Source organism: Neobacillus drentensis (assembly GCF_021560175.1).
Classification (GTDB): domain Bacteria; phylum Bacillota; class Bacilli; order Bacillales; family Cytobacillaceae; genus Neobacillus; species Neobacillus drentensis_A.
On record NZ_CP091110.1, the window covers coordinates 5,255,008 to 5,716,380 of the forward strand.

The window sequence follows — 461,373 nt, forward strand, 5'->3', positions numbered from 1 at the left end:
AAGCAAAAAAAAATAGCCTCTTAGAGTAAGAAGCTAATTCTTAGTTCTCTTTATTCTTACCGGTTCCTTCACAGCTTGGGCATGTCTCCGAACCTCCGAGTACTAATTGAAAATAACCCTTCCCCTCACAATAATCACACGTTTTCGTTGTATCGATCGTTTCAACAGTCATCTCATTTGCCTCCCTTGCATATTAATTTAATTTTCTGATAATATATCAAGGAATCACGAAAAAGAAAAGAGCTAAATTCACGCAAAATTAACTATGAAAACGGATACATGTTAGATTATCTTCCATTTGCGATAGGTTGCTCAATTTATCTAAAAATTAAAAAAATAATTTATAGGAAGTGTAGCCAAACTGGTTTCCTGGGTTAATATCATTTGCTCCTGGTTTAATAAATGAGAGACTTTCATGAATTAAATAATGTAATAGGATGGAGGCATCCTTTTCTAAGCTAAGCTCCTCTGGTGCCATAAACCGGGCCTCATACAATTCCTTTTCTTGATGGGTAATGGTTAAATCTCCGGTTGGCTCTAACAAAAACACAAGCAAATTGTCACTAATTTCCCCTTTGATAACACCTGACCTTAGCCCGAGCAGGCCCTTAACCGTGCAATCGATCCCCGTTTCTTCCTTCACTTCTCTTACCACAGCCTCATCAGCCGTTTCCCCTTCATTTACAAAGCCGGCAGGCAAAGACCATTGGCCTTTTAGGCCGCCATATCTTTTTTTCACAACAAGCCAGTGTCCATCATTTGACATTACTAATCCGGATACCGCCAGCCAGACCTTGCCGCGTGTTTTATGACTGCTCATGTAACAATACCCCTTTCTAGAAAAAGCACTATTTTGTTCTATCTGCGTTTCGCATGTGAACGTCTTTGGACGGAACATTACTGTTTTGTCCTTTTCTTATCCGAAGGTGAGCCGACTTTAGACAGGACTACGGGTTTGGGATCCTCCCTTGTCCGAAGGTGAGCCGACTTTAGACAGGACTACGGGTTTGGGACCTCCCCTTGTCCGAAGATGAGCCGACTTTAGACAGGACTACGGGTTTGGAACCTTCCCTTGTCCGAAGATTCCACGCCTTCGGACAGGTCTTCGGGTTTGGAACTTTCCCTTGTCCGAAGGTGAGCCGACTTTAGACAGGAATACGAGTTTTGGACCCTCACTTGTCCAAAGATGAGCCGGCTTCAGACAGGACTACAGGGTTGGGACCTCCCCTTGTCCGAAGGTGAGCCGACTTTAGACAGGAATACGAGTTTTGGACCCTCACTTGTCCAAAGATGAGCCGGCTTCAGACAGGACTACGGTTTTGGGACCTCCCCTTGTCCAAAGGTGCCCTGCCTCAGAATCTCTCCTTTTTATCATAGCAAAAAAGAACAGAGTTTCTCTGTCCTTTTTGTAAAAAATGATAGAAGCTTTAACACCCTAAAAGGCGCTTCCGCTATACAGTTTAAAATAGATTAAATTTACCTTTTTTCAATACCATACCTGCTCCGCCGATCATGTAAAGGGCACGGTTATCGACCACTTTCTTCATAAAAGAAGCTTTTCCACCGGTAAGCTTTTTGCCAAAAACTACACCAATCGCATCGTCTTCACCAAGAGAGCAGACAGTCCCTTTATTATCGAACGTAAAGCTTTCTAATTCTGACTTATTACGAATTAAAGCAGCAATATTCTTAGCAGTCAATTCTGCTTGCTGCATCGCAATTTGTGCTGTTGGCGGATATGGACGATTGATTTCTTCGTTAATAACAAGAGAGCTGTCACCAATGATGAAGACATTTTCAAATCCAGGAACGCGCAAATCTGGTTGGACCTTAACCCGGCCTCTCATTGCTTCAAAGCCTGATTTTTCGATAACAGAGTTACCGCGAACCCCGGCAGCCCAAACAACTGTCTCAGCCTTAATTTCATATGGCTCTGCATCGCCTTTTGCGACAAGAATACCGCCAGGAACAGCTTCTTTAATTGCCGTGCCAATTAAAAACTCTACACCTTTACGTTCTAATGTAGAAACGGCGTAATTAACTAGTTCAGGATCAAAACCTGGCAATACCGTTGGGGCTGCTTCCACACAATAAATTTTTACCTTGTGGAAATCGACATCATATTCATGGCACAGTTCTGGAATCCGGTTTGTTAACTCACCAAGGAATTCAATTCCCGTAAAACCAGCACCACCAACAACGATAGAAAGACGATTGTCGTTCTTTTCTTCTTCCATATTGTACGTAGCAAATTGATATTCAATATGCTCACGTAATTGACGGGCAGAATTGACATTGGTAATTCCAAATGCATATTCTTTCAAGCCTTTGATACCGAATGTTTCCGGTTCACCGCCAAGGGCAATAACTAGATAGTCATAATCCACTTCGCCTTTTTCTAGTACGACTTTCTTTTCGTCTTTATTAATCTCAACCACAGTATCCTGTACAAAGCTAACCTTACTGCGGTCGATGACATCACGAATATCATAGCGGACTTTATCATGATGAAGCGTACCAGCAGAGGCCTCATGTAACCATGTTGTTTCATAATGATAGTCATTTTTATTTATTAATACAATATCTGCTTCATTTACGCCGAGTATCTTCTGCAAACGAACTGTCGTCAGAAGTCCGCCGTAACCTGCACCAAGAATCACAATTTTAGGCTGTCTCAAAGTGATCACTTCCACCTTTTAGTATATTTTTTTATAAATGCTCTTTTTCTTATCTTCCACTGCTATGTCCAATTTTATTTTACTTAGATGAAATTTGCTGTATGTGAGATATTTCACGATACATAGCGAAAAAAATTATGTGATGTAATTCACGAATAGGAATAAAGAAAAAGAAATAACCATAAGTACTTAGAAAGCGAATAAGGAATTTTAAGGAACAAAAATGAATAGTATGAATAGAGCTCATTCACATAACTGTACTTATTCTGTCACAATTTCTTAACAATATATTCACAATACATCTTATGCTAGTTTCTCACTATTTTCAAGCATTTATATAAATATTTTAGCTGAATTATTCAGCCAAAAATTTATTTTATCTGAATACTCAAAACCGAAGGGTGAGGAAAGCGTTATTTGTGATGGATAGGAAATGGAGTTTGTTACTACTTGTTGGGGGGATCCTAAGTGCAAGAAGATCAAAAAGTATTTGATATTACGATAATTGGCGGCGGTCCTACCGGTCTATTTACGGCCTTTTATGGCGGTATGAGACAAGCGTCAGTAAAAATCATTGAGAGCCTGCCACAGCTTGGCGGTCAGTTGTCGGCCCTATATCCGGAAAAATATATTTATGATGTGGCAGGTTTTCCGAAGATCCGCGCACAAGAATTAATAAATAATTTGAAAGAACAGATGGCTAAATTCGAACCAACCATAGTTCTGGAGCAGTCTGTTGAGAAGTTAGAAAAACAAGAGGACAGCATCTTTAAATTAACCACCAATAAAGAAGTTCACTACAGTAAATCGATTATTATAACAGCTGGAAACGGGGCCTTTCAGCCGCGTCGTTTAGAGCTTAAAAGTGCGGGGCAATATGAAAAGAAAAACCTCTTTTACTTTATTGAGGACTTACATCAGTTCGCAGGACAAAACGTTGTTGTATTTGGCGGCGGGGATTCTGCTGTCGACTGGGCGTTAATGCTTGAGCCTATAGCTAAGCAGGTAACCCTCGTTCATCGCCGTGATAAGTTTCGGGCTCATGAACACAGTGTTGAGAATCTCCTTCACTCGAAGGTTGCTGTAAAGACTCCGTATGTACCAGCAGAGTTGATTGGTGACGCGAACGGTATTAAACAAGTGGTCCTAAAGACAGTTAGCAGTTCAGAAACCGAAACCATTGATGTTGATGCCGTTATATGTAATTATGGATTCGTTTCTTCACTTGGACCCATTAAAGAATGGGGACTTGAAATTGAAAAGAACTCCGTTGTTGTGAATTCAAAAATGGAAACCAATATACCCGGCATTTACGCAGCAGGAGATATTTGTACGTATCCTGGAAAAGCGAAACTAATTGCCTGTGGGTTTGGCGAAGCACCAACAGCCATCAACAACGCAAAATCTTTCATTGATCCAAAAGCAAGAATTCAGCCGCTTCATAGTTCCTCCATGTTTAAACAATAAGAAAAGGCGTCTTACTAGACGCCTTTTCCTATTGTTTATTAACATTCCTCAGGTGTTCCTGCTGCTGTTGCCGTACGGAACGATGATCCGCAGCCGCATGAAGCAATGGCGTTTGGATTATCAATCGTAAAGCCTCCGCCCATCATTGATTCTTTATAATCAATTTTTGTACCTTGTAAAATGAGTGAACTTTCTTTATCAACTAGAACCTGAATGCCATACTGGTCGAACTGAAGGTCATCATCTTTCACTTCATGGTCAAAGCCCATACCATAAGATAGGCCGCTGCAACCACCGCCCTTTACACTTACTCGTAAAAAGGCACCTTCCTCTTCATTATGCTTCATCATCTCTTTTATGTGTAATGATGCCGCTTCAGTCAGGATCACAACTTCTTTACTCATGAGAATTCCTCCTTCTCCTCTGGCTTTTAATTTAGTATATACACTTATAAATGAAGTCTCAACCAAATAAAAGCACAAATTTATTAGACTTCCGCATTATATAAAAAGGAGCAAAAAGCTCCTTCATTTAAAACATGGGATTTTCCTCTAAGTATTGATAAATATTATCCACCAGATCCTCAGGAGTATCTCCGGTCACAACTTCTCCGTTTACTAGAGCGTATAGTGAGGAGGCACATTTTCCACAGTATCCCAAGCATCCGTATTCGATAATATCTAGGTTCGGATCTCTTTGCAGTTTTTCAAGTGCTTTTTGAGCACCATTTGCCAAATTACTAATACAAAATTCAATGATCGGCTTAATCAACGTTTTCACCTCTCCACACCTACTTATCCTACTCCATTTAACCAAAGCCGTCAATTACCACGTTCAAGCCATCTTGTCAAGAATTGAATGAAAATGTTGTTATTTCGACACAAATTAGTTATACTCGTATGTGGTTAAATAGAAAATATTATTCTACTATTATTTATTTTTTCTGACTATTTGATAAGATCATAATGCCTGATAAACAAAGGGGTAATAAACGATGAAAAACCTTGTGATTCTCGGTGGCGGCTATGGCGGTATGAAGATTTTGAGTGAACTTTTGCCAAACCATTTGCCCTCGGATGTTTCGATTACACTTATAGACCGTGTTCCATATCATTGTTTAAAAACAGAATACTATGCATTAGCTGCTGGAACGATTTCTGATAAAGAAGTGCGGGTTGCGTTTCCTGAACACCCACGTTTACAAATTAAATATGGGGAGATAACGGGGATCGACACTAAGAATAATCAAGTCCTCATGAAGAATGCTGATCCGATTGACTATGATGATTTAGTAATTGGTCTGGGTTGTGAAGATAAATACCACGATGTCCCTGGAGCTGCAGAATTTACCTATAGTATCCAATCGATTGAAAAAGCCCGGCGCACCTACTCCGTCTTAAACAATCTTGGCCCTGGGTCTGTAGTTGCTATCGTCGGAGCTGGCTTAAGCGGTGTTGAATTAGCAAGTGAGTTAAGTGAAAGCCGTGAAGATCTTCAGATTAAATTATTTGATAGAGGGAAGCATATTTTATCTTCCTTTCCCGAGAGATTAAGTAAATATGTGGAGAATTGGTTTGTTCGGCATAATGTTGAGATTATTAGCCAATCCAATATCACAAAAGTAGAACCAGGGCGCTTGTTTAACCATGACGAGCCGGTTGATTGTGATGTGATTGTTTGGACGGCAGGTATTCAAGCAAATCAGATTGTCCGCCAGATGGACGAAGAAAAAGACCGCTCAGGAAGATTAATCTTGACCCCTCACCATCACCTGCCAACTGATGAACATGTATTTATTGTAGGTGACTGTGCGAGCTTACCACATGCTCCTAGTGCACAATTAGCTGAAGGACAGGCAGAACAGATTGTGGAAGTATTAAAAAAACGCTGGAATGGTGAACCACTGCCAGCAGCATTTCCGACTATTAAGTTAAAAGGTGTCCTTGGCTCACTCGGAAAAAAACAAGGCTTTGGAATGATGGCCGACCGGGCCATTACTGGCCGTGTTGCCCGTATCTTAAAATCAGGAATTTTATGGATGTATAAATTCCATAATGGCTGATCATAAGAGAAGCGCCGATTAGTAAATAAACGTATAAAAGAAGCATTCCCGCCGGAATGCTTCTTTTTATACGTTTGCTTGATATCCATACTTTTCGAGTTCTGCAAAAATGGTTTTCAAGCGTGGATTCCCTTCACCAACAATTTTCTCTTTAATGACTACAACCGGATAAAACAAATCTTCTTCAATGACCCGCTGAGCAAACGCTATTTTGCCTTGGTCACCCTCTGGCTGAAAAATATCCACATAGGTCATCTTAAACGGCTGGTCGGGAAACTTCCTGGCAATGGCGGCTTCAAGCCATTCAAAAGTCTCTCTTGAAGAAGGTAAATTTACACAGCTCGGGCATAAGGTTTCAGCCCCATATAGAACAATTTCCACTTCATTTGTACCCATCAAAATCATTCCCTGTCAGTTTTCTTTTATGTTGGCTGTGTTAAAGGTTATTGTTATTTTTAGCATGTTGATTGGAGCGGAAGGCGGCGAAGACTCCTCGAAAATGCTATCGCATTTCCTTCGTGCGTGGGCGGATTCGAGGATGCAAATTCAAAGTCCTGCGGGAGTACGGGCCAGGGGAGACCCCACAGGCGCAAGTGCGCCGAGGAGGCTCCCCGGCACGCCCGCGGAAAGCGAAGCCGCCTGGAGCGGAAATCAACATTCCCGATTAACACAGCTTTTATTTTAAACTAAAGTAAAGAAAAATCTAAAAATATTGTCTTTAAATGTGTATTTTCCTAATTTCTGAGAATGGATTTTTACCACTATTCACATTATAATATAATTAGGAAAGGAGTCGATCACATGGCAACAGAAACTGAAATCTTTGAACAAGTACAAGAAGTACTAGATAAATTACGCCCATTTCTTCTTCGTGACGGTGGAGATTGTGAATTAGTAGATGTAGAGGAAGGGATCGTAAAGCTTCGCCTTTTAGGTGCTTGCGGCAGCTGCCCTAGTTCTACCATTACATTAAAAGCCGGCATCGAAAGAGCCCTGCTAGAAGAAGTTCCTGGCATTGTTGAAGTCGAGCAAGTTTTTTAATATACGTCAAAAAAGCGATTGCCAGCCAGCAATCGCTTTTCTTATTTATGATCGATTAACTAAGGGTCGCCAGTCCTTGTTTACTAAGGTTTTAGGCTCTTTTCCGTCTAATATTGAGCAAATATTTTCCATACATAACTTAATCATTGCTGTTCTTGTCTCTGTGCTTGAACTGCCGATATGCGGAAGAGCAACGACATTAGGAAGCTGTAATAATGGATGGTCAGCCGTAATCGGTTCCTTTTGGAACACATCTAGTCCCGCCCCAGCAATCTCTCCTGCCTTAAGGGCTTCATATAATGCCTGTTCATCCACTACGGCACCTCTTGAAGCATTTATAAAAATAGCAGAAGGCTTCATTTTTTGGAAAACTTCCCGAGTAAACAAATTTTTTGTCTCAGGAGTAAGCGGTGTCAGGCAGATAATGAAATCTGACTTTTCAACCAGTTCATCAAAAGCTGTATAACTAACACCCAATTGCTTCTCTGCCTCCGGTTTTCTCGTCCGGTTATAATAAAGAATATTCATATCAAATCCAGTTCCACGTTTCGCAACCGTTTCCCCAATCTTTCCCATTCCCACAATCCCAAGCGTCTTATGGTGCAAGTCATGGCCTGCTAAAAGAAACGGACTCCAGCTCTGCCACTTTCCCGCTTTGACGTATTCTGCCGCTTCAACAATTCTACGTGCTGTAGCCATTAATAGCGCAAAGGTTAAATCTGCGGTCGTATCTGTTAGAACATCCGGTGTGTTGCAAATCGCAATTCCTTTTTCACTGGCCGTTGTTAGATCGATATTATCAAAGCCAACCGCAAGATTTGCTACAACCTTTAAATTTTCTCCTGCCGTCAGCACACTTTTATCAATAGAATCAGCTAGAACGGTAAATAGAGCATCTGCTTTTTTTGCTTCTTCCCTTAAGACATCTTTTGGGACTGGAATATCATCATGTTTCCACATATTAACGGTATACTTTTCTTGCAGCGGTTTCACTAATGCATCTGGAAGCTTTCTCGTAATATAAATGTAGGGCTTCATATCGTGTCACATCCTTGGGCTATAGTAATAACATCTATTGTACCATCTATTTTATCATATGAGCCCTATTAACAACTCAATTTGGATAAAGCCAATCTAACGGTGGAAGGTGTAATTGTTTGATGGGCGCACCGGATATGGGATAGAATTCCGCTAAAAACCGTTCGTAATCACTTGATTGCCGTAAAATCTTACTTAACCTTTCTTCGAGTACTTTCTTTTCTTGTTCTGAACGGGTGATATAGTAACTTTCAATACATTCAAAATAGTGGAGCGGAAACACTAAACGTGCATATAATAAACGCCAAGAAAAGGACGATAAAGGAGCAATACTCTGATATTCTTCGTAAAAGTTCCGTAATTCGACCTGATAGGTTTGGATGTTACGAAAATATCGTTCTCTCGTCCATTCAGCCAAGTCGCGGCTTCGATGATCAAAGACCCAATCAAATGGATTTTTAATCACGTACTCGTTATGTGGTCCCCAGCTTCTGCTTGTAAACCGCTCATGACAAACTGTCCCACTATCGGTTTCGTGCGGTTCATCATCAATCTCGGTATCAACTAGGTATTGAATGGCATTTTCCGTTAGACCGAGATAATAAGGAAAGGAATCAATAAACATTCGTTCAAAGTCATCTTCCGGGGTTTGAAACAACAGGCCATTCCAGACCTTTTCCATTTGCTCCAAGCGCTTCTCCCATAACGATTTCCATTGCCCAATTCGACTGGACCTTTCAATTTGGAAGGGAACTCTCCTTCCTCGTTCATGAAATTTAGCGAGCTTCCGCCCTAACTTTATTTTTCGCTGCTCTTCCATTTGCCGATTCGCTAAAACGCAATATTGATTTTTTTCCCATGTGGTAATTAAGCTGCCTTCTTTAGACGGTAAAAAGATCGGTACATTTTGGTCCCCATAATTTCTTAAATGCTCGGCAATTTTTTCTAGTTCTGATATATCCTCTTCGGCCTTTCCCCCTGGACGAGAGATCAAATAAAGCCAGCCATTTCCCCTTAAGGCCTCATAAGCATCTAGCTTTACATATTCTTCTACCGTAATTCCATATTGATTCTCCAGCATTTTTTGAAGCATTCCTACACCCCGCCTCATTACCTTCATTACCCTATGTATATGTATAGTCACTAAAAACTTGTTGTTTTTTAATCGGGCTTATCGGGTAATAATAGCAGGATATGATTATATTTTAGTTTGTCCATTTGAAGGAAAACTGCATAATTTATGGATAAAAAAAATATATATAGTGAAAATAGAAAGTGCTGGAACTACATTCAAATTGTTCTCCAATTTCACAAGGAAAAGGTGATTAGGAAATGGCAGATGACAAAAAAGTGGATCTAACTGAGGAAACGGCACGCAAATGGTTGAAAGAAAGAGGCGTCGAAATTAAGGATATTGCTGATTTGGTCTTCTTTTTACAGGAGAAATATCACAAAAATTTAAAAATGGAAGATTGTGTTTCGAACGTAGAACGTGTTCTTTCCAAACGGGAGGTACAAAACGCGATTCTTACTGGAATACAGCTAGACGTACTGGCTGAAAAAGGAATGCTGGAAGAACCGCTTCAATCCATCATCGGCACGGATGAAAGCCTTTATGGGGTCGATGAAATCCTGGCATTTTCGATCGTAAATGTCTATGGTTCGATCGGTTTTACAAATTATGGTTACATTGATAAGCTTAAGCCTGGAATTTTGGCTCACTTAAATGATAAATCAACTGGTGAATGTCATACCTTTTTAGATGATATTGTCGGTGCGATTGCCGCAGCAGCTTCAAGCCGGCTGGCCCACCGTGCAGCACATAAAGAAGAAGAGGAAGAATAGAAAAGCGTAAGCGCCTTGAACAGGGGCGACATGCATAAGACGAGCCGGCGAGAAGGCTGCTTTTTAGCCTTCTTGACGGATTGGCTTATGACCCCGAGCCCCTAGGCGCTGCAGCTGGACAAATCAAGACTTTTTTAATAAAGGGATGGATCGTTCCATCCCTTTTACCATTCCCATTGGTCTAATGTATCAATCGAATACGTTGGCTTCCGGTCATATCCGGACAGCATTTCTCTTGTGGTGACACCTGTATGAACGAGCAAGGTATCCATGCCGGCATTCATTCCCGCTAAAATATCGGTATCATAATAATCGCCGACCATCAGCGTTTCTTCTTTAGAAGTACCTAACACCTTTAAGGCCTGCTCCATGATAATCGCTTCCGGCTTTCCGATAAACGTCGGCTTTGTTTGGGTGGAAACGGCGATGACTGAGGTGAGCGAACCGTTCCCAGGAAGCAGCCCTCTCTCAGTTGGAATCGCAATATCTCCGTTTGTTGAGATAAATTTAGCGCCATTGCGGACTGCCAGGCAGGCAACGGCCAGCTTTTCATAGCTGATCTCACGGTCAATCCCGATGACGACAAAGTCCGCCTCTTCCCCGGCAACTTTAAATCCCTTCTCCTTAATGGCTGATTGAAGACCCTCTTCCCCAATCACAAAAACACTAGCATTCTTTTTTTGTTCAGCGATATAATTAGCAGTCGCTTGACTTGTCGTAAAGACAAGCTGCTCGTCTGCCGGGATATCAAAGCTGTTTAATTTATCTGCAACTTGAGCTGGCGTCCTCGAAGAATTATTCGTGACAAATAAATAAGGAATGTGGTGTTCCCTCAGCTTTTTAACAAAATCAGATGCCGCTTCAATCCGCTCTGTTCCTTTATACATCGTCCCATCTAGATCAATTAAATAGCCTTTATATTTTTTCATCTAAAAATCGCTCCTATGTATATCGAATGTAATCTTAAAAGTGAAATAGACCGTATGAACGGTCCATTCGTTAGTTTTTAAATGCAGAAACAGGTCCTAATTCATTGACTAAATAATCACGAACATTGGTTGAAAAACTTTCTAATTCATGGAGATACTGTGTGAATTTTTCCTGAAGTTCCTGATGAGGAATCTCTAAATAATCCTGAACAAGGTTTTTCCGATAATGAATGAGGAGCTTTAAGTTTTCCCCTGTTGTTCCACTAATCACCTTTTCATCGATTAAAATATCAATAATATCCTCATAACTGCCGGGGTCACGCATGATAAAGCCATCGATCATGCTATTTCCTACATCGAGAATAGACTCAATCATCATTTGGCATAGACGCTCCAAGGCTGCTTTTTCAAGAGGCGTTGACCATTCCTCAGTACCTCGGAATAGATGGATTTGTACTTCTAAATATTGGAGCATGCTTTCAATTTTTTCTCTATCAACAAAATACACCTAGTCCACTTCCTTCCGCCGTTCTTATTCTATGTAATCATACCATTTCTTATTGTATCACAAACCAAGCGATTCGGATTTTTTAGGGTGGCAGAAATCATGAAACTTGTCCTCCCAACATGAACGCAAATTTGATACTATAGAGGAGATGGTAAATAGTTAACCCAAAAGGAGACGAACGAATGCAGGAACGTTTTTATTTATACGATGATACAGAAAATACAAAGACTCGATTTGTCAGTTTTGTTGGCGAAAACCAACGCTTTGATTTGGCTATTACGCAAACCAATCGTCATTATGGAAAATCGTTAGTTTTGGATATCCAAGGAAATCGTTTTGCCATAATCGGTCCTGATGACTTAGAGGAAGAAGGGTATTTAGAGTTTGCGTTTCAATTAAATGAAGAGGATGCAGAAGAATTGCGCAGCTTTTTGGCAGAAATCGTTTAATGAATGACACATGTTTTTCACTCCCCGGTCTCATAATAAGGGCAAAAGGAGTGAAACCATGACAAACAAAGGCTCGGAAGAATATACAGAATTATCAAATGTTGAAAAACAACAAAATTATCTTACGGCGCAAGAGTTTCCTGAAGGTCCCTATGGTTCACCAATTCGAAAAAATAAACCCGTTCAGAATAAAAGTACTCCATGGGAAGACGGACAACGTTATTACAGCAATTTTAATTATGAAAATAAATCATTGCATCAGAATATTCCAAGGCAGATGGAGGGAGCCCATCCGCCCCACGATGATCCGAATACAGATGAACAGCCGCCGTATGACCATTAAAGCGGAAGCGCATTGTAACGGAGTACAATAGTCTCGCTGGACGCTCGAGCAGATTCTGATTTGATTGCAAAAAAAATGAGAAGGTCAGATTTCTGATCCTTCTCATTTTTTTACTTTTTTCAATACAAAAAAGGCACAGCCAAAGTTGCAGTATTCGTAAAGATACTCACTAAGGGTACTAATTTTGGTATCAAATGTAGCCTTTTGGTTTTGATCATCGAAAAAACCTTTAAGACGAAGCTGCCCATATCCCCAATCGCCCACAATATAGTCATATCTCGCTAATATATCACTGTACCTTGCTTTAAAGGCTTCTTCATTATATCCATCTCGATATTCCTGAAGAATTTCATATGTGGTATTGTTGATCACAATCATCTAGTTCACCTCATTTTTAACCGACAAATTCCTACTTCCCATTATACCCGATTCACCATCAATTGCTAAGAAAATAAATGCTGGCTTTGGTCATCCTAAGGATAGGAGGTGTAAAAATTTGAAAAAGTTACTCGTAATCGCTGGCTTATGTACCGTAACCGCATTAAGTGGCTGCTCAAAAGATAATGGAAAGAATGACGTATATGAAGAAAGTGGAAACACCATTAATGTCAATAATAAACGGCATGAGCTTTATAATGAAGGTGCGGGCCGCAGTATTCGCAATGCAAGTACAAACTATGGATTTGTCCGTCACCAAAAAAGCCCATTAATGAACGACAATACGGCAAATGACCATTATACAGCTCTCGACCGCGAACAATTAGCAAATATAATCAGTAAATACAGTGCGAACATTCATCATGTAAATGACGTGGCCACACTTGTAACAGACCAAGAAGTATTAATCGCTTATCGAACGGATACTAAAAACCGCAATCTGACTGCTGACCAAGTTAAAAAAACAGCCTTTTCAGTGGTACCGCGTTATTATCATGTCTATGTGACGGATAATGCGACATTAATGCGTGATGTACAGAATCTTGCAAGCCTTGATTCCAACAGCCGGCATGCCCGTAGTACCGTAAATAGTGTCATCAAGCAAATGTTAAAGTCTCCTCAAGGAGCTCGTTTGAACGCAAGTGAAGACGAAAATGGACGGACACCAGATGATTTAGATATTAAAAATACGCCAAATGCAAATAATAAAAACTACAATAACACTAAATCCCTTGATAAAAATACAAATGGCGGCGGCAAAAACACAAACATGAATAACAGTAAATAATAAAAAAGAGTTCAAGCCGATCATTTGGCTGAACTCTTTTTAAGGACTAAATAACTTTGAAATTTGTCCAGCTCCAGCGCCCAGCAGCTAGTGGACTTCGCACTTCTCCCTACGATAAGTCAACATCGGTTCGCTTTAGCTCACCGTGTTGTCTAGCTCCAGTCCATACGCTGCTAAACGGGCCCTTACGCTTTTCTATGCTTCTTTTACTTCTTCTTTTTCACCTAGCAATTGTTTATGCTTTGCGGCTGCATTTACTTGTTCATCGGCATGGTAAGAGGAACGAACGAGCGGACCTGCTTCACAATGGCTAAAGCCTTTACTGAAGGCAATTTCCTGCAATTCCTTAAATTCATCAGGAGTATAGTATTTTTCAACTTTTAAATGGCTTTTTGTCGGCTGCAGATATTGCCCAATCGTCATGATATCAACATGATTGGCTCTTAAATCATCCATAACCTCTAAAATTTCTTCTTTTGTTTCACCCAGACCAATCATTAAGCTTGATTTTGTAGGAATATTGGGCTGCATCTCTTTCGCACGGCGAAGGAATTCTAGCGATCGATCATATTTAGCACGTGCCCGTACTCTTGGAGTTAAACGTTTTACCGTCTCAATATTGTGGTTAAGAATATCTGGCTTTGCATCCATTAAGACTTTAAGGTTTTCTTCCTTTCCCCCCATGTCGGAAGGAAGAACCTCAATACTTGTAAATGGATTTTTACGCCGAATGGCACGTACGGTTTCCGCAAATACGGCGGCCCCGCCATCCTTTAAATCATCCCGAGCAACGGCCGTAACCACGACATGCTTTAGATTCATTAATTGGACGGAATCAGCCACTCTTTCCGGCTCTTGCAAATCAAGCTCTGTTGGCAGACCCGTTTTTACTGCACAGAATCGGCAGGCACGTGTACAGGTATCTCCTAGAATCATAAAGGTAGCTGTGCGTCTTACTGCCCAGCATTCATGAATATTTGGACATCTAGCTTCTTCACAAACTGTATGTAAGTTTTTTTCCCGCATCATTTTTTTTAAGCCTGTATAAGACGCATTCGTGTTTAATTTTATTTTTAGCCATTCAGGCTTACGTAAAATTTCTTCTTTCTTGCTCATTTTTACACTCCTCAAAGTACATATATGGTTCAGATTGAGTTCATAGTCACTTTATCATACCAGAGGATGAACAACAAGCAATTCAATTTGATTACCAATTATTAACCATTATGAAATAAGGAAAAGTTCACACACTAAAGTTGTACATTAATTGGAAGGAGGATTCCTGTTGCGGGCTGTTCTAATTTTCGGAACCATCCTTATGCTTTTTATTTCTACCTTGTCTGTCAGGGATGCTCATGCACAAGAAACCGATCCCTATCAGGAAAGAATGAAGCTTTATAAAAAAGTGGAAACTGTTACGCAAATTCCCTGGTATTATTTAGCGGCCATTGATCAATACGAGCGCAGCGTCCGTTTAGCTCGCAGAGATTTACCAAAAGCTGAAGGTGTAATCGGTATTTATTTTCGTCCTGAAGTGTGGGCAGGTTTGACAAACCCTAATCCGAAGGAAGAGAATCCGGCAGTCATTCAGTTCTTTAATGGAATGGGCGTGGATGGAGACGGAGATGGCAAAGCAAGTTTAAAGAGCGATGAGGATGTTTTATATGCATTTGCAAATTATCTCCTTTCATACGGTGTTGATCCTGATAATATAAAAATTGGATTGTGGAACTACTATCATCGCGATCGATCAGTTGGCATCATTGCAGGTAAGGCTAAAATTTACCAGCATTATGGACGTCTTGATTTAGATAAACGTGTGTTTCCTGTTCCTTTATACAGCAATCATAGTTATCGCAGTACTTGGGGCGATGCCCGCGGCTGGGGCGGAAGAAGAATCCATGAAGGAACCGATATCTTTGCCGGTTATGGCGTTCCCGTCCGAGCAACGGCCTATGGGATTGTTGAGATGAAGGGCTGGAATAAGTTCGGCGGCTGGAGAATCGGCATCCGTGATATTAATAACACTTATCATTATTTCGCCCATCTTAGCGGCTTTGCCAAAAACTTAACAGTAGGGCAAGTAGTAGAACCAGGCATGGTAATAGGCGGTGTAGGCAGCACCGGATACGGTCCTCCGGGTACCTCCGGAAAGTTCCCGCCGCATTTACATTACGGAATGTATAAAGACAATGGGATTACAGAATGGTCGTTCGATCCCTATCCACACTTAGCACAGTGGAAACGGTTGGAACGAATCGAGCTTCGTAAAGCAAAGCAGTCTCGTTGACAATAAAGATATAAAGAACAAAAGCGCAAGCGCCTTGAACAGCCCCGACAAGCATAAGACGCTCTGGGAAAAGGCGCTCTTTGCCTTCATTCCCAGAGCGTCTGTAGACCATCGAGGGGCTAGGCGCTGGAGAGCTAGACGTCGAAAAAAGGGACTGTCCGAAAAGGATCAGTCCTTACTTAGTTTCCTGTATTTTTTTGCGTTTTATTGGCGCCTTTCTTTTTTGACTCCGTCTGACTATCACTCTTGCTCTGCGGTATCTGAATCGAAGGTGTTAAATTGCCGCCGCTATTATAAAATTGTGGTACTTCTCCTTCAACAAGTGTTCCGCCTACCGGAATGCTTTGTTTTAATTTCGTCACTTCAGTTGCAAATGGAGTAATAATTTGCACAGAAACCTGAATAACAACTGAAACCTCAAGCCAAGTATTGTTAATTCCCATTTCTTTTGTGGCAATATGCACATCCGGTTCCACTTCACCGATTGCATGAAATCGCACGGGGATTTTCGGACCGATGTTTCCTAATAAGGAAATATTCGTTGCCTGCCCTAATGGAATGTACCAGACAATTCCGTCCTCTTTTTCGGTGTTCTGTGTCTCAATTTCTACGTCATTTTCCAATAAAGCGATATCACCCTTTTTAGCCGTTTTTAAGTTCTTTTGAATCTGTGCTGTCGTTTCTGCCAGAACGCGATTGATTAAATCGGTATTTAATTGGGCGTTTTGTCCTTTTCCATTACTGCCTGGTACTATTTTTATCACATCATTGTTATCACCTACATTGGTGGTCCGTTTGGTTATGGCTCTGTTGATAACAAGCGAAGCGATATTCCGGGTTTCGGATGTAGCAATTCTCATTAATGTCGGCTCAATCCCTTTATTAACAAGCCATAAACCTGAGGCAGTAGAGAATAAGAATAGGATAAAGGATAATAACAGGACATAGCGGAATGGCAGCGGCCCCCGTTTGCGAAGCCGTCTTGTCAACTTAGCCAAGAAAATCACCCCTTCTTGTTAAATGTATGCACAAGAAAGGGGAACTAGCCCATAAAAAAGGACACTAAAGGAAGCGGCTGCTTTTAAAGCAAAAAAATGCCTGCTACTAGTAGCAAGCATTTAAAGCATTTTAAGCAAAGCTTCTTTACCGATCATTCCCTTATGAATTCCAAGCTCCTCGGCTTCCCATGTCACCGATTCCAAAGGGGCATTTAGAAGCTGCTCAATAGTCCGTACCCCGACAGCGCGGCCCGCAATAATTTTTCGATCTTTCAGCTTATCATTTAATAAACCTATATCTAATGCACCACACATGATATAGCCCTTATCATTCGAAACGGCTAACAAGGTGGTTTTAGGGAGTAACACCGTAACAGCCAAGAAGGTATGGCCATTGATTTCAATTGGTGAAAGCTCAACCAAAGGTTCCTCACCCCTTTCCTTACTATCACTGTATGATTAGAAGGATTAAAGGGTGACAGGCTATGGTCTATTGTTGCTTTTCTAACTCCCATTTTAGTAAATCCCGCAAAAATTCCGGAAGAAGATAGTCTTTATGTTTGTGCGGTAAAACTTCTTTGAAAAAATGACCAAAGGTAAACATATCCGGCAGCGCTAACGTATAGGTTTTATCATAGTCCAAAGAGGTATGATTGATGAAGATTCGGCCATTTTCAAATCGGATTCCTTCATACACGAATATCCCCACGACGGTCCCTCTAAAACCTAAGCCTTTTATTTCTCGGTGTGCGAGTTCTTCTCCATTCGTCTCCACTAAAATCGTTTCTAGTTCCCTCCCGGTCAGTTCTACCACACAAGGGTTAATCGGATGAGGACAAATAGTAAGTAGATCAAATGTCGTCACGACCCCAGATAATGAACCTAAGAGAAGTCCTGCGTTGATCATGGCACAATCTGTTTGACACCAATCTCTTAAGGCTTTGCATAATAATTTTGAAAAATTTGTTTCATGAAAAGGATCATGAAGCAATGGTTCCTTGAGAGTCGTTACTTGGTGATTTAGGAGCTCTTTTCCTTTTTCAAAAAAGGCTGTGACTTGCTCCAGTTCATTTTTCGGTGCAGGAAGTTCTTTATATTCATAAAGGACCGCTTTCTTGTTTTGAATGGCCTTTTTCTCATCGATATTTAGCGTCATGTGACCGACAAAGTGACCAAATTTTCCGGCGGCACCAATCAGTGTTTTCCCCACCTCTTTACCTTGTTCAAGGAAATGATGGGTATGAGCTCCTAAAATGACATCAATCTCTGGAAAATGATCGGCTATAGTTTCGTCATCTTTTAAACCAAGGTGGGAGAGTAAAATGATGACATCAGCCTCTTTTTTTAAAGGCTCCAGCCATTTCTTAAGTTCTACAATCGGCTCAGTGATTTCCCAGCCTAATAGTGTGTATAGATGGTGAAAATAAGCGGTGAGACCAATCACGCCAATTCGAGTACCTGTTTTGGTGGAATAGACCTTATAGGGTTTAAGCCACTTAGGATAGCTTCCATTGGCATTAAACAGGTTGGCATTCAATACATCAAAGTCTGCCAGATCATATAGGTGATCCAAATCCTCATGTGGGAGATTAACACCCTCATTATTGCCGATGGTAACCGCTGTATAGCCAAGTTTATTTAGCAGCTCAATGCTCCCTCTTCCTTTTGTCGCTTCGGAATAGGGATGCCAGCGGTCAATAAAATCACCAATATCAAATAAAAAAAACTCATCTTCCTTGGAGCGATAAAACTCCTTTTTTTCCATTAAGAAGTTTTGAATTCTAGGCCAATGCTCGAAGTGGCTGTGAAAATCATTTGTATGAAAAATATGTATGGTTTCCATTTTTACCTACCCTATTATTCCTTGATAAATTAAACGCACCCCTACAATGATGAGGGTGGCTCTAATAATGAATACAATTGTTTTACTCTTAAACCTAGTATTTAAAAACACACCCACCTTAGCACCAATCCAGGCCCCTGGTATTAAGGCCAAGGCATATAGCCAATTCACGTTTCCTAATGTGATATGGGTAATTGAACTTAGGATGGAGGTCGGTAAAATCATAAACATTGATGTGGCTGTGGCCACATGCGGCGGGAAGAAAAACAGCAAAATCATCGTTGGAACCATGAGTGACCCTCCGCCGATTCCAAAAATCCCGGAAAGGAATCCGACGATAAAAGCAATCATGACTCCAAGAATGGGGTTGTAGCCATATTCAAACGAGCGCCCGCTATTATCGGTAAATGTTCGGACAATTCCTTTATCTTTACGGAACGGGAGCGGCTTTAATTTTTCTTTTACTACTAGGACGAACGAGACAAACAGAATAAACGTACCGAAATAGATGTTAAAGGAGTGTAAGTCCATTTTTTCTGTTACCCATGCACCCAAGATGCTTCCTGGTCCGCTGCCGATCAGAAAAATGAGTCCGCTTTTATAATCGACTGTTTTATGTTTCATATAGGCCAATGTGGACGAGAGGCCTGTAAATATCATCGTAAACAACGAGGTGCCTACTACCACTTGTGGTGTCAAGTGTTGGAAGGATGGAAGGGTTGCCAGGTAAAGCAAGGCTGGAACGACGATAATTCCTCCCCCCATCCCAATCAGGGAGCCGAGTGAACTAGCCGCTATTCCGATTACAATTAAAAGAATCCACTCCATTATTGCGATCTCCTTCTATTATGATTATAGTTCATTAAATAAATCCAGCTGTTTCGGTGCCAGCCCTCCGTATGTGAGCTGAAGGAGTTTCATCATTTCTTTGGCATTGTCGGCAGCATCACCGCCTGAGTTATTGTTAAACAAAAGATATACATCCTTACATTCCGTTGCTAAGGTTTCGATATAAGTCTTCCATTCCTGTAGTTCTTGTTGGTTATAGCGATAGAGATAACGGACCTCCCGCCAATTTTCAGCATTCCGTTTTTGCCAGCCATATACGTTGCGGCCATGAAATCTTATTAGTACGTGGTCTTTTGTAGTAGGCTCGAGAACCGTTGGAATCGATCCTTCCCCTGATTGCGGCTCGTCACAGATACTATGAATCCATTTTTCTGCTTTCATAAATTCAAGGGTTCTTTGAAGGTAGTCACCAGCAAACCAGGATTGGTGCCGGAACTCCAGGGAACAGGGGATATCCCCCATTTCTTGTTTACACCATCTTAGATAGTCAACGTTCTCTCGTTTACAAGCAAACCAGGGCGGAAATTGAAATAGGACCATGGCTAATTTGTTTTTCTGTAGGTAAGGCTCTAATGAATCTTTAAAGGCTTGGAACATGCTATGTATGTTATCAAACGGGATGTCGCCGCGTTGGTGACCGGTCATCCCTTGATAGGCTTTGACAATAAATTGAAAATTATCAGGGGTATCATGGACCCACTTTTCGGCATTTCGTTTAGGCTGGATTGCATAAAAGGCGGAGTCTACTTCGACGATGGGGAAGTGCCCAGCATATTCTTTTAATTTATCTCTAGAGGAGATCTTATCCGGATAGAGGCTGTCATGGTCGCCCCAGCCGGTTACACCAATATAGATCATGTCTGTCACCTCCATTTAATAATAGCATAACCATTTTTCCTGCCTCCAAAATAAGCGTAGGTTTTTTGCGATTCATTCAGACTTCGGTTTCTTTGTTAGGATCTTATTGTTTGACGTTATTTCCGTCCGTTTTTGTGTTTTTTCTGTGAGAGTGCTGTGTAATTCCGCAGGATTCTCGGATTTTTCCGCAGACTTTGGACTTTTTTCCGTACGTTTTCTAAATAATTCCGTAAAAATAGCAACGAATCCTTGTGTATCTTATCACGCACCCACCCCTTGGCCAAACACTTAATAAAAAAAATACCCGTCTGCCAGCAATAGCAAACGGGTATCTATAAAAGATTAACCGATAGAGCCTTCCATCTCGAACTTAATCAGACGGTTCATCTCAACGGCATATTCCATTGGTAATTCTTTTGTAAATGGCTCGATGAAGCCCATTACGATCATTTCAGTAGCTTCTTGCTGAGAAATACCGCGGCTCATCAAGTAGAATAACTGCTCTTCCGAAACCTTCGATACCTTTGCTTCGTGCTCAAGAGAAATATTATCGTTTAAGATTTCATTGTATGGAATCGTATCAGAAGTTGATTGATTATCCATAATCAATGTATCACACTCAATATTTGCACGTGCGCCATCAGCCTTACGTCCAAAATGAACCTGACCACGGTAGGTTACCTTACCACCATGCTTAGAGATTGATTTAGATACAATAGTGGAAGAAGTATTTGGTGCTAAGTGAATCATTTTTGCACCAGCATCCTGGTGCTGACCTTTACCTGCAATGGCAATCGATAAAGTCATCCCACGTGCACCTTCGCCTTTTAAAATAACGGCAGGATATTTCATGGTTAACTTAGAACCGATATTACCATCGATCCATTCCATGGTTGCGTTCGCATCACAAACGGCACGCTTGGTAACCAAGTTATACACGTTGTTTGCCCAGTTCTGAATCGTTGTGTAACGGCAGTAAGCATCCTTTTTAATGATGATTTCAACAACCGCACTGTGCAGGGAGTTCGTTGTATAAACCGGTGCTGTACACCCTTCTACATAGTGTACGGATGAGCCTTCATCAACAATAATAAGGGTACGTTCAAATTGTCCCATGTTTTCAGAGTTGATTCGGAAGTAGGCCTGTAATGGCGTATCTACCTTAATACCTGGTGGTACATAGATGAATGAACCGCCAGACCAAACCGCTGAGTTTAAGGCTGCGAATTTATTATCCGTTGGCGGAATTACTTTTGCCCAGTGTTCACGGAAAATATCTTCGTTTTCTCTTAAAGCAGAGTCTGTATCTTTAAAGACGATTCCAAGCTCTTCAAGGTCTTCCTTCATGTTATGATAAACAACCTCTGATTCGTACTGTGCAGATACCCCAGCAAGGTATTTTTGCTCTGCTTCAGGGATTCCAAGCTTATCGAAAGTCGCTTTGATTTCCTCTGGTACTTCATCCCATGACTTCTCGGACTTTTCAGATGGTTTTACATAGTAAGTAATTTCATCAAAGCTTAAAGAATTTAAGTCGCCGCCCCATTGTGGCATTGGCATTTTGTAGAAATGCTCAAGCGACTTTAAGCGGAAGTCAAGCATCCACTGTGGTTCATTCTTCATTTTTGATATTTCTTCAACAATCTCACGTGTTAATCCACGTTTTGATCGGAAAATGGAAACGTCTTTATCGGCAAAACCGTATTTATAATCACCGATTTCCGGCATTTTTTTCGCCATCGTCGAGTTCCTCCTTCATAAACGATTAGAGCATTAGCCCAATCGTTTTACTTTTGTTCCTCTTCCTTCAATCCCTTTTCCATTGCCTTCCATGCTAATGTCGCACATTTAATTCTCGCAGGGAATTTGGAAACACCTTGGAGTGCTTCAATATCACCTAAATCAATGGAATCATCGTGTTCTTTCCCTAGCATCATTTCAGAAAAAATCTCTGATAATTTTAGCGCCTCTTCAACTTTTTTCCCTTTAATCTCTTGCGTCATCATCGAGGCAGAAGACATCGAAATCGAGCAGCCTTCTCCTTCAAACATGGCATCTTTGACGATCCCATCCTCGACCTTAAAGGTTAATTGAATCCGGTCGCCGCAGGTAGGGTTATTCATATTAATCGTATGGCTTCCATCTTCTAAAACTCCGCGATTACGGGGTTTTTTATAATGGTCCATAATCACTCGACGGTATAATGCATCTAAATTATTAGAAGACATCGCTGAAATACTCCTTTGTTTTGACAAGCCCTTCAACGAGTTTATCAATATCTTCTTCAGTATTGTATAAATAAAAACTTGCACGTGCGGTAGCTGAAGCGTTAAGCCATCTCATCAGCGGCTGTGCGCAATGATGGCCGGCACGAACAGCAATTCCTTCTGCGTCCAAAACGGTTGCCACATCATGCGGGTGAACGTCTTTAATATTAAAAGTAATCAGTCCGGCACGTTTGGCAGCATCAAGCGGGCCATAAATGGTCATGCCTTCAACAGCAGACATTTTTTCAAGCGCATAGGCTGCAAGTTTATGTTCGTGCTCCGCAATATTGTCTAAGCCGACTTCATTTAAAAAGTCGATCGCAGCTCCAAGACCAATGGCACCGGCAATAATAGGTGTACCGCCTTCAAATTTCCAAGGCAGTTCCTTCCAGGTTGATTCTTGCAGGTGGACAAAATCAATCATTTCTCCGCCAAATTCAATTGGCTCCATGCTTTCAAGCAGGTGTTTCTTTCCATAAAGTACCCCGATACCGGTAGGTCCACACATTTTATGTCCAGAGAATGCAAGAAAATCGCAATCAAGATCTTGAACATCAATTTTCATGTGTGGTGCACTTTGAGCACCATCAACAACCATGATTGCTCCATTTTCGTGAGCAATTTGCGCAATTTCTTTAACAGGATTGATGACGCCAAGCACGTTAGAAACCTGCATCACAGATACAATTTTCGTATTGGCTGTAATCGTTGCCCGTACATCTTCAAGAGAAAGCGTGCCATCTTCTTGAAGCGGAATGTATTTTAACACGGCACCTGTCCGTTTCGCTACTTGCTGCCATGGAATAATGTTACTATGATGCTCCATGTAAGTAATAACGATTTCGTCGCCTTCCTTTAAATTGGCAGCTGCATAACTGGAAGCTACCGTATTAAGGGAAGTTGTTGTGCCTCTTGTGAAAATGACTTCCTGTATGGATTTAGCATTTATGAATTTACGAACCTTTTCCCTTGCCCCTTCGTATGCATCGGTAGCTCTTGTTCCGAGCGTGTGCACACCACGATGGACATTGGAGTTAATTTCGCGATAATACTTTTCAATCGTTTCAATAACCTGAAGCGGTTTTTGGGAAGTAGCTGAGCTATCCAAGTAAACCAATGGGCTGCCATTCACTTCTTGATCTAGGATTGGAAACTGGTTACGAATATCTTGGATATTCATTAGCGGACTTTCCTTTCAATCACTTCAGTTAATTGTTTCTTAACTCCTTCTATAGGCAGCTGCGTAACAACCGGAGCAAGGAAACCGTGAATCACTAAACGTTCTGCTTCTGTTTTCGGAATTCCGCGGCTCATTAGATAATAAAGTTGAACTGGATCAACGCGTCCAACGGAGGCCGCATGCCCTGCTACAACATCATCTTCATCAATTAAAAGAATTGGATTGGCATCCCCGCGCGCTTTTTCGCTAAGCATTAATACACGAGAGGTTTGCTCTGCATCTGATTTAGAGGCACCATGTTCGATTTTACCAATTCCGTTAAAAATGGAAGTGGCGCTATCCTTCACAACACCGTGATTTAAAATGTTTCCGATCGTATTTTTACCGAAATGAACAACCTTGGTTGTAAAGTTCTGGGTCTGATCGCCACGGCCAACTACAACAGTTTTCGTATCGCCCGTTGATCCATCGCCAAGCAAGTTAGTTGTATTTTCAGAAATGGTATTCCCTTCGTTCATAAGGCCAAGAGCCCATTCAATCTGAGAATCCCTGCCTGCTACACCACGGCGGTTGACATAGGTAGTCATCCCTTTTGCCAAGTAATCAACAGCCCCGTATTGAACTTTTGCATTAACGTTGGCAATAACCTCCGTTAAAATATTCGCAAGGGTATTTGAGGTTTCCACAGTAGAAATATAGTTTTCTACGTATGTGACCGCACTATTGTCTTCTGCAACGACAATAACATGGTTAAACAGATTTGCCTCAGGATGATCTTGAACAAACACTGCCTGGATTGGCTCTTTAATTTCTACATTTTTAGGAATGTATAAGAACACACCTCCGTTTACAAGTGCTGCATGCAGAGCTGTTAAACGGTGTTCATCCATATTGATGGCTTGTGTCATATAGTACTTTTTCAAAAGGTCACCATGTTCTCTTACAGCTGTGAATAGGTCTGTAAAGATTACACCCTGGCTTTTTAGCTCTTCTGTTAAGGTCAAAAATGCTGGTGTTTGATTACGTTGGATATAGAGGTTTTTATTTTCCGTATCCATATTGATTAATGCTTTTACTTCCTCTGGCAAAGTATCAAGGGAAGAATAGGCATCACTTTTAACTGTATGCTGTTGGAATTGCGTAAAATTCCATTTATCTATTTTAGTTTTGTCAGGTCTAGGCATGGAAAGCTGCTCAAATTCGTTTAACGCTTTAAGCCGGAATTCCTCAAACCAAGCAGGCTCATTCATTTCTTGAGAGAACGAACGAACAAACTCCTGATCCACTGGTAATTTGGTTTCTGTTGTCATTGTAATCCTCCTAACACGTGTGTTACGCTTCTTGCCCAACTGTTTCGTCTTCAATGCCAAGCTCTTGTTTGATCCAGTCATATCCTTCTGCTTCTAAGCGTTGTGCCAGCTCTGAACCGCCTGATTTAACAATACGGCCTTGCATCATAATATGCACATGGTCAGGAGTGATATAGTTTAACAGACGTTGATAGTGCGTGATAATTAAGCAGCCAAAATCTTCTCCGCGCATTTGATTGACACCTTTTGAAACAACCTTTAGAGCGTCAATATCTAGACCTGAGTCAATCTCATCTAAGATCGCGATTTTTGGTTCGATCATCATTAACTGAAGAATTTCATTCCGCTTTTTCTCACCGCCAGAAAATCCTTCATTTAAATAACGTTGTGCCATATCCAAATCCATTTCAAGGAATTCCATTTGCTTATCCATTTTACGGATAAATTTCATAAGGGAAATTTCGTTTCCTTCGCCAAGACGGCTGTTAATAGCTGAACGTAAGAAGTCCGCATTTGTTACCCCGTTGATTTCACTTGGGTATTGCATCGCTAAAAATAGACCTGCCCGAGCGCGCTCATCTACTTCCATTTCTAGAACATTTTGTCCGTCCAGAGTAATGGAACCGCTAGTTACTTCATATTTTGGGTGTCCCATAATCGCAGAGGATAAGGTTGACTTACCTGTTCCGTTTGGTCCCATGATTGCGTGGATTTCTCCACCTTTTATTTCAAGGTTTACACCTTTTAAAATTTCCTTCCCATCAATTGCTACATGTAAATCTTTGATCGTTAAAGTTGATCCAGCCATATTTATACCTCCGAAAAGAAAGTGTTTATTGCTTGCAATGCAAGTTTCTTTGTAACTCTATTCTCATTTTATTCTCATTACAATCTTATAACAAATGAAATGTATTAGCAACTCTTAAACAGTGGAAACAGAGTTCTATTTTCATTAAGCAAATGCTAATTGAGAATATAAAGCGAGTGTTTAAATGAAAATTCAGATAAAACTCCTTATGTAAGAATGACCCGAATAAAATCATACCTCATTTTTCTACCATTTCCAACTGTAATAGACCATAAAGACCTTTCTATTTTTACCCAATGGGATACTTTCATGTAGTGCAATAACAAGGAAAAGCCAGTGAATTACTCACTGACTTACCCGTTTTTACCTATTTATATTACTCAGAAACCGGTACAACTGCACCTTTGTATTTATCAAGGATAAAGTCTTGAACTTCTTTAGAGTGAAGAACTTCTACAAGTGTTTTGATTGCAGGCTTGTTTTCGTCCCCTTTACGAACGGCAATGACGTTTACGTAAGGAGAATTCTTGTCTTCAATTGCAATTGAATCTTTGATTGGGTTTAAGCCGGCATCAATCGCGTAGTTTGAGTTAATTAAAACCGCATCACCTTCACCGTTTTTATAGATTTGTGGTAAAAGTTTTGCTTCATAATCTGCATCAAATACTAATTTCTTAGGATTTTCTACTACATCTTTAATTTCAGCTTTTGTTTTATCAATACCTGACTTCAATTTGATTAGTCCTTGAGCTTCAAGTAATGAAAGCAGACGGCCATGGTCCGCAACAGAGTTACTCATAATTAAATGAGCGCCTGTAGGAAGATCACTTAATTTTTTATATTTTTTTGAATAGACACCGATTGGCTCGATGTGGATTCCGCCAGCATTTACAAATCCATAACCAAACTCTTTATTTTGTGACTCTAGGTATGGGATGTGCTGGAAATAGTTTGCATCTAATTCTTTTGATTGTAAGGCTTTGTTTGGAAGTACATAGTCAGTAAACGTCTTAATCTGTAAATCAATACCTTTTTCTTTTAAAATTGGTTTCGCTTTTTCTAAGATTTCTGCGTGTGGAACAGTTGATGCTCCGACTACTAATGTTGTTGTTTTACTTTTTGAATCTGTTCCCTCAGACTTTTGTTCTGATTTACCACAAGCAGCTAATGCTAACACGAGTGATAAGGCTAAAATTACTGTTACCCACTTTTTCATGTTGACCTCTCCTTTTATCTTTTATCTAATTTTGAAGTGATAAAATCACCGATAAACTGAATTACAAAAACAATTAATAAAATTATGACGGTAGCAATTACCGTAACGTCGTTCTGGTTTCTTTGAAAACCGTAGTTATAGGCAAGGTTCCCAAGACCGCCGGCTCCGATCGCACCTGCCATCGCCGTGTATCCAACAAGGGCAATCGCAGTAACAGTGATACCGGAAATAAGGGCTGGCATGGATTCTGGTAATAACACCTTCCATATGATCGTTCCAGTAGTAGCGCCCATTGATCTCGCCGCTTCAATGACCCCTTTATCAATTTCTCTGAGGCCGATTTCCACCATTCTTGCATAAAATGGAGCTGCTCCAATAATAAGAGAAGGTAATGCCGCATCTTCACCAATCATTGTTCCAACTAAAATGGTTGTCAGCGGAATTAATAAGACTATTAGGATAATAAACGGAATCGAACGAAAAATATTGACAATCGCACTAATCACACCGTTAATCGGCTTGTTTTCCCAGAGGTTGCCTTTGGATGTAAGAAATAAAATTAATCCTAATAAAGTCCCTAAAATAAACGTTGCAACCACGGAAATGCCGGCCATGTAAAGGGTGTTTTTCGTTTCCTCCCACATGATTAACCAGTCAACATTTGGCAGATAATGTTTAATCATTTGTAACCACCTCCACTCCTACATGCTGAGAGCGAATGAACTCAACCGCCTGGTTGACTTCCTTGTTGTCGCCATCGATATGAATGAACAAGGTTCCATATGATCCGTTTTGCGTTTGCGCAATCTTACCTTGTAAAATATTTACGGTAACCGGATGATTACGGATTAAATTGGTGATTACTGGCTGCTCCGCTGATTCGCCAATAAAGGTTAATTGGACAATCTGTCCGGATGGATATTGTTCTAGTAAATGTTCAACTGCTTCTTTTGTATCGTCATTCTCTGATACTTGCTGGACAAATCGCTTCGTGATTGGCTGCTGTGGTTTTTTAAATACATCCAGCACCGAACCAAGTTCGACGACCCTGCCGCTTTCCATCACAGCAACGCGGTGACAGAGTTTTCGAATCACATGCATTTCATGGGTAATTAATACAATCGTTAACCCAAGGCGTTTATTGATATCCACCAGTAATTCTAGGATCGAATCCGTGGTTTGCGGATCTAACGCTGAAGTTGCTTCGTCACAAAGCAAGACTTTAGGGTTATTCGCAAGCGCTCTGGCAATCCCCACACGCTGTTTTTGACCGCCGCTAAGTTCGGATGGATAAGCATTTTCCCGGCCTTCTAACCCGACTAGTTTGACTAATTCGGCCACTCGTTTCTTTCGTTGCGGTCCTTTGACACCCGCAATTTCTAATGGAAAGGCGATATTTTCACTAACTGTTCTGGACCACAATAAGTTGAAGTGCTGGAAGATCATACTGATTTCTTGGCGGGCCTTTCGTAATTCTGAGCCCTTTATTTTTGAAATTACACGGCCGGCAACTGTAACACTGCCCTCTGTTGGAATCTCCAAGCCGTTTAACATACGGATTAACGTACTTTTTCCGGCTCCGCTATAGCCAATTACACCGAAAATTTCTCCCTCTTCAATCTTAAGGTTCACATCATCGACTGCCTTGAGGTCCCCTTTTTTACCAGGAAATATCTTCCGAACATTCTGAATAGAAATCATTTGATCACCTACTTTTTATTGACTTTATTTGAATATAGGGTTAACTGCATGTATATAAAGGATTCTATTATTTCAGAAAAATAAAAATACCCTTCTGCACGGGCAGAAAGGCATTATGAAAAATAAACCTTTCTCCCATCTTCCAAAGCAAATGCTTTGTGTGAATTGGCACCATTTCAATAAATATTGACGGTTGCCGGGCTTCATCGGGCACATCCCTCCACCTCTCTTGATAAGAGCTTACAGCTTCTATATTCAATTTAACTTGTTATTTGTTTAACTAAAATTATTTTAACAAAAGTTATCGTATCATGTCTAAAAATAGGTGTCAACGATTTTCTCGGAATATATTAATAGGTAAAATTTAGGCTTTCGCTTTTAATGAGGCTAATCCTGTTGCAGCTTCAATCGCTGACTCCAAGTCATCGATTAGATCCTCGACATTCTCAATACCGATGGAAAGACGGATTAAATCCTCTGATACACCGGCAGCCTTCAGTCCTTCAGTGTCTAACTGCTGATGTGTGGTGCTGGCAGGATGAATAATTAGACTCTTAGCATCACCAACATTGGCAACATGGGCCCAGAGTGTCAAGGAATTGATCAATTTGGCACCTGCTTCTTTTCCACCTTTAATACCAAAGACAACCATGGAACCCGCACCCTTTGGTAAATACTTTTTCGCTAACTCATAATCAGGATGGGAGCTGTGACCAGGATAGGATACCCATGCTACCGCCGGATGAGCTAGTAAATAATCCACAACTTGCTTGGTATTGGCTACATGCTCCTTCATCCGCACATGAAGGGTTTCAAGCCCTATTGTGAACTGAAATGCATTTTGCGGGCTTAGCGCAGGTCCAAGATCGCGCAATAATTGAACGCGGGCTTTTATGATATACGCGACCGCCCCTAAGGCTTCTGCATAGACAAGTCCATGATAGCTGTCATCAGGGGTGGTGAAGCCTGGGAATCGTGATGAATTCCAATCAAACTTTCCGCCATCGACGATAACTCCACCGGTTGTGGTTCCGTTCCCTAACAACCACTTGGTTGCAGAGTGCACAACGATGTCCGCACCATGCTCGATTGGACGGCAGAGGTATGGGGTGGCGAATGTATTATCAATAATTAAGGGGACCCCTGCTGCATGGGCTATGTCGGCTACTTTTTCAATATCCAGTACTCGTAAACTTGGATTACCAATCGTTTCGGCAAAGACCGCTTTTGTTTTTTCCGTAATCGCTTGGTGGAAGTTTTCCGGATTTTCGGCATCAACAAATTTTACGTTGATTCCGTATTTAGGCAAGGTGACTGCCAATAAATTATAGGTTCCACCGTAAAGATTGGATGCAGCCACGATCTCATCGCCTGCTTCAGCGACATTTAAAATCGCAAGTGTAATCGCTGCCATCCCGCTGGCAACAGCGAGTGCGCCCACTCCGCCTTCCAGCAGGGCAACGCGGTCTTCAAATACAGTGGTTGTCGGGTTGTGAATTCGTGTGTATATGTAACCAGGTTCTGCAAGACTAAAAAGGTTGGCCGCATGTTCGGTATTTTTAAATTGATAGGCATTGTTTTGATAGATTGGAACAGCACGTGCTCCTGTTACAGGATCGGGTGACAAGCCTCCATGAACACTTAGTGTTTCAAAACGGTACTTCTTTTGATTATCCGCCATATTTCCTGTTCCTCCTTTTTGACAATAGAACGACAAAACCCCCGCTTCCGAAGAAGAGGGGGTTCTTCTTCTCATCTTTCGAGCTGGTTTGCTCTGCTGGAATTGGCACCGTGTTCGTAAACCGGTTGCCGGGCTTCAAAGGGCCAGTCCCTCCACCACTCTAGATAAGATTCTGAAAGTTCGATTGTTGTTAACTATAGATTACTAGAATTTTAATTCCGAGTCAACATATAGGATTACATAACTTTAGCAAGATTTTTATGTGCTTTTGTTAAAAAGAAGATGGATTCGAGTAGCAGTGTGGTTCTTAGGGGGGCGGTTATGGTTAGCTTTCCTTTCTTTTCAAGTGTTCGCAGTGTTTCGGTTCCTTCAAAAAGCTGTTGTATGGCTTGTATGTCCCCTTTGACTTCCGAACAAATGATTTCTGGATCATTTAGTAACGACATTTGGCCATTTTTAATTTGGATAGTCGCAGTATCCTGTTCACAATAAAATTTTACTTTTATATCTGCATGTTTGATAAGGCTAAAGATATGGCCCTGTAAGGTGAATTTTTCTAAAAATCTTTCTGCCAGTTCGTTCATCTCTACCACTCCGGTCTGTGCGCACGTAATAGTTTACTTATTCAGCATCGAGGACGGGATTCCTTTGATTATCGCTCGACAATTCTCTGTTGAATTAGGCTATTTAAGACGATTTCCTGAGAAATATGTCGAGTCTTCGAAAGTGTTAAAAAATAGTCAAATCTTTGGCACGGAATTATCGTTAAAATGAAGGTTAGAAAGGATGTGGAGTATGATTTTAAAGGATCGCCCGGAACCGCTTGAATTAAGACTATTAAAGTTATTAGACGCTCGAACAGTGTTAGAAGAAAAGGAAAAAAAGTCTCTTCATAATAAAGCTAAAGGATATGAGGGTGAAAAAGTGTTTGATTTGTTAACGGAAAAGCTCGCGCCTCCAAGTTACCTCTTACATGACTTGCTGCTGGAGTCAAATAATAGCCAGTTTCAAATGGATTCGTTGATGATTAGACAGGGGCCCATTTATCTTTTTGAGGTAAAAAATTTTGAAGGTGATTTTTATTATGAAAATGGCCGGTTTTATTCTCTCACTTCCAATAAGGAAATCAAGAATCCATTGCTGCAATTGGAACGCTGTGAATCACTGCTTAGGCAGCTTCTCCAAAGTCTCGGGTACCGCATGGCTATTGAGGCCTATGTTATTTTTATTAACCCTAAATTCCACTTATATCAATCCCCAATGAATCAACCCATTGTCTATCCAAATCAGCTTCCCGATTTTATGAGTAAATTAAATAGAAAATCGTCCACTTTGAATGGACACCATAAAAGTCTTGCTGAGCAATTGGTCTCTATGCACCAGACGGAATCTCCTTATGAAAAGTATTCGAAGTATTCGATTGATCGGTTAAAGAAAGGGGTTATTTGTGGGGGTTGTCATTCTTTTGGTGTATCTATAAATGATAGATATTTACAATGTAGGGTTTGTGGTCATCGTGAAGGGATTGATGCTGCTGTAGTAAGAGCTGTCGAGGAAATAAGGCTGCTTTATCCTCATGAAAGAATAACAACTAATTTAGTTTTTGAATGGTGTGAGAGTATTGATTCAAAGAAGACTATTAGGAGGGTTTTAAAACAAAACTTGGTCTGTAATGGAAAGACAAAGGGGCTCTTTTATGAATAGTTTTGTGGTGTGTATGTTTTGTTTGTATGTTTACTGTGCCCGAGCTGTTTTTTATAAACATGGTAGCTTTATTTTATTTTAATGGTTTATTATTTTGACCGCTATGGTCTCCTTTTTACCGTGGCGGGCACTATTCCTTTTTAATTTGACCGCTACGATTTCCTTTTTACCGCGGCGGGCACTATTCCTTTTTATTTTGACCGCTACGGTTTCCTTTTTACCGCGGCGGGCACTATTCCTTTTTATTTTGACCGCTACGGTTTCCTTTTTACCGCGGCGGACACTATTCCTTTTTATTTTGACCGCTACGGTTTCCTTTTTACCGCGGCGGACACTATTCCTTTTTATTTTGACCGCTTCGGCTTCTTTTTTACCGTGGCGGGCACTATTCCTTTTTATTTTGACCGCTACGGTTTTCCTTTTACTGTGATGGGCACAATTCCTTCTTCGCCCACCCCACTCATACAAAAAACAGATGCGGCACCCCGCATCTGCTCACCCAAGATAAGATTTAATTTTTTCAAGTAAATAAGGGACAGAATGAAACGCATAAATCGCTTCCTCGACCTCACCGTTACGAATAATCAACAGGCAGGGTACACTTTCAATAGCAAAATTCTCCGCCAAATCCGGATAAAAATTCAAGTTCATTTTTCCCATCGCCACATCTACAAGCTCCTCTACGATTTGAAGCATTCGAGAAGCTACCTGACAAGTACCGCATAGAGGCGTATAAAAATATAACAGACCGATTCCCTCATGGTCGAGGAAATCAGCCAATTCAGTTCGATTCCATTCATTCATCACGCATTAACTCATTTCTAAAAACTCAGCATGGACATCAATATTAGCCCCTAATAGGACCATTGCCAGGTGGTGTTCAGGTGCTGTTGCTACCTCCCGATACATCCGGTCAATATACAAATGCTCCGCATGGGGAAATTCTCGTTTAAATCGTTTGCGAAGCTTCTCACCAGAATCATCTGCATCGACGAGGATATAGACATCCTTATCCTCTAGAAACTCAATCAATTCCTCTAGTTTAGAATGACTGATGGTTCCATTTGTGCAGATAATCTCCACAGGTTCCTTCACAATATTCTTCACCTTATTTTTATCGGATTTTCCTTCGACAATAAGAACTTTGTCAACATACGAATCATTCATATCCCATCACCTGTAATATAAAGTTGTTTATGTTAACATATTCTAAAATACTGATTTCGTGTACCATCTTGTTAGTAAGTTAACTATAACATGATTGTCCGCTAAGAAATAGGTATTTGCTTGAAATTATGTTAACACCATCCACCATCATCACAGTCGGTATACTTAGCATTCGGCTGTTCAGTTACAGTGACATGCTGATAAATTTTTTGCTGTTCAGCCTCAAAGTGATGATCCAATTCGACTTGCATCTGATCAGAAAGCTTTATTTTTCCTATTGCTGTATTTTCAAGAAACAGTTCAATTTCACCATTCTTTAATTTTCCAACCACTCGGTCAGTAACATCAATCTTTTGCTGTTTTAATGTCATTTCTTCCACCCTTTTCGATATGGTTTAGGTTTAGTCTGTCCCCGCCGGACAAGAAAAGGAGTGGAAATTTAAGAGAAAAAGCACCCATAAATAGGTGCTTTTAAAAAATTAGTCTTCTTTAATCATTTCTTCATATTGCTCAGCAGACATTAAATTGTCTACTTCACTTACATCAGAAGGCTCAATCACAATCATCCATGCTTTTTCATATGGGGATTCGTTGACAAATTCAGGGTTGTCACTCAAATCCTCATTGATTTCAACCACTTTACCACTAACAGGTGCATAGAGCTCCGAAACCGTCTTAACAGATTCTACACTGCCGAAAGGTTCGTCAGCTGATACATCTGCACCAACCTCTGGAAGTTCAACGAAAACGATATCGCCTAGTTCATGCTGTGCAAAGTCAGTAATCCCAACGCGGACTTTCTCGCCTTCAACCTTTACCCATTCATGCTCTTCAGAATAACGCAATTCTTTTGGTAAACTCATTTGAAAAATCCCTCCAGTTTCTTAATAAACATCGATTAACTTTTTTTAAAGCCAAGTTTTTGCAAACTCTTCTTCCTTAAAACCAACGATAACACGCTCGCCATCCGTCAGAAGTGGCCTTTTGATTAACATCCCATCAGATGCCAGCAGATCAAGCAGTTCATCCTCTGTTGCCGTCTTCATTTTATCTTTAATCCCTAATTCACGATACTTTAAACCGCTTGTATTAAAAAATTTCTTTAATTCCAAGCCGCTTTTTTGATAAAATTCCTGCAGCTGTTCGCGTGATGGGGGCTGCTCAACAATATGTACTTCTTCATAGGAAAGATGATGGGCATCCAGCCATTTCTTCGCATTTCGACATGTGCCGCATTTGGGATACCAGTAAAAGGTTAAAGCCAATCGTTTCACCACCCTATCCGTTTCATTCATAAAAAGTTTATCATATGGCCTTCCAAAATCCTAATGGACCGCACTCCTAATAGGAAAAATTCGACACCTTTTGTATATTTTCCTTCCCACTTTAAAAATATAATAAAGCCCCAACAAAATAATGAAGGGGCTCCCGAATGGTTAAACTGTATAACGTTCTGCTTCAATCACTACGTCAGCAGCTGCCCGTTTTTTGGCAATCACGTTGATTGGCTGGTGGCGTGTGAACTTGCGAAGCGAGGTTAACATCATTCGAAGTGTATCGCCTTGTTCAATCGCTACAAGCGATTCTTTCGCAGTTGCTTCGATTTCATTAAAGGCTTCTTGACAGAAAATTTGGGTATAAAGAAGTTTTTGCTGATTCTTGTCTAAGCCGCCATTGGCAATCGCTTTTTCTGTACGGAGCACAACGGATTCCATCGCGTAAACATTCGAAACAATATCTGCAATATTGGCTAAGATTTCTTGCTCCCTTTCTAATGCCTTACCAAATTTTTGAGCTGCTAATCCAGATGCCAATAAGGCAATCTTTTTGGCATTTCTCACAAGGTATTTTTCCTGAGCTAACGGCTCGTCACCAGGCTCCTCTGGCATTAACATCATTAATTCCTCTTGCAGAGCTAAAGCTTTTTGGAATAGTGGCAGTTCGCCTTTTAATGCTTTTTTCACTAGTGTTCCGGGAACCAGCAGTCTGTTAATTTCGTTGGTTCCTTCAAATATCCGGTTAATCCTCGCATCACGATAAGCTCTTTCAATCGGATATTCCTGCATGAAGCCATAGCCGCCATGGATTTGTACTCCTTCATCGACTACATAGGATAAAACTTCACTCGCAAAGAATTTGTTTACCGAGCATTCAATCGCATATTCAGCGATCGCATTTGCCACCTTTTTAAGATCTTTCGCATCCTCGGTGGAAAGCTTTCCTTGGTTGTCTTCATATAAACCAATCGTACGATAGACTGAACTTTCAGCCGCATATATTTTAGATGCCATCGTGCCAAACTTCTCTTTTGTTAAGTTAAATTGAGAAATCGCTGTTTTAAACTGTTTGCGGCCATTCGCATATTTAACTGTCATATCAAAGGCTTTCTTTGAACCGCCAACAGCGCCGACTGCCAATTTATAACGGCCAATGTTTAAGATGTTAAAGGCAATGACATGGCCTTTTCCAAACTCACCTAATAGATTTTCAACAGGTACCTCTACATCCTCTAAAATCAAGGTGCGAGTCGATGAGCTCTTGATGCCCATTTTCTTTTCTTCGGCACCAGTTGATACTCCCGGAAAGTCCCTTTCTATAATGAATGCAGTGAAGTGTTCGCCATCGATTTTTGCATATACGACAAATACATCGGCAAAACCGGCATTCGTGATCCACTGTTTTTCACCATTCAGGATATAATGAGTTCCAGCTGCATTTAGTTTTGCTGTTGTTCTCGCACCTAAGGCATCCGATCCTGAGCCCGGCTCTGTTAAGGCATAGGCGGCAATCTTTTCGCCAGATGCAAGGGCAGGTAAATATTTTGTCTTCTGCTCATCATTTCCGAATAACACAATTGGCAGGGAACCAATCCCGACATGTGCTCCATATGAGAGGGAGAATCCGCCTGCACCCGCCATTTTTTCAGTAATCAGTGATGAAGTGACCTTATCTAGGCCTAAACCTTCAAACTCTTCAGGCACGTCAACAGCTAATAAACCAAGCTCGCCCATTTTCTTTAACAGTTTTACAGTGCGATCAAATTCATGGTTTTCTAAATGCTCAATCTGCGGAACAACTTCTTTTTCTACAAAGTCCGCAGCTGTCTGGGCAATCATTAAATGCTCTTCATTAAAATCTTCTGGTGTAAATATATCTTGATAGGAAAGATCCTCAATTAAAAAGCTTCCGCCTTTGACAACTTTTTTTGTTTCAGTCATTAAAATTCCTCCTATTCTTTTACTACAATAGTTCAAATACTCCGGCTGCACCCATTCCGCCGCCAATACACATCGTCACTACACCAAATTGTTCATTGCGTCGTTTTAACTCGTGAATTAAGGAGAGAGTCAATTTCGCTCCCGTACAGCCTAGCGGGTGTCCAAGGGCAATGGCCCCCCCGTTTACGTTGACAATCTCTTCATTTAGACCAAGCTCCCGGATGACTTGCAAGGATTGGGATGCAAATGCCTCATTTAATTCAAATAAATTAATATCTGATAACTCCAGGCCAGCGAGCTTAACTGCTTTTGGAATCGCGACAACAGGTCCGACCCCCATAATTTCAGGCGGGACGCCGCCCACGGCAAACGAACGGAATTTTGCCAGCGGCTTTAATCCTAGTGCTTCTGCCTTCTCACGATCCATCACCATTAAGGCTGCTGCCCCGTCACTTGTTTGTGAGGCATTACCTGCTGTTACAGAACCCGTTACCGAAAAAGCTGGACGAAGTTTGGCAAGTGTCTCTAAATTGGTATCCGGGCGAACTCCTTCGTCCATGGAAAATTGAACTGTTTTTTCAACAAGTTTATTGTCATTTCCAACCGTACGAATGGTTACATCGACAGGGACAATTTCATCAACGAATTTTCCTTCTGCAATGGCTTTCGCGGCACGCTGATGGCTTCTAACCGCAAATGCGTCTTGGTCTTCACGGGATATACCATACTTTTGAGCAACCTGCTCTGCCGTATGTCCCATTCCCATATAATATTGCGGTGCCGTTTCCGCAAGTTTAATATTCGGTCTGACGACATGCCCCATCATTGGAATCATGCTCATCGATTCCGCACCGCCGGCAATCGCTGTATCGGTATGCCCAAGCATGATTCCTTGTGCGGCATAGGCGATCGCCTGCAATCCAGATGAACAGAAACGATTAACGGTAATCGCAGGGACTGTATAGGGAAGACCTGCCAATGCCCCGATATTGCGGGCCATATTGTTTCCTTGTTCCGCTTCGGGCATCGCACAGCCAATGATTAAATCATCGATATTCCCTTCATAATTTCCTGCACGCTTTAGTGTTTCTTTTACGACCAATGCTCCTAAGTCATCAGGACGAACAGTAGCAAGCGTTCCTTTCTTTGCCTTACCAACCGGGGTCCGTGCCCCGGCAACAATCACTGCTTCTCTCATCGAATCTCCCTCACTTTCTCTTAATCTCGTATTAGTTTCTTAACGGTTTCCCTTTCACGAGCATATGCTGCATGCGCTGCTGTGATTTTGGCTCGGCAATCAGACTTAAGAAAGCCTCCCTCTCTAAATCTAAGAGGTATTGCTCATCGACTTCTGTTCCAAATGGAACGCGGCCGCCCGCAATGACATAGGCAATCTTCTTGGCAATTTTTAAATCATGCTCCGAAATATAACCGGATAAACGCATCGCTTCTGCCCCGAGCAATAAGGTGGCATAGCCTGTTTCGCCAACTACCGGCACTTTCCGGCGTACTCTTGGTTTAAATCCTTGTTCATGTAAGGCAAGCACAGCCTGTTTGGCATCATAAATGAGATGATCACTGTTAAAACTAATACCGTCAGAAGAGCTTAAAAAGTTATTTTCGCGTGCTTCTGCTGCAGACGTGGACACTTTTGCGGTGGCAATCGTTTCGAACACTTTATTGGCGATATTTTGCAAATCAAATGGGACCCCGTTTGGCAGATTCTCTAAGTGCTTCATGTAAAGTTCTTTGTTTCCGCCTCCGCCTGGAAGAAGACCGACTCCTACCTCGACAAGACCCATATACGTTTCCGATGATGCTTGAATATGGGCTGCAGGCAGACAAACCTCGGCACCGCCGCCAAGTGTCATGCCAAATGGAGCGGCCACGACCGGCTTCGAGCTGTACTTCACTTTTAACAAAGCGCTATGAAGGTGACGGACGATCATATCTAATTCATAAATATTGTCATCCTGCACTTCCATTAACATCATCGCGAGGTTAGCTCCAACGCAGAAGTTTTTCCCCTGGTTGCCGATGACCAATCCTTTATAATTTTTCTCGACTTCATCGACTGAAAAATTGATCATTTGAACAATATCGAGACCAATCGCATTGTTAGGTGAATGGAATTCGAGTAAGGCAACGCCATCACCGATATCAATCAAACTTGCGCCGCTGTTCTTTTTAATAACACCCTTTTGTTTCTTAATTTTCTTGAGGTCAATCGCCTTTGGATTGATTTCCACTAGTCGATATTGACCGTTATCATAATAGAACTGCTCGCCATTTTCTTCTAAGTAGAAGGAGGTATGACCTTTTTCAAGCATCTCAGTAATCCAAGCTGGTACTTCCACTCCCGCTTCTTTCAGTTTTTGCACGGATTTTTCCACACCGATCGCATCCCAGGCTTCAAATGGCCCCATATCCCAGCCAAAGCCCCATTTCATCGCCCGGTCGATGGCGACAATATCATCCGCAATCACACCTAATAGCTGTGCAGCGTATACAAAGGATTCCGTGAATGTTTTCCATAAAAATTGACCAGCCTTGTCATCTGCGTATACAAGCGCTTTCAATTTATTAGCAGTGCCTTTTTCCTGCTTAGCCAACTCAACTGCTGGGGTTGTTAATTTTTTACGCGGCCCATATTCTAATGTAGCAGGATCTAACTCCAGTATTTCTTTACCTTTTTTCAAAAAGAATCCTTGACCTGACTTGCTGCCGAGCCAGCCTTTTTCGACCATAGTCTTAAGAAAGGCAGGAATTTCAAAAACTTCTTTCTCTTTGCCTTCCACTTGTTCATAGACATTGCCGGCTACATGATAAAAAGTATCTAGTCCGACGACATCCAATGTCCGGAATGTGGCACTTTTTGCCCGGCCGATTAATGGTCCAGTGATGGAATCTACTTCACCGACACTTAAGCCGGCTTTTACCATTTCCCTAACAGTGACAAGGAGCCCATATGTACCAATCCGGTTGGCAATAAAGTTTGGGGTATCCTTAGCAATTACAACGCCTTTCCCTAATACATCCTCACCAAACGTTTTCATGAATGATAGTACTTCTGGCGACGTATATTGAGTTGGGATGACTTCAAGTAATTTTAAATACCGCGGCGGGTTAAAGAAGTGTGTTCCTAAGAAGTGCTTTTTAAAATCTTCGGAGCGTCCTTCCACCATCGCTTCGACTGATATTCCAGAGGTATTTGAGCTGACAATGCTGCCAGGTTTGCGGTATTGATCGACTCTTTCAAAAACCAGCTTCTTTACGTTAAGGTTTTCGACCACTACCTCAATGACCCAGTCAACATCCTTTAGTTTCACTAAATCGTCTTCGAGGTTACCTGCCTCAATGAGGGCGAGATTCTTTTTAGAGGTGAGTGGTGCAGGCTTTTGTTTTAATAATTTTTGTATATTTTGTGCACTAATTCGATTGCGAACGGATTTTTCTGCAATGGTAAGCCCTTTGGCTTCCTCTTCCTTTGTTAATTCCTTGGGCACGATATCCAATAACAGTGTTGGGATCCCGATATTTGCTAAGTGAGCTGCGATTCCAGATCCCATTACCCCTGATCCAAGGACAGCTGCTTTTTTAATCAATTGGTTCAACATTGTCTCCCCCTTTAACTTTGAATGAATGCTCATTCATTTTTATAGCAAAAAAAATTCATTGATGAATGAGTCCTGCTACTATTTAATATAAAATATTTCGAAAATTTGTGCAATCAATAAACGCGAAATTTAAAATTTTTTTTAAACACATTTTTCGACTACATATTTTTATGAGGCTGGGCATCCTATTCATGAGGTGATAATGATGGCAAAAATGAAAAAGAACCCTTCCAAAGCTGGTGTTAGTGCAGCTAGTGTGAAGGGTAATGCGGGCCCTGGAAATGAAGAAGCCAGCATTGATAAACGAAACAGCCAGAATAGCCAATACAAGCGCTAGGCTTAGTTATTGAGCCGAAGTTATTTAGTTTTATTAAGGCTGTATGATATTTGGGTTTAATACAAATGCTAAAAACGATATTTTTATACTCTATTCGGGAGGTGAAGAAACATGAAGACCTTATCACGAGTTGCTTTAGTTTTAGTGATTATTGGGGCCATTAACTGGGGACTAATTGGGTTTTTTCAATTTGATTTAGTAGCAGCCCTTTTTGGCGGGCAAGATTCAGCGCTATCTAGAATCATTTATAGTCTTGTTGGACTTAGTGGACTTGCTTGTCTTCCGCTATTATTTGCTCCATTGGGCGAGTCCAAAACGGATACGACCCGTCAAAACTACGGCCAGTCTAATTATGCAACCGAGTTCGGTGAAGAGAATGATATGACAGATATTAATAATCAAGCTAAACAATCTGATACTCAATCAAGCCAGACTTACAAGCCTACAGATAGCAATCAGTCTGATGACCAAATGTAAGCAAAACGGCCATGTCACCTGCATGGCCGTTTTTATTATTTCTTTGCTTTTCGATGCTGCTCATTTAGCTGTTTAATTTCTAGACTGATTTGTTTTATTTCTTCTTTTGCCTCAGGATAAAGTTCATTCCAGTGCTTCGCTAGGGCTGGCATGGTCTTGGCTATGTGTGAATATAAAGCCCAAGTCTTCACTTTTTCTTTTGTGTCTTCTTTGCTTTCGCCAACGAGGAGCTCACTGTATTTTTCGAGTAATGCTTCAAACTGAGCTGTAAATTCTTTCTCCATTATTGACACCTTCCATCCATGCTATTTGCGTACGGGTCTTGTACCACTTTTTTTGCCTGTAACTGTTTATACCATTTTACCATATTTGTTAGCAGGCAGGGTCTTGGGGGTAATTTGGATTAATTCTGTGGACTTGGACGATATTTCCGTGGATAGTTGGGTTTTTCCCGTGAGCTTCTGGTTTAATTCCGTATCTTTTATGTTTTTTCTGCGAATTTGCGAAATAATTCCGCTAACTGTACTTTGACTTGAGATTTGATTCGTTGATTCCGCGGACTTGGGCGATATTTCCGTGGATAGTTGGATTTTTCCCGTGAACTTCTGGATTAATTCCGTATCTTTTTATGTTTTTTCCGTGAATTTGCGAAATAATTCCGCGAACTCTACTTTGACTTGAAAGGTGATTCGTTGATTCCGCGGATCTGGGCGATATTTCCGTGGGTTTTTGGATTTTTTCCGTGAACTTCGGGATTAATTCCGTATCTTTTTATGTTTTTTCCGCGAACTTTCCCAATAATTCCGCGAACTGTACTTTGACTTGAGATTTGATTCGTTGATTCCGCGGATCTGGACGATATTTCCTTGGATTTATGGATTTTTTCCGTGAACTTCGGGATTAATTCCGTATCTTTTTATGTTTTTTCCGCGAACTTTCCCAATAATTCCGCGAACTGTACTTTGACTTTGAGAAGTGACCCGTTGATTCCTCGCCCCGATCTTAAAAAAGCACAAAAAAAAGAGCGAACCCAAGTCGCTCTTTTTATGCCGAAGTAGAAAACATATACTTTTTATAATGATAGCGAATCGAGAAAATTAATCCCAATCCCATCATGTTCCCCATCAAGGCACTTCCCCCGTAGCTGATAAAAGGCAGCGGGATACCCGTAATCGGCAGAACGCCAATGGTCATGCCGATGTTCTGGAACACGTGGAAGGTGATCATACTGATGACACCAACACAAATATACGTATAAAAATTGTTCTTTGTTTCCATGCCAACCTTCGTAATATGGTAAATAAGCAGGAAAAATAAGCTGATTAACACACTTGAACCGATAAAGCCATATTCCTCACCCACGACACTAAAAATAAAGTCCGTTTGACTTTCAGGTAAATAGACTTCACGGTTGCCAAAGCCTTTACCGCCTGTTTGACCGGAGCCGATGGCAAGCAAGGACTTCGTCAGCTGGTAAGCATCCGTCCCTTCATAACTATAGGGATCAAGCCAAGAGTAAATCCGGCGAAGCTGATATTCACCAACCCCCAGATACTTTTCCAACACATCCGGACTCCAAAGAACAAAATAAAATATCGTACCAATTAAGATAATACCAAACCCAAATATCGGCACTAAAATTTTCCATGAAATGCCGGAAATAAAAATCATGCCAATTAAAATAGCCAAGAAAACAAGCGAGGTCCCTAAGTCTTGCTTGATGATCATTCCCAACGGAGCCATCGTGACGATACCCATTTTAATTAACAGCCAAAAATCAGTTTGCAGTGTTTTAACTGGATTTTTCAAATGATGTTGATCAACCACACGTGCAAGGCCCAGAATAATAAAAATTTTCACAAACTCAGAAGGCTGGATTGAGCCAACCCCTGGTAGCACAAACCAGTTCTTTGCCCCATTAATGACCGGAGCAATACTTGCGGGTGCAACAATTAAAAAAGCTAGCAAAAAGATGCCCAACCCGTATGCGTACCAAGTTAATTTTTTCAATTGGTCTGAATCAAGGGTCATTACCATGGTAATAATACCGCCCCCAACAACATACCAGACGATTTGCTTGATTAAAAAGTTCTCCTTATACTGTCCGCTTGCCTGGGCACTGTAGATTGCTAAACAGCTCGCTAGAAAAAGCAAGATTAATATAAAAACAAGGCTGTAATCAAGTTTTGAAGTTGTATTGCTTTTTGAAGTCATATTGGTTCCACCTTACAAAAAACTTGTCCATTCCTCCATTATATTTTGAAAAACGACAAATCTCAACTTATAACCGGCTGCTGGTTTTATTTACATGATTTGAAAATAGATCTTTCGTACCTCTTCTGCCATCCATTCTAAATTACTCGGGACTTGTGGAATGCCATACCCAATGTATAACGGGGTAGTCACAAACCGGGAGACCACTTTTGCATAAATTTTATCATCCAGATGATGAAAAAAGATATTATAGCTTGTGGCTTTAAAAGGAAAATGATTCAGAATATAGTGGACCGCCGTTTGAATATATTCCGCGAACTCCTCCCTGTATCCGGAATCCTCCATTTCGATATTAAATTCATAAAAGCCCACGCGCGGCTTTGTCGACAAGGTAAGCTGGACACCATGGTTCTCGGCAATGAGGAGACCCTCAAACATATCATGTGACGATTTTTTTCGATAATCAATATCATGCAAGCCGACAATCTGCATATGTGGGTGGGCGATGGTCCCTCCCGACAGCGGACCATGATTTTTGAAAAAAATAACCGATCGGTATTGCCCCGATTTCTCCATGTCTAACCAAGCAGTAAGGCCAAATTGAATCAACCGATGGAGATGCTCGTTGGAATAGGTGGAGAGGTCGCCATGGCAATCGTCTGTTTCTATTAGCACGGTTTGATACGTATTTTCAAGGACAGGATATTTATTTTTCAAGAGAATGATCGGGCCATCCACAGCAATGATGCCGGTCAACTGGTCTCTTTCACAAAATGGACATGCCTGTTCTTTGTTTCGGATATTTTCCGGCTTTTTGACCCCAATAGACGTATTAAAATGAAGATGAGAATTTTCCAAAATACGTTTCTCCTCTCAGGCAAGTATAATCCTATTTTATGGGAGAAGACGTTCCCTTTGCACTTATTTTGATTTCATCTACCAATCTTTTATTTAATACCTCCTAAAATGGAAGAGGACTTCATGAAATCGTTCTTTCCTGCATATTCATTAGTGTACAGGCTTAGATCACTTTAGAATGAGAGGGAGCGTATGTTAACAAAACTGGAAGCATTAATCCTCGGAATAATTCAAGGTTTAACTGAATTTTTGCCCATCAGCAGTACAGGACATCTTTACTTAGGAAGAAATTTATTCGGCCTTCAAGAAGCGGGGCTATTGCTTGATACCATGCTGCATGTCGGGACCTTATTGGCTGTGTTTGTCTTTTATAAAGCTGAGTTTATCAAAATACTTAAAAATCCGTTTAGCAAATTAACTCTTTTGTTAATCGTGGGAACAATACCTGCCGTTGTATTTGGGCTTGCTTTTAAGGATTATATTGATGAAATCTCGAAAACAGGTGTGACGATTGGCTGGGAATTTTTAATGACGGGAATATTTCTGTGGCTTGCCGATTCAGCTAAAAATGGGTATAAAAAAATGGATGATATCGGCTATAAGGATGCCTTCATCATTGGCACTTTTCAGGCGGTTGCGATTATGCCGGCCATTTCACGTTCGGGGATGACCATTGTTGCGGCACTTTGGCGTAAATTAGACCGGGAAACTGCCGCTTACTTTTCTTTTCTTTTATCGACGCCAGCGATTGCCGGCGCGATTGTCCTGCAGACCAAGGATTTACTTGAAGGCCAAGGCGAAACCATCACCCTATCGGCATTACTAGTGGGGATCATAGCTTCTGCCCTCTTTGGCTACGTTGCCGTAAGATGGATGATTAGCTATTTAAAAAAGCATTCTTTAAAGCCGTTTGCGATTTATGTTTGGGCATTAGGGATTCTTGTTTTATTCTTTCAATTTACAGGTAAATTTTAAATTAAGGCTGTGTTAATCTTGAATGTTGATTTCCGCTCCACATCAACAATAATCTTCACACAGCCTAAAAGAAAAATGCGGCTCAGAGCGAGTCGCATTTTTCTTTTTATATAGTAACGGTTTCCTTTGCCATTTCTCGTGCTGCTTCGGCCGCTTGTTCTTTTGCCTTGGCCATAATTTCCGGTATCTGTTTTGGAAAATGATCCAATCCCTCTGCAATTACGGTATCCAAGCTCTCGAAGCCAAGGAATTGGAATACTTTGCGTAAGTAGCGGTCGCCAAACTCAAAGTCAACCATTGGACCGGAGGAATAGATACCGCCGCGGGTTTGAATATGAATCGCTTTTCTGCCTGTTAAAAGTCCCTTTGGACCATCTGGTGTATTGGTAAACGTTTTTTCAACGATAAATAAATTATCAATAAACTTCTTCAGTATCGAAGGGGCGCCAAGATTCCAAATCGGCGTCACAAACACATAGTAATCAGCAGCAATAAATCGGTCAGCAAGCTCATGCATTTTTTCAAGCTTGGTCCGTTCTGCTTCCGATAATTGCTCTTTTGTATAACCCATAAAGGATAATTTAGCCCGTGCGTATAAAAGATCCATGTCAATATCAGGGATTTCCATATCATATAAGTGCCACCGTTCAATTTCCACTTCCGGCTGGGCAGCCTTAAACTCCTCTAAAAATACTTCGCCGATTTGCATCCCTTTTGATCGTTTTATATCATTTTTAGGGTTTGCTGTAATATACAAAAGTTTCGACATTTACATCCCTTCCCTTAACTAGAAATTTTCCCTCTATGAACATACTACAACAAATTCCCATGCTCACGATTGAACAATAAGTGACGTTTGTGAAGATTGTGTGACTCATGAACATTTCTTATGTACAATTCATGACAATTCTAAACAAAACCCAACGAAACTTAACAAAACTTAACAAAAGTCACATATCTTGTGCTATTCTTTTTATAAAATGAACTGGAAAAAGGAGGGTGGAAAATGGATGAACGGGCCTATACTCCCGATGAAGTAGCGCAAATCTTTCAAATCTCTAAACATACAGTATATGAGTTGATTAAAAGAGGTGAATTACACGCCTTTAAGATTGGAAATAAAATGCGAATCGAGCATGCCGAACTAGAGCGTTATAAGGAAACTATGAAAGCTCCTGCTAAAAAAAGTATGGATGCACCACACGTAACCAGCATAGCAACTGCACCGATCCGTCTTTCTGGCAGCCATGATTTTCTCGTAGAACATTTCGCTAAACAAGCTGCAAGCGCTTTAAATTTGCAAATCCAGCCTTCCTTCATCGGAAGCTTAGAAGGATTAATGATGCTTTACCGGGGTCAATGCGATATTGCGGCAATCCACTTATTAGATCCAGCTTCACAAGAATATAATCTGCCATTTATTCATCAGCTATTTGTCTATGAAAATATTGCGGTCCTACGATTTGCTGCCAGGCAGCAAGGCTTCATTGTCGCAAAGGGTAATCCTAAGAGTATTCTTGATTTTACGGATCTTACTAGAAAAGACGTCCAGTTTATTAACCGGCAAAAAGGAGCGGGAACTAGGTTTTTACTTGATTCTAAGCTTTCTGCCTATGGGATTCATCCAACTAAAATAAACGGTTATGGACAGGAAGAATGGAACCATTTATCTGCGGCTTCCTACATAAATCGAGGCATGGCGGATGTTACCTTCGGAATTCAATCCGCCGCAAGCCACCTAGGACTTGATTTCGTCCCGATCACGCAAGAAAAGTTTGATCTTGTTTTTCGCTTCACGACAGAGAACAAAGAGGATTTACTGACGTTAATTCATTATTTACAATCTGCTAGTTTTAAAGATAGCCTGACAGATTTAGAAGGCTATTCAATTCAAGAATTAGGAAAAGTCATCTATCAAACTAGTCAAACGGAGGAACTTGTATGAAGAAAAATCGTTTCGTAATCGCGTTATTTGCATTGATGCTTCTTGTTTTATCAGCTTGCGGAAATACAACATCAAAAGATTCGGCCGCTAAAGAACAGAAACCAGCTGCAGCAAAACCTGCTCCAACAAACATGATTCTTGCGACCACAACCAGCACACAGGACAGCGGCTTATTGGATGTCATTATCCCTATGTTTGAAAAACAAAATAATGTCAAAGTAAAAGTGATTGCTGTAGGTACTGGCGAAGCATTGGCAATGGGTACAAAAGGTGAAGCAGATGCCCTGCTGGTTCATGCTCCAGCAGCAGAGAAGGCGGTTGTCGATGCAGGGGATGCCATTAACTATAAACGCGTTATGTACAATGATTTTGTTTTAGTAGGGCCAAAGGAAAACCCAGCTGGTGTTAGTGGTGATGATATTGTCGCTGCGTTTAAGAAATTAGCTGAAACCAAATCACCTTTCATTTCACGCGGCGATGACTCTGGTACAAATAAAAAAGAACTGGCTATTTGGACGACTGCAAATATTAAGCCAGCAGGCGATTGGTATGTTTCAACCGGGCAAGGAATGGGCCAAACCTTACAAGTTGCAGCAGAGAAGAAAGGCTATGTCTTAACGGACCGTGCAACCTGGCTCTCCCAATCCAAAAATCTAGATACACTAAAAATTGTGGTTGAAGGCGGTAAAGATTTAATGAATATCTATCATGTTATGGAAGTAAATCCTGAAAAACATGATAAAGTGAATAGTACAGATGCTAAAAAGTTTGTAGATTTCATGGTAGCTCCAAAAACACAAGATGTAATTGAGAACTTTGGTAAAAAAGAATTTGGAAGATCACTTTTTATTAAATACACAGAGTAATAGATAGAGTGGCGTTCTTCTAAACGAGTCCGCCTCCTGTCAACTTCATACGGATTACTGGAGGCACGACGATATGGAATTACTAGTAGATGGAATCAAAAAGGCAATCGAAATCATCCTTTCTGGTGATCAAGAAGTGTTAGCGATTACCGCTTTAACGCTTAAAGTCTGCCTCATTTCCATTCTAATTAGTACACTAATCGGCTTGCCTTTTGGTATGCTCCTTGGATTAACTAGATTTAAAGGCCGTAAATTACTACTAGTCTTCATTAATATTGGTTTAGGGCTCCCTCCAGTTGTAGCAGGACTATGGATTACCATGCTTTTATGGCGCTCCGGCCCATTGGGTGATTTCTCCTTGCTCTATTCGCCGACCGCCATTGTCATGGCCCAAATCTTAGTCAGTTTGCCCATTGTTACCAGCCTTACCTGTACAGCCTTTCAGCAAATCAGCGATAAGATGCTGCTGCAAATTAAGGCACTTGGGGCAACAAGACTGCAGACATTGTTTATTCTGATTAAACAATTAAAGATGGCCATTTTAGCGGCGGTCATGGCAGGTTTTGGCCGTGTGATTGCCGAGGTGGGTGCGGCAATGATGGTGGGCGGCAATATTCAAGGCGATACTCGAATCTTAACCACGACCATCGTAATGGAAGTATCGAAAGGCAACTTTGACATTGCCTTAGCCCTTTCATTTATTTTATTGTCCGTTGCTCTATTGATAACGGCTGCCTTAACATTTCTACAGCAAAGGAAGCGAATATCATGAACCCGTTAATTGAGCTAAAGAACATAACCTATCAAGCCCAGCAGAAGACGATTCTAGATATTCCTTCCTTCAAGATTTATGAAGGTGAGTTTCTTGGTATTATGGGGCCGAACGGTGCTGGAAAAAGCACCTTACTAAAGGTCCTTTCGTTTCTGGAAAAACAGTCGAGCGGCGAGTTCCTCTATCGGAATCAACCCGTTCCAATTGGCAATCCTCCGCTTGAATGGCGAAGAAGGTTCTCGGTTGCCTTACAGCAATCCCTTCTCTTAGATGGATCCGTCTTTCAAAATATTGCTATTGGCCTAACATTAAGGAAGGTATCCAAATCAATCATCAAAGAAAAAGTAGCTCAATGGCTCGAGTTGTTTGGCATTAGCCATTTAGCGAAAAAAAATGCTCTTTATTTATCAGGCGGTGAGGCGCAAAGGGTTAATCTTGCGCGCGCAATGATTGTGGAGCCGGAAATTCTTTTTCTAGATGAGCCTTTTTCAGCACTAGATTTTCCAACAAAGATCCGTTTAATGGAAGATTTCAAACAGATTTTAGAGGATACCAGAACAACTACTGTGTTTGTCAGCCATGATTTGATGGAGATTCAGTATCTGACAAATCGGCTTTCAATAATTGTCAATGGTCAAGAAAAGCAGACAGGACCAACCCCACTGGTCATTGAACATCCCAACACTTCCACTCAATCCTTCCTAAATGAGTGGAAGAAATTCTATCCTGCATTAACGGGCAGTAAATTATTCCCCAGTTCAAACCTGAAAAATGGTTAACGGTTTAGTGCCTAAAAATGCAGCAGCAGTTCCTTGAATGGAGCTGCTTTTTTTATCGCTCTTCCAAATTTGCTTAATATTTTTTTGAAGAATAAAATAGATAATATACATAATGAAACTAGCTTTAGGGGGAGTGTTCCATGAAATATGCCATCATAACCGGAGCTTCTAAGGGCTTAGGGGAAAGTATTGCGAAACACCTTTTGCAGGAGCAAATTGCAGTAATTTCTGTTTCCCGGACAGAGAATAGTGAGTTAAAGAATCTTGCCATCTCAAAGGGAATGAATTATAAACATATTTCTTGTAATCTCTCATTAGAAAAAGAAATACAAGAGGTCTTTATGGAGATTGCCCACTGTCTTTTTGAAAAAAACCCAACCGAGATCCTGCTTTTCAATAATGCTGGTGTGATTGAACCCATTCAAACGGTCGGAAATTTAGATCAAACTCCAATTATTCGAAATATAAAAGTAAATCTAATTGCGCCTATTTTGATAACCAATTTATTTTTAAGCCAGGCACAGTTAACCAATACAAAAGTAACCGTTATCAATGTCACGTCTGGTGCCGCTGTCCGCTCGATTGAAGGCTGGAGTGTTTATTGCAGCTCAAAGGCCGGGTTAAACATGTTCACCCAAACAACTGCCATCGAACAGGCAGAATTAAAAACTGAGAATATCATTATTGGCTTTAGTCCAGGCATCATGGATACCGGCATGCAGGAAACGATCCGCTCTTCCTCCGAAGCTGCCTTTAAAGAGCTAGAAAAATTTAAAGAGTTTAAAGAAAAGCATTTATTATTGGAAACGGATGCAGTGGCGAATGGAATAGTGGACTTAGTGTTACGCGGCACACCCGAAAGCGGCCGGGTATACCATATAAAAGAGTTATTAGAATCATAGAAACAAGGCCGTTCATTGATGAACGGCCTTTACTCTTCCTGTGGAAACCATAAGGTGATGCTGGTTCCTTTATTTACCCTGCTTTTTACGTTAATTAAGCCTTTATGTGCATCCATTAAAGCCTTAACAATCGAAAGCCCTACTCCCACACCACCAGTTTTTCTGTCTCGTGATTTATCTCCGCGATAGAAACGTTCGAAAATATGGGGGATGTCGTCTTCAGCCATTCCTGAACCTTCATCTTGAATTTTAAAGCCCACGTAACCTTCTTTGTCGGTCACAACCGAAATGGTGACGTTTTTCCCTTCCGGCGTATACTTTAAAGCATTATTAAGAACATTGGATAAAACTTGCATCAAACGATCTTTATCTGCTTCAAACATTTCTTCCTGAAAGGGTTCTTTAATTTGCAGACCTACACCCTTTTCTTTAAATATGGGCAAAAACATTTCCCATATAGCGGCTAATACGCTGCCTGCCTCCAGTTCCATTTTCTCTAGTCTTATTTGCGGATTTTCCGCTGCAAGCAGTTTCTCTAACTCATTTACCAGCCTTACTAACCGCATGAGCTCTTCATGACTAACCTGCAAACGCTGTGGTGTTGGCTCCCAAATTCCATCCTGGAAAGCTTCAATTTGACTTCTTAATGTAGCAAGCGGGGTCCGCAGCTCGTGGGCAAGGTCGCCTGTAAATTGTTTCCGCAGCATTTCTTCCTTTGCTAGCGATTCAGCAAGTTTATTAAAAGAAATCGCGATGTGCTTTACCTCTGTCGGCAGACCGGATAAAGGGATACGGATATCAAGATTATGCTGTTGCAGCTCACCGGCCGCAAACGAGAGCTTCTTTAGCCCGGAGGTTAGTTTTTTAGAAAAAATCATCCCAAATAGGATCGCTAAAACAATGGTTAAGCAAACGGCAGCTAAGATATACAATTGAATCGTTTGAATAAAGGTGTATTCATCATCAATCGGACCTACCGGGTAAATGGCTACGAGCTTGCCGATAATGGCATTGTCTACCTTCAGCGTATAGGTTTTACTGTGCCACTTTTCTCCAGTAGGCCCGGGTTCCGTTAATCCAAAGCTATTTAACATGCCGCGGATACCTGATGTATCCATCTGCATCTTTCCAAATCGATCATATAATTGAAAATAAAGTTGATCAGACATAGCATTCTCATGCAGTAGACCATAGACCGGATCCGTCGTATAGTGTCTATTTTTCCGATAATCTTTCTCGATTTCCGTAATAATTCGATCAATCTTTTTTTCACGATTACGGTCTAAATAACTAGTAAAGCTCTCTTCAAAGCCGTACTGAATAAAGAAGCTGACAATTAAAATTCCAATCATCGAGATGAGGACTAAATAAAAAAGTATTTTAGACCGGAGCGTTTGCAGCATCTAGTACCCCTCCAAATTTATAGCCCATCCCAAAAACCGTCACGATAAAATCAGGCTGCCGTGAATCCCACTCTATTTTTTTACGGAGATTTTTGATATGGGTATCCACACTCCGCTCATAGCCGTCATAGTACATGCCTTCATCCTGAATTTTTTCAAGCAAATCCATTCGGCTGTAGACACGGCCAGGATTGACAGCCATATTGGTTAATAATTTATATTCAATCGGGGTTAACGTTACATACTCCCCATTTACGGTTACCTCTTTTTTGACTAAGTCGATTGAAAGTTTCTTGCCGTTAAATTCAAGGCGTTCGACCTTGTCTGCCTTTTTGACGCGTCTGAGAATGGCTTGAACCCGAACAACCACTTCCCTTGGACTAAAAGGTTTGGTTAAATAGTCGTCAGCTCCCATCACAATCCCGTTAATGCGGTCGTCCTCTGCCGATTTCGCTGTCAGCATAAGGATTGGGACATCCGACTCTTTTCGCACGAGCCGGCAAACCTCTTCACCAGATATATCAGGCAGCATGAGGTCAAGAATCATTAAATCAGGTTCGATTGTTTTCGCTTTTTTCAAAGCATCTATTCCATTATCAGCACTATGAATCTCATAGCCTTCTCTCTCTAAATAAGCTTCTAGGACTTCTACTATTCTGCGTTCATCGTCCACTAATAGAATCTTCATGAATCATCACTCCCCATACCCTTACTATATCATCTCTAATCTGTGATTTTTGTAACTTCACAAATTCACCACAACTTCTTCATAACATCTTCAATTTTTCTCGCTAAGATAATCATGTGAAGAGTGTTGACACCTTGATCTCCCCAAAGTTATGGTGATCGGCTCTTTATTGATTGAGTACACTGGTTTTTTAGCCATCTTACTCATCCCAAAATTAACCTCTCTACTATAAAGGGTGTCCCAGTTAAAAGGGACACCCACTTTTTTTATTTATAAAATTGCAACAAAAGGATGCTATCTCACGGCCTGACATGTAGTATTCTTATGGTGTGAGGTGCTGACATGAATAGAATATCACTTAAAATTTGTCTGCTTTTCTTTCTGGCTATTTGTCTGTTAGAAGGAATTTCGATGTTTTTTTTACACAATAATATTATCCACTCCCGTGTGCATGAAGAATTATCTGCACTTCAGACAAGGGGAAATAATCATCGCGATGTTCTAGAGGCGTCGTTTCACGAAGATACGGTCAGGCACATTGCCATGATGGAAGCGCGGACCGATACACAAGTTGTCTTAACAAAGCCAGATGGATCTATCTATATGTCCTCCAATAAAGTGACAGATGAAATGAAAAAAACGATGAAGTCTACTCCTAAACGTGTTCCCCATGATGGATTAATCTTAGAAGAAGATTGGAAAACTGCAGCTACCATTGCCGCTGTTAGCCCCGTGACGGTCGACAAGAAAATTGCCGGTTATGTCTATATGTTTCAAACTACACAGAAGATTAGGGATTTAATTTCCGAATTAAATAAGCATTTTCTTCTTGCCAGTCTACTTACGCTTCTATTTATGATGATGATGATTATCTTCTTAACCAGATATGTAACACACCCGCTCATTCAGATGAGTGAGGCAACGAAGCGAATTAGTAAAGGCGACCTCTCCGTCTCGCTTCCGAAACTTGGGAAGGATGAAATCGGCGACCTTGGTGAAGCAATTAAGGTGTTAGCGAATGACTTAGAAATTTTAAAAAATGAGCGGAATGAATTTTTAGCCAGTATCTCTCATGAATTGAGAACTCCGCTGACGTACATTAAAGGTTATGCTGATATTGCCCGCCGGAATAATACGACTAAAGAGGATAAGGAACACTATTTAGAGATTATTCATGAAGAGTCGGTTAAACTAGCTAATCTAGTGAAGGAATTATTTAATCTAGCCAAAATGGATGAAAACACATTTTCGATTGAAAAAGAAGAGGTTCATTTGTCCCCCTATTTTCAATCCATCATCGAGAAAGTAGCTCCTGCTTTAAAGGAGAATGAGATGAAAATTGAGCTTCATTGTTCTGAACATCTTTATGCAGATATTGATTCCGTCCGGTTTGAACAGGTCATACTAAATCTCCTCGATAATGCCAGGAAATATTCTGAACCCGGTACCAAAATAATCGTTTCCATATGCCGGCTTGAAGGGAAGATTCATATCCAGGTTCAAGATGAAGGGAAAGGGATTCCCGAAGAGGATTTACCGCGAATATTTGAGCGCTTTTACCGGGTTGATAAATCAAGAACCCGTGCATTGGGTGGTTCTGGTCTTGGGCTTTCCATTGTTAAGCAGTTAGTAGAGGCACACGGAGGAACAATTGAGGCAACTAGCAGCCAAAATGTTGGAACGACATTTACTATTATTTTATAAGGAAAAGAGACATCGGGAAATTCCCGATGTCTCTTCTCTTTCTTATTTGTGAATCCAAACGGCACCAGCAGAGTTGTCTTTTGCTTCGCCGATGACTTGGAACTTGATTGGATACTGATGTGGAACTTTCACTCCAGCGTCAGGGATCTTGGTATTGATGTAATCCTTTGTTGAATCAAACTCTGTTACGCCTGGAAGACCTTTGTAATCATAGATTCCACGAGTTGGAGAATTAACACTCCATGCAGGTGATGGGTCTAATGAGAACGCAGCGTCTGCAACTTGGTAGCGAGTTGTCTGGCTGACTGAGTCTTTACCCTTTAAGTTAAAAATAAGTGCTTCAGGATGAGAGTCCACTACACTTAGGAAACCTTCACCTGGGTGAACGCCGCCCCAGTTATCAGTAAAGGTGTCATCACCATACCAAACTACTAAACCAGTATTATATTTCGCGTCACGGGAGAATTGCAGTGCTGTGTCAGAACCAGCGTAGTTTCTCCACTCTAGGTAGTAGTAATGTGGTTTTTGAATCCAGCCGTCAGAAACTTCGAAACCTTTTAATGTTACTTGTGGGTTACCCTCTGCATCGTCAGAGAATTTAACTTGTCCATCAACGGTTAATTGCAGGTTATCAAGCGCGAAACCATCTGGAGCAAGCCCGCCGTCTGTTACATAATTAAATACTAGTTTTACTTTTTTGCCAAGAACTGGTGTTAAATCAAGGGATTTGTCTTCCCACTTACCTTGTGATGTTTCAAAACCGCCTGCTGTGTTTTGATCACCAATTGTATCAAGTTTAACGCTTTGGCCATCTTCAGTGACTGCATTAACATTTAGGTAGTCATAGCCAGCTTCAACTTTATAATATTGCTTATAATTAAATTTTGCAGATGCAGCATTTATTAAGTCAAAGACAGGAGTCTCAAGTACTGTATTAAGGTTATCACCTTTAGTACTGTAGTAATATTTCGCACCGAATCCTACTGGAATTCCAGGAACCTTTTTAGCAGGAAGGTTTACCTTCACAATACCTGGATTCTTAGATTTAGTTACACTCTGATCGATTACTGTAGCTAAACCATTTTTATCAATATCCTGATAGTTTACTTCTGTCATATTAGCCCAGTTTCCGCCAATTGTTTTTTGATAGAATTCTTTCACTTGTGGTGAGAAGCTTGGCGGCTGTGTACCAGCAATATGACCGCTCCAGCTGCCGCCGCTCATGATCGACCATTGGGCAACTGAGTCACCATTACCAGTATATTGTGTATCATACTCATCTGGAGCACCTAAATCATGACCATATTCGTGGGCGAATACACCAACTGCACCATCTTCTGGCTCCACGGTATAGTCGTATGCTGCCATTTTTCCGCCCCAGTAATCAACAGAGGCTGTTGTGTTAGCAACTGGATGAACACCATCCAATGTCCAGCGGTGTGACCAGATTGCATCATCCCCTAAAGCTCCGCCGCCTGCTTCTTGACCAACACCAGCATGAATAACCATCAAGTGGTCAACCAAGCCGTCTGGCTCGTTAATATTCCCGTCGCCATCAAGGTCATAGATATCTAATTTATCATAATTCGCTAAATTAATCCCAGATGCAACCGCAGCATCTAAGGAATCCTTGATGAATCCGCGTGGTCCCTTTGTACCCGGCTTATTATCGTTTCCACCTTCTGGGTCATCGCTGCCGTAATCAGCCGCATTTCCCGGTACCGTTAGCCAGTCCGAAACGGTTCCGTCTACAGTATAGCTGCCGCCAGATTGCTCTTCATAATATTGTTTAAATGTTTTTATTTTGTCACCATTGAAAAGGGTAAAATCTTGATTGCCAAATAACATTTTTTGATAATGTTCTTTACTGAAGTCTTTTGCATACATATATCCAGGTTCTTGTTCGACTTGATTGTGCTTAAAGTCAGCATACTCAACTAGAAGTACTAGTACTTCATCTTTTCGAACATCGCCGTTATAAGCAGCCTGCTTGGCAGAATCTACTTTTACTGCACCAGTTGGCTTGCCCTTTTTAAAATTTTCGTGGCCCTTGTTGAGCTGCTTTGTCAGCTTGTCCTTTTGTTTTGTAAGGAAATCTTTTGCCTTTTTGTCTATTTCCTGCTGTCCCTTTGTTTGCGCTTTGTCCGCTTTACCTGGTTTTTGGCCTTGTTTTTTCTGTATGTAGGCCTTCGCTGCTTTTGTAATTTCCTCAGGTGTTGCATTTTTCGCAACTAGTCCTCTTTTTTGCAGCGCTTTACCAAGACGATCGATATCAACCACATTCAAGTCGATTGGAGCCGATGAGATGGTTGTTGCTGCGGATGCCGGTTTAGGTGCGACCGTGCTTCCAGCAAATGCGCCTGCGAACATGGTCGTAGCTACCATGGTACTAGCCGCAAGACTGGATAAGACCTTTAAGGTATTTTTTTTCTTCACCTGTTTATTCCCCCCATTTTATATAGTGCAATGTTCCACTAGAAGAACAGTGCTCTATCATTTTATCAGACTAGTATAAATATTGTAAATAATAGGAATATAGCGATAATTTACTATATAAAAATAGGTATTTATAACCAAAATAGTAAAATAGTAAAAGGAATATAGGTAATTGAACATGGTTAAATATTGGAAAATACAACCTTATAGACTAATTTATCCCTTTTTTCTATTACTTTTATTAAAAAATTAAATTTCGAATTTCGAAATTTAAGTAATTTAACCTACTACCACTTCATAAAAAACACTACAAAAGATACAGATTTATATACAAAAAACCTTATCAACATGTTGATAAGGTTCAGGTTCAATAGTCTTATTCAGCTTTTAGTTTAATCTCGTCCGTTAATTCTTCAATGCTTTTTCTTACATTCGATTTTCCGGAATAGTTTTCAATTAGTTCCTTCACATCAATCCCACTCGAAGCCTTCAAGGACTCTTGCAACGTAGCCATTAAGTTGGTGGCATAACTAGTGATTTTATTGGCACCGCCATTAGATCCAGAACCACCGCCTGTATCTACTACAGTAATTTTATCAATGTTAGAAAGAGGTGCAGCCACCTGTTTTGCATATTCAGGAAGCATCTTGATAACCATATCCAAGATAGCAGCCTGACCAAACTGTTCGAAAGCTTCAGCGATTTTTTCCTTTGCCTCCGCTTCCGCAAGACCTTTAAGGCGGATAATTTCTGCTTCGGTGGAACCTTGTGCCTTTTGCGCTTCCGCTTTTGCCAGACCATCGAGACGGATTCGTTCTGCTTCAGCCTTTGCCATTGCTTCAATCCGGTATTTATTCGCTTCCGCTTCCGCTATTTCCTTAGCTTTATTTGCCGCTGCAGATTGTTCTACAGAATAACGATCAGCGTCCGCTTTTTTCTTCACTTCAGAGTCATATTGGCGTTCACGGCGGAGGATCTCTTTTTCCTCAAGTTCAATTTGTTTTTGTCTCTCAATAATCTTGATTTGCATTTCCTGCTCGGTTACATCCTGCTTCGACCTTGCACTTTCTAGATCATAGGCTTGGTCCGCACGAGCTTTGGCAATATCCTGCTCCCGGCGGAATTCCGCAATCTTCAGCTGATTTATTTTTTCTGCTTCAGCAATTTCCGTAGCTCGTTCTAATTCATTCCGTTTCGCTTCCTTAGCTGCTTCTGCTTTTTTAATGCGCGTTTCTTTTTCAGCCTCGGCCGTTGCAATATCGGCATCGCGTTTTACTTGGGCAATTCGTGGTTTCCCTAATGATTCAAGGTAACCGTTCTTATCACGAACATCTTTAATCGTAAAGGATACAATGACTAACCCCATTTTTGCTAAATCCTGTGAGGCAACCCGTTGGACCTCTTGGGAGAATTTATCGCGGTTTTTATAAATCTCTTCTACCGTCATCGAACCGAGGATAGAGCGCAAATGTCCCTCAAGCACTTCCCTCGCTTCATTTTCCCGGTCTTCCTTCGGTTTTCCCAGGAATTGCTCAGCAGCGGTGGCTATTTCACTAATCGAGCCGCCGATTTTAATAATCGCCACTCCATCCGCCATAACAGGAACACCCTGTTCGGTGTACACCTCTGGAGTGGTTACTTCAAGTTTACTAGATAGCAAACTTAATGGTTTTGCCTGCTGGAAGACAGGTAAAATAAAACTACCACCGCCGCGGATAATTTTGATTCGATTCCCCGATTCATCCACGTGGACATTTCTGTTCCCAAGAAAGCTGCCTGTTACGATTAAAGCTTCGTCTGGTCCCGCTGTTTTATACTTTGTAATAAAAACGCCTATTAAGGCCAGCAGGATCAGTACGACAACCCCGATGACAATCCAAATAAATCCAAATCCCATTTTCTTAACCTCCCTATAAAGTAAAATTCTCTAATTGTTGATAAACGGTTACTTCAAGTACACCGTTTTTCACCTGAACAACAAGCACCCTTGTACCATTTGGAATGGAATCAGCGTCAAAACTTTTTGCGGGTTTTGCAATTCGACCGCTCGTACTTTCAATGATTACCTCGCCAAATCCATCAGCGGGAATGGAGGTAATCACCGTACCAACCCTTCCTTGCAAATCCGATTCTTTGTAAACAAGCGATTCCTCCGCCTTGGATACCGGTACAAGAACAAATACATGTAAAAGAGTGACCAGAATCAATCCAATCACGATGGAAATCCCCAGTATAAGTAAATAATGGATGGATGATAGCTTTTCAAATAAGTATCCGCTCGCAGACATAATCGTAACAAAAGCAAAAATTAATACCGGATTAAGAAACTCCAGCCCTTCCCCTGCCCCATGAAAATGAAAGACATCAGCGAACAATACAAAAATAATGGTGATGATACCGGAGATTATTAAGGCGTATAAATAAATCGTTTCTAAAGGAATGCTGAAAGGTTCCAAGGCTATACCTCCTTATAATTAATTTTGATACTGGAAGGAGTAAGTAAAGTATAGAAATCCTCCCAATCTATACCCTAATTATAAAGTATTACGGTGGAGAATAGGAAAAGTTTCACAAATTTTAACTAAATTTTCCCATTAAATAATAAAAAGTGCCATAGCAATTGAGCTACAGCACCTTATTGAATCATATTCAGAAACTTCTTGGTTCGTTCTTCTTTTGGATTGGTAAAAATTTCGTCTGGTTTATTTCGTTCGACGACAATACCTCCGTCCATAAAAATCACTTCATCTGCCACATCACGGGCAAAGCGCATTTCATGGGTCACAACAATCATCGTCATCCCCTCTGCTGCGAGGTCTTTCATTACCTTCAACACTTCACCGACCAATTCCGGGTCGAGTGCAGATGTGGGTTCATCAAACAACATAACCTCCGGCTCCATCGCCAGCGCCCTGGCAATACCAACACGCTGCTGCTGGCCGCCTGAAAGCTGTGCTGGATAGTAGTCCTGCTTATCAGCCAGCCCGACTTTTTCAAGCAAAGTTTGCGCTTTTTTCCGGGCTGTCTCTTTATTTTCCCCTTTTACAACAATCGGCCCCTCCATGACATTTTCAAGGGCTGTTTTATGTGGGAATAAATTATAACTTTGAAACACCATACCGGTTAATCGGCGAAAAGAAGCAATATTCTTCTTCGCCACCGGCTTTGAAAAATCTAAGCTTTGGCCCTCGATCGAAATGACACCTTTGGTTGGAGTTTCCAACACGTTCAAACAGCGAAGCATGGTCGTCTTCCCGGACCCAGACGGTCCAATTACGACCACCACTTTTCCCTTTTCTACCGCTAAATCAATTCCTTTTAACACCTGCAGCTGGTCAAATTGTTTATATAAACCATTGATTTTTATCATGATAACACTCCCCTTTTTCCTAGTTAAGCCCCATAGCGGCCCAGTCTCTTTTCCAAGTATCCTTGAAGGATGGAAAGGAAAAAGCAGATAACCCAATAAATGAGTGCTACTTCTGAATATACCAGTAAAAATTCGTAGTTCGTGGAAGCAATCTCTTGTCCGCGGCGAAACATCTCGGTAACTAATACTAAGGAAGCAAGGGAAGTATCCTTAACAAGACTAATAAATGAATTGGATAAAGGAGGAATCGAGACCCTGGCTGCCTGTGGCAAGATAATTCTTCTAAGGACCTGTGAATAGGTCATGCCAATGGAATAGCCAGCCTCCCATTGTCCTTTTGGCGTTGATAAAATCGCCGCTCTAATAATTTCGGACGAATAGGCACCGACACTAAGTGAAAAACCAATAACCGCCGAAATATAAGGATCCAACGTGATTCCAAGATTAGGCAGTCCGTAAAAAATGATAAATAATTGCACAAGTAATGGTGTACCACGAATCGCTGAAACATACACTCGAGCGATGATTTGAAAAATTTTTACCTCTGAAATTCGGGCTAAAGCGGTCAGAATAGCTAAAATCATCCCACAAACAAAGGTAATAAGCGTTAACGGAATCGTATAAAAAACAGCCCCCTCCAGCAGCGGCTGGAGGGAACTTTTTGCAATGTCAATTAACCTTGCTGTTCTTTCCGGATCAGCAAAAATACTATTTAAGTACATCTTCACCAAACCATTTCTCAGAGATTTTTTTGTAAGTGCCGTCGTCAACGATCTCTTTTAAGGCTTTATTGACTTCATCAACGAGTTTGTCACTATTTTTTCTAAACATAAATCCACTCGAAGACGCATCATTTGCCGTTGCCGCCACTTTGATTGGGGCATCAGGCTTTTGTTTTTTATAGTCTAAATAGGTAAGCTTATCGTTAATCGTGACATCCACACGTTTTTGTGCCAATAATTCAACTGCTTGTTGGAATCCTTCTACGCCAACAAGATTGGCTCCATATTTTTTAGCTATATCTCCGTAGTTACTTGTCAGAGACTGGGCAGCGTTTAATCCTTTAATATCTTCAAACTTTTTCACCTTTGTGTTAGAAGTATTAACAATTAGAACACCGGCAGACGTAATATATGGATCTGAAAAATCGTATTTCTTTTGGCGGTCAGGACGGATGCCCACTTCGTTGGCAATCATATCAAAACGGTTTGCATCTAAGCCCGCAAACATTGCATCCCATTGCGTTTCTTTATATTCTGCTTTAACACCTAGACGTTTGGCCACTTCATTTGCTAAATCGACATCAAAGCCTGTTAAATTACCGTTCGTATCATGGAAAGTGAACGGCGGATATGTACCCTCAGTACCAATGGTGATTTTTCCATCATCTTGAATTTTTTTCAGTAGATCTTGATTATCAGCCGTTTTTTTTCCTTTATCTTTCGTATTGACCGCTCTCTTTTGATCTTCTTTTGCTTTTTCCTTATCTTTGCCGCACGCTGATAGAATGAACGTAAAGCTTAGCAGCAATGCCAAGATTACCATTAGTTTTTTCACGTTGTTAATCCCCCTAATTCTTAGTATTTTTTCTCGAATTTAATCAACTTTATTCAGAGAATATGCTACATCTGAAGTATGCTTATTTTACCCTTTTCTTAAAAATAAAAACCTACCAGAAAAATTCTGATAGGTTAAGCAGATCGTGCACTTTTTATTTTCAATTCACCGGACTTTTTCCTTTTTGTGTTAGGTCGATAGAAAAGAATACCGCTCGCAAGTAAAATCATCCCGTACATAAACGTTTTAAGATCTGCTGTACCAGCAATGATGACCCAAATCGAATAAGCAGTGGCCAGGATCGCAATTATACCGTCATTGATTCTTTCCCTTCCAATTGTGTATGTTTCTCCTGTCACGACCAGTTTCAATTGGTAGACCGATGAAATAAGGTATGGAACTAAATAGGCTAAGGTCGCAATGACGATGACAAAGTCAAACGCTCCAGAAATTGATTTTGATACTGTTGAAAAAATAAACAGCTGCCCTAATCCATTGGAAACAATCATTGAAAACACCGGCAGGCCTTTTTTGTTTTCTTTTAGGAAAGCAGGCAGAAATAATCCTTGTTTGGCGGCTTGATAGGGAACTTCAGCCGTTAACATTAACCAGCCAATTGCTGAGCCAAACAAACTAATTAATCCAATCCCTGCTAATAATTTGCCGCCGATCGGTCCTAAAACGGTTTGAATGGCATCAATTAACGGTTTATCAGAATGAATAAGCGTGTTTTGATCGAGCATACCCATGACAAGGGTGCTGATGCCAATATAGATACCCAGTGCAATAAGTAAACCTAGAATGGTCGCCCTTTTCACATCTGATTGTTTTTTGGCCCGGGACGCAAATACGACAGCTGACTCTACTCCAATAAAAGCCCATAACGTATTGACAGCAGCACCGTTGATTTGGCTCATAATTCCGAGTGTATGTCCGGCTTCATCCATTCTCGGAGCCATAAACGGCAGGATGTTGCTTTGTTCAAACGCAAACAAGCCGACAATAATAAAGAAGACAAAACCAGCTACTTTTGCTGCCGTCGCAAGGAAATTTAATCTGCCCGCACTTTCCAATCCACGCAGAATAATAAAGTGGGTACCCCAAAGAAGTAAAGAACATACTAGGAATGTTAGTCCATTCCCTACTTTTATTGTAAGGCTGCCCAACGTAAACCAGTCAGCATTGCTTGTTAAAATGGGAAAAAAGGTTGATAAATATCCGGCAAAAGTGGTAATCAACGCAATGTTACCAGCTAAGTTTCCAATCCAATAACCCCATGTCGTCATAAATCCTGATAAGGTTGAAGCATGTGAACCAAACTTAAACAGTTCTTTTGCATAGATTTGCGGTCCACCGGTTAAATTCGGTTTACGCACCGCCAAGCTGCCAAAAACAAGGGCCAGCAGCAAAACTCCTAAGCCAGTAACAAGCCAAGCCGAAATGACACCTGCAGGACTCGCTGCCTCAGATAGTGAACGCGGCAGCATGAAAATCCCGGAGCCAACCATATTTCCGATGACAAGGGCTGTTAACACCCAAAACCCTAATTGATTTGATTTCCCCACGGTGTTCCCCTCCTCAAAGTACTATTTATATTAAAATAACGTTTTTGATAGGCAATAATCAGTATTGAACCCTACTAAATATAGGATTTTCAAGGCTTTTAGTCAATGGGAATTTTTATCTCAATAAAGGATTTTTGTTTTTTGTACTATTTTTCACCTTATAAAAAGAGACTGCCAATTTGACAGTCTCTACTCTTTGTTTATTTCCACCACTCATCAAACATGCTGGCCGGCAGTCTTCGTTTATGTTCGGTAAGGATATACCGTTTTTCAACTTTATCTGCAACTTCCGGAGAAACAGGCTTCCCTTCCAGATAATCATCGAGTTCATCATAGGTAATTCCTAATTCAGTTTCGTCTGCTTGTCCTGGTTTTTGATCGAGGAGGTCGGCTGTCGGAACCTTTAAATAGAGACGCTCATCCGCGCCAAGCTCCTTAAGAAGTGCTTTACCCTGCCTCTTGGTTAATCCGGTCAGCGGCAGGATATCCGCGCCCCCATCCCCATATTTCGTATAAAATCCCGTTACGGCCTCTGCTGCGTGATCGGTACCAATAACAAGGAGACCTTCCATGCCGCCAATCGCATATTGGGCAATCATTCTCATTCTCGCTTTGACATTTCCTTTATGGTAGTCACTTAATGGTGATCCTGTAATACTGGCATTATATTCAGTCTGTACCTCATCAACGGCACTCTTGATATTAAAGATTTCCTCGCGATCTGCCCGAATGAAAGCTAACGATAGCTTTGCATCTTCTTCGTCCTGCTGGACTCCATATGGAAGGCGGACGGCAATAAACAGAGCCTCTGTACCTTCCTTCCGCAATTCTTCAACAGCCATCTGGGCAAGGCGTCCCGCTAATGTGGAATCCTGTCCGCCGCTAATGCCTAAAACAAAGCCCTTAGCCTTCGTTTTTGACAAGTAATTTTTCAAAAAGTCAATTCGCTTTCGAATTTCTTCTGCTGGATTAATGTTAGGATTGATATTTAATTCTTTCATAATTTGTTCTTGGAAACTCATTTGTTGACCTCCTCACCAATTAATTGATATATGTAATGTACCACATTTCCCTAAATTTCACCTAAAAAGAAACAAGAAAAATTAGATTGTGGACAAAATATAGATGACAAACTTGGAGGGATTGTATGGAAGCCAAAACATGTAATGAAACAAGAGTGGTCCGAACAAGCCGAATATTTCCGAATGATGTAAATAACCATAATACCCTTTTCGGTGGAAAGCTGATTAGTGATATCGATATGATTGCATCGATATCCGCTGTGCGCCATTGCAGGGCAGAGTGTGTTACCGCATCGATTGATTCTGTTGATTTCCTAAGTCCGATTACACCAAAGGATTCTGTTTGTATTGAGACCTTTGTAACTTATACCGGAAACTCTTCGATTGAAATCATTGCGAAAGTGATTGCCGAAAACCTCATGTCCGGTGATCGAAAAATTGCCGCTACAGCCTTTTTAACGTTTGTGGCGTTAGATGAGAACGGAAAACCAACAAAGGTTCCGGCCATCATCCCTGAAACCGATGAAGAGAAAAAATTATTTGAAACCGGGAAAGAACGTGCAGAAAAGCGGAAAGAACATCGAAAAAGCAGTAAAGAGTTGGCGAGGATTTTAACGATGCATAAGCCTTGGGAATAGGGAAATCGAGAGTAACTGGTTTGTTAAGGTGATTCGTTGCTACCAGTGCTCATTTTAAACAATGGCCCGGAGTCTTCTCCGGGCCATCCATTTTTGAATTGACTTTTACATTGGAAGGATTCGGACACGACGGCTTGGGAATTTGCCGGTTATGCTCCCCTCTTATCTGTCGTAGTTCTGGGTTGCGGACTCCTTCAGGGATTATGAAACCCTCTTATCTGTCGTAGCCCTAGGGTGAGGCATCCTTCAGGGGTTATTAACTCCTCTTATCTGTCGTAACCCTGGGATGCGGACTCCTTCAGCGGTTATGAAACCCTCTTATCTGTCGTAGCTCTGAGATGGGACCTCCTTCAGGGGTTATGAAGCCTCCTTATCTGTCGTAGCCCTAAGGTGCGGACTCCTTCAGGGGTTATGAAGCCCTCTTATCTGCCGCAGCTTCGAGGTGCGGACTCCTTCAGGGGTTATGAAACCCTCTTATCTGTCGTAGCCCTAGGGTGCGGACTCCTTCAGGGCTTATGAATTCCTCTTATCTGGTGCCGTACCTCTACTTTTTAGTTAATCTTAAAGTTTATTGTGTGGGTTTCGAGTTTTGCCACGTCATCACGTCGTCGGCTTCATCAATCTCTATCGTGACATCAACAACGCCTTTTTCCGCCATAACTTTTTCATGAATTCGATCTTTAATATCATCGGCCGCGGCAACCGTTAATTGAGGGTCAATCTCGATTTCGAGCTCAACGTGGAGGTCTTCCCCCTCTTTAATAACGGTTATGTCTTGGATATCCTTTACATCAGGATCCTCCATCACGAGTACCCCGATCTTATTTTCCATCTCCTCATCCGCTTGACCAATCACACCCGCTGCATTATCTAAAAAGACTTTCCCGACTACTAAAAGCATCATCACACCAATCAGCACAGAGGCAACACCTTCTGCCTGATGCAACGGGGTAAAGTGGGCTAGAACAACGGCTATGATGGCCAACAAGCCGCCTAAAGTGGCCACCATGTCCTCCATGAAGACAAGCTTTGTCGCCGGCTTGGCTCGTCCCAAATTGGCAAAAGCCATAGTAAAAATGTTGATACCCTTTGCCTCCACCTCGATATCGTGCAAAATTTCCTTCATGGCTTTAAACAAGACAAAGGTTTCGAGCAGGGTCGCTAATGCTAAAACAAGAATATTAATCAAAAAACCAGTCGACTTTGTTGGATGGACAATATGGTGATAGCCTTCTTTGATCGTTTCAAACGCCATAATCCCTACAATCAACACCGCCCCTAAGAGAACAAGGTTGACTAAGCGGCCAAAGCCGTTGGGGTATTTCTCTGTCGGTGCTTTTTTACTTAGTGCTGATCCGACGAATACAAAGAACTGATTGGCTGCATCGCCAAGGCTGTGCATCGTTTCAGCAAACATGGCGACATTTCCTGTAAAGAAAAAGGCCACTCCCTTAATAATGGCAATAATGGCATTGATAATGGCTGCCAGAAACGCCGATTTATTTCCTCGTTTTAATAACTGAATTAATTCTCCCATTCTATCCTCAATTCTCTAAACGTTTTTTAACACTAAATATAACCGGTTATTTCTTTCCTGTTTTTCTTCAAAAGAGGCTAAGTCATATTTTTTCAATAAATGAAAGACTTCATTCAACAGTTCTTGTGAATGCTCGTTTGCAAAAAAACGGTTGAATAATCCCTTCATTTCTTCAGGCAAAAAGGCTGCCTGTGATTCGTATTTATTTTCCACATCTTCCTTTGAGTGATTCAGTTTACATTCGCTCATTTCGTTCTCTCCTCCTCATTAAGGTATATACGTTTAGCATAGCAGAAAAGATACAAAAGAAAAAAGCCCAAGCAACTGGACTTTTCGGTTACACCTTTTTATGGTCTGTCACTTCTAATACATCCAAAAGGAAAACAAATACAGGGATCCCGATAATTAACCCCCATACACCGAAAAAGTGCTCGGAGAAGATTAGGACGATGAATGTATAGAAAACAGGAAGATTTGTTTTTGAACTCATTAAATTAGGGTTTAAAATGTAAGCTTCAATCGCATGAATGATCAGAATCGCTATGCCCACATACAGAACCTTCATGAATCCGCCTATACTATAAGCGATAATCACAAGCGGGATTAATGAGATAATAACCCCTGCTACTGGGATTAGTCCCAGTACAAAGATCATAATCGATAAACCGCCTAATTGCGGAAATTTTAACAGCCATAGGAAAATAGTAGTAAGGATACAATTAATAACCGCAATAATTAATTGTGCTTCGATCACCTTACCGAATGTCCCAACAAATTTCCTGGCAAAAAACTCAATTTCTTCATAGATAGGGGCGATTTTACTAGTTCTGAATTTCTTTGTAAATTCGATTAAGTGCGGCTTTTCCAATAAGCAGAAGATGCTCAGCAGCAAGGCCAATAACACCTGTAACGTAATACTGCTAATATCTTTAAAATACTTTATGATAAAAGTAACACCTTGCTCCAGATAGCTCGACAGCTTGATTTCTTCCATACGGTTGACCAGATAATTTAGAATAATATTATCGTGCTTAGCCGTGTAAAAAGCGGTTAATTGCTTGATTAGGGCGGTAATTTCCTGAATAATCATCGGTAAATACATAACCAAACAATAAGAAAGTAACCCGACAATGCAGGCATAAGAAATCACAACAATTAACTTGCGATTAAGCGGAAGCTTTTTTTCAATAAATTGGACCAACCGATCCATTAAGAAGGTAAAGATAAAGGTAAGTAAAATTAAATTTATCATCGACCTCATTGCATATAAAACGAGGGCAATAAGGACAAATATAGCTATTCTTTTAAAACCGCTGCTGTTCATTAGTTTATTTATCATAGATACTGATCGAACCCCATTATATTTACTAGTAGTAAGTTTTTTAACTTTTTTTAATTATATCAAATCTTAACCCTAATTTGTCTGTTTTAGACTTCTTTTATGGGTTAAATTGAACCGGCGTCATCGAGCTGTCTATCTCCTTACTGATCCAGCCCTGTTTCGATAAAAAATCAAGCAGCTGCGGCAAGTGTGCTAGCGTTTCTTTCCTTTCGTGCAGCAGAATGACAATCGGTCCATTATGGTTAGCCATTCGGTTTAATTGTGCGATAACGCTGTTTACATATCGGGCATCTTTATAATCCCAATCCCGGCTGTCAATATTCCAATCCCACATCAAATATCCTTGATCATCCACAGCCTTTCGATATTCCTCTGTCATATACGGAACACTGCCATACGGGGTTCTCATAATATAGGAATCTACCCCTGAGATTTCTTTTAATGTTAAACGGTTTTGTGTTAATTCCGAAATGATTGATGTCACAGATGCATAAAAAATCTTCCGATTATGTGAAACGCTGTGCAGGCCAACGGTCTCCCCAGACTGAACCATTAATTTAACAGCATTAGGATAACGGCGAATATTGCCATCAATCATAAAAAAGGTTGCTTTATACTGATATTTTTCCAGCAAGGTGATTATAGGAGCGGAATAGGCCGATGGACCGTCATCAAAAGTTAAATAAATGGTTTTCTTTGAACTTGGATTAGCTGGCGGCGGTGTATTCGGCTGCTCAGATTGTGCTGGAATTGTTATCTTTGTTGGCTGCTCCGTCGTAGTTGTTGGATTTGAGGCAGGTTCTGCAGGAGTCGGTTCCTTAACGTTGCTATTGTCTCGTTCTTGTTGATTTCTCCAAGCAATCGCTTCTTCTTGATGTTTCCGAATTTGTTCTTTTTCCAGCAGTCCATCCTTGGTATCCCTTCTAATCGATTCTGGTGCTGGCCCCTTGGCCAATGCCCGATGAATAGGTTCATGTTTTGCTGGATTAGTAGATTTATTTATGGCTTTTTCCTGTGAATAATGGCTTAGAATTACCCCTGTAAATAAGAGACCAAAGACAATAAGGACAAGTAATGTCCCTTGTGACCAGCTTCTTTTTAATTTCCCCATTGTTCATACCCTCTTTGGTGTTTATTTCACTTCCCCCATTATAGACGAAATTCCTATCAGATTGTTTCAAATCTATTAAAATTATTACATTTCTATTAAATCATTCGAATGGCATGGGTATTTTTCCACTTTATATATTACAGGTTTTACCACCCAATTATACCAATAAAAATAGAAAAAGGAGCATAAACGAAAATAATTCTGAAATTTCAAAAAGGGAGACAGGCAAATTACTTTCCGGGTTAACATACATATCATTGAACAAGATTTTTCTCCTATTCCAAATTCAAAGCCTTTAGATGGAGGTGAAATGAGTGTCAGGTGGACAAAAAGCACTTTTTTATATTCTATCGATACTTATTCCGATTGTTGGGATTATTTTAGGGATTATTTGGATGAACGATCCGGAACCTGAGAAGAAAGTTGTGGGGAAGAATTGTTTAATTATCGCGATTGTGGTGACGGTTTTAAGCTGTATTTGCTGGTTTGCTGCATCGGCATTGTCAATTTTGCCGGCGGTTTCGGGGTATTAAAGTTTAAAAAAATTTGCAGGAAAAAGGAACCCAATTTGGATAATAGAAAATTGGGTTCCCAGTTGGAGGGGATAGCGGTTGATCCAAGAGACATTGGACTTTTTTGGAAGGGCTATCTGCCACCAGTTAGATGAACGTTCCCTTCATGTATCTGGATTAGCACTTTCTGTTTGTGCCCGAGATACCGGAATTTATATCGGGATTTTCTCCACACTATTGTATTTACATATTTTTAAACGGAAATCAAATCTCACCATACCTACTATTAAAATTAGTTTCCTGTTATTACTATTTATGTGTCCCTTGATGATTGATGGTCTCGGGTCATACACTCATTTATTTCAAAGTAACAATGTCAGGAGATTAGTTTCCGGTATTTGCTTTGGTTTCGTGCTTCCTTATTTTCTTTATCCGCTCTTTTTGGGAAGATCACTTGACCAATCATCTGAGCCTGTTATTCAAAAAAGGATGGATGTTTGGGTCCCCTTATTGGGTAGCAGTATTTTAGGAGGATTATTTTATTACGGTATATTACCTTATTACCTCTTGGATAGTTTCATTATTTTTACTATTATTGTTTGGTTTAGTTTATGTGCTTCTTTTTTGATTCCATTTATTAAACGAACTTACTATAAAGGGGTTATTTCTATTTTTATTAGTCTCTTTTTTCTCTCTTGTCTGTCTTTGTTACATGCTTGGCTGGTTCAATTTTTATAAATCATTAAAACTTTATAAATAACCACATCCTAAAAAATCCCTACAGTTCAATTAGATTGTCCTTCCCATTCTTGCGGATTTATTCCTGCCTGTTTTATTTATAAAATACCTGACCCTTTCCTTGAAATATCTAAGCAGGGTTTTTGAGCTTTTTTAGATTTTCTGCTTGATAACAATAATAGGAAAAAATATAATATAGAGGAACGTATGTTTCGCATTGCGTTTTTGGAGGTTTATTTATGGAGATTTGGGAAGCAGCATATATTGCCGGAATTATTGATGGTGAAGGAACCATTACGTTAACAAGAATGCATGAAAAGGAACATCGCCGCCCCTGTGTTACTATTGCATCTACTGATAAAGAGCTTCTAGAATATATTCAAAAATTAACTAATGGCAGAATTAATAGTAAAAAGAACTACGACCCTATTCGCCATAAGGATTCCTATACACTGTACATAAAGAACAAAGAAACAGTTTTAAACTTATTAAAGGACGTTTCACCTTTTCTTAGAGTGGATAAAAAAAGAAATCGCGCTCTATGGATACTTGATAACTATGAAAAAGTCACACAACGGAATGGTAAATACAACGCTGATTTACTAGAGAAAAAGATCATATTTGAAGAAAAATTCTTTGAAATATAAAAAAAGACCAGCAATTTCTGCTAGTCTTGTTATCCACCTATGTATGGTGGAGACGGCGGGACGTGCTCTTCCATGCTTTCGACATGGCACTGACTATATCTTGAACCTGTCCAAAAACAGGCCCTCTGGCGTCTTATGCGAAACATAATTTTTCCTCTTCAAGGAAGGATTCGCATCCTAGTACTACCTTATTCCAAGGCAGCCTATAAGTCGATACACGGCTGTTGAATTACTTCACATACCGCTCGGCATTGCCCTATCGCTCAAGAGCGACTTAGGTTTCACCGATAAAGCCAGATTATCACTTATGTGTTACCACACAAGGCGACTAATTACTAATCGAACCCGCGTCCAAAGATATCGGCACTTAAGCATCTACGAGTGTAGTCGATATATTGGCGTTTCACTGATCCTTTTGCCTATCGACCGGCGTCCGGTCAGCTAGCCTGGTTGTTCTCTTCCTTCATCCTCAGGCGGTGGAATCCGGCGTAGCCCACTTAGAGTGAGTCCCTTACCCTACCACATGGGCAATGGAGGGAGGAACCGCTATGCAGTATTAAGCTGCGAAAGCGAGGTTGTTGTTAGTTTTGCCAGTTATGGCTTTGACGTTTTAACGAGGCCGATCCCCTCGACTCGCAACCTAAGCTCAAACTACCCCTGTCGAATCCGTAGCGTCCCCATTATAAAATGTGCTGAAATCAGTTAAGATTTCTCGCAGCAGACGTTAGGATGCTCGAACGAATGTAAGAGCAAAAGATTGTGCCGCTTTATCAGCGACAAACTTATTATAACACATTCAGGACAATTTTCAATTGTAACTATTTGTAAATTAATTCCCAGTTACATCTTTTGACGATCGCGGAACGCTCGTTCAATCTCACGCTTCGCCTCTTTTTGCTTAAGCGATTCACGCTTATCATAATTCTTTTTACCCTTTGCTAGACCAATTAAAACCTTACAGAAGCCATTTTTTAAATAAAGCTTTAATGGGACAAGGGCATAACCCGCTTCTTTTGTTTCCCCAAGCAGTTTATTAATTTCACGTTTATGAAGTAACAGTTTGCGTGTCCGTAATGGATCGTGATTAAAAATGTTTCCCTGCTCATAAGGACTCACGTGCATTCCAAACAGAATAGCTTCACCATTCTGAATTCGTGCATAGGCATCCTTCAGATTGACTTTCCCCGCACGAATTGACTTAATCTCAGTTCCTTGCAATACAAGGCCGGCTTCGTACGTTTCTTCAATAAAATAGTCATGGTAAGCCTTTTTGTTTTGCGCGACTACCTTTCCTGCACCTTTTGGCATTTGTTTCACCTCAGCTCTATGGACTTATTTTAGCAGATTTACATAGCCTGTACAACGAGAAAGGGGCCTTGTGTGATGAGGGCCCCATTCCTTTTATTTATTTTTTCTCTTTCTGCTCTTAGATTTCGGTACATTATCATAAAATTTACGTTTACTTTTGCCTTTGCCGCCCTGTCCGCCGCCAGATTCAGACTTTTGACCGCCATTTCGGCTGCGTCCCTGTCCTTGTTTGCCTTCGCCCTGCTGCTTATTTCGGCGCGGCTTACGGGTATCGCTGCCTGTACTAAAGACTCTTGTCGTTTCTGGTCTTTCACGGCGCGTCCCTTTCATGCCGACAATTTCAAAATCAATCGAACGCTCGTCTTTATTTACTTTTACGACACGAACGGTAATTTCATCACCAATTCGGAACACATTTCCAGTCCGTTCACCAATCATCGCATAATGGCGCTCATCAAAACGATAATAATCATCGGTCATATAGCTGACATGAACAAGACCTTCAATGGTATTCGGCAGTTCCACAAACATACCAAAGTTGGTCACAGAGCTGATAATGCCGTCATACTCGACACCAATCTTATCTTCCATGTACTCGGCTTTCTTCAACTCATCTGTTTCGCGCTCAGCATCGACAGCACGGCGCTCCATTTTTGAAGAATGCTCTGCTATCTCAGGCAGGCGGGCATTCCATTTTTCCTGTGTGGCCGAATCGATTTTTCCTTCAATTAAATAGGTCCGGATTAAGCGATGGACAATCGTATCCGGATAACGGCGAATCGGCGACGTGAAATGGGTATAAAACTCGGTCGATAAGCCAAAGTGTCCAAGACTTTCCGGATAATATTTAGCCTGCTGCATGGAACGGAGCATAACAGTCGAAATGACCATTTCTTCTGGTTTGCCTTGAACCTCTTCAATGATTTCCTGTAAAGCTCGTGGATGCACATCGTTGGCTGTTCCTTTTACGATATAACCAAAGTTCGTAATAAACTCGAAAAATCTCCGTAATTTATCTTCCTTAGGATCCTCGTGAATCCGGTAAATAAATGGAACTTCCATCCAATGGAAATGCTCTGCAACCGTTTCGTTGGCAGCTAACATAAATTCTTCAATTAACCGCTCCGCAACAGACCGCTCTCGTAAAACAACATCTGTAGGTTTGCCTTCTTCATCAACCAAAACCTTGGATTCTTTGAAGTCGAAGTCGATGGCACCACGCTTCATTCGTTTGTTTCTGAGAATCTCTGCAAGGTCTTCCATCATTTCAAACATTGGAACAAGCGATTCATACCTTGCGCGCGTCTCTTCATCCTTGTCGGTAAGGATTCGATTCACATCATAGTACGTCATCCGCTCTGTTGTTTTAATAACGCTTTGAAAAATTTCATGCGAAACAACGGTTCCCTCTGATGAAATCTCCATCTCACAGGACAACACGAGGCGGTCTACTCGTGGGTTTAACGAACAAATTCCGTTTGAAAGGCGATGCGGGATCATCGGAATGACTCGGTCAACTAAATAAACACTCGTTGCCCGTTCTTCTGCTTCAACATCAATCGGCGTACCTTCTTTAACATAATAGCTGACGTCGGCAATGTGGACTCCAAGCTTATAGTTGCCATTGTCTAATTTTGTCACGGTAACCGCATCATCCAAGTCTTTTGCGTCGGCACCGTCAATCGTCACAATGGTTTCATTCCGTAAATCGCGGCGGTTCGCTAGTTCACTTTCATCAATCGTATCTGGTGTCTCATTGGCCTGCGTTAATACATCATCAGGAAATGCCATTGGCAGCCCGTGTTTATGTATGACGGATAAAATGTCTACGCCTGGGTCATTTTTATGCCCAAGTACTTGAATAACTTCACCTTCTGCACTTTTTCGTCCATCCGGGTAGGTAACAAGTTTAACAACCACTTTATGTCCTTCAACTGCTCCTTTAGAGGCATTCTTCGGGATAAAGATATCGTTGGCAAACTTTTTATCATCCGGAATCACAAAGCCAAAACTTTTGCTTTCGACGTAGGTCCCTACAATTTGCTGTACACCGCGTTCAATAATCCGAATAATACTACCTTCACGGCGAGTACCAGATGTTTCTGATGAAACTCGAGCAAGAACGATATCGCCATGCATAGCGGTATTCGTTTCATTGGGCGGAATAAAAATATCGTCCATTCCCGGTTCATCTGGTACCACAAATGCAAAGCCTTTGGCATGTCCAATCAGCTTGCCGCGAATTAAATTCATTTTTTGCGGGAGCCCGTAGCGGTTGCTTCGTGTCCTCACAACAAGACCTTTTTCCTCCATTTGGACTAGGGCCTTAACAAACTCTTTAAAGTCGCCGGAATCTTGAATGCCAAATGCTTCTTCCAGTTCCTGCACGGTTAATGGTTTGTAGGCTTCATCTCTCATATATTGCAAAAGCTTATCGATGTGCTTTTGAATGTTATCTTCCAAACTATTCCCTCCTTTGGGGTGCTTTATTATGCATGCCAATCTAGACTCTCTAAGAAAGCATAAACATCTTCATGAAGCTGTTCACGCTCTTTATCCAGGGTAATGACATGTCCTGATTCTTCATACCACTTGATTTCTTTTGTGGTCGATTCAATTTCGTTGTAAATGATGTTGGCACTCTCGGTATTAATCATTTTATCATGACGTGCTTGGACAATGAATGTTGGGGCATAGACCATATCTACATGGTTACGCACATCGGCAATTAATTGCTGAAGTGCTTTTAATGTATTCATTGGGGTCTTTTTAAACTCATTCATTTCCAGTTCGATTTGTTCGTCTGTTTTTCCTTCATACCTTTTATATTCGCGGGCATAATCGAGAATTCCTTGGTACATGACCTCTTCACTTTTTATATGCATCGGGGCACACATCGGTACAATACCCTTTATAGGTACAGTGTAACCCAATTTCAAGGAAAATACGCCGCCTAGTGAAAGTCCTGCGACTGCAATTTCTTCGTGGCCTTTATTTTTTAAAAATTGGTAGCCATTTAGGACGTCCTGCCACCAATCCTCGGGACCGGTATGGACGAGTTCTTCTGGTGGCACGCCATGGCCTTTATAGTGCGGGGCATGGCAGGTATAGCCTTTTTTTTCTAAAAAGCGGCCCAGCATCCGGACATCTGCTGAATTTCCTGTAAAACCGTGGAGCAGCAAGACGGCGCGTTTTCCTCCTTCAAAGGTAAATGGTTTCGGTGGTGCAACTTTCATGTTAAAAACTCCTTTTAATTCTAGTAGCTTCTATTAGTTTAAGCATTAAAAGAGGTAACATTCCAGAAAAAAGCCTTGTAGTGTGTTATCAAAATGAATGGCTGGAGAATGTGGGGGTGGGGATTCTTTGTTTGTTTTGATTAATTCCGTTGGTTTGTGAAATAATTCCGCGGACTTAGACGTTATTTCCGTGTGATTTTTAATTAATTCCGTGGGGATTTCAATTAATTCCGTGGGTTTCTGAATTATTTCCGCGAACTCCTCATTTGGGGCATGCTCTAACCTGGGATTCCGTATACTTTTGGATTAATTCCGCTAACTTGAACGTTTTTTCCGTATGATTTCTAATTAATTCCGTACGTTCTTCCATTATTTCCGTGGATTTCTGAATTATTTCTGCGAACTCCTTTAGTAGAGGCATGCCTCCACCTAAGATTCCGTGTACTTTTGGATTAATTCCGCGAACTCGATCGTTTTTTCCGTATATTTCTAATTAATTCCGTACGTTCTCCAATTAATTCCGTGGATTTCTGAATTAATTCCGCAAAGTCCCCATTACAGGCTTTCTCCAACCTTGAATTCCGGGTACTAATGGATTAATTCCGCGAACTTGATCGTTATTTCCGTACGATTTCTAATTAATTCCGTACGTTCTTCCATTAATTCCGTGAGTTTCTGAATTTTTTCCGCAAACTTCCCATTACAGGCATGCTCCAACCTTGAATTCCGTGTACTTTTGGATTAATTCCGCGGACTTGATCGTTTTTTCCGTATGATTTCTAATTAATTCCGTACGTTCTCCAATTAATTCCGTGGGTTCCTGAATTAATTCCGCAAACAGGCTCGCACCAGCCTATCATTCCACGTATCTCTTGATTAATTCCGCCTTCACCCAGCAAATCCCCAAATAAAAAACAAAAAACCCAGCACAACGACTAGGTTTGGATGTTTACATTAAATTTTAAAATAAGTAACCGCAAGGGCAAGCAGGAAAAATAATACGGATAATACAACCGTAATCCGGTGTAAGATCAAGTCCATTCCTCGTGCCTTTTGCTTACCGAATAAAGTTTCAGCACCGCCAGAAATGGCACCAGATAAGCCAGCACTCTTACCAGACTGTAGTAAAACAACTGCAATAAGAGCAATACTAACGATAACTAATAATGTTACGACTAATGCATGCATGTAAGCCACCTCCTGTTAGACGTACAGTTCACAGTATATTAAATTTACCATACAATTTCCCTTTAGACAATAGTCGTTATTGTGACAAGCTACCGTAAACCTTATCGTTTAACCTTAAAATTTTCTTCAATATACGCCTTCTCCTCTTCCACCGATAAAATCCCCACTGCCTTGCCTATGGTTCCGCCTTGCAAATTCCAGATTCTGTTATGATCCTTATCCACAGCTGAAAAATCTCCTTTAGACCAGCGCTCTAAAATGTCTATGTATACAGAGGAATTGGCATAGTGATTGGCATTCTTTTGTACTACTTTTAAAAGTTGATTGACACGACCGGGTGTCAGCGGGATTGCCCCCCACTTCTTACTGGCCTCCACTTTTTGATGAGACATTTTATGAATCGCATCCATGACTTCATCTTCTGTCATATTCATAGGAAAGTCCTTTTCAATTTCTTTGCTGGCCGGGTCATCGATTTTAATCGCTGATTGACCATCCTTTGATGTTTGCACCATTACCGTGACAGGTTTCTTTTGAAAAGGAAGTGAACCTGTCGTTTGATAATAAGAAAAGATACCCAAGACCATAACTGCAATCATAATCATCACACGCTGTGCCCATGATAGTTGTTTGAAATAGTTTTTCATCGCTTTACCCCAATCCCTATCGCAAGTTGTTTATTGTATTATTAAACACAACCTTGCGATTTCCCTGCTTGACATTTTCAGGAATTAAAAAAGCCCCCGTTCAACGAGGAACGAGGGCTTACACTTATATAGAATTACTTCTTCAAGTTATAGAAAGATTTTAGGCCGTTGTATTGAGCTGTTTCAGCCAATTGATCTTCGATTCGAAGTAATTGGTTGTACTTCGCTACACGGTCAGTACGTGAAGGAGCACCAGTCTTGATTTGACCAGCATTTGTTGCAACAGCGATATCAGCGATTGTGCTGTCTTCTGTTTCACCAGAGCGGTGAGAGATAACTGCTGTGTAACCTGCACGCTTAGCCATTTCAATTGCATCAAAGGTTTCAGTTAATGTACCGATTTGGTTAACTTTGATAAGGATAGAGTTGCCGATTGATTTTTCAATACCTTCAGCAAGCTTCTTAGTGTTAGTTACGAATAAATCATCACCAACTAATTGAACTTTTTTGCCAAGACGCTCAGTTAAAAGCTTGTGGCCTTCCCAGTCGTTCTCATCTAAGCCGTCTTCGATTGAGATGATTGGGTATTTAGAAGAAAGCTCTTCGTACCAGTCAACCATTTCAGCAGATGTTTTAACAACACCTTCACCAGAAAGATGGTATTTACCGTCTTCTTTGTTGTAGAACTCAGAAGATGCAGCATCCATTGCTAGGAATACTTCTTGACCTGGCTTGTAACCAGCTTTTTCGATCGCTTCTACGATTGTTTGAAGTGCTTCTTCGTTTGATCCTAGGTTTGGAGCAAATCCGCCTTCATCACCAACTGCAGTGTTTAAGCCTTTGCCTTTTAATACAGAACGTAATGTATGGAAGATTTCAGCGCCCATGCGAAGTGCTTCTTTGAAGTTTGGAGCACCAACAGGCATGATCATGAATTCTTGAATATCTACGTTGTTATCAGCGTGCTCGCCACCGTTCACGATGTTCATCATTGGAACTGGAAGCTGCTTCGCATTGAAACCGCCAAGGTATTGGTACAAAGGTACGCCAAGGTAGTCAGCAGCAGCACGAGCTACAGCAAGAGAAACACCTAGGATTGCATTTGCACCTAATTTACCTTTGTTTTCAGTACCATCTAATTCGATCAACGCGCGGTCTACTGCTACTTGATCAAGAACACTTAATTCTTCTTGTACAAGGTGTGGAGCAATAATTGTGTTTACATTCTCAACCGCTTTAAGAACACCTTTACCAAGGTAACGTTCTTTGTCGCCGTCACGAAGTTCAACTGCTTCGTATTCACCAGTTGAAGCACCACTTGGGACTAAAGCGCGGCCGAATGCGCCAGAATCAGTTGTTACTTCTACTTCGATCGTTGGGTTACCGCGGGAATCTAATACTTCACGAGCGTATACATCTAAAATATATGGCATTTAATTTCTCTCCTTAAAAAGAATAATTTATTTGATTAATGAAGTTCCAGTCATTTCAGCTGGTTTTTCCACCTTTAATAAGTCTAACATGGTTGGCGCTAAGTCACCAAGAATACCGCCATCACGGAGTTCAACACCCTGCTTTGTGACAATCACTGGTACCGGGTTCGTAGTGTGCGCAGTCATTGGCTCACCTTCAAGTGTTATCACTTCGTCGGCATTACCGTGGTCAGCTGTAATAATGGCTGTTCCGCCTTTTTCAAGGATTAAATCGACAATTTTACCTAAGCATTCATCAACGGTTTCAATCGCTTTAACGGTAGGTTCTAGCATTCCTGAGTGTCCAACCATGTCTGGGTTAGCAAAGTTCAACAGGATGGCATCAAACTTATCATTTTGGATTTCATTCATTAATGCATCCGTTACTTCATAAGCACTCATTTCTGGCTGAAGGTCATAGGTTGCAACCTTTGGAGAATTGATTAAAATTCGTTCTTCTCCAGGGAATTTCGCCTCACGTCCGCCGCTCATAAAGAACGTGACATGCGGATATTTTTCCGTTTCAGCAATTCTTAGCTGCTTTAAGTTATTTTGAGAAAGGACTTCACCTATTGTGTTGTCTAAGTTTGTTGGCTTAAATGCAACATAACCATCAACCGATTCACTGAAGTGTGTTAAGCAGACAAAGAATAGATGCTTTGGATGCTTTGGTCCGCGGTCAAAATCACGGAAATCTTCATTTGTGAATGTATTTGAGATTTGAATAGCACGGTCCGGACGGAAGTTATAGAAAATAACAGCATCATTGTCCTGAATGGTAGCCACTGGCTGTCCATCTTCTTTTGTAATCACAGATGGAATGACAAATTCATCAAAAATTCCGTGCTCATAAGAATCCTTTACAACGTCAAGCGGATTGGTATAGGCAGGTCCTTCACCATAAACCATCGAGCGATATGATTTTTCAACGCGCTCCCAACGCTTGTCACGGTCCATGGAATAATAGCGCCCGGAGATCGTTGCGAATTCACCAACGCCATACTCCTTCATTTTGTCCAGTGTTTGCTGAATATATGACTCAGCTGTTTTTGGACCAACATCACGGCCATCTAGGAATGAATGGACATAAACCTTTTCCACGCCTTCTTCTTTTGCCAATTTTAATAAGGCAAACATATGCTGAATATGGCTATGCACACCGCCATCTGATAATAAACCAAATAGGTGCAGCGCTGTGCCGTTCTTTTTCACATGTTCCATTGCGCCCGTAAAGGTTTCATTTTTTTCAAATTCGCCTTCACGGATTGCAATATTTACACGCGTTAAGCTTTGGTATACAATCCGGCCAGCTCCAATATTTAAGTGACCAACCTCAGAGTTACCCATTTGTCCTTCTGGAAGACCAACCGCCTCACCAGATGCGGTTAAATGGGAATGCGGATAATTGTCCCAAAAACGGTCGAAGTTTGGCTTTTTCGCATGAGCCACTGCATTTCCTTTTGTTTCGCTTCTGCATCCAAATCCATCAAGGATGATTAGCGCAACTGGAGATTTACTCATACTGACCTGCCTCCAGTAGCTTTAAGAATGATTGTGCTTCAAGGCTTGCTCCGCCTACTAATGCACCATCAATATCTGGCTGTCCCATGTATTCTTTGATGTTCTCTGGTTTTACACTGCCGCCGTACTGAATGCGTACTGCATCGGCAACATCTTGTGAGAATTGCTCTGCCACAACTTGACGGATATGAGCACAAACTTCATTCGCATCAGCAGAAGTAGAAGATTTACCTGTTCCGATTGCCCAGATTGGTTCGTAAGCAATAACAGATTGTTTTACTTGCTCATCTGTGAAACCAGCAAGTGCTTTTGCGATTTGGTCACCAACTAATTGGTTGGTTTCACCATTTTCACGCTGCTCTAGTGTTTCACCACAGCAAATGATTGGAGTTAAGTTATAGTTAAACGCTGCAAGAGCTTTTTTGTTAACAGATTCGTCTGTTTCGTTGAACATTTCACGGCGCTCTGAGTGTCCGATAATGACATATTGAACACCTAGGTCAGCAAGTGCCTTCGGGCTGATTTCGCCAGTGAATGCTCCGCTTTCTTCAAAGTGCATATTTTGAGCACCAATTTTTACGTTCGTACCTTCTGTTACTTCGACAAGGCTTTGTAAAAATAAAGCCGGTGCACAAATAACGGATTCCATTGTATCAGTTGGAGGTACAAGCCCTTTTACTTCTTCTGCAAAGCTTTTTGCTTCAGAAAGGGTTTTGTTCATTTTCCAGTTCCCTGCAATGATCGGTTTACGCATGGTGGCACATCCTTTCATAATTACGTTCGTCGCCAATTATTACTATCTATCAAAAAATGGTTAATATCTATCGTAACTTTGTAAATATAGTAAAAAATTTGTTACTATCTCATTTCCTGAGTGTGAAACTTATTTATCGTTCAATGCCACGACACCAGGAAGTGCTTTACCTTCCATAAACTCAAGAGAAGCTCCGCCGCCTGTAGAGATATGGCTCATTTTGTCCGCTAAGTTGAACTTTTCAACTGCAGCTGCTGAGTCTCCGCCGCCGATAACGGAATATGTACCTTCTGATTCAGCAAGTGCTTCTGCCACAGCTTTTGTACCGCCAGCAAATGCATCAATTTCAAATACGCCCATTGGACCATTCCAGATCACAAGCTTTGAATTTCTGATCACATCACTATAAATTTCTCTTGTTTTTGGTCCGATATCAAGAGCTTCCCAATCAGCAGGGATTTCTTCGATCGAAACAACTTTTTTATTGGCATCAGCAGAGAAATCGTCAGCTACTACCACATCAACCGGCATAAGGAAGTTAACACCTTTTTGTTTTGCTTTTTCAATAAAAGAATTCGCAAGATCAAGCTTATCTGCTTCTAGCAATGATTTACCCACTTCATGGCCTTGAGCTTTAACAAATGTATAAGCCAAACCGCCGCCGATGATTAGGTTATCAACTAGTTCAAGCAGGTTTTCGATTACACCGATTTTGTCCTTTACTTTCGCACCACCGATGATCGCTGTAAAAGGACGTTCAGGGTTTGATAGAGCTTTGCCAAGCACATCAAGTTCTTTTTCCATTAAGAAACCTGAAACTGCTGGCAGGTTGTGAGCAATACCTTCTGTTGAAGCATGGGCACGGTGAGCCGCACCAAATGCGTCGTTTACATAAACATCAGCAAGTTCAGCGAATGCTTTTGCTAATTCAGGGTCATTTTTCTCTTCACCAGGATAGAAACGAACATTTTCAAGAAGAAGAACATCGCCTTCGCCCATTGTATCAATCATGGCTTTAACAGAATCGCCATATGCCTCATCCGCTTTTTTCACTTCTTTGCCAAGCAGCTCAGAAAGTCTTACACCAACAGGAGTAAGGCGCATTTCTTCGACCACTTGCCCTTTTGGACGGCCAAAGTGGCTGGCTAAAATAACCTTTGCTCCTTGTTCCATCAAGTATTGAATCGTTGGTAATGCTGCGCGAATCCGTGTTTCGTCTGTGATTTTTCCATCCTGCATGGGAACGTTAAAATCTACGCGGCAAAAAACGCGTTTGCCTTTTACATCGATATCCTTAAGTGTTTTCTTGTTCATGTGTAAAGGACCTCCAGTATATGCGGTGTCATGACAGCCGCTTGAATATTGTTGAAAGCTCATAAAGTAAAAAAGGAGGGGGAATCTTCCCCGCTCCCCTTTGGAAAACATTATATAATCTTAAGGATTAAAGTCCTTTTGATGCGATGTAATCTACAAGGTCTACAACGCGGTTAGAGTAACCAACTTCGTTGTCATACCAAGATAATACTTTTACCATGTTGCCTTCAAGAACCATTGTTGAAAGACCATCAACAGTTGAAGAAACAGTAGCACCATTGTAATCGCTAGATACTAATGGAAGGTCGCTGTAAGCTAAAATGCCTTTTAATGGGCCTTCTGCAGCAGCTTTAAGCGCTGAGTTAACTTCGTCAGCAGTAACGTCTTTTTCTAGTTCAGCAACTAAGTCAACGATCGAAACGTTTGGAGTTGGAACACGCATTGCCATACCGTTTAATTTACCTTTTAATTCAGGTAATACAAGCGCAACAGCTTTAGCAGCACCAGTTGAAGTTGGGATCATGTTTTCTGCAGCTGCACGTGCACGACGGTAGTCCTTATGTGGCAAGTCAAGGATTTGTTGGTCATTTGTATATGAGTGAACAGTTGTCATCATACCACGCTTGATTCCGAAAGTATCGTTTAATACTTTTGCAAATGGAGCTAAGCAGTTAGTAGTACATGATGCGTTAGAAAGTACATGGTGGTTGTTTGCATCATACTTGTCTTGGTTAACACCCATAACGATTGTGATATCTTCATTATCTGCTGGAGCAGAGATGATTACTTTTTTAGCGCCTGCTTCTAAGTGTTTCGCAGCATCTTCACGCTTTGTGAAACGGCCAGTTGATTCAACAACAACTTCTACTCCTAGGTCGCCCCAGCCAAGTTGTGCAGGATCGCGCTCAGCGATAACTTTTACTTTGTGGCTGCCGATTACTAGGTATTCACCATCAACGGTTACTTCTTCAGAAAGAGTTCCGTGAACAGTGTCATATTTTAATAGGTGTGCAAGCATTTTTGCGTCTGTTAAGTCGTTAATTGCAACGATTTCTACATTGCTATTGTTTAGAGCCGCACGGAATACGTTACGACCAATACGTCCAAATCCATTAATACCAACTTTTACTGTCATGATTAATTTCCTCCTTTGGTTGGGTAAAGCTATATTTTTTTAAAAGGAATTACCCTTTCAATAACGTTTTTGCTGCACCTTCATCGGTAATAAGAATCGTCGATTTCGGTGCTTGTTTTAAATAGGCCTTTATTGCCTTAGCTTTTGATGTCCCGCCTGCAACCGCAATTACATTAGGGATATGCTCTAGATCTTCGAGCTGAAGCCCAATTGTTAGAACCTTATGGACAATCTCGCCCTCTTCGTTAAAATAATACCCAAATGCCTCGCCAACAGCCTTCCCTTCTTCAAGTTTCATCTTAATATCAGGGTTGGTTTTTCGCCGCTCAGCCATTGTAATAGCATCTCCAATTCCATGGAGAACCATGCTGGCTGATTGAATTAAAGTTAAGACCTCGTGGATATCGGGCTCTTTGATCAGAGATTCGTAAATTTCCGAACTAACCTGACCTGGAACATATAAAACTCGGTGCCGGGAATCAGTGTTGTCTGCCATATTCGAGCAAATCGTGTTTGCCTGATTATGTACATCTTCACCAACCCCTCCCCTTGCCGGAACAAACAGTAATTCCTTTTGGGTTAAATCGGGTGAAAGTCTTTCCGCAACGGCAGCCATTGTTGAACCGCCAGTTACAGCGATGATATTTTTCCCGCCTAGAAGCTTTTTCATACAAGATGCAGTAGCCTTGCCGAGTTCACCTTTGACCAACGATGATTCGTCACTGTCACCAGGGACAATAATCACCTTTTTAATGCCGAGCCGGTGTTTTAATTCTAGTTCCATGACGTCTATACCCTTTAGCTCACGCATTAAACCTTCTAAATCTTCAAGTAAATTTTTCCCTTCCGTCGTTAAACTCATTCCTACATTATTAGTATGAATAAGATTTTGCTCTTTAAGGAAGTCTACTTCACTGCGAAGTATTCTTTCGGTAAGCCCAAGGCTGACAGCTAAGCTCCTTCTTCCTACTGGCTGCATGTATCCTATGTATCGTAAAATGGTGTGTCGCTTCTGCAGGATTTGAAGGAGATCGGGTAATAATCTTTTTTGGATATCAATAAATGACTGCATGAACTGCATGCTCCTTTATTATATGTAGTTGGTCGTAAAATGTCCACCATAGACAAATTATGTCCCACCTACGCTAAAAAAAATCACCCCTACTACGTTTTTCATTGTAACAGGAGTAAAATTTCATTTCAACTCATTTACTTCAGTTTTTTTCTTGTAAACGATTACTTATGTCAATTTTGTCAACAAAGCCAAATCCCACTTCTTCTCCGTCTAAATGAACAACCGGAATCATGAGACCATAAAGTTCTGTTAATTCATCACTTGAGTCAATATCAATTTCTTCAAGGCGAAACTTCCAGTCCTCTTGCAATTCTAAAATAGTATTTTTCGCTTTGTCACAGAGCGGACAGCGATTTCTAGTATATAAGGTGATTGTTTGCATTTCTTTTTTCCTTTCCTTGCTTACACAAACCGTTTCCTTTTTGTTGACGATGGAATTCCTAGCTGCTCCCGGTACTTAGCCACGGTTCTTCGTGAAACTAGGATTCCCTTTTGCCTCTTCAGCAGTTCAACCATCTCTTGGTCCGATAGCGGTTTTTCCTTATTTTCCTGGGCCACCAAGAAACCAATTTCATTCTTTACCAGTGTGGAAGATGTACTCTCATCGTCTGAGGTTTGAATCGTACTAGTAAAAAAAGTTTTTAATGGATAGGTGCCTATTGGTGTTTGCACATATTTTTCCCGGACAGCCCGGCTGACGGTAGATTCATGAATTTCAAGTTCACTGGCGATTTCTTTCATTGTCATGGGCACTAAATATTGGCTTCCCTTTTGAAAAAAGGCCGGTTGTTTTTCTACAATCTTGGCTACTACCTTTGTAAGAGTTTCTTTCCGTTGTTCAATACTTTTTAAGATCCATTGGTAGTCTTGGACTTTATCCTGCAGGAAACGGCTGACCTGCTGATTTTGTTTATGAAACTTTTGATAATAAGGCTCATTAAAGCGAATCCGCGGCAGAGATTCATCAAACATTCGAACCGTTAATCCCTCACTGGTTTGCTCAATAATCGCATCGGGAATAATATAGGTGGTTCGCTCCTGATGGAGTAATGCACCAGGTTTTGGGTTGAGCTGCTGGATTTCATCAAAGACATCTTGCAGATCCTTCAAGCTCACACCTAATTCTTTTGCAATCGGCTTCCACTTTTTTTCAGCAAAGGGAATAAAGTATGTTGATAGAATCGTTTGCGCTAGTTCGTTGTTTGGATTTTTATAATAACATTGCAAAGCTAAACATTCTTGCAAATCTCTTGCCCCAATGCCAGCCGGCTCGAGTGTTTGAATAATCGCGAGGCAGTCCTCAATGGATTCTAACTCTACGTGCAATTTTAGGGCAATTTCAGAAAGACTCCCCGTAAAGTAACCGTTTTCATCTATATTTTTGATCAAGTGCCGAATCACTTTCATTTGCTCAGCCGTTAAGTTTTTAATGTTAAGTTGAGAGAGTAAGTATTCCTCAAGCGAAAAGGGCTTGTCTGCAATCTGTTCAATCCAGTCCTTTTCCGACTTTTGATGCTTCCGACGGTTACGATCGATCAACGGATTCATCGGTTTAACATTCACATTTTCGACTTTAAGGAGAGGATTTTCCAATGCCTTATCTTCTAAAAATGCAGCCAGCTCCTGGGCAGAGTACTGCAATAAGGCGATTGCCTGCGACAACTCCTGCGTCATGGTTAATTTTAATGTTTGCTGCTGCCATAAACCCGGTTTTAAATCCATCATGTTCACCCCTCCTTTTCTATTTTACACGATGAGTGGATATCCGTGTTAAATTATTAGAAGATTTAATCAAACCAAAAAAAGGAACCTTAATTTTTAAAGTTCATTCTAACCTTTTTATTTTATTTTCTTACCATAGTTTTTTTGCTTCCTAATAGTGAACAAAAAAAATATCACTGCGTATAAAACGCAGTGATATCATGAATTATTATGACGCGCTCGGAGGGAATCGAACCCCCATTTTAAGAACCGGAATCTTACGTGCTATCCGTTGCACCACGAGCGCATAATTATTAGCGACTTTTATATTATATGTTAAATCCTCAATAATTGCAAGCGGCAAATAGGTTTTAAATTTACGAGAAATGGTTATCCTGTTGATGGGAAAGTTGTCGAACATTTTAGAAGGCAAACTGTTTGACCTTTATTGACCATCAGTGTATGATACTATTACATAAGCTTTTACCTTTTCTAATCAAAGGAGGAAGAAAAATGAATTTGATTCCTACAGTTATTGAACAAACAAATCGCGGCGAAAGAGCCTATGACATTTACTCCCGTCTCTTAAAAGACCGGATTATTATGCTAGGAAGCGCAATCGATGACAATGTAGCTAACAGCATTGTAGCACAATTATTATTCCTTGAAGCAGAAAACCCTGAAAAAGATATTACTCTCTATATCAACAGCCCAGGCGGAAGCATCACAGCTGGAATGGCAATTTACGATACTATGCAGTACATTAAAGCAGATGTATCAACCGTATGTATCGGTATGGCCGCTTCAATGGGAGCATTCTTGCTTTCTGCCGGACAAAAAGGAAAACGCTATGCACTTCCAAATGCAGAAGTGATGATCCATCAGCCACTAGGCGGCGCGCAAGGTCAAGCAACGGAAATAGAAATTGCAGCAAAACGCATTCTTTTCCTTCGCGAAAAATTAAATGGTATTTTAGCAGAGCGCACTGGTCAGCCGCTTGAAGTCATTCAACGCGATACAGACCGTGATAATTTCATGACTGCTGAAAGAGCTAAAGAATACGGCCTTATCGACAGCATCATCACTCGCAAACCTACTGATACAACAGAGAAAAAATAAAAGCAAAGCAACCGTCATCACGTCGGTTGCTTTATTTTTTTTTGACTATGTTAAAGGTGATTGTTGAGTTTTAGCACGTTGATTGGAGTGGAAGGCGGCGAAGACTCCTCGAAAATGCTATCGCATTTCCTTCGTGCGTGGGCGGATTCGAGGATGAAAATCCAAAGTCTTGCGGGAGTACGGGGAGGGGAGACCCCACAGGCGCAAGTGCGCCGAGGAGGCTCCCCGGCACGCCCGCAGAAAGCGAAGCCGCCTGGAGCGGAAATCACATTCAAGATTAACACAGTTTCCAATAAAAAAGGATTCAGCCTGTGCCGAATCCTTTTTTATTACTGTTCTTTTTGAATAAAATCTGATAACACCACAATAGCTTTCTCTTCATCTTCGCCATCGGCAATGATATTAATTAAAACCCCTGAACCAACAGCAAGACTCATTAATCCCATAATACTTTTCGCATTTACCTTCTTGCCATCCTTCTCAAGAAAAATATCTGCGGAAAACCGATTTGCTTCTTGAACAAAAAGAGCTGCAGGACGTGCTTGAAGACCTGTTTTTAATTTTACTTCTATTTCTTTTACCAACATAATAATTCCTCCTCAAGTTGTTTTATTATACTTGTTAAATATTACACAATTAAAAACTGTGAGTATGTGACGTTATTTCTCCAATACGGAGCTTGTCAGCAATCTCATCGATTTTTCTTAAACGGTGATTAATTCCGGATTTACTAATGGTACCACCGGAAACCATTTCCCCTAATTCCTTCAGCGTGACATCAGGATATTGAACACGGAGCTCCGCGATCTCCCTCAGCTTATCAGGTAAAACTTGAAGGCCAATGGTTGAGTCAATAAAGCGGATGTTTTCCACCTGTCTGATCGATGCACCAATCGTTTTATTTAGATTGGCTGTTTCACAGTTTACTAAGCGATTAACGGAGTTTCGCATGTCCCTGACGATCCTTACATCCTCAAAACGAAGCAGGGCATTATGGGCACCCACGATATTGAGAAATTCGGTAATCTTCTCAGCTTCCTTTAAGTAGGTGATAAATCCTTTTTTACGTTCAAGGGTCTTACTATTCAATCCAAATGTATTCATTAATTCGCATAAAGAATCATTATGTTCTTTATAGAGCGAAGCAATTTCCAAGTGATAGGAAGAAGTCTCCGGATTATTGACCGAGCCGCCAGCGAGAAATGCACCTCGTAAATAAGAACGCTTACAACACTTCTTCTTGATCAAATCCGGCGAAATATCATGAATAAAGGTAAAACCTTCACCAAGTATTTTCGTATCCTCTAAAATTTCCTTAGCCTGCTCAGCTAAGCGCACAATGTAAACATTGTTTTTTTTCAAGCGCATCTTTTTTCGAACTAAAAGCTCTACCTGCACTTGATAGCTTTTTTTTAATAATGTATAGATTCTTCTGGCAATCGCCGCATTTTCGGTTTGAATATCGACAACTAACTTACGATTCGAAAAGGAAAGGGAACCATTCATACGAATCAATGCTGATAGCTCAGAAAGATTACAGCAAGTTTTCACTTCCAAGTTAGTTAATTCTTTTTTGGTCTCCGAAGCGAAAGACATCCCCTCACCACCTTATTAAACTGAATGGAACAAATGTTTAAACTTAATTGTACTACTTATTACGATTCATATCGCTTTTTAGTTTCATCAACCAGTAAATTATATAAAATTTTTGCGACCTTTTTCGGGTCATGCCTTAATGCCCCATTTTCCTGATAAGCAATATCCGCATGAACGACTTCAAGACCGAGTTCAGATAGTCTTGGTAAATCGTATTGGACAGGGTCTGCCAATTCTTCATTATAGCGTAGTTGAATATCAGGCGGTATTTCTTCATTATTGACGAGTATGGTATTGATAAAGGCACAGTTCATATGATCATAGATGGCCTTTACGTGATCACTCGCTGTAAAGCCATGCGTTTCTCCGGCCTGTGTCATCAAATTGCAGATATAAACCTTTTTCGCAAGGGAGTGGCACACCTCATCACCTAAGCGCGGTACAAGGAGATTCGGTAAAATACTCGTATACAGACTTCCTGGTCCGATAATAATTAAATCAGCCTGTCGAATGGCTTGAATCGACTCCGGCAAGGGCCGGATACTGCTTTTGGAGGTGAGATAAACCTTTTTAATTTTTTTCCCTGAGTAAGGGATTTTTGATTCACCCGAAACGATGGCACCGTCCTCCATCTCAGCATGTAAGACAACGCTTTGGTTCGCTGCCGGCAAGACCTTACCACGTACATTTAAGATTTTGCTCATTTCCTGAATCGCATGGACAAAGTTACCTGTAATCGAGGTCATCGCGGCCAGAATTAAATTACCAAGCGAGTGACCGGATAATTCATTCGCCGTTTTAAAGCGATGCTGAAACATCTCCTCAACGAGCGGTTCAACATCTGACAGTGAGGCTAACACATTGCGTATGTCGCCTGGAGGCGGTATATGCAAATTCTCGCGCAAACGGCCCGAGCTGCCACCGTCATCCGCCACTGTCACGATGGCGGTGATATCAACAGGATACTGTTTCAATCCACGTAGCAAAACAGGTAATCCTGTTCCACCGCCAATTACGACAATGCGAGGCTGTCCTAACTCTCTCATGTTGTTTTTTCCTTTCTCCTCTCAATGTCACGATGAGAAACAACCGTTTTATAATCGTTTTGGAAAAAACGGCCGATATTTTCAGCTAAAGCAACGGAACGGTGCTGTCCGCCTGTACAGCCAATCGCAATGACAAGCTGCGCTTTTCCTTCTCTCTTATAATGCGGAAGCATAAAGCTGAGCAAATCGGTTACCTTTTCCAAAAACTTTTGGGTCTCATTCCATTTTAAAACGTAATTGGAAACCTCTTCATCCAACCCTGTTTTTGGCCGCATATGTTCAATATAATGAGGATTCGGCAAAAAACGTACATCAAAAACGAGATCAGCATCGATAGGGATTCCATATTTAAACCCAAACGACATGACATTGACAGTAAACATTAATTGTTTATTTGTCGTAAATTCAGTTAATATTTTCTCACGCAGTTCACGCGGTTTCATCTGGGATGTATTGTAAACTAACTGTGCTCTGCCTTTTAACTCTTCTAGCAATTCTCTCTCTAATGTAATTCCTTCAAGCGGAAGTCCAGTTGGCGCAAGCGGATGGGTCCGTCTCGTCTCTTTATATCGGCGCACCAAGGTAGCATCATCTGAATCTAAAAATAAAATCTGTGGAGTTACCCAAGAGGTCTCTGCCAGTTCATCTAATCCTTTAAATAGATGGTCAAAGAATTCTCTGCCGCGCAGGTCCATGACAAGAGCAACTTTATTCATTTTATTCCCAGATTCCTTCATAAGTTCAAGAAATTTAGGCAGGAGCGTAGGAGGTAAATTATCCACACAGAAGAATCCCAAATCTTCAAAGCTTTGAATGGCCACTGTTTTTCCAGCCCCAGACATTCCCGTTATAATGACCATCTGGGTTTCGCTTGTCGAACCGGTACTCATAGTCATTCCCCCTATTCTTTAACTTGGATCTAATCGATAACTAATTAATTCAAAATCACTTGTATAGGTAAACGTGCCATAAATGATTCCTTTACCATGGATCATATAATCAATGATATGTAGATCTCCCGCTGCCATCGGCAAACCTTTTATCTGGTCAACCGGCTGCCAGGCAAGCTTGCCTTCTTCTGACTCATCTAGATCAAGACCGTCAGAATCGGTTGCCACAAACGTAAACATCATCCACTCGGACAACAGCTCGTCGGCATCCTTCATAATCATTGTAAAAATTCCTTTTAATTGTGGATTTTTCAAATAGATGCCCGTTTCTTCGCGAAACTCCCGAATACAGGAATCGCGAACCGACTCACCCGGTTCCATTTTTCCGCCCGGTGCCACCCACCAGCCGCGGCGCGGTTTTTGCAGTAGTAATACTTGATTATTTCTGATTAACACACAATTGGTTACCCGCTGCACATTTTTCACCTCTTTAGAAGCGCACATACGTCGCTGACGCAAGTTGAAAATTTTAGAAAGAACAAGCACCAGGATAGGAGCTTGGATGATTAAAATTAATTTATTCTTTTCATTATACTATTTTTAGGAAACCGCCACAATGAATACAAATTTGTTATTTTTGTTAAATAGGAAAAGCGGAAGCGCCCTGGTCAACGGCGTATGGCCTGGAACGCTTGGAGTGGAAGCTGGACAGGTCTCAAATTACGGCACAAAAAAAGAGCACAAGCTGCTGGGCCTGTGCAGAAAGGTATATATTTTAAAGGGGGTCAATTTCCTTTATCATACACCATCTATATTTCACTACTGTTACAGGAGAGTTATAAAAAGGTTACGCTTTTAATTTATTTATTACTTTTTAATTTCATTTCTTCAATAAGCTCTTCTACATAATGCTGAGCACTTTGCGCAGCGATACTGCCATCACCCGTAGCGGTAACAATCTGACGAAGCATTTTTTCACGAATATCTCCCGCCGCAAAAATACCAGGCACTTTTGTTTCCATGCGATCATTGGTTTCAATATAACCATTTTCATTGGTGATGCCGAGATTCTCAAATGGTTTTGACAGTGGAACCATTCCGATATAAATGAACACACCATCTGCCGGTAATTCTTGCTCTTCGCCATTTTGCGTCGAAACAAGCGTTACACTTCCGACTTTGCCATCTTTATCGTTAATCGATTTAATCGTGTGGTTCCAGATAAAATCAACCTTTTCATTTGCAAAAGCGCGGTCTTGAAGGATTTTTTGCGCACGCAGCTGCTCTCGTCTATGAACGATGGTTACTTTTGAGGCAAACCGCGTTAAATAAACGCCCTCCTCGACAGCAGAGTCTCCGCCGCCAATAACAAATAACTCTTTGTTTTTAAAGAAGGCTCCGTCACAAACTGCACAATAAGACACACCGCGTCCACCTAATTCTTTTTCACCAGGTACACCGACTTTTTTATATTCAGCACCTGTCGTGATGATGACAGAGTAGGCTTTATATTGTTTTGAACCAGCATTGACGATTTTGTAATCGCCATGGTCTTCTATCCCTTTAATATCACCGTAAGCATATTCAGCACCAAATTTTTTGGCATGCTCAAACATTTTGGATGATAAATCAGGACCTAAAATGCTCTCAAAACCAGGATAGTTTTCTACATCCTCGGTATTCGCCATTTGACCGCCCGGCATACCGCGTTCAATCATCAGCGTGGATAGGTTGGCGCGCGATGTATAAACAGCCGCCGTCATTCCTGCAGGACCAGCGCCGGCAATAATGACATCATAAATTTTTTCTTCAGTCATTTGATTCAACTCCTATATAAAAAAATACGATTAAGTATTAGCATTCCCACTTAATCGTATAAAACAATTGAATTATAGTCCACGAATATGCTTAGTTTAGATAGTTGTTAACCAATTTAACATATTTGCCGATAGTGGCAGTTGATAAGCCATAGCGTTCGGCCACTTCCTGCTGGGAAACTTTCTCACTTCTTAGTTTATGCCACAAGTATTCGACCGCTCCAGCCCAGGCACGTTTATTTTTTAATGGAGCACCGTCTTTAGATACTTCGACAAACACGGAAAACCACAGGAGATATAACCCCGACTCAATCGTGCCAATCGGCTGATGATTTTCATAAAATAGTTCTGCTACTTCTTGGGCATCATTTGTCTTAGATGGTTTCCCTAATCGGATCATCGAGAGATACTCTTTTTCCAGCTTCGTCAGCTTTTGGTTTTGAAAAAGCCGTTTGGAGCCGATGATTTCTTCTTTTTTACTCGAAACAGTCGTTAAGAAAAGGGCAAATAAACGCTCTTCCACATAATCGCTGTCAAGCTTTTGAAAAATGGATTCGGCCATATTTTCAAAACCATTACCTGGTGACGTTTCGAGATTCCATGGTTCTGAGCCTTCTTTGTCAGGATTGAGCTCAAGTACCTTTTTCCAAATGCTCTTCGCAAAGTTTTCAAAGCCTGTATAAAAGGCAGAATAGGCAAGCCAGTAATAAAATGGGCCATCCCCATCAAAACCGTGCTTATATAGTTTTTTCAACCATAGGTAAGCAAGGTCGTATTCACCGACTAACGCAAAGGTCGCACCAAGTTTAAATTGATGCTCACTTAGAAGTGGCTGAATTTTTTTCAATCCCCTGAGTAATTCAGCAACATTCTCTGATTGTCCTTGATAATGGGCAAACACAAGCTTGTTACAAAGAGCATGAAGGTTGCCCGTATTGCGCTCGAGCACATCCTCTAGGATAGCTTCCGCTTTTTCTACTTTTCCTAAATAAAAGTAAGCTAGTGCTAAATTATTATAAGCTGACCAATATTCGGGATATTCCTTGACAACATCTTTTAAAAGCTCAATTGCTTTTGGAAAATAGCCGGATTCCAGCAATTCTCGGGCTTGCTCTTGTTTGATGATTAAGTCATCCTGCTCATATAGCTCATCCTCGAATTCATCCGCTTCCAATGTCAGCACTTCTAATAACTCTTCAGTGTCGTCGGAAAAATCACCGTCCGGATCAAGCTGCAAATATAATTTGCTATGATGGTAGGCATCTTTAAAAAATCCCATATGGGCATAATTATTCGCTAAAAAGTAATGGCATTCTGCCATTTCTGGATCAAGCTCTTCAAGGATTTCGTGCAAGAGTCGGTTGGAATATTCGAATTCACCAAGTTCTGTCGAAACAATCGCCAGCTGGCATGTAATCATTGGTTCACCCGGCTCAAGCTGAATCGCCCGCCCAAGATATTTTTTGGCTTTGATAAAATCTCGTCGATGGTATGCCTTGACACCCTTCTTGAAATAATATTCACCTGTAGGAACAAATGATAGTATTTTTCCTTTTTGAATTCTTGCCTTCGCTTCTTTCACCATGAAGTCCTCCACATTTTTCAACATAACTTATGTAGTATAGCACATTAGGGGGTATTCGAGAAGAGGGTGGTGGATTTAACTTATGGATTGAAATCAACTGCTTGCGCCATATAAAGTACACATATTGGTTCTCCCTCCTAAAATAAGCAGATACCATTTAAATCAACAATCAAGATTAACCCAAATCAAATAAAAGGAAATGGAGTACTCCATTTCCTTTTTATAAACTATTTAACTATAATTAAAGGATTACACCGTTTGAAGTTCTTTTTCATTATAGAATGCGGGTCTTTCTTGAAGTGTAATGGCTTCTTTTTCACCAGTTTGTTGAGCTTTTACACATGCATCAGATGTTACTGCTGCGATATATCCATCCCATGCAGTTGGTCCTTCAGGCTCACCTTTTTTTGTAATGGAATCAATAAAGTCTTGGATTTCCACATTGTATGCATCCATAAAGCGGAATTTCCAATCATTTAAAATGCCTGTGCTTAATTTTTCATCTTTTCTCATCACCACACTGGAGAATTCAGGTAGTTTTACAATTCCCTCTTCACCAATCACTTCACATTGAATGTCATATCCATATTTACAATTCACAAAAACTTCTACACTCATGACAATGCCACTGTTCGTTTCAATTGTAAATAATTGAGGATCTTGAAGTTTGTCATGTGAATATTTTGTCTTCCTAGGGAAAACAACTTGAACAGATTTATAGTCATCATTGACTAACCAGTGAAGGGCATCAATTTCGTGAATTAAAGTATCTGTTACAGCCATATCCGTTGTATAGTTTTCACCAACGATTGGATTGCGGTGTGCAGCACGAATCATTAATGGCGCACCAATTTCATTATTGTCAATCACTTGTTTTAATTGAACATATCCGCTATCATAACGGCGCATAAATCCAACCTGAACTAATTTCTTACCCTGCTTCATTTCCGCTTCAACAATTCGAATACAGCCTTCAGCCGTAGTTGCTAAAGGTTTTTCACAAAATACATACTTACCAGCTTCTACTGCTGCGACAACGGTTGCTTCATGGGCAGGACCCCAGCTTGTAACAAGGACGACATCCACATTTTCATCCGCAATGAGAGCTTTATCGTCTGGATAAACAACCGCATCTAATTGATAGATTTCAACCGTTTGCTTAGCAGACTCTTGATTAACATCTGTTACCGCTACAATTTTACCGCCGGATAATTTATTGGTAATTCGATCAATATGCTCCCTTCCAATTGCTCCTGTTCCTACTACACCAAATCTTAAAGTCATGTTGATACTCTCCTTTTATGTTTACATATTTAATGGTTAAACTCAGGCAACGCTTTCATTTTTCAATTAAATCGTAGTTTTATAACATTATTGATTAGAAGCTTGTTTATGACTTTTTTGTCCATAACTCCGGAAATCGCTTTCTAACTGTTTAAGTGACTTTCCTCTTGTCTCTGGCAAGATCTTATTCACAAATATAATAGCGGCAATTCCACACACTGCAAAAATGAAGAATGTGATCGATAAGCCTACTGCACTTAGTAAGATTGGGAAAAAAAGCCCAACAAGGAAGTTTGTGATCCATAAGCAGAATACGGTTACACCCATTCCAATACCACGTAATTTTAATGGGAAGATTTCTGATAACATTAACCAGGTTACCGGAGAAATAGCACCTTGCTGGAATGCAAGGAAGGTAACCGTCAAGCTAAGTACGACTACCGGAAGTGCTGGTGACCCTTTAAGTACTAACGAGAACACCCCAATTAAAGCAAGAGCAGCTGTTGTACCCGTCAATCCAGCGATTAACATAGGACGACGGCCAATTTTCCCTAATAACCAGATTCCAACGAAAGTGGCAATGACTGAGATCGCTCCATTGGCGATATTCCCCAAAAGTGCCGCATTGGTTGAAAAACCGGATTTTTCAAGTATTTGAGTACCATAATACATAATCGAGTTAACACCTGTAATTTGCTGCACAATGGCAATCCCGATTCCAATTCCGACAATCCGGCGAACCCATGGTACGTTTAAATCCTTAAATGTCGCATGTTTAATTTCTGATTCATGAGCAATATGTTCTTTCATCTCTTTAAGTTCAAAATCCGCACCGTTTGCTTCCCGTATTTCTTTAAGGACCCTTAGTGCATCTCCCCATTTTCCTTTGGATGCAAGCCAACGCGGGCTCTCTGGAACCGCTAACATTCCAAACCATAAGACAACAGCCGGAAGTGACGCAATCACTAACATATAACGCCAAACATGTGAAGCTCCCTCACCAATCGTATTTCCTAGGATGGCATTAAAGACAAACGCTAACAGTTGACCGGAAACAATCATTAATTCGTTCTGGGTAACCATCCTTCCCCGCTTCTCCACAGGAGACATTTCTGCTAAAAAGGAAGGCACCATGACAGATGCAGCCCCAACGGCTAATCCTAGCAAGAATCGGAACACGATCATAACACCGGCTGACGGTGAAAGCGTACACCCAATTGCGGCAATAAAGAATAGTAACGCGAGATTTAAAATCATTTTACGGCGGCCAAAACGGTCAGATAAACGCCCGCCAAATACGGATCCAAACGCAGCTCCAAAAAGTAATGAACTGGTAACAAGACCTTCCGTTGCGGGTGTCAAGTTTAGCTGGTCAGGTTTTGCCATAAAAGGTAATGCCCCGTTAATCACACCGGTGTCATAACCAAAAAGAAGTCCCCCAAATGTAGATATAACCGTAATCTTTTTTAAAGCTTTTTCGTAATCACGTGTTTGTTTAATCGCCTGATTACTCATATTCTCCCTCCCCAGGGTTCGTTTTTTATTAAGCTTTAATCAATGAACCATTTTCTAATGGCAGTAATTCTTCATTAATATAATTACGGGCTTTCAAGGCATACTCCAACGGATGTGCAACTGAGGGGTCTTGTTCTGCTTCAATGACAATCCAGCCTGAATAATTCGTTTCCAGAAGCGTCTTGTATACCTCTGTAAAATCAATACAGCCGTCACCAGGAACGGTAAACATTCCTGCCAAAAAGGATTGTAAGAAGGACTTTCCTTCTTGTTCACATTGCTCTTTTACTGCTGTGCGCACATCTTTAAAATGAACATGATGGATACGATTGATATGTTTATTTAATAGAGTCATATAATCAGCATCGGATACAAAGATATGGCCTGTATCATACAGCAAATGAACGTGATTCGGATTTGTGTTTTCCATCAGACGATCAATCTCGGCTAATGTTTGTACGCCCGTCCCCATATGATGGTGAAAAACTAGCTTCAAATCATATTCTTCAGCAATTTTTCCTAATTCGTTTAGTCCTTGGCCTAACTGATCCCATTCTGTATCTGTGAAGAATGGTTTTTCTTTGAAGACATTTTTATCAGTACCTTGAATACTATAGGTTTGTTCTGATACAACAGCAACAGATGCGTTAACCGCTTTCAAATACTCGCAATGTTTATGGAAAGCTTTAGAGGCTTCTTCCACACCGTCACGAATAATAAAACTGCTAAACCATTGTCCCGCAATTTTTAGGTTGCGGAGTTGAAGCTCTTTGTTCAAAACATTAGGTTCTGGAAAAAAACCGCCAACTTCTGTTCCCTCAAATCCTGCTACTACAATATCACTTAGTAAGTGTGATAAGGTATTCTCTGCCCCAATTTCCGGAATGTCATCATTGCGCCATCCAATTGGAGCAATCCCCCATGAGATTTTTTTATTTTCCATCGTATAACCTTCTTCCTTATAAAAAGTAGGACTGTTTAACCGGTTGACCTTATTTTATAAATTATGAAGAATCGATGTATTATAAAAAATTGCTATCAAATTATCATTTCTTGCTAAACTTTTATGAGTTTATCAAAAACTAACAAAAAGATACCCACAAAAGTGAATATCTGTTTAAAAGACAGATCATTAAAAACAAAGTTTTCTAAACTTTCCAGGAGTGATGCCACCAGTAGATTGGGAGAACACTTTAATAAAATGGCCAATACTATTAAATCCGCAATCCATGCTTATTTGCTCAATTGAAAGATTGGTTTCCACCAATTGATTCTTAGCCTGGATCAATCTGTAATTCAGTACATATTGGTGAGGGCTGGTTCCTATGTACTTTTTAAACGTACGACAAAAATGATAGGTACTTAAATTGGATATTTCACTCAACTGCTCGACGGAAATCTTAGATGAGTAATTCTCACTAATAAAGGACAGTACAGCTTGAATTTCGGGTGGTATTGCTTTTGCCGCATTTGCCTTTCTATTTTCAAACGTACTACGGGTACTCTCTACTAAATTGCCCAGCAGTTTATAAATCTCTAAAGATAGTTTAAAGTCTATTTCCTGGTTCGATGCGATAAGAGACAAAATATTCGGGATATTATTCTTTTCAGTTGGCAGTTTAAACAGACAACCCTTTCTTTTGTATAACTCGTTATACATAGCTTGCGTGTGACTGCCTGTAAAGTGAAAAAATTGAAAGGTTGTTTCTTCCATTGCAGAGTAGTTATTTTTTTCTTTACAATCTAAAATAACAATTTCATCTTTCGAGGCTACGAATGATTGGTCAAGATAGTGGAACTGCATCGATCCTTTTTTTATATAAAAGATGATAAAGGCATTCATGTAATCTCGCTTAATGCTGTAGGGAACATCTACGATATATTCACCGCCCCATAGGACATAATGATATAATTCTTTCGTTAAAGCGGAAGGTTCATAAAAATATAATCCCTTAGATTTGATGCCTGGTTCTACATTTGGAATATAGTAATTCATTTTTTCACCTCTCACTAATTTAAACACTTCCTATAGTATATTTTATCCTGATCCAAAAGGTAATGGTCTATTTTTGGGAACTATTTTAATATTCAATAGACTAGCCCGTAAACGACCTATTTCATCACCAAAAGTTATTAAATAAATGATTAAATAGCACCAAAATACAATTTTAGAGCAAGATTATATAAGATAATGAAGGAAAATTTCCATTAAACTGAAATCGCATACATAAGTTATTAAATGGAGGTTTACCTATGAAATTATCATTTAATGAAGGAACAACATTCGAAAGTGCTTCTCTTCAACAGAATTTAGAGTATTGCGAAAAACACGGTTACGATTTTATTGAAATTCGCTCCATTGACCAGTTAAAAGATTATCTTCAAGAATATACATTAGATGATTTAAAAGCCTATTTTGATACCCATCATATTAAGCCGCTTTCTTTGAACGCCTTATGCTTTTTTAATAACCGCACGAAAGAAGACGAAGAGAAGATAATCGAGGAATTCAGCGAATACTTGGAGATTTGTAAAAAAATCGATTGTCCATATATTTGCGTGGTACCTTCGAATATCGATGTGACGGAAAAAGGAAAAACATTGACGGAAGAAGTAAATGCAAGTTGTATCCGAGTTTTAACCCATCTATCTGATTTAGCCGAGCCATACGGAGTAAAGATTGCCATTGAGTTTATTGGAATCCAGGAAAATACCGTTAATACATTTGCACAAGCATACAGTATTGTAAAAGCAGTTGATCGAGATAATGTGGGTCTCGTGTATGATACGTTCCAATTCACTGGAATGGGTTCAAGATTAGAAGATGTAACCGATGAAACAGCAGATAAATTGTTTATCTTCCATATCAATGATGTGGAGGGTTATCCGATTGGCCAAATGCGTGATAGTGATAGAGTATGGCCTGGGCACGGTGTGATTGATTTAGAGGCACATTTGAAAAGACTAAAAGAATTGAATTATGATTTTGTCGCATCCGTTGAGTTATTCAGACCGGAATATTATCAAATGGATCCTGAAGAAGTCATTAAAAAAGCGAAAGAAACGACCTTGGAAGTATTGGAAAAGTACTATAATAAACACGTTGTTCATAATTGATCGAAAGGCATAAAGGATCTTTTATAGAAAAAGTCCTTTATGCCTTTTTTATTATTTAATACATTTTTAGTTTTAAAGTTTTTCTTACTGGGCATTACTAATTGATTTTTTCATACTACCTTTATCATACTTTGAACGGAACTGCTCCTCCAACTCTTCAAGTGTAAAGCCATTTGTTTCTGGCATAAATTTGTAAACAAAAGCAATTCCCAATAAGCCAATGACAACGAAAGCAAAGAATGTGGCGGATAAACCGATCGTGCTTAAAAGAATAGGGAATGTAAAACCAATAACAAAGTTGACAGCCCATAAGAAAAATACACTGATACCATTACCAAGGCCTCTTAATCTTTGTGGGAATATCTCAGCAGCAACTAACCATGTTACCGGTCCAATACACCCTTGCATAAAAGCTAGGAATAAAACTGTCAAGGAAAGCACAAGATACGGCAGTGCAGGAGAACCTTTAAGTACCATTGAAAAAATGGCAATCAATAATAGTGAGGTGGTTGTGCCAGACAAACCAATGATCAACATTGGACGTCGGTTCACCTTGCCAATCATCCAAATACCAAATATTACAGCAAGAACGGAAATAAGTCCATTTGCTATGTTTGCAATTAATGCCGTCTTCGTACCAAAACCAGCCTGCTCTAGAATTTGCGTACCATAATACATTATGGAATTAACCCCAGTAATTTGATTCACGACAGAAATTCCAATACTAATCAACAAAATACGGCGTAACCATGGAGTAGAAAAGTCCTTAATGGTTGCTTTTTCAAGATTTGAGTCTCTTTTAACGGATTCTTCAATTTCCTTAAATTCTGTAATAGCACGTTTCTCGTCACGGATTTGTTTAAGGACGCTTAGCGCCTCATCCTTTTTCCCTTTTGATGCCAGCCACCTTGGGCTCTCAGGAACCTTGAGCATGCCTATAAATAACATAAAGGCTGGAATTGCACAAATAATGAGCATGTAACGCCAAACATGTCCTGTATCCCCCATTGTTACACCAAGGATAGCATTAAAAACATAAGCTAAAAATTGTCCGCCGGTTATCATAATTTCATTCTGAGCAACCATTCGTCCTCTATTCTCGGCAGGTGCCATCTCGGCCAGAAAGGACGGTACCATTGATGATGCTCCTCCAACAGCAAGTCCAAGCAAGAATCTAAAGGTAACCATTACTGAAACATTGGGAGCAAATGTAGTTCCAAGTGTTGCTAGTAAAAATAACAATGATAGATTAAGGATCATTTTACGTCTGCCATAACGGTCTTGCAGCTTTCCTCCTAACAATGCACCAATTGCTGCACCTGCAAGAAGCGAACTGGTCACAAGCCCTTCTGTAGTTGGTGTAAGATTCAGCTGGTCACGTTTTGCCATAAAAGGTAAGGCTCCATTCACAACTCCTGTGTCATATCCAAAAAGAAGTCCCCCAAATGTAGCAGAAATCATAATCGTTCTTAAATTACGTTTAAAATTCCCTACTTGATTACCCATGCATGTTCCTCCCAAGGTTTTAATTATCTTTCCCTTAAGCCTTTCATTCTATAAAACTTACAGATTCATTAAAGCGTTTTCAATCTTTTTTATACAATAAGGCCCTTTAGATCATCAAAGGCCTTTATTGTAATGAAAACTTTATGTTTATTGGTATTCAACCCATACAGCCCCATTATCTGCAGAGCGTACACAGTTCTCAACCCAGCGAACACCTTCTACTCCTGCCTCGATTCCTGGATACCAAGATGCATCAAACGTTTCACCGCGATCTGCCGCAACCATCGCCTTAGCAAAACGAGTATATAGATTTGACCATGCTTCAAATAGTCCTTCTGGATGGCCTCCACCGATACGATCATCTGTAAGTGCTTGTGGATAGAGATAATCCATACCACGATCTAAGATCTGTGCAGGTTGACCTTGAACTTCGTATCTTAATTGATTAGGATGTTCATCCCACCATTCAATGCTAGCTTTTGAACCTATCACACGAATCGTTTGTCCATGCATTGAGCCAGCATTTACACAGGAAGACCACACATACCCAACCGCACCGTTATCATATTCCATAATGGTAAATGCATTGTCCTCAAGTGGAGCACGGCTCTTAACAAAACTCTGGCGGGAACACATTAGTTTTTTAATTTTTAAGTTTGGCAGCAGGACCTCAGATATGTACAATGGATGTGTTCCAACATCACCCAAAACATAACTTGGACCTGCAACTTTTGGATCAACACGCCATTTGGTGCTTTCACTATTTTCTTCTACAGCAGCAGAATGGAAACCATGTGCAAACTGCATTTTTACGATTCTGATTTCTCCTAAATCTCCTTTTTCAATCATTCTTCGTGCCTGGTCAATCATCTGGTGTCCTGCATAACCATATGTAACGCCAACAACAAGATTTTTTGCTTTCGCAATTTCTTGCAATTCAATTGCTTCTTCAGTGGTAAAACATAGGGGTTTCTCACACACAACGTGAAGTCCTGCTTTTAGAGCTGCTTTCGTGATTTCATAATGTGTTCCATTTGGAGTAGCAACAGAAACCGCTTGAATCCCATCTTCACGCTTCGCTTCCTCTTCAAACATCGTTTTATAGTCAGGATAACAACGTTCTGGATCAACATGTAAATTAACCCCAAAATTTTTCCCGCGTTCTGGATTTATATCGAAGGCACCCGCAACCAATTCAAAATTATGATCACGTAACGCAGCTGAACGGTGGATATAGCCAATTTGACTTCCTCTTCCACCACCTACCATTGCCCAGCGAATTGGTTGCTCAACGTTTTTTTCACCATTAATCATATTTACTTTCTCCTTTTTTCAAAGTCTATTAATATCCAACACTCATTAAATAATCCACACTTTGTTTTACATCTCGTAAACTGGTATCAGCGTTTCTAGGGTCCCGTTCCTGTTCAATAGTGATATAACCATGGTAATTAATCTCTTTTAACAATGAATGAATGGCATTATAATCAATGATTCCCTGTCCAATTGGACACATAACACCTTTGGCGCAAGCATCAAAAAATCGTATATGCTCCCCCATAACCTGATCGTAAACACCCAAATCAATATCCTTAAAGTGGATATAATCCAGACGGTCCTTGTTGTCTTTTAGCCATTGAACCGGATTCATTTTAGAATAATAGAGATGCCCTGTATCCAAGCAAAGTCCTGCTATTTCATAAGGAATATCTTCTAAAAGTTGCTTAATTTCGTCTTCAAATTCAATATAACCGCCTGCGTGCGGATGGATAACTGCCCTCACGCCGAACTCGCTGGCCCGCTCTGAAAGAGCTTGAATATGGCACATCATCTTGTTCCAATCCTGTGCAGATAACCTTGGTGCCCGATCTGGATGACCGGCATTGTAATCCCTCTCATCATGCCCCCAATCAATAATAACTAAATAAGGGGTCGGGAATTTTTGTCCTTCTTCTATTGGTGTAGGAGGCAATTTCTTTATCAAAGAACAAATATCGTCGACCTGCTGTAACAAATTTCCCAAATTACTGTCTGAAACCAAATCATCAAAAATGGTTCCAGCGATGATCGTCAAATCATTTTTGACGAGTTCGGCTTGTACTCTATCAATGTCCATTGGAATATAGCCATATGGGCCTAACTCAATACCTTTATAACCAGCTTGTGATGCCTCATTTAAAACTCTTTCCCATGGCGGCAGATAAGGGTTCTTTGGATCATCCACGCCCCAGCAACAAGGCGCTCCTGAAATTTTTATACTCATTTGAAACACCTCCAAAACTTATAAATTAATTATAAAACTAGCCTGAGTTAACCGCTTTCACTATCTTGTTTAATTTAAGCGGTTTATTCTACATAAATAATTAAAAGTTTCACTATCTTGTCTTTTGAGGTTTTTGAGAGATCTTGAATGATTTTCCAACGAGAGCTTCTTCAAATTTCCCGAGAAATGTAGAATCTTGATATTTAGTTGGTCGTTTTTAAAAATTCGAAGGCGTCTATCTCCTCTAGAAGGAAAAATAAGAGGAAAAATAAAAAGCAATAGTGACTATTGCTTTTAGCTTTCATATATTTGAATAGACTGAGTTTCTACTTTTTACTTTTAATCCATAGCTGTCGGTATTTTTTTGGAGACATGCCAACTGTTTTTGAAAAGAGGGTTGTAAAGTAGCTGGTATTATCGTAGCCAACACTACCAGCAATATTTGTAACACTTTCGTTTGTATTAATAAGTAATGACTGTGCTTCGCCGATTCGACGTCGAATAATATATTGTATTGGCGAAAAGCCAGTCGATTCCTTGAAAACATGTGCTAAATAATAGGGACTTATGTGCAGTGTTTCCGAAAGAGAGTTCAATGAAATTTCCTCTAGATAATGTTCATCAATGTAAGCTTTGATATTGTTTGATAATTCCGATTCCTCTGATTTTGATAATACATGGTTTTCCTGCGGGATTTGTAAGATATGCGTAAGAAGTGCACGCAGCAAATAACTGCACATCTCTTCTGCTCCAGCTTTTTCCTCGGAAACTTGTGAATACATCATTTCTAACAATGCTTCGATCTTCGAAGCATCCTTTCCGCTGCGCAAAACGTATGAAGCTTCTTTTGAAACCAAATGATTTTTCGGTAACAAAGGGAGCTTCACATTTGTAATACCTAAACAAAAAACGCTCATATTTGTATCCGAATTTCCATATTCATCGTGAAGAACACCTTCGTTATATATTAAAATATCACCTTTAAGCGTCTTATATTGTCGTTCACCAATCAAATGACTGCCATTTCCTTCTTTGATAAAAATGATCTCCAATATATCACTGTGCATATGCATCGTTCTAGGTAAACTTGTGTGGGTAGGATCAACATTACAAATATAGAGCAATTTGGGGATTGAACCATTCTCAAATGTTGGATTAAAGTCTTTTTTTACAAAATACTGAGTCATGATTATTCCTCCTAAAACATTGCAGTGGCTTTCTTATAAATGAAGCTGTTAACCCAGTGTTATAATTACCTTCTAACTAGACTTTAAACGATATATATCACAAATGACAACTTATTTTATTATTTCCAAAATTGACATTCCAGCAACTTGAAGCTACTGGTATCTTTACACTCGTTTGAAACACCCCCGGACTTAACATTCATTATTTATTGAACATGCAAAAAAAGAGAGATATTGAGAATATCTGATATTTACACGCTTTCATTAGCCGTGTTAGCGATTTTTTTATGCTTGTTTTCGTTTTCATCATGATTGCGAAATTGACCCAAAAGGTACAATATTAAATTAACAAATTATTCCTATGGGGGAATCATAATGAAGAAAATAATAGAATTTATTCAACATACAATGCAATCTTTTAAAAATTCAATGGACCAATATGGAGAGGCACGAATCGTCTTTTATGAAAGTATGTCTGCTTTAAGCGAACAAAAAATAATCTCCTTTAACAAAGCCTATACAAAAAAACACGGAGCGATCCTCTAGACCGTCTCCGTGTTATGTTATTCATTTAATAGTAAGGTTCAGCATTTTTCTTACTGATAAAAAGTGGGGGCAATAGGTTTCCCATAACTCATAAAAGCTGGGCCGTTTTCCCTTGAGCTTTATCATAATTAGGTAAATACCAGAAGGGATTACTTCAATTCTTAACATCACATGCCAATCTCCAGATGGGCGGTTGCCCTCTTAATTTCCCCATCTATTTTGTAAAATTATATACATTTCTCTTCTTATTATTTTGAACGTTTTGATCCTTTTTGATTTTATATTTCTTTTCATAATTAACAAACATTGAAACATTGACTAAAATTCCAACAGCAATGGCTAATTGGATAAGAGAAGATCCTCCATAACTGATAAATGGAAGTGGAACACCAGTAAGTGGGATGAGGCCAGAGACACCAGCAAGATTAACGAAAGCTTGGATGCCTATCATGCTTGAAATGCCGATTGCTAGTAAACATCCAAACGGATCCTTGCATTGCAAGGCAATATAAATCCCTCTTAACACAATATACGCTAAGGTAAGGATAACAAAACCAACACCCCATATTCCTAACTCTTCCGCAATAACAGCTATAATAAAGTCTGTATGTGATTCTGGCAAATAACCAAGCTTTTCAATCCCTTTTCCCAATCCCAAGCCATTTATTCCCCCATTACCCATTGCTATGAATGAATTTACAAGATGGTAGCCCGATGTTTGTTCAAATTTAAACGGATCATTTAAGACTTCAAATCGATTCATACGGACAGATGTAAAAATTCTCTTATAAAATAGAAGAACAAATGGTATCAATACACTAACACCAATGGTTACTAGTCTGGTTAAATTCTTAATGCTTGTGCCTGACGAAATGATGATGGCTCCAGAAAATAATAATATTAACTCCACTGTACCGAAATCTGGTTGAATGGCGATTAATAAACAAACTATTCCTACATAGATTAATGGAGGGAGAACCCCCTTTTTAAATTGATTTATATATTCCTGCTTTTTAGCATACATAGCAGATAAATAAACAATCACACAAAGCTTAACAAATTCTGCAGGCTGAATACTAATTGGTCCAAGTTTAAACCAACTTTGGGCATTCCCAGCCACATGACCAAAGACAAAGAGAGCCATTAATACAACAATGGATGAAAGAACCATATACATAAGTATTTTTCGGTTTTTCAGGGCTTTATAAGGGAATAAAGAAGTGATAACAAAGAAAAAAGCACCTAGTATCAGAAAGACTTTTTGTTTCTGGTAGAAATAATCACTTGCAACACCATACCTTTGTACAGCAGTAGCCATGCTTGCACTATAGACCATGACCAAACTAAAGAGAGATAATAAAGCGATCGCAATAACTAAAGAATAATCATACGATTTTAGTATTTTCCTAAACATCATTGCCTCCAATTTTTTTAAAACAGATTTGAGAAAAGGTTTTGTTGTTATGTATAAAAAAATAAGAATGAATCTTACAAAGTATAAGAAAAGGTTATTTTTCCTTTAATCTAGCAAAGAATGATTAGATTTTAATTAGAAATAAACTAAAGGTGGATTATTTTTATATGAACTTAGTGTTAATTCTTAAAGATACCTATACAAAAAAAAAACGCGGAGCTGTCCTCTAGACCATCTCCGCGGTTCAGTTATTCACTTAATTTTTCTATGCTCTCATTTTAAAGTTTTCTTCTATTTGTTCTAATGAATGGCCTCTTGTCTCTGGCAAGTTTTTCGCTACAAATACAACCCCAATGAATCCAAACACAGCAAATAAGAAAAATGTTCCGGAAAGTCCGAGTGTGTTTAAAAGAGTAGGGAACAGTAGTCCTACTATAAAATTACATAGCCATAAAAATAATGTAGCAATTCCCATACCAACACCACGTATTTGAGCTGGAGATGTTTCAGCAATAATTAGCCAACCTAAAGGACCAATTGCCCCTTGGAAGAAGGCTAAATATAGGACTGTCAGTGATAATACGACAAATGGCAGGGCCGGTGAACCAGCAAGTGCGAAGGTAGAAATACCAATCGTAATTAAAACAATGGTTACACCCGTTAAACCTGTAAGCAGCATGGACCGTCTGTTGATTTTGTTTGTAAGGGACATACCCACGATAACAGCAACAACAGCGATTAATCCATTAGCCACGTTTGCAATCAAAGCCGTTTTTGTTCCAAAACCGGAACTTTCAAGAATTTGCGTTCCGTAATACATAATAGAGTTTATACCGACTAACTGAGATATGGATCCAACCATAACTCCTATTAATACCATCTTTCGAATCCAAGGTATTCTTAAATCTTTTAGTGATCCTTTTTCCATTTTTTGCTCTGCTTGGATATGTGCTTTTATTTCATTTAATTCTTGCTGTGCTATATCCTCGTTACGAATCATTCGAAGTACTTTTAATGCATCAGCCATTCTTCCTTTTGATGCTAACCAGCGAGGACTTTCTGGTAAAATAACCACACCAATCCATAAAGCCACAGCAGGTAATGTTGCAATGACTAACATGTAACGCCAAACATGTCCTGTATCACCAAAGACATTTCCGATGACGGCATTAAAGATATAAGCTAGAAACTGCCCCGTTACGATCATCAATTCATTTCGCGTAACCATCATGCCCCGCCGGTCCGAAGGAGACATTTCTGCAAGATACGATGGTATGATCACGGAAGAACCACCGACAGCGAGACCGAGCAAAAAGCGGAAAAAAATCATGATTGAGGCATTTGGTGCAAGAACGCAGCCTATTGTTGAAAATAAGAATAAAATTGCTAGATACATGATTAGGCTTCTGCGTCCTTTTTTATCAGATAACCGGCCTCCCGTTATGGATCCAAAAGTAGCCCCTAGTATTAATGAACTCGCTACTAATCCTTCTGTAAAAGCATTAAGATTCAATTGATCTGGTTTAGCCATAAATGGGAGTGCTCCATTAATTACCCCTGTATCATATCCAAATAATAGCCCCCCAAATGTTGATACAGTTGTAATTAATTTCAAGAACTTTTTTGGGTTCTTTTCCTGGACATGTTCCAGTTGAACTGGATTCTCCGAAACGTTGAGATTTTGCATGTTCAATTTCCCCTTTGTCTAATTGTTTTAGAACCATTTCTTCTGCCAGATTCCTTGATGATGTCAAATTGAAATAAACGACTCCCATATAGATTCTTGCTAGTTCAATTAACTTAAAACGCTTTCATTCTACTCAAAAAAAATATTTTATCTAACCGAGGAACAATCTATGGTCATTGCCCCCCCGGCGTAATCTTTTATAAGGATGCTGTTTAATTTACACTAGCTGTGGTTTTTTGCTCTCATATTCTACCCAAACCGAACCGTTGTCTGCAGAACGGACACAGTTTTCAATCCAGCGAATCCCTTCAATTCCAGCATTAATATCAGGGTAGACCAGATTTTTCAATGTTTCCTCGTCGCCGCGATTTTTGGCATCAATGGCAATGGCAAATTTCAGATAAATATTTGCCCAAGATTCAGATAACCCTTCTTGATGTAATGCTCCTAAACGCTCATCCGTATTACATGTTTCATCCAAGTAAGGCATGGCACGAATTAACGTTTGAATAGGTTCTCCCTGAACTTCGTATCTTAGTTCATTTGGTTTGCTATCCCACCATTCCAGGCTTGCTTTCGATCCGACAATGCGAATTCTGTGGCCGTCCATACACCCTGCATTGATCGAAGATGTCCATAGTCTGCCTACTGCTCCGTTTTCATATTGCATCATAACAAAAGCATTATCCTCTAAAGGAGCACGGGATCCAACAAAACTTTGTCGGTCACATAATAATTTTTTAATTTTCATGTTTGGCATAATCAGCTCGGACATATAGTAGGTATGGGTTGAAAGATCTCCCAAAACAAAACTTGGACCAGCAACCTTAGGATCTATACGCCATTTTTGGGCAGCATTTGTTTTATCACCTTGTTCAGTTGCACTAAAACCGTGTGTATATTGTAAATCAACTACACGAATATCACCAATTTTACCTTGTTCAATCATGGCTCGCATTTGAAGCAGTAACTGGTTTCCAGAAAAACCATACGTAACTCCGACAATTTTCCCCAGTTTCTCTGCTAGTGCTTTGATTTCCTCACCCTCTGCCACAGTAAAGAACAAAGGTTTTTCACAAATCACATGCAATCCGGCTTCCAATGCTGCTTTCGTAATTTCATAGTGTGTTCCGTTAGGAGTGGCAATGGATACAACCTCGATACCATCTTCCCGTTTCGCTTCTTCTGCAAACATTTTTTTATAATCAGGATAGCAGCGACTCTCATCCACACCTAGATTAACACCAAAGTCTTTTCCTCTATCAGCATCAATATCAAATGCACCTGCTACTAACTGATAAGCAGTATTATCTCTTAGTGCACCAATGCGGTGTTTATAACCAACCTGGCCAGTTCGCCCGCCTCCAATCATAGCCCAGCGTAGTGGTCTTGCAATCTTTTTCTCTCCATTTAACATTGTAAAAACTCCTCTCAATTGAACCATTTATATTTTATTTTTAAGAAATTTCGGTAAAATTAAAAGCTAAGTGTTTGTTTTAAAGCATCAATCGACGTTTTAATTCCTGCTTCAACGGACATGGTCAGATCTTCCATTTCCAAGGAAACTTCACTGTTATAGCCCATCATGCGTACAACAGAGAAGAATTCTTTCCACCATTGCAAATCCTGACCGCAGCCGACAGCCACATAATTCCATGCTCTATTTGCTGTATCCGTAACCTCTTTTGTTTCCAATACACCATTCACAGCAGATAAATGTCTTTCAATTCTTACATCTTTACCATGAACATGGTGTATCGCTGCTCCTAGTTCTCTGGCTGACAAAATCGGATCGGCACCCATCCAAATTAAATGGCTTGGGTCTAAATTCAAACCAACCATCGGTCCAACGGCATTTCGTAATCTAAATAATGTTTCCGGATTATAAACTAACATCGAACTGAAATTTTCTAGGGCAATTTTTTCAACACCGCAAGATTCAGCCTTTTTCACTAACTCTTTCCAATACGGAATGGCTACTTCATTCCATTGATAATCCAAAATATCTTTTAACACTGGAGGCCAACTTACTGTATAGGTAATCCAGTTAGGAATTTTATCTTCCGGGCTTCCTGCCGGCAGGCCACTCATCATAATGACCTTCTTCACACCAAGTAAACCGGCTAATTCCATTGTTTTTTCTGTTACTTCTCTGTGCTCTTTTCCAAGTGCACCTGGATCTAATGGATTTCCAGAACAATTCAATGCACAAAGCTTAATATTCCGCTTTTCTAATTCACCTAGAAATTCATTTCTTTTTGCTTCACTTTCTAGCAATTCATTTAAACTCAAATGTGGTGCAGGTGACCAGCCGCCTGTTGTCATTTCAATGGTATCAATCCCCATCTCAGCCACTGTATCCAACATTTTTTCAAACTGCAAGTGGCCTAAGCTATCAGTTACATATGATAATTTCATAGAATTCTTTCCTCCTTGTTTTGATCGCTGTGTCTTTATGAATCCTTTATTCCATAAAAGTATTTTTTACATTTAAGGACATCTTACAAATCAACTTGTTATTGGAGTATTCGCTTTCATTTTTTTATGTCTTTATTTTCCAATGAATCACCTTCTATGATATTGTAATGACCTTGTTTACATAGGTAATTATATAAAAAGAATTCAGAATAGTAATTAAATTATAGAGACATGTTTTTATACTTTAAGGACATCTTTTTTTCGAATGATTATATTTTCATAAATAAAAAAACACCCCCAATATAAGTGGAGGTGTCAGCTATGCGAATAGGTAGTTGTATGTTGGTTTACAAACAGAGAGCGAAACTTTCCTGGAGATGTTTGCATCATGGAAGTAAAAACACGGGTAAAATATTGAACATTCATAAAACCCGTTTCTTCTGCAATTTCCTTTAACGATAAATCTGTTTTTTTGAGTAAAACCATTGCCTTTTTTATTCTTTCGTCCTGCACGTACTTAGAAAAACTTACTCCTAATTCAGACACAAAAACTCGTGACAAATGTCTTCCGGATATGTGTAAATGTTTGGCTACTTCCGTAAGTTTCAGAGAATTGGATAAATTGTCATGAATATATAACTGCGCCTGAGTAAGAAGGACGGAATGCTGTTCGGTATCATGTTTATGATTACTTTTATTCAAAGCAGGGACAAAATCTTGCAGGATTGAGAGAATAAGAGAAAAGGCAATATCGGAAAGCATCTCTTCAAAAAACTCATTTTGCCGCTTTGTTGCCTGTATAAGCAGTGATTTCCATAATAATGCTGTTTCCATTTCATCTTTATTATGTAAAATAATTTCGGTGCATTTTTTGGCGGTTTCCATGATTCTAATCCAGCTTTCATTCGACTCTAATTCGAGAAGGTCAAAGGCAACGTATAAGAGAGACAGCCCCTTTTCGCTTTTTATTTGGTGCTGAATTTCAGGTATTGATAAAAAAAGTGTATTCTCTTGAAGAGTAAAGGTATTTTGATCATCTAGGTAAGTTCCTTCCCCCTCAACGACATAACACACTTCGAAAAAAGAATGTTTATGTAATTGATTGTCATAATGTTTCGGCATGACTCCCCAATAATGAATGTGAAATGAGGCGCCATTTTGGTTTAAACGATGGACATAATCATTCAATGAAGTTTTTCCGGATAGATATTTATTTAAATCCAATATAAGCACTCCCTTTCCAAGCAGCTGCCTTTTTAACCTTTCATTCAAGCAAAGTATGACATAAATAATCTTTTTCTGTCTAATAATAGGAGAGAAAAGTTGCTTTAAAAAGATTACTGATTGACAAAACAGCTTGTTCATTAACTAGCAGGTTTGTGTTCTAATTCGGAACCATGTACTAATTTAATAGTATATTGATTGTTTTTGTCCTGTATTTCACAATAACCGGAAGTGTACTCGAATAACAATTAATACTCTTTTCCTCCATAAATGACATCCATATATTTCATAAACTCTCCATCCTCTTTTTTATTTACCAGATTTGGACATAACGTTATTACCTAGGCCCGGCTTCGTATTTTTCGGAAGATGGTTCCGCCATTTCTGCGTGGTCCTTCCCCCAAATGTTGATGAGAAGCGTAGCCAATAATCCCAGTAATCCTACAAAATAAAAACCTGCTTTAATCCCGATAAGTGAATTAAAGATCCCTGCAAAAAATGGCCCTGTAAAGATGCCAACAGCATAAATCGCTTGGTAGGCACCCATCGCTGTCGCCCTTTTTTCGAGTGCAATTTTTTCAATGGCCAATCCCAACAATAACGGGAAAATTAAGCCCAGTGAAAATCCGCAAAATATCTGATCGGCTAAAAACAACGCTTGACTCTGAACAAACGGAATGAGTAATGTAAAAACAGAGGCAAGGAAAAAGGCCGTTTTTAGGGCATTCCATTCACCCAAATGTGGAACCAATACTCTCCCCATAAAAAGAGTCGCAATGGCGTGAGGGATCATAAATGCAAACACGATCCAAGTTAGCTCACTTTTCGTAAAGCCAATCTGGAGAGCATAGTTGGAGGTAAATCCAAACATCGTTGAAAAAATAATACTATGGGCCAAAATCGAAAGAAGAGCCACTTTCAACAATGATGGTTCTTTTATAACAGCTGCTAATTCCTTCACCTTTAGCGGCTCTCTCTCTATTCCTTCTTTTGATTCAAAAATAAACAGGGACAGGATAACACCAAGAATGCTGAAAGAAACAGCCAGCCAAAATGGAGCTTTCCAACCCCATTCACTTACGATTGAACCACTGAAACTCATCCCTAAAAACTGGGCAAGCACGACAATAAACGAAATACTCCCCATTGCCCGATGGACTTCATGATCAGCAAAATAACTTGGATATAAGACGGTAAAGGCAACCCACGTTGCGGCTGAAATTCCTGCCAGTGCTCGGGCAGCGAGAATCCAGCCTAAACTATCTGTAAGTAAAAAGATGCCGCAACTTACCATGCTGACCAACATACCAAAAATGATAAATGGTTTCCTAACTTTTTTTACATCAGAAAAGATGCCAATGGGAAGTCTGCATAAAAGCTGCATAACCCCATAGCTGCTCAATACAATCCCAATAAATGTATACTTTCCGCCCAATGATTCCATATAGGGTGAAAAAATAGGAACATAGAGAAATTGCGGAAACCACAATAGAAAGGAAACAACAATAAAAAGATATTTGTTTCTATTTGATCGTAAAGTACTCAATATACCACTTCCAATTTATTAAAAAATTCACGAAAAAACCGGGCAAAGACCGCCCGGTTGAATTTATGCTTTATTGCTTGATTTAAACTCTCTTATCTTCTCTTTGACTGTTTCTTTCACAGCTTCCTTACCTGGTGTAAGAATGGTCCGGGCATCATACACTTTTTCATCGTTTTCTAATACATTTCGGACAGCTTTCGCCCATGCCTGTAAGCATTCTGTATTCACATTAATTTTGGCATGACCCAATTCAATTGCTTGATGGATTTGGTGTAATGGGATGCCTGAACCACCATGTAATACAAGCGGCACATTGGTTAATTCTGAAATCTCTTTCATTTCAGCGAACCCTAATTTTGGTTCTCCTTGGTATGGGCCATGTACAGAACCAAGGGCCGCTGCCAGTGCATCAATTTCTGTTTCTTGGACAAGCCGTAAACATTCCTGTGGATCTGCATAATTAATGCCGCCGATAAGACCATCCTCATTACCGCCCACGGTTCCAACCTCAGCTTCGACAGTCACACCGTGATGTCGGGCATAGTCCGTCACTTCTTTTGTCATAGCAATGTTTTCTTCAATGGAATGGTGTGAACCGTCAATCATAACGGAAGTATATCCAGCATCAATGGCTTCTTTACATCTTTCCACACTATTTCCATGGTCAAGATGAAGCGCAACGGGAACCGTAATCTTCTTTTCCTCTACAATGCTATTTATCATCGTAGCGATCGTCTTAAATCCGCCTAAATAATCTACTAATCGATCGGAAGAAGCCACAATAATAGGAGACCGCTCCTCCTCAGCTGCTTCCAGTATCGCTTCTGCCCATTGAAAGCTGTTGATATTAAATTGCCCTACTGCATATTTTTCTTTTTTCGCTTTCTCAAGCATTTCTTTCATCGGAACTAATCTTGATGTTGCGATCATTTCCATCCCACCCCTCTTGTCTGAATTTTCAAACTTATTGAGGCGGATCAAATTCTAAAGAATTTGATCCAAACCGAATTAATATTGTCTTGCTGTTTCTAATTTTTGTTTTCTTGCCTCATACGCCTTTTGAATGCTTTCCTTATGAGATACTTCCGCAACACCGACATTCCACCAGCTGTCATAGCCGTCCGTCATGGTTTTAGGAAGAACTTTAATATCGATTAGTGTAGATCCCTCTTGCTGTTTCGCGTCTTCTAAAGCTTCTTTCAACTGTTCAACAGTATTAACGCGGTAGGTTTTTGCCCCATAGCCTTCTGCTACTTTTGCATAATCAATCGTTAAGATTTTATTATCATGTGTTCTGAATTCTGTATGGAAACTGTCGCTTCCGTTTTCCATTTGTAAATTGTTGATACAGCCCCATCCTGAGTTATCGAATAAGACGATATTGACCTTTTGATTGTATTGGATCGCGGTAATGAATTCAGAGTGCATCAATAAGAAGCTGCCATCACCTACAAGTGAATAGACTTCTTGATTTGGTGCTGCCAATTTGGCTCCTAAGGCGCCTGATACTTCATAGCCCATGCAGGAATAGCCGTACTCAACATTGTACGTATTTGTTACCGTTGGATTCCAGATCCGTTGTACATCTCCTGGCAGGGATCCTGCTGAAGTAATAATGATGCTATCCGGTGCAACCGTATCATTAACGGCTAATAATGCCGTTGTCTGCGCAAGCTCCGTGTTCAACGCATCTGCATACTCATTTAGTACTTCTTGAGTAAAGTTATTTTTCACTTCCGGCTGGAAATTTTCACGGCTGAAGGTTACTTGACTTAAGCGGTTGCGCTCCGCAGTCCATTCTTCCTTCAATTCAGCAATGATCGGGCCAAATTCACTTTCATACCCTTCTAATAATGGGGCCAATTGCTCCAAGGTGGTATTGGCATCTGCTACCACTTGGAAGGCATCCAATTTATAGGCCTGCAGACGGCTGACATTGATGTTTAAGAACTTTGTTGTTTCAAAATTAAAAGCAGTTTTCGAAGAAGTGGCAAAATCCGTGTATCGTGTACCGATACCAATGATTAAGTCGGCTTGACGGGCAGCTTTATTCGCAGCCAATGTACCCGTAATCCCCATACCGCCTAAATTATTTTCAAAATCAGACTCAACAGTGGCTTTACCAGCTTGTGTTTCTACTAATGGGATATTATGTTTTTTCGATAGAGCAACTAAAATATCACGAGCCTGCGAATACTTTGCTCCTCCACCAACTAAGATAACTGGCTTTTTACTTGTTTTAATCAGTTCTGCAGCACCATTTAATTCACGTTCAACCGGTGCTTTGCGATCTAAATAATGGACGCGCTTTTCAAAGAATTTTTCATCATAATCGTACGCTTCCCCTTCTACATCCTGGGAAATACAAATCGTAGCAGGACCAGCTTTCCCTGGGTCGGTCATCACTTCAAACGCACGTATTAAACTGGACATTAGCTGTTCTGGACGGGTTACACGATCCCAGTATCTTGAAACCGGTTTTAATGCATCATTGGTTGTGACAGCCGCGCTATATTCCTGTTCCACCTGCTGCAGCACTGGGTCAGGCTGGCGGGTAGCAAACGTATCTCCTGGTATTAATAACATAGGAATATTGTTGGCAAGAGCCGTGGCAGCAGCCGTTACCAAGTTCGCTGAACCCGGTCCAACCGAGGTTGTTACCGCATAAATTTTTTGCCGAAGCATTTGTTTACCATAAGCCATTGCAGCAAGAGCCATTCCTTGTTCATTTTTACCCTGGATGACTTTTAAATGTCCCGGATTTTGTTCAAGCGCCTGGCCCATTCCAAGTACATTTCCATGTCCAAATACGGCGAAGACTCCTTCAACAAATGGAGATTCCTGGCCATCCACTTGAATATATTGCTGATTTAAAAATTTGATTAAAGCTTGCGCTGTTGTTAATCTAATTTTCCCCATGACTATTTACACCCCTAGCTTAATTGTTCTGCTTTCTCCGATCTTTCTTCAATCAATTGTTCAATTTCTTCTACTGTTGGCATTGCTTCTGAAGAACTGTGCTTACTTACAACAATTGCCGCAGATGCACTGCCGAATTTTAGAGCCGTTTCAATATCTTTACCTGAAATTAACGCATATAAGAAGGCAGAAGCGTAAGAGTCTCCAGCACCAAACGTTTTTAGTACTTTTGTTAAGTAAGCATGGCCTCTGAATGTTTCTCCTGACTTTGTATAGGCATAGGATCCTTCTACCCCATGCTTAATCACGACTAATTCTGGAGAATGCTTAAACAACTGTTCGATGGTTTCTGCGTTACTGCCTTCTGTCACATTTTCCATGACATCAAATTCATCACGTGTACCAACAACAACATCTGCCTGCTGTGCTACTAATGTATAATAAACAGATGTTTCTCCAAGGGATGTCCATGTATATCCACGATAGTCTAATTCGAATACTACTTTTACGTCATTTTTCTTTGCCAGTTGAATCGCTTTTAACACAGCTTCACGGGAAGGGCTTTTGGCAAGAGCGGTTCCTGATACTAGCAGAACCTTCGCCTTTTTAATATAATTTTCATCTACTTCTGACGGCTGTAAATAGAGATCCGCTACTTCATCCCGATACATTAGAATGCTGCATTCTTCCGGACTCTTAATCTCTGTAAAAGCCAAACCTGTCTTATGACCTTCTTGATCCACAACCATGTTGGATGTATCAACACCCACACCGCTCATATATTGCTCAATAAAGCGGCCATGCTGATCATTGGCAAGTTTTCCAATAAACCCTGCTTTTAAACCCAGTTTCGATGAACCAATAGCGATATTGGCTGGTGAACCGCCTACATATTTTTTAAATGTCATCGTTTCTTCCATTGGACGATTGTATTCCACTGCGTTCAAATCCATGCATGCACGGCCAATTGCAATCAGATCAAACTCTCTATCAGAACTAAATTGAATCTTCATGTTTAAAAACAACTCCTTTTATTTACGGTTTAAAATCCATTCATGGGCTGGTTCGTTGTAGAATTTCCAAATACGTGTTGGTCCTGCCATAACATTTAAATAATAGGACTCATAACCATCAGGTACACCAACTGGATGATAGCCGGCTGGTACTAAAACGACATCACCATGCTCAACCGCCATCGTTTCATCTAATGAACGGTCATCTGTATAGACTCGCTGGAATACAAATCCTTGTTTTGGGTTCATTTCATGGTAGTAGCTTTCTTCTAAGAATGATTCCTCTGGCAAGTTATCCTGATCATGCTTATGCGGAGGATAGCTTGACCAGTTTCCACTTTCTGTGAATACCTCTACAACTAGTAAACTATTAGCAGATGGATTCGAATCGGGAAGGATATTATGGACTAAACGCTTATTGCTGTATTTTCCTCTATTTTCAATCCCATTCTCATCTGCCTTTATTAACTTTGTAGGAAGTTGATTGTTCGATGGTGAATAGCAAAAAGCCACACGAGCTTGTGTAACACCCTCCACCTCAAAAGAACGGTCATTGGAAACATAAACACTGTCGGTTGGTTTCTTTTCAAAAACTTTTTCCCTTGTGCCGATATTCTCAAAAACTTCTTCGCCAGCCGTCACATTTATTTTTCCTGTTAAGGCAACTATGCAGCATTCCACTTTGCTTAAGTCTTCTGTATACTTAGCACCCGGGGCTAAATCTACTACTCTGAATCCAACATATTCTAATGGGGAGTTTTCACTAGTTACTTCCTGAACGATGGTAACTCCTGGTGACGTTTCGTTTTGTTTGGGTTTTCGGAGCAATTTACTCACGTGTAATCCTCTCCTATCTATGTAATAGCTATTATCCTGACTGCAAGAGACAGGATAATAGCCTTTTTGATGCTGATATTTATTCGAATGAAGGTGTTTTATAATTTGCTGTAACCACTTTTTTATGTGTGTAGAATTCTACGCCGTCTTTTCCGTTCGCAGGTAATGTTCCAAAGAAGGAAGATTTCCATCCTGAGAATGGGAAGAAAGCGATTGGTGCTGGAACACCTAAGTTAATACCAAGCATTCCTGCATCAATATTCTCACGGAAGTAACGTATGGAAGATGCATTTGAAGTATAGATACATGCGCCGTTTGCAAATTCTGATTTATTTGCGGTTTCAACCGCTTCTTTTAGATTTTTCACACGAACGATGGAAAGTACTGGTGCGAAAATTTCATCTTTCCAGATCGTCATATCAGTTGTCACATCGTCGAAAATAGTTGGTCCAACAAAATATCCTTCTTCAGGAGCATTTTCACGGCCATCACATACTAGTTTAGCACCTTCATCAATACCTGTTTGGATATATCCTAATGTACGCTGCTGATTTTGTTCGCGAATAACTGGTCCTAAGAATACTCCCTCTTCAAGGCCATGTCCGATTTTGACTGCTTTTGATTTCTCGACTAATTTCTCAAGAAACTCATCTGCAATTCCTTCTTCCACGGTTACAACGGCACAAGCCATGCAACGTTCGCCAGCCGAACCAAACGCTGAAGCAATAACGTTTGTTGTGGCAAGTTCTAAATCTGCATCATTTAAAACGATGGAGTGGTTTTTAGCACCTGTTAGGGCTTGAACACGTTTTAGGTTTTGGCTTCCGCGCTTATAAACATATTCTCCAACTGGCTTTGAACCTACGAATGAAATAGCTTTTACTTCTGGATGGTCTAACAGTCCATTTACTACATCATGTGCACCATGAACCACATTAAATACGCCTTTAGGAAGACCAGCTTCTTCTAATAGTTCTGCTAATCTATTAGCTAATAATGGAGTTCTTTCAGATGGTTTAAGAACGAATGTATTTCCAACGGCAATGGCGGTTGGGAACATCCAGCATGGTACCATCATTGGGAAGTTAAATGGTGTAATGCCGCCAACAACCCCGATTGGATAACGATAATTTGTAACCTCAACATCTGTTGCAATCGTTGAAAGTGAATCTCCCATCATTAGTGTAGGTGCGCCTGATGCAAATTCCACATTTTCAATTCCACGTCCTACCTCACCTAGTGCTTCAGAAAGGTTTTTACCATTTTCGATCGTGATAATACGAGCCAATTCTTGTTTATTCTTTTCTAATAATTGTTGGAATTTAAATAGGACCTTCGCACGTTTTGTCACAGGTACCTTTTTCCAGCTTTCGAATGCTTTTGCTGCCATTTCTACTGCATAATCAAGCTCTTCTTTTGTTGAAAGTGGAACCTTTGCAATAATTTCCTTTTTAGCTGGATCATAGACATCTTCAAACTGTGTCGTTTTACTATCGACCCATTCACCATTTATGTAATTTTTTAGAGTTTTAACTTTTACAGCTACGTTAGACATTTTTTCTTCCTCCTTTAATAATAACTTCATTGTATTTTGGTACAAGTGTTAAAATGACCATCTATTAGTATAGGAAACCAATAAACTTATTCATTTGTTTATCACATGTTGGTTATCTTTTGGTTATCTTTGATTACATATTAATACTAAAACCGCTTTCAGTCAACCGTTTTTTATTACTTTTTAGATGAAAACTAACTATTAATTGAATGCATATATGATTACAACTCTCCAGTTAAAAACTGTGCTTCTCCAAAACCAAAGCTCCAGTCAGCTGCCCCGTTTGTAACGATTGAAACCATAATGTCCTTTGGCTCTATATCACAGGATTCTACTAGCTCCTTTTTTAAGAGCTTATAAAAATCCTTCTTTTGTTTGTCACTTCTTTGGGTACTTGTGATACTGACAACAACTAGATTTCGGCTTCTTTCAAATCCTAATCCAGTATCTTCGATGATTAATTCATGGGCAGGGTGCTGAGTGACAATTTGGTAACGATCCCGTTCCGGCACTCCAAAAGCCTTTACAACAGCTCGATGCGCGGCATCTAATAATTGTTTGATAGCATCCTTATCTCGTCCCTCTAGTAAATCAAATCTAACTAACGGCATCTAATCTCCTCCCATTTCTCATATAACATTTAGTAACTTAATATAAACTATTGATTAGCTTTTGGTTATATTATGATTATATCATAATGAATTCTCGCCTCTCAGTCAACCACTTTCGCCCATCCTATAAAAAAAGTCTCTCCTCAAAGATTGAGAAAAGACTTCTAATATAAATAGACTTTTAAATATGTAGACCCTCTCTAATGGATTTCAACGTAACTTCATTGGACCACTCTGGTCTATCAGGGTAAGCAAACACTGAATTTGTTACAATTCCATCAAACTTCATTTCTCTTAATTTCCGGTATAAAGCATCAAAATTTATTTCCCCTTCACCAGGATTCAAGTGCTGGTGGATTGTGACATTTGCATTAGGAGGATTAATAATATATCTTAATCCAAAGGCTGCTTTATGATTAAGAGTATCAGCAATTAAAACATGGGCAAGTAAATCTCCCGCTTCCTCTAGATGTTGGGCAACATCGCCGATTCCATCATCATAAAAGAAAGCATGCGGGACAGAATAAACTAATTTGATCCAATCTTTATCGAAGGCACGAATCATTCGGATGGCTTCTGTGTTTAACTCGATAAAATCATTTGGATGGGATTGTAGATTTAAATTAATTCCCTCTTTTTCAAAAATAGGCATTAGCTCTTCCATTGACTTTACAAAAGCAGCTTCACTTTCCACTGGACGGCTTTTGTCACCAGCGAATTCACTGTTCATTAAATCGACTCCTAAATCAGAAGTGATTTCAATACAGCGTTTCCAATTTCTTACGGCAGCTTGGCGTTCTTGTTCATCTGGTGAAGACCATTGTTGAACAGGAAGGACAGAAGAGATTCGAACACCAGCGTCGGAACAATATCTTTTTAAGTCCTTTATCAATTGCCTATCAACCTTTGGATATTCGTAGAACCATATAAAATCTTTACGCGGTGATAACTCTACCCATTCATATCCTAATCTAGCAACTGTATCAATTGTTTCTTTAAGATTCGTATTGTCACGATAATGTGACGGATCGTATGCTAAACGCATGCTAATTTCCCCCTTCTTTAGTAGGCCAAAGCTTTCAAGTTAATCAACTTAAAATATCCAACTTTTTATTATATGTTGGTTAACTTTTGGTTATTTATAAGTACATATTAATACGAACAGTGCCAATAATCAATATATTTTTATCAATTAAACAAAAAAACCCTTCTAAAATGGAAATAGCCAAAAAGAAGGGTTTTAGTAAAAATCCGCTAGTCAGCGATAACAAGCTGAATTTGGTTATTCCTAGCGTATTCTTGGTAAGTTTCATCCGGAAGTTTATCCGTAATTAAAAAATCAAGCTCATTTAGACTACAATAGGTCATTAATCCATATCGGCCGAATTTATCGTGGTCTATCAATAGATAGACCTCCGAGCTGCGATTAACAATGGTCTTTTTTAATTCACTTTCCAAAGGAGAAGCGTTCGTTACTCCGTTTACCAATGAAATACCCGTAGAAGCCATAAAGGCCTTTTTAATATTATAATCTTTAAATAACTCCATATTTCTTGGATTAACAAAGGAATTGGTTTTACGGTCAAGCATCCCTCCTACAGAGATCACATTGAGATTCTCAAACGGAAGGGCACGAACGATAAAGTCGATACTATTCGTAAAAATGGTCAGGTTTTTCTCCTTTAGAAAATCAAACATTTCAATTGTAGTGGTGCCCGAATCGATGAAGATAAAATCCCCATCCTCTACAAAGCTAGCTGCCTTTTCTGAAATTAATGCCTTTTGTTCTTGATTACGTATTTGTCTATCTTGAAAAGGTTCAAGTTTTTTATGAACGACCGATACACCACCATAGACTTTTTTGAGATCTCCCCGGTCAACTAAATCCTGAACATCACGTCTAATCGTATTTTTAGATACATCAAAAACTTCTACTAGTTCATCTAATGAGGCAGATTGATGTTCGATCACATAATCATGTATTTTTTTGATGCGTTTATCCTTTATCATTTCGATTTCACCCTATGCTATTGTTATCGCTTACGTTATATCTATTCTATCTCCATAGTACCAACAAATAACCAGAACTTCATTATTTTTTATAAAAAGGATGAAATATTTTTATTTTATTCTTAAACGAATCATGCATTTATTTAGAAATCACAAGCCGGATAGAATTTTTTTTAGCATATTCTCTGTAAGTTGTATTTGGGGATTTATCAGTAACTAGGTAATCAATTTCATCTAAATTACAATAGGTCATTAACCCATATTTATCAAATTTATCGTGGTCCACTAATAAAAAAACCTCTGAACTTCTTTTAACGATCGCCTTTTTTAATTCACTTTCTAATGGCGATGCATTCGTTACCCCGTTAGAGAGTGAGATACCGGTAGATGCCATAAAGGCTTTCTTTATATTGTAGTTACTTAGTAAGTCTATATAAAGCGGGCTTCCAAACGAATCGGTTTTTCGATCAAGTAACCCGCCGGTAGAGATAACGGTTAAATTTGTAAATGGAAGTGCACGGATAATAAATTCAATACTATTGGTAAAAATGGTCAAACTCTTGTCCTTAATATATTCAATCATTTCAATGGTTGTCGTTCCTGAATCAATGAAGACCACATCCCCATCGTCCACATAGCTGGATGCTTTTTCTACAATCGATGCTTTTTGGTTTTGGTTTCGTGCTTTTCGGTCTTGAATGCACTCGAGTTTCTTATGAATAACGGATACACCGCCATAAACTTTTTTCAAGTCCCCCCGTTCTACCAGTGTTTGAATATCACGCCTAATGGTGTTTTTCGATACATCAAAGACCGAAACCAAGTCATCTAATGATGCAGACTTTTGCTTAATTACATAGTCATGAATTTTTTTGATACGCTTTTCTTTAATCAATTCGTCTCACCCCCCTATGGATCATTTATTTTCCATATATATAAATATATTATCATCATTTACCCAAAACTTCATCAATATTTTTTAGACAAAATTATATGAAGTGGATAAATTGTAATTTATGACCAAATGTTGATTCATGGGGAAGGGAATATTGATTTTTCACGCAAAAAAAAACCGAGCCCTATTAGGACCGGTCTTTGTGTCTTTCTTCTAATGTTCGCAGCACTTCTTTAAATGGCAGCTCTTGTTCCACCAATAAAACTTGAAGGTGATAAAGCAAATCGGCTGCTTCCCAACGAAGTTCTTCATGATCACGGTTTTTTGCCGCAATAATGACTTCCGCTGCTTCTTCGCCAACCTTTTTCAAAATTTTATCGACGCCTTTTTCAAACAAGTAAGTGGTATAGGCACCTTCTGGACGCTGTTTTTCACGTTCTAAGATGACTTTTTCTAAAGATTGTAAAATCTGATAATCTGCTAAATTGGCCTCACGGTCCACAACCCGTTCAGAAAAACAGCTGACGGCTCCGGTGTGGCAGGCTGGGCCCTTCGGATAAACTTGTACTAATAAAGCATCCTGGTCGCAGTCATAGTTAATGCTGGCAACCGTCTGGGTATTACCGCTGGTTGCTCCTTTATGCCACAACTCCTGGCGGGAACGACTATAAAACCAAGTTTCATTCGTTTCGATTGTTTTTTGTAAAGATTCTTCGTTCATATAGGCAAGAGTTAACACTTCTTTTGTATCAGCATCTTGGATAATGGCGGGGACAAGCCCCTTTTCATCAAATTTCACGTTCATCGTATGCTCACTCCTTTTTCCCTTAAAAAGCTTTTAACCTCATCAACTGATGTTTCCTTGTAATGAAAAATAGAGGCAGCAAGCCCAGCATCGGCCTTTCCGTTTAAAAAGGCTTCAGCAAAATGGTCGGCATTGCCTGCCCCGCCTGAAGCAATAACAGGAATGGTGACAGCTTCACTAACCGCTTTGGTCAACTCCAGGTCAAAACCATTTTTCTCACCGTCACTATCCATGCTTGTAAGGAGAATTTCCCCTGCACCAAGCTCGGCTGCTTCAACCGCCCACTCAACTACTTTTTTCTCTGTTGGTGTTCGGCCGCCATGGGTGTAGACACGCCAAGTCCCCATTTCCGGATCGTATTTTGCATCAATTGCAACAACTATACATTGCGAGCCAAAGTAACTGGCACCTTCCCTGATTAGGTCAGGATTTAAGACTGCTGCAGTGTTCAGCGACACTTTGTCGGCACCGGCGCGAAGAATTCTTTTCATATCCTCTAAGGCATTGATGCCGCCGCCAACGGTGAACGGAATCGCAAGCTCGGATGCTACCGCTTTAACAACCTCGACCATTGTTTTCCGGCCCTCAACAGATGCGGAAATATCAAGGAATACCAATTCATCCGCGCCTTGCTCATCATAAAATCGGGCTAGTTCAACCGGATCACCGGCGTCACGAAGCTGAACAAATTGAATCCCTTTTACAACCCGGCCATCTTTTACATCAAGACAAGGAATAATTCGTTTCGTTAACGTCACTTTACTCCCACCTCCAATGCTTCCGTAAGGGTAAAGCGATTTTCATACAGGGCCTTTCCTACAATCGCTCCTCGGATCCCTTTCTTCGCAATCGCCTGCAAGTCGTCAAGACTGCTGACACCGCCGGAGGCAATGACATTTTTGCCCGTTACTTCTGCTAGTTCACAAACCGCCTTAATATTCGGGCCCGCTAAGGTACCATCGGTAGCAATATCGGTAAAAATAAATGTTTCGGCGCCTGCATCGGCAAATCGTTTGCCAAGCTCGACCGCCTTGACGGAAGAGGTATCAAGCCAGCCATGTGTCGCAACATAACCATTTTTTGCATCAATGCCCACCGCAATTTTTGCTCCATACTTTGCAATCATTTCGATCGCAAACTCCGGTTTGGAAATGGCAATACTGCCAATAATGACGCGGTCGACGCCATTTTCAAGATAGTGAACGATATCTTCTTCTGAGCGGATTCCGCCGCCAATTTGAACCTTGGCATTGAGGTTTTGCGCGGCTTCAATGACAAAACGGTCGTTCACACGCTTACCGTCTTTTGCCCCATCAAGGTCAACCATATGAATCCACTCGGCCCCTGCTTCTGCAAAACTTTTTGCCATATCGAAAGGAGAATCTCCATAAATCGTTTCTTTATCGTAGTCCCCTTGAAGGAGACGGACACATTTTCCGCCCCGCATATCGATTGCTGGATAAATGGTTAAACTCATCGAACCGCCTCCCTTTCCGCAGCCATTTTTAAAAAGTTATCTAAAAGAGCCATCCCCAGTTTGCTGCTTTTTTCCGGGTGAAATTGCATGCCATAAATATTATCTCGTCCTACTACTGCGGATACTTGTTCATGGTAGTCAGCTTTGGCTAACAGTGCATCGTTACGGTCGGCATCAACAAAATAGGAGTGTACGAAATAAACATAGTCTTCGTTTAGACCCGTTAACAATGGCGAGTCTTTCACAAATTCAAGCCGGTTCCAGCCCATATGCGGGACCTTGTAGGTTTCGTCTGCTGGTGTGGTTCCAGGGAAACGGCGGACCTTGCCTGGCAGTAGGCCTAATCCCTTGGTAGGACCGTTTTCTTCACTTTCTTCAAAAAGTAGCTGCATGCCGAGGCAGATGCCTAAAAGCGGCTTGCCGGTTTCGGCAAATTCTTTTATGGTCTCTACCTGCAATCGTTCCATCGCATCACGGAAGGAACCGACTCCCGGAAGAATTAATGCATCGGCATTCAGTAACTCGGTTTTATCTGCGGAGATAAAATAGTCAGCGCCTAGCCGTTCAAGGGCTTTACTGACGCTGAAAAGGTTTCCCATTCCGTAATCTACGATTCCAATCATTTCTGTCACCTTCCTTATCGGTCGCTTTCTATGGTTGATTTTAGAGCATTCCTTTGGTCGATGGCACGCCTTTGATGCGTGGGTCGATGGTGGTTGCTTCGTCTAATGCTCTTGCTAGTGCTTTAAAGACAGCTTCAATCATATGGTGAGTGTTTTGTCCATAATGGACAATAACATGAAGGTTCATCCGGGCTTCTAGGGCTAGTTTCCAGAGGAATTCATGGACAAGCTCGGTATCAAAGGTTCCCACTTTTTGACTAGGGAATTCGGCGCGCATTTCGAGGTGCGGGCGGTTGCTAAGGTCAACTACTACCTGTGCGAGCGCCTCGTCCATTGGCACGAATGCATTTCCGTAACGCTTGATGCCGCGTTTGTCGCCTAAAGCTTCACGAAGGGCTTGGCCTAAACAGATACCGATATCCTCTGTAGTATGATGGTCGTCGACCTCGATATCGCCTTTGGCATCGACCGTTAAATTAAACTGGCCGTGTTTGGTAAATAGATCGAGCATGTGGTCCATAAACGGGACGCCGGTTTCGAGGTTGGACCTGCCTTCTCCATCAATATCAAACGCTAGTTTAATTTGTGTTTCACCAGTAATTCGTTCAATACTTGCTGTTCTTTCCATTTTGAGGTGCTCCTTTTTACTCTATTTATAGTTGGTGTAGGGGGTTTAAGATCATGCCTTGTGTTTTTCTGTAAGTTTGTCCTTATAATTCTAATGAGGACTGTTACTTTGGGTTTCTCCCTTTTTTTGTCAGCTATCTACTACACCATTTGTCCATTAGACGATCTCTATTGGACATTACCCGGTGGTTTACTTCGTGATTTGTCCTTTAGACGGATTCTATTAGACAGTACTCGGCGGACTTCTTCGGGATTTGTCCTTTAGACGTACTCTATTGGACAAAAACCGGAAGTCTTCTTCAGGATTTGTCCTTTAGACGGATTCTATTGGACAAAAACCCGCGGTCTTCTGCAGGTTTTGTCCTTTAGACGGATTCTATTGGACAAAAACCCGCGGTCTTCTTCAGGTTTTGTCCTTTAGACGGACTCTATTGGACAAAAACCGGCGGTCTTCTTCAGGTTTTGTCCTTTAGACGGATTCTATTGGACAAAAACCGGAAGTTTTCTTTGGGATTTGTCCTTTAGACGGACTCTATTGGACAGCCTATGAACACCTCATAAGGACAATTCCTTTGATTTTCCCACTTATCCTGTCCTCTTCAATCCTATTAAGGACAGTCCTTTCAATTTTGAGCCAATGAGCGATTTATTTATCGTTCTTCAACCTAGTCTCAACCGCACGAGCGTGGGCCTCAAGGCCTTCCATCCGGGCGAAGGCAGCAATTTTTGCTCCGTTCTCCTTCAAGGCCTTCTCACTATATACAATCACACTAGACTTCTTCTGAAAATCATCGACATTCAACGGGCTCGAGAACCGTGCCGTTCCATTTGTTGGCAGAACATGATTCGGTCCGGCAAAATAATCGCCCACGGGCTCAGAGCTATAGCGGCCGATAAAAATGGCGCCTGCATGACGAATTTTTCCAAGCAGCTCCATCGCGTTTTCCGTTATCACTTCAAGATGTTCTGGGGCTAATTGGTTAACTGTTTCCACCGCTTCATCTAGATCAGTCGTTACATAAATGGCACCATAATCGGCGATGGCACGAGAAGCGATATCCTTGCGTGGCAGTACAGCAAGCTGTTTTTCCACTTCCGCAGAAACTGCTTCTGCTAACGCAAGCGAAGGTGTGACAAGAACACTGCAGGCGCGCGGATCGTGCTCAGCTTGTGATAACAAATCAGCCGCCACTTCATCCGCACGGGCTGAATCGTCTGCTAACACCGCAATCTCACTAGGACCGGCGATCATATCAATATCGACATCACCAAACACTTCACGTTTGGCTAGTGCGACAAAGATATTTCCAGGTCCGGTAATTTTATCAACAGGAGCAATCGATTCTGTGCCGTAAGCAAGCGCAGCAATCGCTTGAGCGCCGCCTACTTTAAAAATTTCTTTGACGCCTGCTTCTTTTGCGGCAACTAACACCGCTGCAGGAAGTTTCCCTGATTCATCTGGAGGAGATACCATCACAATCCGCTTCACTCCGGCTACTTTCGCCGGAATCACATTCATTAAAACCGATGAAGGATAGGCTGCCGTGCCCCCAGGCACATAGACGCCAACCGAATCAAGCGGGGTGATTTTTTGACCAAGAATCGTTCCATTTTCTTCGGTTGTCATCCAGGACGGGCGGAGCTGCTTTTCATGAAAAGACTTAATATTCTCCGCTGCTTCGCGGACGATTTCGATATACTCCTGATCCACTTCTGCATAGGCCGCTTCTATTTCACCTTCGGTCACCGAAAAAGATGTTAATTGGACGCGGTCGAATTTTTCCGTAAACTCCCTTAATGCTTCTTCGCCGCGATGGCGGATTTCTGAAATAATGCCTTTTACAATTTCCACCTGTTCGGAGGTTCCAGCTTCAATCGACCGTTTGATCGAAACCAGCTCATTTACTTTTAAAATTTTCATTTCTATGCCTCCATTACACTACTTCACTAAGTCGTTTCACCATATCATCAATTTGTTGGTCCTTGATGCGGTAGCTGACAGGATTGACGACGAATCTTGATGTGACATCCTTGATTCGTTCATATTCCACAAGTCCATTTTCCTTTAATGTCCGGCCGGTCGACACAATATCAACGATCCGGTCAGATAGACCGATAATCGGCGCAAGCTCAATCGAGCCGTTTAATTTAATAATTTCAACCTGCTCGCCTTGCTCACGGAAGTAAGCCTCAGCCACATTCGGATATTTGGTGGCCACTCGAGGAGCAACGTCATTCATTTTTGTATCTGGAAGGCCGGCAACTGCCAAATAGCAGTAGCTGATTTTAAGGTCAAGAAGTTCGTAGACATCGCGTTCTTCTTCAAGTAAGACATCTTTCCCGGCAATTCCGACATCCGCCACACCGTGCTCGACATAGGTAGCCACATCCATCGGCTTTGCTAAAATAAATCGTAAGCCCTCTTCGGGAACGTCAATGATTAGTTTTCGCGAATCATCAAATTCCGGGGGCAGCTTATATCCTGCTTTGCGGAGCAGCTCCACGGCCTCAATAAAAATCCGACCTTTTGGCATCGCAATTGTTAATAGGTTACTCATTCGTGCGACCTCCAATTAAATAAGTTGTCTCGGCAAATCTTTTTGTAAATGCATCGAGATTTCTTACACCGGTGATATCTTGGAGTACAGCCTTTTTCCCTTGCTCGTGCATATTTGCTGCCAATTCAAAAGCTTCCTTCCGCCGCTCTTGACTGAAAAAGATGCAGTGCGTGGTATTTTCAAGCTGACCGCCACTTAGGGCTTCAAGGAGCGTATCCATTCGAATCGCAAAACCAGTTGCACTTGCTGTTTTTCCAAACTTTTCAATTAAACTATAGCGGCCGCCATTTCCAATTGGAAAGCCGACATTCCCAGCATAGGCTTCGAAAAGAATCCCGGAATAATAACTCATATGGCTGACAATCGTAAAATCAAATTTCACGTATTCTTCCACACCATAATCCTTAATGACATCCCACAATTCCTTCAGTTCAAGGATGGCCTGTTTTCCTTTGTCATTCTCAATGATATCAAGGGCCAAGCCAATTACCTCTTCACCGCCCCGTAATTCTAGGAGCTGCAAGAGTCTTTTTTTGTCGATCGATGAGAGCTGGAGCGAGTTGACATGCTCGCGGTAGCCTACATAATTTTTTTCAAATAAAAACTTTCGTAATGTGGTGGCTCTGCCATTTGTTCCAAGGATTTGAAAAAACAGCTCGTTCGCAAAGCCTACATGTCCGATGGAAACCTGGAATTGCTCTAGTCCCGCTTTTTTCAAAGAAGAAATAAGCAGGGCAATCACTTCTCCGTCACAGGAAACCGTTTCTTCGTTGAGACATTCAACGCCGATTTGCTCAAACTCAGCCGGACGTCCCCCTTCGCGCTGCTGGGCGCGAAATACATTGGCCGAATAGGCTAATCTCACAGGAAGATCTTCATTTAAAAGCTTGGAGGCAGCTACTCGGGCAATTGGTGCCGTCATATCAGGTCTTAATACGACTGTATGGCCCTCTTTGTCGAGCAGTTTAAATAACTGCTGGTCTGCGATGGCCGAGGCAGCTCCCACGGTTTCGTAGTATTCAAGTGTGGGGGTTTCGATAAATTGGTAACCCCAAAGTTTCAGGGTATTTGCCATCTCGGTGCGGACATGGTGCTTCTTTTCATAAAGTTCAGGGAGTGTGTCCCGCATTCCCAACGGCTTTTCAAACATAAACAAGCGACTCATTCTGCTCATCCTTTATCTTCAGATTTGCTACTATTTTTAAAATCCTTTAGTCTGCTAATGTGCTAATAAATTAAAGTTTACCTGTTTGTATGAACTCCGTCAATCCTAAACAACTGAGTTTCTTTCTATTTTAAACTAGTTTTAGGTACAGTACGCAGTAAATTATGCAAATTTTCACGAGATTCAGCAGAAATTGCGATATTTTGTAAAAAAACACCCCTGAAAAATATTTCAGGGGTGCTCACTACCTTCTTACTGGAATTTCGGATTGCTTTTTACTAATTTAACTGAAGTTGCTTTACTTGTGTTACCAGCTGCGTCTGTAGCAGTAAAGGTTAATACTGTATCATGTGTCTGAGCTGATTTGAAAGAGATGGTAAAAACTCCTTTTTGATCAGCTGCAGCACTGCCTAGCAGTGTTTTTCCATTGTATACTTTTACGGTTGAACCTGCTTCCGCTTTACCGGTTACGCTTTTCGCTGGGGCAATGACTTGTCCAACTTCTGGCGCTTTTGGAGCCGTAATGTCTTTAACCACTACTTTTGTCTCTGCGCTCTTGTTCCCTGCGGCATCAGTTGCAGTTACAGTTACTTCAGTTCCAGCTTTTAATGGTGAAATGCTTACGGTAAATGTTCCATCGGAACCTGCAGTAGCTGTACCAATCACTTTGCCATCAGCTTTAACTTCAACCTTTGCTCCTTCTTCTGTGCTTCCGGTAACTTTTGCAGATTGATCCGTTACTACATCAACAACTGGTGCGTCAGGAGCAATATTGTCTATTTTGATTCTGCCTTCAATTTGAGCTGTAACAGGCTGGCCGTTAAAGGACTTAATATAGTCGACAAACGCATCAAGGTCAGTCATCCTTGTGACCCGGTTTGTTCCCTGTTTAAGTACAACGAATCCATCCCCGCCGTCTGCCATGAAGTTATTAACTGTTACGGAATAAGTACCATTAGGATCAATCTTCGATCCATCTGGCAGATAAATATCGATTACTTTTTGTCCTAGTGGTAAGTTATTGGACCAAGTGTATTTCAAACCAGAAATTTGCATGATCCGGTTTCGATCCGCTGCAAACTGTTGATTTAGTAATGTTCTAACTTGCTCGCCAGTAATATTTTCTGTGACGATATCATTGCCGAATGGCTGGATCGCAAATAATTCTCCCCAAGTAATCGGACCCGCATCCTTGATATCATCACGGATTCCGCCGATATTCATGAAGGCAAAATCAGTACCAGTTGCAGCTTTCATACCATCGGCAATCAAGTTACCAAGTGGCGCTTCCCCTGCTTCATTCGTTGAACGAGAAATTGGTGCTTCGGTTACCCCAACTACTTGATTAGTGATCGGAGCTACATCGGCCTGATATTGATCCATCTCTGCTTTAATTTTTGCATCAAGATGGGCAGCATCTTGGAACGTCGTAATAATTTCTGCTTTTTTCTCAACAATATCTTGTGTTAATGGATCAATGGTTAAATCGACATCAGAAAAAGCTGTTCCATAAGAATAAGATTGAACTAGCAGTTTCCCGTCTACCGTTGAGTTTAGGTATTTATGGTCATGTGCCCCAAAAATAACGTCCACCTCATCATCGACTGCTTTCGCAATATCGACTACTTTACCTGTTGGGTTAGAGCCGTCTGTCGCTGAAGTTCCAGGATCATGAGCAAGAACGACAATTGCTTTTATCCCTTTAGCTTTTAATTCAGCTGTATACTTATTAATCGCTTCTGCTTCGTCAGTGAATTTAACACCCGCTACACCACTTGGGGTAACAATGCTTGGTGTTTCGGTTGTAACCACACCGATAAAGCCCACTTTCACACCGTCAACTTCCTTGACCACATATGGAGGCAGGATTAGTTCGTTTGTATCTTCTTTTACTACGTTTGCTGCCACGTATGGGAAGGCAGCACCTTCAAATGCACCATACTTCTCAACCGTCTTTGGATGTGCACCGCCATTAATTAAGCGAAGCATTTCCGTTACGCCTTCATCAAATTCATGGTTACCAATCGTACCCACATCAAAGCCAAGTTCGTTTAGAATACGGATGGTCGGCTCATCTTGTAATAGCGCTGATACTGGACGGCTCGCACCAACGGCATCTCCTGCTTGAACCATTAAGGTGTTCGAAGGATTGGTTGCTTCTCTTTCTTTCAAGTAACCTGCTAAGTATTCAATTCCGCCGGCAGGCTTACCTGCGACCGTAGTTTTATAGTCTAGTTGTCCATGAAGGTCATTGATTCCTAGTAATTGAACGTGAACATCTTGATTCAGCGCGTATTGTTCAAAGCCATCAGAAGTCGAACCAACATCTTTAATAGAAGGTGTTGAAGCTAGAACTTCTTTTGCGGCTGGTGAAGATTTAAAAGTTAATGTTTTAGCCACTCCGCCAACAGGCGCGATTTTCCAGTTATTATCTGCAACTGGATTTACAACGCCTTGGTCTTTAATATAATCCATTAAAATCTGGCGGTTTTCTAAAGGAGAATCCACCACGACCGTTGCATTTCCACCCTTAGTACCAGGGAAATTTCCGCCGCCGCTTGCACGGTAGTTATTCGTGGCAACGATGAATTTTTGATTTGGATCAATTGCAGACCCATCCATATTGGTAAAATTAATGATACGGTGTGCATCTGGGTTAGAAACAACACCTGTTGTATAGTTGTATCTCGCTGGCTGTGTAACATCAACTTGATATTTAACGCCATCAATCACATCAAAATTATATGGCTGGAATCCATAATCAACTAATTCTTGTGGATTAGGATTTGTAGGATCAATTTTGTTGAATTGTGAGGCAGACATTTCTAACCATTCTTTCACTTCTGCACCCGTTAATTCCACTGCTTTTAATGTGTTGTTATACAAATAAAGGTCATTGGCACTCTTAATGGAAAGATCGCCTTTTGCAATGTTTGTATAATCCGTTGCTCCTTGGCGGCCCGCTTTGAATGGTGCACCTGCTGAGATGATTGGTACCTCTTTTAGGTCGGGACGGTTCTTGCTAATCCAGGTTTTCACATAATCTGTTTGTGCATTGTTAACAATTTGGATGGTTGGGTCATCCATGACACGAGAGAAATAGCTGGACATTGGTGTACTAGTTTCGCCAATTTTCCCGCGTACATATTGAAGTGTTGCTTCGTGATCTGTTTTAACAGCATCTACAATTTCAGTATCAACTGCAGTTGCAGCGGTTACTGGCATATCGACAGATTTTGAAGCAGCTTTATCGGCTGTCCATTTTCCATCCGCATCCTGAACCAATGCCAAGTCAAGAACACCTAGATTGTTACCCCAGAAACCTGCTTCTACTGCAGGTGTACCATTAATCGTACCCTTTGTAGTATTAAGGCCATCTAGATCAGGATTTGCTAGATTGCTGCCTTGGTGGAATTCTTTACCTGCTGGGAAGGCATAGTGGGCATGTCCGAATAATAGGGCATCAATGCCGGAAACTTTACTTAATGAAAATACGGCATTCTCGGCATCCGCTTGGCCATCATTTGTTACATCACAGCCGGAGTGGGCGATTGCTACAACGACGTCAGCCTTAACCCCGTCCTTACCTACTTCTTTCATTTCCTTGACATACTTTTTAGCTGTTTCTACAATATCCTTGACAATAACCTTTCCTTGCAGGTTATCTTTATCCCATTGAAGAATTTGCGGCGGTGCAAACCCAACAATTCCTACATTGACTGTTTGTTCGACACCGTTTTTGTCTTTGATTTTTTTTGGTATGATTCTATATGGAGTAAAATAATTTTGATCATTTGTTGGATCATTGTCATGATCATCTTTATAGATATTAGCGTTAACAATTGGATACGGAGCATGTTTTAAGGTTTTATCTAAAAAGTCTAAGCCATAGTTAAATTCATGATTTCCGACGATTCCGCCATCATAGTTTAATAAGCTCATAGCTTTAAACATTGGATGGACCTCGTCATCTTTCAAAGGATTAACCTTCGCCACATAATCTGCCATCGGATTTCCTTGGAGTAAGTCACCAGCATCAAACAACATAGAGTTGTCTGCCGTTGCTCTTGCCTGCTGAATTAATGTCGCCGTCTTTGATAAACCGTAGTTAATTCCAGCCGCTGTATCTTGGTAGTAATCATAGGCCATTGCTGCATCATGTAAATCAGTAGTTTCTAGAATTCTTAGAGTAGCAGTATTACTACCTGCCTCGGCGGCTTTTACCTTGTAAGGTATTGAGGGTGTAACAATTGTGCTGAGTATCAAAGCTGTGGCAGCTAATTTACTAAATCTTCGAGTATCTTTCTTTTTCATATGCCTCTTCACCTATCCCCTTTGATTAAATTTTCTTGCCAAGACCTCCATGTTCTGTCTAACTTTCTGAAAACACTCTCCTTTAGTAAGATTCAGAAAAAAATGCCGATAGCTAATGATTGTCATTTAGCGAGGAATATTTCCATCTTCCGTCATTTTTTTTAATAGATTATAGGTTTTCGCTATATTCTATTACTATCTAAATCTTATTGTTTTCCAATCATTACTATTATATCGTTCAGAATCAAGAACAAAAATGTGCCCTATTACCTATTTTTTTGTAAAGAGTATTTGAACAACGTAAAAAAGTCTGATCAAATATGACCAGACTTTTTTACGTTTCTATAGATAGGGTCCTCTTCCCAGCGTTTTTCTAGTTCTTCTTTCGTATAAATTACCCGCATCGGATTTCCGCCTACGAAGCATCCAGGCGGAACATCCTTATGTACCAGCGTGCCAGCTGAGACAATGGCCCCATCCCCTATCATGATCCCGGGGAGAATGGTGGAATTTGCGCCAATCATCACTTCACTCCCAATTTCGACAGGACCGAGGCGGTATTCTTTTATCAAATACTCATGGGCGAGAATGGTCGTATTATACCCGATCACGGTGTTGCGGCCGACACTAATTTTTTCGGGAAACATGACATCGAGCATCACCATTAAGGCAAAGGATGTCTGCTCCCCCACCTTAACCCCTAGAAAAGTTCGATATAGCCAATTTTTCATCCCTAAGAAGGGTGTGTACCTCCCCAGCTGAATGACAATAAAATTTTTAACAACCTTCCAAAATGGCACGGTCTTATAGACGTGCCATAAAGAGTTCGCCCCCTCAACAGGATAGCGGGTCGTGTTTCTCATCCTTCTCACTCTCCGAGAATGGTTAATAGGTCCGTCATGTTCTCGAGCATGTAATCTGGTTCATAACTGGCAACATAGTCACGGCCCTTTATCGACCAAGCCACACCGGCTGTTTGCGTTCCGGCATTTTTACCGGCTAAAATATCATGGTAATTATCGCCGACCATCATCGTTTCTGAAGGGGTGGACTTCAACTGCTCCAAGGCGTTAAAAATCGGTTCTGGATCCGGCTTCGTCTTTGTTACATGTTCATAGGCCACAATGACTTCAAAAAACGACTCCAGATTCATCAACCGCAGACCTTTCAGCGTTACGTCAATTCGCTTTGTCGTTACCACGCCTAACTTATAGCCTCGCTCCTTCAGAGTCTGGATCGTTTCTGTCACACCGGCAAACTCTTTTACTAGTTCGTCATGTTTGGAGATATTATACTCACGATAAGCAGCAATCATTTCCTCTACCTGTTCCATGTCCGGGGTCATACTGCCAAACGCCTCATGGAGTGTTGGACCAAGAAACGGCAGGACATCCTCACGTTTATACTTGCTTGGAAAATATTTTTCGAGCGTATTTAGATAAGTTGAGATGATTAATTCATTCGTATCAATTAAGGTTCCATCTAAATCAAATAAGATGGTGGTAATTTTGTTTGTCATCGGTGGGTTCCTTTCCTCTTATTGCTATGGTGGTAACAATTTAATTGGTTTGATCTAAGTAATGGGCCTCGTCAAGACGCTTCGTGCGGCGATAAATTAAAATAGCCGCCGCCACTATAATCAAAGCAATCGAAATGGTTTGCGCCATCCGCAGATTTCCGAGCATTAAACTATCTGTTCTTAGTCCTTCGACGAAGAAACGGCCAACTGAATACCAAATAACATAGGTTAAAAACAGTTCTCCCCGGCGGAAATTCACACGACGGAGCAAGATTAATAATAGAAAGCCGGCAAAATCCCATAAGGATTCATATAAGAACGTAGGGTGATAATAGGTACCATTAATATACATTTGGTTGATAATAAAATCCGGTAAATGCAGATTTTCAAGGAAGGACCTTGTTACTTCGCGGCCGTGGGCCTCCTGGTTCATGAAATTTCCCCAGCGGCCAATCGCCTGTCCTAAAATGAGGCTAGGAGCAGCAATGTCGACAATTTTCCAGAAAGAAATTCCTCTTTTCCTGGCAAAAACAATGGTGGTGATCACAGAACCAATTAGCGCTCCATGGATGGCAATTCCGCCATTCCAGATTTTTGGAATGTCTGCCGGATGGTGTGCATAATAACCCCATTCAAATACCACATAGTAAATCCGCGCTGAAATAATTGCAATGGGAATCGCCCAAAGCATTAAATCGGCAAATGTATCTTTCGGTAATCCTCTACGGTTGGCCTCTCTTATCGCCAGATACAAAGCAAGTGCCAGACCGGAGCCGATAATAATCCCATACCAATGCACTTGAATCGGGCCAAGTGAAAAGGCGATCGGGTTCAATGGCTTTATTGTTTCGTTCATCTCTTTCTCCCCTTATTCGTGGTCTCCCTCTTCAATTACATCTGACAGGCGGTCGGTAAATTGCTGCGCAGCATTTACGCCCATCCGTTTTAACCGGAAATTCATCGCTGCGACTTCAATGATAACGGCAAGGTTTCGTCCTGGACGAACTGGAACCGTCAGCTTAGGAACATCGGTATCAATAATCCTCATTTTTTCCTCATCCAAGCCTAGGCGGTCATATTGCTTTTTCGCATCCCAAATTTCCAGATTCATGATTAAGGTAATCCGCTTATTACTGCGGACAGCCCCTGCCCCAAACAAGGTCATCACATTGATAATTCCAAGACCACGGATCTCTAAAAGATGTTCAATTAAATCCGGTGAGGTCCCAACCAATGTGTCCTGGTCTTCCTGACGAATTTCAACGCAATCGTCAGCCACAAGGCGGTGCCCGCGTTTTACTAGTTCAAGCGCGGTTTCACTTTTACCAACGCCGCTTTTTCCTGTAATTAACACGCCAATCCCATACACATCCACCAAAACCCCATGAACAGCGGTTGTTGGCGCAAGCTTACTTTCTAAAAAGTTGGTTAAACGGCTAGAGAAACGGGTCGTGACCATGTTTGTCTTTAACACAGGTACAGACTCCCGCTCGGAGGCCTCAATGAGCTCCTTAGGAACATCAATACCTCTTGTGACAATGATTGCCGGAGTCACATCTGTACAAAGTTGTTCCATTCGTGAAGCGCGGTCTTTCGGAGATAGTTCGCTAAAAAAGGATAATTCTGTTTTTCCTAACAGCTGAATCCGTTCAGCGGGGTAAAACTCAAAGTAACCGGCCATTTCAATCCCCGGACGGGATATATCACTCATGGTGATCGGGCGGTTAATACCTTCTTCACCACTGATTAATTCTAAATTAAATTTTTCATAAATATCTTTTGTACGAACTTTTGGCAAGAAGATTTCCTCCTCAAACGGATGTATTTTTAAAAAAGTAGAAATAAGAAGAATTCATACCTCTTATTTTAGCATTTTTTGAAAAAGAACCAAATGTAAGTTATACAAAATTGAAAAAAGGTGCCCCTTTTTAAAAAAGGAACACCCTAATCGATTATTTTTTAGCCTTTCTGGATGGCTCAAACAATGTTTTTTGAATGATAACATTAACAAGCGACATCAGCACGGCAAAAAACAGGGCCATGCCAAAACCATTGATTTCAAAAGAAGTGCCCATCAAATAATCCGTTAGTTCTAGTGTAACGGCATTAATGACAAACAGAAACAGTCCCATCGTTAGGACTGTAACCGGCAAGGTAAATAAAATTAACAGCGGCCGGACCAGTACATTTAAAATCGATAATAATACGCTCGCTTCTAGCGCAGCCACAAAACCGGTTAATTGAAAGCTTTCGTGAAAATAACCGGCGAGGGCCGTAAATAATACCGCATTGATCAAACAACCTATCAGCCATCTCATTCCTAAAGTCTCCTACTATTCTTCTTGTGATTGGTGGATCGTAATAGAGCCTGTTTTCGTATCTGCATATAGGTTTACGAGTTGTTCCGGGTGATTAATCGATTGGAACCGCAGTGATTTTTGGATCATTTCACTCTTTTCCTCAAGCACTTGGATGCCGACTAGGTTCACATGAAATCCGCCGAGGTTCGTCTTTAAATCCCCATTTACGGGGAGTCCCTCAGGAAGATAAAGGTCAACTCCACCCGCTGCTGTTTTGGCTCGAATGAATTCAGCTTCGTTTCCATGGAGTTTTAAACTGATATTCCCGTTAAACGACTCCATTTCCAGTTTTTTAAACTCACCGTCAAGTTGGATCGCGCCGTTAATTGTCTCTGCTTCCACTTGATCGAACTGACTGCCTGTCAGTTTTATTTTTCCGTTTGCTGTTTCCATTTCTGTCTTTTTACCGGTAAAACGGTCGAGAACTATTTTTCCATTGGCTGTTTTAACACGGAGCTCGTCAACATTCATATGTTCTCCTGAAACGGGACCATTAAACAATCTGACGCGAACCCGGTTATAAACGGCTTTTGGCACATAAACGACCGCTTCCACCTTCATCCATTTCTGCTGGGTGCTAAAACGTAATTTCTCATGTTCAAGCGTGAAAAGGACGTCTCGTAAAAAATTTTGCCGGGCCTGATCTTGGTTTTCCACGCGGTATACTTTTGCCTGACACTCGATTCTAACATCTGGCTGCTCCCAGCCAACGAGCTTCACGGCCCCGTTCGCGACGTCAATGTCAATATCTTTTATTGTGGCGTCCCCTTGATGGAATATATGCGAGATATCCACAGATTGGCCGAAGTTTAAATCTAAGTCTAGGTCTTTAATTTTTTTCAAGGCTATGTCCACAAATTCAAAGATTTTGTCCTTTGTAGATTGGTATTTTGCTTGGAATGGCTCTTCTTTTTTGGCTTCTTCAAATTGGACAGTGGTCGACAGCTCATTAACAATTTGTGCCTGTTTTTGTTCCATCGATTGCTCTGCTTTTTCCAGTTCCTCGAGAAGTGTTAGGGCTTCCTCGACCTTCAGTTTGCCTTCCTCGACCATTTGTAAAATCCGTTTTCTTTCCTCTTTCATTTTCTCCACCTCTAGTTTTATGGATTTCTCACTTTTAAGTTTATTCAGCTGTTAACACCTTTACGCCCTTGATTATGTTCCAGATGACGATAATGAGCCAAAGTAAAGCCAGCACGATGATACTAATAATGGTAAATACAGGGATGGTATCTTGCTGTGCCGTAAAGTCATGGAATACCGCAAACACTAGCAGCGGTGTCAGGATGAGTGGAATGAGGTGTGAGAATAGTGATTTCTTAGCATGCTGTTTGGTTCCTTCGTCACTTGTTGCTAGATAGACGGCTAAGGGAAAAATAAATCCAGCGAAAAAGATACTAAAATAGCATAGACTGGATAAAACTTTGCGGGTTTCCATACGTTTATCACCTCTATCTTTTATTACGGACGGAGAAGGGAAAAGGTTTCTTTTTATTTTTTTGTTTGTGTAGGGGGGCGATTCCGCGGGATTGGACTGCTTTTCCGTGGGAATGTTGATTATTTCCGTACGTTTCTGGGTTTTTTCCGTGAGCTTTTGGAATAATTCCGCGGACTTTCGAATTAATTCCGTGCACTTACTGATTTTTTCCTCGCGGACGATCTGCGCCTGGCCTGGATTCTGGATGATTTCCGTTTTTTTCAGCGGGGTCTATGAATAATTCCGCGCGTTTCTTTGTTTTTTCCGTAAACTTTCCGATTATTTCCGTACACTTAAGCGTTTTTTCCGTAGAGGACCTGCGTCTAAGTTGGATTCTGCATGTTTTCCGTTTTTTTCAGCGGATTCTATGAATAATTCCGTACGTTTCCTCGTTTTTTCCGCGAACTTTTGAATTATTTCCGTACACTTTCCGTTTTTTTCCGAAAACCAACGACAGCTAAGCTAGTTCCCGCACTATATCCAGTTTATGACTCATACATTCTAATTTATTCCACCGACTTCCACATTAATTCCGCGAACCCGTACTATCTGTTCACCCGAATCAAAAAAAGCCGAAACCTTCCAGATTTTTTACCTGGAGATTTCGACTCTTCACTCTTCCTATGCCTTAATCGCACTCTTCTCTTCAATTTGTTGTTTCATCCGCTCTCGATCACGCTCAAGAACTGGTTTTAAATACTTTCCGGTATAAGATTCAGGAGTCTCAGCCACTTTTTCCGGAGTTCCCGTCGCGACGAGAGTACCGCCCTTATCTCCGCCCTCAGGACCGAGGTCGACAAGATAATCTGCAGTCTTAATGACATCCAAATTATGCTCAATTACCAGAACGGTATCGCCATTTTCAACTAGCCGCTGTAAGACAACCAGCAAGCGGGAAATATCATCGACATGAAGCCCGGTCGTCGGCTCATCTAAAATATAGAACGTTTTCCCATTTGAACGGCGATGCAGTTCAGAGGCAAGCTTGACACGCTGGGCCTCGCCTCCTGAAAGAGTGGTCGCCGGCTGGCCAAGCTTCACATAGCCTAGTCCAACATCCATAATGGTCTGCAGCTTCCGGCTGATTTTTGGAATATTTTCAAAAAATTCAACTGCCACTTCTACAGTCATATCAAGAATATCAGCAATATTTTTTCCTTTATATTTCACTTCCAGCGTTTCACGGTTATAACGTTTGCCGTGGCATACCTCGCACGGAACGTAGACATCTGGTAAAAAGTGCATTTCGATTTTGATAATTCCGTCCCCACGGCAGGCCTCACAGCGGCCGCCCTTCACATTAAAACTAAAGCGGCCTTTCTTATACCCGCGCACCTTCGCTTCATTCGTTGAAGCAAACACATCACGGACATCATCGAAGACCCCAGTATACGTGGCCGGATTTGAGCGCGGTGTTCGGCCAATCGGCGACTGGTCAATATCAATGACCTTTTCTAAATGCTCCATTCCCTTCACCGCTTTGTGTGCTCCCGGCTTGGTTTTGGCACGATTGAGCTTTTGCGCCAAGGATTTATGAAGGATTTCATTAATAAGCGTACTTTTCCCGGATCCGGATACCCCCGTCACAGCGATAAACAGACCAAGCGGAAACTTTACATTTACATTTTTTAAATTATTTTCAGATGCCCCTTTCACTTCAATAAAGCGGCCATCCGGCTTGCGGCGCTCAAGCGGCAGAGGGATGAATTTTTTCCCAGAAAGATATTGACCTGTCAGTGAGTTCGGGTCGGCCATTACTTCTGCCGGAGTCCCGGCAGACACAACTTCACCGCCATGAATACCGGCACCCGGACCAATATCAATCAGATAATCGGCCGCAAGCATCGTGTCTTCATCGTGTTCCACGACAATCAAGGTATTGCCAATATCACGCATGTTTTGCATCGTACCGATTAACCGGTCATTATCGCGCTGGTGAAGACCAATCGACGGCTCATCCAAAATGTAGAGCACACCTGTTAACCGTGAACCAATCTGGGTAGCCAAACGAATCCGCTGGGCTTCACCCCCGGAAAGTGTCCCCGCGGTACGGCTAAGGGTCAAATAATCCAGACCCACGTTAATTAAGAAACCGAGCCGTTCATTAATTTCACGGAAGATCAGGGCAGCAATTTGCATTTCTTTTTCAGAAAGCGTTAATTCCGAAAAAAATTGATCAGCATCTTTAATCGATAGGTCGGTTACTTGAGAAATATGGAACCCGTTAATTAACACGGCCAGCGATTCTTTTTTCAAGCGGTAGCCTTTACAGGTCGGACACGGCTGCTGACCCATGTATTTTTCCATTTGTTCACGGATAAAGTCTGAGCTTGTTTCCTTATAGCGGCGCTCGACATTCCGCATCACACCTTCAAATTGGATATGACCCTCACGAAGCTGCCCAAAATCATTTTCATAACGAAAATAAATTTTGTCTTTTCCGGAGCCATAAAGAACTTTTTCCATTTGGTGTTCGGGGATATCTTTAACTGGAATATCCATATCAATTCCGTAATGATCACAGACCGCTTGAAGCAGCTGCGGATAATATTGCGAACTGGTTGGCTCCCACGGGGCAATCGCATGCTGTTTTAGCGTCAGTTCCTTATTAGGGATGACTAAGTCAAGATCGACTTCCAGTTTGGAGCCGAGTCCGTCGCATTCAGGGCAGGCCCCGAATGGACTGTTAAAGGAAAACATCCGTGGTTCTAATTCACCAATCGAAAAACCGCAGATCGGACAAGCATGGTTCTCACTGAACAATAACTCTTCCTCACCCATTACATCGACGATAACGTTACCTTCCCCCAGCTTTAAGGCCGATTCAAGCGAATCAGCGACACGGGCTGCGACGCCTTCTTTGATGACAATTCGGTCGACTACCACTTCAATCGAGTGCTTCTTATTTTTATCTAATTCGATTTCATCACCAAGATCAAGCATTTCGCCGTCCACACGAATCCGGACGAACCCTTGCTTTTTGATATCTTCCAATACCTTTACATGGGCCCCTTTTCGGCCTGATATCACGGGTGCGAGGATTTGCATTTTGGTTCGTTCTGGATAGACTATAATCCGGTCGACCATCTGCTCAATCGTTTGGGATGTGATTTCAATACCATGATTCGGACAAGTTGGGTGTCCGACTCTTGCAAAAAGTAATCGTAAATAATCATAGATTTCCGTTACCGTCCCCACTGTAGAGCGCGGGTTGCGGCTTGTTGTTTTTTGATCAATCGAAATGGCCGGAGATAGTCCTTCAATCATATCAACATCAGGCTTATCCATTTGACCGAGAAATTGGCGGGCATACGCTGATAGAGATTCCACATAGCGGCGCTGCCCTTCTGCATAAATCGTATCAAATGCGAGCGAGGACTTCCCTGAACCGGAAAGTCCCGTCAGTACAACAAGCTTATCTCTCGGAATGGTGACATCTATATTTTTCAAATTGTGGGCGCGGGCGCCTTTCACAATCAGTTTTTCCATTGCCATATTACCGTCATCCTTCCGCTTTCAATTCCAATAATAAATCACGAAGCTCGGCAGCACGTTCGAAATTGAGTGCCTTTGCTTCTGCCTTCATTTCTTTTTCCATCGTCATGATTAGTTTTTCTCGTTCCTTCTTACTCATCTTGCCGAAGGATGCTGCTGGTTTGTATTCTTCCTGATCCTCAGCCGCTTGGGTCGCACGAATGACATCACGGATTTCCTTTTGAATGGTCTGCGGTGTAATCCCGTGTTTTTCGTTGTATTCCTCTTGGATCGCCCGGCGCCGCTTCGTTTCACTAATCGCCAGCTCCATCGAATTGGTGATTCGATCGGCATACATAATCACATGGCCATTGGCATTTCGGGCGGCCCGGCCGATCGTTTGAATTAACGACCGTTCCGAACGCAGGAAGCCTTCTTTGTCCGCATCGAGAATCGTGATCAGGGAAACCTCAGGAATATCAAGTCCTTCCCGGAGCAAGTTGATCCCGATCAGAACGTCATATTTTCCAAGACGCAGCTCGCGGATAATTTCAATCCGCTCGAGTGTTTTGACTTCTGAATGTAAATATTGAACCTTAATTCCAATCTCTTTTAAGTAATCGGTTAAGTCCTCTGACATTTTTTTCGTTAATGTCGTCACAAGGACACGTTCATTTTTCTTCACTCGATCTTGTATTTCACCAATTAAATCATCAATTTGCCCTTCAATTGGACGAACCTCAATCGTTGGATCAAGCAATCCTGTCGGGCGGATAATTTGCTCGATCATTTCCGGTGTATGCTCAAGCTCATATGGTCCTGGTGTGGCCGAGACAAATATCGCATTATGCACATGCTTATCAAATTCTTCAAAGGTAAGCGGCCGGTTATCAAGTGCGGATGGGAGGCGGAAGCCGTGGTCGACTAATACCTGTTTTCGCGCCTTGTCACCATTAAACATACCCCTGATTTGCGGTAAGGTAACATGCGACTCATCGACGATCAACAGGAAATCTTCCGGGAAATAATCTAGCAAGGTATACGGAGTGGACCCTGGCGGCCGTAATGTCAAGTGACGGGAATAGTTTTCGATTCCTGAGCAAAAGCCCATTTCCCTCATCATTTCTAGATCATAGCGTGTACGCTGTTCAATCCGTTGTGCTTCAAGCAATTTATCTTCCGCTCTTAATTCGGCAAGCCGTTCTTCCAGTTCTTTTTCAATATTTTCAATGGCTACCCGCATTTTCTCTTCGCGTGTTACGAAGTGGGAGGCCGGGAAAATGGCAATGTGTGAGCGTTCGCCGATAATTTCACCTGTTAAGGCATCGACTTCGCGAATCCGGTCAATTTCGTCTCCAAAGAATTCAACACGAACACAGTGTTCATCACGGGAAACGGGGAAAATCTCAACAACATCACCGCGGACACGGAAGGTTCCTCGTTTAAAATCAATATCGTTTCGTTCATATTGGATATCTACAAGGCGATGCAGGAGTTGATTGCGTTCGATTTCCATCCCAGTACGGAGAGATACAACCATCTCGCGGTATTCTTCCGGAGAACCGAGACCATAGATACAAGAAACACTGGCAATGATGATGACATCTTTCCGTTCAAATAAGGATGAGGTCGCCGAGTGGCGCAGTTTATCAATTTCATCATTAATACTGGCATCTTTTTCGATGAAGGTATCGGTTTGTGGTACATAAGCTTCCGGCTGATAGTAATCATAATAGCTGACGAAGTATTCGACTGCATTGTTTGGAAAAAAGTCTTTAAATTCACTGTATAGCTGACCGGCCAGCGTTTTATTATGGGCGATCACAAGGGTCGGTTTGTTCACTTCTTTTATGACGTTCGAAACGGTAAAGGTCTTCCCTGTTCCGGTCGCACCAAGCAGGGTCTGATGACGTTTATTGTTTTTAATTCCTTCCACTAACTGGCGAATCGCTTCTGGCTGGTCACCTTGTGGAGAGTACTTTGAAACTAATTCAAATTGATCATTCACAATTTATTTCCTCCCGTAAAAAGTATCACACTCAAAGCTTTCATTCTATTTATGATCCGGGATGGTGCTAGATAAGTGCGTTCTCGAAATTTGCATATTAACATTCTACCACAATCCCCCAAAAACAAACCAATAATATGCGAACGAATATTCGTTTTTTCATATTTCCTACGCAAATATAAACGGTTCGTTTTTTTATCGGCGGTTTTGAGTAAGTTATCAGCGGTTTCATGGAATTTATCGGCGGTTTCATGGAGTTTATCGGCGGTTTTTGTGCATTTATCGGCGAAACAAAGAAAAGCCTGCCAGTTTCAAGGCAGACTTCGTTTCTAACTATTCTTAACCTCACGCGGTCTCATCTTGGCTGCCAGCCAGAAGCCGGCCGTAAGCGAAAAGGCATCAATAACAATCAGGTAAAAGGTGTCCGTATAGCCTTTGTAAACAGACCCGGCAATGAGTGCCACGGTTAAAACAAGGCCGATAACGCGATTGTAAGTGACCCGAGAAAAAAGTAAAACCAGCAATCCGGGCATCGTTAGTGCCGAAAATATCCTAATCATCTCAAACATGGGTACACCTCACTTATAAAACTCGTTAATTTATTCTAAAAAGATATCCATAAAATTGCAACCAAAATCGCTTAATCCGCTGCGTTTTTTAAACGGAAATCAGTCTTTTGCTGCGATAATAGACTAACAATAATAAAGCCCAGCAATGACAGCACAATTGGCAGGACAACCGTATGCAGTCCAAAGGCATTCGGATAAAAACGATCTAATAGAATATAAGAACCCATTCCAATAATCATCGACGTGATTGCTCCGTACTTATTGCCCTTACTCCAATACAAGCCTAGAACTACCGGCCAAATAAACACCGATTCCAGTCCGCCAAAGGAAAATAGATTCAGCCAGACAATTAAATCAGGCGGGCTTAATGCGAGAATAATCACGATAATCCCAATAATCGCGGTTACACTGAAACTTACTTTTTTGATTTGTTTGTCCGCAGCATCGGGCTTAATATAATTCAAATAGATATCCTTTACCAAAGCCGAGCTCACCAAGATCAGTAAAGCATCGACGGTCGACATAATCGCAGCCATTGGGGCCGCCAGCACAATCCCGGCTACAAACGGAGGCAATACTTTCATGGATAACAGAGGCATAACGGTATCCCCAATTTTCACCCCAGGAAGCACGGGCCGGGCAAACACACCAATCAAATGCATTCCCAGCATGATAAAGCCGACGACAACCGTCCCAATAATAATGGCATTATGCATTGCTTTTGAGTTTTTATAGGACATCGCTCGGACCGTGATTTGCGGCAGTCCGACAACCCCAACACCAACCAAAATCCAAAACGACGAAACGTAGGCAGGCGTTAAATTATGCTGTGCACCAAACGGGCTGATGAGGTTCGGATTCTCTGCAGCTAAATCAGAAATGATGTTTGAAATCCCGCCGCCCGCTTTAATCGTCGCAATCAAAAGGATCAGTGTTCCCACAAACATCACAACACCTTGGACCGTATCTGTAAGTGCAACCGCACGAAAGCCGCCGACAATAACAAAGACGAGCACGGAAAAAGCAAAAATGAGTAAGGCAGTCGTATATGGCATGCCGGTCAGCGATTCCACCAAGCGGGCGCCGCCAATCCACTGTGCCGTCATCGATGAAAAAAGGAAAATAATAATACTCGCGGCGGACAGAATCACAACCGTTTTACTTTTATATCGTTCTTTTAGAAAATCGATTAGGGTGATCGCTTTATACTGCCGAGCCACAATCGCAAATTTCTTTCCAAGAACCATTAGCGTAAAATAACCGGTGACCAGCTGGGCCATGGCAAGAAGAACCCAGCCCAATCCTTGCGTATAGGCAATTCCAGGTCCGCCGATAAAACTGCTGGCACTTCCATAAGTGGCCACCATCGTCATGGCCAAGATGAAGCCGCCCATCTGCCGTTCCCCTAAAAAATATTCTTCTAGGAACGAGCTGGATTTTAGGACAAACTTATTCGACCAGATCCCCACTGCAAAAATAATCAATAGAAAAATAATTAATGGTGTAATAACGGCCCAGTTCACTTGTTTTCCTCCTCATTTACTTCAAAGGGGATGTCCTTGAAGATGAATTTCACGGTCAAAATGACAAGGATAATCATGACGATGGAGCCGAGAATACAGCTGTAAAAGAACCAAGCCGGCAGACCAAACACGTATGTATAATCTTTGACATCAACAGAACCAAGCCCGTAGGCAAAGCCATACCAAATAATAAAATTAAGAATAACAAGAATAACTCCAATTAGTGCTTCCTTATGGGCAATCTTAAAACGCTTGTCTAGAGAATCCACAGATTTTTTCACACTTTTACACCCCTAGTATGGATCTATATTTAGTTTGAATTTTTACCAGATTAAAACATTTTACCACAAACACTGAAAAAACCTTACTAACATGCGTATTAAATAAGGAGAAACCATGCATTTTTTACATTTGTAAAAAAAAATTTCAAAAATAAAACAGATGCAGACCCAAAAAGAAGATGATGAATAATTTTTTCACACTCTGTTGATTGGAGCGGAAGGCGCGAAGACTCCTGCGGGAGTACGGGGCAGGGGAGACCCCGCAGGAGCGCAGCGACGAGGAGGCTCCCCGTACCGCCCGCGGAAAGCGAAGCGCCTAGAGCGGAAATCAACAGACTAGTTTAATGTATAAAAAAAGTGGGTGCCCCCAAAAATTTTGGGACACCCACTTGTTGTTCAATCATAACATCAGCTAGCACTGCTTTGATTTGACGTATTCACATTTTTTGTCACAGTCTTTTTATGCAGCCATTCATAAATAATAGGAATGATTATAAAGCTGTTAATAGTAGATGTAATCATACCACCTATTACGACAATACCCAGCGTTTGTGAAATAACTGTATCGGCATTATGTGAAAATGCAAGCGGTAATAAGGTAAGGACCGTTGCGGCCGCCGTCATTAAGATTGGTCGAATCCTTGAAAGACTGCCAGTTAATACGGCATCTCTTACAGGCATACCTTCTTTTCGATTTCTTTCAATCTTATCAATTAAGACAATACCGTTGGTTACGACAATACCTGTAAGCATTAAAATACCAATTAATGCTGCAAGATTCCATTCTCCGTGGAAAAGGATTAACGCGATTACCACACCACTTAACGCAAGTGGAATGCTTAAAAGTACGGCTAATGGTGCTCTCCATCCTTTGAAAATCGAAGAAGTAATGAGCAATACTAATAGAATTGAGAAAGCTACTGCAATGGACATATCAAAAATCATTTGTTTGACTTGTTCCGTGATTCCTCCCAATGAATAGGTCACATCTTTAGGAAGTTTCATGCTGCTTAGAGCTTTGTCTGCTTGGCTTGACACTTTACTAATATCATTTGATGTAATCTGTGCGGTTACTAGAGCAAATGGTTGACCGTCTCTTTCGCTAATCGTTGAAGGAGACTGATCTTTTGAGATTTTCGCTAGTTGATCAAAACGAACTTTTTCACCATTACTTCCATTAATCGTTTCAGCAGCAAGAGATGCTAACACATCATCCGCAGAAGCATTAATTGTAATAGCAGAGTTTGTGCCTGAAGCAATTTGATCTAAATATTGGTCCACAGGAAGGGCTTTGTGATCAACCGTAATGGTTGCATCCTTAGATGCAGACATATAACGATTAATGACCGCTAGAATATCCGCCACTTTTACACCTTTCTTTTGAATGGCATTTTGGTCAAAAGTCACTTTGTATTTAGGTGAACCGTTGGTTAAATCAACCTTCCCATCCACACTTAGGTTGGCAATTTTTGATAAGTTCGTTCTTGCCTCTTGGGCTACTTGATCCAATGTTGCTTGATCTGAGCCAGTAAACAAGATGCGCATTTGTGAATCATCACCAGAAATATTTTGGCTTGTTACAGTATAAATGACGTTTTTAGATAGGGCCGGAAGCTGTGTTTGTAAATCTTTAATGACAGCATCAGCATCTTTTTCGTTTTTCAAAACAACAGCTAAGTTGGCCACGTTTGGATAGGTAATAAAGCCGCCGCCTTGGTCAAATACATCATCACTTTGAGGTGTCATGGTAGAACCAAAATTGGCTGAATAGGCATCGACTTTTGGATTGTTCTTTAACGTTTTTTCAATTTTTTGAACTTCAGAATCTACTTCAATTAAAGTGCTTCCTTTAGGCAATTCAGCTTTAATGGCAATTTGTCCGATTTTTCCACTAGGCAATAAACTTACTGGAAGAAAAGCTGAATAAATTCCAGAAGCTAAGAAGACTAGGATCGAAACAATAATCATTGCTTTTTTATGGTTAAACGCAGACTGCAATATTGGTTTCATTTTTGAATCGAGTTTAACCGTTTGCTGCTCTCTGTTTCCACCTTTCCAGCCCATAAAAGCAAGAGCAGGGATAACAAGCATCGCCACAAAGAAGGAAATGATTAAGGCAATGACGACTGACCAGGCGAATCCACTATATGAGGCACTGATGACGCCGCCCACAAAGGCGATTGGAATATAAACGGCAATCGTTGTGAGCGTAGAGCCCAATATCGCAGGAATCATTTCAGTTACAGACGATGCGAGAATAGAAAGCAAAGGTTTATCTTTCGATTCCTCTCTTTTTCGATACATGTTGTCCAAAATAACAATCGAATCATCGACAATCCGTCCCATCGCTACAATCAAACCAGAAACCGTTAAAATATTTAACGTGATCCCCATTGATTTTAAGAAAGCCGTTGTCGCTAACAATGAAATCGGAAGCGAAATGGCAATTAATAAGGTAGATCTTACATTTCGGAAAAAGAAGAACACACAGATCATCGAGAATAAGCATCCCAATAAACCTTCCCGAACTAATCCGAAAAGAGAGCTGTTTAATTCTTTTTCTCGGTCAAGTATTACTTTGAACGAAACGTCTTTTGGATTTACGGTATCCAAGTGAAGGTGTGCAACACGGTCCTTGACTTGGTCAGCGACATCCGTGATATTGGCTGAAGGTGTTTTAATTACATTTAACGTAACACTTGGTGCCCCATTTGTTCTGGAGACGGTTTTAACGTCATTTAAAGAATGGGTAATGGTACCAAATGCGGAAACAGGAATGACCTTTCCTTCCTTATTCTTAATTGTTGCATTCTCCATTTGCTGCTCTGTTAATGGTAACCCATCAAAAGAAACGGGGATGGATAATTGATTGTTAACAATATTTCCTTGTGGCATGGATGGAACAGCTAAAGCAAACGATTTATTGACATCATCCAAGGTTAATCCGTTTTTCACTAGATCTTTCATGCGGACAGTTAATACGTATCCATCCTTTGCTCCCCCTATGGCGGAGACATCCGCTATCCCAGGGACAGATTTTAATTGTTTTACAATCTCCTGTGTTGCAGTGGAACGCAGTGTTTGTTCATCTAATTTTGAACTTGTCACACTGTAAGTCAAAATTGGGAATGAACTAGTTGTTAATCTTGTTACCGAAGGAGTGCTTGTAATCGTTGACGGAAGATCTGCATTTGCTAAGGCTTTATTCACTTGATCTTCTGCCTGCTTCATATCTGTATTCATCGGAAAATACAGGCTCATAAACAATCCGCCATCATAAGAAGTGGTTTCGACATCGGCTAAACCATCGACTGTTTTGACGGCACCCGCCAGACTATCGGTCACTTGCTGTTTTACCTGTGCAGCTTGATACCCAGGTACTCGCATACTAACTGAAAGAGTTGTATTGTTAATTCCAGGCAAATAATCTCGTTGCATTTGGAATGCAGAAATACCTCCCCAAGCTAAAATTATGACCACACATACGATCATAAGAATCGCTCTTTGCATGGTTGCCTCTACTAATTTTTTCATTATTGGACCTCCCTGATTTTCAAACCATCGATACTTTTTAAAAAAAACCTACTATCCCAGACAGCTGCACGAATGCATTAAATACAACTATGATACGCTGTCTAAAACTGGGTAAACTAAGTATATAAAAGCAACCTTTTCGTTCTATGAATTAATCATTAAGAATTCCTTAAGATGCCAAAAATACTTGATAAGGATTGGTTTTTGTACGAACCTTCAGGAGTTTTATTGCTATTTAAATGTGAGATTTAGTTAGGGGGATGACCTTGTTCAATCAGCTTGTAAAAGCGGTGCCCAATTTATTTACGCTTGGAAATCTATTGTGCGGTGTGCTATCCATTACATGTAATATGAGTGGTTTATTAGAGGTCTCGGCTGTTTTAATATTCTTTTCAGCTGTTTTTGATCTTTTAGATGGAAGGGTTGCAAGAAAATTAAAAGTGAACAGTGCATTAGGCGTACAATTGGATTCCTTAGCTGATATTGTCAGTTTTGGAGTGGCACCTGCGCTTTTATTTCATTCATTAGCAGCCCCATCTATTTTAACTTCTTTAGCCTTTATTCTTTTCCCGATGATGGGGGCATTAAGATTAGCTAGGTTCAATGTTAAACCAACGGTTGGACATTTTAGAGGGTTACCAATTCCAGCCGCTGGATTGCCATTGGCAGGTATGGGATTCTTCTTATATAGCAATGCGTGGATTACCTTAATCCTTGCTCTCCTAATGGTAAGTCCAATTAGGGTTAAAAAACTTTAATGATAATTCCCTCTGAAAAAAGCTATTAACCTTTTCCTAATGGGTATAGCTTTTTTATTTTTACATAATCCTTTTTGTTCCCTTAATACAAGATTAAGAATTCCTTAACATAGAAAATGGACGCCTTTATCGTGCTACATTAATATTGAAGAATTTATGACTTTAAAGTTTCTTTTTATAAAAAATGGAGGCATTTATATGTCACACTTAATCACTTTATTTGAACAGCACAGTTATCTGATATTATTCATAGGGATTTTTCTAGAACTCATGGCACTGCCGATTTCAGGTGAATTTTTAATGAGTTACGCTGGGTATTTTGTCTTTCAGGGGAAAATGAATTACCTTTTGGCCCTTCTGACAGTCTTTTTATCAGGCGGCGCAGGTATCACTGTCACGTATTGGATTGGTAAGGCCGGAGGATACAAACTAATCGAAAAATACGGCAAGTATATTCATCTTGGGCCCGATCGATATACGAAAACAGCTGCTTGGTTTGAACGTTCAGGCAGTAAATTGCTGGTCTTTGCTTATTTCATTCCTGGTATCAGGCATTTTACTGGTTATATCTCCGGGATTTCTAGAATGCCGTTTAAAAAATTTATTATTCCGGCTTATACAGGTTCATTCTTATGGGGAGTTTGTTTTATCACGTTAGGAAAAGTTTTGGGCCCGCGCTGGAAGGTTTTCCATCAGGCTGCAAGTAAATACTTTATCATTTTTATTATTGTTTTTGTGATATTGTTAGTTGGTTATTTTGCTTATCGGTTTTATAAAATTCAAATTAAAAATTTATTTATTCATTCCATTAATTGGTTAACGAATCGACTTAAAACGATAAGAAAAACAGAGATCTTTCTTATTTTTCTCACTTTCGTTTTAATCGGTATGGTAACTTTGATGCTGGGAATGGCTCAGGATTATTTATATAGTGAATTTACTCAGTTTAATGAAGTGGCTGAATATATGGTTCATTCAGTTGGTTTTAAGAGTTGGATGAAGAGCTTTTTAGTACTCCAACCTCCGTTTGCGCTTGGCAGCATTCTAGCGATCACGATCATTCGTATTTGGATAAAAGGAAGAAACAGAGTGCTAGAGTATCTTTTGCTCACCGTATCCATAGTAGGAGCAAAGCCTTTTCATGATTCAATCATAAAGACATTTTCTTTTCTTCAATCTTTTGGTTTTGCAGGGAAATTTCATTCCGCCAATTTCCCTGATCTAAATGCTACTATGATCATCATTATTTATGGAACATGCTGTTTTTTACTTATTCGTCACTCGAAAAATAGTTATATATCCATTTTCGTTCCTTTAATTGGGTTATTGTTATTAATGGGGTTAACCATTGCAAATATTGCATCCACAAACGTACTTCCAAGTGATATTGTGGGTGGATATGTATATGGTGGTGTCTGGATATTCTTTAACTTCTTGCTTTTTGAAATGCTAAGACTAGTAATAGATAAGGAATAAATTAAAATTTATTGAGTTGTAAGGAGATTGTTAAGAAGGGATGAGTGTAGTTGAAAACACATATTCTTGTAATCGAGGATGAAACTCAGATTGCACGTGTCTTAAAAGTGGAATTGGAGTATGAGGGCTATCAAGTCACAGTCGAGCATGACGGTAAAGCAGGCTTAGAAGCCGCCTTGCAGCCTGGAATCGACTTAATTTTATTGGATGTAATGCTGCCAGGATTAAGTGGAATTGAGGTCCTAAGGAGATTGAGAAAGGAGAATAGTAATCTTCCTGTTATTTTACTAACCGCACGAAATACAACATTTGATAAAGTAGCCGGATTAGATCAGGGAGCTAATGATTATGTAACAAAACCTTTTGAAATTGAAGAATTATTAGCGCGTATTCGCGCCTGTATACGCAATTATCCTAATAAACTGGAAGCCCAAAAGCAAGAATCACCCTTATTGACAGTAGAGGACCTGATCATAAACACGGATACCAGAGAAGTAGAAAGGAATGGAAAAGAAATTTCGTTAACACCGAAGGAATACGACTTCTTGGTTTATTTAGTAATGAATAAAAATAAGGTAGTGACACGGGAGAGCATCATCATTAACGTTTGGGGATATGAATTTGAGGGCGAAACCAACGTCATCGATGTCTTTATAACACACCTTAGAAAAAAAATGGATGAAGGTTTTTCTTCCCATTTAATTACAACCGTTAGAGGGATTGGTTTTACCATAAAGGAGAAAGCGGATGAAAATCACTACAAAAATTAACCTCTTAACAACTGTCTGGATGCTTTGCATATTAATGCTCATTAATTTCGTGGTCTATTTTTCATTTATGAAAACAACCGTCAATATGGAAGAGAATGTCCTTTTTCAAAAGGCTGAAGATATTGTAAAAGGTATCGATACAAACCTATCCTCTAAGAATGTTGAGGCAAAATTAAAAGAGTATTTAACCGACCATTCCTATATTCGAATCATACAACCGAACAGCAAGGTGCTTCATGAAGTAGCCAATGATCAAAAACTCCTAAAAAAAATAAAAGGAAAATACACGAAGACAAAACAAGCTCAAACTCGTCTGATCTCTGCGGAAAACGGGGAAGAACAAGTATTGATTGTTCGTGTTCCAATTAATAATCGGAGCTTAGAAATGGGAGAACGGTTATCAGGTCTAGAAACGAGAAAGGAAATTCTTCGCGCGATTTTGGTATTTTGCACCATATTAGCAACGATATTATCCTTACTTGGAGGCAGATGGTTAGCTAATATGATTATGCGACCCATTTCAACTATGATCAAAACCATGGAAGAAATTGAAAAGAGCGGTGTTCCTAAAAAGATCAGCATTCAAAATGAGACAAGAGATGAACTCCAAACAATGGCGAGTACATTTAATCGGATGATAGAAAGGATCCAAGAAAGTATGGCGAGGCAATCACAGTTTGTGTCTGACGCATCACATGAATTAAAGACACCATTAACTGTGATTAAAAGCTATGCAAATCTCTTAAGAAGGCACGGATTAGAAAATAAAGAAATGGCTGACGAGGCTATCCATGCCATTCATTCAGAAGCAACCAGAATTCAAAAGATGACTGAAACATTTTTAGACCTAGCTAACTTAGAGCAAGAAAATGTTTTAGAAATACATAATGTAGATTTGGTATCTTTATCTGAAAGTATTCTAAAACAGCTCAAAGATGTCTATAAAAGAGAAATCACCCTGCGTTTTGAGGAAAATCCAATCACCATTTATGCGGATGAATTAAAGATCAAGCAGGTAATTATCATTTTGCTTGATAATGCCATTAAATATAGCAATGAACAAATAGAGGTCTTTATAAACAGGGATTCACAACATGCGAAAATCCAGATAAAAGATTATGGTATTGGAATTCCCCAGAAAGAAATTGAGAATATTTTCGAGCGGTTTTACCGAGTGGATAAAGCAAGAAGCAGGGAAACTGGAGGTTCTGGATTGGGTCTGCACATTGCCAAAAGTATTATTAAACTACATAAAGGTGAAATTAAAATAAACAGCAAAGAAGGATCAGGAACTACAGTAGAACTATTTTTACCCATTAGCAATAGAGATAGTGAAGTTTAATATTTTAAAATTTTTAATATGGTGAATAGAGGTGAATTATGGAGACTGAAAAACAATCGAAAAAACAATTTTTCGGATTAAGTTCAGTGATTTTTGTCCTTGGAATGGTGAGTCTTTTGACAGACCTTTCGAGTCAAATGATTGTACCAATCCTTCCACTTTATTTAACTTCCGTATTACATGTCCAAGTTGGGACCCTGGGAATTATTGAGGGAATTGCTGAAAGCACGGCAAGTATTTTAAAGTTTTTTTCTGGGTGGATTTCGGACCGATTTGGGAAAAGAAAATGGTTAATGGTTGGCGGTTATGGACTATCCAATCTGATAAAACCTTTTTTTGCCTTATCGTCAACCTGGGGTCAAGTTCTCTTTATTCGGTTTGCCGACCGTTTTGGTAAAGGAATCCGTACATCCCCACGAGATGCCATCCTTGCTGATACCACAACAAAAGAAGAGCGTGGAAAAGCCTTTGGTTTTAGACGGTCAATGGATACACTGGGGGCAGCTCTTGGACCTTTTGTCACCTACTTAATCCTTACTCTATGGAATGGAAGCTATCAGGCCGTATTTTGGATATCTGCCATCCCTGGATTAATAGCAACGCTGCTCCTCATCTTCTTCTTAAAAGAGAAACGGAACCCACTAAAAACACCAGGTAATGTAAAAGTGTTACCAGAGATTAGCTTCAAGGGGCTTAATTCACGGTTTGTTTGGTTCACACTTATCACTACACTCTTTACTATAGGAAACTTCTCTGATGCATTCCTGATCTTGCGGGCAAAAGATGTTGGTATGGCTGCCGAATATATCCCACTGACTTATTTTGCTTACAACATCATCACAAGTATTTTTTCTACTCCATTTGGGATCATCTCTGACCGAATTGGCCGCCGACCCGTTTTAATCACAGGTTATATCATGTTTGCACTCATTTATCTCGGATTTGGTCTGGTCCATACGGTCATGGGGATTTGGATCTTATTCTTTATTTATGGGTTGTACTATGCCACTACGGAAGGGATTCAAAAGGCATATGTCGCCGATATGGTACCTGAAGGACAACGAGGGATGGCAATGGGTACATTTAATGCTTTAACAGGTATTGCTGCCTTGCCCGCAAGCGTAATGGCAGGTTTTTTGTGGCAATCTTTTGGGGCTTTTACCGCTTTTGGTGTGAGTAGTATACTCGCCATTATTTCTGCATTGCTGATGTTTATTCTTCGTATATAACTACTTGGAGCTTTATAAGCTAGATGGTTAGAAAAAATGTTATGTTTATAAAGGAACGGAGTGATAAACGATGGATTTCGAAAATGTTATGCAGGAACTGGAGGCGCTCGGCAAGGAACGCCTGAAAAAGACTTATTTAGGCAACGGTGCACACGAGCCGCTTTTTGGGGTGGCTACAGGCGCAATGAAGCCAATCGCAAAGAAAATCAAGAAAAATCAACCGTTAGCCGAGCAGCTTTATGCCACTGGAAACTATGATGCCATGTATTTTGCCGGCATCATTGCGGACCCATTGGCGATGACGGAGGAGGATTTTGAGCGTTGGATCGATGCGGCGTATTTTTATATGCTGTCTGATTATGTAGTTGCCGTAACTTTGGCTGAAACCAATATTGCGCAAGCTGTAGCCGATAAATGGATCGCAAGCGGGGAAGAACTTAGGATGTCGGGCGGCTGGAGCTGCTACTGCTGGCTTTTGGGTAACCGCCCTGACAGCGAATTTAGTACAAGCAAGCTGGCCAGTATGCTGGACCAGGTAGAAAATACGATACACAATTCTCCTGATCGGACAAAATCCGCTATGAATAATTTTATTTACACAGTCGGGATTTCCTATTTGCCGCTCCATGATAAGGCGGTGGAAACCGCAAAGAGAGTAGGACCAGTTGAAATCAAGCGGGACAAGAAAAAAAGCAGTATTCTGCTTGCTTCCGATAGTATCCAAAAAGAAATAGATCGAGGAAAGCTTGGTTTCAAACGCAAATATGTCAGGTGTTAACGAGCAAAATATAGGCGAAGCACCTTGAGCGGAAATCAACAGACTACTTTAATGTATAAAAAAGAAGGTGCCCTACTTTTGGGGCACCTTCCTTCGATTGTATCGTTTAAATGGAATCCATTGGCGCTTGTGAACAAGCAAAGGTTCCTTTTTCGATTTGAATCGTGGTATGTTCGATCCCAAATTCATCATGTAATTCTTTATTTAACCGTTGTAACAATTGATCATTATCGGTTATATCCGACCGGACTAGGTGGACGGTCAACGCCGGCTCAGTGGTACTCATTCCCCAAACATGTAGATCATGTACCTCGACAACAGTAGGTAAATGGGTTAAATAATTTTTTATCTTTTCCGTATCAATCCCATCCGGAACGGCATCTAAAGATAAATTGAGTGATTCACTTAATAATCCCCAGGTACCAATAAAGATCACGACCGCAATCACTAAACTTACAAGAGGGTCGAGCCATTGCCAGCCAGACCAAAGCATAATGAAACCTGATACGACAACCCCTAATGAAACCACCGCGTCTGCCACCATGTGTAAGTATGCTCCGCGAATATTCAAATCATGTTTCCTGCCAGACATAAATAGGAAGGCCGTTAAGGAATTAATGACAATACCAATCAGTGCCACAATGATGACCGTTTTTCCAGCAACCGGTGCAGGAGCCGAGAACCTCTGAACGGCCTCCCAGGCAATGGCGCCAATCGCTACAAGGAGAAACACGGCATTAAAAAGAGCAGCAAGAATGGAGCTTTTCTTAAACCCATACGTCCGCTTGCTTGTAGGTGCTTTTTTCCCCAGCCAAACAGCAATCCACGCAATAACCAGTCCTAACACATCACTTAAATTATGTCCGGCATCGGCTAGTAACGCTAGTGAGTCTCCCAATAGTCCAAAAATAACTTCTATTATGATAAAGATCACGTTTAACGTGATTCCTATGCCAAAAGCAAACCCATAATTTGCCGGCTCATGATGATGATGGCCGTGGCCGTGTGAATGTCCATGATGATGGTGATGATGACCCATGTTTATCCCCCCAGAGCTCTTAAGGTAAAGTGGCTCTATTTCTCTTTCTAAAACGAAAATATTCCGATTAAGGATAGTTTTTTCTATTCGATATTTTTCAATACATTTTGTTGCAAACAAAAGCATATAATTCCACTATTCTTTCACTCTTAATAGCCTCAACCCATTTAGCGTGACGAGCAAGGTCACACCCATATCGGCAAAGATAGCAATCCACAAGGTCAGCCAGCCAGGCACTACTAAGAGGAGAGCCAGCAATTTAACAACGATTGATAACGTGATATTCTGCTTGATAATTTGCAGCGTTTTTCGGCTCAACTTGATGGTGAACGGGAGTTTCGTTAAATCATCGTTCATTAAAGCAATGTCAGCCGTCTCGAGGGCTGTGTCAGTTCCCGCCCCGCCCATCGCAATTCCGACGGTTGCAGCAGCCAGGGCCGGCGCATCATTCACACCGTCGCCAACCATCGCGACCCTTCCGTACTGAGCTTTTAAGTGTTTGATAAACGTTAATTTATCTTCTGGCAGCAACTCTGATTCCACTCGATTAACACCCGCCTCACGGCCAATCGCTTCCGCTGTGACTTGGTTATCTCCTGTCAGTAAAATCGTCTGCTCAATCCCCAGCTGTTTAAGGCGGTCAATGACAAGGCTGCTGCTATCACGGACCTCATCGGCTACAGCAATCAGTCCGAGAATCTCACGATTAGTTCCGGCAATCATAACCGTCTTTCCTTGACTTTGCAGCAGCGAGATTTTAGCCAAAACCGCTTCCGGCACTTCCTCGAATAACTTCCTGTTGCCCACACGATATTCCGTTCCCTCTACAACCCCTTTTATTCCTTTTCCTGGAATGGACAAGAAATCCTCGACCAGATAGTTCTGCGGAAGGTGAGAGGCTTTTTTCATGACAGCGGAAGCAAGTGGGTGCTGTGATTTACTTTCCAGTGCGGCCACAACTCCTAAGAGTTGTTCATCATATGTGAAGTTCACGAAATCCGTCACTACTGGAACCCCTTTTGTTAGTGTTCCAGTCTTATCAAACGCGATCGCCTTCAAGGCCCCAGCTTCCTCTAAAAAACTCCCGCCTTTGATGAGCACGCCATTTCGTGCACCGTTGCCAATTGCGGTAACAATCGAAACAGGCGTTGAAATGACGAGGGCACACGGACAGCCAACCACTAATACAGCAAGCCCTTGATAAATCCACTCTTGCCAGCCTGCATCGAAGAACAACGGCGGCATAACAGCCACAAGAGCGGCCACAAGGATAATGACAGGGGTATAATACTTGGCGAAACGGTCCACAAATTGCTGCGAGGGAGCTTTTTCGGCCTGTGCTTCTTCGACTAAGTGAATGATTTTCGCAATCGTTGTATCATCCACCAGTTTGCTTACTCTTATTTTTAAAAAGCCTGCTTCATTTAAAGTCCCGGCGAATACCTCATCTTCAATTCCTCTTTCAACCGGCACTGATTCACCAGTGATCGCAGCTTGATTGATCGTGGATGTTCCCTCGATAATCACCCCATCCATTGCGATCATTTGTCCTGGTTTCACGAGCATGATATCGCCGATTTCAACATCTTCTGCTTTTAAAAGGAGTTCTTTCCCATTGCGAACGACAAGTGCTTCTGCCGGAGCATGCTCCATCAGCGAACGAATGGAATTTCTCGCTTTGTCCATAGAATAGCCCTCTAGGACCTCACTAATGGCAAATAGGATAACAACGACTGCCCCCTCCCGCCATTCACCAATGATGGCAGCACCGATGATAGCGATTGTCATCAAGGTTTTCATATCAAAATCAAAGCGGATTAGGTTTTTAATACCCGTTTTGAATAAAGGATATCCACCGATTACGATAGCAGCGGCAAAGAGCAGGGTTTCTGAGAAAATATAGCCTGCCAGTAGAAATAACAGTGATAATCCCAACAGCGAGTATCGCTTCCAGAAAGGTTCCCTTGGAATCATCGTTTGTTTTTCTTTTTCCGGGACAAGGATTAATTTTTCAAAAGCACCTGCTTTATGCAGTTCTTCAATGCTGGTGTTTCCATAGACTGTGAGCTTGGAAGCACCGAAATTAACTTTAGCATCAACAACACCATCCAGGTGCTGTACGTTCTTTTCGAACTTGGCGGCGCAGCTAGTTCAGGAAAAGCCTTGGACTCGATAGACTTGTTTTTCTGTCGATGCTTCACTCACGGCCGGTCACCTCCCTCTGGTGCTCAATCGCAATATGGATTAATTGTTTAACATGTTCATCATCAAGGGAATAATAGACTAACTTACCTTCTTTACGGTATTTCGCTAGACCAAGGCCCTTGAGGTGACGTAAATGGTGGGAAGCGGTTGCGGTGGTGGCGCCGACAATATGGGCAACATCACAAACACACAGTTCTTCTTCCAGTGTTAAGGCATAGGCGACTTTCAAACGTGTTTCGTCAGATAAAGCTTTAAAAAGCTTGGTCACATCAACGATATTCCCATTCGTGATTTGCTGCTTGACCCGAGTTGTCTTCTCGCTGTCGACACAGGTAACCTCGCAAACATCCTGCTCTTTCAACATCGTCACCTTCTTCATTCAAATATTCGTTTGATTATATGATATTCAAATGAGTGTTTGAATGTCAAACATATTTTAAATTTTTAAAAAAAGATTGTAAGAAAAACGAGCATAAAAAAAAGAACCCAAAACGGGTCCCTCCAGTAACTACTTTAACACAAGTTCTCGCTCTTTCTCCTTAACCTGTGATATAAAACGGTCCACTTCAATCGCATACCTTGGGCGCTGTTTCACTTCCCGATAAATCTTACCGATATATTCACCAATTATGCCAATACCCATTAATTGCAATCCGCCAACGAACCAAATCGAGATCACTAACGAGGTCCAGCCAGACTCTGTATGCCCCAAGATTTCTTGAACAATGGCATAACCGCCAACCAATGCACTAATGAGCACAGCGAGAAAACCTAAAAAGGTGACAAAGCGGATGGGCGTGACACTGAAGGAAGTCATGCCATCAAAAGCGAAGGCAAGCATTTTTTTCAACGGGTATTTCGATTCGCCGGCAAGCCTTTCCTTACGATCATAATAAACTTTCGCAGAGGTAAATCCTATAAGGGGCACCAGACCTCGTAAAAACAAATTGGTCTCCTTATATTTCAACAGCTCGTCCAACGCCCGTTTGCTCATCAGCCGGAAGTCGGCATGATTCGGGACTAGTTTAATTCCGATCCGCTCCATAAAACGGTAAAAGAACAAGGCTGTGTTCCGCTTAAAGAAGGTATCGGTCTCACGGCTGTCTCTCACTCCATAAACAATATCGATCCCTTCCCAATATTTCTCTACAAAGGTCGGAATAACATTTATATCATCCTGCAGGTCCGCATCAATCGAAATCACGCAATCGGAGTATTGATTTGCTGTTTCAAGCCCAGCAATGAGGGCGTTCTGATGACCGACATTGCCTGCTAACTTCAGCCCTGTAACGAAACTATTTTTCTCGCACTCGCTTTCAATCATATTCCAGGTTTGATCCTTACTGCCATCATCGACAAATAACAGCTTACTATTCTTAGAAACAAGTGAATCCTCGATTAAATGTTCCATTATTTTCGTCAATTGTAAAATCGTTTCATTCAGTACGGCTTCTTCGTTATAACATGGAACAACAATCGTTAAGATTGGTTTATTCATCTGAAATTTTCCTCCTTACTTTACGCGGTAAAGATAAATTTTCCAGGCTGAATCCTTTTGAATGAAGGTCTTTTGAAGTTCGAGATTATTTTCATTGGCATTCATAATCGGCACCGCCGAAAAAATATACTCTCCGCCCATTTGTTTAAAAACGTCGGTATTTAGCTGCAAATGATGTATTTTCACTTTCGAATCTTTTTTAAATTCATAGTGTTTCCCTAGTTCAGCGACAAATAGATAACACCTGCCGCCCCACTGATCAAAGTATTTCTTTAATGTCGGGCTCTTGTCCAGCTCTCCGGCAATAATTTTTCTAAATTCATGTTTGTACGTTAACGGATAAAAGTTATTGTACGTATCCAACGTATAAAAGCCATTATACTGAGCGATTGCTGGGTGAATTCCAATACTTGCAACCCGGTAGCTGCTCTTTGGCTTTCCAATATAATCGGAAATTTCTTTAAACTGCTCAGTCGCATAAAACTGTTGCACGGATGGCTTTCCAGCGACACGATAGACAATTTCGTCGTTTGCACAGAATAAGACAAGCAGTTGAACCATCAGGCATATATTTACGAGCGTCTTCCACCGCTTGCCTTTTTGCCACAAAATAAACGCACCGACCGCAAACATTAGATAAATGATTAACGGTCTTAAGAAATGGAACCGGGCAAAATTAAAGGTATTTAATAATGAGACCCTATCTTTGAGGGGCTGCCACCCTTTATTGAACCAAAAGGCATACCAGACAGAAAGGAGAATATTAATAACAAATAAGTACAGATATCGTTTGTCTGTTTCGTTTCGGTCCTTCTTTTTCCAAAGCATACCGATGACAAGGAAGGACAGCGGCACAATCACCAGCGTATGCAGGGTTAATACATGGGTATGACCAAGGAAGTAATTTTTACATGCAAGCCGAATCGTATGCCAAAAGCCCAGTGTTGAGCTGACAAACTCATTTCGGCTCGTTGGTGCTTCCGGGAATACTAAGGAATAGACGAGCCGGTACTCTATTAATAGGTAAACAACCGTCATTAACACAATACTGTTAAAGAACACCCCGTTCCGTTTCCGCTTGACAATCAGGTCTCTCAGCCAAAGGAGCCCCATGGCAAATAAAAAGAAGAAAAAACCTAACACAAAGCTGGAATACAGAGGCAGCAAAATCAGTGTCAGCCATTCTTTCCAGGAATAGCGTCCTTCCCTGATATTCATAAACGCCCACAGGGCAAGCGGCATTCCCAGTGTACTTAACATACCTGAGGGCCAGAAGGGGGTTAAGGCAAACGCAAGCGATACCCAAACACGAATGGGGTAGGCCTCATCTTTTTTCACAAAGTGCCGCTTCAGCAATAAATACATACCAAGAAAAGCAAAGAGCCTTGTAATGGTTTGACTTAAGGCATAGGCAAGCATGGAAGGAAAGAGATGATGAAGCCACTCAATTCCGCTGAATTCCGTTCCGAATGTATTCCGCGGCAGACCATTGATGACTTGTGGAATGACTGAATTAATTCCACCGAATAACAGACCACTATTTTTCAGGACTTTGTACCACGCTATATTTGAGTCCAAGTTGTCATGGACCCTTATATGAGCATTTTCACCTAAGATAAACAGTGGCGACACATACAAAAGGATGAGGCAGATGGCAAGTATAATCGACTTGTTTTCTGAATCCAGTATTGACTTTATATTTCTGCAAAGCTTTTTCATGGCTAAGAAAACTTTACCCCCTAATGCCTATCTTTTTCTAAGCATAATTGTTTTTTTGAGGATTTTCCCTTCCACACTCTCATATACCCCAATGATGGCTTCCCTAACGTTGTTTAATTTTTCAAACCGGATAAATAGATAATGGACCACAAACGCAATGCTAACTCCGATCACCATTCCCGCCGTCACATCCAGCGGATAATGAACACCTGTCCACACGCGGGCCAAGGCAATTCCAGCTGCTAAAACCAGCCAAATCCAGCCATCCCGCTTAATCCAAATCCAAATGGCTGTGGCAATCACAAATGCGGCAGTCGCATGGTCACTTGGGAACGAAGCGTTGTTCGCATGTGAAATTAAAAAGTTGACATGATGAGTGACAAATGGCCGGGCTCGGTAAAAAAAGTGGCCAATCGCGCCGTTGATACTAAGGGCTACACAGGCAGCCAGGACGGCTTCCACGACCATTTTACGATTAGTGGCTTTGGGATAAAACCAATAAAAAATAATCGCGGCAAAGAATAAATACTGTGCTTTTTCAGCTAAAAAAATCATCAATGGGTTTAAAAAGCGATCACTTACCGCCAGATGATTGATCATTTGAAAGACACTATAATCTAAATGTGACATCTACTTGATCCTCCCTAATTCATTATTGTGCGCCGCTAGCGTGCAGAACGGCAGATGACATAACCGCTCCCGCCAGCACGTTTTTTGGTTGTTGGTTTACTGCATCGAGAATCGTTTCGATGAGTGTTTCTTTGCTAGTCAGTTCCATTCCTTGTTGATAGGAATCAATCGCTTTTTCCCATTCTTTCATTTGCTGCCTGTTATGCAGCACCATTAATAATTGCTGTTCGATTGAACGGCTCTGGTCAAGGACAAAGGCCAGCTTGTGTTCTTTTAAAAAACGCAAGTTGATTTTTTCTTGACCTGGCAGCATGGAATGAACAAAGATCGGCAATTTTTTGTGCAATGCTTCACTAACTGTCACGCCGCCAGGCTTTGTCATAATCGCATCAACCTCTTCATAAAGCTGATTCATGGCTGACCTTGAGGAAAGGTATGGCAATGGAGTAATATGCTCAAGCTGCCAGGAACGAATCTCCTCATACAATTTTTTATTCTTGCCGCATAAAACGAAAAAGTCCAACCCGCTCGAATTTTTCAACTCTTCTAGAAGCTTGCCCATTCCGCCTAGGCCGCTATTTCCGCCGGCAATTAATAGTTTTGGACGCGCTTGAGGCGGTTGGTAGGTCTTAGAGCTCTTTGTAATCTCCTCATGAACAGGAATACCGGTAACCATTATTCGGTGCTTCGGAATGTGAAACCGCTCAACCAGCATTTCTTTAACCTGTTGACTCGGAACAAAATGGGCATCCATTCCCTCTTTTCCCCAAACACTATTTACAAAAAAGTCGGTGTATACATTAATAACCGGAATATCACATTTACCTTTTTTCTTTAAGATGTTAAGCAAGCGGGAAGGAAACCCATGGGTACAAACAAGCAGATCTGGTTTTTCCTCCAGCAGCAATTGTTCCATTTTCTTTAAAAATAAAGGCTGGTACCAATTAAAGGACTGCTTTTTCGTACCCGGCATGTAAAAAAAACTCTTATAGGCCAGATTATAGGTTTCAGGTGCATAGCGGATCCAATTCAGATAGCCATTGGTTATCATTTTTTCTAATGATTTATTGGTATAACTTAATAAGTCGACCTTCTTTAAGATTAGATGGCCGGAATGATTTTTTAGAAGGTCCATTAAGGCCTCAGCTACCTGATGATGACCTGATTGCATTTGTAAGAGTGGTAAGAACAAGATTTTTTTCATTATTGACCAGCTCCTATTTTGATAAGCTTGTAAATTTGTCTCATTTACTGTACCACTCATTTTTGGGAAAACCCGGTTTTTAATTGATTTTTAATCAACCCTTCAGGAAGAATTAAAAAAACTCGACGCATCGAGTTTTTGTTTTGTCACTATTCGGTTAAACGGGCACGCCGCTTGTTACGGAACCAAATAAAGCTCAAGAATACTAGAAATGAAATGGCTCCGGCACAGGGAATATAAGCTGGATTAATTGAAAAGACCTTCCCGGTAAATAATCCTGCCGACATCACCGGAATCGTCCAGGCTAGTGTACCCAATAGGGAGAGCAGCCCAAATTTTCGAAACGGAATTCCGGTAATTCCGGCAAAGTATGGACTGATTTGCCTTAGTCCTGGCAGATAAAATCCAAATAGGATCGTTTTCTGCACATTTTTCGAATAAAACCTAACCGCTTTTTGCCACCGCTCATCGGTAATCCCTACATACTTGCCAAACTTTTTAATAAAGGGATAGCCAAGATATTTCCCGCAGGCGTAGGCTGACAGCATGCCGGTAAACACGCCGAGAATGGAGGCTGCTAGTCCAAATTCAAAGGAGAGTTTGTGCTTTCCACACAGTACCCCGATCAAAAAAAGCAGGGATTCCTCCGGAGCAGGAATCCCAACGATTCCGAAAAAAAGACAGATAAAGATAACCGCATAACCATATAGATTAATATAATGTAGGATAGATTCTATATTCATAAACAGCCTCTTATTATTCCTTTAAGGGTATAAATTTTGTTCCATGATCGATGGCTTCCCTTAAATAGATTTCTAGATTCTTAATCATGTAACCTGGTGCTTCCGGGTCCGCCCCCAGCGTTTCCCCGCAGTCATGAAGCAGGAGGATTGAACCTGGTTCTGCAGCTTCGCGGAGTTCCTCCAGCAGACCATTTTTGCCCTTCTCTACCTTCCAATCTCCAAAAATATGCGACCACATTATTTTTTTATAATGTTTGCTTACCAACAAGCTAAAAAGATTGAAATGGCCCCAGGGCGGCCGATAAAAAATCACCTTTTCCTTTGTACATTCCGCTATCGCTTGCTCTGTTAATTCGAGCTGCTTTTTTAAACGAGACGGTGTACAGATCCAGCTTGAGACATGCTGAAAATGATGAATGCCGATCGTATGTCCTTCCTCGCTCATCCGTTTTATAATCTCCGGATATCGCTTTACCTTACTGCCCACCACAAAAAATGTTGCTTTCACCTTATACTTCTTTAATAGGTCTAACAACTGTGGGGTATAGATTGGATTGGGGCCATCATCAAAAGTAATCGCAATCGCATCTGATTCCGTCCTTTTTAAAATGCCCCAACTATTCATGCGAATCAGGATCGTTGGGACGATCGCATAAACTAGTAAGAACACGATCATGATTACAATGCCTATCAATAAAAGTTTCATGGCTGGTCCTTTCTCAGCTTTTCGGCAAAAATAATTCGGCTTCTGTCCCTTCACCTTCCGTACTGCTTATTTTAATTTCTCCGCGATGCTGTTTCATGATATTCTTCGCAATGGCCAGTCCCAGGCCAGTTCCCCCGGTTTCACGGCTTCTCGCTTTGTCCACTCGGTAAAACCGTTCAAAGATATTTTTAATTTCATATTCAGGAATCCCAATTCCGTAATCTTTTACCTTAATAACCGTATTAAGTTCGTTTACTATTAGGTAGACTTCAATTTTGTCAGTACTATATTTAATGGCATTATCGATTAAAATAATGATGGCTTGTTTCAGCTTTAATTCATCCGCTTTAACCATTATGGCGGGAGCTGCAAAGTGCAGGTCAATGTCCCGTTTATAAGCACTTTTAAGTTGTTTGATGGTGTTTTGGCATAATGCCACCAAATCCAGCGACTTGGTTTCCAAATGATTCCCTGATTCGGTATCAGCTAAATCGAGAAATCTTTCAGTCATTTTTTGAATCCTTGTCGCTTCGGAATGAATCGTTTCAATGGCGTCCAATGCATCTCCCTCATTTCGGATTCCCCTCCTTAATAAATGGTCAGCGAAACTCTTAATAACCGTAAGGGGCGTTTTTAATTCATGGGAAGCATCGGAAATAAATTGTCGTTGTTTATCGAGATTTTCTTCTAACCTGCCAATCATCTGATTGAAGGTTACCGCCATTTTTTGCAGTTCATCCTTTGTTTCGTGCTGGATCACAATTTTTTTAGGAATCCCGCTCTGTTCGATTTCTTCCATTGTGTTAATCATATTAGAAATCGGCCTTATGATCAGATTGGATAACCACCTGCCGCCAAGCAAAGCCAATAAGGCTCCTAAAATGGTACTTGAGATTTGAATCGAGAGTAATACATCCTTTGCCAGTTCGAGGCCGGATAATTTTTCTCCCATCTCCAGTGTTGTAGTCATGCCGTCATTTGAATGGATGGGAATCCGTACAATCAGAATCTGCTCTTCACCATTCTTTTGCATAATGGTTTTTCTTTCTGCTTCTTTTTTTCTAACGAATTTCGGCTTAATTTTGGCTGCCATAGGCTTATCATTGGTTACTTCATTGGTCACCTTTGAACCGGGTGGAACCAGCCTAATAAAAGAATGGCCCGTTAAATACGGTGTTAATTGCTCTTTTATGAGGACAGAGGAAGGGTTCAGTTTCATATCTTTAATCAGACTATTAGCCCTTTGGTAGAGCTCCTGATCTTCCATGTTGATGGTGATTTTCATAAATGAAAAAAAGACAACCGCATTCACAGCCACTAAAACACAGAGAATCCAAGCAGTTGTCATGATGTTTATTTTGGTTGTTATCTTCATTTGCTTAATTCTCCTTTATGGTATAGCCAATTCCCCTCACTGTTTGAATAATGGTTGGGTCGGTGAACCCTTCTTCGATTTTCTTTCTTAAATGTCGGATAAACACATCAATGACATTTGTTTCTCCTTCATATTCATAACCCCAGACATGAAAGAGGATATTTTCTCTGGTGACAATTTTATTTTTATTCACTAACAAATAAACGAGCAAATCAAATTCCTTCGGAGTTAAGGAAATGGAGGTATCTCCCCTGGTCACTTCCCGTGTTTCAGGATTTACCGTTAAATCTTGAAACGACAAGATCGATTCCTCTGGCTGCATAGCCTTAACTGCTAAAGCATTCTGCCTTAAACAGGAACGCACGCGCGCTAATAATTCCTCCATTTCAAACGGTTTAGTTATATAATCGTTGGCCCCTTGGTCAAGACCTGTCACCTTGTCCATTGTCAGGTTTCTCGCCGTTAATAAAATAATCGGGATAAGGTTGTTTTCTTTGCGGATCCTTCTTAACACTTCAATCCCATTCATCTCAGGAAGCATGACATCTAATAGGATTAAATCTAGTTTTTCGGCGAGTGCAGACTGCAAGCCGGCTTTCCCGTCATAAGCAACTACTACCTCATAGCCTTCATATTCGAGCTCTATTTTTAAGATTTTGGCGATATGTCGTTCATCCTCGACAACCAAAATTCGCAACTTCTCCTGCATCATCAGTCCCCCTTTAGATCAAGGTAGAAACTCTATCTACTACTTCATCTACAATTTAGCACTATTTTTCTTTATTTTACTTGATTTCATTAAATTTTAATCTATTTTTCATGGAAATGCGGAAGCACCCGTTTCGCACGGTACAGGGCTGGAGTACTTTGACTGAAAGCCTATCCCCATAAAAATAAGGAATAGCCATCAGCCATTCCCTGTTAAATCCCGCGCCAGGACTTTATTTCTCAACCGAACGGTTAGCAGGAGCGCGAATTTATGAATGATTATCATCAATAGTCCAGCCAGGATTAAATCAGCCCTTGTGTTGAAAGGCGGCGGAAGACTACTAAGTGAACTTAGGGCAGATGGTGTTATGCACAGACTGGCCATCATTCCGCTTAGGAGTGGATTTGTCCCGCTCCCAAAAAGGCCGCTCAAAATAAGCAAGCTGCAAGCTGGCAGCAGGACAATCCCGCTTAAGAAGGCGAATCGTTTATTCTGTTCCGTTACAATCGGCCGCCAAATCAGCAAGGATAAAAGCATTAGCAGGAGCAGATAACTATTATGGATATACGAATGTAAGGAAAGATAGGTTAGAACGGATTGAAAATGATAGAAGAAAAACAGGACAGCAAAGGGTACTAACGCAGCTAAGAAGGGGATGTTTAGTCGTTTTATCATAAGAAGAGAGGCTTCTGGAATGCCTAATAAAAACAGAGGCGGAATGACAAAAAATAACAAACTCATTTGGATCATGTGCAAACTGAATGATAAATGATTGATGCTCGATAAAGGGCTGCCGACCATCAGATAGAGTAAGGTTAACGAGAGGAAGAAAAGCAATGGCTGCTTGTCATAAATTTTGATTTCTGTGTACATGTGTAATAGAACGATATAGAAGGCACAACCGCCAATAAGTCCAGCCAATAAGGCAAAATTCCACACGAATGGATCTTCAAACAAAAAAAAGTCTAACATCCCTCTTCCTCCCCTCTAAATCAACCCTATGGTGCACACTTGGAGAAAGCCGTTATTTCCAAACTTGTTAGGAACTATAAATTATATGATTTATGTATCAAAATATACCCACGATCGGGAGGATCTATGAGTACAAAAAGAAAACACTCCTTCCATTACAGCATAGAAGGAGTGTTTATATTGAAAATGGTGTCAGGCACCCACGATTTCCTGGAGGGTATGTTTGCGGACTGCGAGTGCGAGGTCGGCAAGAAAGTAGAGTCCGACGGCTGACCAGATCCAAGCCCACACCGGCTCAATCTCTCCATACATCAAGGCCATGGCTGGGTGAATCCATTTTAAACAAAGGAGGGATAAAAAGCCCCAGCAGATGGAAAATGGCAGACAGATATGTCCGTGCAGCTGGAATCGGGCAGTGGAGTAATCCCACCATTGCCGTTGGAATAGCTTTTGCAGCAGTGCCCCACTGGCATACTCAACCAAGGTAGGGATTAGAAAACACAAAAACAGTATGTAAGCCCAATGTGATCCCGGTGGAGTGAAATAGACCAACAGTACGGGGGCAATCCCATACATCGGTTTAAAGGGACCAAATAAAAAATTCTCCTTCAGAAACTCTCGTTTGGTCACGTAGTTATAACTATTTTCCAGCAGCCAGCCAATCATAGAATAGAGCGTGAAATAAAATAGCATGGCGGCGGCTCCCTCCATTGTAAGAACTTCTACAAGTTGAAGTCCCAAGCCTTTTAACCAATTATCTGTCATGGCTAAACCACCTTTCATGGATAAGAATTTCCCATTTTATGATTACCCGTAAAGCTGGAAATTATTCCAGTAAATTCTGATTGAATAGGAACAAAAGCTCAAGCGCCTTGGTTAGCCCCGACAAGCATAAGACGAGCCGGCTGAAAGGTTGCTCTTTAACCTTTTGGACGGATTGGCTTATGACCTCGAGGGGCTAGGCGCTGGAGCTAAACGATAAAAAAGGTGCCTGACACCATTTAGGTATCAGACACCTTTGTAGCAGTTTCTATAGGAGAAACTTCTTATCTAATTGTTTTTAATGCTCCGCTCCACTTGATTACTTCGTCAAGCATGGCTGTTACATTTGTTAGGTGTAATTCAGCTGGTTTGAAAACACTGCCGTTTTCGAAATCTGTGAATAATGATAAGGTTGGATGTGTACGAACGTCTGCCACTTTTAATTCACCTAAGATACCGCGTAAATGTTCAGCTGCACGCGCGCCGCCTGTTGATCCGTAGCTTACGATTCCAGCCGCTTTGTCATTCCAAGCTTCACGAGCAAAATCAAGAGCATTTTTCAAAGCGCCTGTGATGCTGTGGTTGTATTCTTGAACAACGAATACGAAGCCATCTAGGCTCGCTAACTTTTCATTCCATGCAGCAATCCCTGGTTCTGTACCATCAGTAGTTCCTAAGAATGGTAAGTTAAAGTCTGCGATATCAACGATTTCGTAGTTTGCATCGCCGCGTTTGTCGGCAATTCCTTTTACCCATTCTCCTACTTGTGGACTAACGCGTCCTTGACGTGTACTTCCTAAAATAATCCCGATATTTAATTTTGTCATTGTTTTTTCCTCCTTTGGTGTGTTACCGAATAATCGATTTAATAAACCCATTGCTTGCACCGCCTTCTTGATGTTATATCTTAGATGTGAGTATCTCAAAATTGTTTATTTTTAATTCGAGATAATCATATAATAAAAGCTCTTTCGATGTCAACAGTTTTTTTCCAATACAATCAGAATGGTCATAAAAAAAATACGTTGAAATACACATGATTGGCTTCAATGCTCTCTTGATCTATTTAGCTTATTCGGTATCTTAAAACTTAATTTACATAGTGACAGAATTCCAGACAAAAATATCAATAACAGTGATTCAGTTCACTTTAGTGATAATGATTTTCATTTATAATGTGGATAGACAAAATAAGGAGGGGTAGACATGGATAAGCAAACGATTAAGACCTATCAAGAATTTAGTGAGGAAAAATTTACAAAAAAGGTTATTTTTAATAATGGCAGCAGTACGGCTTTTATTTTAAATTTTCTTCCCGGACAAAAACTGCCCGCTCATAAGCACCCCGGTGCGGACGTCTACCTGTTAGTGGTATCCGGAAACGGCAGGATTATCATTGACGGCAAAGAAAATGAAGTAACAGAACAGGATGTCATCCATACAAGTGATGATGAGGAACTTTCAGTTATCAATACAAGCAGTGAACCTGTTAGTTTGTATGTCGTGTTAACTAAGCATTCCAAATAAGAAAAGTTTGATATGAAAAAACAGTAGATATTAGGAGGACAACATGGATATCGAAAAAAGTGATCGCCTGCGTTCCATGCTTCAAGAGGCATTGACACCATTTATACAGAAAATTGAGAAGTTAGAAGCAGAAATAGCATCGTTAAAAGAAGAACAAAGAGAACTTATAAATATACTCAAAAATAAGTAATACATTTTTTTTGGAAAAAAGCCGATAAAAAAAACTAAGAGAGGTACCATTTTGGTACCTCTCTTAGTAATATATAGCCTATAAACAAATCATTAAACCTAGCCGATCTTTTCATCAAACTTCCGGTCACCCTGCACAAACAGGACGCCGAGCTCGTGATGGTCTCCCTCATACAGAGCGCGTTGCACAAAGCGGATTTCACCGTTTGTATCGAAAACCTCGAGCTTACAGTGAGCGCGGTTTTTTTGTAGTGCTTCATAAAAGGTTTGTTCATCGCGAACCAAAACCCCGTTGGTCTTCGAAATAATTTCCCCGACCTGAAGGCCCATTTTACTCGCAGGAGATTCAGGAATAACCCCGATAATCATCACACCGTTATTCTTCTTAGAAAAATACGAAGCCTTACTTTCATCCTTCAAATAAGCGATTAAAGCGAGTAATTCCCGGCCAATGACTGCCAATGCCGCAACAACAATCGACAACAACGGATACCAATAACCGGCAAGCGAAAGCAGTGAAATCACACCCCCAAGAACGATGACTCGGCGCCCATGAAGCTGAATCGACTCTTTTGGGAGCATGCCTTTAATTTGCTGATGGAACCCAATCGCAAACGGTACAAAAATCAATGAATACTCCTTTGCCCCCAAATGGAAGACCGGCCACCATTCAAAAGGGAGATGCAAGGCATTCCCAGGAATCAGCAGGAACAAAGGCACCATCCATAGCCGCTTGACTTCATGGACACCAACCACCTGGCCGCGTTTACTTTTCGCAAGCTTAGGAGAAGAACCTTTGCTGGCATTTTTAAAAATTAAGATGCCTTCGGCAACTAACAATAATCCGAGAATAACCACCAATGATGGATAGACTTTATCATCAATCGAAGAAAACGCCTTTGTAAACAGGGGAATTGACCAATTATTTTGCGCAATCATAATGATCGCGAAAAAGGTGGCCCCAATTGTATACGCTGGTGACATCAACCGTATATTGGTTGTTAATGACCAGATCAGTGTGAAACCGACAATCAGTAAGATTGCGGCAAATGGTACAGCGATTCCCACGGCTATCGTGATGACCGACAGAATGAGCCCAATGACCATTCCGATTGGAAATAGTTGTCGAAGTTCAAAATAAGCATCTTCCGCCCGTATATGAAAATTTTTCCGTTCACGTTTTACCCGTTTGACACCTAATATCCCGGCAAGGAAAACGAGATAGTATAAAACTGGATGAAGAAAAAACCTGCCTGCCCCTTTTAATACTTCCACAAGCCACGTTTCTACCATTTCCTGCCACCTGCCTCTATTAAAAATTTCTTAAAAATATGAAATAAAAATCTCTTAAACTTTATTTTACCAAATTACTAACATAAAACAAATTGCTAGTTTTTAGAAGTAAAGAAAAATGGTCATTTTGTCCTCACACGGTGCCGATTCCGCTCATTTTTGGAGGAATTCCGTCAACTTGTGGAGCATTTCCGCAGAATCTGCGACTATTTCCGTGGAAATTCTTGATAATACCGCGAAATTGGACACCTTTTCCGCATCCCATAAATGAACCCCCCTGATTCTTTCCAAAAAAAAACAGAGGCTTAAAGCCCCTGGAGGTTTATTTCGTTATTAATTTTAACGCCATTTTCAGCTGCAAATCATTTTTCTCTTTTTTCATTTCCTTTACTGCCGCCTCTTCCAGCTTAGCCGCTGTCCTTTCATCAATCTTTCCGGTAGACGGCAGATTATGCTCCTGCTGGAAGCCCTTTACCGCTACCTTGGTTTCTTCACTAAAATAACCATCTTTCCGACCCGGTTCAAATCCCAATCCGTCTAATATTTCTTGAGCATTCTTGACTTGCTCATTGTTCATATCTTCCACTATTGGCTTACTAACTTGAATCGGATGTGTATTAAAGATGGCAGGCTGCTTAATGGCAATATCCGGTTTGATCCCTTTCTTGTGAATCCAGTTTCCATCCGGTGTCAGCCACTTAGCCAAGGTCAGCTTAATATTGCTGCCATCCCCCATTGGAATGGCCTGCTGGACAGTCCCTTTGCCAAACGTCGTTTCCCCAACAAGCTTATATCCGTCCGCCTCCTGAAGGGAACCTGCCAGGATTTCAGATGCAGACGCACTGCCTTTGTTAACAAGGACAAGGACTGGATAATCCTTTTTCTTAGAAAGAGTTGAGAAGAAGCGTTGTTTCTCGCCGTTACGCTGCTCAATTTGCACATATGGTTTATCCTTTGGAACGAACTCTTTTAAGATTTCTCCGACACTATCCAATAAGCCGCCAGGATTACCTCGTACATCAAGGACCAGCCCCTTAATATGGTCATTCTCAAGGGCCTTTAGGTCTTTCTTAAAATCAGCAGCAGTATCCTCAGAGAATGAGGTAATTTCAATATAGCCAATCTTTTTGCCATCCTGTTTCTTGATCGAAGAATGAACGGTCTCAAGTGGAATTTCATCACGTTTCACATCAATGCTCAACGGTTCTTTTAAGCCTTTTCTAGCGATTTCGAGTTCAACAGTGGTTCCTTTCTTCCCACGAATTTTCAGGGTTGCTTTATTTAAATCGAGCCCCTCGACACTTTTACCATTTACTTTTAAAATTTGGTCATTTGGTTTGATGCCCGCTTTTTCAGCGGGTGAATTTTTAAAAGGCGACACAATAACAATTTTCCCATCTACCATGCCGACTTCGGCACCAATTCCTTCAAAGGATGATGACAACGTTTGGGTGAATTGCTTCGCTGTGTCCTTGTCCATATATACCGAGTACGGATCCTTTAAAACGGACAGCATCCCCTGAATGGCCCCTTCTACCAATTGGTCATGGTCTACTTTTTCGACATAACGGCTGGAAATGAGCTCATATGCCTGTTCTACCTTTACAAGATTATCGGCATTTGCCTCAGTGGCTGTCGCTTTTTCTTTTGGGCTGACTGCTTGTTCCAATTTTGCTGCAGCATCTGTTTTATTAAAATAGGTCATTCCCGCATAAGTGCCCCCTGCTCCTGTCAGCAGTGAACCTGTCATTAACAGGGCCATCCATCTACGATTCATCATGAATCCTCCTCAAGTAAAAAATGCCTGTCCTTCGATTCGTCAAATTCAACCGAACCCCTGCCCGATTATTAACTTATATGTAAGGAATGGACGAGTTATGAATAGAAATGCGAAAGCGCCTTGGTCAGCCCCGACAAGCATAAGACGAGCCGGCCGAAAGGTTGCTTTTTAACCTTTTGGACGGATTGGCTTATGACCTCGAGGGGCTAGGCGCTGGAGCTAGACAATTCTCAAAGTAAAAAAAGAAAAAAGGAAGAGACCAGTTGACCTCTTCCTTTTTCTGCTATGGTAATGGCACAATGCCGACAGGATTAATCGCAAAGCGCTTATCCTGTGTCCACGGACCTTTATGAAGTTCAAAGTGTAAGTGCTGGCCTGTTGAATCGCCTGTATTACCCATCACACCAATTTGCTGTCCTTTTTTCACAACAGCTCCACTGCCGACCAAACGTGTTGACATGTGGGCATAAACAGTGGTGTAAACTTGTCCATTAATAGAGTGGGAGACAAAGATACAGTTTCCATAACTGCTAGATAGATAGGATCGTATGACGACACCGTCAGCAGCAGCAACAATTGGTACAGCTGTAGGATTGGCAATGTCTACACCGACGTGCCTTTCACTACCGCGTGCTCCAAATCCAGAGCTTAAATAGCCGGCAGCAGGCTGTGTCCAATAACCGCTGGAAACGCCAGGGGTCGATCCTGAACTCACATATCCAGAACTACTGCTAGAACTTGTACTACTACTACTGCTGCTGTGGCTGCTTGCCGCCTGACGCTTAGCAGCTTCAGCTGCTGCTTTTGCTGCTCTTGCGGCTTCTGCTGCTGCTTTCGCTTGAGCTTCCTGCTCCATCTTGATGGCTTGTTGAATGGCTGTTTGTTGAGCGGCAAGAAGGGCATCTTGTTCTTGTAAATCCATCAAACCTTCGTGGGCGTCATTTTCTTGGTCCTTCAGGCTCGCTAATAATTTATCTTTATCTGCCTTTTGAACATTTAATTGTTGTTTTAAGGTTTGTAAGTCTGCGACCATTTTTTGGATGCTGGCAAGATTGGCTTGAACCTGCTTCTGTTTTGTTTCTAAAGCCTGCTTATCTGCCTCGTGCTCTTTTAATATAGCCTGGTCAGCCTGCATAATCGTTACAACTGCATTGGCACGGCCAACAAAATCACTAAAACTGGTGGAACCCATTAAAACATCCAGATAGTTAACGACACCACCTGTTTCCTGATAGCTGCGTGCTCTGTCTTTTAAGAGGATATTACGTTTCTCAATCCGGTCTTTAATAACTTCCATTTCGCCTTGAAGTTCCAGAATTTCCGCTTTGGTACTTTCTAATTTAGCGGTTGTTTCATTAATTTTATTGGTTGAGTCAGCAATAGCCTTATCTAATCTAGTAATTTCATCTTTTACATCCGCCTGCTGATTCTGTAGATCTGTAATCTGATTGCTTTTCTGATTAATAGTGGAATTGATATCGGAGCGCTGTTCCTGAATTTTGTTCTGCTCTCCCTTTAAGCTGGAGATAGAGGCTGCTTCTGTTCTAACAGATGTTCCTCCAAAAATGGTTCCAAACCCTACCGTTGCCGTCACGGCAAGGGTAACTATTGATTTCCTCATAACCGATTGTTCCCTCCGTCTCTCTATTTACAGGTAAATCGTTGCTGGCCCTGCTTTACTCATGATTGAAGGAAGGACAAATGAGTCGTCCTTCCTTAAAAATTACACTCTTAAGAATTTACGTACAGACATGACACTTCCCCATACACCAATCAGTGCACCCATTAAAATCAAAATGCCTGAAACTTGATACATAAATGGGTTAAACGGCAAGATCTTGATAAAGGTTCCAGCAAGCTTAGGACCGATATAATCATAGGCACGATAGTAAGCAATCGAGATCAGGACAATCGGTAAAATCGAGCCGATAATGCCGAGCCATAAACCTTCTAAAAAGAACGGCCAGCGAATAAACGTATTCGTTGCTCCTACTAACCTCATAATCTTAATTTCTCTTCGTCTCGCAATAATCGTAATTTTAATCGTATTGGAGATTAAGAAAATAGCCGTAAAGAACAAACCAATGACGAGAACAATCCCCACGTTTCGGGCCGCATTGATAAATTTAAATAATTTTTCTACCTTGCCCTGACCGTATTTAACTTTTGCGACAAAGTTGTCTTTTTCAATCAGCTTCGCCACTTTCATCGTATCGGCCGGATTTTTTGTTTTGACGATAAAGACATCATTTAGCGGATTATCCTGTTCAAAAAGCTTAAACGCTTTACCATCCTCACCAAGACTCTTGACGAGGTTATTTAGTTCTTGCGTTTTTGGTGAGAATTGAATACTTTTTACTTCTGGTATACTATCAATCTCGTTTTTCAACGTTTCCTGATCTTGTTTAGAAGCGGCAACGTCTATGTGCACTCGAATTTCTACATCTTGTTCAATTGTTTGCGCTACCCTGTTAAGATTCATCATAATGGCGAAAAAGACACCCACTAGGATTAAGGTAACCGTAACGGCACCAACAGATGCAAAAGTCATCCAGCCGTTTCTTTTTATACTTTTTAAACTTTCTCGGGCGTGACGGCCAACTGTTCTAATTTTCATAACCGTATTCACCTCTTTGCTCATCACGAACAATCTTACCGCCTTCAATAGCAATGACGCGATGTTGTAATGTATTGACGATCTCTCTGTTATGGGTTGCCATCACAACAGTCGTTCCTCTGTTATTGATTTCTTCAAAAATCTTCATAATTTCCCATGATGTGTCCGGATCCAGGTTACCCGTTGGCTCATCGGCAATCACAACCTTTGGCGAGTTGACGATGGAACGGGCAATCGATACACGCTGTTGTTCCCCGCCGGATAGCTCTGTTGGCAGCATTTTAATTTTATGCTTTAAGCCTACAAGATCAAGTACTTCCATTACCCGTTTGCGGATAAATTTTGGCTGTGCCTCAATAACCTCAAGGGCAAAGGCCACATTTTCATAAACCGTTAAGGACGGGAGGAGTTTAAAGTCTTGGAACACGACGCCTAAATTCCTTCTAAATATCGGTACCTTTTTCATTTTTAATTTGGCAAGGTTGACGCCATTCATCGTAATCGTACCAGTTGACGGAACTTCTTCGCGGTACATCATTTTAATGAAGGTTGATTTACCGGCACCACTTGGTCCAACGACATAAACAAATTCGCCCTGATTAATTCGGACATCTATACCATTAATGGCTGTTACACCATTCGGATACTTCTTATATACATCTAGTAGTTCTATCATTCATTATCACCTATTATCGAAGATTATTCGAAGATCATTCGACATTAACCTTCGTATTTTTACAGATTGGGCCAAAAAAACAAATAATATGTGCATAATCTTGCTTGTTTTTATTATAACATCATAATTCGCTAATAAAACGGTAAAAATATTACAGTTTCTTTTCAAGAGACACCTATCTTGACAAATTTCTCACTATTCAAAATTAATTACGCAAATAAAAAAACGCCCTGTTTAAATGCAACAGAACGTTTTCCTCATTACGTATTGATATTAATTATTTCTTTCCTGCAAGCCAAGTTGCCATAGTATTGGCATCATCACCAGTTACCAAACCTGCTGGCATTCCGCCTGCTTTACCGTTTTTAAGGATGTCTAGGATTTCAGCTTTTGAATATTTTGATCCAACCTTTGTTAAGTTTGGACCCATGCCCCCCTTCATATCACCGCCGTGACAGCTGGAGCACTTTTGATCAAAAATCTTTTGGGCGTCACTGGCATTTGAGGTTTCCGTTGTGCCGCCGCCATTATCTTTAGACGTGTCCTTCTTGTTATCGTTGCCGCCGCCACAGGCAGCAAGTCCCATTACAAGAGAGGTTCCAAGTAATAGGGCTAACAGCTTTTGCTTCATCATATTCCCCCCCTTTTTTGAGAAAAAGTTTCCATCAATGTACTATTATACCAATCTTATGCGCGTTTGAAACCTTCACCAAGTACTTCAGCCGCATCCATTACAATGACAAATGCAGACGGATCAATAGATTGAACTAAATGTTTCAATTTTGTGAACTCCGTTTGATCTACCACGCACATAAGCACTGGCCGTTCATGGTCTGTAAAACCACCATATGCTGATAGTTTTGTCACGCCACGGTCAATTTTATTCAAGATTCCCTCTCTAACTTCATCTTGGTTATTCGTAATGATCATGGCCATTTTCGAACGTCCAAAGCCAACCTGAACAAGGTCAATCGTTTTGCTTGTCACATAGAGGGCTATTAACGCATACAAGCCTTTTTCAATATCAAAAACAACCGCAGCAGTTAGTACAATTAACCCATCAATGATGACCACACATCTCCCGAGGGTAAAGCCAGTATATTTATTGATGATTTGAGCGGCCAGGTCGGTACCGCCTGTCGAGGCGTTTCCGCGGAAGACAATCCCAAGCCCCAAGCCTACGCCAATCCCCCCGAATAACGCCGCTAGCAGGGCATCATGGGTCCATGGGTCTAAGTGTTTCGTCAGAAAAACGACAAACGGCAGAAAGATCGTGCCAACAAGCGTTTTGACACCGAATTGCTTTCCTAAAAAAATGACACCGGCAATAAATAACGGGATATTAAAAGCCCATTGAACAAAGGCCGGTTCCCATCCAAAGACAGCTTTAAAAATGGTACTAATCCCACTGACTCCTCCTGAAGCTACTTGGTTAGGCAGTAAAAAAACATTAAAAGTTAACGCAATAATTGCCGCTCCCACTAACACGTAAATATAATCAACTGTTATACTCCATTTCGGGTACTTGTGTGTTAAATTGCTTAATACATTCATACAAATTCTCCTCTATATTCTATCCAGATAAATGAACCGAATGTGAGTATAGCATTTGATAAATAGGGGTGTAAATGGCATTGAGTTAACGTGATAAAGTAATCGTACAGTGAACAGTTAGCTAGGTTTAGCATTTGCCTTTGTTTGTGTTTTCATGAAAGGGTTTTAGATTTTCATTTACGGCATTGTCTTTGGGGATTCATTGGCTTACTGGCGGAAAGCTCTACTTCACTGGCGCTTGCCTGCCACTTACTGGCTCATAGCAGCCTGTTTCTGGCGGATACCCGATTTTTACTGGCACTCCCCTGCTTACTGGCGGATACCCGATTTTTACTGGCGACTCCACTGCTTACTGGCGGATAACTCCACTTCACTGGTGCTCGCCTGCTATTTACTGGCGCATAGCAGCCGGTTTCTGGCGGATACCCGATTTTTACTGGCGACTCCACTGCTTACTGGCGGATAACTCCTCTTCACTCGCGCTCGCCTGACACTTACTGGCTCCTAGCAGCCTGTTTCTGGCGGATACCCGCTATTTACTGGCGACTCCACTGCTTACTGGCGGATAACTCCTCTTCACTCGCGCTCGCCTGACACTTACTGGCGCATAGTTGCCTGTTTCTGGCGGATACCAACTGTTAACCAACAAAAAGCCTTTGCCAAACAAATCGGCAAAGGCTTGATGATTATGAAATTCTTGAACGCAAATAAGCGTTAATAAACTGATCTAAATCTCCGTCCATAACGGCCTGCACATTTCCACTTTCCGTACTCGTCCGGTGGTCTTTTACCATGGAATAAGGATGGAAGACGTAAGAACGAATTTGACTTCCCCAGCCAATTTCCTTTTGTTCACCGCGGATTTCCAACAGCTCTTGTTCCTGGCGCTCAATTTCCCGCTGATACAGCTTCGCTTTTAACATTTTCATCGCTGACTCACGGTTTTTAATTTGTGAACGTTCCGATTGGCAGGTCACGACCACTCCCGTTGGCAAGTGGGTAATCCTTACTGCCGAATCGGTTGTATTGATATGCTGTCCACCAGCACCTGTGGCACGGTACGTATCAATTTTTAAATCCTCGGTGCGTATTTCGACCTGAATTTCTTCATTAAACTCAGGCATGACTTCACACGATACGAACGAAGTATGACGACGGCCTGATGCATCAAACGGCGAAATCCGGACAAGCCGGTGAACCCCTTTTTCTGCTTTTAGGTAACCATAGGCATTATGCCCTTTAATCGATAAGGTCACACTCTTAATGCCAGCCTCATCACCAGGAAGATAGTCGAGCGTTTCCACCTTAAAGCCCTTCTTTTCCGCCCAGCGGGTATACATCCGAAGCAGCATCGAACCCCAGTCCTGTGATTCTGTCCCACCCGCACCTGGGTGGAGCTCGAGGATAGCATTATTTTTATCATATTCCTCACTCAAAAGAAGCTGGAGCTCAAATTGGCTTAAACGGGAGGTTAGTTGTTCCAACTCTTCTTCCAGTTCAGCCCTTAATTCTTCATCATTTTCTTCTTTTACAAGTTCATATGTCAGCTCGAGATTCTCATAGGAGTCATTTAACTCCATGAACTCATTTACTTGATCTTTTAAACCATTCGCTTCGCTGATCACGGCCTGCGCCTTCTCTTGGTTATTCCAAAAGTCAGGATGAAGCATTTCATCATCTAGCTCTGCGATTCTGGCTTCTTTATTTTCAAGGTCAAAGAGACCCCCTAAAGTCCGCTAATGTCTTAGCTGTTTTTTCAAGTTCATTCCGAATTTCTGCTAATTCCATTTTCTTCACCTCTATAAAAAATTAATCTTCACATTTTGAATTAGTTAGTCCCTATCCATTATAGCGTGAGAACCGGATTAAATTCAAAATTAGACGATTTAGTTCGGATTTTTTTAAAATCATCCCCATACATCCGCTAAGATAAATTGGGAAAAATCCATTAAACATCCTTAGTATTTATATATTTCGATGTGTCAAAGATGGTACTATTAAATAAGAGTAAACGATGGTTATCATTCAGACTTATACATAAGCAGCTGCAACAGGACGAGCGAAACTACAGAAAAGGAGACAAAGGAATGGAGAAAATAAACCGTAATGAACCTTGTCCTTGCGGGAGTGGAAAAAAGTATAAAAAGTGCTGCGGAGCAACTGATGCCATTTCCATCACTGAAGTCCTTGAACATGAAATAGATGAACTGCAGAAACAATTCCTCCATTTCGCTTACTATCATTTTGGTCATGAAATGGCGGAGGATTTTGAAGTACTAGAAACAAGTCTGGAAATCATGGATAACGAGGAGCAGGAATTCTATGAAATGATTCACTCCATTTGGTTCTCTCTGTTTGAAGGGTTGGATGATGGTGAAACAATCATGGAAAAGTTCATTCAAGTCGTAGCGGGAAAAATAAAGCGGCCTAAATTAAAGCATATTTTACAAACCTGGACAAATGCCAGAACCATTGCCGGCACAGTAATCGCTGTGGATGAAAACAAGCTGACAATCGAAGATGGTTTCACTTCGGAGCATCTTGAAGCGATTAATCTATCCGAGCCCCTTCAAGTGGATGAAGGATCGTTTATGGTTGGAATCCTGCTGCCATTTGAACAACAATATGTCTTCTTCCCGGGTCCATTAGAACTGCCAGACCTCAACCCAGACCTTGCTATTTCCTATATTAAAGACAGCAGCCTTGATGCCGATTATGATTCACCACAGGAATATTTGACCGACTTCTTTGTGGACATTGTAAGTGAGCTCCCGATGGCAGGAGGTTTAATGGAAATAGACGAGATCGATTGGCCTGCTCCTATTTACAAGGACGTAGCTGATCTTTTTAAAAAGCAGCTTGAAATGCAGCTGCCCCCTCCTGTCTTAGATATGGGTCTGATTCTCTGGTATTCATTCTGCAAAAAGAAACAAAAGCGAATCCAAAATCCCAATATATATGTAGCCGCCCTTCATTACTTATTGTCCACGCTCACTCCATTGGACCAAGCCGTGACGCAAAAGGAACTGGCTCAGCAATACGGTGTTTCTGCCCGCAGTATTTCCTCGGTTGTGTCAGAATTGGAGTTCGAGTTAGAGGAAGATATTGGCGAGTTTTTCGGGTTGGACAATCTGGGTAAGGAGGATACTTTTGTTCTCCCTAAGGCTCAACTAGCACCTGTTATTGAGTTTCCTAAGAATAAAGGGTCGAACACTGCAGCCGGGCCTAATGTGACAACCTTTCCAACTGGGTCGGATCGGCCTGCGAAGAAAACCACCGTACGAAAGATCTCCAAGCGTGATGAGGAGCGGGCTCGAAACTTGATTTATGACGCCTTGCAAACAGACGGGAAGCAGCGTTATAAATTTGCAGAAGAAGCATTAAACCTCAATCCCAATTGTGTCGATGCCTACGTCATTCTTGCTGAAAAAACAAAGAGCCTAGAAGAAGCGATTCTATTATATGAAAAAGGGATCCAAGCGGGTGAACAAGACCTGGGCAAGGACTTTTTCAAAGAAAACAAGGGCTATTTTTGGGGATTGGTCGAAACAAGACCTTACATGCGCGCCAAACTTCATTATGCCGAAGCTCTTTCGCTTTTGGGAAAAATAGACCAGGCGGCTCGGCAATATGAACAGTTGCTTGAATTAAATCCAATGGATAACCAAGGTGTCCGTTACTCCTTGTTTGTTGCTTATATGGATATGGGAGACTTAGCAAAAGCTCATGCGATTCTGGAACAATTTGAGGAGCCCACTGCCCAATTCTTCTATAACCGGCTTTTATTGGAGTTATCTGAACATGGTTTTTCGGCTAAAGCCGGAATGCTTTTGAAGGGTGCCAAAAAGGAAAATAAGTATGTGATTCCGTATTTAACCGGTAAAAAAAGACTGCCTGCTTATCCACCTGATTATTTCGGGTTTGGGGATGAGAATGAAGCGATTGTGTATGCGGATATGCATTTGCATTTGTGGAGGAAGATTGATGGGTTAGGTGAATGGTTGAAGGGGAAATAAAGAGAATGGAATAAGTCTTCGGCTTCATTAGGAATGCCTGAAGGCTTTTTTGCTTTGGCCAATTAAAAAACCGAGGGGCTTAGCCCCCTCGATCTTATGGTGTTGATATTATTGGCGCATGCACAGCTTCGGTAAATGACTTACTATTGCTATGACAAGTAGAGCAATCCACGTCTATACTATCCCTTGCATGTGCTGTTTTTACTTTTTCGTTCGTTGTAATAAGTGATTGACCCGTTTCATCATATATAGCTTTTCCTGTTACTCCGAAAAGGACTGTTTCACCATTATGACAAGTTAAACAATAATCACGTTTCTTTTGAGTTGACCAATCATCTATTTTGGATAAACTAAATGTTTGCTGATTTTCATGGCCTAGTTTATCTTTTAATAAAAATATATTTTGCGATGCATGGGTTTCATGGCATTCTGAACAAGGTAGCTGACCATTAAGTTTACTTCCATCCAGCGCTGACATGATATGTTTGGAATCTTTATTAGTATAATAGGTTAGGATATCCTTTGTCCCATCTTTAGTTTCCTTTTCACTATTATGACAAGTAAAACACAAGTTGTAATCATCCACATTTAAAACTTTATTTGTAACCCCATTTTTCACTTCGTCAGTTTCCGATATATTCCCAATTGCAGTTGTCTCTTGTCGATAATGGAGGACATTATACCCGCCACTTTTTTCTGCTAAGGACTTATAGGAATAGGTGTATCTGCCATGACAGGCTTCACACATTTGAACATTGCTGTCAATTTTCCCAACTGAATTCCCTTCCCAAGTATCTTCTACCTTATGATCATATACATAGTGGTCAATAAGCAAATTAGGGTTGTCTTCACTCCACGTTAGATGTGGATTATGACAGGCTGTGCAGGATCCAGACTTCGTATCGTGTTCGGTGATTTTTTGTGTTTCATGCTTCGATTTAATTGATGAGTCAAAGTTTACCATTTTAGGACCTGTTGTTCCATCATGGCAGGTCATACAGTAACCTTCAGCAATATCTTTATCTTCCAAACTACTATTTGCACCTTCGTGAGTGTTATGGCAAATCGCACAGTTATTGACATTATTGTTGTATTCGCCATGGGGCAGCTGTTGTAGGTTATTCATTTCCTGAACAGTATATCCGTTAACGGCGAAGTTTTTAGCTGCATTACTAACCGTTGTAAATTGTTTGGTAATCGAATAAAACGGGTTAGTCAAATCATCAACTAGTTTTATTGTACCATCATTATAATTAAGACTGATTAGGCTCGGGTTAAACCGTAAGTAATAAGTTTCACCAGGGGTCAGCGCAGCTTGATTGGTAAGTGTTATTTTATTAGATTCAGGTGTAAAGTCAATGTCGAATGGAACTTCTTGTTTATTTTTATCATAAATGATAAAAGGATTATGATTGTTATCAATCGGATTAGTTAATGTGTCGCTTAGTTCTATTACAATGGTTTGATTTAAAGAGACTCGGGTGATGTCATCTTTATCTAGTATGTTAACATTTGCAGTTACATCTTCTACTTTATAAGGCTCAGCGCCTTCATAATCCTTCTGCTTATATTTAAAGACATTCATAGTAATAGATTTAATATAAGGACGTTGTACAAAAACTTCTGTGGTATTATTAGCAGCATCGATTGCTTCTATTTTATATCGGTTAAGTTTTGCTGTGACGCTTGTTTTAAATGACCAGGCCCCAGAATTAGGAACTAATGCTTCTTTATGACCGTCAGGATAAATAATATTCATCGTTAATGGTTCAGTGGTTGGCTGATTGTCTGAAACTGTTCCAGTAATGCTTATTCCATCACTTTGCAACGTTATGCTTTTTACAAATATAGAAGGCGTAATTGTATCGCTGACTTCAGTTGTTGTTACAACCAACGCTGGTTCTGTTACAGGAGTTGTTTGACCAACCGTAGCGGGGGGATTATTTACTGTATCAACCTGCGGAGAATCCGCAATAGGAATCTGTTCTTCTGCAGATGCAATGGAAGGTATGGTGGTGGCTAGAAGAAAAAATATAAGTACAATAAAAATATTTAGTATTTTATTTCTTGGATTATTTGAAATCATGGATGGCCATTCCTTTTTTGCTTTGACATAAAAGCTGAAATTTAATTTCTAGGATGTATAAAAAGTTTACAAGGTAATAAATATTCAAATACCTTTTTCTTGTAATCTACATTATTATTATACTTTTATTAGAAAGTGAATTGGGTAACAGAACTGTGAAGATAAATCGACAACATTGTGAACCTATTTATTGACAATATTGTGAACAAATGGTTAAATTAAAATAAATAACAGCCCACCGAAGTGAGCTGTCATTTATTAAACTTAAATATTCCATTCAGGGCTATCAAATAGTAGGGCTATTTGATGGCTTTTTTTAATAACCAGCATTTGGTGTGTTAGGTGTTTGAGTATTATCAATACCGTTACGATCTGTATCAACACCAGGAGTTGTACTGTATTGATAAGTATCTCCATTTCTTGTACCACCAGAGTGGGAAGAAGTGTGACATCCCCAACATACAGCCATGTTAGTGTAACGCTTCAAAGCAGAAGATGGGTTCTTGTCAAGTAGGTAATCTTTAACCATTGCCGTACGAGCGTCACCAGTTACACCTGGGAAGTAGTTAGTAGTGTCACTTAAGATGTTTTGGTATGTTAATCCACGAGCGTCACGCATAATTGTTACGTCAGTACCGTGTGCATAGTGACAGCGTACACAAGTGTATGTGTCAGAGTTTGTAGTATGTCGGTATGCATGGTCAAATGTACCAGTTTCTTTACCAGAAGATGCTAGGTAGTCAGTGTGACAAGATGCACACCAAGTAGACATGGCAACACCTTTACCTGCATTAGCGCCGCCAGCCCATAATGAAGCAACATTTGTTTTAGTTACATTGTTTTTTGCATCTACAGTAGAAACATCAAGCTTAACGACATATCCACGAGCGATATTACCAGTAGTTACTTTACCAAAATTAGTTATTAGTGTATCAGCTCCAGGATAAGTAGTTGTGTCATTTCTAACACCAATGAAGCCTGCACCTAATTTTTCACCAGCTTTTAAGCTGTCAGTGTGGACGATATCTTTTAACTTATTAGCAAATTCAGGGTCTGCATAGTTAGCTGCATACTTTGAACCATCATAGAAAGCGGTCCAATAGTGTTTTGTATGAGTAGAGTCGAAATCATACTCATGTAACCATGGATCTGTATCGATAACATATTGTGTGCCATTCCACTTCATTAACTGAAGAACAACGTCCCCATTTTGAAGGCCTTTTGCAGCATAGTCAGCGTTTGTAGGTGCGTTAGTATCAGTAGCATCACCAATATTGAAACGGTAAACGATATAGTTTGCAGTAGATGATACTTTGTCTAATGCGTCTTTGATTACGATATCAGCAGCAGCATACTTAACTTTCATGTCAGGCAAAGTAGTTTTGTCAAGAACTGGAGTTCCTTCTAATTTCTTACCGCCGTCTTTAACTAAAGTGTTACCCATGCCATTTGGATCTTCGTGTAATAAACGATCAGAGTAGGATCCGTGAGGTGCGTGACAGTTTGCGCAAGTGAACTCTTCGGTCCACTCACCGCCGCGGCCAGTTACTTCCTTCATGTTACCGCCAGGAGCTGCGCTTAATTTTACAGTTCCGTTAGCTAAGTGAGCGGACATGTTACCATCATGAGATCCACCGAAAGTACCGGCAGAGTTAGAACCTTCTCCCATTACGTTATAAAAACCTAATGTACCATCATGACATGCAGTACAAGTGGCATATTCACCGTCTTTGAACAATAAGCTTGCACCTGCGCCAGTGTGTGTTTGGTGACAGCTGGCACAAGAGTTAGTGTTGTTCATGTATTCGCCGTGTGTACGTTGTGTTCCGTGAGAACCGTCTTTTCCTTTAACCATGTCATCTGATTTGATAACATTACTAAAGTTTTCAGTTTGACCGCCAACACCAGAACCAGTTTTGTTAGCGTTGCTTTTTTTAACAGTATCGAAGTTGTTATCATGATCAGAATCAGTTAGAGCCTTTCCATCTACTACACCGGTACCGCTCTTACCGTCTACACCTGCGTTGTAGGTGTTATTTGGGTCAGTACTGCCGGCAGCTGAAGCCACAATGCTAAACATTGCTACTAACATTAATGTTAGCAGGAATGAAAAGCTTAGTTTAATCTTACTCATTCCAAAAAACCTCCCATTGAAACTCTCTTTTTTTCTCTTTTTTCTCTCTCTTTAATGTAAACTATGAAATTACCTCATCACCCTAATTCCAGACACCACCTCCTTAAATAAGGAAAGCTTAATAGTATAACGCCACACGCTGATTTAACGTATCGGTAATATAAACCCGGTCATTATCATCCACATATAATCCATTTGGAAGATAAAACTGTTCATTTTGATCTCCCATAGATCCAAACGTAAAGACTTGCTCACCTTTTTCATTAAATCCATAAATCGTATGGGATAAATTGTTCACTACATAGAGAACACCTCTTGAGTCAACACCAATTCCACGTGGATTAACAAATACGGAAGATCCCTTACCATCTTTAGAACCATTAATAGTTCGTAGATATTTTCCTTTTTTATCATAAGCTAGCACTCGCTGATTCCCTGAATCACTGATAAACAGTTCATCTGACTTTTTATCAAAGGCAATCGCATTCGGTGCTTTAAATGTGTCATCCTTAGTCGCTCCAGTACTAATTTCCTGCAGCTTCTTACCAGATAGGTTTAATACAAATACTTTATTTTGTTGTACATCTGTTACATATAACTTTTCATCAAAAATTCTTAATCCAGCAGGTGATTTGATTAGTTTTTCTTTATCATCAAAGTATTTAATGAATTTGCCTTTAGGATCAAATATTGAGATTTTACCGTTATATAAATCCGCTACATAGACATTTCCTTTTTTATCCCCAGCAATCCCGTATGGAAATTTAAATTCACCTTTACCTTCGCCTTCTTTACCAAACTTAAAGACAGGTGACCCTGAACTATCAAAAACTTGAACTCTTTTATTGTTAGTATCAGATACGTAGATAAATTCTCCAATCTTGGCAACATCCATTGGCTTGTCTAGTGCATTATCAAAATCACCGTAAAAAAGCTGACTAAAAGTTGGTGGTGAATTAGGGTCAATCACATTTGATGCCTTTTTTACAGTTGACTCCATATTTAGAAAATAGATAGCAGTAAACGCTGCTATTACTAGGATAACTATTCCGCTCATCCACATGTACACGGTTTTTTTCTTCACTGGTTTTCACCCCTTGTTAGCTATTTTTTGCCGATTCTCTTGAGCCCTTCTAAGGCTGGTTTGTACATAGGGTCGTAATTTAGTGCGTCTTTGTAGATTTCTTCCGCATTCTTTTTATCACCTTGGTCTTCTGCAACACGACCAATTTCATAAAGTATATCTGTATTTCCTGGCATTAACTTATTTGCTTCATTTAATGCCTCAATGGAATCGCTATACATCTTAAGTTGACGGTAAGACATTCCTTTTAATAGAAACCCTTTGTAATCTTTTGGTGAGATCTCCGTTGCCTTTTGTGCCATTTTCACTGAGTCATTAAGTCGATTTTCTTTGTTATAGACAAGTCCAAGATTGAAGTAAGCATCAAAATCATTTTTATCTAAATCTAGTGCAATCTTATATTGTTTGATGGCTACATCATTGTCCCCATTTAAGAAAGAAGCATAACCAAGGCTTACGTAGGATTTTGGGTCATTAGGCTTTTGATCAACAGTATCTTTTGCGCTTTGCAATTGCTGCTTCAGTTGGTCTTGATCGTAGCTTGACCATAAATATTTACTGCTTACATAGTATCCTGCTCCAACTGAGATAACTAAGGTCAGTGTTAATAGGAGAAGAGTTTGCCACCATTTAAATTTTTCATTATTCGATTTCTTCTTTTTCTTATCAGGTTCTTGTTTTATAGTTGTCTCTTTTTCTTGACTGAGTGGATGTTCTTTAGCTTCCATACGAACCCTCCTAATCTAGCAATGTACCCACCTATTATTTATGACAGGCTGTGCATTTATTTTTCACATGACAGGTATAACATTTTCCGGTAACACTTTGCTTTTCTGCTAGTGGTATTGGATGCCTTTCTTTATCAAATCCCTTGTGCAAAGCGGGATGACAAGATGCACAAGCAACCATTGTGGTACTAACTCCACCTGCTTGTTGGTAGTTATGGCACGCTAAACATTCTTGCTTATTTTTTGAAGCTTGATTGCCATGATCCTTCATCCAACTGCTTGAATGACTGGCAGGACGCTTGCTGTGGCAATCTTTACAGAAGGTATTTTCCTTCGCATAATCGTATTGGGTCTTTAACTTTTGAATGGTACCGGTATCCTTATGAAGATACTTCGTTACTGCTGGAACATCCTCGTATCCCTCAATTGGGACTGTTGACATATCCTTATGGCATTGATTGCACTTTTGTAAGTTAGTTGCAGCTTGTAGACCATGTGTCTTGGTTGCAAAGTTTGCTTTCTTATGACTTTTTGGAACCATTCCCGTTTTATGACAAGCACTGCATTCGGTTGTCACTTTCCGTGCCTTATGGCATTCAATACAAGTATCCATGCCCGGCCGGATAAACTTAATATCTGACATCGCTTCTATACCAACTTGACTATCCCATTTATCTAAGTCGGTTGTGTAGGTCATTTTTCGATCAGCTACTTTTCCATGTGCAACCCCACTATGACATTGCACACATTCGACACCTTTATTTTCATGTTTGTCATGGGGAATAATTATATCCCCTGAAGGCGTTACTTCTCTTGTAAAAACATTATGACAAGATTCACACGCACTATTCGGTATTTCACCAGGCATACGGATCGGCGCTGCTGAAGTACCCTCCGATTGTTTTTTTAATTGAGCCACTAATTCTTGGGCCTTATCTTTCGCTAAATCCTTGTACACTGCATCCTTATGGCAGCTGGTACAAGCAACCTCGCTGTGTGTAGAGGCTTTCCACGTATAGTACTCTGGTTTCATCTCATGGCAGGATGTACAAACCTTTGAGCTTGAAGTTGTTTCTAGTCCGAAGAACCTTGCAACGGACAAAAGGACTAGAAACAACAGAGTTAACGTTGCTATTTTGATTAATTTATAGCGAAATTTTGGAGGGGCGGGCAGCTCTTGATTGTGCTCCTCATCCATAAAGCGACCCTCCTTTATGATTTAATTAGTTCTTCACCGGAGACTTAAAACCAGTCCTGTGACAGTATTGGCAGTAAACATCCGTTGGTGCTTTTGGTGTTGTTGAACCTGCTACTGGTTTTACCCGGTCATGGCAGACGAAGCATTCTTCTTTTTGATCTGCTGTTAAGGCTTTCTTAGCGTGTCCTGTTAACCAGGCATCACTTGTCCCGTGTCCTGATGGGCGGTCGGCGTGACATGCACTACAGAACTTATTGATTCTTGTTTGATCTTTAACAACTATTAGGTTTGGTTCATAGTGTGTTTTTGTCTTCATCTTAAGAAGTGAGATAATATCTTCTTTTGGAATAGCTCTGGCCCATTTAGAATCTTGGTGACAGTTTACACACTTGTCTAAGCTTTGAATGGCCGTACTGCCGTGGGCTCCGCTCCACCCTGCCACTTTATGGCTCTTTGGCACCTTCACCTTTTTATGACAAGTTTCACAGGCCATGGAAAGTTTTACGTCTTTTTGCTGCTTGCCAATTGCCTGTAGAATGATGTCTTGTGTTTTTTGATCATGTGCTGCTAACGTTGCAGCGTCTGTTTCACTTGTAGTCGCTGTTTTTTCAGTTTCAGTTGCAGCAGCAGTTGTGGTTGTTTCACTAGTTGTTACTTTTTTGCTTTCTTCCAGTTTCTTCGCTGCTTCTTCAGGGTTCGGCGGAACATTGTAAGAAGCTTCTAACCAAGGCTTTTCACCATTATTTACTTTGTCATGGCAGTCAATACAGGTACCCATGTTCGGTCTCAAGTATTTTTCTTCCATTAACTTTTCGGCACTTGCCTTTGTCCAATCACCACGAACCTCTTCTGTATTGATACCGCGAGAAGCCATTTTTGCGTGAACGACACCTGAGTGACAGGTAATACAAGGGATCCCTTTTTCGATATGTCCTTTGTGATTTACCTTTAAATCGCCTGAGGCTGTAACCAGCCGGTTTTTCGAATGACATTGTAAACAGTTCTGACTTGAAACTGCTTCTTCTTCTGTTTGAACAATCTGTTCTGGTACTCCTGTAACGTGGTAGTACACTTCTTTCAACGACTTCATCTTGTGTGTCAGCATATTTACCGTACCTGGCTTAATATGACACTGAACACAGGATATCTGGTTGTGGGCACTAGCTGTATAAGACGTATATTCCGGCTGCATTTCATGACAGCTGGAACAGAAGGACGGCGAGTTGGTAAAGGAAAGAACTCCATATCCACCGCCAAATAAAACAATACAGCCAATTAATGAAATAAATAATAACTTCCATCTATTAACTGGGTTCTTCCAGTCAATGGCTCTGAACTTTTGCCAGAGTCTGCGAATTAGGCCCTTTTTTCTATTTTCTCTAGTATCGGGATCTATTTCTTTATTTTTCTTTTTCCCCCAAATGGCCACTTAACTCACCCTTCCCATTTCGGACTTTTTCTCTATTTATTTTCCATATTAACCTCTCTACAGGTAGTATCTAACATTGTAAGAGTATATTCCAATGTACAATTTGTGAATATTTCTTCATACTTTTCGCGAGTTTGTTTTCACCTAAAAACAACATATAAATGTTGTTTTCAAAGGGTTTAATTAGCACTACTATAATAGTGCAAACATCCGAAATTGTTCATTTTTATACAAAAATATTATATTTTATACAACCGTTATTCATTTAAAACCATCATGGTCTCCTAGGTCACAAAAGGGCCATAAGTCTGTCAATATTGTCGAAAAATCGAATTATTACTTGCGCTTTAGTAGTAGTTCGATGAGTAGTTACTATATAATAGTAGAATCACCCTTTTTACTCTGTTTTTAACATTGTTGTCACTATAAAAAGTAAATGGTAAGATGAAAAGGGTAATTATCGAACATTTTTGACATGGATATTTAATGTGAATTAGTCTCAGATAAAGGAGCGTTCATCAGGTATGGGGATTTTAAATAAAGTATTTGATTTGAACAAACGCGAGTTGAAGCGGTTAGACAAGCTTGCAGCCAAGATTGATACACTTGCAGCCGAAACCGAAAGATTAACAGATGATCAGCTTCGCGAAAGAACAGAAGAGTTTAAAGCACGCTATCAAAAGGGCGAAACACTTGATGATTTGCTTGTAGAAGCATTTGCAGTTGTCCGTGAAGGTGCCCGCCGTGTGCTTGGATTATATCCATACCACGTCCAATTAATGGGTGGTATCTCACTGCATGAAGGTAACATTTCCGAAATGAAGACCGGGGAAGGTAAAACCTTAACAGCGACGATGCCGGTATACTTAAATGCCCTTTCTGGTAAGGGTGTTCACGTTGTCACCGTCAACGAATACTTGGCAAGCCGTGACGCCACTGAAATGGGTCAATTGTATGAATTTTTAGGCCTCACTGTAGGCTTAAACCTAAACAGCATGGATAGTGAAGAAAAGCAGGCTGCCTATGCTGCGGATATTACTTATGGAACAAACAACGAATTTGGTTTCGACTACCTTCGTGACAATATGGTCCTTTATAAAGAGCAAAAAGTTCAGCGCCCGCTTTTTTATGCGGTCATTGACGAGGTTGACTCCATCTTAATTGACGAAGCCCGTACACCATTGATTATCTCTGGTTCAGCCCAGAAATCAGCTGTCCTTTATATTCAAGCGAATGCGTTTGTGCGGACGTTGACAAAAGAAGTTGATTACACCTATGACGAGAAAACAAAGGGTGTTATGCTCACCGAAGAAGGAATTAGTAAAGCTGAAAAAGCGTTCGGCATTGAAAACCTCTTCGATATGGCCCATGTTACGTTGAACCATCATATAAACCAGGCGTTAAAAGCCAATGTTAGTATGCACTTGGATATCGATTACGTTGTTCAAGACGGCGAGATTGTCATTGTTGACCAATTTACGGGCCGTTTGATGAAGGGGCGCCGTTATAGCGAAGGCCTGCACCAGGCTATTGAAGCAAAAGAAGGTCTTGAGGTTCAAAATGAAAGCATGACCATGGCAACGATTACGTTCCAAAACTACTTCCGTATGTATGAAAAATTAGCCGGTATGACCGGTACAGCGAAAACGGAAGAAGAGGAATTCCGCAACATCTATAATATGAATGTTATTGTCATTCCAACAAATAGACCAATTGCCCGTGATGACCGTGCCGATTTGATTTATGCAACAATGGACGGCAAATTCCGTGCAGTGGTGGAAGATATTGCGGAACGCCATCAAAAGGGACAACCAGTGCTGGTTGGTACGGTTGCCATCGAGACATCCGAATTAATTTCTAATTATTTATCCAAAAAACGGATTCAGCATAATGTCTTGAATGCGAAAAACCATGAACGGGAAGCGGAGATCATTGCGGAAGCAGGCCATCAGGGTTCAGTTACGATTGCGACGAACATGGCCGGGCGTGGTACAGACATTAAGCTTGGTGAAGGTGTGATTGAACTAGGCGGTCTCGCGGTAATTGGCACCGAGCGCCATGAAAGCCGACGGATTGATAACCAGCTTCGTGGACGTTCTGGACGTCAAGGAGACCCAGGTGTAACTCAATTCTATCTATCAATGGAAGATGAATTGATGCGCCGCTTTGGCTCTGACAATATGAAAGCCATGATGCAGCGACTTGGTATGGACGACAGCCAGCCAATCCAGAGTAAAATGGTTTCCCGTGCCGTTGAATCGGCGCAAAAACGGGTAGAGGGCAACAACTTTGATGCTCGTAAACAGCTCTTGCAATATGACGATGTCCTACGTCAGCAGCGTGAGATCATTTACTCACAGCGCGATGAAGTATTAGAATCTGAAGACTTGCGCGAGATCGTTCAAAAGATGATTCTAAACTCGATTGAGCGGAATGTCGATGTTCATGCCCCACGTCATGAGGATGAGGAAGCATGGGATCTGCAAGCGATTGTCGAATATGTTCAGGCCACCCTTCTTCATGAAGGTGATATCACAGTCGATGACCTAAAAGGCAAAGAGCCGGAAGAGATCGTTGAGGAAATTTTTGCAAAGGTCAAGGAGCGCTACGAGGAGAAAGAACAGATTCTGTTCCCTGAGCAAATGCGTGAATTCGAGAAGGTTGTTACTTTAAGAGCGGTTGACTCTAAATGGACGGACCATATTGATGCCATGGATCAGCTTCGTCAAGGAATCCATCTGCGCGCTTATGGACAAATCGATCCGCTTCGTGAATACCAGCATGAAGGGTTCGCTATGTTTGAAGCGATGATTCAGTCCATTGAGGATGAAACAGCCATGTATATCATGAAGGCAGAAATTCGCAATAACCTCGAGCGTCAAGAGGTGGCGAAAGGCCAAGCGGTGAATCCGAAGGAAGACGGCGAAGCAGTGAAGCAGAAGCCAAAAGTGAAGCAGCTGGATGTCGGCCGTAATGCTCCATGTATTTGCGGCAGTGGTAAGAAGTATAAAAACTGCTGTGGGGCTGGGAAATTATAAGAAGTGTGCAGCACACCAGCCGCTATGGCATTGGTGCTGGATAATTCTTAAAGATTTTGTATATCGGTCAGCGACTTTGTCGCTGGCCATTTTTTTGCTTTTATCTGTTTTCTAATGAATACCTCTATTGGACAGTTTTCTAGTATTGTCGAGAGTTTTGTCCAATAGATGCGTATCTATTGGACAATCTTCTTCGGCAACACAAGGTTTCTGTCTATTAGAGTCCTTCTATTGGACAATCTGCTATGGCAGCACAAGGTTTCTGTCTATTAGAGTGCTTCTATTGGACAATTTTCCATAAATCACAAGAGGTTTGTCTTATAGGAGCTCTTTATTGAACAGTTTTTGGTATACACTAAGCAATTTTGTCCAATAGGCTTAATCCTTTTAGACAATTCACAAATGAAATACCTGAACTTTGTTCTATAGGAGAAGTTTTCATAGAAATCCACCATCCCTCCCCTTCTCTCAGGATAGACAATCTACTTTATACACATATTTTATCTACCACCTGTGACTAATGTGTATAACATTCAGAATTTTGTGGATAAGAATATAAAAAAAGAGTTATCCACATGGGGACAACTCTTTTTTTCAGTTTTTTTCCATAAATTCTAAGATCTCTAAATCAATAAGTCCTGTTTGCTGTTCTCTCATTTCAAAGTTTTCTGTATGAATAAAGTTGGTTAACGCACGATAAACTTCCTCGATCCTAATCATATCACCCGTTAAATAGCCCCATCTTCCCAACTGCACAATTAACTCTGCTTTTACCTTCCCTTCAACCGAAACGATCTTCTCTGGTTTTGATGGTGCAAAATATAATTGCTGAAGCTGGTAAAGGCGGATTAATTCTTTAATTGGGTCTGGATGATCGTCCACGCGGAGGTCCACATAGCGGTCATTAAAGCCGCCGTAGCCGCCCGCTTCCTTTACCACGAATAGTGCCGCCGACTGCTTGCCTCTGCTGTCCCCGCCGGCTTCTTGACCCGCATCCAATGCCGCAAGCAATCTTGCTGCAAGTGTTCCTCGAGTCTCTTCAAACACGTGTCCCATCGCGTTCACAGTTTTTTCGTCCACTAAAATATTTCCTTGTGCGGCAAAATGAGCCTCTGTGAGCCCGCCAGCCCAATCATAGCATTCCTTACCAGTAAAGCTAGCTGCGTTGCCAGCCGCATCAATTAAGCCGAACTGGCGCATCTCTCGCTCAGGGTCGTCGGCAATTAATATTTCAAGCACCTCTTGCGCTGTTTTTCCCTTTGCCATTAATTCAAGTCCTTTTGGACCATATGCCGTGTTGGCATATGACTGAGTGGCAACCGCACCGGCACCCGCTTTTGCCCAAGGAACTACTGAACCTACCCCTAAAAACTTAGACTGTACGGCAATTCCCCATTCTTTTTCAATTGGATCATAGCCAACGATAGAAAATGTCATGATGTAACCTCCACCATTGTGTTTTTATAAAAAAACACTGCTCCGGTAAGGGAGCAGCGTTCCTGTTATCAGCTTTACTGTGCTTCGATTAAGCCATAACGGCCATCTTTACGCTTATAAACAACATTTGTACGGTTAGTATCAGAATTATTAAATACATAGAAGCTGTGGCCCAGCATGTTCATTTGCAGAATTGCTTCTTCACTGTCCATTGGTTTTAAGTCAAAACGCTTAGTACGGACTAATTCTAGATCTTCTTCATCATGATCGAGAGTCTCAGGGCTTTCAGTTGCTGCAAAAGTGAATGAAGGTTCCCCTTTTTCACGGAATTTGCGGTTTACTTTTGTTTTGTGCTTGCGGATTTGACGCTCAAGTTTGTCAGTAATCAAGTCAATCGCTGCATACATATCAACGTTTGTTTCTTCAGCGCGTAATACTAGCTGCGGTAGTGGAATAGTGACCTCTACTTTTGAAGATTTATCTTGATTGAATCTAAGATTCACGTTTACATTTGCATCAGGTGCTTCAGTAAAATAACGCTCTAATTTAGAAATCTTCTTTTCAACATACTCTCTAATTGCTGGAGTAACCTCAATGTTTTCACCACGTACGTTGTATTTCATGTGGACTCCTCCTTTTGTTAAGGCTATGTAAATACAATTCTATTTTACCCTATAAGATTCCTGCTAAAACCGTATAATAATTTTGTCGAATTTTTGACAAAAACAATAGGGTAATAGTGCCTATAGGGATTACAAGCGTTGACTTTACTGGGATATTTCCACTAAAATGAATGGTTATTCATATATTTATTTTATTATTTTGGAGGACAATTTGCCACTAATTGGCCTAGGGAATACGTTACATTGATGTGAACATGAATGGAGGATACAATCATGGAACAGGAAAATCGGAAAAAGCTAGCCTGGCATGAGACCCTGGAATTACATGAGATGGTGGCTTTTCAATCCTTAGGATTAATGAAACTGAAAATGTCGATCAATAAAGTAACTGACTCCGAGCTTAGAGAATTATACCGTTTATGTATTCAGGATTTAGAAAAAAACCTTAACGAATTACTGAAATATTATCCTTCCGCCCAAGGCTATCAAGCCCGTGAAGAGGAAGAGGTCCGCGAGGATATTGGCTTCTTTGCCGGAGATTTATTGGCTTTATCGAAAACAATGGTGCGAAATCTTTCTGTTGCCATCACGGAAACAGCCACCCCTGCTCTACGAAAAACCTTTACGAATCAGTTGATGGGAGCAATTCATGGTCACGAGAGAGTTTTTAATTATATGCACAAACATGGCTACTATCCTGCCTACGATTTAGGTCTTCTTCTCGGTCATGATATTGAAAATGCTCAAAGGGCACTAAAGATGCGATTCTAATTTCAGGCGCGGTGGGCGCCGAGTCTATCTTGCGATCGTAAATGATTGGACGCTCGTCGCCCCCGCCCCTTTTAGAAGTTTCGCTGCATGCCTAAGTGTCGAGCCGGTGGTGTAAATATCATCGATTAATAAAATCCTTTTTCCTTGTAATTCACTGTCAGGCTCGACTTTAAAGACCTGGGGGATATGGATCCGCTCTTCCCTTGATTTTTTCGATTGTTTTTCAGAATGGACCCGCGTAAGGATATCGTCCGATTGGAAGCCTGCAAAGGTTAGGACTGCCGTTGCCTGATTAAAGCCGCGTTCATACAGCCGCTCTTCACTTAAAGGAATAGGAACAAGTAAATCTGGGGTGATTTTAGTGATTTCTTTTTTAAAAAGTTCCGCAAATATCTTGGCCAATACATAATCTCCGCGAAATTTGTACACGGCAATCAAGTCTTTTAAAAAATCGTTGTATAGGTAAAGAGCATGATTCTTTTCAAGAAAGCCCTGCCAGTCAGGGTCCTCCTCCCAGCGTGTGCAATCATGGCACAGGTCTCCGTCACGAAATTGTTCATTTAAATGGTGAAATGGCCGACTGCAAATCCTGCAGGTTTCCCCTGCAATGTTTTCCAGCCTGCCTTCACAAGTTGGGCATAGAAGGGGTTCCTTTTCTGGTGAGAGGAGTGTACCCCAACTAACAAGAGGAGTTATCACCTTGTGGCAATAAAGACAACGATTTTGCTGGGATAGATTCATTTTACAGCCCCCTATTGATCAAGTAATCCCTTGTTAAGTCCTTCTCTGTTCATCGTGACAATCTGCCTTTTCGCCTTTAGCATGTCTTCGGTTTTTCCATAATGAAAAAAAGTTACCACCCCAGTTGGATGATCCTTGCTTCGCCCTGCGCGTCCGGCAATTTGGACGAGAGCACTTTCGGTAAAAATAGAATCCTCCGCTCCCACTACAGCTACATCGATATTGGGAAATGTAACCCCTCGCTCAAGAATGGTGGTGGTAAGGAGCATTAGAACCTCTTTGTTCCGCATTTTTTGCACCTTACTTTTTCGATCCGGGTCTTCGGCATGGACTGCTTCGATGGCAGGATGAATTTTCCGTAAGATGGCCAGTGCTTTTTCCATCAACGGAATATGTGGAAAAAATACTAGCGTTTGTTTTTCTGCTTGGATTCTGGTTTTAATCCACTTAACCACATTGGGAGGCAGCTTCCCTTTTTCAAGCTGTTTTTGCCAGTTCCCGCACCAAATGAATTCTGGGACCGGGAGCGGTTTGCGGTGAAATCGGGCCGGAATGGTCGTATACGCCCTTTTACCTGTTCGGCATTCTCTTTGCCATTTGGAATTAGGAGTCGCAGTGAGGTAAATCATCGCTGAAGTTGGTTTCCGGGCCTGAACGGCTGCGTACTGGAGCGACTCTTCGACTGTATATGGAAAGGCATCGACTTCATCTAGAATGATGGCATCAAAGGCATGAAAAAAACGGAGGAGCTGATGGGTGGTCGCAATGGTTAGCGGGGCATATAGGTGGCGGTCCTCACTCCCGCCGTAAAGGGAGGCAATGGGGATTTCCGGAAAGGCCGCTTTTAATCTGGGGGTGAGTTCTAAGACAACATCCGTTCTTGGCGTGGCAATGCAGATTCTTTTTTTCGCGGCTAGTGCGGATTCTATTCCAGCAAACAAGACCTCCGTTTTGCCTGCCCCGCAGACAGCCCAAATGAGGTGCTCCTGGCTTTGCTCGATCGCCTCGACAACATGTTGGGATGCGACCTTCTGCCCGTCAGAGAGCGTTCCCTGCCAGGCCATGATTTGAGCTGGGATCTGAATGTCAGGGGCTTGGCCGTTCCAGCCAATAAGCGGTGTGCATTCACTGATTCTGCCCATCATCAGACAGTTACGGCAATACAGACAAGTCTCTTTGCATCGAGCGCATGGAAAGGCGGCAAACCATTGCGGATCCTTGTTGCCACAACGGGCACATAGTGGGTGTTTACCGTTATTTTCAATTCCTTTTCGATAGGTAAGGTATCCATGTTGATAATGGGCTTGAATGTCTGCGAGCGGGAATGGAAGGTCCTCGAGAAGGAGCTGTTTGCCGGTAAGCTGCTGTTGTAGATCCGGATTGTAAGTGAATGCGGGGTTAATCGGCGGGTTCGGGATGGTTGGAATTTGTGAGATGGGCAGGGAATCCTCTTTTGTTGTGCTCGGGATTATTAGGTTGTCTTTTTCGATAAATCGCATGTGTGGTCACCCTCTGGGCGATGATTTTGTCTGCTGCCATTACATAACTTTTATCGCCAGGCCATTGATGGTACAAGCGTTTTTTGGTATGACCTGAAGTGGGAAGGTTGAGGGAAATTAACATATTTCTTGAGATGTCTGGTGTCGGGATTTGAAAGAAGGTCTGGCATTCACGGTTTGTGATGGATGGTTTAATCAGGAGGAAATAATCAATGATAGCTTCGATATGGGCTTCTTGGGAGGTTGTGCTGCATTCCGGACAGATCCATTTTCCTGTTTGGTAATGCATTGGAATGTGGGTACAATTTGGGCATGGGACACCTTGGAGCAAGTCTGCCTCGGTGAGACCATACTCTTGTAAAATATCTATTTGTGTTGGGGTATGCTGGCTTAACAGGAATTGAGCTATTTCATTCCTTTTGGGGGCTTGGATTTTAACTTGGTGGAATTTTTTTTCGGAGTCTTCAATTTTACTAAAAAGGTCTCTTCCTTTACAAATTCTTGTCAGGTCTGTTCCGGTACCGCTGGTTTTTAAGATGGTTTTGTTGGTGCTTTTGAAAAAAATAAGGTAATCGATGGGGAGCAAGTGGAGATGATGAAGGATTAGCCATCTTTTAAGAAGGGATTGCAGTCTTCGGCATTGAATTCGCGGGTCCTCAAAGGACTCTTCTGATGCTTCCGGGTTTTTTCGGATGAGTTGGTTAAAGACATTATCAAAATACAATGTTCCAATGATATTTTTGGCTTCGATGATCAGGATATGGGTTTGAGAGATTAGTAAGGTATCAATTTGGAAGGAGATATCGTGGAGTTTAAGCTGAAGGTCGTGGAGGATTAGGTACTTTTCTTGCGGCAGTTCTTTCATGTAGTTCGCTAGTGCCCATTCGCCCCAGTAGCCTGCCCATCTTTTGGCAAGGTCTTTTTCTATTACTGGATACATTGGGTGGTTGTGGTTTAAGTATTTTTTTAGGCTTACGGTTAGGATAAGTCTTAGAGGAAGTGTTAGTTCTTTTATAACCAATATACATCACTCCTTTTTTCTTTATAATTCTACATTTGTTGATAGATTCCTACTTGTTGGTGGAAAATTTTTTGGTTTTTTTAAAAGTTTTTTTCTGCTGTGATCGGGTTGACTCCGTTTGCGATTCTGTAGACTTGGACTGGAATTCTGTGGGTTTCTGATTTATTTTTGTGTACTCCCTTAATAATTCCGTACACTTCTCACTTTTTTCCGTATAAATTCCCATTATTTCCGTAAACCTCTTCTTTTCAATTACCTTTTTCTATATCTCGCTTCAAATCAAGTTGCTGGTCCGCTCCATTTCCGCAGACTTGGCCCAGAATTCCACCGGTTTCCGATTTATTTCCGTATACTTCCTTAATAATTCCGTACACTTCTCTCTTTTTTCCGTACAAATCCCCTTTATTTCCGTAAATCCCTTCTTTTCAATTACCTTTTTCTATATCTCGCTTTATAACCAGGTTCCCGGACCGCTACATTTCCGCACACTCGGCCCAGAATTCCGCAAGTTTTCGCTTTATTTCCGTGTACTTCCTTAATAATTGCGTACACTTCTCTCTTTTTTCCGTGCAAATCCCCATTATTTCCGTAAAACCCTTCTTTTCAATTACCTTTTTCTATATCTCGCTCTATAACCAGGTTGCCGGCCTGATACATTTCTGCAGACTTGGCCCAGAATTCTGCCGGTTTCCGATTTATTTCCGTATACTTCCTTAATAATCCCGTGCACTTCTCTCTTTGTTCCGTACATATCCCCATTATTTCCGCACACCCACCCCCAACCACCATTCCATCGCCAATCAAAAAAGCCATCCCGGTTCAAACACCGGAATGGCTTCAAACTAACAATCTTATTTTTTCATCCAACCCATGCCCATCGCACCCTCACCAAGATGGGTACCAATTACTGCTCCAAAATAGCCTATCATAAACTCAACATGAGGATACAAGCCCGCTAACTCTTTACGCCACTCCTCTGCCTCCGCCTCACGATTCGCATGAATAATCACCGCCCGATATTCCGCGCCATCGGAGACAGCTTCACCAAGTAAATCGACAATCCGCTTCAGAGCCTTCTTGCGGGTACGAATTTTTTCAAATGGTACTATGACCTTCTCGTCAAAGTGCAGCAGCGGCTTTACCTGCAACAAACTGCCAATAATGGCTTGAGCACTCGACAGACGGCCGCCTCGCTGCAGATTAGACAAGTCATCCACCATGAAATAAGCATCGGCTGATTGCTTCAACTCTTCTAACCGGCTGATAATCCGCTCAGGCGATTCTCCGCGCCCGGCCATTTCAGCTGCCTCTAGTGCATAGAAACCCTGAACCATGCAGCTGATCTCAGAATCAAACGGATAAACCTTTATCCCGTCCACCATGGTCCCAGCAGTTACCGCGCCTTGATACGTACCGCTGATACCGCTCGACAAATGAATACTAATCACCGCATCATAATCGGCCGCCAGTTCCTCAAACAACTCGACAAACTTCCCAATCGGCGGCTGAGAGGTTGTCGGCAAATCTTTTGTTTTTATCTCTTCATAGAACGCATTCGCGGTTAAATCGACTTCTTCATGGTATACCTCTGTCCCGAAAATGACGTTTAGCGGGATCATATGTATAGTAAATTGTTCTCGTAACTCCTTCGGTATGTACGCGGTGCTATCCGTGACAATTGCCGTTTTCATAAAAATGTACCATCCTTGTATTTTTGACTGCACTTTTATTTTATATGAAGCCACAAAAAAAGAACACACCCATTTAAGGTGTGCTCCTTAACAACTCTATCTTACTTCAACCCAGCCATTTTTAATCGCTGATACAACGGCTTGGGTACGGTCATTAACATTCATTTTTTGCAAAATATTACTTACATGGTTTTTAACTGTTTTTTCACTGATAAATAAGGATTCGCCAATACCTCGGTTACTTTTTCCATCGGCAAGCATTTGCAGAACTTCACATTCACGGCGGGTTAACAAATGCAATGGCCGGCGGATATCAAGTGTTTGCACATAACCGCCTCCGGAACGTCCGGCAGTTGTAGCCAGCTTCCGATATTCATTCACAAGGTTGTGGGTAACCTTTGGATGTAAGTAGGAACCGCCATCCGCCACAACACGAACTGCCTCAATCAGAGCGTCCGCATCCATTTCCTTTAATAAGTAGCCGCATGCACCTGTTTTTAAGGCATGGGTCACATAATTTTCGTCATCGTGAATCGATAAAATAATGACTTTTGTACTTGGATATTTTTCAACAAGCTCACGGGTTGCCTCGACACCATTCATACCCGGCATATTGATATCCATAATAACGACATCAGGCTGGTACTGTTCCACTAGTCCTACAGCATCACTTCCGTCATCGCCTTCGGCCACAACCTGGAATGACTTTTCGAATTCTAATATTCTTTTAACACCTTCTCTGAATAGTTGGTGATCATCAATAATAGCAATTTTGGTTGTCATGTGGTACTCCCCCTTATTACAATTTTATCATTTGCTGCAATAATTTTTTTAGTTAATTAATGGAACACGAATGAGGACGGATGTTCCTTTACCTATTTTCGAATCATACTTGATTTCCCCTTCAAGCAGATCGACACGCTCTCTCATCCCAATCATCCCAAACGACTCAGGTTTCTTGATCGACGTATCGAATCCAACACCGTTATCCTTGATGTGGACGGTGACAGCAGAATTGGTGATTTCCAATCTGACGTTGATTACACAGGCATTCGCGTGCTTAAGCGCGTTTTGCACAGACTCTTGGATCATCCGGAACAACGCAACCTCATACTTGGTTGGCAGGCGGAGCTCCAGACCGACATTCACAAACTCGATCCTTGAGTGGTTATGATATTCTTCGATCGTTTGTAAGTATTTTTTGAGGGTGGGGACAAGGCCTAAATCATCAAGTGCCATCGGACGGAGGTCATAAATAATTCTCCGCACCTCATAAAGCGCGGCCCGCACCATTTTTTTATAGCTATGAACTTCAGCAAATGCCTCTTCTGGCCCTTTATCTCGATAAACACGTTCAATCAGATCAGAACGCATAATCACATTGGCCAGCATTTGGGCAGGACCATCATGAATCTCCCGGGATAAACGTTTCCGTTCCTCTTCCTGGGCTTCAATAATTTTCAAACCAAAGTCTTGTTTGGCTTTGGCCGTTTCGATGACTTCCCCGACTTGTTTTAAATCACTTGTCAAGTAATTCATCACCACAGAAATTTGGGAAATAAGCTGGTCGGCGCGGTCAATTGTGTCATCTAACCCAATCAATCTCCGCTCCAAATCATCCCGTTTTTCCAAGAGCTGTTTTTTATACTGCCAATTGATGGAAAGGTCCATTTGCAGCTGGTGGGCTTTTTCATAGGCCTCACGCACTTCTTCTTCGGTATACTTTTTAAAATTCATACTAACTTCTGATAACATCAGCCGGGCTTGATGAACCTGATCTTCAAGCTGGTTCCCCTCTTCGATGAGCTTAACCATCATTTCCTTGATATTTCGAAGTTCTGATGTCATACTTTCGTAATCTTGACGGCATTGCTCACCAATTCGAAAGATATCACTTTTACTGCTTGTTACCCTGTCAATCATTTCTTCACGAATTTCATCAATTGACTTTGTATTGACCTTTTTAAGTTTCATTTCATTCCCTCCAGGGTTTTCCCTTAAGGCCCTTAACATATTTTACATGGAATAAAAGCAATTAGCGAACGATAACACTCTTATTGACCTTCTTCTGGGGTGAAAGTAATATAATGATAGTGTTACATTCCTTTAAGGATACTTATTGAACTATTACTATTATATCATTCGAAGGTTACCACCATATTAAAGGTATATTACAAATATTTTTTTAAAAAGGAGGGGAGCTTATTATGCTTCCTTGTTACCATACTGTAAAACAGAGCGGCGAACATGAGATTACGATTCAAAAATCTCGGTTTATTGCCCATTTGACAAGAGCTGAAACTGAAACTGAAGCGGTTGAGTTCATTCAAACCATTAAGAAACAGCATTGGAATGCTACGCATAACTGCTCAGCCTACCTCATCGGCGAGCATGACAACATTCAAAAAGCCAATGATGACGGTGAACCAAGCGGAACAGCGGGTGTGCCGATCCTTGAGGTGTTAAAAAAACGGAAGCTAAAGGACACAGTAGTAGTTGTGACTCGTTACTTTGGAGGCATTAAATTAGGAGCCGGCGGGCTGATCCGTGCTTACGGCAAAGCCACTTCTGAAGGGCTTGATGCAGTAGGCATCGTCGAAAGAAGACTTTCCCAAATTATTCATGTCAAATTTGAGTATCCTTGGCTTGGGAAAATTGAGAAGGAACTGCGCGCCTCCGATTATAAAATAAAAGAAATTCACTACTTGGATACCGTCGAGGTCGAAACGTATGTAGACGAAAGTCAGGTACAATCCTTCAGAGACTGGATGATTGAACTAACCAACGGCCAATGTACACTAGAGCAGGGTGAGATGCTCTATCTCGAACAAGACTACACAAGAGAATAAATTTTCCCTTAGGTCCATTATAATAGGACCATAACGGCTAGACAATTGGGAAAAAAATTAAGGGGCTCAAAATTCATGAGTCCCTTGTCCTATTAGGAGCGGTCTTTTGCCGTTGTTAATGTTCGAACGATATTCAACAGCGGCTTATGGTCCTTGCCCATTAGGCCGATTTTTTCAGCAATAATTTCGATTAACAGAACGATTACACCGATTAAGACGAGGGCACCGCCAATTCTTGCCTGCGAAAAGATAACGGCCACAAGTCCAAAAAACGCAGCCATCGCATAAATAAGCAGCACGGTTTGCCGATGGGAGAACCCCATTCTTAGCATGCAATGATGGAGATGAGATTTATCAGGAGCTGACAAAGGCTGTTTGTTAATGATTCTTCGGATAATGGCGAAAAGCGTATCTGAAATGGGTACTCCGAGAATGATGACGGGAATTATAAACGAAATAAAGGTAACGTTTTTAAAACCTAGCAGCGATAAGACGGAGATGATAAAACCCAAAAAGAGGGCACCTGTATCCCCCATAAAAATCTTGGCAGGATGAAAATTGTACACTAAAAATCCAAGTGTGCTCATGAGTACGATTAAACCAATGACGAAGACATATAAATATCCCTGAATAAAAGCAATCCCTGATATTGAAATTAAGGCAATCGATGAAACCCCAGCCGCCAGGCCGTCTAGACCGTCGATTAGGTTTATGGCATTTGTAATGCCAACAATCCAAAGGATCGTAAAAGGAATGCTAAAAAAACCAAATTGAAGCTGTGCGCCGAACGGCAGATTGATAAAGACAACCTGCAAATTCCCCCACAGAACAACCACGCATGCCGCAGCGAGTTGTCCAATCAGTTTGTATTTTGCCGGCAGTTCGATCAAGTCATCCAAAAAGCCGGTAGCGATAATGATAAAACAGCCAACTAGTATTGGTAATGAGGATGGGTTTTCAGGATGCAAGAGGATCATTCCTATTATAAAACTAATAAAAATTGCTAATCCTCCAATCCTTGGCATAACAGACTGATGAACCTTACGTTGATTAGGTCTGTCAGTAGCACCTATTCGAAATGCAAGCTTTTTTATAAGTGGTGTAATAAGAACAGATAGGACAAAACATACTATCAAGGTAAGAAAAAACATATAACATCCTCCTTAAAAATAAGTTTGTCCATTAATGCTGATAAAAAACACGTTAGGAGATGTTAATATACGGAAATCTCAATTGGAAAATATAAAAAAACAGGCAGCCAAACTGAATGTTGGCCGCCTGTTTTTTATAACTATTTATTTCGCACATTCGCTAATCTAAAACCTCTGATTAGTTTTAGGAGTGGTTTGTAATCTTCACGTACCAGACCAATTTTCTCCACAATAATCTCAATGGTAATTAAGATTGTGAGGATAATAAGAATGGCTCCAAGAAGCGTTGACTGTGAAAGGATAAATGCTGCTAGTCCAAAAATGGCACTCATAGCATAAATGAGTAAAACGGTTTGACGATGTGAAAAGCCGGATCGTAGCAAACAATGATGTAAGTGTGATTTATCTGGTGCCGATAATGGCTGCTTGTTGACCAATCTGCGGATAATCGCAAAGAATGTATCAGAAATAGGTACACCCAGAATAATAACCGGAATGACTAGTGAAATAAATGTAACACCTTTTAGACCCAATAACGATAGGACACTAATTAAGAAACCTAAAAATAATGCACCCGTATCACCCATAAAAATTTTTGCTGGGTGGAAGTTATAGACAAGGAATCCTAGTGTTGAAACGGCAGCAATTAAGGCAACAACCGTAACATACGGATTACCTGTTATATAAGCCATTCCTGCAATGGCAAACAAGGCAATTGTTGATACCCCGCCAGCTAAACCGTCTAATCCGTCGATTAAATTAATCGCATTGGTTATACCGATAATCCAAACCATTGTAAATGGGATACTAAAAATCCCAAAGTCTAACCGGCCCCCACCAAAGGGCAAGTTAATGAACTCCACTTTAATATCCCCTAACATGATAATCACCAAGGAAGCAAGAATTTGTCCTAAAAGCTTTACCTTTGGTGAAATTTCTTTCACATCATCAACTGCACCTGTAAGGATAATAATTAAGCTTCCAAGCAAGATGGCGATGTGTACATTTCCATTAGGATGTAAAAGTGGCAAATGAAAGTTTTCAATTGGTTTAATAATCAATATTCCTATGATAAAACTTATATAAATAGCCAATCCGCCTAAACGAGGCATAATTTTTTGATGAACTTTCCTTTGATTGGGCTTGTCAGTTGCGCCAATTTTAAAAGCTAATTTTTTTACTAATGGTGTGAGGAAGATCGAAGCACAAAAACACAAGAATAAAGTTAAATATAACATAAATGGACCCTCCGTGGTTTTATCATTACCTGTTCTTGTAGTGATTTAAACTATAAAAAAAGCCAAATTTCGATAAAATACTCCCTAAGGATTATAGCACAGACTTTTAATCAATGAAACTATTAAATTTACTTTGTAATAAATCTCTAATATTGAAAACTATTAGTTAACACACTTCCTTTTATGTACCCACTAGTTAGACGAATTATTGCAAACCAGGTTACATTTCGCTAATAAATGTTTGATGCTCTTTTACATAACAATAAGAATATGTATGAAAAAAAGGAATATGTTAAAAAGTCGCTGAAACGACTTTTTACATATCCCTTTCATTATAACTCATTAACCTTTAATTTCCCTTAAGAATGCTGATAAAGCTTCTTTCCAATTTGGGAGCGGAGTAAAACCTTGGTCAGTGATTTTCTTCTTACTTAAAACTGAATATTTAGGCCTAGCCGCTGGGCGGGGAAATTGTTCTGAAGTCAATGGATTTACCTTCACATTCACACCAGCTTGGTTGAAAATTTCTACCGCAAACTCGTACCAAGAGCAAACACCTTCATTGGTAGCATGATAAATACCATATTGATCAGACTCCACTAAATCAATCATAAATCGGGCAAGATCAACGGTATAAGTTGGGGAGCCAACCTGGTCGTGGACAACCCCTAATTCATCACGCTCTTCTGCAAGACGAAGCATGGTTTTGACAAAGTTATTTCCGTTGATGCCAAATACCCATGCGGTTCGAACGATAAAATATCGGTCTAAAGACCTTTTAACAAATTCTTCACCCGCAAATTTTGTTTCTCCATAGACACCAAGCGGATGGGTCGGATGATCTACCTCATAGGGCTCAGAAGCTGTACCATCAAAAACATAATCGGTACTCACATAAACCATTTTAGCTCCAGCCTTGCTGGCTGCTTCCGCAAGGTATTTTGCACCTAATGCATTAACATTGTAGGCTGTTTCTTTGTCTTGTTCCGCAGCATCCACATTCGTATAAGCAGCACAATGTAAAATAGCGTCAGGCTTTACTGACTCCATATAGGCTTTCACAGCTTGCTCGTCAGTAATGTCTAATTGACTGCGATCAAGACCAAATACCTCGTGGTTTCTGGCCGTTAATTGTTTTTCAAGGTCATAGCCTAACTGGCCTTTTACTCCTGTAACAACAACTTTCATTTATTCAACCTCTAATCTCTCACCATATTGGGATTTAAAATAATCCTGATACTCTCCAGAAATGATGTTTTCCCACCATTGTTTATTTTCTAAATACCAATTAATCGTTTGCTCAATGCCGGTATCAAACGTATATTTTGGTTTCCACCCAAGTTCATTCCTTAATTTCGCAGCATCAATAGCATAACGGCGGTCATGGCCAGGACGGTCTTTAACAAATTTAATTAACGATTCTGGCTTGCCCAATTGCTTTAAAATGGTTTGAACAATTTCAATATTTGTGCGTTCATTATTGCCACCGACGTTATATACCTCGCCATTGCGGCCATTATGAAGAACAAGGTCGATTGCTTGGCAATGATCTTCAACATGAAGCCAGTCACGTACATTTAAGCCATCCCCATAAACAGGAAGTTCCTTGTCGTTTAAAGCATTAATAATCATTAATGGAATCAGTTTTTCAGGGAAATGGAAAGGTCCATAATTATTTGAGCAGCGCGTAATATTTACTGGCAGGCCAAACGTTTCATGATAAGCACGAACAAGCAGGTCTGCACCAGCTTTACTAGCACTATAAGGACTATTAGCCGCTAATGGGGTTTCCTCTGTAAAATAGCCTGTTTCTCCCAGGGTTCCATAAACTTCATCTGTTGAAACCTGAAGGTATTTCTTTACGCCAATGGTCTTAGCCGCATCAAGCAGGGCAAGCGTCCCCTGGATATTTGTTTGAACAAAGATTCCTGGATCAGTAATACTTCTGTCAACATGTGATTCAGCAGCGAAGTTAATGACGTAATCAAACTTTTCTTCTTGAAAAAGACTACCGATAAATTCGCGGTTTGCAATATCACCACGTACAAACGTGTAATTCGCTGCATTTTCGATGTCCTTTAAGTTCTCAAGATTTCCTGCATAGGTCAGTAAATCAAGATTTACGATTTGATAGTTTGGATATTTATTTACCATATAGCGGACAAAATTGCTGCCAATAAAACCAGCTCCGCCTGTGATTAACAATTTCATAAGGTGCCTCCTATTTTTCAAACATAAAATTTAGATTTTTTGCTTCTGCTAATGTTGGGTGCTTGGTATCCTTATCAGAAAGAATAGGATTCATTGTTGGCCAATCAATGCCTAATTCAGGATCATTCCAGAGGATCCCCCCATCATGCTCAGGCGAATAATATTCATCCACTTTATAAGCAACAGTGGTATCAGGTACCAACGTACAGAACCCATGCGCAAAACCTTTTGGAACTAGCAGCTGACGTTTATTATGTTCACTTAAAATCACGCCAACCCATTGCCCATATGTAGGAGAACCTTGTCGAATATCCACTGCAACGTCATAAATGGCTCCTGTTACACAACGAACAACCTTTGTTTGTGCTTTTGGATTTAATTGAAAATGTAACCCGCGTAAAGTTCCAACAGGAGCGGACAGCGATTGATTGTCTTGAATAAAATCAAAGTTTAAACCTAATTCTTCAAAGATATTTTTATTATAACTTTCCATAAAGTAACCGCGATGGTCACCGAAAACCTTTGGTTCCAAAATTTTTACGCCAGAAAGCTTGGTTTCAATAACGTTCATTCTTTCTACCTCATTTCAATTCTTGAGTAGCTACTTTTAGTAAATACTGCCCATATTGATTTTTCATTAATGGCTCCGCTAATTCTAATAACTTATCTTTTGTTATATAGCCCATTTTATATGCAATTTCTTCTAAACAGGCAATTTTTAAGGACTGCCGTTTTTCCACTGTCTCAATAAATTGCGATGCCTCTAATAATGACGCATGCGTTCCGGTATCTAACCAAGCATAACCGCGTCCAAGCAATTCGACATTGAGTTCTCCCATTTCTAGATAGGCCTTGTTAATGTCGGTAATTTCAAGTTCGCCACGCGGAGAAGGCTTGATGTTCTTGGCAATCTCGACAACCCGATTATCATAGAAATAAAGTCCGGTCACTGCGTAGTTAGACTTAGGCTCTACAGGCTTCTCTTCAATCGAAACGGCTTTACCTTCGCTATCAAATTCAACCACACCGAAACGCTCTGGATCGTTTACGTAATATCCAAATACGGATGCTCCCGTTTCCCTGGAAGCTGCGCTTCTTAATAGATCGGTCAGTCCATGGCCATAAAAAATATTGTCACCAAGAACGAGGGCAACATTGTCATCGCCAATAAATTCTTCACCGATTAAAAATGCTTGTGCTAACCCGCCAGGATGTGGTTGAATTTTATACGAAAAATTCATTCCTAAATCGGAACCGTCTCCTAAAATTTGCTCAAATCGTGCTGTATCTTCTGGGGTTGAGATAATTAAGATATCCTTTATACCTGCCAACATAAGTACAGAAAGCGGATAATAAATCATTGGTTTGTCATAAACAGGTAATAACTGTTTTGAGACTACCTTTGTTAACGGATAAAGACGTGTACCACTTCCGCCTGCGAGAATTATTCCTTTCATTTTTCATTCAGCTCCCATTCAAGGTTATTTATGCCTATAGACATTTTAAAAATATGTAATTCCTGCTATCTATCAATACTTTGAAAATCAAGGAGGTTTTTTATCTTTCTTAGCGTCTTAGCAGCCTTTTATAAACAAAGCCCCTAAAGGAGTTAGGAAGTACTCTGACAGCTCCCCTAGTAATAACATTCTTGATAAACGTTTGTCTATCAATAAAATTCATTTTTAAAAATTCTTTTTGCAGTTCCATTTCATTTTTGAAGTATTTTAGTCCCCCGCGTCGGTTGAACATATCTGCGCCCGCACGAGCGAAGACTAAAATTTCTGGTAAATTCATTATTTTTATATGACTATTTAACATTCTTCCCCATAAATAATAATCCTCGTTCCACATTAAGGTCTGATAGCTGCCAGCTTTCAGAACAGCATCTCTCCAGTAAACGACCGTCATATGATTTAAGGGGCAGCGTGTTTTCGCATATTTTAAAATCTCCTCATAGCTGGCAGGAACTTTACGAATCGATTCTATTTTTTCAACATCTTCTTCAAATTCACCGATCCAAGATCCAAGAACTTGTACATCAGGATTATTTTCCATAAAGTTTATTTGTTTTTCAAATCGTTGCGGATGACATACATCATCACTATCCATTCGTGCGATTAAATCATACGTGCATTCCTTAATTCCAATCTCCAAGGCTTTCCCTAACCCCATATTTTGTTCTAGTTCAACATACTTAAACAAATCTGGTTCTGCCTTTTTATATTCATTTAATAATTGATACAATTCATCCGTGAGTTTCCCATCAAATACAATTAAAATTTCAGTTGGTCTTAACGTCTGACGCAGCATGCTTTCAATTGATTCTCTTAAGTACTCGGGTTTTTCCTTAAAGTATACGGACATAAGAACTGAAAAGTTCATTATTTCAACTCCATTTTATTCATGACTTTGTATCCTGACGATACCTGGCCGGTCTCCATTAATGTTCCCTTTAACTCCCCTTAGTGCATCCATCGTCCCTTTTACCATCATCCTAAAACGGACCGCTCTTGGTTTTACAAACAGGCTGAAAAAGAAAAACTTAAAAAGTAAAATGGGAATATATTTCACTTTAAAATTCAAAGGCACATATGACCTTTTTAACATTTCCAGGGTGTTGCGGAACTGATAGTAATGTCTGATCGGAGAAGGGACGCCAATACTCTTGCCTAAAAAGTGATACCTGTCCTCCCCTAAACGATGGGCCATTTTCACATCATTTGTAACATAGGTGGAATAGCCTTGTTTTTCTGCCCGCCAACACCACTCATAGTCAACTAAATCAATAAATAAGTCTTCTTCCATTCCGCCAATGCCTATAAAAGCATCCTTTGGAATTAAGGAACCGGAACTTAAGGTTTGTGGAACTTTAATTATTCTTTCATTCGTTGAATTGTAATTGTGATAGACATCATCTTCCGATTTATCACGATCAAACGCTAATGGTCCAATACAGGCGATCTTCTTATCTTGTGATAATAAAAAATTATATTCGTTTACTAATTTTAACACCGTATCTTCCATCAATTTACTATCCTGATCTAATTGAAAAAAAGCCTCATAGCCCTTATCTAAGGCCCACTTCATCCCTATATTCTGTGCAAAGGCGATCCCGTAGTTTCCTTTGTTGGATAGGACATGAAACTTTTTATTGTCTTGAAAAGCCAGCAGCTTTTCCTGGAGAGATGCATCGGTCGAATTATCCACAATGCATATACCTCCAACTTGATGAACAACGGATTCCATATTTTCCTTTAGCTCTTCAATATTAGGGTTATAGGTTACAACAATTGCACATACGCTATCTATATTTATCATGCGATCAGCCATTAATAAATTTCCCTTTCCTGTTGAATAAGCCATCCTTTATTCCCTTAAGAATATACTGAAATCTAGTTAATCTTGGGGAAACGAATAAAGGATATAGAAATAGTTCAATACCTCTTTCAATCAGTGCTTTTATCTTCCAGTAACGAGGAACATAGCCTCTTTTTAACAGGAAAATAGTATTTCTAAATTGATAATAGTGTCTGATCGGAGAAGGAATTAATAAATTATAGACATTTAAAATTTTTACATTTTTTTGCCCAACCATATGTCCCATTCTAGCACGCTTACTACTAAAAACTCTAAAGCCCTCTTTTCTTGCTCTCCAGCACCACTCAAAGTCGACTAAATCAATAAATAAAGCTTCATCCATCATTCCGATTTGTTTGACAGCCTCTGCTGAAATTAGTTTTCCAGAACTAATCAAAACATCTTTTTCTACAAAATCCTCACTTACTTCTACTCCCTTATTGACAAGAGGCTTATAGGTTTCATTGGTGTTTTTATTAAAAATATCCGGACCCAAGCAAGCTACCTTTATCCCTTGAGCTTTCAGAAATTCCATACCTGAAGCGAGTTCCTTTACGAGATTTTCGGGTGGATTGCTGTCCTGATCCAGCAGCAGGATGCCATCAAATTTTTGTTCCAAGGCCATTTTAATACCGACATTATGCGCCGCGCCAATCCCCAAGTTCTCCTTCAAAGAAACCCATTCAATTTTACTGACCTGATCATTTTTATTTAAAAAGTGGTGATTAACTGGCTTTTCACTATTATCAACTATGATTAATTTCTCAACTTGTCCAACAATGGCATTAATATTAGAGGAAAGTTCTTCTATGTCAGGATAGAAACAAACCATAACAGCACAAACCTTATATTTTCGATTCACTGTTATAACCTTCTTTTAGATAAAGTTTACTTAATGAATTTAATACAATCAGTACGATAATATTGGTTGCATCAAATAAATAAGGATTGGAAAAAGCATATAATACGTAAGCAAGATAAATTAAGTAGACAAATTTATTTCTCCAAAATCTGATAATAAAAGTAACCTTTGTGATTAGGAAGAAAGTAAAATATATAACGCCTACCTGATTGAGAATATAGATGGATTGTAATTCATAGTAGTAGTAATTACGATAGTCACGGTAGTCTGAGATTACATTAATTAAGTTTCCTAAGCCCTGACCAAATAGTACGGTACTAGTTGACTCCCTTAAATCATTCATAAGATGAATCACTTGGTCAAAACGAGTTGGAATCGAACGCTGCATTTTCAGAAGGAACAAACTCTGAAAATAAGGGTATATTACAAAGGCAGCCACGCAGAGAACGACTAAAACCGCACCTGCTCCCAAAAATATTCTCGTCCTGCTTTTTAATAAATTTTTCAAAAAGGCAGATACCCTTTTATTAGAAAAAAATAAGATGACAAGGTACATACCAAAAAAGAATAAAATGGCTAATATGAAAGCAAAATTCCCCGCTACAATTGTTCCTGTAAATAAAAGGGCAGCGGCAGAAATTTTGATTCGTTTGGATTGAATCGCAAATAAGCTAACTAAAAAAGCAATCGGTAATACAGGGTTCCCCTTTATTTGCACACGATAAAAATAACCATTAAAGGTATAAATGTCCCCTAACTTCAAACTAAGTACCTTTGATCTTATATATCCAGCAAATCCCGGGTCTCCCTTTAAGACGATATAAATTTCAAACCCGATTAACAAAACACTCTGCACCACTGCTAATAAAATAAATATATTCACGTAAATTTTCTTTGGCGGTAAAAAGAAAGCAGCCAGTATTAAGACAAGCACAGAGTAAAATCGAAGAGCTAATGAAAGACTATTATGCTTAACTACAATGGAATACACCAGCAAAATAGTCAAAAAAACGATATTGAGTATAAACAAGTATTTGATTGATTTTTCACTTTTCCAGAAATTTTTTAACAAAAAGGGCACGGAAAAAACAAACACCATAATGAGACTAATACTGATTAATTTCGACAATTGATAAAATGGAAATTGTCTAGTTAAGGCAAAAACACACAAAAAATAAGACAAGATTGAAAGTAACGATAAAGCAGATGAAAAAAAACGATGATTCTTTATAACAAACTCCCCCTGTTAAACATTCCAATACCCTAGAAACGATTCAGTCTAAGTTGTATTGTAACATATTTCGTCATTTTTTTTAAAAACCCCAGTAGGAAAAGTCTATTCAAACCAAGCCCACTTGAACTGTAAATTCCCTTGATTATTAATAGCAATATCATGTAAGTTTGAATCTTGGATAATTTCAGTTGTTGTAAAAGTAATAGGAATAATCGGCATTTCATCCATTAGGACTGATTCCGCTCTTTGGATCAATTTCAGACGTTGGTTTTTATCCATGTTCATTTTAGACTGTTTTACCATGGATTCGAATTGCTTGTTATCCCATCCAGTCCCATTGAATAAAGAATTAGTATTCTGTTCAAGGATATGGAGTGGATCATTATAATCGTTTACAGACATGATTAAAGAAACATCAAAACTTTTTTTGGTATCTTGTTTATTTTGTGTATTCAGAGCTGAACTATCCAATTTCACCTTAACACCTAGGTTTTCTTTCCACATATCCACAATTGTTTGGGCCATTCTTTTGTCCGATTCACTACCATTAAAAGAAAGTGTAATAACAGGAAGGGCAGAAACATCGGTATACCCTAACTCTTTCAAACCTGTTTGGAGGTATTGTTTTGCTTTTGTTAGATCATGATCATGGAAATACCTATTCTTATTTTCCGGGAATAGGACTGGGGGAATGACAGCTATGGCCGGTTCGACTTCATCAAGCCCACTATGATCAGCCAACTCCTGGCGATTAATGGCAAAAGCTAAAGCTTTTCGGATATTCTTATTCGTGAAGGGCTTTGCTTCCGTATTGATCACAAGTTTGTATAAACCAGTAAGGGAGTGAGCATATAAATCTTGATCATCCTCTTTTGTTTTAGTAGTGGCAGCCACCATGACATCGAGATCCCCATGTTCATACATGGATAACTCTTTAGTTGAATCATTTACCATCTGCATGGAGATGCTCTCTATTTTAACTCTTGCGGCATCCCAATAATTCACATTTTTTTCAAAGGCAATTTCTTTATTATGGTTCCATTTTGTTATGGTGTAAGGCCCATTTGTTATGTAATATTTCCCCACTTCCTTTGCCCAAGAAGGATGTGCCATTGCTACTTTACGATTGATTGGGAAGTAGGAACTTAAGGTAGTTAATTCTAAGAAATGCGAATCCGGTTGATTAATTTCAACTTCTAATGTATGGTCATCTAGCGCCCTTATCCCTACGTCTTTTTGATTTCCTTTTCCATCGTGATAAGCTTTTGCACCTTTAATATCATAAAGTTGGTAGGCATTTTCTGACTTATTGGCCGGGTCCAAAACCCATTTCCATGCATATTCGAAATCTTGTGCCGTAACTGGATCACCGTTGGTCCATTTTGCATCCCGAAGTGTAAAGGTATAGGTTTTTAAATCATCTGATATTTTTATGACCTTAGCAGCTGCATTTACCGTTATCCCCCATACATTTTTTCTTGTTAACCCTTCAAAAGCTTGTGAAAGGACGGATCCTGATGTAGAATCATCCGCAAGACCAGGATGTAAGGACTTTGGTTCTGAACCAATGTTAAGTCGGAGATCTTTTTGGACATTTTCATCGCTTTGATTCAACACATTTTTATTTTTATGAAAAAAAGCAGCATAAAAAATGCTAAGAAACATAGATAAGATTAGCAGTGAGCTTAAAATCAGAATTATATTTTTTTTCATCTTATTACTCCTCATTACTCTATTTAGAGTATTATAATAAAGTCTTTCCCCATTTTACCTTTATAGTTTTAAGATGCCGCACCAAACCTATACAAGAATTTTATCGTTCTGAAGCCTTAACATGACATGTACTAATATACATAACCTACTCATTTACTTCAACTTTTAACTTGCATTTGGTTAGATGTAACCAGATTCTACTCACTATAAATCTTTCCATAAAAAGGACTACTCCTCATAGACTATTTTTATAGTCTATAAGATAGTAGTCTAGCGTTTTATACGTGTAGTAAATCTTATTTATCTGAAGTGGTCTGACTTTCTGTTCCATTAAGGAACTCATCAATGGCATGTTTATTTTTGTCAAAATCGATGTCAAGAACGGAGCCCACCCCATCATAATTTGCCGGTGTATAAGAGTTATCGACTGGAATACGTAATGATTCAATTTTACCTGGAGGATTTAGGAAAAAGTCCTTTAATATCGCTAAGCGGTCAACACCCTCTAAATTGGTATCGATATATGGCATAATTGTCCCAACTAGTTTTGGTAGTTTCGTCACACCATTGACACTAAGAATTCGATCCTTTAGGGCATTTAATACTTCTTGTTGACGTTCAACCCGGCCAAAGTCACCTTGAGCATCGTGTCTAAAACGTGCGTATCCAAGTAATTCTTTCCCGTTTAAATATTGTAAACCCGGGTGTAATACCACACCAATATTTTTGGACATTCTCTTTTGAACATTCATCTCAATTCCATTTGGCGCTAACGTATTTACGACCGATTCGAAGCCTTTAAAATCAACTACTGCATAATAATGAATATCGATACCAAAGTTTTGCTCAATGGTTTGTCTTAGCAGCTCTGGTCCACCAAGAAAGTAAGCCGTATTTAGTTTATAGTTTTTATGATCGGGAATATCAACATAAATGTCCCGCATCAGAGAGACGATTTTTGCCGTTTGTTTTTTAGGGTCATATTGGGCAATCATGATCGTATCCGTGCGTGACTTTTCCTCTCCTCTGGTATCAATCCCAAGCAAAAGAATATTCACTTTATCCATATTTCCTCTTTTAGATCCATTAAACTCTTTTTTTGCTGTTTCATTGGAAATAGATTTACCCTGAGCTTGTTTAATCCCTTGTGAGTACTGATAGTATATATATCCAGAAAGCCCTATTAAAAGTGCAAAAATCCAATAGAGAACTTTTCTTACTTTAAACTTTTTTTTCTTTTTTCTGTGGATTTGTCTATTCATTATTTCCATCCTTTTCAGTAGTTGATCTGCCAAAATCCATTATATAATTTTTTGAAGAGTTTGTAATTCATATAAAAATAATTAATCATATTTTCATGTTTTTGTTAGGAGTTTGTTCATTAATTCTACCATTTATGGTTTTAAACCTTATATGGTATCTATCACCATAAAAAAACTCGGTGGTGAGAGACCTTTAGAGAACAGGCTTCTCACCACCGAGTTAGAAGATTATATTCAGTTTTACTGACCTAGTAAAATATGCTGATAAATTTCCTCACTACTAATTCCCTTTTCATTATTTAACAGAAAAGCGATCGTACTGTTACGATTACTCTTGTGTAAATTAGGTTCAGTTAGATTTTTATCTATCGACTCGAGGAGTTTGTCCTCTATTTTAACAATGGATCCTCCAGAAACATCTTCTAAGTCATAATAAAAACCTCTATCAATACTGCCATATGATTGATAGTCGTAGGCATAATGGATAATGGGTCGATCAAGTAATAAAAAGTCAAAATAGCAGCTAGAATAGTCCGTAATCAGCATGTCCGAAGCAAGAAGCAGTTCTTGCGAGTCAAAAGGAACATCGGTAAGAGATTTAATAAATGGCGATGGAGCTAAAGTGGCTCGGGAAGATCCCGTTTCTGCATAATGGTTTTTCTCTAAAATCACCGCATTATGTTTAGTAAGCACTTCTATTAACTTTTCTTGCTCTTTTCCTGTTAATAATTTAAAAGAAAAATTGTTCGCCGTTTTATCACGAAAAGTCGGCATATAGGTAATAATTTTTTTATCCTTTATTTCAGGAAAAAGGTCATAAAGTTTCTTTTTATACGTTGACGTAAAATCCTTTTGATTGATTAAAAAGTCGTTTCGAGGCTGTCCAATTGAAAGAATTTTATCTGCCGTTATACTAAATTGTCTAAACGCAGTTAACAGCTTATTTGAATTTTCTTGAGAAGAAGAGATATAAAAACGATAATTAGTCATTTTATTTCTATTAAAGTTACTAAAGAAATCATTCGAGCTTTCATATCCAATCGAGTCGTCCCCAATTCGTTTTAACGGAACTCCATGCCAAAGCTGGACGGTTATGCAGTTTCCAAAAACATTTAAATTGGAAATATCATGATGGGAATGGGAAAAGAAAGCATACTTAGCTGTCATCGACTTGAAAAGTCCCTGCAGTGAATTCTTTTTATAGAATGTAATGTGATCGATCTTTTTTAGTTGATCATATATATGTGGCTTCCCAATCCAAATTAATTCAAATTCATTTGGGTGTTTCTCTGCAAGCCATTCAAACAGAAACCGGGGATTATCACCAAACCTGTCACCTAACCAAGCTCCAAAGACAATTCGATTTTTCTTCTTAATAACCAGACAGCTGATGAGATAGAAGAAAAAATTAATGAACTGCTTTACTTTATTTTTTAAGTCTGTCATTAGAAGTCCCCCAAATTTTGAAACCATAAATAAGAAGAAAGTATTTTACTATTGTTTATTCAAATCTGTTTTAACCTTCGTGGTCGAAATACCTTCCGTTCTAGGTAGATAAACCACTTCGCAGAATTCAGAAAGAAAATCAAATTTCCCCTTCCAATCATCCCCGATGACAAAAGTATGGACATCGTGATTGATGACATCCTCTTTTTTCTGTTCCCACGTTTTTTCTGGAATGACTTCATCCACGTAGACAATTGCGTCTAACAATAATTTTCTTTGCTCATATGAAAAATAAGATTTCTTCCCTTTTATTTCATTAAAATCATCGGTAGAAAGTGCCACGATTAAATAATCGCCTAATGATTTAGCTCTTCTTAAAAGGTTAATATGACCGTAATGTAATAAATCAAACGTACCGTAAGTAATTACTTTTCGCATTTTTTACCCTCTTATATTTTTAGTAAGATTTTTTTTCAAAGCATTGATTTTAGTTTACCTACACAATACTAAACCAATACTTGTTCACTATTCAAGAATTTTATCATAAATATGGTATTTTCAACAAATTAGAAAAGCGCAAGCGCCTTGTTCAGCCCCGATATAGGGCGACTTGTCGACTGACCGGCAAAGCAAGGTCAAAGACTAGACGCCCTTAATGCGTACAGAAAGCGATAGCTTTATGTAGCCAAGCATAAGACGAGCCGGCCGAAAGGTTGCTCTTTAACCTTTTGGACGGATTGGCTTATGACCTCTAGGGGCTAGGCGCTGGAGCTGGACAATTCTCCAGTTTATATTTGCCTAAGCGTTTTTCTTTTTGAATTGAAGTAATAATTTTTTGGCACTTTCTTTGTTCAGTAAGAGAAATAATCCTAAATATAATAAGTAGGATATGACACCTACAGCGATTAAGTTAATAATCGTGCCTGAATGGATCATTTCTTTTGCTAGAGTACCCACATAGTAAATGGGAATCCCCGCACCAATTAAAAGGAAATGCAGTTTTCCATAGGGAAATAAATTAAACAGCCTTTTATTTTGAACGACGTTAAGTGTATTAATAAATACTTTAGAGACCGAAAAAGAAATAGCAGAGCCAAGCAGACCAATTTTAGAAATCAAAATGATACTTAGCCCGAGGTTCAAAACAAATAACAATAGATTATTCAGCAAGTTCGTTTTCGAATACTTTGTCATGCTTAGCAGGGCTCCCGCCGGGCCAATGATTGCATCATATACGGTCCCAAGGAAAAACAAAAACATAATTAGCTTAATGTTCTCTACCTGTGAGGCTTTCACTCCAAATATGCTAAGCATCTCTTCTGTACAAACCGTCAACGTCACCCAGGCAGGTAATACTAACGCCGCAATCACTAACGTGGATTGCTTAAATAGCTCACTTAATTCACTCATTTTATTTTTCTTATAGTATTCAGACATGATTGGCCACATTGTAACAAAAGGTGCCACAAACAATCCCAATATGGCTGAATAGTTTTCAAAAATACGTAAGATCCCTACCTCAAAATTCCCCGTCAAATAACTTAAGACAAATTTATCTAGGGAAATAAGGACAATCGAAATCGAAGCAACAAAAAATAATGGGATTGAATAGTTAACATATTCTTTCACCTGGCCCTTAGGCTGAGAATGGACCTTTAAATAGTCCTTGGCAATATAAATAAACCGGATCACCACTAACACCATTTCAACTGCCAGCATGACGATAACCGCTGCCTTTAGACTGTGTGTAATGGTAAACAGAGCAGCTAGTAAAATGAATTTGAGCACATTATTTAAAAACGGGGAAAAGATATTCGCCAAAACTGTTTTTTTCTCTCCCTGAAAAAAACCATCCAAAATTTTGGCATACGTTAAAAAAATCACATAAATCAATAAATAGATTCCTAACTCTGGATCTAACTTAAACGACGCAAATATATTCTTTTTCGCTACCCAGACAACCAATAAAACTAGGACTAATAATAAGGTTGTTATCTTTAAAGAAATCGTGAGAAACCATTTGCGCTGGCTTTTTTCATCCGTACCTGCAACACTGCGAATGATCCCTGTATCCATACCAATCACAGGTAAAACCATTAATATATTCGCCAATGATAAAAATATACTCAGGGAACCATAGGATTCAATCCCTAATGATTTACTCAAGATCACTTGGGTTAAAAATGCTAATCCTGCCCCTACTAATTTAATGATAAAAACATATAGTGTTCCTTTAAAAAAGTTATTTTTTCGTTCAGATTCCAATTGTAGTTTCGCTCCTATCCTAGGGAAAAGTAAAACCAGTCACTCTACCCTCCATTTTAAGTAATACAACGATAAAAGAGCAAATTTCGACACAATCCTTTACCGACATCAATAATACCAATTTTCAGCCAGTAAAATCTAGTCATTCTAGTGAAATATGTTTGTAGCTTGAATAATAAAAAAATGCCATTTACTTTGCAGTCTGCTAAGTAAATGGCACTCTCATGCAATTCCAAAAGAAAATTACTGAAGCTCTTTCACAATATACTGTGAACTCATCCAGCCGTCATTTCCATTCGGCAGTTTGATTTTATACCACTTTTGAGATGGGTCCATGATCACTTTTTGGCTCGCATCCAAAACCAGCGCCACATAACTATTTAAAGTTAAACTTCCAATAAAATTATCGGCAGTAACTTCTGGTGTAGAGCGAACATTCACGGTGCTGGCGCCCGAAACTCTTCCTAAATTCAGGACAGTGAAAGAATTTTTGTAACTAGAAAAGTCTATTCTGTTTGTCCAATAGACCGCATCATTAAATTGCACTCTTAACTTATAATCATTGCTCTTTTCTAGAAGAACAAACGTTGATCCTGCTTTAATCGTATTTGTATTCGAGATGATATCAACTTTCGCTGCCGCTTGGATGTTAGCAGGAAATTGATCGCTTCCTGCCGGAATACCAGGAACAGCCGGAATCGTGGTGTTAATGGCGGCATTCGCATAATAATTTTTATCAAACGGTAAAATCTTTTGCATGTGCTGCGCAATGGCATTCGCCCAATTTGGATCGGACGCATACCAATAATTCATGCCGATACTTTTGCTTGCATCTCGAGTCCCGTTTGTTCCATTCGTCCGATAGCCAAGGAAAGCACCTTCAAAATGTGTACCTTCTGGGTTTAAATAATCCGATTTTATTTTTTGAGCAATATAATTGATACAGTCGTCAATGGTTGAAAAACGATAGGCTCCTACAAAAGGAGTGATATCAAAAGCTCCATAACCAAATAGGTTCAATTTACCTAAAGAAATATTGGAGGTTCCAAAGCCACTTTCATGAATGGCATGTGCTGCTAAGTATAGAGCGTTTATCCCATACGTTTTCCCTGCATCGATAAAGGCTTGACCTTTATTCAGTAACACACTTGGACGGCCATTTACATTCGCAGCGATGTATGCATTAATTTGACTGGCGGTTACAGGAGAAGTCGTCCGCAAATCAATAAATTTATAATTATCTTCTTTTTGATATTCTTTTAAGTAAGTACTGGAAACATACCCTGTATTGCCGTTATACGTAACTTTAAACCAGCCATTACTTGTTTGCTCTGCAGATGTTACTGTCGATCCATTAGGAATAACAGTAAGAACCGCTGCTGAAGTGTTATCTGCTTGTCTTAATCTTAAATCATCTGTCACTAAATACGTTTTTTCCGGTACTACTAACGGATTTTCCGTATTTTGCGGAGGCGATTGGAGATCGGTTCCCGGAACATATCCTGTTTTCCCTTGATACGTCACTTCATACCAACTGCCAATCGTCTTTGCAGAGGAGATGATCGTATCTTTAGGCAGATTCATTAATACTCCAAAACTAGTTCCATAGGATGAGTACAAATAAGAATCTTTATTTGTCTGATAATCGGCTTTTGCAAAAGTTTTAACAGAAGCGGCTGTTACATCACTATTGATCACATACAAGGTTTTTCCATTATAAGAAACCCGATAATAGGTTTGTCCAATACTGTTAACAACCTTTTGTGTCGATAAAAGACCGTTTCCTGCTGTAAGAGTAGATACTGCTTGATTCTTACTATCTGGAGCAGAATATAAGCTCACCGTTTTATTGGTAAAATAATAGGTTTCAGTTGTATTGCTATAACTATAGTATTCCTTTAAAAATTCCCCGCTTACCCAACCGGTAGCGGTAACATTTTTTCCATTGCTCGTATACGTATAGGATACTTTGTACCAAGAGCCACTTTTCTCTGAGGAAGTAACAATTTTGCCGGTCGGAATTGTCATAATCGATTTAAAACTTGTTCCTGCCCCTGAACGCATATTTACATTCTCGGTCGTTTGGTAAGACGTTTTTACGATCGTTGTCGGTACCACTGGTACGACTGGTTTCACAGGAGTTTGCGTAACCGATTTAAGGTCCGTTCCTGGAATGTATCCTGTTTTCCCTTGATAGGTTACTTGATACCAATTCCCAACAGTCTTGACAGAGGAGATGATGGTATCTTTAGGAATCCCCATCAATTTGGGATAACTAGTTCCATACGAGGAATATAAATAAGAATTCCTTGTAAGTTGATAATTGGCTTTAGTAAAGGATTTTACAGGGCCTGCTGAAACATCACTGCTGATCACATACAAGGTCTTTCCATTATAGGAGACCCGATACCAGGTTTGTCCAATGCTGTTGACCACTTTTTGAGTAGATACTAGGCCGTTTCCCGCTGCAAGAGTGGATACGGCTTTATTCTTTTTATCTGGTGTAGGATATAGACTACTAGTTTTATTGGTAAAATAATAAGTCCCGCCTGTATTGCTATAAATATAGTATTCCTTTAGGAAACTCCCGGTTACCCAGCCGGTTATACTAACATTTTTTCCTTTGACCGCATAAGTATAGGATACTTTATACCATGCCCCTTTTCTCTCTGCGGAAGTTATAATTTTTCCTTTAGGGATGGTAATAATAGTTTTATAGTTCGTTCCTGCTCCGATACGGACATTTAGATTTGCAGTCGTTTGGTAATAGATTTTACTAATCGTGTCGGCATAAACGTGACCCAGACTGTTAGATGCATAAGGGATAACTGCACCGCTTCCCAGCAGCAAACAGGTAGAAAGGACCATCACTTTCCCCATTTTTTTCAATTCATCCACTCCTATATATATAAATCTACCTATATGAAAAAATAAAAAATGACAATTAATTTGATTGTCTATCCTCGAAAACTAGAAAAATATTCCGAAATATAGTTTATTATCGCTTATTATGACGAATTTTTAAATAGTTTCCTGCCAAATCCTCTATTAATTGGAGAAAAATAAGCAATTTTTCCTATATTGGAATATGCAGGACAATATTCCAGTAACTTTTTCTATACGACTTTAGATAAAATGAATCGTTAAAACAACACTGCCCAGGTTTTTGTGCCTACCATTCCGTCTGCGGCTAATCCGTTGCGTTTTTGCAAAGCCATGACAGCTTTTTCTGTCTTTGGGCCAAAAATGCCATCCACGTTTACATCAATAGCTCTCTGGATTCGCTCGACGTCTTTTCCGATCGAGCCTCTTTTTATTAAATGGCCGGGAAAAGGCATGTTCTCTTGTGTACGTTTGTGATTATCCTCATTACTGACCAATTGAATAAAGTCATTCCAGTCGATCCCTTTTTCCCCGCTGCGGAGAAATCTAGGACAGTTTTTCCCGCTCCAATGGTGATGCTGGACCACGTTAGCCAAGGGGATTTGATAGGTCTCCATCAATTGTTTTGTGACCTCCGCTGCATGGTTGACCGCCTTTTTAAAATCCCCATCACTGTTTACGCATATTTCCATATGAATCGAGGAAGAATTACCTGTACCACTTCTGCCATCCCCTGCCGCCCAGGCTGTCTCATAAAAGGGAATGGATTGAATCGCTTCACGTTCATCAATTTGCAGGTGCCAGGAGGCCAAACGGTCATTTCCCCGTTCCTGTAATTTGGCATGTGCCCGAGCACCTGCACCCGGGCTAGGATTATCTGTTTCATGGATGGTGATGTAGGCGGGGACCATTTTGATGCCAGGGCGCGTTTCTTTATTTAAAGCAGGAATAAATCGCTGAATGATGTTCATATACAACCTCTCCTTTCCTCTTTATTTATAGAAAACACAAGGATCTGGACAGGGGATTGACTACTTTTTTGCATTTCTTTTCCCAAATCATTAGTATGGAGGTAATCATATTTAGGGATTGAAGGGTTCGTATGAAAAAGTTACTGAAGTTTGGACTGGTTGGGATTGTGAATACACTTATTTCAATCGGTTGTTATATCTTGTTTGTCAAATTAGGCATGCACTACATCGCAGCCAATATCCTTTCTTACCTGATTGGGTTAGTGAATAGCTATTACTGGAATAAGAAGTGGGTATTTAAAAATACAGAAAACCATCTAGCTGTTTTCGTTAAATTTGTCATCGTTAATTTAATTGTACTAAGTATCAATACAGGCTGCCTCTTCTTACTTGTCCATCAATGGGGATTCAATCAGTACGGTTCACAATTAGCAGCAACCGCGCTGGGAATGGGAATCAACTTCATTTTAAATAATCAGTGGACCTTTGAAGCAAAGAGAACAAATAAACAAACACATTAATTTTGAACACTCAAAATGCTAGACATGATGGAAGCTAAGATTATTTATCTATAAATTTGGATAATAAATGGATTTTACTCGAGGTTTTATAGTAGGATAGTAGTAGTTTTATCAATCCTATTCTATTGGAGGGCTTAAAGTTGCTGACTCCTGCCCAACAAAAAATGAAACAAGAGCTGGAAGAATTACAGGCGGCGGGGCGATTCTACCACGCGGAAGAAACGGGATCCCTTACGCCACATCCATCTTCTATGAAAAAATGGGTCATACTAGCAGCCGGATTTCTGCTCATCTTGTTAATGGCTGTTCTGTATTCATTTCACCCTAATCAATCCGATTTGGCTGCCTATTTAACGAAAGAGCAGCTTTTATATAGGCAAAGTGAACAACTGCTCAATCAAACTCTTTCTGGGCAGACGGTTAACTACCGTGAAGCAAAGGCAGAACAAATTCACGTATGGAAAAAACTTTCCGCTCTGGACCCACCATCACGCTTACAAGCCCATAAACTTGATTTACTGCATGTCATGGAGCAGCAACAAGAGATTCTTACCTATCTAGAGTTCTTCAAGGTTACAAATACCGCTGCATTAAACCATAAAATAATCGAACTCCAAGTCAAGCAAGAGCTGGCGATGGAGAGTTTACGGAGTGCGCTCGAGCGCGAAAAGATTAAGTATGAGCGACTCGAGGATGGGACAGTTCAGTTTTGGGTGAACGAGAAAGTTTATACATACTAAAAGAGGCTGGCCCAAAAGGTTGTTGATGTATAATTTTTTCACACTCTGTTGATTGGAGTGGAAGGCGCTACGCTCCTGCGGGAGTACGGGGCAGGGGAGACCCCGCAGGAGCGTAGCGACGAGGAGGCTCCCCGTACCGCTCGCGCCTGGAGCGGAAATCAACAGACTAGTTTAGTGAATAAAAAAGTGGGTGCCCCCAAAATATACTTTTGGGACACCCACTTTTTTATTCAGCCGCCTGCACCCTGTCTTCTGTTTCCAGCTGGTGCAGCGGGCGTTTTTGCTGTGATTTTTCTACCGTTTGGAGAATAACATGGACAATTAAAACCACCAAGGTCATTAGTTCGACCGCCGAATCTAGGTAGTACCAGGAAAGTGTCGCGGTAATGTCATAAAGGGAATGAACGAGGACAGTTACCCACAGGTTTCGTGTCCATAATAAGATTAACCCAAATAATAACCCCATATTCGCGAAGGTAACGATGGCCCCAATCTTAACAGCCCATGGTTCCACTGAATCTAAGGTATGATCTATTCCAAATAGGATTGAAGTGAGAAATAAGGCACACATCAGAAAAATATCTCTTCTCCCGCTCGCCCATCTGTTTGAAAAGAATTTTTTACATACGACCAGCAGAAGGATGATGTAGGCTAGGCGCCACACCTCTTCTAAGCCTGCGAGCGCATCAGTATATAAATCCGGGCCGATGGTATCTACTTTTTCAAAAAAGGTGGAATCAGGTTTGGTCTTTGTCTCGGAATCCACTGTTTCAGAATGCTGATCCACATCCATTTGCATATCGGTATAGTCTTGAACATACTGATCATAACCCACGTTAAAATCGTTAAAAGTGTTCGATGAATAGATATTAATGATCGTGCTGCCAATAAAGAAAATTAAGAAAGCGCCTGTAAACTTTAAGGCTAGCTGCCGTTTTGTTACCTGAATCCGTTCGGAACTGCTAATTCGCCGGTGCAGTTTTAAGCCGACAAACAAGGAAGATACCATCATAGCATCATAGAGGGTGCTGGCCAAATAGCTGTAGCGGGTTAAATAAAGAAGGACTTCAGCCCCGACCGTGATCATCAGCATGGCAAAGAGTAACTTGATTGAAATCGGTTTTGTTAGGTTTGTTGTCATCTGCGTCCCTCCCTGCCTTCGTGCTTATTTTAATAGCGTTACAGCCAATATTCCGAATCCATTTAGTAATAGCAGGAATAGCAAACAGCCTATGAGCCACTTATAGGTTCTCTTCACTGATTATTCTCCTTTAAAATGATTGTTTAAGATGTTTACCCAATCTATGAATAGATAATAATAGTAATAATTTATCATACCAGCAAAGAAATAGCATTATTATGTTTTTCCATTCGTACTAGTTGCGGTGATTTTTTAAGTTTACCGTACATAAGATTGTACAGGCTGTATGTCCATTTTCTTAGAGTTGGGAGGTTATGAATTGAGGCGCTTTGTTTCTTTGATTCTATTGGTTGTCATCATCTATGTATTATCTGCGACAAATCCAGGGCGGTCGGAATATATTGATTGGATTAATCACAAATCAATGGATCAGTCGTCCAACCTGCTAAAAAGGGGAATCCTCTCCATTGCCGGGAAATCGATCTTCGATGCCGGAACAAGCAAATCTGATTATGTTGTTTTTTCTATCTACAAGACAGATTTTACAGATGTCGGGATGGGCAAGATGACGACAATTGGGATCTTTCATCAGTTTATCCCTTTATCAAGCCTTGAAAAAGAAAAGTGAATTAAGAAAAGCGCAAGCGCCTTGGTCAGCCCCGATCTAGGGCGCCTTGTCAACTGGCCGGCGTAAGCAAGGCCAAAGACTAGTCGCCCTTAATGCGTACAGAAAGCGATAGCTTTCTGTAGCCAAGCATAAGACGAGCCGGCCGAAAGGTTGTTCTTTAACCTTTTGGACGGATTGGCTTATGACCTCGAGGGGCTAGGCGCTGGAGCTAGACAATCAAAGGACCGAATGGGAATATGCCCGCTCGGCCTTTTTTATGCGTGGTCAATGACTCTCAAATGGGCAAAGAAGCGATGAAAATCCGAATCGGATGAATACTTCCGCTCAACCAAACGGAGCGTGTTCCCCTTTAGACTGCCCCAGTCTATGTTGGGATTTGCTTCGACCATGCTGCAAAGCCTTAGGAGGTGTTCTTTTGGCAAATACTCCAAAAATTCTTCAATAAATCCAGAGAATTCGAGGATATAAAGCTTCATTCGTAAGGCCGTATCCGCAATGCTAATAAGTGAATCTCCCCCAAAATCCATCATAATGTTTTCTCGGTAGCAGCTAAAGTAAGCGATGCACCTCTTAGTGAACCGGGCACGATTTTGTTTTAAAACCTTTAGTGCATAGTTCACAAACTTTTTGTCATATGACGACGGAATCAGCCTTTCAAGCTCGGGTTCCACTCTACTTCTAACCGGTAACTTGTTTAACACGATTAGTTGCATTATTTTCACTTCATCGCTGTAAACGAAGTCATCTATTTCACAAAGTTTTTCATATGCCGCCTCTAACTGTCCCTCCCTTTCAGCTTCTTTTGCAAGGTTACTGTCAAAGCGAATTCCCGCTTGAATTTTGCGTAAATCCTTCCTAAGCCGTATTTTCAATTGATAGTGATATTCACCTTTTAAAAAGATGGACGTTACGATGATATAGCTGATATAAAACAGCGTCCCGCCAGCCAAGCAGTACATGGTTTGCGTTGTTGGGGCGAATATGACCCCCATGCCGGTACCAGTTAGAACCCAGATGGCTTCAGTAAATAAGTGTTTTACGGCACTCTTTCTAACAAGCTGGTGGACGAGTTTATAGTGCTTGCGGCAGACCGGACAAATCGGATCCTTCAGAACCGAATAACGTTGACAGTTCTTACACATTTTTAGTTTTTGAAACTGATATTTTTCATTTTTTGCAAGCGTTCCATCCCGTTTAGCCAAAGGTATCACCCTCTGTCAGCATAATCTCCAATTCCTCGTCGATCTATTCGAAACTCCCGTTGCTGCGTTTATTTTTTCGTAATTTATAAGCTTTGTAAATCAGAGTGAAAACTAGGATGCCGGTAAACATCAGTCCATACATGGATTCTCCCCCCTTACACCAATCGTAATCCTGGGCACTTCTCTATGGGACATCTTTCTAAACGTCCAACTTTATCATTCTAGGGAGTACAGCTTGGGAATATAATGACAACAATTGGGATGGGCTTGGAGGTTGTTCCATTTTAGAGATCGATACTGCTAATGGAGGTGCTACCACATGTTTAGAAAGACAATTAGTAGTTTCATCATACTGGCGGTTATTGTCTGCAGCATTAGTTATCTTAATGTACGCGCGGCAAGTCCGTTACATTCCACCTCACGAATGGAAGGAATGCTAGTTGTGGACGTCAGTAATTCCATGAGAGACAGCGATCCGAATAATATCAGTAAGGAAGCGATGAAGATGTTTATCGATATGTCATCGCTCGAAGGAGATAACATCGGGGTCGTTGCCTACTCGGACGAGGTAATGCGAGAAAAGTCGCTCGTAAAAATCGGCTCGGAACAAGATAAAAAAGAATTGAAGTCGTTCATCGATTCACTTGAGAAATACTCCTACACTGACTTATCCACTGGGGTTTCTGAGGCGATTAAGATGCTGGAATCCAGCCATGAAAAGGATTTCACCCCATTGATTGTCCTGCTGGCGGACGGAAATAACGAACTGAATCCGAGAAAGTCCAAAACGATTTCGCAGGCGGATCAAGACCTCCAATCAGCGGTCAGTCAGGCTAAAGCCAAAGGCTTCCCCATTTATACGATTGGCTTGAACGCGGATGGGAAGCTCAATAAGGAAGTCCTGACGAACGTGGCGGACAGTACAAATGGGAAATTCTTTGAGGCCACATCAGCCGAGCAGCTTCCTAAGATCTTAAGTGAAATTTTTGCCCGGCATTTTAAATTAAAGATTGTTCCCGTTTCACAACTAATTGGTACTGGCGCCTATCAGGATATCAAGATTACCGTGCCAAATGAAAATGTCCGGGAAGCCAATATCTCCCTTATGTCTGATCAGCCTGTGGAGATTCAACTGATGAATCCTTCGGGCAAAGTGGTGGAGATTCCATCTGATCAGGTGGTGCTAACGAAATCAAGAACCTATTCGATGGTCAAGCTGCTGAAGCCCGTTCAGGGGGATTGGACCTTGAAGGTCAAGGGTGTCCCACACGATAGGATCGATATCAATCTTATCTTCAACTATGATTTACAGTTAAAATTGGCGGCCTTTGCCAAGGAGAGCTACAAAGCTGGTGACACCGTTCAAGTTCGTGCCTTCTTTGAGGACGACAGCGAGGTCCTTAAGGATCAAGCTTTTTATCACTCGATGAAAGGTACATTGTTAGTCAAAGACCTCGATAAAGGAAAAACAGAGGAGTTTTCGTTACAACCTGGAACTAGCGGATTTTCGGGTGCGTTTAAGCTTGGCAGTGCTTCTGCCTATGAAGTGACCGTGAAAGCAGAAGATAACAGCTTTTTCCGTCAGACGATTCCTCAGAAAATCACGTTGAAAACAGCACCCGAGGTCCCTTTAAACGAGAAACCAAGCAGCGTTTCGGGCGATGATGGCAACTCCTTCCCCTGGCTTCTGATCGGCGGAGCTGCCGCGGGTATCCTCTTACTCGTTGCGCTTGCTTCCCTGCTTTGGTCCAAGTTAAAGAGCAGAAACCGCAGGTTCAGCGGGCAGATGGTCATGGAAGTCAGGGACGAAGAAACCGGGGAACGAATCAGCCCGCAATATAAAAAATTGAAATTCTTTAAGGGAAAATTCCGTCTCCATCAACTCTTATCTCTGGCACCGGAGTTTGCGGAAACGGAGAAAATCATCTTTAAACCACTCGCCAATGACTCTTTATTACTGATCAACCACTCTAATTGCACCATAGAAAAAAACGGCCGGGCAATCAGTGCCCAAAAAGGCCTGACGATCAAGCGAAACGACCGCCTGCGCATCCTGCCGAAGAAGGTTAATAAATCTATCTACCTTGAGTATATTTCATAGGGTGACAGGCACCGTTTCTAACACATAGGGAGGAATAATGATGAAAGCTAGTGTAAGAGAGCATATTCAGCAGTTGGATGTTTCGTTAGGCGGTGGGATTATTTCGGAGAAGATCCGTGTTGATACGATCGAGAATCCCATGCTTGTCATTGGTCTTGGCGGGACTGGGATTGATGCCTTGCTCCGGCTAAAATACCAGGTGAACCGCCGCTTTAAGCTGCCGCAGGATCCTTTATCGAAGAAGAAAAAGGAAAAACCCAACAATATTGAGTTCCTGGCCTTTGAAACCAATGAATACGACCGCTACAAAACATACAAAGGGATTGGTCTTGATCCCAATAAGGAGTTCGTCCTCCTTTCTAACCCTGAGATCGGCGGCCTGCTCCAAAACCGCAGCACACTCGAGCCGTGCATTAAAGAATGGCTGTCACCGGAATTATCCATCACTGATGGAATCAGCGGCGCCTCCGGTGTCCGCCAGGCCGGACGATTGCTGCTGTTTACAAAAATCAACCAAGTGGTCCAAACGATGGAGCGAAAAATCGAGTCGGTCCTCGAAGGGACCAATAAACGGCTATATGTGTTCATTTTAACTGGTGTCTCCGGAGGCACTGGCAGCGGATGTTTTCTTGATATTGCCTACATCACGCGCGGGATCATGGAGCGAAAATTCGGCCCGACCGGTATCGATAAGGTCAGCATGCTTGGCTATCTATTCATGCCGGATGTGAATCTGTCCAAACGCGGCCTAAGCTCCCATACGGTCGAGTATATCGAGAAAAATGGCTATGCGGCCCTAAAAGAACTCGATTACTGGATGAATTGTGATGAACGAAATGAACGTTTCAAAATGAAATATGGCAGCATCTTGGACGTTAACTCTCCGATGCCTCCGTTTAATCTTTGCCATTTCATCTCAGGAACGAATCTGGAAGGGAAATGGCTGGAAAATGCCTATGATTACTGCATGAATGTCACCGCTGAAAATATTACCAACTTCATGGCCAATGAAGATAAAAAATCCAGCGAAGAATTTGCGATCCATGACTATATCAGCAATATCCGCACCAATATCGCGCAAATGCCAAAGCCCTATGCCGCCAACTACCAATACAATATTATCGGTGCCTCAATGGCTGAAATTCCAGTCGAAGAAATGACCACTTATATTGGCTTTAAACTATTTGAAAAAATGAAGAAGATGTTTGAGGCGGAACCCGACCAAAATGATGTGGAAAAGTTTGCGGAAAAGCTGCGGATGGACCCTGACTCCATTCATCAGCGGTTCAATGAACGTGTACCGGAGCCCCTGTCAGGGTACGAGCACAGTGAACGTTTTTCCTATAACAATGTCATTAAATCAGCCGTAATTAATCTTGACGAAGAGCTGGAAAGAGACTATTTAGTAAAGGCGAAAGAACAATACCGGAAATGCAAAAAGCAGCTGCCAGGCGAAAGCCTCGAAGAGTTCCGGCGCCAAATGGAGCGAATCTTTCTTAGTCCTGAAAAGGGTCCAATCTATGCATCGAGGCTAATCTACGCCCATGACAGTTCCTGTCTGTTAAAAACAATAAAGACCTATATCGAGCGATTGCGGGATCGGTTGGAACACCTGCCGCGTGCCATTCAATCCGAACAAGATTACGCCTATAGCAAGCTCGAGGAGGCAAGGAGTGCATTCCTCTCCAAAGACCGCAAGAAGAATGCCTATATCGAAGCAAAATTAAACGAGTTCGCTGCCCGGGCAGAAAAGGCAAGAGTCGAAGAAATGATGGAATTTTATGAAGAGCTGTATCAGCTGCTTTATAACCAGAACAACAAAATATATGAAGTTTATCAAGAAATCTTATTAACCTTGAAAAATATCTTTGAAAAAAATGCCGGTATATTAATAGAAAAAGAGGAAATCAATCAGGATGCCCCCCTCACCTATTATTGGCATTTGGTCAGTATCCCTGATACCTCCCCAGAGATTCAGCGGATGTTTGATTCGAAGGATGGCGAATTACTGCTGCAGAAATGGTCGGAAATGCTCCTTGAAAAATCAGCCTATTGGATCAAAGAACAAGATGTCGATGTGGTCGGCACCGTGTCCGAGTTTCTCACCGATCAGTTCGGAGATTTAATCACGAAATCGATGGAAGACTTTCTGCATCTGAAGTATGGCGAGGATAAACCAATTGATAAAATTATTGAAGAAAAAATCGCTGCCCGCTTGGACCGCGATGCCCTGCCAGTGTTCCACCTTGCCAATAGCAACGGCCAGCTCCACTTCCCGCAATGGGGGTTTGTCAGTGTGCCAGTAAAAGCTCCAAATATCTATAACGGGATTAAAAATTTTGAAAAGCACTCGCTAAGCCACTCCCGCTTCACGATTAAAGAAAGCGAGCTAAGAAATCGGATTTTCTGGTTAAATACGAAAAACGGGATTCCGCTGTTTGCCTATTCACCTTTAAAAATTTACGAAGCATCCTATGAAAAGACGATCTTAGAAAAAGAAGGAGTGGGCCGGCACCTGGTGCAGACAGAGAAGGAAAACTGGCTTTACCTCCCCTCACCGATCCCGGAAAAATCCTGGGGAGATACGTACCAAAACCTTCGGGTGGAAGAATACAATGCCGGGATACGGGATTTATTCGAACAAGCGTTGGAATTCGGCTGTATCACGGTCAAAGAAGAAGAACGGAATACCAGTGCCAAATACCGGTGCCATTTTACAAAAGAGTTAAACAGGGGAGCATTTTTCGCCAAGTATGAAATTGACCTGCACAAGCTGGATCGAGCCAGTCTTGGAAACTTAAATCAAGTGTTAAGAAAGCTAAAAGAATGGTCCTCAGGCGGCATGGATCCTGACGGCAGCTGCGACATTTTTGGAAGCAGCAACTTAGAAATGGCAAAAGAAAACTTAATTCGTTCCCCTAAGTTGATTGAAAAATTGAAAATAGAGGTTCGAAAATACCAATTTATACAAGAAATAATGACGGAAATTGAACGATTTATCTCCTTACAAAAAGAGAATGAGCGGCTTAAAAACCTGTATATCCAAGCCATTTATACCCATACGATTAAAAAACGCGGAGCTCTTTACGTTTACGATCATGGATTGGAGGAAGATGCATGGGAGCCGTTGGTGAATCTGATGAAGACCACGAAATTCGTAGACTATGAAATCTTTCAAGCATTCAAAGCATTGACCCCAAAAGAAATCGCCCAGCTTGAAAAAAAATCAGAGCAGCGAAGCCATGAGTTAATCCAACAGGAAAGCGCGGCACAGTTAATCTTTGCCTTAGAACAAATGGCAGATACCTTTCAAAGAGAAAAAGAAGATCTTGATTATGAATACAAGGATTTAGTTAATGGCGAGGAAGTGTACAGTTTCTATAAAGAGATGATGATCAAGGTGCAGGAAATGCTTAGACAGCTTAAATCATAAGAAAAGCGGAAGCGCCTTGACCAGGGGCGACAGGCATAAGACGAGCCGGCGAGAAGGCTGTCCTTTAGCCTTCTTGACGGGTTGATCTAAATGTGGAGGCGACTGTTTTGGGACTCTAGGCTAAGACGCACCCTGCGAGAAGGCGCTTTTTGCCTTCTTCAGGGGGTGGCTTAGACTTGCGTCCCGAGGAGCCGCAACTGGATACGCTTAGACCTAAGAGCCCCTAGGCGCTGGAGCTAGACAATTCTCAAAGTAATTTTAGAAGGCCGCACGCATTCGATGCATGTGGCCCGCCTCATTTCATGTTTTTCAAGGAGGGATACACCTGTGCGAGATCTAGTACAAAAATATGCCGATTCCTTCTCCATCAAACTCGAGAAAATCAGTCAATCCGAAAACGTACAGCGCAGTGTCAATTATCCGATTGTCTTTTTATTTTTGGGCGACCTCGTGAAGGATGCCTTATTAACAATCAAAAAGATGAATAAGGAAAAATGGCATAACAGTAATGGCATCTTATACTTTCATGCCTATCAATCCGAAACCATCCTCGCTGATAATCTGTTTTCACTTCAGCTGGCCAATACTGGGTACGATCGCCAATCACAACGGAAAGAGCTGGCAGACACTTTTAACCAGGATGAAACAATGCTGATCGAACTGAATAAAACCTTTCGAAAGCTTACAACAAAGCTAGCTGACTATGGAAGGGCCTTTTCTTCACTCCAGAAAGTAAACCTTTGTGTGGTCACCGCCATACATGACCCGGCAAATATCCTAATCCAAGAATTCACCCTTCTCCTAAAAAGCATTCTGCAAGAATCGTTCCGAATTGTGGAGGTGGATCTATATGGGCTGTTAATGGAAAAACAGGACGGTGAAAACTTTGCCTTCACCACTTCGCTTGGCATCAGCTTTCTAAAGGAACTGGATGAGTATCAACAGAATGAGTATCATTTCGAAAAGGACCTCCAGCTGATAGAGGACCATTTAAGATTGCCTGTTTGTCATCCCCCTTCCCCTCTCTTTGACATGGTCTATTTATTAAGTGATAAAAATGAGAATGGCTTAATTGAGGATGAGGCTCTTCAACAAAACTATGAACTAATCAGTCATCTGAACCTGTTGAAGAATCGCAAAATATGGACCGAGCATTATGAAAAAATGAATAGTTATTCCCACCAATCCTTTAAGCGGGCAATGAAGGGAAATGCAGGGAATCCTGTTTATGCATCAGCCGGATTTGCTAAAGTGACAAGGCCCAATAAAGCCATTGTACTGCACGTTGCGAGTCAATTTTATCAAGGGCTTTTAGATACTCTTAAAAACCAAAGCAAGCAGCCCAGGGAGAAAGTCCTGCAGCTCTTCGATTTATCTGAGTCATCTTTTCAAAAATATTATGAGCACTTCCTTCCTCCAGCGGACCGGCTTTATGACATGCATGAATTAATGAGGGTCAGCAATTCCTATCGGGCCATACGAAAACTGTCACTGAACGAAACAGAAGAGTTCCTTTACGAGGGTGGCACGGAGACGTTTTTTTACCAGAACTTCGAAGAACCCGTACATGAGTTTTTAAAGGTTTTAGACCTAAGGGAGCAAATTGAATGGTGCTTTTATGAAAATATCATTAATCATGAACAGTACGGAATCTATTGCGCTTATAGTTGGACAGCGGACAACGTTCACGCTGAGTCAAATGTGATGAATGCGATTAGCCATATTTTAGAAGAGACAAAACAAGAGCAGCTAAGACTTAAAGAACATTTGGAACTTACTTATCAGCAAATCGTGGATCATTGTGAGTTTAAAAAAAGCCTTCTGCCATTTTCAAGCAAGAAAAACCTAAGCAGTTTCCTAGAATACTTTTTCGAGGAAATCTATGGAACCAAATACGAGCTGTTAAGGCTTAAAGTAAAACTGGAAGTTTTAAAACAATACCGAACGGTCCTCAAGGGACTGCACCGCACATTGCAGCCTAAGATCAGTCTGATGAAAAAGGTAGATACCTTCCTGAAAAAGACCGCAGCGGATAGTTTGTTTGATTCTGATGATGATTTAGACAGGAATATTGCCCAATATTACTCTAGAGTGAATGAGTTGATTACCGCAAAGCTACAGGAAAAACGAGGGCCCTATTTCTTTTTGAATGAACGTTTTTTTAAAAATCTCTATCGTTATCTGGAAGACGATCAACCTGAAATCCTTTTAGAGCGACTGTTGGTGGTATGCGACCGGGAGGTATTAACCCATGAGGAATTCCATCGCACCTTTGAAGATGAACTGTTAGAAAGAGCCAATGTGCTGACCGATTATGAAAATAGGGAAATTCTCTCTAAAGAGGAATTGTTTCAAAAGTTATATCTTCGATTGGATGAAAGTTCGTCGATCCACATTGAAGTGTTCAACTACACCCAAACGAACCGGTATGAAGAGAAGTATTACTTTGGCGATTTTAACAGCCAATTCATGCGGTTTGCCATGGACAAAGATCCTGGGATGCAATGGAAGGTCGGCTGTGCCCATGAAAAGAAATCAAGTGGAATAGAGAAGCTCACCCTCATGGGAGGCTTTACCCTAAAAGATCTTATATTTTATCGCAATGGAGAAAAGTATTATAAGAAATACATTGAAAATGGATATGAATTTCATACCAAAGCGGAAGCGTCCGTTTAGCGGCGTATGGACTGGAGCGCTTTAATTGGAATTTATGTCTAGGGGTGATGTGTGGTGAACTGGGAACCGATTCCTTCCCCTAAAGATGAAATAAGGGATATCAAAAAAACAATAATCGATACTAGGGTCCACGTACAATGGTACTGGCCAATTTAGAGCTTTGGAAGATTATTGAATGTGACAGACTTGCTTTTGAAGCCTTAGTCTGCTACATCAGTAATCAGCCAGACTATGCGTATTTACTAAAAGATTATTTTAACCTTCGTATCAATCATTTGAAATTAGAGGATGTAACGTTCTTTAAGGAGATTATAACAAATGAATTTGTTGCTGAAATTTCGGAGGATATCCTACGGGATGATTTTCTAATTCTCAGAGTTATTTACAAACTAATTAATTTCCCAACAGAATCAGTTTCACATTTGTTGAAGCTGTTAACGAGGAATGGGCGTGAACAGCTTAACCGGATACTTCAGAGAATACTGTGTGAATTATCATCACCGATTCCAATACAGTTATTCTTTGTTGCCTTTGAAACGAGTGGTGACGGCGTTGATTATCCTAAGTTATTTGATCTTCTTATTGACCATTATAACGAGAACACCATGTGTTCGTTTATAAAAGAGAATGCCCACCTTGTTGCAACGGATGTACTCTATAGAAAATCCTTGAAAATCTATTTTTTAACTCATCCAAAATCGATTTGGAAGGATATAAAGTGGCGTAAGGAACTGCAGGATGTTAATGATGGTAAATTTAAGCTTTATTAAAGGAAGTAGAGAAAGACACCGCCAACCCGCTGGTTAGGTTCCTAAAAAAAACTGGAATTAACCCCTTTTAAAACTTTTTTAAACAACAAAAAAGGGCAGCTACATTTAGCTGTCCTTTTCCGTGCCTGGCAACGTCCTACTCTCACAGGGACAAAGTCCCAACTACCATCGGCGCTGAGAAGCTTAACTTCCGTGTTCGGTATGGGAACGGGTGTGACCTTCTCGCCTTAATTACCAGACTATTTATTTGACACTATTTTATTATAGTATCTTTTTTTAATTTTGCAAGAGAAATTTTAAACCTTTTTCATTCTCTCAAAACTAGATAATGTAGAAGAAATTTTGTAAAAACGAGTTCGCTTATAATTATGGTTAAGTCCTCGATCGATTAGTATCAGTCAGCTCCACATGTCGCCACGCTTCCACCTCTGACCTATCAACCTGATCATCTTTCAGGGATCTTACTAGCTTGACGCTATGGGAAATCTCATCTTGAGGGGGGCTTCATGCTTAGATGCTTTCAGCACTTATCCCGTCCGCACATAGCTACCCAGCGATGCCTTTGGCAAGACAACTGGTACACCAGCGGTGCGTCCATCCCGGTCCTCTCGTACTAAGGACAGCTCCTCTCAAATTTCCTGCGCCCACGACGGATAGGGACCGAACTGTCTCACGACGTTCTGAACCCAGCTCGCGTACCGCTTTAATGGGCGAACAGCCCAACCCTTGGGACCGACTACAGCCCCAGGATGCGATGAGCCGACATCGAGGTGCCAAACCTCCCCGTCGATGTGGACTCTTGGGGGAGATAAGCCTGTTATCCCCGGGGTAGCTTTTATCCGTTGAGCGATGGCCCTTCCATGCGGAACCACCGGATCACTAAGCCCGACTTTCGTCCCTGCTCGACTTGTAGGTCTCGCAGTCAAGCTCCCTTGTGCCTTTACACTCTACGAATGATTTCCAACCATTCTGAGGGAACCTTTGGGCGCCTCCGTTACTCTTTAGGAGGCGACCGCCCCAGTCAAACTGCCCACCTGACACTGTCTCCCACCCCGATCAGGGGTGCGGGTTAGAATTTCAATACAGCCAGGGTAGTATCCCACCGACGCCTCCACCGAAGCTAGCGCTCCGGCTTCTCAGGCTCCTACCTATCCTGTACAAGCTGTACCAAAATTCAATATCAGGCTACAGTAAAGCTCCACGGGGTCTTTCCGTCCTGTCGCGGGTAACCTGCATCTTCACAGGTACTATAATTTCACCGAGTCTCTCGTTGAGACAGTGCCCAGATCGTTACGCCTTTCGTGCGGGTCGGAACTTACCCGACAAGGAATTTCGCTACCTTAGGACCGTTATAGTTACGGCCGCCGTTTACTGGGGCTTCGATTCAGAGCTTCGCTTGCGCTAACCCCTCCTCTTAACCTTCCAGCACCGGGCAGGCGTCAGCCCCTATACTTCGCCTTGCGGCTTCGCAGAGACCTGTGTTTTTGCTAAACAGTCGCCTGGGCCTATTCACTGCGGCTCTTCGAGGCTATGAACCCCAAAGAGCACCCCTTCTCCCGAAGTTACGGGGTCATTTTGCCGAGTTCCTTAACGAGAGTTCTCTCGCTCACCTTAGGATTCTCTCCTCGCCTACCTGTGTCGGTTTGCGGTACGGGCACCTTGAATCTCGCTAGAGGCTTTTCTTGGCAGTGTGGAATCAGGAACTTCGGTACTAAATTTCCCTCGCTATCACAGCTCAGCCTTCACGAGAAGCGGATTTTCCTGCTTCTCAGCCTAACTGCTTAGACGCGCATATCCAACAGCGCGCTTACCCTATCCTCCTGCGTCCCCCCATCACTCAAACGATTCTTTGGTGGTACAGGAATATCAACCTGTTGTCCATCGCCTACGCCTTTCGGCCTCGGCTTAGGTCCCGACTAACCCTGAGCGGACGAGCCTTCCTCAGGAAACCTTAGGCATTCGGTGGATGAGATTCTCACTCATCTTTCGCTACTCATACCGGCATTCTCACTTCTAAGCGCTCCACCAGTCCTTACGGTCTAGCTTCAACGCCCTTAGAACGCTCTCCTACCACTGACATCGAAGATGTCAATCCACAGCTTCGGTGATACGTTTAGCCCCGGTACATTTTCGGCGCAGAGTCACTCGACCAGTGAGCTATTACGCACTCTTTAAATGGTGGCTGCTTCTAAGCCAACATCCTGGTTGTCTAAGCAACTCCACATCCTTTTCCACTTAACGTATACTTTGGGACCTTAGCTGGTGGTCTGGGCTGTTTCCCTTTTGACTACGGATCTTATCACTCGCAGTCTGACTCCCACGGATAAGTCTTTGGCATTCGGAGTTTGTCTGAATTCGGTAACCCGATGAGGGCCCCTAGTCCAAACAGTGCTCTACCTCCAAGACTCTTACTACGTGAGGCTAGCCCTAAAGCTATTTCGGAGAGAACCAGCTATCTCCAAGTTCGATTGGAATTTCTCCGCTACCCACACCTCATCCCCGCACTTTTCAACGTGCGTGGGTTCGGGCCTCCATCCAGTGTTACCTGGACTTCACCCTGGACATGGGTAGATCACCTGGTTTCGGGTCTACGACCACATACTCATTCGCCCTATTCAGACTCGCTTTCGCTGCGGCTCCGTCTCTTCAACTTAACCTTGCATGTAATCGTAACTCGCCGGTTCATTCTACAAAAGGCACGCTATCACCCATTAACGGGCTCTAACTACTTGTAGGCACACGGTTTCAGGAACTATTTCACTCCCCTTCCGGGGTGCTTTTCACCTTTCCCTCACGGTACTGGTTCACTATCGGTCACTAGGGAGTATTTAGCCTTGGGAGATGGTCCTCCCTGCTTCCGACCGGATTTCACGTGTCCGGCCGTACTCAGGATCCACTCAGGAGGGAACGAAGTTTCAACTACAGGGTTTTTACCTTCTATGACGGGTCTTTCCAGGCCGCTTCATCTACCCCGTTCCTTTGTAACTCCATGTTGAGTGTCCTACAACCCCAAGAGGCAAGCCTCTTGGTTTGGGCTAATCCCGTTTCGCTCGCCGCTACTTAGGGAATCGCGTTTGCTTTCTCTTCCTCCGGGTACTTAGATGTTTCAGTTCCCCGGGTCTGCCATCAATACCCTATGTATTCAGGTAAAGATACTGTTCCATTACGAACAGTGGGTTCCCCCATTCGGAAATCTCCGGATCAAAGCTTACTTACAGCTCCCCGAAGCATATCGGTGTTAGTCCCGTCCTTCATCGGCTCCTAGTGCCAAGGCATTCACCGTGCGCCCTTTCTAACTTAACCTAAAAGGTTTTACTCGGTTTTTACTTGGTTTCTTCTATACGATTATCTAGTTTTCAAAGAACGAAATTTCTTGAGAGATTGTACTCTCAAAACTAAACAAACAAAAAGCGGTCAACTACTTATCAGTCCATAAGGACTCCATATTCCTTAGAAAGGAGGTGATCCAGCCGCACCTTCCGATACGGCTACCTTGTTACGACTTCACCCCAATCATCTGTCCCACCTTAGGCGGCTGGCTCCTTACGGTTACCCCACCGACTTCGGGTGTTACAAACTCTCGTGGTGTGACGGGCGGTGTGTACAAGGCCCGGGAACGTATTCACCGCGGCATGCTGATCCGCGATTACTAGCGATTCCGGCTTCATGTAGGCGAGTTGCAGCCTACAATCCGAACTGAGAATGGTTTTATGGGATTGGCTAGGCCTCGCGGCTTTGCTGCCCTTTGTACCATCCATTGTAGCACGTGTGTAGCCCAGGTCATAAGGGGCATGATGATTTGACGTCATCCCCACCTTCCTCCGGTTTGTCACCGGCAGTCTCCTTAGAGTGCCCAACTGAATGCTGGCAACTAAGAACAAGGGTTGCGCTCGTTGCGGGACTTAACCCAACATCTCACGACACGAGCTGACGACAACCATGCACCACCTGTCACTCTGTCCCCCGAAGGGGAACGTCCTATCTCTAGGAGTGTCAGAGGATGTCAAGACCTGGTAAGGTTCTTCGCGTTGCTTCGAATTAAACCACATGCTCCACCGCTTGTGCGGGCCCCCGTCAATTCCTTTGAGTTTCAGCCTTGCGGCCGTACTCCCCAGGCGGAGTGCTTAATGCGTTAGCTGCAGCACTAAGGGGCGGAAACCCCCTAACACTTAGCACTCATCGTTTACGGCGTGGACTACCAGGGTATCTAATCCTGTTTGCTCCCCACGCTTTCGCGCCTCAGCGTCAGTTACAGACCAGAAAGCCGCCTTCGCCACTGGTGTTCCTCCACATCTCTACGCATTTCACCGCTACACGTGGAATTCCGCTTTCCTCTTCTGCACTCAAGTCCCCCAGTTTCCAATGACCCTCCACGGTTGAGCCGTGGGCTTTCACATCAGACTTAAAGGACCGCCTGCGCGCGCTTTACGCCCAATAATTCCGGACAACGCTTGCCACCTACGTATTACCGCGGCTGCTGGCACGTAGTTAGCCGTGGCTTTCTGGTTAGGTACCGTCAAGGTACCGGCAGTTACTCCGGTACTTGTTCTTCCCTAACAACAGAGCTTTACGACCCGAAGGCCTTCATCGCTCACGCGGCGTTGCTCCATCAGACTTTCGTCCATTGTGGAAGATTCCCTACTGCTGCCTCCCGTAGGAGTCTGGGCCGTGTCTCAGTCCCAGTGTGGCCGATCACCCTCTCAGGTCGGCTACGCATCGTCGCCTTGGTGAGCCGTTACCTCACCAACTAGCTAATGCGCCGCGGGCCCATCTGTAAGTGTCAGCCGAAACCGACTTTCAGCTTTTCCTCATGAGAGGAAAAGGATTATCCGGTATTAGCACCGGTTTCCCGGTGTTATCCCAGTCTTACAGGCAGGTTGCCCACGTGTTACTCACCCGTCCGCCGCTAACCAAAAGGAGCAAGCTCCTATTGATTCGCTCGACTTGCATGTATTAGGCACGCCGCCAGCGTTCGTCCTGAGCCAGGATCAAACTCTCCATGAAAGTTGATTAGCTCATTTTGTTACGTTGGCTTAGTTTCATAGTAGAAACTAATATTATTGTTTGTTGACGTTTTTGTTTGTTTAGTTTTCAAAGAACAATGTCACCAAAAGCGACAGGAATACTATCATATCACACTTCTAACATTCTATCAATCATCATTTTTTTCAATTGTGATTGACTTGTGCAGTTTTTGAAGAGCAACTTAATCATCTTAACACCATCGGTGTTAACTTACAATAGAAAGTATTTCCAATTATCAATAAGGAGAAAAGAAAAGACAGAAAGGTAAATTTCTGTCCTTCGCCTGGCAACGTCCTACTCTCACAGGGACAAAGTCCCAACTACCATCGGCGCTGAGAAGCTTAACTTCCGTGTTCGGTATGGGAACGGGTGTGACCTTCTCGCCTTAATTACCAGACTATTTACTTGAAAGAAGTTCATTCTTTCAAAACTAGATAATGTAGAAGAAATGTTGTAAAAACGAGTTTGTTCGCTTAAAAAATATGGTTAAGTCCTCGATCGATTAGTATCAGTCAGCTCCACATGTCGCCACGCTTCCACCTCTGACCTATCAACCTGATCATCTTTCAGGGATCTTACTAGCTTGACGCTATGGGAAATCTCATCTTGAGGGGGGCTTCATGCTTAGATGCTTTCAGCACTTATCCCGTCCGCACATAGCTACCCAGCGATGCCTTTGGCAAGACAACTGGTACACCAGCGGTGCGTCCATCCCGGTCCTCTCGTACTAAGGACAGCTCCTCTCAAATTTCCTGCGCCCACGACGGATAGGGACCGAACTGTCTCACGACGTTCTGAACCCAGCTCGCGTACCGCTTTAATGGGCGAACAGCCCAACCCTTGGGACCGACTACAGCCCCAGGATGCGATGAGCCGACATCGAGGTGCCAAACCTCCCCGTCGATGTGGACTCTTGGGGGAGATAAGCCTGTTATCCCCGGGGTAGCTTTTATCCGTTGAGCGATGGCCCTTCCATGCGGAACCACCGGATCACTAAGCCCGACTTTCGTCCCTGCTCGACTTGTAGGTCTCGCAGTCAAGCTCCCTTGTGCCTTTACACTCTACGAATGATTTCCAACCATTCTGAGGGAACCTTTGGGCGCCTCCGTTACTCTTTAGGAGGCGACCGCCCCAGTCAAACTGCCCACCTGACACTGTCTCCCACCCCGATCAGGGGTGCGGGTTAGAATTTCAATACAGCCAGGGTAGTATCCCACCGACGCCTCCACCGAAGCTGGCGCTCCGGCTTCTCAGGCTCCTACCTATCCTGTACAAGCTGTACCAAAATTCAATATCAGGCTACAGTAAAGCTCCACGGGGTCTTTCCGTCCTGTCGCGGGTAACCTGCATCTTCACAGGTACTATAATTTCACCGAGTCTCTCGTTGAGACAGTGCCCAGATCGTTACGCCTTTCGTGCGGGTCGGAACTTACCCGACAAGGAATTTCGCTACCTTAGGACCGTTATAGTTACGGCCGCCGTTTACTGGGGCTTCGATTCAGAGCTTCGCTTGCGCTAACCCCTCCTCTTAACCTTCCAGCACCGGGCAGGCGTCAGCCCCTATACTTCGCCTTGCGGCTTCGCAGAGACCTGTGTTTTTGCTAAACAGTCGCCTGGGCCTATTCACTGCGGCTCTTCGAGGCTATGAACCCCAAAGAGCACCCCTTCTCCCGAAGTTACGGGGTCATTTTGCCGAGTTCCTTAACGAGAGTTCTCTCGCTCACCTTAGGATTCTCTCCTCGCCTACCTGTGTCGGTTTGCGGTACGGGCACCTTGAATCTCGCTAGAGGCTTTTCTTGGCAGTGTGGAATCAGGAACTTCGGTACTAAATTTCCCTCGCTATCACAGCTCAGCCTTCACGAGAAGCGGATTTTCCTGCTTCTCAGCCTAACTGCTTAGACGCGCATATCCAACAGCGCGCTTACCCTATCCTCCTGCGTCCCCCCATCACTCAAACGATTCTTTGGTGGTACAGGAATATCAACCTGTTGTCCATCGCCTACGCCTTTCGGCCTCGGCTTAGGTCCCGACTAACCCTGAGCGGACGAGCCTTCCTCAGGAAACCTTAGGCATTCGGTGGATGAGATTCTCACTCATCTTTCGCTACTCATACCGGCATTCTCACTTCTAAGCGCTCCACCAGTCCTTACGGTCTAGCTTCAACGCCCTTAGAACGCTCTCCTACCACTGACATCGAAGATGTCAATCCACAGCTTCGGTGATACGTTTAGCCCCGGTACATTTTCGGCGCAGAGTCACTCGACCAGTGAGCTATTACGCACTCTTTAAATGGTGGCTGCTTCTAAGCCAACATCCTGGTTGTCTAAGCAACTCCACATCCTTTTCCACTTAACGTATACTTTGGGACCTTAGCTGGTGGTCTGGGCTGTTTCCCTTTTGACTACGGATCTTATCACTCGCAGTCTGACTCCCACGGATAAGTCTTTGGCATTCGGAGTTTGTCTGAATTCGGTAACCCGATGAGGGCCCCTAGTCCAAACAGTGCTCTACCTCCAAGACTCTAACTACGTGAGGCTAGCCCTAAAGCTATTTCGGAGAGAACCAGCTATCTCCAAGTTCGATTGGAATTTCTCCGCTACCCACACCTCATCCCCGCACTTTTCAACGTGCGTGGGTTCGGGCCTCCATCCAGTGTTACCTGGACTTCACCCTGGACATGGGTAGATCACCTGGTTTCGGGTCTACGACCACATACTCATTCGCCCTATTCAGACTCGCTTTCGCTGCGGCTCCGTCTCTTCAACTTAACCTTGCATGTAATCGTAACTCGCCGGTTCATTCTACAAAAGGCACGCTATCACCCATTAACGGGCTCTAACTACTTGTAGGCACACGGTTTCAGGAACTATTTCACTCCCCTTCCGGGGTGCTTTTCACCTTTCCCTCACGGTACTGGTTCACTATCGGTCACTAGGGAGTATTTAGCCTTGGGAGATGGTCCTCCCTGCTTCCGACCGGATTTCACGTGTCCGGCCGTACTCAGGATTCCACTCAGGAGGGAACGAAGTTTCAACTACAGGGCTTTTACCTTCTATGACGGGCCTTTCCAGACCGCTTCATCTACCCCGTTCCTTTGTAACTCCATGTTGAGTGTCCTACAACCCCAAGAGGCAAGCCTCTTGGTTTGGGCTAATCCCGTTTCGCTCGCCGCTACTTAGGGAATCGCGTTTGCTTTCTCTTCCTCCGGGTACTTAGATGTTTCAGTTCCCCGGGTCTGCCATCAATACCCTATGTATTCAGGTAAAGATACTGTTCCATTACGAACAGTGGGTTTCCCCATTCGGAAATCTCCGGATCAAAGCTTACTTACAGCTCCCCGAAGCATATCGGTGTTAGTCCCGTCCTTCATCGGCTCCTAGTGCCAAGGCATTCACCGTGCGCCCTTTCTAACTTAACCTAAAAGGTTTTACTCTATTTAATAGAGAGAAAAAACTAAAATGGCGATTTTACTCGGTTTTTACTTGGTTTCTTCTATACGATTATCTAGTTTTCAAAGAACGAAATTTCTTGAGAGATTGTACTCTCAAAACTAAACAAACAAAAAGCGGTCAACTTCTTATCAGTCCATAAGGACTGCATTATCCTTAGAAAGGAGGTGATCCAGCCGCACCTTCCGATACGGCTACCTTGTTACGACTTCACCCCAATCATCTGTCCCACCTTAGGCGGCTGGCTCCTTGCGGTTACCCCACCGACTTCGGGTGTTACAAACTCTCGTGGTGTGACGGGCGGTGTGTACAAGGCCCGGGAACGTATTCACCGCGGCATGCTGATCCGCGATTACTAGCGATTCCGGCTTCATGTAGGCGAGTTGCAGCCTACAATCCGAACTGAGAATGGTTTTATGGGATTGGCTAGGCCTCGCGGCTTTGCTGCCCTTTGTACCATCCATTGTAGCACGTGTGTAGCCCAGGTCATAAGGGGCATGATGATTTGACGTCATCCCCACCTTCCTCCGGTTTGTCACCGGCAGTCTCCTTAGAGTGCCCAACTGAATGCTGGCAACTAAGAACAAGGGTTGCGCTCGTTGCGGGACTTAACCCAACATCTCACGACACGAGCTGACGACAACCATGCACCACCTGTCACTCTGTCCCCCGAAGGGGAAAGTCCTATCTCTAGGAGTGTCAGAGGATGTCAAGACCTGGTAAGGTTCTTCGCGTTGCTTCGAATTAAACCACATGCTCCACCGCTTGTGCGGGCCCCCGTCAATTCCTTTGAGTTTCAGCCTTGCGGCCGTACTCCCCAGGCGGAGTGCTTAATGCGTTAGCTGCAGCACTAAGGGGCGGAAACCCCCTAACACTTAGCACTCATCGTTTACGGCGTGGACTACCAGGGTATCTAATCCTGTTTGCTCCCCACGCTTTCGCGCCTCAGCGTCAGTTACAGACCAGAAAGCCGCCTTCGCCACTGGTGTTCCTCCACATCTCTACGCATTTCACCGCTACACGTGGAATTCCGCTTTCCTCTTCTGCACTCAAGTCCCCCAGTTTCCAATGACCCTCCACGGTTGAGCCGTGGGCTTTCACATCAGACTTAAAGGACCGCCTGCGCGCGCTTTACGCCCAATAATTCCGGACAACGCTTGCCACCTACGTATTACCGCGGCTGCTGGCACGTAGTTAGCCGTGGCTTTCTGGTTAGGTACCGTCAAGGTACCGGCAGTTACTCCGGTACTTGTTCTTCCCTAACAACAGAGCTTTACGACCCGAAGGCCTTCATCGCTCACGCGGCGTTGCTCCATCAGACTTTCGTCCATTGTGGAAGATTCCCTACTGCTGCCTCCCGTAGGAGTCTGGGCCGTGTCTCAGTCCCAGTGTGGCCGATCACCCTCTCAGGTCGGCTACGCATCGTCGCCTTGGTGAGCCGTTACCTCACCAACTAGCTAATGCGCCGCGGGCCCATCTGTAAGTGTCAGCCGAAACCGACTTTCAGCTTTTCCTCATGAGAGGAAAAGGATTATCCGGTATTAGCACCGGTTTCCCGGTGTTATCCCAGTCTTACAGGCAGGTTGCCCACGTGTTACTCACCCGTCCGCCGCTAACCAACAGGAGCAAGCTCCTATTGATTCGCTCGACTTGCATGTATTAGGCACGCCGCCAGCGTTCGTCCTGAGCCAGGATCAAACTCTCCATGAAAGTTGATTAGCTCATTTTGTTACGTTGGCTTAGTTTCATAGTAGAAACTAATATTATTGTTTGTTGACGTTTTTGTTTGTTTAGTTTTCAAAGAACAATTGATTAAGACAACTTTTAAATTATAACATCTTTCGAACACTATTGTCAAAGGTTTTTTTAATTAAACTTTAAATCCTAAATAACAACTTTCATATTATAGTATGAATCTCAGCAATCTGTCAACAAGTATTATTGGTTATTTTAATATAATAGGCTGCTAGAGTTTTTAAAGCATTATCAGCTCTGTTTTTTTTACAAATGAAAATCTCTGTTTAATTATTATCTTCAAGCGCTGTATTTTTAAAAGTCCACCCTTCTTGGTTCGAGAAAAATAGACGAATGAGGTTTTTTACGTGAATTTTGGATAAGCCCGGTCCTTTTTTCTTTGTGTGAATACTGTAACAATGTATAAAAAAAATGTATAAAGGAGTGAATTTATTGAACGGTGAATTAAGCCTTTCATTTGGTATGGATAGCCTTTGCCGCTATCTTCGCAGATATATTGGACAAGATGTTACCTTCAGAACTAAGTCGGGAGATATAATTGAAGGCAGACTCAGAAGAGTAACACACGATGGCATTGTAAGCATTCTGGAATCAGCAATGGTTTCCCCATTTATGGATGAGTTAGTAACTGTCATCCGTTGTGAAGATATAGAATCTTTTTCTTTTAATCTACCAGGTTTATAGTAAGGACCAGAGGGGGAAATAGATCTCCTTAAGGAATTATATTTCCCCTCTTCTAAGGAGACTTCTTAAATGAAAATATTATTGATTTCGTCAGGCTATTCAGGGATATATCCTTATTTCGAGAAAGCCATAGAAGAGGCCTTTATTTTTTTGGACCATACAGTCACTAAAATACACTCAAAATATACAATAGAAGCTATCGAATTAATTGAGAGTTTTAAACCCGATGTCATTTTAACTATGGTGGGGTTTACCGTAGATGAAAAATTAATGGACTTTCTTAAAAAAATCAATTCCCCCCGCTGTATTTGGCTAACGGAAGATCCCTTTTATATCGATATGTCTATTCATTTAGTAAGGGATTATGATTATATATTTACCATTGATATAGGAGCATTTGAGTATTATAAGAAAAAGTTCCCCAAAAAACACATTTACCATCTCCCACTAGGAACAGATCCTTTACTTTATTTTGCCGACCACAAAGAAGAATATTTATATGACGTTTGTCTAGTTGGTTATCCATATCCAGAACGAATAAATCTCGTTTACCAGCTATTGACTTATACTCCATATTCCCTGATTCTAGTTGGCCCATTTTGGAAAAGATTTATCAAAAACCATAAACATACGAGTAGATTAACTATAATCAATAGGTGGATGGAACCTGAAACTGTGAGAAGCCTATTTAACCGTTCTAAAATTATCCTCAATCCCCATCGTACCTATGACTTTCATAAAAATAAAAACACCCTGGCAATTGAAAATAAAAGTATTAACAATCGTACCTTTGATATAGCAGCATGCGGCGGATTTCAACTTCTTTCTAATAAACCAGATTTGCAGATGCATTTTGATATTACTCAAGACATCGTCGTTTACTCTCATTCTGAGGATTGTATTGATTTAATTCGACAGTTCATAAATGATGAAAACTTAAGAAATTTTTACCGAAGAAACGCTCAAAAAAGGGTGGTCGAAAATCACACCTTTACCCATCGAGTTGGATTTATTCTTAAACAATTGGGAGCTAAAGAAGATCTCAACCAATCCTTTGAAAAATTTCACGAGTGAAAGAGGGAAGAAAATGTTTACGTTAAAAGGTAAAACCTTGTTGGTGACAGGCGGCACAGGTTCGTTTGGAAAAAAATTCATCAAAAAAGTTCTTGATTTAGATGTAAAAAAGGTAATTGTCTTTAGTCGGGATGAGTTAAAACAATTTGAAATGGCAAAAGAATTTACAGATCCAAGGATTCGTTTTTTTATTGGGGATGTACGTGACAAAGAGAGATTATTTCGTGCTTTTGAAGGTGTAGATGTTGTTATCCACGCTGCCGCCTTAAAACAAGTCGGCATTTGTGAATATAATCCATTCGAAGCCATTAAGACCAATATTCACGGGGCACAAAATATTATTGAAGCCGCTATTGACAGGGGTGTTCAAAAGGTTATTGCCTTAAGTACTGATAAGGCAGCGAATCCAATCAATTTATACGGAGCAACAAAATTAGCATCAGATAAATTATTTGTTGCCGCTAACTCATATACTGGCATTAAGAATACTCGATTCGCTGTTGTTCGTTATGGAAATGTTGTCGGTAGCCGCGGGAGTGTAGTTCCCTTTTTTTTAAAGATCAAAGAAACAGGAACATTACCGATAACGGATGAACGAATGACTCGTTTCTGGATCACATTGGACCAAGGAGTTCAATTTGTTATTGATAATTTAAGCAGAATGAAGGGTGGAGAAATTTTCGTCCCCAAAATTCCAAGTATGAAAGTGACAGATTTAGCCAAGGCAATTGCTCCAAATGCCAAGATTGAAATTATCGGTATTCGCCCCGGTGAGAAATTACATGAAACGATGATCACCGAGGATGATGCACGGCGAACCTTAGAATATGACGCATATTATGTGATTCAACCGGAATTTCCGTGGTGGAGCGCTGAACAGGCAATTGGCGGAGAACCTGTGCCAGAAGGCTTCACATATGTAAGTAATACGAATAACACATGGCTGTCCGTTGACGACTTAAAAAAACTAGTAATAGATCAATAATCTACCAATTAGCGCTAGGAGGAAGGAGGCTTATATTTTTGAATCACAAACCGATCAGAGATAACTATCTTCCGTATGGCAGACAATGGATCGATGATGATGACATCTCTGCAGTAATTAATGTTTTAAAAGGGGATTATCTAACTACTGGGCCCTATGTATCCATTTTTGAACAAGAAGTAGCAAAATACGTTGGCGCTTCTTATGCCGTAAGTTTCTCGAACGGAACAGCAGCGTTACATGGCGCTTGTTTTGCCGCAGGAATCACTGAGGGTGATGAAGTGATTACGACCCCTTTAACATTTGCAGCAAGTGCTAACTGTGTACTCTATCAGGGTGGTAAGCCCATCTTCGCTGATATCGATCCAAAAACCTACAATATAGACCCAGCAGAAATTGAGAAAAAAGTTACAACTAAAACAAAAGCAATTATTCCTGTTCATTTTACAGGACAGCCGGTTTCATTAGAGGCAGTTAGGGGAATTGCCAAAAAACATAACCTCATTGTTATTGAGGATGCGGCACATGCACTAGGGGCTGTCTATAAGCAAAAAATGATTGGTTCCATTAGTGATATGACCATGTTTAGCTTCCACCCGGTGAAACATATTACATCAGGTGAAGGCGGCATCATTACAACCAATAATAAAAAGTATTATGAAAAGCTTTTACAATTCCGTTCTCATGGCATCACACGTGATCATAACAGGCTAATCCAAAATCATGGGCCTTGGTATTATGAAATGCAATTTTTAGGTTATAACTATCGCATGACCGATATTCAAGCCGCCCTTGGAACAAGCCAATTAAAAAAGATTGATAAATTTATAGATTTACGAAAAAAATATGCTTCGATGTATAATGAGGCATTTAACCATATAAGCGAACTATCGATTCCTTTCCAAGACGAAAACGGTCAATCGAGCTGGCATTTGTATATCATTCGCCTTCATTTAGAACAATTAACAGCCAGTCGGAAGGATATATTCGAGGCGTTACTAAAAGAAAATATTGGGGTCAATGTGCACTATATCCCTGTTCACCTAATGCCCTACTATCAAGGATTAGGATACAAATACGGGGATTGTCCAAACGCTGAAAAACTATATGAAGAAATCATCACGCTGCCTCTTTTTCCAGCTATGACCGAGGATGATATACATGACGTTATCAAAGCAGTCACAAATGTGATAGCCCGTTACTCTAAATAAATAGAAGGTGATTTTTTGAAGGTTGTTGCCATCATCCAAGCTAGAATGGGGTCAACAAGGTTACCAGGGAAAATAATGAAAAAGGTTTTAGGAAAACCATTGCTTGAATATCAGATTGAACAGGTCAAAAGGTCCAGGTTAATTCATCAAATTGTAATTGCCACCACGACGAAGGAGCACGAGCAGCCTATAATTGATTTATGCACACAGCTTTCGGTTGACTATTATCGAGGTTCTGAGGACGATGTATTGTCAAGGTATTTTGAAACTGCTAATCACTATAAAGGTGAGGTAATTGTCCGCCTCACCTCTGATTGTCCGTTACTAGACCCCGAGACGATTGATAAAATCATTTCTAAGTACCTAGAGAATCCAAACAAGTACGATTATGTTTCTAATACGCTTGATCGAACCTATCCTCGTGGATTTGATGTTGAGGTATTTTCCATGGGAGCCTTAGAACAAGCATATAACGAAGCAGCCAATGCAGCAGAGCGCGAACATGTCACTCCATACATCTATCTCCATCCTAACAAATTTAAGGCTGCAAATGTTAAACATAGAAATGACTTAAGCTCCTATCGTTTAACCGTAGATACCGAAGCAGATTTAGATGTAATTACTCTTGTGATTACAGACCTTTACAGTCAGAACAAAACACAGTTTCAGTTAGAAGATATTATTCAATTGTTACAGAAAAATCAGGAGTGGGCTTTAATCAATGCTCATATTGAACAAAAGAAGGTAATCCCCCCAAAAACTAAGCCGTCGGAATTAGAGGAATAAACGATGAATGTCTATATACGTGTCGATGCCTCAATAGAAATAGGTACTGGTCATGTTATGCGTTGTTTAACACTTGCTGAAAAATTGCAGGAACAAGGAGCGGATGTTCGCTTTATTTGCAGGGAGCATAAAGGGCATTTAATTGACCTGATTACAGCAAAAGGATATGAAGTATTAGTACTTAAGCGGCCTCAAGAAAATGGCATGGCGCCGAATGGCAGAGGACACACTCAATGGCTTGGCGTTCCATTGAGTGTGGATGCACATCAAACAAAGGAATTGTTAATGAATTGCCCCTGTGACCTATTAATTGTCGATCATTATGCCATTAACGAGGATTGGGAAGTTCTCCTAAGAGATCAGGTAAAAAAAATCATGGTGATTGATGATTTAGCTGATCGTAAGCATGATTGTGATTTTTTATTAGATCAAAATTTCATCCAAGATTACCAAAACCGCTATGATTCACTCTTACCATCCTATTGTAAAACATTTTTAGGACCCAGTTATGTCTTACTCCGACCAGAGTTTTATCATCAATTAAAAAAGCAAAAGCTGCGAACAGGAGCGGTAAAAAGAATATTAATTTTTTATGGCGGTATCGATCATACCAATGAAACAGGAAAGGCTCTTTCATCCTTCTTAGCTTTGGGTCGTAATGACATCGAGGTAGATGTGGTCGTTGGGCAATCTAACCTGTACAAAATGGAGATTGCTTCTATTTGTAACATGTATGAATACCTGCATTTTCATTGTCAAATTGACAACATGGCCGAATTAATGAATTGGGCCGATCTATCCATCGGGGCAGGTGGTACCACTACATGGGAGCGTTGCCTCCTTGGTTTGCCCTCTATCGTTGTCAGTATTGCTGAAAATCAGGAAGAAATTTGTAAAAGTCTTGCAAAAGGAAAGGTCATTACTTATTTAGGAGAAAAAGAAACAATTGAGCAGTCTTGTTTAACCCGCCACCTAAAGATATTAATTGAAAATGAAGCGGAACGAACAGAAATGTCTCGGTTATCGTATCAACTAATGAAGGATACCATGGTAAGTCAGCAAATGATGATCAAAGAATTAATGGGATAAGGTGACGCTTATGGATTATTATTTAAGGGCATTAACGGAAAAAGACAAGGACATGATTTATGAATGGCGAAATTCGGAGTCGATTCGAGTGAATATGTATAACGACCAGCCCATTCCCTATGAAGCTCATTGTCAGTGGTTTGATGCTGTACTAAAGAACGAAAGTCGTTTTTATCGACTGTTTCTTTACAAAAACAAGCCGTTAGGTCTTGTTTCCTTTAAAGAAGTGAACCTCCAGAATCAAACCTGTGCATGGGGATTTTATATTGGGGAACCTCATGCACCTAAAGGTTCAGGTACCATTATGGGTGCGTTAGCCTTAGATTATGCCTTTTATCAATTAAACATCCGAAAAATCATTGGGATGGTCCTGTCATTTAATCAGCGGAGTGTAAGGTTTCACCATAGATTAGGATTCTGCCAAGAAGGACTTTTTAAAAAGGAATGGAGCCGAAATGGCCAGTTCATTGACTTAATTAGGTTATCCTTATTTAAAGAAGACTGGGAGAAGCAGAAAGACAAGCTGAACCTCCATTTTATTACAGAGGAGTGATCAAATGAACGAAATCAATCTGGGAGGAAAAATGATTGGAATCAATCATCCTCCTTTTATTATTGCTGAAATGTCTGGAAACCATAATCAATCGCTTGAACGGGCATTAGAAATTGTAGAAGCGGCTGCAGAATCGGGGGCACATGCATTGAAAATCCAAACATATACAGCCGATACGATGACGTTAAATATTGACCGTAAGGATTTTGCTATTGATGATCAGGAGAGCTTATGGAAAGGGAATAACCTCTACAAACTCTATCAACAAGCCTATACTCCATGGGAGTGGCATAAGCCAATTTTTGAAAGATGCCGGGAATTAGGACTCATTCCCTTTAGCACCCCCTTTGATGAAACCGCAGTCGACTTCCTCGAACAATTAAATACACCTTTTTATAAAATAGCTTCTTTTGAAAATAATCATATTCCACTGATCAAAAAGGTTGCTTCCACTGGAAAGCCTATCATTATCTCAACCGGAATGGCTTCACTTGCCGATTTGGATGAAACCGTTCGAGCTGCAAGAAAGGCCGGATGTGAAGATATCGTTTTGCTAAAGTGTACGAGTACGTACCCGGCTACACCTGAAAATACAAATATTATAACCATTCCTCATATGAGGGACCTTTTTAACTGCCAGGTTGGTTTATCTGATCATACAATGGGAATCGGTGTGGCAGTAGCTAGCGTTGCTCTCGGAGCCACTGTTATTGAAAAACATTTTACTATATCCCGTGCTGATGGAGGTGTTGATTCGGCCTTTTCAATGGAACCGCATGAAATGCACTCCTTAGTGGATGAAACAAAAAAAGCGTGGCAAGCTTTGGGGGCTGTTACTTATGGACCAACTGAAAAGGAAAAGAATTCATTAAAATTTAGAAGATCGCTCTATATAACGAAAGACTTAAAGGCTGGAGACGTGTTAACGAAAGAAAACCTAAGAGTTATTAGACCTGGCTATGGCTTAGCCCCGAAATATTACGAACAATTACTGGGAAAAAAAGCTGCTATGGATATAAAGGCAGGTACACCAGCAGATTGGAATATTTTGAACTAATAAATAAGGTAGAAAGAGGACCTGCTGGTAAGGCAGGTCCTCTTTCTATCCCTTTATAACACTAGATCTTTACTGATTAAAATTCTTGATGACATGGGCCAGTTTCTCTCCTGACGATCCATCGTTATAGGACTTTGATAAATACTCTCTCCTTATATGTGCATAGAGTTTCTGATGTTCATCTGAAGAAAAATAGGCACTAATAACTTCGGTTAATCGATTCGGATCTGTTTGAATATACTCTCCTAATGAATCAAAATAATCGTATGCTCGATTACTGTTCATGAAGTTATAAATAAACACAGGTTTATTAAATAAAATACTTTCTAATACCACTGTAGATAAAGTGGAAACAACTCCATCAACCGCAGGAATTAATTCATAAAGAATATTTTCTCTTGAGGTATACACCTTTATGGATGGGTATTTCTTTTCAAGTTCAGTATAAATTTTAAACCTCCCTTTCCCAATCTCCCATGGATGAGGTTTAATGATGATTTGGAGACGCGGATTATCGGAAAGATTCTTCATTAGTTTTTCGAATTTAATAAAATCGATTTGTGGGCCTGTAATAATTAATAATGTCTCTTTTTCTGAACTTAGTCCAAGTTTTGTTATAACTTCCTTTGAGTCTGTTCTCAAACTTGTGAAAATTTGATCATATTTGGGATGACCGATTTCAGCAATTCTATCCATTTCAAGTCCTCTTTGTACATACCATCTTTTCTCATATTCACCATAGGCCCCAATCAACGTAGTAAAAACTGGCATAAAGGCCTCTTCCCCCATTAAGATTCCATGCTGTAAACAGATACTTTTAATGCCCCTGATTGATCCAACGATAGCAAGTGTTCTACTAAGCATATCTTCAGTTGTCCCCACAACTATTGTGGAAATAGGCAGATGATCCAATAGGTTATAAACAGCATTAATCGTCTTTACCATTAACGGTATTCGAGTAAGAAAGGTGTTTTGGAAAAACTCATTTCCAAATGCCGGATGGTTTTGATGTTTAGTAAATACATATTTGGCACTCTTGATAAGAGTTTCAGAAACTTTATTATTGATAACCTCATATTTAAGAATACTCTCGTTACGTATTCCATGTAGATGTGCAGTTTTCGAACGAGAGAGAATAATGGTTTGACTAGGATCAAACCATGTCCGAAACGTTATTTCAGGTAGACGTGTATAATCCATATTAATTAGTGTTTTGCCATCAATAGACTCTTTCATGAAAGGTGCTCTTATTTTCTCCAGCACCCCTTCGAAATATGGTTGGATCATGGCCTGTTCTATTTCTGGGTTCAATAGGGATGCAGGAAAATTTTCGTTCTCCATTTTTTTTTTTAGATTTGAATCGATATGCTGATAAAAGTTTGTCAGCATTGCAATGGGAATATCCCTATATTTAAAATTCTTAAAGACTTCCATAAACTCCCGATAAAGTGACCAATAATTCGCTAGATAACGGGTCATCCCCCGTTCCCTCTTCTCAGCGCTCTTAGAGATTCTCTCAATTCTTTACATGTTCTTTGCGGAGGCAGTAGTTTTGAAAATTGGTTCGGGGAATCATTAAATAATTGAGCGTGAATGGATTTAGGGGTAATATAATTTTCATCAAGAACCTCATTAATAGGATAAAAAGCCCAAAAGTGGTTGATTCTCCAAAAGAATCTAGCATCTCCGATTCTATAAAATTGGTGATCTTCATCCCAATAAGAACCAAATGCTCTCTTTATTTGAGGAAGGATGGACCTACGGTGCATAACCGAGCAATGGTCAATCATACAAGGAGCAAGCCATGAAATGGTCCGGGCTGGTCTAGTCATAGAATGAGTGACTTCTTTCATTTCATTTAAATACCTTGTTTGTGACGCTGAGTATACGACCATGACTTTAGGATGCTGCTCTAAATAGCCCACCATTTTCTCAAGCCTTGTCCTGTTGTATACATTATCATCCGTAGCATAAGTAACATACTCGCCCTCTGCTAGTTGTAGCGCTTGATTGATTAACACGGCATATCTTGTTTTTTCTACTCTTTCTTCCATTGTTTGAATATTACTTTTAAAAAACTTCACACGTTTATCACTTAAAAACGGTTCAATTACGGTTAAAGTTTCAGAATTTGAATTGTCATCCATAATAAATAACTCAAAGTCTTGATAGGTTTGGTCCAAAATAGCCTGAATAGATTTTGCAATATATTCATGTTTATTAAAACTTGTTAAGATTACTGAAACCTTTGGCAAAATACTTAGCTCCTTTCATAGAAATGTTTATTTGCTTTAAACAATGATTCATGTGTCCCAGCATCCAGCCACCAGCTTTTTAAAATATCAAACTTTAATTCTTTTCTTTTAATATAGAGATTATTTATATCAGTAATCTCCTTTTCTCCCCTGCTCGATGGTTTTATTAAGTCAATTAAATCAAATACTTCTTTGTTATAAAGGTAGATTCCTGTTACACAAAAATTGGACTTAGGAATTTTAGGCTTTTCAACGATAGAGATAATAGAATGATTTACTTCATCTAATAAAGCTATTCCATATCTTTCTGGGTCATTCACTTCTTTTAACAGCACTTTTGCACCTTGCGGTTGGTTTTGAAATTCATTAATATATGGTCTTAAATCATCGTCAAACAGATTGTCCCCTAACAAAACGATACATTGGTCATCTACGAAATCCTTCGCGGAGGCTAGTGCATCAGCAATACCTCCTCCTTTTTCACTTTGAATCGTGTAGGATAACTTAACACCCAATTCCTCACCCTGGCCTAAAATTTCTTGGAACGAACGGAGATGTTGGTTATTCGTAACAATTAGAATATCAGTAATCCCCGCCTCTTTTAACTTATTTATTGGCCAGTAGATCATTGGGTCACCTCCCACAGGGAGCAAGTGCTTGTTCAGTAATTTGGTAAAAGGCTCTAACCGAGTACCTTTTCCTCCGGCTAATATAATACCTTTCATCTTTTCATTCCCTTCTCTCTTAATCTCTCTTTAGGTTATGAAAAATACAGAAAAATGGTACAACTTTAAGGTTTATTAATAAAAAATAGTCCCTTACGACTATTGAGAAAACACCATTTTATACAATGGTACTTTTTATTCAAGAAGAGGCTTCCACCACCACTTGTTTTTCTTATACCAATCAATCGTTTGGGCAATTCCTGTATCAAAGGTATAGTTTGGTTTCCAGCCTAACGTCTCTAATTTAGCAGGGTCGATCGCATAGCGTTTATCATGACCCAAACGGTCTGATACAAATTCAATTAGATCCTCTGATTTCCCTAGAGACTGTATAATGGTTTTAACTACTTGCAAGTTCGTTCTCTCATTCCGTCCGCCCACATTATAAACTTCACCCTTCACACCATTATGCAAAACAAGGTCAATCGCTGCACAGTGATCTAGGACATGTAACCAATCCCGGATATTTTTCCCGTCCCCATAAACCGGTACCTTTTCGTCATTTAACACACGTGAAATAGTTAAGGGAATCAATTTCTCCGGAAAATGAAAAGGGCCATAGTTATTTGAACAACGTGTGATATTTATTGGAAGACCAAATGTTTCATAATAGGCCCGAACCAATAGGTCTGAAGATGCCTTACTTGCACTATATGGACTATTGGGCTGTAAGGGAGTTTCTTCCGTGAAGAAGGTGCTTGGATCAAAACTTAATTCACCGTATACTTCATCTGTTGAAACATGAATGAATTTTTTGACCCCTATTTTTTTCGCTGCATCCAAGAGAACCTGTGTCCCTAAAACATTGGTACGAACAAATCGTTCAGGATCTGTGATCGAACGATCCACATGACTTTCTGCAGCAAAATGAATCACATAGTCAAAGGTCTCTTTTTCAAATAGCGTCAGAACTGTCTGACGATCGGTAATATCAGCTTTAACAAAATGATAGTTTTCTTTATCGTTAATCTGACGATGCTTTGTTAAATCACCGGCATATGTCAGCAAATCTAAATTATAAATATCATATTGGGGATATTTATTAACCATGTACTGAACAAAGTTTCCACCAATGAACCCTGCTCCACCGGTTACAAGCAATTTATTCGTTTGCATTGTTTCACCTCAAGTTTGATTCTTTAAAAAATGTTTTAATGATTCCTGCCATGGTGGTAATGTTTTAAAACCATTATCTATGATCTTTTTCTTTGATAGACGGGAATTTTTGGGCCGTTTCGCCCTTGTTGGGTATTCTTCGGTTGAAATAGATTTCACTTTAACCTTTTTACCTGTTATATGAAAGATTTCTTTGGCGAATTCTGACCAGCTGCTAAAACCTTCATTGGTCGCATGGTAAATTCCATATTTGTCAGTTTGAATCATATCGATGATTAACCGTGCTGCATCAAAGGTATAGGTAGGTGAACCCACTTGGTCTCCTACGACCTTAATTTCATTCTGGTGTTCGGATAATCGCTTCATTGTTTTAACAAAATTATTTCCATTGATTCCAAACACCCATGAAATGCGGACAATGAACCACTCTGTCAGCTGAGCTTGGACCATTTTTTCTCCTTCATATTTTGTAAATCCGTAATATCCAATTGGATGAGGAAGATCGGTTTCAACAAACGGCTTATCTCCTAATCCATCAAAAATATAATCCGTACTGATATACATAAATTTGGCCTTGATTTCTTGTGCTGCCTGTACTAAATATCGGGTACCCTCAACGTTTACCTTCCAGCAGTTTTCTTTATCATCCTCTGCCTTATCGACCGCTGTATAGGCTCCACAGTGAATAATAGCATCTGGTTTCAATGTTCTTACATATTTTTTAACGGCACATTCATCCGTGATATTTAAATCTTTCGAACCAACTCCAATCATGTCAAAGTCACGACTCATGCCATTTTGAACAACATCATAACCAAGTTGTCCAGTATACCCTGTTACTAGTATTTTCATTGTTTCATTCTCCATATATAAAATTATTCTCCATTTCCGAAAGGAGTGGTGACTGTTGATCTTTTTTTGATAAGATGTAAACCTCTTAGGGTTCCTTTGGAAGATGAAAAGGAATGGTTATCCTGGACAAAGTGAATCTTGATTCCTGCTTTCTTCAACCAATCCTCGCTGTAAGTTTCCATAAACCAGCCACGATGGTCACCAAAGACCATCGGTTCGATGATTTTGACTCCCGGTAATGGAGTTTCTGTTATTCCCAAATTTCACCACCTCTTTTACCTTATGCTCTGTGTTCGCATTTTGACCAACCTATTTTTGGACCAATTTTTGTTGAATTTTTTCTGTAGGTGGATGAATTACAACTATTTAAGAAAAGCGAAAGAAGCACCTTGACTGGGACGACAGGCATATGACTAGCCGGTGAGAAGGCTGCTCTCGAGTTAGCCTTTGACCCCCTAACCACTACGCCCTGGAGATGGACAATTTTGAAGTTGAAAATTTAATTAAAAATTTGAGGTGACAAATATCATTTTGTTATAGGGGGATAGGTCTAAAGACTTGGAAGAATTTTGGAATGAAAGGGTTTTTCCAACAGGTTATTAACATATTTAGAGATACTATCCACAGTCAAGTGTGAGATATCAACAATTACCCGGTACTTATTCACACTTTATGTGGATATCTTCTGAATATTTAGCGGTCTTTCACAAGTATTTTCAGATATTCACAATTCGGTGTGAAGTATCCACAAAATACACAGTTTTATCCACAAAACCAGGTTATCTATCCACATTCCACTCCGTTTTGTCCACAAAAAAACCTAGACTTAGATCTAGGCCTTTTCACTCACTTTGTTGTTGTTCATCCTGGCTTGTTGACTCGTTCGTTTGTTCAACAATTTCCTTTAGTTCACCAGTATCCCCTTTGGCATTAATAATTTCAAAGATCTGGTTCAGCCCTTCACTTGTTTCATCATTATTCTTTTTCATGTAGCTCTCCTTTGTGGTTAAATTTCCGTTTGGAAGGATGTCGAAAACATTCTTGTCCACCTTGACAATTTTCTTCTATTTTCACTATTAGTATTTGCTATTCTTGAAGAAATAATAGATAGGGGGACAGAAAATAATGTATTTTGAATTATTGTTAGATGCCATACTCGGTGAACGACAACTATTCCATATTATCGAATGCCCTGTCTGTGGTCTGGAGGAGATTTATTACGAACATAGTGTGACCAAAAGATTGATTGGCCGCGCCTGCCGCAGTTGCAATTTTATTCAAAGATTCGAAAAATAGAAAAACGCCTAGGAGTCGATCCTAGGCTTCTTTTTACCATAATGATGATTGTTTACATTCTTAGACCAAGTTCGACCGCTTTACTGTTGTGGTACAAAGCTTTGACTTTTAGTTTCATTCTTAGCTCATCGTTCAAGCAATCCTGCTGCAACAGTTGGTTATGCCGATGCTGGAACAAATGATAATAGTATTGAACCTTAGTTAGTAGTTTTAACACATGAAAACCTCCTCAATTGTCGTTTACATAAATCGCAGGAGTTTGTCGTGTTCGGTAACTGGCGAGCATCGTTTAGAAAAACCTAAGCCCCTGTAGTTTTGCGTCACCATCTTTCAATGGTTTTGCCGTTTCGGACGATTTATGTGCTTATAAAAAACTATAAGGAACGTTTTTAGAAAATAAAAGAGGCTTTCGTCCCATCGACCCGTTCTATATTTTATGTAAAAAATCCTAACCTTATTACACTAGCGATTTTAATGTTTTAAAGTCTTTCAATGTGTCCATGATAGTAAGGAAGTACTTTTTATAAAAGAGGACGGTTATTATGACAAAATTACCTTTATTAATGACCATTATGATTGTAATTGCCTCTATGCTGGCTGGCTGTTCAATGAAACAAAATTTTGTTGAAAATCAGTCAACTGCTCCCAGTAAAAATGTGGTCGACACTACGACCTCAAAAAATGAAAAGAAGAGCGTTTCGGTTGTTGCCAATCCGTCTGCAATACCTGTCTTGGTTAATAAAGTGAATAAGCTGCCTGCTAGTTATCAACCGAATGATTTAGTGGACCCTGACATTCCGTTTATTTTTAAAGCAAAAGTAGAGAAACGGAAGATGCGCAGCAGCGCTGCTCGAGCAATTGAAAAATTGTTTATCGGAGCCAAGCATGATGGCGTCAGCCTTCTTGGCGTTTCTGCTTATCGCTCCCACGCCGCTCAAGTGGCTGTGTTTAATCACTATGTAAGTATTGATGGCGTTAAAGCGGCAAAGACTTATAGTGCGGTGCCAGGCACCAGTGAACACGAGACTGGTCTTGCGATTGATGTAACGGGCGGTGATGGAAAGTGTGCGGCCGAGGACTGTTTTGCCGGGACCTCTGCGGCAAAGTGGCTGGAGAAGCATGCTGACGAGTATGGCTTTATCATCCGTTACCCAAAAGGAAAGGAAGACATTACTGGCTACCAATACGAACCATGGCACCTGCGCTATGTCGGCAAATCAGTTGCACAAAAAATCATGAGTAAGAAAATCACTCTCGAAGAATACCTCGAAACCATCCAAGTAAATAAATAGAACTTGCGGTGCCTGTCACCATTAGTAACACCTAGATAAGAGTAATGGTGACAGGCACCATATAAACAGCACTATAAAAATACGGGGGTCCCCACTGCGTGTATGACCATGCAGTGAGGATCACCGTTTTCTTTTATTATTTATTTCCCTTTATTTCTAAGAGTTTTAGGCGCAGGTCGTTTTCCATGTTGGCGAGTTCTTGTTCAGCAAGCCGGCGTTTGTGGCGGCCTTCTTCTTGGATTCGCATCGTTTCTTCTAATGTGGAAATTAAGCTTTCCTGTGTCTTCTTTAATGTTTCGATATCCACAAGACCGCGTTCATTCTCTTTGGCGGTTTCAATCGTATTCGTTTTTAACATTTCTGCATTCTTTAATAGAAGTTCATTGGTGGTCTTTGATACCTGTTTCTGCGCTTCCACGGCATGACGTTGACGGATTAAGGTTAACGCAATGGCTACTTGGTTCTTCCATAACGGAATGGCCGTCATGATCGACGATTGGATTTTTTCCACCAGCGCCTGGTTTGTATTTTGAATCAAGCGAATCTGCGGTGCACTTTGAATCGTGATTTCCCGGCTTAATTTCAAATCATGGAGACGCTTGTCTAAACGATCCGCGAATTGAATCATATCATTGACCTCTTGAAACTTCATTTGGTCGTTAGTTGTTTCGGCTTCTTTTTTCAACTGCGGAATAATCTTAGCTTCCATTTCTTCAAGCTTGATTTCCCCCGCTGCAATATAAATATTAAGGGCATGAAAATATTCCTTATTCGTTTCATATAGCTGTTCGAGCAGTTTAATATCCGATAGAAGCACATTCTTACTACGGTCAAGTTTCACACTGATTCGGTCAATTTGCGCTCCTGTTTTTTGGTATTTGGACAGAACCTCCTGAATGGATGTTGAAATTTTCCCAAACATACGTGCAAACAAGGATGGCTTCCCATCCTTTAATTCATCCGGATTGACCTCATGTAACCTTTTCATCAAATCGTTAATGATTTCGCCTATTTCACCCACATCCTGTTTCTGGACATGTTCCAGCATCGTATGCGAGAACGATAACAGCTTTCCTTGTGCTTGGGTGCCGTAAGAAATCATCGCCTGGTGGTTGGTCGGGTCGATTTGCTCGGCAAGCTGGTAGGCCTTTGCCCGATTTTCCTCAGGGATCACATCAATTAACTTGACTGGTTTTTGTTCGCCTGTTGGCAGTGTCTGCTTTTTGGCAAGATCTAACGTGTCGGAATCGCCAAACGGGTTGGCAAGGATATCATCTAGCAAGTCGCCAGTTTTCGGTATTGGATTTTGTTCACTCATTTTAGCCACCTATTTTCTTCAGGAAATTTCAATTCTTTTTTCTTTTGAATCGTATGTTTTGCGACATCTATTTCGAAATTTAACGTATCGATATCATCGGAGATGACTCGGTATAAATCCTCTTCCACTACTTTAGATAATTCATTTAATGTTCTTCGAGTTTCAATAAGAGATTGACTGATTTCTCTGTTCTGTTTTGGCTGTGATGAAAGGAAACTGTATTTTTCGGTGAGCTCAACGAGTGAGTCAAGGTGTGAAAAATAAAATTCCTCTGCTTGATAAAATCGTTTCGGTTCTTTCATCGTCATCTTGTGTATTTTTTTAGTAATTCGATTTATGTCGATTCGTTGTTTGACGGAGTAAATATCACGAATTTTAAAGATGCTTTTATTTAAGCGTTTGATTTTCTGTTTTGCCTCTTTTAGGTTTTTCTGAATGTACCGGTATTCCTTCCTTGTCAGCTGATGCTTTTTCAAATAGCCGGTGTTTTGAACTAACGTCAGAATCACATGGGTAAGCGCCCCGCCAAGAATCGCAAATAAGGTGGAGGACCAGAATGTGAAATCGAGCGGAAAGAAGCAGATTAACCATGTAATAACAGTGACGGGAACGGCCACAAACGAGCGAATTAGGAATGCAGCAATTGGGTTCATATTGGATCGACTCCTGACTTAATATCCTTTATATAGATACGAAATAAGCAAATAAATGTTTCACATCCTTCAAAAACTCTTTGAATTAGAAGAATATGACATTCACTACTTCCACAATACACGAAAAAACTCCTTCCCGCCATAGACCACAAACGGAAATAAATCTACGACTTAAGACGTATTTATGCTCAAAAAAGTTACATTTTGGGGAGGTGGGAGTGGATGGATGAATGGGGTGGGGAATAGATGGGATTCACCTGTAATCTGAGTGCTGGTAGTGCTAATGGTGACAGGCACCAAAAACGGCAGAGAGGTTGTCCTCTCTGCCGCTTTAACTGACAATCTTTTAGCCCTCATACAGTTCAATTGGCAATCCATCCGGATCGGCAAAGAAGGTGTATTTTTTGTTAGTGATTGGATCCATTCGGATTGGTTCTACTAAAATATCATGATTCACTAACTCGGCTACTTCTTTCTCGATATCCTCTACCTCAAAAGCTAAGTGTCTTAACCCAACTGCTTCCGGACGATTCGGCCTTGTTGGCGGGTTTGGAAATGAAAACAGCTCGATTTGGTATTGTCCTCCGACTTCTAAATCCAGCTTATAGGACTCCCTTTCCTCTCGGTACACTTCTCTTATTGGTGTAAGACCTAAAATTCTTACATAAAAATCCTTTGATCTTTGGTAATCGGAACAAATGACAGCCACGTGATGAATCTTCTTTAAATTCATATGTTTTAATCCCCCTTATATAGTTATCACATCAAAACTCCTGCCTCCAATTAATAGTATATAAAAAAATGCCCCCATACGTGGAGGCTTTACTGAACTATCATATAAACTATGTTTTGATTTACTTACTATTAGGAAAGACCTTATTCCATTTCTCATTATCTAGTTCCCAATAAATCATTTTGTTATCATCCATAAACACGATTGTATGTTTTCCGTTCGGAAGTTTACTTGCCATTAATGGCTCTATATTATCAAGTTGATAGATAGTTGGGCCATACCAAGGGAAGCTATCTTTATTGTTGTTTCGCAGCCAAAATCCAATTCCACCGGTCTTTAGTTTACAAATTACACCAAATTGACCTGAAATATTTTCAAAAAATATTGGATTTCCGGTAACACCTTCAGCAAACTTCTTACTTTTATTCCATTTCCCATTAGGATCCTGATAATAGTGGACCAAGGAGGAACCTGACCGAACCACAATCTCTGAATGCCCAAATTTACTTGTAATTGGAAGAGACACTGAATAATTATTTGAATTATCTTCATACCATGGGTATTCCCTGCTTTTATACTGTTTTGTATTATGTTCATGTTCCATACTAAGGATTAGCTTCCTGACGGGATCAGCTTGATCTCGAATTACAGGATGACATAGACAACTATTCTCCGCTTTATTTAGACAGGAAATCATTTCTTCCACTGTAAAATAAGGCCGATATCGTATCATCTTTTCGTCCATTTTGTTTGGATAACTTTTTACCCTGACTCCAAGTTCCACCGCCATGTTTACGAAAAATACCTCATCCGTACCAAAAGAAGTCGTTTCTATTAAAGCAGTTTTTAACTTTTGTTTTCTTTCTGGATCAAGTAATGCTTTCACTACTGGTCTGGAAATTACCTGGCCCACATTGAAAACTCCGTAGAAGGGTTTGAGATTAAATATTGCTTTCCACCTTTTTTTATCTTTCTTAAGTTCTTTTCCAATATACCAATCTTCTTCAGGAATTCGCAGCTTGACCGCCATATAGTCGGCATCTTTCATTTGAGTTTGAATAAATTCCTCATAACCTTTTTTAACGAACAGTGCATCGGAATCGATATTAATAAAATAGTCATACTCAATCCCCAACTCTTCTAACCATTCCATTACTTCCATAAAATAAATGGTCGTCCATCCCCGCTCTAACTTATGGCTAGATGGACAAACGGGTACACCTAGCCCCTCACAAAGAGTTGGATCATTCCCTCCGTTATATAAAACCATTGTACTGTCGGGGCAATAGTATCGGACATTGTCAATTAACTGCTTGACTAATTCTCTATCTTTATGAACAAGGATGGCAAAACAAATTTTGCTTTTTGGAGATTCTGGTAATATATTTTCATAATTAACTAGTGTATGAACTTGGTCTTCTTCTTGTGTACTTTTCCGTTCCTCAATAAGTTTCTTCATTTTCTCCTTATTTCCGCTTGCACGTTCATAACGTCCAAGAAGTTTAGCATTTGCTTTACCGTTCGGATTTGATTGATAGCTTGAACCCGGGTGCCATAGGTGATAGACTTTCCCCTTCAAATTTATTAGTTTGCCACACATCGTCCGAGCTGCATGGGAAAAAGCATCATCTTCCCCGCCCCAACCAATAAATCGCTCATCAAAACCTCCGACTGCTTCGAAGTTTTCTCTAGAAATGACAAAGAGTTTTCCAGCAAATCCTTCATAGACCCAATTTGATTTATAATATTCTCCAGATTTTACATCTATTGGCCATTTTGGTTTTGTCTTGAGTAATCTCTCCGTACCTTGCACTTCAATATTATAGACTTCTGTAAAAGGAACAACAAAACCTCCTTTATTGAGTGATTTTATCGCCTCCACAATCAGGTTCGAGTCATAGACCACATCCGCATCCGCTATTACGAAAATATCTCTTGTGGCTTTTTTAGCTGCCAGGTTAACAGCCTTAGATTTATTAATTTCCTTACCAGACATTAATCCTAAACATACTTCTGCTTCGGGCATGACACTAGCATAATACCGTTTAATCCATTCAAACGCCTTTGCTCTTGGGCCATAATCCGATTGGAAAGGAATAATGATTGAAACTTTATCTAACACAATAACGCTCTCCTTTTCATACGAAATTTAATCGTGTGATAATTTCTCACCCATTATTTTCATAAGTTCTACATATTCCTCAAATTTCCCGATATCATACCGATCCCCAGATATGATTTTTCCATAGATTGGTTCTATCCCTAGCAAAATTTTAATGGCATCTGTGAGTTGAAGTTCTCCGTCAACACCTAAATCTAGATTCTCAAGGCATTCAAAAATTGTTGGGGTAAAAATGTATCTTCCGATAACAGCTAAATCCGAAGGAGGATTCTGCTTAGGCTTTTCCACTATATTTTTAATTTCAATGAGGCTGGTATTATTTGCACCTTGTATCACCCCATAATTTTTTAATTGGTCTTGATTTACTTTCTTTAGTCCTAGAACACTACTGTTTGTTTCCTTATATACATCTATTAACTGTTTAAGAGCATGGGCTTCATTAGCAATGACAAAATCATCTGGTAATAGGACTCCAAACGGTTCATCTCCTACAAATTCTTTTCCCAGTCGTATCGCATCACCAAGTCCATTTGCATAGTGTTGTTTTATAAAGCAAATGTCTATTTTTGGTGGTTCTAAGCGCTCAAGCATATACTCTTTATTTTTGCTTTTTAAAAAAGCCTCTAACTCCACTGAACGATCAAAATAGTCCAAAATAGCATTTTTCGAATTGGAAACGACGATTAATAATTGTTTAATACCTACTTCCACTGCCTCCTCAAGATATGATGGATGGCCGGTTTTAAACCTAACGGAAACATTTCTTTGGGTATTGCTTTTGTTATAGGAAGACACCGAGTTCCGTATCCTGCAGCAGGGATAATTGCCTTTTTCACCATAAGTTTTCCTCACCCTATTTGTTTTGTAATTGCGGAAGATATATATCTTTGAAGAAAATTAGATTAATAATAATGCTAGCTTTTTATAAATATGTAGCTTGACAGCAAATGGCAACGGCTTGAACACAATCTCACTCAAAAATAAGCAATTACCGTAAGGGAGCACGGGTTAATTTGTCCCTGTCAAATAACCTCCGACTTGCATGTTCTAAAAATTACTTACTGAACTGCAGATTTGTTAAATAATACGATGACCATTGTACTTAACGAATGCCATCAACTTAAAAGTAGTAATGAATGTTATATCCTGATGAATACCCTAATAGAGAATAACATTATGAGAATCCTAACCCACTAGACAAGGGGGAAAATAGTGAATAAATATATTGCTTTTGATATTGGCGGGACACAAGTGAAGCATGGTTTATTGTTAGAGAATGGATCCATTCTTTCCAAGGGAAGCTATGATACCCCCTCCACAAGCCTCGAAATGTTTATTGAAAAAATAGTAAATACCGTTAAGTCCTATCCAGAAAATACTAGTGTGAGTGGTGTTGCCATTAGTTTGCCAGGTTATATCAACCCACATACGGGTTACTCAGAACGAGCAGGAGCTATATCAGTATTAGATGGTCAGAATCTTAAAATATTGTTAGAAACCGCAATTTCACTGCCTGTTGAAATTGAAAATGATGGGAACTGTGCTGCTATAGCAGAAAAAATAAGTGGGAACGCAAAAAATTGTACCGATTTTATCTGTGTAACAGTTGGTACTGGAATCGGTGGAGGGATTTTTATAGATGGGAAACTTGTGCATGGGCACAGTTTTAGAGGCGGTGAATTTGGTTTTATGATTACCGAGTCAACAGAGAATGTATGGAATAATAATGCTTCTACAACTGCCTTAATAAAGTCCTATAAAAAGCTAAAGGGTATTAATGAAACCAAAAAGGTGGATGGCGAGACCATTTTCCTTAAAGCCGCTAAAGATTCTTCAGTGAGAAGATTAGTGGAGCGTTGGGTAAAAATCCTTTGTTATGGAATTTATAACCTGGCTGCAACATTAAATCCACAAAAAATTTTAATCGGCGGCGGGGTACTCGGCCAAGAAGGTTTAATAAAAATGATTAATAATCAACTTGACCGCCTTTATTGGTGGAAAGATATTAAGATTCCCGTCGAAAGTTGTAAACATCAAAATGATGCTGGAATGATTGGAGCTATGTATCATTTTCAACAAAAGCAACAAAGGGAATCTAACACCCGTGAACAGGACATTTGAATAAAGAATTAAGATGTTAAAAGATGATTTCTTTATTGAATGAGGCCACTGAAAAACTTACGTTTTTTATTTCTGTAATCTAAAATGAATACAAAAAGGCAATTTTCCGTCTGACATTTAGGCGGAAAATTGCCTTTTTCCTTCTCTTTTTTTATGTGCTTTGTGTTGCATCCACGATAATCTTGATTTTAGATCACTTGGATACCGCCTAAACACTTGATAATCCTATTATCTAGTAAAAAAGCAGTTGATAGTTCATTTGATAGTTTCAACTGCCTTTTTAAATTTGGGCTATTTCAGTGGCCTCTTATTGAATAGGGGTCCTCTTTTTTTATATTCCCATTGATAATTAGCTTTTTACCGACCCTCGAAATTAGTTCTTTAGACCTAAAGAATTTTCATCAAATTTTAATAATTTAACATGAGACAATTTCCCAATCCCTTAACATCGAATATATTGCAGAGTAAATTTTAAAATCAACCAAGAGGTGATATTTTGAAAAAAAGGGCCTTTTTTACGATACCGATTAGTATCCTGCTTATTGCCGTAATTATTGCCTCCTTTTTCCTACTTAATATTCAACCAGCAGAAGGAAAAATTGCAAAAGCGCAAAAGCTGGCTGAATTCACGAAACCGGCAGTCGTCCGGGTCGTCGATTATGCTGTGGTCAGTTGGCAGTTTACTAACCCTAATGATCCTGAAGTGATTGCCATACTTGAACAGCTTAACAATCAATCGATAGTGGGCGGATCAGGTTCCGGTGCGATCATAAGCTCTGATGGCTATATTGTCACAAATGCCCATGTCGTAGAAGCAACACAAAAGAAAGATGAAGACATTGCCAATGAAGCATTCGAACAGGTCGTCACCACGGTTGCAGATTATTTTAAAGTGGATTATGAAACTGCCTATAATTATATGGTCAAGTACACCCAATATACGGATATTAAAAGAGTATTAAAGGTGGTTTTACCAGGTGGAGATGTCCTCGATGGAGAAGTTAAGAGCTACGGCGCCCCTATTAATGAAGGGAAGGACGTCGCTGTTCTAAAAATTGAAGGAAAAAACCTTCCGACTGTACCTCTTGGAAATTCAGATAATATTCAAAACCAAGATAATATTTGGGTCATCGGTTACCCAGCGGCAGCCGATTCTGACATTCTATCACCCGATTCATCCTTAGTCTCCTCGATGAACGCCGGTCAAATTTCTGCCACTTCGAAAAAGACAGAACAAGGAAGCCCGGTTATTCAACTTAATGCAGCCGCTACCCACGGAAACAGCGGCGGACCTGTCATTAATGAAAAAGGGCAGATCATTGGATTATTAACCTTTAGAGGAGATACGGTCAATGGTCAAGAGGTTCAAGGCTTTAATTTTGCGGTACCGGTCAACACGGTAAAGGAATTTGTGAACCAAGCCGGGGTAAGAAATACGAAGAGCGAAACGGATAAGCTTTATCAGGAAGGCTTGGAATTATACTGGGGCGGCTATTATAAACATGCTTTAGAAAAATTCGAAGCGGTTCAGCGGATTTATCCAAATCATTCTGAGATCAAACAATATATTGCCAATGCCGAGAAGAAGGTCGACAGCAGTAAAACGCTATGGTCTGATTACACAACCATATTCTATATCATCGATGGTGTAGCAGGATTGCTCGTCCTCATCCTCTTAGTGTTTACATTCGCAGGAGGCAATTCCAAAAAATCTGCTGCTGCGATTGCTGCATCAGCACCTTCCACAGAGCCGGCACCATCACCAGCGCCGCAGTCGCCACTGGAAAACACACTACAAGACCTAAATAAGGATGGCAAAATCGACGTCCAAGACATTCTCCTCGCCCTCCAAGAACATCAGAAAAATCAACAGAAAAAAGACGAAGAATAGGATGGTGCCTGTCACCATTTCTAACAAGGGTGTAGTGTTATCGCTACACCCTTATTTTCCGCTCCTTTGACTCTTTTACAGCAGTATCTGGCTATCCCACAATTTTAAACGAGTCATTCCCTACATAGGTGCCCACTTCTACACTCACACGATAACCGTCTATTCCTTTTAAGCCGATACTCGTTACTCGAGCCCACATCGGAACCATTCCCCTTCCAGCTTTAGAAGTTTGCCGTCTTCCCAGAAAAATTTATCAGTGGTTGAAGCATTCATGTATTGTTGGTAATTTTGCGCTGGGGGATTGGGAAAGTAAGAAAGAATATGTTTGGGGTCAATGAGTGGATGAACTTCGCCATAAACATAGCTTCGATAGCTGCTCCAGGGATAATCTTCGGGGCATGAAACCATCCCGGCCTCTACCGGATTCAGATGGATATATTTACTGACGTCAATCTCATACTCCCGGGAGTTGAGAAGCTCTGCACCATAACGCTTTTCATACACATGGCCAGTGAATTGATACTTTTTGTTAAAATATTTCGCGTATTTGGTATTGAGGTTTTTCATAATGATGCTTAGAGGGGTTTCAAGGGTTTCCAACTGGAGGTGGGTATGGTTGGTCATCAGGCAGTAGGTATGGAGATGAAAGGGGTAACGCACTTGCGTATCTGCGACTAATTCCAGATATCGCTCATAATCCTCCTCCTCAAAAAACAGCGAACTCTTCCGGTTTCCTCTGCTCGTCACATGATACTTCGCACCTGCAAACCACAAACGCACACTTCGAACCAATACAATCACTCCCTACTTAATAAATATAAATCCAAGATGAAAATAGTGCTTTCGGTGACAGGCACCTTTTCTCTCTTTTCCATTATACAAATATTTCCTATCCAAGCCTTCTGTTTATTAGGATGGTAACAAAATGTTCAAAGTTGGGTTATCCCATTGTCCGTAAAAGACGGTCAAGCTCGATTTTAACGATAAATGTATAAAAGGTCCTACGTCATAATATTTATTTATAAGGTAGAGGAAGTTACTCACACTCTTTTCAACAAAGGAGGAATGTCTCTGAAAATTGTCAGAATGCTTCAGCGAATAATCGGTGTCCTCCTCCTTGTGTACGGAGTCTACCTTATATTCGGTACACAGGAGTTCTTTGGTACCATCTTAATTATCCTAGCCTTCCTAATCTTTCCTAGCCTAAATAAGAAAGACCAAAGTGGTCATCATGATGATTATGACCACAATCTCGAATCAGCCTCCACACATGACCATTCCTACGAAAGCCACAATTCCGCCGGGGAAAGCGGTGACTAGAACTGTCTGTCCTGTTAAGCAAACAAGGCACAAAAATGCCCCCAATAAAAGTTCATCGGGGGCATTATCTCTATGATTTCCCTTTTGAAAAAAAATACAAAAACCAAACAGCATGATTTTGCTCATCTAGCGCCGCTCTTCTAAACGCCCCTTGAACCATTGGATCAGTGGCTTTATCGGCTATTTCCATATAAAAATCCACCGTTTTCTGCTCATCCTCAATCGCAGATTTTAAGCCTTTTACATAACTATTAGGACATTCTTCTATAATTTTCGGCTGAGGCGGCCTTCCCGTTAAATGTTGATAGATGTGAACAAACTGCTGATAATGTCTGACTTCATCCTCACGAATCTCCAAGATCTGCTCCCGCTCTTTTTTACTCGATGCCAAATTGGCCAATCTTGTATAACATTCAATCGCACTATACTCACCATTAATTGCTTGTTCAATTTCTTGAATCAATTCATTCGTCTGTCGATAGACGGCATCGTAATAATTGGTAAAAGGATACATAGGGAACCCTCCTAATTGTTCATTATACATACTATGATTCATGAGCAATTAGGTGTCTCCCCAGACAAACCCACCGGACCCGTCAAACATCAAAAAGCCGCAGCTGCAAGGGAACTCCCCTTACTAAGCCACGGCCTCTTTATGGATCCTTGTCCACCCAACGCGGACAAATGTACACGAATGGTGCCTGACACCATTAAATGATACCATTTAACGACACCATTTACACTTCTTGGATGTTGATTTTCTGTTTGTTTTCGTTTTCCTTGATGAGTTCTTTTAGAAATGCGATAAGTTCATCATGGATTTCTTCTTTTTGTAATGCGACCTCGATGGTGGTTTTGACGAAGCCGATTTTTTCGCCGACATCAAATCGTTTTCCCTCAAAATCATAAGCAAAAACGCGCTGGATCTGGTTGAGTTTATGGATGGCATCTGTTAACTGGATTTCCCCGCCAGCACCTGTCTCTTGAGCATCAAGGAACATAAAGATTTCAGGAGTTAAAATATATCTTCCCATGATCGCTAGATTAGACGGAGCCGTTCCTGGCGCTGGCTTTTCAACGAAATGTTTAACCTGATAGCGTCTGCCCTCTGGTTCCATTGGATCGACTATGCCATAACGATGCGTCTCATTCTCAGGAACATGCTGAACTCCAATGATCGAGGAGAAAGTGGCTTCATACTGATCAATCAGCTGTTTTAAACAAGGTGTTTCACTTTGGACAATATCATCACCTAATAAAACTGCAAACGGTTCATCGCCAATAAAGTTTCTTGCACACCAGACGGCATGACCTAACCCTTTTGGCTCTTTCTGACGAATATAATGAATATCCGCAAGGTTGGAGGTATAGTTTACTTTGCTTAATAAATCCCATTTTTCTTTTTCCATTAAGTTTTTCTCAAGCTCAGGGGCAAAATCAAAATGGTCCTCAATCGCACGTTTCCCCTTACCGGTAACAATAATAATATCCTCAATCCCTGAAGCAATCGCCTCTTCAACAATATATTGAATGGTCGGCTTATCCACAATCGGCAGCATTTCTTTTGGCATCGCTTTAGTTGCTGGTAAAAATCGTGTCCCCAGCCCAGCCGCTGGGATAATAGCTTTACGAACTTTTTTCACAGACGATCTCTCCTTCAAGTTTTATTCACATGTAAAATAATGACAATATTTTTATCTTTCCCCAATGAATGACAATCACTATAAACATTATACCATGTTCGTTTCAACAGCACCCATTTTATTGGCATAAACAGTCCGGAGACATTTACTCAAACCACTCCGTCTGATTCCTCATTGTACGCCATCCCTACTCGGACCGTGTCCTTGGAATCCGATTCAGCCTGCCACAGTCCTTTTAACAATAGCCATCCTCAATCCTGCGCTCAATCTCAACAATAGAATAAGTCAATTCCTCAAATGGAATCGGCCTGCTGATAAAAAAGCCTTGAATCAAATCACAGCCCAACCCTGCCCATTCAAAAAACTGAGCTTCCTCCTCAATTCCTTCAATTATAACCTGCAGCCCCAGATTGTGGGCCATCGTAATAATCGGAGAAATCACGCCGATATGCTTTTTATTTTTCAATAAACTTGAGACAAAGTTACGATCAAGCTTTATAAAGTCAATCGGAAGCTTGAGGAAATCCGAGAATGAAAAATAGCCATTTCCAAAATCATCCAAGGCAATTGTAAAACCCATTTTTTTCAAAGCAAACAAGGTTTCATTCACACTTTCTACTGTGTAAATTTCAATATTCTCGGTAATCTCCAATGTAATCTGCGCCGCTGGGACCGAGTATCTGCTTAGAATAGTGGAAGTTTCAAACAAAAAGTTATCTAGTAGTAGTTGATTGACTGACAGGTTAATCGAGTATTTCACTTTTGGGTCTGTCCCACTCGCAATATTTTTGCAGCATTCCTCAAAAACCCAATAAAACAGACCATTGACCAAACCAGCTAGTTCCGCATGGTCAATAAATTCTCCCGGGGTGATCATTCCTAAACTGGGGTGGTTCCAACGAATTAAAGCCTCGACGCCGGTTATTTTCTTATCCACCAAACTATACTGAGGCTGGTATTGAACAGAAAGCTGCCCTTTCTTTAGGGCATAGGGGAGATCATTTTCAATTAACATTTGCCGATAGGCCATTGGGTCAAGCCTGCCTTTGTAAAAAGAAAAGGTACTTTCTCCTCCCCTTTCGGCCTCATACATTTGTACCTTCGCAAGCGACATTAACTCATCAGCATCATCGGATCCATATGGATACATACAGATTCCCATATTACTGCCTACCGAAATCTGATGAACGTCCACGGTATATTTTTCGGAAACAACACGAATAATCCGTTCGCAGATGACCTTGCAGTCATGCTCGGTGATATCGACCAGGAAGATGGCAAAATCAGCACCATTTACTTTTATGACAGTATCAAGCTCGCGAATTGAATTTCTTAGCCTCGCGACCATTTTCCGCAACAGGACAGACTCCACCTCAAGATTTTTAGACGTTAACAATTCCGGTGGAATATGGATTCGAAGATAGCAAACGGCCGCTGACATAGTATATCGGTTGCAAAAAGCGAGGGTCATCTGAAGGCGTTCCTTCAACCTGTCCATTTTAGAAAATGGCTCTTCATTTTTTTCCACTATCTCATCCATACTGACCCACCTTTTCCAGCCTGCAGCCGTTTTTCCTTAAGTGTAACCTAAACCACTATGCCCAGCAATAACCAGATATCTTCCATTTTAAAAGAGATAGTTTATAGGAAGGATTATAAAAATAAAAGCAATGCGCCTCAAAAGCTGCATTGCTTTTTATTAAAAATTAATATAATTGATTTTGATGCCAATTCCAAGCATCGGCAATAATTTTTTCAAGACTGCGCTCTGCTTTCCAGCCTAATTCCGTATAAATTTTCTGCGACGAAGCCACTAATCTAGCAGGGTCTCCCGCACGACGTTCAGCCATTTCCACGTTTGCTTTGATTCCCGTTACCCGTTCACATGTCTCAATAACTTCTTTTACAGAATAGCCAAGTCCATTGCCTAAATTATACGTCTCAGTGGACTTCTCCCCTGATAATAAGGCTTCTAGGGCAAGAATATGCGCCTGTGCCAAATCGGTTACATGAATATAATCGCGGATGCATGTTCCATCGGCCGTATCATAATCCGATCCAAACACAGAAATTTTTTCCCGAGTTCCTAATAGCTGTTGCAGAATAATCGGAATTAAATGAGTTTCCGGATCATGGCTTTCACCAATAGCCGCTGATTGATGGGCACCCGCCGCGTTAAAGTAACGAAGCACCACATAGTTTAGCCCATAGGATTTTGAAAAATCAGCCAGCATCTGCTCAACCATCAGCTTGGAGTGTCCATATGGATTAATTGGAGCAGTCTTACTCTCTTCATCAATTAACTCCACATCAGGAATTCCATATGTAGCAGCTGTAGAAGAGAAAATAAAGTTTTTCACTTTAAATTTAATCATGACTTTAAGCAATGTTAAGGTAGACGCCACATTATTTTCATAGTATTTTAATGGATCAATAACGGACTCTCCGACCAAGCTATAGGCTGCAAAGTGCATAACGGCTTTAATAGGATAACTTCTAAACACCATTTGCAGGTCGTCTTCATTGCCGAGGTCCCCTTTAACAAAGATAGCTCGCTTATCAACGGCTTCACGATGGCCTGTTGATAGGTTGTCCAACACGACAACATCCTCTTTTTCTACTAATTCCTTAACGAGATGGCTACCAATATAACCAGCTCCGCCAACGACGAGAATCATATTCATTTCCCCTTAGCTAGAATTAAAAACCTTCATTATTATACCATTATTCTTAAAAAACAGCTTCTATAGGCCATTTACCAATTATTTCTACATCCAAAAAGACTGGATTCCTAAATGAATCCAGCCTTTACTTAAAATGAATTGCCTGTTTTTACTTTATTGCTAGAGGGCGGGGCCACCGTAATTCCTGTCGTTTCTTCAAAATTATACAAGCTTGTCGGAAGATCCGTAAACCGCTCCAATTCGTTATAAGCCGGAATACCGTGATACGACATATCCAAGCCCTCTTCCTCCTCGCGCTCGGTGGCGCGGAAGCCGACAGTCTTTTCGCATACCTTTGCTATAAACGTCCCACCCAGCAGTCCCCATGCCATCACAACAACAGCACCCAACAACTGGACAAGGATGAGTGAAACATGGCCAGTCGTTAATAAACCGTCCGTTTTATCAAACAATCCAACCGCAAGCGTTCCAAAAACTCCGCCGAACCCATGAACCGCCACAGCACCAACTGGATCATCCACCTTTAAATAGTCGACCAAAAGTGTGGCATAAATCACCAATAACCCGCTAACCGTTCCAATGATGACGGCGGACCATTCGGAAACAGTCGCACAACCGGCAGTAACAGCTACTAATCCGGACAACACTCCATTAATGGTCATACTCGGGTCAGCTGTACCGAACTTTTTCATCGTTAAAAATAAGGCAGCCGCCCCGCCGCTCGCCCCAGCAAGCATCGTATTAATCGCAATCGTTGCCAGTGCCGGATTGGATGCATCCAACGTACTTCCGGCATTAAAGGCAAACCAGCCAAACCAAAGGATGAAGGCCCCTGCTGATGCTAATGGGATATTACTTGGCGCAAATACATTTACACTGCCGTCGGAATTAAACCTGCCCTTCCTTGGCCCGAGCCATTTCGCCATCGCCAAGGCAGAAAAGCCTCCTAGCGCATGAATCGCTGCCGAGCCGGAAAAATCTTTAAAACCGAGGTTCGCTAACCAGCCGTCACGATTCCAAATCCAGTGGCCGGACAGTGGATAGACGACCACACAAATGATTGCCGCTGTCACGACATAAGCTTTAAAATTCATACGTTCTGCCACCGCGCCTGAAATAATCGAAAGACTCGCGACCGCAAAGCCCATTTGAAAAAGAACAAAGGCAACACTTGGTAAATGGACCGCAAGCGTCAATTTTTCCGGGCTGCCAAACAAGTTGGTTCCAATCATTCCAAAGGCATCCTTACCGAACATAACTGCAAAACCAACCATCCAAAACGCTAAAGCTCCAATTGTTAAATCAACAAAGATTTTCATTGTCACATTAACGGCATTTTTCGTCCGTACAAAACCGGCTTCCAGTAAACTGAAACCACCCTCCATAAACAATACCATTGCCGCCGCAAGAACCACCCAAACTGTATTGATATACGTGAGTACCATTATTGTCCCTCCCCCCGGTTTACTAAATCGTCAATATCATCGTCAAATGTTCCCGTCCGAATGTTATAGGCTTCAAGAATAGGATAGACATAGATTTTTCCATCGCCTTCCTCGCCGGTCTGCGCTGCTTTTACAACCGTCTGAATCGTGGAATCCACTAAATAATCGGAAAGAATAATTTCTAATTTCACCTTGGGATGCAGCGTGACCTGATAATTTTTCCCGCGGTACACACCTTTTGTATCTTTTTGTTTGCCTCGTCCCACGACCTGCGAAACCGTAAAACCTGTGATTCCGATACTTTTTAATCCTTTAATCGTCTCCGTTAGCCTTTCAGGTCTGATAATTGCCTCTATTTTTTTCATGGAAACACCTCCATGTTATATTTCCTAACATCAATATGATAAAATATATAACACTCCACCCCCATGCGTCAATTAATATTTTTAACCAATTTTTATATTCTGAATTTTCCTAAAACAGATGTTCTTAAGATTTAATGAAAATTTAGGTTAGTTAACTTACAATAATAGTACGAAATGTGAATTTGTTGCGGCTGTTTATCTGATTGCAACATCGAAGGATAAAACCAGCTTATATTTTTTCTATATGAACCATGTCAAGCATGTAGGTCGTCAATCAAGGGATCTTGTCTACTGTCTTTGGTTTTTCAATCCTGTTTCGGTCGTCAATCAAGGCTCTTGTCTACTGTCTTTGGTCTTTCAATCCTGTTTCGGTCGTCTTGTCTACCCGCTTTGGTTTTTCAATCCTGTCTAGGTCGTCAATCAAGAGCAGATAATGCTTCAGTTCGATTAGACCGGCTAAAGAGGACTGGCAGTACTGATCCCTTCATTAATGCTGATTAATTTTATGAACAAATGTCCTTCATTCCCATAATGAAGGGCTTTTCTTTTGCCAATTTTTGAATTTTTTATGTCCCTTACCTTGCGTAGCATGAGGAAAAATAGGGAAAAATAGAGATTACCTATTGATTGTCATTTTAAAAACGAATATTATAGTAAGGTTGTTAAAAATCGTTCGTATTTTGGAGGATCCCTTATGTTTAGACTGAAAGAAAATCATACGAATACAAAAACAGAATTGATGGCTGGCATAACGACCTTTTTCACGATGGTCTACATCGTCGTCGTCAATCCTGTCATATTAGCAGATGCCGGCGTCCCTTTTGAACAGGTCTTTTCGGCCACAATCATCGCTGCTTTGGTCGGAACCCTTTGGATGGGGTTGTTTGCCAATTACCCAATCGCCATCGCCCCGGGAATGGGATTGAACGCCTACTTTGCTTATTCTGTCGTGGGCGGCCACCAGGGAATTAGCTACCAGACAGCCTTCGCAGCCGTTTTCGTCGCTGGAATTATTTTTGTCATCTTGTCGTTAACACCGTTTCGGGAAAAATTGATTGAGGCGATTCCAGATAATTTAAAACACGGAATTACCGCAGGAATTGGTTTATTTATCGCCTTTATCGGTCTGCGTCAAACGAAAATCATTACAGCCCATCCATCTAATTTAGTGGGTTTGGGTGACCTTCATTCCCCTTCAGCCGTTTTAGCGATTGTCGGACTGGCTGTAACGTTGATTCTAATGGTCCTTAGAGTCAATGGGGCCTTATTTTTTGGGATGATTGTCACCGGAGTCATTGCTTTCTTTACCGGTCAGCTTTCCTTCAATAAAGGATTGATGTCGCTTCCATCTCTTCCAGAAGGATTGATGATTGGAAATCCGTTTACTGCATTTGGCGATGTCATTCACCACAGTCTTTATGCCGTTGTCTTTTCGTTTATCCTTGTGACCATTTTTGATACGACCGGAACAATGATCGGAGTGGCAAATCAAGCAGGGTTAATGAAGGGGGATAAGCTTCCGCGTGCCAGACAAGCCCTGCTGTCTGATTCGATTGCGACCATGGTTGGATCGATTTTTGGAACAAGCCCAACCACCGCTTTTATTGAATCGACTTCCGGTGTGGCGGCAGGCGGCCGTACGGGTTTAACCTCTGTAACCGTTGCTGCCTTATTTCTCCTTTCCGCTTTCTTTGGTCCACTTGTGAGTGCCGTGTCAGGGATTGCCGCCATTACGGCACCAGCGCTGATTATTGTCGGGAGTTTAATGATGGGCAGTATCGCGAAGATTAACTGGAGTGAATTAGATGAAGCCTTTCCTGCCTTCATTACCGTTTTAGCCATGCCGCTGACCTCCAGTATCTCAACGGGAATCGCTCTTGGCTTTATTAGTTTTCCCATTTTAAAATTGGTGAAAGGGAAATGGCGCGAAATTCATCCCTTACTCTATGTATTTGCCGTCTTGTTCTTTATTCAATTAGCCTTTTTGCAGTAATAAATTTAAACTGAAGCGCCTTGACCAAGGCTGAACGTAAAAAAAGAGTCCGGATCCGGACTCTTTTTTATGCTGTGATTTCACTTGGCTTTTTCGCTTCTTGGCGTTCTTCTTTTATAAAAATTCCGCCGATTAACCCGAGAAGTGAGAAAATAACTGGAATCATAAATCCATAATGATACCCCACACTTGCCGACGAAGCATGAAAGTGATCTAATACCTTACCAAAAATACTTGGCAGGAGTACCGCACTTAAAAAGCCCCCTGTATTGGCAAAGCCTGAAACGACACCGACTTCCCTTATATCAAACGACTTTCGAACAACCGCAAACGTTAACGAGCTGGAGCCATTCCCGTACCCAATCAGTAAAAAGAGAATGACAAGCATGTAGTAAGGCGGCTTTCCGCTAGAAAATAACACCAGCCAGCTGACAAACGCCAAAACATGGACCACGATAAACGGAACCTTAATCGAATCAAGTCTGCTTGAGATCCAGCTTGTCAGCGGTGCGCCCACTAAGGCGCCAATTAAACCAATCATAATGAGCTGGCTTGACTCTGAACGGGTCATATTATACACATGCATCCCATAAGGAACCGCCCATGAGCCAATAAATCCAACGTAGGTGCCCACTAATCCAAAGTGACAAAAGAAGGCAGCCCATGCCTGACGGCTTGAAAAAATTCGCCGCAGCACGACGATTGTCTTTTCGCGCGGTTTCTTTTGTTTCACTTTTACAGCACTATTTTTAAATATTTGCTTGGACTTTTTTTCGAGGACAACGTATAACAGCACAGCGCTTAAAACTAAAACGATTCCTGTTATAAAAAAGGGCGTGCGCCAGCCTGACAAAGAAATCCACGCGGAAAATGGAACGGTTGCGAGCAAAAACCCAAAGCTTCCGGCCATTCCGGCGATGCCGAGTAAGCCGACGAATTCTCTGACTTTAAACCATTGGCTTAAAATCAAGACAAGGTTTACCCAAATCGTCGCATCCCCTAATCCCGCCAATAATCTCCCCAAAAGGAGAAAAAACGCATTCGGCGCGAGACTGTAAATTAAGGTACCAATCCCATTCAATAAGGCACCGATGATCAGGAAGAAATTCGGCCCATACCGATCAGAGAGAATGCCAATCGGAATTTGAAATCCTGCATAAGCTAGAAATTGTATACTTGTCAGCAATCCAATCGTGGCAGCCGTTAAGTTGAAATCTTTCATTAACTGGTCAGAAATCAAGCCCGGTGCTGTCCGCTGACTGACGATTAAAAAATAGGTAAATAAGACCGAGGCAAAAACGACCCATCTATAGTTGCTAGTTTGTTTTTCCACTGTTCACGACTCCTGTTGTGATAAATTCTTTCCTATTATACTCCAATTTTGTCATAAGATTTTACTAATTTTAGGTGATGGCGTTTTCATTAAAAAAAATGATGAATTAGCCTCAGGGAGCTTCGTGTGTTAAAACATTCCTCTATTTTCCACCTCCCTCATTCTTTCAGAAAAATACAAAATATTTTTCAACTTCACGTGACAGACTTCGCAAATAGGATTAAAATCATCATTAAGCGAGAAAAGCGGAAGCGCCTTGGTCAGCCCCGACCAGCATAAGGCGAGCCGGCCGAAAGGTTGCTTTTTAACCTTTTGGACGGATTGACTGTAGACCATCGAGGGGCTAGGCGCTGTAGCTAGACAGCAAGAAAGGCGGAAGCGCCTAATCAGGGACTAATGCTGGAAATAATTTGATTTAAAGAAATAGGAGGACATCCACATGCATCTTAGCAGTGAGGAAATTGAAATTTTAAAAATCATTGAAGAAAATCACAAATTACCCATAGAATCCATCGCCTTAATGGCCATGTGCAGTGAAGAAACCGTGAAAGCGGCGATTGAAAAATTAGAACAAGCGCAAATCATCATCAGCTACCCAACCTTAATCGACTGGAGCAAAGTGGAAGGCCAAGAAAACGTTATCGCGATGATCGATGTAAAAGTAACGCCAAAACGCGGCGTAGGTTTTGATGAGGTAGCACAGCGAATCGGCCGATTCCCTGAGGTAACATCCCTATACCTCATGTCCGGTGCCTACGACCTTTCCATCACCGTTGAAGGAAAATCCATGCACCAAATTTCCAATTTCGTGTCAGAAAAATTATCAACCATCGAAAACGTCATCTCAACGACCACCCACTTCATGTTAAAAAAATATAAACATGATGGCGTTATTTTTAAAAGTGAAAATGATGATAAAGATCGCAGGATGGTGGTTACACCATGAAGTACGAGCACTATCTATCCCAGACAGCCAAAGATCTGCAGCCCTCAGGGATACGAAAGTTTTTCGACCTTGCTGCCAGCATGGAAGGGGTCATTTCATTAGGGGTCGGTGAACCAGACTTCACTACGCCATGGAGCATTCGGGAAGCGACGATTCTTTCACTTGAGCAAGGTTACACATCTTACACAGCAAACGCTGGTCTGCTCGAATTACGAGAAGAAATTACCAACTACTTAATTACAAGATTCGGCGTACAGTATAATCCGAAAAACCAAGTGATTGTTACGATCGGAGCAAGCCAGGGAATCGACCTCGCCTTCCGTGCTATTTTAAACCAAGGCGATGAAGTTTTAATTGTTGAGCCTGCCTTCGTCTCTTACGGTCCATTAGTGGCGATTGCCGGCGGGACACCTGTTCCGGTTTCAACTTCACCAGAAAACGGGTTTAAAGTCACACCGGAACAAATCGAAGCGGCGATTACACCAAACACAAAAGCCATCTTACTGTGCTCGCCTAACAATCCGACTGGCAGTATGCTGACAAAAAATGAGCTGATTGAAATCGCCAGCATCATCAAGAAGCACGACTTACTCGTGGTCTCGGATGAAATTTATGCCGAGCTTTCCTATGATGAAGAATTTTGCAGTGTTGCTGCAATCGAAGGCATGTATGAGCGAACCATTTTAATAAACGGTTTTTCCAAAGGGTTTGCGATGACAGGCTGGAGATTAGGTTTCCTTGCTGGACCAGTTGAATTCGTCGAGGTTATGTTAAAAATCCATCAATATACTACGATGTGTGCACCGCATATGCTTCAGCACGGAGCGATTGAGGCGCTTCGCAATACGTACGATGAAGTGATTTCTATGCGTAACAGCTATCGCCGCAGACGGAATTATATGGTGCAGACATTGAACCAGATGGGTCTCGATTGCCACAACCCAGGCGGCGCCTTTTATGTTTTTCCATCAATTCGAACAACCGGCTTAACTTCCGAACAATTTGCCGAAGAACTGTTAGTGCAGGAAAAAGTCGCTGTCGTACCAGGTCATGTTTTCGGTGAAAGCGGCGAAGGCTATATTCGCTGCAGTTACGCCGCTTCCATGGAACAGCTTCAGGAAGCACTCAAACGAATTCAGCGTTTTATTCAGTCGAAGGGCGTTTCTACAAAAGAAGAAGCTATAAAAGTAGAAGTAGAATAAGAAAAGCGCAAGCGCCCTGGTCAGCGGCGTATGGCCTGGAGTGCTCCAACTGAGATAAAGGAAAGGCGAAAAGCGGAAGCGTCTTGATCAGGGGCGACAGGCATAAGACGAGCCGGCGAGAAGGCTGCTCTTTAGCCTTCTTGACGGATTGGCTTATGACCCCGAGCCCCTAGACGCTGGAGCTAGACAGCACGAAGAGCGGCAGCGAATCGATGTTGACCTATCGTAGGGCGGAGCGCGAAGGACACTAGCCGCTAGGGCGCTGGAGCTGGACAATTTTCAAAGTCTATTTTTTATACTTCTTAAGCTATAAAAAAAGAAACTGCACCCCTATGATTAGACACAGTCAAATCATCAAGAGTGCAGTTTTTTTGCGGTAAAATGCCTATTCCATTGAATAACATCCAATCGTGCCCTGTTCAGTAAATTTTTCTCGAATGATTTTTTTTGCCCGATAAATGCGTACTTTGATAGTCCCCACACAAACTCTTAGGATTGTACTTATTTTTTGATAGGTTAAATTATAAAAATAGTATAAAATAATCGGTTCTTTATAATGCTTCGGTAAAGCCTGGATAATCTCTTTTAACAAAAACATATCTGAATGAATCAGAACTTCCGTCTCAACCGTATCTCGTTTGGAAAAAGCTAGTTCATCAAAATCATCCGTTAATACAGTAGTGTTGACATATTTCATTCGAAGATAATCCCGGCACTGATTGGCGGTGATCGAATATAACCATGATTTTAAGGCAGATTCCTCTTGTAAGGTATTCAGCTTCAAAAATACTTTTATAAGCACCTCTTGGATAATATCATCGACTATTCCCCAGTCCCCAATAAACTTAAAAGCAAATAATCTTAATGACTGCCGATGCTCTATATTGATTGATTCCATCATGGAATCTAATTCTTGGCTGGACGTTTGTTCAAGCGGCTCTCTCAATTTACCAATTCTCCTATTTTAATAATCTATATATTAACTATACTCTTAATTGAAAATATTGGAAATAAGGTAAGCGATGTTGTTCAATTACAAAAAATCGATAGGTAAGGTTCGTTAGCATCGTTTTTTTGCATACTAGTTTTGAATAGAAAAAAGACGTGTGCCTAATTCACACGTCTTTTTATTCACTGGTTACGCCGTTTCTTAGTCCTCGTATGCTAGTGGATAATATTCTTTATATCGCTTGCAAGCTGATGAATATCGATGTTCTTGTCACGAACATTGAGCAAAATCACGATGATGGTATGATCCTTAAAAAATACATGCAGCGTTTCCCAGCCGCCAACAACGCCCCTGCTATAAACCTTATTGTCGTTAATGTAGACACCCTCTCCATACTTTGATTGAGGTCCAGGTTTCAGCATTTCCTGTAAACTCCGTTCAGTAAGGAGCTTCCCACTTAGTAACGCCTCATCAAACAAACAGAGATCAAGAGCCGTTGCATAGATATCCCCACAGCCGAATAGCTCAGCCATATTCAATATATTGACTGGCAGTTCATAATTCCCCGTCTTTATATAACCTTTTGAAGTAAAAGGCATCGGCCTGCTTTGCGTCATAAAACCGGAATGCTGCATCGAAGCTTTGTCAAAAATATTCTTTTGAATATAGTTATGTAGTGATTCTCCTGATGCTTTTTCAACGACAAGTCCTAACACGAAATAATTGATATCATTGTAATCCCACTTCTTACCGGCAGGATATTTAACGCTGATCCCTTTGAACATATCTTTTGATTTTCCATGGAAAAATAGATTCTCTTCAATTCCCGACGTATGGTTTAATAAATAAATTAGTTTAATACGGCGGCCATTTGGGAAATTAGGAATAAACGTTGATACCGAATCCTCCGTGCTCAGCTTTCCTTTTTCCTGAAGCTGCAAAATACTTGTGGCAACCAGCAATTTAGTGATGGAGCCAATGGGAAAAGTGGTGGAGGGCAGGTTCGCTCTCCCAGAAGCTCGATTGGCCAAACCAATTCCCTCGTTAAAAATCACCTTATCTTTCTTCACTACCGCAATGCTTCCGTTGACATGTTTGGAAAGTAGATAATCTCGAATTCTTTGCTGTTCATTTTGGAGCTCATGCGTATTCCTTGCACCAATTTTTGGACTAAAGGAACAGCTTTGAGCGATTAAGAAAAGCGCTATAACAAGGTATTTGAATTTCATACAATTCCAACTTCCCTTTAGTGTCCATGTGATTATTATGCATGAAAAGATAACTAAATATCAAAAATATGTGGAGCAAAACGAATGGTTTATTATTATTTCACCTTATTTATTTACCTTTTGTTTTTCCACTATATAAATTACAGGTTTGAAAAATTAAAAGCGTTAAGGAAGCCGATTACCGAAGAAAAGTAGCTTGTTATATTTTGGAAAGCCGTTGAGACCTATAAAAAACAAGCGTATAATAAAAAGATATTTGACATTAGATACGATCATAGGAGGAATACGGTGAAACAGGAAGGTTCAAGATCGATTGCCCTGCCGATGACGATTTCAATTATTGCGATTTCGTTTTCGGCTATTTTTGTGAAATGGTCAGACGCACCGGCCTCTATTTTAAGTATGTACCGGATGTGGTTTGCAAGTATCCTGATGCTGCCAATTGTTTGGAAAAAGCGTCAGGAATTTAGAAAAATTGTGAAACGAGATTGGTTTTTTTTATTTTTTTCCGGCCTCTTTTTAGCGTTTCACTTTGTTCTCTGGTTCGGTTCGTTAAAGTTGACCACCGTCGCAAGTTCTACCATTATCCTGGCGCTCCAGCCGATTGTTTCGTTGGCGGGGGGATTCTTTTTATATAAAGAACGCACCACCCTTTCTGCCCTCATGACCATGGGCATCGCGATCATAGGGGCGATGATGATTGGCTGGGGCGACTTGGCTCTAAGTAAGGGTGCGATAATGGGGGATATCCTCTCATTTTTGAGTGTGATATCAGTTGTGGGTTACCTGTTAATCGGTCAATCAACGGTTAAAAAGGTCTCTCATTGGCTGTATAGTTTTTGCGTTTTTCTATCGGCAGCGATTGTACTGACCATCTATAATCTTTCGGCAGGTGTGGCAGTGACAGGATATCCTGCTAAGGAGTGGGGAATTTTTCTATTACTAGCATCCGTGCCGACCGTAAGTCATGTCATCAATAACTGGCTATTAAACTATGTAAATGCCACAACGATTTCCATGAGTATTTTAGGAGAGCCAGTCGGTGCGACAATCTTAGCCTTCTTCTTATTGGATGAAAACCTGGCGGGCTGGCAAATTGTCGGCGGACTGCTCGTATTAATTGGGGTCTTTTTCTTTTTGACTAAAAAACAGGAAAAAATAATCCCAGGAGTCGTCAAGGAAGGTAGTTTTAATTAAATTCTTAGGTATTGAAAAAGGACGCACCTAAGCGTCCTTTTTTTTAACGACAAGCCGTTCAATCCTCGTCCATACCTTGTTAAATTCCTCAGCAGAAAGGGGCTTACTAAAAAAATAACCTTGTCCCTCATCACAATCATGCTGCTGTAAAAAGACTAATTGTTCCCTTGTTTCAATCCCCTCAGCCACTACTTTCAATTGGAGATGATGTGCCATCGATATAATCGTTTTGACAATCGTGACATCATGATTATGATTTAATTCCCTAACAAAGGACTGATCAATCTTTAAGGTATCAACAGGAAACTGTTTTAAATAATTCAATGAACTAAAGCCTGTTCCAAAATCATCAATACTAATCAGAACACCCAGCTTCTTTAATTCATGAAGAGTAGAAATCGTATGTTCAATATCGAAGGTCATACTTTCGGTAATCTCAAGCTCTAAATATTGCGGCTCCAAACCCGTTTCGCCCAGAATTTTTTCAACCGTCGCTACAATGCTTGCATGTGAGAACTGACGGGCCGATAGATTCACAGAGATAACGATTGGCGGTAGTCCGTTCTCCTGCCACTTTTTATTCTGACTACACGCTTGACTGAGCACCCATTCCCCAATTGGAATGATTAGGCCTGATTCCTCTGCAACCGGGATAAACCTTTCCGGCGAGACCATGCCCCTTTTGGAGTGATTCCATCGAAGTAACGCCTCGGCACCGAACATTTTCCCTGTTTGTAAATTCACTTTGGGCTGATAATGGAGGAACAGCTCCTTTTGCTTTAAGGCTTTGTGAAGTTCCAATTCCATTGTTAATGGGTCAAAATCACCTTCATACTTGATACAAGAATAATAACGATACGTCTTCTTCCCTGCCTTCTTTGCCTGATACATCGCAAAGTCCGCATGCTTTATCAGTGTAGCAACCGTTTCGCCATCCTCCTGAGCTAAACTGATACCGATGCTCGGAGAAGTATACACTTCCGTCGTGTTCAATTTATACGGTGTGGATAAGGCTTCGAGGATTTGATTAGCTGCAGCACCCGCCCGTTCCCGGTCAGAATCAGTTAAAATGACGATAAACTCATCTCCACCCTGCCGAAAAATGAGATCCTTTTCCGTTAGGGAAGCTTTTAACCGTTCAGCGACCCTTTTTAAAAGCAAATCACCCATGGAATGACCTAATGTATCGTTAATAATCTTGAAGCGGTCAAGATCAATAAATAGGATGGCAACCTTTTCAATCGGAATCGTCTCGTTTGCTAGAAGCGACTCTAACATGTTTCGATTGGGAAGCCCTGTCAAATAATCATGATAGGCCAAATGCTGAATCATCTCTTGATTCTTGATTTGCTCGGTGATATCTTTCGCAATTCCATACATACCGACAGTTTGTCCATCGACAATAATTGGGATCGTCGTGGTATCTAGATGAATGCTGTCTCCATTTTTCCGCTTCAGCCGGAATCGATTATTCTGCTGGCTTCCTCCGTCCTGAGTGGTTAAATGGAAGATTCGGATCGTTTCAGCTAAATCCTCTTCATGGATAAGTTCTGAAAAATTCTTATCCAGAAGTTCTTGGGGGCTATACCCTGATAGGGTTTCGCAAACACCGTTTGCACTCGTAAATCTTCCCGCTAAGTCCAGCGAATAAACCGCATCAGAGTGGTAATCAAATAGTGATTTATAACGCTGTTCACTCATTTTGATTTGCTCTTGAAGACTCTTTTTCTCGGTGACATCACTTCCTACAGTCATCAGAGCTGGCTGTCCATTAAACATGATATTTGTCCCAACTGAATCTACGAATATGGTTCTTCCATCTAATGTATGAAATCGATACTCACGGATCGCGACATTCTCATGTTTAGACAATCTTGTGAGGTTATTAATTAATTCTACACGGTCTTCATCATGAATAAATTCAAAGATACTTTTTCCGAGCAGGTCCTGCTCATTGACAGCACCAAACAGCTTCATCGCAGCCTGGTTGGCAAAGATAATATGATTTTCTTGAAAAACAAGAATCGCCTTTGGAGATACCTCTACTAAACTACGGTAGCGGTGCTCACTTTCGATTAATTCCCGCTCTGTTTGTTTCCGCTTGGTTACATCTCGGACAGCCAACGTTATATATTTCCCTGCGATAATCAACAAAAGGATAATGAGTGTAAAAACAAAGATGACTTCCAAGATGGTCCCCCCAAAAACTTCTATCTATTAATAAATAGTATATCTGACTATACTCCTATAATGATACATATTGTTAATATAGCAAGAACCAGGTCTATTCACATTGTCAAATTATTTCCATAGTCGTTTACCTTGTTAAACATAGTATAGTGGGTGTCCCAAAAGTATTTTTCTGGGGGCACCCACTAATTTATGCATTATACTAGTCTGTTGATTTCCGTTCCAGGCGGCTTCGCTTTCAGCGGGCGTGCCGGGGAGCCTCCTCGGCGCTTTAGCGCCTGCGGGGTCTCCCCTGCCCCGTACTCCCGCAGGACTTTGAATTTGCATCCTCGAATCTGCCCACGCACGAAGGAAATGCGATAGCATTTTCGAGGAGTCTTCGCCGCCTTCCGCTCCAATCAACAGAGTGTTAGAAAATTATGCAACAACACCTTTTGGGTCAGCCTCTTTCTGTTAAGTTAAGCATCCTGAACGATTGGCTGGTCAATGACATCACAATCAGGAGCATTTGTTGCACTACAACCGTTTATCGTAATAATTTGCACACCTGTATTCGCAGATCCTGAGCCGATCGCCGTTTTCGAAGCACTTTTCGGAGAAACAAACAGTGCTCCGCCAAATTGAACTACCCCTCCGCTTACGGTATCAATTTTGACTGGGGGAATAAATGACATGGTTGAACATCCTTTACAGTTGGATTTCTTATCTTACCTTATGTCAGACTAGATTCTTGTGTGTTCGCGGCCATTTAGGCAGCCGGGTGTTTTTTGCAAAAAAAGGTACCACATATCTAATGCGGTACCCTCTTTCCATTTAGATAAACAAGCTCAGCAATAAGACAATTCCTAATCCGACAAGTGAGTTAATCAACAAAAGAAGTCCCCATGATTTAAGGGTATCTTTAATAGATAGATTAAAGTATTCCTTAAACAACCAGAAGGAGGCATCATTTACATGGGTAATGGTGTTACTGCCAGCTGCCGTTGCTAATACCATTAAGGCAGGGTTGACATCAAATTGATGCATTAATGGACCAACGATCCCGGCTGCTGTAATCGCAGAAACGACCCCTGTACCTGTCGCTAAACGGAGCAAAGCGGTAATAAACCAAGCCATAATAAGCGGTGAAATACTTGTGTGCTCCATCATTTTGGCAATATAATCACCAACGCCAGAGTCTAAAATAATTTGTTTGAACGCCCCTCCTGCACCAACGATGAAGATGACCATCGCAACACCTTCAATCGCCCCGGAAAAGGATTTCATTACTTCAGGCATGGTCCGGCCAACACGAATACCGAATACATATACGGCCACTAAGACAGCCAGTAACATACTAATTTCAGCACTTCCGAAGAAGTTAATAATTTGATACGCAGTCGATCCCTTTTTGATAAAAATATTTAAGATTGTTGCTGCAGTAATAATAATGGCTGGAATTAACGGAACAATTAAACTTACCGCAAAGCGGGGCATTTCATCATCCGTAAACTCTTTTGACTTCTGTAATAATGGCGGAACCGGACGTTCGACATTACGCATCAATTTTGGAAAAATAATTCCCGAACAGATAATCGCTGGAATAACCACTACAAGACCCAAAAGATAAACCATTCCCATATCTGCACCATAGGCAGAAACAAGGGCTACTGGACCGGGCTGAGGCGGGAAAATACTATGAGCCATTGTGGCTGCGGCAACCATCGTCACCCCAAGACGTAAGTATGGCATTTTTGCTTCAACCGCGATACTGATCACCAGTGGAGCTAAGATAATAAAGGCAACCTCGTAAAATACCGATACACCGAAGATCGCACCGACAAGCAAGATCGCCCATTGGACATTTTTTACACCGAATTTATTTAGGAGTGTAGACGCTACTCGTTGCGCAGCACCTGAGTCAACCATCAATTTCCCCAGTACAGCACCAAATCCAATGACTAATGCCAAACTGCCAAGTGTGCCGCCAAGACCCTTTTTGATCGTGTCAATGACTTCTGGCAGTGTTAAGCCATTCATGATTCCTACGAATATAGCAGCAATTAGGAGTGCCAGAACTCCATTAAGTTTCCATTTCATATTCAAAAATAAGAGTAAGGCGACTCCCACCGCTACCCATATAATTGGTAATGAGTTTGTTAGTCCATCCAATTTGTATCCCCCCGTTGTATGAATTATTCATTAACTGCAACCCTTTTCACGATTACATAAAAAAAGAGAAGGTTATATGTATTTAATTTGTTTACTAAACAAATTACAATTGTAAGGATAATATAGACTGATACCGCTGTCAACCCTATAGAAGTAACAAACGGCTGGTTTGTTCACCGGCCAATTTCCCTATAATCTTCCATTGTAAACTATTATTCTAATAAAGTATGATTTTTTATGTGAGTATATTATTTATGAGCGGAGGAGAATAATTGAATAGAATAGTAGTAAGTTTTCTTTCCTTTTTCTTACTATTTAATCTTTTTATTTCAGGTGCATCGGCTGACACGATTGAACCAAAATTGCAGATTAAATTGGTTAATTATATAGGCAACCAAACACAATTAACCATTAGGCCTACGGGGGATTATCTTATACAAGGATCAAATCTACGTTTAAAAAATGGGACTTCTTATATGGTCAAATATGATTCTAATAGAATCATCGTATTAGAAGGCTCAACCACACTTATTCAAAGTGATTCCGTAAACCTAATCCCGTCATTAGAAACAAACTATCTAACCATTAACAACCGTCCCTATTTAGGTTCATTTCGGTTTATCCCTGAGAATTCAAAATATGTCCGGCCCATTAATGAGGTTTTTATAGAAGATTATTTAAAAGGTGTTGTACCTTTTGAAATGATGGCAGGCTGGAATAAAGAAGCATTAAAATCCCAGGCAGTCGCAGCTAGAACCTATGCCCTATCCTATTTAAATAAAGTGATGGACGACACGATTAATTATCAAGTTTACGGCGGGTATGCTTGGCACCCAAACAGTACAGCAGCTGTAGATGAGACGAAGGGTGAAGTTGTAAAATCAAATGGCCGAATGATCAGTGCTGTTTTCTCTGCCAGTAATGGCGGGAAAACCGAGTCAAATGCAAATGTATGGGGAACATCACCTGTAGCTTATTTGACCATCAAAACAGACGAGTTTGATGCTAAAACACCTTGGACGTTTTCTGTAAAAAAACAACAAATCAATCCAGCAACAATCGCTTGGGAGCAAATGAAAGAAACTGATGCTTCTTTAACATCCTCGATTAAAACCTGGATGCTATCACACGGATACGCAGGGAAAGACATTAGAATTACGGCTATTCCTATCTTGTCCTTGACGACACCGACCTCTGGCGGCCGTGTATCAAAAGGTAATATAACGATTGAATTTTTAACAAAAGATAAAGTAGACCCGAGTGGTCTATTTACACCGCAAAAATTAGAGTATAAAAATGTACCTGCCTCTCAAGTACGGGCTATGGTTGGCATTCGGACCATGTTAAGTTATTTGGTAACCTCTGCAACCGAAACAACTGAAGCGATCACTGTTTCTGGTCTCGGTGATGGTCATGGCGTTGGTTTAAGCCAATGGGGTGCAAAAAACCGGGCAGATGCGGGTCAAAAATATAATGAAATCTTAGCGTTTTATTATGATGGCACAACTTTATCGAAAGAATACACGGAAAGACCGCAATTCGTCATTCCATCAAGTGATGCTTCGACGCCATCGGTAGTGGAAACTCCAGCAAGTGGTGCTGCGGCCCCACCGGTAGTGGAAACTCCAGCAAGTGGTGCTGCGGCCCCATCGGTAGTGGAAACTCCAGCAAATGGTGTTGCGATCCCACCGGTAGTAGAAACTCCAAAAGCTGACACGATCGCACCAATGATCAGCAGTGTGAAAGTTAGTGTCGATAATGCAAAAAATAAAACAACGATCTCTTTTAATACGGATGAAAAAGCGAAAATTTCCATTTATATTAAAGATAGTAATGGGAAGATTTTGACCTACTTAGCTCAAAACGTTTTAACGGAACGTGGCACGACGACAAAAGAATACAGTACTTCTCCTTTAGCAAATGGCAAATATTTTGTTGGGATTATCGCGATTGATGAGTCCAATAATCAAGCATCAACACTGCCATCTTTTGACGTGAAGAAGATCGTCCCAGTAAAAGATACCACTGCTCCAAAACTAACGGGCATAAAGGTTAGTGTCAATAACAGCAGTAATCAAGGTACACTCATTTTTAATTCAAATGAGACTGCGAAATTAACGGTATATGTAAAAGACAGCAAAGGAAAGATTCTCACTTATTTGAAAAAGGATGCCTTAACAAAAGCCGGCACAGTAACGCTGCCATACAGCACGGCTCCCTATGCGAACGGCAAATATACAGTTGGAATCAATGCTGTCGATCCTAGTAATAACAAATCTTCAGCTGCTGCTTCATTTGAAGTTAAAAAGCTGAAAACAGGTAAGGTGATCGTTTCCTTATTACATGTCCGGACTTCTGCTTCTTCAAAAGCAAAAATTATTGGTGTCATCAAGAAAAACCAAACGGTTACGATCCTTTCCACAAGCGGCGGCTGGTATCGAATCAGTTATGGGAAATTAACCGGTTTTGTACCTAAAACAGCTGTAAAATAATAAAAAGGTTGTATCCCTGTGCATAATCCAGGGTATACAACCTTTTTTTATTTGATGATTTTCCGATTTCCTCTATTAATCCTCTTTTTGAATAAATATAGAATTAAAACCTTAAATAACTTCCTTGTCGGAGGAAAAAGCATTAAAAAGCCGATAATGTCGGTTACAAATCCCGGTGTTAATAAAAAAGTTCCGCCGATTAAAATGCAAATCCCATCTAATACCGCATCCCCTGGAAGCTGACCGCGGCTTAACTGCTCTTGGACCTTCCGAATTGTTTGCAGCCCTTCCCTTTTCGCTAAATAAGCTCCAAGGACGCCAGTTAATATAATCAGCAGCAAGGTAGGCCAAAAGCCGATGGATCTCCCGAATAAAATCAATAATCCAATATCCGCTGCCGGTATCGCAATGATCAATAAAAATAAATAACGCATGGAATGCTCCTTCCCAGCCAAATTGGAATCTTGATTTACGTTCTTGTAAATAATAGTACCAAAATTACAGGAGGGATAAAACTATGGGGACTTGTGAACTTTGCGGACGACAAGAGGTAGAAACAACCGTTCATCACCTGCTTCCAAAAGAAATGGGCGGCACATTCGGGGCAACCGCGAATCTTTGCATTCCCTGTCACAAACAAATTCATGCCCTCTACACGAATGAGGAAATTGCCGCCCGGCTTACTACCTTACCGGAACTAAGAGCAGATGAAAAGCTGGCTAGTTTTATCAAATGGATTCGTAAACAGCCCTCCACGAAGATCATGAAAATCAAAAAGTCGAGACAACGCAGACGAAAATAATTGCTAAAACCATTTTAATCGTGTACGATTAAGTTGTACACGATTTACTTTTTATAAAATGGGGAGGAACGAACATGACAACCGTTTATGATTTTAATGTAGCGAAAACCAATGGGGAAATGAAATCATTGAAGGAATACGAAGGAAAACCGTTAATTATTGTCAATACAGCCAGTAAATGCGGGTTTACACCGCAGTTTAAGGGCCTTCAAGAATTATATGAAAAATATAACGATCAAGGTCTTATGGTTTTAGGGTTTCCTTGCGATCAATTCAACAATCAGGAATTTGCCAATATTGATGAAACCACTCAATTCTGCCAAGTGAACTATGGGGTAACCTTCCCGATGTTTGCCAAAATTGACGTGAACGGTGACAAGGCAGATCCTCTATTTACCTTTTTAAAAGATCAGAAAAAAGGACTTCTTTCGAGGAATATTAAGTGGAATTTCACGAAGTTTCTTGTCGATGCTAAGGGGAACGTCGTCGAGCGCTATGCCCCAACGGTCGATCCACGCAGAATGGAACAAGATGTCCAAAAATTATTTTCATAAAGGTGATTATTTGAAAGACTTTTTTACGTTAAAAAATCAACTCTGTTTCGCCATCTACGAAACGGCCAGTGAATTTACCAAGCTGTATACGGCTGTCCTTCAACCCTTTGGGTTAACCTACCCACAGTATTTAGTCCTATTAGCCTTGTGGGAGAATGATGGGGTAACGGTTAAAGACTTAGGCGAAAAATTAACGCTTGGGACCGGAACCTTAACGCCGATGATTGCAAGGATGGAGGGGAACGGCTGGCTTCGGAAGGAACGCTCCACTGAAGATGAAAGAAAAGTATTTATTTTTTTAGAAAAGAAGGCATTGGAAGAAAAGCTGGCTATTACCCAAAAGGTCAGCGAAAAGATTGAGACCTGTAATATTGAGTTTGAGGAGTATAAGTCGCTCATGGAGCAATTACATCGATTACATGGCAAGCTTCAGCAACAAAAATAAAAAAGCGCTGGAGCTGGATCAGTCTCAAAGCGGATGATACTTTCTTATTTTACCAGCTAGGCTGGCGCCCGCCCATTCACTGGACATCTATCCTGCATACATTACAGGTAGTAAGAATCTATTCTTGCTGCTGATTACAGAAAAAGGGAGATGTATGCGCATGTTTGGAGGATACGGCGGATTTCATGGGGGATACCACGGAGGATTCCATGGCGGCTACCCTGGAGGATATCACCATCATCATGGATATTTTCATGGGGGTTACCCTGGTTATGGATATGGCGGCTACGGTGGTTTCGGTTCACCATTTGTTGGCGGATTCCTCGGCGGGTTAACAGCGGGTGCCCTAACTGGCGGCTATCCTGGATATGGATATGGATACGGATATGGCGGTTACTATTAAATAAGAGAAAAACGTCCGGTTTGCATGTGTGATCGCAAACCGGACGTTTTGTTTAGTTGTAACCTTTTTTAATTATGTGGAATTGCTCTCTTTTTTGAAATGAGAGCAAAAAAATAGAGGGCCTGGCCCTCCGCCATTTTGGTTATATAGCTTTACTAAGAAAATACGATTTCACCTTTTTTATGTCATGGCTATGATGTTGGGAAAAAAACTTCATGTATGTCAAAACTTATGCGGTTAGTTCTTCTATTAAACCCATTTGCAGGTTGATTAATCGATCAAGTCTTTCACTAAGTCTTACCGTTTCGGCGGAGGTAAAGCCCTTAGAAAGGCCTACTGTTATCATTTTTAATCGTAGATTTTCAATTTGTAAAAATAGATCCTCATTCGTCATTTGCGATAACCCCTTATATTAAAACTCCCTGTGAATTAAGTTTACTAGTTGTAAGCGGATACACGGAAATAGTTTTCATCATCAAATATCGACACTTTTTATGCTCATTATGGTGATAATTGTTAGGATACTAATAAAGGACTCGATAATACGTTTAATCCATAACGAAGTTCCTCGGAATTTGGCGAACTTGGGAAAATTACCAAATCTATTAATTTCGAACGCTTCTCATGGTGCCTTCATGGTGCCTGACACCATTACTCCGTTTTTGACTATGTTTATGGTTAATTGTCAACTTTACCTGCTAGTTTCCCAAGGATGTCGTCATACTTTAGCGAATGCTGGAATATAGATAGTATCACTCAACTAATAGATAAGGGTGATGGTGTAGTGAAGACAGAACAGGTGCATTACGAGGGAAAACTTTTTATTGTAATCTATAAGTATAGTTCGGGCTATTGGGAAATTAGAGAGAAGGACAGCAGGTTTAATGTACAGCTGGTACATGAATCAGAAGTACAGCCAGTTGGAGAGACCGTTACCTCTTAAGGTTGCGGTCTTTTCAACTGTCCGAAAACTTTCATCTTTTAAGCCCTATTTCCATCTTTATACACTTTATAATCATGTTAGGAGCCGTTTTTCTAATGATGATGATGGAGGTTTTAGATGATGAAGCAATTCTGGACAGTGGCAATACTATCGCTTTTATTGTTAGCAGGCTGTTCATCCAATGCTGCCGACAAAAAGGAAGCATTGGATGGAGAGACGCTATATGGAAATAAGTGTTCAGCCTGCCATGGAGGCAATTTAAAAGGCGCTGTGGGACCACCTATACTAAATATGAGCAGTAAATACTCAGAAGATGAATTATTTAAGATGATTACAGAAGGATCCGATAAAATGCCAGGCCATCTTTTAAACGATGAGGAATCGAGAGTCGTTACCAAGTGGTTGATGGAGAAGAAATAAGTATGCAAATAAAAAGAGGCTGACCCAAAAGGTGGTTGATGATTAAGTTTTCACACTCTGTTGATTGGAGCGGAAGGCGCGAAGACTCCTGCGGAAGTACGGGGCTGGGGAGACCCCGCAGGAGCGTAGCGACGAGGAGGCTCCCCGTGCCGCCCGCGGAAAGCGAAGCGCCTGGAGCAGAAATCAACAGACTAGTTTGATGTATAAAAAAAGTGGGTGCCCCCAAAATATACTTTTGGGTCACCCACTTAGACTTTCTACTTTTTCGTGTCTTTTATGACTTTTTGGCGGACGTAATCGAGGTGGAGGTACATTTGGTGGAAGGCTTCAAATGGATCTCGATTGGCGAGTGCTTGATAGATCGCGGTATGATGGCGGACCGTCCGCTCTGGTTCTCGCACCTTAATTTCATTATTAATCTTCACCAGCGTCACAATTAACGAATCAATCATTCCTTCAACAATTGGGTTATCCGCACTCAATGCAATAATGCGGTGAAACTCAATATCGGCCTCCCCATAGTCCCCATCTTGACAATTCTCAATAAAATCAATCGTCTCCTTTAATCTTACCAGCTCTTCCTCACTAATCTTCTCGGCAGCTATCGTGATTAGCCCTAGCTCCAATGCCATCCGTGCCTCTACGATCGCCTGCAGGTTATCATGTGCTAACGCTAGCATAACGGAAAAGGGATGACTGCTAATCTTATTATTAAAGAAAGTTCCCTCACGTGTTTTTCGTGTAATAACCCCTAATGATTCCAGTGAACTAAGCGCCTCACGCAGTACCGGCCGGCTGACATCCAAAATCCCCAATAATTCCATTTCCGTAGGAAGCTTATCCCCAGGTTTTAGCTGGCCGCTAATTAATAGCTGAACAATACTTTCCATTACTTGCTTTGATAACGTAATTCGTTGAACATATTCTATATTTATTTTTTTAGAAGAATCTTTCATCTCCAAGCTCCTCGAGTCACAATCTAGTTTGTAATCTCTTCCATTATTACCTTAAATGAAAAAAGGTTCAAGTGTATTAAATAGGCTTAGATCTCCCGAGCTCTAGGCCTATAGCTGCACCATTTTCTAAATTCCACTAAAAATAGCTGCCAAGAAAACTTGGCAGCATACACCTTGGTTATACCCTTAATACACGGCAGATATTTTCTGCGGCAAACTCAATATTTGTTTCTCCAGATTTCAATGCGTCCTCCAAAGAGTTCACTTCTGTTAAAATACCAACAATAGCCGTAAACCCATTCTCATACAAAGGCTCCACACCTTTGCCAATCCGGCCGGCAAATGCAATCACAGGGATGGAATACTTCTGGGCAATCGTCGCTACACCAAACGGCGTTTTACCAAAAAGCGTTTGCCCATCAATGCTGCCTTCCCCTGTAAACACATAATCCGCACCTTGGATGCGCTCCTCCAGGCAGGTATACTCAATTACAAGGTCAACACCCTTTCGCAACCTAGCATTCAAAAAAGCCATCAACCCGGCACCAAGTCCACCTGCTGCACCGGCACCCTCCATATGGGCAATATCTTTATTCAACTGCGCTTTCATCACTTCAGCATAATGAGCTAAATTTTCATCAAGCAAGGATACCACTTCAGGAGTTGCTCCCTTTTGCGGTCCAAAAATAGCAGAAGCCCCGTTTTCACCAGTTAACGGATTGGTAACATCACAGGCCACATCGATTTTGACATCTTTCATTCTCTCATCCAAGCCGCTGAGATCAATCGTATGCAGGCGGCCCAAAGCACCGCCGCCAAGTGATAGCTCTTCCCCGTTTTCATCTTTAAACGAAACACCAAGTGCTTGAAGCATGCCTGCTCCCCCATCATTGGTCGCACTGCCGCCAATTCCAATTAGAAACCGGCTGACACCTTTGTCTAACGCATGCTTAATTAATTGCCCGGTTCCATACGTGGTGGTCAATAACGGATTGCGCTCTTCAGGTTTTAGTAATTCCAATCCGCTGGCACTTGCCATCTCAATAACAGCGGTTTGCCCCTCACCCAAGAGACCATATTCCGCGATGACCTTTTTACCGAGAGGTCCTTGTACCTCAGTCTTAATTATTTCCCCATTCGTCATACTGACGAGCGATTCGACTGTGCCTTCCCCGCCATCAGCCATTGGAACAATCACACACTCTGCATCAGGAAAAACGTTTCGGATTCCTCTTTCCATTGCAAGGGCAGCATTTTTCGCCGTCATACTTTCTTTGAACGAATCAGGCGCTAGCACAAACTTCATAACGATCTGTCCTTTACGATTTATTAAAAAAATAATGTATTTTAATAAGTGAAGGGTGACAACAATGTCACCCTCTATAGTTTTGATTATACTAGTATATTAATTAACGGACCAAGCAAGGGCGCTTGTTATCAAACTTCCAGCCTGGAATGTAGAACTGCATACCAACCGCATCATCACGAGAATTTAATCCCATATTGTTATATAATTCATTAGCCTTCATGATTTGCTCCATATCGACTTCCACACCTAAGCCTGGCTTATCAGGGATCGCTAAGTGGCCATCGACAATTTGGAATGGATCCTTCGTTAAACGCTCAATGCCTTCCTGCCAAATCCAGTGGGTATCAATTGCTGTGATTTCACCAGGAGCAGCTGCAGCCACGTGAGTAAACATCGCTAGTGAAATATCAAAGTGGTTATTGGAGTGTGATCCCCAAGTTAAGCCCCAATCATTACACATTTGTGCGACACGGACAGAACCTTGCATCGTCCAGAAGTGCGGATCCGCAAGCGGAATATCCACTGATTGCAGGGAAATCGTGTGACCCATTTGGCGCCAATCCGTTGCAATCATGTTCGTTGCCGTTGGAAGACCTGTTTGTCTTCTGAATTCAGCCATGACTTCACGGCCAGAAAAACCATTTTCCGCACCACATGGATCTTCTGCATAGGTTAAAATTCCATGCATATCTTTGCAAAGCTCAACCGCTTCTTTTAATGACCAAGCACCGTTTGGATCAAGAGTGATTCTTGCATCTGGGAATCTTTCTTTTAATGCTTTAATCGCTTTGATTTCCTCTTTCCCTTCTAATACGCCGCCTTTTAGCTTAAAGTCTTTGAAGCCATAAAGCGCTTGAGATGCTTCGGCAAGACGGACAACCGCTTCCGGAGTTAACGCTTCTTCGTGGCGGATACGGTACCATTCCAATTCCGAATCCGGATTACTGTAATAGGGAAGATCCGTGCGATTGCGATCGCCAACATAGAACAAGTAACCTAATGTCTTCACTTTGTCACGCTGCTGGCCTTCGCCTAAAAGTGCGGCAACAGGAACATTTAGGTGCTTTCCTAAAAGGTCAAGCAATGCTGCCTCAAGCGCCGTAACCGCATGAATCGTAATCCGTAAATCAAATGTTTGCAACCCGCGGCCCGCTGAATCGCGTCCGGCAAATTCTTGTCGAACCTTATTTAAGATATTGTTATAGTTACCAATGGATGCGCCAACTACTATTGCTCGTGCATCTTCAAGCGTTTTGCGGATACTTTCGCCGCCTGGTACTTCCCCAACGCCGACATTTCCATTACTGTCCTTTAAGATGACAATATTTCTTGTAAAATAAGCTCCGTGTGCGCCGCTAAGGTTTAATAACATACTATCACGGCCAGCAACTGGATAGACTTCCATTTCTGTCACAACTGGAGTAGCGTTAATAACTTTCTCAACTGTATTCATGGGGATGATCTCCTTTTAGGAGAGAACGAAGGGCTTCAAGATGCTGCGTTCTCTAGTCATTTTTTTTTAAAATAATTAACGAGAAATCTCAACATTAGCTAATTTTTCATAGTATTTTAATAGACTGCTGTGGTCTTCAAATTCATGACCATCGACTTTCAATGCATACATCATTTCTAATACTGCGGCAGTTAATGGCGCAGGCGCACCGAACTCATGACTTGTTTCCATTGCGTTTGTTAAATCTTTAATGTGCAAGTTGATTCGGAAGCCTGGGTCGAAGTTACGGTCCAGCATCATTGGCGCTTTTGCATCTAGAACCGTGCTTCCGGCTAAACCGCCGCGGATCGCTTGGTAAACTGCTTCTGGATTTACACCCGCTTTTTGTGCTAACACGAATGCTTCCGATACTGCTGCAATGTTTAAGGCGACGATGACTTGGTTCGCAAGCTTTGTGACGTTACCGGCACCGATTTCACCAACGTGTACAACAGATCCAGCCATTGCGGCTAATACCTCTTTCACTTCTTCAAAAACTTCTTTCTTACCGCCAACCATGACAGAGATCGTACCATCAATGGCCTTTGGCTCGCCGCCGCTGACAGGAGCATCTAACATTTCTACGCCTTTTTCAATTAATGCACGATACACTTCTTGAGAAGCAGCTGGTGCAATGGAACTCATGTCAATGTAAATCAATCCATCACGTGCGCCTTCAATCAGCCCGTTTTCTCCGAGTGCAACAGCTTTAACGTTTGGAGAGTTTGGAAGCATAGTGATCACGATATCTGATTTTTCAGCGATTGCTTTTGGAGTTGTTTCTATTTCTGCCCCTAATTGTTCAAGTTCTTTCACTGCATCTTTATTAAAATCACTAACGATCAACTGATAGCCTGCTTTGATTAAGTTTTTGCTCATCGGCTTACCCATAATTCCTAATCCAATAAATCCAATTTTCTTCATTTCTACAACACTCCTACAAATTTTTTTATTAAAAGAGAGTACAAGATTGTACTATCCTTATAAGAATTTTTGATACCATAGCGGGCAGCAAACTCCCCAAGGGAATAAGTAAGCTATGATTTACTGCCCGGTTGACTCAAAAGAAATGATTATCCTACAAACATATTGAGAATTAATACACCGATCAAACCAATGATGGCAAGGGCGGTTGTATAGGTTGTTCTTATTTTAATAGCTTCAGGAACCGATAAATTAAGGTATTCCTTAAACATCCAGAACCCTGGATCGGTTACGTGAGAGAAAGCAATACTTCCGCAAGTAACGGCAAGTGTCATTAATTCCATGCTGATTCCTGATGCTTGAGCAATCGGCAGTACCACTCCAGAAGCAGTCATTACCGCAACTGTTGCGGAACCAAGAGCAACCCGTAAGAGAGCCGCAATGATCCAAGCTAGGATGATTGGAGACATGTTCCAGCCAGATGTTATATCTTTGATGTAGTCAGCAATTCCACCGTCTACAAGTACTTGCTTAAAGGCACCGCCTGCACCAATAACTAAAATGATCATGGCCATCGGCTTAACCGCATTGGAGCAAGACTGCATAACATCTTTAAGCGGGCGGCCTATTCTAGGTCCTAGCAGCCACATAGAGATTAAGAGAGCAAGTAATAAAGCCATTTCAGATGAGCCGAAGAAATCCATTGCGTGCCTAAAACTGTTTCCTTCTGGTAAAAATAAAGTGCAAATCGCGTCAGCAGCCATTAGTACGACTGGAATAAGGGCTACGAAAATACTTGAGCCAAAGGATGGCATTTCTTCTTCTTTAAACGTTTTGTTCGTAATAAGCCCTTCTGGAATGATTGGGTTAATCTTTTTAATAAATGGAAATCTAGTCCAGGTATAGGCAATAAAAGTAGCGGCTGGAATGGCAATAATCAAGCCGTATAATAGAGTCAAGCCCATGTCGGCATGGAAGACGCCAACAACTGCAGCTGGTCCCGGATGCGGCGGGAGGAAGCTATGACAGGTTGATAACCCAACCGACATTGGTAAAGCCACCCACAATAGATTTAACTTTGTCTGACGAGCAATAACGAATACTAGTGGAATCAATAAGACAAAAGCGACTTCGAAAAACATGGTAATACCAAGAACAAATGCAGCGATTAAGATCGCAGCTTGAATCCGTTTAATTCCCATTCTGTCTACTAAACTAGTAGCAATCCGCTGTGCGGCTCCCGCATCAGCCATAACCGTTCCAAGCATAGCCCCGATGCCAACAATAAGAGCCGTCCCGCCCAGCTGTCCTCCAAGACCATCACCAATGGTGTCCCAAATTTTATCCAGCGGCATTCCGACAAGCAAACCAACAAATATAGAAGTTAAGAGAAGCGCAATGAAACCGTTCATTTTTAGCGGAATCATTAAAACAAGTAAAAGGACAACTGCTAAGGCAACATACAATAATGGCATGTTATTTCTTCCTTCCCTTTAGGAAATTAATAAATTTGATAAAGTTCTAGATCTCTTAAAACATTTTCTAAGATTTTCTTGCTTTCTGGATTCATCTCTGCAGCAGGAGCAAATGCGTAACCAACATCAATTCCTACCATTCTTAAGCCTTCTTTTAACACAACAGGGAATGTTGCTTTGTCAACAGCTAAGCGTAATGGAGCAAGCTTGAATTGCAGCTCTAATGACTTCTGGTAGTCGCCCGCCACAAATGTGTTGTAAATATCCGCCACTAATTTAGGTGCAATATTTCCGGTGCTGGCAATGGCGCCAATGGCACCGTGACATAGACCTGCATAAATGAGTGTGTCGCGTCCTAATAAAACAGAAAAGGATTCACGCGGAGTTACCCGCAAGTACTCAGCCGTTTTCGTAAAATCTCCGCTTGAGTCTTTAATTCCGATAATGTTGTCGACCTTACTAAGTTCTTCACACGTCTTCACATCAATTTTCACCTGGGTACGTGCTTCATTTCCGTAAAGAATTACGGGTAAGTTTGTTGACTTGGCAATTGCTTTAAAGTGCTCGGCTAACTCCGTTTGGGTAGGTGACATAAAATATGGAGTAAGGACAGATAAGGCTGACACGCCGCCAATTTCCTCAACCATTTGAGCTGTTTGGATACAGTCCCTCGTGGTGATTTCACTAGCCCCACAATAAACAGGAACCCTTCCAGCCGTGTGATCCACGGTTACTTCCACGACACGGCGCTTTTGCTCAGGTGTTAAACCGTAAATTTCGCCGCTCGACCCTAGGATAAATAATCCGTGGACACCACCGGCAATGGTGTAGTCGATGACTTTTCGTAATGCCTCTTCCATCAATTGACCGTTTTTATCTAATGGTGTGACTAATGCGGGGATTACCCCTTTTGGCTTAAACATTTTTTTACTCCTCCCAGCTGTTTAGACTCTTGCTTTTGGACAAGAAGCTCTTAAAAATAATACATTGTGAATTTATTCACAAACCTTGTTTTTATAAAAGATTATTATTCATTACGTCAAACCTATTTCAAACTTCGTAATCATAATAACCTATATTCTGTAAACAAGTATGTGAATGGTATGACAAATTAGTGATAAGTGATGATTGACTTATTTTGAGTTCGTGAATCATTTCACATATCTATCGTAAACGGTTTCGCTGAAAATAGCTTCGTTCAATTTGATAAATTTTTTCTAGATGTTTTTAGTCATTTGACCAACATCATTTTTAAATGGTGTAAAGAATAGAAATGAACATTAGTCAAGTGACTAATTATTGACGATTTTATCAAACCTGGTAGAACTTTTTGTTTGTTTTTAGTAACCGTTTACATTTTTTATTGTATAATTGTCTTACAAATAAATCATCATTCAAATTGCTAATAATCATAGTACTTTTTTGGGCAAACAACCAAATATTTTTTGTACTATTTTAAAAATAGACAATCACCGAGGGGGAAAACGGATGAGAATGTATCAAGCCCTAGCGCAAGAAATCGCCGATAAAGTAATGAACGTCATTCCTTATAATGTCAACATCATGGATGAGATTGGTTTAATTATTGGGAGCGGTGACCCGAAACGGATTGGTACCTACCATCATGGAGCGATTTCCGCGATTGAGCAGGGAACGATTGTTTCAATCTATCATTCGGAGGAGGGGTCCCAGCCAGGTGTCAATATGCCGATCCATTTTCGAAATAAAATTATGGGCGTTATTGGAATCAGCGGGGATCCCAGCATTGTCGGTCCTTTTGCAGAATTAGTCCGAGTTACCGCTGATCTATTAATCAACCAGGAATTTCTTTTCAGGGAACGACGTATTCAAGAGCAGATCAAAGAGGAATTTTTGTATCAATGGGTGTTCCGCAGCGAGGAATATGACCCCGGAATGATCAGCAGCGGGGAAGCAATTGGAATTAATTTAACGTTAGAACGGAAGGCAATTGTGGTAAAGGGCCATATCTCAAAGGAACCCTATCTGTTAGAGCAGGAGTTTTCTTTTCGTCTCAATCAAGACTCCCTGCTTTTTGTGGTCCCAAGTGACAGTGATGTGGTGAAAAGAATCGAGATGGTCCATTCTCAGGATAAGCTAAAGATTGGGATCGGCAGCAACTATACCAATGTGTCCAAATCCGTTCATGAAGCCCGGCGTGCCATTGAAATTGTCGAGCGGATGGATCTCCCTCAAACCATTTGCCATTATCAAGAGCTAAAGTTTATTGACTACCTAACCAATAAAGATATTTCTTTTACGGAAATCACTGATTTTTATAAGGAACTTGATGAAAATCCAAAAGGGCAAGAGCTGATTGAGACCTTGATTTGTTATATAAAAAACTCCGGTGACATGAATGCCATTTCGAAGGAGCTTCATATTCATCGAAACAGCTTGGCCTATCGATTACAAAGGATTGAAGTTCTGACCAATAAAAATCCGAAAAACTTTATGGATTTATTCCAGCTTTTCACAGGGTATATACTTTATAAAATGCAAAAACAGCCCTAAAGGCTGTTTTTGTTATCCGATATAGGAGATAATCGCAATTCCTATCAGTGCAATGATGGACAAATGCAGTCCATTGGCGCGAAGGCCCGTTTGAACTCCGGAAATCCCCGCAAAACGGCTGACCATCAGATTTAATCCCGAAAAAGGACTAAGAGCGGTTGAAATCGACCAGGTAAGCAGGAGCAATAAGGCCAGGCCAATATTACTAATCCCGATCTCGGCAGGATTTAATTGCATAGCAAGCGCACCCACGGCCGCAATTTGGTGGATCCCCATATAGGTGATACTTAAAACAATCAGCATCACGGCGAGCGCAAACAAGATAAACGACCGATCTGCCAAATGGCCAAGGAAGGTACTAACCCCATTCGCGGCACTTGTTCCCTTAATCGCAAAAGCCAGCATCCCCGCACTCATGAACAGCATGATTTCATTGTTCAACATCGGAACGGTGCGGTCGCGGAAGTCCACTAATGGAGCGGCCATTCGTTTCCAATCTTTCGACACTACCCCGTACCCTAAAGGAACTAGGATCGACATCAAACAGACGATAACGATCATCGACCAATGAGTGAATTTCTCCACCACCAAGCAGGCACTCTTTAAAATGACCACAAATAGAACTAGCTTGATCATTTGCCGGCTGTGCTCTTTATCGATTGGAGCGTTGGGGGTTAATTTTTCCGAAAGCGGATTTCGTCTTTCCCAAACAGCAAACAAAATATTTCCGACCACTAACGATAAGATCGAAAGGCCAATTCCGTACAGAATGTACTCTTCAAAGGATATATTCAAGTAGTGAAGGACCAATGAAACCGATGCAAAATAGGGTGACCACATGACTGATGTTGAAAAGCCGACCAGGTAACTTTTTGCTGACATAGTGGATGGCAGTTTAATTTCCTCCATAAACTCATTTAAAATTCGGACCGAACCTAGATTGAGGACCGGCGCTAATAAAAAAAGAGTTCCGGTAATGCCCGCGTATAACTTTTTCGGCTGATGCATGAGGTTTCTTAATAAGGCAGCAATCGAATCAAAGTACCCGCTCAGCCTTAAAGGAACCGATAGAAGCGGTGCAAGTGTCAACAGGCAAAGTAACGGCAGAATTAAGAATATCCCATCGCTAATTCCCTGGGCCCCCGTTCCTTTTGCGATTCGATGAGGATGCCCGCTGTCATCATGATGATGCCGAGCCAGCGCGGAAACCGGTCTGCTTTAAAGGCACTGCCTAAGAATGCCAATAATGAAAGCCCAACGACGACGAACTGCAGCCAATTGAGCTCGGCAAAATATTGAACTAAGAATAAGGCGCACATCCCCAAAATGAGGTAACTTCGCATAGTAAACGTCTCCCTGCCAGAATCATTTTAATAGTTTTGTATAATCAAGCTATATAATAATCCCAGAAAAATGACAATACAAGGAATTTTTTATAAAGGAAAGTTACCTACTCTCTTTCAGTAGGTATTACTATAAAAGCTTTGTTTCGTAAAATTCTCGACCAACTCCATTGAAATTGGTTTACTAAAATAGTAACCTTGCATTTTATGACAGCCAATGCTGCATAAGTAATCGTATTGCTCAAGCTCCTCCACCCCTTCTGCCACCACATTCATCCCGAGGTTTTTCCCCATTGCCACCAAGGAGCGGCAAACCGATTTTTGGTTGGAATTATGGTTCAGGTCTTGGATAAAGGATTTATCAATCTTGATCGTATTAAACGGGTATTGAACCAAGTAACTAATCGAAGAGTAGCCGATACCGAAATCATCTAAAATGATATCAACCCCAAATCCCTGTAACTCTCTCATCGTCGTCAAGGTTTTCTCAACGTTCGTCATCGCGGTCCGTTCCGTAATTTCTATTTTTAAAAAGTCCGCGGGTAACTTGTACTGTTTTAACGCACGCTTAATGGTTTCAATGAAATTATCTTGATGAATTTGCCGGGCTGGAACATTAATCGAAATATAAAATGGAGCTAAGCCTTGGTCCATCCAGCGGCGCCGTTGGCTGCAGGCAGTATATAACACCCAATTACTTAGTTTTATGATAAGGTCCGATTCCTCCGCAATTTGAATAAATTCCCCTGGAGGAATACTACCTAATATCGGATGTTCCCAGCGCAGCAGTGCCTCCAGACCAATAATCTCATTCGTATTGACATCCATAATCGGCTGGTATTCCAAATACAACTCATGATGTTCGATTGCCTGGTGAAGATATTGCTCAATCAGCATTTTTCTAGAAAGACTTTTGGACATGCCCGTTTGATATTGCTGAATTCCTGTTTTATTTTCCTTTGCCAGATACAGGGCATGATCGGCCCGCATCATGAGCACGTCCGCTTCCTCGCCATGGTCAGGAAAAATACTTGTCCCAATACTGACACTAAGTCGATACTCATGGTCCAGGACTTTAATGGGCTGGGCCATGACGCAGCTGATTCGCGCAGCCATTTCATCTATTGCCTGGCTATTGGGCAGGTTTTTCAATAAAATCACAAACTCGTCCCCGCCCTGACGTGAGAGGATATCGTCTGATCGTAAATTTTCTTTTAACCTTCCGGCCATCATTTGAATAAATTTATCCCCCATTTTGTGTCCCAAAGAATCATTGATGTCTTTAAAACGGTCCAAATCAATAAATAAAATGCCGACAAAATGATGCTTTTCAGTCGCCTCAATCAGGGCTTTTTGCAGCTCCAAATCCATTTTTCTGCGGTTCGGGAGCCCTGTTAGTGTATCGTGAAAAGCCATATACTCCAGCTCTTCTTCGGTCTTTTTTCGATGGTCGATATCCACAACGACCCGGTCGTAGCGGATAAGGCTATTTGTAAGTTCATCATATACGGGTGTGATATAATCTAAAATCCACTTATAGTCCCCATACTCCGTACGGATCCTGTATTCTAGGTTGGCAGAGCGGCCACTTTCAATGGAACGCAGCTGTTGCATGACTTGATCTTTATCACTTGAATGAAGGATCTCCTCCCACAAGCAGGTATTTTCAGTAAATGCCTGCTTGGAATAACCTAAAATAGGCTGGCAAGCTGAGGAAATCGCCAATGTTTTCATCGTTCTAGCGTCAACTGACCATAAACAGATGTTCAGTTCATTAAGGATTTTTTCCCATTGGGGGTTGTTAGGTGCTGCCGAGATCCGTTCCATTTTTTCAGGTTGTTCGAACATAAAGCCTAAAACTCCTTGGATTCCCCCACCGATTTCGAGTGGAAGGGAAAGGATTTGGACAGGGATACTGTGACCATTTTGATGACGAATGGAAAGTTGCTGCTGCATTTGTTCTCCTGATAGAACACTTTTAAGATGGTGAATAGTTTGATCAATGTGTTCATCATCTAGTTGAGAGATGAAGTTCCGTTTAAACTCTGTTCCTCTTGGATACCCGGTGAGTCGCATAGCAGCATCATTTGAAAGGACAATGGTGCCATCTAGGTCGAGAATGTAACAGGGAAATGGCAGGTTTACCAGAATGGACTTAAAGGATAGGATAAAAGTCTTTAAATCGGAGTGCTTGCCTTGATTTCTCATAGAGGGCTCCCTTCAGCGGAATGTGGAAATACATCTTTATCATAGCGGATGATTTACGTTTTTACTGTTTGAAATGTCACTTCTGGGGCGTTTTTTTGACAAAAAATATGTTATGGGATAGAACCTGGTGTTGTTCAACTACGTCATTTGTTTCTTAGGCGGACTCTATGGACAAAAGCAGGAGGTCTTTTGGGTAGTTTTTCCATTAGACGGATTCTATTGGACAGTATCCGGCGGTTTACTAGATAATTTGTCCATTAGACGGACTCTATTAGACAAAATCAGGCGGTCTGCTAGATTATTTGTCCAATAGACGGATTCTATTAGACAAAACCAGACCGTCTACTAGATAATTTGTCCAATAGACGGATTCTATTAGACAAAACCAGACCGTCTACTAGATAATTTGTCCATTAGACGGATTCTATTGGACAAAACTAGGCGGTCTACTAGATAATTTGTCCAATAGACGGACTCTATTGGACAAAACCAGACCATCTACTAGATAATTTGTCCATTAGACGGATTCTATTGGACAATTTCCTCCGGCCAACCACATAATTTGTCCATTAGACCGACTCTATTGGACAAAAATCCTCAGGTGACTAGTCATACTGTCAAAGAGCCACTTTTTAATCGACTAAATATTCAAGTCCCCCTCGGAAACTGTCCATTCGCAATGCTTCAAGCCCCCACCTTAGCGGACAAACGAAATAAAATCCACATTTACCGGTTCGAATCCGTCTTCTCGCAGCAGCCGATTAATCTGGCCTCGATGGTACTGACCGTGAAGCGCTACATGCGTAAGGATATCCCCGACTGACGTCGAAAACGCCTGCCCAGTACTATTTTTATACACGATTACATCTTCCATGGTTGTCTCTGACAAACCGCCAAGAAGTCCTGAAAAGCGTTGTTGATTTTTCATAACCAGGTTTGAACATTCCTCGATCGTAAGCTCTGTCCAAATTGCTTGAGGATTGCTGTCTAAGCCTTGAAGACGATTAAACCATACCTCTTCCGCAAGCAGGAGATGAGAAAATAATCGTTTAGTCTGATGGTTCCGACCTCCTATCGCTTTCAGCGCCTCAAGAATTCGAAGATTAGCCCATTCCAAATGCTGAAACATCTTCATAATGGTGTCCATGTTCCCGCCCCCTCCACTAATGCACCTTCCATTTTTATTACCATCAAAACCACCTCTCCTCTATCTTACAACATTGTTAAAATATGGGATAGCACTGCAATATTTTCTCTTTCTGCAATACCTAAGATTACTTTTTTAAATAAGTAATCTTAAAACGTAAAATCATCGCAAATTCGGCTAAGTTTGCTTAAATCTCCCTCCAAATTCTTCATTTAAACAGCAAAAACATCCCATTAGACCCTTATTACCCTTCAAATTGGAAATTGTGGAGTTCGCTGTAAATCTCCTTTCCCGTTATGGTAAAGCTACCTAGGAATTTGATTGGAACGCGCGCGGGTCCTCGAGAGGTTTTTAGTAGTGGATAGCTTTGAGGAGTTAGTAGAACAATATACGCCTATGATTCATCGAATCTTGCACTCTCTTTCGATTTACCGTAACAAAGATGAATTTCATCAGACTGCGTTAATTGCACTTTGGGAAGCACAGCTGGGATTTGATCCCCAAAAGGGAAGCTTCACGAATTATGCTTATAGCTATATCAAAGGGAAGTTATTACTTGAGCTGACACAGCACAGCCGTTATGAGGCCGGAAACGTGTATCCGAACGAGGAATATTGGGAAGTAGTCGAAGGCGATTACTCGGATATCCCGCTTGAGCTGGAGCAGTTGTTATCTTATTGTGAAGGTTTATCGAAAAAGGAAACCAAATGGGTTGTCGCTGCCTTTGTAGAGGATTTGTCTGTAAAGGAAATGGCGGAACGGGAGAAGGTTACAGTTTCGGCTGTGAAACAGTGGAAGTTGAGTGCCCTTAAGAAACTGCGGGCAAGTCTTGCGTTACTAAAATAGAACCTATTTTAAAAAGAAACAGAGGCCATTTCGCCTCTGTTTCTTTCGGTTTAGTTAGAGATTGTGACAACTCTTCCTGGCAGAGTCTTGACCTTGCCGGTTTTTCCCGTTTCTCTTATGGTAATCGTATGTTTGCCGTTATTAAGTCCTAACGTGTTCAGCACAAAATGGTAGCCAGCATTCCCATTATTAAACTCAGGATACGCCTTTAGCACATCTGGTCTGGCATCTCTGTATGCCGCTTGGCCGACGACCTTTCCGTCCACAAGAACATCAATGGTCGAGACGGTGCTTTCATCTAAAAACCAGCCTGATATCGTTTTGCTTCCGCTGATCGTAGTATTGGCTGCCGGCTGATCGAGATATCCTCTGACATTCGAAATCGTGAATGTTTTTGTCGGCAATGTGGATACTAAACGGTTTCTTCCCGTTTCTCTAACCGTAATCGAATGGATTCCATCTGCTAATTTTGTTGTATTTAGAAGATAATGATAACCAGCGTTAGCATTGTTGTAGGCAGGATAGGCATTTTTCACATCTGCTCTTACATCGCCATAGGAGGCTAGACCAACCACTTTTCCGTCTACCAGTACTTCAATCTTGGCAACATGACTTTGGTCCAAATACCAGCCTTTTACGTTATATTGTCCCTTTGTTATTTCATTTGTTACCGGAGTTTCTAAAGCTCCTTTTGCGTTTGAAACCGTGACGACCCTTCCAGGCAATGTACTGGTCCAGCCATTTTTGCCTGTTTCCTTGATCGTAATCGTATGTGTACCATTACTCAATTTCTTTGTGTCCAATCCATAATGGAAACCAGCATTCCCATTGTTATAGTCAGGATAAGCCTTTTTCACATCCGCTCTTGCATCACCATAGGAGGCTTGGCCGGCCACTTTCCCATCAACCAATACTTCAATTTTTGAAACATTACTCTCATCTAAGAACCAGCCTGATAGATTGTAAGTTTCATTGATGGATATACCTGCCCCTGGTTTATCAAGGTATCCTTTTGAGGATCCGTATGTAATTGCCTGTCTGCCAAATTGCTCCCAGCCTCTAAGGAAGGAGCTTCGCGATATCCTGCGGTTTTTAATATTAGCAAGTGGATCATTAAAGTAGACATAGTTTGAATCATAACCGGTGAGCAGGACACTATGCTCATGAAAGGTCATTCGAATCGGCCCGGTTGGTGTTTGGATGGTTTTCCATTGACTGCTCGGTACCGTGTTGAAGGTACTAGTCGAAATCACCCAGACCGGTTTGCCTTTGCTCAATTGTTTTAAAATCACATCGAACGAGTTTCCTGTTAAATCAATGGCATTGGTATATTTGTTTGCTAACTGATAGATCGGGCCATGATAAACAGAATAACCGATCTTTCGCCCGGTAATGTCCCCAACGAAGCCGGTATTGGGATTTCCCCAGTAAATCGTACTTCCAGACAGTCGGTAAGGTGTCGGGTCCTTTTTCACTTGATTAGCTAACCCCATTTTGGTGACATTAATTCCTTTGTACCGAAGCAGCATGGTTAAGCTCGTTACCTCGCAGCCATTCTTCAATTCAGGTAATTGCGAGATAAGCGGTACGTTCAGCGTTGTCTGGGCATAAGAGGCAGAGGGTAACAGAAAACTGACAGCACTGATGACCCCAAAAGCAATCGCTGATGAAAGGAATTTAAATTTCAAACGATTCAATGGACCAACTCCTTATCTTTCTCTTTGTCAATTAAGTAAACAATAAGGTTATTAATTTCCCCTTAACTAGACTACCAAATTTGGCAGGATATTCTATTATTCTAGCAGGAATTTCATGGTAAATATAGACCTTAATGACTACTAAGCAGCTTTAGATGCAGGAAGTATGGGGGACAAACGAACTAAACTATTTTTTATCTCAGCCTGTCCTTTTAGCCTCCAAATCTATATATATAAGGCGAAAGGAGGTGATAAACATGGCAGAAGCATTACTAGAAGGAACAAAACTACGCTTGGTATTTGATGGAGGCATTGATAATGAAGGAAACCCTATCCTCAAATCAAGAACCTTCAGCAACGTCAAAAAGGAGTCAACCGTCGATCAGCTACATCAAGCAGCACAAGCCATCTCAGCACTGTGCAACGATTCACTAAACAGTGTCGAACGCACCGACACCTTCGAAATCCTAGGCTAATCCTTCGATACCGAGTAACGTGAAGGCAGAACGAGATGTCCACCTGGCATAGACAGTGTCCACGTTTGGTGCCTGTCACCGTTTACACTAATTGCAACAATGACACCAAAGATACTGTTAACACCATTAATAACTCTTATACCAGGAAAAGGAGGTGATTAGGATGGCAAAGACGTTGGAATTGCAGTTTGGAACGGAGTACGGTAAGACGGCCCGCATCTCGGTTGATAATCCAAAGGAACCGATTGATGAGGAAGTGGTCAAGTTATCGATGGCACAAATTATTGCTGCGAATGTTTTCACGACGGGAAGCGGCAAGTTAGTGGCTTCAAAAGGAGCTAGGGTGATCAACCGTGACGTAACTGATTATGAACTTGCTTAATAAGAAAAGCGCAAGCGCCTTGTACATCCCCGATATAGGGCGACTTGTCGACTGACCGGCGAAGCAAGGTCAAAGACTAGACGCCCTTAATGCGTACAAAAAGCGATAGCTTTATGTAGCCAAGCATAAGACGAGCCGGCCGAAAGGTTGCTCTTTAACCTTTTGGACGGATTGGCTGTAGACCATCGAGGGGCTAGGCGCTGGAGCTGGACAATTCTTAAAACGGGAGGCCGGATTCGCTTTGAAGCCGGCCTCTTCTTTATTCAGACAGTCTCAATAGAGATAGGAGATGAATGTGGTGGAACAAATCATTCCCCTTATAAGTGAAGTGGGTTTCCCGATTGTCGTGTCCCTTTATCTGTTATATCGGATTGAGTCAAAATTAGATTTAGTCGTCCAGTCAATCCAGAATCTCCCCGACCGAATGAGGGAGCGGACATAACGTATTAAAAGCCACCCAGCACGAAAACAAACGTTTGCGGGTGGCTTTCTTGTATTTTTAAGTGAAACCTCAGGAATCCCTAAAAATAAGGAACGGTTTGATTAAGACCGGCCTCTACTTCATTGTTCTCCCCCAAACTTACCCCTTACTTTTCCTTAATCTGGACACCTTCATCATTGCTAACAATCACGATATCAGTCATATTCGTAAAAAGGCCGGTTTCTACAACCCCAAGTGTAAGTTTTAACTGTTGATGCAGCTTACTCGGATTGGTGATAGAGTCAAATTGACAATCCAAAATATAATTACCATTATTCGTAATAAAGATTTTTTCTTCTTTCATTCTTAATTTCGGTGTACAATCTAGCATTGCTAATCTTTGCGCCGTTAGTTCCCAACCAAACGGTACTACTTCAACGGGTAAGGGGAAGGCTCCAAGTGTTCGCACCAGTTTAGAATCATCGACCACAATAATAAGCCGGTCTGCTGCAGCATCCACGAGTTTTTCACGAAGTAACGATCCTCCGCCACCTTTGATTAGATTGTATTCGGGGTCCACCTCATCGGCACCATCAATGGCTAAATCTAATCGGCTGACCTCGGAAAAATAAGCTAACGGGATGCCAAATTCCTTGGCCCATCCTTCTGTTCGCACCGATGAAGGCACTCCTTTCACACGGAAACCTTCACTGACTAATTCACCTAATTTTTTCATCATCCAATAGACAGTAGATCCTGAGCCCAAGCCAATGACCATTTCATCCTGAATATATTCCACTGCTTTTTCCCCAACAGCCTTTTTCTTTAGATCAACACCGCTAAGCACAAAAACCACCTCGTTATTTTTCAGAATCAATCCATTTACGTCTAGTTTAAAAATCTCTCTAATGATAACCATAATCACAAGTAGCCGGGTTCATCATGAAGCCGGCCTCCTGTTGTTTATTCGGCAATTTCTAACTCAATGTTATTAGCCGCAAAAAAATCACGTATTTCTTCAGAAACATGCTTATCGGTAATAAATATATCCATTTCATCAGGACGGGCAAAGGTTGCACTAGAACTTTTATTCATTTTACTATGATCTAATAAAGCAATAACTTGATTAGAAACAGAAACCATAACCCTTTTTAATTCCACTTCATACAAACTAAAGTCAGAAAGTCCATCCCTTGTATTAAAAGCATAAGCCGAGGTAAACAGGAGATCGATATTAATTTTTCTTAACAGCTCTTCTCCTAATAGCCCTTCAACAGAATTAGAAGAGTTCCGAACAATTCCACCAATGATAATGACTGTTAAATAAGGATTTTCTTTTAGCATCGCTGCCGTTGCGATTCCACTGGTTACTACCGTTAACTTCATTTTTGTCTCACTTAAATACTTAGCAAGTTCAAAACATGTCGTACTCGCATCTAACAAAATACATTGCCCATCGTGGATATACTTTAGCGCACTATAACCAATTCGTTGCTTTTCAGCACGGAACTTTTTTTCACGATTTTCATAGGTTTTATCAAATGTAGTATCCGTTTCCTCCGCTTTCAGCATAGCCCCGCCATGAGTGCGAATAAGCAGCCCCTGCTTCTCCATCTGGTTTAGATCCGATCGTATCGTTGCGGCAGATATATCAAGTAAATTGGTTAAATCATTAACAGTTACAGTTCCTTTTTCTGTCAAAATTTCTATAATTAAATTTCTGCGTTGATCAGCGAACATAGTTTCACCCTTTCATTTATTTTCGATAATTTACTAAACATTCTTCCAAAATAATATTAATAACCATATTATAAAGGTTAATAGCTAAAAAGTCCTGTCAAAACGCTGATTACGCTGAGTTTTTTTTCTTTTGTTTCATATTGACTTTCAATTGATTTTGTTTCTCTTTAGTTTAAAATGACAAACTGATAAATAGTGATAAAGAAAGAAAGTAAATACAAAACCGATTTACCTCCATATGTAGTGGGCGATCCGTTAGAAAAATCCCCTCCGTAATTGATAGACACATGCCCAGTCTTTCAACTACAGAGGGGATTTAATCATAAAAATATGCCTGCACTTACTAGTCAAATAAATGGGATTCTAGTTGGTAAAGGATTTTCTGAAAGCTATCAATTTCCCAGGCTGCCCTGCCAACGAAAAGTCCATTTACATTTTCAAGATTAATATAGTTAAGAAAATTATCATGATTAACACTGCCACCATACAAAACAGGGATTTCCATACCAGTATCATCAAAAAGTCCAATCAAAGTTTGACGAAGAAAATCATGAATTTCTTCCACATATTCCACTTCGGCTGGAATCCCTTGCTCCCCAATTGCCCATACAGGTTCATATGCAATTACTACTTGTTTAGCCTGTTCCTTTGACAATCCCTTCAAACAAACTTTAAGCTGTGCGGATAATGTCTCTTTAGAAATCAAATTATTCTTCTGTTCGATGTTTTCACCGATACAGATAAGTGGTTTAATGGAGTACTCTAAAGCAGCAAGGATCTTTTTATTAATGGCTTCATCCGTTTCATTATAATATTGTCTCCGTTCCGAATGCCCTAGTTCAATCATATCTATGCCGATTTCATCTAACATCCGAGGGGAAATTTCACCCGTATAGGCGCCGCTATCCTCCCAATGCATGTTTTGCGCACCCAAATAAATCGTTGAACCGGAGATAACCTCTTTAATCGGAAACAAAGATGTATGGGAAGGGATAATAAATAACTGGATGTTAGGCGAAATTGCTTCTGCAATCTTTTTAAGCTCGTGTGTAAAGTCCAAACCTTCTGCAATCGTCTTTGTCATTTTCCAGTTGGTACCAATCCAAATTTTCTTCTTCATAGTCCGCTCCTCTTACCTGCTGCCAACTAAACTTAAGGCATCTTCTAAAATCGTTCTAACCGTTCTCTCGTTAGCATGACGGTTTTCTAAATCCTTGCCTCGTACCTCTACAGCCACGCGAAGGCCCTTTTCAGATTGAAGGCTGAGTTCATCCGCTTTTCGTAAAATATCATTGATTTTTCCAACAGTTAAGAATCCCGGTTCGCCGATTTCCATATGGTAATCACCATACAATGGACTTGCTTGATCCAAAACGGCATTCGAAAAATGAATTTGATGGGTGTGGAATTTCGCTAATTCCAAAGCATCCAAAATATCCTCTCCATTTAGGGCTGCATGGGCCGTATCGAAGGCTAGACCAATATTTTGATAGTCCGCTTTGACTCTTGAAAGTAATTGGACTGTTTCATCCATGGGGCCAATCAGACGCTTCTTATGAGCATAGCGATCAAGATGTTCAACCAGCACATTCATCTGATAGCGAGAAGCTTCCTCACAGATTTCGCATAAACTCTCATAAAATCCTTCTACAGCCTCTACTCGACGCTCAGCACCAGGGTCTGCCCCAGGAACAAAAGCAATATTGGAAGCACCACATTCTGCTGCTAAGTAGATGCTTTCCTTTATCCTTTTAACGGATTCCAGACGAAGTTGTGTATCAACGGAGGAAACATCAAGGTTGTACTGATCAATTAAAAAGGTTAACCATTGGGTAAGTTGGAAATGATGCTTCTCCTTTAATGCTAAGATCCCATTTCGTTCCTGTTGGTCTTGCCCATCTCCAATTTCATAAGATTGATAGAATCCTTGATCTGCCATTTTTTCAATTAAGCTTACCGTAAAACCTTTTTCACTTTTAGCTGGAAAATAAATCTCAGGTACAAGCAGGGAAGGAATAAATTGAGTACTCATCTTTCATTTCTCCTTTAATTGGCTTTGTTGAATTTGTCTATTGATTTCGCTCCAATCAACAGGGTCTAAAATGTCCTTTAACAGGACCTATGATTGATTAATGATTAATACTTATCATTTCTGAGTCATGCTGATAAGCCTGAACCGCTTCTTCAGGGGTTCCATTTTTATGAATAATCGTATTTAACCCGGCCACCACACCAATTGGATTACGATTCAGGGTTATGTTCCGGCCAACCGCAATCCCCTTTGCACCTACATCAAAGCAATGCTTTATATATCGAAAATAATCAAGGAGGTTAGCGGTTTTGGGGCCCCCTAAAACAAATACAGGACATTTGGCCGATTCTATGATTCTAGCATCCCCTGGTTCTCCGGTAAGTCTTGTTTTAATAATATCTGCCCCAAGCTCCATGCCAATCCGTGCAGCAGCCGCAATCTTATCAATTTGATTGGATTCCAGGCTTGTCACATGGTAGCTATATGGCAAGGTTTCGCACATAAATGGAACATTCCATTCATCCGCTGCTCTCGCAAGATCCCAAGCTTGTTTATGAGACGCTGCTTCGTTTTCTGCCCCAGGAAAAGTCATCGAAATGACACCATCGGCTCCAAGCTTTAGTGCATCTTCGACAGAAAGTAAAGAAGTTGTGTCAGGAATCCGTGCATCAAATACACTTGTAGATAAGTCAGCACGTACAATCATCCCAAGGTTAGCAAAGGATTCCGCATACAATTTGGCCATACCATATGTAACAATGACAGCATTTAGTCCGTTTTCAACAAGACTTGGGATCAAATCAATGGTACGATCAATTCCTTCCGTTTTGGTTGAAAAATAAAATCCATCCAGTGCCAGCGTAATTGATTTTCCATCATTTGCAAAAACCTTAGACATTCTTCTTGTTTTGGTCATATCGTTCTCCTTTTTTCAACTTTCCACCTTCATATAGAAAATTCTTTTTAAAAAAGACCTCACAGCGGAGATCTTTTTTCACATTACAATGCTTCCACTTCGGTCTCTTTTGGCAGCAATTCAGCTTGAACAAGAATTTTCTTCAGTTCCTCAATCTTTTCTGCACCAAGGGGGCGAGCAGGAGCCAGAACATATGTAGAGATATCTATTCCCCTTAATTTCATCGCTTCCTTTACAACGCTTACAAACGGAGAATCCAACTTATACATGGTCGGCATGAGAGCCATCCGTTTATGTAGGGCTAAAGCTTGTTCGAAACGGTTCTCTTTATATGCCTTGTATACACCAATCCCCAATTCAGGGGCAATGTTAACACTTGCACTAATTGCTCCATCTCCGCCAAGGCTCAATGTAGGGAGTAAATGGTCATCAAATCCGGAAAAAACAGCAAACTCAGGAAACTTTCCTTTTACGGTTAAAATCATATCGCGAATATGAGCAATACTCTCAACAGTCTCTTTGATCCCCACAATATTATCATGTGCTTCGACCAATTTAACGACAAAGTCTGGGTTCAAATCCTGTCCTGATAAGCCTGGATAATTGTAAAGCAGAATCGGCAATGGCACAGAAGCAGCAATTTCACTATAATGGGCAAATAAATTTTCTTCTGTTAATGGCCAGTAATAAGGATTGATAATAACGACACCGTCTGCACCTGCCTGCGCTGCATGCTGACTTAAATCGATTACTTCACGAGTATTCGTGCTTCCGGTACCAATTAATACGGGCACCCTTCCATTCACATAGCTCGTTGCAAAAGAAGCGACCTCCTTACGTTCATCAACCGACATTTGCGTAAATTCTCCGCCGCTTCCCAGGAAGAACAATCCGTCCACACCAGAATCAATTAAAAAGTCAATGACCGTCGCCATTCCTTTTTTATCTAATTTTCCTTGCTCGTTAAAAATTATGGATACTGGTGGAATAATCCCTTGAAATTTTACTGACATATAACTTCCCCCATTCATAATTGAATTTTTAGTTCTTAACGTGAACCATCCCGCTTACTCTTGCACAAAAGCTTTCTCTACCCATTCTCTCATCGATCTAAAGATAATAGATACTGTCGTTGCCCCGGCATCTTGATAACCAATTGCTCTTTCACCCAGCGACTTGGCTCTTCCAAACTTGGCTACAAACTCCTTCGTCCTTTCAACACCTTGTTCAGCCTTTTCCTCAGCCGATTTTAGCCCTTCTAGTAAACTTTGATTTTCTTCGACACTTTGTTTTAATGCCAGAACAGCGGGTTCAAGTGCATCAATCATGGTTTTATCTCCTAATTTAGCTTTTCCCCGCTCTTTAATGGAAGTCACCGATCCCTCAAGAATCTTCGTTAATAGAGGTAGATTCAGTTCCTCCTGTGGATCAATTCCTTTTACGCCACCAACAAACAATGTTCCGAAAATGATCCCAGAAGCGCCGCCCATCGAAGAAATCATCGACATACCAATCGTTTTAAATACATCATTAATCGTCGCAAACTCTTTTTGTCTTAGGTTTTCTTCCGCCTTTGTGAAGCCAACTGACATGCCAATCCCATGGTCCCCATCACCGATAGCGCTATCAATTTTCGTTAAAAGCGGTTTGCTTTCCTTCACCTTCTCCCCCACATATAGGAACATTTCTTTTACTTGAGCAGCAGTTAGACGAACTTCTTGTAAACTATTTGGCATATACATTTCCTCCAGTAAGTGCTTTTTTGTAGTATGGAGAATCGGCAGGTGCATTATATAAATCTTTTAATTCATCATCCAGCTTTAATAGGGTAATAGAAAATCCAGCCATTTCCTGTGTCGTGCAATAGCTGTTAACATCCATGTCGTAGGCCTTAATTCCTTTTTCCGCCAAGACCCTTGCTACCCTGCGGTTGATAATAAACAATTCCATTAGAGTAGTCGATCCAAGGCCGTTTACTAAAACTGCTGCCTCATCTCCAGCCTGCAGGCTGCTTTCCTCTAATAACTTATCCATCAATCGATCCGTCAGTTCATCAGCCGGCATCATTTTCGTGCGTTCCATTCCGGGTTCACCATGAATACCCATTCCAACTTCAATTTCATCATCAGCCAGTATATAAGGAGGTTCCGTTGCACCAGGAATCGTTCCGGGCGCTAAAGCAACACCGATTGAGAAGGTATGATCATTGGCTTTTTGAGTCACCTTTGTTACTTCCTCCAAGGATAGACCTTTTTCTGCAGCTGCACCTGCGATCTTGACTACAAAAACATCGCCAGCAATCCCTCTGCGATCCTCTTTCCGTTCTACCGGGGCAGAGGCAACATCATCCGTAACCAGGACCGTTTTCGTTTCAATCCCTTCCATTTCTAGTAATTCTGCGGCCATACCAAAGTTAAGAACATCTCCTGAATAATTTCCGTAGATAAATAGAACACCTTTTCCTGAATCAACCGCTTTGGCCACTTCCATTACGTTATTTGGCGGCGGAGCTGCAAACACATTGCCCAATGTAACGCCATCAGCTAGACCCTCGCCGATTAATCCTAGAAAAAGAGGTTCGTGACCGCTGCCTCCCCCCGTTACAACGGATACTTTATTTTTACGATTGCGGCGAATGATTCCGTTTTCATTTTGAATTTTTTCATAAGAATGGCCAAAGGCAGCTAGAAAGCCCTCAATGGTCTCTTCTACTACATTTTCGGGTTGGTTAATAATTTTCTTCAAACTAAACTCCCCTTTCTATGAAAAAGAAATACTTAAGTCTTTCGTTTATTTTTATTTGTTTTCATTTACTATCATAAACTTCACCATTTATTGTGTCAATTTTCATTTTTAAAAATATGGATAAATTTTCCCTTAATTTTCGACAAATGTTTAAGATTAAAAGAAAACAAGAAGGCTGTAAGATCAGCCCCCTTGTTCTTTACTAGATTATTCTTCTATTGGTTTAATTGGCTCTTTTACAATAAACCAATAGAAAAAGGCTGCGCATCCAGCGATAATCCCGCCGGAAATGAATGCCATCGAATAGGAACCTGTTGCATCTAAAATCATCCCTGTCACTAATGGTGCAAATGCCCCTCCGAAGTAACCGCCAAAGTTTTGAATCGCACCGACGGAACCAACCATAGCAGGAGGTGCAACGTCTCCGGACAATGCCCAAGCACTGCCTGTAATTGCTGATATTACACAAAGGGCAAGAGTCATTAAGGTAATCGTGATGGCTAATCCATGTACAAAAGGAAGAATGATAACAAAAGCTGCTGCTAGAAGGGCACTAACCGCGATGAGTCCACGTTTCGCATTAATGGGTGAACAAATCTTTTTATCAGCTAACTTCTTAGCAATATAACCGCCGCCAAGGTTGCCGGCAATTCCGCCGACCCAAGGAATGGCAGCATAAATGCCTAGTTCTTTAAAGGAAACATTCTGGGTGTTTAATAGATATAGAGGTAAGAACGTTAAGAAAATATTCCAAATCCAAATGGTACAGAAGAAACCAAAAATCATGCCCCAAACGCTTTTATACTTAAATAACTCTCTCCATTTAATATTAGTAGACTCAACGGTATCAGTACTTGCGCCGCCCTCTGCCTTAATATAGTCATACTCTTCCTTAGATAGGAACTTACTCTGATCGGGTGATTTGTAGAATTTCATAAATAAAAGGATAAAGACGATACCAATCCCACCAGTAATGAAAAAGAGGGAACGCCAGCCGAATGCAACCTGAATGGCCACTAGGATAGGAGGAGCAAGGGCAGGACCTACTTTGGAGGAAGCATCCCAAAATCCTGTTGCAAGTCCACGTTCACTCTTCGGGAACCATTGTGAAGTAATTTTGGCATTCGATGGCATACATGGTGCTTCCCCGACTCCAAGCAAGAACCTGGCACCAATTAATGTCAGCAGTTTGTTGCATGCCCCTGTTAAGGCAGTGGCAATACTCCACCACAAAACCGCAATTGAATACACCCGCTTCGCACCAAATTTATCAATTAACCAACCGGAAGGAAGCTGCATGACCGCATAGGTCCAAGAAAAAATGGTACCTAACAGACCAATATGCGTCATATTTAAATCTAGCTCTTTAATCATGGCTGGGGCTGCAATCGAAAGGTTTGTTCTGTCAAGGTAGTTAATGATTCCACCAATTAGCAGCCAAATAACGACGGTCCAACGGAAATTCTTTTTCGTTGCCTTGACGGGTAAATCCGCCCGAAGCGCTTGTTCTGTTTTCATGTAAATCCTCCTATACCTTTTATTAGTTCAGCCCAGCTCATTAGATAACGCTTACATTTCATTAAGAAAGGGAATCCCCATCTTAACGAGTAAGAAAAGGATACAACTCGGAAACCTACGCAGCTTTGACTCTATTTACTAGCTACTAAATTCATCGCACTTTCTAAAGCGGCACGAATCACTTTTTCATTGGCAAAATAGTCATGTTTGTTTCTCCCCTGCACTTCCACCGCGACCGGCAGCCCTTTTTCAGATTGAATTCTAAGTTCAGAGGCTTTTTGCAAAATATGAGACATTTTTTCGATTGTTAAGAAACCTGGCTCACCGATTGGCATATGGTGGTCTCCATATAATTCACTTTTCGCATCTTCTACTACATTCGCAAAATGAAGACGGTCCATCACAGATTGAGCCAATTCCAGCGACGTAAACAGATCTTCACCGTTCAGGGTCACATGTGCAGTATCAAATACAATCCCTGCATTCGAATAGGTTTCACGAACCTTTGAGATTAGCGGTACTGCCTCACTCGTTAAGCCTAATACCCGCTTTTTGTGGACTTCCCGATCCATCGCTTCTATCGACACATGAATATTAAACGTAGCCGCTTCCTCACAAATTTCGCAGAAGCTTTCATACAGGGCTTCAAGTCCCGCTTGCCGCAAGTGGATACCTGGATCGGGACCTGGAACAAACCCAACCGTAGTTACACCGCACTCAGCAGCTAGGTATAAGCTTTCTTTAATCTGACTAACGGTTTTCTTCCTCAATGCAGCATCAAGTGCTGAAACATCTAAATCTGTCTTATAGGTTAAAAAGGTTAACCATTGAAAAATCGATAAGTTATTCTTTTCTTTGGCTTGTAAAATTCTTTTTCGGTCCTCTTGGTCATACCCATCACCGATTTCGAAAGATTGATAGAATCCTTGAGACCCTAAAGTCTCAACAACACTCGCAGCGAACCCCTTCTCATCTTTTACAGGAAAAAAGACCTCGGTCACGAGCAAAGAAGGAATTAGTTTGCTCATGAAGTTTTCACACCATTAACAATTGGTTTCAATTTTTCATCTACATAGTTACTAATATCAAAGATACATTGATCCGCATTCGTTTTCGTTTCTTCTGTCTCTTCCTCTACCATGATCCAGCCATCATAACCGTAATCAACTAGAGCTTGGACGATCGCTGGGAAGTCAATATCACCCGTGCCCATCTTTTTCCACTCAAAGTCTTTAGAGCAGTCTTTAAAATGAACATGCTTGATAATCGGTAAATATCTCTTCACAATTTCAACAGGGTCCATTCCACCTGCAGCAATGTGGCCAACATCAGGAGTATACCAAATATATCTTGTATCAAGTTCGTCAAATAGCAGATTATAATCGCTTTCAATTCTAAAGTAAGAAGTGGATGGAGAATGTGGATGGAATACGGCTGTTACACCATTTTCATACGCACGTTTCCCAACTGCGTTTACACAGCTAATGATGTCTCTTTGGCGTTTTACTAGATTGTCGCGATTAGGACCTACTCGTGCTGGCAGATTTAATTTCGCGTTCGGGAAATGTTTTAAAAAGTTAATATAATAATCTGCCCGCGCTTTCTCTTCTTCTGATTCTTGTTCACTTTCCCAGCTGAACGGTAAGGTAATAGCAGCTAACTCAAGTTCCAGACTATCCAATTTCTCTTTCAGTTTTTCCGGGGCGTCATTATATTCGCCCAATAAAGCATACTGAACATCAATCCCTTTGAATCCAGCCTTCTTAACGGTATCCATAAGATGATCTAAGCAGTCTACCTTCTCATCATAATCGAGTACCCATGTTGAACCGTGACAACCAAACTTAATCGTCATTTGCCATTTCCCCCTTAAAAAACATCAAAGATTGAGCTTCCTACGACTACCGCAGCTTTTTAAAATTCTAGCAAGCGTTTGCAAAACCTGCCGGCAAACAAGTTGTTGCTCTAGTTAGAATATTATCACTTGTTTTCGTTTTGTCAATAAGTTTTTTAAAATTAATAGTAACTCGACAATAAATGAAAATAAAACAGTATGAAATTAGTGATTATGTATATTACCAGCCATAAATACTCCTCAGTCTTCATATATCAATAGGATAAGTCTCAATAAAACCAGTAAATTCACCCTTTATTTATTTTCGATATTTTTCACTTGTTGATATTTTAATTGACAAAAACGAAAGAAAATGAAAAGATGTGATTAAATAAACCAAACAGGAGTGATAAAAATGAAAGTTGGAATCGGCTCAGATCATAACGCGTTTCATATGAAAGAAGAAGTAAAGTCATATATTGCTAGCTTAGGTCATGAAGTGATCGACTATGGCTGTTACTCTGAAGACGAAGTGGATTATCCAGGTGTTGCATTTCAAGTAGCCAATGATATCACAGAAGCAAAGCTTGAAAGAGGGATTTTATTTTGCGGAACGGGAATTGGTATGTCGATTGCAGCCAATAAAGTTCCTGGTATTCGCTCGGCCCAATGCCATGATGTATATTCTGCAGAACGCGCTCAACTAAGCAACAATGCCCAAATCATAACGGCAGGTGCAAAAGTAATTGGTGTGGAGCTTGCCAAAAAAGTAGTCGAATCATACTTAAGCGTTTCTTTCCAAGGAGGTAACTCCGCACGAAAAATCAATCAAATCATTGATAAAGAAAAACAATTCCTGCTTAATAGTTCATCCTGTTAATTGTTAACATTTTATTAAAAGGGTTTAAATAATGAATACCAGGAGGTTAACAATATGCCTACAAAAAGCAGGGTCTGCACACAGAGCTTGGTGATGGATTTTCTCGAAGTCTCTCAACAAGCGGCGATTGCCGCCTACCCTTGGATTGGAAAGGGTAACAAAATGGAGGCAGATGGGGCTGGCACCGAGGCAATGCGGGATCGTTTGAATCTAATTGATATGCATGGCAGAGTAGTCATAGGTGAAGGGGAAATGGATGAAGCCCCCATGCTGTACATTAATGAGATACTTGGAACAGGAACCGGCCCCTGCGTCGATATCGCTGTTGACCCTGTTGAGGGCACAACCTTAATGGCGAAGGGTCAGGAAAATTCACTTGCTGTTATCGCTGTAGCCCGGCAAGGAACTTTGCTTCATGCTCCAGATATGTATATGAAAAAGATGGCTGTTGGCCCAAAAGCAAAAGGGTGGATTAATATCCAGCTGTCTTTGACTGAAAACATGAAAGCCGTAGCCCAGGCACTCGGAAAAAATATTAAAGATTTAACGGTCATGATACAGGATCGCCCCCGTCATGAAGAGTTAATCAACGAGGTCATTGAAGCAGGTGCCCGTGTGAAGCTATTTTCCGATGTTGATATTACCGGGGCAGTCGCAACCGCCATTGATGATATCGATGTTGATTTATTGGTAGGAATTGGCGGAGCGCCAGAAGGGGTAATTGCGGCAACAGCATTAAAATGCATGGGAGGGGACTTCCAAGCAATTCTTCTTCCCCACGATGAGGCAGAGTTTAATCGTTGTGTCAAAATGGGAATTTCACACCCCGAAATACCTTTAAAAATGGATGATATTGTTAACACCAATGACTGTTTCTTTATCGCCACTGGAATTACCGGCGGGATGCTGTTAGAAGGGGTAAAGAAGCGAGAAAATGGTGCCTTGATGACCCACTCTCTCGTCACAATTGGCGGAGAAATGAAAAATTCACAATATGTTCATGCAACCTTCAGTTCTTAGAGAGTTCTTAAATAACAACAAGGGGCGCCCCCTAGGATGCGGCCCTTATTTTCTATTTACTTTCGTACGCTGGGGTGGGCCAGACAGCAAAGTGGGCGCCTAATTGAAAGATAGTTGGTAAAAACGTGTGAACCGAATATTTCACAATTCCCCATCTTCCTCCGCCTCCTCCTCCGTCTCCTCCTGCTCGTCCACTTCTTGAATTTTCTGAATCTCCTCCGTCAACTGTTCAAACGCATGGAGCCGAAACTTGGCACTAGCAATCAAGTCATCAATAATCTGCACAAAGGTATCATACTCCACCCTATTTTCACTGCATTGCTTGATCAGCCTCAAAAAATCATCTTCATATAAATGATATCGCTCATTAAATACATCCGAATCCATCGTTAAAAAATACTCTTCATCGACAACAAATTCATTAAAAATCTTCTTCGTTAACCGGCTCTTCGTTACTTCTATTTCACTTTGGTCCTTATCACTTTTATAATGCTGGGCGTCCTCATACTCCGAGCACAGCGTCGCATAGATTTTTTCAAGCAGCTCTGTTGGTTCTAAATATTTCAAATCAGCCATAAGCAAAATCCTCCGAACCCTCTTTTTCTAAATTATCTCCATTTACATAAAAAAACCTACCTCTGTTAAACAAAGGTAGGTTAAGCACGCTCTCCTTGCAATGGTAAACAAGGGGGCATCGTATGTTTTTATAGTGCTTTGAAAAATTAAGCCTTAACAGCGGAAAGACGTTTTGCTACTTCAGCAACTTTCGCTAGACCATCAGCAATAATGGTTTCTGCTTGAGCTGGTGCTGCATTATGTCCTTCGATAATGACCTCATCAACGATTTCCATTCCGAAGACGCCGCCAAATACGTTTTTGACATACGTTGCAGCCATTTCCATTGGTGCTGTTTCTGGAGTGGAATAGATGCCGCCGCGAGCGCTTAGGATGACAGCTTTTTTATCAGGCATTAAGCTGATTAATTCTCCAGTTTCGCTATACTTAAATGCGAATCCAGCTGCGTAAACATAGTCGATAAAGGTTTGTAATTTAGCTGGGATCGTTAAGTTCCATAGTGGGAAGGCGAATACCACTAAGTCTGCTGCTGAAAGAGCGTCCATCGCTTTTTGTTTGGCAGCTACAATACGTTGTTCGATATCGGATAATTCTTCGCCAGCTTGTAATTTGCCAAAAGCATTAAAAAGATCTTGGCCAAAGTATGGCATGTCTTCTGCAAAGACATCATAAGTGGTTACGTTCACACCCTCAAGGTTCTCCATGAAAGTCTCATACATTTTACTAGAAACAGCTTCAGAAGCTGGACGATTGTTTGCTTTTACTACTAATACGTTCATTTATATAATCTCCTTTGTTATCTTCTTGAAATTAATTATCTCGAATTGATAATATATAAAAATAAAATAAACCGCAACAAAATTGCTCAGGGATTTTATAAAAGACTAGTTATAATTATCTAGTTTTAAAGAACTATAAATTCCTATAATTATACAAAAATAATATAAACAAAGGGACGGTTCTCCTGCTTTGGAAGCAGAAGAACCGTCCCTTTGCTTTTATTACATCCCAACATAAGCGGAAATGGCTGCAAATACAGCTGAAATTACCCATAATATTGGGAACAGTTTCATGATTAATTTGATCCATTGGCCGAAGCTAATCCGGGCGATTGCCAAGCCTGCTAAGAGTACTCCGCCAGTGGGGGAAATGAGATTCGTCAGTCCATTCCCAAATTGGTAGGCCGTAACGGCTGCTTCGCGATTAATGCCTACTAACTCCGCTAAAGGCGCCATTACCGGCATCGTTAAGGCGGCCTCACCTGAGGAGGACGGCACAAAGAAGGTAATCACATTATGGGCGAGCAACATGATGGTCGTAAACGCAAACTTCGGCAGACCTTCCATCATATTCGCAAGTGAATTGAGGATCGTATCAATGATCATCCCATTTTCAGCAAGAACTAATATCCCGCGGGAAAGCCCAATGATGACGGCCGCATAAACAAACTCACCGCAGCCCTTAACAAAGTTTTCCGCTAACTCTTTTTGATTCATCTTCGCCACAATACCAGCATACAAACCTAATCCCACAAACACCGCACCAATTTCCGTCATATACCAGCCTTTTGAAAGAATTCCCCAAACAATTAAACCAAGGGCTACCACAAATCCAGAGAGGATCAACTTATCGCGTCCAGAGAAAACAATTTCCTTGCCGCTGTCGGCTTTAATAAAACGTTCACGGTTTTCCTTATCATTTTTATAAACAACCGACTTCTTGGGATCCTTCCTTACTCGATTGGCATACCACATCGTAAAGGCTATCGATACGCCTGTGAAAACAATCCATTCAATAAAGCGAAGCCACAATTGCGGGTTGCCTTCCACTCCGGAAACCCCCTGAGCAATCAGCACTGAAAAAGGATTCAAGGTGGATCCAACATAACCAATTTGAGTACCTAAAAATAAGATTAAAATAGCGGTAATCGAGTCAAATTTTAAAACGAACATCAATGAAATAAAGATGGCGTAGAGTGGAATGGTTTCTTCACTCATCCCGAACGTCGATCCGCCCAGACTGAAGATCATCATCGAGATAGGAATAACCCAGATTCCTTTATTTTTCAACCGCCGTGCGAGGGCAATTAATCCCCGGTCAATTGCACCTGTCTGCAAAATGATTCCGAATGCCCCTCCGACAATCAGCACAAATGCCACTACATCCGCCGCATTAATGACTCCGGCCATTGGCGCACTTAAAATGCCTGATAGCCCTTGACGTAAGTCTCCATTTTTCCCAACCTTTGAGATGGTGTGGAAGGTACCTGGGACAATGACCGTTCGTGCTGAGCCGTCTACTGTTACCTCTTTCCGGTCGAATTGCCCGCTCGGAATGATCCATGTTAACAGGGCTACTGCAATAATGATAATAAAAATAAGGGTGTAACTGTGAGGCAAGGCCCACTTCTTTCGTTTTTTAATAACCGTTGGCTGCAATGCTTTTGCTTCCATCGTGGTTCCTCATTTCCTTTTCAAGTGACGTTTTATAACGTATTATCATTAAACCTATTTATTGCGAAACGCATATCCTCTTACTATCATAAACAATTTTTCCATCTGCGATCGTTAAGACCACTTTCGCCTCTCGCAACTCTTCAGCTGACGTTTCAAAAAGATTCCGGTCAAAGACAGCAATATCCGCATATTTCCCCACTTCAATCGAACCAGTCTTGTCCTCCATGAACTGATGCTTCGCCCCGTTGATCGTCCATGCTTTCAACAATTCTGCGATCGGCATTCCCCGTTCCGGAAACCAGCCTCCTGAAGGAGAACCATCTGGAAATAAGCGCTTGGATGCAGCATAAATGGAATCGGGTACGCTCGTTAAAAATAAAGGCAAATCCGTTCCCGCTGTAATCGCAATCCCAGCGTCAAGCATCGTCTTATAGTCGTAAAAGCGGTGTTCATTCTTCTTTCCAACCACTTCACCCATATAGGCCTCCCGATAAGAAGGATTCAACAGCAGGATTTGCGCATATACTTCCGCAAAAATCTCAAGTTCGCCCATCCTTTTCAAATCATCCTGATGTGGGTACTCTAAATCACTAATCGAATGTCTCGCATCACGCCGCCCATTGACACGACGGCATTTTTCTAAAATACTCACTGCCTGTCGAATCGCAGCATCCCCTTCAGCTGTTAAACAACATTTTAACCCATGACGGTCCGCTTCTAAAACTGAATTTTCAATATTTCCATAATCTACTGTTTGTAAATTCCTGATCCCCGGCATATCCGCATACGGTTCTAGCATATCTCCTGTATGATTAGCAACCACGCCATCTACCATCAGCTTATAGCCTTGAAAGTGGAGGTGATCATCTTGATAGTTCTGCTGGTAGGCAAGACCTGCTGCTAGATTAAGAGGTTCTAAGACAGGTTCTAGGACAAAATGCACGCGAAGCGGCAGCCGGCCCTCATCATGTAATTCTGTTAAAACCGGCAGCAGTTCATACTCATCAAAACCGATGTCTTTGATGGATGTTACCCCTCTAGAGGCTAACAGCTGACAGAAACTCAAGAATTCCTCTTTAACCTTTTGCCGGTCTTGGAGCATATCGTTTAATAAAAGAGCCCTTGCCTCCGCACTGCAGGCATCAGGAGTAAATTGATAGTGATCGATGGCTGTTTGATTCATCCAGCAATAGCTTTTATTATGGTTTATGACAATGACAGGTCTGTTTGGAAATGCCTGATCAAGTAGATCCGACTCAGGCAGACACCCCCACACTTCTTGATCCCAGCCAAATCCATATAAATTCTGTGAATCATCTAAATTCTTAGCATGATTGACTAATAGTGCTAACGCTTCCTCCATGGTGGAGGTTTTAGATAGATCTACCCCTCTGTTCATGGACATATAGCCTGTGAAAAAAACATGGTTGTCATGAATTCCAGGCATTACAAGCTGGTCGCCAAGCTCATATCGCTTTGTTTCCGGGCCCATCCATTGCTGTTGTTCGTCCTGTGTTCCAACAGCAACAATTTTGTTATCCTGAATGGCAATAAACCCTGCGAACGGTTCGTCCTCTTTGCTTGAAAAAATAACATTCGAAACGAGCACGATGTCTGCAGCATTATGTGTACCTTTCATCGAAGCACCTTCATCCTACTTTTGATTTTTTGTAGACAATGTCAACATATCAGCAGTTTTCATGGCGTTATCGGCGGTTTTCAAGCATTTATCGGCGGTTTTTGAATTTTATCAGCAGTTTTTACGAATTTATCGGCGCTTTTCAACCATTTATCGGCGATTATAATAAAAGCGCTGTCATTAGCTGTATATAACCGCCCTTTTCCATAACGATATGAAACGTTATGGAAAAGGGCGAAACTATTCAATTTACTATAAAGTAAATTGATAGCGATCTCCGATAATGTACTGCTTCCCGGCGTGGACAGGGCGGCCATGCTGATCATAAATAACGGCATTCATAAAGAATAATGGCTTCCCAATGCTTGTTTCGAGCAACTGGGCCTGTTCCTCATCTGCTAACGCGATTTCCAGTGTGGTTTTTCCAGATTGAGTAGGGAATATTTCGTACTTTTCCCGCAATAAATCATAGAGGGAGCCATCCAATGTCTCATCCACTAAAAAGGAATAGCGATTATAAGGATAATAGTTATTTTCCAGCATTAATGGGTTATCACCGGCAAATCTTTTCCTTTGAATATACAAGACCTTTTCGTCCTTCTCCAGCTGTAAAGCCTTGCGAAGATCAGCGTCCCCTTTCATTACTTCTGTTTTCGTTACCTCACTGTGGGAAGTAAAACCATTGGCCTGGCAAGCCGCAGTAAACCCCATGACGTGTTCAATTTTCCGATCTATTTTAGGAAGGCTGACAAATGTCCCTTTACCCTGCTGTTTAACTAAGTATCCTTCCTTCACCAACTCTTCCACGGCCTTTCTAACCGTGATTCGGCTGACATTATACTGCTCACTTAATTCCGGTTCAGTAGGAATTTTTTCACCCTGCTGATACGTATCATTTAAAATAGCAGCCTGGATCGCCTTTTTTAATTGTCTATATAATGGTTCTTGATGGTCCGCGTTTAACATCGTTTACCCCCGCTTGTTTATAACGTTATATCATCATTATAACAGAAGGGCAGCAAAGGTTTCGCTATACACAAGGAATTAATAGGGAACACCGTACCCAAATGAGCCTTCTACCAAACAACTTTTCGCTGCGAAGGCAGCAGCTTCCTTCATGGATTCAGCTATATCTTTATTTTTTAAAAAGTGCAGTAAAAAGGCGGTAATAAACGAATCCCCTGCGCCCATCGTATCGACTGCCTTTACATAATCTGGTGCTTGGTAGTAGTAGTGTTCACCATCAAAAGCAATCGCTGGGTCGCTTCCACGAGTAGCAACTAAAATTTGACCATCCCTCTTACGGTTTGCCTTTAAAAATTGCTCCGTCTCGTTATGCGACAGGTGGCTGCAAGAAAAGAAAGCATAGTCAACAAAAGGAATGTTCTGGTCGATTTCTTCTTGCTGAAAATCATCGGAAAAATCAAAGGACAGCGGTACACCAAGGGTGCTTAATGGTTCTAAAATATGGCCAGTATGGCTGTACAACCCGGTATGCATGATCGAGAATCCCTTGATATACTCGATATCCTCTTTCGTCAACTGAAGCGGGTTTTCACGGGTGACTCCGCCTGCATTACTCCCTAAAAAGATGCGGTCACCATCCTCTAAGGTTACACGGGCACAGCCGTTTTCCCCGCTAAAGTGCCGGCAATGAGATAAATCGATTTCGAGCTCCTTTAGTACCTTTTCAACGTGCTCCCCTTCTGAATCGTCACCGAAGGTCCCCATAAACGCTGCTTCGACATCTAACTTTTTCGCAAAGACACTAAAGTTTACTGCGTTTCCACCTGGATACATCGTTTTAATATGAACATATTTATCTACTACATTATCGCCAATACCTAAAACCTTCATCATAACGTTTCACCCTCGATTTAGTAAGATACTTTCCCCATATAACGGCGAGTTTCTAATGGATGATTTCGAACATCTGCTAATGCGGAACGGTAGACACACATAATGCTGTAGAACAGGATTGGATTAAAGAATTCGACCACTTCATCGGCAATCGTATTGATTCCCAATTCTTTCGCGTCAACCACTTCTACCTTTTCAGCGTACTGCTGAAGGAAGGTTTTTGCACGGTCATCTAATGCGCGTGTGCGGCCTTCGTTCATTAATAAAATAAATGGAGTTTCTTTATCGGTTACTTCAAATGGTCCGTGGAAGTACTCGCCTGAGTGAATAGATGCTGCATTCAGCCATTGCATTTCCATTAGAGAACAAATAGCGAATCCATAAGCATGTCCGTAAGACGCACCGCTCGATAAGATATAAAATAACTCTTCATCTTTGTATTTATCCGCAAATTCCTTTGTTCTTTCAGCTACTTGCTGCTCGCCCTTCTTAATGATGCCGTTGATTTTTCCGATTCCATTTTGGAAAGCCTCGTAGTGTGCATATCCTTCTGTCACGTTAAGGGTTTCGACTACAAGTTCTAAGATAATCGCCATTGGGTTATTTTTCACATCGGTGTCCGCGCCCCACTCATATACGAAGGCTTGATCAGAATAGCTTAATAACGCTGCTTCATTGTTATGCGTTAAACCAATGGTATGAGCACCGTGCTCTTTTGCTACTTTTGCAGCTTCAACAGATTCTGGTGTGTTTCCGCCATGTGAACATACAATCACGAGTGAATCTTTGTTCAGCCGTTTTGGTGTCGCATGAACAAACTCGTTGGCTGTGTATAAGCCAGTTACTATTTTTCTAGCTTCGCTCTCAAGGAAGTATTTTGCTGGATACATATCCACCAGCGACCCCCCGCATGCTACTAAATATACCTCAGTAATCCCTTGTTCAGTTTGAGAATGGATCGTGTTAATGACGTTTACTGGATTCATTTGATTCTCTCCTTTTTATTTATAACGTTATATAACGTTATTATTATGACTTAAATATAACCGCTTTCATGCAGGGAGTCAATAACTAATTTTTTTATTTAATCTAAAATTCATTTGTGGGGTTAGGGTGTTATCTGTTGTAGGGTACAAGTTGTTTTTCTGGAGGATTATGATTGCTTCTTATCTGTCGAAAACCAATTTGGGGTTCTCCTACGGGGGTTATAAAACCTTCTTATCTGCCGAAAATCAATTTGGGGTTCTCCTTCAGGGGTTATGAACCCTTCTTATCTGTCGAAAGCCAATTTGGGGTTCTCCTTCAGGGGTTATGAACCCTTCTTATCTGTCGAAAATCAATTTGGGGTTCTCCTTCAGGGGTTATGAACCCTTCTTATCTGTCGAAAACCAATCTGGGGTTCTCCTTCAGGGGTTATGAACCCTTCTTATCTGTCGAAAGCCAATTTGGGGTTCTCCTTCAGGGGTTATGAACCCTTCTTATCTGTCGAAAACCAATCTGGGGTTCTCCTTCGGGGGTTATGAACACTTCTTATCTGTCAAAAACCAATTTGGGGTTCTCCTTCAGGGTTATAAACAAGTATTTATAAAAGTAACTGCCATAACTAAGGCAGTTACTTTTAAACCTTATATCGCCTTTTCCCCTTTAACCCCATTAATGGAGTAGCTAACCGTAATTTCAGCATTTAAGGTATGAGAAACGGAGCAATATTTGTCCTTAGACAACTGAATGGCACGGATGACTTTGTCTTCCGGTAATTCCCCATCTAAGGCATAATGGAGATTGATGTTGGTAAATCGTTTGGGATGCTCCTCTGCCCGTTCGCCTTCCACATCTATTTGAAAGGAACTGGGCTCGAGACGCATTTTATGGAGAATGGAGATAATATCCATTCCGGTGCAGCCTGCAACGGCCTGGAGGAGGAGCTCGGTCGGTCTTGCTCCCGTATTTTCTCCACCGACCTCCGGAGCGGCATCCAATTTGGTTTCATGGCCGGAAGGAGTTGTGCCTGCAAAAGCCATTTTCCCATTCCAATTAATTGTTAAATCCATCTTAGACATTCCCCTTTCTATTTGCTTATTCTAGCCATTAGGGTCGTTTCTTATTTTTATTTTATATAACTAGCTGTTTCTATATTTACTTTATGTAAAGTGCTTTTATGAAGAACAAAAACCCCTTCCACACTAGCGAAAGGGGTTCCTTACTTTATAAATTATTCTTTAACTGCCTCTTCAGTTACAACTTGGTCGTCTGCTTCCACTTCAGTTGCTTCTGTCTTCTCTTCAGTAGTGACTTGATCTTCAGCTTTAACTTCTGGAGCTACTACTGCATCTTCGTCTGCTTCCACTTCAGTTGCTTCAGGCTTTTCTTCAGCAGTGATTTGATCTTCAGCTTTAACTTCTGGAGCTACTACTGCTTCTTTGTCTGCTTCCACTTCAGTTGCTTCATTCTTCTCTTCAGTAGTGACTTGATCTTCAGCTTTAACTTCTGGAGCTACTACTGCATCTTCGTCTGCTTCCACTTCAGTTGCTTCAGGCTTTTCTTCAGCAGTGATTTGATCTTCAGCTTTAACTTCTGGAGCTACTACTGCTTCTTTGTCTGCTTCCACTTCAGTTGCTTCAGGCTTTTCTTCAGTTCCAGCTTTATCTTCAGAAACTTCATCAGTTACAACTGCAGTTTTATCTTCAGTAACTGCTTCACCAGCTAGTACAGCAGAATGTTCATTGGCATGAGCCTTTGCTGTTTCACTCGCATGCGCACTTGCTTGAGATTTTGCTTTATTAGCAGCGGAAGGATTTACCTTAGCTTCTGTTTTCACTTCTTCTAAAGATGACTCGGCATCTTCTTTTTCAACATCTTCCAAAGCTGACTCTGCATCTTCTTCCTCTTTCGTTTTCACCACAGCATCCTGGTCTTTAACGATTTTTTTAGAATCCGCATCATCATCTTTATCAGCGTCTTCTTTCTCCTCGGATTTAGCTTCTAGATTAGCTTCCACTTCAGTTGACTTTTCGTCCTCTTTCACAGACACTTGATCTTCTTGTTTAGGAGTTTCAACTTTAATAGCTTCATCTTCTGTTTTAGGAGTTTCAACTTTAATAGCTTCGTCTTCTGTTTTAGGAGTTTCAACCTTTTCAGTTTCCTTTTCAACATCCGTTACAGGTTCAGTCGTTTGAGTTACTGGAGTAACAACCGGTTTAGCTTCATCCTTTACTTCCACGACTGGTTGTTGAGCCGGAACTTCCTTCGTTACAGTCTCTTCCGTTTTACCGACCTTCCCAAGAACTGCTGAGTTCGGATTTGCATGCTGCTTAGCTGTTGCACTTGCATGCACGCTTGCTTGAGATTTGTTCACTTTTTCAGCTTTCGGTTGCTGAACCTTCACTTCTTTTACCACTGGCTTAACAGTAACAACAGGCTTAGAAATATGCTTTTCCTGCCCATTTGCCTTTACAGTAGCTTTAACCTGAACAGCATGTCCTGCTTTAGCATGGTCTGGTCCAGCCGCTAGGGTAAAATGACCTCCTGCAAAAACTCCAACTGACAAAGCTCCAGCTAATACGAAAGATTTCATCACTTTACTAGGGTTTAAATAATGTTTCATTTTATAATTCGCTCCTTTTAATTTGCGTATTCCGTAGGCTTTAGCTGCGGGTAACGGTTTTTAAAAAAGGAGCTGTCTGCGGCGGTGGTGATGGCGGTGCATTTACCCATTGGTGGTGCTTTAGGTTATAGCGGGAAAGAAACGGCTGAACAAGCTTTATTTCATAGTGCTTGTTCCACTCAAACCACTTTTCCAAAAAGCTAATCGTATGTAAGCCCTGGCTAACGCGGTCATTCGACTGGCCGCCGCTGCCGCTATTAGAACGCGGTGCTGGGTTCAAAGACTGATCGACAGTCGGAAGTTCTTCTTTACTTGCCGGAACCTTTTTCTTTACTGGCACTGGTGCAGCAGGCTCCATACGCTTGACCTTCTTAGATTTCATCTCCACTGAAACGGGAACTGGCTCTTTTGGAGCTGCCGTTCTTTTCTCAACAGCACTATCCGCTTGTTTAAGAGGTTGATCCGTTACGGATTGATTTTTTTCTTCCTGCACGGTGTTTACAACAGTGGGCTTCTCTTCGTTCTTGATGGCTGAATGGCCATATCCATTACCATTTGCCTGAGACGGCAAGGTTTTGGGGCCTGGGATTTGTTTCTGAGAAACCGCTTGTTTCGCGCCTCGTTGGACAGCCTGAGACGGCAAGGTTTTGGATCGTACGGTTTGTTTTGGTGAAACCGCTTGTTTCAGGCCACGCTGTACAGCCAGACCTTTTGCATTACTAGCAGGTGCTGGTACCGCAGCCTTTTTTTCCATAACAGTATTTACCTGTTGAGGTTTCAAAGGGACGTTTCCCTGACTCACAGCTTTAGTAGCTTGTTTCAAAGAAGGCTGTGCCTCTGCCACATGGGCATTCTCTTGTCCGCTGGGCTCATGTTTCTCGGCAAACGCTTGGTTTGGCAGAAATAGAGCGGCCCCCGCCATAAGAGCAGGTATAATAAACGATCGGAAGTGCAACATCTCACCCCCTTTCCTCATTTGTTACGTTCTACGACAAAATTCGAGAATATTAAACCTTTTTTGACCGCTGTTTTTAGAAACAATTCTTTTTTCCTATACTCACTCCATCTATTTACCTGACTTTTTTAAAAAAAAAATCCCTCTTCAATGAGAGGGACCTAAATCTATTTAATTTGAACAAAAACAAACACAACCGCATTGTTCTGCTTTGTTTGCTTCTCAATGCTAACATTTTGGACCGCAATCGTTATCTTGGCACGGTCATTTTCCTTTGTGAATGTGGCTTCTTCTGCTTTAATCGTCCCTTTATCAGCCTGATAATCATCAAACTTATCAAAGATCTCTTGTGTATTGAATCTGATAAGCTCTTTACCGTTTTGGTCCGCTACTTTCAAATCGCTCCGTTTATCTTTTGTTTCTTTCAACAAGGAAAAAGTTTTACTTTTCTTTTTAAAATGACTAATTTCCTTCTCACCATTATGGTCGAAGGGATAAAGATCAGTTTGAACAAATCGATCAAAACCCTCAATATTTATCGACATAGGTGGCTCAACCGTCAGGTAAACGGATTGGTTTTCCACGCCTGACGCTTGATACTCACGAAAGCCAAACGTATCCTCAAAATCATCAGAAACATTAAAATTTTTCGGTATCCAGTGAATTCCCTTTAGATAGCCCATTTGGTCTAAGTAATGAACCGATTCGGTAATAATCTCTCTATCCTTTTCTGAGACTGTCTTGTTAGGCTTAATCTGATTATTTTCAAGCATATCATATTTTAAAAGCTCATTTTCAAGCGTGGAAATCTGACTGTTTCGGCTGATGGTAAACGCATCAACTGGAGGAATAATCGAAATAGCCGAAAAAATAATTAACAAGGCGGCAATCACGCCATTTTTCCATACAGGTAAAAAGCTTAATAAAACACCAGCAATAATGGCAAATAGACCAAATAAAATAACGTAATATCGGGTATGTGTAATGCCTGTATCCGTTAGACTTATGAGCGATGAAGCTATCTGAAAGAGCACAATCGGGATGAGTACCTTTGGGAAGACTTTTCTAAAAAAAGCCGTAAACTTATTCTCAAGTTCACTAACTAAGATATAAAGCAAAATAACCGTAATAGCGTACGAGACGAGCATAGGCTCCAGCAGGTTATCCTCCCAAAAGGCCCCGCCAATGGTTTTGAAAATATAAACTACTAAGATGAGCGTAAACACACCTAGTAATGGGATTAGGATATAAGATAGCAGGATTTCTAGAAACTTCGGACAATGTGCAGCTTGATCAATGCTGTTGTCCTTCGCCCTTGAATAATTAGGAATAAGCGATAGGAAATACAATGGTGCAAAAAGAATAAAGATAACATTCGCTGTATGCGGGTAAGCCGTATAACCAATCTGAAAAATCAACTCATTAAAAGCAACTAGGATAATATCGATTCCAACAAAGATAATTCCAGAGAAAAAGAGGGAAATAAAAAATGACTTAAAGGTTATCATAAAGCTTTTATTAAAACTGTTACTGCTTTTGATTACAGGCACCCAGATAAAGGCCCAAAGCAGCGCAAACAAGGCCACAACCGTTCTAATTTCTATCTCTGTACTTAAATTTGGAGCCGGCCTAACAATCAAGTAGTATCCACCCGTTAGAATGATCGCCGCTCCCATCAGCGCCAGTCGAGACGAAATTTTCGGAAAGATTCGTTCATAGACTACTTGAGTGACGGAGCTAACGAATGCACCCAGGATAAAGGTTAATAGTAATTTCGTATCATCCTTTTCCGTGCTGATTGAATAGGCATTATCCAAGACTGCGGCTAACAAGAATAATGTGGTTAAAGGGAAACGGCTAATGGCGTCAGTCAACCCAGCAAGTCGATCTTTACACTTTTTCAACCATTTCATTCCATCAAACCTCCCTTTACAGATGATTCCATATATTTCTAATAAAATTATATCATGTATCGCCACCCGATATGGGTATTTCCTACTCTTTTATCCCCTTCAAAAACTGACATTTTATATTTATCTTTCAAAGAAATTCGATTCGACAAACTTCACTAAAACCCTTCACATTTCCCGGGTAATTAACAAGATGATCTAATTTATTCCAAAAACAGCCAGTTTCTAATATCCTAGGTTTTACACAAGATATTCAACACGTTAGAAATGGTTTCAGTTCCAATGATCAAAATATAACTTAAGATTTGTGACCCCCACGGTAAATCGGAGACGGATATGGTCAAAATAACCTGAAATTGTGACCGCTACGGTAAATCGGATGCCGATATGGTCAAAATAACTTGGAATTGTGACCCCCACGGTAAATCGGATGCCGATATGGTCAAAATAACTTAGAATTTGTGACCGCCACGGTAAATCGGTTGCCGATATGGTCAAAATAACTTAGAATTGTGACCGCCACGGTAAATCGGTAGCCGATATGGTCAAATAACTTGGTATTGTGACCGCCACGGTAAATCGGTTGCCGATACGGTCAAAATAAAGAACCATGCTTCGTATTATTTCACCTCTTGGCTTAAAAAGCTCATAACCTATGATAGGTCACAGTATCTTCAGTAATTTTTGAATAAACGGATCTTACTGCATGGAAAACACGAGATTAAAAAAGCTTGTAGAAACGCCGCTCTACAAGCTTTTCTGCCCCACTGACTTGGAGTAAGGAATACTATGAAATACAAAGTGGTATATCATGCCCAAAAACACAAATACCCAGGCAGCCAGTGCAACATACACCATAAACCGAGGTATCACTGTTAAAAACGGAACCCCCAGCGCCTTAGACAACTGATAGGTGCTTGTCGTATACATCGCTAACGGAAACGCCATTCCCCAAAACTGCGGATCATACGATAAAGGATAACGATGATACAGATAACGCCAAATCATCAGGATAATCATCAGCGGAATCCACCAGGTACCCATAATCCAGAAAAACAACGTAAAGCCTTTTAAAAACGGAGTAATTTCAACCAGCAGCGGCCAATACTTGGCATTCAAAATGAGCGAAGAACCTGCCAACGTCGTAATCGCAACCGCCCCCATATTAATCCAGTACGGAGGTGTCATGGCTGAATGATCAAGCTTTAAAAAGGTAAAGCGGTAAAAAATCAACGTGATGATGTTGAGATACAACATACACCCAAGAAAATACATACATAACGTAAAAAACAAGACAACATCATGCCCCCGCTCCATATGGGACACAAGCAGCGTGCCAAGGATCGAGATTGAGTGCGTAGCGACCGCCGCAATCAACCATGCCCCATTAATCCCTTCGGCTAGCGCCGGCTTATCCTTGCGAATCGTAACCGCGGAAAAAAAGGTATACATAATCACGACCCATAAAAGAATCGCCAGCCCCCATAAATACATGGCAGCCGTATAAAGATTCGTCATAATCAAAAGCTGACAGCCAAACATACTGGTTCCGGCGACAAGCGTAAAAAATCCGGGACCGACGGTATGGCTCGTTAAATCGGCAGCCATTCTAGGAAAATAGCAAAACAGCCGAATAATCGTTAAGATCCATAAACCAATATAAGCCGCTGTATTTAAATAGAGCAAAATCTTCGCAATCAAGTCCATTCCAAGATAATAAGTTCCGATGGAGAGTGCCCCCGTGGCCATTACCAGCGCAAAATAGCCCGGAAATAGATGAACTGCTTTTTGTTTGATGAAAGTAAACACGGTCTCCCCCCTATTTCGTTTTTTTCCTCTATCATTTTATCATATAAAAGTTATATATCCCTGTCGGATTAATTAGAATTATAACGACCGTTAAATTACTTTTTTAAAAGAAATGCCATGTAAAAACAAAAAGAAGCGTGAAGAACTTGGAAATGGTTCTTTCACGCTTCTCTTTCGTTTCTGTTTTCTAAGCCTCTTTTATTTCTTGCCCTGCATCTAAAAGGTGGCCGACATATGAAATGTCTTTGATTGTGACCAAAACTTCACCAGTTGGAACTTTTAACGATATACTTTCACCGATCTTCCTAAGGAGAAGTTGTCTGCCTACCGGTGACAAAAAGGAAATATATCCCGAATCCGGATCAATTTGCTCAGGGAAACAAATAACATAATCCTCTGTTTCATGTTCCTCATCGTACCATACGGTTACCTTTGTACCAATATACACTTTCGGAAAAAAAGAAATGGAACTTTTACGCTTATTGCTTATTAGAAGCTCCTCAACTTCTAATAAGTAGATATTAAAAAAGTGCTTTAACCGATCATGTACAGGTGTTGATGAAAGATAGAGGTTAATTAGCTCCTTTATATTTTCATCAATATAAACCAACTGTTGAACAAAGTATTCCTTACTTAGGTACACACTATGGTTCATAGTAGATAACCCCCAAGCTTGGATTAAACCGTTTGCAAAACTTTACTGACTTTTTCATGATGCAATCCTCCTGAATATAAAAATAAAACCTAGTATAAAAAAAGCAGATAACCGAGTACTACTCGAGTTATCTGTATTCCTTTACTAAAGGTCTCTGTATAATATTACCACACCCAAGTAAATAAATCATAATTCACTTTCCTATCCGCCAAAAAGGGCAGTGATATCACTGCCCCAATCCGTCTTTAGATCATTCTAAACTTCAGCGGTTCTCCCAATCTGTCTTTTAAACTTTGTGATAAAGAATGTTAATGTTGCAGCTAAGAATAGTACAAAGAATATGGCAAGATGCCCGATATTAGTCCACATATATCCATAGTCACCGGTTGATATGACTGCCCTAAAACCAGAAATAGAATAAGTCATTGGCAAGTAATGGTTGATATGTTGTAAGAAATTCGGACTAAGTTCAATTGGATACGTTCCCGCACTGCCTGTTAACTGCAAGATCAAGAAAATAACAGCTAAGAAACGTCCAGGATTATCGAGTGCTGTAACAAGGAACTGGATAATCGCCATAAAGGTCCAGCTTGTAATAATGCTTAACATAATAAAGTAAGGAACACTCTTGACTTCTAGCCCTAGTCCCATCAATAACACGGCATCCGCTAACAATGCCTGCCCAATCCCCACAGCTAAAATAACCCCGGCTTTTCCCATGAACCAGCCAAATCCACTCTTCGGTTCGACAGCCGGATCAAACATTGGGAAGATAACAGACAACATAAGCGCACCGACAAATAAACTTAATGACAAGAAATAAGGTGCTAAGCCGCTGCCGTAGTTTGGAACATGATTCATCTTGGTATCCTTCAGGCTAACGGGTTTAGCAAACATATCATATACACGGTTATTCGCTTTGACATCACTGGCATCCTTCGCTCCGTTATCCAATTGATCGCTCAATTCTTTTGAACCATCCGCAAGCTTAGCCATTCCGCTCGTTAAATCGGATGAACCATCCGCAAGCTTGGTCATTCCGGTCGTTAAATCTTTTTCACCGGTATAAAGCGATGTGGTACCGGCAGCTAATTGATTCGCCCCTTGGGCAAGCTGATTGGTTCCATTTTTCAATAGGGTAGAGCCTGACGCTAATTGTCCTAAACCAGATGTCAGGCTGCTTGAGCCATTTACAATTTGGCCGAAGCCTGTTTGCGCTTCATCTAGTTTAGAGCCAAACTGGGCCAAACCTTGCTTTAACTGCCCTTGACCATCTAGTACCTGTTTTGCTCCGCCGGACAATTGGTTAATTCCCTCCGCCAATTGTCCCTGACCTTGATTCAACTTGGCTGCACCGTCTGCTAAGGAACCTGCGCCTTGCTTAATTTGCTCAGCACTGCTCGACAACCCGCCAACACCTGCAGCGACCTGCTGGCTGCCTTGTGATAGTTGCATCAAGCTTTCCTTTAAAGCAGTCAATTGTGCCTTTTCAGTTGGGTCAGTTGTACGATCCGCCATGCTGCTTACCTGCCCGAGCAGCTGCTGCAGACCAAGGCTGACAGAATCAGCACCTGACTTGGTTTGGTCAGCTCCTGTTTTCCATTTATCTAAGGATGCAGTGAGCTGTGAAGAACCAGTTTGTATCTGCTGTGAACCAGTTTGCAGGCTAGGCATATTGGCAGCTGCAGACGCTAACCCATCCGATAATTGCTGGGTGCCCGCTTCTGCTTGAGTTGCACCGGTCAATAACTTGGCGTTGGCATCCTTCATTTGGGTAAGGCCAGTGCTAAATTGCTCCAATCCGGTTTGAACTTGTTGAGAACCAGCTGAAGCAGAAGCCACTCCATCTGAAAAAGCAACCGACTTCTCAGCTAAAACTTCAAGGTTTCCCTTGATCGTTTTGGCCCCATCATCAACGGATTTTGCCCCATCCGCTAATTTTGTTGCGCCACTGCCAGCAGTGGTAATTCCATCTTTTAAACTTTTAGCACCGTCTTTAGCTTCGGAAATACCATTATGAAGCTCTCCAGCACCGTCACTTGCCTTGTTCAATCCGTTTGCGACATCTTTCAAATTATCAAACACAGACTCGGCATACGTTTTTGTGACAGAACTCGACACTTCTTCTTTTATTTTTTCTATCGCAGAATCGCCAATTTTCGATGATAAATAGTTATTCCCTTCATTAACGGTATAAATCAGATTTAATTTTTCAGGATGATCACTTTGCAGGGTTGTCGCATTTTTTGAAAAATCTTTCGGAATTTCGATCTCTAAATAATAATCTTGCTTCTTCAAGCCTTGTTTGGCCTTCGCTGCACTGACAAACTCCCAGTTAAAGCTTTTTTTCTCCTTTAAATTCTCAACTAAATCCTTACCAATTGTTAACTTCTCTCCATTGTAAGCCGCACCTTGGTCGCTATTTACAATCGCCACCGGCATTCGGTCCAAATGAGCGTATGGATCCCAAAAGGCCCATAAATAGGTTCCGCTGTAAAGCACCGGTATCGTCATCACACCGATAATAGCGATTAGCAATTTGCGCGTGCGAAGAATCCTCATAAATTCACTTTTCACCGATGTGAAAGCTTTCATGTTATTCACCTCATTCATCATTTTCAACCATTCTGACTGAATTCGCCATTTGGTCATTTTTAAGCAAAAAAAGAAACGTTTGTTGATTGACCGTTAAAAAAATTCATGCAGGCGGTCCGTATCCATGAGAAGTACATCAAATTGACCATTTTAGTATTTCGGTCATTTAATTGACTGTATTACTATACCACGACTGATGATTGGATTCAACTATAAATACTGGTAAGTTGATTCGATCATCAGTCCTAATAACCTGGAGGTTCCAGCCTATTTTTTTCAAAACAAAAATTTTCACACATTTACAAATTACGACAATTGTCTACCAAAAAATTTAGTAGAATAAGTAATAAATATTTAAGGTTATTTTAAGAATGTTGTAATATAATTGTAATGTTTGATTTAAGGCGAAAAGTAAAGTCGGTTGACGTTGATTGCTGGGTCACCGGTTGAGGGGGAATCTTTATGGAAAGTTCAGTAAGCGAAACAGTGGAAATTGATAGGCGACGCGTAAAACCGTCTAAATGGTACAAAAACTGGAAGTTTATCACACCAAGTATCATCGTGATCTTGGCCATTATTTTGGGCAGTATCAACTATTATCAGGCAAACCACTTTAATGCAAATATAAAGATTAATGACATAAAAGTCAGTGGACTAACCGCTGACGAGGCACTAAAGACATTAAAAACGGCTGTCTTAACCAACGAAGTATACGTCGGGCAACAGCAGATTTTAGATGGACAAGATACGAAAATGGAATTTACAGAAAAGGATCTGCCAGCCGTCAAAAAATTATTAGCAAACCAAAAGACACTATTTCCTTCTTCTAAGGCGAAAAACTATACATTAATGCCAAGCAAAATGGATCAGTATCGCAGCCAGACAATGAAGAAACAAGTCGAAGAAAAGCTTCTTTCCATGAACAAAAGTTTAAAAGCGCCACAAGATGCCGAAGTTCATTTAGAAGAAGGTAAAATCGTCGTCTCTAAAAGCGTGAGTGGAAAACAATATGAGATTGCCAGTCTATTAAAGGACTATGAAAAACAGGAATATAAAAGTGATATCCATTTGAATCCTGTCTATATCGAGCCAATCAAAGAAGACAGTCCAATCATAAAAGAGGAAAAAAATAAGCTAGAGGCACTACTAAAGCGAACGGTGGATTATAAGGTACAGGACAAAGTTTATTCCTTAAAAGCGAGCGATTTAATTAAAAGCGCTGCGGTGACAAAAGATTTAAAGGTTTCCATTGATGCAACTGATTTAAAAAACAAGATTTCTGAAATTAATGAAACTCAATCGACTTTAGATAAAAATTTCCAATTCAAGACTCATTCAGGTTCAGTCATTTCGGTTAAAGGAGAAGGCTATGGCTGGGCATTAGATGAGGACAAAGAAGCCGCTCAGCTTCAGGACGCTTTCGAAAAGGGCGAGAAATCCCTTTCTGCTTCTGCTATTATCGGGCATGGCTGGAGTGGTGAAGGCTACGGTTACAATACGACCTCAAATAATGGCATTGGCGATACGTATGCTGAAGTATCAATTGCCGAACAGAAGATTTGGATTTACAAAAACGGAAAATTAGTCGTTACAACGAATGTTGTAACTGGTAAACACAGCACGGGTGAAGATACATCAAAAGGAGTTTGGTATATCCTTTACAAACGAACACCATCTACCCTCAGGGGCTCTCACGTAGGCAGTGGTTCCTATGAGGTGGAAGTCCAATATTGGGCGCCATTCACCAACAGCGGCCAAGGGTTCCACGATGCCAGCTGGCGGTCAAACTGGTCAAGCACCGCCTACTTAAAGGCAGGATCCGGTGGCTGCGTCAATACACCATCAAGTATCATGAAAACCGTATATAACAATCTCAGCACACATGAGCCGGTTGTCATTTATTAAAATCACGGGAAAATCACGGGGACGGTTCTTCTGCTTCTTATAAGCAGAAGAACCGTCCCTTTGCATCTAAAGAATACGGATTGGAGATAGTAATGGTATCCATGTAAAAAGTAGGAGGATCCATCATGAACTTACAATCTGGAACTTATTATTGGCCAACCACTTTTCCTGACGCCCCATCCTATCCTGTCCTTGAAGAGGACCTCACTTGTGATGTGTGTATTATTGGCGGCGGCAGCTCTGCGGCACAGTGTGCCTATTACCTAGCTGACACCGGTTTAGATGTCGTCGCGATTGAAAAAGGAACAATCGGAAGCGGCAGTACGAGTACCAATACCGCATTAATTCAATATTCCGGTGAAAAAATGTTTACCGACCTTGTCCATACCTTCGGACAAGCGTACATCGAGCGTCATTTGCAATTATTAAAAGAAGCCATCAACGAAATAGAGGCGGCAGCAAAAGCGGCCGAAATCGACAGCGAATTTACCCGCCGGGATACCCTGTATTCCGCTAGCAGCAAAGACGACGTTGCCAAGCTAAAAAAAGAATATGATTTTTTAAAGTCCCAAAACGTTGAGGTCGATTTTTGGACTAAGGAAGAGATCGAAAAAAATTATCCATTTAGCCGGGAAGCAGCGATTTATTCCTACAACGATGGCGAACTGAATCCTTTCAAGTTTACTCATGCTTTGATGGATAATGCCGCAAAAAAAGGCGTTCGTATTTATGAAAATACGGAAATGAATGGCCACCATTATGATGTGGAAGCGAAACGGATGGTCATTTCAACCAAGACGGGACACTCGATTAAAGCACGCCATGTGATTTTTACTGCCGGCTATGAGGGAATCGATATTAAAAAAGAGAAAATGGCTTCTTTTGTCAGTACCTATACGGTTACTACAAATCCAGTCGATGACTTTTCGACATGGTATAACCGCACACTCCTTTGGGAAACTGCCCGCCCTTATTTATTTATGCGAACAACAGCGGACAACCGAATCATTATTGGCGGACTTGATGATAATACAACGTATGCTGACGACCGGGATAGTAAGCTGATGCATAAAAAGGATCAGCTGATCAAGGAATTTAATAACCTGTTTCCGACTATTCAGGTGAAACCAGAATACTATTTAGCCGCCTTTTATGGAGGGACTGTGGACTGCCTTCCGATTATCAGTGTGTACGATGAATACCCCAATAGCTATTTCCTATTTGCTTTTGGCGATAACGGAACCGTATACAGCCAGCTGTTGGCGAAGCTGATAGTTGAAGCGATTGTTAAAGGAAGCAGCAAGGATATGGAGTTGTATCTTCAGAATCGCCCGTTGCTTAAGAAGTAGGAAATGTCCCCCTATCTTTATCTGAATAAATAATCCAATACTACATATCCTATTTCTGTTTAGGGGGTGACAAATTATGACGAATCAAAATAATAAAGAAAATCAACAAAACAATAACAGTATTGCGGACAGCTTAAAGAATACGGCCGGTTCTGCATTTGAAACGGTTCACAATGCCTTAGAAACGACTGAGAATGTTGCCATGAAAGCAGTTGATGCTACGAGCAACGCGGTAAACAGTGTCACTGGCAACAACAACGACCGTGACAATCAAGAATAGAAAAAGGTGTCCCAAAAAAGTATTAACTTTTATGGGACACCCTCTATTACCCGTATCAAACCTGGTCTAACCGCTCAAGAATTCTTCTTTTTCCATATAACATCATCCCAGTTTCAGCTAAATCATGAATCATAGACCTATTTGTAAACGCCCCGAAAATAATTCCTGCAATCGGGACCATCTGAAACAGCTTCTTCCAGCCAAACTGATCTCTGTACGTATAGACAACCTCTCGCCAGCCTTGCAGCTGAGAAATCGTTTCATCCGAGCTGCTTCCTCGCCCTGAATAGATCGAGAGCTCATGAAGGATGGCTCGTTTTCCAACAATATCAGCTGAAGAAAACTGCAAGCATTTAACCATAAACACCCGCTCATCTTGATCGCTTGGGTCATAGCCATGAATAATCGCAATTTCCTGCAGTGTTTTTAAGGAAATGGCGATTAAAGCGGGGATATCGATCGCCAATGTAAAAATTCCGCCTATCCCTGTGCTGGCCCCTTGAATGGCAGCGAACTTCTTCCTCTGCCTGGTAAGCTCTTGGCTCACCTTATTCATAGTCGTTATCGGGATATCTTTGATATCTGCTAGATCGTGGATCGGCTTCCCGATCTCTTTTTCTACCTTTTTAAAAATCGTCTCTTTTTTAATGAGATAGCTGCCGCCTGTTTGGATATAAGAACCGATTTCTTCAAGCAAGCTTCCCACTTTATTGTGAATGAAGGATGGAGTTATTTTATCTAAAAGCTTAAACGGAAGCCGGCCTAGCCGCTCCCAAATCCACAAATCACTCTGGTCTTTTTCCCATTTTTCTATGACGGAAAGTTGATTCACTAGTTCTTCTCTTGTTTCCATTACTGCTTCATCACCTTTATTTCTTATCAATGGTTGATTTATATACGAACACGAACCTATTTGGTTTCAAAATGGAAAAATAGGCGGACAGCGGGAACAAATTTTTGTACCTATGTTTTGCTTATTATTTACGATTGTTAGTCACCTGTATACCACTTTGATGAAAACATAAAACTACAGCGGATTTTTTATAATCGTTACATTCCTATTTAAAAATGCCCAATGCTGAGGTGCTGGCAAACTGATGTGCCAATACGTTGTTCCGGCTAATCCGTAAATATCAAGCAGTTTATACTTTTCCAGATAACTGCGGATATCCTCAAACCAAACAACGTGCTCCTCGGTGCCAGACCAATAACGAAACCATGGTGATTTCGCTGTTTCGTCATATTGAATCGATTCTCCCACTGAAATGGCTTTATTTTGGGCATTGAGCACAGACAATCCTTGAGTAGCATGAGTAGCAGCCACTTTGTCATAGCCATACAACGGCAGCGCCATGAATAATTTTGGCGGGCTGACTTGCGTAATGGCATATTTAATCACTTGTTCTACCCATCCATATGGTGAGATCGGATCGGGCGGTCCACCTGGGTAGCCATAATCCATCGTCATAACCGCCATCAAATCAACCGCATTTCCAATTGCCGCATAATCATACGCCCCGACAATCCGATTGGCCGGTAAATCGGCTGCCTTGGCGTGAACGTTAACTTGTAAAAGTAAATTCCCTAATTGCTGCTTTAAATCTTGTAAGAACATTGTAAAATCATGACGACGTGCCGGCGGGATAAATTCTAGATCAAGGCTCACCCCTCCAAACCCTCTACTAATAGTGAGATTGACAATGCTAGCAACTAAATTCTGTCGATAGGCTGGATTCCCAAGGACCCCTCCTGCCAGCTCGGCACTAAAGCCACTGGCGATATAGTTCCGGATCATTAATAATGGTGTCATATTTAATTGCTTGCACTTTGTAACAATGGCAGTATCGTCTATTTGAGCATAAGCGTACCCCTCATTGGTAAACGCATAGTTCACGACCGCAACATAAGTGAGTTGGTTGGATAAGGAATCTAATAGGGAAAGGTTAGGCCCTGAAGGAACAAAAAACCCAATCGTCCGAATGGCTAATTTGGTCGGAGAAGGAATGGTAATAATCTGCCCGATGTGAAGTTTATTTATATTGATCCCCGGATTAGCTGTACGAATCAAGGAAAGGTTGGAATTAAATCGTTGCGCTATTTCCCAAAGGGAATCACCTGCTTTTATTTGATAAGCTCTTGTTGGCAGAGATTGGTCAGGAAGATACAGGGCAAGACCTGGAACAATTTCAGTTGTAGATGGTAACCCGTTCACACGAACAATGGTTGAAATGGAAACCTTATATTTTTCGGAAATGGACCACAGATTTTCAGCCGTACCAACGACATGTACACTCATCGTCCTCACCTCTTCATTACCATCATATTAGCAGGAGGGGGGAGAATATACTTCGTGTATGAACGAAAAAGCGGACTTTTGTCACAAGTCCGCTTTTCTTTTTCCTACTTTTCTAGTTTTTTCTTAAGCTGCTCCACTCGCTCATCAATCGTACTGCTCAAGAAAGAACTCTTCACCTTCTGCTCTAAACGATCGAGATAACCCTCAATATCCTTAAATTTGGAGTAGGAGGAATCAGCGTAAGAATCATTTTCAAGAACCTGGTTCATTTGCAGGTTAGCACGGGTTACATTTTCCCTGCCCATTAACTCCATCCGGCGGATTTGCATATCCTTCACGCTTCGCTTCATTTCTTCATACTTTCGTTCCAATTCACTAAGCTGCTCGGTCACTTGGGTCAGTGAAGCTTTCAGACGCTGCGCCCTCTCATCGTAGTGCTGCTGCTCGGCGGCCGCAAATTGATAGAGCTCGGTCTCCCCAGCAATGGAGGCAATCTCCGCTTGGTGCTTTCTCTTTTCAGCCAGCTTTATGGCCTCATTATATTCTTTTCCAAATTCTTCTCTTAATTTTACTTGCCGCCCTACTAGCTCTCCAACCTTCTCTGTTTCCCGCTCACATTCACGCAGGTACTGGTTGAGCTTAGCAATAGGGTTCTGCTGTTCCTTTTTAGTCAGAGCCTCATTTAAATCCGCAACAATGATATCTTTGATTCGTGTTAATAAGTTTGTCATGTCAGTTCTCTCCCTTTTTTAAAATTATTTTTTCAATTCGTTCCATTGGTTTTCAAAGTTTACAAATGGATCCTTGTTTTTGGGTGTTTTTTTGCTCTTGTTCCATTCTTTATAAACGAGGTAAAGGACATAAGCTGCGGCCACTCCGATTAGAGCTGGGATGTGGTGGATGGTGGAAGATAGGACAATTAAGCCAATAATGACTAGACCAATCTTCCAAGCAATAGAATCGGTTTTAAGAAACTGTCTAAAGATAAAGTAAAGTAACACGAGACTTACCAACAAGCTGACAATCGGGCCAATCGAGTGAAGTAATATAAGTGCAGCCAGCCCGCCAGCTAAAATTAAACCAAATTTTTTCATGTTAATTCCTCCTTGGAATTGTTTTTTTAGTTGTTTTCTTATCTTGATATCATCTTACCTTTTTTCGTTTGTTGCCATAATTGCGCTAGAGCTTGATTTTTGTATCAGACTTAAGACGTAGTTGATATGAGACCTGATAAGTTAGGCATGGAGGTGAATGAATTTTGCCCATGTGGAGTGCGGTTTGGTTGGAATGGTCAAAATAATCTATTTTTGTGACCATGTGAGTGTTTTTCCGGGTGGAACGGGCACACTAATCTGTTTTTATGACCATGCGAGTGATTTTCTGGGCGGGACGGGCACAATAAATCCTTTTTGTTACCTTTTGGACGTATTTTGTATTTTCTGTGGGAACGGGCACAATATGCTCACTGACATACCCCAGGTCGGTTCCTATATACATAAAAACCCTACAAGCATTATGCTCGTAGGGCTAACGGTGACAGGCACCATTAATATGGTGATTTTGCGCCTAGGTATCTAGTTTTCCAATAAGAAGAGGTCATATCAGAGATGACTACCCCTGTTGATGCTGCGCTGATGAATTTGTTGTCTCCTAAATAGATGCCAACATGGGATGGTCCGACTTTATAGGTTTCAAAAAAGACCAGATCCCCTACTCGTGGCGAACTGACTGGTGTTGCCGCATCCCATTGTGTTGCAGCTGTACGTGGTAGGGAGATTCCTACTTTATTAAATACGTATACAGTAAAGCCACTGCAATCAAATCCTGCTGGCGTGTTTCCGGCCCATTTGTACGGAGAGCCGATATATTTCTTCGCTTCCGAAATCACTCCATCAACAAGAGAAGTTGAAGCTACAGCCGGTTTTTGGGTTGCTTCCGCTTTTGGTGCAGCTGGTTGCTGTGGTGCCTGTGCTGTTGGTGCCGCCGCTTGCTGTGGTGCTTCTGCTGCTGGCGCTGGCTGCGTTACCTCCGCTTTTGGTGCTGGCGCTTGTTGTGTTACTTCCGCTTTTGGCGCTGGCGCTGGCTGCGTTACCTCCGCTTTTGGTGCTGCCGCTGGCTGCGTTACTTCCGCTTTTGGTGCTGCCGCTGGCTGCGTTACTTCCGCTTTTGGTGCTGCCGCTGGCTGTGTTACCTCCGCTTTTGGTGCTGCCGCTGGCTGTGTTACCTCCGCTTTTGGTGCTGCCGCTGGCTGCGTTACCTCCACTTTTGGTGCTGCCGCTGGCTGCGTTACCTCCGCTTTTGGTGCTGCCGCTGGTTGCGTTACTTCCGCTTTTGGTGCCGCCGCTGGCTGCGTTACCTCCGCTTTTGGTGCTGGCACTTGTTGTGTTACTTCCGTTGCGGGCGTTGCTGGTGCAGCTGGTGTTGCCGGTTGTTGCGCCGCTTCCACTGTTGGTGTAGTCATCTTAGCGGTTTCCACCGTTTTTTGCGGTGCCACTGTGGTTGTGTTAGTAACCTCACCACCACCACTAACATTTAACGTCTGCCCAGCATAAATCATATCAGAGTTTAAATGATTCGTAGATTTAAGCTGAGGTACGGTTACATTAAAGCGTGCTCCAATAACGGAAAGAGAGTCACCTTTTTGAACGGTATAAGAAGAATCACTATGACTCGTTTCGGCTAATTTCAATTGCTGACCATCCCGAATCAAACTGGAAGTCATTCCATTCAAACGTTTTAATTCACTTACCGTTGTACCATTATCTCTAGCAATCTCCCAAAGGGTATCACCTTTTTTTACTGTGTAAGTAAGGGAGAGTTTTTGATTAATATAGATTGTATCACTAGAAAGAGAATTCCACTCTTTTAATTGATTAATAGACAAATGATTTGTATGAGCAATTTTCCAAAGGCTGTCTCCTGGACGGACCGTATACGCTGGTTCTTGTGCACTCGCTGAAGCTCCAAAAGCAGTGAGAACAAGCCCAGCGGTTGCAGCTGCTGTTACTAAATTTTTCTTCACTTTTTATACTTCCTACCTTCCTTTATTTACTTCAATAGACATATTAATGCAATTTCCGACAAATAACCATCCGACAAAAGTGGGAGTTTACTAAAGCAAATACGTAGAAAGGTAGGACTTTTTATTAAGAAAACGTTTTTATTTGCCAAAATAAAAGAGAAGTGCTGAACACTTCTCCAGTAACATCAACCATTATCTAATTCGATTCCAGACGAAAACATCTCCCCCAGATACTCGGCATGCGCTAAATACTGCTCCACAAAATCCATTAAAGTGATCGGTATTCCGGTATCTTCTAACCAATAATCAAAACTGATCGCTTTATTCTTTTTGATGATATCATTTTGGCACCAGATGGGGGCAAGCGGATGATCCATACCAGTCAGAGCCTCGGAAATCTCTTGGATGGTGGTAATTGACAACACCCCTTTTCAAAAAATGAAAACCTCTTTTCTTTAATGTATGTAAGAAATGAAATTTAACTCACATGGAAAAAAGCTTAGGTACCTATTTTTAAAAAAGCCGATAAGTGGGGCAAAACCGCCGATATCCTTCCAAAAACCGCTGATAAAAGTTCATAAACTGCTGATATCTACCCAAAAACCCTGATATTCAATCTCTCCATACAAAAAGCCCCGCAAGACTCATCATCTTGCAGGGCCATTTCTTAGTTTTCTTGTTCTTCGGATCGATTTTTCTTAAATAACTTCGATAAGATCTCATATACAATCGGTACCACGAACAACGTTAACAACGTCGAACTGATTAAACCACCAATTACGGTAATACCAAGACCTTTCGAGATCAAACCGCCGCCACCTGAGCCGAGTGCTAACGGAATTAATGCACCAACCGTTGCAATGGCTGTCATCAGGATCGGACGTAACCGAGTCGCTCCGGCTTCGAGAACCGCAGCACGCATTTTCAATCCATCACGTTCCATATGGATAATCCGGTCGACGAGTACAATCGCATTCGTGACGACGATACCAATCAACATCAAGAGACCCATCATGACCGAGACGGAAATCGTCTCACCGGCTATCAATAGACCGACAAACGAACCAATGACCGCGAACGGTAACGAGAACAGAATCGCAAACGGTGCGACCCCTTCACGGAAGGTTACGACAAGGATGAAGTAGACGATCGCAATCGCGGCTAACATCGCAGCACCAAGCTGTGTAAAGGTATCGGTCATATCTGCTTGGACTCCGGCAGTGCCGACCGTAACACCTTTTGGCAAATCAAGTTTATCTACTTTTTTCTTGAGACTATCAGTTGCCTTTTTAACATCCTTACCAAGAACGGTTCCAGACACACTTGCGTAGTATTCACCTTTACTGCGCGCCAGTGTATTTAACGTTGTTCCTTTTTCCACTTTTACAAGTTGTGAAAGCGGTACAGTCCTCCCCATCGCTGTTGGGACAGGAGTTTTTAACATTTCATCAATGGATGCCGGCTGTTTTGACTGTTCCTGCTGAACGATCACATCCAGCGATTCACCGTTTTTCTCAATCGTCGTTAACACATCCTGCGTCTTCGTCGGGTTCAGCATCATCACGAGCTGACCTGTGGTTAACCCATATTTAATCAAATCATTCTGAGCTACTTTAAAGGTGTACTCCACATAAGGATCTTCTGCACTAGAGGTAACATCCTTGAGACCCTTATCCTTCTTCATCACTTTTTCAACCTGATCGACAGCTGCATAGAGTTTATCTAGGTTTTCACTGTAGAAAGTGTAGCTGACTTCGTTGGAGCCAACGGACGAGGCACCCATATTTTGGCTCTTCCATGTACCCGATTGATCTAGGTTTTTCACATATTTCTCAATTTTATCTTTTACCTTAGGGAAATCCTTTGTATCCGGATCAAAAATCAGGTACATTAATCCCCCGCCGCCGCTGCCGCCAAACATGGCAGTCGATGTATCTGCTTTATCCGTCACAGATATTTGAACAATATCAATATCATTACGTTTTAGCATCTTGTCTTCCACGTATTTAACGTTCTCTAAGGTCTCATCCTTTAACTCACCTGCTTTTGGCGTGTAAGTTAAATACATGACCTTGTCTTGTTCACTGCCCAGGAAACTAAAGCCGATTAATGGCGTCAGCGCCAAACTGCCAGCCAATAGCACCACCGCAATGATGGACGTAATGACCTTATGATTAAGGGCCTTTTCCAGCCCCCACTTGTACCATTTCGCTAGCTCACCGACATCTTTATGACGTTTTCCTGTCTTTTCCCCATATAACTTTTTCCTAAATAGGGTATGTGACAGTGCCGGTACAACCGTAATCGCGACAAGTAACGAAGCACCCAGCGCAAACGTCATTGTTAACGCAAACGGAGCAAACAACTCCCCGACCATTCCGCCAACAAAAATTAATGGCGCAAAGACCGCAACGGTTACTAATGTGGACGATAAAATTGGTTTAAACATCTCAATCGTCGCCTCACGTACAAGGGCACGTCCAGTTAATTTCTCGTCTTTTAAATGCAAGCGGCGATAAATATTCTCCACGACAACAATCGAGTCATCGATAACCCGGCCAATCGCTACCGTAATCGCTCCAAGCGTCATAACATTAAGCGTAATATCGAGCCAGTGGAGAATCATCAATGCCATGAAAATCGACACTGGAATCGAGATAATCGACGTAATCGTTGATTTGAAGCTTCGTAAAAACAATAAAATAATCAATACGGCAATGAAGCCGCCAAAGACTGCTTTTTCCACCATGGTTGAAATGGATTCTTGAATTGGTTTACCTTGGTCAAGGGTCACATCTATATGTAGACCATCGATTTTTGCCTTTTGCTCTTTTACCAAATCCTTGACACTATTAACGACATCAACCGTGTTGGCGCGCTGCTCTTTCACAATTTGAATCGCAATGGCTTCTTTCCCATTTGTCCGGGAAACGGACTGTACTTTACCCACTGTTTCAATTTTTGCAATGTCACTTAATTTTACAAGTGGGGATGGATGCGTTTTAGTCGGTGTGACAGGAATGATTGTATTTTTCAATTCATCCGCGGTCATATATTTGCCGTCAATGCTAACAGCCTGCTCACCCTCTTTAAACTGATAAAGGCCTAAAGAAACCGCCATATTGCTGGCTTGAATCATTTGTTTCACTTTATCTTCGGTTAGACCAAGTTCCTTCAATTTGGCTTGGTTATAGGTAAGGTCAACTTCATCGATATGCTGACCGGTAATCGTGGCAGACGCCACACCATCGATTTTTTCAATTTTTGGAACGAGGATATCTTCTACAGTTGAAGTTAAATCCACTATATTTTCTTTTGAACTGCTTACACTGAGAGCCACAACCGGCATCATATTCATACTGATGGCCGTAACCTTTGGTTCTTGTGCTCCATCTGGCAACTTCACGTCATCTAATGCTGATTTCAAGGCACGTTTTGCCTCGTCCATGTCGATACCGTATTCATATTCGACCTGAATACTCGACATATTTGAATAGGAATTAGAATGGACTGATTTTACATGATCGAGACCTTCGGATGCTTTCTCGATCGGCATTGAGATATCTTCCATTACCTTTTCAGGCGTAGCTCCAGGATAAACACCTGTGACCATCAAGTATGGAATCGATATATTCGGGATGGTTTCCATATTCATTCGCGTACCTGAATAGATCCCAGATACCGTAACAATAATCGTCAGCAGCCAGACGGCCAGTTTATTTCTAAGGACAAAATTTGCAATACCTTTCACGGTTACACCTACCCTTGATTGACTTACTAAGCTCAAGTATTTATACTAATGACCAATCAGTCATTTGTCAATAAATGACGCTAGGAGCAGATGCAATGAAAAAACTACTAATTATGGAAAAAGCACTTGAGCTTTTTGCAAAGCAAGGGTTTGAAGCGACTTCCGTGCAACAGATAACCGAACATTGCGGCATTTCAAAAGGGGCCTTTTACTTATCCTTCAAGTCAAAGGATGAATTAATTTTGGCTTTGATTGAACATTTTATGAATCAACTTATTTCAAATATTGACTATGTAGTCAGAAACACGAACAAGGACGAGCTGCTCTATACCTTTTATTACACAACCTTCCATACTTCTTATCAGCACTCAGATTTCGCGCGATTATTGATGAAGGAACAGTCACACACCTTCAATCAGGACCTTTTGGTAAAATTGCACCATTACGACCGCATTCTCGAGAACACGATCTTAGTTATGCTCGACCAATTATATGGGGATCGGGTCAGTGAGACGAAATATGATTTAATGTATTGCATTAAAGGCTTTATGAATACGTATTCCCAGTTATTTTTCTTTTATCATGTCCCGCTGGATTTGGAGCTTTTAGCCCAGTCGTTAGTGGAAAAGACAAACCTGTTGGCGCAGCATACAACGGTTCCGTTTATTTCGGAAGAACTGATGGAGATGGTTAAAACTCCGCTGACGGAAGAGGTCAGTAAAGAACGGATTATCGATTTATTGGAGCAGAAAATTGAGGAAATGGATGAATCAGTGGAAAAGGAGTCACTGCTTATACTCAAGCAGCAGCTGGTTGAACCAACCCACAGTCCTGTCATTATCCGAGGGTTACTAGAGAATATCCGCAATCAGCCGCATTGTAAGTGGATCTCCTTTTTACTTCGTCGGTATTATGATTTTTAAAAAGCAGACACGCAACGTGTTCTGCTTTTTTTATGGAGTAACAAAAATAAACAAACGTTTGTTTAAATTCCCTAAATCAACAAATTTCGTGTCTAAAAAAAACTAAACAAACGTTTGATTAAAAAAGGCACGAAGCCTTGATATTGTTAAATTCCAAGCCAAAATAACGTAAAAAAATTGTCAAATCCCGCACATCACTGCAAAAAAAAAGACAGAGTGCAATCTGCATCTCTGTCTCCTTCTTATCTTAAGCGGCTAAATTACTTTCATCTTTAAGCTTATGACCTTCCCATTTTGACACCACAACGGCAGCCAGGGAATTACCAACGATATTAACACAAGTACGTGCCATATCCAAGATACGGTCAATACCAGCGATAAACGCAAGACCTTCAACAGGAATCCCAACACTTCCTAATGTCGCAAGAAGGACAACGAACGATACGCCCGGAACACCGGCAATACCTTTAGACGTTACCATCAAGACCAGCACTAACGTAATTTGGTGAGTAATACTCAAATGAATTCCATACATTTGGGCAATAAACAAGGCCGCAATCGCTTGATAAAGCGTAGACCCGTCAAGGTTAAACGAATATCCAGTTGGAATAACGAAAGAAGTAATCGCTTTTGGACAACCGATTTTCTCCATTTTTTCCATAATCTTTGGAAGAACTGTTTCAGAGCTTGCGGTAGAATAGCCTAACAATAATTCATCTTTTAGATAGGCGATGAACTTGAAGATATTGACTCCCGCAATTTTTGCCGTGATACCTAAAACAACTAAAATAAAGAAGATCATGGCTGCGTAAACGACGATCACTAATTTTCCTAACGGAATGAGTGAGGTTAAACCGAATTTGGAAACCGTCACACCGATTAGGGCAAAAACACCAAGTGGTGCGAATTTCATAACCTGGTTGGTTACATAGAACATGGCATCGGCCGTACCTCTAAAGAAGTTGATAATTGGCGTACCTTTTTCGCCAATCGCTGCAAGACCTAGACCAAACATAACCGAGAAGAAAATAATGGCTAACATATCACCATTTGCTAATGATTGAATAATGTTCGTAGGAACGATATTAACGACGGTATCGACCATGGAATGAGTTTCAGTTGTTTTCGCTGTTTCCACATACGTATTGATATCTGTCTTTGTTAAGTGGGAACGATCAACACCCGTTCCAGGATGGAAGACATTCGCAAATAATAATCCTACGATAATGGCAATAGTGGTAATAATTTCAAAATATAGAATGGTTTTGCCGCCAAGTTTACCAAGCGATTTCATATCGCCAGTACCAGCAACCCCAACAATAATACTTGAGATGACAATTGGAACAACGATCATTTTAATTAAGCGAATAAAGATATTCCCAATTGGCTGCAGAAAATCAGCTACATGGGGATTTCCGTAAAATATTGCACCTACAATAATACCCAGGGCTAGACCAATGAAAATTTGCCATGCAAGACTTATTCTTTTCATAAATTCTCTCCTTTTCCTTAAATTAAAACTCATTACTATATTAACAAAAGTATAAATTAGATTTAATCAATATCATATCATGATACTACAATATAATTCTAGATATTTCTTTCGACATACACAACACTGAAAATAATGGCAGTTCCTAATTTAAACTAATTTTATTACTATTGTTTTAGTGTAAATTCCCCATAACTCGCGCTTTCGTTAAGTATTTTAGGATAATGCTCATGGTTTTATATTCCTATATTGGGTTGCTGCACCACTAAAAGTGTACCCTATTAAGATTTGAATAAAACGGGGAGAAATGGTCCATGCTGTTACTAGAAAAAGAAATCGTTTTGGAGGTTGTGCAAATGGGGAGAGATTTAGAAAGTATTTTTAGAGAGTTAACAATCGTGAAAACGAAGGAATTGGAAGATTGCAATCAAGAGCTTTCGAATCCGGATTATAACAGCGTGGTAAAGAAAGCATTATTGGTTTATAAACACGGACTTTTAGAAAGCTTAGAAATGTACGACCTTTATCTTGAAAAAAGAGATTCGCTCCTTATCTAACACAAGGCTCCTTTATGGGGGCCTTTTTCCATTTCAGTTAATAATACATCCCCTCGCTGCTGAATAATTATAGTTAAGGAGAGGGGAAATAAAATGGACAATCGTGGTTTCTTTCAATTTGTACTATATAAACTCATATCTCTTTCAGTCGAGCTGACTTTACTTTATATCCTCGTCCTATTGTGTGAATGGTTTGCTGAAAAAAAGGGATATAACATCTTTGAACGGTCCTTCTTAGTCACGCTCGTCACACTGCCAATCGTCACATTGATAATTTGGACCATTATTATCGCTAGATTCAAATTGTTTTAGAAAAATCAAATTGATATAAAATCAGCTTAAAAATGCTAAAATCAGCTCCAAATTTCTCATTTGATGGCCAAAAAGTGGCTTTTCACCCCAAAAAAGTCTCCAAATTAGAAAAAGTGGAATTCGAATTCCCCCGTAAAACCCGATATCGTAGAGATGCCAGAAAGGTCCAATTCGATCACAAATCTCTGCGGATGAAAGGGTGTAAGCAAATGCTCCATTTAAAATCAGGCAATATCGAAAAATTCGAACAGTATTCTCAATTTGGTACCCTACAGGAATTTAATCACCATATCGAGATGTGGCTGTTAGAACATAAGCAAGCTTTTTCAAAAGGAGAATTAATCGGTTTAAAAAGATTGGTACGATATGCCGCTAAAATCCCTGGTGTTTGCAATGCCAAAATCGGCACCGTCTTAAAATCCATCCACGAGGAATACCATAACAACGGCATCTCCCGTTCAACCTTTAAGCGGATGATCCTGAAGGCTAAAGAACTAGGCATCATTACTGTCTTTGAAACAGAAAGAAAAAACGGTTCACAAACCAGCAATCTATACCAATTTAATCGTTTTCCTTCAAATGAGCCACCTAAAGAAAAAACGGTGGACCACCCTAAAGAAGCTAGTAATCTTTTAAAAACTGAAAAAGATCAAAAGATAAAAAAACGTATAGAAGAACCAGCAAAATTAGACCATACCTATGTGAGCGATCGTGTTCCACAGCCGTTTGTCCAACTCGTTAAGTGCTTCTTTAATGATGCAAAGACCATCGAGGAGTATTGGAAAATGGCAAAAATCACGGCCTATCAAAACCTGTGGGAGAATGATCCTGAACTAATTCAAGATGTCGCCATTCAATCCTTTAAGCAGCTAATCAATAAGCTGAAGCTCAGCCGTAAGATCCAAAATCCGTTCGCCTATTTTTATGGAATCTCTTACAATAAGTTTTGCAACCTTTTCCACAAAAAAATGCAGGATGAGTATGAGTTGAATGATACAGAAGTAGAATTCAGGATTGTTTAACCTCCCGTCCAAACTTCTGATATGATAAGGAAGAGAATCTATCCATTTAATAGGAGTGGACATCATGAAAGCTTTTTTCTTCGACCTAGATGATACCTTATATGACCAGCTGCAGCCATTTCAAGCGGCTTATCATCGAGTTTTTTCAACCATTACCGATATTTCGATTCTAGCACTCTTTAAAAAAAGCAGAGAATACAGTGATAAAGTGTTTGCACTAACAGAATCAGGAGAAATGTCTTTAGAGAGTATGCATCAATACCGAATGATAAATGCGTTTAAAGATTTCGGTTATTCTATCTCGACCGATGAGGCTGATGCCTTTCAAAAAGAGTATAAAGATCACCAGTACAAAGTTTCGCTTATTCCGGAAATGAAGAATATCCTTCATTATTTAAACAAGAAGGACATTCCGATCTATGTTACCACCAATGGGCCCGCCCGCCACCAGCGGTTAAAGCTAGCTTCATTGGATATTGCTGACGTGATTCCCGAGTCCCATATCTTTATTTCAAGTGAAGTGGGATATGCCAAACCGCGAAAAGAATTCTTTGAGTATGTGAATCGAAAAACGAATACACATCCTGCCGATTCGTATATAGTGGGGGATTCTTTTGAGAATGACATCATCGGGGCCGATCTTGCAGGCTGGAACTCTATTTGGATCAATCCCACGAACAAGCCAAAGACAATCGATTCGGTTCAGCCCACTTATGAGATAAATTCCTATCCGCAGCTTGAGGAACTTATTAAGTTATTATTTTAGGCTTATTTGATGTAGGTTTTGAGTCTAGTAAGATAGTTTGTCTATTAGAGGGACTTTATTGGACAGAAAGCGGCGGTCTACTTCTTTTTTTGTCCATTAGACGGGCTCTATTGGACAATACAAGGCGGGCGACTTCTTTTTTTGTCCTTTAGAGGGGCTCTATTAGACAAAACCGGCGCTCTACTTCTTTTTTTGTCCTTTAGAAGAACTCTATTGGACAAAACCGGCGCTCTACTTCTTTTTTTGTCCATTAGACGGGCTCTATTGGACAAAAAACGGGGGGCGACTTCACTTTTTGTCCTTTAGACGAACTCTATTAGACAAAAAACGGGGGGCGACTTCACTTTTTGTCCTTTAGACGACCTCTATTAGACAAAATCGGCACTCTATTTCATTTTTTGTCCTTTAGACGGACTCTATTAGACAAAATCCAGTGGTCTACTTCTTTTTTTGTCCTTTAGACGGACTCTATTGGACAAAACCGGTAGTCTACTTCTTTTTTTGTCCTTTAGACGGACTCTATTAGACAAAATCGGCACTCTATTTCATTTTTTGTCCTTTAGACGGACTCTATTAGACAAATCCAGCGGTCTACTTCTTTTTTTGTCCTTTAGACGGACTCTATTAGACAAAACCGGCACTCTACTTCATTTTTTGTCCTTTAGACGGACTCTATTAGACAATACAAGGCGGGCGACTTCATTTTTTGTCCTTTAGACGTACTCTATTAGACCTACTCCTACCTTCTTAATCCCCCATCATCTCCTCCCTAAGGTTCGCCCTTCTAGTTTTTCGACAATTTCCGATAAAATACAGCATCTATAATTTAAAAAATCAACAATTTTGACATAAATTTTTCCAATTCCCGTATTGCATTCGACAATATTTTTTGGTTAGATAGATAGGGTATTGTAAGAATATTTTTCCTTCATGGAATTTTTGCGCTTTTATTACTAGCTTTATATTCTAGCATAGGCAGGTTAAATGGATGGTATTTGATGGCATTATTATTTCGTTTATTGTCGGTTTTCTTCGCAAAGGGAACTTAAGAGCACTTGCACAATTAAAGTTAAAGTGGGGGTGGATTTTCCCTCTGCTATTAGTGGTGGAATTAGCTGTTTTTAAGCTTCAGAACAGCAATAAAATTCTAGGACAATGGAGCGGATCGATCTACATAATAGTCTATGTTTTAGGCCTCCTATTTCTATTTATTAACCGTAAAAATCGAGGATTTACGCTCATTCTAATTGGGGTATTTCTTAATTTTATTGTAATGATTCTAAACGGGGGACGAATGCCAGTATCGGTTCAAGCAGCATCAATTTTGGATCCAAGCTATACCGAAGTACTAAAAAAAAGTTTATATGCTAAACATACAATGTTAACATCTTCAACACATCTCGGATTTTTGGGGGATGTAATCCCAATCTCTAAACCCTATCCAAGGACACAAATCATCAGTATTGGCGATATCGTGATGAATATTGGAATCTTCCTTTTTATTCAGTACCTAATGGTTGGTCATTCACTTGTGAAAAAGGTCGTTGCTGCCTCCCTTTCTTTGAAAGGGGGTGAAAAGTATGAAAAATAATCAAAAACAAGGCATTAAATTAACTGGTATTCTTTATAATGCAATCATTATTGGTTGTGTTATTATTGCATTAACATCTGGCTATAAATTAGTATAAAAGTAGTACCATAAGGGGAAGTAAATTTTTTTACTTCTCCTACATTATTTATATGAGAGTGATGAACATGCGCATTTTAAAAACACCTGCCAATACATATCTTTTCTTGATTTCAGCGATAGGCTCTTTGTCTTTTGCTTTTTTATTAAAACTTCCAGAATCCACCCAAATGGATTTGATTATGATCCTTGCTCTTGCAGGATCCATACTACTACTTAATTACTACACCATTTTAATACCTCCAAAGGGCAATTCTCTTTCAATGGACTCGTCAATCTACTTAGCAAGTCTTTTTATGTATGGACTAGATACAACTCTACTTGTTTTATTCATTTATTCCATCATTTTCTTTATTTCACAGAGAAGGATTGCCTGGTGGAAACACCTGTTTAATTTCGCTGTCTATTCGTTAATGATTATCTGTGCCTATTATTCTTTTATTTTTACTAATGGTTCGACGGGTCCAATCCGTCTAAATAACATCTTTCCCTATTTAATTTCTTTTTGTACTTATTTCGGCTTGAATCTATTATTAGTTGGTATTTATTTCATAATCGCAGCAACCGTTAGCATCATCAACTATTTCAAGGAAATTGTAAAAGAGACCATTGCTACCTACTTTAGTACCCTTGTGCTTTCGTTAGTATTAGTTATTTTAATGAAACCCGATGAGTTATTCGGTCTATCGTTATTTACCTGTATCGCATTCTTATTATCATTAGCATTCAAACAGCATTTTAATTTATTTAAAGAAGTAACCGAAAAAGCAAATAAAGATTATTTAACCGGGTTGAATAACCATGGTTATTTTAAAGAAATTCTAGCAAAGCTCGTAAAGGATGCACAGGACGATGATGGGTCACTAAGCGTAGCCATCCTCGACATCGATGATTTTAAAAAATACAATGACCTGTACGGGCATATCCAAGGAGACCATCTTCTCCAGGAATTTGGGGCCCTCTTGCAAACGGAAGCCGACAAGGCCAATTATATTGTGGCCCGTTATGGCGGTGAGGAATTTGCGATTGCCATGCCAAATACAGACCGAAATAAGGCTTATTCATTCATGAACGAGTTGAGAAAGAAAGCCAATGACACCTATTACAGCGGGGTTGAACGTCTCCCCTACGGCTGTTTTTCCTTTTCATGCGGGATCGCTGAATGCGAAAAGGAAACCTATAGTATTTCAGAACTTTTAAACAAAGCAGACCAAGCTATGTATGCAGGGAAAAACCAAGGAAAGAACCTAGTGCAAATTTACAATGCGAATTCTGAGTACACGGTCCATCATTCTTTGTTCCTTGAAAAGGAGCTAGAAGAAGCGGAATATCAATTGAAAATTTTCCTCTCAAAGGATGTATATACCTATCGCCATAGTAAGCGCGTCTACCAATACGCGGTCGATTTTTCACGGATGTTGAACCTAAGTATTCACGAACGTAAAACATTGATTCTTGGAGCGCTGGTTCATGACATTGGAAAAATTGAAATTCCACGGGAGATTTTAACGAAAAAGGGGAAGCTTGACCCTCATGAATGGGAAATGATGAAAAAGCACGTGACGTTTGGAAAAGAGATTATTTCAACCAATAAGAAGTTAGAAGACTTGATTCCTTTGGTCGAACTTCATCATGAACGGTATGACGGTAAAGGCTATCCCTATGGATTAGCGGGAAAATCCATCCCAAAACTAGCACGAATCCTTTGTTTAATTGATTCCTTCGATGCGATGACAACCGAACGCCCTTATCAAAAAACTAAGACTTTCCAAGAAGCCATTGTGGAATTGCGTGAGTGTTCAGGGAAACAGTTTGATCCGCAGTTTATTGAGCTGTTTATTGAGATGATTAAGCAGTGGGATAATTCTGAGGAAGAAATTGAAAAAAAGCTAGTTCCGGTTAATAGTTAATTTCACTAGAAAACAACTAATCCTCTTCCATATCGGAAGAGGATTTTACCTGATGATCTAATCTTCTGCTTGTAGAGGCTTTCTTCGAATTAATAGACTCCCTTAGTAAGTTCTCTCCCCCTTTTTGTTTGTCCAAAAAGAGAAAAGAACCAATATCAATAGAATTCCTAAACAAACAAAAATACTTAAACGGTTCTGCTCACTAAATGCAAATACCACACAGCTAATCATTAACACCAATGCCGCAAAGACCGTCACATAGGGAAATCCCCATACACGGAAATGCGGCAGCCTACTATAGGTTTTACGAAGCTTCCATTGTGATAAACAAATCGCAATCCAAACCATAGATACAGTAAATCCTGGAATAGCCATTAAATAACCAAATACACGATCTGGCGAGAAATAAGCAACAAACGTTCCCCCAACAAGAACGACAGCACTCAAAATCACACTGTATAATGGTATCCCGTTTTTAGCCACATACGAAAACTGTTTCGGTGCTTCCCCTTCTGCAGCTAAGGAATATAACATCCGAGTACAGCCATAGATCCCTGAGTTCGCCGCCGACAAAACAGCCGTAATGAGGACAAAGTTCATAATATGGGCAGAACCAGGAAATCCAACTGCAGATAACACTTGGACGAACGGACTATCCTGACTGCCGACTTCGTTCCATGGAATTAACCCACAAATGATTAAGATAGGAACTGTATAAAATATCACAATCCTCCAAATGACTCCTTTAATCACCTTAGGTAATACCTTTTCGGCATCCTTTGTTTCGGTTAGCGTCAATCCAATCAGTTCTGATCCACCATAAGAAAAGATTACTATTAATAGGGCCGAGAACACGCCTGACCAGCCATGCGGAAAGAACCCCTGGTGCTGCGAATAGTTTTGCAGGTAATGAGTTCCATTGCTTGGGATTATTCCAAATAAAATACCCGCACCTAGGATGATAAATAAAACGATCATGGTAATTTTAATACCAGCGAACCAAAATTCAAACTCACCGTACTTTTTAACATTCATAAAATTGATCGCTACAATAAAAATAGCGCTAATAAAACTTAATGACCATAATGACATCGAAGGAAACCAGTACTGCAGAAAGCTTCCTGCGGCGATTACCTCAATCACACAAACGGTGAGCCACATGAAACAATACAGCCACCCAATCACAAAGGATACTCTAGCTCCCAATGCTAATCGTATAAATCCCTTCATATTCAGCCCAGGATAGGCAATCGCCATTTCGGCAATGGCACTCATGACAACGAGGAGCAATAATCCTGCGAACAGATAAGAAAATATAACAGCTGGCCCCGCAATGGAGACCGTTTCAGAAGTTCCTTTAAATATTCCTGTGCCAATCGCTCCCCCGATGGCCATCAAACGGATATGCCGTGGCAACAATCTTTTTTGTAATTCCAAAATAGTTTCCTCCTAAATAGCGCCGCCCATTTACCACGATGGGTAGCTGGGCAGTCCCTCGAGCAATGACAAACACCCAATAAATACAAAAAGCCCCTACTGATCCAATCAGTAGGGACGACTTTTATCGCGGTACCACCCTAGTTGCAGACGAAGTCTGCCTCTCGACTTTGTTAACGGTTCATTGACCGTCTTTCCCTTATAAAGGTCCTCTTTACTTCGAGAAAGATGCTCTGGGACTGAAGTTCATCCTTATCTTTGTACTGATTCGCACCTTCCATCAGCTCTCTAAAAACAGTGAGATAAGCACTACTAATATTCCCTTCATTGCTCAATTATGTAAATTTTAAAGAAGTAGTTCCAAATTTCAAGTATGTTCTGTATTATAGAATTTGAATTATTATTCTGTCAATACTTTTTCACAATACTATTTTAAGAAAGATTTATATTAGCAACTCTTATAGCTTACTACTAAAAAAGGTGTTAAAATGAATCAAATTCAACAAGAAGGAGCACATGCATGCAACAAAAAATATCATTTTCAACCTACGCCATTATTGGGACAATGCTATTCGGAATGTTCTTTGGCGCCGGAAATTTAATCTTCCCTATCCAGATGGGACAACTTGCTGGGACGCACTTTTGGCCGGCATTAATCGGCTTCCTCGTAACAGCCATTGGGTTGCCGTTTATGGGGATTTTAGCGTTCGGTCTATCTGGGAGTAATGGACTACGTGACTTAGCGGGACGCGTCCATCCACTATTTGGAGTCGTCTTTGCGATGGCACTTTACCTAACGATTGGACCGTTCTTTGCGATTCCACGGACCGCTACGGTACCTTTCGTGGTTGGTTTTGAACCATTTATTAATCCAGCACACACGAATTTATATCTAGGACTCTTTAGCTTCGAATTTTTTGCCATTGTGTATTATTTTTCTTTAAATCCCGCGAAAATCATCGACTATATCGGGAAATATTTAACACCGGCATTTTTAGTATTTTTATTTGTTTTAATCGTTATTGCGATTGTTAAGCCGATGGGCAGCTTCGGAAAACCAATTGGCGATTATAGCGGGTTAGCATTTATAACAGGCTTTAAAGAAGGCTATAACACCATGGATGCCCTCGCCTCCCTTGCCTTCGGGATTGTCGTCATCAATGCAATTAAGGGACAAGGTATCACCGATACGAAGGCAATTGCGAAAGCCACTTGGAAATCAGGTATTTTTGCAATGGCTCTCATGATGTTGATTTACGGACTGATCACCTATATGGGGGCATCGAGCGTATCTGCAATTGGGACATTTGATAATGGCGGATTGATTTTTGCTGCGGTTGCTCAGCATTATTTCGGGTCCTTCGGGGCGATATTATTGGCGATTATTATCGTACTTGCTTGTTTAAAAACGAGTATCGGATTGATTACCTCGTGCAGCGAATTTTTTAATGGAGTCTTTCCAAAAGTAAGCTACAAAATGTTTGTGTTAGTCCTAAGCCTTTTATCGTTTATCATCGCGAACTTCGGCTTAAATAATATCATTCAATTCGCGGTACCGGTGTTAATGCTATTGTATCCTTTAGCGATTGTTTTGATCTTATTGGCTCTTTTCTCACCACTATTTGGCCACAAACAAAGTGTGTATGCCGTTTCTATGCTTTTAACTTTTTGCGTGAGTTTCTTCGACGGATACAGCACGCTAGTCAGCAGCTTACCTGGCGCGACGGTCCCGGTATTCGAATCAATAAAAACGTTCTATATGAATAACTTACCGCTCAATGACATTGGGCTTGGCTGGATTTTACCGGCTGCAGTAGGGGCAATAATTGGCTATTTTTGGCCGACAAAGTCTAAAAAGGCCGCTATGAATTAAAAGAAGCGTAAGGCGCTTCCATATCGACAAGCACAAGACTAGCCTGGAGCTGGATCAATCTTAAAGTCGAAATTTATATTTTCTTATCTAAAAAAGAACCATCCTTACAATTTGTGAAGGGATGGTTCTTTGCTTCCTCTTATATCAAACAAAACTAAGCGATAATTGTGTTGAACTTATGCTTTGCAGCCCAATTTAGTAACACGCCACTAGTATATCAACAAAACTCTGGTAATCTACTGCATTCATAACACGAGACACATTGCCATCTTCATTAAAAATGGCAGCGAGTGCATCTACTACCTCATGGAATAACCTCCGATCGTCCTTGCTTACTGAGAAAAGCAGGACAACGTGAACAGTAAGATCCCCCCACTCGACCCCTTTTTCATTGATCAAAACAAACATACCTGTCTTTTTGGCATTCATTTTGATCGCATGAGGTATAGCGATACGACCAAAAGCCGTGGATGACATAGCCTCGCGTTCTACTACATGGGTAAGAAAACCAGTATCGACAAACTCCTTTTGTTCCATTGTTTCACATATCCTGATAAGTGTATCCTCTCTAGTTTCCACCGAACGAACAATATCAAATAGCTGCTCTCCCGTAATCGTCTCAAGATTCCTCTTAAAAGAATCCTTCCGCCTTGTTTCTTTTAATTCATTAATTTTAGACGCCACCTTATTCTGATCCATACTAGTAAATAGAGGATTGATGAGAATATAAGGAATTTTAGGAACAGAATTCAGTTGTACAGCGGAAATAATTAAATCACAGTTTAAAGTATTCAATTCTCCTTCATTCGTTACAATATGCTGAATCAGAAGATCTTCCCCGAATTGCTTGACCAACTTTTCAGTTAGCTGAACATTGTAATTATAATAAAACGGGAAAAGAATGGAGCACGTTATTTTCGAATGGGCCTGCTTTTGCAGTTCTAACGCATAGCCCAAATGAAAGGCGATATAGGCGATCTCATCATCATTCATCGTGAATCCCGTCTCTTCCTTAATTGTATAGGATACATGGACGGCACAATCATAAATGGATGGACAATTTAGTTTTATCGCTGAAGTCAAAGGATTCTTACTGACAAAATGGTTCTCCAAACGCATAAGTAGATTTTTAATATGTAGTGTAAATCGTACTAAGAAATCTGAATCCTCAATGACAATATAATAATACGTTTGCAAGTCTTCTAGGATCTTCCCTACCAGATTTAAGCAGTGTCCTCCTGCTACATCTCTCAAATCGGAAAGCTGTAAGTGCATGAAATTGACACTTGTCCCACTACTCGAAATAAGTAAAGCAAGGTCACGAATTTCTTCATCGCAATACCTAACAGCAAAGTGAGCTTCAAGTCTCCTGGCAATCTCATTAGCAATTTGGTACTCCTTTTCATGATTAGCTTCCTTGTCGACCAGTTTCGAAAAAACAAAACCATTTTCCATTCGATCAATGGCAATAGCCATGTGTACGATAATATTGGTTAGCGAATAATCATTCGTAAAGTAGTGGTAAGTAGAAAAGACTTCGGCCACGACATCCCGGATAAAGTCGATATCATAACCTTCAAAAGATGACTTTAATTTATCAATATCAAGAAAATGATCATTTGTCTCATTATATAAAATGGAGCTCATTAATTTCCTTTTACTTTTTTCCTCTCCAACCATTTCAATAAAGTCGCCTGAGATTTTAAGTTCCAGGTTATGATCAGCTAAACGTTTTTTAACTTTACGCAAATCACCTTTTATAGTGATCTCACTTATATACAATTCATCACTTAAATCAAAAATATTTAGTGGACCATCTGCATTTACTAAACTTTTTAAGAGATATTCCGCCCGCTCTTTTGGTGATTGTGGAATCGTCTGAGTCATCATTTTTAAAAATGGATTTAACTTTTCCAGATCAACCTGATACCCCTTTTTGGATGAGGATATCAGCCCTTTTTCCATCGAGTTTAGTTCAGCAATATATGTTTTCACACTTCTTTTTGAAATTCCTAAAAAGCTAGCGAGCTGCGCTGACGAAGTCCAGTCTTGTTGAATACTTAAATGGCGAAGGATTTTTCTATATTTATTATTCATAAATCTAGCCTCATTTCATCGCAAAAGGTGGTTTGAACTCTTACAATATAAATTTGCACCACCCTAGTGTAAAGAGTTATTGGAAAGTAACTACTATTCATTCTATAGTAGAAATGTAGAAAAGAAAACGCTGTCACCTAAAAATGGAGGGGTAAAATTTATGGAAAAATTAAATGTTTTACTTGTTTGTGGATCTGGAGCAAGTTCTGGTTTTATGGCATCCAATATACGAAAGGCAGCATCAAAACGTAATCTTGACATCAACATCAAAGCCCGCGGTGAAGCGGAAATCGAAAATTATCTTGATGAAATCGATGCATTAATGGTGGGACCTCACTTGGCCTATATTCTCGACGAAATTGAAGAATATATCGGAGATGCGGATGTAAAAGTTCTGCTGATGAAACCATCTTATTACTCTACTCTTGATGGAGAAGCTGCATTAGAAGATTTATTGAAGGAATTCTAATATTAAAGGATTCGAGGTGGATAGAACATGCAAAAGATGATTACATGGCTGGAAAAGGATTTTTCACCTAAGATGATGAAAATTAACCATAATGTATGGGTTACGACCTTAAAAGACTCCATTATGCAAGTGCTTCCTTTTATTCTATTAGGCTCTTTATTTTGTTTACTAACTATTCCTGGTGATGTGTTCCATCTTAAACACTATCCGAATTTCTGGACATTATTTGGTTGGACAATGGGAGTACTATCACTATTGATTTCTTTCTTAATTCCATTCAATTTAATGGAAAAGAAACGTCTGCGTAAACAACGTTTTATCGCTGGAAGTACAGGCCTTATCACTTTCTTAATGATTATCACTCCACAAGTGATTGCTGACAAAGCGATTGGCTTCAGCCACGCATCATTAGGCGCAGGCGGTATGTTTGTTGCCATTGTTGCAGGTGTATTTACCGGGTACATCATGGGGTTATTCGGTAAGTTCTCATTCTTTAAAGAAGACTCCGTAATTCCCGAATTTGTTCGAGCCTGGTTTGATTCCATGCTCCCGATTGCCGTTGTCATCATCGCGACATGGTTAGTCGTTGATATTACTCATTTTGATCTCTATAACTTTATTCAAAATTTATTTAAGCCTCTATCAGAAATATTCGAATCACCTTGGGGATTCGCTCTAATTATGTTTATTACCTGCTTTATCTATTCAATGGGTATTTCTACTTGGGTTCTTCAACCAATAACAAAGCCAGTTATTTTGGCGGCCATTACGGCTAATGCCACTGCCGGTGCAGCTAACTTGGTTACAGCTGAAACCATGTATTCAGCTTATTTATGGATTGGCGGTATCGGATGTACTCTGCCATTAGTATTGATGTTAGCTTTCTCAAAAAGCACCAAACTGAAAGCACTCGGCCGAGCTTCCTTAGTTCCTGGAATCTTTAATATCAATGAGCCTGTCGTATTTGGAGCCATTGCCTGGAACCCAATTATGATGTTCCCAATGTGGATAAATGGATTAGTTCTACCACTGATTATTTGGTTCGGAACAAAGGTGATTCACTTTGCACCTGTTCCAAAGATTGTCTTCGACTTATGGTATGTTCCATTTCCATTTTCAACTTGGATTACAACAGGAGCTGTGAGTGGGCTAATCCTAATGCTAATCTGTGCAGCTGCAGCATCTGCTATTTGGTATCCATTCTTTAAGGTGTATGAAAAACAAGAATTAGGAAACGAAACGCAAGAGACAAAAACATCTGCCACTTTTAGAGAAGCAAAATAATCATTTTGAGGAGATTTTATCATGCTTGATAACAAAACAGCTGAAAATGCCATGCAAATTATTCTTCATGCTGGAGATGCTCGCGTTCATTGTATGAATGCACTAAAAGCGATTGAAAAAAGTGATTTTGAACAAGCAAAAGAGGAAATCAAACTTGCCAATAGTGTAATCGTCAAGGCGCATCATATTCAAACCAATGCAATTTCCAGCGAAACACAAGGGGAAAGCGGTGATTATTCCGTCCTTTTTGCCCACGCTCAAGATACCTTAATGACGATTTATAGCGAGATTAACATTGCAAAGCGAATGATTAAGATTTTTGAAGTATACGATGCCAGGTTGGCAAAGTTGGAAAAGACGGAAAAGGAGAATGACCATGAGAAATGTACCAACAGGATTTCCTAAGGGCTTTTTATGGGGTGGCGCCATTGCTGCTAACCAGGCGGAAGGAGCCTATGACGTTGATGGAAAAGGGTTAAGTGTAGCAGATATTAACGAATTCCGTGATGATATTCCAATTGAAAAAAAATCAAACTTTGAAATAACGACACAATACATTGAAGAGGCTTTAAAAGATAAGGATCGTATTTTTCCAAAACGCTGGGGAATCGATTTCTATCACACTTACAAAGAAGACTTGAAATTACTTGCAGGTATGGGTCTCAAAACATTCCGTACATCTGTTGCATGGACACGCATCTTCCCTAACGGTGATGAATTAGAACCAAATGAGGCAGGCTTAAAGTTTTACGATGATTTATTTGATGAAATTATTAAAAATGGCATGGTGCCGATGATTACCATTTCCCATTATGAGATGCCAATACACTTAACAACTGCCTACAAAGGCTGGTATTCTCGCGAACTAATCGAATTCTTTAATCGCTTCTGTAAAGTATTGTTTGACCGATACCATGATAAAGTGAAGTATTGGATTATCATTAACCAAATTAACTTAATTGTCCATGAATCCTTTAACCATTTAGGAGTCGCCGAAGACAAAGTCGACAACCTCCTTGAGGCAAAATATCAGGGAGTTCATAATGAAATGGTTGCTTGCGGACATGCGACAAAATACGCTCATGATAACTATCCTGATTTAGAGATTGGCATGATGTTATGCGGCGGCCCAACGTATGCAGCCACTTCTAAACCAGAAGATGTTTTAGCAACCGTTCGTCACAATCAAATGGAATATTTCTATTCAGACGTATTGATGCGCGGGTACTACCCTGGATATGCCTTCCGATATTTTGACGATATTGGTATTAACATTGTATTTGGCGAAGGTGATGAAGAGGCGCTTAAAAATACAGCAGACTTTATGTCATTCTCTTTTTACTATACGAAGATTTGTGATGCAGAAAGCTATGCAAATGGGAATGAAGATCACCGTAACCCGCAATTGGATGCAAACCCTTGGGGCTGGTCAATCGATCCAGTCGGGTTAAGAACCTTTCTTAACCTGTTCTACGACCGTTATCAGTGTCCAATCTACATCACAGAAAATGGTGTTGGTTACTACGACCAATTAGAAAATGGCCAAGTTCATGATCCTTACCGGATCGACTACTTACGGGCACATATCGAACAAATGAAAGAAGCAATCAAAGATGGTGTTGACCTTCGTGGTTACTATGCTTGGGGACCGATTGATATTGTCAGCTGTTCCTCATCGGAAATGTCTAAACGCTATGGATTCATTTATGTTGACCAAGATGATTATGGAAACGGAAGCAAGAAACGGATATTGAAAGATAGTTATCATTGGTATAAAAAAGTCATTGAGACAAATGGAGAAGATTTATCCTTTACGAAAGAACTTAGTTCTAAATCTTAATATATGATAAAAAAGCCTCTATCAACTTTTATAGAGGTTTTCTTCAATTCAAAGCTCCCTTTATGGCTCGATTGTGTGAGCAGAGTAAGCAAAGGGACGGTTCTTATGCTTCGGAAGCATAAGAACCATCCCTCTGTTTTTTTAGCCATTTGTTTTTTCTGCAAGGTTTGTGGCGGTATTGGCAACGGTCAAATCAACCTGCAGCTGCTCGCTCAATTGATGCGGATGGTAGTATCCTTTTGCAATCATATAGTTGGTGATTTCTTCATGTGTTTGGATGGCGGCCCTTAATTGTTCCCGTAATGCTGTCCGTAGCTCGGGAGTAGCCGTTTCTGTTAAAGCCACTGTATAGTTTCGAACCCCTGCTTTCGCCGCTATTAAGAAGTCGGTAGCGATAACCTGTTCAGTCATCCCGCCCATCCCCATCATATTTTGAATAAATCCGTTCATTATTGCGCCTCCCGATTGGTTAAAAATTGCTGTAATTGTTCAATATGCTGTTGTCCTGCTGCCGCGTCATTTGCCAAAATGGTTTTTAATTCTTCATCTTGTACAAGTGCACTCATTGTAGTGGATTTTGTTAAACACAGACTTTTAAACGTTAACAATTCGTGTAAGTCGATCGTTTCATGAAGCCCTAAAAATTGAACCATTCTTCCTCACTCCATCTTTCAGTATTTTCGTCCTCTTATATTTTCAATAAATTGTGCTCTGTATTCATGATTTCTTTCGTTTAAATTTATGAAAATGATTTATTTGGAGAAAATATCTGTGTTAAGAAATGGAGGTGCGGAAATGGAACAGGATAAATTAGCTGTGCATGAGACATTAGAAACACACGAAATCATTAATTTTAAAACAGTCTGTTTGCTCCGATCCAAGTTAATGCAAGGAATTTGCCTCAATAATGAGCTAAAACAACTCATGGAAAAAGACGTAAAACAATCGATTCAAGATATAAATGAACTACTTCCCTTTTATAAACAAAGCCAAATACTTCATTAAGCCGGAGGTGACCACAACATGCAAGATTACCTTGACCCTCGTAATGCGGAAGGCATGCCCAATTTAGCAGACTCCACATTTGCGATGGATTTTTTACTAACTGTTAAAAACGGAATTCGTAATTATGGTTTTGCGATTACCGAGACGACCAACCCTGAACTAAGAAGAGTGTTAGCAAAGCAGTTGGAAGCCGCCCTTGATTTACATGGGGAAATCTCTGATCTCATGATAAAAAACAAATGGCTCCATCCTTATAACTTTAAGGATCAGTTCCCAATTGACCTTAAAGGAGCCGAAACCGCCGTCCAAATTGCGCAAATGACGCTCTTCCCTAATGACACGGACAGAGGCGGAATGTTTGCGACACCAAACCAATAAAAGGAGGGATATTCGAACATGAAAGCTGTTACTTACCAAGGGATTAAAAACATTGAGGTTCGAGAGGTTAAAGACCCCACAATCAAGAACTCTGATGATATTATTGTTAAAATTACATCCTCTGCCATTTGCGGGTCAGACCTCCATTTAATTCATGGCATGATTCCCAACACGCCAACAGATTTTGTCATTGGCCACGAACCTATGGGAGTGGTAGAAGAAGTGGGACCCGATGTCCGAAACCTAAAAAAAGGAGATCGAGTGATTATTCCTTTTAATGTGAGCTGCGGAACTTGCTGGTACTGTCAGCATGATTTAACCAGCCAGTGTGATAATTCCAATCCACATGGTGAACAGGGAGGTTTTTTTGGATACTCCGAAACAACAGGAGGCTATGCTGGCGGGCAAGCGGAATATATGAGGGTTCCGTACGGAAATTTTACTCCTTTTAAAATCCCTGAAAATTGTGAAATGGAAGATGAAAAACTAGTATTGCTGGCAGATGCGGCCGGGACCGCTTATTGGTCCGTTGATCATGCTGGTGTGAAAGATGGAGATACGGTGGTTATTTTAGGCTGTGGCCCAGTTGGCTTACTTGCCCAAAAATTTGCCTGGTATAAAGGGGCTAAACGGGTCATTGCCGTTGATTATATTGACTACCGCCTGCAGCATGCGAAACGGACCAACAAGGTAGAGATTGTTAATTTTGAACAGCATGAAAATACAGGACAATACTTAAAAGAAATCACCAAAGGCGGAGCGGATATTGTGATTGATGCCGTTGGGATGGATGGAAAGTGGACACCAATGGAGTTTCTCGCTAGCGGGCTAAAGCTTCAGGGTGGTGCCATGGGTGCCATTGTCATTGCCAGTCAGGCAGTCCGAAAAGGCGGCACCATTCAAATTACCGGGGTCTATGGCGGCCGTTATAACGGTTTCCCTCTTGGAGACTTGTTTCAGCGGAATATCGACATAAAAGCAGGACAAGCACCAGTCATCCCTTATATGCCTTTCCTATACGATTTATTTGCAACCGGAAAAATGGACCCAAGCGATGTAGTGACCCACGTCCTACCATTAGACCAAGCAAAACACGGCTATGAAGTGTTCGATACAAGAACAGAAGACTGTATCAAAGTTGTCTTAAAACCGTGAAGGAATCACGGGGACGGTTCTCATGCTTCCGAAGCATGAGAACCGTCCCCGTGCACCTTTAAAAACTCCTCAATCTCATTTTTTGAAGGAATGGACTGTTGGGCTCCGTGTTTGGTAACCGCTAGCGCGGATGCGGCGGTGGCAAATAAAATGGCCTCCTTGGTGTTTTTTCCTGAAGCTTTAGCGGCAGCAAATGCGCCGATAAAGGTATCTCCGGCTGCCGTTGTATCAACTGCTTTTACCTTGAAACCGGGAGTCATTAAATGGGTTTCAGTTTTGGAATAATAGTGCGATCCCTTTTCACCAAGCGTAAGAATAACGGAGCTCACTCCATGGTCCACCAACCAGTTTAGCGCCCGCCCTCTTGATTTTTCGGTCTCAATCCTTATGCCCGTGACCACTTCTATCTCTGTTTCGTTCACAATCAAAACATCAATCAAAGGAAGAATTTCGCTTGGAATCTCCAAGGCTGGTGCTGGATTAAAATAGGTTTGAACGTTCCGCTGATGAGCTTCCTTTAACACAAATAAAGTGGTTTCCAATGAGATTTCATTTTGGATTAATAGAATTTCCGTCTCATCTAACAAACCTAACTGTTCTTCTACATCTTTTACCGACAGCCTTCCATTTGCGCCTTCAGATAAAATGATCGTATTTTCTCCAGACTCACTAACGGTTATAAACGCCATGCCGGATGTTCCATCTTTTTTTAAAATAGCTTTCGTATCGACATTCGCTTTAGCTAGCGAGTCTAGTAGCTCTAAACCATACGGGTCACTTCCAATGGCCCCTAGCATGCCTACCCGGCCGCCCGCTAAAGCAGCTGCCACTGCCTGATTAGCACCTTTACCTCCTGGCGAGTAAACGGTCGACAGCCCTTTAATGGTTTCCCCCGGTACCGGATGATTGACTACCTGATTTACAATATCCATATTGATACTACCAACTACAAGAATATCCATCTCTATCCGCTCCTGTTTAAAAGATTACATCCATTAGTTCCCTGATCTAATGGAGGTTTCGCTTAATAAATTAGTATCCCCATTCAGACAAACTCTTCATCTTTTAAAAAACAAGAACCTGGTCCAGCATGAGTAGTCCTCGAGAAAGGTTAACTTTTGAATACGACAATTGGAATTATTATACTATTATTTCCAACTATATTAATAGTTAATTTAAAAGTCTAGTCTCCAGAAATATTCTTTGTGGGGTTACCCCTAACTGGATTGGTTTACTGTCTTACAGGGTAAACAACCTATACTCTACTATTATTTACATAACCAAGGGGGAAACAGAATATGGAGAGAAACAAAACCATTATGCAATTTTTCGAGTGGCACCTGGAACCAGATGGCACCCATTGGAGCCGCCTAAAGGAAATGGCCCCGCAATTAAAAGAAAAAGGGATCACTTCCGTCTGGATACCACCCGTGACAAAAGCGTCCACTCCAGACAACAACGGCTATGCCATCTATGACCTATATGATCTGGGTGAGTTTGACCAGAAAGGTTCCGTCCGAACAAAGTTTGGGACCAAGCAGGAACTGCTAGAAGCAATCGCTGCCTGTCATAATGTCGGCATAAAAGTCTATGTGGATGTCGTCATGAACCACAAAGCTGGGGCGGACGAAACGGAAGTCATTCAAGTTATTGAAGTGGACCCAGAGGACCGGACGAAAGAATTATCTGAACCCTTCGAAATTGAAGCTTGGACAAAATTCACCTTTCCAGGGCGCGGAGATCAATATTCTTCTTTTCAATGGGACCATACACATTTTAACGGAACCGATTATGATGCCAAGACAGAAAAAACAGGAATCTTTAAAATCGTTGGCGAGCACAAGGATTGGAGTAAACATGTCGATGATGAATTCGGCAATTATGATTATCTAATGCTTGCCGATATTGACTATGAACATCCGGAAGTAAAAAAAGAAGTGATCGAATGGGGTAAATGGCTTGCGGATACCCTTGATTGCGATGGATACCGCATGGATGCCATCAAACATATTAATCACCAATTCATCAAGGAATTTGTAGTCGAAATGATGAATCATCGGGGTGATGATTTCTTTTTTGTAGGAGAAGTTTGGAAGACAGACCTTCATTCCTGCCAAAAATACTTAGATCATATCGATTATCATATCGATTTGTTTGATGTTCCCTTGCATTATAAACTGCATCAAGCCTCCCAAGAAGGCAGCGATTTTGATTTAAGTACGATATTCGAGGATACCCTTGTCAATACTCACCCTCAGAATGCTGTTACCTTCGTGGATAACCATGACACTCAGCCCCAAGAATCCCTGGAATCATGGGTCGAGGAGTGGTTTAAGCCAAGTGCTTATGCCCTCATTCTCCTAAGGAGAGACGGGAATCCCTGCCTGTTTTATGGCGATTATTACGGAATCAACGGCCCAGAGCCTGAAGATGGAAAACAAGAAATTCTCGATCTCCTCCTGCTAGCCAGGTACTATAAGGCGTACGGGGAACAGCATGATTACTTTGATCATCCCAATACGATTGGCTGGGTTCGACTTGGTACGGAAGAGGTTGAAAAATCCGGATGTGCCGTCGTCATCTCGAATGGAGATGACGGGGAGAAAAGAATGTACGTCGGTGAAGACAAAGCTGGGGAAACCTGGATCGATCTGACGAACTCAAGAGATGAGCAAATCCTGATTGAAGAAAATGGATACGCTACTTTCCCAGTGAACGGCGGCAGCGTTTCGGTTTGGGCTTGCGGTCCAGAGGAGTAAACGATAAGGCTGTCTTTCTGAATCCTTTTTCAGAAGGACAGCTTTTTTTCATTACTTACGGAGCCCGATTATCCTTAGACACTGTGAACACTTTAGAGTGCCCGCGGGATCTGCCTTTTTTAAGAGCTCATAGACGACCGGTTTCCCCACAACATTGAAAAAAAGAGAAAAAACAGTTTGAAACCCTAGAAGCCGGGTACATAAAGAATGTAAGTCAATAGCAATTCCAAACTCAAAAAGGAGGAATCTATGATGAACAAAGATCGAAATGAAAAAAACGGTAGTATGACGGTGGAAGAAGCAGGTCGTAAAGGCGGAGAAGAGACTTCTAGAACCCATGATAGGGAATTTTATCAGGAAATAGGCCGTAAAGGCGGAGAAGCCACAGCCGAAAGCCATGACAAAGAATTCTACCAGGAAATCGGCCGCAAAGGCGGAGAAGCCACATCGGAAAACCATGATAAAGAATTTTATCAAGACATCGGCCGTAAAGGCGGAGAAGCAAGAGCTGAACAACGGGATAACGATGATTAAAAGTTCATAGATAAAAAGGGAGAAGATCACTCTTCTCCCTTTTTTTATTCGTAAGTAATCGGAAACCGAACTTCAACCGTGGTACCTTGATTCTCAATACTTTTTATAGTAATCGTCCCATTATGCTGTTTTACAATTCGAAAGCATAACATTAAACCCAGACCCGTCCCTTTTTCTTTATTGCTATAAAAAGGCTCACCGAGTCTTTTCAGGCGTTCTTCATTGATCCCGATCCCATTATCGATTATTTTAATCAGAACAGACTCACTTTCTAAACTTCCAACGATCGTAATCCTGCCTTCATTTATCATTGCTTCCATACTGTTTCTAATGATATTAATGAACACTTGTTTCACTTGATTACGATCACAAATAATCTTCGGGAGCATCTGGTCATATTCTTGATCGATTTGAACATTTTTCAGATTGGCTTCTGGACGAAGCAATTTGACTACATCTTGAATAATAGTAGTCAGGTCATCCGGTTTCAATTTGAATGGTTGCGGCTTAGCCAGATTTAAAAATTCTTGAAGAATATCCTCAAGCCTTTGAAACTCATCAAAGATGACGTTAAAGTATTCCGGTTTTTGTATCCCTTGCTCAAATAGTTGGATAAAACCTTTTATGGAGGTAATCGGGTTGCGGATTTCATGGGCCATGCCGGCCGCTAATTCTCCTACTATCGCTAATTTCTCTGATTGTACCAATTGGTCTTCTGTTCTCTTTTTTTCTGTTATATCACGTCCCGCAATGATAAAATGTTCCATTTTACCATTACTGCCTAAAACCGGTGTACCAATACCTTCAATTAATACCCAGCTGCCATCAGAATGAAGGAAACGTGCTTCCATTCGAGCAGAAGGTAACTTATTTAGGATTTGTTTATATCGGTCCATTACTTGATTTCGGTCTTCGGGGTGAATTAACAGAAATGAGCTCTCCCCTACGTAGGATTTTGTTGGGGTGCCTAGTACCCTCCCAAGTGAAGGAGATGCATATAAAATCCGTCCACGATGATCCAGAAGCATAAGGATATCACTCATATTTTCTGTGATAAGCCGGTACCTTGCCTCGCTTTCTCGTAAAGAAATCTCTGCCTGTTTGCGGGCCGTTATATTCACACAAGATCCAATGACCTCGATGATTTCGCCACCTTTTTTGATGGGGCGTAAACTAGCCAGATAGTCAATTCCATTAATTTGGTCTTCATATTGAACCAGTTCTTCTCCAGCCCACGCCCTCTGATAGTAAGGGACTTTTTTTAAGGCATTTTCCAATGGAAGAAATTCATCTAATCGTTTCCCCACCACTTGAGCAGGGATCAATCCCATTTGATATAATAATTCCCCATCACAGATGGTGTGAATAAATTGTCCATTTATTCTTTTATACTTAAAAATCATGCCCTGTTGCAAACGAACTGTATCTTGTAACTCTTTTTTGGCTTTATTCAATAATTCTTCATACCAGATACGCGTCCTTGTATCCTCTGGAATCCCTTGTTGATTGACAACTTGTTGAACCTCTAAAAGGTTTTCTTTTAACTCGTTTGCCGGCATAGGTCTACAAAACAAATATCCTTGCCCCTGATCACATAAATGCTGTTGGAGAAAGATGAGTTGTTCCTTTGTTTCGATCCCTTCAGCCACAACCTTAAGGTTTAAATTGTGGGCGATCGAGATAATCGTTTTTACAATCGCTTCATCGTTTAGATTTTGATGAAGTTCCCTTATAAAAGACTGGTCAATTTTTAATGTATCAATCGGAAATTCCTTTAAATAGTTTAAAGAACTATATCCTGTCCCAAAATCATCAATACTGATGGAAACGCCAAGCTTCTTCAATTGCTGTAACGAGAGGATGGTCTGTTGAATATCAGATTTTATACTTTCCGTTAATTCAATCTCTAAATAATGTGGTTCCAGCTCTGTTTTTTGCAGAACCTCTTCAATCGTTCGAACGATATTGGAGTGAATAAACTGCTTTTGTGATAGATTGACAGAAACGACTGTGAATAATCCTTCCTTTTGCCAATGTTTAATTTGTGTGCAAGCAGAAAATAGTACCCATTCTCCAATCGGGATAATTAAATCTGTTTCTTCGGCAATCCCGATGAACCTATCCGGTGGTACCATGCCCCATTTTGGGTGATTCCACCTAATTAACGCCTCTACTCCCACTAATTCACCCGTTCTTAAATCAATCTTCGGCTGATAATGGAGGAAAAATTGGTTCTGTCCAATGGCTTTTTCTAGCTCTACCTTTATCTTTTTATTGTCTATTGATTCATTCACATACTATACCCCATCACTGCTGTTTTAAAAAAGATATTGTCAGTTTATCACATTTTTCATAGTAAATGGCTTTATTTTTACCTGTTTTTACTAGTTCAAAAGGAGGAAAAAACTTCATATGTACGAGGAAATAAAGGAAAGTTCATTCTTATTTGTTTAATAAACAAATAATATCCAAAATCATATGATTCTTTGCTATAATTTTTTAAGTTAAGCAGAATCGCATTATTCATTACTAGCATTCATACCTTTTAAAAAAATGGTAACTTTATGAGGAGGAAATTATGGAGATAAGTTTTCTATCCATTCTAGCTTTAGGATTTGTTCTTGGAATCAAGCATGCGATCGAGCCGGATCATGTGATTGCTGTTTCTACCATTGCCAGCCAAAGTAAAAAATTAGTCAAATCTACTTTAGCGGGTGTTTTCTGGGGAATTGGCCATACGGCGACATTATTTATCATTGGCATTATTCTAATTTTAATGAAGGGTGAAATACCTGAAAAATGGGCGATGTCATTAGAATTTTTAGTCGGAATTATGCTTGTTTACCTTGGTTTAACCACCATACGTTCTTTTAAAGATATCCATGTACATCAGCATGGGCATGATGGCGATCATCATAAACATGTCCATTCACATGTTAATAACGGGCAGCATCAACATCAGCACCAACACCAAAATGTCTCCTACTTGAAATCCTTATTTATCGGTTTAGTGCATGGTCTTGCTGGCAGCGGCGCAATGGTCTTACTAACGATGAGTACGGTAAAAAGTGTATGGGAGGCGGCTGTTTATATCCTCATTTTCGGAGTAGGAACCATTTTGGGAATGCTCTTCTTCACAACCATTATTGGAATTCCGTTCGTTTTCAGTGCCAAAAAACAAGTACTAAATCAAACCCTTACCCGGCTGACAGGAGTCATTAGCGTCGCCTTTGGGATCTATTACATGTACAACTTAGCCATAACAGAAGGCCTATATAAACTTTGGCTGCAGTGAGCGTAGGGACGGTTCTCCTGCTTCCTATTGGAAGCAGGAGAACCGTCCCCGTGCACTAATCTTATTCAGCCTTTAATTTTTCAATTTCCTTATTTAGCTCTTCATCGCTTACATAGTTATCGTATTCCCTGTCAAACTGGGCTAATGGAGCTGCAAATTGATTGCCTGCCTGCACTTTTGCTTCCATTAAGAGAATCCGGTCTTCCGCACGGGCCACGCCTCTAGCAATATCATCAGTATGAAAGGAAACGGTCGCTTGCTGAATTTGTTTCATCGATTGAGCCACATTCGCTCGTGAAGCTAACAAAATTTTCTTATGTTGTAATTGATTGTACGTCTCTTTTAGTTCGTCCCACTTTGCCACAAGGATTTTGGTTTGTCCCTTAACCGCCTCTAATTGCTCCACATATAGGTGCAACTGCCTTTCTTGGTTGAGCTTTTCTTGCACGGCTAGTTTTGCCATCGCTTCCTCACCTTGCTCAATCGCCAGTTTGGCCTGACGAGTCCGCTTGTCCACTAGTATTTTTGTCTGTGAAATGAGCGCTGCCTGTTTTTTCTCTACAAAAATCTGTCTTGCTAGGGCTTTCTGGCCTTTGACAATTTCCTGTTCCATTTCTCTAGAATACTCATTTAACAAGGCAATTGGATCTTCAATCCCATCTAGTAATCCGTTTATTTCCGCCATTGTAATGGCTTTTAATCGTTTAAAAATCCCCATGTTATTCATTCTCCTTTCTCGTTAATAGATTTTTTTCCCATTGATCTAAAATGCTCGCATTTTGGTTTGTTACAGGTATGTGTGATCCGGCAAGAGAGGTGTCAATAAACTGCTTCATGGATGATGCTTTTGCTTTCTTTCGAAGCCATCTTACTAATAGAACGAGAACGGCTAGTCCTATAATAAGGAAAAGCCAAGGGAATCCGCCGCCATGGTGAGCACCATTCATTATGTGATGATGATGGTCGAATCCGCCTCTCTGCCCCATCCCGCCTTGTTGCGTGATGCCACCCTGTTGTCCCGCACCACTTGGTTGAGCCATTCCACCAGGACCGCGTCCTCCTCCTCGGCCTCTATCTCCTCCTAGTAAAAAGTGGAGCACGTTAAATACTAAAACAGTAGCAGCCACGATCACTCCCCAAAAAACACCCTTTTTTACCTTTGTATTCATATCCTTATCTCCTCTCCTTCCTTGATAGATTGAATAATAATAGAGTTTGGTGAAAAGGAAGCATGGGGACGGTTCTTTTGCTTCCGAAGCATGAGAACCGTCCCCATGCTTTTTGTAAAGGGTTTCATACAAAGGTTCATACTTATGTCACATTTATTGTGAAAAACTTCACAAACTAGTGATATACTAACACCATCAAGTTGCTAATCAATCATGACATCAAGAAATTAGCTTATCTCATTTTAGTAAATTTCATATAAAGAGGGGAAATCATCATGGAAAACAGAAATAAGAAAGTGAATCGAGTAGTGTTAATTGGAACAGGTGCAGTTGGATGCAGCTATGCTTACTCTATGATTAATCAAGGCGTAGCTGAAGAATTAGTTCTGATCGATGTGAATGAAGCAAAATCAGAGGGCGAAGCGATGGACCTGAATCATGGAATCCCATTTGCTCCATCTCCAATCAATGTGTGGAGCGGTACTTATCAAGATTGTGAAACAGCGGACTTAGTGGTCATCACAGCAGGATTAGCGCAAAAGCCAGGTGAAACCCGTCTACAATTAGTCGAAAAGAACACTAAAATTTTTAAAGAAATCGTAAAAAACATCATGGCCAGTGGCTTTGACGGCATCTTTTTGGTCGCAACCAACCCCGTCGACATTTTAACCTATGTGACTTGGAAAGAATCTGGGCTGCCAAAAGAGCGGGTGATTGGTTCTGGAACCGTCCTAGATTCTGCCCGACTTCGCTTTGCGCTTGGCCAGCATTTTAACATGGACACACGAAATGTACATGCTTATATCATCGGTGAACATGGCGATACCGAACTTCCGGTTTGGAGCCGCGCTTCAGTAGGAGTGGAACGACTTGAAGAACTTCCAGCTGAAAAACTAAACCATGAATGCTTAGAAAACATTTTCGTTAATGTCCGTGATGCGGCTTATCATATCATTGAGCGAAAAGGCGCTACCTATTATGGCATCGGCATGTCTCTTGTCCGGATTACGAAAGCAATTTTAAATAATGAAAATTGTATCTTAACGGTATCCTCTTATCTAGATGGCCAATATGGACAAAAAGATGTATTTATCGGCGTTCCATCTGTTATTAACCGTGGCGGAATCCGTGAAGTGATCGAAATCGACTTAAATGAAAAAGAAAAACAGCAATTTAATCATTCCGTTACCGTCTTAAAAGAAACTATGAAACCCGTAATTTAAGGAATTTTTATAAAATCCTTATTAAGGAAAGAAGATGAAAGCATGGAAACGTTGAATCAAACAAAAAAAGGTTATTTTATGATGGCGGTTTTATGGCTGGCCTATGTAACCTTTGCCATGAACTGGGTGGCGGGTTCTTCCTTGACACCGCAAATTACCAAAACATTTTTCGGTGGGCCGGTTGATCCGATTATTTCTCAATTAGTGAACTATTCGATTACGACAGCGCGTGTATTCGCCAATATTTTAGCAGCCATAGTACTTATGAAATTAGGACCTAGAAAAGCAGCCGGCACGGCGATTGGCCTGTTAATGATGGGACTTGTTGCGATTTATCTGCCTAATTATTGGGCCTATACAGTCGCTCGGATGGTCATGGCCGTCGGGGGTTCGATGGTCATTGTCTACATGAACCCAATCGTGGCCCACTATGTAAAAAATTCAAAAACAAAGCTGCGCATTAATGCGGCCAATACGGTTGCCTATAATGCCGGTGCCTTTATTGTTGCTGTATTATTCACTGTTTTTGCCAAGCAAATGGTCGCCAATTGGCGCATAACGTTAACGTTTTTTGCTTCTTTAACGATTCTTTTTTTTATTGGCTGGCTTTGGAAAGCAGAGAACTTTGAGACTAACGAAACGGGTGAAAAAACGGAAAAGTATGGCTACAAAGATGCGCTCAAAGATGGATTTCTCTGGCGCTATGGCTTGGCGTTTGCTTCCTTTTTAACTCTGTATGTCTTATCGCTCGTGAGCTTTAAAGCGATTTTTGACCAATATACCTTGTTAAATGGATCTGTGACGAACCTGTTAATCTCGGGCTTCGGCATTCTTGGCACATTTGCCGGAATTACCATAGGGAATAAAGGGGTACCAAGGAAGCCGATTCTTCTGTTCTCAGGGACTGTCATGGTAGGAACGTTTGCCCTTGCGATTGTTTTCGCGAATAAAATTCCGCTCCTATCTTACACGCTTATTTCAATTTCCGGATTTGCGATGTATATCCAGTACCCAATCTTTTTGAATCTCCCTCATGAATTAAAAGGGATGACTCCACAAAGATTGACCATTATGTTTGGATTATTTTGGGCTATTGCCTACGCAGGCCAAACGATTGCAACCATTATTTGGAGCTTTATATTAGGCTCTTCCGGATACACACCAGCCATGATCTTCTTCATCGCGGCCTCCAGCCTGTACATCTTTTTGGTCGCTACCTTCCCCGAAACAAGACAGAAGGCAGCCGCTGCAAGGAAAGCAGCATAGGTGGGAGCATGGGGACGGTTCTTGTGCTTCCAGTTTTGAAGACATTCTAATGTAAAACCCCCTTCGCTTTGTTGGCGAAAGGGGTTTTTCTCTTTCTGTGGAGGAAGCAAGAGAACCGTCCCCTCGCTTCCTAACTGAAAACCCCACTAAGTGCGGACCAGATCTGATTTTTTACTGTGAGAAGATTAGTGGTCATTCCTAGATCAAAATGAAATGGCAGGCTGATAAAATTCAGTGTGAAAAAGTAGCCGGCAAACAAGGTCTGGCTAAACAGGATAAGTCCTAAAATAACGGCCGGAACAAATTTCGTTTGAACCAATGCTGCCTTCCTCTTCGGATTGCTTCGCGACATAAAAGCTTGTCTGCACACTTTAAATGCACTAATCATCGACTGCATAAATAGCACCGATGCTAGGAATATACTAAGATGAACGAGAATCATTTCAACGTTAACATATGCAGGTAAAACCGTAACGTAGCGGAAATAGACGGGCAAGGTCAATAGTGTCGTAACGGACAGTCCCCAAACCACACCAAATGCGTTGCGGACCCACAACAGTAAAGCAACCACACTAAGTCCTAAATACAGATAAATAACGAAATGATAGTCTCCTCTCGTTACCAAATAAAACAACCCAATCGCGACCAACGAAGCACCCGTGTAACCTGCATACGAAATAAGTGCTCTTTTAAACGGTGAAGCAGCACTCCCAGTTGTCTGTCCAGAACCATCCCGATAAAGATGAATCTTACCACCTTCCAAGCAAGCACTAATCACGAGGTTAACTAAGTTATGGAAGTGTGCAAAATAGGTCCTTAAAAAAGGAAGCATGCTCCCCAGCAACGCTGCACCTAAATAAATCAAAATCAACGTTGGCGTATCCAATGTAAATCCTCCTCTCTTAACTAGATAGAAAGAAAAGCACCAGCCCTATTAGGCGGTGCTCCTCCCTTGAATTATAATGCGGCCACTTTTTCCTTTTCACTCTTTAACTTTTCAAGCTCCTTGGTTAGCTCTTCCTCGCTCACATAGTGATCGAATGCGGCATCAAACGCAGCTAACGGAGTGGCAAATTGATTGCCTGCCTGTACTTCTGCTTCCATCATTAAAATCTTTTCTTCCGCACGCGCCACTCCTCTTGCAATATCATCCGTATTGAAAGAAACGGTCACTTTCTGGATTTGTTTCAACGACTGAGCCACATTCGCACGGGATGCTAACAAGATTTTCTTTTGCTGCATTTGGTTATACTTTTCCTTGAGCTGGTCCAATTTTTCAACAAGGATTTGCGTTTGTCCCTTAATCGACTCCAATTGCTCCACGTATAGTTGCAGCTGATTTTCTTTGGTCATCTTTTCTTGCACGGCCAGCTTTGCGATGGCCTCTTCCCCTTGTTCAAGTGCGAGCTTCGCTTGACGTGTACGCTTGTCCACTACTAATTTCGTTTCAGCAATGAGCGCTGCCTGCTTTTTCTCTACAAAAATTTGTCGAGCTAAGGCATTCTGACCTTTAACAATCTCCTGTTCCATTTCCCGAGAATACTCATTTAACATCGCAATCGGATCTTCAATCCCGTCTAATAATCCATTAAGTTCCGCCATTGTAATGGTTTTTAATCTTTTAAAAATACCCATTTTATTCATTCTCCTTTTTAGTTAAAATCGTTTTTTCCCATTGATCCAAAATAGCAGCATTTTGGTTTGTGACTGGTATATGCGAACCTGCAAGTGAGGTATCAATAAACTGTTGCATCGAAGAAGTTTTTGACTTCTTTCTAAGCCATCTTACTAATAGGACAAGGACAGCTAGTCCAATAATAAGGAAAAGCCAAGGGAATCCACCGCCATGGTGCGGACCATTCATCATCTGGTGGCCCGCAAATCCGCCGCGGCCTCCCATTTCACCATGTCCTCCTGGACCTCTAGCAAAAGCGCTTCTTCCTCCTAGAAGAAAATGGAGTACGTTGATCACCATGACAGTTGACGCAACGATGACTCCCCAGAAAATTCCTTTTTCCACTTTTGTATTCATCTCATTTTTTCCTCCTTTCGTTACCTGATGTAATGAATTTTAGACGGGAATGGTGAAAACTTGGTGAAAAGAAACATTTATTTTTAAAAAGATGAGTAAGTTCTATAAATACAGCGAATTTTTTCCATTAAAAAAGCCAGCATACTAGATGCTGACTTTTTTACAACATGATTAAATTAACTTTAATCCACTCACAAAAATCAATACCGCCACAACCGCCCGCAGCGGTCTCGTCGGAACTTTTGCGGAAATCGTACTTCCGATTAGGACTCCAGGAATAGAACCCATTAATAGATTCCCCACAAGCATATAATTAACATTTCCATATCCAATATGAAGCATCCCTGCGACCGTTACCAGTAGAAACGCATGAGAAATATCAGTGCCCACCATCTCAGATGTCTTCATTTTATAAAGATAGATCATCGCGACAGCGAATAAAGAACCTGAACCTAATGAAGTGAGTCCAACAATAAATCCAAACACGCAGCCTATTAAAATCGTTAGACCCTTTTTTTCGCTCAAAAGCTTCGTCTGCCAACGATTAGGCCGTAACCGCTTCTCCATGAACGTTTTGATAATGATCGCAATCGAGACAAATACCAATACATATCCAAGGGCGTGGCGAATGATTTGTTCCTGGTTATGGTAAGAGGCTTCAAAAAAATGAAGGGCCGCGATGGCGATGACCGCACTCGGGATACTCCCCATTGCGAGATACTTTACCATTTGAACATTCACTGTTTTTTGTCTCCAATGCTGCACAACACCGAATAGTTTCGTGATTGAATTATAAACAAGGTCTGTTCCAACGGCAATCGATGGATTAACCCCTATTAAAATTAACACCGGTGTCAGGAGTGCTGCTCCACCCACGCCAGTCATCCCTACCAGAAAACCTACCAAGAGTCCCATCAACGCAATCCCTATACTCATATCGCACGCCCTATCTTCATTTAATTCCAAGTATTTATATAGGATTATATATAAATATAGGAATCTTGTAAATAACAAACTTCCTATAAATTCAGATAATTTATTAGACGGCTAAAAAAAATCCGCCCCATTCTGGGCCGGATTTCTTCGAGCAATATGCCCAATCAACAGCAGCCATTTTACCCACTATATGAAAATAGTAAGTGAAACGTGATTATTTTTTAGGCTCAGCTGGAACCGATATTTCTTTAAGGGCTTCTCCTGCCTCATCACTCGACTGATTATTTACCGCCAAATCGCCAAGCGAGACCATTCCAACCAATTTATCACTTTCCACGATCGGAAGGCGGCGAATCTGTTCATGAGACATGATTTTGGCAGCTTCCTCAACAGACATGTCTTTGGTGCCTGTCACCACGATATTATTTGCTAGTAAATCAGAAACGGGTGATGCATCCGGAAGTTCGTTTGCTAATCCCTTTATCACTAAGTCTCGGTCGGTAATGATTCCCACTAGCTTATCATTTTCACAAATGGGAATGGCACCCACATCCAATTCTTTCATTTTTTTTGCGACTTCTTTACAAGTACTTTCAGGAGTACAGCAATCGATATCGGTTGTCATAACATCAGCAACATTCATTTTAATGCCTCCTTTATTCCTTCTTATTGGATTCATACCCGCCCCATTTTATTGTTAAACTTCACTATCCAAGCTGATAAAAATGGGATAGCTCTTCATTCCACAAAAAAACCCATCCAACTAAGCTGGATGGGTTTCAAAATCAAACGACGCGTTTGATACTTTTCGTATTTTGATTTTTTTCTTTCATACGGCTGAAAATATTCGCCAAAACTGAACCAGATAAATTATGCCACACACTGAAAATCGCACTAGGTACAGCGGCTAATGGCGAGAAGTGAGCCGTCGCGATTGCCACTCCCAAGCCTGAATTCTGCATACCGACTTCCATTGCCACCGCCTTTTGTTTGGCCAGATCCATTCCGCATAAACGGGCAAAGAAAAAGCCAATCAAGAATCCTAATAGATTATGAAGGATGACAACTCCAAAAATAAGCAACCCAGTTTCGGCAATCTTAGAAGCGCTGCCTGCTACAACAGCCGATACAATCAACACAATCGCAATAACGGAAACAAGCGGCAAAGCTTTCGCACCAGCTCTCGCCTGTTTGCCAAAAAACTTTTTAATAATAAAGCCGATTGCCAATGGAACGATGACCACCTGTACAATTTGAAGGAACAAGGAAGCCACACTAACATCAACCCACTTGCTCGCAAATAGTAGAATTAACAATGGTGTGACAATTGGTGCAAGAATCGTAGAAACAGAGGCAATTCCAACAGCCAGAGCCACATTTCCTCTTGCTAAAAACACCATCACATTCGAAGCTGTTCCACTCGGGCAGCATCCTACTAAAATAACCCCTACTGCGACTTCCTTCGGTAAATGAAGTCCGACCGCCAATAAAAACGCTAGCAGCGGCATGATCACAAAGTGACCAACAACCCCGAGCGCCACTTCCTTTGGTCTCTTAAATACTTCTTTAAAATCCGATAACTCCAGCGTTAGGCCCATCCCAAACATCACAATCCCTAAAAGTGGAACAATATAGCCTCCAAGCCAGACAAAGTGAGACGGAAAGTTAAAAGCGATCACGGCAAAGATTAACACCCACAACGTAAAAGTTTTCCCAGCAAAGCCGCTGATTTTCTCGATGACTCCCATAAATGAATCCCCCTAAATTATTTCGTTTTTCCAAATATTTAATATTTTTATATATTAGAATAAATATTTAAAAAAATCAATATTTTCTATACAATAATTAATTCTTAAAAAAATAAGCCTAAATGCAAGGGGTTACAGCTTCAAAGGGGAATTTTCGGAAATCTTTCGTCTGTACATTTTTTGAAAATTTCCTATATAATTAAGATTATATTTATTTAAAGGAGCAGACAAAATGCCAAAAACACTTACGAGAGCACCATTTAAAGCCGATCATGTCGGAAGCTTCCTGCGTCCGGAACGATTGAAGCAAGCCCGTCTTCAAAAAGAAAACGGTGAAATCACCGCGGAACAGCTTCGTGTGATTGAAGATGAAGAAATCATTAAATTAGTAGAAAAACAAAAAGAAGTAGGGCTTAAGGCCGTAACCGATGGCGAATTGCGCCGTGCTTGGTGGCACTTTGACTTCCTAGCAGGACTCGAAGGTGTTGAGTTTTTTGAGACCGATGCTGGAATTCAATTTAATGGGGTTCAAACAAGAGCACACGGCGTAAAAGTAACGGGTAAACTTGACTTTGGAGAGCATCCATTTATTGAAGACTATAAGTTCTTGCACAGCATTGCAGGTGACCACACGGCGAAGTTCACGATTCCTAGTCCAAATATGCTGTTTTTTAGAGGAATTATTGAGGAAGCTGCTTATTCTGACAAAGAGGCATTTTTCGATGATTTAATTAAGGCTTACCAAAAAGCAATTCAAGCATTTTATGAGGCAGGCTGCCGGTATCTGCAACTAGATGATACATCATGGGCTGTTTTCTTTTCTGAAAAAGGCCAAGAGCAAATCGCAGCAAAAGGCTACACTCCTGAAGAGTTGATTAAGATTTTCACACGGGCGATCAATGAATCGATTGCGGGCAAACCGGAAGACATGGTGATCACGATGCATATCTGCCGTGGAAACTTTAAGTCTACTTATACAGCAAGCGGCGGTTATGACAACGCATCTGAATATATCTTTGGCGAATTAAAGGTTGATGGCTTATTCTTAGAATTTGACGATGAGCGCTCTGGCGGCTTTGCTCCTCTTCAACACGTGAATCGCAAGGATTTACAAATTGTTTTAGGATTGATTACTTCTAAGTTTGGTGATTTGGAAGACCCTGAACAAATTAAAGCGCGAATTGCCGAAGCAGCAAAGTATGTGGATTTAGACCAACTTTGCCTAAGCCCGCAGTGCGGATTCTCCTCAACCGAAGAAGGAAATTTACTTACGGAAGAACAGCAGTGGGATAAGGTTAAACATGTTATTTCCATTGCTGATGATGTTTGGAAATAAGCATAGGGACGGTTCTCTTGCTTCCTTTTCGGAAGCAAAAGAACCGTCCCCATGCTCACCCTTTTGGCATGTCAAGTGCTTGGTAGGCTAGTTGATACTTTCCGCCTTCAGCTACCTCTGCATGGTACAAAGCCTTGAGGGCAAAATTTTTCTCAAGCTCGTGTTCTTCCATCAACACCTTTAATCGTATTTGCAATTCCTTATTGTCTTTGATCAGCTGCTTCATTTGAGATTTGATAAACTTCATGATCAATATAACTCCCTTCTAATCCTATATATATCTGTCTGATATGGCATTTACCCGTGATATGGGTTGGGAGCGAAGACAGGTTTGTTTCTATGACAATTTCTTAATAAACACAACCTTAAGATAGTTGCCCTCCGGAAATTCCTTGATGGCTTTAAAATCTTTCGGAAGGGAGAATTCCTCCACTAGCTGATAGTTCCTGTTAGTTTCTTTAAAGGCTTGATCAATAAAACTTTTAAACTTCGTCATATTAAACGAGCTAGAATTGGTGGACGCAACAATTATCCCCTCATCCTCTGTAATCGCAATAGCTTCTTTTAAAAGATTCTTGTAATCCTTTTCCGCGCTGAATACCATCTTCTTTGACCTCGCAAAGCTTGGAGGATCCAGGATGACCATATCAAACAATAGCTGCTTCTTCACGGCATACTTAAAGTAATGGAACACGTCTTCGACAATGATATCCTGTGCGCCATCATCCAGCCCGTTCACTCTAAACTGCTCGATCGTCTTAGGTAAGCTTCTATTGGCTAAATCCACACTTGTTGTTTTAACCGCGCCTCCTACGGCAGCAAAAACAGAAAATGCTCCTGTGTAGGAAAACGTATTCAGCACGTTCTTTCCTTTCGCATAAACATCACGGATTCGTTTTCTAACATCTCTTTGATCTAAAAAGACCCCAACCATCGCACTTTCATTTAAGTAAACCGCGAAGTTTACTCCATTTTCTTTTACGATAATCGGGAAGGTTCCTCTTTCTCCCGCAACGAAATCGTCTTCTTCAATGTATTTTCCGCTGACAGCAAATCGTTTCTTTTGATAAATGGCTTTAAATGGAATCAATTCTTTCAGCGCATTGATAATATACTCCTGAAAGTGGTAAATTCCTTTGCTATACCAGGTGATTAAATAATAGCCATCAAAATACTCGATCGTTAATCCGCCTAAACCATCGCCCTCGCCATTTACGACTCGGAAAGCGTTAGTATCCGGGTTATTAAAAAACGGCTCTCGATCGTGGAGTGCTTCTTTCAATTTATTCACAAAAAACCTTTGGTCGATTGGTTCATTCTCATTTCGACTAAGAACCCACCCATACCCTTTGTTTTGTTTGCCAAAATAGCCCTTCGCGATGAACTTATTCCGTTCATCAACAAGACGGACAATCGTTCCCTCTTCCGTACCTTCGTCCAAATTAATCAAGGCTTCCCTTGAAATAAGGGGATAACCGCTTCTATACTTATTAACAAACTTGCCCTTTACCGTAAAACAAACATCATTCTTCATCTTGTCATCCAATCAAAATTATTTGGAGAAGCATGGGGACGGTTCTCTTGCTTCTTTGAAGCAGAAGCAGAAGAACCGTCCCCATGCTTCCAACCTATTATTATTATAAATCATAATGAGGGCGTTTAAACGATTAAGTTGGGACAAACCTTATTTAGGTCCGAAGAGGAGGTTCATAGATTTGAAAATCGGGGATTTAAAGAAGGTGGCACGGGGGCTGTTTTCTTGCTTCCGGGTTGGTCTGGAAGCAGAAGAACCGTCCCCATGCTTCTTATCGAAACTTCGTAACTGGAATGTGAAAGTATAGGATTAGAAAGGCGGTACACACGAAGCATAGGACCCATGCCCAAAGCGGCCGGGTATGGTGGAGGCGTAGTCCAATAAACAGAAATAGCCAAACCACGCATGACCAGCCAAAATTCCATCCATGAGTATAAGAAATTAGTTTGGCACACCTAAACAAATACTCCATGATCACCTCAGCCATAAACCAGATGCCAATATAGAAGACTTGCTTAGGCCAACGTGATTGATACGGGAATAAGGATAAGTAAAGCAAGGTCAGGTTGGGGAAGGTAATAAAGGTTAACAGAAACTCCGCAATGGTATGGTTGGGAACGATTATCGAACCTTGAAAAGTCCATAATGGGTATTCGGACATAAGGACAGAAGTAAAAAAATCCACAGCTATAATGTAAAGGATGGTGGGATAGTATTTCTTCCAATTTTTCCAATCAGCAAACCGCCATGCGCTAATCAGATAAATAAAGGGCAGCACCATTCTTAAGTATGATATAGTCGTATGTAACATGTGACGTCTCCCCCCCTTCTACCTCATTCTCTACAGTATAGTATTATTCATATTAAGGGCGTTTAAACGATTAGAAATATAATCATTATTTTTAGCAAGGGTCCGAAGCGAAAACTGCTCTTTTTAAAAATAATTACTCAACCCAAAAACAGCATAAAAAAATGGCTTGGAGATAGTTCCAACCCATTTCTAAATGACCCCATTTCCTTCCGTAAGCTTCTTCTTATCTGAAGGAAACATTCCAAGCATCAGAACAACTGGTACGATATTAACAACCGCCAAAACCGTCCCTTGGAAATCTGTACCACTCATTAATCCGTGTGCTGTTACTAAAATATACAGAATAGGGTTAAGAGCATGCAGCTTCTGCCACCGTTGGTAACCAATTTTCTTACGGAATTTTGATGTGACAATCGTTAAAATTAAGAAATACGTCGCAATCGACCCTAATCCCATCGAAATCGTTTCATAGCTGCCGCTAAACGGAATCAGGATATCACTCCAACTAAATTTCATGAAAGCATCAATCAATAAAATTCCTAAGTGACCACCAGTCATAATCAAGGACCAGTCCGAGACTACCTCATGAAAATGAAGGAGATTAGTCACTTTCTTTTTCCGTTTCTTCTGTACCGCCGAATATAGTCCAGTTAATGCCGCCAAATATAATAATAGATATGCCACAACTCCAGTTGCCCGAATTGCGTACCATTCTAAAGACTCCATTTTATTCGCCACCTCTCCAAATTTCTTTTGCTTCATTAATAATAACCGCTGGCTTCTTTTTGACAGAAAGCAAGGCTTTCCCGCACTCTTCTCCCAATAAAAGGACCACTTTTGCTAATACATCCGCTTCGACAGCCGTTGGCGCTGTTACAGTAGAAGAAAGAATCGTGCTCGCAGAAGGTTCGCCTGTTGTCGCATCTATCAGGTGATGCTTACTTCTCCCATTCACCTTCCATCTTCTTTTCATTGAAGTAGAAGTAGCAATGGCCCCATCCAATCCTTGGATAGAAGAAAGCATTTGGGATGAATCAAAAGGATCTTCAATGCCAATATTTAAGGGCCGCGGCAGATCTCCAAAAATCCGGATATCTCCGCCGACATTCACAAACCCAAATCCATACTGGGATAAGACATCCGCTGCTCGGTCCACCACCCAGCCCTTTGCAATCCCCCCCAAATCTATTCGAGTATGAAGCACCACCGTTTGCCGATCTTCATCTAATTGATATGGTCTCATTTTTGTAAAAACGGGGGCTGTTTGGGAGGGAGCCGTCAACTCCTGCCCTTTAATCCACTCAATTGATTGGGTATAGCCGCTGTTTTCAATCGCTGACAAAATACCAGGATTAAAAACGCCATTTGTTTCTTCATAAAATCGAAGTGCCTCTTTTAAAATACCAAATAATGGATCCGATACCTCGACTTCTTTTTCTAATTGTTGATTTAACCGGGATAACTCACTATCTTCTTTAAACCGGCTGCATGTGTCTTCGACAGATGCGAATAATTTGTATACGGGCATGAGGTCATTGGCAAACAGTTCTTGATTGATCGATAGTTGAACCATTGTACTCATGGAATTGAAGTTATACTTATTCATTGTTGGTTCCTCCTGCAGAAGTATTAAATGATCAAATGAGATGATCCTTTAACTTCATCAGGTTCCACCAGTGGTAGTATCAAAGCCTCCATGTTGACTTGGAAACGAGTTGTCTTGTGAAACTTGTTGATCTGACGCTTGAGTTCCATTGGTGTCTGCTGATCCAGTTGTATCAGTAGTTGTGTTAGTATCAGTAGTTTGACCAGGGATATCATAGGTGATCGATGAATCTTGGTTACTGCTGCTTTGAGTTGATTGTGTTGTATTTTGGGTTGTCGCCACAGCGGCTGTGTTGGCTGTTGTATCTTTTTTTATTCCCATATATGACATCATTCCGGCAACGAGAGCAAGACTTGCAAAACTCACTCCCCAAGAGGTAAATTTCTGTTTTTTCATTGGTAGGACTCCTTTCAGTTTGAAATGCTTTCTTTATGTCCATGTCTGTATTATGAATCGACAACCTTAACTAAACCTTAAAAAATCCCAGAAATTGAAAAGAACTTCTTCATAGTGAAAAAGTATTTATAAGTCATTTCTAGAACAGTTGAATATACAGAACAGAGAAAAAGCCCATTTCATCGGATAAAATGGGCTTTTTCTTCGTGTCTAAACGACATCAATTCGACTCTATTCTCTATATATTATTTTAATCAAACGCTTGGTTAAAAATAGTAGGAATTCACGTTCCAACTGACTTTCACTTTTAAACTAGTGAAAAATATGGTCGAAAGTAGTTAGTAATTTTTGCAGAAAAAATTTCAATTTCCCGGAAAATTCTATTGTTTTCGTTTGCACTTTCATCAATCTCATCTTTTCGCGATGATTCAACTTTAATCAAACATTTGATTAAAACCGAAACTAAACTGCACTATTACTGGACTTCTTTCACAAAATGCTTGAAAGAATTGTCGAGATCTGTCTATTAATTAAAGAAGTCCCTACCATCAATTGACTCAGTCACAGGATTATTTCACACGTATTTTTTGACCAGCGATAATGACATCAGGGTCATTAATTCCATTCCAAGCTTGCAGCTGTGCGACAGATATTCCAAAAACTAATGCGATTTGGGACAACGTATCGCCTGATTTTACCTGATAATACACAGGTCCTGACGAGTGATTATCAGGTAACCTTAAAATTTGTCCAACATAGATAAGGTTAGGATTTTCGATGTTATTTAATTTCACTAAATCCTTCACCGTTGCTCCGAATCTCGCCGCAATTTTGCTTAAGGTATCGCCTGGTTGAACAGTATAGGTAGATGGAGGAGAACTTTCAGGCTGTGACGCTGCTGCTCTGCTCCATGCTCCTGCACGATTGGCGAATTCATTATAATCTACTTGGATACCTGCTAGTGGAAGATTATGCTGATATTGGAGAATATGATGAAAATCTGCTACATGGCCGCGGGACCAAGAAGTTGTCTGCCAATAAAAATCGACTGCCTTATGATCATAAAGCATGGTAAGTACAGAATAAGAGCCATAAACTCCTACTTTAAAACTTGGGTCAATGCCAGTACGAACACCTGTAAAATAGGTTAAGATCGAGTCCATGTCTGCTGGCTGCGCATCATAATCAACAGCAAAGTAAATCGCACTGCCTTCTGTCTGTACAAGCGTCTTTGCGTAGCGTGAGGCTTCCTGGGCATCTGAAATCCCTCGGGCCCTGGTAAAATAAGTGGCGTTAGTCGGATTGGTTTCCCAAATACTCACCAACTGTAACCCCGCATTGAGGATGGCATCAGCCTCCGCTTTGTTCATCGACTTCCAGCTATCGCCAAGATAACGTCCAACATACTGAATACCAGTAGATTTAAGACCTGCAGTCAACGAACAAGTAAGTTTTGTCGCACAGTCCACTCCGTTTAAATTTCGAATAAGATCACCTCCATAATCAGGGGGACGGTTCTCATGCTTCGGGAATCATGGGGACGGTTCTGTTGCTTCGGAAGCATAAGAACCGTCCCCGTGCTTCCAGCTTTCACTCAGGGTCAGGTGGTCCAATGACGACTGTTTCATCAATGGGGGATAGGACTTTGGCTAGTTTCTGAGCATTTACATCATAAGCGAGTTCAAAAACATCAGGAGGTGTTAATCGTAGCACATCAGAGCCCTCAATCGACTGGATTTGTCCATCATTGAAGGCAACTAAAAGATGGGCTTCCTTGGTTACACAAGTAATCCAGTGCCACCAGCCCTTTGGCAGGAAGGTGACCTGACCTGGTTTCACATGATAGGTCTGCAGTTCTAAGGTTGACGGATTCAAAATTGAAATAATGACTTCCCCAGAGATAATGAAATCAAGCTCATCCGCATTGGGATGCCAGTGCGGCTCGCGAATATGTTCTCGGCTCAGAAATAGGTCTCCTAGAGCCAAATCCTGCATCTCTGGTATTTGCGCTGAGGTAACTTCGTAAAGTACATTTTGCGGATTTCGCTCAAAGCCTACATTGTCGCTGACATCAAAAAATAGTTCTGGAGACGTCGTGGAGCCCCACTGCATTCCTCCTCTTCGTCGATTCATGGGTAAAAACATTTCCCTAATCATATCACTTATTGGAGCACCATTTTTTGGTCCGATTACGACAGTCTCAGTAATTGGCGCCAGTACCTTGGCTAGCTTTTCAGCATTTACACCATAAGCCAATTGAAAAACTTCTGGGGGAGTTTTTCGAAGGACATCGGAGCCAAAGATATTCTGACGTTTTTTCGTGTCGTATAAGGCCACAACATGAGCTTCCTCCGTAATGGAGATGATCCAATGCCACCAGTTTATTGGAATAAAAACAACATCCCCTGGTTTTACACGATAAGTTAGCAATTGCGGGGTGAACGGATCGAGTACAGAGATGATCGCTTCACCACTCACCACATAATCGAGTTCAGCAGCATTAGGATGCCAGTGAGGTTCTAAAATGTGGCCCCTGCTAAGAAAAATGTTATCTAAGCTAATATTTCTCAACACAGGTAACTGTGATGAGGTAACTTGGAAGATAATATTCTCAGCATTCCGCTTAAAGAACACACTTTTTCTAGAATCAAAGAAAAGATTGGCGGTGTTCGCTGTTGTTTTCCCATTAGATGATTTTGTGTTACCGGTTTGGTTATTTTTCATCTATTAAAATTAAACCTCCTGTCCGAAAATACAGGTAAAAAGGCTGTCTTTCCTAAAAACCCGTAATCTATGAATATGCCAAGCAGGACAAGTGTGATTGGGTAAAATGCCTGTAACATGGGAACATGCAAGGTTTATTTATTAAATACGGAGGAAATGGTGTAGTTTATAATGGAAGGAATGAAATATAGGATTGAAATGGGTAATACGGATAAAAAGGCATAAAAAAAAACGATCCTCAGTTTTTATCTTTGAGAGTCGTTTCTAAATAAATCTGCCACAAACTGTAATTCATCTTTACTCATTGGTTTTAAAGTTAATGCTGTAGCTGCCATGTATTTTCCGTAAGTGTTCATAAAGTTTTCCATTTTCTTGATCATTTGATTACCACCTTCCAAAATTTATATCCTTATTATCGTTCAAAAGGGGCTCATTTGACAAAGTCTTGGAAAACGGAAACATTCACCAAAAAAGCGGGAACATTTTCCTTGTAAGCGTACATTTTACATTGTTTTCTCACTTTTTCACCGTTTTTCTTTATTTTTCACTTTGAAGGAGCACAGGGAGTTCTCATGCTTCGGAAGCAAGAGAACCGTCCCCCTGCTCCTTATGAAAAAGTAACCTTATTTTTTCCTGTTCGTTTGGATACATAGAGTGCTTCGTCAGCGGAGCGAATCATTTCCGCAGATGGAACCTGCTCATCCTCCCATACTGCCGCACCGATACTGCAGCCTACCTTGATTTTTTGATCATGAAGGTCAAAGGGCTGATTCAGACTATTGATGATCTTTTCAGCCACCATCGTGGCATCCTGGACAGAATCCCCACTCGTGGTATACAAAATAACCAAAAACTCATCTCCACCTAGACGGAACACCCCTTCATTACTCCGGACACAACTTTTCAATCGCTTAGCGGTTTCTTGCAGCAAACGATCACCGACTTGATGGCCTAAGGTATCATTGACCTGTTTAAATCCATCCAAATCGAGGTACAAGAAGGTAAGCCTATTACCCATTTGTTTCGCTGTTTCCATAGCTCCTTCAAGAAACTGATCGAGAGCAATCCGATTCATCAATCCTGTGAGCGTATCATGGTGTGCTAGATTTTCCATCTTACCCAAATCCGAAACTGTGCGAACCAACGATTCCACCAAATCACGGAGCGATAAAGATAGAATCTCAATATCCTTAATTCCCTTATAATAAGGTATTTCCACCTTCTCACCTGCTCGTAAGCGATTGGCAGAGTAAGAGATTTGTTGAAGCGGCTTGGTGATTAAGGCCGAGGCAAACCAGCCTAATAAGGCAAAAATAATCGATAAGACGACTCCGATCAGTAAGATGGACTTCTGTAATTCATGGACAGGAGCAAAAGCTGTTTTTTCAGGTACACGGACCAAAATGGACCAGCCCAAACCAGGATAGTTTTGATAACCGTCTCCAAACGCATATCCCGTTAGATACTTCTTACCGTTTGGCCATGTTTCGATTCGCCAGTTATTCTGACCCTTTTTGGCAAGCTTCAAACTTTCTAAGTTTAACGGCTTGCCTATATTGGCAGATGGACCTAAGAGAACAATTTGATCTTTCTGGCTGACCACAAAGATTTCTGCCCCGTCTACCTTCTCTTTTAACGGTTTCAATATTTCTTTTTCAACCTCACGGGACCATTCCCAGCTAAGGTGGGCTGCAATAACGCCGTTAAGCTTGCCGTCTGCTGTGACAATCGGTCTACTGATATCAACAAATTGTAGTGGTTCACCACTGGGATTTGGCAGCAGTTTAGCCAGTAAGACCGCATCGTGAACATCCCCGACAAATGATCCTTTTATTCCTTCTTGATAGACAGGGCGTCTCGAAATGTCGCCGCCTTTTAAAATTCCATTGGTTGCCGCTAAGACCTTCCCGTTGACATCCGTTACACCAACCCATGAAAAGGCAGGAATGCTCTCTTGGAGCTTGTTAAGAAGCACTTGAACCTGATGCGGGTCAGCGGGGTTCTGGATATCCTTCAGCTGACTGATCACATTAATTTCGCCAGCCCTCGACCACATAAAGTGATCTAATTTATCCGCCATATTATAAGCCGTGGCTGATAGTGTATTTCCGATCTGGTCCTCGACTTTTTGACTTGCTTGCGTTCCAATCATCATACTTAAAATAGCGGTTATTCCAAAGATTCCAACTGCAAATAGGACCGCTACATAGGTGCGCAGTTTTAAATTCACGTAACTCCTCCATTCTAACTGGGAGAAAAGATAGTTTAGCAATTTCATATTATACTAAGTTTCCACCTTTTTCGAACAGTGTCTTTTTATGGATTTAATTGAACTAGGAAACAGTAGAAAGAGGAGGGTTTTGAAGTCCTCCTCTTTCCCATTTTAGACTATGATACGCCTGTAGCTGTTACAACTAATTGAACGTTTGATTAACTTTTACAAGTGGTGCCCGTAGGTTTCTCCGCAATTATAAATGAAGCCGGCTAGTCTATCCTTGACCTGGTCTTTTTGCCTATTTTTTTAACAATCAAAAACGTCATCAGCAGGACGAGAAAGGCCCCGACTGAGTCAAATAAAAAGACATCCTTTATCGAAGCGGTTCTGCCTGGCATAAAGGATTGGTGATATTCATCCGTCATCGCATAAAGTACTGTTAGTATCCATGCAAGGATATAGGCAAATCGGTAGACTTCCAGACACTTAAAAAATAAAAAGGCAAGGAAGCCGAATACCGTAATGTGGGTGAGTTTTCGCACGAAAAAGTTTAGCTGATCTACTACCACATGGTTTACTCCGTCTATATGTAAGAACACCAGTATTTTTTGGAGAGTATCGGACGTATTTTTCCCCGTAGAATAAGGAACCTGTGTAAACATAAAAATAACTGCCATCCATAGGATCGCCGCAACAATCCACCATTTTCTTCTATTCATCTATGTCATCTTCCTCCGTTTCTATCAATAACTCCTATAGTACTACCTAGCTGCTTAAGAGGACAACAGGTTCTTGTAAACAGAAACCCTAAACTAGTAAAATAGGAGCATGGGGACGGTTCTCTTGCTTCCGTTCTGGAAGCAAAAGAACCGTCCCCATGCTCACTAAACTGTGAAAGGTGTTCTTGATGAAGTATTTTAAACTGCCTATTCTTTATTATGTTATTTTTATCATTATTGTCGTTTCAACCTATATTAGCTATGAAATCTATCCGATGACTTCCGCACAGGAAAAGACAACGTTTATTGTAACGGTTTTATCATTGGTTGTGTCTACCATCGCTTTTTATATAGCGATGAAAACGTACATATCGATTGATAGTGTGAATGTGATTACCCAGATGGAGGGAAATGTTTTAGAGAATGAAAATTACGTCATTTCTATTACGAGTCTATTAAAAGATTATCCCATGACAAATCCACTAGAGGTTGAGGATGCTATTTTTAAAAAGTTAAAAGAGATCTTTAGTAAAAAGAATTCAAGAACGGCCATTGATTTTACCGATAACCTACAATATTTTATCGATATCATTATCTTCTTCCCCGCACTTTTTAAATCAGAAAATGGCCGGCAGCAGGAAAATTTTAAAAATATGGAAACCGTTCTTTCCTTAATTGATCAGCGAAAAAAGGATCTCCTTTCGGTCAGTACCGGAAATCTCATTTTAATAGAAGAAACCGTTAAACTGATCAATAGTGTCATTAACTACCAACAATTAATTTCCACAAAAGAAATTAAGATGTCTTCTTCTTTACTTGATGTTAGGGGAACAATGTTAAAAAACCCTGTAACACAAACGGTTTACTTTGATTATCTAGGATTGTTCTACAATAAAAAGGCAATGACGATTTTATTTGACAATCTGAACTTGGGAAAAGGCGATATATTCGAGATTGACCGGCTTAAAGAGGTGATTCGAAAAATTCCCTCACTCGATGGTGAAAATGTCGAGCTTGCCACGATGTATTTGAAGGAATCCAAGAAAGCCTTTCAACATGCCCTAGAGAATTGTAAGAACGATGTGATGTGGGAAGGATTTATTAAATATAACGATGCGCGTTCTACCTATTTTTTAAAGCTCGTTCAACCCGAGTATCAAGGGGAAGATTGGAATATCCTCATGAACGAGGCGATTATCGCCCGTGGCAAACTGAATTATTTAATTAAGGATCTGTACGAAAAGGGAGCGCCGCCTACCTTCCTGCAAGAGGAATTTAATTATCAAGAATATCTGGCAAGATTGGTTAAAATCAATATCCTGATAGCCGAAGAAACAGACATCAACGATACCCTAAACATCAGCCGATACCCTGCCCCACAATATACCGGGTTAAAAAATGACCGTTTCATTAAGGAACCGTATCTAGGTAGTAATACAAAAATTAGAAATTATCAACAAGATATTTTGCGGAAGCTTGACGAAGCATAGGGAGGGTTCTCTTGCTTCCTTTTCGGAAGCGTAAGAACCGTCCCCATGCTTCCCGTGATATAATCATAATTGGAGTAGTGTAAAGCCATCTTTTAAAATCTTTAAAAGGTGTAGCTGATCCGCATTCTCCTGGCTGGATACTGGTGTCCTTTTGGAGCCAGTGCATCTAGGGTTCAAACCCCTAAAGGGGATCCGCTCACGGTTATTTAGGTTTTGGCCAGTTTTGCAGGTAAGACCTCCATTGGCCAATCCAAGCTGTGGGTGGATTCCAAAATCTTAGAGAGAAGGTGATAGAATGTTTGATATTATGATCATTGCACTAGTAATTTTCTTAATTTTCTTACTACTCGTTATAACCAAAAGACTTATTAAAACGATGACCATTTTTCAATATGAACGTGGAATTAAGTTTCACAAGGGAAAGTTTAAGGAAGTTGTTGGGCCGGGAAGGTATACCTATTTTACTTCAACTACCCATTTGGAAATTTTTGATATGAGACCTGCCATTCTCCAATTAAACGGTCAAGAATTATTAACGGCTGACAATGTTAGTGTGAAAATTAGTTTAGCTGTCAAATATCAGATTCTAGACCCCCAAGCACTGATTTCAGAGTATCAAAACTTCCAAGACTATTTATATATGAGCATACAATTTAAACTCCGAGAAGTCGTATCTTCAATTGAAATGGATGACCTATTGAAAAGCCGCCAAAAAATAAACGATGATGTCAGAAACTTACTGTTGGAAGACAAATCTTTAATTGGGGTTTCTATTCATTCAGTGGATTTGAAGGATATTATGTTATCAGCAGAATTAAAGAAAGTTTATTCCGAGGTGCTTAAAGCAAAAAAGGAGGCCCTTTCGTTATTAGAGAAGGCACGCGGAGAAACGGCAACATTAAGAAGCTTAGCCAATACGGCTAAGATGTTGGAAAACAACCCAGAATTAGCCCAACTTCGGTTAATACAAACGATTGAAGCTTCACAAGGAAATACCTTTATTATTGATGTTTTAAATAGTAACAAAAAGAAAATGTAGGAGCACGGGGACGGTTCTCTTGCTTCCATTCAGGAAGCAAAAGAACCGTCCCCATGCTCTGCCGTCACCCGTTATTCCGTGAGTTTATTCCGGTCTTCAATTTGTGGAGGTTCTTCCATCCAACCGTTTTGGATCATAATTTTTCCTCCTTGTTGAGCAAATCTGAAAATATCTGCTGCAAGTACCGCCATTTTGGCCGGCAGGTCATTTCGTAAGCTAAAGGCACCGCCTAATGCATTACTTCCAAGTCCAAAGGTGGTTAACAAACTGGTATTGTACAACATTAATTTATCAGAGAATGGTGCAACTTTTGACGCTGTTGCTTTTCCCGCATGTGTAGCGGGAGGTTCAATGAAACTTTGGCGTAAAAACTCGCCTAAGTCCATTTCAATTTTTCTTGACAATTTCATTCCCTTGACAAGATAGTCTTGAACATCCTCATGTGAAGCAACTTGTGCAAATCCAATCATTAATTGCATTCCGACAAGGTTTGTTTCAATGGCATGATGGATCAGGGAGACCTCAATCGTGTTAAGAGATCTCGGCTCATTTAGCAAATTAAAACCACTCCGATAATCGGTATCTTGTACAAAACGCACTTCTTTCGGCATGGATACATAAGCTGGACGAACCAAAACCCCTTTTTCTAAAAGGAATTGGGTGGATTCACTGTTCAACGCTTGCGCTTCTGCAGTCAAGTTGATAAAAAGATCATTAATATCTTTCCGATAAGACATCCCACAAAAAAGCGCGTAAAGACTCATCTCCACCTTCGTCATCATATGTAAGTACATGATATTGAACATGTAATCATATAACTTTGGCACGCCTTTATGAACATCCTCGTCTGTAAAACCAATAGGAATAACTGCCCCTTCTTGTTCAAAAATCTCCTTAATGGTCTCTATCGTCTTGGAAGCCCCATCATAATGAGTTTGCAACAATGGTCTTTCATCATTCTCAGCGTGCTCAATAAAATGCTCTAAAATTCTCATAATCATCGTCTTTTCTTGATAAGCCATCCACAAATTCGCTAATTCTGAAGATGTAATCGGAATTCCATTCAAAGTCATTATGATAACCCCTCCTGTTAGATGCACGGGGACGGTTCTCTTGCTTCCGATTTGGAAGCAAGAGAACCGTCCCCACGCTTATTTAGTAAGAAAGATAGGGAACTTTTTTGGGCTTGTAGGTGATGACATCGGATGAATAAATTTCTACTTTTAATTTGCCGCGTAACATTTTGGCTTGAATGAGGATGGGTTGGTTGTATTGATTTTTAAAGATCAGATCAGGCCCATTCCAGCTAACCGTGGCATCCCGCTTTGGAGGAACGTAGGTAACCTCTTTGCTGTGGGAGTAACGATGAATCACATTCAATCCTGCACTATCAATCGCATTAAAGAGGGTGGATGAAACCTGACAAATGCCGCCGCCATAGTCTTCTGCATACTCCCCTTTAACAATCACAGTAGCAGGCACATATCCTTTCCTTGCGGTTCTTTCCCCTACTACTTGATTAAAGGAAAAGGTTTCACCCGGAAAAAGAACAAAATTATTAATCGATTTTGCGGCAAGATAGATATTATGATTTCTTTTTTTATTATTGGAATTAAAGTAAGTTAGGTATTGGCCTATTTTTTCAATTCGTATATTTCCAAGTAATTCACTATCAACCTTAGGGGAAACCATTTGTAAAGGGACTTCCAATTCGGATGCTCCCTTATTAAAATAATAAGCAAGAACCTTTTCAGTGAAAAGCTCGCGATTTAAACGATAACCGACCTGCTCTGGGATAATCGTTCCGTTGTGATCAATAATGGCATTTCTAGGCACCGACGACACTTGCTTGTCCAATTCGTCCATATATGTTTTTAACTTTTCCGGATTAATAATGGGTAATTCCGGCATAATGGTCGAAAAATTAGCACGGTTTACCACTGAGATAGGATGCCCATTGTTCGTGATTAATAATTCGCCTGGCATATTCACTTGCTGCGATAACATGACGAGCCCAAGTAACCAAGTAAAGTTCATGCACTGAAACCTCCCTACCTTTATTATGAGTAAAATAATTAATTTCATGTAATTCACTGTAAGCAACGGAAGGAAATAAAAATGACACAAATTACATTTTTAGCCTCATCCAAACCCTTTAAGATCCCTGATGAAATCGAAGAATACAATAATCGGACATTTTTTGACCGTGAGGAGGATGCTATCTATTTCTCTGTGCAGGAAGTCGATGAATATTGGGAAAGGCTAGTGGATGGTTTATTTTCTTTGCCCTATATTTATGAAGTTAATGGAGTTGGAAACCGTTTATTTTTAACATACATTGAAAAGTATATGGAAGTAGGAGAGGTGTTAGAAATTTACCATGTGCCAAATCAACATGCCTTTGAGGACTACAAACAAAGAATGGAAGCACATCCGGAGCCGATTGAAGTGAATGTAGGAAGGTTCACGTACCAGGACATTTATGGTTTGTATCAATTACATCCTAAAAAGTGGCTAGAAGAACTGAGCCACCGAAATTATCTAAGCCATTATGGGATTACAACATTTATTAAGTATTGAAAATCATTATTTGTTTTAACCCCTAAATCAGGCTTTTTAAAAAGAGACAAAAACAATGGTCATTTTAATTAAAAATGGAATTTCCACCCATTTATTTATGGTACAATTCTCCTATATTTATTTATTTTTAGGGGGAAATTTAGTGAGTGAAATAACAGCAAACGTACAGCATAATTTCGCTGCACAAGATCAAGAAAGGTCTTATTTTGATGGGGGTCTTTTTCAGTACATAGGCTGGTCTATCTTAGGAGGACTTGTAACGGTCTGCACATTGGGAATTTGCTATCCCTGGGCGATTACGATGATTTTAGGATGGAAAACACGCCACACGGTTATTAATGGGAGAAGATTACAATTCACTGTTTCTGCAGTTGGATTGTTTGGAAACTGGATAAAATGGTGGTTTTTTTGCTTAATTACATTAGGAATTTATAGTTTTTGGTTGTTTATTGCAATGGAAAAATGGAAAACAAAACATACTTCATTTGCTAATTAAACGCTTGGGAAAAATAAGGCCTCCGATTGGAAGGCTTTATTTGATTATTGGCCAGTTCTTCCCTTGCGATAAGACGTTTCCTCAACTAAATGCTTTTCCAACTGGAGTTTCATACATTTTACGTATGGCTTCTTTTATATGTAAAGAAGCAAGAGAACCGTCCCCCTGCTTCACCATAATTGATCCAGAACAGTTGACTGTGTAAGGTTCGTATCGATGTTACAAGTTTTCCCATCTATTCCATATTGCCAGATCGAGATTTTCATATTCTTTGGTGCACCAGGCTGAAAGGCTGGGGCTTTATTTTTCTTAGTGACACCAGGATCCGGATTACTGCTCCAAAGGATGGTTTGAGTTTGAAGATTTTTATTTTTTGAAACAGCCACTTGATAAGCAGCCGACAGTTGACTATCTGGTGTAAAAACCCCATAAATCCCTGGCTTATAAGGTGAGCTATTTAAAGTCTCCACCCATCCCCTTATAAAGGCTTCATCGACGGGATATGTTGGTTCTATATCCGCAAAGATTGCGACTCCCTTAGGTATTCCTATTTTTTGGGCGTAGGCAATTGCCTCCTTGGCCTCTGCTACTCCATTTTGATATCCGACGGCCTCTTTAAAGTGGTTGAAAATCGGCAGGATCTTGATGCCTTGCTGATGAAGGAAATTGACTTCTTCTTTGGACAAACCGATTGACACGTCGCCCTTTGTCTCTAAATATCTGCCAAACACAGCCGGTGCGCCGTAGTTGTCCTTTACACACTGCAGGAATGCTTGGTCAACACGAGAAGCGGTGTCTACCCCCCATACAATCGTAGGCTTTTGTTCTTGAGCTGGTTTATCTTGGGCTTGATTATCCTTAGAGGTTGTATCATTTGGGGGCTGTTGGCCTTGTTTCGTTCCATCTTTGGCTGGTTTACCTTGTTTGCCTGGATCCTTTTGGGGTTTCACGACTTTGGTTGCAGGAACATCCTGGGCAACTTTTGGAGAATTTACTGGAACTGGAGTAGTATTATGGTGGAAGAATACAAGAAGTAACGGAAGAACCAGGATGGCAGTTAAAACAATGCTCGAAATCCATTGGGGTCTCTTCATATCATCCATTCCCTCCATACGGCAATCTCAAGAGCCAGTATATTCAGAATGTCATATGAACGTGTGGGCATGGCGAAGCAAGGGGACGGTTCTCATGCTTCGGAAGCATGAGAACCGTCCCCTTGTTTTCATTTCTTCTCAACCCCACTCAAGTCAATAAATGGAGTGGCTCCACCCGTAACACTCGGCAGGCGTCCATCCCACTTTTCGAGAGCCTTTTCTTGAACCTCAATTTGCTTTAATTGGATTAACTCCGGTGTGACTTCCTGCTTTTTCAATCGCAAGGCCTCTGCTTCTGCGCCAGCTTGGGTGACTTGCTGCTGCGCTTCAATCTTGATTCGTTCTAAATCCCTTTGAGCCTTTAACGCATTTTGTTCAGCTGTTTGTTTCAATTCAATCGCTTTATTGAATTCCTCACTAAAGGCAAACTCTTTAATATTGATATCTTCTAGAAACATATAATACTTTGTTAACTTTGTGGCCAGCATCTCCTTCACTTTAGCTGACACTTCTGGACGTTTGGAAATTAGCTCTTCGGCGGTATATTGAGCTGTCACTGCCTTTAATGACTCAGCGATGGCAGGGTCGACGATACGAGAACGATAATCAGGACCGATTTCTTGGTATAGCTTATTGACGGCACCTGGATCAACCGAAAAATTGACAGCCACGTTAGCTGTGACCATTTGTAAATCCTTTGAAGCGGCTGTTTGAGAACTTTCTTCTTTTTGGACTCGAACCTCCACCTGTTCCACATTTTGAATGAACGGTATCTTAAAGTGAAAGCCTTCCGTTAAAATCGTTGACTTGACTGCCCCTAATTGCAATAAGACCCCTCGATTTCCAGATGCCACCGTAGTGCCCGAAAAAATAAAAAGCACGACCACCACCACTACGATCAAGCCGCTTACCATTAATTTGCTGTTTCTCATGATGCCTCCCCCCTCCTCTTAAGACTATATGAGCAAAGGGACGGTTCTCATGCTTATTTCGAAGCATGAGAACCGTCCCCTTGCACCTTAAATATCAGACTGGCCGACAGACCCAAAATTCTAGCAGCCTGCCGCTGTGACAAACCTCTGATATTTTTGATTTCTCGTAACAGCTCATCTCTTTGCAGCCTAGGTAAGCTCTTTACCTGAGCGATCTCAATTGTACTAAGTATTTTCTTTATTTCTATTCTTGCCTCTTCATCCGTAAATCTTCTTCTATAGATCTCTTGTTCATCCAGAAAATTTCCTTTAGCATCCTGCTCATTGAATTCAATGAACCGAGCTTTGGCTAAGGATGAATCGTCCGAAAACAACTTGAGGATATAATCGGTATCATACAGCTTTTTGGGAAAAGGCTGTTTCCCATAGTACCCTGGACAGCTGCTCCACCTCCAATCATTGACTCTGTCCACCATTCCCGCTTTTACAGGATTTTGATGAATGTATCGAACTACATTTAACAAACCCAGAAAACTGTCTATACAAATACTTCTAAATCGATCCTGAAAAAGGTGGCCGGTTGTTTGATATTTATCGTTATAATAAGAAACAAAGCTTACGCCAACCCGTTTCATGGTAATCGAAAGGGTTTCATTACCTTCTTTCACAAGCAGATGGACATGGTTACCCATTAAACACCAAGCATAGATATCCACTTCCGCTTTCATTTTATATTTCTCGACAATACTAAGAAATCTTAGGCAGTCTTCCTCATCATGGAATAGTTCCTGTCGATTCGCTCCTCTCAACATGACATGGTAAATACCGCTGCGACTCTTCTCGCGAGCAACTCGAGGCATCTTGATCACCACTTACCAAAGATAAATTTTTTATAGCATTTGAAAAAAAGAAAGGGAATAAAAAATAAGAATCGGGGGAAACAAACTATTGGTTAATAAATGGAGCTTTTTGAATCAATGTGAAGTTTACATAAAATTTGAGTGAAGTAAGATAGAAAGGTTGGAAGAGGACTTTCCAATGTTTCCGGGTTTGTAGGATAATTATACAAATCTATCATATACTAAATTATCAAACCTTTCATCACAAATTTAATATAAAAAATAAGAAGCAAAAGAACCGTCCCTTTGCTTCGAAAAGGAGTCCGTTCATGAAACGAATAGCAGTTTATTGCGGTTCAAGTTTTGGTGCTTCAGAGGATTATAAGCTTGGAGCGATGGAGTTAGGAAAAGAGTTAGCGAAACGGAAGATGACTTTAGTTTACGGTGGTTCTAGTAATGGCTTGATGGGGGCTGTTGCAGATACGGTATTGCATGAAGGCGGGCAAGTCATTGGCGTTATCCCAAAAGTGCTAGGCGACCGTGAAATTTCACATACCGGGTTAACACAATTATTTACCGTTAGCACCATGCATGAGCGAAAAGCAAAAATGGCAGAATTAGCCGATGGATTTGTGGTCCTGCCTGGAGGAACCGGAACATTAGAAGAGTTCTTTGAAATATTCACTTGGGGTCAGATTGGACTGCATCAAAAACCATGTGGCTTGCTGAACATTCAGCACTACTATGACCCGCTCATCAGCTTATTCGACCACATGTTCAACCAGAAATTCCTCCAAGAAAAATTCCGCTCCATGCTCTTAATCGAAGAAAAACCAGCTGCACTCATCGACCAATTCTACCATTACGTAGCACCGACAATAAAATCATATGATTAAGAAGCATGGGGACGGTTCTCATGCTTCCTTCAAATATAAATGGTCAAAATTGGTTTATGTAAAAATGTTGAATATATAAACATTTTTTTGTATAATTATTCTGGGTTGGATGGTAAATGTGTACATCACTGTATTTAGCGTAGGTGGGGCTGATACAAATTAAAGCAAGAGCTCTTTGGCTCTTTTAACGAGTAAAATCTTACTGTATATAATTGAATTTTTATGAAATAAAAAGCCGCCATTAACATTGAAAACGTTAATGCCGGCTTTATTTATGAAATCTAGGAGAATTACGGGGAAGCACAGGGACGGTTCTCATGCTTCGGAAGCAAGAGAACCGTCCCTATGCGTCTTTCTATCTACTCTTTACATAAAAAACCTCTGATTGGAAGTCTCCGCCGCGCAGGGCTTGTTTGCTATTGGCACCATTAAATTCGGTTGGGAGCGGCAGACCCACTTGCATTAGCTCATCTCCATAGTAGTCTCTTCCTTCTGCTTGATAGATTCTCCCTTCGTCTAATCCGCTTAAACGTAAGGTCTGATGTTTCCGTCCATTTGGTGTAGCCAAAACTTTATAGTACCCTACCAGCGCCTCGGATTGATCCGGACTTACCACCATCCAAGCGGTCTCATTCCCCTCAAACGGACTTAACAGGCGATAAAACTGGCCATCACGGATTAAGCTGCGGTGTTGTTTATAAAAAGCCACCTGCTCCTCAATTTCCTCCCGTTCTTCTTCCGATAACAACAACGGATTTAATTCATAGCCAAAGGTACCAAAATAAGCGGTATTGGCCCTCGTCGATAAAGGCGTCTCCCGTAAGGTTTGGTGATTCGGAACAGCCGACACATGAGAACCCATACTATAAATTGGATAAGCAAAAGATGTACCATATTGGATCTTCAATCTTTCCACCGCATCCGTATCATCACTCGTCCATGCCTGCGGCGCGTAATACATCATCCCAGGGTCAAAACGTCCCCCTCCGCCGGCACAGGACTCAAATAACACGTGCGGAAACTCACTAGTCAGTCGCTCATAAAGACGGTACACCCCTAAAATATAACGATGGAAAAACTCTCCCTGCTGGCGGGCAGATAAGACTTGCGAAAAAGCCTCCGTAATATTTCGATTCATATCCCACTTAATATACGAAAGATTCGTCCGCTTCATGATATCGGACATCTTCTCATAAATATAATCGACAATCTCAGGTCTCGAAAAATCAAGCACAAGCTGGTTCCGCCCCAGCGTATAGGACTGACCCGGCACCCCGACAGCCCAGTCCGGATGCTCTCTAAACAACTCACTATTAGGACTAATCATCTCCGGCTCAAACCAAAGCCCAAACTTCATGCCCGTTTCCGAAATCTTCGCCGCTAAACTTTCCAGACCATCAGGCAGCTTATCAAAATCGACGTGCCAATCCCCCAATGAGGAAGTATCGTCATTTCGTTTGCCAAACCAGCCATCATCCAGGACAAACAACTCGATCCCTAATTCACTCGCTGACCTGGCAATATCCACGAGTTTTTCTTCATTAAAATCAAAATAAGTCGCTTCCCAGTTGTTAATCAAAATCGGACGATCTTCCGTCTTCCACTGCTTTGGAATCAAATGTTGACGATAAAGCGTATGGAAAGCCTGGCTCATCCCGTTCAAACCTTGATCCGAGTAAACCATAACCACTTCCGGTGTTTGAAAGCTTTCAGCCGGCTGCAGATTCCACTTGAAACCCATTGGGTGAATTCCGACTGTCAGCCGGGCCATGTCATAATGGTCCACCTCTACCTGCATCAAAAAATTGCTGCTATAAACAAAGTTAAAGCCGTATACTTCCCCTGTATCCTCGGTAGCAGCTGGCCGTTTAAGGGCTAAAAACGGATTATGATGGTGCGAGCTGGCTCCGCGCAGACTGGAAATCGATTGAATGCCCATTTCCAAGCTCCGCTCCTTCACCTGCCGTTCCCTCGACCAAGTCCCCGCTAAATGGGTAAATATAAACTCTTTATCAGGCAGGTCGACTGATGCCCCCATTAACCGATCAATCACCAAATTCCCTGTTCCTTCATTTTTTAAAGAAGCACTTCTTGTGATCACCGGTTGATCTCGAAAAATCGTATAATGAAGCGTCAATTCCGCCTGTAAAAATTGATCTCTCAAGACAATTTGGAGTGTGCTCGCTTCCTCATCATCGTTAACATAGGTGGAAGGCAGCCCTTCAAGCCGAGGTTTCCCCTCAACAATTTTAAAAGAATCATAGATAAAATTAGGGACATGCGGGACATCTTCTTTCCCGACACTGATTGCAGGTTCCCGAAAATCAGAGTTCCCATAGGCCGGATATTCTTGACGCAGCGTTTCTAAACTAAACGCAGGGTCATCTTCATACGGATGACAGCTGGCAGGGGTAGGAACATCATACGTTTGCAAATGGGAAAAATCACTTCGGTGCCTTAACGCCTTCCCATAATAAAGATGACCCAGCTGGCCATTTTTCATCACATGAAAAATATAGCTAACCTTGCCGTTGGTTAAATGAAATTGATTGTTTTCTTGATTAGTATATATGAACATAAAAAGCGTCACCTTCTCCAAAATGATATAACTACAAGTGAAGAGTCCCTCAGATTGCGGGACTCTTCCATAGTGTTAAACTCTTTGAATCATAAACTCAAATTCGATATTTTCATTGGCTTTAATCAGGTGTTCCTCGTGTACCGGTGCTCCCCAGCTATCGTCACCGCCAACCCCCATCTGCCGGCCGGCCACCGTGACAACGGTATAATGAACATTCGGAAGCTCATACACATGCTGTGCATTCTCTAGTTCGAAAGCGGTATAGGGGGAGAAATTGCACTCCAACGGCTTGCCCACAGAAGAAATTCGCAGACCACGTCCGTTTTCATTCGTCACACTCACTCTGCGGACTCCAGTGCGATTTCCAGACTCCTGCGGCATCACATAGCTTGATAGATTATCAGTTACTTGATTTTTAAAGATCCCAAGCCTTGCTCCCATCGCACGGTCCGAATAATTCTCTTCCGGACCCATCGCGTACCACTCCAGCTGGTTGTAATCAGCCGGTACCTTGAACGACACCGCAAAAATTGGCAGCTGCGGCAGATTCTCAGCTCCTTTATAAGCTGACTTCACTTGAACATTTCCATCTGGATACACGGTGTACACCGTCTTCACCTCAATCTCGCTGTTAATTGAGAATTGATACGTAAACGCAACTCGTACTTGACTACTGCTTTCTTCTACTTGGAAATCGACACATTTCCTTGCCAGGCTGGCCGCATACCAAAGACCGGAATGGAAGCTTTGCGAATAGCCGCGGTCATTATCTGTCGTCGCTCTCCAGAATAAGGGAGCCGGTGGAAGAGCAATCATTTCTCTTCCTGCATAATTCAAGGAAACAAGACTTCCCACCGCTTTTGAAAACATAACAGTGAAATCTCTGCCGTGAACGCCAATGTTCACATCACCATGCGCGACCCGCAGTTCTCCTTTTACAGGAGCTTCCTCTTTCGCACCTACTTGATAAACAAATTGTCCAAACGCAATCTCATATCCTGCTTCTGCCCATAAGGTGCTTTCTTTCAACTTGAGTGAAGTTTGAACACAATATTCACCGGACTCAGCTGCGATGTCTTTAGGCAGTGCAAACTCGAAACGTCCCTCGCTTTGCGGTGCCACACTGGCTGAAAGTCTGTTTCGATAGACTTCCCTGCCCTCTAGGAATAGAACATATTCCAATTCAAAGGCATCCGTATTCGAGAAAAGACTCTCATTTTTAACCGTAACCCCCGTCTGATTTGGCCGCAGTTTAAAGTCTTGATATAAAAATTTCACTTCCTGCATCTTTGGTGAAAGTTCACGGTTTGCATACACAATTCCATTTGTACAAAAACCATAATCGGTCGGACGATCGCCGAAATCTCCGCCGTAAGCAAGGTATTGATGACCGTAGCGGTCTTTTTTATAGAGCGATTGATCGATATAATCCCAAATAAATCCACCTTGATACATCGGATACTTCTGTTCTAAATCCGTGTACTTGTACATACCCCCAAGCGAATTCCCCATCGCATGCATGTACTCACAGCTGATGTACGGCTTCTCCGGATTTTCGGTTAAATATTTTTCAATATCGACCGGCTTTGCATACATCCGGCTTTCTATATCACTGGTTGCATTATAGTCACGGTTATGGAAAACTCCCTCATAATGCACCAGGCGGCTTGGATCTGTGCTCCTAAAATAATTCGATACGTTTTGAATCACTTCACCTGCATAGGACTCATTCCCACAAGACCAAATTAAGATGGAAGGATGATTCTTGTCCCGCTCCACCATGGAAATCGCGCGGTCCATGACAATGTCTTGCCATTCCGGCTTATTCCCTGGAACATTCCAAGAAGGTTCGACCGCCCCCATCTTTTGCCAAGATCCGTGCGTTTCAAGATTCATTTCATCAATCACATAAACCCCATACTCGTCGCATAGCTCGTACCAATAGCTCTGATTTGGATAATGAGACGTACGAACTGCATTAATGTTATGACGCTTTAACGTTTTAATATCCCATAACATATCTTCTTTTGTAATCGCCCGTCCGCTTCTTGGGTTAAATTCATGACGATTCACCCCTTTGAACACGATCCGCTCCCCATTGAGGCGCATCACTTTATCCACCAGTTCAAATCTTCTAAAACCAAGCTTCTGCGGCACCACCTCGACCAGCTGGCCCGCTTCATTAAACAGCTGCACATATAATTGGTATAGATAAGGACGTTCAGCGCTCCACAATTCCGGTTTATCAATATTCATGGTGAACGAACATTGGTCATCCGCCTCTTCGACATTGGCGAACGCAACCATTTCACCATTTTGATTGAACAATTCAGCCATAACACTTGAAGACCCCGAACCTCGCAGCTTTAAGTCTGCGGTTAACGTCCCTTTTGAAAAAGTAGCGTCTAACTCCGGACGGACATGTAAATCAGCCACATGAATTTCCGGTACGGTATATAGGTAAACATCACGGAAGATCCCCGAAAACCGCCAAAAATCCTGATCTTCAAGCCAGCTTCCCGTACTTCTTTGGTACACTTCTACCGCCAGCTTGTTCTCTCCCTCTGTTAAAAAAGCGGTAAGCTCAAACTCTGCCGGTGTAAAGGAATCCTCACTGTAGCCGACAAACTCTCCGTTCAGCCAAACATAGAAAGCCGACTCTACACCTTGAAAGGAAATATAAACCGGCTTCTTTTCCATATTGGCTGGAACCGTAAAAGTTTTTACATAGCTGCCCACAGGATTATGGTCCGTCGGAATTTCTGGCGGGCGGATCTCGTTATGTCCATCCCACGGGTACATCGTATTCACATATTGCGGCTGACCGTAACCCTGGAGTTGAATGTGGCCAGGAACGGTAATATTCCCCCATCCAGAAACATTAAAATCTAGTTTATAAAAATCTTCCGGACGGTTGTCTGGATTAACCGCATAATGAAATTTCCAGTCGCCATTTAACGAATGGCGCAGTTTCATTGGAGCCGCGCTTTTTGCTTCATCCATCGTCTCGTAGTATCGATGGTCAGAATGTGCGGGAAGACGATTGACCGCAAATACATTTAAATCCGTAAGCCAATTAGTAGTTGGAATCATTTTATCTTTTACCCCTTTTAATTTTTGGTTCTGTTTTGATTGAAGCTGCTTTTCATTTACCAAAGTGGCGCTCGTATTCCCTTTTGGGTCAATGAATCGACCTTTCATTTACCGAAGTCGCGCTCGTATTCCGCTCTCGGGCAATGAACTGCCTCTTCATTGACCAAAGCAGCCCTCATATTCCGCTCTCGAGCAATGAACCACCTCTTCATTGACCGAAGCAGCCCTCCTATTCCGCCCTCGGTCAATGAAACACCTCTTCTTTTACCGATGCAGCCCTCATATCTCGCCCTTGGGCAATGAGCCGCCTCTACTTTTACCAAAGCAGCCCTCATCTACCAATTTTCATCCATGAACCGTATCAAAAACAACAGAAATTTTTCAAAAAAATGTCTATTTCACCGATCCCATCATCCCTGCAACAAAGTGCTTCTGCATGATAAAGAAAATCAACGCAGCCGGCAGCGTGGCAATCACGATCGCCGTCATAATCATTCCGAAATCTGGTGAATAACTAGACCCAAGAACAGAAATCAATAACGGAATCGTCTGATGCTCCGGAGACTGCAACACAACAAGCGGCCATAAATAACTATTCCAGCTAGCCATAAACGTAATAATCGCACCGGCAGCATAAGTCGTTTTCATCGTTGGCAAATAAATTCGGAAAAAACAGCCAAGCTCGGTCAAACCATCAATACGACCTGCTTCTAAAATATCCTTTGGAAACATTTTCGTACTCTGGCGAAAGAAAAAGATCAAAAACGCCGTTGTCACCGTTGGTAAAATAACCGATGCAAACGTGTCAATTCCCAAAAACGGGACAGATTGAGAAATCATGCCAAACATTCTGAACAAAGGAACCATGAGAGCCGCAAATGGAATCATCATCGACAATAACAAGAAATTAAACACCATGTCTTTTGCTTTACTTTGATAAATCTCAAATCCATAGCCCGCCAAGGAAGCAATCAGCAAAGAAAGCACGGTGGTCGTAATGGAAATCTTGGTTGAATTCATTAAAGCAGGTACAAGGTCGACCGTGTCCAACAGATGGTGTAAGTTCTCCATAAAATGGCTGCCTGGTAATAAACGGCCTTTTGTCACATCGACTGATTTATTGGTGGCGCTAACAATCATCCACAAAAATGGAAAAATAGAAACGATGGCACAAACGGCTAAAAATCCATAGCTAAATACTTTTTTAATCATTTTTATCACCTGCCACTTTGAACTGGATGATCGAGAAGATCACGATCATAATCACAATTGCGTACGATACGGTTGCTGCATACCCGAAGTCAGGCGTGTATTTAAAGGACAAGTTGTAGATGTACTGGGAAATTGTCATCGTCGCGTTGCCCGGTCCACCTTGGGTAATATTCATGACTTCATCAAACAACTGAAGGGTACCGATTGTTGACGTAATCGACGTAAATAAAATGATCGGCTTCAACATTGGGATAGTAATTTTGAAAAAAGTTTGAAAGCTTGAAGCCCCATCAATCTTGGCCGCTTCATAAATTGATTGATCAATATTTTGCAGAGCAGAAAGATAGAAAATCATGTTATATCCGGTCCAGCGCCAAGTAATCGCCACAATGATCGCGATTTTTGCCCAGAAGGGATCAGTCAGCCAATGAATCGGCTCGGAAATAAGCGATAATTTTACGAGGAAAATGTTAATAATCCCTTGCTCACCAAACAAATATTTAAAGATAACCGAGTAAGCCACCAGTGAGGTGACACATGGCAAAAAGATCGCCGTGCGGAAAACGCCTTTCAATTTCATCGTTTTATCGTTCAGCATAACGGAAATAAATAAGGCCAGAAGAATCATCACCGGTACTTGAATAATTAAATAAATGACCGTATTCTTCACGGTTGTAAGGAATGTTGGATCCTTCAATAAGCGGGCATAGTTTTCAAAGCCGACAAATGTAAGGTTTGTACCGGTGCCGGATTGCAACGACATGATAAAAGCCTGAACCATTGGATAAAAATAAAATACACAAATCATCACAGCGGCAATGGCAATAAAAGACCAGCCAATGGCGGTATTTTTGATCCGAAAGCCTCGGGTAGAATGGACAGTTTGGATATTTTGCTTCGTTTTTGCAGTAATCAATCGACTCAACTCCTTATTAGAAAAGCGCAAGCGTCCTGTTCAGCGGACGCTGGAGCTAGACAATTCTCAATTCTATTTTTTCAAAAAAAGCCCCGGAACCATCTCACCTGACGTATGTTGATCGCTCCATTAAACCAATTAGGAGAAGCCGGTGAGTTCCCGAGGCTTAATTTCTTATTAAATTCAGCTTATTTAATTTGCGCCTCAGCTTGTTTTTGGGCATCTTCTAACGCCTTATCAAGCTTTTTACCTTTAATATAGTTTTGAGCTTCCACTGCTAAAAGGTCTTCAATCGCATACGTATGCAAGCCATAGTTGATTTGTGGAATTTGCTCGGTCCATTTCGCAAAATCAGAAACAACCTTCTGTCCGCCAAAGAATTCGTCAGCGGCCTGATACGCTTCACCTTTAGTTGCAGGTGCATACGTACCGATGGCACCCATTTCTTTATTCAAGGTCTGATAGAAATCAACGTTTGAGCCAAATGTTTTGGCAAGGAATTCAGCTGCTTTTTCTTTTCCAGGAACATTTAAAACATACCATGAGCTTCCGCCTAAGTTTGTAGCGTTAACGGCCCCTTCAATATCAAGACGAGGCATTGGAACAACTGCCCATTTACCAGATTGTGCTGCTTCTGCCTTTACAGACGGGGTAATCCAGTTACCTGTAGGAATGGTTGCAACATCACCGTTGTTAAATCCAGCTAAGAATTGACTCCAGTCAGAAACAGGTGTGACTAAATCGGCATCTAAAAGCTCTTTATACGTTTCAAAAGCAACTTTCAATGCTTTATTTCCAGCTAAGTTAGGTGTTTTGCCGTCTTCTTTTGTATACCAAGATCCAGCTGATTGGATCATCATACGAATCAGACCAAGGTCGTTAGGGTCTTGTGTCAGCATGTTTTTACCAGTTGCTGCTTTTACTTTTTTCCCAATTTCAATGTACTTTTTCCAGTCAATATTTTGTAAATCGGCTACTGTGTAACCAGCTTTTTCTAAATAGTCCGTTCGAACGTAAAGTCCTGCTACACCCGTATCAAATGGAAGGCCGTAGTTTTTACCATCCACGCTTGTTGGAGCAATTTTATACTGTGCAAAATCTTTTGCATTAAATTTTCCAGTTAAATCATAGAACATATCAGGATAAGCCTGAAGGAAGCTTTGAGCACGATAATCTTCAATCAATACAATATTTGGCAGACCCTTAGTCGTGCCAGAGCTTAAGCTTGTATTCAACTTTTGAATAATGTCATCTTGGGCATTTTCAATTACCTGAATATCAACGTCTGAATTGATCGACTTATAGGCATCTTTTGCTAGTTTCATCGCTTTAATATTAAAATTAGGATCCCATGCCCATACCGTTACTTTATTGGTATCCTTTGAAGTTCCTGAAGCCTCTTCTGTTTTCGAACCTGAAGAACAGGCAGCTAACATCAGGATACTGACTAATAATAGTGCAAGTACCTTTTTCATCTAATTTCCCCCCAAGTATAATTCAGTATCTTTGTAAGCGTTATCCCGCTTACAAGTACAATGTTAGCACCCTCTAAGGGGAATCCGTTAGGACGATATTTTTATAAATTTGTACTATCTTTACAAGGTGAATCCGCTTACTTTTTTAAAAATTGGACTATTTTTAGATTTTAGGACTATTTTTGGATCGGAAGAGAAACTCGCACCTTTGTCCCTTTGCCAAGCTCACTCGTGATGGTTACCCCGTAGGATTCACCATAGATCAGTTGAATTCGCTCATGAACATTTCTTACCCCAATCCCGGAGAATGCCTGTTTTCGCTTCGTACTAGGCAGATGGCTTTCCTCTGAAATTTCCATCCCATCCCCATTATCGACAATCTCGCAAATCAACTGATCTCCTTCCAGCCAGACGAGGACATGAATAGATCCTTCTGGTTTATGGTTGAAGCCGTGAAAAAAGGCATTTTCCATAAAGGGCTGAAGAATCAGTTTTGGTATTTGCAGGTCCAGACAATCTGGTGAAACGAAGTAGTTGACTTTAATCCGGTCACCGTAGCGTTTTTGATTGATGAAGACATAATTTCGTAAATTATCGACTTCCTGCTTTACCGTAATCGTTTCACTAACATTACCAAGTGTGTTCTGCAATAAGGAAATTAACGATTGAATCATCAATTCGGTTTCTTCCTTACTTCCCTGCCCCACCATAAACTTGATCGAGGCCAATGTGTTGTATAAGAAATGCGGGTTTATTTGCTGCTGCAGGGCGGCGAGCTCGGCATTACGGCGCTGTTTTTGTGATAATACCAGCTGATCGACATATTCGTGGAGTTCATCCAGCATCGAGTTAAACGCCGTGCCGATCTGCCTTGTTTCGTACGTACCAGACACTGAAACATATTCGTCAAAGTCATGTTCTGATGCACTTTTAATTTGCTTGACCAGCTTTGACAAGCCATTTGTCAACCGCCTCGAGGCGAAAAGCACGAAAAATAGAGCCACAAAGACAATCCCCATTGAAATAAGCAGGATTTTCTTTTTGTCAATTAAATCTCCAAACGCGGTTTCCTTATCAATGATGTTAAGCATGTACATATCAAAAGATGGGAGATATTCCATCATAATGATTTGTTCCTTACCCATAAAATCTCCGATAATTTGATTATCCTTTTCGTTCTTCCCGATTTCGACGGCATAATCCCGCAGCTCGGGTGATTTTTTACCGATAAGGTTAGACAGATTACTCGAAACAATCGTGCCTTGCTTATTAATTAAAAAAACATTATTACCTGGAGTGGTGTAATTGGAATAAAATTTTCTAAATTCACTCTCTCGAATGGTAATATACATGGATCCATAGACAATTCCAGACCGATCCATTAACGCCTTGGATGCAATAATGTAATGACCTTCCTCTGTACCGTTACGGTGATCATATTGGTAGAGCAATCTTTTCGGGTTTTCCATTGTATTCCTTGTCAAGATGCTTTTCGTTAACGCTTCATCGGTGATCGGCCAATAGGTACGATCATTGGTTGCATAGTTCACGCCATTTTTCCCTCTTACCATAATGCCAACATCATAAGAAGCCAAAGTGGGTTCAATCCGTTTTGTCAGTTGACTCAGGGTAAAAATGGACGCTAAACGGTCGACGTTCGATCCCTCTTTCGTGGTTAGCACGTCCTTGATCGCCACACTTTGCAGCAAACTGTTAGACGCCATCACCACCGCGTAGTGATACTTCTCAAAACTGTCTTGTACTTGGTCCATCACTTTCGCATTAGTAATGCTGAATTTTTCAAAAAAGAACTGCTCCGCCATGCGAATCGTTGTCCACGTGATCGTGATGGAAACGGTGATAATCATCAGGACGGTAATCAAAAACATCGTGATAAATAAATTGTTATGCCTAAAACGTTCTGGAATGAATCTCATAAGGTTACCATCACTTTTCACATCAATTGTTTTCTTCTGAACTGGCTCGGTGACAGTCCTTTTATTTTTTTAAATACCTTGCAAAAATAACTGTGGTCTGAATAACCAACCATCCCGCTGATTTCCGAGATGCGGGCCGTTCCTTGAATGAGCAGCTTGGTTGCTTCTTCAATCCGGATCCGATTCAGGTATTCAATAAACCCTTCCCCATGATGGGTCGAAAAATAACTAGACAGATAGGAAGGATTAAAGTGAAAATACTGAGCGACGCCTGTAAGTGTCAGCGGCTCGGTGTAATGATCATTCAGATAATCTAGTATTTTCTTAATCTGGTCATTTTCCGGTTGAAAGGCAGAGGTGTGGATCGTTTTTTTGGCTTCAGCAATAAATTCAGCCAATTTTTCTACGGCCTCAACTGCAGAGTGAGCATCCTCAAAGGCCTTAAAATAGGTATACTTATCTTGCTCTAATTCCCTTACATCGTATTCCATATTGCTAAGCAGAATGAGGATGTTAAAGATAATGTTGCCAAAAAAAGACTTGTATTCGTACACGTCCGTTGTATAGCAGGCAGATAATGCGTTTACATGCTCCTGTAAATAATCAAACGCAGATTCAAAGTGCTGTCGCTTAAATTCACTCGTAAACCAATCTAAATTAAAGTTCTCGAATTTAGGCGGAAGCTTCGGCAAATCTTCTTTTGTAAGGATCCGCTGCTCAGGAAAATAAAACTGATAGTTTAATAGCGGAAATAGTTCTTCTTTGTAGACATTACCAATCTTTGAGAAGTCCACAAACTCCTCACTGAGTGCAAAACGGAGACCTGCTTCAGACTCTGCTAAGTTTTTAGCAAAATGAATCAGTCTAGAAAAATCCTCACCGTTGACAACGACGATCTTTTTTTCAAAATAAAAAGAATAGTTATGCTCCGTTAAGCCTGTGGTCATTTTTTTCTTAACATCATTAGGCAGTTCCGCTTGTCCGCTTTTAAGGTTCACACCTAACAAGCAAAATCGTGGATTCGGAAAGGCCGCAGATAGTTGTGCAGAATCATAGTCTGCTTGATAGCCAGAAATCAGTTTCGTAATCATTTGTTCAATAGAAGGATTTCCATCTACTGGCCTGTCCGCCGATTTAAGCGATGGTATTCTGCTAGCTGCCTTCTTGAGCACGTTTAAGAGGCCTTCTGCATCAAGCTTCGGCTTTAAGATATAATCAACCACACCACTTTGAAACGTGGAGCGGACATAGTCAAAGTCACCATAACTGCTTAAGACAATTACTTCAATAGAAGGAAACCGTTCCTTCACGATTCTCGTTAATTCTTCTCCATCCATGATCGGCATGGCGATATCGGTAATAATAATATGAGGTCTTACAACCTCAATCATTTCAAGCGCTTCGACACCATGTGAGGCCTCTCCAACCACCTCAAAGCCTTCCTGTTCCCAATTAAGATAATGCTTAATCCCCTGCCTAATCAAAACCTCATCATCCACAATAAGAACTCGGCCTCGTTCCCCAGCTGTCATTGATATCCCTCCAGAATCAGGGGGACGGTTCTCATGCTTCCGAAGCATGAGAACCGTCCCTTTGCTTACTAAAAAATTTTTCCCTTTACCCCTATATCGACACTGTTTTTAACTTATACCAATTATAGTCTATCTATAGGTCTAATATAAATAGGGGGAATTATGTATGAAGTTTCCAAAATTTATTAAACTCTTTTTTCCTGTATGTATGCTTTTTACTTTGTTATTACTGCCCTCATCTCTATCAAATGCATATGCACGAACTCAGGTTGCAAAGCACCCCATAACGGAGAATGCAGCCACCTATATTACTTCCTTCAATCTGGTCCATGGCAAATGGGTGGGGAAATTTGATTATATCCAATGGTATTTTGGCAAGGCTGCTGATAGAGAGTTTATAAAAGACTGTAAATGCTCGAAGGAAATGGATCATGCTCCAGATGGATACTGGATTCGAAACGTTAATCCCAAAATACGGACCTTTACTATTTCAAAATCGGCCCGCTATGTATTACAAACACGAAGTTTATACAAAATCACCTGGAATGAAAATGTAACAAGAAGCCAGTTTATCACCTTTTTGAAACAACGAGATACGCACCACCAAATTCCTTTTCATATCGAAGTAAAAAATGGGGTTGTCACGAAGATTACCGAACAGTATATTCCTTAATAGAAACAGGGGAACGGCTCAAACCGTTCCCCTGCTTCTATCTATCACTCTCTATCTTTACAACACTTTCTTTTCTTACGGCACTTCAAAGGTACTTCTCTAACTTTGTCCGGACCCAGTCTTCTCAACATTTGAGAAACCTGTTGATTTAGCATTTTAACTTCTCTGCTCTCTTTGCGTTTTCTGTGGTGTCTGCGGCAATCCCCTGAACTACTACTCTCAAAAGATTCGAATAGATCAGCGTCTCCCGTTGAACTGAATGCACCAGAGTTAACCATTGAACTTAGAAGTTCCATCATTCTTCTACGCTTGTCCTTGTGGTGGCAGCCGCAATCCTCTGAATCACTACTCTCTACAGGAACAAACGAGCTACTGCTCTCTAAAGAATCGAATGATTCATTGTCGGATGCAGAACTAAATCCGGCTGCGTTAACCGTTGAAACAAAACCACTAGCAGAAACAGGGTCATTCAACACGACTCTACTTTGTCTAGCTACAGAACACTGAGTGCCATTGATGAAGGGATTGCTGGCAGGAATAATGGGGAACATGACATTTTGTGGATCATTATTGTGACCACTGCCAGGGTTGGAAGGATCATTAATCGTAAAACTATTAGGGTCATTATTGTTCAAAAAGCGCCCAAATAGAACATGTCCAGATTCGTGAGCAAGGGCATACGAATCGAAGGCTCCGTCACTCATCACAGCATGTCCAACAAGTCCAAAATCAGTAGTACTATTAAAAAATGAAAAAACTGGACCCGCGTTGCCGATGGCACCGGAGCTTAAAGTTTGTTCGCTTAAATAAACGACATATATAGCAGTCGCATTGTTGGTTTGAGTTTTGATATCATTAAGCAGACTTACAACCCTTGGGTCGCTATTGTCCGCAACGGTACTTGCCGGAATGGTATAATCAGGGCGGTAAAACACGCGTGACGAGACAAAATTTATCCCGCAAGCTACTCCTGGAGCAATACCAGTATTCCAGACTTCATTAGAACGGCGGATATCTGCCTGGACCCTTGCCAGCCGCAGCTCCTCCGTATCACTTGACCTCGAGCCTCTAGTAAAAATGCTCACAATTGATACTGTTGCCAATTTGCTATCATCTCCTTTAACAAGGTTCAAACCTTGTCCAATAATAGATAATGGAAATAGTACAAGCTATGCCTGTGCGAAATTATCAGTGCATATAGCACAATTTGGGAAGCATAGGGACGGTTCTTTTGCTTCCTCTTTCCGCCCAAAAGAAGCGTAGGGACGGTTCTCTTGCTTCCCGTATCCACCAAAAGGAGCGTAGGGGAGGTTCTCTTGCTTCCCCTCTCCACCCAAAAGAAGCGCAGGGACGGTTCTCTTGCTTCCCGAAGTTCCCCCTCATTAAGAAAACACTTGATTTTGCAAACGCTTTCAATTATAATGTAAATAGGTCGGATGGCAAACGTGGTCATCATGGTATACAGCGTAGGCGGGGCTGATACTACTGTTTTTTGGGTAAGAGCTATAAAGCTCTTTTTTTATTTGCCTATTTTTTTCGCAGAATAAGCCCTCTTCTAGAAAAGCAATTTCAACGTTCCTGTTTCTTTTTACATAATAAAGAACTAACACAAAACACGCTGGACTTAGCGTGTTTTTTCTTATTAACAAAGACACTCGGTCCTGTAATAAACTTTCACCTACAGGAGTCGAAGCCCCAATTAGGTGCATATAGTACATTATTGAAATAAAGCAGGAGGAGATGCTCGTGGTCATACATGTGGTCCGCAGCGGAGAAACACTCTGGCAAATCGCCAATCAATACAAAGTCAATATGAACCAAATTGTTCAATTAAATGGGCTTCAAAACCCCAATCAGCTGGTAATTGGCCAGTCATTAGTCGTCCCTGTCCCTGGCACATCGCACATTGTTAAGTACGGAGATACGTTATGGGCGATTTCACAACAGTATGGTGTATCAATTAACTCAATCATTCAAGCCAATCAACTCACCAATCCTTCTGTCTTATATCCAGGTACAAAGTTAATCATCCCTCCAAGAATTCATATCGTTCAAGCAGGGGAAACGCTATGGCAAATTGCCAACCGCTATGGGATTACCGTTCAAGCATTAATCACTGAAAATCAGATTCAAAATCCAAACGTCATTTATCAGGGCACTCCTTTAAGAATACCGACCCGAAAACCGACGATTGAAGTCAATGCCTATACGTATCAACCCGACCAAGCAGCCGCAGATACGGTAAACGAACTGGCTCCCTATTTAACCTATATAAGTCCGTTTGCTTACTTAATCAATGAAAATGGCGATCTTTCCCCAGCGCATGATGAATTAACCATTCAAGCTGCCTTAGCTAAAAATGTGGTACCAATGATGTCGATTACAAATTTCACCTCATCAGCAGCCGGCTCCAATGTGGCACATACTCTTTTATCCACCCCAAGTTTACGCGAAAAAGTCCTAACTAATATGCTTCAGATTATGGACCAAAAGGGATATAAGGGCGCCAACATCGATTTTGAAAATGTGTTACCTGCTGATCGAGAGAATTACAACACTTTCCTCCAACTTGCAGTGGATCGGCTGCATCCTAAGGGCTATTTTGTTTCAACGGCCTTGGCTCCAAAAGTCAGTGCAACCCAAGCAGGTTTATTATACGAAGCACATGATTATGAAGCACATGGCAGAATTACCGATTTTGTGGTTCTGATGACATATGAATGGGGATACCGGCTCGGACCCCCACAGGCGATTTCACCGATTGACCAAATGAGGCGTGTCGTGGAATACGCAAGAAGCGTCATGCCGGGAGAAAAAATCTTTTTGGGCTTCCAAATTTATGCCCGCGATTGGCTTCTTCCGCATGTCCAAGGACAAGAGGCCGAAACATTTAGTACACAAGAAGCGGTCGCCCGTGCCGTTAAATATGGGGCGGCGATTCAATATGATACCACTACCCAATCACCTTTCTTCCGTTATACGGATGAACAGGGCCGCGGCCATGAAGTCTGGTTTGAAGACGCTCGGAGTGCACAAGCGAAGTTCGACTTGGCCAAGGAATTTAACCTTCGAGGCATTAGTTACTGGGCGTTGGGGTATCCTTTTCCGTCGAACTGGGCGTTGCTGGGGGATAATTTTACGATTAAGAAAGGTAGTCCGACAATATAAGTAAAATTGAAAAAAGGCATACATTTTGTGCAAAATGTATGCCTTTTTGGTGAAAATTCAACTCTTTTACACAGTAACTTTTTTGACTGACGCTCATCACAAATCCCACCTATATTGGCACCTATTCCAGGTATTGAGGATAAGCAATGCCAGCTTGCGAAACCTAATTCAATTTGCGGATGAGCTCCGCTTACTTGCGGATATTGCCGCCTTATTTGCGGATAACCCACGCCAACTTGCAGAAAGCAGTCCTTTAAAAAATATTAGTAACTTCCAATATTCGTTTGTAAGTATTCATAACAATCGTAAGATATCGGGATCCTGTCCATTCAACTTCGGTACATCAAACTCGGATAAAATAAAGTGATATTTCGGAACAACATTATGCCTATTTAAGCAACTCTTAGTACATGACAAAGGGCAGCCGTCTATTGCAATAATATCTCGTTCTGATTTGGCAGTTCTGACCAGTGGTTTCACGTCACCTCCGACACCAGCAATACAAGACATTTCAGCAACATCCTCCCGATCCATTTTTATAGCAATCATATTGGCAGTTTGGGCGGCAGAGGAACATCCAGAACATGAATACACAAGTGGAAAATAATTCCTTTTCATCTGTTTACTCCTTTCAAGAGTCATGTGATTTGTTGTTTATTTTAATTCTTTCCGAATCGTTCGTCTGTGATATTTTACACAATTCTGTATTTTCTTTCTTTTTCTCTACCAACTCTCAGAATTCTTTTATATCATTCAATAACAAATGGTATGGAGTTTCGACAGATTTCCGCCTATTTTCGTTATGTGCTATACTATTCAATCGTTTGATTAAAAAAGCTGCAAGTACTGGTCTAATCGTGATTTCCCTTCCAAAACTATAAAAAGATTGTCGAGCCATTGAATAGGAAGTACGGGGACGGTTCTCTTGCTTCCGAAGCAAAAGAACCGTCCCTCTGCTCCCCCTCTTAAAATATGCGAAAAGAGCCCAACACTAGTTAGGCTCCTTTCAATCCTATTTTCGTTCTATTACATGAATAAATTCCCGCAGATAGTCAGGTAGATCTGGTGGACGGCGGCTTGACACAAGATGTCCATCGGTTACGACAGGTTCGTCATACCAAATGGCCCCTGCATTTTCCATATCATCTCTTATACCAGGTGTACTCGTAACCTTTTTCCCGTTCAGGATTTTAGCTGAAATCAACACCCAGCCCGCATGACAAATTTGCCCAATTGCCTTCTCGCTCTCATTCATCTCCTGAATCAGCGTAAGAACTTCAGGAAAACGACGGATCTTATCGGGTGCCCAACCACCTGGAACTAGAATCGCATCATAATCCGCTGCTTTCACATCACCATAGGCGAAATCACTTTCCGCAGGCACACCATATTTTCCTATATATTTTTCCTGTGCTTTCTCTCCCGCAAGATGGACCACGGCCCCCTCTTCGCGAAGTCGTAAAATAGGATACCACAGCTCTAAATCTTCAAATTCATGATGGACTAAACTGATAACTTTCTTACCTTGTAATCGCATGTAACCCAAACCCCTTCCCTTGATAGTAAAAATAAATGCATGCTCTCGATTGTTTAAAAGTCAATCTCATGCACTGGCTTATCGTGCATGTAAAAAAATGGCCGACAACTTATTCTAACACTAACTGTTCATTCTATAATTCATTTTGGCGTGGTAAGTGCGCGAAGATGATATTCAAGGAAAAGGCTCGCTCACCACCAAGGAAGCAAAAGAACCGTCCCTATGCTCAAAAATTAGGGAAAAAGCCCTTCCATTTTAATTTTCTGGACATATGTTATTAATGAATAAGTTTATAAAGGAGGTCTATTCAATGTTTGGTTATGGTGGTTTTGGTGGATATGGTGGCTGTGGCTGTGGCTACGGTGGTTTTGGATATGGCGGCGGTTTTGCTTTGATCGTCGTATTATTCATCTTGTTAATTATCGTAGGAGCAGTAATCTGTTTCTAAGATATATGTAAAAAAGGCCCTTGAAAAAGGGCTTTTTTCATTGGAGACTTTCCTATTATAGGTCGAAGTCTACGCTTTGAATATGGTTTTGGCTGGCTACACTTTAGAGTATGCAACTGATGATTTAAATCCCCAAGGGGTTAAGCCTTATTTTATTTTAATGTAAATCAGCTCTTGTCCATTCACCTTTACTTCTTAAACATATGCTATTACTACACCAAACAAACATATTGTTTCTTCCTCCCGAAAACGTCTGCCAAAGCAGGCGTTTTTAACATTTAGGCAAATTCCTGATTTTGTCCTACCTAAGGACATTTGTCCAAACCATCTTTGCCTTCAAAAAATATACTAAAGTGAAATCAGATATCTGAAATGATTGGTGGTGAAAATAATGGGCTGGTTCGGAGGATACGGCTTTGGCGGCTACGGTGGCTACGGCTACGGCGGTTATGGTTACGGCGGCAGCACTTTCGTGTTAATCGTTGTATTGTTCATTCTTCTTATTATTGTCGGTGCATCATTTTATTAATCCATGTTAGAAACACGGGGACGGTTCTCCTGCTTCGGAAGCAAGAGAACCGTCCCTGTGATTTTTCCAGCTACAAACCGATGCTCTCCACTTCACTAAAATTTAACCGAGTGTGAATCAATTCCCGTTTTGTTAGGAAAATAGTTTGATTGAATCTTTGGCAATCTACCAACCTTTTCTAGAGATATCATAGAAAACCTGAACGATATCATTGAGACTGGAACAACAATGACGAAAACGGTTAATGGGGCATAAAAAAGCACCATCACAGCCCCAATCCACATCAAGATAATCGCAAAAGTGGTCTTTCCGTCAATAACAGAAAACGTAAACGCTTGTTTAACGAGGCCCCATCCCTTAGTTTGATAATGAACCAAAATGGAAAACAATAAAGCACTAGTCATCAGATATAAAATAAAAGCCGTGACTGTTATTACAATAAGTACAACTTTTAGGTTACTTGGAACCAGCAAGAAAAAGTAAGCATCCAATAAAAGCAGCAGCCCAAGGAAGATCCATGGAGTTCCCACCATAAGCCCTTGTTTAAAAAACAACCGATATTCATGGATAAAACTCCGAATGACACTTTCATCCTTATACAAATGCCATTTTCTAATGACCCCATACATGGCAGCAGTTGAAGGCCCAATCGTCATTACAGGCAGCGAACAGATCACCCATAATAAATTTAAGATGACCATGTTCGTCACAGTTTTCAAGAATACAGAGGTCTTTCCTTCCCAAGGATTCATGGTAAACACCCTTTCTTATTTCCAAGTAGATTCAAGATGATACAGCTCTACATTTTCTAAAACAACTTCCCCATCCACAGCCCTGAACTCTAAGGTAAATTCGGAATCTAATGGAAAGAATAACTCTGTCATGACACTGCTGCCCTGATTGACAAACAGCTCAATGGAAGTCTTATCGAGTATCAATGTAAAATCATTGAACTCTGACACCGGCATCCGATCGACGCTGGCAAAATGCTCTGAAAAAGATACCTGACCACTTTCCTTGCGATCGATCCGCACTTCTTTTCTTTCGTGATCAAAGACTATCCCCAGCTGTTCCTGCTCTCCTCTAAAAGTGATTAAAAACTCGGAAGCCGTACTGTTCATCACATTCGCTTTCGCAAATAATTGGCGGCTATCCAATTCAACTTGATAGGTCTCACTAGACCTTAGAGTGATCGTTTCATTTGATACTGCCACTTTCTTAACTAATGAAAAAAGATCAATAGGGGATTGAATCAAGGTGAACTCCCCATCAACCCGACGCAGTCCCAACTTCCTTGGTATCGACATAGCACTCCTAAACGGCTCAGATGGAACTTGATTGGCATATTGCCAGTTACTCATCCAGCCAATCCAGATCGGTTCAGGATGATTACTCCATGTAACGGCAGCATAAAAATCACGGCCAAAATCCGCCCATTTCACAACCTCAGGACGCACATCACAAATAAACTCCACACCATCAAATTCTCCAACAAAATACTGGACAGCAGACCCGCCATTCGGCCCGCCTGGATTAAGACTGACAATCAAGACCCATTTCTTTTGGTCTTCCCCATCAACCTGCAGCTGGATTAAGTCTGGGCATTCCCACACTCCTCCATGTGCTCCATATTCACGGCCAAATTCAGAGAGAAGCCCCCAGTCAATCAGATTAGGAGATCCATAGAAACGAATGCAATCGCCACTCGCCAGGGACATCACCCATTTTCCTGACTCCTCATGCCAAAACACCTTCGGATCGCGGAAATCCTTTTGCCCTGGATTTGGAATAACCGGATTCCCTTCATACTTAACCCATGTTCTGCCTCGATCATTGGAATAAGCGATACTTTGTTTTTCATTGTCCTCCCCGTGGTGCGTAAAAATCGCAACTATCACATCTTCATCCGACGTCTTTAAGCCGCTTGTATTCTGCGCGTCAACGACAGCACTTCCTGAAAAAATCTGCCCTAACTCATCGGGATAAAGGGCGATCGGCAGCTCCTCCCAATGCAATAAATCTTTACTTACGGCATGGCCCCAGTGCATGGGCCCCCATACCGTACCGTAAGGATGATATTGGTAAAAGAGATGGTACTCTCCCTTGTAAAACACCAAGCCATTCGGGTCATTCATCCAGTTTTCTTTTGGGCTGAAGTGATGCTGGGGCCGATATTGCTGATCATACATGTTGAACACCTCTAGTTATTTTTTCTAATTCCTCCAAAGTGGGTACGACACTGAATCCGCCCTTTATGGTCGTAGAATGGGCAGCAACTCGGTTGGCAAACTGGAGGATATCCGTTAAGTCCCGTTTTGTTAATTCACGGATTGGCTTATTTTTATCCAGATACTGATGCAGCACCGATGCCATGAAGCAATCCCCAGCCCCTGTCGTATCCACAGGCTGTACCGCATGTCCCTCTTCTTCAAGGACATGACCATTACAAACGGCCAACGCACCTTCTTTTCCTTTTGTCATGAATAACAAAGGAATATGGTGGGTTTCGGCAAGTACTTGGGAAGCCATCAAGGTATCTTCTTCATTCGTAATGAACTGTACTTCCTCATCCGAAATCTTGACGATATCTGCCCACTTAAGCCCTTCAACCATCCACCTTTTTGCCTCATCTTGGTTATCCCATAATAACGGACGATAATTCGGATCATAGCAGATGATATTATGGTTTTCTTTTGCCACTCTCAATGCTTCCAAGGTCGCTTCTCGGGACGGATTATGAGTCAAAGAAAGCGAGCCGAAGTGAAACAACTTAGCTTCACGAATCAAACTCCCATTTATTTCATCCTTCGTTAACAGCTGGTCCGCCCCAGGATTTCGGATAAAATCAAAGGTTCGATTCTTATTCTCATCCAAAGATACAATCGCAACGGTTGTGGAGGCAGCAGCATCAGTCAATACAGAATCGGCATGGATATTTGCCCCTTTTACTTGTTTCTTCAGATAAGCTCCAAAAGCATCGTTACCTACCTTTGAGATATAAGCAGTGGTGTGGCCCCACTTGGCTAAACCCGACAATACATTCACCGGCGCACCCCCAACCTTCGCTTCATAGGAAGGGGCTTCAGATGTATAATCGTTATGGGGGATTAAATCTATTAATAATTCCCCCAATGAAACTATTTCGTACATGCGCTTTTCCTCCTTCATCATCCTTTCACCCCACTAGAAGTGATTCCCTGAACATAATAGCGTTGGAAAAATAGGAAAATCAGAATGACTGGAATAGTTGTTAGTGTTAGGGCAGCCATGATTTGTCCGTATTGGATGTTATTATCCGTAAACAGATACTGAATCCCAATTTGTACCGTTTGAATAGATTGATCGGTAGCTACAATAAGCGGCCACATGAAGTCACTCCAATGGGTAACAAAGGTTAGAATGGCTGCTGTAGCAAATACAGGTTTCGAATTTGGAACCACAATCTTGATAAAGGTCTGCCAAGGTGTCGCCCCATCGATTTGGGCCGCTTCTTCCAACTCCTTTGGAAAGCCCATGAAAAACTGTCTAAATAGGAAGATATTAAAGGCGCTAGCGATAAACGGAACAATAAGTGCTGGAAATTGATTAATCCATCCGAATTTATTAACAACAATATAAAGAGGAATCAATACGCTCTCAAATGGCACTACATATAAAGCAATAATAATCAATAAAACATAATCACTACCTGGAAATTTCAATTTGACGAGTGCATAGGCACAAATAGAATTAACAATGGTGCCGAGCAGGACAATCATTCCAACCGTAAATAAACTATTTCCCATAAAGTGAAAGAAATTAATATTGTCGGAGAATAGGATTTTTGAATAGTTATCAAAAGTCGTTTGTTTAGGGATAAACGCTTCAAATCCCATATCCTTGAAAATTAATGTTTCCGGTTTAATCGATGCGATAATCATCCAAAGGAGCGGGGAGATAAACAAAAACCCAAGTACAAGGATGCTTATCGTAATACCCGTTTTTCCCAATCGCTTTTTCATACGGTTTGTCATCAGAAGCCACCCCTTTATTGTTTTAGTATTTTTTTAAGAATCATAGATGTAACAAGGACCACTAGGAAAAAGATGACCGCAATTGCTGAAGAATATCCAACATCACGGAACTGGAAGCCATTTTCATAAAGCATGAAAACTAACGTTTTAGTCGAATCACTAGGCCCTCCGTTGGTCATGACATACGGCTGGATGAATAAACGAAACGCCTGGATGGTGGTAATAATTAGCACGAATCCAGTAACATGCTGAATAGACGGCAAAGTAACATTTCGAAACTTCTGCCATACATTAGCCCCATCGATTTCAGCTGCTTCGTATAACTCCTCCGGCACATCCTTCAATCCCGCAAGAAAGATCATCATTTGAAACCCGGCAGCCTGCCAAATCGACATAAAGATAATCGAATTCATCGCTTGGTTTGGGCTTAACAAAAACGGCTGGTTTTTGATTCCGAAAAAGTTCAAAGTATGATTGATAAGCCCGTTATCCACGTTGTATAAAAAAGTCCATAAAATCGCCACAACGACCATGGAGGTGACGACGGGGCTAAAGAAAAACACTCGGCCGAGAGAGGCTGCCTTTACCTTTTTATTTACCAGAATGGCCAAGAAAAGCGCTACTCCACATTGAAGCGGGACAACAAGAACGGTAAAGTATAATGTGTTTTTCAATGCCGTGAAAAAGATTTTATCTTGAAATAGTCTTATATAATTATCTAAGCCTGTAAACACTTTTTCATCCGGATTTAACATATTGTAGTTCATAAAGCTATACACAAATGCCAAGATTACTGGCAAAATCAAAAATGTAAACAATAAGGCTAATGCTGGAAGAGAAAACAACACACCCAGCACTTTTTGCTGACGCTTGTATGTCATGTGGCTTTCACGTTTGTACTTGACCGGGCTTTCCCCTTTTCTAACGATTGTTTCCATTTTTCACACCACCTTGTTTGAAAAAAGGCAATCAGATGATTGCCTTTTATCTAGTTTTTATTTTTTTCGCGCAATTTCCTTGTCGACTTCATTCGCTACCTTATCTAACTCTTCTTTTACATTTCCGCCTAGGAAGATGTTTTGGACTGCCTGACCGTACTTAGTTGATAATACAGGGTAAGCAGTTGTTACAGGTCTTGGATGGGCCGTATTTAATACCTGATCTTTTAAGATGTTAAGAGGCGCTTCGTTCCATTCTGTCATTTCTTCAAAAGAAGACATACGTGCCGCCGGCTTATTATCTGCCTTAGCTAGTTTAATCACATTTTCCTTATTCAATAGGAAGTTTAGAAGGGTTGCCGCTTCTTTCTTATGCTTGGTATCCTTTGAAATCCCCCAGTTCCAATCACCTGATGATGATACTTGTTCGCCCTTATTGCTCTTAGGATAATAAGTGATGCCCCACTCCGTTTTCGGATAATCTTGTAGTTTTCTCCATTCCCAAGATCCCATTAACATCATCGCAGCCTTGCCTTCCTCAAATTCAGTAGGTTTAGGCTGTAAGTTGACTAGACCTTCTTTCGTAAACTTTTGAAGATACTTCAATGCTTCCACAGTTTTTGGTCCATTCACATAACCATCCGCTTTTGAACCGTCTTTCGCGATAAAGCTTCCGCCATTACTCCAAACCGTTGGGCCTGAGAAGTAGATGATCCATTCACCATAATCGAGTGTCCAGTTGACACCATAAATGCCTTTCTTTTTATCTGTTAACTTTTTAGCAGCTTCATAGAATTGATCCCATGTCCATGCATCTTCCAGCTTGCTAGGGGGTTGGATGCCCGCATCGGCTAGCATTTTTTTGTTATAAAACAAGGCCACAGTTGACTCAGTTGCTCCAACCGTATATAACTTCCCATTATAAGTACCTTGAGTAATAATCGACTTGACGAAATCATCTTGATTTTCAACTAGACCATCAATTGGCTGGATAATACCAGAGTCCGCATAGTTGGCGACATTCGGGCCATCCATTGCCACTAAATCAGGAAGTGTGTTACTTGTTGCGGCTGCAGAAACCTTATCTTCGTAGGCATATTTATTACCTCTTGGGATAAGAGTTAGTTCCGCTTGAATTTTCCCTTTATATTTCTGATTGAATTGATTAATAATTTCTTTATATGCATCAGATGTGTCTCCCTTTGGATGCCATAAGGTTAATTTGACGGCGCCGCCATCACCGCTTGAAGAGCTTTCCTTACTGCCACAAGCGCTTAGAACTCCTAGTAATAAAACAACAGCCATACTAAGTGCTAAAAACTTTTTCACCTAATTTTCCCCCTTTATCTTGTTCTTCGCTATAAAGCGTTTCCATGTGTATAGAATAAAGTAAATGAACCGCTTTCAAAATGAGGTATTCTTCTTATCAATGTTTAAATTTTTACTTTCTCAACAAAAAGAGCCTCTCAAATGTTTGAGAGGTTATTTGAACATTTTCCGGTATTCACTTGGTGTTTGATTCATTTTCTTTCTAAATACTTGAGAGAAATACCGTTGATCGGTATAGCCCACCTTCTCAGCAATTTCATAGGTCTTTAATTCAAGGTTTTCTAATAGCAAGCATGCATACTCTACTCGAACGTTGGTCAGATACTCCAGGAAAGTGATCCCAGTTCTTTGTTTAAAAAGGCTGCTAAAATAACTGACACTTAGACCCACTCGCTCGGCCATTTGCTCAATTCCCAAATCCTGCTCAAAACGACTTTTAATATACGCTATCGCATCATCCATTAAGTCCACGGCGTTTTGCTTCGGTTTGTACTCCTGTTTAATCAGTTCGTCTGTAATAATGACACTTTTGGTGAAGGCATCAAACTTAAGAAGCTCCCTCGCATGGTTAACAGACTTTTTAACGTCCGATAGACAATTTACTGGTTCTCCAATAGCAATAATGCATTTTTGGGTAACCAGTTGGAGGATTTGCTGTGCTAAGTCAATAACATATTCTTTTATTGAATCATCAGGCCGTGTTACTACAACCATTACCTCTGAGTCTGACATTCTGTACACATAAAGCTTCTCATGTATTTGTTGAACGATGGCCTCCACGTTTTTTTCAAAGGATTTCAAAGCCATTGCTATATAGGGCTGTTCTTTATTGGGGACCTCGGCGACTGTTTTTTCCTTTGTTATTAATTCATAGATTAGGAACTTTTCATACTCAGATTCATTTTGTTTTTGCTGATCCAGTTTGGCAATGGCACGTTCAATACATTCCTGTAATTCATCATAATCGATGGGTTTAAGAATATAGTCGAGGGCATTGTTCTTAATCCCTTCCTTAGCATATTCAAAATCATCATAGCCGCTGATTAACAGGGTGATGGGCTTATACGGAATCTGCTGAATCTGCTTTAATAAATCAATACCAGTCATCCCGGGCATAGAGATGTCCGTCAAGACGAGGTCAATCCGTTCCTTTTTTAAAACTGCTAATGCTTCATGCCCATTTTGCGCGGTACCTGCAACCATGCAGTTAAGTGCCGGCCAATCAATGATTTGGGTTAGATTCTTTAAAATTAAAGGCTCATCATCCGCTATTAGTACTTTATATACCATGTTTATCCCCTTGAATTGGAAATGATATTCTAATCTTCGTACCGCTATTTTCACTAGAACAAATCATTAATCCATAATTTTTGCCGTAATAGAGTTCCAGCCGTTCCTGAACGTTACGGATGCCATGTCCACCACTTTTCGGTTTTTCTGAACGATCGAAATTCAACCACATGTGAGGATCCATCCCCTTACCGTTATCCTCAATGATGAATTGGCCGTGTCCGTTGGCAATCGTCCCGCTAATTTGGATGCGGCCTGTATGACTTTGATCAAAGGCATGGATTAAAATATTCTCGACTAAAGGTTGAAGGATCAGTTTTAAGACCGGCTGGTTTTCTAATGCTTTTTCAACCTCTACTTCATAGGAAAAACGGTTATCATATCGAATTTTTTGAATCTCTAAATAGCTCATCACGTGACGTATTTCATCTTTGACGGTGACTTCATATCCACCATTGATACTGATACGCAATAATTTGCCTAGATTAATCGTCATTTTACTAATATCCTTTTGACCATTTAAAGAAGCAAGCGCATTGATGGATTCAAGGGTATTATATAAAAAGTGAGGATTGATTTGCTGTTGCAGCACCTTGAATTGTGCCTCCCGCTTCCGTTCCTGTTCCGTTTCCACTTCTCTTAACAACTGTTGAATCCGTGTAATCATGTTATTGAACCCTATGGCTATATTCTCTAATTCTTTGATTTTATAGCGTTTTATCCGAATGCTTAGCGTACCTTTTTCTGCTAGTTTCATATATTTTAATAACTCCTGAATAAAAAGGGCGATACGTTTCAAATAGAACATATTAAAAAGACCTGCGACGATTAATGCTAAGCCCACAATTAATAAAGTCATATTTCGAATATGAGTAATATCGTTCGAAATATCCTTCCATGGCTCAACCGAAATCATCATGAGGGAAGATGAGCCTGTCCCCCTTTGGAAGCTTGAAGGCATATACGTAATTAAGCTTTTCTTCCCTTTCCACGTATCAATCAGGTAGCCGCTTTTTTTGGATTGAATATCTGAAAGGTGCTTAATGGCAAATGGTTTGCCAATTAAATTTCGATTTAATGAATAGACGATGGTGCCCTGTTGATTGACTAACATCCCATAGGAGGAACCTTCATGCACATCTTTAAAAGTCGAATCAAACAGGTTGATGTTGACATCTAAAATGACATATCCTAAGTTATTTAGCGTATTAATATCCTTAACTACTCTGCCTAATGTGAAGGAAAATCTATTATCTTGCGTAAACGGCTGATGTTCAGAAGGAGTCAACCACACACCCCTTCCCTTTTCCTTAAGAATTTGCCGGTAAAAATGACTGGACCTAAATTTTTGAAAGGTCGGGATTTGAGTGTCCCTTAAATGGGTAGCGCCCCCACCTTCCCTATATAAAATAAAATCAGCAATTTGAGAATTTCCCAGCATCATCCCCGCGACTGCCTGCTGCTTATTATAAAAATCAATCATAGAGGTTGTATCATTTGTACTTAAGTATGACTGGATTTCACCGGATGATATCACATAATCAGAAAAGGCATCTACCTCTGAAACAGAAGACATTACATTCCGATCAACAGCCTTCAATGTTTGAACGGTTTGATTACTTATCTTTTGTTCTAGTGTGGTGGATGATATTTTATAGGATACAAAGCCTAATACAATAATAGGCAGTAGGATAAAAATCAAAAAGGCGATAATCATTTTTTGTTGAAATCTTAACATGCAGACACCTTTCTTCTATTTTATATCCTTATAATGATTAAACATGTTTTCAAGATTGAAAAGAAAGTTATCGATATTCTTATCATAGTAGAATTGGGATGAAATTTTTCGGAAATCCGATTCTGCAGCAGTTCCTCCCGACCAATAATGGTTGGGCCAATTTACTGACTTGCCCTCAAGAATTCTTTCGTTTAACATCATCAATTGTTCTTTATTCACGGCTACTCCTTTAACTGTACTAATGGAGCCCTCGTAGTCCGATAATCTTTGGGCAGTTTCTTTTTTAGTCAAAAACGCTAAAAATTCCTTTGCTTCCTTAGGATGCTTTGTATCAGCGGCGATAGCAAGCCCTATATCCACTCCGCCTAAAACTTTATTTTGTTCAGGCTGATTAGTTGCCGGAAATGGGAATATTCCATATTGAAATTGGGGATTGTATTTTTCTATATCCGATAAAACCCATGTCCCCATCACATACATGGTCCCTTCCCCCTTGGCAAATTTCCGGTTCACGGCATAATAATCGTCTTGAAATGAATTTGGTTGTACAAAAGAAAGGGCCTTGACAGTCTTTTCTGAAACTTCCCTCCATGCTTGATCCTTCAATAAAGAAAATGAGTCCTGACTCCAATATTTAGTATTAATTTCATTAGCCACGAGGTTTAGATTAAATACACTCGTTTTGTCGGCATCTTCATTGGGCATTAACAAAGGAGTTTTTCCTGCAGCTCTTAATTTTTCCATCACCGCTATAAACTCATCCCAGGTTTTAGGGATAGAAAGATGATATTCTCTAAATTGATCCTTATTATACAATACTCCTACTGCATTTTGCGTTAACGCTACCCCATACATTTTTCCATTTACTAGATAGCGATTTTGTATGTTTGGATTGATATTTTGGATGAATCCATCTTGGGTCAGATCTAATAGATACCCTTTTTCTGCTCTAATCCGATAATCTTGTTCAATCGGATAGGTAATAAAAATATCCGGGATATCCCCTCTCGCAATCCTAGTTTTTAATACTGTCATTCCTCCTGGTACGACTTCTTGTTTGATTACAATTGAGGGATGCTGCTTTTCAAATTCATTGATCAACTCATTAAAAACTCTCTCTGTTTCAAATTTGGGTGACAAAAACTCAAGTTGTACCTTCTCTTTCTTGGCTGTTACTGCATCTAACTGGTGGCCATCACAAGCAGTGATTAAAACGACGATCGTAAAACAGATAAGACGAAAAAGAAACTTCATAGAACCTCCTAATTCCCCAATGTATTTAGCTTGAAATCTATTAACAATCCTATTTCCATAATACTATAAAATCATCCTATAAAAATCCATATTAGCCATTAGTTATCAATTACCAAAAATACGCATAGGGACGGTTCTCCTGCTTCCGAAGCAGTAGAACCGTCCCCGTGATTTTTTTGACATTTTTCCCCATATTATGCTATTAATCAAACATTTGTTTAAAAACGAGCCCATCCGCGTGATTTCAGGATTTCTCATTCCATTGGTCTGAAAAAAACGTCGAAAGCTATCCTATTATAGGTACGCTGGAAGCATAAGAACCGTCCCCATGCTTCCTAAAACTCAACTTGAAATGTTTTCACGACTTCAGGAACAACATTCTTTATGAAGTCATTTACTTGTAGGTTATTCTGCGGGATTTGTGCAACTGAATACGAATAAATAATTTCATTTTCTTCAGCAAGTTTAACTTCCGCTTCAGCGTTTAAGGAGGTCCACTCTTGTTTCTCGTACATATGGAAACTAAACAATAAGGGTTTATCAGCAGACTTGAAATATACATTGACTTCGGATATCCATTTATGACTATCCGAATAATCGGCTCGTTCAAATGTCAAACGATCCAGCCATTCTTTTGGGATCGAAAAATGATAGCCCTCAGAAACATAGATCATGGTGGAAGCAATCGATTTTGAGATCATAATCCCATGACTCTGGAAAAAGGCATCGTTTAATACGCTTTGAATATCCGAAAAAGACAGATGGTATTGAAGCGTCCCTTCAGCGAAAGAGGCATATTCATAAGGTGGAAAATACATCATTATTCCATCCTTCGTTAAATAAACCTGTAGTAAATCATCCGAACTGATTTGTTTAAACTCCCCCATCGCCTCAAGCGTATGGAAGACATCTTGTTTCACGACGAGGTTGCTAATGAGCCGTTGGGTTTGCGGTGACCCATTAAATAATTCCTTTGCCTCAACGATCCTGCCATTATCCAAGTCAACCAAGATTGGAACGCGCGACGGCATGCCATGTGCAGCCCCGCTAAGATAAAAATATTGGTCATATACAAAGCTGATCAGGTGGTCATTCTGAAAGGTGATTTTGTATATTGAATCAAACGATGACGGCTTACTTGGATCCTCATTCGTCATTTGACTTTCGTCGGCCGCGTTGGCTTTTTTCTTTAACGTATCATTAATTTGCGCTTGAGCGTTTTTGTTTTTCATGCCTTCAATTTGCGGATAGGTAATATTGATAATCGGGGCGTCTTTCTCAATGGACTCATCATGAATTTTAATGGTTTGATTGGTTGTTTTCGGTTGATTGCTAGGTTTTACTTGTGGATCAGTCGTACTTCCTGGTTGAGCGTTAGGTTTTTCTGTTTCATCGGCAGACTTCTCCTGCTGTCCTCCCTTTTTTTTCGATTGATTGTCTTGTGTTTGTTCTGAAACAGGCCTTTTTTCTTGCATACCGCTGCAGCCTGCTGTGAAAAAGACAACAAGGGCCAACGCTAGTGTCCATTTCAGTTTCATCCGCTCACTCCTTTAGTTGATCGTCATATACAAATTTTCGTGAGGTTCTAGTTTCCATTGTTCCACTCAGTTTATGATATGTTATCCTTTCTTGGTTATATCTCTATAAAAGTGATATTTTCCTCACCTGGCCCCATTGTAACAGTAATCCTTTTGAAAAAAGTCACAAATAGATTTCAACAAAAATAACCCAGAGTCGCCCCTGGGTTATTTTCTCGAATAGCCTCTATCTATAAGAATGGTTGCACGGTATTCAGTCTCGCATGGAAGGCTGCCACCCTAATAAACTGGATCCTCATTCTGTTAATGCAACAGAGGACTAGCCCAAAATCTCACGATGATTTCCGTACCCTTTCCCTGTTCACTTTGGACCTGAATCTCGCCTTTGTGCAAATCAATAATTCTTTTTACAATGGATAAACCGAGCCCGCTGCCACCAAAATTGCGATTTCTGGATTTGTCCGCTTTATAAAACCGCTCAAAGATGTGCATCTGCTCCTCTTTGTTCATACCGATCCCAGTATCTTTTATTTTTATCACCCTATGATTGTCAGCGGTATTAAACGCCTTAATGGATATGGTACCTTCCTTTGGCGTAAATTTAATACTATTATGAATTAAATTAATCCAGACTTGATCCATTAGTTCCTCATCAGCCGTGATGATTAATTTTTCAAGAGAAATGTCCAAATGGATTTGTTTCTCTGCCCATTGCGGTTCACTGGCAAGGATGGCTCGGCGCAGCTGATGATCCAGCCGATAGTCTTTTAGTTCAAACGGATGATGATCAGACTCTAATGAGGTTAGCTTTAATAGATTTTCACTTAATTTTGATAGCCTGTTACTTTCCATTTCGATTATTTCCAAGTAATGTTTGCGTTGTGTGGGACTCAACTCATCGTTCTTCAATGCATAAGCAAATCCGCTGATCGACGTTAGTGGAGACTGGATTTCATGCGAGACATTGGAGATGAATTCCTGCCGCATTCCCTCCATTTCCCCCAGTTTATCCGCCATATGATGTATGCTTTCGATTAGCCTCTGATAGGGATGGTCATTTCGTCCTCGTAATTGATTTCTGTAAAAAGAAAGATCAATATTAAAATTTCCTTCCGCCATCATCTTCATTGCATGAAGCATCGGATGAAGGAATTTATCTTGCTGCGATTTTACCCATTTAATTTTTGTAATAAAAAACATGCAGCACCCAAAAAGGAAAAAACCCAAAAACGAGTTGATTAATTGTCTGGTAAGTTCATGTGGATAATAATGAATTGACTCATAGAACCTTGTTGTCAACCAATAGGAACCCGACCAGCCCAAAAGAAGAGAGAGGATGACAGCTAAAAAGCCTAACATTCGTTTCATGCTTTCAGGCAGGTTCAATTTAACACCTCCAGACGATAGCCAAGTCCACGGATTGTGGTAATGATAAATGGACAATCTACTTGAGAGAATCGTTGCCGCAGCCGTTTAATGTGGACGTCAACCGTTCGTTCATCCCCCTCATAATTTATCCCCCAAATAGTTTCAATTAATTGTTCTCTTGAAAAGGTTTTTTGCTGATTGGCTGCAAGCTTAAACAACAGTTCAAATTCTTTAAGCGGTAAGGTAATGTCCTGATTCCCGATAAATACTTTATAGGAAGCACGATCAATCACCACATGACCGATTTCAATCCGATTAGAGACCGTTATTTGGTATCGCTTCAGCAATGCTTTAACCCGCGCGGCCAGCTCAGCTGCAGCAAATGGTTTAACCATATAATCATCTGCTCCGAGATTAAACCCTTTTACTTTTTGAGCAGTCTCTCCTTTAGCTGTCACCATTAAAATAGGCAATGTATCAGAATAATAGGTTCGGACTTCCTGGCAAAAGGCCCAGCCGTCCATTTTTGGCATCATAATATCCAGAATAATTAAATCAATTTTATCCGTTTCGAGGATCGATAAGGCAGCCTCTCCATCTTCTGCTTCCACAATCGATACGCCTTCTTTCGAAAGGATGACGTGAATTAATTCCCGGATGTGCGGGTCATCATCTACAATTAATATTTTTGCCATAGGATCATTCCTTTTTAAAAATAAATGGAACCGCTAGTCTGCAAGCCAGCGATTCCTAAAGGCCTTTCACTTGATTTTACACCATTCAGAGCTTCCCGCAACTATGTCCGGCGCATATAGGCGCGAACCGTGATTGGTGCAAAGATCATGACAATAACAGCAGCACCGATAAGCGAGATGGAGAGGTCCCACCCCATTGTGCCGGAGTTGGTCAGATTTCTGACAGCCGTGACAAGATGGGAGATGGGATTGAGTTTCACAAACCATTGAAGCCAATTTGGCAAAGTATCGGCAGGTACAAAGGCATTCGAAAGAAACGTAAGCGGAAACAGCACAATCATTGAAATCCCCTGTACACTTGACGCAGTACGTGCAATCACTCCAAAGAAAGCAAAGATCCAGCTTACACACCAGGAACAGACAATGACAAGCAGCGCAGCGAGGACAACATAACCTAGACCACCTTCGGGATGATAGCCCATGATATACCCCATAAGGAAAGTGAGCACCGTTGCGATGGTATAACGGACCGTGTCAGCAATCAGTGCCCCCGCCAGCGGAGCAATCCGTGCAATCGGCAGTGACTTAAATCGATCAAACACTCCCTTATCCATGTCCTCCCGCAATTGGACACCCGTAACAATGGAGGTCGAAATAACCGTCTGAACGAGGATGCCAGGAATGATAATAGGCAGATAGCTTTGCACATTTCCGGCGATCGCCCCGCCAAAGATATACGTGAACATCAAAGTGAAGATAATGGGCTGGAGCGTGACGTCAAACAATTGCTCGGGTGTCCGCTTTATTTTTAACAGGCCGCGGTAGGCCATTGTTAATGAATGTTGAACTGCTTGGCTAAAGCTTGATTTGTGGCGCAGCTGGCTTTTAGCTTCCTGCATTATCGGATTATTTTTCAACTCGTACTTCCCCTTCCTGTTTCCATTTATCGGACGTTGTTAATACGTCATCTTTAACACCGTGACCGGTAATGGTTAGAAACACCTCATCTAGAGTCGGCTTCTGTACACTAAATTCATCCAGTTTGATTCCTGCCTCTCTTAGGGCAATTAGCAGTTCAGCTACTCGGTCAGCATCTTCCATTGGCGCCAAAATCTTCCCGCCTTCCTCTGAAACAGCTGACTGGACCTCAAGCACCTGTTCAACGATCCTTCTTGCGGCTTGCATGTTTTGTGGATCATGGATGCTCAAATGGAGTGAGGAGGTTCCAACTGACTCTTTCAGCTCATCTGCCGTACCTTCTGCGACCACTCGGCCGTGATCAATCACCGCGATCCGGTCGGCTAGTTCATCTGCCTCTTGAAGATACTGAGTGGTTAATAATACTGTTGATCCGGATTTTACCAAGCGGCGGATCGTATCCCACATTTGATTCCGTGTCCGCGGGTCGAGACCAGTGGTGGGTTCATCCAAAAAGATAAGCGGTGGCTGGGCAATAAGGCTTGCAGCCAGATCTAAGCGGCGCCGCATACCTCCTGAGAAATTTTTCAATGGACGCTTAGCAGCTTCCGTTAAATCAAACTCCTCCAGCAGTTCCGCAGCCTTACGCTTTGCTTCTGCACGCCCAAGGCCTAGGAGTCGTGAGAAAATAATCAGATTCTCAGTAGCGCTGAGTGCCTCATCGACCGAAGCATACTGACCTGTCACTCCGATTAATTGACGGATTTTCTGTGGCTCCTTAACCACGTCGTACCCGAAAATGCGTGCCGAACCCGCGTCTGGGCGCAATAGTGTAGCAAGCATTCTGATTGTGGTTGTTTTCCCGGCTCCGTTGGGACCAAGCACACCGTAAATCGTACCGGCTTTGACGTTCAGATTTACACCGTCTACTGCCCGATTATCGCCAAACGTTTTGACAAGTCCACTTGCTTCAACAGCCCAATCACTATGGTTGGGTGCGATTAGCTTTGTATGTTGAATGCTCATTATCATTTTTCCTCCTCATATATTTAAAAATAAACCTACACAAAAGTTTTTTTCTGGTACTCCTTATGACACCAAGGCGTGCCGGATTACATTTGGAGTATAAATCAACACTATGAACTGAATATGAACAATACGTGGGAGAAATTCATTTTTTTAAACGAAAGGTTTCATTTGGGTTAAATGGCAAAACGAAAGGATTACTGAAAAGACATTAAAAAGGCTTTGTCTTGCCCAGTTATGCTATATACCGCGAGGAGTTATTTACCAACTGCATAAAAAAGAAGCATGAGAACCGTCCCCATGCTTCCATTATCTTACCTTTGTGTATGCGGGTTTGCTTGTGTTTTTTGCTGCGTCGGTAGCTGTGATTATCAGGATGATTCCTCGTTTTTGTTTTACGATGTTCACTCTATAGTTTCCGTACCTGTCTACTTTACCAGCTCCGATGATTTTACTGCCGGACTTTATTGTAATCGTGCTGTTTGCCTCTGCTTTTCCTGAAACATTGTTCGAGGTGGAATACACAGGATTTACTTTTGGAACGCCAGGTGCAATCCCGTCCTGAACCACCATTGCGGTGGCACCGCTTCTATTTCCCGCTAAGTCGGTTGCGGTGACCGATAGTTTCACCCCTATCTTCTGAACGGGAATCTTAATACTAAAATTGCCTAAAGTATTGGTATCGCCATAGCCAATCTGATTGGTACCGTAATAGATTCTCACTTTTGATCTTGGTTCTGCCTTACCTGTCACATAGGCAGTCGTATTTTTAATGGCATTTACGATCGGTTTAGCAGGTGCGGTTACATCTGTTACAGTAACTTTGGTTTCCATACTTACGTTCCCAGCAGGATCATATGCTTTCACACTAAGAACCGTACCCGCTTTTTGAATCGGTATCACCACTTTGAACGAACCATTCGAAAGGGCATAGCCTAATTGCTTTGTACCGGCAAACACTTTTACGGTTGCTCCTGATTCCGCTTTACCGGTTACTTCCTTCGCATTGTCCCCCACTTTATTCACCTGAGGCGCTGCCGGCGCAATAACATCTTTTACCACGGTGCTAATAGGACTTGCCTCATTACCTGCTGCATCACTTGCAAGTAGTGTAAGGATGATGCCTTCCTTTTGAATTGGAATCGTAATCGTGAATGTCTTCCCGGCATAAATCTCGGCAGACTTGATCAACTGTGAACCATTTTTAACGACGATTCTACCATCTTCATTTGATATACCGGTTATAGATGTGGATTTATTCGTAACAGCATCAACGAACACAGTTGGTGCCGTCACATCTTTAACCGTAATCAAGGTTTTTTTACTTTCATTATTAGCTAAGTCCCTTGCAAAAAGTTCTAATGTGGAATTAGCAGGTAGTTTAGAAATATTCGCTTCATATTTTCCATCCTCCCCAACAGTTGCTTGAGTCAGAACGGCGCCATCTTTTAAAATAACAACGGCCGAAAAGGGCTCTGATGTCCCAGTTATGGTAGTAGACTGATCGGTTACCTGTGAAGCTGTTGGTGCCATAGGCGCAGTTCGGTCCTCTACAACAACCGTTGTAGGTTCACTAGGCTGCTGTCTCTCATTAAAGGCTGTAACCGACAAAGTGGTACCCGCCACTTGAGTTGGAATCAATATCGAAAATTCCCCTGAAGCATTGGATGTTCCTTCTCCTAATACTTCTGACCCTTTAAAAACCTTCACTAACAAATTATCTTTTGCCACCGTTCCAGTTACTAGATTACTATGATCAGAAACTAGATTAACAATCGGCGGCTTCGGTGGTTCCAGCTTTTGAACGGTTAACACATATGCTGTACTCACGTTTCTTGCTTGATCCGCCGCAACCAGTTTCATTTCATCCCCGGCAGCTAACTCCGGCACTTCGATCTGAAACGTTCCATCAACATTGACTTTCACCGTATTGGACTGCGGCACGTTATTAATAAATAGGGTAATGATAGAAGCAGGTTCGGCTTTCCCATTTATAAAAGTATCACCTTCGAAAATGGGTGAAACCTTTTCGATGGATGGTGGAATCACGTCAGTTACCGTTTGGATAATTTCACTAACATTTCCGTTCAGGTCTGTCGCTTTTACGGTTAGTTGTGTTCCTGCGGCCTGGCGTGTAATGGGCAGGGCAAAACTGCCGTCAGCATTTGTCAGACCGGATGCCAGCAATTGGCCCCCTTTTTGAACAGTAATAGTCACACCCGATTCCGATTGCCCAATATATAGATCCTGATCATTTGAAAATTCGGCTGGATGAAAGATGGGTTTAATCCAGTCCTGTAAGGTATAGACAACCGGTGTACTTCGATTATTATTTTGATCAACAGCAGTCACTTCAACAAGATCATCTTGCTGCCCTGTAACTCCAAATCCAAACCACCCGTTCCCGTCTGTTGTATATTCATCAGTGAGAAGATGATTAACTCGAACTTGGATTTTTATGTTTGGCTCTGTGATTCCTTGCAAATAGCTTTGATGATAAAGATAGTTTAATTCTTTAAACACAGGTGGTTCCTGCTTTAATGGTGCTCCAACTGTAACAGATGCCGGTTCTGACTTACTATCTCCGTTCACAGCGTAAACCGTTAAGAGTTCTCCTTCTACTTGAGCGGCAATCGGAATCTCAAACTCACCTGTTGCTGAAGAAATTCCTGCAGCCATTACTTGATTATTCATTACAATCTCTATATTGGTTTCGGGTGTCGTAACACCTTTAATGACCGTAGTGTCAGGAGTCACGGAATAAACAATAGGTTTAACAGGAAAGAACGTTTTTTCTACTGTAAAAAATACCGAATGACTGACTTCATTCGAATTAAAAGAATAAAGCTCAATCTTAGTTCCCTTTTGCTGCCTTGGAAGGATAAAGGTGAATCGTCCTGCACGAACAGATTCTTCATACCAAACTTCATGCCCGCCAGATGTCGTCACCTTTAAAACGACTTTGGAAGCATTCTTCGCAACTCCCTTAATATACGTGGAATTTCCCTCTGTAATAACCCCTTCCTCAAGATAAGGTTCTTCGATTTTTGGTAAATCAAAGGCGATTGGAAACGGAGTTGCCGCGATTGGTTCTGCCAATAGTTTATCTCTGGATCCACCGTAATCATTACCATCTAAAATGGATGCATAGATTCTTGAGTAAATGGTGGTACCCCAGTAATTATTCGTAGCCGTAATGGTTTTAGCACTGTCACCTCTAAGGTCAATATGCGTATTCTTATTTAAAAAATTATTTTCTTCAATCAGTAGATTAGGTTCTGTACAGGTATACCGATTGCAGGAATGAATGATATCCGTTACCTCTTCATTATAAAAAGTGTTGCCAGCAATAGTAATTCTTCCTGCCCCACTGGTTAGATTCAACGTTCCTTGAGTATGGAAGAGGTTTTCTTTAATGAAACTATCTTTTTTCAGCTCTGATAGATCAATAGTGCCTAAAGAAAATATACTCCGTACCATCGTGAAGGTTGAATTTTTCCTCATCACTGCTGCAATTCCACTCTTATTCCAGTCAACGTATTCAAGAAAAATGTTACCAGCATTCCAGCTGGAAATATAAACATTGTCCAGAGTAATAAGTTCCTCATTCGTCCCTTGTGATTTAAGGGTACCATCCACAACAAACGAGTTTCCTTTACCAATAATTTGAACGCCTGGTTCAATGGTTAACATTGCACCAGATGAGATGGTTACAGAACCGTTCATGACATAGGGAGAGTTACTTTTCGTTAAAACGGTGTCTGTTGAAATAGTCCCGGAAAGGGGTGTTCCCGTCACGGTTGAGGCTTCCACAGTGACGGGAAGGGCATGAAGAACAAGTATGATAATAAATGTCCAAGATACGATCTTTCTATAAATCAGTGAATATTTCATTCTTAATCTCCTATTTAATAAGTTCCTAGATTAATCATAATCAATAATTCAAAAATTTGGAAGCAGATTCCTTAAGGAAATTAATAAAGAAGCATGAGAACCGTCCCCATGCTTCCACAATCTATTACATATAATTATCCTTTAGATATTTCGCGGCATCATTGTACAAGCCGCTTTGGTTGGAATATCTAATATAATTTTTAATGGTGTTTAGCCATTCAATTGTAGTGGGCTTGGTGTTTTCAATAATCTTAAGCAAATCATCCATCCTTAGAAGACGCTCTTCACCATTTTCCATAATCTCGGCTATGATATTTTCAATGGCACTTTCAACTACATTCTCAATATCCGCTCCGGAAAAATGCCTTGTTTTCTCAGCAAGAATATGAAAATTCATTTCATTCTCAACGGGCTTTCCTTCTAATTTCAATTTAAAAATAACCTTTCGGGCTTCATGATCAGGCGGGCCGACAAAAACCAATTTATCAAATCGTCCTGGTCTTTTGAAGGCCACGTCAACATCCCATGGCATATTGGTAGCACCAATAACAAGCAGTTTATCCGTTCCCGTATTAATGCTTTGCATCTCGGCCAACATTGTATTCACAAGTGTACTCATGTGTTCAGAATGTGCTTTGGTCCTGCTGTAGCCTAATGAGTCCAGCTCATCAAAAAACAATACCGCTGGACGATTGGCACGGGCGGTCTCAAACACATCGCGTAGCTTTTGCTCACTGACACCAAAGTAAGGATCCAAAATATCGGTAATATGGATCGGATAAAAAGCTGCACCGCATTCCCCAGCAGTCGCTTCAGCAATAAAGGTTTTTCCACATCCGGGAGGTCCATATAGCAAAATGCCTCCCCCCAATTTTTTGCGAAACTTTGCAAACAGGCCTGGATTTACAAAGGGTTTGATAATTTTCATTTCGATTGTTTTTTTCAACTCGTCAAGTCCGCCAACATTTGAAAAAGTAACCTTTTTTGGCAGCCGCTCCTCGATTGAGACTACTTTCCCATGAATCAATTCCAATTGAACCGGTAAATGTTCGGGTTCGGGTTCCGGTTCCAGATCGAGATCGGGCTCTGGTTCCAGATCTGGATCGGGCGCAGCTTCAGATTCGAATTCGGGTTCGAGTTGGATCTCTAGCAAATATTTTTTCAGACTGGCAATTACCAAATCTTCCATTTCACGATCTTTCAAAGAATTGGAAAAGGCATTCAAGCCTTCAGCAAGCTGATTCTGTTCAAGGAATTCTTCCCCCAATAAAAACCAAGCCTGCGCATTTTCTGGGTCCTTTTCAAGCATGACGCGATATAATTCATATTTTTCCATAGAAAAACCTCTTATAAAAGAATGGAATAATCCAGGTATAGATACAAAACACAATATACATTGCTGAAAATGGTAAAAGTACAATATATTGCTTCAATAAAATTAACAGGATGGCAATAGCCAAAAACAGCGAGTAGATGACAGCAGGTCCTCCAGCTTTTTTGATTAAACGGTGAGGGAAAAATAATGGATGTGTCAATTGATCGTACTCTTCCAAAATTTTTAGAAGATCTGAATTTGTTGGATCTAGTAAAAAGGCTTGCCGAAAATAATTTAAGGCCGCTTTGTCCTCATTTTTCAAGGCATGGAACAGACCCAAATTTACTAGGTTCTGAATTTCACTGCTTGCACTTTCCATTACATGTTGGATAAAAAGCAATTGTTGATTTTGGTCAGATTTTGCAAAATAATACTGAAGAATAAGCTGATTTACTCTTTCACTATCTGGTGCAACCCTTTTCGCTTCTTCCAGTAATTGAAGCGCTTTTTCTTCAAAACCAGCCTTCAACATTATGTATCCATATGCGGCAAGGATATCACCATTTTCAGGTTCAAGCTCAAGTGCAGATAAATAAGCTTCTTCAGCTTCTTTGAAATTTTTTTCGTCTTCATGCGTGAGTCCAATCAGGTAATAGCATTGGGCAGTATCAAAACCGTTGTAAAGCGCCTGCTCACACATTCTCCTAGCTGATTCATAATAACTTTTTGAAAAGTGAACAACAGCCATATAGTAAAAAGCATCCGGATCCAATGGATTGTTTTCAAACAGTTTTTCAATGGAAGGAACCGTCTTCTCGTAGTGACCCATTTCAAAATAGTGTTCTATTACCCTCGTTTCCTTTTCTTTTATCATCCCAATAAACCTAAGGCCAAAACAATGAGTTCCACTACACCGCCAAGCAAGATCCATACAATTGCCGGTTTTAATATTTTTGTGATTGTTCCATTCGTCACCATATGCTGTTGAAATGGCTTTGTCAGAATGGCTCGATAAGCCAAAAAGAGCAAAATGGATGAAAGTTTCAAGAGGTATCTCATTGCCCTGTCTTCCATTGAGAACGTCCCATTGGCGAATAAATAAATGACGGCACATTCACCAATTTCTAAAATAATACCTAAGATGATTAATAGATTAATGTGTAACTTTCGGACATTCAGCCACTTTGCGTTTCTTGTACCTAAAGCCATCAGAGGAATCGGTCCACCGATAAAAGCGACCAATAAAAGGCGATTTATATCATATGTTTTCGTTTCCCTCCAATCTTTCTCAATAGATGGCTGCAATAATTCATTCATATTAGACATAAATGTCCCCCTTATAATGGAAATCTATAATTCTAACATTACTTATTTATGGGAAGAATGCAATCTTATTTTTTGACAATTTAATAAAAAAAAACTGGCCCTATTTAAGGAAGGTTCACGGTATCTTCCATATGAGTGTGCAATGGATGGAGGTCTCCTAAAGAGGTTAAATTTGAACATTCTGTGCCAATAAGAGAGATACGTCTCATTTTCTGAATGAACCATTACATACGTCACTATGCCTTAAAAATTCTATCGGTACAATTAAGGAATATTAAGGATGAAATGGGGTTTTTTTATTGAACAATCCACAATTGAAAATAGGACATATGGTACCAAAGTTTCCAATCATGCAAGGCGGTATGGGTGTAGGAATTTCTTTAAGCAGCCTCGCTTCTGCGGTTGCGAATGCCGGGGGAATTGGGATCATCTCCGGAACTGGAATTGCTGTTGATGAAATGAGAATGCATATAAGGAAAGCAAAAGCCAGTATTAAGGATTCCGGCTATATTGGAGTAAACGTTCTATTCGCTATGAATGACTTTGCCGAAAAAATGAAAGCAGCCATTGAAGAGAAAGTGGATTTCATCATATCAGGCGCTGGAATTTCAAGAGATATGTATGCTTGGGGCAAGGAAGCCGGCATACCAGTCATTTCAATTGTGTCTTCTGCAAAACTTGCTAGGTTGTCAGAACGACTTGGTGCTGCAGCAGTGGTCGTAGAAGGTCATGAGGCAGGCGGCCACCTTGGTACGGATAGACCTTTGTTTGATATTTTGCCTGAAGTAATTGAAGCCG

The 461,373-nt window shown here is 41.0% G+C and carries 412 protein-coding genes, 1 tRNA gene, 6 rRNA genes, 1 other RNA gene, 1 pseudogene, 3 riboswitches and 1 other annotated feature (1 of these 425 only partly in view); of the genes and pseudogenes, 108 read left to right on the top strand and 313 right to left on the bottom strand.

Features of this window, described 5'->3' with window-relative positions; genetic code table 11:
- Window positions 1-40: 40 nt before the first annotated feature.
- From L1999_RS24990 to L1999_RS25000, 3 genes are all read right to left on the bottom strand, one after another.
- Window positions 41-172, bottom strand: coding sequence for a YuiA family protein (locus tag L1999_RS24990; RefSeq protein ID WP_235740996.1), 132 nt, complete (start codon window positions 170-172; stop codon window positions 41-43).
- A 156-nt stretch (window positions 173-328) separates the two neighbouring features.
- Window positions 329-820, bottom strand: coding sequence for an NUDIX hydrolase (locus L1999_RS24995; RefSeq protein WP_235740997.1), 492 nt, complete (start codon window positions 818-820; stop codon window positions 329-331).
- Window positions 821-1,460: 640 nt separating this feature from the next.
- The gene (locus tag L1999_RS25000) at window positions 1,461-2,678 is read right to left on the bottom strand and encodes an NAD(P)/FAD-dependent oxidoreductase (protein WP_430539992.1); all 1,218 of its coding nucleotides are present in this window, start codon (window positions 2,676-2,678) and stop codon (window positions 1,461-1,463) included.
- 468 nt (window positions 2,679-3,146) lie between these two features.
- On the opposite strand from L1999_RS25000, the gene L1999_RS25005 reads away from it, so the two are divergent.
- Window positions 3,147-4,145: an NAD(P)/FAD-dependent oxidoreductase gene (locus L1999_RS25005; protein ID WP_235740999.1), complete on the top strand. Its 999-nt coding sequence runs from the start codon at window positions 3,147-3,149 to the stop codon at window positions 4,143-4,145.
- Window positions 4,146-4,183: 38 nt separating this feature from the next.
- On the opposite strand, the gene L1999_RS25010 is transcribed toward L1999_RS25005, so the two are convergent.
- Window positions 4,184-4,549, bottom strand: coding sequence for a HesB/IscA family protein (locus L1999_RS25010; protein WP_235741000.1), 366 nt, complete (start codon window positions 4,547-4,549; stop codon window positions 4,184-4,186).
- A gap of 127 nt (window positions 4,550-4,676) precedes the next feature.
- The gene (locus tag L1999_RS25015) at window positions 4,677-4,916 is read right to left on the bottom strand and encodes a YuzB family protein (protein WP_235744462.1); all 240 of its coding nucleotides are present in this window, start codon (window positions 4,914-4,916) and stop codon (window positions 4,677-4,679) included.
- Between the two features lie 223 nt (window positions 4,917-5,139).
- Here L1999_RS25015 and L1999_RS25020 point away from each other — a divergent pair, with 223 nt between their 5' ends.
- Window positions 5,140-6,207 (top strand): NAD(P)/FAD-dependent oxidoreductase, encoded by a 1,068-nt coding sequence (locus L1999_RS25020; RefSeq protein ID WP_235741001.1) that lies wholly within the window; start codon window positions 5,140-5,142, stop codon window positions 6,205-6,207.
- 66 nt (window positions 6,208-6,273) lie between these two features.
- Here L1999_RS25020 and L1999_RS25025 read toward each other — a convergent pair whose 3' ends face one another.
- The gene (locus L1999_RS25025) at window positions 6,274-6,603 is read right to left on the bottom strand and encodes a YuzD family protein (protein ID WP_235741002.1); all 330 of its coding nucleotides are present in this window, start codon (window positions 6,601-6,603) and stop codon (window positions 6,274-6,276) included.
- Window positions 6,604-6,954: 351 nt separating this feature from the next.
- On the opposite strand from L1999_RS25025, the gene L1999_RS25030 reads away from it, so the two are divergent.
- On the top strand, window positions 6,955-7,248 hold the full coding sequence (locus L1999_RS25030) for a NifU family protein (protein ID WP_215045194.1): 294 nt from the start codon (window positions 6,955-6,957) through the stop codon (window positions 7,246-7,248).
- Window positions 7,249-7,293: 45 nt separating this feature from the next.
- On the opposite strand, the gene L1999_RS25035 is transcribed toward L1999_RS25030, so the two are convergent.
- Together L1999_RS25035 and yutH are read right to left on the bottom strand one after the other, a co-directional pair.
- Window positions 7,294-8,286 carry a 2-hydroxyacid dehydrogenase gene (locus L1999_RS25035; RefSeq protein WP_235741003.1) on the bottom strand — a complete coding sequence of 331 codons (993 nt, stop codon included), beginning with the start codon at window positions 8,284-8,286 and terminating at the stop codon, window positions 7,294-7,296.
- A gap of 76 nt (window positions 8,287-8,362) precedes the next feature.
- A complete protein-coding gene (yutH, locus tag L1999_RS25040; protein WP_215045192.1) occupies window positions 8,363-9,379 on the bottom strand; it encodes a spore coat putative kinase YutH in 1,017 nt (338 codons plus the stop codon).
- A 239-nt stretch (window positions 9,380-9,618) separates the two neighbouring features.
- On the opposite strand from yutH, the gene L1999_RS25045 reads away from it, so the two are divergent.
- Window positions 9,619-10,131 carry a phosphatidylglycerophosphatase A family protein gene (locus tag L1999_RS25045; protein ID WP_235741004.1) on the top strand — a complete coding sequence of 171 codons (513 nt, stop codon included), beginning with the start codon at window positions 9,619-9,621 and terminating at the stop codon, window positions 10,129-10,131.
- 164 nt (window positions 10,132-10,295) lie between these two features.
- Here the strand turns inward: L1999_RS25045 and L1999_RS25050 are convergent, their stop codons facing one another.
- Complete coding sequence (locus L1999_RS25050) at window positions 10,296-11,060, bottom strand: TIGR01457 family HAD-type hydrolase (RefSeq protein WP_235741005.1); 765 nt, start codon at window positions 11,058-11,060, stop codon at window positions 10,296-10,298.
- A gap of 70 nt (window positions 11,061-11,130) precedes the next feature.
- Window positions 11,131-11,568 (bottom strand): DUF86 domain-containing protein, encoded by a 438-nt coding sequence (locus L1999_RS25055; protein ID WP_235741006.1) that lies wholly within the window; start codon window positions 11,566-11,568, stop codon window positions 11,131-11,133.
- A 182-nt stretch (window positions 11,569-11,750) separates the two neighbouring features.
- Between L1999_RS25055 and L1999_RS25060 the strand changes: the two genes are divergently transcribed.
- Entirely contained in the window at window positions 11,751-12,017 is a 267-nt protein-coding gene (locus tag L1999_RS25060; protein WP_215045188.1) for a DUF3055 domain-containing protein, read from the top strand.
- A gap of 58 nt (window positions 12,018-12,075) precedes the next feature.
- Window positions 12,076-12,360 carry a cytosolic protein gene (locus L1999_RS25065; protein WP_235741007.1) on the top strand — a complete coding sequence of 95 codons (285 nt, stop codon included), beginning with the start codon at window positions 12,076-12,078 and terminating at the stop codon, window positions 12,358-12,360.
- A gap of 102 nt (window positions 12,361-12,462) precedes the next feature.
- Here L1999_RS25065 and L1999_RS25070 read toward each other — a convergent pair whose 3' ends face one another.
- Window positions 12,463-12,738, bottom strand: a complete 276-nt coding sequence (locus L1999_RS25070) for a YutD family protein (protein WP_215045186.1) — start codon at window positions 12,736-12,738, stop codon at window positions 12,463-12,465.
- A gap of 118 nt (window positions 12,739-12,856) precedes the next feature.
- Here L1999_RS25070 and L1999_RS25075 point away from each other — a divergent pair, with 118 nt between their 5' ends.
- On the top strand, window positions 12,857-13,585 hold the full coding sequence (locus tag L1999_RS25075; RefSeq protein WP_235741008.1) for a YhcN/YlaJ family sporulation lipoprotein: 729 nt from the start codon (window positions 12,857-12,859) through the stop codon (window positions 13,583-13,585).
- A 195-nt stretch (window positions 13,586-13,780) separates the two neighbouring features.
- On the opposite strand, the gene lipA is transcribed toward L1999_RS25075, so the two are convergent.
- On the bottom strand, window positions 13,781-14,716 hold the full coding sequence (lipA, locus tag L1999_RS25080) for a lipoyl synthase (protein ID WP_275677246.1): 936 nt from the start codon (window positions 14,714-14,716) through the stop codon (window positions 13,781-13,783).
- A gap of 187 nt (window positions 14,717-14,903) precedes the next feature.
- Between lipA and L1999_RS25085 the strand changes: the two genes are divergently transcribed.
- Complete coding sequence (locus tag L1999_RS25085; protein ID WP_235744463.1) at window positions 14,904-15,875, top strand: M23 family metallopeptidase; 972 nt, start codon at window positions 14,904-14,906, stop codon at window positions 15,873-15,875.
- A gap of 179 nt (window positions 15,876-16,054) precedes the next feature.
- Here L1999_RS25085 and yunB read toward each other — a convergent pair whose 3' ends face one another.
- From yunB to L1999_RS25160, 15 genes are all read right to left on the bottom strand, one after another.
- The gene (gene yunB / locus L1999_RS25090; RefSeq protein WP_235741010.1) at window positions 16,055-16,873 is read right to left on the bottom strand and encodes a sporulation protein YunB; all 819 of its coding nucleotides are present in this window, start codon (window positions 16,871-16,873) and stop codon (window positions 16,055-16,057) included.
- Window positions 16,874-16,993: 120 nt separating this feature from the next.
- Window positions 16,994-17,296, bottom strand: coding sequence for a YunC family protein (locus L1999_RS25095; protein WP_235741011.1), 303 nt, complete (start codon window positions 17,294-17,296; stop codon window positions 16,994-16,996).
- A 67-nt stretch (window positions 17,297-17,363) separates the two neighbouring features.
- On the bottom strand, window positions 17,364-18,716 hold the full coding sequence (locus tag L1999_RS25100) for a bifunctional metallophosphatase/5'-nucleotidase (protein WP_235741012.1): 1,353 nt from the start codon (window positions 18,714-18,716) through the stop codon (window positions 17,364-17,366).
- A 6-nt stretch (window positions 18,717-18,722) separates the two neighbouring features.
- On the bottom strand, window positions 18,723-19,544 hold the full coding sequence (locus L1999_RS25105) for a sulfite exporter TauE/SafE family protein (protein ID WP_235741013.1): 822 nt from the start codon (window positions 19,542-19,544) through the stop codon (window positions 18,723-18,725).
- Between the two features lie 24 nt (window positions 19,545-19,568).
- The gene (locus tag L1999_RS25110; protein WP_235741014.1) at window positions 19,569-20,423 is read right to left on the bottom strand and encodes a DUF72 domain-containing protein; all 855 of its coding nucleotides are present in this window, start codon (window positions 20,421-20,423) and stop codon (window positions 19,569-19,571) included.
- Between the two features lie 342 nt (window positions 20,424-20,765).
- The gene (gene sufB, locus L1999_RS25115; protein WP_235741015.1) at window positions 20,766-22,163 is read right to left on the bottom strand and encodes a Fe-S cluster assembly protein SufB; all 1,398 of its coding nucleotides are present in this window, start codon (window positions 22,161-22,163) and stop codon (window positions 20,766-20,768) included.
- Between the two features lie 47 nt (window positions 22,164-22,210).
- Window positions 22,211-22,651 carry a Fe-S cluster assembly sulfur transfer protein SufU gene (sufU, locus tag L1999_RS25120; protein ID WP_215045163.1) on the bottom strand — a complete coding sequence of 147 codons (441 nt, stop codon included), beginning with the start codon at window positions 22,649-22,651 and terminating at the stop codon, window positions 22,211-22,213.
- Window positions 22,641-23,870 (bottom strand): cysteine desulfurase, encoded by a 1,230-nt coding sequence (locus tag L1999_RS25125; protein ID WP_215045162.1) that lies wholly within the window; start codon window positions 23,868-23,870, stop codon window positions 22,641-22,643. Before L1999_RS25125 ends, sufU begins: the two co-directional genes overlap by 11 nt.
- Window positions 23,870-25,180 carry a Fe-S cluster assembly protein SufD gene (gene sufD, locus L1999_RS25130; protein ID WP_235741016.1) on the bottom strand — a complete coding sequence of 437 codons (1,311 nt, stop codon included), beginning with the start codon at window positions 25,178-25,180 and terminating at the stop codon, window positions 23,870-23,872. The genes L1999_RS25125 and sufD overlap by 1 nt, the downstream gene beginning before the upstream one ends.
- A 22-nt stretch (window positions 25,181-25,202) precedes the next feature.
- The gene (sufC, locus tag L1999_RS25135) at window positions 25,203-25,988 is read right to left on the bottom strand and encodes a Fe-S cluster assembly ATPase SufC (RefSeq protein ID WP_215045160.1); all 786 of its coding nucleotides are present in this window, start codon (window positions 25,986-25,988) and stop codon (window positions 25,203-25,205) included.
- Window positions 25,989-26,364: 376 nt separating this feature from the next.
- On the bottom strand, window positions 26,365-27,204 hold the full coding sequence (locus tag L1999_RS25140) for a MetQ/NlpA family ABC transporter substrate-binding protein (RefSeq protein ID WP_235741017.1): 840 nt from the start codon (window positions 27,202-27,204) through the stop codon (window positions 26,365-26,367).
- A gap of 14 nt (window positions 27,205-27,218) precedes the next feature.
- Complete coding sequence (locus L1999_RS25145; protein WP_235741018.1) at window positions 27,219-27,887, bottom strand: methionine ABC transporter permease; 669 nt, start codon at window positions 27,885-27,887, stop codon at window positions 27,219-27,221.
- Window positions 27,880-28,905: a methionine ABC transporter ATP-binding protein gene (locus L1999_RS25150; protein WP_235741019.1), complete on the bottom strand. Its 1,026-nt coding sequence runs from the start codon at window positions 28,903-28,905 to the stop codon at window positions 27,880-27,882. Before L1999_RS25150 ends, L1999_RS25145 begins: the two co-directional genes overlap by 8 nt.
- A 132-nt stretch (window positions 28,906-29,037) precedes the next feature.
- Window positions 29,038-29,144: riboswitch (SAM riboswitch) on the bottom strand.
- A 125-nt stretch (window positions 29,145-29,269) separates the two neighbouring features.
- Entirely contained in the window at window positions 29,270-30,586 is a 1,317-nt protein-coding gene (locus tag L1999_RS25155) for an O-acetylhomoserine aminocarboxypropyltransferase/cysteine synthase family protein (protein WP_235741020.1), read from the bottom strand.
- 68 nt (window positions 30,587-30,654) lie between these two features.
- Window positions 30,655-30,757, bottom strand: a riboswitch (SAM riboswitch).
- Between the two features lie 65 nt (window positions 30,758-30,822).
- Window positions 30,823-31,170, bottom strand: a complete 348-nt coding sequence (locus L1999_RS25160; RefSeq protein WP_235741021.1) for a sterol carrier protein domain-containing protein — start codon at window positions 31,168-31,170, stop codon at window positions 30,823-30,825.
- Between the two features lie 211 nt (window positions 31,171-31,381).
- Between L1999_RS25160 and L1999_RS25165 the strand changes: the two genes are divergently transcribed.
- The gene (locus L1999_RS25165) at window positions 31,382-32,290 is read left to right on the top strand and encodes a nuclease-related domain-containing protein (RefSeq protein WP_235741022.1); all 909 of its coding nucleotides are present in this window, start codon (window positions 31,382-31,384) and stop codon (window positions 32,288-32,290) included.
- A 78-nt stretch (window positions 32,291-32,368) separates the two neighbouring features.
- Here the strand turns inward: L1999_RS25165 and L1999_RS25170 are convergent, their stop codons facing one another.
- From L1999_RS25170 to L1999_RS25210, 9 genes are all read right to left on the bottom strand, one after another.
- The gene (locus tag L1999_RS25170) at window positions 32,369-32,758 is read right to left on the bottom strand and encodes a hypothetical protein (protein ID WP_235741023.1); all 390 of its coding nucleotides are present in this window, start codon (window positions 32,756-32,758) and stop codon (window positions 32,369-32,371) included.
- A gap of 27 nt (window positions 32,759-32,785) precedes the next feature.
- Window positions 32,786-33,094, bottom strand: a complete 309-nt coding sequence (locus L1999_RS25175) for a thioredoxin family protein (RefSeq protein ID WP_235741024.1) — start codon at window positions 33,092-33,094, stop codon at window positions 32,786-32,788.
- Between the two features lie 6 nt (window positions 33,095-33,100).
- Window positions 33,101-33,457 carry a toprim domain-containing protein gene (locus tag L1999_RS25180; RefSeq protein ID WP_235741025.1) on the bottom strand — a complete coding sequence of 119 codons (357 nt, stop codon included), beginning with the start codon at window positions 33,455-33,457 and terminating at the stop codon, window positions 33,101-33,103.
- A 131-nt stretch (window positions 33,458-33,588) separates the two neighbouring features.
- Window positions 33,589-33,828 carry a YusG family protein gene (locus L1999_RS25185; RefSeq protein WP_235741026.1) on the bottom strand — a complete coding sequence of 80 codons (240 nt, stop codon included), beginning with the start codon at window positions 33,826-33,828 and terminating at the stop codon, window positions 33,589-33,591.
- 108 nt (window positions 33,829-33,936) lie between these two features.
- A complete protein-coding gene (gene gcvH / locus L1999_RS25190; protein ID WP_235741027.1) occupies window positions 33,937-34,320 on the bottom strand; it encodes a glycine cleavage system protein GcvH in 384 nt (127 codons plus the stop codon).
- A 45-nt stretch (window positions 34,321-34,365) separates the two neighbouring features.
- Window positions 34,366-34,722 (bottom strand): arsenate reductase family protein, encoded by a 357-nt coding sequence (locus L1999_RS25195; RefSeq protein ID WP_235741028.1) that lies wholly within the window; start codon window positions 34,720-34,722, stop codon window positions 34,366-34,368.
- 171 nt (window positions 34,723-34,893) lie between these two features.
- Window positions 34,894-36,675 carry an acyl-CoA dehydrogenase family protein gene (locus tag L1999_RS25200; protein ID WP_235741029.1) on the bottom strand — a complete coding sequence of 594 codons (1,782 nt, stop codon included), beginning with the start codon at window positions 36,673-36,675 and terminating at the stop codon, window positions 34,894-34,896.
- A 22-nt stretch (window positions 36,676-36,697) separates the two neighbouring features.
- Window positions 36,698-37,873: an acetyl-CoA C-acetyltransferase gene (locus tag L1999_RS25205; protein ID WP_235741030.1), complete on the bottom strand. Its 1,176-nt coding sequence runs from the start codon at window positions 37,871-37,873 to the stop codon at window positions 36,698-36,700.
- A 31-nt stretch (window positions 37,874-37,904) separates the two neighbouring features.
- Entirely contained in the window at window positions 37,905-40,292 is a 2,388-nt protein-coding gene (locus tag L1999_RS25210; RefSeq protein WP_235741031.1) for a 3-hydroxyacyl-CoA dehydrogenase/enoyl-CoA hydratase family protein, read from the bottom strand.
- Between the two features lie 205 nt (window positions 40,293-40,497).
- Between L1999_RS25210 and L1999_RS25215 the strand changes: the two genes are divergently transcribed.
- A complete protein-coding gene (locus L1999_RS25215; protein WP_215045145.1) occupies window positions 40,498-40,629 on the top strand; it encodes a YuzL family protein in 132 nt (43 codons plus the stop codon).
- Between the two features lie 111 nt (window positions 40,630-40,740).
- The gene (locus L1999_RS25220) at window positions 40,741-41,106 is read left to right on the top strand and encodes a DUF378 domain-containing protein (RefSeq protein ID WP_235741032.1); all 366 of its coding nucleotides are present in this window, start codon (window positions 40,741-40,743) and stop codon (window positions 41,104-41,106) included.
- 35 nt (window positions 41,107-41,141) lie between these two features.
- Here the strand turns inward: L1999_RS25220 and L1999_RS25225 are convergent, their stop codons facing one another.
- The 3 genes from L1999_RS25225 to L1999_RS25235 all read right to left on the bottom strand — a co-directional run bounded on the left by L1999_RS25225 (window position 41,142) and on the right by L1999_RS25235 (window position 44,178).
- Window positions 41,142-41,390, bottom strand: coding sequence for a DUF2573 family protein (locus L1999_RS25225; protein WP_235741033.1), 249 nt, complete (start codon window positions 41,388-41,390; stop codon window positions 41,142-41,144).
- A 760-nt stretch (window positions 41,391-42,150) separates the two neighbouring features.
- Window positions 42,151-43,320 (bottom strand): FtsW/RodA/SpoVE family cell cycle protein, encoded by a 1,170-nt coding sequence (locus L1999_RS25230; protein WP_235741034.1) that lies wholly within the window; start codon window positions 43,318-43,320, stop codon window positions 42,151-42,153.
- Window positions 43,321-43,410: 90 nt separating this feature from the next.
- Window positions 43,411-44,178, bottom strand: a complete 768-nt coding sequence (locus L1999_RS25235) for a DUF4931 domain-containing protein (RefSeq protein ID WP_235741035.1) — start codon at window positions 44,176-44,178, stop codon at window positions 43,411-43,413.
- Window positions 44,179-44,370: 192 nt separating this feature from the next.
- On the opposite strand from L1999_RS25235, the gene L1999_RS25240 reads away from it, so the two are divergent.
- A complete protein-coding gene (locus L1999_RS25240; RefSeq protein ID WP_235741036.1) occupies window positions 44,371-45,153 on the top strand; it encodes an undecaprenyl-diphosphate phosphatase in 783 nt (260 codons plus the stop codon).
- Window positions 45,154-45,259: 106 nt separating this feature from the next.
- Here the strand turns inward: L1999_RS25240 and L1999_RS25245 are convergent, their stop codons facing one another.
- On the bottom strand, window positions 45,260-45,922 hold the full coding sequence (locus tag L1999_RS25245) for an FMN-dependent NADH-azoreductase (RefSeq protein ID WP_235741037.1): 663 nt from the start codon (window positions 45,920-45,922) through the stop codon (window positions 45,260-45,262).
- 237 nt (window positions 45,923-46,159) lie between these two features.
- Here L1999_RS25245 and L1999_RS25250 point away from each other — a divergent pair, with 237 nt between their 5' ends.
- The 5 genes from L1999_RS25250 to L1999_RS25270 all read left to right on the top strand — a co-directional run bounded on the left by L1999_RS25250 (window position 46,160) and on the right by L1999_RS25270 (window position 50,417).
- Window positions 46,160-47,098: a substrate-binding domain-containing protein gene (locus L1999_RS25250; RefSeq protein WP_235741038.1), complete on the top strand. Its 939-nt coding sequence runs from the start codon at window positions 46,160-46,162 to the stop codon at window positions 47,096-47,098.
- A complete protein-coding gene (locus L1999_RS25255) occupies window positions 47,095-47,964 on the top strand; it encodes an ABC transporter substrate-binding protein (RefSeq protein ID WP_235741039.1) in 870 nt (289 codons plus the stop codon). The genes L1999_RS25250 and L1999_RS25255 overlap by 4 nt, the downstream gene beginning before the upstream one ends.
- Before the next feature lie 73 nt (window positions 47,965-48,037).
- Window positions 48,038-48,736 (top strand): ABC transporter permease, encoded by a 699-nt coding sequence (locus tag L1999_RS25260; protein WP_215045136.1) that lies wholly within the window; start codon window positions 48,038-48,040, stop codon window positions 48,734-48,736.
- Entirely contained in the window at window positions 48,733-49,515 is a 783-nt protein-coding gene (locus L1999_RS25265; RefSeq protein WP_235741040.1) for an ATP-binding cassette domain-containing protein, read from the top strand. The genes L1999_RS25260 and L1999_RS25265 overlap by 4 nt, the downstream gene beginning before the upstream one ends.
- Before the next feature lie 140 nt (window positions 49,516-49,655).
- Window positions 49,656-50,417 (top strand): (S)-benzoin forming benzil reductase, encoded by a 762-nt coding sequence (locus L1999_RS25270; RefSeq protein ID WP_235741041.1) that lies wholly within the window; start codon window positions 49,656-49,658, stop codon window positions 50,415-50,417.
- 29 nt (window positions 50,418-50,446) lie between these two features.
- Here L1999_RS25270 and L1999_RS25275 read toward each other — a convergent pair whose 3' ends face one another.
- Together L1999_RS25275 and L1999_RS25280 are read right to left on the bottom strand one after the other, a co-directional pair.
- On the bottom strand, window positions 50,447-51,820 hold the full coding sequence (locus tag L1999_RS25275; protein ID WP_235741042.1) for a HAMP domain-containing sensor histidine kinase: 1,374 nt from the start codon (window positions 51,818-51,820) through the stop codon (window positions 50,447-50,449).
- Window positions 51,798-52,508, bottom strand: a complete 711-nt coding sequence (locus tag L1999_RS25280; protein ID WP_215045132.1) for a response regulator transcription factor — start codon at window positions 52,506-52,508, stop codon at window positions 51,798-51,800. Before L1999_RS25280 ends, L1999_RS25275 begins: the two co-directional genes overlap by 23 nt.
- 411 nt (window positions 52,509-52,919) lie before the next feature.
- Here L1999_RS25280 and L1999_RS25285 point away from each other — a divergent pair, with 411 nt between their 5' ends.
- Window positions 52,920-54,212 carry a HAMP domain-containing sensor histidine kinase gene (locus L1999_RS25285; protein WP_235741043.1) on the top strand — a complete coding sequence of 431 codons (1,293 nt, stop codon included), beginning with the start codon at window positions 52,920-52,922 and terminating at the stop codon, window positions 54,210-54,212.
- Window positions 54,213-54,254: 42 nt separating this feature from the next.
- Here the strand turns inward: L1999_RS25285 and L1999_RS25290 are convergent, their stop codons facing one another.
- The 8 genes from L1999_RS25290 to nadE form a co-directional block, all read right to left on the bottom strand.
- On the bottom strand, window positions 54,255-56,597 hold the full coding sequence (locus L1999_RS25290) for an immune inhibitor A domain-containing protein (RefSeq protein WP_275677734.1): 2,343 nt from the start codon (window positions 56,595-56,597) through the stop codon (window positions 54,255-54,257).
- Window positions 56,598-57,024: 427 nt separating this feature from the next.
- Window positions 57,025-58,545: a flotillin lipid rafts scaffold protein FloT gene (locus L1999_RS25295; protein ID WP_235741045.1), complete on the bottom strand. Its 1,521-nt coding sequence runs from the start codon at window positions 58,543-58,545 to the stop codon at window positions 57,025-57,027.
- Window positions 58,546-58,558: 13 nt separating this feature from the next.
- Entirely contained in the window at window positions 58,559-59,104 is a 546-nt protein-coding gene (locus L1999_RS25300) for an NfeD family protein (protein WP_235741046.1), read from the bottom strand.
- Window positions 59,105-59,283: 179 nt separating this feature from the next.
- On the bottom strand, window positions 59,284-60,018 hold the full coding sequence (locus L1999_RS25305) for an amino acid ABC transporter ATP-binding protein (RefSeq protein WP_235741047.1): 735 nt from the start codon (window positions 60,016-60,018) through the stop codon (window positions 59,284-59,286).
- A gap of 23 nt (window positions 60,019-60,041) precedes the next feature.
- A complete protein-coding gene (locus L1999_RS25310; RefSeq protein ID WP_235741048.1) occupies window positions 60,042-60,740 on the bottom strand; it encodes an amino acid ABC transporter permease in 699 nt (232 codons plus the stop codon).
- Window positions 60,727-61,575: an amino acid ABC transporter substrate-binding protein gene (locus L1999_RS25315; protein ID WP_235741049.1), complete on the bottom strand. Its 849-nt coding sequence runs from the start codon at window positions 61,573-61,575 to the stop codon at window positions 60,727-60,729. Before L1999_RS25315 ends, L1999_RS25310 begins: the two co-directional genes overlap by 14 nt.
- Before the next feature lie 134 nt (window positions 61,576-61,709).
- Window positions 61,710-63,140 (bottom strand): amino acid permease, encoded by a 1,431-nt coding sequence (locus tag L1999_RS25320; RefSeq protein ID WP_275677249.1) that lies wholly within the window; start codon window positions 63,138-63,140, stop codon window positions 61,710-61,712.
- Window positions 63,141-63,340: 200 nt separating this feature from the next.
- Complete coding sequence (gene nadE, locus L1999_RS25325) at window positions 63,341-64,162, bottom strand: ammonia-dependent NAD(+) synthetase (RefSeq protein WP_235741050.1); 822 nt, start codon at window positions 64,160-64,162, stop codon at window positions 63,341-63,343.
- 125 nt (window positions 64,163-64,287) lie between these two features.
- Between nadE and L1999_RS25330 the strand changes: the two genes are divergently transcribed.
- On the top strand, window positions 64,288-64,800 hold the full coding sequence (locus L1999_RS25330) for an acyl-CoA thioesterase (RefSeq protein ID WP_235741051.1): 513 nt from the start codon (window positions 64,288-64,290) through the stop codon (window positions 64,798-64,800).
- 568 nt (window positions 64,801-65,368) lie between these two features.
- On the opposite strand, the gene L1999_RS25335 is transcribed toward L1999_RS25330, so the two are convergent.
- The 4 genes from L1999_RS25335 to L1999_RS25350 all read right to left on the bottom strand — a co-directional run bounded on the left by L1999_RS25335 (window position 65,369) and on the right by L1999_RS25350 (window position 68,790).
- Complete coding sequence (locus L1999_RS25335) at window positions 65,369-66,337, bottom strand: cation diffusion facilitator family transporter (RefSeq protein WP_235741052.1); 969 nt, start codon at window positions 66,335-66,337, stop codon at window positions 65,369-65,371.
- A 15-nt stretch (window positions 66,338-66,352) separates the two neighbouring features.
- Entirely contained in the window at window positions 66,353-66,586 is a 234-nt protein-coding gene (locus L1999_RS25340) for a group-specific protein (RefSeq protein WP_235741053.1), read from the bottom strand.
- Window positions 66,587-66,674: 88 nt separating this feature from the next.
- The gene (locus L1999_RS25345; RefSeq protein ID WP_235741054.1) at window positions 66,675-67,676 is read right to left on the bottom strand and encodes an AI-2E family transporter; all 1,002 of its coding nucleotides are present in this window, start codon (window positions 67,674-67,676) and stop codon (window positions 66,675-66,677) included.
- A 100-nt stretch (window positions 67,677-67,776) separates the two neighbouring features.
- A complete protein-coding gene (locus L1999_RS25350) occupies window positions 67,777-68,790 on the bottom strand; it encodes a polysaccharide deacetylase family protein (RefSeq protein ID WP_235741055.1) in 1,014 nt (337 codons plus the stop codon).
- 314 nt (window positions 68,791-69,104) lie between these two features.
- Here L1999_RS25350 and L1999_RS25355 point away from each other — a divergent pair, with 314 nt between their 5' ends.
- From L1999_RS25355 to L1999_RS25365, 3 genes are all read left to right on the top strand, one after another.
- Window positions 69,105-69,323 carry a hypothetical protein gene (locus L1999_RS25355; RefSeq protein WP_235741056.1) on the top strand — a complete coding sequence of 73 codons (219 nt, stop codon included), beginning with the start codon at window positions 69,105-69,107 and terminating at the stop codon, window positions 69,321-69,323.
- A 78-nt stretch (window positions 69,324-69,401) separates the two neighbouring features.
- Window positions 69,402-70,040 (top strand): DUF2085 domain-containing protein, encoded by a 639-nt coding sequence (locus tag L1999_RS25360; protein WP_235741057.1) that lies wholly within the window; start codon window positions 69,402-69,404, stop codon window positions 70,038-70,040.
- Between the two features lie 239 nt (window positions 70,041-70,279).
- Window positions 70,280-70,687 carry an LAGLIDADG family homing endonuclease gene (locus L1999_RS25365; protein WP_235741058.1) on the top strand — a complete coding sequence of 136 codons (408 nt, stop codon included), beginning with the start codon at window positions 70,280-70,282 and terminating at the stop codon, window positions 70,685-70,687.
- 336 nt (window positions 70,688-71,023) lie between these two features.
- Here the strand turns inward: L1999_RS25365 and ssrA are convergent.
- From ssrA to L1999_RS25440, 15 genes are all read right to left on the bottom strand, one after another.
- Window positions 71,024-71,358: a transfer-messenger RNA gene (gene ssrA / locus L1999_RS25370) on the bottom strand.
- Between the two features lie 169 nt (window positions 71,359-71,527).
- The gene (gene smpB, locus L1999_RS25375; RefSeq protein WP_215045115.1) at window positions 71,528-71,995 is read right to left on the bottom strand and encodes an SsrA-binding protein SmpB; all 468 of its coding nucleotides are present in this window, start codon (window positions 71,993-71,995) and stop codon (window positions 71,528-71,530) included.
- Between the two features lie 93 nt (window positions 71,996-72,088).
- Window positions 72,089-74,458 (bottom strand): ribonuclease R, encoded by a 2,370-nt coding sequence (gene rnr / locus L1999_RS25380; protein WP_235741059.1) that lies wholly within the window; start codon window positions 74,456-74,458, stop codon window positions 72,089-72,091.
- 26 nt (window positions 74,459-74,484) lie between these two features.
- Window positions 74,485-75,231 (bottom strand): alpha/beta hydrolase, encoded by a 747-nt coding sequence (locus L1999_RS25385; protein ID WP_235741060.1) that lies wholly within the window; start codon window positions 75,229-75,231, stop codon window positions 74,485-74,487.
- Window positions 75,232-76,185: 954 nt separating this feature from the next.
- Window positions 76,186-76,419: a preprotein translocase subunit SecG gene (gene secG, locus L1999_RS25390; RefSeq protein WP_215045112.1), complete on the bottom strand. Its 234-nt coding sequence runs from the start codon at window positions 76,417-76,419 to the stop codon at window positions 76,186-76,188.
- Between the two features lie 101 nt (window positions 76,420-76,520).
- The gene (locus tag L1999_RS25395; protein WP_235741061.1) at window positions 76,521-77,066 is read right to left on the bottom strand and encodes a DUF6241 domain-containing protein; all 546 of its coding nucleotides are present in this window, start codon (window positions 77,064-77,066) and stop codon (window positions 76,521-76,523) included.
- 134 nt (window positions 77,067-77,200) lie between these two features.
- On the bottom strand, window positions 77,201-78,499 hold the full coding sequence (gene eno / locus L1999_RS25400; protein ID WP_235741062.1) for a phosphopyruvate hydratase: 1,299 nt from the start codon (window positions 78,497-78,499) through the stop codon (window positions 77,201-77,203).
- 27 nt (window positions 78,500-78,526) lie between these two features.
- Complete coding sequence (gene gpmI / locus L1999_RS25405; protein ID WP_235741063.1) at window positions 78,527-80,059, bottom strand: 2,3-bisphosphoglycerate-independent phosphoglycerate mutase; 1,533 nt, start codon at window positions 80,057-80,059, stop codon at window positions 78,527-78,529.
- Complete coding sequence (gene tpiA, locus L1999_RS25410; protein WP_235741064.1) at window positions 80,052-80,813, bottom strand: triose-phosphate isomerase; 762 nt, start codon at window positions 80,811-80,813, stop codon at window positions 80,052-80,054. Before tpiA ends, gpmI begins: the two co-directional genes overlap by 8 nt.
- A 129-nt stretch (window positions 80,814-80,942) precedes the next feature.
- Window positions 80,943-82,127: a phosphoglycerate kinase gene (locus tag L1999_RS25415; RefSeq protein WP_235741065.1), complete on the bottom strand. Its 1,185-nt coding sequence runs from the start codon at window positions 82,125-82,127 to the stop codon at window positions 80,943-80,945.
- Window positions 82,128-82,254: 127 nt separating this feature from the next.
- Window positions 82,255-83,262 (bottom strand): type I glyceraldehyde-3-phosphate dehydrogenase, encoded by a 1,008-nt coding sequence (gene gap, locus L1999_RS25420; RefSeq protein ID WP_215045103.1) that lies wholly within the window; start codon window positions 83,260-83,262, stop codon window positions 82,255-82,257.
- Between the two features lie 49 nt (window positions 83,263-83,311).
- Window positions 83,312-84,334, bottom strand: a complete 1,023-nt coding sequence (locus L1999_RS25425) for a sugar-binding transcriptional regulator (protein WP_235741066.1) — start codon at window positions 84,332-84,334, stop codon at window positions 83,312-83,314.
- Window positions 84,335-84,476: 142 nt separating this feature from the next.
- Window positions 84,477-84,719: a glutaredoxin family protein gene (locus L1999_RS25430; RefSeq protein WP_235741067.1), complete on the bottom strand. Its 243-nt coding sequence runs from the start codon at window positions 84,717-84,719 to the stop codon at window positions 84,477-84,479.
- Window positions 84,720-84,739: 20 nt separating this feature from the next.
- Window positions 84,740-86,059 carry an RNA polymerase factor sigma-54 gene (rpoN, locus tag L1999_RS25435; RefSeq protein ID WP_235744465.1) on the bottom strand — a complete coding sequence of 440 codons (1,320 nt, stop codon included), beginning with the start codon at window positions 86,057-86,059 and terminating at the stop codon, window positions 84,740-84,742.
- A gap of 214 nt (window positions 86,060-86,273) precedes the next feature.
- Window positions 86,274-86,345: transfer RNA gene (locus tag L1999_RS25440), tRNA-Arg, on the bottom strand.
- A gap of 206 nt (window positions 86,346-86,551) precedes the next feature.
- On the opposite strand from L1999_RS25440, the gene clpP reads away from it, so the two are divergent.
- A complete protein-coding gene (clpP, locus tag L1999_RS25445) occupies window positions 86,552-87,157 on the top strand; it encodes an ATP-dependent Clp endopeptidase proteolytic subunit ClpP (protein WP_235741068.1) in 606 nt (201 codons plus the stop codon).
- Window positions 87,158-87,486: 329 nt separating this feature from the next.
- Here clpP and L1999_RS25450 read toward each other — a convergent pair whose 3' ends face one another.
- From L1999_RS25450 to L1999_RS25500, 11 genes are all read right to left on the bottom strand, one after another.
- Window positions 87,487-87,744, bottom strand: coding sequence for an HPr family phosphocarrier protein (locus L1999_RS25450; protein ID WP_215045095.1), 258 nt, complete (start codon window positions 87,742-87,744; stop codon window positions 87,487-87,489).
- Window positions 87,745-87,793: 49 nt separating this feature from the next.
- On the bottom strand, window positions 87,794-88,753 hold the full coding sequence (whiA, locus tag L1999_RS25455; RefSeq protein ID WP_235741069.1) for a DNA-binding protein WhiA: 960 nt from the start codon (window positions 88,751-88,753) through the stop codon (window positions 87,794-87,796).
- A 59-nt stretch (window positions 88,754-88,812) separates the two neighbouring features.
- Window positions 88,813-89,799 carry a gluconeogenesis factor YvcK family protein gene (locus L1999_RS25460; RefSeq protein WP_235741070.1) on the bottom strand — a complete coding sequence of 329 codons (987 nt, stop codon included), beginning with the start codon at window positions 89,797-89,799 and terminating at the stop codon, window positions 88,813-88,815.
- Window positions 89,796-90,689 (bottom strand): RNase adapter RapZ, encoded by an 894-nt coding sequence (gene rapZ, locus L1999_RS25465; RefSeq protein WP_235741071.1) that lies wholly within the window; start codon window positions 90,687-90,689, stop codon window positions 89,796-89,798. The genes L1999_RS25460 and rapZ overlap by 4 nt, the downstream gene beginning before the upstream one ends.
- A gap of 18 nt (window positions 90,690-90,707) precedes the next feature.
- Entirely contained in the window at window positions 90,708-91,166 is a 459-nt protein-coding gene (locus L1999_RS25470; protein WP_235741072.1) for an NUDIX hydrolase, read from the bottom strand.
- Window positions 91,167-91,549: 383 nt separating this feature from the next.
- Window positions 91,550-92,506, bottom strand: a complete 957-nt coding sequence (gene trxB / locus L1999_RS25475; RefSeq protein WP_235741073.1) for a thioredoxin-disulfide reductase — start codon at window positions 92,504-92,506, stop codon at window positions 91,550-91,552.
- Between the two features lie 91 nt (window positions 92,507-92,597).
- Window positions 92,598-94,091 (bottom strand): tetratricopeptide repeat protein, encoded by a 1,494-nt coding sequence (locus L1999_RS25480; protein WP_235741074.1) that lies wholly within the window; start codon window positions 94,089-94,091, stop codon window positions 92,598-92,600.
- Between the two features lie 249 nt (window positions 94,092-94,340).
- A complete protein-coding gene (locus L1999_RS25485) occupies window positions 94,341-95,375 on the bottom strand; it encodes a bifunctional inositol 2-dehydrogenase/D-chiro-inositol 1-dehydrogenase (protein ID WP_235741075.1) in 1,035 nt (344 codons plus the stop codon).
- A gap of 87 nt (window positions 95,376-95,462) precedes the next feature.
- Window positions 95,463-96,890 (bottom strand): sugar porter family MFS transporter, encoded by a 1,428-nt coding sequence (locus L1999_RS25490; protein WP_235741076.1) that lies wholly within the window; start codon window positions 96,888-96,890, stop codon window positions 95,463-95,465.
- 28 nt (window positions 96,891-96,918) lie between these two features.
- On the bottom strand, window positions 96,919-97,833 hold the full coding sequence (gene iolE / locus L1999_RS25495; RefSeq protein ID WP_235741077.1) for a myo-inosose-2 dehydratase: 915 nt from the start codon (window positions 97,831-97,833) through the stop codon (window positions 96,919-96,921).
- A 189-nt stretch (window positions 97,834-98,022) separates the two neighbouring features.
- Window positions 98,023-98,886 (bottom strand): helix-turn-helix domain-containing protein, encoded by an 864-nt coding sequence (locus L1999_RS25500; RefSeq protein ID WP_235741078.1) that lies wholly within the window; start codon window positions 98,884-98,886, stop codon window positions 98,023-98,025.
- Window positions 98,887-99,143: 257 nt separating this feature from the next.
- Here L1999_RS25500 and L1999_RS25505 point away from each other — a divergent pair, with 257 nt between their 5' ends.
- Window positions 99,144-100,007: a sugar phosphate isomerase/epimerase family protein gene (locus L1999_RS25505; protein WP_235741079.1), complete on the top strand. Its 864-nt coding sequence runs from the start codon at window positions 99,144-99,146 to the stop codon at window positions 100,005-100,007.
- Window positions 100,008-100,091: 84 nt separating this feature from the next.
- Here L1999_RS25505 and L1999_RS25510 read toward each other — a convergent pair whose 3' ends face one another.
- The 4 genes from L1999_RS25510 to L1999_RS25525 all read right to left on the bottom strand — a co-directional run bounded on the left by L1999_RS25510 (window position 100,092) and on the right by L1999_RS25525 (window position 104,963).
- The gene (locus L1999_RS25510; protein WP_235741080.1) at window positions 100,092-101,513 is read right to left on the bottom strand and encodes a sugar porter family MFS transporter; all 1,422 of its coding nucleotides are present in this window, start codon (window positions 101,511-101,513) and stop codon (window positions 100,092-100,094) included.
- 147 nt (window positions 101,514-101,660) lie between these two features.
- On the bottom strand, window positions 101,661-102,827 hold the full coding sequence (locus tag L1999_RS25515; protein ID WP_235741081.1) for a Gfo/Idh/MocA family protein: 1,167 nt from the start codon (window positions 102,825-102,827) through the stop codon (window positions 101,661-101,663).
- A gap of 28 nt (window positions 102,828-102,855) precedes the next feature.
- A complete protein-coding gene (locus tag L1999_RS25520) occupies window positions 102,856-103,776 on the bottom strand; it encodes a sugar phosphate isomerase/epimerase family protein (RefSeq protein ID WP_235741082.1) in 921 nt (306 codons plus the stop codon).
- A gap of 326 nt (window positions 103,777-104,102) precedes the next feature.
- The gene (locus L1999_RS25525) at window positions 104,103-104,963 is read right to left on the bottom strand and encodes an AraC family transcriptional regulator (protein WP_235741083.1); all 861 of its coding nucleotides are present in this window, start codon (window positions 104,961-104,963) and stop codon (window positions 104,103-104,105) included.
- 375 nt (window positions 104,964-105,338) lie between these two features.
- Here L1999_RS25525 and L1999_RS25530 point away from each other — a divergent pair, with 375 nt between their 5' ends.
- Window positions 105,339-105,509, top strand: a complete 171-nt coding sequence (locus L1999_RS25530; protein WP_235741084.1) for a hypothetical protein — start codon at window positions 105,339-105,341, stop codon at window positions 105,507-105,509.
- Window positions 105,510-105,723: 214 nt separating this feature from the next.
- On the opposite strand, the gene L1999_RS25535 is transcribed toward L1999_RS25530, so the two are convergent.
- The 37 genes from L1999_RS25535 to L1999_RS25715 form a co-directional block, all read right to left on the bottom strand.
- The gene (locus L1999_RS25535; protein ID WP_235744466.1) at window positions 105,724-106,923 is read right to left on the bottom strand and encodes an FtsW/RodA/SpoVE family cell cycle protein; all 1,200 of its coding nucleotides are present in this window, start codon (window positions 106,921-106,923) and stop codon (window positions 105,724-105,726) included.
- A 265-nt stretch (window positions 106,924-107,188) separates the two neighbouring features.
- Window positions 107,189-108,610 carry a sugar porter family MFS transporter gene (locus tag L1999_RS25540; protein WP_235741085.1) on the bottom strand — a complete coding sequence of 474 codons (1,422 nt, stop codon included), beginning with the start codon at window positions 108,608-108,610 and terminating at the stop codon, window positions 107,189-107,191.
- Window positions 108,611-108,827: 217 nt separating this feature from the next.
- Window positions 108,828-110,027 (bottom strand): Gfo/Idh/MocA family protein, encoded by a 1,200-nt coding sequence (locus L1999_RS25545; protein WP_235741086.1) that lies wholly within the window; start codon window positions 110,025-110,027, stop codon window positions 108,828-108,830.
- A 59-nt stretch (window positions 110,028-110,086) separates the two neighbouring features.
- Window positions 110,087-111,028, bottom strand: a complete 942-nt coding sequence (locus L1999_RS25550; protein ID WP_235741087.1) for a sugar phosphate isomerase/epimerase family protein — start codon at window positions 111,026-111,028, stop codon at window positions 110,087-110,089.
- Between the two features lie 315 nt (window positions 111,029-111,343).
- Entirely contained in the window at window positions 111,344-112,252 is a 909-nt protein-coding gene (locus L1999_RS25555; RefSeq protein WP_235741088.1) for an AraC family transcriptional regulator, read from the bottom strand.
- Between the two features lie 337 nt (window positions 112,253-112,589).
- Complete coding sequence (locus L1999_RS25560) at window positions 112,590-113,798, bottom strand: MFS transporter (RefSeq protein WP_235741089.1); 1,209 nt, start codon at window positions 113,796-113,798, stop codon at window positions 112,590-112,592.
- A 63-nt stretch (window positions 113,799-113,861) separates the two neighbouring features.
- Window positions 113,862-114,728 (bottom strand): class II fructose-1,6-bisphosphate aldolase, encoded by an 867-nt coding sequence (gene fba, locus L1999_RS25565; protein ID WP_235741090.1) that lies wholly within the window; start codon window positions 114,726-114,728, stop codon window positions 113,862-113,864.
- A 78-nt stretch (window positions 114,729-114,806) separates the two neighbouring features.
- Entirely contained in the window at window positions 114,807-116,717 is a 1,911-nt protein-coding gene (gene iolD, locus L1999_RS25570) for a 3D-(3,5/4)-trihydroxycyclohexane-1,2-dione acylhydrolase (decyclizing) (protein WP_235741091.1), read from the bottom strand.
- 14 nt (window positions 116,718-116,731) lie between these two features.
- Window positions 116,732-117,730, bottom strand: a complete 999-nt coding sequence (gene iolC, locus L1999_RS25575; protein ID WP_235741092.1) for a 5-dehydro-2-deoxygluconokinase — start codon at window positions 117,728-117,730, stop codon at window positions 116,732-116,734.
- Window positions 117,731-117,748: 18 nt separating this feature from the next.
- Entirely contained in the window at window positions 117,749-118,567 is an 819-nt protein-coding gene (gene iolB, locus L1999_RS25580; protein WP_235741093.1) for a 5-deoxy-glucuronate isomerase, read from the bottom strand.
- A 79-nt stretch (window positions 118,568-118,646) separates the two neighbouring features.
- On the bottom strand, window positions 118,647-120,122 hold the full coding sequence (locus L1999_RS25585) for a CoA-acylating methylmalonate-semialdehyde dehydrogenase (protein WP_235741094.1): 1,476 nt from the start codon (window positions 120,120-120,122) through the stop codon (window positions 118,647-118,649).
- 221 nt (window positions 120,123-120,343) lie between these two features.
- A complete protein-coding gene (locus tag L1999_RS25590; protein ID WP_235741095.1) occupies window positions 120,344-120,733 on the bottom strand; it encodes a tautomerase family protein in 390 nt (129 codons plus the stop codon).
- Between the two features lie 181 nt (window positions 120,734-120,914).
- Window positions 120,915-121,778: a sugar phosphate isomerase/epimerase family protein gene (locus L1999_RS25595; protein ID WP_235741096.1), complete on the bottom strand. Its 864-nt coding sequence runs from the start codon at window positions 121,776-121,778 to the stop codon at window positions 120,915-120,917.
- Between the two features lie 209 nt (window positions 121,779-121,987).
- A complete protein-coding gene (locus L1999_RS25600; RefSeq protein ID WP_215045024.1) occupies window positions 121,988-122,743 on the bottom strand; it encodes a DeoR/GlpR family DNA-binding transcription regulator in 756 nt (251 codons plus the stop codon).
- Between the two features lie 139 nt (window positions 122,744-122,882).
- Entirely contained in the window at window positions 122,883-123,638 is a 756-nt protein-coding gene (locus L1999_RS25605; RefSeq protein WP_235741097.1) for a DeoR/GlpR family DNA-binding transcription regulator, read from the bottom strand.
- A 187-nt stretch (window positions 123,639-123,825) separates the two neighbouring features.
- Window positions 123,826-124,443, bottom strand: a complete 618-nt coding sequence (gene hisIE, locus L1999_RS25610) for a bifunctional phosphoribosyl-AMP cyclohydrolase/phosphoribosyl-ATP diphosphatase HisIE (protein WP_215045020.1) — start codon at window positions 124,441-124,443, stop codon at window positions 123,826-123,828.
- Window positions 124,440-125,201, bottom strand: a complete 762-nt coding sequence (hisF, locus tag L1999_RS25615; protein WP_235741098.1) for an imidazole glycerol phosphate synthase subunit HisF — start codon at window positions 125,199-125,201, stop codon at window positions 124,440-124,442. Before hisF ends, hisIE begins: the two co-directional genes overlap by 4 nt.
- Window positions 125,198-125,920, bottom strand: a complete 723-nt coding sequence (gene hisA, locus L1999_RS25620) for a 1-(5-phosphoribosyl)-5-[(5-phosphoribosylamino)methylideneamino]imidazole-4-carboxamide isomerase (RefSeq protein WP_235741099.1) — start codon at window positions 125,918-125,920, stop codon at window positions 125,198-125,200. The genes hisF and hisA overlap by 4 nt, the downstream gene beginning before the upstream one ends.
- On the bottom strand, window positions 125,917-126,543 hold the full coding sequence (gene hisH, locus L1999_RS25625; RefSeq protein WP_235741100.1) for an imidazole glycerol phosphate synthase subunit HisH: 627 nt from the start codon (window positions 126,541-126,543) through the stop codon (window positions 125,917-125,919). The genes hisA and hisH overlap by 4 nt, the downstream gene beginning before the upstream one ends.
- A 40-nt stretch (window positions 126,544-126,583) precedes the next feature.
- Window positions 126,584-127,171, bottom strand: a complete 588-nt coding sequence (gene hisB, locus L1999_RS25630) for an imidazoleglycerol-phosphate dehydratase HisB (protein WP_215045012.1) — start codon at window positions 127,169-127,171, stop codon at window positions 126,584-126,586.
- A gap of 645 nt (window positions 127,172-127,816) precedes the next feature.
- Window positions 127,817-129,091: a histidinol dehydrogenase gene (gene hisD, locus L1999_RS25635; protein WP_235741101.1), complete on the bottom strand. Its 1,275-nt coding sequence runs from the start codon at window positions 129,089-129,091 to the stop codon at window positions 127,817-127,819.
- Between the two features lie 13 nt (window positions 129,092-129,104).
- On the bottom strand, window positions 129,105-129,728 hold the full coding sequence (hisG, locus tag L1999_RS25640) for an ATP phosphoribosyltransferase (RefSeq protein ID WP_215045008.1): 624 nt from the start codon (window positions 129,726-129,728) through the stop codon (window positions 129,105-129,107).
- Window positions 129,721-130,893: an ATP phosphoribosyltransferase regulatory subunit gene (locus tag L1999_RS25645; RefSeq protein WP_235741102.1), complete on the bottom strand. Its 1,173-nt coding sequence runs from the start codon at window positions 130,891-130,893 to the stop codon at window positions 129,721-129,723. Before L1999_RS25645 ends, hisG begins: the two co-directional genes overlap by 8 nt.
- Before the next feature lie 252 nt (window positions 130,894-131,145).
- Window positions 131,146-135,207 carry a bifunctional 2',3'-cyclic-nucleotide 2'-phosphodiesterase/3'-nucleotidase gene (locus L1999_RS25650; protein WP_235741103.1) on the bottom strand — a complete coding sequence of 1,354 codons (4,062 nt, stop codon included), beginning with the start codon at window positions 135,205-135,207 and terminating at the stop codon, window positions 131,146-131,148.
- A 314-nt stretch (window positions 135,208-135,521) separates the two neighbouring features.
- Window positions 135,522-136,070, bottom strand: coding sequence for an acyltransferase (locus tag L1999_RS25655; protein ID WP_235741104.1), 549 nt, complete (start codon window positions 136,068-136,070; stop codon window positions 135,522-135,524).
- A 5-nt stretch (window positions 136,071-136,075) separates the two neighbouring features.
- Complete coding sequence (ppaX, locus tag L1999_RS25660; protein WP_235741105.1) at window positions 136,076-136,726, bottom strand: pyrophosphatase PpaX; 651 nt, start codon at window positions 136,724-136,726, stop codon at window positions 136,076-136,078.
- 40 nt (window positions 136,727-136,766) lie between these two features.
- Window positions 136,767-137,582, bottom strand: a complete 816-nt coding sequence (gene lgt / locus L1999_RS25665; protein WP_235741106.1) for a prolipoprotein diacylglyceryl transferase — start codon at window positions 137,580-137,582, stop codon at window positions 136,767-136,769.
- A 12-nt stretch (window positions 137,583-137,594) separates the two neighbouring features.
- The gene (gene hprK, locus L1999_RS25670; protein ID WP_215044996.1) at window positions 137,595-138,524 is read right to left on the bottom strand and encodes an HPr(Ser) kinase/phosphatase; all 930 of its coding nucleotides are present in this window, start codon (window positions 138,522-138,524) and stop codon (window positions 137,595-137,597) included.
- 154 nt (window positions 138,525-138,678) lie between these two features.
- A complete protein-coding gene (locus tag L1999_RS25675) occupies window positions 138,679-139,044 on the bottom strand; it encodes a phage holin family protein (protein ID WP_235741107.1) in 366 nt (121 codons plus the stop codon).
- A 15-nt stretch (window positions 139,045-139,059) separates the two neighbouring features.
- Window positions 139,060-140,169 (bottom strand): DUF4097 family beta strand repeat-containing protein, encoded by a 1,110-nt coding sequence (locus tag L1999_RS25680; RefSeq protein WP_235741108.1) that lies wholly within the window; start codon window positions 140,167-140,169, stop codon window positions 139,060-139,062.
- A gap of 40 nt (window positions 140,170-140,209) precedes the next feature.
- Window positions 140,210-140,524 (bottom strand): magnetosome magnetite crystal formation protein family, encoded by a 315-nt coding sequence (locus tag L1999_RS25685; protein WP_235741109.1) that lies wholly within the window; start codon window positions 140,522-140,524, stop codon window positions 140,210-140,212.
- A 660-nt stretch (window positions 140,525-141,184) separates the two neighbouring features.
- The gene (uvrA, locus tag L1999_RS25690) at window positions 141,185-144,058 is read right to left on the bottom strand and encodes an excinuclease ABC subunit UvrA (RefSeq protein WP_235741110.1); all 2,874 of its coding nucleotides are present in this window, start codon (window positions 144,056-144,058) and stop codon (window positions 141,185-141,187) included.
- A 7-nt stretch (window positions 144,059-144,065) separates the two neighbouring features.
- The gene (uvrB, locus tag L1999_RS25695; protein WP_235741111.1) at window positions 144,066-146,045 is read right to left on the bottom strand and encodes an excinuclease ABC subunit UvrB; all 1,980 of its coding nucleotides are present in this window, start codon (window positions 146,043-146,045) and stop codon (window positions 144,066-144,068) included.
- Window positions 146,046-146,374: 329 nt separating this feature from the next.
- A complete protein-coding gene (locus L1999_RS25700) occupies window positions 146,375-146,605 on the bottom strand; it encodes a CsbA family protein (RefSeq protein ID WP_235744467.1) in 231 nt (76 codons plus the stop codon).
- Window positions 146,606-146,685: 80 nt separating this feature from the next.
- A complete protein-coding gene (gene panF / locus L1999_RS25705) occupies window positions 146,686-148,137 on the bottom strand; it encodes a sodium/pantothenate symporter (RefSeq protein ID WP_235741112.1) in 1,452 nt (483 codons plus the stop codon).
- Entirely contained in the window at window positions 148,134-148,418 is a 285-nt protein-coding gene (locus L1999_RS25710) for a YhdT family protein (RefSeq protein WP_235741113.1), read from the bottom strand. The genes panF and L1999_RS25710 overlap by 4 nt, the downstream gene beginning before the upstream one ends.
- Window positions 148,419-148,826: 408 nt before the next feature.
- The gene (locus L1999_RS25715; protein ID WP_235741114.1) at window positions 148,827-151,952 is read right to left on the bottom strand and encodes an efflux RND transporter permease subunit; all 3,126 of its coding nucleotides are present in this window, start codon (window positions 151,950-151,952) and stop codon (window positions 148,827-148,829) included.
- 266 nt (window positions 151,953-152,218) lie between these two features.
- Between L1999_RS25715 and pssA the strand changes: the two genes are divergently transcribed.
- The 6 genes from pssA (at window position 152,219) to L1999_RS25745 (ending at window position 158,305) form a co-directional block, all read left to right on the top strand.
- The gene (gene pssA / locus L1999_RS25720) at window positions 152,219-152,710 is read left to right on the top strand and encodes a CDP-diacylglycerol--serine O-phosphatidyltransferase (protein ID WP_235741115.1); all 492 of its coding nucleotides are present in this window, start codon (window positions 152,219-152,221) and stop codon (window positions 152,708-152,710) included.
- 198 nt (window positions 152,711-152,908) lie between these two features.
- Complete coding sequence (locus L1999_RS25725) at window positions 152,909-154,186, top strand: DedA family protein (protein WP_235741116.1); 1,278 nt, start codon at window positions 152,909-152,911, stop codon at window positions 154,184-154,186.
- A gap of 50 nt (window positions 154,187-154,236) precedes the next feature.
- Entirely contained in the window at window positions 154,237-154,956 is a 720-nt protein-coding gene (locus L1999_RS25730; protein ID WP_235741117.1) for a response regulator transcription factor, read from the top strand.
- On the top strand, window positions 154,934-156,298 hold the full coding sequence (locus L1999_RS25735) for a sensor histidine kinase (protein ID WP_235741118.1): 1,365 nt from the start codon (window positions 154,934-154,936) through the stop codon (window positions 156,296-156,298). The genes L1999_RS25730 and L1999_RS25735 overlap by 23 nt, the downstream gene beginning before the upstream one ends.
- Window positions 156,299-156,336: 38 nt before the next feature.
- On the top strand, window positions 156,337-157,527 hold the full coding sequence (locus L1999_RS25740) for an MFS transporter (protein ID WP_235741119.1): 1,191 nt from the start codon (window positions 156,337-156,339) through the stop codon (window positions 157,525-157,527).
- A 70-nt stretch (window positions 157,528-157,597) separates the two neighbouring features.
- Entirely contained in the window at window positions 157,598-158,305 is a 708-nt protein-coding gene (locus tag L1999_RS25745) for a DNA alkylation repair protein (protein WP_235741120.1), read from the top strand.
- Window positions 158,306-158,411: 106 nt separating this feature from the next.
- Here L1999_RS25745 and L1999_RS25750 read toward each other — a convergent pair whose 3' ends face one another.
- The 14 genes from L1999_RS25750 to L1999_RS25815 all read right to left on the bottom strand — a co-directional run bounded on the left by L1999_RS25750 (window position 158,412) and on the right by L1999_RS25815 (window position 172,745).
- Window positions 158,412-159,344, bottom strand: a complete 933-nt coding sequence (locus L1999_RS25750) for a cation diffusion facilitator family transporter (protein ID WP_235741121.1) — start codon at window positions 159,342-159,344, stop codon at window positions 158,412-158,414.
- 135 nt (window positions 159,345-159,479) lie between these two features.
- Window positions 159,480-161,549, bottom strand: a complete 2,070-nt coding sequence (locus L1999_RS25755; protein WP_235741122.1) for a heavy metal translocating P-type ATPase — start codon at window positions 161,547-161,549, stop codon at window positions 159,480-159,482.
- Window positions 161,542-161,910 carry an ArsR/SmtB family transcription factor gene (locus tag L1999_RS25760; RefSeq protein ID WP_275677736.1) on the bottom strand — a complete coding sequence of 123 codons (369 nt, stop codon included), beginning with the start codon at window positions 161,908-161,910 and terminating at the stop codon, window positions 161,542-161,544. The genes L1999_RS25755 and L1999_RS25760 overlap by 8 nt, the downstream gene beginning before the upstream one ends.
- 147 nt (window positions 161,911-162,057) lie before the next feature.
- Window positions 162,058-163,047, bottom strand: a complete 990-nt coding sequence (locus L1999_RS25765) for a glycosyltransferase family 2 protein (protein WP_235741124.1) — start codon at window positions 163,045-163,047, stop codon at window positions 162,058-162,060.
- Window positions 163,048-163,062: 15 nt separating this feature from the next.
- Window positions 163,063-164,766 carry a DUF6044 family protein gene (locus L1999_RS25770; RefSeq protein ID WP_235741125.1) on the bottom strand — a complete coding sequence of 568 codons (1,704 nt, stop codon included), beginning with the start codon at window positions 164,764-164,766 and terminating at the stop codon, window positions 163,063-163,065.
- Between the two features lie 27 nt (window positions 164,767-164,793).
- Window positions 164,794-165,396 (bottom strand): undecaprenyl-diphosphatase, encoded by a 603-nt coding sequence (locus L1999_RS25775; RefSeq protein WP_235741126.1) that lies wholly within the window; start codon window positions 165,394-165,396, stop codon window positions 164,794-164,796.
- A gap of 22 nt (window positions 165,397-165,418) precedes the next feature.
- Window positions 165,419-166,600, bottom strand: coding sequence for an MGDG synthase family glycosyltransferase (locus L1999_RS25780; protein ID WP_235741127.1), 1,182 nt, complete (start codon window positions 166,598-166,600; stop codon window positions 165,419-165,421).
- 149 nt (window positions 166,601-166,749) lie between these two features.
- A complete protein-coding gene (locus L1999_RS25785; protein ID WP_235741128.1) occupies window positions 166,750-167,343 on the bottom strand; it encodes a DedA family protein in 594 nt (197 codons plus the stop codon).
- Between the two features lie 13 nt (window positions 167,344-167,356).
- Window positions 167,357-168,049, bottom strand: coding sequence for a polysaccharide deacetylase family protein (locus L1999_RS25790; protein WP_235741129.1), 693 nt, complete (start codon window positions 168,047-168,049; stop codon window positions 167,357-167,359).
- 13 nt (window positions 168,050-168,062) lie between these two features.
- Window positions 168,063-169,424, bottom strand: coding sequence for a sensor histidine kinase (locus tag L1999_RS25795; RefSeq protein WP_235741130.1), 1,362 nt, complete (start codon window positions 169,422-169,424; stop codon window positions 168,063-168,065).
- A gap of 4 nt (window positions 169,425-169,428) precedes the next feature.
- Window positions 169,429-170,136, bottom strand: a complete 708-nt coding sequence (locus tag L1999_RS25800; RefSeq protein ID WP_430539993.1) for a response regulator transcription factor — start codon at window positions 170,134-170,136, stop codon at window positions 169,429-169,431.
- Window positions 170,137-170,331: 195 nt separating this feature from the next.
- Window positions 170,332-171,105, bottom strand: coding sequence for a cytochrome c oxidase assembly protein (locus tag L1999_RS25805; RefSeq protein WP_235741131.1), 774 nt, complete (start codon window positions 171,103-171,105; stop codon window positions 170,332-170,334).
- Window positions 171,106-171,297: 192 nt separating this feature from the next.
- On the bottom strand, window positions 171,298-171,870 hold the full coding sequence (locus L1999_RS25810; protein ID WP_235741132.1) for a putative ABC transporter permease: 573 nt from the start codon (window positions 171,868-171,870) through the stop codon (window positions 171,298-171,300).
- Between the two features lie 281 nt (window positions 171,871-172,151).
- A complete protein-coding gene (locus L1999_RS25815; protein ID WP_235741133.1) occupies window positions 172,152-172,745 on the bottom strand; it encodes an NADPH-dependent FMN reductase in 594 nt (197 codons plus the stop codon).
- Between the two features lie 328 nt (window positions 172,746-173,073).
- Between L1999_RS25815 and L1999_RS25820 the strand changes: the two genes are divergently transcribed.
- Window positions 173,074-173,394 (top strand): cupin domain-containing protein, encoded by a 321-nt coding sequence (locus L1999_RS25820; RefSeq protein WP_235741134.1) that lies wholly within the window; start codon window positions 173,074-173,076, stop codon window positions 173,392-173,394.
- Window positions 173,395-173,437: 43 nt separating this feature from the next.
- Window positions 173,438-173,584, top strand: coding sequence for a hypothetical protein (locus L1999_RS25825; protein WP_235741135.1), 147 nt, complete (start codon window positions 173,438-173,440; stop codon window positions 173,582-173,584).
- Between the two features lie 98 nt (window positions 173,585-173,682).
- On the opposite strand, the gene L1999_RS25830 is transcribed toward L1999_RS25825, so the two are convergent.
- The 8 genes from L1999_RS25830 to prfB all read right to left on the bottom strand — a co-directional run bounded on the left by L1999_RS25830 (window position 173,683) and on the right by prfB (window position 183,291).
- A complete protein-coding gene (locus L1999_RS25830) occupies window positions 173,683-174,876 on the bottom strand; it encodes a PDZ domain-containing protein (protein WP_235741136.1) in 1,194 nt (397 codons plus the stop codon).
- Window positions 174,877-175,198: 322 nt separating this feature from the next.
- The gene (locus L1999_RS25835) at window positions 175,199-176,653 is read right to left on the bottom strand and encodes a S41 family peptidase (protein ID WP_235744469.1); all 1,455 of its coding nucleotides are present in this window, start codon (window positions 176,651-176,653) and stop codon (window positions 175,199-175,201) included.
- A gap of 286 nt (window positions 176,654-176,939) precedes the next feature.
- Complete coding sequence (locus L1999_RS25840) at window positions 176,940-178,277, bottom strand: murein hydrolase activator EnvC family protein (RefSeq protein ID WP_235741137.1); 1,338 nt, start codon at window positions 178,275-178,277, stop codon at window positions 176,940-176,942.
- A gap of 102 nt (window positions 178,278-178,379) precedes the next feature.
- Window positions 178,380-179,273, bottom strand: a complete 894-nt coding sequence (gene ftsX / locus L1999_RS25845; protein WP_235741138.1) for a permease-like cell division protein FtsX — start codon at window positions 179,271-179,273, stop codon at window positions 178,380-178,382.
- Complete coding sequence (gene ftsE, locus L1999_RS25850) at window positions 179,263-179,949, bottom strand: cell division ATP-binding protein FtsE (RefSeq protein ID WP_235741139.1); 687 nt, start codon at window positions 179,947-179,949, stop codon at window positions 179,263-179,265. Before ftsE ends, ftsX begins: the two co-directional genes overlap by 11 nt.
- A 277-nt stretch (window positions 179,950-180,226) precedes the next feature.
- Window positions 180,227-180,580: a cytochrome c551 gene (gene cccB / locus L1999_RS25855; protein WP_235744470.1), complete on the bottom strand. Its 354-nt coding sequence runs from the start codon at window positions 180,578-180,580 to the stop codon at window positions 180,227-180,229.
- A gap of 56 nt (window positions 180,581-180,636) precedes the next feature.
- Entirely contained in the window at window positions 180,637-181,503 is an 867-nt protein-coding gene (locus L1999_RS25860; RefSeq protein WP_235741140.1) for a YitT family protein, read from the bottom strand.
- Window positions 181,504-182,189: 686 nt separating this feature from the next.
- Window positions 182,190-183,291 (bottom strand): peptide chain release factor 2 gene (gene prfB / locus L1999_RS25865; RefSeq protein ID WP_235741141.1). Its coding sequence is split into 2 segments (ribosomal slippage): window positions 182,190-183,218 and window positions 183,220-183,291, totalling 1,101 coding nucleotides; the frame shifts between segments, so codons are not numbered across the junction.
- A gap of 299 nt (window positions 183,292-183,590) precedes the next feature.
- On the opposite strand from prfB, the gene L1999_RS25870 reads away from it, so the two are divergent.
- A complete protein-coding gene (locus L1999_RS25870; protein ID WP_235741142.1) occupies window positions 183,591-185,519 on the top strand; it encodes an SEC-C metal-binding domain-containing protein in 1,929 nt (642 codons plus the stop codon).
- Window positions 185,520-185,613: 94 nt separating this feature from the next.
- Here L1999_RS25870 and L1999_RS25875 read toward each other — a convergent pair whose 3' ends face one another.
- From L1999_RS25875 to L1999_RS25900, 6 genes are all read right to left on the bottom strand, one after another.
- On the bottom strand, window positions 185,614-187,605 hold the full coding sequence (locus L1999_RS25875; RefSeq protein WP_235741143.1) for an Ig-like domain-containing protein: 1,992 nt from the start codon (window positions 187,603-187,605) through the stop codon (window positions 185,614-185,616).
- Window positions 187,606-187,921: 316 nt separating this feature from the next.
- Window positions 187,922-189,739, bottom strand: a complete 1,818-nt coding sequence (locus L1999_RS25880; protein WP_235741144.1) for a cytochrome c3 family protein — start codon at window positions 189,737-189,739, stop codon at window positions 187,922-187,924.
- Between the two features lie 118 nt (window positions 189,740-189,857).
- Window positions 189,858-190,823, bottom strand: coding sequence for a 6-bladed beta-propeller (locus tag L1999_RS25885; protein ID WP_235741145.1), 966 nt, complete (start codon window positions 190,821-190,823; stop codon window positions 189,858-189,860).
- A 20-nt stretch (window positions 190,824-190,843) separates the two neighbouring features.
- Entirely contained in the window at window positions 190,844-191,551 is a 708-nt protein-coding gene (locus tag L1999_RS25890; RefSeq protein ID WP_235741146.1) for a tetratricopeptide repeat protein, read from the bottom strand.
- 34 nt (window positions 191,552-191,585) lie between these two features.
- On the bottom strand, window positions 191,586-192,749 hold the full coding sequence (locus L1999_RS25895; RefSeq protein ID WP_235741147.1) for a NapC/NirT family cytochrome c: 1,164 nt from the start codon (window positions 192,747-192,749) through the stop codon (window positions 191,586-191,588).
- 25 nt (window positions 192,750-192,774) lie between these two features.
- Complete coding sequence (locus tag L1999_RS25900) at window positions 192,775-194,178, bottom strand: NapC/NirT family cytochrome c (protein WP_235741148.1); 1,404 nt, start codon at window positions 194,176-194,178, stop codon at window positions 192,775-192,777.
- A gap of 524 nt (window positions 194,179-194,702) precedes the next feature.
- On the opposite strand from L1999_RS25900, the gene secA reads away from it, so the two are divergent.
- Window positions 194,703-197,216 carry a preprotein translocase subunit SecA gene (gene secA / locus L1999_RS25905; RefSeq protein WP_235741149.1) on the top strand — a complete coding sequence of 838 codons (2,514 nt, stop codon included), beginning with the start codon at window positions 194,703-194,705 and terminating at the stop codon, window positions 197,214-197,216.
- Between the two features lie 594 nt (window positions 197,217-197,810).
- Here the strand turns inward: secA and L1999_RS25910 are convergent.
- Together L1999_RS25910 and hpf are read right to left on the bottom strand one after the other, a co-directional pair.
- Window positions 197,811-198,653, bottom strand: a complete 843-nt coding sequence (locus L1999_RS25910; RefSeq protein WP_235741150.1) for a DUF1028 domain-containing protein — start codon at window positions 198,651-198,653, stop codon at window positions 197,811-197,813.
- A 74-nt stretch (window positions 198,654-198,727) separates the two neighbouring features.
- On the bottom strand, window positions 198,728-199,276 hold the full coding sequence (gene hpf, locus L1999_RS25915; RefSeq protein ID WP_235741151.1) for a ribosome hibernation-promoting factor, HPF/YfiA family: 549 nt from the start codon (window positions 199,274-199,276) through the stop codon (window positions 198,728-198,730).
- A gap of 273 nt (window positions 199,277-199,549) precedes the next feature.
- On the opposite strand from hpf, the gene L1999_RS25920 reads away from it, so the two are divergent.
- Entirely contained in the window at window positions 199,550-200,047 is a 498-nt protein-coding gene (locus L1999_RS25920; protein ID WP_235741152.1) for a spore coat protein, read from the top strand.
- Between the two features lie 24 nt (window positions 200,048-200,071).
- Here the strand turns inward: L1999_RS25920 and L1999_RS25925 are convergent, their stop codons facing one another.
- The 7 genes from L1999_RS25925 to L1999_RS25955 all read right to left on the bottom strand — a co-directional run bounded on the left by L1999_RS25925 (window position 200,072) and on the right by L1999_RS25955 (window position 206,973).
- Window positions 200,072-200,788, bottom strand: a complete 717-nt coding sequence (locus tag L1999_RS25925) for a ComFC family protein (RefSeq protein WP_235741153.1) — start codon at window positions 200,786-200,788, stop codon at window positions 200,072-200,074.
- An 11-nt stretch (window positions 200,789-200,799) separates the two neighbouring features.
- Window positions 200,800-202,287: an ATP-dependent helicase ComFA gene (locus L1999_RS25930; RefSeq protein WP_235741154.1), complete on the bottom strand. Its 1,488-nt coding sequence runs from the start codon at window positions 202,285-202,287 to the stop codon at window positions 200,800-200,802.
- Window positions 202,187-203,308, bottom strand: coding sequence for a nuclease-related domain-containing protein (locus L1999_RS25935; RefSeq protein ID WP_235741155.1), 1,122 nt, complete (start codon window positions 203,306-203,308; stop codon window positions 202,187-202,189). The genes L1999_RS25930 and L1999_RS25935 overlap by 101 nt, the downstream gene beginning before the upstream one ends.
- A 248-nt stretch (window positions 203,309-203,556) precedes the next feature.
- Complete coding sequence (locus L1999_RS25940; protein WP_235741156.1) at window positions 203,557-203,703, bottom strand: hypothetical protein; 147 nt, start codon at window positions 203,701-203,703, stop codon at window positions 203,557-203,559.
- A 456-nt stretch (window positions 203,704-204,159) separates the two neighbouring features.
- A complete protein-coding gene (locus tag L1999_RS25945) occupies window positions 204,160-204,999 on the bottom strand; it encodes a DegV family protein (RefSeq protein ID WP_235744471.1) in 840 nt (279 codons plus the stop codon).
- 96 nt (window positions 205,000-205,095) lie between these two features.
- A complete protein-coding gene (locus tag L1999_RS25950) occupies window positions 205,096-205,782 on the bottom strand; it encodes a response regulator (RefSeq protein WP_215044893.1) in 687 nt (228 codons plus the stop codon).
- A gap of 48 nt (window positions 205,783-205,830) precedes the next feature.
- A complete protein-coding gene (locus L1999_RS25955) occupies window positions 205,831-206,973 on the bottom strand; it encodes a sensor histidine kinase (protein WP_235741157.1) in 1,143 nt (380 codons plus the stop codon).
- 233 nt (window positions 206,974-207,206) lie between these two features.
- On the opposite strand from L1999_RS25955, the gene L1999_RS25960 reads away from it, so the two are divergent.
- On the top strand, window positions 207,207-207,848 hold the full coding sequence (locus tag L1999_RS25960) for a YigZ family protein (protein ID WP_235741158.1): 642 nt from the start codon (window positions 207,207-207,209) through the stop codon (window positions 207,846-207,848).
- Window positions 207,849-207,940: 92 nt separating this feature from the next.
- Here the strand turns inward: L1999_RS25960 and L1999_RS25965 are convergent, their stop codons facing one another.
- The 17 genes from L1999_RS25965 to L1999_RS26045 all read right to left on the bottom strand — a co-directional run bounded on the left by L1999_RS25965 (window position 207,941) and on the right by L1999_RS26045 (window position 228,441).
- Window positions 207,941-208,999, bottom strand: a complete 1,059-nt coding sequence (locus tag L1999_RS25965; RefSeq protein WP_235741159.1) for a glycosyltransferase family 4 protein — start codon at window positions 208,997-208,999, stop codon at window positions 207,941-207,943.
- A 140-nt stretch (window positions 209,000-209,139) separates the two neighbouring features.
- Window positions 209,140-210,237: a glycosyltransferase family 4 protein gene (locus L1999_RS25970; RefSeq protein ID WP_235741160.1), complete on the bottom strand. Its 1,098-nt coding sequence runs from the start codon at window positions 210,235-210,237 to the stop codon at window positions 209,140-209,142.
- Between the two features lie 342 nt (window positions 210,238-210,579).
- Window positions 210,580-211,425: a dTDP-4-dehydrorhamnose reductase gene (gene rfbD, locus L1999_RS25975; protein WP_235741161.1), complete on the bottom strand. Its 846-nt coding sequence runs from the start codon at window positions 211,423-211,425 to the stop codon at window positions 210,580-210,582.
- On the bottom strand, window positions 211,426-212,448 hold the full coding sequence (rfbB, locus tag L1999_RS25980) for a dTDP-glucose 4,6-dehydratase (protein ID WP_235741162.1): 1,023 nt from the start codon (window positions 212,446-212,448) through the stop codon (window positions 211,426-211,428).
- A 10-nt stretch (window positions 212,449-212,458) separates the two neighbouring features.
- Entirely contained in the window at window positions 212,459-213,019 is a 561-nt protein-coding gene (rfbC, locus tag L1999_RS25985; protein ID WP_235741163.1) for a dTDP-4-dehydrorhamnose 3,5-epimerase, read from the bottom strand.
- A gap of 10 nt (window positions 213,020-213,029) precedes the next feature.
- Window positions 213,030-213,905: a glucose-1-phosphate thymidylyltransferase RfbA gene (rfbA, locus tag L1999_RS25990; RefSeq protein WP_235741164.1), complete on the bottom strand. Its 876-nt coding sequence runs from the start codon at window positions 213,903-213,905 to the stop codon at window positions 213,030-213,032.
- A gap of 109 nt (window positions 213,906-214,014) precedes the next feature.
- Window positions 214,015-214,830 carry a glycosyltransferase gene (locus L1999_RS25995; protein ID WP_235741165.1) on the bottom strand — a complete coding sequence of 272 codons (816 nt, stop codon included), beginning with the start codon at window positions 214,828-214,830 and terminating at the stop codon, window positions 214,015-214,017.
- Between the two features lie 15 nt (window positions 214,831-214,845).
- On the bottom strand, window positions 214,846-215,811 hold the full coding sequence (locus L1999_RS26000; RefSeq protein WP_235741166.1) for a glycosyltransferase family 2 protein: 966 nt from the start codon (window positions 215,809-215,811) through the stop codon (window positions 214,846-214,848).
- Window positions 215,771-216,667: a glycosyltransferase family 2 protein gene (locus L1999_RS26005; RefSeq protein ID WP_235741167.1), complete on the bottom strand. Its 897-nt coding sequence runs from the start codon at window positions 216,665-216,667 to the stop codon at window positions 215,771-215,773. The genes L1999_RS26000 and L1999_RS26005 overlap by 41 nt, the downstream gene beginning before the upstream one ends.
- On the bottom strand, window positions 216,651-217,550 hold the full coding sequence (locus tag L1999_RS26010) for a hypothetical protein (RefSeq protein WP_235741168.1): 900 nt from the start codon (window positions 217,548-217,550) through the stop codon (window positions 216,651-216,653). Before L1999_RS26010 ends, L1999_RS26005 begins: the two co-directional genes overlap by 17 nt.
- 453 nt (window positions 217,551-218,003) lie before the next feature.
- A complete protein-coding gene (locus L1999_RS26015; protein ID WP_235741169.1) occupies window positions 218,004-219,614 on the bottom strand; it encodes a peptide ABC transporter substrate-binding protein in 1,611 nt (536 codons plus the stop codon).
- Between the two features lie 296 nt (window positions 219,615-219,910).
- Window positions 219,911-220,876, bottom strand: a complete 966-nt coding sequence (locus L1999_RS26020) for an LCP family protein (RefSeq protein WP_235741170.1) — start codon at window positions 220,874-220,876, stop codon at window positions 219,911-219,913.
- Window positions 220,877-221,116: 240 nt separating this feature from the next.
- Entirely contained in the window at window positions 221,117-222,322 is a 1,206-nt protein-coding gene (locus L1999_RS26025) for a CDP-glycerol glycerophosphotransferase family protein (protein WP_235741171.1), read from the bottom strand.
- A 48-nt stretch (window positions 222,323-222,370) separates the two neighbouring features.
- Complete coding sequence (gene tagD, locus L1999_RS26030) at window positions 222,371-222,760, bottom strand: glycerol-3-phosphate cytidylyltransferase (RefSeq protein WP_235741172.1); 390 nt, start codon at window positions 222,758-222,760, stop codon at window positions 222,371-222,373.
- A gap of 360 nt (window positions 222,761-223,120) precedes the next feature.
- Window positions 223,121-224,587, bottom strand: a complete 1,467-nt coding sequence (locus L1999_RS26035; RefSeq protein ID WP_235741173.1) for an oligosaccharide flippase family protein — start codon at window positions 224,585-224,587, stop codon at window positions 223,121-223,123.
- A 243-nt stretch (window positions 224,588-224,830) separates the two neighbouring features.
- Window positions 224,831-227,467, bottom strand: coding sequence for an SH3 domain-containing protein (locus L1999_RS26040; RefSeq protein ID WP_235744472.1), 2,637 nt, complete (start codon window positions 227,465-227,467; stop codon window positions 224,831-224,833).
- Between the two features lie 263 nt (window positions 227,468-227,730).
- Window positions 227,731-228,441: a peptidoglycan recognition protein family protein gene (locus L1999_RS26045; protein ID WP_235741174.1), complete on the bottom strand. Its 711-nt coding sequence runs from the start codon at window positions 228,439-228,441 to the stop codon at window positions 227,731-227,733.
- A 131-nt stretch (window positions 228,442-228,572) separates the two neighbouring features.
- Here L1999_RS26045 and L1999_RS26050 point away from each other — a divergent pair, with 131 nt between their 5' ends.
- The gene (locus tag L1999_RS26050; RefSeq protein WP_235741175.1) at window positions 228,573-228,962 is read left to right on the top strand and encodes a GtrA family protein; all 390 of its coding nucleotides are present in this window, start codon (window positions 228,573-228,575) and stop codon (window positions 228,960-228,962) included.
- A 140-nt stretch (window positions 228,963-229,102) separates the two neighbouring features.
- Window positions 229,103-229,702: a hypothetical protein gene (locus tag L1999_RS26055; RefSeq protein WP_235741176.1), complete on the top strand. Its 600-nt coding sequence runs from the start codon at window positions 229,103-229,105 to the stop codon at window positions 229,700-229,702.
- A 226-nt stretch (window positions 229,703-229,928) separates the two neighbouring features.
- Here L1999_RS26055 and L1999_RS26060 read toward each other — a convergent pair whose 3' ends face one another.
- A complete protein-coding gene (locus tag L1999_RS26060) occupies window positions 229,929-230,843 on the bottom strand; it encodes a CPBP family intramembrane glutamic endopeptidase (RefSeq protein WP_235741177.1) in 915 nt (304 codons plus the stop codon).
- A 319-nt stretch (window positions 230,844-231,162) separates the two neighbouring features.
- Between L1999_RS26060 and L1999_RS26065 the strand changes: the two genes are divergently transcribed.
- A complete protein-coding gene (locus tag L1999_RS26065) occupies window positions 231,163-231,471 on the top strand; it encodes a DUF4359 domain-containing protein (protein ID WP_215044851.1) in 309 nt (102 codons plus the stop codon).
- Window positions 231,472-231,725: 254 nt separating this feature from the next.
- On the opposite strand, the gene L1999_RS26070 is transcribed toward L1999_RS26065, so the two are convergent.
- Window positions 231,726-232,673 carry a hypothetical protein gene (locus L1999_RS26070; protein WP_235741178.1) on the bottom strand — a complete coding sequence of 316 codons (948 nt, stop codon included), beginning with the start codon at window positions 232,671-232,673 and terminating at the stop codon, window positions 231,726-231,728.
- A 319-nt stretch (window positions 232,674-232,992) separates the two neighbouring features.
- On the opposite strand from L1999_RS26070, the gene L1999_RS26075 reads away from it, so the two are divergent.
- From L1999_RS26075 to L1999_RS26090, 4 genes are all read left to right on the top strand, one after another.
- Entirely contained in the window at window positions 232,993-234,774 is a 1,782-nt protein-coding gene (locus L1999_RS26075; RefSeq protein ID WP_235741179.1) for a vWA domain-containing protein, read from the top strand.
- A 40-nt stretch (window positions 234,775-234,814) separates the two neighbouring features.
- Window positions 234,815-238,207: a tubulin-like doman-containing protein gene (locus tag L1999_RS26080; protein ID WP_235744473.1), complete on the top strand. Its 3,393-nt coding sequence runs from the start codon at window positions 234,815-234,817 to the stop codon at window positions 238,205-238,207.
- A 327-nt stretch (window positions 238,208-238,534) separates the two neighbouring features.
- Window positions 238,535-240,883, top strand: a complete 2,349-nt coding sequence (locus L1999_RS26085; RefSeq protein WP_235741180.1) for a tubulin-like doman-containing protein — start codon at window positions 238,535-238,537, stop codon at window positions 240,881-240,883.
- A 137-nt stretch (window positions 240,884-241,020) separates the two neighbouring features.
- The gene (locus tag L1999_RS26090) at window positions 241,021-241,653 is read left to right on the top strand and encodes a hypothetical protein (protein ID WP_235741181.1); all 633 of its coding nucleotides are present in this window, start codon (window positions 241,021-241,023) and stop codon (window positions 241,651-241,653) included.
- A 123-nt stretch (window positions 241,654-241,776) separates the two neighbouring features.
- Here the strand turns inward: L1999_RS26090 and rrf (L1999_RS26095) are convergent.
- From rrf (L1999_RS26095) to L1999_RS26120, 6 genes are all read right to left on the bottom strand, one after another.
- Window positions 241,777-241,892, bottom strand: a 5S ribosomal RNA gene (rrf, locus tag L1999_RS26095).
- Window positions 241,893-242,021: 129 nt separating this feature from the next.
- Window positions 242,022-244,956 (bottom strand): 23S ribosomal RNA (locus tag L1999_RS26100).
- Window positions 244,957-245,107: 151 nt separating this feature from the next.
- Window positions 245,108-246,657 (bottom strand): 16S ribosomal RNA (locus L1999_RS26105).
- Between the two features lie 302 nt (window positions 246,658-246,959).
- Window positions 246,960-247,075: ribosomal RNA gene (gene rrf / locus L1999_RS26110) — 5S ribosomal RNA — on the bottom strand.
- Between the two features lie 85 nt (window positions 247,076-247,160).
- Window positions 247,161-250,096, bottom strand: a 23S ribosomal RNA gene (locus L1999_RS26115).
- A gap of 191 nt (window positions 250,097-250,287) precedes the next feature.
- Window positions 250,288-251,837: ribosomal RNA gene (locus L1999_RS26120) — 16S ribosomal RNA — on the bottom strand.
- The 16S, 23S and 5S rRNA genes sit together here, the layout of an rRNA operon.
- Window positions 251,838-252,314: 477 nt before the next feature.
- Between L1999_RS26120 and L1999_RS26125 the strand changes: the two genes are divergently transcribed.
- From L1999_RS26125 to pseI, 8 genes are all read left to right on the top strand, one after another.
- Window positions 252,315-252,566 (top strand): hypothetical protein, encoded by a 252-nt coding sequence (locus L1999_RS26125; protein ID WP_235741182.1) that lies wholly within the window; start codon window positions 252,315-252,317, stop codon window positions 252,564-252,566.
- A 69-nt stretch (window positions 252,567-252,635) separates the two neighbouring features.
- On the top strand, window positions 252,636-253,640 hold the full coding sequence (locus L1999_RS26130) for a CgeB family protein (protein WP_235741183.1): 1,005 nt from the start codon (window positions 252,636-252,638) through the stop codon (window positions 253,638-253,640).
- 13 nt (window positions 253,641-253,653) lie between these two features.
- Window positions 253,654-254,625, top strand: a complete 972-nt coding sequence (gene pseB / locus L1999_RS26135; protein WP_235741184.1) for a UDP-N-acetylglucosamine 4,6-dehydratase (inverting) — start codon at window positions 253,654-253,656, stop codon at window positions 254,623-254,625.
- A gap of 38 nt (window positions 254,626-254,663) precedes the next feature.
- The gene (gene pseC, locus L1999_RS26140; RefSeq protein WP_235741185.1) at window positions 254,664-255,836 is read left to right on the top strand and encodes a UDP-4-amino-4,6-dideoxy-N-acetyl-beta-L-altrosamine transaminase; all 1,173 of its coding nucleotides are present in this window, start codon (window positions 254,664-254,666) and stop codon (window positions 255,834-255,836) included.
- A 15-nt stretch (window positions 255,837-255,851) separates the two neighbouring features.
- Window positions 255,852-256,622, top strand: coding sequence for a glycosyltransferase family protein (locus L1999_RS26145; RefSeq protein ID WP_235741186.1), 771 nt, complete (start codon window positions 255,852-255,854; stop codon window positions 256,620-256,622).
- A gap of 3 nt (window positions 256,623-256,625) precedes the next feature.
- On the top strand, window positions 256,626-257,711 hold the full coding sequence (gene pseG, locus L1999_RS26150) for a UDP-2,4-diacetamido-2,4,6-trideoxy-beta-L-altropyranose hydrolase (RefSeq protein ID WP_235741187.1): 1,086 nt from the start codon (window positions 256,626-256,628) through the stop codon (window positions 257,709-257,711).
- A 10-nt stretch (window positions 257,712-257,721) separates the two neighbouring features.
- Window positions 257,722-258,264: a UDP-4-amino-4,6-dideoxy-N-acetyl-beta-L-altrosamine N-acetyltransferase gene (gene pseH / locus L1999_RS26155; protein ID WP_235741188.1), complete on the top strand. Its 543-nt coding sequence runs from the start codon at window positions 257,722-257,724 to the stop codon at window positions 258,262-258,264.
- A 4-nt stretch (window positions 258,265-258,268) separates the two neighbouring features.
- Window positions 258,269-259,321 (top strand): pseudaminic acid synthase, encoded by a 1,053-nt coding sequence (pseI, locus tag L1999_RS26160; protein ID WP_235741189.1) that lies wholly within the window; start codon window positions 258,269-258,271, stop codon window positions 259,319-259,321.
- Window positions 259,322-259,390: 69 nt separating this feature from the next.
- Here the strand turns inward: pseI and L1999_RS26165 are convergent, their stop codons facing one another.
- From L1999_RS26165 to L1999_RS26200, 8 genes are all read right to left on the bottom strand, one after another.
- Window positions 259,391-260,800, bottom strand: coding sequence for a CDP-glycerol glycerophosphotransferase family protein (locus L1999_RS26165; RefSeq protein WP_235741190.1), 1,410 nt, complete (start codon window positions 260,798-260,800; stop codon window positions 259,391-259,393).
- Window positions 260,797-261,576 (bottom strand): glycosyltransferase family 2 protein, encoded by a 780-nt coding sequence (locus L1999_RS26170; RefSeq protein WP_235741191.1) that lies wholly within the window; start codon window positions 261,574-261,576, stop codon window positions 260,797-260,799. Before L1999_RS26170 ends, L1999_RS26165 begins: the two co-directional genes overlap by 4 nt.
- A gap of 5 nt (window positions 261,577-261,581) precedes the next feature.
- Entirely contained in the window at window positions 261,582-262,301 is a 720-nt protein-coding gene (locus L1999_RS26175) for a sugar phosphate nucleotidyltransferase (protein WP_235741192.1), read from the bottom strand.
- Between the two features lie 135 nt (window positions 262,302-262,436).
- Entirely contained in the window at window positions 262,437-263,417 is a 981-nt protein-coding gene (gene rfbB, locus L1999_RS26180) for a dTDP-glucose 4,6-dehydratase (RefSeq protein ID WP_215047188.1), read from the bottom strand.
- A gap of 9 nt (window positions 263,418-263,426) precedes the next feature.
- On the bottom strand, window positions 263,427-264,269 hold the full coding sequence (gene rfbD, locus L1999_RS26185) for a dTDP-4-dehydrorhamnose reductase (protein ID WP_235741193.1): 843 nt from the start codon (window positions 264,267-264,269) through the stop codon (window positions 263,427-263,429).
- A 23-nt stretch (window positions 264,270-264,292) separates the two neighbouring features.
- Window positions 264,293-264,529, bottom strand: a complete 237-nt coding sequence (locus L1999_RS26190) for a dTDP-4-dehydrorhamnose 3,5-epimerase family protein (protein ID WP_235741194.1) — start codon at window positions 264,527-264,529, stop codon at window positions 264,293-264,295.
- A 582-nt stretch (window positions 264,530-265,111) separates the two neighbouring features.
- Window positions 265,112-265,258 carry a hypothetical protein gene (locus L1999_RS26195; RefSeq protein WP_235741195.1) on the bottom strand — a complete coding sequence of 49 codons (147 nt, stop codon included), beginning with the start codon at window positions 265,256-265,258 and terminating at the stop codon, window positions 265,112-265,114.
- A gap of 359 nt (window positions 265,259-265,617) precedes the next feature.
- Entirely contained in the window at window positions 265,618-265,782 is a 165-nt protein-coding gene (locus tag L1999_RS26200) for a hypothetical protein (RefSeq protein ID WP_235741196.1), read from the bottom strand.
- 50 nt (window positions 265,783-265,832) lie between these two features.
- Window positions 265,833-265,919: riboswitch (cyclic di-GMP riboswitch) on the bottom strand.
- A gap of 188 nt (window positions 265,920-266,107) precedes the next feature.
- Here L1999_RS26200 and L1999_RS26205 point away from each other — a divergent pair.
- Window positions 266,108-266,857: a M15 family metallopeptidase gene (locus L1999_RS26205; protein ID WP_235741197.1), complete on the top strand. Its 750-nt coding sequence runs from the start codon at window positions 266,108-266,110 to the stop codon at window positions 266,855-266,857.
- Between the two features lie 136 nt (window positions 266,858-266,993).
- Here L1999_RS26205 and L1999_RS26210 read toward each other — a convergent pair whose 3' ends face one another.
- From L1999_RS26210 to L1999_RS26230, 5 genes and pseudogenes are all read right to left on the bottom strand, one after another.
- Window positions 266,994-268,175: a toxic anion resistance protein gene (locus L1999_RS26210; RefSeq protein WP_235741198.1), complete on the bottom strand. Its 1,182-nt coding sequence runs from the start codon at window positions 268,173-268,175 to the stop codon at window positions 266,994-266,996.
- Entirely contained in the window at window positions 268,172-268,828 is a 657-nt protein-coding gene (locus L1999_RS26215; RefSeq protein WP_235741199.1) for a 5-bromo-4-chloroindolyl phosphate hydrolysis family protein, read from the bottom strand. The genes L1999_RS26210 and L1999_RS26215 overlap by 4 nt, the downstream gene beginning before the upstream one ends.
- Window positions 268,829-269,174: 346 nt before the next feature.
- Window positions 269,175-269,561, bottom strand: a complete 387-nt coding sequence (gene gloA2, locus L1999_RS26220; RefSeq protein WP_235741200.1) for an SMU1112c/YaeR family gloxylase I-like metalloprotein — start codon at window positions 269,559-269,561, stop codon at window positions 269,175-269,177.
- Window positions 269,562-269,682: 121 nt separating this feature from the next.
- Window positions 269,683-271,683: a galactosyltransferase-related protein gene (locus L1999_RS26225; RefSeq protein WP_235741201.1), complete on the bottom strand. Its 2,001-nt coding sequence runs from the start codon at window positions 271,681-271,683 to the stop codon at window positions 269,683-269,685.
- A gap of 27 nt (window positions 271,684-271,710) precedes the next feature.
- Window positions 271,711-272,522 (bottom strand): annotated as a pseudogene (locus L1999_RS26230) (UTP--glucose-1-phosphate uridylyltransferase).
- Window positions 272,523-272,895: 373 nt separating this feature from the next.
- Here L1999_RS26230 and L1999_RS26235 point away from each other — a divergent pair.
- Both L1999_RS26235 and L1999_RS26240 read left to right on the top strand, forming a co-directional pair.
- Window positions 272,896-273,804, top strand: coding sequence for an ROK family protein (locus L1999_RS26235; RefSeq protein WP_235741202.1), 909 nt, complete (start codon window positions 272,896-272,898; stop codon window positions 273,802-273,804).
- 496 nt (window positions 273,805-274,300) lie between these two features.
- Entirely contained in the window at window positions 274,301-275,695 is a 1,395-nt protein-coding gene (locus L1999_RS26240) for a S1C family serine protease (protein ID WP_235741203.1), read from the top strand.
- 183 nt (window positions 275,696-275,878) lie between these two features.
- Here L1999_RS26240 and L1999_RS26245 read toward each other — a convergent pair whose 3' ends face one another.
- Window positions 275,879-276,487, bottom strand: a complete 609-nt coding sequence (locus L1999_RS26245) for a transposase (protein WP_235741204.1) — start codon at window positions 276,485-276,487, stop codon at window positions 275,879-275,881.
- 273 nt (window positions 276,488-276,760) lie between these two features.
- On the opposite strand from L1999_RS26245, the gene L1999_RS26250 reads away from it, so the two are divergent.
- Complete coding sequence (locus L1999_RS26250) at window positions 276,761-277,015, top strand: hypothetical protein (protein ID WP_235741205.1); 255 nt, start codon at window positions 276,761-276,763, stop codon at window positions 277,013-277,015.
- Window positions 277,016-277,085: 70 nt separating this feature from the next.
- Here the strand turns inward: L1999_RS26250 and L1999_RS26255 are convergent, their stop codons facing one another.
- The 6 genes from L1999_RS26255 to L1999_RS26280 all read right to left on the bottom strand — a co-directional run bounded on the left by L1999_RS26255 (window position 277,086) and on the right by L1999_RS26280 (window position 283,152).
- A complete protein-coding gene (locus L1999_RS26255; RefSeq protein WP_235741206.1) occupies window positions 277,086-277,529 on the bottom strand; it encodes a ferritin-like domain-containing protein in 444 nt (147 codons plus the stop codon).
- A 223-nt stretch (window positions 277,530-277,752) separates the two neighbouring features.
- The gene (gene galU / locus L1999_RS26260) at window positions 277,753-278,658 is read right to left on the bottom strand and encodes a UTP--glucose-1-phosphate uridylyltransferase GalU (protein WP_235741207.1); all 906 of its coding nucleotides are present in this window, start codon (window positions 278,656-278,658) and stop codon (window positions 277,753-277,755) included.
- A gap of 235 nt (window positions 278,659-278,893) precedes the next feature.
- Window positions 278,894-280,198, bottom strand: a complete 1,305-nt coding sequence (locus L1999_RS26265; RefSeq protein ID WP_235741208.1) for a putative bifunctional diguanylate cyclase/phosphodiesterase — start codon at window positions 280,196-280,198, stop codon at window positions 278,894-278,896.
- Between the two features lie 166 nt (window positions 280,199-280,364).
- A complete protein-coding gene (gene galE, locus L1999_RS26270; protein ID WP_235741209.1) occupies window positions 280,365-281,336 on the bottom strand; it encodes a UDP-glucose 4-epimerase GalE in 972 nt (323 codons plus the stop codon).
- Window positions 281,337-281,470: 134 nt separating this feature from the next.
- Window positions 281,471-282,787 (bottom strand): ammonium transporter, encoded by a 1,317-nt coding sequence (locus L1999_RS26275; RefSeq protein WP_235741210.1) that lies wholly within the window; start codon window positions 282,785-282,787, stop codon window positions 281,471-281,473.
- Window positions 282,787-283,152 (bottom strand): P-II family nitrogen regulator, encoded by a 366-nt coding sequence (locus L1999_RS26280; protein WP_235741211.1) that lies wholly within the window; start codon window positions 283,150-283,152, stop codon window positions 282,787-282,789. Before L1999_RS26280 ends, L1999_RS26275 begins: the two co-directional genes overlap by 1 nt.
- Window positions 283,153-283,846: 694 nt before the next feature.
- On the opposite strand from L1999_RS26280, the gene L1999_RS26285 reads away from it, so the two are divergent.
- Window positions 283,847-285,145, top strand: a complete 1,299-nt coding sequence (locus L1999_RS26285; RefSeq protein ID WP_235741212.1) for an NCS2 family permease — start codon at window positions 283,847-283,849, stop codon at window positions 285,143-285,145.
- 67 nt (window positions 285,146-285,212) lie between these two features.
- On the opposite strand, the gene L1999_RS26290 is transcribed toward L1999_RS26285, so the two are convergent.
- Window positions 285,213-286,478, bottom strand: coding sequence for an MFS transporter (locus tag L1999_RS26290; RefSeq protein WP_235741213.1), 1,266 nt, complete (start codon window positions 286,476-286,478; stop codon window positions 285,213-285,215).
- Between the two features lie 439 nt (window positions 286,479-286,917).
- On the opposite strand from L1999_RS26290, the gene L1999_RS26295 reads away from it, so the two are divergent.
- Both L1999_RS26295 and L1999_RS26300 read left to right on the top strand, forming a co-directional pair.
- Window positions 286,918-287,424, top strand: coding sequence for an Lrp/AsnC family transcriptional regulator (locus L1999_RS26295; RefSeq protein WP_235741214.1), 507 nt, complete (start codon window positions 286,918-286,920; stop codon window positions 287,422-287,424).
- Entirely contained in the window at window positions 287,421-288,626 is a 1,206-nt protein-coding gene (locus tag L1999_RS26300) for an aminotransferase (protein WP_235741215.1), read from the top strand. The genes L1999_RS26295 and L1999_RS26300 overlap by 4 nt, the downstream gene beginning before the upstream one ends.
- 385 nt (window positions 288,627-289,011) lie before the next feature.
- On the opposite strand, the gene L1999_RS26305 is transcribed toward L1999_RS26300, so the two are convergent.
- Together L1999_RS26305 and L1999_RS26310 are read right to left on the bottom strand one after the other, a co-directional pair.
- The gene (locus tag L1999_RS26305) at window positions 289,012-289,572 is read right to left on the bottom strand and encodes an RNA polymerase sigma factor (protein ID WP_235741216.1); all 561 of its coding nucleotides are present in this window, start codon (window positions 289,570-289,572) and stop codon (window positions 289,012-289,014) included.
- Window positions 289,573-289,790: 218 nt separating this feature from the next.
- On the bottom strand, window positions 289,791-290,804 hold the full coding sequence (locus L1999_RS26310) for a serine hydrolase domain-containing protein (RefSeq protein ID WP_235741217.1): 1,014 nt from the start codon (window positions 290,802-290,804) through the stop codon (window positions 289,791-289,793).
- 288 nt (window positions 290,805-291,092) lie between these two features.
- Here L1999_RS26310 and L1999_RS26315 point away from each other — a divergent pair, with 288 nt between their 5' ends.
- Window positions 291,093-292,001 carry a DMT family transporter gene (locus tag L1999_RS26315; protein ID WP_235741218.1) on the top strand — a complete coding sequence of 303 codons (909 nt, stop codon included), beginning with the start codon at window positions 291,093-291,095 and terminating at the stop codon, window positions 291,999-292,001.
- Between the two features lie 27 nt (window positions 292,002-292,028).
- Here L1999_RS26315 and L1999_RS26320 read toward each other — a convergent pair whose 3' ends face one another.
- The 3 genes from L1999_RS26320 to L1999_RS26330 form a co-directional block, all read right to left on the bottom strand.
- Entirely contained in the window at window positions 292,029-294,191 is a 2,163-nt protein-coding gene (locus tag L1999_RS26320; RefSeq protein ID WP_235741219.1) for a putative bifunctional diguanylate cyclase/phosphodiesterase, read from the bottom strand.
- A 458-nt stretch (window positions 294,192-294,649) separates the two neighbouring features.
- On the bottom strand, window positions 294,650-294,865 hold the full coding sequence (locus L1999_RS26325; RefSeq protein ID WP_235741220.1) for a spore germination protein: 216 nt from the start codon (window positions 294,863-294,865) through the stop codon (window positions 294,650-294,652).
- 139 nt (window positions 294,866-295,004) lie between these two features.
- Window positions 295,005-296,342, bottom strand: coding sequence for a gluconate:H+ symporter (locus L1999_RS26330; RefSeq protein WP_235741221.1), 1,338 nt, complete (start codon window positions 296,340-296,342; stop codon window positions 295,005-295,007).
- A gap of 272 nt (window positions 296,343-296,614) precedes the next feature.
- Between L1999_RS26330 and L1999_RS26335 the strand changes: the two genes are divergently transcribed.
- On the top strand, window positions 296,615-298,834 hold the full coding sequence (locus L1999_RS26335) for a SpoIID/LytB domain-containing protein (protein ID WP_235741222.1): 2,220 nt from the start codon (window positions 296,615-296,617) through the stop codon (window positions 298,832-298,834).
- 47 nt (window positions 298,835-298,881) lie between these two features.
- Here L1999_RS26335 and L1999_RS26340 read toward each other — a convergent pair whose 3' ends face one another.
- Entirely contained in the window at window positions 298,882-299,268 is a 387-nt protein-coding gene (locus L1999_RS26340; protein WP_215047242.1) for an FxsA family protein, read from the bottom strand.
- 83 nt (window positions 299,269-299,351) lie between these two features.
- On the opposite strand from L1999_RS26340, the gene L1999_RS26345 reads away from it, so the two are divergent.
- From L1999_RS26345 to L1999_RS26360, 4 genes are all read left to right on the top strand, one after another.
- Window positions 299,352-299,636 (top strand): HNH endonuclease, encoded by a 285-nt coding sequence (locus L1999_RS26345; protein WP_235741223.1) that lies wholly within the window; start codon window positions 299,352-299,354, stop codon window positions 299,634-299,636.
- A 74-nt stretch (window positions 299,637-299,710) separates the two neighbouring features.
- Complete coding sequence (locus tag L1999_RS26350) at window positions 299,711-300,190, top strand: glutathione peroxidase (protein WP_235741224.1); 480 nt, start codon at window positions 299,711-299,713, stop codon at window positions 300,188-300,190.
- On the top strand, window positions 300,168-300,635 hold the full coding sequence (locus tag L1999_RS26355; protein ID WP_235741225.1) for a MarR family winged helix-turn-helix transcriptional regulator: 468 nt from the start codon (window positions 300,168-300,170) through the stop codon (window positions 300,633-300,635). The genes L1999_RS26350 and L1999_RS26355 overlap by 23 nt, the downstream gene beginning before the upstream one ends.
- A 160-nt stretch (window positions 300,636-300,795) precedes the next feature.
- The gene (locus tag L1999_RS26360; RefSeq protein WP_235741226.1) at window positions 300,796-301,038 is read left to right on the top strand and encodes a spore coat protein; all 243 of its coding nucleotides are present in this window, start codon (window positions 300,796-300,798) and stop codon (window positions 301,036-301,038) included.
- Window positions 301,039-301,267: 229 nt separating this feature from the next.
- On the opposite strand, the gene L1999_RS26365 is transcribed toward L1999_RS26360, so the two are convergent.
- Window positions 301,268-301,432 carry an aspartyl-phosphate phosphatase Spo0E family protein gene (locus L1999_RS26365; RefSeq protein ID WP_098531386.1) on the bottom strand — a complete coding sequence of 55 codons (165 nt, stop codon included), beginning with the start codon at window positions 301,430-301,432 and terminating at the stop codon, window positions 301,268-301,270.
- A 390-nt stretch (window positions 301,433-301,822) separates the two neighbouring features.
- Here L1999_RS26365 and L1999_RS26370 point away from each other — a divergent pair, with 390 nt between their 5' ends.
- Both L1999_RS26370 and L1999_RS26375 read left to right on the top strand, forming a co-directional pair.
- Window positions 301,823-301,981 carry a hypothetical protein gene (locus L1999_RS26370; protein WP_235741227.1) on the top strand — a complete coding sequence of 53 codons (159 nt, stop codon included), beginning with the start codon at window positions 301,823-301,825 and terminating at the stop codon, window positions 301,979-301,981.
- A 117-nt stretch (window positions 301,982-302,098) separates the two neighbouring features.
- Window positions 302,099-302,401 (top strand): c-type cytochrome, encoded by a 303-nt coding sequence (locus tag L1999_RS26375; protein ID WP_235741228.1) that lies wholly within the window; start codon window positions 302,099-302,101, stop codon window positions 302,399-302,401.
- Window positions 302,402-302,658: 257 nt separating this feature from the next.
- Here L1999_RS26375 and L1999_RS26380 read toward each other — a convergent pair whose 3' ends face one another.
- The 6 genes from L1999_RS26380 to dapA form a co-directional block, all read right to left on the bottom strand.
- The gene (locus tag L1999_RS26380; protein ID WP_235741229.1) at window positions 302,659-303,357 is read right to left on the bottom strand and encodes a FadR/GntR family transcriptional regulator; all 699 of its coding nucleotides are present in this window, start codon (window positions 303,355-303,357) and stop codon (window positions 302,659-302,661) included.
- A 178-nt stretch (window positions 303,358-303,535) separates the two neighbouring features.
- Window positions 303,536-304,663, bottom strand: a complete 1,128-nt coding sequence (locus L1999_RS26385) for a glycerate kinase (protein ID WP_235741230.1) — start codon at window positions 304,661-304,663, stop codon at window positions 303,536-303,538.
- Window positions 304,664-304,766: 103 nt separating this feature from the next.
- Window positions 304,767-306,119, bottom strand: coding sequence for a glucarate dehydratase (gene gudD, locus L1999_RS26390; protein WP_235741231.1), 1,353 nt, complete (start codon window positions 306,117-306,119; stop codon window positions 304,767-304,769).
- 75 nt (window positions 306,120-306,194) lie between these two features.
- Window positions 306,195-307,082: a 2-hydroxy-3-oxopropionate reductase gene (garR, locus tag L1999_RS26395; protein WP_235741232.1), complete on the bottom strand. Its 888-nt coding sequence runs from the start codon at window positions 307,080-307,082 to the stop codon at window positions 306,195-306,197.
- A 149-nt stretch (window positions 307,083-307,231) separates the two neighbouring features.
- Entirely contained in the window at window positions 307,232-308,557 is a 1,326-nt protein-coding gene (locus L1999_RS26400; RefSeq protein ID WP_235741233.1) for a gluconate:H+ symporter, read from the bottom strand.
- Window positions 308,558-308,583: 26 nt separating this feature from the next.
- Window positions 308,584-309,480, bottom strand: a complete 897-nt coding sequence (dapA, locus tag L1999_RS26405; RefSeq protein ID WP_235741234.1) for a 4-hydroxy-tetrahydrodipicolinate synthase — start codon at window positions 309,478-309,480, stop codon at window positions 308,584-308,586.
- Between the two features lie 565 nt (window positions 309,481-310,045).
- Here dapA and L1999_RS26410 point away from each other — a divergent pair.
- Window positions 310,046-311,089 carry a CdaR family transcriptional regulator gene (locus tag L1999_RS26410; RefSeq protein WP_235741235.1) on the top strand — a complete coding sequence of 348 codons (1,044 nt, stop codon included), beginning with the start codon at window positions 310,046-310,048 and terminating at the stop codon, window positions 311,087-311,089.
- A 12-nt stretch (window positions 311,090-311,101) separates the two neighbouring features.
- On the opposite strand, the gene L1999_RS26415 is transcribed toward L1999_RS26410, so the two are convergent.
- From L1999_RS26415 to L1999_RS26430, 4 genes are all read right to left on the bottom strand, one after another.
- Entirely contained in the window at window positions 311,102-312,178 is a 1,077-nt protein-coding gene (locus tag L1999_RS26415; protein ID WP_235741236.1) for a hypothetical protein, read from the bottom strand.
- 20 nt (window positions 312,179-312,198) lie between these two features.
- Complete coding sequence (locus L1999_RS26420) at window positions 312,199-312,432, bottom strand: hypothetical protein (protein ID WP_235741237.1); 234 nt, start codon at window positions 312,430-312,432, stop codon at window positions 312,199-312,201.
- 117 nt (window positions 312,433-312,549) lie between these two features.
- Window positions 312,550-314,640, bottom strand: a complete 2,091-nt coding sequence (locus L1999_RS26425) for a sensor domain-containing protein (protein WP_235741238.1) — start codon at window positions 314,638-314,640, stop codon at window positions 312,550-312,552.
- Between the two features lie 697 nt (window positions 314,641-315,337).
- Window positions 315,338-315,787, bottom strand: coding sequence for a DinB family protein (locus L1999_RS26430; protein WP_235741239.1), 450 nt, complete (start codon window positions 315,785-315,787; stop codon window positions 315,338-315,340).
- Window positions 315,788-316,144: 357 nt separating this feature from the next.
- Between L1999_RS26430 and L1999_RS26435 the strand changes: the two genes are divergently transcribed.
- Complete coding sequence (locus L1999_RS26435) at window positions 316,145-316,633, top strand: sigma-70 family RNA polymerase sigma factor (RefSeq protein ID WP_235741240.1); 489 nt, start codon at window positions 316,145-316,147, stop codon at window positions 316,631-316,633.
- A gap of 50 nt (window positions 316,634-316,683) precedes the next feature.
- On the opposite strand, the gene L1999_RS26440 is transcribed toward L1999_RS26435, so the two are convergent.
- Complete coding sequence (locus tag L1999_RS26440; RefSeq protein ID WP_235741241.1) at window positions 316,684-318,330, bottom strand: C39 family peptidase; 1,647 nt, start codon at window positions 318,328-318,330, stop codon at window positions 316,684-316,686.
- Window positions 318,331-318,587: 257 nt separating this feature from the next.
- Between L1999_RS26440 and L1999_RS26445 the strand changes: the two genes are divergently transcribed.
- The 3 genes from L1999_RS26445 (at window position 318,588) to L1999_RS26455 (ending at window position 319,630) form a co-directional block, all read left to right on the top strand.
- Window positions 318,588-318,806 carry a DUF1659 domain-containing protein gene (locus L1999_RS26445; RefSeq protein WP_215047259.1) on the top strand — a complete coding sequence of 73 codons (219 nt, stop codon included), beginning with the start codon at window positions 318,588-318,590 and terminating at the stop codon, window positions 318,804-318,806.
- A 163-nt stretch (window positions 318,807-318,969) separates the two neighbouring features.
- On the top strand, window positions 318,970-319,188 hold the full coding sequence (locus tag L1999_RS26450) for a DUF2922 domain-containing protein (protein WP_215047260.1): 219 nt from the start codon (window positions 318,970-318,972) through the stop codon (window positions 319,186-319,188).
- A 298-nt stretch (window positions 319,189-319,486) separates the two neighbouring features.
- Window positions 319,487-319,630 carry a YvrJ family protein gene (locus L1999_RS26455; protein ID WP_215047261.1) on the top strand — a complete coding sequence of 48 codons (144 nt, stop codon included), beginning with the start codon at window positions 319,487-319,489 and terminating at the stop codon, window positions 319,628-319,630.
- Window positions 319,631-319,775: 145 nt separating this feature from the next.
- Here the strand turns inward: L1999_RS26455 and rpiA are convergent, their stop codons facing one another.
- From rpiA to L1999_RS26510, 11 genes are all read right to left on the bottom strand, one after another.
- Window positions 319,776-320,456, bottom strand: coding sequence for a ribose-5-phosphate isomerase RpiA (gene rpiA / locus L1999_RS26460; RefSeq protein WP_275677255.1), 681 nt, complete (start codon window positions 320,454-320,456; stop codon window positions 319,776-319,778).
- A gap of 116 nt (window positions 320,457-320,572) precedes the next feature.
- On the bottom strand, window positions 320,573-321,349 hold the full coding sequence (locus tag L1999_RS26465; protein ID WP_235741242.1) for a DeoR/GlpR family DNA-binding transcription regulator: 777 nt from the start codon (window positions 321,347-321,349) through the stop codon (window positions 320,573-320,575).
- A 343-nt stretch (window positions 321,350-321,692) separates the two neighbouring features.
- Window positions 321,693-322,469 carry a triose-phosphate isomerase gene (locus tag L1999_RS26470; RefSeq protein ID WP_235741243.1) on the bottom strand — a complete coding sequence of 259 codons (777 nt, stop codon included), beginning with the start codon at window positions 322,467-322,469 and terminating at the stop codon, window positions 321,693-321,695.
- A gap of 12 nt (window positions 322,470-322,481) precedes the next feature.
- A complete protein-coding gene (locus L1999_RS26475; RefSeq protein ID WP_235741244.1) occupies window positions 322,482-323,381 on the bottom strand; it encodes a sugar phosphate isomerase/epimerase family protein in 900 nt (299 codons plus the stop codon).
- 97 nt (window positions 323,382-323,478) lie between these two features.
- Complete coding sequence (locus L1999_RS26480) at window positions 323,479-324,297, bottom strand: class I fructose-bisphosphate aldolase (protein WP_235741245.1); 819 nt, start codon at window positions 324,295-324,297, stop codon at window positions 323,479-323,481.
- A gap of 83 nt (window positions 324,298-324,380) precedes the next feature.
- Window positions 324,381-325,310 (bottom strand): dihydrodipicolinate synthase family protein, encoded by a 930-nt coding sequence (locus tag L1999_RS26485; protein ID WP_235741246.1) that lies wholly within the window; start codon window positions 325,308-325,310, stop codon window positions 324,381-324,383.
- Between the two features lie 54 nt (window positions 325,311-325,364).
- Complete coding sequence (gene dhaL / locus L1999_RS26490; RefSeq protein ID WP_235741247.1) at window positions 325,365-326,033, bottom strand: dihydroxyacetone kinase subunit DhaL; 669 nt, start codon at window positions 326,031-326,033, stop codon at window positions 325,365-325,367.
- Window positions 326,023-327,042: a dihydroxyacetone kinase subunit DhaK gene (locus L1999_RS26495; RefSeq protein WP_235741248.1), complete on the bottom strand. Its 1,020-nt coding sequence runs from the start codon at window positions 327,040-327,042 to the stop codon at window positions 326,023-326,025. The genes dhaL and L1999_RS26495 overlap by 11 nt, the downstream gene beginning before the upstream one ends.
- A gap of 207 nt (window positions 327,043-327,249) precedes the next feature.
- Window positions 327,250-328,560: an MFS transporter gene (locus tag L1999_RS26500; protein WP_235741249.1), complete on the bottom strand. Its 1,311-nt coding sequence runs from the start codon at window positions 328,558-328,560 to the stop codon at window positions 327,250-327,252.
- A gap of 131 nt (window positions 328,561-328,691) precedes the next feature.
- On the bottom strand, window positions 328,692-329,588 hold the full coding sequence (locus L1999_RS26505) for a sugar phosphate isomerase/epimerase family protein (protein WP_235741250.1): 897 nt from the start codon (window positions 329,586-329,588) through the stop codon (window positions 328,692-328,694).
- Window positions 329,585-330,415 carry a sugar phosphate isomerase/epimerase family protein gene (locus tag L1999_RS26510; RefSeq protein ID WP_235741251.1) on the bottom strand — a complete coding sequence of 277 codons (831 nt, stop codon included), beginning with the start codon at window positions 330,413-330,415 and terminating at the stop codon, window positions 329,585-329,587. The genes L1999_RS26505 and L1999_RS26510 overlap by 4 nt, the downstream gene beginning before the upstream one ends.
- 394 nt (window positions 330,416-330,809) lie before the next feature.
- Here L1999_RS26510 and rpiB point away from each other — a divergent pair, with 394 nt between their 5' ends.
- Together rpiB and glpX are read left to right on the top strand one after the other, a co-directional pair.
- Window positions 330,810-331,274 (top strand): ribose 5-phosphate isomerase B, encoded by a 465-nt coding sequence (gene rpiB, locus L1999_RS26515; RefSeq protein ID WP_235741252.1) that lies wholly within the window; start codon window positions 330,810-330,812, stop codon window positions 331,272-331,274.
- A gap of 54 nt (window positions 331,275-331,328) precedes the next feature.
- Window positions 331,329-332,294 carry a class II fructose-bisphosphatase gene (glpX, locus tag L1999_RS26520; protein WP_235741253.1) on the top strand — a complete coding sequence of 322 codons (966 nt, stop codon included), beginning with the start codon at window positions 331,329-331,331 and terminating at the stop codon, window positions 332,292-332,294.
- 141 nt (window positions 332,295-332,435) lie between these two features.
- Here the strand turns inward: glpX and L1999_RS26525 are convergent, their stop codons facing one another.
- From L1999_RS26525 to L1999_RS26590, 14 genes are all read right to left on the bottom strand, one after another.
- Window positions 332,436-332,870 (bottom strand): hypothetical protein, encoded by a 435-nt coding sequence (locus tag L1999_RS26525; protein WP_235741254.1) that lies wholly within the window; start codon window positions 332,868-332,870, stop codon window positions 332,436-332,438.
- 146 nt (window positions 332,871-333,016) lie between these two features.
- Window positions 333,017-333,649, bottom strand: a complete 633-nt coding sequence (locus L1999_RS26530) for an FMN-dependent NADH-azoreductase (RefSeq protein ID WP_235741255.1) — start codon at window positions 333,647-333,649, stop codon at window positions 333,017-333,019.
- Between the two features lie 222 nt (window positions 333,650-333,871).
- Window positions 333,872-335,323, bottom strand: a complete 1,452-nt coding sequence (locus L1999_RS26535; RefSeq protein WP_235741256.1) for a YfcC family protein — start codon at window positions 335,321-335,323, stop codon at window positions 333,872-333,874.
- Between the two features lie 58 nt (window positions 335,324-335,381).
- Window positions 335,382-336,965, bottom strand: a complete 1,584-nt coding sequence (locus L1999_RS26540; protein ID WP_235741257.1) for an amidohydrolase — start codon at window positions 336,963-336,965, stop codon at window positions 335,382-335,384.
- Between the two features lie 252 nt (window positions 336,966-337,217).
- Window positions 337,218-337,931, bottom strand: a complete 714-nt coding sequence (locus L1999_RS26545) for a GntR family transcriptional regulator (protein WP_235741258.1) — start codon at window positions 337,929-337,931, stop codon at window positions 337,218-337,220.
- A 78-nt stretch (window positions 337,932-338,009) separates the two neighbouring features.
- On the bottom strand, window positions 338,010-338,825 hold the full coding sequence (locus L1999_RS26550; protein ID WP_235741259.1) for a fructoselysine 6-kinase: 816 nt from the start codon (window positions 338,823-338,825) through the stop codon (window positions 338,010-338,012).
- A gap of 17 nt (window positions 338,826-338,842) precedes the next feature.
- Window positions 338,843-339,811 (bottom strand): SIS domain-containing protein, encoded by a 969-nt coding sequence (locus L1999_RS26555; protein ID WP_235741260.1) that lies wholly within the window; start codon window positions 339,809-339,811, stop codon window positions 338,843-338,845.
- A 639-nt stretch (window positions 339,812-340,450) separates the two neighbouring features.
- Window positions 340,451-340,876, bottom strand: a complete 426-nt coding sequence (locus L1999_RS26560) for an OsmC family protein (protein ID WP_235741261.1) — start codon at window positions 340,874-340,876, stop codon at window positions 340,451-340,453.
- A gap of 161 nt (window positions 340,877-341,037) precedes the next feature.
- A complete protein-coding gene (locus L1999_RS26565; protein ID WP_235741262.1) occupies window positions 341,038-342,429 on the bottom strand; it encodes a hypothetical protein in 1,392 nt (463 codons plus the stop codon).
- A 40-nt stretch (window positions 342,430-342,469) separates the two neighbouring features.
- Entirely contained in the window at window positions 342,470-343,387 is a 918-nt protein-coding gene (locus L1999_RS26570) for a hypothetical protein (protein ID WP_235741263.1), read from the bottom strand.
- 164 nt (window positions 343,388-343,551) lie between these two features.
- A complete protein-coding gene (locus L1999_RS26575; protein ID WP_235741264.1) occupies window positions 343,552-345,297 on the bottom strand; it encodes a DUF4153 domain-containing protein in 1,746 nt (581 codons plus the stop codon).
- 744 nt (window positions 345,298-346,041) lie between these two features.
- Entirely contained in the window at window positions 346,042-347,103 is a 1,062-nt protein-coding gene (locus tag L1999_RS26580; protein ID WP_235741265.1) for a tellurite resistance/C4-dicarboxylate transporter family protein, read from the bottom strand.
- Window positions 347,104-347,290: 187 nt separating this feature from the next.
- Window positions 347,291-347,758, bottom strand: a complete 468-nt coding sequence (locus tag L1999_RS26585; protein WP_235741266.1) for a GreA/GreB family elongation factor — start codon at window positions 347,756-347,758, stop codon at window positions 347,291-347,293.
- A 255-nt stretch (window positions 347,759-348,013) separates the two neighbouring features.
- Window positions 348,014-350,353, bottom strand: coding sequence for a YhgE/Pip domain-containing protein (locus tag L1999_RS26590; RefSeq protein WP_235741267.1), 2,340 nt, complete (start codon window positions 350,351-350,353; stop codon window positions 348,014-348,016).
- Window positions 350,354-350,815: 462 nt separating this feature from the next.
- Here L1999_RS26590 and L1999_RS26595 point away from each other — a divergent pair, with 462 nt between their 5' ends.
- From L1999_RS26595 to L1999_RS26605, 3 genes are all read left to right on the top strand, one after another.
- Complete coding sequence (locus tag L1999_RS26595) at window positions 350,816-352,258, top strand: L,D-transpeptidase family protein (protein ID WP_235741268.1); 1,443 nt, start codon at window positions 350,816-350,818, stop codon at window positions 352,256-352,258.
- Window positions 352,259-352,383: 125 nt separating this feature from the next.
- Window positions 352,384-353,607 (top strand): NAD(P)/FAD-dependent oxidoreductase, encoded by a 1,224-nt coding sequence (locus L1999_RS26600; RefSeq protein WP_235741269.1) that lies wholly within the window; start codon window positions 352,384-352,386, stop codon window positions 353,605-353,607.
- 76 nt (window positions 353,608-353,683) lie between these two features.
- Window positions 353,684-353,887 carry a hypothetical protein gene (locus L1999_RS26605; RefSeq protein WP_235741270.1) on the top strand — a complete coding sequence of 68 codons (204 nt, stop codon included), beginning with the start codon at window positions 353,684-353,686 and terminating at the stop codon, window positions 353,885-353,887.
- Window positions 353,888-353,942: 55 nt separating this feature from the next.
- Here the strand turns inward: L1999_RS26605 and L1999_RS26610 are convergent, their stop codons facing one another.
- The 7 genes from L1999_RS26610 to L1999_RS26640 all read right to left on the bottom strand — a co-directional run bounded on the left by L1999_RS26610 (window position 353,943) and on the right by L1999_RS26640 (window position 362,956).
- Window positions 353,943-354,740, bottom strand: a complete 798-nt coding sequence (locus tag L1999_RS26610) for an EcsC family protein (RefSeq protein ID WP_235741271.1) — start codon at window positions 354,738-354,740, stop codon at window positions 353,943-353,945.
- Window positions 354,741-354,914: 174 nt separating this feature from the next.
- Window positions 354,915-356,183, bottom strand: a complete 1,269-nt coding sequence (locus L1999_RS26615; protein ID WP_235741272.1) for a glycosyl hydrolase family 18 protein — start codon at window positions 356,181-356,183, stop codon at window positions 354,915-354,917.
- Between the two features lie 104 nt (window positions 356,184-356,287).
- Window positions 356,288-356,914: a PspA/IM30 family protein gene (locus tag L1999_RS26620; RefSeq protein WP_235741273.1), complete on the bottom strand. Its 627-nt coding sequence runs from the start codon at window positions 356,912-356,914 to the stop codon at window positions 356,288-356,290.
- Between the two features lie 24 nt (window positions 356,915-356,938).
- Window positions 356,939-357,277 (bottom strand): lmo0954 family membrane protein, encoded by a 339-nt coding sequence (locus L1999_RS26625; protein ID WP_235741274.1) that lies wholly within the window; start codon window positions 357,275-357,277, stop codon window positions 356,939-356,941.
- Between the two features lie 452 nt (window positions 357,278-357,729).
- Window positions 357,730-359,205 carry a C40 family peptidase gene (locus tag L1999_RS26630; protein ID WP_235741275.1) on the bottom strand — a complete coding sequence of 492 codons (1,476 nt, stop codon included), beginning with the start codon at window positions 359,203-359,205 and terminating at the stop codon, window positions 357,730-357,732.
- A gap of 185 nt (window positions 359,206-359,390) precedes the next feature.
- Window positions 359,391-359,627 carry a hypothetical protein gene (locus tag L1999_RS26635; protein WP_235741276.1) on the bottom strand — a complete coding sequence of 79 codons (237 nt, stop codon included), beginning with the start codon at window positions 359,625-359,627 and terminating at the stop codon, window positions 359,391-359,393.
- A 245-nt stretch (window positions 359,628-359,872) separates the two neighbouring features.
- Window positions 359,873-362,956, bottom strand: coding sequence for an efflux RND transporter permease subunit (locus L1999_RS26640; protein ID WP_235741277.1), 3,084 nt, complete (start codon window positions 362,954-362,956; stop codon window positions 359,873-359,875).
- A gap of 95 nt (window positions 362,957-363,051) precedes the next feature.
- Between L1999_RS26640 and L1999_RS26645 the strand changes: the two genes are divergently transcribed.
- A complete protein-coding gene (locus tag L1999_RS26645) occupies window positions 363,052-363,879 on the top strand; it encodes a TetR/AcrR family transcriptional regulator (protein ID WP_235741278.1) in 828 nt (275 codons plus the stop codon).
- Window positions 363,880-364,126: 247 nt separating this feature from the next.
- Here L1999_RS26645 and L1999_RS26650 read toward each other — a convergent pair whose 3' ends face one another.
- A complete protein-coding gene (locus tag L1999_RS26650) occupies window positions 364,127-365,371 on the bottom strand; it encodes a cation:dicarboxylate symporter family transporter (RefSeq protein WP_235741279.1) in 1,245 nt (414 codons plus the stop codon).
- A gap of 314 nt (window positions 365,372-365,685) precedes the next feature.
- Here L1999_RS26650 and L1999_RS26655 point away from each other — a divergent pair, with 314 nt between their 5' ends.
- The 6 genes from L1999_RS26655 (at window position 365,686) to L1999_RS26680 (ending at window position 371,625) form a co-directional block, all read left to right on the top strand.
- Window positions 365,686-365,928, top strand: coding sequence for a hypothetical protein (locus tag L1999_RS26655; protein WP_235741280.1), 243 nt, complete (start codon window positions 365,686-365,688; stop codon window positions 365,926-365,928).
- A 93-nt stretch (window positions 365,929-366,021) separates the two neighbouring features.
- Complete coding sequence (locus L1999_RS26660) at window positions 366,022-366,240, top strand: hypothetical protein (RefSeq protein WP_235741281.1); 219 nt, start codon at window positions 366,022-366,024, stop codon at window positions 366,238-366,240.
- A gap of 209 nt (window positions 366,241-366,449) precedes the next feature.
- Window positions 366,450-367,262: a hypothetical protein gene (locus tag L1999_RS26665; protein WP_235741282.1), complete on the top strand. Its 813-nt coding sequence runs from the start codon at window positions 366,450-366,452 to the stop codon at window positions 367,260-367,262.
- 64 nt (window positions 367,263-367,326) lie between these two features.
- On the top strand, window positions 367,327-368,028 hold the full coding sequence (locus L1999_RS26670) for an HAD family hydrolase (RefSeq protein WP_235741283.1): 702 nt from the start codon (window positions 367,327-367,329) through the stop codon (window positions 368,026-368,028).
- Window positions 368,029-369,016: 988 nt separating this feature from the next.
- The gene (locus tag L1999_RS26675) at window positions 369,017-369,619 is read left to right on the top strand and encodes a DUF5317 domain-containing protein (protein ID WP_235741284.1); all 603 of its coding nucleotides are present in this window, start codon (window positions 369,017-369,019) and stop codon (window positions 369,617-369,619) included.
- A 164-nt stretch (window positions 369,620-369,783) separates the two neighbouring features.
- Window positions 369,784-371,625 (top strand): diguanylate cyclase, encoded by a 1,842-nt coding sequence (locus tag L1999_RS26680; RefSeq protein WP_235741285.1) that lies wholly within the window; start codon window positions 369,784-369,786, stop codon window positions 371,623-371,625.
- 102 nt (window positions 371,626-371,727) lie between these two features.
- Here L1999_RS26680 and L1999_RS26685 read toward each other — a convergent pair whose 3' ends face one another.
- Window positions 371,728-373,020 (bottom strand): amino acid permease, encoded by a 1,293-nt coding sequence (locus tag L1999_RS26685; protein WP_235744475.1) that lies wholly within the window; start codon window positions 373,018-373,020, stop codon window positions 371,728-371,730.
- 152 nt (window positions 373,021-373,172) lie between these two features.
- Window positions 373,173-373,399: a binding site (T-box leader), on the bottom strand.
- Between the two features lie 183 nt (window positions 373,400-373,582).
- On the opposite strand from L1999_RS26685, the gene brnQ reads away from it, so the two are divergent.
- Window positions 373,583-374,935: a branched-chain amino acid transport system II carrier protein gene (brnQ, locus tag L1999_RS26690; RefSeq protein ID WP_235741286.1), complete on the top strand. Its 1,353-nt coding sequence runs from the start codon at window positions 373,583-373,585 to the stop codon at window positions 374,933-374,935.
- 195 nt (window positions 374,936-375,130) lie between these two features.
- Here the strand turns inward: brnQ and L1999_RS26695 are convergent, their stop codons facing one another.
- Window positions 375,131-377,032, bottom strand: coding sequence for a BglG family transcription antiterminator (locus tag L1999_RS26695; protein WP_235741287.1), 1,902 nt, complete (start codon window positions 377,030-377,032; stop codon window positions 375,131-375,133).
- A 160-nt stretch (window positions 377,033-377,192) separates the two neighbouring features.
- Between L1999_RS26695 and L1999_RS26700 the strand changes: the two genes are divergently transcribed.
- Genes L1999_RS26700 through L1999_RS26715 form a run of 4 tightly spaced genes read left to right on the top strand, consistent with a single transcriptional unit; the run spans window position 377,193 to window position 380,625 of the window.
- Entirely contained in the window at window positions 377,193-377,501 is a 309-nt protein-coding gene (locus L1999_RS26700; protein WP_215041610.1) for a PTS sugar transporter subunit IIB, read from the top strand.
- A gap of 27 nt (window positions 377,502-377,528) precedes the next feature.
- On the top strand, window positions 377,529-378,785 hold the full coding sequence (locus L1999_RS26705; protein ID WP_235741288.1) for a PTS sugar transporter subunit IIC: 1,257 nt from the start codon (window positions 377,529-377,531) through the stop codon (window positions 378,783-378,785).
- Window positions 378,786-378,806: 21 nt separating this feature from the next.
- Window positions 378,807-379,190 carry a PTS lactose/cellobiose transporter subunit IIA gene (locus L1999_RS26710; protein WP_235741289.1) on the top strand — a complete coding sequence of 128 codons (384 nt, stop codon included), beginning with the start codon at window positions 378,807-378,809 and terminating at the stop codon, window positions 379,188-379,190.
- Window positions 379,162-380,625, top strand: a complete 1,464-nt coding sequence (locus tag L1999_RS26715; protein ID WP_235741290.1) for a glycoside hydrolase family 1 protein — start codon at window positions 379,162-379,164, stop codon at window positions 380,623-380,625. Before L1999_RS26710 ends, L1999_RS26715 begins: the two co-directional genes overlap by 29 nt.
- 141 nt (window positions 380,626-380,766) lie before the next feature.
- On the opposite strand, the gene L1999_RS26720 is transcribed toward L1999_RS26715, so the two are convergent.
- Window positions 380,767-381,075, bottom strand: a complete 309-nt coding sequence (locus tag L1999_RS26720) for a spore coat protein (RefSeq protein ID WP_235741291.1) — start codon at window positions 381,073-381,075, stop codon at window positions 380,767-380,769.
- The gene (locus tag L1999_RS26725) at window positions 381,075-381,278 is read right to left on the bottom strand and encodes a hypothetical protein (protein ID WP_235741292.1); all 204 of its coding nucleotides are present in this window, start codon (window positions 381,276-381,278) and stop codon (window positions 381,075-381,077) included. Before L1999_RS26725 ends, L1999_RS26720 begins: the two co-directional genes overlap by 1 nt.
- Before the next feature lie 142 nt (window positions 381,279-381,420).
- Here L1999_RS26725 and L1999_RS26730 point away from each other — a divergent pair, with 142 nt between their 5' ends.
- From L1999_RS26730 to L1999_RS26740, 3 genes are read left to right on the top strand one after another with little or no spacing between them, the layout of a single operon-like run.
- Window positions 381,421-381,630: a spore coat protein gene (locus tag L1999_RS26730; protein WP_235741293.1), complete on the top strand. Its 210-nt coding sequence runs from the start codon at window positions 381,421-381,423 to the stop codon at window positions 381,628-381,630.
- Between the two features lie 18 nt (window positions 381,631-381,648).
- Window positions 381,649-382,008, top strand: coding sequence for a spore coat protein (locus tag L1999_RS26735; RefSeq protein ID WP_235741294.1), 360 nt, complete (start codon window positions 381,649-381,651; stop codon window positions 382,006-382,008).
- An 18-nt stretch (window positions 382,009-382,026) separates the two neighbouring features.
- Complete coding sequence (locus tag L1999_RS26740; RefSeq protein ID WP_235741295.1) at window positions 382,027-383,163, top strand: zinc-dependent alcohol dehydrogenase; 1,137 nt, start codon at window positions 382,027-382,029, stop codon at window positions 383,161-383,163.
- 20 nt (window positions 383,164-383,183) lie between these two features.
- On the opposite strand, the gene rbsK is transcribed toward L1999_RS26740, so the two are convergent.
- Complete coding sequence (gene rbsK, locus L1999_RS26745) at window positions 383,184-384,125, bottom strand: ribokinase (RefSeq protein WP_235741296.1); 942 nt, start codon at window positions 384,123-384,125, stop codon at window positions 383,184-383,186.
- Between the two features lie 336 nt (window positions 384,126-384,461).
- Between rbsK and L1999_RS26750 the strand changes: the two genes are divergently transcribed.
- Together L1999_RS26750 and L1999_RS26755 are read left to right on the top strand one after the other, a co-directional pair.
- Window positions 384,462-385,922 (top strand): alpha-amylase, encoded by a 1,461-nt coding sequence (locus L1999_RS26750; RefSeq protein WP_235741297.1) that lies wholly within the window; start codon window positions 384,462-384,464, stop codon window positions 385,920-385,922.
- Between the two features lie 252 nt (window positions 385,923-386,174).
- The gene (locus L1999_RS26755) at window positions 386,175-386,456 is read left to right on the top strand and encodes a KGG domain-containing protein (protein WP_374104005.1); all 282 of its coding nucleotides are present in this window, start codon (window positions 386,175-386,177) and stop codon (window positions 386,454-386,456) included.
- Between the two features lie 44 nt (window positions 386,457-386,500).
- On the opposite strand, the gene L1999_RS26760 is transcribed toward L1999_RS26755, so the two are convergent.
- The gene (locus tag L1999_RS26760) at window positions 386,501-388,750 is read right to left on the bottom strand and encodes an EAL domain-containing protein (RefSeq protein ID WP_235741298.1); all 2,250 of its coding nucleotides are present in this window, start codon (window positions 388,748-388,750) and stop codon (window positions 386,501-386,503) included.
- Window positions 388,751-389,034: 284 nt separating this feature from the next.
- Between L1999_RS26760 and L1999_RS26765 the strand changes: the two genes are divergently transcribed.
- On the top strand, window positions 389,035-389,751 hold the full coding sequence (locus tag L1999_RS26765; RefSeq protein WP_235741299.1) for an urease accessory protein UreH domain-containing protein: 717 nt from the start codon (window positions 389,035-389,037) through the stop codon (window positions 389,749-389,751).
- Window positions 389,752-389,812: 61 nt separating this feature from the next.
- On the opposite strand, the gene L1999_RS26770 is transcribed toward L1999_RS26765, so the two are convergent.
- Both L1999_RS26770 and L1999_RS26775 read right to left on the bottom strand, forming a co-directional pair.
- Window positions 389,813-390,469 carry a PspA/IM30 family protein gene (locus tag L1999_RS26770; protein WP_235741300.1) on the bottom strand — a complete coding sequence of 219 codons (657 nt, stop codon included), beginning with the start codon at window positions 390,467-390,469 and terminating at the stop codon, window positions 389,813-389,815.
- Between the two features lies 1 nt (window position 390,470).
- Window positions 390,471-390,920, bottom strand: coding sequence for a hypothetical protein (locus L1999_RS26775; RefSeq protein ID WP_235741301.1), 450 nt, complete (start codon window positions 390,918-390,920; stop codon window positions 390,471-390,473).
- 275 nt (window positions 390,921-391,195) lie between these two features.
- On the opposite strand from L1999_RS26775, the gene L1999_RS26780 reads away from it, so the two are divergent.
- Together L1999_RS26780 and L1999_RS26785 are read left to right on the top strand one after the other, a co-directional pair.
- A complete protein-coding gene (locus L1999_RS26780; protein WP_235741302.1) occupies window positions 391,196-392,143 on the top strand; it encodes an L-lactate dehydrogenase in 948 nt (315 codons plus the stop codon).
- A 42-nt stretch (window positions 392,144-392,185) separates the two neighbouring features.
- Entirely contained in the window at window positions 392,186-393,409 is a 1,224-nt protein-coding gene (locus L1999_RS26785; RefSeq protein WP_235741303.1) for an MFS transporter, read from the top strand.
- A 130-nt stretch (window positions 393,410-393,539) separates the two neighbouring features.
- Here L1999_RS26785 and L1999_RS26790 read toward each other — a convergent pair whose 3' ends face one another.
- From L1999_RS26790 to L1999_RS26815, 6 genes are all read right to left on the bottom strand, one after another.
- The gene (locus L1999_RS26790; protein ID WP_235741304.1) at window positions 393,540-394,295 is read right to left on the bottom strand and encodes a M50 family metallopeptidase; all 756 of its coding nucleotides are present in this window, start codon (window positions 394,293-394,295) and stop codon (window positions 393,540-393,542) included.
- A 71-nt stretch (window positions 394,296-394,366) separates the two neighbouring features.
- Window positions 394,367-395,044 carry a PspA/IM30 family protein gene (locus tag L1999_RS26795; RefSeq protein WP_235741305.1) on the bottom strand — a complete coding sequence of 226 codons (678 nt, stop codon included), beginning with the start codon at window positions 395,042-395,044 and terminating at the stop codon, window positions 394,367-394,369.
- Window position 395,045: 1 nt separating this feature from the next.
- A complete protein-coding gene (locus L1999_RS26800; RefSeq protein WP_235741306.1) occupies window positions 395,046-395,441 on the bottom strand; it encodes a hypothetical protein in 396 nt (131 codons plus the stop codon).
- A gap of 171 nt (window positions 395,442-395,612) precedes the next feature.
- On the bottom strand, window positions 395,613-396,377 hold the full coding sequence (locus L1999_RS26805) for a sulfite exporter TauE/SafE family protein (RefSeq protein WP_235741307.1): 765 nt from the start codon (window positions 396,375-396,377) through the stop codon (window positions 395,613-395,615).
- 214 nt (window positions 396,378-396,591) lie between these two features.
- Window positions 396,592-397,020: a CBS domain-containing protein gene (locus L1999_RS26810; RefSeq protein ID WP_235741308.1), complete on the bottom strand. Its 429-nt coding sequence runs from the start codon at window positions 397,018-397,020 to the stop codon at window positions 396,592-396,594.
- A 142-nt stretch (window positions 397,021-397,162) separates the two neighbouring features.
- Window positions 397,163-398,125, bottom strand: coding sequence for a bile acid:sodium symporter family protein (locus tag L1999_RS26815; RefSeq protein WP_235741309.1), 963 nt, complete (start codon window positions 398,123-398,125; stop codon window positions 397,163-397,165).
- A 232-nt stretch (window positions 398,126-398,357) separates the two neighbouring features.
- Between L1999_RS26815 and L1999_RS26820 the strand changes: the two genes are divergently transcribed.
- Window positions 398,358-399,461 carry a 5-methyltetrahydropteroyltriglutamate--homocysteine S-methyltransferase gene (locus L1999_RS26820; RefSeq protein ID WP_235741310.1) on the top strand — a complete coding sequence of 368 codons (1,104 nt, stop codon included), beginning with the start codon at window positions 398,358-398,360 and terminating at the stop codon, window positions 399,459-399,461.
- Between the two features lie 55 nt (window positions 399,462-399,516).
- Here L1999_RS26820 and L1999_RS26825 read toward each other — a convergent pair whose 3' ends face one another.
- The 11 genes from L1999_RS26825 to L1999_RS26870 form a co-directional block, all read right to left on the bottom strand.
- Window positions 399,517-399,708, bottom strand: coding sequence for a hypothetical protein (locus tag L1999_RS26825; RefSeq protein WP_215041646.1), 192 nt, complete (start codon window positions 399,706-399,708; stop codon window positions 399,517-399,519).
- Window positions 399,709-399,798: 90 nt separating this feature from the next.
- The gene (locus L1999_RS26830) at window positions 399,799-400,995 is read right to left on the bottom strand and encodes a class I SAM-dependent rRNA methyltransferase (protein WP_235741311.1); all 1,197 of its coding nucleotides are present in this window, start codon (window positions 400,993-400,995) and stop codon (window positions 399,799-399,801) included.
- 271 nt (window positions 400,996-401,266) lie between these two features.
- Window positions 401,267-401,806, bottom strand: coding sequence for a CBO0543 family protein (locus tag L1999_RS26835; protein WP_235741312.1), 540 nt, complete (start codon window positions 401,804-401,806; stop codon window positions 401,267-401,269).
- 189 nt (window positions 401,807-401,995) lie between these two features.
- Window positions 401,996-402,532, bottom strand: coding sequence for a ferric reductase-like transmembrane domain-containing protein (locus tag L1999_RS26840; protein WP_235741313.1), 537 nt, complete (start codon window positions 402,530-402,532; stop codon window positions 401,996-401,998).
- Between the two features lies 1 nt (window position 402,533).
- Entirely contained in the window at window positions 402,534-403,412 is an 879-nt protein-coding gene (locus L1999_RS26845) for an FAD:protein FMN transferase (RefSeq protein ID WP_235741314.1), read from the bottom strand.
- Window positions 403,413-403,469: 57 nt separating this feature from the next.
- Window positions 403,470-403,808 carry a hypothetical protein gene (locus tag L1999_RS26850; RefSeq protein ID WP_235741315.1) on the bottom strand — a complete coding sequence of 113 codons (339 nt, stop codon included), beginning with the start codon at window positions 403,806-403,808 and terminating at the stop codon, window positions 403,470-403,472.
- 569 nt (window positions 403,809-404,377) lie between these two features.
- Window positions 404,378-405,277 (bottom strand): LysM peptidoglycan-binding domain-containing protein, encoded by a 900-nt coding sequence (locus L1999_RS26855; RefSeq protein WP_275677263.1) that lies wholly within the window; start codon window positions 405,275-405,277, stop codon window positions 404,378-404,380.
- Between the two features lie 121 nt (window positions 405,278-405,398).
- On the bottom strand, window positions 405,399-406,532 hold the full coding sequence (locus tag L1999_RS29925) for a cupin domain-containing protein (protein WP_235741317.1): 1,134 nt from the start codon (window positions 406,530-406,532) through the stop codon (window positions 405,399-405,401).
- Window positions 406,533-406,777: 245 nt separating this feature from the next.
- Window positions 406,778-406,912, bottom strand: a complete 135-nt coding sequence (locus tag L1999_RS29720) for a hypothetical protein (RefSeq protein WP_275677264.1) — start codon at window positions 406,910-406,912, stop codon at window positions 406,778-406,780.
- A gap of 227 nt (window positions 406,913-407,139) precedes the next feature.
- Window positions 407,140-408,762: a diguanylate cyclase domain-containing protein gene (locus L1999_RS26865; RefSeq protein ID WP_235741318.1), complete on the bottom strand. Its 1,623-nt coding sequence runs from the start codon at window positions 408,760-408,762 to the stop codon at window positions 407,140-407,142.
- A 254-nt stretch (window positions 408,763-409,016) separates the two neighbouring features.
- The gene (locus L1999_RS26870; protein ID WP_235741319.1) at window positions 409,017-409,466 is read right to left on the bottom strand and encodes a VanZ family protein; all 450 of its coding nucleotides are present in this window, start codon (window positions 409,464-409,466) and stop codon (window positions 409,017-409,019) included.
- Window positions 409,467-409,654: 188 nt separating this feature from the next.
- Between L1999_RS26870 and L1999_RS26875 the strand changes: the two genes are divergently transcribed.
- Both L1999_RS26875 and L1999_RS26880 read left to right on the top strand, forming a co-directional pair.
- Window positions 409,655-410,956, top strand: coding sequence for a hypothetical protein (locus L1999_RS26875; protein ID WP_235741320.1), 1,302 nt, complete (start codon window positions 409,655-409,657; stop codon window positions 410,954-410,956).
- Window positions 410,957-411,251: 295 nt separating this feature from the next.
- Window positions 411,252-411,995 (top strand): slipin family protein, encoded by a 744-nt coding sequence (locus L1999_RS26880; RefSeq protein WP_235741321.1) that lies wholly within the window; start codon window positions 411,252-411,254, stop codon window positions 411,993-411,995.
- A 71-nt stretch (window positions 411,996-412,066) separates the two neighbouring features.
- On the opposite strand, the gene L1999_RS26885 is transcribed toward L1999_RS26880, so the two are convergent.
- Window positions 412,067-413,071, bottom strand: a complete 1,005-nt coding sequence (locus L1999_RS26885) for a DUF3231 family protein (protein WP_430540055.1) — start codon at window positions 413,069-413,071, stop codon at window positions 412,067-412,069.
- 79 nt (window positions 413,072-413,150) lie between these two features.
- Window positions 413,151-414,032 carry a VanW family protein gene (locus tag L1999_RS26890; protein ID WP_235741323.1) on the bottom strand — a complete coding sequence of 294 codons (882 nt, stop codon included), beginning with the start codon at window positions 414,030-414,032 and terminating at the stop codon, window positions 413,151-413,153.
- An 81-nt stretch (window positions 414,033-414,113) separates the two neighbouring features.
- Here L1999_RS26890 and L1999_RS26895 point away from each other — a divergent pair, with 81 nt between their 5' ends.
- A complete protein-coding gene (locus tag L1999_RS26895) occupies window positions 414,114-414,575 on the top strand; it encodes a hypothetical protein (RefSeq protein WP_235741324.1) in 462 nt (153 codons plus the stop codon).
- 151 nt (window positions 414,576-414,726) lie between these two features.
- On the top strand, window positions 414,727-415,071 hold the full coding sequence (locus L1999_RS26900; RefSeq protein ID WP_235744476.1) for a YjgN family protein: 345 nt from the start codon (window positions 414,727-414,729) through the stop codon (window positions 415,069-415,071).
- A gap of 170 nt (window positions 415,072-415,241) precedes the next feature.
- On the opposite strand, the gene L1999_RS26905 is transcribed toward L1999_RS26900, so the two are convergent.
- From L1999_RS26905 to L1999_RS26915, 3 genes are all read right to left on the bottom strand, one after another.
- Window positions 415,242-416,165, bottom strand: a complete 924-nt coding sequence (locus L1999_RS26905) for a glycoside hydrolase domain-containing protein (RefSeq protein ID WP_235741325.1) — start codon at window positions 416,163-416,165, stop codon at window positions 415,242-415,244.
- Window positions 416,166-416,293: 128 nt separating this feature from the next.
- Window positions 416,294-417,097: a prohibitin family protein gene (locus tag L1999_RS26910; RefSeq protein ID WP_235741326.1), complete on the bottom strand. Its 804-nt coding sequence runs from the start codon at window positions 417,095-417,097 to the stop codon at window positions 416,294-416,296.
- 53 nt (window positions 417,098-417,150) lie between these two features.
- Window positions 417,151-417,957: an REP-associated tyrosine transposase gene (locus tag L1999_RS26915; RefSeq protein ID WP_235741327.1), complete on the bottom strand. Its 807-nt coding sequence runs from the start codon at window positions 417,955-417,957 to the stop codon at window positions 417,151-417,153.
- A gap of 308 nt (window positions 417,958-418,265) precedes the next feature.
- On the opposite strand from L1999_RS26915, the gene L1999_RS26920 reads away from it, so the two are divergent.
- A complete protein-coding gene (locus tag L1999_RS26920; protein WP_235741328.1) occupies window positions 418,266-418,832 on the top strand; it encodes an LOG family protein in 567 nt (188 codons plus the stop codon).
- 355 nt (window positions 418,833-419,187) lie between these two features.
- On the opposite strand, the gene L1999_RS26925 is transcribed toward L1999_RS26920, so the two are convergent.
- From L1999_RS26925 to L1999_RS26955, 7 genes are all read right to left on the bottom strand, one after another.
- Window positions 419,188-421,410, bottom strand: coding sequence for an alpha-galactosidase (locus tag L1999_RS26925; RefSeq protein WP_235741329.1), 2,223 nt, complete (start codon window positions 421,408-421,410; stop codon window positions 419,188-419,190).
- Window positions 421,411-421,485: 75 nt separating this feature from the next.
- Window positions 421,486-424,506 carry a beta-galactosidase, LacZ type gene (locus L1999_RS26930; RefSeq protein WP_235744477.1) on the bottom strand — a complete coding sequence of 1,007 codons (3,021 nt, stop codon included), beginning with the start codon at window positions 424,504-424,506 and terminating at the stop codon, window positions 421,486-421,488.
- Between the two features lie 393 nt (window positions 424,507-424,899).
- On the bottom strand, window positions 424,900-425,718 hold the full coding sequence (locus tag L1999_RS26935; protein ID WP_430539994.1) for a carbohydrate ABC transporter permease: 819 nt from the start codon (window positions 425,716-425,718) through the stop codon (window positions 424,900-424,902).
- Entirely contained in the window at window positions 425,711-426,634 is a 924-nt protein-coding gene (locus tag L1999_RS26940) for a carbohydrate ABC transporter permease (protein WP_430539995.1), read from the bottom strand. The genes L1999_RS26935 and L1999_RS26940 overlap by 8 nt, the downstream gene beginning before the upstream one ends.
- Window positions 426,635-426,822: 188 nt before the next feature.
- Window positions 426,823-428,109 (bottom strand): ABC transporter substrate-binding protein, encoded by a 1,287-nt coding sequence (locus L1999_RS26945; protein WP_235741330.1) that lies wholly within the window; start codon window positions 428,107-428,109, stop codon window positions 426,823-426,825.
- A 176-nt stretch (window positions 428,110-428,285) separates the two neighbouring features.
- Window positions 428,286-430,046, bottom strand: coding sequence for a sensor histidine kinase (locus L1999_RS26950; RefSeq protein WP_235741331.1), 1,761 nt, complete (start codon window positions 430,044-430,046; stop codon window positions 428,286-428,288).
- 17 nt (window positions 430,047-430,063) lie between these two features.
- The gene (locus L1999_RS26955) at window positions 430,064-431,578 is read right to left on the bottom strand and encodes a response regulator transcription factor (protein WP_235741332.1); all 1,515 of its coding nucleotides are present in this window, start codon (window positions 431,576-431,578) and stop codon (window positions 430,064-430,066) included.
- 166 nt (window positions 431,579-431,744) lie between these two features.
- Between L1999_RS26955 and L1999_RS26960 the strand changes: the two genes are divergently transcribed.
- The gene (locus L1999_RS26960; protein WP_235741333.1) at window positions 431,745-432,251 is read left to right on the top strand and encodes a hypothetical protein; all 507 of its coding nucleotides are present in this window, start codon (window positions 431,745-431,747) and stop codon (window positions 432,249-432,251) included.
- 44 nt (window positions 432,252-432,295) lie between these two features.
- Here L1999_RS26960 and L1999_RS26965 read toward each other — a convergent pair whose 3' ends face one another.
- A complete protein-coding gene (locus L1999_RS26965; protein ID WP_235741334.1) occupies window positions 432,296-433,354 on the bottom strand; it encodes a zinc metalloprotease in 1,059 nt (352 codons plus the stop codon).
- Between the two features lie 643 nt (window positions 433,355-433,997).
- Between L1999_RS26965 and L1999_RS26970 the strand changes: the two genes are divergently transcribed.
- Complete coding sequence (locus tag L1999_RS26970) at window positions 433,998-435,419, top strand: LysM peptidoglycan-binding domain-containing protein (protein ID WP_235741335.1); 1,422 nt, start codon at window positions 433,998-434,000, stop codon at window positions 435,417-435,419.
- A gap of 294 nt (window positions 435,420-435,713) precedes the next feature.
- Here L1999_RS26970 and L1999_RS26975 read toward each other — a convergent pair whose 3' ends face one another.
- Together L1999_RS26975 and L1999_RS26980 are read right to left on the bottom strand one after the other, a co-directional pair.
- Window positions 435,714-436,037 (bottom strand): putative zinc-binding protein, encoded by a 324-nt coding sequence (locus tag L1999_RS26975; protein ID WP_235741336.1) that lies wholly within the window; start codon window positions 436,035-436,037, stop codon window positions 435,714-435,716.
- A 394-nt stretch (window positions 436,038-436,431) separates the two neighbouring features.
- Window positions 436,432-436,956, bottom strand: coding sequence for a type 1 glutamine amidotransferase domain-containing protein (locus L1999_RS26980; RefSeq protein ID WP_235741337.1), 525 nt, complete (start codon window positions 436,954-436,956; stop codon window positions 436,432-436,434).
- Window positions 436,957-437,266: 310 nt separating this feature from the next.
- Here L1999_RS26980 and L1999_RS26985 point away from each other — a divergent pair, with 310 nt between their 5' ends.
- Window positions 437,267-437,404 carry a YjcZ family sporulation protein gene (locus L1999_RS26985; protein WP_235741338.1) on the top strand — a complete coding sequence of 46 codons (138 nt, stop codon included), beginning with the start codon at window positions 437,267-437,269 and terminating at the stop codon, window positions 437,402-437,404.
- A 391-nt stretch (window positions 437,405-437,795) separates the two neighbouring features.
- On the top strand, window positions 437,796-437,933 hold the full coding sequence (locus tag L1999_RS26990) for a YjcZ family sporulation protein (protein ID WP_215041678.1): 138 nt from the start codon (window positions 437,796-437,798) through the stop codon (window positions 437,931-437,933).
- Between the two features lie 95 nt (window positions 437,934-438,028).
- Here the strand turns inward: L1999_RS26990 and L1999_RS26995 are convergent, their stop codons facing one another.
- The 18 genes from L1999_RS26995 to L1999_RS27080 form a co-directional block, all read right to left on the bottom strand.
- Window positions 438,029-438,685 carry a YesL family protein gene (locus L1999_RS26995; protein WP_235741339.1) on the bottom strand — a complete coding sequence of 219 codons (657 nt, stop codon included), beginning with the start codon at window positions 438,683-438,685 and terminating at the stop codon, window positions 438,029-438,031.
- A gap of 15 nt (window positions 438,686-438,700) precedes the next feature.
- A complete protein-coding gene (locus L1999_RS27000; protein ID WP_235741340.1) occupies window positions 438,701-440,122 on the bottom strand; it encodes a glycoside hydrolase family 32 protein in 1,422 nt (473 codons plus the stop codon).
- A complete protein-coding gene (locus tag L1999_RS27005; protein ID WP_235741341.1) occupies window positions 440,115-441,083 on the bottom strand; it encodes a carbohydrate kinase family protein in 969 nt (322 codons plus the stop codon). The genes L1999_RS27000 and L1999_RS27005 overlap by 8 nt, the downstream gene beginning before the upstream one ends.
- A 17-nt stretch (window positions 441,084-441,100) precedes the next feature.
- A complete protein-coding gene (locus tag L1999_RS27010; protein WP_235741342.1) occupies window positions 441,101-441,946 on the bottom strand; it encodes a carbohydrate ABC transporter permease in 846 nt (281 codons plus the stop codon).
- 14 nt (window positions 441,947-441,960) lie between these two features.
- Window positions 441,961-442,884 carry a carbohydrate ABC transporter permease gene (locus L1999_RS27015; protein ID WP_235741343.1) on the bottom strand — a complete coding sequence of 308 codons (924 nt, stop codon included), beginning with the start codon at window positions 442,882-442,884 and terminating at the stop codon, window positions 441,961-441,963.
- 57 nt (window positions 442,885-442,941) lie between these two features.
- Window positions 442,942-444,213, bottom strand: coding sequence for an ABC transporter substrate-binding protein (locus tag L1999_RS27020; RefSeq protein ID WP_235741344.1), 1,272 nt, complete (start codon window positions 444,211-444,213; stop codon window positions 442,942-442,944).
- A 153-nt stretch (window positions 444,214-444,366) separates the two neighbouring features.
- A complete protein-coding gene (locus L1999_RS27025; protein WP_235741345.1) occupies window positions 444,367-445,503 on the bottom strand; it encodes a response regulator in 1,137 nt (378 codons plus the stop codon).
- Entirely contained in the window at window positions 445,493-447,241 is a 1,749-nt protein-coding gene (locus L1999_RS27030) for a cache domain-containing sensor histidine kinase (protein ID WP_235741346.1), read from the bottom strand. Before L1999_RS27030 ends, L1999_RS27025 begins: the two co-directional genes overlap by 11 nt.
- 15 nt (window positions 447,242-447,256) lie before the next feature.
- The gene (locus L1999_RS27035) at window positions 447,257-448,495 is read right to left on the bottom strand and encodes an ABC transporter substrate-binding protein (RefSeq protein WP_235741347.1); all 1,239 of its coding nucleotides are present in this window, start codon (window positions 448,493-448,495) and stop codon (window positions 447,257-447,259) included.
- Between the two features lie 335 nt (window positions 448,496-448,830).
- Complete coding sequence (locus L1999_RS27040) at window positions 448,831-450,033, bottom strand: DUF3298 and DUF4163 domain-containing protein (protein ID WP_235741348.1); 1,203 nt, start codon at window positions 450,031-450,033, stop codon at window positions 448,831-448,833.
- A 303-nt stretch (window positions 450,034-450,336) separates the two neighbouring features.
- Window positions 450,337-451,419 (bottom strand): sensor histidine kinase, encoded by a 1,083-nt coding sequence (locus L1999_RS27045; protein WP_235741349.1) that lies wholly within the window; start codon window positions 451,417-451,419, stop codon window positions 450,337-450,339.
- Entirely contained in the window at window positions 451,416-452,096 is a 681-nt protein-coding gene (locus tag L1999_RS27050; RefSeq protein WP_235741350.1) for a response regulator transcription factor, read from the bottom strand. The genes L1999_RS27045 and L1999_RS27050 overlap by 4 nt, the downstream gene beginning before the upstream one ends.
- 101 nt (window positions 452,097-452,197) lie before the next feature.
- A complete protein-coding gene (locus tag L1999_RS27055; RefSeq protein WP_235744479.1) occupies window positions 452,198-452,995 on the bottom strand; it encodes an ABC transporter permease in 798 nt (265 codons plus the stop codon).
- A gap of 7 nt (window positions 452,996-453,002) precedes the next feature.
- Complete coding sequence (locus L1999_RS27060) at window positions 453,003-454,040, bottom strand: ATP-binding cassette domain-containing protein (protein WP_235741351.1); 1,038 nt, start codon at window positions 454,038-454,040, stop codon at window positions 453,003-453,005.
- A 309-nt stretch (window positions 454,041-454,349) separates the two neighbouring features.
- The gene (locus L1999_RS27065; protein ID WP_235741352.1) at window positions 454,350-457,934 is read right to left on the bottom strand and encodes an Ig-like domain-containing protein; all 3,585 of its coding nucleotides are present in this window, start codon (window positions 457,932-457,934) and stop codon (window positions 454,350-454,352) included.
- Between the two features lie 124 nt (window positions 457,935-458,058).
- Complete coding sequence (locus L1999_RS27070; protein ID WP_235741353.1) at window positions 458,059-459,270, bottom strand: AAA family ATPase; 1,212 nt, start codon at window positions 459,268-459,270, stop codon at window positions 458,059-458,061.
- A complete protein-coding gene (locus L1999_RS27075; protein WP_235741354.1) occupies window positions 459,257-460,123 on the bottom strand; it encodes a tetratricopeptide repeat protein in 867 nt (288 codons plus the stop codon). Before L1999_RS27075 ends, L1999_RS27070 begins: the two co-directional genes overlap by 14 nt.
- The gene (locus L1999_RS27080; RefSeq protein ID WP_235741355.1) at window positions 460,120-460,575 is read right to left on the bottom strand and encodes a hypothetical protein; all 456 of its coding nucleotides are present in this window, start codon (window positions 460,573-460,575) and stop codon (window positions 460,120-460,122) included. The genes L1999_RS27075 and L1999_RS27080 overlap by 4 nt, the downstream gene beginning before the upstream one ends.
- A 299-nt stretch (window positions 460,576-460,874) precedes the next feature.
- Between L1999_RS27080 and L1999_RS27085 the strand changes: the two genes are divergently transcribed.
- Window positions 460,875-461,373, top strand: the 5' portion of a protein-coding gene (locus tag L1999_RS27085; protein ID WP_235741356.1) for an NAD(P)H-dependent flavin oxidoreductase. 455 nt of this gene lie beyond the right edge of the window; 499 of the gene's 954 nt are visible here — the first part of the coding sequence; its start codon is at window positions 460,875-460,877; the stop codon falls past the right edge of the window.

Coding starts and splice junctions, on each gene's coding strand:
- L1999_RS24990 (WP_235740996.1), bottom strand. CDS start 172: ATGACTGTTGAAACGATCGATACAACGAAAACGTGTGATTATTGTGAG.
- L1999_RS24995 (WP_235740997.1), bottom strand. CDS start 820: ATGAGCAGTCATAAAACACGCGGCAAGGTCTGGCTGGCGGTATCCGGA.
- L1999_RS25010 (WP_235741000.1), bottom strand. CDS start 4,549: ATGAGTAAAGAAGTTGTGATCCTGACTGAAGCGGCATCATTACACATA.
- L1999_RS25020 (WP_235741001.1), top strand. CDS start 5,140: ATGAAAAACCTTGTGATTCTCGGTGGCGGCTATGGCGGTATGAAGATT.
- L1999_RS25025 (WP_235741002.1), bottom strand. CDS start 6,603: ATGGGTACAAATGAAGTGGAAATTGTTCTATATGGGGCTGAAACCTTA.
- L1999_RS25030 (WP_215045194.1), top strand. CDS start 6,955: ATGGATTTTTACCACTATTCACATTATAATATAATTAGGAAAGGAGTC.
- L1999_RS25035 (WP_235741003.1), bottom strand. CDS start 8,286: ATGAAGCCCTACATTTATATTACGAGAAAGCTTCCAGATGCATTAGTG.
- yutH (WP_215045192.1), bottom strand. CDS start 9,379: ATGCTTCAAAAAATGCTGGAGAATCAATATGGAATTACGGTAGAAGAA.
- L1999_RS25045 (WP_235741004.1), top strand. CDS start 9,619: ATGGCAGATGACAAAAAAGTGGATCTAACTGAGGAAACGGCACGCAAA.
- L1999_RS25050 (WP_235741005.1), bottom strand. CDS start 11,060: ATGAAAAAATATAAAGGCTATTTAATTGATCTAGATGGGACGATGTAT.
- L1999_RS25060 (WP_215045188.1), top strand. CDS start 11,751: ATGCAGGAACGTTTTTATTTATACGATGATACAGAAAATACAAAGACT.
- L1999_RS25065 (WP_235741007.1), top strand. CDS start 12,076: ATGACAAACAAAGGCTCGGAAGAATATACAGAATTATCAAATGTTGAA.
- L1999_RS25070 (WP_215045186.1), bottom strand. CDS start 12,738: ATGATTGTGATCAACAATACCACATATGAAATTCTTCAGGAATATCGA.
- L1999_RS25085 (WP_235744463.1), top strand. CDS start 14,904: ATGCTTTTTATTTCTACCTTGTCTGTCAGGGATGCTCATGCACAAGAA.
- L1999_RS25100 (WP_235741012.1), bottom strand. CDS start 18,716: ATGGAAACCATACATATTTTTCATACAAATGATTTTCACAGCCACTTC.
- L1999_RS25105 (WP_235741013.1), bottom strand. CDS start 19,544: ATGGAGTGGATTCTTTTAATTGTAATCGGAATAGCGGCTAGTTCACTC.
- L1999_RS25110 (WP_235741014.1), bottom strand. CDS start 20,423: ATGATCTATATTGGTGTAACCGGCTGGGGCGACCATGACAGCCTCTAT.
- sufB (WP_235741015.1), bottom strand. CDS start 22,163: ATGGCGAAAAAAATGCCGGAAATCGGTGATTATAAATACGGTTTTGCC.
- sufU (WP_215045163.1), bottom strand. CDS start 22,651: ATGTCTTCTAATAATTTAGATGCATTATACCGTCGAGTGATTATGGAC.
- L1999_RS25125 (WP_215045162.1), bottom strand. CDS start 23,870: ATGAATATCCAAGATATTCGTAACCAGTTTCCAATCCTAGATCAAGAA.
- sufD (WP_235741016.1), bottom strand. CDS start 25,180: ATGACAACAGAAACCAAATTACCAGTGGATCAGGAGTTTGTTCGTTCG.
- sufC (WP_215045160.1), bottom strand. CDS start 25,988: ATGGCTGGATCAACTTTAACGATCAAAGATTTACATGTAGCAATTGAT.
- L1999_RS25140 (WP_235741017.1), bottom strand. CDS start 27,204: ATGAAAAAGTGGGTAACAGTAATTTTAGCCTTATCACTCGTGTTAGCA.
- L1999_RS25145 (WP_235741018.1), bottom strand. CDS start 27,887: ATGATTAAACATTATCTGCCAAATGTTGACTGGTTAATCATGTGGGAG.
- L1999_RS25150 (WP_235741019.1), bottom strand. CDS start 28,905: ATGATTTCTATTCAGAATGTTCGGAAGATATTTCCTGGTAAAAAAGGG.
- L1999_RS25155 (WP_235741020.1), bottom strand. CDS start 30,586: ATGGCGGATAATCAAAAGAAGTACCGTTTTGAAACACTAAGTGTTCAT.
- L1999_RS25160 (WP_235741021.1), bottom strand. CDS start 31,170: ATGAACGAACTGGCAGAAAGATTTTTAGAAAAATTCACCTTACAGGGC.
- L1999_RS25165 (WP_235741022.1), top strand. CDS start 31,382: ATGATTTTAAAGGATCGCCCGGAACCGCTTGAATTAAGACTATTAAAG.
- L1999_RS25175 (WP_235741024.1), bottom strand. CDS start 33,094: ATGAATGAATGGAATCGAACTGAATTGGCTGATTTCCTCGACCATGAG.
- L1999_RS25180 (WP_235741025.1), bottom strand. CDS start 33,457: ATGAATGATTCGTATGTTGACAAAGTTCTTATTGTCGAAGGAAAATCC.
- L1999_RS25185 (WP_235741026.1), bottom strand. CDS start 33,828: ATGACATTAAAACAGCAAAAGATTGATGTTACTGACCGAGTGGTTGGA.
- gcvH (WP_235741027.1), bottom strand. CDS start 34,320: ATGAGTTTACCAAAAGAATTGCGTTATTCTGAAGAGCATGAATGGGTA.
- L1999_RS25200 (WP_235741029.1), bottom strand. CDS start 36,675: ATGACTGAAACAAAAAAAGTTGTCAAAGGCGGAAGCTTTTTAATTGAG.
- L1999_RS25205 (WP_235741030.1), bottom strand. CDS start 37,873: ATGAGAGAAGCAGTGATTGTTGCCGGGGCACGGACCCCGGTTGGTAAG.
- L1999_RS25210 (WP_235741031.1), bottom strand. CDS start 40,292: ATGTTGAACCAATTGATTAAAAAAGCAGCTGTCCTTGGATCAGGGGTA.
- L1999_RS25215 (WP_215045145.1), top strand. CDS start 40,498: ATGGCAAAAATGAAAAAGAACCCTTCCAAAGCTGGTGTTAGTGCAGCT.
- L1999_RS25220 (WP_235741032.1), top strand. CDS start 40,741: ATGAAGACCTTATCACGAGTTGCTTTAGTTTTAGTGATTATTGGGGCC.
- L1999_RS25225 (WP_235741033.1), bottom strand. CDS start 41,390: ATGGAGAAAGAATTTACAGCTCAGTTTGAAGCATTACTCGAAAAATAC.
- L1999_RS25230 (WP_235741034.1), bottom strand. CDS start 43,320: ATGACTTCAAAAAGCAATACAACTTCAAAACTTGATTACAGCCTTGTT.
- L1999_RS25240 (WP_235741036.1), top strand. CDS start 44,371: ATGTTAACAAAACTGGAAGCATTAATCCTCGGAATAATTCAAGGTTTA.
- L1999_RS25245 (WP_235741037.1), bottom strand. CDS start 45,922: ATGTCGAAACTTTTGTATATTACAGCAAACCCTAAAAATGATATAAAA.
- L1999_RS25250 (WP_235741038.1), top strand. CDS start 46,160: ATGGATGAACGGGCCTATACTCCCGATGAAGTAGCGCAAATCTTTCAA.
- L1999_RS25255 (WP_235741039.1), top strand. CDS start 47,095: ATGAAGAAAAATCGTTTCGTAATCGCGTTATTTGCATTGATGCTTCTT.
- L1999_RS25260 (WP_215045136.1), top strand. CDS start 48,038: ATGGAATTACTAGTAGATGGAATCAAAAAGGCAATCGAAATCATCCTT.
- L1999_RS25265 (WP_235741040.1), top strand. CDS start 48,733: ATGAACCCGTTAATTGAGCTAAAGAACATAACCTATCAAGCCCAGCAG.
- L1999_RS25270 (WP_235741041.1), top strand. CDS start 49,656: ATGAAATATGCCATCATAACCGGAGCTTCTAAGGGCTTAGGGGAAAGT.
- L1999_RS25275 (WP_235741042.1), bottom strand. CDS start 51,820: ATGCTGCAAACGCTCCGGTCTAAAATACTTTTTTATTTAGTCCTCATC.
- L1999_RS25280 (WP_215045132.1), bottom strand. CDS start 52,508: ATGAAGATTCTATTAGTGGACGATGAACGCAGAATAGTAGAAGTCCTA.
- L1999_RS25285 (WP_235741043.1), top strand. CDS start 52,920: ATGTTTTTTTTACACAATAATATTATCCACTCCCGTGTGCATGAAGAA.
- L1999_RS25290 (WP_275677734.1), bottom strand. CDS start 56,597: ATGGTAGCTACGACCATGTTCGCAGGCGCATTTGCTGGAAGCACGGTC.
- L1999_RS25295 (WP_235741045.1), bottom strand. CDS start 58,545: ATGGGATTTGGATTTATTTGGATTGTCATCGGGGTTGTCGTACTGATC.
- L1999_RS25305 (WP_235741047.1), bottom strand. CDS start 60,018: ATGATAAAAATCAATGGTTTATATAAACAATTTGACCAGCTGCAGGTG.
- L1999_RS25310 (WP_235741048.1), bottom strand. CDS start 60,740: ATGTACTTAAATAGTATTTTTGCTGATCCGGAAAGAACAGCAAGGTTA.
- nadE (WP_235741050.1), bottom strand. CDS start 64,162: ATGAGTTTCCAAGAACAAATTATGAAAGAATTAAATATCAATCCTAAC.
- L1999_RS25330 (WP_235741051.1), top strand. CDS start 64,288: ATGGAAGCCAAAACATGTAATGAAACAAGAGTGGTCCGAACAAGCCGA.
- L1999_RS25335 (WP_235741052.1), bottom strand. CDS start 66,337: ATGGGAGAATTAATTCAGTTATTAAAACGAGGAAATAAATCGGCGTTT.
- L1999_RS25340 (WP_235741053.1), bottom strand. CDS start 66,586: ATGAGCGAATGTAAACTGAATCACTCAAAGGAAGATGTGGAAAATAAA.
- L1999_RS25345 (WP_235741054.1), bottom strand. CDS start 67,676: ATGATAAATAAACTAATGAACAGCAGCGGTTTTAAAAGAATAGCTATA.
- L1999_RS25350 (WP_235741055.1), bottom strand. CDS start 68,790: ATGGGGAAATTAAAAAGAAGCTGGTCACAAGGGACATTACTTGTCCTT.
- L1999_RS25365 (WP_235741058.1), top strand. CDS start 70,280: ATGGAGATTTGGGAAGCAGCATATATTGCCGGAATTATTGATGGTGAA.
- smpB (WP_215045115.1), bottom strand. CDS start 71,995: ATGCCAAAAGGTGCAGGAAAGGTAGTCGCGCAAAACAAAAAGGCTTAC.
- L1999_RS25385 (WP_235741060.1), bottom strand. CDS start 75,231: ATGAAAGTTGCACCACCGAAACCATTTACCTTTGAAGGAGGAAAACGC.
- secG (WP_215045112.1), bottom strand. CDS start 76,419: ATGCATGCATTAGTCGTAACATTATTAGTTATCGTTAGTATTGCTCTT.
- L1999_RS25395 (WP_235741061.1), bottom strand. CDS start 77,066: ATGAAAAACTATTTCAAACAACTATCATGGGCACAGCGTGTGATGATT.
- eno (WP_235741062.1), bottom strand. CDS start 78,499: ATGCCATATATTTTAGATGTATACGCTCGTGAAGTATTAGATTCCCGC.
- gpmI (WP_235741063.1), bottom strand. CDS start 80,059: ATGAGTAAATCTCCAGTTGCGCTAATCATCCTTGATGGATTTGGATGC.
- tpiA (WP_235741064.1), bottom strand. CDS start 80,813: ATGCGTAAACCGATCATTGCAGGGAACTGGAAAATGAACAAAACCCTT.
- L1999_RS25415 (WP_235741065.1), bottom strand. CDS start 82,127: ATGAACAAGAAAACACTTAAGGATATCGATGTAAAAGGCAAACGCGTT.
- gap (WP_215045103.1), bottom strand. CDS start 83,262: ATGACAGTAAAAGTTGGTATTAATGGATTTGGACGTATTGGTCGTAAC.
- L1999_RS25425 (WP_235741066.1), bottom strand. CDS start 84,334: ATGCAGTCATTTATTGATATCCAAAAAAGATTATTACCCGATCTCCTT.
- L1999_RS25430 (WP_235741067.1), bottom strand. CDS start 84,719: ATGCAAACAATCACCTTATATACTAGAAATCGCTGTCCGCTCTGTGAC.
- rpoN (WP_235744465.1), bottom strand. CDS start 86,059: ATGGATTTAAAACCGGGTTTATGGCAGCAGCAAACATTAAAATTAACC.
- clpP (WP_235741068.1), top strand. CDS start 86,552: ATGAATTTGATTCCTACAGTTATTGAACAAACAAATCGCGGCGAAAGA.
- L1999_RS25450 (WP_215045095.1), bottom strand. CDS start 87,744: ATGTTGGTAAAAGAAATAGAAGTAAAATTAAAAACAGGTCTTCAAGCA.
- whiA (WP_235741069.1), bottom strand. CDS start 88,753: ATGTCTTTCGCTTCGGAGACCAAAAAAGAATTAACTAACTTGGAAGTG.
- L1999_RS25460 (WP_235741070.1), bottom strand. CDS start 89,799: ATGAGAGAGTTAGGACAGCCTCGCATTGTCGTAATTGGCGGTGGAACA.
- rapZ (WP_235741071.1), bottom strand. CDS start 90,689: ATGAGTACCGGTTCGACAAGCGAAACCCAGATGGTCATTATAACGGGA.
- trxB (WP_235741073.1), bottom strand. CDS start 92,506: ATGACTGAAGAAAAAATTTATGATGTCATTATTGCCGGCGCTGGTCCT.
- L1999_RS25480 (WP_235741074.1), bottom strand. CDS start 94,091: ATGGTGAAAGAAGCGAAGGCAAGAATTCAAAAAGGAAAAATACTATCA.
- L1999_RS25485 (WP_235741075.1), bottom strand. CDS start 95,375: ATGACTTTAAGATTTGGTGTAGTAGGAACAGGAGCAATTGGAAGGGAG.
- L1999_RS25490 (WP_235741076.1), bottom strand. CDS start 96,890: ATGAGTAATCAGGCGATTAAACAAACACGTGATTACGAAAAAGCTTTA.
- iolE (WP_235741077.1), bottom strand. CDS start 97,833: ATGGAAAATAAAAAAATCTCATGGGGGATTGCTCCAATTGGATGGCGC.
- L1999_RS25500 (WP_235741078.1), bottom strand. CDS start 98,886: ATGAATTACTATATTCCAAATGTAGAACCAGGCATCAAATCTAAGGGA.
- L1999_RS25505 (WP_235741079.1), top strand. CDS start 99,144: ATGAAATTATCATTTAATGAAGGAACAACATTCGAAAGTGCTTCTCTT.
- L1999_RS25510 (WP_235741080.1), bottom strand. CDS start 101,513: ATGGGTAATCAAGTAGGGAATTTTAAACGTAATTTAAGAACGATTATG.
- L1999_RS25515 (WP_235741081.1), bottom strand. CDS start 102,827: ATGATTAATGGTGAAAAAAACGTTGAGCAACCAATTCGCTGGGCAATG.
- L1999_RS25520 (WP_235741082.1), bottom strand. CDS start 103,776: ATGAGTATAAAAATTTCAGGAGCGCCTTGTTGCTGGGGCGTGGATGAT.
- L1999_RS25525 (WP_235741083.1), bottom strand. CDS start 104,963: ATGACTCAGTATTTTGTAAAAAAAGACTTTAATCCAACATTTGAGAAT.
- L1999_RS25530 (WP_235741084.1), top strand. CDS start 105,339: ATGAAGAAAATAATAGAATTTATTCAACATACAATGCAATCTTTTAAA.
- L1999_RS25535 (WP_235744466.1), bottom strand. CDS start 106,923: ATGTTTAGGAAAATACTAAAATCGTATGATTATTCTTTAGTTATTGCG.
- L1999_RS25540 (WP_235741085.1), bottom strand. CDS start 108,610: ATGCAAAATCTCAACGTTTCGGAGAATCCAGTTCAACTGGAACATGTC.
- L1999_RS25545 (WP_235741086.1), bottom strand. CDS start 110,027: ATGTTAAATGGAGAGAAAAAGATTGCAAGACCACTACGCTGGGCTATG.
- L1999_RS25550 (WP_235741087.1), bottom strand. CDS start 111,028: ATGAAATTATCATATGTAACTGATAGCTTAGGCCACTTGCAGTTTGAA.
- fba (WP_235741090.1), bottom strand. CDS start 114,728: ATGATCGCAACATCAAGATTAGTTCCGATGAAAGAAATGCTTGAGAAA.
- iolD (WP_235741091.1), bottom strand. CDS start 116,717: ATGGGGAAAATTAGATTAACAACAGCGCAAGCTTTAATCAAATTTTTA.
- iolC (WP_235741092.1), bottom strand. CDS start 117,730: ATGAAGATTCAATTTAGTTCTGATAGAGAGTTTGATCTGATTGCAATT.
- L1999_RS25585 (WP_235741094.1), bottom strand. CDS start 120,122: ATGTCTAACGTAGCTGTAAAAGTTAAAACTCTAAAAAATTACATAAAT.
- L1999_RS25590 (WP_235741095.1), bottom strand. CDS start 120,733: ATGCCGTTAGTTAGATTTGATTTACTAGAGGGACGAGATAAGGATGCT.
- L1999_RS25595 (WP_235741096.1), bottom strand. CDS start 121,778: ATGCGTTTAGCATACGATCCGTCACATTATCGTGACAATACGAATCTT.
- L1999_RS25600 (WP_215045024.1), bottom strand. CDS start 122,743: ATGATAAAGGATAAACGCATCAAAAAAATACATGATTATGTGATCGAA.
- hisIE (WP_215045020.1), bottom strand. CDS start 124,443: ATGAACGTGAAATTTGATGAAAAGGGGCTTGTCCCCGCCATTATCCAA.
- hisA (WP_235741099.1), bottom strand. CDS start 125,920: ATGAGTTTAACCATTTATCCAGCAATCGATATGCGGGGCGGAAAATGT.
- hisH (WP_235741100.1), bottom strand. CDS start 126,543: ATGATTGGAATCGTAGATTACGGAATGGGAAACCTTTTCAGCGTCAGT.
- hisB (WP_215045012.1), bottom strand. CDS start 127,171: ATGGAAAGAACAGCAAGTATTGAACGAATTACTGGTGAAACACAAATT.
- hisD (WP_235741101.1), bottom strand. CDS start 129,091: ATGAAAATTTTAAAAGTAAATGAGCTGGTTTCGATCAAACGGTCGATT.
- hisG (WP_215045008.1), bottom strand. CDS start 129,728: ATGAGTAACCTATTAACAATTGCGATGCCAAAAGGTCGGATTTTTATT.
- L1999_RS25645 (WP_235741102.1), bottom strand. CDS start 130,893: ATGAGTCGCTTGTTTATGTTTGAAAAGCCGTTGGGAATGCGGGACACA.
- L1999_RS25650 (WP_235741103.1), bottom strand. CDS start 135,207: ATGAAAAAGAAAGATACTCGAAGATTTAGTAAATTAGCTGCCACAGCT.
- L1999_RS25655 (WP_235741104.1), bottom strand. CDS start 136,070: ATGAGAAACACGACCCGCTATCCTGTTGAGGGGGCGAACTCTTTATGG.
- ppaX (WP_235741105.1), bottom strand. CDS start 136,726: ATGACAAACAAAATTACCACCATCTTATTTGATTTAGATGGAACCTTA.
- lgt (WP_235741106.1), bottom strand. CDS start 137,582: ATGAACGAAACAATAAAGCCATTGAACCCGATCGCCTTTTCACTTGGC.
- L1999_RS25675 (WP_235741107.1), bottom strand. CDS start 139,044: ATGAGATGGCTGATAGGTTGTTTGATCAATGCGGTATTATTTACGGCC.
- L1999_RS25680 (WP_235741108.1), bottom strand. CDS start 140,169: ATGAAAGAGGAAAGAAAACGGATTTTACAAATGGTCGAGGAAGGCAAA.
- L1999_RS25685 (WP_235741109.1), bottom strand. CDS start 140,524: ATGGAAACCCGCAAAGTTTTATCCAGTCTATGCTATTTTAGTATCTTT.
- uvrA (WP_235741110.1), bottom strand. CDS start 144,058: ATGGCAATGGAAAAACTGATTGTGAAAGGCGCCCGCGCCCACAATTTG.
- L1999_RS25700 (WP_235744467.1), bottom strand. CDS start 146,605: ATGATTAGGATATTTTCGGCACTAACGATGCCCGGATTGCTGGTTTTA.
- L1999_RS25715 (WP_235741114.1), bottom strand. CDS start 151,952: ATGAAAAAATTAGTAGAGGCAACCATGCAAAGAGCGATTCTTATGATC.
- L1999_RS25725 (WP_235741116.1), top strand. CDS start 152,909: ATGTCACACTTAATCACTTTATTTGAACAGCACAGTTATCTGATATTA.
- L1999_RS25735 (WP_235741118.1), top strand. CDS start 154,934: ATGAAAATCACTACAAAAATTAACCTCTTAACAACTGTCTGGATGCTT.
- L1999_RS25740 (WP_235741119.1), top strand. CDS start 156,337: ATGGAGACTGAAAAACAATCGAAAAAACAATTTTTCGGATTAAGTTCA.
- L1999_RS25745 (WP_235741120.1), top strand. CDS start 157,598: ATGGATTTCGAAAATGTTATGCAGGAACTGGAGGCGCTCGGCAAGGAA.
- L1999_RS25750 (WP_235741121.1), bottom strand. CDS start 159,344: ATGGGTCATCATCACCATCATCATGGACATTCACACGGCCACGGCCAT.
- L1999_RS25765 (WP_235741124.1), bottom strand. CDS start 163,047: ATGAATAAACCAATCTTAACGATTGTTGTTCCATGTTATAACGAAGAA.
- L1999_RS25770 (WP_235741125.1), bottom strand. CDS start 164,766: ATGAAAAAGCTTTGCAGAAATATAAAGTCAATACTGGATTCAGAAAAC.
- L1999_RS25775 (WP_235741126.1), bottom strand. CDS start 165,396: ATGTCACATTTAGATTATAGTGTCTTTCAAATGATCAATCATCTGGCG.
- L1999_RS25780 (WP_235741127.1), bottom strand. CDS start 166,600: ATGAAAAAAATCTTGTTCTTACCACTCTTACAAATGCAATCAGGTCAT.
- L1999_RS25785 (WP_235741128.1), bottom strand. CDS start 167,343: ATGAATATAGAATCTATCCTACATTATATTAATCTATATGGTTATGCG.
- L1999_RS25790 (WP_235741129.1), bottom strand. CDS start 168,049: ATGAAACTTTTATTGATAGGCATTGTAATCATGATCGTGTTCTTACTA.
- L1999_RS25795 (WP_235741130.1), bottom strand. CDS start 169,424: ATGAAGATAACAACCAAAATAAACATCATGACAACTGCTTGGATTCTC.
- L1999_RS25800 (WP_430539993.1), bottom strand. CDS start 170,136: ATGATGCAGGAGAAGTTGCGAATTTTGGTTGTCGAGGATGAACGACAT.
- L1999_RS25805 (WP_235741131.1), bottom strand. CDS start 171,105: ATGTTAGACTTTTTTTTGTTTGAAGATCCATTCGTGTGGAATTTTGCC.
- L1999_RS25810 (WP_235741132.1), bottom strand. CDS start 171,870: ATGACAGATAATTGGTTAAAAGGCTTGGGACTTCAACTTGTAGAAGTT.
- L1999_RS25815 (WP_235741133.1), bottom strand. CDS start 172,745: ATGGGTTTATTAAATCGATTATTCGGTAACACACCAAAGGAGGAAAAA.
- L1999_RS25820 (WP_235741134.1), top strand. CDS start 173,074: ATGGATAAGCAAACGATTAAGACCTATCAAGAATTTAGTGAGGAAAAA.
- L1999_RS25825 (WP_235741135.1), top strand. CDS start 173,438: ATGGATATCGAAAAAAGTGATCGCCTGCGTTCCATGCTTCAAGAGGCA.
- L1999_RS25830 (WP_235741136.1), bottom strand. CDS start 174,876: ATGGTAGAAACGTGGCTTGTGGAAGTATTAAAAGGGGCAGGCAGGTTT.
- L1999_RS25835 (WP_235744469.1), bottom strand. CDS start 176,653: ATGAATCGTAGATGGATGGCCCTGTTAATGACAGGTTCACTGCTGACA.
- L1999_RS25840 (WP_235741137.1), bottom strand. CDS start 178,277: ATGAGGAAATCAATAGTTACCCTTGCCGTGACGGCAACGGTAGGGTTT.
- ftsX (WP_235741138.1), bottom strand. CDS start 179,273: ATGAAAATTAGAACAGTTGGCCGTCACGCCCGAGAAAGTTTAAAAAGT.
- ftsE (WP_235741139.1), bottom strand. CDS start 179,949: ATGATAGAACTACTAGATGTATATAAGAAGTATCCGAATGGTGTAACA.
- cccB (WP_235744470.1), bottom strand. CDS start 180,580: ATGAAGCAAAAGCTGTTAGCCCTATTACTTGGAACCTCTCTTGTAATG.
- L1999_RS25860 (WP_235741140.1), bottom strand. CDS start 181,503: ATGAATGTATTAAGCAATTTAACACACAAGTACCCGAAATGGAGTATA.
- L1999_RS25870 (WP_235741142.1), top strand. CDS start 183,591: ATGGAGAAAATAAACCGTAATGAACCTTGTCCTTGCGGGAGTGGAAAA.
- L1999_RS25875 (WP_235741143.1), bottom strand. CDS start 187,605: ATGATTTCAAATAATCCAAGAAATAAAATACTAAATATTTTTATTGTA.
- L1999_RS25880 (WP_235741144.1), bottom strand. CDS start 189,739: ATGAGTAAGATTAAACTAAGCTTTTCATTCCTGCTAACATTAATGTTA.
- L1999_RS25890 (WP_235741146.1), bottom strand. CDS start 191,551: ATGGAAGCTAAAGAACATCCACTCAGTCAAGAAAAAGAGACAACTATA.
- L1999_RS25895 (WP_235741147.1), bottom strand. CDS start 192,749: ATGGATGAGGAGCACAATCAAGAGCTGCCCGCCCCTCCAAAATTTCGC.
- secA (WP_235741149.1), top strand. CDS start 194,703: ATGGGGATTTTAAATAAAGTATTTGATTTGAACAAACGCGAGTTGAAG.
- L1999_RS25910 (WP_235741150.1), bottom strand. CDS start 198,653: ATGACATTTTCTATCGTTGGCTATGATCCAATTGAAAAAGAATGGGGA.
- hpf (WP_235741151.1), bottom strand. CDS start 199,276: ATGAAATACAACGTACGTGGTGAAAACATTGAGGTTACTCCAGCAATT.
- L1999_RS25920 (WP_235741152.1), top strand. CDS start 199,550: ATGGAACAGGAAAATCGGAAAAAGCTAGCCTGGCATGAGACCCTGGAA.
- L1999_RS25925 (WP_235741153.1), bottom strand. CDS start 200,788: ATGAATCTATCCCAGCAAAATCGTTGTCTTTATTGCCACAAGGTGATA.
- L1999_RS25930 (WP_235741154.1), bottom strand. CDS start 202,287: ATGCGATTTATCGAAAAAGACAACCTAATAATCCCGAGCACAACAAAA.
- L1999_RS25945 (WP_235744471.1), bottom strand. CDS start 204,999: ATGAAAACGGCAATTGTCACGGATAGCACCGCGTACATACCGAAGGAG.
- L1999_RS25950 (WP_215044893.1), bottom strand. CDS start 205,782: ATGACAACCAAAATTGCTATTATTGATGATCACCAACTATTCAGAGAA.
- L1999_RS25955 (WP_235741157.1), bottom strand. CDS start 206,973: ATGAAACTTAAAAAGGTCAATACAAAGTCAATTGATGAAATTCGTGAA.
- L1999_RS25960 (WP_235741158.1), top strand. CDS start 207,207: ATGCTTCCTTGTTACCATACTGTAAAACAGAGCGGCGAACATGAGATT.
- L1999_RS25965 (WP_235741159.1), bottom strand. CDS start 208,999: ATGTTTTTTCTTACCTTGATAGTATGTTTTGTCCTATCTGTTCTTATT.
- L1999_RS25970 (WP_235741160.1), bottom strand. CDS start 210,237: ATGTTATATTTAACTTTATTCTTGTGTTTTTGTGCTTCGATCTTCCTC.
- rfbD (WP_235741161.1), bottom strand. CDS start 211,425: ATGAAAGTTGTTGTTACAGGAGTAAAAGGCCAGTTAGGCTATGACCTT.
- rfbB (WP_235741162.1), bottom strand. CDS start 212,448: ATGAAATTGTTAATCACAGGCGGAGCTGGTTTTATTGGCAGCAATTTT.
- rfbC (WP_235741163.1), bottom strand. CDS start 213,019: ATGAACGTTATTGAAACCAAGCTTTCTGGCGTAAAAATTTTGGAACCA.
- rfbA (WP_235741164.1), bottom strand. CDS start 213,905: ATGAAAGGAATAATTCTCGCAGGCGGAAGTGGTACACGTCTTTATCCG.
- L1999_RS25995 (WP_235741165.1), bottom strand. CDS start 214,830: ATGAACTTTTCAGTTCTTATGTCCGTATACTTTAAGGAAAAACCCGAG.
- L1999_RS26000 (WP_235741166.1), bottom strand. CDS start 215,811: ATGGCTTATTCAACAGGAAAGGGAAATTTATTAATGGCTGATCGCATG.
- L1999_RS26015 (WP_235741169.1), bottom strand. CDS start 219,614: ATGAAAAAAAATATAATTCTGATTTTAAGCTCACTGCTAATCTTATCT.
- L1999_RS26020 (WP_235741170.1), bottom strand. CDS start 220,876: ATGAATAGACAAATCCACAGAAAAAAGAAAAAAAAGTTTAAAGTAAGA.
- L1999_RS26025 (WP_235741171.1), bottom strand. CDS start 222,322: ATGACAGACTTAAAAAATAAAGTAAAGCAGTTCATTAATTTTTTCTTC.
- tagD (WP_235741172.1), bottom strand. CDS start 222,760: ATGCGAAAAGTAATTACTTACGGTACGTTTGATTTATTACATTACGGT.
- L1999_RS26040 (WP_235744472.1), bottom strand. CDS start 227,467: ATGGGGAAAGTGATGGTCCTTTCTACCTGTTTGCTGCTGGGAAGCGGT.
- L1999_RS26045 (WP_235741174.1), bottom strand. CDS start 228,441: ATGAACATCATTCAGCGATTTATTCCTGCTTTAAATAAAGAAACGCGC.
- L1999_RS26050 (WP_235741175.1), top strand. CDS start 228,573: ATGAAAAAGTTACTGAAGTTTGGACTGGTTGGGATTGTGAATACACTT.
- L1999_RS26060 (WP_235741177.1), bottom strand. CDS start 230,843: ATGACAACAAACCTAACAAAACCGATTTCAATCAAGTTACTCTTTGCC.
- L1999_RS26075 (WP_235741179.1), top strand. CDS start 232,993: ATGTTTAGAAAGACAATTAGTAGTTTCATCATACTGGCGGTTATTGTC.
- L1999_RS26080 (WP_235744473.1), top strand. CDS start 234,815: ATGAAAGCTAGTGTAAGAGAGCATATTCAGCAGTTGGATGTTTCGTTA.
- L1999_RS26090 (WP_235741181.1), top strand. CDS start 241,021: ATGGTACTGGCCAATTTAGAGCTTTGGAAGATTATTGAATGTGACAGA.
- L1999_RS26130 (WP_235741183.1), top strand. CDS start 252,636: ATGAAAATATTATTGATTTCGTCAGGCTATTCAGGGATATATCCTTAT.
- pseB (WP_235741184.1), top strand. CDS start 253,654: ATGTTTACGTTAAAAGGTAAAACCTTGTTGGTGACAGGCGGCACAGGT.
- pseG (WP_235741187.1), top strand. CDS start 256,626: ATGAATGTCTATATACGTGTCGATGCCTCAATAGAAATAGGTACTGGT.
- pseH (WP_235741188.1), top strand. CDS start 257,722: ATGGATTATTATTTAAGGGCATTAACGGAAAAAGACAAGGACATGATT.
- pseI (WP_235741189.1), top strand. CDS start 258,269: ATGAACGAAATCAATCTGGGAGGAAAAATGATTGGAATCAATCATCCT.
- L1999_RS26165 (WP_235741190.1), bottom strand. CDS start 260,800: ATGACCCGTTATCTAGCGAATTATTGGTCACTTTATCGGGAGTTTATG.
- L1999_RS26175 (WP_235741192.1), bottom strand. CDS start 262,301: ATGAAAGGTATTATATTAGCCGGAGGAAAAGGTACTCGGTTAGAGCCT.
- rfbB (WP_215047188.1), bottom strand. CDS start 263,417: ATGCAAACGAATAAATTGCTTGTAACCGGTGGAGCAGGGTTCATTGGT.
- rfbD (WP_235741193.1), bottom strand. CDS start 264,269: ATGAAAATACTAGTAACAGGGTATACTGGACAACTTGGTTATGATGTT.
- L1999_RS26195 (WP_235741195.1), bottom strand. CDS start 265,258: ATGAAAAAGAATAATGATGAAACAAGTGAAGGGCTGAACCAGATCTTT.
- L1999_RS26205 (WP_235741197.1), top strand. CDS start 266,108: ATGACAAAATTACCTTTATTAATGACCATTATGATTGTAATTGCCTCT.
- L1999_RS26210 (WP_235741198.1), bottom strand. CDS start 268,175: ATGAGTGAACAAAATCCAATACCGAAAACTGGCGACTTGCTAGATGAT.
- L1999_RS26215 (WP_235741199.1), bottom strand. CDS start 268,828: ATGAACCCAATTGCTGCATTCCTAATTCGCTCGTTTGTGGCCGTTCCC.
- gloA2 (WP_235741200.1), bottom strand. CDS start 269,561: ATGAATTTAAAGAAGATTCATCACGTGGCTGTCATTTGTTCCGATTAC.
- L1999_RS26250 (WP_235741205.1), top strand. CDS start 276,761: ATGTCTCTGAAAATTGTCAGAATGCTTCAGCGAATAATCGGTGTCCTC.
- L1999_RS26255 (WP_235741206.1), bottom strand. CDS start 277,529: ATGTATCCTTTTACCAATTATTACGATGCCGTCTATCGACAGACGAAT.
- L1999_RS26265 (WP_235741208.1), bottom strand. CDS start 280,198: ATGGATGAGATAGTGGAAAAAAATGAAGAGCCATTTTCTAAAATGGAC.
- galE (WP_235741209.1), bottom strand. CDS start 281,336: ATGATTCTCGTCGTTGGCGGAGCTGGTTATATTGGTAGCCATCTCGTT.
- L1999_RS26275 (WP_235741210.1), bottom strand. CDS start 282,787: ATGGTACTCACGTATATCAATACAGTTTGGGTGGTTCTTGCGGCGGCA.
- L1999_RS26280 (WP_235741211.1), bottom strand. CDS start 283,152: ATGAAAAAAATAGAGGCAATTATCAGACCTGAAAGGCTAACGGAGACG.
- L1999_RS26285 (WP_235741212.1), top strand. CDS start 283,847: ATGTTTAGACTGAAAGAAAATCATACGAATACAAAAACAGAATTGATG.
- L1999_RS26295 (WP_235741214.1), top strand. CDS start 286,918: ATGCATCTTAGCAGTGAGGAAATTGAAATTTTAAAAATCATTGAAGAA.
- L1999_RS26300 (WP_235741215.1), top strand. CDS start 287,421: ATGAAGTACGAGCACTATCTATCCCAGACAGCCAAAGATCTGCAGCCC.
- L1999_RS26310 (WP_235741217.1), bottom strand. CDS start 290,804: ATGAAATTCAAATACCTTGTTATAGCGCTTTTCTTAATCGCTCAAAGC.
- L1999_RS26325 (WP_235741220.1), bottom strand. CDS start 294,865: ATGTCATTTATTCCCCCAGTCAAAATTGATACCGTAAGCGGAGGGGTA.
- L1999_RS26340 (WP_215047242.1), bottom strand. CDS start 299,268: ATGCGTTATTTATTTTTATTGATCATTGCGATACCGGCAGCGGATATT.
- L1999_RS26345 (WP_235741223.1), top strand. CDS start 299,352: ATGGGGACTTGTGAACTTTGCGGACGACAAGAGGTAGAAACAACCGTT.
- L1999_RS26350 (WP_235741224.1), top strand. CDS start 299,711: ATGACAACCGTTTATGATTTTAATGTAGCGAAAACCAATGGGGAAATG.
- L1999_RS26355 (WP_235741225.1), top strand. CDS start 300,168: ATGTCCAAAAATTATTTTCATAAAGGTGATTATTTGAAAGACTTTTTT.
- L1999_RS26360 (WP_235741226.1), top strand. CDS start 300,796: ATGTTTGGAGGATACGGCGGATTTCATGGGGGATACCACGGAGGATTC.
- L1999_RS26365 (WP_098531386.1), bottom strand. CDS start 301,432: ATGACGAATGAGGATCTATTTTTACAAATTGAAAATCTACGATTAAAA.
- L1999_RS26375 (WP_235741228.1), top strand. CDS start 302,099: ATGATGAAGCAATTCTGGACAGTGGCAATACTATCGCTTTTATTGTTA.
- L1999_RS26380 (WP_235741229.1), bottom strand. CDS start 303,357: ATGAAAGATTCTTCTAAAAAAATAAATATAGAATATGTTCAACGAATT.
- L1999_RS26385 (WP_235741230.1), bottom strand. CDS start 304,663: ATGAAGTTTGTGCTAGCGCCTGATTCGTTCAAAGAAAGTATGACGGCG.
- gudD (WP_235741231.1), bottom strand. CDS start 306,119: ATGAATACAGTTGAGAAAGTTATTAACGCTACTCCAGTTGTGACAGAA.
- garR (WP_235741232.1), bottom strand. CDS start 307,082: ATGAAGAAAATTGGATTTATTGGATTAGGAATTATGGGTAAGCCGATG.
- L1999_RS26400 (WP_235741233.1), bottom strand. CDS start 308,557: ATGCCATTATTGTATGTTGCCTTAGCAGTTGTCCTTTTACTTGTTTTA.
- dapA (WP_235741234.1), bottom strand. CDS start 309,480: ATGTTTAAGCCAAAAGGGGTAATCCCCGCATTAGTCACACCATTAGAT.
- L1999_RS26410 (WP_235741235.1), top strand. CDS start 310,046: ATGAGAATGTATCAAGCCCTAGCGCAAGAAATCGCCGATAAAGTAATG.
- L1999_RS26420 (WP_235741237.1), bottom strand. CDS start 312,432: ATGCGAAGTTACCTCATTTTGGGGATGTGCGCCTTATTCTTAGTTCAA.
- L1999_RS26425 (WP_235741238.1), bottom strand. CDS start 314,640: ATGAGAAATCAAGGCAAGCACTCCGATTTAAAGACTTTTATCCTATCC.
- L1999_RS26430 (WP_235741239.1), bottom strand. CDS start 315,787: ATGGACACCATTATGAAGATGTTTCAGCATTTGGAATGGGCTAATCTT.
- L1999_RS26445 (WP_215047259.1), top strand. CDS start 318,588: ATGGCAGAAGCATTACTAGAAGGAACAAAACTACGCTTGGTATTTGAT.
- L1999_RS26450 (WP_215047260.1), top strand. CDS start 318,970: ATGGCAAAGACGTTGGAATTGCAGTTTGGAACGGAGTACGGTAAGACG.
- L1999_RS26465 (WP_235741242.1), bottom strand. CDS start 321,349: ATGTTCGCTGATCAACGCAGAAATTTAATTATAGAAATTTTGACAGAA.
- L1999_RS26470 (WP_235741243.1), bottom strand. CDS start 322,469: ATGAAGAAGAAAATTTGGATTGGTACCAACTGGAAAATGACAAAGACG.
- L1999_RS26475 (WP_235741244.1), bottom strand. CDS start 323,381: ATGAGTACTCAATTTATTCCTTCCCTGCTTGTACCTGAGATTTATTTT.
- L1999_RS26480 (WP_235741245.1), bottom strand. CDS start 324,297: ATGACCAAAACAAGAAGAATGTCTAAGGTTTTTGCAAATGATGGAAAA.
- L1999_RS26485 (WP_235741246.1), bottom strand. CDS start 325,310: ATGTCAGTAAAATTTCAAGGGATTATTCCACCAGTATCCATAATTTTT.
- dhaL (WP_235741247.1), bottom strand. CDS start 326,033: ATGCCAAATAGTTTACAAGAAGTTCGTCTAACTGCTGCTCAAGTAAAA.
- L1999_RS26500 (WP_235741249.1), bottom strand. CDS start 328,560: ATGAAAACAGAACAAGCGCTTCGGGCGGATTTACCCGTCAAGGCAACG.
- L1999_RS26505 (WP_235741250.1), bottom strand. CDS start 329,588: ATGAGCAAACTAATTCCTTCTTTGCTCGTGACCGAGGTCTTTTTTCCT.
- L1999_RS26510 (WP_235741251.1), bottom strand. CDS start 330,415: ATGACGATTAAGTTTGGTTGTCACGGTTCAACATGGGTACTCGATTAT.
- rpiB (WP_235741252.1), top strand. CDS start 330,810: ATGAAAGTTGGAATCGGCTCAGATCATAACGCGTTTCATATGAAAGAA.
- glpX (WP_235741253.1), top strand. CDS start 331,329: ATGCCTACAAAAAGCAGGGTCTGCACACAGAGCTTGGTGATGGATTTT.
- L1999_RS26525 (WP_235741254.1), bottom strand. CDS start 332,870: ATGGCTGATTTGAAATATTTAGAACCAACAGAGCTGCTTGAAAAAATC.
- L1999_RS26530 (WP_235741255.1), bottom strand. CDS start 333,649: ATGAACGTATTAGTAGTAAAAGCAAACAATCGTCCAGCTTCTGAAGCT.
- L1999_RS26535 (WP_235741256.1), bottom strand. CDS start 335,323: ATGGAAGCAAAAGCATTGCAGCCAACGGTTATTAAAAAACGAAAGAAG.
- L1999_RS26540 (WP_235741257.1), bottom strand. CDS start 336,965: ATGAAAGGTACACATAATGCTGCAGACATCGTGCTCGTTTCGAATGTT.
- L1999_RS26545 (WP_235741258.1), bottom strand. CDS start 337,931: ATGTTAAACGCGGACCATCAAGAACCATTATATAGACAATTAAAAAAG.
- L1999_RS26550 (WP_235741259.1), bottom strand. CDS start 338,825: ATGATGAAGGTTTTAGGTATTGGCGATAATGTAGTAGATAAATATGTT.
- L1999_RS26555 (WP_235741260.1), bottom strand. CDS start 339,811: ATGAATCCAGTAAACGTCATTAACACGATCCATTCTCAAACTGAACAA.
- L1999_RS26560 (WP_235741261.1), bottom strand. CDS start 340,876: ATGGATTTAACAATTAATTGGAATGGGAAAATGGCTTTTGCAGGCACA.
- L1999_RS26565 (WP_235741262.1), bottom strand. CDS start 342,429: ATGAAACATTATTTAAACCCTAGTAAAGTGATGAAATCTTTCGTATTA.
- L1999_RS26570 (WP_235741263.1), bottom strand. CDS start 343,387: ATGTTGCACTTCCGATCGTTTATTATACCTGCTCTTATGGCGGGGGCC.
- L1999_RS26575 (WP_235741264.1), bottom strand. CDS start 345,297: ATGAAATGGTTGAAAAAGTGTAAAGATCGACTTGCTGGGTTGACTGAC.
- L1999_RS26585 (WP_235741266.1), bottom strand. CDS start 347,758: ATGAACCATAGTGTGTACCTAAGTAAGGAATACTTTGTTCAACAGTTG.
- L1999_RS26590 (WP_235741267.1), bottom strand. CDS start 350,353: ATGAAAGCTTTCACATCGGTGAAAAGTGAATTTATGAGGATTCTTCGC.
- L1999_RS26595 (WP_235741268.1), top strand. CDS start 350,816: ATGGAAAGTTCAGTAAGCGAAACAGTGGAAATTGATAGGCGACGCGTA.
- L1999_RS26600 (WP_235741269.1), top strand. CDS start 352,384: ATGAACTTACAATCTGGAACTTATTATTGGCCAACCACTTTTCCTGAC.
- L1999_RS26605 (WP_235741270.1), top strand. CDS start 353,684: ATGACGAATCAAAATAATAAAGAAAATCAACAAAACAATAACAGTATT.
- L1999_RS26610 (WP_235741271.1), bottom strand. CDS start 354,740: ATGGAAACAAGAGAAGAACTAGTGAATCAACTTTCCGTCATAGAAAAA.
- L1999_RS26615 (WP_235741272.1), bottom strand. CDS start 356,183: ATGAGTGTACATGTCGTTGGTACGGCTGAAAATCTGTGGTCCATTTCC.
- L1999_RS26620 (WP_235741273.1), bottom strand. CDS start 356,914: ATGACAAACTTATTAACACGAATCAAAGATATCATTGTTGCGGATTTA.
- L1999_RS26625 (WP_235741274.1), bottom strand. CDS start 357,277: ATGAAAAAATTTGGTTTAATTTTAGCTGGCGGGCTGGCTGCACTTATA.
- L1999_RS26645 (WP_235741278.1), top strand. CDS start 363,052: ATGAAAAAACTACTAATTATGGAAAAAGCACTTGAGCTTTTTGCAAAG.
- L1999_RS26650 (WP_235741279.1), bottom strand. CDS start 365,371: ATGAAAAGAATAAGTCTTGCATGGCAAATTTTCATTGGTCTAGCCCTG.
- L1999_RS26655 (WP_235741280.1), top strand. CDS start 365,686: ATGCTGTTACTAGAAAAAGAAATCGTTTTGGAGGTTGTGCAAATGGGG.
- L1999_RS26660 (WP_235741281.1), top strand. CDS start 366,022: ATGGACAATCGTGGTTTCTTTCAATTTGTACTATATAAACTCATATCT.
- L1999_RS26665 (WP_235741282.1), top strand. CDS start 366,450: ATGCTCCATTTAAAATCAGGCAATATCGAAAAATTCGAACAGTATTCT.
- L1999_RS26670 (WP_235741283.1), top strand. CDS start 367,327: ATGAAAGCTTTTTTCTTCGACCTAGATGATACCTTATATGACCAGCTG.
- L1999_RS26675 (WP_235741284.1), top strand. CDS start 369,017: ATGGTATTTGATGGCATTATTATTTCGTTTATTGTCGGTTTTCTTCGC.
- L1999_RS26680 (WP_235741285.1), top strand. CDS start 369,784: ATGCGCATTTTAAAAACACCTGCCAATACATATCTTTTCTTGATTTCA.
- L1999_RS26685 (WP_235744475.1), bottom strand. CDS start 373,020: ATGGCCATCGGGGGAGCGATTGGCACAGGAATATTTAAAGGAACTTCT.
- brnQ (WP_235741286.1), top strand. CDS start 373,583: ATGCAACAAAAAATATCATTTTCAACCTACGCCATTATTGGGACAATG.
- L1999_RS26695 (WP_235741287.1), bottom strand. CDS start 377,032: ATGAATAATAAATATAGAAAAATCCTTCGCCATTTAAGTATTCAACAA.
- L1999_RS26700 (WP_215041610.1), top strand. CDS start 377,193: ATGGAAAAATTAAATGTTTTACTTGTTTGTGGATCTGGAGCAAGTTCT.
- L1999_RS26705 (WP_235741288.1), top strand. CDS start 377,529: ATGCAAAAGATGATTACATGGCTGGAAAAGGATTTTTCACCTAAGATG.
- L1999_RS26710 (WP_235741289.1), top strand. CDS start 378,807: ATGCTTGATAACAAAACAGCTGAAAATGCCATGCAAATTATTCTTCAT.
- L1999_RS26715 (WP_235741290.1), top strand. CDS start 379,162: ATGAGAAATGTACCAACAGGATTTCCTAAGGGCTTTTTATGGGGTGGC.
- L1999_RS26720 (WP_235741291.1), bottom strand. CDS start 381,075: ATGAACGGATTTATTCAAAATATGATGGGGATGGGCGGGATGACTGAA.
- L1999_RS26725 (WP_235741292.1), bottom strand. CDS start 381,278: ATGGTTCAATTTTTAGGGCTTCATGAAACGATCGACTTACACGAATTG.
- L1999_RS26730 (WP_235741293.1), top strand. CDS start 381,421: ATGGAACAGGATAAATTAGCTGTGCATGAGACATTAGAAACACACGAA.
- L1999_RS26735 (WP_235741294.1), top strand. CDS start 381,649: ATGCAAGATTACCTTGACCCTCGTAATGCGGAAGGCATGCCCAATTTA.
- L1999_RS26740 (WP_235741295.1), top strand. CDS start 382,027: ATGAAAGCTGTTACTTACCAAGGGATTAAAAACATTGAGGTTCGAGAG.
- rbsK (WP_235741296.1), bottom strand. CDS start 384,125: ATGGATATTCTTGTAGTTGGTAGTATCAATATGGATATTGTAAATCAG.
- L1999_RS26750 (WP_235741297.1), top strand. CDS start 384,462: ATGGAGAGAAACAAAACCATTATGCAATTTTTCGAGTGGCACCTGGAA.
- L1999_RS26755 (WP_374104005.1), top strand. CDS start 386,175: ATGAACAAAGATCGAAATGAAAAAAACGGTAGTATGACGGTGGAAGAA.
- L1999_RS26765 (WP_235741299.1), top strand. CDS start 389,035: ATGGAGATAAGTTTTCTATCCATTCTAGCTTTAGGATTTGTTCTTGGA.
- L1999_RS26770 (WP_235741300.1), bottom strand. CDS start 390,469: ATGGGGATTTTTAAACGATTAAAAGCCATTACAATGGCGGAAATAAAC.
- L1999_RS26775 (WP_235741301.1), bottom strand. CDS start 390,920: ATGAATACAAAGGTAAAAAAGGGTGTTTTTTGGGGAGTGATCGTGGCT.
- L1999_RS26780 (WP_235741302.1), top strand. CDS start 391,196: ATGGAAAACAGAAATAAGAAAGTGAATCGAGTAGTGTTAATTGGAACA.
- L1999_RS26785 (WP_235741303.1), top strand. CDS start 392,186: ATGGAAACGTTGAATCAAACAAAAAAAGGTTATTTTATGATGGCGGTT.
- L1999_RS26795 (WP_235741305.1), bottom strand. CDS start 395,044: ATGGGTATTTTTAAAAGATTAAAAACCATTACAATGGCGGAACTTAAT.
- L1999_RS26800 (WP_235741306.1), bottom strand. CDS start 395,441: ATGAATACAAAAGTGGAAAAAGGAATTTTCTGGGGAGTCATCGTTGCG.
- L1999_RS26805 (WP_235741307.1), bottom strand. CDS start 396,377: ATGAGTATAGGGATTGCGTTGATGGGACTCTTGGTAGGTTTTCTGGTA.
- L1999_RS26810 (WP_235741308.1), bottom strand. CDS start 397,020: ATGAATGTTGCTGATGTTATGACAACCGATATCGATTGCTGTACTCCT.
- L1999_RS26815 (WP_235741309.1), bottom strand. CDS start 398,125: ATGGGAGTCATCGAGAAAATCAGCGGCTTTGCTGGGAAAACTTTTACG.
- L1999_RS26820 (WP_235741310.1), top strand. CDS start 398,358: ATGCCAAAAACACTTACGAGAGCACCATTTAAAGCCGATCATGTCGGA.
- L1999_RS26825 (WP_215041646.1), bottom strand. CDS start 399,708: ATGAAGTTTATCAAATCTCAAATGAAGCAGCTGATCAAAGACAATAAG.
- L1999_RS26830 (WP_235741311.1), bottom strand. CDS start 400,995: ATGAAGAATGATGTTTGTTTTACGGTAAAGGGCAAGTTTGTTAATAAG.
- L1999_RS26835 (WP_235741312.1), bottom strand. CDS start 401,806: ATGTTACATACGACTATATCATACTTAAGAATGGTGCTGCCCTTTATT.
- L1999_RS26840 (WP_235741313.1), bottom strand. CDS start 402,532: ATGGAGTCTTTAGAATGGTACGCAATTCGGGCAACTGGAGTTGTGGCA.
- L1999_RS26845 (WP_235741314.1), bottom strand. CDS start 403,412: ATGAATAAGTATAACTTCAATTCCATGAGTACAATGGTTCAACTATCG.
- L1999_RS26850 (WP_235741315.1), bottom strand. CDS start 403,808: ATGAAAAAACAGAAATTTACCTCTTGGGGAGTGAGTTTTGCAAGTCTT.
- L1999_RS29925 (WP_235741317.1), bottom strand. CDS start 406,532: ATGAAAAATAACCAAACCGGTAACACAAAATCATCTAATGGGAAAACA.
- L1999_RS29720 (WP_275677264.1), bottom strand. CDS start 406,912: ATGATCAAGAAAATGGAAAACTTTATGAACACTTACGGAAAATACATG.
- L1999_RS26870 (WP_235741319.1), bottom strand. CDS start 409,466: ATGAATAGAAGAAAATGGTGGATTGTTGCGGCGATCCTATGGATGGCA.
- L1999_RS26875 (WP_235741320.1), top strand. CDS start 409,655: ATGAAGTATTTTAAACTGCCTATTCTTTATTATGTTATTTTTATCATT.
- L1999_RS26880 (WP_235741321.1), top strand. CDS start 411,252: ATGTTTGATATTATGATCATTGCACTAGTAATTTTCTTAATTTTCTTA.
- L1999_RS26890 (WP_235741323.1), bottom strand. CDS start 414,032: ATGAACTTTACTTGGTTACTTGGGCTCGTCATGTTATCGCAGCAAGTG.
- L1999_RS26895 (WP_235741324.1), top strand. CDS start 414,114: ATGACACAAATTACATTTTTAGCCTCATCCAAACCCTTTAAGATCCCT.
- L1999_RS26905 (WP_235741325.1), bottom strand. CDS start 416,165: ATGAAGAGACCCCAATGGATTTCGAGCATTGTTTTAACTGCCATCCTG.
- L1999_RS26910 (WP_235741326.1), bottom strand. CDS start 417,097: ATGAGAAACAGCAAATTAATGGTAAGCGGCTTGATCGTAGTGGTGGTG.
- L1999_RS26915 (WP_235741327.1), bottom strand. CDS start 417,957: ATGCCTCGAGTTGCTCGCGAGAAGAGTCGCAGCGGTATTTACCATGTC.
- L1999_RS26920 (WP_235741328.1), top strand. CDS start 418,266: ATGAAACGAATAGCAGTTTATTGCGGTTCAAGTTTTGGTGCTTCAGAG.
- L1999_RS26925 (WP_235741329.1), bottom strand. CDS start 421,410: ATGTTCATATATACTAATCAAGAAAACAATCAATTTCATTTAACCAAC.
- L1999_RS26930 (WP_235744477.1), bottom strand. CDS start 424,506: ATGATTCCAACTACTAATTGGCTTACGGATTTAAATGTATTTGCGGTC.
- L1999_RS26935 (WP_430539994.1), bottom strand. CDS start 425,718: ATGATTAAAAAAGTATTTAGCTATGGATTTTTAGCCGTTTGTGCCATC.
- L1999_RS26945 (WP_235741330.1), bottom strand. CDS start 428,109: ATGAAAAAGGTACTTGCACTATTATTAGTCAGTATCCTGATGTTAGCT.
- L1999_RS26950 (WP_235741331.1), bottom strand. CDS start 430,046: ATGAGATTCATTCCAGAACGTTTTAGGCATAACAATTTATTTATCACG.
- L1999_RS26955 (WP_235741332.1), bottom strand. CDS start 431,578: ATGACAGCTGGGGAACGAGGCCGAGTTCTTATTGTGGATGATGAGGTT.
- L1999_RS26960 (WP_235741333.1), top strand. CDS start 431,745: ATGAAGTTTCCAAAATTTATTAAACTCTTTTTTCCTGTATGTATGCTT.
- L1999_RS26975 (WP_235741336.1), bottom strand. CDS start 436,037: ATGAAAAGGAATTATTTTCCACTTGTGTATTCATGTTCTGGATGTTCC.
- L1999_RS26980 (WP_235741337.1), bottom strand. CDS start 436,956: ATGCGATTACAAGGTAAGAAAGTTATCAGTTTAGTCCATCATGAATTT.
- L1999_RS26985 (WP_235741338.1), top strand. CDS start 437,267: ATGTTTGGTTATGGTGGTTTTGGTGGATATGGTGGCTGTGGCTGTGGC.
- L1999_RS26990 (WP_215041678.1), top strand. CDS start 437,796: ATGGGCTGGTTCGGAGGATACGGCTTTGGCGGCTACGGTGGCTACGGC.
- L1999_RS26995 (WP_235741339.1), bottom strand. CDS start 438,685: ATGAATCCTTGGGAAGGAAAGACCTCTGTATTCTTGAAAACTGTGACG.
- L1999_RS27000 (WP_235741340.1), bottom strand. CDS start 440,122: ATGTATGATCAGCAATATCGGCCCCAGCATCACTTCAGCCCAAAAGAA.
- L1999_RS27005 (WP_235741341.1), bottom strand. CDS start 441,083: ATGTACGAAATAGTTTCATTGGGGGAATTATTAATAGATTTAATCCCC.
- L1999_RS27010 (WP_235741342.1), bottom strand. CDS start 441,946: ATGACAAACCGTATGAAAAAGCGATTGGGAAAAACGGGTATTACGATA.
- L1999_RS27015 (WP_235741343.1), bottom strand. CDS start 442,884: ATGGAAACAATCGTTAGAAAAGGGGAAAGCCCGGTCAAGTACAAACGT.
- L1999_RS27025 (WP_235741345.1), bottom strand. CDS start 445,503: ATGGTATATAAAGTACTAATAGCGGATGATGAGCCTTTAATTTTAAAG.
- L1999_RS27030 (WP_235741346.1), bottom strand. CDS start 447,241: ATGTTAAGATTTCAACAAAAAATGATTATCGCCTTTTTGATTTTTATC.
- L1999_RS27035 (WP_235741347.1), bottom strand. CDS start 448,495: ATGAAGTTTCTTTTTCGTCTTATCTGTTTTACGATCGTCGTTTTAATC.
- L1999_RS27040 (WP_235741348.1), bottom strand. CDS start 450,033: ATGAAACTGAAATGGACACTAGCGTTGGCCCTTGTTGTCTTTTTCACA.
- L1999_RS27050 (WP_235741350.1), bottom strand. CDS start 452,096: ATGGCAAAAATATTAATTGTAGATGATGACCCGCACATCCGGGAATTA.
- L1999_RS27055 (WP_235744479.1), bottom strand. CDS start 452,995: ATGCAGGAAGCTAAAAGCCAGCTGCGCCACAAATCAAGCTTTAGCCAA.
- L1999_RS27060 (WP_235741351.1), bottom strand. CDS start 454,040: ATGAGCATTCAACATACAAAGCTAATCGCACCCAACCATAGTGATTGG.
- L1999_RS27065 (WP_235741352.1), bottom strand. CDS start 457,934: ATGAAATATTCACTGATTTATAGAAAGATCGTATCTTGGACATTTATT.
- L1999_RS27070 (WP_235741353.1), bottom strand. CDS start 459,270: ATGGAAAAATATGAATTATATCGCGTCATGCTTGAAAAGGACCCAGAA.
- L1999_RS27075 (WP_235741354.1), bottom strand. CDS start 460,123: ATGATAAAAGAAAAGGAAACGAGGGTAATAGAACACTATTTTGAAATG.
- L1999_RS27080 (WP_235741355.1), bottom strand. CDS start 460,575: ATGTCTAATATGAATGAATTATTGCAGCCATCTATTGAGAAAGATTGG.